General features: G+C 47.1%; 413 protein-coding genes, 6 tRNA genes, 1 pseudogene, 2 riboswitches and 1 other annotated feature (2 of these 423 only partly in view). Of the genes and pseudogenes, 282 read left to right on the forward strand and 138 right to left on the reverse strand.

The genetic code is table 11. The annotated features are described in order from the left end of the window. Positions 1-90, forward strand: the 3' portion of a protein-coding gene (locus MHH92_RS05420) for a Vat family streptogramin A O-acetyltransferase (protein ID WP_253505998.1). The gene continues 555 nt to the left of window position 1, outside the view; the window shows 90 of its 645 coding nt (coding positions 556-645); its start codon lies off the left edge, out of view; its stop codon occupies positions 88-90. 324 nt (positions 91-414) lie between these two features. On the opposite strand, the gene MHH92_RS05425 is transcribed toward MHH92_RS05420, so the two are convergent. Both MHH92_RS05425 and MHH92_RS05430 read right to left on the reverse strand, forming a co-directional pair. Next, positions 415-687: an HU family DNA-binding protein gene (locus MHH92_RS05425; RefSeq protein ID WP_340902469.1), complete on the reverse strand. Its 273-nt coding sequence runs from the start codon at positions 685-687 to the stop codon at positions 415-417. 99 nt (positions 688-786) lie between these two features. Further along, on the reverse strand, positions 787-987 hold the full coding sequence (locus tag MHH92_RS05430) for a cold-shock protein (protein WP_017690333.1): 201 nt from the start codon (positions 985-987) through the stop codon (positions 787-789). Positions 988-1155: 168 nt separating this feature from the next. Between MHH92_RS05430 and MHH92_RS05435 the strand changes: the two genes are divergently transcribed. From MHH92_RS05435 to mglC, 7 genes are all read left to right on the forward strand, one after another. Then, on the forward strand, positions 1156-2058 hold the full coding sequence (locus MHH92_RS05435; protein ID WP_340902478.1) for a tyrosine-type recombinase/integrase: 903 nt from the start codon (positions 1156-1158) through the stop codon (positions 2056-2058). Positions 2059-2392: 334 nt separating this feature from the next. Beyond that, positions 2393-4126 (forward strand): response regulator, encoded by a 1734-nt coding sequence (locus tag MHH92_RS05440; RefSeq protein ID WP_340902480.1) that lies wholly within the window; start codon positions 2393-2395, stop codon positions 4124-4126. A 26-nt stretch (positions 4127-4152) separates the two neighbouring features. Beyond that, positions 4153-5940 (forward strand): sensor histidine kinase, encoded by a 1788-nt coding sequence (locus MHH92_RS05445; protein ID WP_340902481.1) that lies wholly within the window; start codon positions 4153-4155, stop codon positions 5938-5940. Continuing rightward, entirely contained in the window at positions 5927-7105 is a 1179-nt protein-coding gene (locus tag MHH92_RS05450; RefSeq protein ID WP_340902482.1) for a substrate-binding domain-containing protein, read from the forward strand. Before MHH92_RS05445 ends, MHH92_RS05450 begins: the two co-directional genes overlap by 14 nt. 174 nt (positions 7106-7279) lie before the next feature. After that, entirely contained in the window at positions 7280-8341 is a 1062-nt protein-coding gene (locus MHH92_RS05455; protein WP_036606548.1) for a galactose ABC transporter substrate-binding protein, read from the forward strand. A 74-nt stretch (positions 8342-8415) separates the two neighbouring features. Further along, positions 8416-9921, forward strand: coding sequence for a sugar ABC transporter ATP-binding protein (locus MHH92_RS05460; RefSeq protein WP_047841838.1), 1506 nt, complete (start codon positions 8416-8418; stop codon positions 9919-9921). A 15-nt stretch (positions 9922-9936) separates the two neighbouring features. Beyond that, the gene (gene mglC / locus MHH92_RS05465; protein ID WP_339299534.1) at positions 9937-10956 is read left to right on the forward strand and encodes a galactose/methyl galactoside ABC transporter permease MglC; all 1020 of its coding nucleotides are present in this window, start codon (positions 9937-9939) and stop codon (positions 10954-10956) included. Positions 10957-11232: 276 nt separating this feature from the next. Here the strand turns inward: mglC and MHH92_RS05470 are convergent, their stop codons facing one another. Beyond that, positions 11233-11568, reverse strand: coding sequence for a hypothetical protein (locus MHH92_RS05470; protein WP_253506012.1), 336 nt, complete (start codon positions 11566-11568; stop codon positions 11233-11235). Positions 11569-11983: 415 nt separating this feature from the next. On the opposite strand from MHH92_RS05470, the gene MHH92_RS05475 reads away from it, so the two are divergent. Continuing rightward, entirely contained in the window at positions 11984-13399 is a 1416-nt protein-coding gene (locus MHH92_RS05475) for an ATP-binding protein (RefSeq protein WP_340902489.1), read from the forward strand. Between the two features lie 674 nt (positions 13400-14073). On the opposite strand, the gene MHH92_RS05480 is transcribed toward MHH92_RS05475, so the two are convergent. The 7 genes from MHH92_RS05480 to MHH92_RS05510 all read right to left on the reverse strand — a co-directional run bounded on the left by MHH92_RS05480 (position 14074) and on the right by MHH92_RS05510 (position 23524). Beyond that, the gene (locus MHH92_RS05480; RefSeq protein WP_340902491.1) at positions 14074-15906 is read right to left on the reverse strand and encodes an ABC transporter ATP-binding protein; all 1833 of its coding nucleotides are present in this window, start codon (positions 15904-15906) and stop codon (positions 14074-14076) included. After that, positions 15899-17683 (reverse strand): ABC transporter ATP-binding protein, encoded by a 1785-nt coding sequence (locus MHH92_RS05485; protein ID WP_340902493.1) that lies wholly within the window; start codon positions 17681-17683, stop codon positions 15899-15901. The genes MHH92_RS05480 and MHH92_RS05485 overlap by 8 nt, the downstream gene beginning before the upstream one ends. A 159-nt stretch (positions 17684-17842) precedes the next feature. After that, positions 17843-18277 (reverse strand): MarR family winged helix-turn-helix transcriptional regulator, encoded by a 435-nt coding sequence (locus MHH92_RS05490; RefSeq protein WP_076253351.1) that lies wholly within the window; start codon positions 18275-18277, stop codon positions 17843-17845. 315 nt (positions 18278-18592) lie between these two features. Next, positions 18593-19540: an iron-hydroxamate ABC transporter substrate-binding protein gene (locus MHH92_RS05495; RefSeq protein ID WP_253506027.1), complete on the reverse strand. Its 948-nt coding sequence runs from the start codon at positions 19538-19540 to the stop codon at positions 18593-18595. Between the two features lie 61 nt (positions 19541-19601). Continuing rightward, entirely contained in the window at positions 19602-20618 is a 1017-nt protein-coding gene (locus MHH92_RS05500) for a FecCD family ABC transporter permease (protein ID WP_340902496.1), read from the reverse strand. A 2-nt stretch (positions 20619-20620) separates the two neighbouring features. Beyond that, complete coding sequence (locus MHH92_RS05505; RefSeq protein ID WP_340902497.1) at positions 20621-21694, reverse strand: FecCD family ABC transporter permease; 1074 nt, start codon at positions 21692-21694, stop codon at positions 20621-20623. Positions 21695-21793: 99 nt separating this feature from the next. Then, the gene (locus MHH92_RS05510) at positions 21794-23524 is read right to left on the reverse strand and encodes an AraC family transcriptional regulator (RefSeq protein ID WP_340902499.1); all 1731 of its coding nucleotides are present in this window, start codon (positions 23522-23524) and stop codon (positions 21794-21796) included. Between the two features lie 486 nt (positions 23525-24010). On the opposite strand from MHH92_RS05510, the gene MHH92_RS05515 reads away from it, so the two are divergent. Beyond that, entirely contained in the window at positions 24011-25012 is a 1002-nt protein-coding gene (locus MHH92_RS05515) for a Gfo/Idh/MocA family protein (protein WP_340902502.1), read from the forward strand. Between the two features lie 21 nt (positions 25013-25033). Continuing rightward, entirely contained in the window at positions 25034-25657 is a 624-nt protein-coding gene (locus tag MHH92_RS05520; RefSeq protein WP_340902503.1) for a pyroglutamyl-peptidase I, read from the forward strand. 910 nt (positions 25658-26567) lie between these two features. Here the strand turns inward: MHH92_RS05520 and MHH92_RS05525 are convergent. Then, on the reverse strand, positions 26568-27410 hold the full coding sequence (locus tag MHH92_RS05525) for a 1,4-dihydroxy-6-naphthoate synthase (protein WP_340902505.1): 843 nt from the start codon (positions 27408-27410) through the stop codon (positions 26568-26570). Then, positions 27407-28312 carry a futalosine hydrolase gene (locus tag MHH92_RS05530; protein ID WP_445744662.1) on the reverse strand — a complete coding sequence of 302 codons (906 nt, stop codon included), beginning with the start codon at positions 28310-28312 and terminating at the stop codon, positions 27407-27409. The genes MHH92_RS05525 and MHH92_RS05530 overlap by 4 nt, the downstream gene beginning before the upstream one ends. A 1269-nt stretch (positions 28313-29581) precedes the next feature. On the opposite strand from MHH92_RS05530, the gene MHH92_RS05535 reads away from it, so the two are divergent. From MHH92_RS05535 to MHH92_RS05585, 11 genes are all read left to right on the forward strand, one after another. After that, positions 29582-29971 (forward strand): GntR family transcriptional regulator, encoded by a 390-nt coding sequence (locus MHH92_RS05535; protein ID WP_036606399.1) that lies wholly within the window; start codon positions 29582-29584, stop codon positions 29969-29971. After that, the gene (locus MHH92_RS05540) at positions 29964-30866 is read left to right on the forward strand and encodes an ABC transporter ATP-binding protein (RefSeq protein WP_340400749.1); all 903 of its coding nucleotides are present in this window, start codon (positions 29964-29966) and stop codon (positions 30864-30866) included. The genes MHH92_RS05535 and MHH92_RS05540 overlap by 8 nt, the downstream gene beginning before the upstream one ends. Next, positions 30841-32868, forward strand: coding sequence for a hypothetical protein (locus MHH92_RS05545; protein WP_340902512.1), 2028 nt, complete (start codon positions 30841-30843; stop codon positions 32866-32868). The genes MHH92_RS05540 and MHH92_RS05545 overlap by 26 nt, the downstream gene beginning before the upstream one ends. Before the next feature lie 286 nt (positions 32869-33154). Then, positions 33155-34258, forward strand: a complete 1104-nt coding sequence (locus MHH92_RS05550; RefSeq protein WP_340902514.1) for a hypothetical protein — start codon at positions 33155-33157, stop codon at positions 34256-34258. Positions 34259-34338: 80 nt separating this feature from the next. After that, positions 34339-35364, forward strand: coding sequence for an alpha/beta hydrolase (locus MHH92_RS05555; protein WP_340902515.1), 1026 nt, complete (start codon positions 34339-34341; stop codon positions 35362-35364). Between the two features lie 52 nt (positions 35365-35416). Continuing rightward, on the forward strand, positions 35417-35956 hold the full coding sequence (gene nikR, locus MHH92_RS05560) for a nickel-responsive transcriptional regulator NikR (RefSeq protein WP_340902517.1): 540 nt from the start codon (positions 35417-35419) through the stop codon (positions 35954-35956). A 285-nt stretch (positions 35957-36241) separates the two neighbouring features. Beyond that, a complete protein-coding gene (locus tag MHH92_RS05565; RefSeq protein ID WP_340902519.1) occupies positions 36242-37900 on the forward strand; it encodes an ABC transporter substrate-binding protein in 1659 nt (552 codons plus the stop codon). A 42-nt stretch (positions 37901-37942) separates the two neighbouring features. Continuing rightward, positions 37943-38938, forward strand: coding sequence for an ABC transporter permease (locus MHH92_RS05570; RefSeq protein WP_340902522.1), 996 nt, complete (start codon positions 37943-37945; stop codon positions 38936-38938). Beyond that, complete coding sequence (locus tag MHH92_RS05575) at positions 38935-39936, forward strand: ABC transporter permease (RefSeq protein WP_340902523.1); 1002 nt, start codon at positions 38935-38937, stop codon at positions 39934-39936. Before MHH92_RS05570 ends, MHH92_RS05575 begins: the two co-directional genes overlap by 4 nt. 2 nt (positions 39937-39938) lie before the next feature. Beyond that, positions 39939-40895: an ABC transporter ATP-binding protein gene (locus MHH92_RS05580; protein WP_340902525.1), complete on the forward strand. Its 957-nt coding sequence runs from the start codon at positions 39939-39941 to the stop codon at positions 40893-40895. Continuing rightward, on the forward strand, positions 40885-41496 hold the full coding sequence (locus MHH92_RS05585; RefSeq protein WP_340902527.1) for an ABC transporter ATP-binding protein: 612 nt from the start codon (positions 40885-40887) through the stop codon (positions 41494-41496). Before MHH92_RS05580 ends, MHH92_RS05585 begins: the two co-directional genes overlap by 11 nt. Positions 41497-41682: 186 nt before the next feature. Here the strand turns inward: MHH92_RS05585 and MHH92_RS05590 are convergent, their stop codons facing one another. Then, positions 41683-42876: a MalY/PatB family protein gene (locus MHH92_RS05590; protein WP_340902529.1), complete on the reverse strand. Its 1194-nt coding sequence runs from the start codon at positions 42874-42876 to the stop codon at positions 41683-41685. 410 nt (positions 42877-43286) lie between these two features. Between MHH92_RS05590 and MHH92_RS05595 the strand changes: the two genes are divergently transcribed. Next, entirely contained in the window at positions 43287-43976 is a 690-nt protein-coding gene (locus MHH92_RS05595) for a stalk domain-containing protein (protein ID WP_053061461.1), read from the forward strand. A 130-nt stretch (positions 43977-44106) separates the two neighbouring features. On the opposite strand, the gene MHH92_RS05600 is transcribed toward MHH92_RS05595, so the two are convergent. Further along, complete coding sequence (locus MHH92_RS05600) at positions 44107-46116, reverse strand: S9 family peptidase (RefSeq protein WP_340902532.1); 2010 nt, start codon at positions 46114-46116, stop codon at positions 44107-44109. Positions 46117-46585: 469 nt separating this feature from the next. Between MHH92_RS05600 and MHH92_RS05605 the strand changes: the two genes are divergently transcribed. The 6 genes from MHH92_RS05605 to MHH92_RS05630 all read left to right on the forward strand — a co-directional run bounded on the left by MHH92_RS05605 (position 46586) and on the right by MHH92_RS05630 (position 50777). Beyond that, positions 46586-47143 carry an STM3941 family protein gene (locus tag MHH92_RS05605; protein ID WP_340902533.1) on the forward strand — a complete coding sequence of 186 codons (558 nt, stop codon included), beginning with the start codon at positions 46586-46588 and terminating at the stop codon, positions 47141-47143. A 44-nt stretch (positions 47144-47187) separates the two neighbouring features. Then, positions 47188-48054, forward strand: a complete 867-nt coding sequence (locus MHH92_RS05610; protein ID WP_340902534.1) for an aldo/keto reductase — start codon at positions 47188-47190, stop codon at positions 48052-48054. A 224-nt stretch (positions 48055-48278) separates the two neighbouring features. After that, positions 48279-48665 carry a GntR family transcriptional regulator gene (locus MHH92_RS05615; RefSeq protein ID WP_036606428.1) on the forward strand — a complete coding sequence of 129 codons (387 nt, stop codon included), beginning with the start codon at positions 48279-48281 and terminating at the stop codon, positions 48663-48665. Continuing rightward, entirely contained in the window at positions 48658-49356 is a 699-nt protein-coding gene (locus MHH92_RS05620; RefSeq protein WP_017690291.1) for an ABC transporter ATP-binding protein, read from the forward strand. The genes MHH92_RS05615 and MHH92_RS05620 overlap by 8 nt, the downstream gene beginning before the upstream one ends. Further along, complete coding sequence (locus tag MHH92_RS05625; RefSeq protein WP_340902540.1) at positions 49353-50093, forward strand: hypothetical protein; 741 nt, start codon at positions 49353-49355, stop codon at positions 50091-50093. The genes MHH92_RS05620 and MHH92_RS05625 overlap by 4 nt, the downstream gene beginning before the upstream one ends. 180 nt (positions 50094-50273) lie before the next feature. Next, positions 50274-50777, forward strand: a complete 504-nt coding sequence (locus MHH92_RS05630; protein ID WP_340902542.1) for a hypothetical protein — start codon at positions 50274-50276, stop codon at positions 50775-50777. A 162-nt stretch (positions 50778-50939) separates the two neighbouring features. On the opposite strand, the gene MHH92_RS05635 is transcribed toward MHH92_RS05630, so the two are convergent. Together MHH92_RS05635 and MHH92_RS05640 are read right to left on the reverse strand one after the other, a co-directional pair. Further along, the gene (locus tag MHH92_RS05635; RefSeq protein ID WP_340902543.1) at positions 50940-51824 is read right to left on the reverse strand and encodes a WYL domain-containing protein; all 885 of its coding nucleotides are present in this window, start codon (positions 51822-51824) and stop codon (positions 50940-50942) included. Beyond that, entirely contained in the window at positions 51772-53127 is a 1356-nt protein-coding gene (locus tag MHH92_RS05640) for a helix-turn-helix transcriptional regulator (protein WP_253506071.1), read from the reverse strand. The genes MHH92_RS05635 and MHH92_RS05640 overlap by 53 nt, the downstream gene beginning before the upstream one ends. Positions 53128-53472: 345 nt before the next feature. Here MHH92_RS05640 and MHH92_RS05645 point away from each other — a divergent pair, with 345 nt between their 5' ends. From MHH92_RS05645 to MHH92_RS05665, 5 genes are all read left to right on the forward strand, one after another. Continuing rightward, on the forward strand, positions 53473-54966 hold the full coding sequence (locus MHH92_RS05645) for a TROVE domain-containing protein (protein ID WP_340902546.1): 1494 nt from the start codon (positions 53473-53475) through the stop codon (positions 54964-54966). Positions 54967-54992: 26 nt separating this feature from the next. Continuing rightward, on the forward strand, positions 54993-55793 hold the full coding sequence (locus tag MHH92_RS05650; RefSeq protein WP_340902547.1) for a nucleotidyltransferase domain-containing protein: 801 nt from the start codon (positions 54993-54995) through the stop codon (positions 55791-55793). 59 nt (positions 55794-55852) lie between these two features. Beyond that, entirely contained in the window at positions 55853-57337 is a 1485-nt protein-coding gene (locus tag MHH92_RS05655; protein WP_340902549.1) for a 3' terminal RNA ribose 2'-O-methyltransferase Hen1, read from the forward strand. Positions 57338-57402: 65 nt separating this feature from the next. After that, a complete protein-coding gene (locus MHH92_RS05660) occupies positions 57403-60012 on the forward strand; it encodes a polynucleotide kinase-phosphatase (protein ID WP_340907633.1) in 2610 nt (869 codons plus the stop codon). Positions 60013-60107: 95 nt separating this feature from the next. Continuing rightward, positions 60108-60737 carry a copper amine oxidase N-terminal domain-containing protein gene (locus tag MHH92_RS05665; RefSeq protein ID WP_340902552.1) on the forward strand — a complete coding sequence of 210 codons (630 nt, stop codon included), beginning with the start codon at positions 60108-60110 and terminating at the stop codon, positions 60735-60737. A 133-nt stretch (positions 60738-60870) separates the two neighbouring features. Here the strand turns inward: MHH92_RS05665 and MHH92_RS05670 are convergent, their stop codons facing one another. Beyond that, positions 60871-61263: a RidA family protein gene (locus MHH92_RS05670; protein WP_127547171.1), complete on the reverse strand. Its 393-nt coding sequence runs from the start codon at positions 61261-61263 to the stop codon at positions 60871-60873. 276 nt (positions 61264-61539) lie between these two features. On the opposite strand from MHH92_RS05670, the gene MHH92_RS05675 reads away from it, so the two are divergent. Continuing rightward, on the forward strand, positions 61540-61791 hold the full coding sequence (locus MHH92_RS05675) for a hypothetical protein (RefSeq protein WP_076251279.1): 252 nt from the start codon (positions 61540-61542) through the stop codon (positions 61789-61791). A 125-nt stretch (positions 61792-61916) separates the two neighbouring features. On the opposite strand, the gene MHH92_RS05680 is transcribed toward MHH92_RS05675, so the two are convergent. From MHH92_RS05680 to MHH92_RS05695, 4 genes are all read right to left on the reverse strand, one after another. Beyond that, positions 61917-62753 (reverse strand): hypothetical protein, encoded by an 837-nt coding sequence (locus tag MHH92_RS05680; RefSeq protein WP_340902557.1) that lies wholly within the window; start codon positions 62751-62753, stop codon positions 61917-61919. 59 nt (positions 62754-62812) lie between these two features. Further along, positions 62813-63271, reverse strand: coding sequence for a hypothetical protein (locus MHH92_RS05685; protein WP_127547167.1), 459 nt, complete (start codon positions 63269-63271; stop codon positions 62813-62815). A 16-nt stretch (positions 63272-63287) separates the two neighbouring features. Beyond that, positions 63288-64355 carry a WXG100 family type VII secretion target gene (locus MHH92_RS05690; protein ID WP_340902559.1) on the reverse strand — a complete coding sequence of 356 codons (1068 nt, stop codon included), beginning with the start codon at positions 64353-64355 and terminating at the stop codon, positions 63288-63290. 306 nt (positions 64356-64661) lie between these two features. Next, the gene (locus MHH92_RS05695) at positions 64662-65582 is read right to left on the reverse strand and encodes an AEC family transporter (RefSeq protein WP_017690279.1); all 921 of its coding nucleotides are present in this window, start codon (positions 65580-65582) and stop codon (positions 64662-64664) included. Positions 65583-65703: 121 nt separating this feature from the next. Between MHH92_RS05695 and MHH92_RS05700 the strand changes: the two genes are divergently transcribed. From MHH92_RS05700 to MHH92_RS05710, 3 genes are all read left to right on the forward strand, one after another. After that, positions 65704-66231, forward strand: a complete 528-nt coding sequence (locus MHH92_RS05700; RefSeq protein ID WP_340902561.1) for a mismatch-specific DNA-glycosylase — start codon at positions 65704-65706, stop codon at positions 66229-66231. 247 nt (positions 66232-66478) lie between these two features. Then, on the forward strand, positions 66479-67054 hold the full coding sequence (locus tag MHH92_RS05705; RefSeq protein ID WP_340902562.1) for an RNA polymerase sigma factor: 576 nt from the start codon (positions 66479-66481) through the stop codon (positions 67052-67054). Continuing rightward, the gene (locus MHH92_RS05710; protein WP_340902563.1) at positions 67032-68645 is read left to right on the forward strand and encodes a hypothetical protein; all 1614 of its coding nucleotides are present in this window, start codon (positions 67032-67034) and stop codon (positions 68643-68645) included. Before MHH92_RS05705 ends, MHH92_RS05710 begins: the two co-directional genes overlap by 23 nt. A 233-nt stretch (positions 68646-68878) precedes the next feature. Here MHH92_RS05710 and MHH92_RS05715 read toward each other — a convergent pair whose 3' ends face one another. After that, positions 68879-69940, reverse strand: coding sequence for a LacI family DNA-binding transcriptional regulator (locus tag MHH92_RS05715; RefSeq protein WP_340902564.1), 1062 nt, complete (start codon positions 69938-69940; stop codon positions 68879-68881). A 330-nt stretch (positions 69941-70270) separates the two neighbouring features. Here MHH92_RS05715 and MHH92_RS05720 point away from each other — a divergent pair, with 330 nt between their 5' ends. Continuing rightward, positions 70271-71590, forward strand: a complete 1320-nt coding sequence (locus tag MHH92_RS05720) for a glycoside hydrolase family 125 protein (protein ID WP_340902566.1) — start codon at positions 70271-70273, stop codon at positions 71588-71590. Positions 71591-71925: 335 nt separating this feature from the next. On the opposite strand, the gene MHH92_RS05725 is transcribed toward MHH92_RS05720, so the two are convergent. Beyond that, positions 71926-72981: a Gfo/Idh/MocA family protein gene (locus MHH92_RS05725; RefSeq protein ID WP_340902568.1), complete on the reverse strand. Its 1056-nt coding sequence runs from the start codon at positions 72979-72981 to the stop codon at positions 71926-71928. A gap of 48 nt (positions 72982-73029) precedes the next feature. Continuing rightward, complete coding sequence (locus tag MHH92_RS05730) at positions 73030-73917, reverse strand: sugar phosphate isomerase/epimerase family protein (RefSeq protein ID WP_340902569.1); 888 nt, start codon at positions 73915-73917, stop codon at positions 73030-73032. A gap of 129 nt (positions 73918-74046) precedes the next feature. On the opposite strand from MHH92_RS05730, the gene MHH92_RS05735 reads away from it, so the two are divergent. After that, positions 74047-74943 carry an AraC family transcriptional regulator gene (locus MHH92_RS05735; RefSeq protein WP_340902570.1) on the forward strand — a complete coding sequence of 299 codons (897 nt, stop codon included), beginning with the start codon at positions 74047-74049 and terminating at the stop codon, positions 74941-74943. A 299-nt stretch (positions 74944-75242) separates the two neighbouring features. Here the strand turns inward: MHH92_RS05735 and MHH92_RS05740 are convergent, their stop codons facing one another. Continuing rightward, the gene (locus MHH92_RS05740) at positions 75243-75926 is read right to left on the reverse strand and encodes a serine/threonine protein kinase (RefSeq protein ID WP_339189360.1); all 684 of its coding nucleotides are present in this window, start codon (positions 75924-75926) and stop codon (positions 75243-75245) included. Between the two features lie 513 nt (positions 75927-76439). Here MHH92_RS05740 and MHH92_RS05745 point away from each other — a divergent pair. Then, on the forward strand, positions 76440-77357 hold the full coding sequence (locus MHH92_RS05745) for a PD-(D/E)XK nuclease family protein (RefSeq protein WP_340902571.1): 918 nt from the start codon (positions 76440-76442) through the stop codon (positions 77355-77357). Between the two features lie 167 nt (positions 77358-77524). Here the strand turns inward: MHH92_RS05745 and ald are convergent, their stop codons facing one another. Then, positions 77525-78658, reverse strand: coding sequence for an alanine dehydrogenase (gene ald, locus MHH92_RS05750; RefSeq protein WP_127547145.1), 1134 nt, complete (start codon positions 78656-78658; stop codon positions 77525-77527). Positions 78659-78847: 189 nt separating this feature from the next. On the opposite strand from ald, the gene MHH92_RS05755 reads away from it, so the two are divergent. Beyond that, positions 78848-80518 (forward strand): PucR family transcriptional regulator, encoded by a 1671-nt coding sequence (locus MHH92_RS05755; protein WP_340902573.1) that lies wholly within the window; start codon positions 78848-78850, stop codon positions 80516-80518. A gap of 59 nt (positions 80519-80577) precedes the next feature. Here the strand turns inward: MHH92_RS05755 and MHH92_RS05760 are convergent, their stop codons facing one another. Continuing rightward, positions 80578-80868 carry a hypothetical protein gene (locus MHH92_RS05760; protein WP_340902574.1) on the reverse strand — a complete coding sequence of 97 codons (291 nt, stop codon included), beginning with the start codon at positions 80866-80868 and terminating at the stop codon, positions 80578-80580. A 319-nt stretch (positions 80869-81187) separates the two neighbouring features. Here MHH92_RS05760 and MHH92_RS05765 point away from each other — a divergent pair, with 319 nt between their 5' ends. Then, positions 81188-83257 (forward strand): nSTAND1 domain-containing NTPase, encoded by a 2070-nt coding sequence (locus tag MHH92_RS05765; protein WP_036672392.1) that lies wholly within the window; start codon positions 81188-81190, stop codon positions 83255-83257. A gap of 47 nt (positions 83258-83304) precedes the next feature. Here MHH92_RS05765 and MHH92_RS05770 read toward each other — a convergent pair whose 3' ends face one another. After that, positions 83305-85020 carry a sigma-54 interaction domain-containing protein gene (locus tag MHH92_RS05770; RefSeq protein ID WP_047841884.1) on the reverse strand — a complete coding sequence of 572 codons (1716 nt, stop codon included), beginning with the start codon at positions 85018-85020 and terminating at the stop codon, positions 83305-83307. A 452-nt stretch (positions 85021-85472) separates the two neighbouring features. Here MHH92_RS05770 and MHH92_RS05775 point away from each other — a divergent pair, with 452 nt between their 5' ends. After that, complete coding sequence (locus tag MHH92_RS05775; RefSeq protein WP_340902577.1) at positions 85473-87395, forward strand: beta strand repeat-containing protein; 1923 nt, start codon at positions 85473-85475, stop codon at positions 87393-87395. A 228-nt stretch (positions 87396-87623) separates the two neighbouring features. On the opposite strand, the gene MHH92_RS05780 is transcribed toward MHH92_RS05775, so the two are convergent. After that, positions 87624-88547: a proline dehydrogenase family protein gene (locus MHH92_RS05780; protein ID WP_340902580.1), complete on the reverse strand. Its 924-nt coding sequence runs from the start codon at positions 88545-88547 to the stop codon at positions 87624-87626. 409 nt (positions 88548-88956) lie between these two features. Between MHH92_RS05780 and pruA the strand changes: the two genes are divergently transcribed. Both pruA and rpoN read left to right on the forward strand, forming a co-directional pair. Continuing rightward, on the forward strand, positions 88957-90504 hold the full coding sequence (pruA, locus tag MHH92_RS05785) for an L-glutamate gamma-semialdehyde dehydrogenase (RefSeq protein WP_340902581.1): 1548 nt from the start codon (positions 88957-88959) through the stop codon (positions 90502-90504). Positions 90505-90632: 128 nt separating this feature from the next. After that, positions 90633-91937, forward strand: a complete 1305-nt coding sequence (gene rpoN, locus MHH92_RS05790) for an RNA polymerase factor sigma-54 (protein ID WP_340902583.1) — start codon at positions 90633-90635, stop codon at positions 91935-91937. A gap of 120 nt (positions 91938-92057) precedes the next feature. Here the strand turns inward: rpoN and MHH92_RS05795 are convergent, their stop codons facing one another. Beyond that, entirely contained in the window at positions 92058-93491 is a 1434-nt protein-coding gene (locus MHH92_RS05795) for an aspartate ammonia-lyase (protein ID WP_340902585.1), read from the reverse strand. 294 nt (positions 93492-93785) lie between these two features. On the opposite strand from MHH92_RS05795, the gene MHH92_RS05800 reads away from it, so the two are divergent. The 3 genes from MHH92_RS05800 to MHH92_RS05810 all read left to right on the forward strand — a co-directional run bounded on the left by MHH92_RS05800 (position 93786) and on the right by MHH92_RS05810 (position 97083). Further along, positions 93786-95063, forward strand: a complete 1278-nt coding sequence (locus tag MHH92_RS05800) for a methyl-accepting chemotaxis protein (protein ID WP_036612082.1) — start codon at positions 93786-93788, stop codon at positions 95061-95063. A gap of 198 nt (positions 95064-95261) precedes the next feature. Beyond that, on the forward strand, positions 95262-96107 hold the full coding sequence (locus MHH92_RS05805; RefSeq protein WP_051449833.1) for a hypothetical protein: 846 nt from the start codon (positions 95262-95264) through the stop codon (positions 96105-96107). Between the two features lie 268 nt (positions 96108-96375). After that, the gene (locus MHH92_RS05810; protein ID WP_100526911.1) at positions 96376-97083 is read left to right on the forward strand and encodes a stalk domain-containing protein; all 708 of its coding nucleotides are present in this window, start codon (positions 96376-96378) and stop codon (positions 97081-97083) included. 149 nt (positions 97084-97232) lie between these two features. Here MHH92_RS05810 and MHH92_RS05815 read toward each other — a convergent pair whose 3' ends face one another. Further along, the gene (locus MHH92_RS05815; RefSeq protein ID WP_340902591.1) at positions 97233-98207 is read right to left on the reverse strand and encodes a ring-cleaving dioxygenase; all 975 of its coding nucleotides are present in this window, start codon (positions 98205-98207) and stop codon (positions 97233-97235) included. Between the two features lie 264 nt (positions 98208-98471). On the opposite strand from MHH92_RS05815, the gene MHH92_RS05820 reads away from it, so the two are divergent. Then, on the forward strand, positions 98472-99233 hold the full coding sequence (locus MHH92_RS05820) for a YwaF family protein (protein WP_340902592.1): 762 nt from the start codon (positions 98472-98474) through the stop codon (positions 99231-99233). 129 nt (positions 99234-99362) lie between these two features. On the opposite strand, the gene MHH92_RS05825 is transcribed toward MHH92_RS05820, so the two are convergent. From MHH92_RS05825 to MHH92_RS05835, 3 genes are all read right to left on the reverse strand, one after another. Further along, complete coding sequence (locus MHH92_RS05825) at positions 99363-100157, reverse strand: SDR family oxidoreductase (protein WP_036612094.1); 795 nt, start codon at positions 100155-100157, stop codon at positions 99363-99365. A gap of 208 nt (positions 100158-100365) precedes the next feature. Beyond that, complete coding sequence (locus MHH92_RS05830; RefSeq protein WP_211081827.1) at positions 100366-100629, reverse strand: YqkE family protein; 264 nt, start codon at positions 100627-100629, stop codon at positions 100366-100368. Positions 100630-101113: 484 nt separating this feature from the next. Further along, a complete protein-coding gene (locus MHH92_RS05835; RefSeq protein WP_340902598.1) occupies positions 101114-101761 on the reverse strand; it encodes a peptidylprolyl isomerase in 648 nt (215 codons plus the stop codon). 255 nt (positions 101762-102016) lie between these two features. On the opposite strand from MHH92_RS05835, the gene MHH92_RS05840 reads away from it, so the two are divergent. Then, complete coding sequence (locus tag MHH92_RS05840; RefSeq protein WP_340902600.1) at positions 102017-103231, forward strand: MFS transporter; 1215 nt, start codon at positions 102017-102019, stop codon at positions 103229-103231. A gap of 102 nt (positions 103232-103333) precedes the next feature. On the opposite strand, the gene MHH92_RS05845 is transcribed toward MHH92_RS05840, so the two are convergent. The 3 genes from MHH92_RS05845 to MHH92_RS05855 form a co-directional block, all read right to left on the reverse strand. Further along, complete coding sequence (locus tag MHH92_RS05845) at positions 103334-103525, reverse strand: hypothetical protein (RefSeq protein WP_221819027.1); 192 nt, start codon at positions 103523-103525, stop codon at positions 103334-103336. A 39-nt stretch (positions 103526-103564) separates the two neighbouring features. Continuing rightward, positions 103565-103936, reverse strand: coding sequence for a hypothetical protein (locus MHH92_RS05850; RefSeq protein WP_340902604.1), 372 nt, complete (start codon positions 103934-103936; stop codon positions 103565-103567). Between the two features lie 121 nt (positions 103937-104057). Next, positions 104058-104219: a hypothetical protein gene (locus tag MHH92_RS05855; RefSeq protein ID WP_017690239.1), complete on the reverse strand. Its 162-nt coding sequence runs from the start codon at positions 104217-104219 to the stop codon at positions 104058-104060. Positions 104220-104364: 145 nt separating this feature from the next. Between MHH92_RS05855 and MHH92_RS05860 the strand changes: the two genes are divergently transcribed. Then, a complete protein-coding gene (locus MHH92_RS05860; protein ID WP_340902616.1) occupies positions 104365-104646 on the forward strand; it encodes a hypothetical protein in 282 nt (93 codons plus the stop codon). Between the two features lie 153 nt (positions 104647-104799). After that, positions 104800-106698, forward strand: coding sequence for a HAMP domain-containing sensor histidine kinase (locus tag MHH92_RS05865; RefSeq protein WP_340902618.1), 1899 nt, complete (start codon positions 104800-104802; stop codon positions 106696-106698). 74 nt (positions 106699-106772) lie between these two features. Here MHH92_RS05865 and MHH92_RS05870 read toward each other — a convergent pair whose 3' ends face one another. Continuing rightward, a complete protein-coding gene (locus tag MHH92_RS05870) occupies positions 106773-107015 on the reverse strand; it encodes an NHLP leader peptide family RiPP precursor (RefSeq protein WP_091015589.1) in 243 nt (80 codons plus the stop codon). Positions 107016-107069: 54 nt separating this feature from the next. Further along, positions 107070-108017 carry a hypothetical protein gene (locus MHH92_RS05875; protein WP_340902620.1) on the reverse strand — a complete coding sequence of 316 codons (948 nt, stop codon included), beginning with the start codon at positions 108015-108017 and terminating at the stop codon, positions 107070-107072. Positions 108018-108237: 220 nt separating this feature from the next. On the opposite strand from MHH92_RS05875, the gene MHH92_RS05880 reads away from it, so the two are divergent. Beyond that, entirely contained in the window at positions 108238-108975 is a 738-nt protein-coding gene (locus MHH92_RS05880) for a hypothetical protein (RefSeq protein ID WP_340902621.1), read from the forward strand. A 37-nt stretch (positions 108976-109012) separates the two neighbouring features. Here MHH92_RS05880 and MHH92_RS05885 read toward each other — a convergent pair whose 3' ends face one another. Both MHH92_RS05885 and MHH92_RS05890 read right to left on the reverse strand, forming a co-directional pair. Then, positions 109013-110266, reverse strand: a complete 1254-nt coding sequence (locus MHH92_RS05885) for an acyltransferase (RefSeq protein WP_340902623.1) — start codon at positions 110264-110266, stop codon at positions 109013-109015. Positions 110267-110405: 139 nt separating this feature from the next. Further along, positions 110406-111401 carry an LCP family protein gene (locus tag MHH92_RS05890; protein ID WP_340902624.1) on the reverse strand — a complete coding sequence of 332 codons (996 nt, stop codon included), beginning with the start codon at positions 111399-111401 and terminating at the stop codon, positions 110406-110408. Between the two features lie 184 nt (positions 111402-111585). On the opposite strand from MHH92_RS05890, the gene MHH92_RS05895 reads away from it, so the two are divergent. From MHH92_RS05895 to MHH92_RS05915, 5 genes are all read left to right on the forward strand, one after another. Then, entirely contained in the window at positions 111586-112137 is a 552-nt protein-coding gene (locus MHH92_RS05895) for an undecaprenyl-diphosphatase (protein ID WP_340902625.1), read from the forward strand. A 205-nt stretch (positions 112138-112342) separates the two neighbouring features. Continuing rightward, a complete protein-coding gene (locus tag MHH92_RS05900) occupies positions 112343-114079 on the forward strand; it encodes a methyl-accepting chemotaxis protein (protein ID WP_083677324.1) in 1737 nt (578 codons plus the stop codon). Positions 114080-114420: 341 nt separating this feature from the next. Further along, positions 114421-117414, forward strand: coding sequence for a glycoside hydrolase family 9 protein (locus MHH92_RS05905; protein WP_340907634.1), 2994 nt, complete (start codon positions 114421-114423; stop codon positions 117412-117414). 88 nt (positions 117415-117502) lie between these two features. Beyond that, positions 117503-120778, forward strand: a complete 3276-nt coding sequence (locus MHH92_RS05910; RefSeq protein WP_340902628.1) for a glycoside hydrolase family 48 protein — start codon at positions 117503-117505, stop codon at positions 120776-120778. Positions 120779-121304: 526 nt separating this feature from the next. Next, positions 121305-122099: a C40 family peptidase gene (locus MHH92_RS05915; protein WP_047841902.1), complete on the forward strand. Its 795-nt coding sequence runs from the start codon at positions 121305-121307 to the stop codon at positions 122097-122099. 120 nt (positions 122100-122219) lie between these two features. Here the strand turns inward: MHH92_RS05915 and MHH92_RS05920 are convergent, their stop codons facing one another. Continuing rightward, complete coding sequence (locus tag MHH92_RS05920; RefSeq protein WP_047844139.1) at positions 122220-123125, reverse strand: ArsR/SmtB family transcription factor; 906 nt, start codon at positions 123123-123125, stop codon at positions 122220-122222. A gap of 182 nt (positions 123126-123307) precedes the next feature. Between MHH92_RS05920 and arfA the strand changes: the two genes are divergently transcribed. The 3 genes from arfA (at position 123308) to MHH92_RS05935 (ending at position 126090) form a co-directional block, all read left to right on the forward strand. Continuing rightward, positions 123308-124813, forward strand: a complete 1506-nt coding sequence (gene arfA, locus MHH92_RS05925) for an arabinosylfuranosidase ArfA (protein WP_100526926.1) — start codon at positions 123308-123310, stop codon at positions 124811-124813. 85 nt (positions 124814-124898) lie between these two features. Then, positions 124899-125216: a transposase gene (locus MHH92_RS05930; RefSeq protein ID WP_074094933.1), complete on the forward strand. Its 318-nt coding sequence runs from the start codon at positions 124899-124901 to the stop codon at positions 125214-125216. Between the two features lie 172 nt (positions 125217-125388). After that, complete coding sequence (locus tag MHH92_RS05935; protein ID WP_340902636.1) at positions 125389-126090, forward strand: IS3 family transposase; 702 nt, start codon at positions 125389-125391, stop codon at positions 126088-126090. 543 nt (positions 126091-126633) lie between these two features. Here the strand turns inward: MHH92_RS05935 and MHH92_RS05940 are convergent. Beyond that, positions 126634-127386, reverse strand: a complete 753-nt coding sequence (locus MHH92_RS05940) for an MBL fold metallo-hydrolase (RefSeq protein ID WP_253506145.1) — start codon at positions 127384-127386, stop codon at positions 126634-126636. Between the two features lie 131 nt (positions 127387-127517). On the opposite strand from MHH92_RS05940, the gene MHH92_RS05945 reads away from it, so the two are divergent. Continuing rightward, the gene (locus tag MHH92_RS05945) at positions 127518-127949 is read left to right on the forward strand and encodes an Lrp/AsnC family transcriptional regulator (RefSeq protein ID WP_253506147.1); all 432 of its coding nucleotides are present in this window, start codon (positions 127518-127520) and stop codon (positions 127947-127949) included. Between the two features lie 34 nt (positions 127950-127983). Here the strand turns inward: MHH92_RS05945 and MHH92_RS05950 are convergent, their stop codons facing one another. The 3 genes from MHH92_RS05950 to MHH92_RS05960 form a co-directional block, all read right to left on the reverse strand. Then, a complete protein-coding gene (locus tag MHH92_RS05950; RefSeq protein WP_076251342.1) occupies positions 127984-128484 on the reverse strand; it encodes a hypothetical protein in 501 nt (166 codons plus the stop codon). Positions 128485-128588: 104 nt separating this feature from the next. Further along, positions 128589-130406: an ABC transporter ATP-binding protein gene (locus tag MHH92_RS05955; protein WP_253506149.1), complete on the reverse strand. Its 1818-nt coding sequence runs from the start codon at positions 130404-130406 to the stop codon at positions 128589-128591. After that, positions 130399-132141, reverse strand: a complete 1743-nt coding sequence (locus MHH92_RS05960; protein WP_253506151.1) for an ABC transporter ATP-binding protein — start codon at positions 132139-132141, stop codon at positions 130399-130401. Before MHH92_RS05960 ends, MHH92_RS05955 begins: the two co-directional genes overlap by 8 nt. Positions 132142-132502: 361 nt before the next feature. Between MHH92_RS05960 and MHH92_RS05965 the strand changes: the two genes are divergently transcribed. The 8 genes from MHH92_RS05965 to MHH92_RS06000 all read left to right on the forward strand — a co-directional run bounded on the left by MHH92_RS05965 (position 132503) and on the right by MHH92_RS06000 (position 144072). Continuing rightward, positions 132503-133426, forward strand: a complete 924-nt coding sequence (locus MHH92_RS05965; RefSeq protein WP_253506153.1) for an S-layer homology domain-containing protein — start codon at positions 132503-132505, stop codon at positions 133424-133426. Between the two features lie 934 nt (positions 133427-134360). Then, positions 134361-135332, forward strand: a complete 972-nt coding sequence (locus MHH92_RS05970; RefSeq protein ID WP_100528714.1) for an ABC transporter permease — start codon at positions 134361-134363, stop codon at positions 135330-135332. 15 nt (positions 135333-135347) lie between these two features. After that, positions 135348-136256, forward strand: coding sequence for a carbohydrate ABC transporter permease (locus MHH92_RS05975; RefSeq protein ID WP_253506155.1), 909 nt, complete (start codon positions 135348-135350; stop codon positions 136254-136256). Positions 136257-136297: 41 nt separating this feature from the next. Continuing rightward, the gene (locus MHH92_RS05980; RefSeq protein WP_253506157.1) at positions 136298-137893 is read left to right on the forward strand and encodes an extracellular solute-binding protein; all 1596 of its coding nucleotides are present in this window, start codon (positions 136298-136300) and stop codon (positions 137891-137893) included. A gap of 107 nt (positions 137894-138000) precedes the next feature. Beyond that, positions 138001-139287 carry an alpha-L-fucosidase gene (locus tag MHH92_RS05985; protein ID WP_253506159.1) on the forward strand — a complete coding sequence of 429 codons (1287 nt, stop codon included), beginning with the start codon at positions 138001-138003 and terminating at the stop codon, positions 139285-139287. 63 nt (positions 139288-139350) lie between these two features. After that, the gene (locus MHH92_RS05990) at positions 139351-140373 is read left to right on the forward strand and encodes a carbohydrate-binding family 9-like protein (protein ID WP_253506161.1); all 1023 of its coding nucleotides are present in this window, start codon (positions 139351-139353) and stop codon (positions 140371-140373) included. A gap of 7 nt (positions 140374-140380) precedes the next feature. Then, positions 140381-143014 carry a transglutaminase domain-containing protein gene (locus MHH92_RS05995; RefSeq protein ID WP_253506163.1) on the forward strand — a complete coding sequence of 878 codons (2634 nt, stop codon included), beginning with the start codon at positions 140381-140383 and terminating at the stop codon, positions 143012-143014. Between the two features lie 5 nt (positions 143015-143019). Continuing rightward, positions 143020-144072, forward strand: coding sequence for a glycoside hydrolase family 18 protein (locus MHH92_RS06000; RefSeq protein ID WP_253506165.1), 1053 nt, complete (start codon positions 143020-143022; stop codon positions 144070-144072). 150 nt (positions 144073-144222) lie between these two features. On the opposite strand, the gene MHH92_RS06005 is transcribed toward MHH92_RS06000, so the two are convergent. Both MHH92_RS06005 and MHH92_RS06010 read right to left on the reverse strand, forming a co-directional pair. Beyond that, on the reverse strand, positions 144223-146523 hold the full coding sequence (locus tag MHH92_RS06005; RefSeq protein WP_340902644.1) for a helix-turn-helix domain-containing protein: 2301 nt from the start codon (positions 146521-146523) through the stop codon (positions 144223-144225). A 313-nt stretch (positions 146524-146836) separates the two neighbouring features. Further along, on the reverse strand, positions 146837-148351 hold the full coding sequence (locus MHH92_RS06010; protein ID WP_253506168.1) for a glycoside hydrolase family 43 protein: 1515 nt from the start codon (positions 148349-148351) through the stop codon (positions 146837-146839). Between the two features lie 164 nt (positions 148352-148515). On the opposite strand from MHH92_RS06010, the gene MHH92_RS06015 reads away from it, so the two are divergent. Further along, positions 148516-149385, forward strand: coding sequence for a helix-turn-helix domain-containing protein (locus tag MHH92_RS06015; protein ID WP_436263216.1), 870 nt, complete (start codon positions 148516-148518; stop codon positions 149383-149385). A gap of 80 nt (positions 149386-149465) precedes the next feature. On the opposite strand, the gene MHH92_RS06020 is transcribed toward MHH92_RS06015, so the two are convergent. From MHH92_RS06020 to MHH92_RS06035, 4 genes are all read right to left on the reverse strand, one after another. After that, positions 149466-150035, reverse strand: coding sequence for a YdeI/OmpD-associated family protein (locus MHH92_RS06020; protein ID WP_253506170.1), 570 nt, complete (start codon positions 150033-150035; stop codon positions 149466-149468). Between the two features lie 11 nt (positions 150036-150046). Continuing rightward, positions 150047-150556 carry a DinB family protein gene (locus tag MHH92_RS06025; RefSeq protein ID WP_253506173.1) on the reverse strand — a complete coding sequence of 170 codons (510 nt, stop codon included), beginning with the start codon at positions 150554-150556 and terminating at the stop codon, positions 150047-150049. An 83-nt stretch (positions 150557-150639) separates the two neighbouring features. Beyond that, on the reverse strand, positions 150640-151557 hold the full coding sequence (locus MHH92_RS06030; protein ID WP_253506174.1) for a helix-turn-helix transcriptional regulator: 918 nt from the start codon (positions 151555-151557) through the stop codon (positions 150640-150642). A 272-nt stretch (positions 151558-151829) separates the two neighbouring features. After that, a complete protein-coding gene (locus tag MHH92_RS06035; RefSeq protein ID WP_017690213.1) occupies positions 151830-152747 on the reverse strand; it encodes an ArsR/SmtB family transcription factor in 918 nt (305 codons plus the stop codon). Between the two features lie 397 nt (positions 152748-153144). Here MHH92_RS06035 and MHH92_RS06040 point away from each other — a divergent pair, with 397 nt between their 5' ends. From MHH92_RS06040 to MHH92_RS06075, 8 genes are all read left to right on the forward strand, one after another. Next, complete coding sequence (locus MHH92_RS06040; RefSeq protein WP_051154000.1) at positions 153145-154056, forward strand: glycoside hydrolase family 43 protein; 912 nt, start codon at positions 153145-153147, stop codon at positions 154054-154056. Positions 154057-154188: 132 nt separating this feature from the next. Further along, positions 154189-155529: an ABC transporter substrate-binding protein gene (locus MHH92_RS06045; RefSeq protein ID WP_076319039.1), complete on the forward strand. Its 1341-nt coding sequence runs from the start codon at positions 154189-154191 to the stop codon at positions 155527-155529. Positions 155530-155686: 157 nt separating this feature from the next. Next, positions 155687-156577, forward strand: coding sequence for a carbohydrate ABC transporter permease (locus MHH92_RS06050; RefSeq protein WP_036611613.1), 891 nt, complete (start codon positions 155687-155689; stop codon positions 156575-156577). Positions 156578-156603: 26 nt separating this feature from the next. After that, a complete protein-coding gene (locus tag MHH92_RS06055; RefSeq protein ID WP_036611483.1) occupies positions 156604-157446 on the forward strand; it encodes a carbohydrate ABC transporter permease in 843 nt (280 codons plus the stop codon). A gap of 56 nt (positions 157447-157502) precedes the next feature. After that, positions 157503-158918 carry an arabinan endo-1,5-alpha-L-arabinosidase gene (locus MHH92_RS06060; RefSeq protein ID WP_253509409.1) on the forward strand — a complete coding sequence of 472 codons (1416 nt, stop codon included), beginning with the start codon at positions 157503-157505 and terminating at the stop codon, positions 158916-158918. A 562-nt stretch (positions 158919-159480) separates the two neighbouring features. After that, on the forward strand, positions 159481-160461 hold the full coding sequence (locus MHH92_RS06065) for a glycoside hydrolase family 43 protein (RefSeq protein WP_253506176.1): 981 nt from the start codon (positions 159481-159483) through the stop codon (positions 160459-160461). 195 nt (positions 160462-160656) lie between these two features. Next, a complete protein-coding gene (locus tag MHH92_RS06070) occupies positions 160657-161502 on the forward strand; it encodes an EcsC family protein (RefSeq protein ID WP_253506178.1) in 846 nt (281 codons plus the stop codon). Between the two features lie 58 nt (positions 161503-161560). Then, on the forward strand, positions 161561-162049 hold the full coding sequence (locus MHH92_RS06075) for a YbaK/EbsC family protein (protein WP_253506180.1): 489 nt from the start codon (positions 161561-161563) through the stop codon (positions 162047-162049). A 422-nt stretch (positions 162050-162471) separates the two neighbouring features. On the opposite strand, the gene MHH92_RS06080 is transcribed toward MHH92_RS06075, so the two are convergent. Next, positions 162472-163746: an MFS transporter gene (locus tag MHH92_RS06080; protein WP_047841924.1), complete on the reverse strand. Its 1275-nt coding sequence runs from the start codon at positions 163744-163746 to the stop codon at positions 162472-162474. Positions 163747-163999: 253 nt separating this feature from the next. Here MHH92_RS06080 and MHH92_RS06085 point away from each other — a divergent pair, with 253 nt between their 5' ends. Beyond that, the gene (locus MHH92_RS06085) at positions 164000-164212 is read left to right on the forward strand and encodes a hypothetical protein (protein WP_211085724.1); all 213 of its coding nucleotides are present in this window, start codon (positions 164000-164002) and stop codon (positions 164210-164212) included. A gap of 153 nt (positions 164213-164365) precedes the next feature. On the opposite strand, the gene queF is transcribed toward MHH92_RS06085, so the two are convergent. The 6 genes from queF to MHH92_RS06115 all read right to left on the reverse strand — a co-directional run bounded on the left by queF (position 164366) and on the right by MHH92_RS06115 (position 168493). Next, entirely contained in the window at positions 164366-164857 is a 492-nt protein-coding gene (gene queF / locus MHH92_RS06090) for a preQ(1) synthase (protein ID WP_076251365.1), read from the reverse strand. A 149-nt stretch (positions 164858-165006) separates the two neighbouring features. After that, entirely contained in the window at positions 165007-165780 is a 774-nt protein-coding gene (gene queE, locus MHH92_RS06095) for a 7-carboxy-7-deazaguanine synthase QueE (protein ID WP_253506183.1), read from the reverse strand. Next, positions 165773-166264 carry a 6-carboxytetrahydropterin synthase QueD gene (queD, locus tag MHH92_RS06100; protein WP_036611465.1) on the reverse strand — a complete coding sequence of 164 codons (492 nt, stop codon included), beginning with the start codon at positions 166262-166264 and terminating at the stop codon, positions 165773-165775. The genes queE and queD overlap by 8 nt, the downstream gene beginning before the upstream one ends. Then, positions 166261-166941, reverse strand: coding sequence for a 7-cyano-7-deazaguanine synthase QueC (gene queC, locus MHH92_RS06105; protein WP_253509410.1), 681 nt, complete (start codon positions 166939-166941; stop codon positions 166261-166263). The genes queD and queC overlap by 4 nt, the downstream gene beginning before the upstream one ends. Before the next feature lie 373 nt (positions 166942-167314). Next, the gene (locus MHH92_RS06110) at positions 167315-168019 is read right to left on the reverse strand and encodes an AIM24 family protein (RefSeq protein WP_036668803.1); all 705 of its coding nucleotides are present in this window, start codon (positions 168017-168019) and stop codon (positions 167315-167317) included. An 18-nt stretch (positions 168020-168037) separates the two neighbouring features. Further along, complete coding sequence (locus MHH92_RS06115; RefSeq protein WP_036611459.1) at positions 168038-168493, reverse strand: hypothetical protein; 456 nt, start codon at positions 168491-168493, stop codon at positions 168038-168040. Positions 168494-168823: 330 nt separating this feature from the next. Here MHH92_RS06115 and MHH92_RS06120 point away from each other — a divergent pair, with 330 nt between their 5' ends. The 3 genes from MHH92_RS06120 (at position 168824) to MHH92_RS06130 (ending at position 171026) form a co-directional block, all read left to right on the forward strand. Then, the gene (locus MHH92_RS06120) at positions 168824-168991 is read left to right on the forward strand and encodes a hypothetical protein (protein ID WP_200869404.1); all 168 of its coding nucleotides are present in this window, start codon (positions 168824-168826) and stop codon (positions 168989-168991) included. 207 nt (positions 168992-169198) lie between these two features. Then, positions 169199-169903 carry a hypothetical protein gene (locus tag MHH92_RS06125; RefSeq protein ID WP_017690195.1) on the forward strand — a complete coding sequence of 235 codons (705 nt, stop codon included), beginning with the start codon at positions 169199-169201 and terminating at the stop codon, positions 169901-169903. A 151-nt stretch (positions 169904-170054) separates the two neighbouring features. After that, positions 170055-171026 carry a helix-turn-helix transcriptional regulator gene (locus tag MHH92_RS06130; RefSeq protein WP_253506185.1) on the forward strand — a complete coding sequence of 324 codons (972 nt, stop codon included), beginning with the start codon at positions 170055-170057 and terminating at the stop codon, positions 171024-171026. A 57-nt stretch (positions 171027-171083) separates the two neighbouring features. On the opposite strand, the gene MHH92_RS06135 is transcribed toward MHH92_RS06130, so the two are convergent. After that, positions 171084-171755, reverse strand: coding sequence for a 3'-5' exonuclease (locus MHH92_RS06135; RefSeq protein ID WP_017690193.1), 672 nt, complete (start codon positions 171753-171755; stop codon positions 171084-171086). A 440-nt stretch (positions 171756-172195) separates the two neighbouring features. On the opposite strand from MHH92_RS06135, the gene MHH92_RS06140 reads away from it, so the two are divergent. Then, entirely contained in the window at positions 172196-174142 is a 1947-nt protein-coding gene (locus MHH92_RS06140; protein ID WP_253506187.1) for an FAD-dependent oxidoreductase, read from the forward strand. A gap of 370 nt (positions 174143-174512) precedes the next feature. Continuing rightward, positions 174513-176297 carry a proline--tRNA ligase gene (locus MHH92_RS06145; RefSeq protein WP_253506189.1) on the forward strand — a complete coding sequence of 595 codons (1785 nt, stop codon included), beginning with the start codon at positions 174513-174515 and terminating at the stop codon, positions 176295-176297. A gap of 598 nt (positions 176298-176895) precedes the next feature. On the opposite strand, the gene MHH92_RS06150 is transcribed toward MHH92_RS06145, so the two are convergent. The 3 genes from MHH92_RS06150 to MHH92_RS06160 form a co-directional block, all read right to left on the reverse strand. After that, positions 176896-178695 (reverse strand): 5'-nucleotidase C-terminal domain-containing protein, encoded by a 1800-nt coding sequence (locus MHH92_RS06150; protein WP_340902668.1) that lies wholly within the window; start codon positions 178693-178695, stop codon positions 176896-176898. A 172-nt stretch (positions 178696-178867) separates the two neighbouring features. Continuing rightward, entirely contained in the window at positions 178868-179284 is a 417-nt protein-coding gene (locus MHH92_RS06155) for an ImmA/IrrE family metallo-endopeptidase (RefSeq protein ID WP_036668810.1), read from the reverse strand. A 42-nt stretch (positions 179285-179326) separates the two neighbouring features. Further along, a complete protein-coding gene (locus tag MHH92_RS06160; RefSeq protein ID WP_082219000.1) occupies positions 179327-179770 on the reverse strand; it encodes a helix-turn-helix domain-containing protein in 444 nt (147 codons plus the stop codon). A gap of 887 nt (positions 179771-180657) precedes the next feature. Between MHH92_RS06160 and MHH92_RS06165 the strand changes: the two genes are divergently transcribed. The 7 genes from MHH92_RS06165 to MHH92_RS06195 all read left to right on the forward strand — a co-directional run bounded on the left by MHH92_RS06165 (position 180658) and on the right by MHH92_RS06195 (position 186701). Then, complete coding sequence (locus MHH92_RS06165; protein WP_017690187.1) at positions 180658-181140, forward strand: ArpU family phage packaging/lysis transcriptional regulator; 483 nt, start codon at positions 180658-180660, stop codon at positions 181138-181140. A 99-nt stretch (positions 181141-181239) separates the two neighbouring features. After that, a complete protein-coding gene (locus tag MHH92_RS06170; protein ID WP_340902672.1) occupies positions 181240-182907 on the forward strand; it encodes a GAF domain-containing sensor histidine kinase in 1668 nt (555 codons plus the stop codon). A gap of 18 nt (positions 182908-182925) precedes the next feature. After that, positions 182926-183660, forward strand: coding sequence for a response regulator transcription factor (locus MHH92_RS06175; protein ID WP_340902673.1), 735 nt, complete (start codon positions 182926-182928; stop codon positions 183658-183660). A gap of 188 nt (positions 183661-183848) precedes the next feature. Next, complete coding sequence (locus MHH92_RS06180; RefSeq protein WP_036611439.1) at positions 183849-184424, forward strand: NADPH-dependent FMN reductase; 576 nt, start codon at positions 183849-183851, stop codon at positions 184422-184424. 47 nt (positions 184425-184471) lie between these two features. Next, the gene (locus MHH92_RS06185) at positions 184472-184930 is read left to right on the forward strand and encodes a VOC family protein (RefSeq protein WP_036611437.1); all 459 of its coding nucleotides are present in this window, start codon (positions 184472-184474) and stop codon (positions 184928-184930) included. Then, a complete protein-coding gene (locus MHH92_RS06190; RefSeq protein ID WP_340902674.1) occupies positions 184927-185562 on the forward strand; it encodes a VOC family protein in 636 nt (211 codons plus the stop codon). Before MHH92_RS06185 ends, MHH92_RS06190 begins: the two co-directional genes overlap by 4 nt. Before the next feature lie 179 nt (positions 185563-185741). Further along, positions 185742-186701: a hypothetical protein gene (locus tag MHH92_RS06195; RefSeq protein ID WP_445744663.1), complete on the forward strand. Its 960-nt coding sequence runs from the start codon at positions 185742-185744 to the stop codon at positions 186699-186701. Positions 186702-186795: 94 nt separating this feature from the next. On the opposite strand, the gene MHH92_RS06200 is transcribed toward MHH92_RS06195, so the two are convergent. Next, a complete protein-coding gene (locus tag MHH92_RS06200) occupies positions 186796-187278 on the reverse strand; it encodes a hypothetical protein (RefSeq protein ID WP_036668826.1) in 483 nt (160 codons plus the stop codon). Between the two features lie 343 nt (positions 187279-187621). On the opposite strand from MHH92_RS06200, the gene MHH92_RS06205 reads away from it, so the two are divergent. Continuing rightward, a complete protein-coding gene (locus tag MHH92_RS06205; RefSeq protein ID WP_076327333.1) occupies positions 187622-189472 on the forward strand; it encodes a DUF4127 family protein in 1851 nt (616 codons plus the stop codon). A 4-nt stretch (positions 189473-189476) separates the two neighbouring features. Here the strand turns inward: MHH92_RS06205 and MHH92_RS06210 are convergent, their stop codons facing one another. Further along, positions 189477-189821, reverse strand: a complete 345-nt coding sequence (locus MHH92_RS06210; protein ID WP_253506199.1) for a YfjL-like protein — start codon at positions 189819-189821, stop codon at positions 189477-189479. 434 nt (positions 189822-190255) lie between these two features. Between MHH92_RS06210 and MHH92_RS06215 the strand changes: the two genes are divergently transcribed. The 25 genes from MHH92_RS06215 to MHH92_RS06335 all read left to right on the forward strand — a co-directional run bounded on the left by MHH92_RS06215 (position 190256) and on the right by MHH92_RS06335 (position 219214). Continuing rightward, entirely contained in the window at positions 190256-191179 is a 924-nt protein-coding gene (locus tag MHH92_RS06215) for a hypothetical protein (RefSeq protein WP_340902679.1), read from the forward strand. Between the two features lie 182 nt (positions 191180-191361). Then, a complete protein-coding gene (locus tag MHH92_RS06220; RefSeq protein WP_083677321.1) occupies positions 191362-191562 on the forward strand; it encodes a hypothetical protein in 201 nt (66 codons plus the stop codon). Then, positions 191562-193025: a phage tail sheath subtilisin-like domain-containing protein gene (locus tag MHH92_RS06225; RefSeq protein WP_076327330.1), complete on the forward strand. Its 1464-nt coding sequence runs from the start codon at positions 191562-191564 to the stop codon at positions 193023-193025. Before MHH92_RS06220 ends, MHH92_RS06225 begins: the two co-directional genes overlap by 1 nt. A gap of 248 nt (positions 193026-193273) precedes the next feature. After that, a complete protein-coding gene (locus tag MHH92_RS06230) occupies positions 193274-193681 on the forward strand; it encodes a phage tail tube protein (RefSeq protein ID WP_221819079.1) in 408 nt (135 codons plus the stop codon). Between the two features lie 176 nt (positions 193682-193857). Further along, entirely contained in the window at positions 193858-194292 is a 435-nt protein-coding gene (locus MHH92_RS06235; RefSeq protein WP_017690174.1) for a phage tail assembly chaperone, read from the forward strand. A 182-nt stretch (positions 194293-194474) separates the two neighbouring features. Further along, positions 194475-196217, forward strand: coding sequence for a hypothetical protein (locus MHH92_RS06240; RefSeq protein WP_340902682.1), 1743 nt, complete (start codon positions 194475-194477; stop codon positions 196215-196217). Between the two features lie 56 nt (positions 196218-196273). Then, positions 196274-196906 (forward strand): LysM peptidoglycan-binding domain-containing protein, encoded by a 633-nt coding sequence (locus MHH92_RS06245; RefSeq protein WP_076209869.1) that lies wholly within the window; start codon positions 196274-196276, stop codon positions 196904-196906. After that, positions 196903-197889: an XkdQ/YqbQ family protein gene (locus tag MHH92_RS06250; protein ID WP_340902685.1), complete on the forward strand. Its 987-nt coding sequence runs from the start codon at positions 196903-196905 to the stop codon at positions 197887-197889. The genes MHH92_RS06245 and MHH92_RS06250 overlap by 4 nt, the downstream gene beginning before the upstream one ends. Positions 197890-197920: 31 nt before the next feature. After that, on the forward strand, positions 197921-198292 hold the full coding sequence (locus tag MHH92_RS06255; protein WP_340907635.1) for a hypothetical protein: 372 nt from the start codon (positions 197921-197923) through the stop codon (positions 198290-198292). Further along, a complete protein-coding gene (locus tag MHH92_RS06260; RefSeq protein WP_249911564.1) occupies positions 198285-198740 on the forward strand; it encodes a DUF2634 domain-containing protein in 456 nt (151 codons plus the stop codon). Before MHH92_RS06255 ends, MHH92_RS06260 begins: the two co-directional genes overlap by 8 nt. A gap of 4 nt (positions 198741-198744) precedes the next feature. Beyond that, positions 198745-199884: a baseplate J/gp47 family protein gene (locus tag MHH92_RS06265; RefSeq protein WP_340902688.1), complete on the forward strand. Its 1140-nt coding sequence runs from the start codon at positions 198745-198747 to the stop codon at positions 199882-199884. Positions 199885-200021: 137 nt separating this feature from the next. After that, entirely contained in the window at positions 200022-200612 is a 591-nt protein-coding gene (locus tag MHH92_RS06270) for a YmfQ family protein (RefSeq protein WP_340902690.1), read from the forward strand. Beyond that, the gene (locus tag MHH92_RS06275; RefSeq protein ID WP_076327322.1) at positions 200612-201325 is read left to right on the forward strand and encodes a pyocin knob domain-containing protein; all 714 of its coding nucleotides are present in this window, start codon (positions 200612-200614) and stop codon (positions 201323-201325) included. The genes MHH92_RS06270 and MHH92_RS06275 overlap by 1 nt, the downstream gene beginning before the upstream one ends. Then, positions 201326-201961 (forward strand): hypothetical protein, encoded by a 636-nt coding sequence (locus tag MHH92_RS06280; RefSeq protein ID WP_076327321.1) that lies wholly within the window; start codon positions 201326-201328, stop codon positions 201959-201961. It begins immediately after the preceding gene. Further along, positions 201961-202380, forward strand: a complete 420-nt coding sequence (locus MHH92_RS06285; protein WP_076327320.1) for a hypothetical protein — start codon at positions 201961-201963, stop codon at positions 202378-202380. Before MHH92_RS06280 ends, MHH92_RS06285 begins: the two co-directional genes overlap by 1 nt. Positions 202381-202612: 232 nt before the next feature. Then, positions 202613-203113, forward strand: coding sequence for a phage holin family protein (locus tag MHH92_RS06290; protein ID WP_340032138.1), 501 nt, complete (start codon positions 202613-202615; stop codon positions 203111-203113). 517 nt (positions 203114-203630) lie between these two features. Continuing rightward, complete coding sequence (locus MHH92_RS06295) at positions 203631-204578, forward strand: glycoside hydrolase family 25 protein (RefSeq protein ID WP_340027244.1); 948 nt, start codon at positions 203631-203633, stop codon at positions 204576-204578. 931 nt (positions 204579-205509) lie between these two features. Further along, a complete protein-coding gene (locus tag MHH92_RS06300) occupies positions 205510-207156 on the forward strand; it encodes an ABC transporter substrate-binding protein (protein ID WP_340907636.1) in 1647 nt (548 codons plus the stop codon). 207 nt (positions 207157-207363) lie between these two features. Continuing rightward, positions 207364-208368, forward strand: a complete 1005-nt coding sequence (locus MHH92_RS06305) for an ABC transporter permease (protein WP_017690144.1) — start codon at positions 207364-207366, stop codon at positions 208366-208368. A gap of 230 nt (positions 208369-208598) precedes the next feature. After that, complete coding sequence (nikC, locus tag MHH92_RS06310; protein ID WP_340902694.1) at positions 208599-209498, forward strand: nickel transporter permease; 900 nt, start codon at positions 208599-208601, stop codon at positions 209496-209498. 1364 nt (positions 209499-210862) lie between these two features. Beyond that, complete coding sequence (gene htpG / locus MHH92_RS06315; RefSeq protein ID WP_340902696.1) at positions 210863-212743, forward strand: molecular chaperone HtpG; 1881 nt, start codon at positions 210863-210865, stop codon at positions 212741-212743. Between the two features lie 690 nt (positions 212744-213433). Beyond that, on the forward strand, positions 213434-214849 hold the full coding sequence (locus tag MHH92_RS06320) for a deoxyguanosinetriphosphate triphosphohydrolase family protein (protein ID WP_340902698.1): 1416 nt from the start codon (positions 213434-213436) through the stop codon (positions 214847-214849). 21 nt (positions 214850-214870) lie between these two features. Further along, positions 214871-215896, forward strand: coding sequence for an MsnO8 family LLM class oxidoreductase (locus MHH92_RS06325; protein ID WP_445670902.1), 1026 nt, complete (start codon positions 214871-214873; stop codon positions 215894-215896). A 286-nt stretch (positions 215897-216182) separates the two neighbouring features. Beyond that, the gene (locus MHH92_RS06330) at positions 216183-217895 is read left to right on the forward strand and encodes a methyl-accepting chemotaxis protein (RefSeq protein ID WP_253506252.1); all 1713 of its coding nucleotides are present in this window, start codon (positions 216183-216185) and stop codon (positions 217893-217895) included. A gap of 341 nt (positions 217896-218236) precedes the next feature. Continuing rightward, positions 218237-219214 carry a TRM11 family SAM-dependent methyltransferase gene (locus MHH92_RS06335; RefSeq protein WP_340902700.1) on the forward strand — a complete coding sequence of 326 codons (978 nt, stop codon included), beginning with the start codon at positions 218237-218239 and terminating at the stop codon, positions 219212-219214. 175 nt (positions 219215-219389) lie between these two features. On the opposite strand, the gene MHH92_RS06340 is transcribed toward MHH92_RS06335, so the two are convergent. Further along, positions 219390-220346, reverse strand: a complete 957-nt coding sequence (locus MHH92_RS06340) for a D-2-hydroxyacid dehydrogenase (protein WP_036668885.1) — start codon at positions 220344-220346, stop codon at positions 219390-219392. Between the two features lie 207 nt (positions 220347-220553). Here MHH92_RS06340 and thpR point away from each other — a divergent pair, with 207 nt between their 5' ends. Together thpR and MHH92_RS06350 are read left to right on the forward strand one after the other, a co-directional pair. Further along, on the forward strand, positions 220554-221156 hold the full coding sequence (gene thpR / locus MHH92_RS06345) for an RNA 2',3'-cyclic phosphodiesterase (protein WP_340902701.1): 603 nt from the start codon (positions 220554-220556) through the stop codon (positions 221154-221156). A gap of 130 nt (positions 221157-221286) precedes the next feature. After that, complete coding sequence (locus tag MHH92_RS06350) at positions 221287-222144, forward strand: cell wall hydrolase (RefSeq protein ID WP_047841962.1); 858 nt, start codon at positions 221287-221289, stop codon at positions 222142-222144. A 275-nt stretch (positions 222145-222419) separates the two neighbouring features. Here MHH92_RS06350 and MHH92_RS06355 read toward each other — a convergent pair whose 3' ends face one another. Next, positions 222420-223634, reverse strand: a complete 1215-nt coding sequence (locus MHH92_RS06355) for a UDP-N-acetylglucosamine--LPS N-acetylglucosamine transferase (protein WP_047841963.1) — start codon at positions 223632-223634, stop codon at positions 222420-222422. 382 nt (positions 223635-224016) lie between these two features. On the opposite strand from MHH92_RS06355, the gene MHH92_RS06360 reads away from it, so the two are divergent. The 4 genes from MHH92_RS06360 to MHH92_RS06375 all read left to right on the forward strand — a co-directional run bounded on the left by MHH92_RS06360 (position 224017) and on the right by MHH92_RS06375 (position 232743). Continuing rightward, entirely contained in the window at positions 224017-224598 is a 582-nt protein-coding gene (locus MHH92_RS06360) for a TetR/AcrR family transcriptional regulator (RefSeq protein WP_036611349.1), read from the forward strand. Positions 224599-224804: 206 nt separating this feature from the next. Beyond that, positions 224805-227087, forward strand: a complete 2283-nt coding sequence (locus tag MHH92_RS06365) for a YhgE/Pip domain-containing protein (protein ID WP_340902709.1) — start codon at positions 224805-224807, stop codon at positions 227085-227087. 671 nt (positions 227088-227758) lie between these two features. Then, the gene (gene gltB / locus MHH92_RS06370; RefSeq protein WP_340902710.1) at positions 227759-232357 is read left to right on the forward strand and encodes a glutamate synthase large subunit; all 4599 of its coding nucleotides are present in this window, start codon (positions 227759-227761) and stop codon (positions 232355-232357) included. 230 nt (positions 232358-232587) lie between these two features. Then, positions 232588-232743: a hypothetical protein gene (locus MHH92_RS06375; protein WP_017690128.1), complete on the forward strand. Its 156-nt coding sequence runs from the start codon at positions 232588-232590 to the stop codon at positions 232741-232743. A gap of 97 nt (positions 232744-232840) precedes the next feature. On the opposite strand, the gene MHH92_RS06380 is transcribed toward MHH92_RS06375, so the two are convergent. Beyond that, positions 232841-233209: a helix-turn-helix domain-containing protein gene (locus MHH92_RS06380; protein ID WP_047841965.1), complete on the reverse strand. Its 369-nt coding sequence runs from the start codon at positions 233207-233209 to the stop codon at positions 232841-232843. Positions 233210-233587: 378 nt separating this feature from the next. Here MHH92_RS06380 and MHH92_RS06385 point away from each other — a divergent pair, with 378 nt between their 5' ends. The 28 genes from MHH92_RS06385 (at position 233588) to MHH92_RS06520 (ending at position 260855) form a co-directional block, all read left to right on the forward strand. After that, positions 233588-233992, forward strand: coding sequence for a hypothetical protein (locus MHH92_RS06385; RefSeq protein ID WP_127551237.1), 405 nt, complete (start codon positions 233588-233590; stop codon positions 233990-233992). A 155-nt stretch (positions 233993-234147) separates the two neighbouring features. Beyond that, positions 234148-234906, forward strand: coding sequence for a tyrosine-protein phosphatase (locus MHH92_RS06390; protein WP_036611338.1), 759 nt, complete (start codon positions 234148-234150; stop codon positions 234904-234906). 32 nt (positions 234907-234938) lie between these two features. Further along, positions 234939-235694, forward strand: coding sequence for a YveK family protein (locus MHH92_RS06395; protein WP_235193748.1), 756 nt, complete (start codon positions 234939-234941; stop codon positions 235692-235694). Then, on the forward strand, positions 235675-236352 hold the full coding sequence (locus MHH92_RS06400) for a CpsD/CapB family tyrosine-protein kinase (RefSeq protein WP_340902715.1): 678 nt from the start codon (positions 235675-235677) through the stop codon (positions 236350-236352). Before MHH92_RS06395 ends, MHH92_RS06400 begins: the two co-directional genes overlap by 20 nt. Positions 236353-236539: 187 nt before the next feature. Beyond that, on the forward strand, positions 236540-237442 hold the full coding sequence (gene galU / locus MHH92_RS06405) for a UTP--glucose-1-phosphate uridylyltransferase GalU (protein WP_036611572.1): 903 nt from the start codon (positions 236540-236542) through the stop codon (positions 237440-237442). Beyond that, entirely contained in the window at positions 237439-238137 is a 699-nt protein-coding gene (locus tag MHH92_RS06410; protein WP_076327309.1) for a sugar transferase, read from the forward strand. Before galU ends, MHH92_RS06410 begins: the two co-directional genes overlap by 4 nt. A gap of 34 nt (positions 238138-238171) precedes the next feature. After that, entirely contained in the window at positions 238172-239548 is a 1377-nt protein-coding gene (locus tag MHH92_RS06415) for an O-antigen ligase family protein (RefSeq protein ID WP_340902718.1), read from the forward strand. After that, a complete protein-coding gene (pssD, locus tag MHH92_RS06420) occupies positions 239545-240003 on the forward strand; it encodes a PssD/Cps14F family polysaccharide biosynthesis glycosyltransferase (protein ID WP_036668906.1) in 459 nt (152 codons plus the stop codon). Before MHH92_RS06415 ends, pssD begins: the two co-directional genes overlap by 4 nt. Beyond that, entirely contained in the window at positions 240000-240479 is a 480-nt protein-coding gene (gene pssE / locus MHH92_RS06425; RefSeq protein WP_036668909.1) for a PssE/Cps14G family polysaccharide biosynthesis glycosyltransferase, read from the forward strand. Before pssD ends, pssE begins: the two co-directional genes overlap by 4 nt. A 38-nt stretch (positions 240480-240517) precedes the next feature. Beyond that, positions 240518-241585 carry a glycosyltransferase family 4 protein gene (locus MHH92_RS06430; RefSeq protein WP_340032141.1) on the forward strand — a complete coding sequence of 356 codons (1068 nt, stop codon included), beginning with the start codon at positions 240518-240520 and terminating at the stop codon, positions 241583-241585. A gap of 21 nt (positions 241586-241606) precedes the next feature. After that, the gene (locus tag MHH92_RS06435) at positions 241607-242551 is read left to right on the forward strand and encodes a glycosyltransferase family 2 protein (protein ID WP_340902720.1); all 945 of its coding nucleotides are present in this window, start codon (positions 241607-241609) and stop codon (positions 242549-242551) included. An 11-nt stretch (positions 242552-242562) separates the two neighbouring features. Then, complete coding sequence (locus MHH92_RS06440) at positions 242563-243585, forward strand: glycosyltransferase (protein ID WP_076209611.1); 1023 nt, start codon at positions 242563-242565, stop codon at positions 243583-243585. Positions 243586-243628: 43 nt separating this feature from the next. After that, positions 243629-244534: a glycosyltransferase gene (locus tag MHH92_RS06445; RefSeq protein ID WP_340902723.1), complete on the forward strand. Its 906-nt coding sequence runs from the start codon at positions 243629-243631 to the stop codon at positions 244532-244534. A gap of 8 nt (positions 244535-244542) precedes the next feature. Continuing rightward, positions 244543-245919 (forward strand): lipopolysaccharide biosynthesis protein, encoded by a 1377-nt coding sequence (locus MHH92_RS06450; RefSeq protein ID WP_036668918.1) that lies wholly within the window; start codon positions 244543-244545, stop codon positions 245917-245919. Continuing rightward, positions 245906-246934 (forward strand): polysaccharide pyruvyl transferase family protein, encoded by a 1029-nt coding sequence (locus MHH92_RS06455; RefSeq protein WP_036668919.1) that lies wholly within the window; start codon positions 245906-245908, stop codon positions 246932-246934. The genes MHH92_RS06450 and MHH92_RS06455 overlap by 14 nt, the downstream gene beginning before the upstream one ends. Continuing rightward, positions 246931-248313, forward strand: coding sequence for a sugar phosphate nucleotidyltransferase (locus MHH92_RS06460; protein WP_340902725.1), 1383 nt, complete (start codon positions 246931-246933; stop codon positions 248311-248313). The genes MHH92_RS06455 and MHH92_RS06460 overlap by 4 nt, the downstream gene beginning before the upstream one ends. Positions 248314-248345: 32 nt before the next feature. Then, entirely contained in the window at positions 248346-249677 is a 1332-nt protein-coding gene (locus tag MHH92_RS06465; RefSeq protein ID WP_036611311.1) for a UDP-glucose dehydrogenase family protein, read from the forward strand. A gap of 13 nt (positions 249678-249690) precedes the next feature. Beyond that, on the forward strand, positions 249691-250611 hold the full coding sequence (locus MHH92_RS06470; RefSeq protein ID WP_036668922.1) for an LCP family glycopolymer transferase: 921 nt from the start codon (positions 249691-249693) through the stop codon (positions 250609-250611). 21 nt (positions 250612-250632) lie between these two features. Beyond that, entirely contained in the window at positions 250633-252792 is a 2160-nt protein-coding gene (locus MHH92_RS06475; RefSeq protein WP_340902728.1) for a WD40/YVTN/BNR-like repeat-containing protein, read from the forward strand. Positions 252793-252802: 10 nt separating this feature from the next. Continuing rightward, positions 252803-253387, forward strand: a complete 585-nt coding sequence (locus MHH92_RS06480; protein ID WP_340902730.1) for a VanZ family protein — start codon at positions 252803-252805, stop codon at positions 253385-253387. Positions 253388-253471: 84 nt separating this feature from the next. Next, positions 253472-253993 carry a hypothetical protein gene (locus MHH92_RS06485; RefSeq protein ID WP_036611303.1) on the forward strand — a complete coding sequence of 174 codons (522 nt, stop codon included), beginning with the start codon at positions 253472-253474 and terminating at the stop codon, positions 253991-253993. A gap of 251 nt (positions 253994-254244) precedes the next feature. Continuing rightward, on the forward strand, positions 254245-254496 hold the full coding sequence (locus MHH92_RS06490; RefSeq protein ID WP_127551208.1) for a hypothetical protein: 252 nt from the start codon (positions 254245-254247) through the stop codon (positions 254494-254496). Positions 254497-254528: 32 nt separating this feature from the next. After that, entirely contained in the window at positions 254529-255437 is a 909-nt protein-coding gene (locus MHH92_RS06495) for an ABC transporter ATP-binding protein (protein WP_340902734.1), read from the forward strand. Beyond that, the gene (locus MHH92_RS06500) at positions 255430-256221 is read left to right on the forward strand and encodes an ABC transporter permease (protein ID WP_340902736.1); all 792 of its coding nucleotides are present in this window, start codon (positions 255430-255432) and stop codon (positions 256219-256221) included. The genes MHH92_RS06495 and MHH92_RS06500 overlap by 8 nt, the downstream gene beginning before the upstream one ends. A gap of 177 nt (positions 256222-256398) precedes the next feature. Next, a complete protein-coding gene (locus MHH92_RS06505) occupies positions 256399-257472 on the forward strand; it encodes an AI-2E family transporter (RefSeq protein ID WP_083684469.1) in 1074 nt (357 codons plus the stop codon). Positions 257473-257687: 215 nt separating this feature from the next. Continuing rightward, positions 257688-258083: a GntR family transcriptional regulator gene (locus MHH92_RS06510; RefSeq protein WP_076319076.1), complete on the forward strand. Its 396-nt coding sequence runs from the start codon at positions 257688-257690 to the stop codon at positions 258081-258083. 23 nt (positions 258084-258106) lie between these two features. Next, on the forward strand, positions 258107-259207 hold the full coding sequence (locus tag MHH92_RS06515) for a DUF1648 domain-containing protein (protein ID WP_340902740.1): 1101 nt from the start codon (positions 258107-258109) through the stop codon (positions 259205-259207). A 58-nt stretch (positions 259208-259265) separates the two neighbouring features. Further along, complete coding sequence (locus MHH92_RS06520; protein ID WP_340902742.1) at positions 259266-260855, forward strand: alpha/beta hydrolase family protein; 1590 nt, start codon at positions 259266-259268, stop codon at positions 260853-260855. Positions 260856-260980: 125 nt separating this feature from the next. On the opposite strand, the gene MHH92_RS06525 is transcribed toward MHH92_RS06520, so the two are convergent. Next, the gene (locus tag MHH92_RS06525) at positions 260981-262339 is read right to left on the reverse strand and encodes a hemolysin family protein (RefSeq protein WP_036668939.1); all 1359 of its coding nucleotides are present in this window, start codon (positions 262337-262339) and stop codon (positions 260981-260983) included. A gap of 376 nt (positions 262340-262715) precedes the next feature. Here MHH92_RS06525 and cls point away from each other — a divergent pair, with 376 nt between their 5' ends. Both cls and MHH92_RS06535 read left to right on the forward strand, forming a co-directional pair. Next, positions 262716-264155: a cardiolipin synthase gene (cls, locus tag MHH92_RS06530; protein ID WP_340902743.1), complete on the forward strand. Its 1440-nt coding sequence runs from the start codon at positions 262716-262718 to the stop codon at positions 264153-264155. Between the two features lie 348 nt (positions 264156-264503). Then, a complete protein-coding gene (locus MHH92_RS06535; RefSeq protein ID WP_036668942.1) occupies positions 264504-265415 on the forward strand; it encodes a YitT family protein in 912 nt (303 codons plus the stop codon). A gap of 55 nt (positions 265416-265470) precedes the next feature. Here MHH92_RS06535 and ligD read toward each other — a convergent pair whose 3' ends face one another. The 5 genes from ligD to ku all read right to left on the reverse strand — a co-directional run bounded on the left by ligD (position 265471) and on the right by ku (position 270820). After that, a complete protein-coding gene (ligD, locus tag MHH92_RS06540; RefSeq protein ID WP_339189168.1) occupies positions 265471-266361 on the reverse strand; it encodes a non-homologous end-joining DNA ligase in 891 nt (296 codons plus the stop codon). Positions 266362-266432: 71 nt separating this feature from the next. After that, complete coding sequence (locus MHH92_RS06545) at positions 266433-267383, reverse strand: ATP-dependent DNA ligase (RefSeq protein ID WP_339189165.1); 951 nt, start codon at positions 267381-267383, stop codon at positions 266433-266435. A gap of 53 nt (positions 267384-267436) precedes the next feature. Continuing rightward, the gene (locus MHH92_RS06550) at positions 267437-268534 is read right to left on the reverse strand and encodes a GerAB/ArcD/ProY family transporter (RefSeq protein WP_340902745.1); all 1098 of its coding nucleotides are present in this window, start codon (positions 268532-268534) and stop codon (positions 267437-267439) included. Positions 268535-268711: 177 nt separating this feature from the next. Beyond that, a complete protein-coding gene (locus MHH92_RS06555; RefSeq protein ID WP_339189162.1) occupies positions 268712-269581 on the reverse strand; it encodes a VOC family protein in 870 nt (289 codons plus the stop codon). Positions 269582-269905: 324 nt separating this feature from the next. After that, complete coding sequence (gene ku / locus MHH92_RS06560) at positions 269906-270820, reverse strand: non-homologous end joining protein Ku (protein WP_076251464.1); 915 nt, start codon at positions 270818-270820, stop codon at positions 269906-269908. Between the two features lie 256 nt (positions 270821-271076). Between ku and MHH92_RS06565 the strand changes: the two genes are divergently transcribed. From MHH92_RS06565 to MHH92_RS06595, 7 genes are all read left to right on the forward strand, one after another. Further along, positions 271077-271373: a hypothetical protein gene (locus MHH92_RS06565; protein ID WP_076209630.1), complete on the forward strand. Its 297-nt coding sequence runs from the start codon at positions 271077-271079 to the stop codon at positions 271371-271373. 4 nt (positions 271374-271377) lie between these two features. Continuing rightward, complete coding sequence (locus MHH92_RS06570; protein ID WP_026081228.1) at positions 271378-271554, forward strand: H-type small acid-soluble spore protein; 177 nt, start codon at positions 271378-271380, stop codon at positions 271552-271554. A gap of 267 nt (positions 271555-271821) precedes the next feature. Beyond that, complete coding sequence (gene tsaE / locus MHH92_RS06575; RefSeq protein ID WP_340902746.1) at positions 271822-272304, forward strand: tRNA (adenosine(37)-N6)-threonylcarbamoyltransferase complex ATPase subunit type 1 TsaE; 483 nt, start codon at positions 271822-271824, stop codon at positions 272302-272304. 2 nt (positions 272305-272306) lie between these two features. Continuing rightward, positions 272307-273155, forward strand: coding sequence for a tRNA (adenosine(37)-N6)-threonylcarbamoyltransferase complex dimerization subunit type 1 TsaB (tsaB, locus tag MHH92_RS06580; RefSeq protein WP_036611559.1), 849 nt, complete (start codon positions 272307-272309; stop codon positions 273153-273155). Between the two features lie 17 nt (positions 273156-273172). Continuing rightward, complete coding sequence (gene rimI / locus MHH92_RS06585) at positions 273173-273694, forward strand: ribosomal protein S18-alanine N-acetyltransferase (protein ID WP_036668955.1); 522 nt, start codon at positions 273173-273175, stop codon at positions 273692-273694. Further along, on the forward strand, positions 273691-274746 hold the full coding sequence (gene tsaD, locus MHH92_RS06590) for a tRNA (adenosine(37)-N6)-threonylcarbamoyltransferase complex transferase subunit TsaD (RefSeq protein ID WP_036611272.1): 1056 nt from the start codon (positions 273691-273693) through the stop codon (positions 274744-274746). Before rimI ends, tsaD begins: the two co-directional genes overlap by 4 nt. A 709-nt stretch (positions 274747-275455) precedes the next feature. Beyond that, positions 275456-275794: a binding site (T-box leader), on the forward strand. A gap of 219 nt (positions 275795-276013) precedes the next feature. Continuing rightward, positions 276014-277573, forward strand: coding sequence for a 2-isopropylmalate synthase (locus MHH92_RS06595; protein WP_036668956.1), 1560 nt, complete (start codon positions 276014-276016; stop codon positions 277571-277573). Between the two features lie 652 nt (positions 277574-278225). On the opposite strand, the gene MHH92_RS06600 is transcribed toward MHH92_RS06595, so the two are convergent. After that, complete coding sequence (locus tag MHH92_RS06600; protein ID WP_340902747.1) at positions 278226-280184, reverse strand: ABC-F family ATP-binding cassette domain-containing protein; 1959 nt, start codon at positions 280182-280184, stop codon at positions 278226-278228. A 279-nt stretch (positions 280185-280463) separates the two neighbouring features. Here MHH92_RS06600 and MHH92_RS06605 point away from each other — a divergent pair, with 279 nt between their 5' ends. The 11 genes from MHH92_RS06605 (at position 280464) to MHH92_RS06655 (ending at position 288577) form a co-directional block, all read left to right on the forward strand. Further along, positions 280464-281102 carry a 5-formyltetrahydrofolate cyclo-ligase gene (locus tag MHH92_RS06605; protein ID WP_340902748.1) on the forward strand — a complete coding sequence of 213 codons (639 nt, stop codon included), beginning with the start codon at positions 280464-280466 and terminating at the stop codon, positions 281100-281102. Between the two features lie 15 nt (positions 281103-281117). Next, entirely contained in the window at positions 281118-281621 is a 504-nt protein-coding gene (gene moaC, locus MHH92_RS06610; RefSeq protein WP_223869015.1) for a cyclic pyranopterin monophosphate synthase MoaC, read from the forward strand. A gap of 37 nt (positions 281622-281658) precedes the next feature. Further along, positions 281659-282144 carry a MogA/MoaB family molybdenum cofactor biosynthesis protein gene (locus tag MHH92_RS06615; RefSeq protein ID WP_017690080.1) on the forward strand — a complete coding sequence of 162 codons (486 nt, stop codon included), beginning with the start codon at positions 281659-281661 and terminating at the stop codon, positions 282142-282144. A gap of 214 nt (positions 282145-282358) precedes the next feature. Further along, positions 282359-282607, forward strand: a complete 249-nt coding sequence (gene tatA / locus MHH92_RS06620; RefSeq protein WP_036668966.1) for a twin-arginine translocase TatA/TatE family subunit — start codon at positions 282359-282361, stop codon at positions 282605-282607. Positions 282608-282685: 78 nt separating this feature from the next. After that, positions 282686-283468 carry a twin-arginine translocase subunit TatC gene (gene tatC / locus MHH92_RS06625; protein ID WP_017690078.1) on the forward strand — a complete coding sequence of 261 codons (783 nt, stop codon included), beginning with the start codon at positions 282686-282688 and terminating at the stop codon, positions 283466-283468. Between the two features lie 400 nt (positions 283469-283868). Continuing rightward, entirely contained in the window at positions 283869-284150 is a 282-nt protein-coding gene (gene groES, locus MHH92_RS06630) for a co-chaperone GroES (protein ID WP_017690077.1), read from the forward strand. Positions 284151-284223: 73 nt separating this feature from the next. Then, positions 284224-285858 (forward strand): chaperonin GroEL, encoded by a 1635-nt coding sequence (gene groL, locus MHH92_RS06635; RefSeq protein ID WP_340902756.1) that lies wholly within the window; start codon positions 284224-284226, stop codon positions 285856-285858. A 204-nt stretch (positions 285859-286062) separates the two neighbouring features. Beyond that, entirely contained in the window at positions 286063-286506 is a 444-nt protein-coding gene (locus MHH92_RS06640) for a hypothetical protein (protein WP_340902758.1), read from the forward strand. Between the two features lie 122 nt (positions 286507-286628). Further along, positions 286629-286865 carry a hypothetical protein gene (locus MHH92_RS06645; RefSeq protein ID WP_340902759.1) on the forward strand — a complete coding sequence of 79 codons (237 nt, stop codon included), beginning with the start codon at positions 286629-286631 and terminating at the stop codon, positions 286863-286865. Positions 286866-287099: 234 nt separating this feature from the next. Next, positions 287100-288158: a flavin-containing monooxygenase gene (locus tag MHH92_RS06650; RefSeq protein ID WP_340902761.1), complete on the forward strand. Its 1059-nt coding sequence runs from the start codon at positions 287100-287102 to the stop codon at positions 288156-288158. A gap of 71 nt (positions 288159-288229) precedes the next feature. Beyond that, positions 288230-288577 carry a hypothetical protein gene (locus MHH92_RS06655; RefSeq protein WP_340902762.1) on the forward strand — a complete coding sequence of 116 codons (348 nt, stop codon included), beginning with the start codon at positions 288230-288232 and terminating at the stop codon, positions 288575-288577. Between the two features lie 118 nt (positions 288578-288695). On the opposite strand, the gene MHH92_RS06660 is transcribed toward MHH92_RS06655, so the two are convergent. Next, positions 288696-289484 (reverse strand): hypothetical protein, encoded by a 789-nt coding sequence (locus MHH92_RS06660; protein ID WP_340902763.1) that lies wholly within the window; start codon positions 289482-289484, stop codon positions 288696-288698. A gap of 94 nt (positions 289485-289578) precedes the next feature. Further along, positions 289579-292698: a glycoside hydrolase family 2 TIM barrel-domain containing protein gene (locus MHH92_RS06665; RefSeq protein ID WP_340902765.1), complete on the reverse strand. Its 3120-nt coding sequence runs from the start codon at positions 292696-292698 to the stop codon at positions 289579-289581. Positions 292699-292803: 105 nt separating this feature from the next. Here MHH92_RS06665 and MHH92_RS06670 point away from each other — a divergent pair, with 105 nt between their 5' ends. The 6 genes from MHH92_RS06670 (at position 292804) to MHH92_RS06695 (ending at position 297330) form a co-directional block, all read left to right on the forward strand. Next, positions 292804-293658 carry a helix-turn-helix transcriptional regulator gene (locus MHH92_RS06670; RefSeq protein ID WP_244898297.1) on the forward strand — a complete coding sequence of 285 codons (855 nt, stop codon included), beginning with the start codon at positions 292804-292806 and terminating at the stop codon, positions 293656-293658. A 240-nt stretch (positions 293659-293898) separates the two neighbouring features. Beyond that, on the forward strand, positions 293899-294834 hold the full coding sequence (locus tag MHH92_RS06675; RefSeq protein ID WP_340902767.1) for an AraC family transcriptional regulator: 936 nt from the start codon (positions 293899-293901) through the stop codon (positions 294832-294834). Between the two features lie 27 nt (positions 294835-294861). Beyond that, a complete protein-coding gene (locus MHH92_RS06680) occupies positions 294862-295350 on the forward strand; it encodes a DinB family protein (protein ID WP_091033740.1) in 489 nt (162 codons plus the stop codon). A 181-nt stretch (positions 295351-295531) separates the two neighbouring features. Further along, positions 295532-295819 carry a hypothetical protein gene (locus MHH92_RS06685; RefSeq protein WP_101314123.1) on the forward strand — a complete coding sequence of 96 codons (288 nt, stop codon included), beginning with the start codon at positions 295532-295534 and terminating at the stop codon, positions 295817-295819. A 138-nt stretch (positions 295820-295957) separates the two neighbouring features. Continuing rightward, the gene (locus tag MHH92_RS06690; RefSeq protein ID WP_340902771.1) at positions 295958-296689 is read left to right on the forward strand and encodes a hypothetical protein; all 732 of its coding nucleotides are present in this window, start codon (positions 295958-295960) and stop codon (positions 296687-296689) included. 119 nt (positions 296690-296808) lie between these two features. After that, the gene (locus tag MHH92_RS06695; RefSeq protein WP_340902773.1) at positions 296809-297330 is read left to right on the forward strand and encodes a GNAT family N-acetyltransferase; all 522 of its coding nucleotides are present in this window, start codon (positions 296809-296811) and stop codon (positions 297328-297330) included. A gap of 53 nt (positions 297331-297383) precedes the next feature. On the opposite strand, the gene MHH92_RS06700 is transcribed toward MHH92_RS06695, so the two are convergent. After that, entirely contained in the window at positions 297384-297734 is a 351-nt protein-coding gene (locus MHH92_RS06700; protein WP_340902774.1) for a hypothetical protein, read from the reverse strand. 438 nt (positions 297735-298172) lie between these two features. Here MHH92_RS06700 and rhaD point away from each other — a divergent pair, with 438 nt between their 5' ends. The 6 genes from rhaD (at position 298173) to MHH92_RS06730 (ending at position 305756) form a co-directional block, all read left to right on the forward strand. Next, entirely contained in the window at positions 298173-299018 is an 846-nt protein-coding gene (gene rhaD / locus MHH92_RS06705; protein WP_340902776.1) for a rhamnulose-1-phosphate aldolase, read from the forward strand. Between the two features lie 261 nt (positions 299019-299279). Further along, complete coding sequence (locus tag MHH92_RS06710; RefSeq protein WP_036669004.1) at positions 299280-301097, forward strand: APC family permease; 1818 nt, start codon at positions 299280-299282, stop codon at positions 301095-301097. Between the two features lie 439 nt (positions 301098-301536). Further along, positions 301537-302403 (forward strand): carbohydrate ABC transporter permease, encoded by an 867-nt coding sequence (locus tag MHH92_RS06715; RefSeq protein ID WP_370739104.1) that lies wholly within the window; start codon positions 301537-301539, stop codon positions 302401-302403. Continuing rightward, positions 302400-303221 carry a carbohydrate ABC transporter permease gene (locus MHH92_RS06720; protein WP_036669010.1) on the forward strand — a complete coding sequence of 274 codons (822 nt, stop codon included), beginning with the start codon at positions 302400-302402 and terminating at the stop codon, positions 303219-303221. The genes MHH92_RS06715 and MHH92_RS06720 overlap by 4 nt, the downstream gene beginning before the upstream one ends. A gap of 375 nt (positions 303222-303596) precedes the next feature. Further along, on the forward strand, positions 303597-304955 hold the full coding sequence (locus MHH92_RS06725; protein WP_143781084.1) for an ABC transporter substrate-binding protein: 1359 nt from the start codon (positions 303597-303599) through the stop codon (positions 304953-304955). Positions 304956-305543: 588 nt separating this feature from the next. Then, the gene (locus MHH92_RS06730; protein WP_340902781.1) at positions 305544-305756 is read left to right on the forward strand and encodes an immunity 17 family protein; all 213 of its coding nucleotides are present in this window, start codon (positions 305544-305546) and stop codon (positions 305754-305756) included. A gap of 254 nt (positions 305757-306010) precedes the next feature. Here MHH92_RS06730 and MHH92_RS06735 read toward each other — a convergent pair whose 3' ends face one another. Together MHH92_RS06735 and MHH92_RS06740 are read right to left on the reverse strand one after the other, a co-directional pair. Next, complete coding sequence (locus MHH92_RS06735; RefSeq protein WP_340902782.1) at positions 306011-308599, reverse strand: glycine betaine ABC transporter substrate-binding protein; 2589 nt, start codon at positions 308597-308599, stop codon at positions 306011-306013. Next, positions 308565-309794: a quaternary amine ABC transporter ATP-binding protein gene (locus MHH92_RS06740; protein ID WP_340902783.1), complete on the reverse strand. Its 1230-nt coding sequence runs from the start codon at positions 309792-309794 to the stop codon at positions 308565-308567. The genes MHH92_RS06735 and MHH92_RS06740 overlap by 35 nt, the downstream gene beginning before the upstream one ends. A 501-nt stretch (positions 309795-310295) precedes the next feature. Between MHH92_RS06740 and MHH92_RS06745 the strand changes: the two genes are divergently transcribed. After that, positions 310296-310871 (forward strand): GbsR/MarR family transcriptional regulator, encoded by a 576-nt coding sequence (locus tag MHH92_RS06745; RefSeq protein WP_036611216.1) that lies wholly within the window; start codon positions 310296-310298, stop codon positions 310869-310871. A gap of 128 nt (positions 310872-310999) precedes the next feature. Here MHH92_RS06745 and MHH92_RS06750 read toward each other — a convergent pair whose 3' ends face one another. Beyond that, positions 311000-312631 (reverse strand): helix-turn-helix domain-containing protein, encoded by a 1632-nt coding sequence (locus MHH92_RS06750; RefSeq protein ID WP_340902786.1) that lies wholly within the window; start codon positions 312629-312631, stop codon positions 311000-311002. A gap of 186 nt (positions 312632-312817) precedes the next feature. Next, positions 312818-314104 (reverse strand): DUF5050 domain-containing protein, encoded by a 1287-nt coding sequence (locus MHH92_RS06755; RefSeq protein ID WP_340902788.1) that lies wholly within the window; start codon positions 314102-314104, stop codon positions 312818-312820. Positions 314105-314347: 243 nt separating this feature from the next. Between MHH92_RS06755 and MHH92_RS06760 the strand changes: the two genes are divergently transcribed. Both MHH92_RS06760 and MHH92_RS06765 read left to right on the forward strand, forming a co-directional pair. After that, positions 314348-315361 (forward strand): Gfo/Idh/MocA family oxidoreductase, encoded by a 1014-nt coding sequence (locus tag MHH92_RS06760; protein WP_340902790.1) that lies wholly within the window; start codon positions 314348-314350, stop codon positions 315359-315361. Positions 315362-315393: 32 nt separating this feature from the next. Then, positions 315394-316380 carry a Gfo/Idh/MocA family protein gene (locus MHH92_RS06765; protein ID WP_101314197.1) on the forward strand — a complete coding sequence of 329 codons (987 nt, stop codon included), beginning with the start codon at positions 315394-315396 and terminating at the stop codon, positions 316378-316380. Between the two features lie 3 nt (positions 316381-316383). Here MHH92_RS06765 and MHH92_RS06770 read toward each other — a convergent pair whose 3' ends face one another. The 3 genes from MHH92_RS06770 to MHH92_RS06780 all read right to left on the reverse strand — a co-directional run bounded on the left by MHH92_RS06770 (position 316384) and on the right by MHH92_RS06780 (position 319046). Next, positions 316384-317178, reverse strand: a complete 795-nt coding sequence (locus MHH92_RS06770; RefSeq protein WP_257467882.1) for a MurR/RpiR family transcriptional regulator — start codon at positions 317176-317178, stop codon at positions 316384-316386. Between the two features lie 136 nt (positions 317179-317314). After that, complete coding sequence (locus MHH92_RS06775; protein ID WP_340902793.1) at positions 317315-318148, reverse strand: ABC transporter permease subunit; 834 nt, start codon at positions 318146-318148, stop codon at positions 317315-317317. Then, complete coding sequence (locus MHH92_RS06780; RefSeq protein ID WP_340902794.1) at positions 318141-319046, reverse strand: ABC transporter ATP-binding protein; 906 nt, start codon at positions 319044-319046, stop codon at positions 318141-318143. The genes MHH92_RS06775 and MHH92_RS06780 overlap by 8 nt, the downstream gene beginning before the upstream one ends. 446 nt (positions 319047-319492) lie before the next feature. On the opposite strand from MHH92_RS06780, the gene MHH92_RS06785 reads away from it, so the two are divergent. Both MHH92_RS06785 and MHH92_RS06790 read left to right on the forward strand, forming a co-directional pair. After that, positions 319493-321328, forward strand: a complete 1836-nt coding sequence (locus tag MHH92_RS06785; RefSeq protein ID WP_340902795.1) for an HSP90 family protein — start codon at positions 319493-319495, stop codon at positions 321326-321328. Further along, entirely contained in the window at positions 321328-322377 is a 1050-nt protein-coding gene (locus MHH92_RS06790; RefSeq protein WP_340902797.1) for a hypothetical protein, read from the forward strand. The genes MHH92_RS06785 and MHH92_RS06790 overlap by 1 nt, the downstream gene beginning before the upstream one ends. A gap of 152 nt (positions 322378-322529) precedes the next feature. Here the strand turns inward: MHH92_RS06790 and MHH92_RS06795 are convergent, their stop codons facing one another. From MHH92_RS06795 to MHH92_RS06810, 4 genes are all read right to left on the reverse strand, one after another. Next, on the reverse strand, positions 322530-324737 hold the full coding sequence (locus MHH92_RS06795) for a serine hydrolase (RefSeq protein ID WP_340902798.1): 2208 nt from the start codon (positions 324735-324737) through the stop codon (positions 322530-322532). A 50-nt stretch (positions 324738-324787) separates the two neighbouring features. Continuing rightward, a complete protein-coding gene (locus MHH92_RS06800; RefSeq protein WP_076251515.1) occupies positions 324788-325558 on the reverse strand; it encodes a DUF3169 family protein in 771 nt (256 codons plus the stop codon). A 1-nt stretch (position 325559) separates the two neighbouring features. Beyond that, positions 325560-325769: a helix-turn-helix transcriptional regulator gene (locus MHH92_RS06805; protein ID WP_017690042.1), complete on the reverse strand. Its 210-nt coding sequence runs from the start codon at positions 325767-325769 to the stop codon at positions 325560-325562. 174 nt (positions 325770-325943) lie between these two features. Next, positions 325944-327194: an MDR family MFS transporter gene (locus MHH92_RS06810; protein ID WP_340902804.1), complete on the reverse strand. Its 1251-nt coding sequence runs from the start codon at positions 327192-327194 to the stop codon at positions 325944-325946. A 123-nt stretch (positions 327195-327317) separates the two neighbouring features. On the opposite strand from MHH92_RS06810, the gene MHH92_RS06815 reads away from it, so the two are divergent. The 7 genes from MHH92_RS06815 (at position 327318) to MHH92_RS06845 (ending at position 338180) form a co-directional block, all read left to right on the forward strand. Then, positions 327318-329201 (forward strand): ABC transporter substrate-binding protein, encoded by a 1884-nt coding sequence (locus tag MHH92_RS06815; protein ID WP_340902806.1) that lies wholly within the window; start codon positions 327318-327320, stop codon positions 329199-329201. A gap of 163 nt (positions 329202-329364) precedes the next feature. Beyond that, a complete protein-coding gene (locus MHH92_RS06820) occupies positions 329365-330564 on the forward strand; it encodes an outer membrane lipoprotein-sorting protein (protein WP_340902807.1) in 1200 nt (399 codons plus the stop codon). A gap of 395 nt (positions 330565-330959) precedes the next feature. Then, complete coding sequence (alr, locus tag MHH92_RS06825; RefSeq protein ID WP_127551307.1) at positions 330960-332147, forward strand: alanine racemase; 1188 nt, start codon at positions 330960-330962, stop codon at positions 332145-332147. Positions 332148-332407: 260 nt separating this feature from the next. Next, a complete protein-coding gene (locus tag MHH92_RS06830; RefSeq protein WP_017690037.1) occupies positions 332408-332689 on the forward strand; it encodes a CopG family ribbon-helix-helix protein in 282 nt (93 codons plus the stop codon). Between the two features lie 3 nt (positions 332690-332692). After that, positions 332693-333043, forward strand: coding sequence for a type II toxin-antitoxin system PemK/MazF family toxin (locus MHH92_RS06835; protein ID WP_024630714.1), 351 nt, complete (start codon positions 332693-332695; stop codon positions 333041-333043). Positions 333044-333278: 235 nt separating this feature from the next. Continuing rightward, positions 333279-335468, forward strand: a complete 2190-nt coding sequence (locus MHH92_RS06840; RefSeq protein WP_340902820.1) for an alpha-galactosidase — start codon at positions 333279-333281, stop codon at positions 335466-335468. A 489-nt stretch (positions 335469-335957) separates the two neighbouring features. After that, positions 335958-338180 (forward strand): Tex family protein, encoded by a 2223-nt coding sequence (locus MHH92_RS06845; protein ID WP_338708029.1) that lies wholly within the window; start codon positions 335958-335960, stop codon positions 338178-338180. 180 nt (positions 338181-338360) lie between these two features. Here the strand turns inward: MHH92_RS06845 and cmpA are convergent, their stop codons facing one another. Next, positions 338361-338504 (reverse strand): cortex morphogenetic protein CmpA, encoded by a 144-nt coding sequence (gene cmpA, locus MHH92_RS06850; RefSeq protein WP_017690033.1) that lies wholly within the window; start codon positions 338502-338504, stop codon positions 338361-338363. Between the two features lie 180 nt (positions 338505-338684). Beyond that, positions 338685-339041 (reverse strand): hypothetical protein, encoded by a 357-nt coding sequence (locus tag MHH92_RS06855; RefSeq protein ID WP_036669053.1) that lies wholly within the window; start codon positions 339039-339041, stop codon positions 338685-338687. Between the two features lie 119 nt (positions 339042-339160). On the opposite strand from MHH92_RS06855, the gene MHH92_RS06860 reads away from it, so the two are divergent. From MHH92_RS06860 to MHH92_RS06870, 3 genes are all read left to right on the forward strand, one after another. After that, positions 339161-339622, forward strand: coding sequence for a SprT family protein (locus MHH92_RS06860; protein ID WP_036669054.1), 462 nt, complete (start codon positions 339161-339163; stop codon positions 339620-339622). Positions 339623-339715: 93 nt separating this feature from the next. After that, a tRNA-Asn gene (locus MHH92_RS06865) sits at positions 339716-339791 on the forward strand. Between the two features lie 6 nt (positions 339792-339797). Next, a tRNA-Ser gene (locus MHH92_RS06870) sits at positions 339798-339886 on the forward strand. 222 nt (positions 339887-340108) lie between these two features. Here MHH92_RS06870 and MHH92_RS06875 read toward each other — a convergent pair. Next, a complete protein-coding gene (locus MHH92_RS06875; protein WP_340902822.1) occupies positions 340109-340807 on the reverse strand; it encodes an ArsR/SmtB family transcription factor in 699 nt (232 codons plus the stop codon). 107 nt (positions 340808-340914) lie between these two features. Between MHH92_RS06875 and MHH92_RS06880 the strand changes: the two genes are divergently transcribed. Then, positions 340915-341574 carry a flavin reductase family protein gene (locus MHH92_RS06880; protein ID WP_340902823.1) on the forward strand — a complete coding sequence of 220 codons (660 nt, stop codon included), beginning with the start codon at positions 340915-340917 and terminating at the stop codon, positions 341572-341574. Positions 341575-341895: 321 nt separating this feature from the next. After that, a complete protein-coding gene (locus MHH92_RS06885) occupies positions 341896-342567 on the forward strand; it encodes an MgtC/SapB family protein (protein ID WP_017690026.1) in 672 nt (223 codons plus the stop codon). A 64-nt stretch (positions 342568-342631) separates the two neighbouring features. Here MHH92_RS06885 and MHH92_RS06890 read toward each other — a convergent pair whose 3' ends face one another. Both MHH92_RS06890 and MHH92_RS06895 read right to left on the reverse strand, forming a co-directional pair. Next, positions 342632-343528: a Cof-type HAD-IIB family hydrolase gene (locus tag MHH92_RS06890; protein WP_340902826.1), complete on the reverse strand. Its 897-nt coding sequence runs from the start codon at positions 343526-343528 to the stop codon at positions 342632-342634. A gap of 4 nt (positions 343529-343532) precedes the next feature. Next, the gene (locus tag MHH92_RS06895; RefSeq protein ID WP_047842021.1) at positions 343533-344309 is read right to left on the reverse strand and encodes a DeoR/GlpR family DNA-binding transcription regulator; all 777 of its coding nucleotides are present in this window, start codon (positions 344307-344309) and stop codon (positions 343533-343535) included. 306 nt (positions 344310-344615) lie between these two features. Between MHH92_RS06895 and MHH92_RS06900 the strand changes: the two genes are divergently transcribed. From MHH92_RS06900 to MHH92_RS06915, 4 genes are all read left to right on the forward strand, one after another. Then, a tRNA-Glu gene (locus MHH92_RS06900) sits at positions 344616-344687 on the forward strand. A gap of 106 nt (positions 344688-344793) precedes the next feature. Further along, a tRNA-Lys gene (locus tag MHH92_RS06905) sits at positions 344794-344869 on the forward strand. A 17-nt stretch (positions 344870-344886) separates the two neighbouring features. Then, a tRNA-Leu gene (locus tag MHH92_RS06910) sits at positions 344887-344969 on the forward strand. Positions 344970-345138: 169 nt separating this feature from the next. After that, positions 345139-345564, forward strand: coding sequence for a helix-turn-helix domain-containing protein (locus MHH92_RS06915; RefSeq protein WP_036610863.1), 426 nt, complete (start codon positions 345139-345141; stop codon positions 345562-345564). A 108-nt stretch (positions 345565-345672) separates the two neighbouring features. On the opposite strand, the gene MHH92_RS06920 is transcribed toward MHH92_RS06915, so the two are convergent. Genes MHH92_RS06920 through MHH92_RS06945 form a run of 6 tightly spaced genes read right to left on the reverse strand, consistent with a single transcriptional unit; the run spans position 345673 to position 350456 of the window. Further along, positions 345673-346644, reverse strand: coding sequence for an urease accessory protein UreD (locus MHH92_RS06920; protein ID WP_340902831.1), 972 nt, complete (start codon positions 346642-346644; stop codon positions 345673-345675). After that, a complete protein-coding gene (gene ureG / locus MHH92_RS06925; RefSeq protein WP_017690021.1) occupies positions 346550-347269 on the reverse strand; it encodes an urease accessory protein UreG in 720 nt (239 codons plus the stop codon). The genes MHH92_RS06920 and ureG overlap by 95 nt, the downstream gene beginning before the upstream one ends. Before the next feature lie 33 nt (positions 347270-347302). Next, positions 347303-347998, reverse strand: coding sequence for an urease accessory protein UreF (locus tag MHH92_RS06930; RefSeq protein ID WP_083677315.1), 696 nt, complete (start codon positions 347996-347998; stop codon positions 347303-347305). Between the two features lie 33 nt (positions 347999-348031). Further along, positions 348032-349750 carry an urease subunit alpha gene (gene ureC / locus MHH92_RS06935; protein ID WP_340902832.1) on the reverse strand — a complete coding sequence of 573 codons (1719 nt, stop codon included), beginning with the start codon at positions 349748-349750 and terminating at the stop codon, positions 348032-348034. Beyond that, positions 349747-350136 (reverse strand): urease subunit beta, encoded by a 390-nt coding sequence (locus MHH92_RS06940; RefSeq protein WP_339197740.1) that lies wholly within the window; start codon positions 350134-350136, stop codon positions 349747-349749. The genes ureC and MHH92_RS06940 overlap by 4 nt, the downstream gene beginning before the upstream one ends. Before the next feature lie 17 nt (positions 350137-350153). Continuing rightward, entirely contained in the window at positions 350154-350456 is a 303-nt protein-coding gene (locus MHH92_RS06945) for an urease subunit gamma (RefSeq protein WP_036669066.1), read from the reverse strand. Positions 350457-350717: 261 nt separating this feature from the next. Here MHH92_RS06945 and urtA point away from each other — a divergent pair, with 261 nt between their 5' ends. The 5 genes from urtA (at position 350718) to urtE (ending at position 355613) form a co-directional block, all read left to right on the forward strand. After that, positions 350718-351968, forward strand: a complete 1251-nt coding sequence (gene urtA, locus MHH92_RS06950; RefSeq protein WP_340902835.1) for an urea ABC transporter substrate-binding protein — start codon at positions 350718-350720, stop codon at positions 351966-351968. 181 nt (positions 351969-352149) lie between these two features. Beyond that, positions 352150-353055 carry an urea ABC transporter permease subunit UrtB gene (urtB, locus tag MHH92_RS06955; RefSeq protein WP_101314096.1) on the forward strand — a complete coding sequence of 302 codons (906 nt, stop codon included), beginning with the start codon at positions 352150-352152 and terminating at the stop codon, positions 353053-353055. Between the two features lie 21 nt (positions 353056-353076). Continuing rightward, positions 353077-354168 carry an urea ABC transporter permease subunit UrtC gene (gene urtC / locus MHH92_RS06960; RefSeq protein WP_076319163.1) on the forward strand — a complete coding sequence of 364 codons (1092 nt, stop codon included), beginning with the start codon at positions 353077-353079 and terminating at the stop codon, positions 354166-354168. Then, entirely contained in the window at positions 354131-354940 is an 810-nt protein-coding gene (gene urtD, locus MHH92_RS06965; RefSeq protein ID WP_340902838.1) for an urea ABC transporter ATP-binding protein UrtD, read from the forward strand. The genes urtC and urtD overlap by 38 nt, the downstream gene beginning before the upstream one ends. Beyond that, positions 354918-355613: an urea ABC transporter ATP-binding subunit UrtE gene (gene urtE, locus MHH92_RS06970; protein WP_076209466.1), complete on the forward strand. Its 696-nt coding sequence runs from the start codon at positions 354918-354920 to the stop codon at positions 355611-355613. Before urtD ends, urtE begins: the two co-directional genes overlap by 23 nt. Positions 355614-355643: 30 nt before the next feature. Here urtE and MHH92_RS06975 read toward each other — a convergent pair whose 3' ends face one another. From MHH92_RS06975 to MHH92_RS06985, 3 genes are all read right to left on the reverse strand, one after another. After that, positions 355644-356279: a hypothetical protein gene (locus MHH92_RS06975; RefSeq protein ID WP_253506406.1), complete on the reverse strand. Its 636-nt coding sequence runs from the start codon at positions 356277-356279 to the stop codon at positions 355644-355646. 27 nt (positions 356280-356306) lie between these two features. Beyond that, the gene (locus MHH92_RS06980; protein ID WP_017690011.1) at positions 356307-356510 is read right to left on the reverse strand and encodes a hypothetical protein; all 204 of its coding nucleotides are present in this window, start codon (positions 356508-356510) and stop codon (positions 356307-356309) included. Between the two features lie 266 nt (positions 356511-356776). Then, the gene (locus tag MHH92_RS06985) at positions 356777-357478 is read right to left on the reverse strand and encodes an urease accessory protein UreF (protein ID WP_162158974.1); all 702 of its coding nucleotides are present in this window, start codon (positions 357476-357478) and stop codon (positions 356777-356779) included. 444 nt (positions 357479-357922) lie between these two features. Here MHH92_RS06985 and MHH92_RS06990 point away from each other — a divergent pair. Further along, a tRNA-Leu gene (locus MHH92_RS06990) sits at positions 357923-358005 on the forward strand. A gap of 147 nt (positions 358006-358152) precedes the next feature. Here the strand turns inward: MHH92_RS06990 and MHH92_RS06995 are convergent. Next, positions 358153-358632 carry a glutathione peroxidase gene (locus MHH92_RS06995; protein ID WP_340902842.1) on the reverse strand — a complete coding sequence of 160 codons (480 nt, stop codon included), beginning with the start codon at positions 358630-358632 and terminating at the stop codon, positions 358153-358155. Between the two features lie 372 nt (positions 358633-359004). Next, positions 359005-359180: riboswitch (cyclic di-AMP (ydaO/yuaA leader) on the forward strand. Positions 359181-359295: 115 nt separating this feature from the next. On the opposite strand from MHH92_RS06995, the gene MHH92_RS07000 reads away from it, so the two are divergent. Together MHH92_RS07000 and MHH92_RS07005 are read left to right on the forward strand one after the other, a co-directional pair. Further along, positions 359296-359694, forward strand: coding sequence for a hypothetical protein (locus MHH92_RS07000; protein WP_235193755.1), 399 nt, complete (start codon positions 359296-359298; stop codon positions 359692-359694). Positions 359695-359887: 193 nt separating this feature from the next. After that, positions 359888-360571, forward strand: a complete 684-nt coding sequence (locus MHH92_RS07005; protein WP_253506409.1) for an HAD family hydrolase — start codon at positions 359888-359890, stop codon at positions 360569-360571. 105 nt (positions 360572-360676) lie between these two features. On the opposite strand, the gene MHH92_RS07010 is transcribed toward MHH92_RS07005, so the two are convergent. Beyond that, on the reverse strand, positions 360677-361972 hold the full coding sequence (locus MHH92_RS07010) for an Nramp family divalent metal transporter (RefSeq protein WP_036669231.1): 1296 nt from the start codon (positions 361970-361972) through the stop codon (positions 360677-360679). A gap of 401 nt (positions 361973-362373) precedes the next feature. Between MHH92_RS07010 and MHH92_RS07015 the strand changes: the two genes are divergently transcribed. The 16 genes from MHH92_RS07015 to MHH92_RS07090 all read left to right on the forward strand — a co-directional run bounded on the left by MHH92_RS07015 (position 362374) and on the right by MHH92_RS07090 (position 376617). Further along, positions 362374-362793: an organic hydroperoxide resistance protein gene (locus MHH92_RS07015; protein ID WP_036610819.1), complete on the forward strand. Its 420-nt coding sequence runs from the start codon at positions 362374-362376 to the stop codon at positions 362791-362793. Positions 362794-363003: 210 nt separating this feature from the next. Continuing rightward, positions 363004-363249: a zinc ribbon domain-containing protein gene (locus tag MHH92_RS07020; RefSeq protein ID WP_036610816.1), complete on the forward strand. Its 246-nt coding sequence runs from the start codon at positions 363004-363006 to the stop codon at positions 363247-363249. Positions 363250-363348: 99 nt separating this feature from the next. Then, a complete protein-coding gene (locus tag MHH92_RS07025; RefSeq protein ID WP_036610814.1) occupies positions 363349-363627 on the forward strand; it encodes a hypothetical protein in 279 nt (92 codons plus the stop codon). A gap of 187 nt (positions 363628-363814) precedes the next feature. Further along, entirely contained in the window at positions 363815-364237 is a 423-nt protein-coding gene (locus MHH92_RS07030; RefSeq protein WP_036610812.1) for a thiol-disulfide oxidoreductase DCC family protein, read from the forward strand. A 99-nt stretch (positions 364238-364336) separates the two neighbouring features. Further along, positions 364337-365200, forward strand: coding sequence for a DUF6612 family protein (locus MHH92_RS07035; protein ID WP_253506412.1), 864 nt, complete (start codon positions 364337-364339; stop codon positions 365198-365200). A gap of 210 nt (positions 365201-365410) precedes the next feature. Then, positions 365411-365794, forward strand: coding sequence for a VOC family protein (locus MHH92_RS07040; protein ID WP_047842030.1), 384 nt, complete (start codon positions 365411-365413; stop codon positions 365792-365794). A gap of 160 nt (positions 365795-365954) precedes the next feature. Further along, positions 365955-367172, forward strand: coding sequence for a nucleotide-binding protein (locus MHH92_RS07045; RefSeq protein ID WP_340902852.1), 1218 nt, complete (start codon positions 365955-365957; stop codon positions 367170-367172). After that, positions 367169-368473 carry a CpaF family protein gene (locus tag MHH92_RS07050; RefSeq protein WP_253509417.1) on the forward strand — a complete coding sequence of 435 codons (1305 nt, stop codon included), beginning with the start codon at positions 367169-367171 and terminating at the stop codon, positions 368471-368473. Before MHH92_RS07045 ends, MHH92_RS07050 begins: the two co-directional genes overlap by 4 nt. A 40-nt stretch (positions 368474-368513) precedes the next feature. Further along, entirely contained in the window at positions 368514-369257 is a 744-nt protein-coding gene (locus tag MHH92_RS07055; protein ID WP_076251735.1) for a type II secretion system F family protein, read from the forward strand. 12 nt (positions 369258-369269) lie between these two features. Beyond that, complete coding sequence (locus tag MHH92_RS07060) at positions 369270-370139, forward strand: type II secretion system F family protein (RefSeq protein ID WP_047842033.1); 870 nt, start codon at positions 369270-369272, stop codon at positions 370137-370139. Positions 370140-370150: 11 nt separating this feature from the next. Beyond that, complete coding sequence (locus MHH92_RS07065) at positions 370151-370339, forward strand: Flp1 family type IVb pilin (protein ID WP_036669085.1); 189 nt, start codon at positions 370151-370153, stop codon at positions 370337-370339. After that, entirely contained in the window at positions 370323-370997 is a 675-nt protein-coding gene (locus MHH92_RS07070; RefSeq protein ID WP_253506418.1) for a TadE/TadG family type IV pilus assembly protein, read from the forward strand. Before MHH92_RS07065 ends, MHH92_RS07070 begins: the two co-directional genes overlap by 17 nt. A gap of 91 nt (positions 370998-371088) precedes the next feature. After that, entirely contained in the window at positions 371089-373206 is a 2118-nt protein-coding gene (locus MHH92_RS07075; protein WP_253506420.1) for a hypothetical protein, read from the forward strand. Between the two features lie 29 nt (positions 373207-373235). Continuing rightward, the gene (locus MHH92_RS07080; protein WP_253509418.1) at positions 373236-374267 is read left to right on the forward strand and encodes a pilus assembly protein; all 1032 of its coding nucleotides are present in this window, start codon (positions 373236-373238) and stop codon (positions 374265-374267) included. A gap of 12 nt (positions 374268-374279) precedes the next feature. Continuing rightward, positions 374280-374795: an A24 family peptidase gene (locus MHH92_RS07085; RefSeq protein ID WP_253506423.1), complete on the forward strand. Its 516-nt coding sequence runs from the start codon at positions 374280-374282 to the stop codon at positions 374793-374795. A gap of 94 nt (positions 374796-374889) precedes the next feature. After that, positions 374890-376617 carry a DUF6382 domain-containing protein gene (locus MHH92_RS07090; RefSeq protein WP_253506425.1) on the forward strand — a complete coding sequence of 576 codons (1728 nt, stop codon included), beginning with the start codon at positions 374890-374892 and terminating at the stop codon, positions 376615-376617. A gap of 12 nt (positions 376618-376629) precedes the next feature. On the opposite strand, the gene MHH92_RS07095 is transcribed toward MHH92_RS07090, so the two are convergent. Both MHH92_RS07095 and MHH92_RS07100 read right to left on the reverse strand, forming a co-directional pair. After that, positions 376630-377541, reverse strand: coding sequence for a TIGR01777 family oxidoreductase (locus MHH92_RS07095; protein WP_253506428.1), 912 nt, complete (start codon positions 377539-377541; stop codon positions 376630-376632). A 159-nt stretch (positions 377542-377700) separates the two neighbouring features. Further along, the gene (locus tag MHH92_RS07100; protein ID WP_253506432.1) at positions 377701-378168 is read right to left on the reverse strand and encodes a DUF2621 domain-containing protein; all 468 of its coding nucleotides are present in this window, start codon (positions 378166-378168) and stop codon (positions 377701-377703) included. Positions 378169-378338: 170 nt separating this feature from the next. Between MHH92_RS07100 and MHH92_RS07105 the strand changes: the two genes are divergently transcribed. Beyond that, positions 378339-379445: a deoxyribonuclease IV gene (locus MHH92_RS07105; RefSeq protein ID WP_340902858.1), complete on the forward strand. Its 1107-nt coding sequence runs from the start codon at positions 378339-378341 to the stop codon at positions 379443-379445. 42 nt (positions 379446-379487) lie between these two features. Next, positions 379488-380381: a formyltetrahydrofolate deformylase gene (gene purU, locus MHH92_RS07110; protein ID WP_340902861.1), complete on the forward strand. Its 894-nt coding sequence runs from the start codon at positions 379488-379490 to the stop codon at positions 380379-380381. 74 nt (positions 380382-380455) lie between these two features. Here the strand turns inward: purU and MHH92_RS07115 are convergent, their stop codons facing one another. Continuing rightward, on the reverse strand, positions 380456-380935 hold the full coding sequence (locus MHH92_RS07115; protein WP_100529924.1) for a hypothetical protein: 480 nt from the start codon (positions 380933-380935) through the stop codon (positions 380456-380458). A 437-nt stretch (positions 380936-381372) separates the two neighbouring features. Between MHH92_RS07115 and tkt the strand changes: the two genes are divergently transcribed. From tkt to MHH92_RS07140, 5 genes are all read left to right on the forward strand, one after another. Then, positions 381373-383415 (forward strand): transketolase, encoded by a 2043-nt coding sequence (gene tkt / locus MHH92_RS07120; RefSeq protein ID WP_036610788.1) that lies wholly within the window; start codon positions 381373-381375, stop codon positions 383413-383415. A 149-nt stretch (positions 383416-383564) separates the two neighbouring features. Further along, the gene (ppnP, locus tag MHH92_RS07125; protein ID WP_017689983.1) at positions 383565-383882 is read left to right on the forward strand and encodes a pyrimidine/purine nucleoside phosphorylase; all 318 of its coding nucleotides are present in this window, start codon (positions 383565-383567) and stop codon (positions 383880-383882) included. A gap of 236 nt (positions 383883-384118) precedes the next feature. Beyond that, entirely contained in the window at positions 384119-385474 is a 1356-nt protein-coding gene (locus MHH92_RS07130; protein ID WP_017689982.1) for a glucose-6-phosphate isomerase, read from the forward strand. 176 nt (positions 385475-385650) lie between these two features. Then, on the forward strand, positions 385651-386283 hold the full coding sequence (locus MHH92_RS07135) for a YigZ family protein (protein ID WP_036669098.1): 633 nt from the start codon (positions 385651-385653) through the stop codon (positions 386281-386283). 5 nt (positions 386284-386288) lie between these two features. Next, positions 386289-386891 (forward strand): TetR/AcrR family transcriptional regulator, encoded by a 603-nt coding sequence (locus MHH92_RS07140; protein ID WP_036669101.1) that lies wholly within the window; start codon positions 386289-386291, stop codon positions 386889-386891. Positions 386892-387080: 189 nt separating this feature from the next. Here MHH92_RS07140 and MHH92_RS07145 read toward each other — a convergent pair whose 3' ends face one another. Continuing rightward, positions 387081-387482: a secondary thiamine-phosphate synthase enzyme YjbQ gene (locus MHH92_RS07145; protein ID WP_036669103.1), complete on the reverse strand. Its 402-nt coding sequence runs from the start codon at positions 387480-387482 to the stop codon at positions 387081-387083. A 493-nt stretch (positions 387483-387975) separates the two neighbouring features. Between MHH92_RS07145 and cysT the strand changes: the two genes are divergently transcribed. The 11 genes from cysT to MHH92_RS07200 all read left to right on the forward strand — a co-directional run bounded on the left by cysT (position 387976) and on the right by MHH92_RS07200 (position 397119). Next, the gene (cysT, locus tag MHH92_RS07150; protein ID WP_017689978.1) at positions 387976-388791 is read left to right on the forward strand and encodes a sulfate ABC transporter permease subunit CysT; all 816 of its coding nucleotides are present in this window, start codon (positions 387976-387978) and stop codon (positions 388789-388791) included. Further along, positions 388788-389585, forward strand: a complete 798-nt coding sequence (locus tag MHH92_RS07155; RefSeq protein ID WP_017689977.1) for a sulfate ABC transporter permease subunit — start codon at positions 388788-388790, stop codon at positions 389583-389585. The genes cysT and MHH92_RS07155 overlap by 4 nt, the downstream gene beginning before the upstream one ends. 1 nt (position 389586) lies before the next feature. Then, the gene (locus tag MHH92_RS07160) at positions 389587-390651 is read left to right on the forward strand and encodes a sulfate/molybdate ABC transporter ATP-binding protein (protein ID WP_036610770.1); all 1065 of its coding nucleotides are present in this window, start codon (positions 389587-389589) and stop codon (positions 390649-390651) included. 24 nt (positions 390652-390675) lie between these two features. Then, positions 390676-391740, forward strand: a complete 1065-nt coding sequence (locus MHH92_RS07165) for a sulfate ABC transporter substrate-binding protein (protein ID WP_036610768.1) — start codon at positions 390676-390678, stop codon at positions 391738-391740. A gap of 157 nt (positions 391741-391897) precedes the next feature. After that, a complete protein-coding gene (locus MHH92_RS07170; RefSeq protein WP_340902870.1) occupies positions 391898-392344 on the forward strand; it encodes a hypothetical protein in 447 nt (148 codons plus the stop codon). Between the two features lie 284 nt (positions 392345-392628). Next, entirely contained in the window at positions 392629-393435 is an 807-nt protein-coding gene (locus MHH92_RS07175) for an MBL fold metallo-hydrolase (protein ID WP_340902872.1), read from the forward strand. 118 nt (positions 393436-393553) lie between these two features. After that, positions 393554-394426 carry an RNA polymerase sigma factor gene (locus tag MHH92_RS07180; RefSeq protein WP_340902874.1) on the forward strand — a complete coding sequence of 291 codons (873 nt, stop codon included), beginning with the start codon at positions 393554-393556 and terminating at the stop codon, positions 394424-394426. Between the two features lie 18 nt (positions 394427-394444). Beyond that, positions 394445-395026, forward strand: a complete 582-nt coding sequence (clpP, locus tag MHH92_RS07185) for an ATP-dependent Clp endopeptidase proteolytic subunit ClpP (RefSeq protein WP_036610761.1) — start codon at positions 394445-394447, stop codon at positions 395024-395026. 227 nt (positions 395027-395253) lie between these two features. Then, entirely contained in the window at positions 395254-395628 is a 375-nt protein-coding gene (locus tag MHH92_RS07190; protein ID WP_036610760.1) for a GntR family transcriptional regulator, read from the forward strand. Positions 395629-395633: 5 nt separating this feature from the next. After that, a complete protein-coding gene (locus MHH92_RS07195) occupies positions 395634-396500 on the forward strand; it encodes an ABC transporter ATP-binding protein (protein WP_036669112.1) in 867 nt (288 codons plus the stop codon). After that, positions 396493-397119, forward strand: a complete 627-nt coding sequence (locus tag MHH92_RS07200) for an ABC-2 transporter permease (RefSeq protein WP_100529019.1) — start codon at positions 396493-396495, stop codon at positions 397117-397119. Before MHH92_RS07195 ends, MHH92_RS07200 begins: the two co-directional genes overlap by 8 nt. A 139-nt stretch (positions 397120-397258) precedes the next feature. On the opposite strand, the gene MHH92_RS07205 is transcribed toward MHH92_RS07200, so the two are convergent. Continuing rightward, positions 397259-398680 (reverse strand): aminotransferase-like domain-containing protein, encoded by a 1422-nt coding sequence (locus MHH92_RS07205; RefSeq protein ID WP_235193757.1) that lies wholly within the window; start codon positions 398678-398680, stop codon positions 397259-397261. A gap of 120 nt (positions 398681-398800) precedes the next feature. On the opposite strand from MHH92_RS07205, the gene MHH92_RS07210 reads away from it, so the two are divergent. Then, positions 398801-399739 carry a DMT family transporter gene (locus MHH92_RS07210; protein WP_127544168.1) on the forward strand — a complete coding sequence of 313 codons (939 nt, stop codon included), beginning with the start codon at positions 398801-398803 and terminating at the stop codon, positions 399737-399739. 64 nt (positions 399740-399803) lie between these two features. Here MHH92_RS07210 and MHH92_RS07215 read toward each other — a convergent pair whose 3' ends face one another. Further along, positions 399804-400373 (reverse strand): TetR/AcrR family transcriptional regulator, encoded by a 570-nt coding sequence (locus MHH92_RS07215; RefSeq protein ID WP_340902879.1) that lies wholly within the window; start codon positions 400371-400373, stop codon positions 399804-399806. A 156-nt stretch (positions 400374-400529) separates the two neighbouring features. On the opposite strand from MHH92_RS07215, the gene MHH92_RS07220 reads away from it, so the two are divergent. Next, a complete protein-coding gene (locus MHH92_RS07220; protein WP_340902880.1) occupies positions 400530-402056 on the forward strand; it encodes an NAD(P)/FAD-dependent oxidoreductase in 1527 nt (508 codons plus the stop codon). 173 nt (positions 402057-402229) lie between these two features. Here MHH92_RS07220 and MHH92_RS07225 read toward each other — a convergent pair whose 3' ends face one another. Together MHH92_RS07225 and MHH92_RS07230 are read right to left on the reverse strand one after the other, a co-directional pair. Beyond that, the gene (locus tag MHH92_RS07225; protein ID WP_062833159.1) at positions 402230-403033 is read right to left on the reverse strand and encodes a Cof-type HAD-IIB family hydrolase; all 804 of its coding nucleotides are present in this window, start codon (positions 403031-403033) and stop codon (positions 402230-402232) included. Between the two features lie 252 nt (positions 403034-403285). Next, a complete protein-coding gene (locus tag MHH92_RS07230) occupies positions 403286-404290 on the reverse strand; it encodes a lipoate--protein ligase (RefSeq protein WP_340902883.1) in 1005 nt (334 codons plus the stop codon). 189 nt (positions 404291-404479) lie between these two features. Here MHH92_RS07230 and cobD point away from each other — a divergent pair, with 189 nt between their 5' ends. The 11 genes from cobD (at position 404480) to MHH92_RS07285 (ending at position 416030) form a co-directional block, all read left to right on the forward strand. Then, positions 404480-405670, forward strand: a complete 1191-nt coding sequence (gene cobD / locus MHH92_RS07235; protein ID WP_340902885.1) for a threonine-phosphate decarboxylase CobD — start codon at positions 404480-404482, stop codon at positions 405668-405670. Beyond that, complete coding sequence (locus tag MHH92_RS07240) at positions 405667-406497, forward strand: adenosylcobinamide amidohydrolase (RefSeq protein WP_340902886.1); 831 nt, start codon at positions 405667-405669, stop codon at positions 406495-406497. Before cobD ends, MHH92_RS07240 begins: the two co-directional genes overlap by 4 nt. Positions 406498-406541: 44 nt before the next feature. Beyond that, positions 406542-407522, forward strand: coding sequence for an adenosylcobinamide-phosphate synthase CbiB (gene cbiB / locus MHH92_RS07245; RefSeq protein WP_340907640.1), 981 nt, complete (start codon positions 406542-406544; stop codon positions 407520-407522). Further along, entirely contained in the window at positions 407513-408193 is a 681-nt protein-coding gene (locus MHH92_RS07250) for a histidine phosphatase family protein (protein WP_340902887.1), read from the forward strand. Before cbiB ends, MHH92_RS07250 begins: the two co-directional genes overlap by 10 nt. A gap of 146 nt (positions 408194-408339) precedes the next feature. Beyond that, positions 408340-408489, forward strand: a riboswitch (cobalamin riboswitch). Between the two features lie 409 nt (positions 408490-408898). Further along, positions 408899-409897 (forward strand): ABC transporter substrate-binding protein, encoded by a 999-nt coding sequence (locus tag MHH92_RS07255; RefSeq protein ID WP_074094019.1) that lies wholly within the window; start codon positions 408899-408901, stop codon positions 409895-409897. Continuing rightward, positions 409894-410940, forward strand: a complete 1047-nt coding sequence (locus MHH92_RS07260) for a FecCD family ABC transporter permease (protein WP_133386799.1) — start codon at positions 409894-409896, stop codon at positions 410938-410940. The genes MHH92_RS07255 and MHH92_RS07260 overlap by 4 nt, the downstream gene beginning before the upstream one ends. After that, complete coding sequence (locus MHH92_RS07265; protein WP_249911474.1) at positions 410937-411749, forward strand: ABC transporter ATP-binding protein; 813 nt, start codon at positions 410937-410939, stop codon at positions 411747-411749. The genes MHH92_RS07260 and MHH92_RS07265 overlap by 4 nt, the downstream gene beginning before the upstream one ends. Before the next feature lie 45 nt (positions 411750-411794). Beyond that, entirely contained in the window at positions 411795-412916 is a 1122-nt protein-coding gene (gene cobT / locus MHH92_RS07270; protein ID WP_340902890.1) for a nicotinate-nucleotide--dimethylbenzimidazole phosphoribosyltransferase, read from the forward strand. After that, the gene (cobU, locus tag MHH92_RS07275; RefSeq protein WP_340902891.1) at positions 412913-413473 is read left to right on the forward strand and encodes a bifunctional adenosylcobinamide kinase/adenosylcobinamide-phosphate guanylyltransferase; all 561 of its coding nucleotides are present in this window, start codon (positions 412913-412915) and stop codon (positions 413471-413473) included. The genes cobT and cobU overlap by 4 nt, the downstream gene beginning before the upstream one ends. Continuing rightward, positions 413470-414360, forward strand: a complete 891-nt coding sequence (cobS, locus tag MHH92_RS07280) for an adenosylcobinamide-GDP ribazoletransferase (protein ID WP_340902892.1) — start codon at positions 413470-413472, stop codon at positions 414358-414360. The genes cobU and cobS overlap by 4 nt, the downstream gene beginning before the upstream one ends. 125 nt (positions 414361-414485) lie before the next feature. Beyond that, positions 414486-416030 (forward strand): cobyric acid synthase, encoded by a 1545-nt coding sequence (locus MHH92_RS07285; protein ID WP_340907641.1) that lies wholly within the window; start codon positions 414486-414488, stop codon positions 416028-416030. Between the two features lie 126 nt (positions 416031-416156). Here MHH92_RS07285 and MHH92_RS07290 read toward each other — a convergent pair whose 3' ends face one another. After that, entirely contained in the window at positions 416157-417857 is a 1701-nt protein-coding gene (locus MHH92_RS07290; protein ID WP_047842054.1) for a methyl-accepting chemotaxis protein, read from the reverse strand. A 352-nt stretch (positions 417858-418209) separates the two neighbouring features. On the opposite strand from MHH92_RS07290, the gene MHH92_RS07295 reads away from it, so the two are divergent. From MHH92_RS07295 to MHH92_RS07305, 3 genes are all read left to right on the forward strand, one after another. Then, positions 418210-419607: an L-cystine transporter gene (locus tag MHH92_RS07295; protein WP_340902893.1), complete on the forward strand. Its 1398-nt coding sequence runs from the start codon at positions 418210-418212 to the stop codon at positions 419605-419607. Between the two features lie 378 nt (positions 419608-419985). Further along, a complete protein-coding gene (locus MHH92_RS07300) occupies positions 419986-420669 on the forward strand; it encodes a queuosine precursor transporter (protein WP_017689950.1) in 684 nt (227 codons plus the stop codon). Positions 420670-420872: 203 nt separating this feature from the next. Next, the gene (locus tag MHH92_RS07305; RefSeq protein ID WP_340902895.1) at positions 420873-421226 is read left to right on the forward strand and encodes a hypothetical protein; all 354 of its coding nucleotides are present in this window, start codon (positions 420873-420875) and stop codon (positions 421224-421226) included. Positions 421227-421472: 246 nt separating this feature from the next. Here MHH92_RS07305 and MHH92_RS07310 read toward each other — a convergent pair whose 3' ends face one another. Further along, complete coding sequence (locus MHH92_RS07310) at positions 421473-422561, reverse strand: M24 family metallopeptidase (RefSeq protein WP_340902897.1); 1089 nt, start codon at positions 422559-422561, stop codon at positions 421473-421475. 261 nt (positions 422562-422822) lie between these two features. Between MHH92_RS07310 and MHH92_RS07315 the strand changes: the two genes are divergently transcribed. Continuing rightward, complete coding sequence (locus MHH92_RS07315) at positions 422823-424034, forward strand: PQQ-dependent sugar dehydrogenase (protein WP_340902898.1); 1212 nt, start codon at positions 422823-422825, stop codon at positions 424032-424034. A gap of 578 nt (positions 424035-424612) precedes the next feature. Here MHH92_RS07315 and MHH92_RS07320 read toward each other — a convergent pair. Continuing rightward, a complete protein-coding gene (locus MHH92_RS07320) occupies positions 424613-425344 on the reverse strand; it encodes an MBL fold metallo-hydrolase (protein WP_340902900.1) in 732 nt (243 codons plus the stop codon). 56 nt (positions 425345-425400) lie between these two features. Next, a complete protein-coding gene (locus MHH92_RS07325) occupies positions 425401-425943 on the reverse strand; it encodes a hypothetical protein (protein WP_340902903.1) in 543 nt (180 codons plus the stop codon). Positions 425944-426047: 104 nt separating this feature from the next. Here MHH92_RS07325 and MHH92_RS07330 point away from each other — a divergent pair, with 104 nt between their 5' ends. Next, positions 426048-426911, forward strand: a complete 864-nt coding sequence (locus MHH92_RS07330; protein WP_340902905.1) for an SDR family oxidoreductase — start codon at positions 426048-426050, stop codon at positions 426909-426911. Positions 426912-426958: 47 nt separating this feature from the next. On the opposite strand, the gene thrS is transcribed toward MHH92_RS07330, so the two are convergent. The 3 genes from thrS to MHH92_RS07345 form a co-directional block, all read right to left on the reverse strand. After that, the gene (gene thrS, locus MHH92_RS07335; protein ID WP_340902906.1) at positions 426959-428959 is read right to left on the reverse strand and encodes a threonine--tRNA ligase; all 2001 of its coding nucleotides are present in this window, start codon (positions 428957-428959) and stop codon (positions 426959-426961) included. A 471-nt stretch (positions 428960-429430) separates the two neighbouring features. Next, the gene (locus MHH92_RS07340; RefSeq protein WP_340902908.1) at positions 429431-431191 is read right to left on the reverse strand and encodes a sensor histidine kinase; all 1761 of its coding nucleotides are present in this window, start codon (positions 431189-431191) and stop codon (positions 429431-429433) included. Further along, entirely contained in the window at positions 431188-431949 is a 762-nt protein-coding gene (locus tag MHH92_RS07345) for a response regulator transcription factor (protein WP_340902909.1), read from the reverse strand. Before MHH92_RS07345 ends, MHH92_RS07340 begins: the two co-directional genes overlap by 4 nt. A 382-nt stretch (positions 431950-432331) precedes the next feature. Between MHH92_RS07345 and MHH92_RS07350 the strand changes: the two genes are divergently transcribed. Together MHH92_RS07350 and MHH92_RS07355 are read left to right on the forward strand one after the other, a co-directional pair. Beyond that, positions 432332-433432, forward strand: a complete 1101-nt coding sequence (locus MHH92_RS07350) for a peptidoglycan DD-metalloendopeptidase family protein (protein WP_340902910.1) — start codon at positions 432332-432334, stop codon at positions 433430-433432. Positions 433433-433774: 342 nt separating this feature from the next. After that, positions 433775-434278, forward strand: coding sequence for a GNAT family N-acetyltransferase (locus MHH92_RS07355; RefSeq protein ID WP_036610704.1), 504 nt, complete (start codon positions 433775-433777; stop codon positions 434276-434278). A gap of 113 nt (positions 434279-434391) precedes the next feature. On the opposite strand, the gene MHH92_RS07360 is transcribed toward MHH92_RS07355, so the two are convergent. Continuing rightward, positions 434392-434883 (reverse strand): DinB family protein, encoded by a 492-nt coding sequence (locus MHH92_RS07360; RefSeq protein ID WP_340902912.1) that lies wholly within the window; start codon positions 434881-434883, stop codon positions 434392-434394. A gap of 287 nt (positions 434884-435170) precedes the next feature. On the opposite strand from MHH92_RS07360, the gene MHH92_RS07365 reads away from it, so the two are divergent. From MHH92_RS07365 to MHH92_RS07390, 6 genes are all read left to right on the forward strand, one after another. After that, entirely contained in the window at positions 435171-435590 is a 420-nt protein-coding gene (locus MHH92_RS07365) for a hypothetical protein (protein WP_340902914.1), read from the forward strand. Further along, entirely contained in the window at positions 435587-436876 is a 1290-nt protein-coding gene (locus MHH92_RS07370) for an ammonium transporter (protein WP_340902915.1), read from the forward strand. Before MHH92_RS07365 ends, MHH92_RS07370 begins: the two co-directional genes overlap by 4 nt. 341 nt (positions 436877-437217) lie before the next feature. After that, entirely contained in the window at positions 437218-438159 is a 942-nt protein-coding gene (locus MHH92_RS07375) for a YwqG family protein (RefSeq protein ID WP_340902916.1), read from the forward strand. Between the two features lie 185 nt (positions 438160-438344). Then, positions 438345-438803 (forward strand): DinB family protein, encoded by a 459-nt coding sequence (locus MHH92_RS07380; RefSeq protein WP_051449640.1) that lies wholly within the window; start codon positions 438345-438347, stop codon positions 438801-438803. A 107-nt stretch (positions 438804-438910) separates the two neighbouring features. Further along, a complete protein-coding gene (locus MHH92_RS07385; RefSeq protein ID WP_340902917.1) occupies positions 438911-439864 on the forward strand; it encodes an aminoglycoside phosphotransferase family protein in 954 nt (317 codons plus the stop codon). A 148-nt stretch (positions 439865-440012) separates the two neighbouring features. Further along, positions 440013-440519 carry a DUF2569 family protein gene (locus MHH92_RS07390; protein WP_340902920.1) on the forward strand — a complete coding sequence of 169 codons (507 nt, stop codon included), beginning with the start codon at positions 440013-440015 and terminating at the stop codon, positions 440517-440519. Positions 440520-440621: 102 nt separating this feature from the next. On the opposite strand, the gene MHH92_RS07395 is transcribed toward MHH92_RS07390, so the two are convergent. From MHH92_RS07395 to MHH92_RS07460, 14 genes and pseudogenes are all read right to left on the reverse strand, one after another. After that, on the reverse strand, positions 440622-441080 hold the full coding sequence (locus MHH92_RS07395; RefSeq protein ID WP_036610676.1) for a threonine/serine exporter family protein: 459 nt from the start codon (positions 441078-441080) through the stop codon (positions 440622-440624). An 18-nt stretch (positions 441081-441098) separates the two neighbouring features. After that, positions 441099-441860 (reverse strand): threonine/serine exporter family protein, encoded by a 762-nt coding sequence (locus tag MHH92_RS07400; protein WP_340907642.1) that lies wholly within the window; start codon positions 441858-441860, stop codon positions 441099-441101. A 235-nt stretch (positions 441861-442095) separates the two neighbouring features. Continuing rightward, positions 442096-442401, reverse strand: coding sequence for an acetyl-CoA acetyltransferase (locus MHH92_RS07405; RefSeq protein ID WP_211084081.1), 306 nt, complete (start codon positions 442399-442401; stop codon positions 442096-442098). 64 nt (positions 442402-442465) lie between these two features. Continuing rightward, positions 442466-443509: a S66 family peptidase gene (locus tag MHH92_RS07410; protein ID WP_340902923.1), complete on the reverse strand. Its 1044-nt coding sequence runs from the start codon at positions 443507-443509 to the stop codon at positions 442466-442468. Positions 443510-443606: 97 nt separating this feature from the next. After that, entirely contained in the window at positions 443607-444941 is a 1335-nt protein-coding gene (locus MHH92_RS07415) for a DUF4179 domain-containing protein (protein ID WP_340902925.1), read from the reverse strand. Then, positions 444938-445453 carry a sigma-70 family RNA polymerase sigma factor gene (locus MHH92_RS07420; protein ID WP_340902928.1) on the reverse strand — a complete coding sequence of 172 codons (516 nt, stop codon included), beginning with the start codon at positions 445451-445453 and terminating at the stop codon, positions 444938-444940. Before MHH92_RS07420 ends, MHH92_RS07415 begins: the two co-directional genes overlap by 4 nt. A gap of 225 nt (positions 445454-445678) precedes the next feature. Next, complete coding sequence (locus MHH92_RS07425) at positions 445679-446200, reverse strand: ankyrin repeat domain-containing protein (protein WP_340902929.1); 522 nt, start codon at positions 446198-446200, stop codon at positions 445679-445681. A 68-nt stretch (positions 446201-446268) separates the two neighbouring features. Further along, positions 446269-447132 (reverse strand): helix-turn-helix transcriptional regulator, encoded by an 864-nt coding sequence (locus MHH92_RS07430; RefSeq protein ID WP_340902930.1) that lies wholly within the window; start codon positions 447130-447132, stop codon positions 446269-446271. Between the two features lie 18 nt (positions 447133-447150). Beyond that, complete coding sequence (locus tag MHH92_RS07435; RefSeq protein WP_244988445.1) at positions 447151-447603, reverse strand: NUDIX domain-containing protein; 453 nt, start codon at positions 447601-447603, stop codon at positions 447151-447153. A 159-nt stretch (positions 447604-447762) separates the two neighbouring features. Beyond that, a pseudogene (locus MHH92_RS07440) lies at positions 447763-448251 on the reverse strand (GNAT family N-acetyltransferase); the annotation flags it as partial. Between the two features lie 148 nt (positions 448252-448399). After that, positions 448400-448810: a flagellar basal body rod protein FlgB gene (gene flgB, locus MHH92_RS07445; RefSeq protein ID WP_036610664.1), complete on the reverse strand. Its 411-nt coding sequence runs from the start codon at positions 448808-448810 to the stop codon at positions 448400-448402. 183 nt (positions 448811-448993) lie between these two features. Then, a complete protein-coding gene (speD, locus tag MHH92_RS07450) occupies positions 448994-449809 on the reverse strand; it encodes an adenosylmethionine decarboxylase (RefSeq protein ID WP_036610662.1) in 816 nt (271 codons plus the stop codon). 157 nt (positions 449810-449966) lie between these two features. Continuing rightward, positions 449967-450545, reverse strand: coding sequence for a DUF1273 domain-containing protein (locus MHH92_RS07455; protein ID WP_076251630.1), 579 nt, complete (start codon positions 450543-450545; stop codon positions 449967-449969). A gap of 36 nt (positions 450546-450581) precedes the next feature. Next, entirely contained in the window at positions 450582-451730 is a 1149-nt protein-coding gene (locus tag MHH92_RS07460; protein ID WP_340902939.1) for an RluA family pseudouridine synthase, read from the reverse strand. A gap of 190 nt (positions 451731-451920) precedes the next feature. Here MHH92_RS07460 and MHH92_RS07465 point away from each other — a divergent pair, with 190 nt between their 5' ends. Continuing rightward, the gene (locus MHH92_RS07465) at positions 451921-452328 is read left to right on the forward strand and encodes a hypothetical protein (protein WP_307414491.1); all 408 of its coding nucleotides are present in this window, start codon (positions 451921-451923) and stop codon (positions 452326-452328) included. 217 nt (positions 452329-452545) lie between these two features. Here MHH92_RS07465 and MHH92_RS07470 read toward each other — a convergent pair whose 3' ends face one another. Beyond that, on the reverse strand, positions 452546-453256 hold the full coding sequence (locus MHH92_RS07470; protein WP_036610658.1) for a GT-D fold domain-containing glycosyltransferase: 711 nt from the start codon (positions 453254-453256) through the stop codon (positions 452546-452548). Positions 453257-453567: 311 nt separating this feature from the next. Between MHH92_RS07470 and MHH92_RS07475 the strand changes: the two genes are divergently transcribed. From MHH92_RS07475 to MHH92_RS07500, 6 genes are all read left to right on the forward strand, one after another. Next, a complete protein-coding gene (locus tag MHH92_RS07475; RefSeq protein ID WP_340902941.1) occupies positions 453568-454257 on the forward strand; it encodes a glycosyltransferase in 690 nt (229 codons plus the stop codon). A gap of 18 nt (positions 454258-454275) precedes the next feature. Next, positions 454276-455265, forward strand: coding sequence for a polysaccharide biosynthesis protein (locus tag MHH92_RS07480; RefSeq protein ID WP_340902946.1), 990 nt, complete (start codon positions 454276-454278; stop codon positions 455263-455265). Positions 455266-455340: 75 nt separating this feature from the next. Continuing rightward, a complete protein-coding gene (locus MHH92_RS07485) occupies positions 455341-456744 on the forward strand; it encodes a nucleotide sugar dehydrogenase (protein WP_340902948.1) in 1404 nt (467 codons plus the stop codon). Beyond that, complete coding sequence (locus MHH92_RS07490) at positions 456731-457477, forward strand: class I SAM-dependent methyltransferase (RefSeq protein ID WP_340902950.1); 747 nt, start codon at positions 456731-456733, stop codon at positions 457475-457477. The genes MHH92_RS07485 and MHH92_RS07490 overlap by 14 nt, the downstream gene beginning before the upstream one ends. A gap of 451 nt (positions 457478-457928) precedes the next feature. Beyond that, entirely contained in the window at positions 457929-459059 is a 1131-nt protein-coding gene (locus MHH92_RS07495; RefSeq protein ID WP_340902952.1) for a glycosyltransferase family 2 protein, read from the forward strand. Positions 459060-459208: 149 nt separating this feature from the next. Beyond that, positions 459209-459445: a hypothetical protein gene (locus MHH92_RS07500; protein WP_340902954.1), complete on the forward strand. Its 237-nt coding sequence runs from the start codon at positions 459209-459211 to the stop codon at positions 459443-459445. A gap of 359 nt (positions 459446-459804) precedes the next feature. Here MHH92_RS07500 and MHH92_RS07505 read toward each other — a convergent pair whose 3' ends face one another. Both MHH92_RS07505 and MHH92_RS07510 read right to left on the reverse strand, forming a co-directional pair. After that, complete coding sequence (locus MHH92_RS07505; RefSeq protein ID WP_340902956.1) at positions 459805-460329, reverse strand: DUF5412 family protein; 525 nt, start codon at positions 460327-460329, stop codon at positions 459805-459807. A 23-nt stretch (positions 460330-460352) separates the two neighbouring features. Next, positions 460353-461246: an AraC family transcriptional regulator gene (locus MHH92_RS07510; protein WP_339198055.1), complete on the reverse strand. Its 894-nt coding sequence runs from the start codon at positions 461244-461246 to the stop codon at positions 460353-460355. A gap of 114 nt (positions 461247-461360) precedes the next feature. Here MHH92_RS07510 and MHH92_RS07515 point away from each other — a divergent pair, with 114 nt between their 5' ends. Next, positions 461361-461373, forward strand: the start of a protein-coding gene (locus MHH92_RS07515; RefSeq protein ID WP_340902958.1) for an ABC transporter ATP-binding protein. 1808 nt of this gene lie beyond the right edge of the window; the window shows 13 of its 1821 coding nt (coding positions 1-13); it begins with the start codon at positions 461361-461363; the stop codon falls past the right edge of the window.

The following is a 461373-nucleotide window of genomic DNA, read 5'->3' on the forward strand; positions in this document are numbered from 1 at the left end:
CAGGATGAGGAATGGCTGGATACGCATTTGGAACGTCTTGTCTCTACATATGATCTACAGATCTTGCGCGAACTTCTGAACAGCAAATAGGATGGTTGTGCACAAAAGACAAAAAAAGCTGGTTCCTGACAGAGCCGGCTTCCAAGCAAATCAGGCCCTGGACCGTTTTGAGCGGATCAGGGCCTCTTGTTGTCCAAGATGAAATGTTAATTTAGCGGGTGGGTGGTCGTAGGGTACAATCAGACTTTGTTGATGGGGGCTTCAAATGAGTGTGATTTTCTGTATGATCCGAGTTTGTCTGTTTGCCTGAATAAAAGTTAATGATATCATCAACGGTAGTAAACACGACATTTAAATCCATATTATCATTGTGTGTTTGAATAAAAACCTCTTTTCAATAAGTTGTTGCGTTGTTTAATTTAAAGCTTCTTTCATGCTTAAGCCTGCTGTGAATACAGGAACTTTACCTGCAGGTAGTTGAATTTCTTTGCCTGTTTTCCGACTTCTTCCCGTTCTTGCCTCACGCTTCTGCACTTCAAATTTCCCGAATCCGACCAGTTGAACTTCTTTGCCTTCTTTGAGAGCTTCGAGAATCGAATCCAATACAACGGTTACAGCTTTTTCAGCATTCTTCTTGGAGAAACTGCCAGCCTTGGCTACTTCTGTGATCAATTGTTCTTTATCCATGGGGAATACCTCGCTTTCATTCTTGGGATGTGGAAACTTTGCTGTGACACATATGTGTAAATAAAAAGCTGCCTTATTAATAAGGCAGCTTTCATATAATTAAAGTTTAGTAACGTTCTCAGCTTGTGGTCCACGGTTACCTTGAGTTACTTCAAATTGAACGCGTTGACCTTCGTCCAAAGATTTGTAACCTTCACCTTGAATTGCACTGAAATGAACGAATACATCTGTTCCTTCTTCAGTTTCGATAAAGCCGAATCCTTTATCCGCGTTGAACCATTTCACTGTACCTGTTTGCATGTGATTCCTCCAAAAAATAAGTTTTTAGCCGATCATTATGACGAGTATAATTTAAAATTGACACTCACCTGGTGCATTTAAACCACGAACTTGATGTCCGCTAATGTATCGATTAATATGATAATACCATGTCCGCTAATATAAGTCAAGATTTGGAGGTATTTTCTAATGAATCAGTCATCAGGGGTTTCGGTGCAGCGGGAACCGACAGTAGAGGAATTCATACATATGCTTGCTAAAGAGGGAGAATTACATCCCAAAACCGTGAAGGAATATGCAAGTGATCTGAAGCACTTTATCGAATGGTACAAGGAAAGCACCATGCTCAGCGAAGAGTTTTCACTGCGAATTGAAGATGTGGATACATCCACTTTAGTCAGTTATCGTGAAGATGCTCACAACGTTATGTTATTGAAACCAGCCACCATTAACCGGAGGTTAATTACGCTGAAGCGTTTTTTCAAATGGGCTGTCTTGGAATCCAGGCTCAGTCATGATCCTTCCAAACCATTAAAATTCATCCCGGAAGACAAAGTAAGTCCACGCCGAATGACATTGGAAGAAGAGCAGGCATTCCTCGCGGCAGTGGAGTATGGTAATTCCCTTCGTGATCAGACCATCCTCACCCTTATGTTTCACACAGGCTTGCGAACGATGGAGGTATGCAACCTCAAGCCTCATGATATCGAAATTGGTAGACGAAGCGGTCACCTGACAGTGAGCGCAGATAAACGCAACGTGCAACGTAAGATCCCTCTGAATATGCAGTGTGTTGTCATGTTGAATCAGTACTTATCTGATCTTGCTACCGATCGAGCGTACCTTTTTCCCTCAGAGAAGACAAATGATCGTTTAACGGAGAGAGCACTGCGCCACCTGATTAAAAAAGTAATGATAACAGCAGGGCTGGAAGGACTGAGTTCACACGACCTGCGTCATCGTTTTGGCTACGCCATGGCTGAGCATACGCCACTGCACCGTTTGGCCGAGATAATGGGACACACCAACCCAGATACAACAATGATTTATTTTAAAGCATTAAGTACGAATCATCGTAAAGAACAAGAATGAAGACTGAATTATAGTCAGAATCAAAACACCTCTTATTAGAAGTACTTCGAAATTTTCCGTGTTTGTATTACTTTAACCTACCTTTAGCATTCATATACGATCCTTCACATTTCACTTAGGCACTGCCCGACAGGGTTGCCTTACCTCTACTAAAGAAAGCGATTACATATCCCTGATAATATTGTATATTATGATGGCAACCTTGGAACAGATCAACATGAGCCTTTGCATTTTGCTTCAATTCGGTGAGCAATAAGAAATCAAATGATTCACAATGCTACATATATATTCGTTGATAGGGCTAAGGCCGTCATCAAAAGGGAGGAATCCAAACGTGTACCGGGTACTGCTGGTGGATGATGAAGAAGATGTGCGTGAAGGACTTGTTGTAGAGGTCGATTGGGAAGCGCTCGATCTGCGGATAGTCGGTTTGGCTGAGAATGGGCGGGAAGCATTGGAGATGGCGGAGAGGGTAGAGCCGGACATTGTGGTGACGGATATCAGCATGCCATTCATGAATGGTCTGGAACTCGCACAAAGATTGAGGAAACGTAATCCACTCGTAAAGGTGGTCATTTTGACTGGATATGATGAATTTGATTATGCGAGGCAAGCCATCTCGTTAAGTGTGGATGAATATCTGCTGAAGCCGTTCTCGGCAGGACATCTCACCGAACTGCTCACAAGACTGCGCGCTCAGATGGCGGCTGAAGTGGCTGAGCGTGAAGATGTACAGCAACTGCGTGAGCACTATCATACCAGTTTGCCTTTATTACAGGCAGATCTGATGGCGACCTTGCTCCATCGACAGAAATCCTCAACATATATTCATAGTAAAGCCAAACAATGCGGATTGGATCTGACAGGGGAACGCTATGGGGTGTCCGTATTGACACTGCATATGGATGGAGATGTGCAGAAGGAGAAGTCTGAGGGAGTATTCAACGAGCCCCCACAGCGACATAACAAAACAACATCCGAGGTAGCGGATCAGTCTGAGATATTCATTCCCGGAGGTTCCTTGCGTCAATCTGAGGATGCTGAACTGAAGCGCTTTGCTGCACTTAACATTGCGGCAGAAGTTTGGGCGGAGCATGGGGCTGGTCATGCTTTTATGCATCAGGAGACGATTGTCCTGCTCTATGTGGATCGCTCGGGCGGTACAGATGGAGCGAAGCGGCAACAGAAGGCTTTGGAAAATGTGATGCGCAGCATCAACCACTATTTACGTATCCCGGCTACGGTGGGCTCTGGTCAGATTGTGGATACACTCGCGGATGTGAATCATGCCTATGAAGATGCCCTGCTGGCATTGGATTATCGGCTTGTGCCCGGGACGGATTCAATCATATACATTGCAGACGTGGAGCGACAGACGGCGGGCAAGCTGCGGTTCGACGAGTTGAAGCAGCAGACGTTGACACGATGCCTGAAGGCAGGTACACAAGCAGAGCTGGAGGAAGCACTGGCGATCATTTTCCGGGAAATTACAGTGGAACACGGGCGAAGTGATATTCAGCTCTATTTAATTGAAGTGTTAACAACAGTATGGAAGGCGGCACAGGCATCAGGGGAAGAAATGGAAGACATCTTTGGTGCAGGGTTCCAGTTGTATGCGGATTTGTTCCGACTGCCGGGACTTACTGAGGCACAGAAGAAGGTACGGGAAGTCTGTCTACTCGTACAACATCGCATTGCCAGCGGACGCCAGCATGTATACAAAGATATTGTCGAGCAGGCATTAGTTTTCACGAAAGAGCATTATGCTGACCCGGACCTGTCCATTCAGAAGGTGTGCGGGCATTTGCATATCAGCTCCGGTTATTTTTGTGGCATTTTCAAAAAAGAAGTACAACTTACCTTCCTGCAGTACCTGATGCAGATCCGAATGGAGGCAGCGCGTGAGCTGCTTCGCTCGACCGAGCTGAAGTCGTTTGAGATTGCGGAGCAGGTTGGCTTTGCCGAACCCAATTACTTCAGTTTTTGTTTCAAAAAACATATTGGCGTCTCGCCCAAAGAATATCGTAAACAGGCTTCCCAGGCGGCAAGTGAAGGTTCGATCCGATGAAGTTCTTGTCCAGATGGGTGAAGTCCATGGGACCTCAATTACGCTCTCGTCTGCGTTCGTCCAGAGTCAGCAGTATCCGGTTTATTATTACATGGTCCTTTTCCGTCTTCATCGTCTTGGTGCTAACCATCATGGCGATGCTTCTGCATGACAAGTTCACGCAGGCTGCCGAGCGAAGTGCGGAACTCACGACGAGACAAATTGTGGATCAGGTCAGTTATAACCTGGAGGATTACGTCCGCAGTATGTCGCATCTGTACCGTGCCATTGAGGAACACATGTTGCGTGACGGGACATGGGAAGGGGAACTGGTGGACAAACAGCTTGACACACTGCTCAGCAGTCGTGAAGATATCATCTCGATTACTTTGCTTGATTCCACGGGGAAATTGCTCAAGAACCGACCTACAGCCGAATTAAAAACCAGCGCCCATGTGACACAGCAAGGGTGGTTTCAGTCTGCGCTTCGTGTGCCGGATCACCTGAGTTTCTCGTTACCTCATATTCAGAACATGTACACAGGCCCATATAAATGGGTCGTTTCCATGAGCAAAGGCATAACGATACGGCAAAATGGTCAGGATCGGCAGGTTATCCTGCTGGTCGATATCAATTTCAAACAGATGGATGAACTGAGCCGTCGGGTCAGTCTGGGGCAACGAGGATACGTGTATATCATCGATGAGAGTGCGGGCAATATCGTGTACCATCCGCAGCAACAATTGATGTATATGGGACTCAAAAGCGAGAATATCGAACAGGCTTTGGTGGCTTCCGGCAGTTACGAAGATGAAGCAGATGGGCAGAAAAGGCTGAATACCGTGAAGTCCGTTGCCAATATCGGGTGGAAAATCGTCGGTGTTGCTTATCTGGATGAGATTATGACAACGCGTCAGGAAGTGAACGGATATCTCATTCGTGTATTGGTCGTTGTACTGGTACTGGTCATTCTTGTCTCGCTGTTCTTATCCTCCAGTCTGACTCGTCCGATTCGGCGAATGGAACGTAAAATGAAGGCCGTAGAGCGCGGGGATTTCAACGTGGAGTTGCCTATTGAAGGGCCGCTGGAGGTGGAACGTCTATCTCGTCGCTTTAATCTGATGGTCAATAAAATTCGCACCCTGATGGATGAGATCATCCATGAGCAGGAACAGAAGCGGCGTCTGGAGCTGGAAGCCTTGCAGGCCCAGATCAATCCACATTTTTTATATAATACTCTGAATTCAGTAGTGCGCATGGTAGGCATGAGCCGCAATGAGGAAGTGATTACGATGATCACGTCTCTCTCTCGCCTGTTCCGCATCAGTCTCAGTCAAGGCAAAACGATTATCACGATCAGGGAAGAGCTGGAGCATGCGCAGCATTATTTGACGATTCAACAGATGAGGTTCAAGCGCAAATTCAACTTTACGATTAAGGCAGATGATACGCTTCTGGATTGCCTGACATTAAAGCTGGTGCTTCAACCCCTAATTGAGAACGCCATTGTTCATGGCATCGAGTACCACATGGACGAAGGAAGTATTGAGGTCGATGTTTATCGTGAGGACAACAAGCTGGTGTTTCGCATTACAGATAATGGGGTCGGCATGACGGAAGCACAGATGTCGGGATTATTAAGTGGTCGTCCTGTGGTCAAAAGTGGTGCAGGCTCCGGCGTAGCGGTACGCAACGTCCATGACCGAATTCGGCTTTACTACGGGGAGGGCTTCGGACTTGAATTTGCAAGTGAGTTGGAAGAAGGAACCACGGTCTGGGTTCGGATTCCCATTCAATCTCAGCAGAAGGAGGGCGAGCCTAATGACAGACAATAAGGAGAATAGGGGCGATATCCACAGCCACAGAGTTGTAGGGTCATACATTCGTACGTTTTGGAAAAAGGTTGCTGCGATCTTTCCTGGAATCCGGAAACGTCGGTTAGTAACCCAGACAGCTGCATGCTGCTGTCTGCTCATATGCAGCGCCTGTGGCTTATCGAGTCCCGATGCTACGGCAGTGCCGCCACGTATCGCGCTGATTACGCCAGCTGGGACAGGGGAACTTGCGGAAGCTATCCGGCTTGGCGCCGAAGCGGCTGCCAAAGAGAACGGAGCCGAACTGATTACTGTGGAAGCATACCCTTCCGATGGTGATGTGTACACGCCTGCCATTCTGGACTCTGCTGGAAGTCAGATGCAGGTTAAGCAGGCCAATGCAGGCCGTGGAACGTTGTCTTGCAGTGCGCGAGAGCAGGCTCAAGTGGAGGCCGCAGCATCGGCTCTGAAGCAGGGGGCATCAGCTCTATTGGTTGATCCCCTAAGTGAGAAGGCCCTTAGTGACATCATTCAGGAGGCACAGACAACAAATTCCGATGGAACCATTGTTCCTGTCATTGTGCTTAACGATGAATTTCCCGTGAAAGGCATCACCAGTTTCATCTCGATGGATAATGTTGAGGCGGGAAGACAGGCCGGCCAGGCTATGGCGGAGCTTCTGGAAGGGAAAGGGCATGTGGCTTTATTGGGCCCCGATCCTCTTAATTCTGGTCTTATTCAGAGAGAGCAGGGAGTTATGGAAACCTTGGTACAGTATCCTAATATTCAAGCGGAACCCAAATCGATATGTAATACACGGGATGGATGTTGGCAGACTGCGAAGCAATTGCTGGACCAGCAGGAGGTGGATGGCTTCATTACTCTTCAGGAACCTGCTTCTCTGGGAGCAGCCGATGAACTGAATCGACGCAAATCGGCGGAAAAGGTAAGGATTGTTGGGTTTGGCAGTGAACAACAGCAACTGGAGCAATTGCAAGAAGGGGTCTTTGATCATCTCATCGTCCAGAATGGATACAGTGCAGGTTATCTGGGATTGAATCAAGCCGTTGCGCGGCTGAACAATCAACAGGTGCAAGCGAGAGTGTTACTTGAGACCAAGCTGGTTAGTACAGACAATATGTTCTGGATGGATAACCAGAAGCTGTTGTTTCCTTTTGTACAATGAACCAATGCTGGAACGAGTGCCGGAACGAATACTGAATGACGAAATTAAGGTGTTTGTTAACTTGAGGAAGATTTCGATAGAACAGGTGAAGATATTGTATTCGAATTTAATGTAAACCCTTTCATAATAAAGACATCGGTGAAGCCGAATGAACTTGGGGGAGGTCATTAGGATATGAAGAAAACATGGATGACACTGTTGATTACGGCATGTATGGTTGTGGCGGCGGGGTGTAGCAGCGGCGGAGACAGTGCAGGTGGAAGTACGGGAACAGATACAGGAGGCCAGACAGCAGCCGGTACGGAAACGCCGAAGATTGGTGTTGCCATCTACAAATTTGATGATACATTCATGACGGGTGTACGTAATGCCATGACCGCAGCAGCGGAAGGTGTTGCGACTCTGGATATCGTGGATAGCCAGAATGCACAGCCGACCCAGAATGAGAAAGTGGATCTGTTTGTGTCCAAGAAATACAATGCAATGGCCGTGAACCCGGTGGACCGGACGGCGGCAGGTGTCATCATTGACAAGGCTAAGGCAGCGAACATTCCAGTGGTATTCCTCAACCGTGAGCCAGTAGCTGAAGATATGAACAAATGGGATAAAGTGTACTATGTAGGAGCAAAAGCGGAGGAGTCCGGTACGATCTCCGGTCAGCTGATTGTGGATTACTGGAAAGCACATCCGGAAGCGGACAAAAACGGCGATGGCAAACTGCAATACGTCATGCTGAAAGGGGAACCGGGTCACCAGGATGCAGAGCTTCGAACCAAATATTCGGTTCAGGCGATCCAGGATGCCGGTATCGAAGTGGAAGCACTGGCGGAAGACACGGCGATGTGGGACCGGGTGAAAGGTCAGGAGAAAATGCAGGCGTTCCTGGCTTCCCATGGTGACAAGATTGAAGCTGTTCTCGCGAACAATGATGACATGGCCTTGGGAGCCATTGAGGCATTGAAAGCAGCCGGATACTTCAAGGATGGCAAATCCATGCCGGTGGTAGGTGTGGATGCAACAGCTCCAGCCATTCAGGCTCTACAGGATGGCACAATGCTGGGCACGGTGCTTAATGATGCCAAGAATCAGGGTGCAGCCACGGTGGCACTGGCTTCCGTACTTGCCAAAGGTGAGACACCAACAAAGGAAAATACCAAATACGACATTACAGATGGTAAATACGTCTGGATTGCATACAAGAAGATTACAAAAGACAACATCGCCGACGCCCAATAACAGCACGAGACAGGGACGTCCGACATTCGGGTAGCGTCCCTTTTTTGACGGTCATATGGAAGGGAGGAACCAAGATGGAGTCACCTTACCTGCTGGAGATGAATGGAGTTTCTAAAGCATTTCCGGGTGTGCAGGCACTAAGTCAGGTCACATTGAAAGTAAAGCCGGGGACGGTTCACGCCTTGATGGGAGAGAATGGAGCGGGGAAATCCACACTTATGAAATGTCTGTTCGGCATGTATCACCCGGATGAAGGAACGATACGTATCGAAGGAAAGGATGTGGATATTCCGAATTCCAAAGCGGCACTTCAGCAAGGCATATCCATGATTCATCAGGAGCTGAATCCGGTCCCGCATCGTCCGGTGATGGAGAATATATGGCTGGGTCGTTTTCCGATGAGGGGAATACTGGTGGACGAGAAACGGATGTATACTGATACGCTGGCCCTGTTCAAGGACTTGAACCTGGATATTGATCCGAAGGCTCAGGCGGGAACACTGTCTGTCTCCAAGATTCAATCCATGGAAATCGCCAAGGCGGTCTCTTTTCAATCCAAAGTCATCGTCATGGATGAGCCAACTTCTTCCCTGACAGGCAAGGAAGTGGATCAGCTATTTGCCATTATTAATGAACTGCGCAGTCGCGGCGTATCCATTATCTATATTTCACACAAGATGGAGGAGATCCTAACGATCTCGGATGAAGTGACGATCATGCGTGATGGTTTCGTTGTCGGGACATGGGATGCTGCTGATCTAACGACAGATCTGATCATTACGCGTATGGTTGGCCGTGATCTGGACGAACGTTTCCCGGAACGGACGAACGTACCCGGTGAAGTGATATTAAAAGCCGAGGGTCTGACATCAAGCCAGTCCAAATCGTTTTGTGATGTATCTTTTGAGCTGCGAAAAGGAGAAGTGCTTGGCATTGGCGGCCTGGTTGGAGCACAGCGGACAGAACTGATTGAGTCCTTGTTCGGACTGCGCGGACTCGCTTCGGGTACCATTTCAATTCATGGGCGCAAGGTGAAGATTAACTCCCCCGCAGCAGCAAAGCGTCATAACATTGCGTTGCTCACGGAAGAAAGAAGGGTTACAGGGATATTCCCTGTATTGTCAGTGTATGAGAACACGATCATTGCCAGTCTGGGGCGCTACCGAAATCGTGTGGGCTTGCTGGACGAGAAAAAGGGCCGCGAAGAGGCACGTGAGCAGACGCAGAAGTTCAGAACCAAAACGCCTTCAGTTAACACGCTGATTCGAAACCTGTCTGGCGGTAATCAGCAGAAAGTTCTGCTGGCCCGTTGGTTATTGACCGACCCAGAGATTCTGCTGCTGGATGAACCGACACGTGGAATCGATGTAGGAGCCAAGTTTGAGATTTACACCATTATTACGGAACTGGCTCGTCAGGGCAAAAGCATTATCATGATTAGCTCAGAGATGCCCGAACTGCTGGGTATGTCGGATCGCATTATGGTGATGAGCGAAGGGCGTCTCACCGGAATCGTGGACGGAGCCGAGGCAACAGAGCAGGATATTATGAGGCTGGCCGCGCAGCAGCGGATGGCTTAGTCAGGAGGGAAACAGATGAACACACAGATGATCAATCAAGTGAAACAATATGTAACACAACGCGCCATCTTTATTGTACTGATCCTGCTCATTATTGGTATTGCGATTGCCGATCCGAATTTTCTGGCCTTCTCCACACTGCGGGACATCTTACAGCAGTCCTCCACACGGGCCATTATTGCGCTCGGTGCAGCCTTTATCCTTGTCACGGGCGGGGTCGATCTATCCGCTGGACGGGTGGTTGGTCTGACAGCGGTTGTATCGGCATCGATGTTGCAAATTGATGAATATGCCAATCGCTTCTTCCCCGATCTGCCCCATTTGCCGGTGTTGTTGCCGATTCTGGTTGGAATCACTGCAGGTCTATTCGTGGGTTTGGTCAATGGACTTATTGTCGCCAAATTACATGTGCCACCTTTTATCGCAACGCTGGGTACCATGGTTGCCGTGTATGGACTGAACTCCATTTATTTTGATACGGAACCCAACCAGTCACAGCCGATCGGAGGATTGAGACCCGATTTTACCGTCATTGGCTCTGGATACATTGATCTGGGCGGGGGTTATTCTATCCCGTATATTGTCCTGATCGCGATTGCGGTGGCATTAATCTGCTGGGTGATCTTCAACAAAACACGTCTCGGCAAAAACATGTATGCCATCGGTGGCAACATTCAGGCAGCTCATGTATCCGGGATTCATGTGGCTCGCAACCTGGTTGCCCTGTATGCCATTGCGGGTGCACTGTATGGTCTGGGTGGTGTACTTGAGGCAGCGCGCACAGGTGGAGCTACGAACAATTACGGTAACATGTATGAGCTGGATGCGATTGCCGCATGTGTGGTAGGCGGCGTATCAACGGCAGGAGGTATTGGAACGGTACCTGGGGTTATGGCGGGTGTGCTGATCTTCGGGGTCATTAACTATGGTCTAACGTTTATCGGTGTAAGTCCATACTGGCAGTTGATTATCAAAGGATTGATCATTGTTGCTGCGGTGGCTTTTGATATCCGTAAGTATATGGCGAAAAAATAAGATGAGCCTCAAGAGGTTACACCAGTCACTCCGATGACAGAACAACCTTCTGATCGCTGTTATCCCCAGATTTTTTGATTCCCTTCTAAAGAAGTGAAAATCCGGGGATAGCATATGCTTCCGATGCAGCTTTCTTTCAGAAAGCTTTTAGGCGAACGCTCCGCTTCTTCAGGTTATTTCTGTCCTCTACGTTATCGTGTAAACAATTTGTTCATCTTATATGGAAAAGCAGCAAAGAAGCCAGCCCTCGGGATATAGAGAGCTGGCTTTAATTGTTTAACCATTAACCATCCAATCGATAACGGGGATAACTGGTCCAATGATGCATAAGAGCAACATAAATCCGGCGACGTTATAAGATACACTTGTGCCATAATGTGAACGATTTTTTTTGGCGATCAAGAAGGCTGGAATCCAGAAGAGGGCTGCTACTACAAAAGGAATGTGAAGTCCTTGAGTTCCGTTGCTATAAATAGGTATGTTTATTAAGTTTAAAAGATAATGACTGATCATAAAATTTGTTTTGCCCCATTGGAAGTTAAAGGCGAGACCCATCAATAGTAAGAGTAGAGAGAGTGTTCCGAGGCCCAGTGGTTTTCGTTGTGTTGTCATGTGATATCCTCCATAAGAAAGTATTTATCCTAAATTAATCCATTAATGTATTGTACCACAATAATGATTTATGCGAAGAGGAATTGTTTCACTTTTGTTGATTACAATTACATCATATGTCCTATTGCCTTCATAATTTATACATTCGTGCGAATTTGACGAGCCTCCACTAATCGACAACATCAGCTAATCATAATCGATATAATACATGTACATAAGTTGTTTGATGTGAGTTTTATGTCAAAGGGGGCGAGGCTGTTTGCTTAGTTACACGATGAAAATGGTGATATTCCCGCTAGGTTGTCTGCTTGTCATTCTGTCCTCTTATGTTCTCAGGCTTACCCCTAATATGGCAATAATGTCACTTTCGGCGACATTATTGGTAGCAAGTATTTATGGGGAGAGACGATATCCTGTGCTGCGAAAATTTCAGTGGATTTTTCTCGGGATATTCCACTATTTCAGTGAACTGAACTGGTGCAACATGCTGTATTATATGCTCATTATTTCAATGATCCAGGACAAACCAAGGTTGGCGCAGACCTTGCCGATTTCGTTGCTGCTTATGCTGCAATATACGTTGATTCGGCTTTCGTATGTGCCTGTAGATACATATGCTTTGCTGGTTTCGTTATTTGACCTGTTAACCTCGGTTGTTATCATTTTTTTGTATCATACCTTAATCAACAGTGAGGTCGAGAAGCGCAGGCTTCGGGAAAAAAATCGGTTCCTGACCCTGCATGATCCGCTTACCGGACTGTTGAATTACGAAGGTTACATGGAGGTGTTACATAAGACGGTAGAAGAGCAACGGTCTTTTTTGCTTGTCCTTTTGAACGTCAATAACTTTAGCGGCTTTAAAAAAGAGTCAGAAGATCCTTGGTGTTCGGTAATCACAGGTACAGGTCAGATGATCAGCAATCATTTCACCGAGGCCTATGGCATATCCCGGTATGCAGGAGACCGATTTGCAGTCGTTTTGCCAGAGATACAGGATGTGGAAGAACGAATGTCGTCACTGTTATCCGTGCAGCTTCAAGGACTCCAGGTAAGCTACAGCATCTCCCTGTACCCGGAAATGTCGGATTCGTTGCAGCACTTTATGACGGTTGCCGAAGATAGGCTTCTTCAACAACAGCGTAGCAAATGGCTGAAAAATGAAGAAGAAGTATTTCGTTCCGAAAGACTAAGGGCTGTGGGTGAACTGGCCGCAGGTATGGCTCACGAAATTCGAAATCCGCTTACCGCAATTCGGGGATTCCTGCAGTTGTCACGTGGACAAGCGTTTAATATCGCGCCATGGTATGAAGTGATTATGGGTGAGGTGACAAGAGTAACCGATCTGACAGCTGAATTTTTGCAGTTTTCCAAACCACATGCCAATCACATGAAGCCTGAACATTTGGGTCACTGCCTTGAACGAGTGATGTCTTTGACCGAGTCAGATGCGGCATCCCGAGGGCATCAAATTACGCTTGAAATGACTAATGAGCCAGTTGTGATCATCATGGATCGAGATAAAATTGTGCAGGTATTGATCAATCTGATTCGTAACGCTTTTGAAGCAATGACAGACCCTGGTGAGGTCCATATGGATTTGTTGCAGGACGGAGACGCAGTGCTCATTTCAATTACAGATACAGGAAGCGGCATTCCGGAAAATTCGCTATCCACCATCTTTAATCCATTTTATACAACCAAAGAAGAAGGTACGGGACTTGGACTTGCACTCTGCCAGAAAATCGTTCAGGATCACAATGGTAAAATTACCGTCCATAGCGAAATGGGGGTTGGTTCCACCTTCACGCTTCATCTGCCCATGGAGACGTAAATCATATAACTTACCTAGAGATAGCAATTAAGTAGTCATTAGACAAAAACATAAAAACGCCGCATGGGTCCAGAAGAACCCCGTGCGGCGTTTAATATTTCGATTAATAAGTTGATGTGTGGAGACTACATTGGTTCAGATCATTTTAGCTATAAGTGTGTCTGCAAATTCAAGTAAGCGATATGATGATGGAGGTCAGCATATAAAAGTCTGAAGTTCAAGCCGGTTGATCCTGGCGAATGGGTAGTCGATTTTCTAAGGAACATAGGACGTCTTATTTGGCCTTCAAGTCCTTACTTTAATTTGTAAGAAACTTCAGACACGTTATTTCCCAACATCCCATGAAAAAACGCTGAAAATGGCTGTTTATTTGGATATAACGTGTCTCAGGTTCTTTAGATTTCTGAGGGAGCTTCAAAAGCTTGAATAAGGCGCCTCAGATTCGTTAGTTTACGCTCTTGCTCTGTTCCAACCGCGAGCTGGACGATGTCCTCAAGCCCGCCCGGCACGGAGTGGAGCTTTTCATTTGGAATAGATTAAATCCACTTTTGTGGCATATTGATCGCTTGTTCGCACGCGAAGGACATGTTCTCCCACATTCAGGATACAGCGTAATTACTTGCTCCATACGCGCTAAGGTCCGCTTCGGCATGGAGTAAGTTTGCAGAGACGCTTTAGTTCGACTTATTGAGCTGTCCCTGATGTAACTGATAGTAGAATCCTTGTTGCTTCATCAACTCATCATGGTTGCCCCGTTCAGCGATCTGTCCATCATCAATGACGAGAATCTGATCGGCTTCACGAATCGTGCTCAGTCTGTGGGCGATGACAAAGCTGGTACGGTCTTTCATTAAAGTGCGCATCGCTTCCTGAATGTGCATCTCCGTGCGCGTATCAATGCTACTCGTTGCTTCATCCAGAATAAGAATGGCCGGATCAGCCAGAATTGCCCGGGCAATGGTCAGCAGTTGTCGTTGTCCCTGACTCAGGTTGCTTCCGCCGGAAATGATGGGGGTGTCGTAACCTTGTGACAGTTTGCGGATGAACGAATGTGCATTCGCCAGCTCAGCCGCTTGCCTGATCTGTTCATCGGTTGCGTCGGGCTTGCCGTAGGCGAGATTGTCGCGAATGGTACCCGAGAACAGGTAGGCATCCTGAAGTACAATGCCGAGTTGCCGACGGAGTTGATCCTTCTCCAGTTCCGAGATGTTACATCCATCGATGGTAATCCGTCCGCCTGTAATCTCGTAGAAACGGGGTAACAGGTTGATAATGGTCGTTTTGCCTGCGCCGGTGGGTCCAACAAGTGCAATCATCTCACCAGGTTTTGCAGTAAAACTAACTTTCTTAAGAATATCTCGCTCCGCACTGTACCCGAAGGAGACGTCTTCAAATACCACTTTACCTTGAATCTGATCCAGTTGTTTCTTCTGTTCCTCTACGTATTCGCTAGGTGTATCCATGATGTGGAACACTCGTTCAGCACCTGCGATTGCAGCCTGAATCAGATTGTACTGATTGGCCAGATCGTTGAGCGGCCGCTCAATCTGGCGGGAGTAAGCGAGAAAGCTGACGATCAGTCCGATGGACGTCATTTCATGATAAGCCATCCATCCACCTACAGAAGCTAGTATGGCAAACCCGATATTGTTCATCACGTTCATCGTAGGTCCAACCAAACCCGAAACGGTCTGGGCCTGTGTGCTGGATGTGCGCAGTTTCTTGTTCAAATTCTCAAAATGTTGATGTGCCTGATCCTGACGGTTATAAGCCGCTACGACTTTTTGTCCAGCAATGGTTTCTTGAGCATACCCGTTAAGCTCACCAAGCAATTTCTGCTGGGCGGTGAAGTGTTTGCGTGTTCTTGACGCGATCAGGCGAGTGGCGATGGTAATCAAGGGTACAGTCACCAGACTGAGCAGGGTAAGCCGAACATCGAGTGCAAACATGATCGACAAGGAACCAACGAGCAGGATGGCACTGGACATCAATTGGGTTACGCTTTGGTTCAGCGTTGTAGATACGTTATCGATATCATTGGTCGCCCGGCTCATCAGATCCCCGCTTTGATTTTTATCAAAAAAGCTGACAGGCAGCTCTTGTAGTCGGGAGAACAACGCATGTCGCAGATCCTTAACGGTCAGTTGGGACACACCAATCATGACATAGGATTGAGCCCACATCAGGAGTGAGCCAAGGACATACACACTCAGCAAAAGAAGACATTCCTTCAGCAAACCCGCTGTTACTTTGGGAACGATATGTTCGTTAACGGCACGGCCGAGAAGGTAAGGTCCTGCCAGATTGAGCAGTGTTCCAAGAGCCGTCAGCACTAATGCAGCAATGACTCCTTTGCGATGACGTCCCATGTACGACCATACCCGGATCAGGGCATGGCGAGCATTTTTGGCTCTGACTTTGGGAACAGGTCCTCTGCCTGCTGGTCCGGGTCTTCCGATGGGAGGCACGACCGTTTGTTGTATGGAGGAAGATGCAGGTTTAGCCAAATTGAACATCCTCCTTCCGTTGCTGCGAATAATAGATGGTTTGATAGTGAGTCGAATGAGCCATAAGGTCATCATGTGTGCCCCTGGCAACGATCTGTCCTTCATCAATAACATATATACAGTCTGCATCCTTCACGGAGGAGATCCGCTGTGCAATCAAAAAGGTCGTGCTGTCTTTCATCAAAGATTGCAAAGCCTTCTGAATGCTCGCTTCCGTACGCAGATCCACAGCACTGGTGCTATCATCCAGAATCAGTACTTCCGGTCGCATGAGCAGGGCGCGTGCAATGGAAATCCGCTGTTTCTGCCCACCAGACAGATTGACCCCGCGCTGGCCCAGTTCCGTGTCATACCCGTCTTTCAGTTTCATAATAAAATCATCCGCTGCCGCAGCTTGTGCCGCAGCACGCAATTCAGCATCCGTTGCACCGGGCCGGCCGAAGCAAATGTTATCCCGGATGCTGCCGCTGAACAGAATGGATTCCTGGAGCACAATGGATACACGGCTGCGAAGATCCTGAAGATCCCAGTGGCGAACGTTCACTCCATTCACGAGCACTTCACCCTGCGAAGCATCGTATAGACGGGGAATCAGCTGCACCAGCGAGGTTTTGCCTGAACCTGTTGAACCGATCAGGGCCACTTTCTCACCTGGGCGAGCCTTCAGGTTAATTCCGGTGAGTGCATGGTCTCCGTCATAACAGAAAGATACGTCTCTGAACTCCACTTGACCGCCTGTGTGCGAGGAAAGAGAAGACGTTTGGTTTCGGGACTGATCACGAGTAGACGGGGATGACTGTACATTCCCGGAGTTATCGGTTCCCGATTGAATATCCGGCTGTGTATGTAACACCTCGTTGATCCGTGCAGCAGATACCTTGGCGCGGGAGAAACTCATCATCATCATGCCGATCGACGTGAGGGAAGAGAGTACAACCGTGACATAGTTGATAAAAGCAATCAGATCTCCGGCAGCAATATCGCCTCCCACTACCTGGAAACCTCCGAACCACAGCACCGCTACAATGGTAGCGTTCAGCATCAGGCTGAGCACGGGTGCATTCAGTGTGACGATCCGCCAAGCTTTGACGGCGGTTGTAGTGTAATCTTCGTTGGATTGTTTGAACCGTTTTTTCTCCATACGTGCACGTGCAAATGCCTTGACGACACGAATGCCGGCAAGATTCTCCTGAAGCACGGCGTTGACCTGATCAAGTTTGTTCTGCACACTGGCGAACAGCGGATAGGAAGCTTTTATCAGAATAAATAAAATAATAAACAGCACCGGTACAGTCGCAATAAGAATTAAAGCCAGCTTTACACTGATCGTAAACGCCATGATGATACTACCAATGATCAGCATCGGCGAACGGATAAACATCCGCAGCAGCATCTGTACAAAGGTCTGCATCTGGGTAATGTCACTCGTCAGACGAGTGATCAGAGATCCTTCCTGGAACGTATCCAGATTACGGAAGGAGAAGGTTTGAATATGGTCAAACAACTCCTGGCGCAGATCTGTGCCGTATCCAACGGCAGCTTTGCTTGAATAGAGTGTACAGCCTGCGCCGCCAACCCAGCCGATTAACGCAACAAGTAGCATGATCAGACCTGTAGTCACGATATGGGGCAGATTCCCTGCAAGTACACCATCATCCACGATGCTGGACATCAGCTTGGGCTGGAGCAGGTCCATGGTAACCTCAAGTACCATGAGCAGCGGGGCGACGATTGCCGCCGACTTATACGGGGTCAAGAATCGTTTTAACGTCCACAATAGGGAATCACCTCAATCTTCATAGCATGAGTTATGCAATTTCATAATACCTTTAGCTGCTTCAATCAAGGCTAGGTATAGTTACAAAAATCCGTTTTAGTGAGTTATGCAATTAATTCAAGTATTTTCTTTTAAACGATGTCGCAAGTCTGTATTACCTCAAGCTTCACGCAGGTTTTGAAGCATACGCTGTGCAAGTTCAGACATGATCTCGGATTCTTCCGGTGTAAAATCTTTCTGGGCTTGCTGTTCCAACTCCTGAATCACTTCTCTCAATTCTTGTAGCGCAGAGCGCCCTTGATCCGTCAGGTATACCCGCAAACTGCGCATATCTTTCGGGTCTGCTTCACGTCTCACATAACCGGATGATTCCATGCGCTTGAGCATCACGGTTACCGTTGCGGGACTGCGCTGAAGTTGTTCGGCCAGGTTTTTCTGGGATTGGCCATCTTCCCGTTCAAGCTGGAACAGCAAAGGGGGCTGCCCCGGGTATAACTCGGGGTGGTTCACAAGTTTCTCATGAACCTTGTAGCGTTTCAGTTTCACGAGTTCGGATAGCTGTCCCATTAACCGATCATTTTGGACTGGGTTCATATCATCTACTCCATTTCTACCTTCATTCCATCTTCTCGGTACTGAAAACCAGACTTTTTGAACACTTAAGATTTAGTTAGTCGACTAAATAAATCTTAAGTTCGATTTGACATATCGTCAAGTGAATACAAGTCGTTAATTTTGGATTTAAGGTATTTCCAGGTCGATTGGCTGGAAAGTAAACAAGTAAAATAGATAAGAAAAAAACAAAAACCTCTGCTTTGAGCGGAAGAGAGTATGATAACTAACTCTGTTCCGGTCTCTAAGAGAGGTTTTTTTGTATTGTGACACGTTAAGTGTGGAGTGTAAGGGAAATTATTTTTTGGAGAACATTTCTTTGGCTTCATCCATGGCCATTTTATTACCGATCGATGAGTAATCCAGCCAAGGCTGTGCACCAATCGGGTAGACATGGCCGGCTTTGACTGCTTTCAGGCCTTGCCAGATCGGATTGTTTTGCAGTTCCTTGAACATGGTCTGGGCTTCATCATCCGAATTCACAACTACAAAGATCGCATCTGCATCATAGTCCGGCAATATTTCACGGGAGACGACTTGATACGGTTTAGTCGAATCGATATCTGTGATCCCTTTGGCAGGAGTCAGACCGAGATCCTCATACAAAATGGGACCCATGGGACGGCGTGTACTGAATACACGTAATTCTTTAGCAGTAACACGGATTGCCATCACAGTCCCATCACCAATCGTGTCATGAATCAGAGATTTCACTTCTTCCGTTTCGGTTGCGTAGTCCTGAATGTATTGCTCGGCTTCCTTCTCGCGATTCACAAGTTTGCCAATGTCTTTCAGATGGTCGCGCCATGTACCGTCATCCAGATTGAAGACATGCACCGGAGCAATTTTTTCGAATTTGGCAATATCACCACCGGAAAATTCTTCGTCCAGATAGATCACATCCGGTTTCAGGGCAAGCAAAGCTTCCATATCCGGGTCTTTAACCGGACCAAGTGGCGTTGTATTTTGAAGTTGATCAGCAACATGGGACAGGAAACCTTTGGCTTCGCCACCGATAACGGAACCAACCGGAGTAATGCCGAGAGACAGCAGATCATTGGTCAGATGGATCGACATGGAGGCAATACGTTGCTCTCCCGAACTTGCACTGTTGTCTTGATTCTTGGTTGAAGTATCCGTGGACGAACCACCAGAAGCAGATGATGAATTATTGGTCGTTCCACAGGCTGCAAGCACAAGCACCAGACAGATACTCATGACAAGCATAAGATTTTTCTTTAACATGGGTAATCACATTCTCCTCGAACATCTCTTGGATGTCTTAATTGTTTTTTTGAAAAAAAGATCACTTGCTTCGTACTAACAGGTACAAAAAGTAAGGTGCACCAATCGCGGCAACCACCACGCCTGCCGGAATGGCATTAGGCTGAAAGATCGTTCGCCCGATTGTATCGGCGCTCACCAGAATAACCATACCGATAAGCCCGGCGGCTGGAATCAGATGCCGATGCATCGGACCGACAAGCCTACGCGCCAGATGTGGTGCCGCCAGACCGATAAAGCCGATTCCACCAGCCATGGATACACTAACGGCAGACAAAGCCACGGCACAGAGCAGTAAAATAATACGCTGGGATCGGACAGGTGTCCCGATACTGGTTGCGGCAGCATCTCCAAGATTGAAGGCATCGAGCGTTTTGGATCGACTCCAGATGTACGAGATACATAACACCACCCAAGGAAGCAACGCTTGCACATGAATCCAATCCCGGCCCCAGACGCTTCCTGCCAACCAGCGAGCGGCAAAGGAATAAGTGTCTTCATCCAGACGCAGGGATAGATAGAGTGTTAACGCATGGAACCCGGCTGCTACCGCGATTCCCACCAGAATCAGCTTAATGGGTGATACGCCGTTGTGCCGATCATAAGATAACAGCATGATGATCAAGGCGGCAGCAACACTGCCTGCAAAAGCAAACAACGGGATCAGCAAGGCCACAGAACCATCCATCGTAAAGGAGAGACTAACAAACACCATTAGTCCAAATGCAGCCCCTGCATGTAATCCCAGAATGCCCGGGTCCGCCAATGGATTGCGGGTGATCCCTTGTAAGGCTGCTCCGGCAATACCAAGTCCTGCTCCGGCCAGTACAGTTACCAGGATGCGAGGCAGTCGGTAATCAAACAGTACAATCTGATCATCCGAACTGCCATTACCAAGCAGAGTCTGTAACACAGCCGCTGGGGAGAGACGAATGGTTCCCGTGTTCAGGCTGATCACAATAACGGCAATGGCGATACAGAGCAGCGTGATACTGACAACTATCGAACGTTTACCTCGTGAAGGTGTATTAAAATTCATCGCTACAAGGCCCTCCTTTCTTTACGGGCCAGATAGAGGAAGAACGGTACACCGACAAAAGCGACCATAATGCCTACCGCGAGCTCCTCGGGCGGGTTCACGATGCGTGAGCCCAGATCGGCGAGCACCAGTAATATCGCTCCAAGCAGAGAAGACATCGGAATGATGAGTCGATAATCCACACCCACCAGTTTGCGTGAGATATGAGGGATGACGAGTCCGACAAATCCAATCGAGCCTACTGCCGACACGGACACACCAGCCAGCACAACAACCGCCGCGAGGGCGAGAAACCTCGTCCAGCGCAAGTTGATCCCGAGATTAATCGCCACTTCTTCACCGAGTGACATAAGGGATACACGCCGGGCGAGTGGCATGATCAGCACCAGCGTCACGAGCAGCACGGGAAGAATTAACTTCAGATGCCGCCATTCAATTCCGCCAAAACCACCCGCATACCAGAAGGCCAGATCCTGACTCAGGTCAAAATAAATGGCAACACCTGTGCTGAGCGAGGTTAACATGGCTGCAATAACCGCTCCGGCAACGGTCAGTCTGATGGAATTCAGACCACCAGGTGCTGCCATTCCAAGCAGGAAGATAAGCAGTGTGCCCAGAACAGCTCCCACGAATGATAAAAACATAATCCAGCCGTATGGCAGTCCGGGCCAAAAGGCAAAGCTCAATGCTACGACAAAAGTGGCTCCAGCATTGATGCCCAGAATGCCCGTGTCTGCCAGCGGATTACGCGTAATGCCTTGCATTAAAGCTCCTGCAACGGCAAAAGCAGCGCCGATAATAACCGCGGCAAGGACACGAGGCAGCCGCAGCTCATGAATAATCTGATGTGGTGTCAAAGCTGGGTTGTACTGAAATATGGCAGCCCATACGGTTTCCAGAGTTAGTCCTTTGGCACCTAAAGAGATTGCGACAAACATACTTAGCAGCAGTATGGCTATGGCAGACAAAAACGTCAGCCCAACGGTCACTGCAGATTTTCTTGAATTAGACGGACGATTTGGCAGTCCCGGATGTTGAATACGGGTCACTCCTTTGGTACCAACAACGTATTTCATTGTTATTGATTATCATTATCAATTAGTGATCATTATAGAATCTTAATTCAGGCCCGTACATGGCATAAATTAAGATTCTGGAGATGGACATTTTTTAGATTACAAAAGTGAAGGTTTGTTCGTCAACATAGAGAGCGCTTCATCGAGCTGGATGTTGATGGAATATGGAGCATATACGACCCATGAGTTCCAGTCGATGAGATGTACACGTCCGTTTTTTACCGCAGGATGGCTGTTCCACAGTGGATTCGAAGCCATCTCTTTCAACAGTGTTGCCTTTTCATGCATAGAATTAATCGCCAGTACCAGCACATCTGCCTCAAGTCCGTCCCATTCTCCTGGTGTAAAGGGCAGCCAGTTGAATCCAACGCCGGGAGATTTGCCAGCCAGTTCGGTCTGAATGCGCTGAGGAGCGGCCAATTGCAAGGTTCGATAAAAGACATGTCCAAAGTTCCGATGGCTATACATCCGTGGACCTTTAGGAGTCAACGTGCCAACGGCAACGGTGATGTCCCCGACGAATTCCTTGATTTTTTTGCGTGCACGCTCTGCCTTGCGTTCATGTCGATCCAGCCAATCTGTGGCTGCCTGGGTACGATCCACAATGGATGCAATCTGATGCAGATGACCAAAGACGTCTGTCTGGTTCCAGGCAATCGTAATGATGGGCGCGACATCGCCAATATGCTCCATCGCTTTGGCAGCTGCATTGTCCTTGGTCAGAATCAATTCAGGATTCACATCCAGGAAAGCCTGACGTCCCTGTTCCCAAGGTTCATAGGCGTGGAAGGGCAGCGTCAGCGATTTGGGCATATGAGGAAGATGGCCTTGGATCTGAGCTGCGCATGGCGTGATGCCAAGTGTCATCAGGTGGTCCGTGTATGGATAGGAGAGCGACACGATATTTCGGTGGACCTGCTTCGAATAGGAAGTTGGCGCATAACCGGCATGGTTTCGGAAACGTCGGCTGAAATAAAATTCGTCACGGTAACCCACTTTACGAGCCACATCACGGATACGCAGATCGGAAGTGAGCAGCAATTCCTTGGCCCGGTTCATACGCAGATGAGTGATGTACTCAATCGGATTTTTCTGCATGCGGCTCTTGAATAGCTGCGAGTAATAGGACGGGTGCATGTCAGCCAGTTCAGCCAGCTTTTCCAGCTTGATCTCGTGCATATAGTTTTCGCGCATGTATTGCAGGGTGGACCTGAGCCACTGTTCGGGTTCATCCTGCCCAACCCCTACGTCAGTCTGGTCTTCTTGAGGCCAGAGCATATGTAACAGTTCCGTCAGGAGGAGCTGTGCTTTCAAGCCTGTTTCCAAACCTTCGTTGATTAATTGTGTAAGCTGTGCGGCAATGCGCTGTATACCGTAAAATGGGCCCTGAATCCAGCCTGTAACAGGTGAACTGAGCTCACGTTCGTAGATTCGTCTGGCTTTTGTCTTCTCCGTAGCCCGATACAGATCAAAGTGAATGATATACAGTTCAATATCATGGTCTTCATCTCCGATCAGTTCAATTGCAGTTCCCGGTGTGCACAGACAAGCTGATTTGCGAACCACGTGGGATTCGGTCTCATTCATGATCAGTTGGCCTGTGAATTTGTGCATGTATATGAAGGTATGATGAGCTAGCTCAGTTGTGGACCAGCGCCATTTCCCACGGGTTATTATATGTTCTGCCTGACGAAGTTCAATCAGGGTATCATTCAGGAAGGCATCCAGGCCTGCCCGGGTTGAGGATTCCTTTTCTGCATTGGGACTTGTCTGCTGATGTAACATGTGTGGATTCATGCCGCTGTGGGTGGTACCGGGAATGGTAGTCATGGTGCTATGCGACCTCCTCTCTTTTGAACAGTTAGGTAATGATTGAATCTGGAACTTACCATATTTTCTTGGACCTGAAGGTCTTTCTTGAACGTCTATTGATGCGTTTCGCATGGTGTTATGATTACTGGCTGCCTTGTCCAAAGCGCGTTTGCAGTATAGTCAGATGTTTATGAATAGCACACGGGTATGATCCCGTTATCAGATGTGATCGATAGTTTAACCAGTTTGTCGCTAGTTACAAGTATGTTTAGGGACAAGACTTCTTGGCCCTAGTCTGCTGATAATCTTAGCAAATCTACTAGAGAATTGAAATGTACACAGATATGTTCGAGGCCCTGATGAGCTTGAATTCTATTGAAAGCACATAATCGAAATCGTTTTCTGACGTAAGCGTTTCTTTTTGGTAAAATAAAGGGGATAACATGTTGGCCTGATCTGAATCATGAACCTTTTCAACTCAAATTGCAGTAGGGAGGCTTTAATATGACAGAAGTAGTGGGACGGGACAAAGTACGCTGGGGCATTATGGGCACGGGATGGATTGCATCCCAGTTTGCAAAGGATTTGGAGCATGCCGGGAACGCAGAGAAAGCAGCGGTAGGTTCACGGACAGCGGGAAGTGCGGAGAAGTTTGCAGCTGAATATGGTTTTGCACGCGCTTACGGTTCTTATGAAGAGATGCTGCAAGACCCTGAGGTAGATATTATCTATGTGGCAACACCTCATCCTGTGCATAAGGAGAATGTACTGGCTTGTCTGGAGGCGGGCAAGGCGGTGCTCTGTGAAAAGCCGTTTACGATGAATGCGCGTCAGTTGGAGCAACTGGTGGAGACGGCACGGGAGCGCAACCTTTTCCTGATGGAAGGGATGTGGACACGCTTTTTGCCACCGATCGCTCAAGCCAGAGCATGGATTGCAGAAGGACGAATCGGTGAAGTACGTTTGCTCCAGGCAAACTTTGGATTCCGTGTTGGTTGGGAGCCGGAAGGAAGGTTGCTTAATCCGGATCTGGGTGGGGGAGCTTTGCTGGATGCAGGGGTGTACCCGATCTCCTTTGCTTCGATGATCTTTGGCGAACAGCCCCAGCATGTCTGGAGTACGGCCAATATCGGTGAAACGGGTGTGGACGAGCAGTTTTCCGTGTTGTTGTCCTATTCCGAGGGACGTTCTGCATCACTGAGTGCTGCCATTCGTCTGAACCTCAGCAATGAAGCCGTCATATACGGTACGGAAGGCAAGATTCGTCTACCTTTATTCCTGGCGGGTAAAGAAGCCTATCTGCATGTGAATGGTCAGGACGAACCGGAGAAGTTCACGGATGATCGAACATGTATTGGTTATGCTTTTGAGGCGGAAGAAGCGGGACGTTGTATCCTCGAAGGTCGGACGGAGAGCCACACCATTAAACTGGACGAATCACTGGAAATCATGAAGCTGATGGACACCATTCGGGGCCAGTGGGGTTTGCGTTACAAATCGGAGTAAACAGATAGGAGCTGACATGTGATGGTGAAGATTCTGATATCCGGGTTTGAACCGTTTGGCGGGGATGCGGTGAATCCAACGGGGACGTTAATGGAAGCTCTTGCGAACGAAGTGATCGAGGGTGCTGAGCTAAAAACAGTACTGTTGCCGGTGCACTTTGATGAATGTGCAGACCTGCTGATCGCAGAGATGGAAGCCTATCGGCCAGATGTGGTCATCGCCTGTGGGCTGGCCAAGGGCAGAACGTCCATCACACCGGAGCGGATTGCCGTTAATGTCAAAGACATTCCGCCTGGCTCCTACGCAGATAACCAGGGGCAGCGTCCTGTGGACGAGCCAATTGTAGATGGCAGCCCAGACGGTTTGTTCTCCACGTTGCCCATACGTGCCATGGTGAATGACATGTCCGCAGCAGGTATTCCCGCTGCCGTGTCCAATACAGCAGGTACATATATCTGCAACAACACAATGTACCGGGTGCTGGATCACATTCGAGTAGGGAAACTCCCGATCCGTGCCGGATTTGTACACTTTCCTGCCTCCACAGAGATGGCGGTGTTGCAGCCTTCCGTCCCTTCGCTGCCTATTCCCATGATGCTGGATGCGCTGCGGATCATGATTCGCACGGTTGTGGCTGATTCGTAGGGGATGGTTGCGATCGTTCGGCTGCGGTTGCAAGAGAACGTAGGTGAGGGTTAGATTCGTAGACCGCAGTTGTGAGAGGGAGAGCAGTGGGGTGGATGATGGAGTACAGTAGGGTTCAAGATGAAGTGGAGAGCGTGTAGTTGCATGGTTTTTGTCTGCTTCGATCTTGGGTTGAGCAGAGTGTTAGATATGAGTATAAATATGAAGTTGAATATAAAGTGAAAAAAAGGGCTGTCCCATCGTCATAAGTCTGACGTTAGGGGACAGCTCTTTCTATTTCGTGTGTAGTCCAACATGGTTAGTGAGGTCACTAGTTTGCAGCAAAGAATCTTGATGAAAGTTTTTTGCCTAGTTAAAAATTAGACTCTAAAACCGCAAACCGCAAACCGCAAACCGCAAACCGCAAACCGCAAACCGCAAACCCGAAACCCGGTAAGGCTTATATAACTTTTGCTGGAAAGTAGAGATTCAGCGAAATAGGTACAGGGGGAGTTAAAGGACAGACTCCGATTCGTGCCCTTCTGAATACGACCTTTACTAACCCTAAGTAACTAAGCTCTTAAGAAACAAGACGCAAGGACACCACCATCACCCTGGCTAGCTAAGTGGTTTGTATCCACGAAAACCCCGAATAGACTTCTACGAAGCTTGCTCCTCAGAACGCTTTGGGACGGACTCAACGAATCGAGCACACGCTATTCGCCGAAAATCCGCACATACCAATTTCTGACGAATCGTAGGATCGTTATTGTGTGAAATTAAGCGAGTTGGTCGACGATATGAACGAATTCTAGCCGAATACGGTGTCTGAGATTCTTTAGAATTCTCATACCACGTTATTCGGCTAAATAAGATGTGCTGTGTTCTTTAGATATAGAGCGAAGAGAAACTAACTCAAATTAAATCAAAGTTAGATTCGCAACAGATCAAGATCGAACTCGGGAACGAGTCCTTCTTTCATGGCACGACCAAGCAGTGCAGTGATTGCACCGTAACCATCATCACCCAGGTTGGCGCTGAACTCGTTAACATACAGGCCGATATGCTGTGCAGCTACATCAGGGTCCATTTCTTGCGCATGTTCCATAACGTATGCTCTCGACTCATCCGGGTGCGCCCATGCATATTCAACGGAGGCGCGTGCCCATCCGGCGAGGGCGTGAGCATCCATGTCGCGACGTGCGATGATCGCCCCAAGTGGAATTGGTAGGCCTGTGTCGCTTTCCCACCAGTTCCCGAGATCTGTCATCAGTTTGAGATCGTAGTTCTGGTACGTGAAGCGTGCTTCATGGATGACAAGTCCGGCATCGATCTTGCCGTCACGAACAGCAGGCATGATCTGGTCGAATGGCATAACAACAATCTCGCCTACACCGCCAGGAACATTTTGCGCTGCCCACAGACGGAATAATAGATATGCTGTCGAGCGTTCACTTGGCACAGCAACCCGTCGTCCAGACAGATATGCTGGATCGGTCGTGCCATTTGCGGTCAGAACCAAAGGACCACAGCCTCTGCCAAGTGCGCCTCCAGCTGGAAGCAGAGCATAGTCAGACAGGATGTATGGCAGTGCTGCATAAGATATTTTCATCACTTCAGGTGTGTCGGGTCCATCGGGATTTGCCGCCAGACCATTGGTAATATCAATATCAGCATAACGGACATCCAGCTTAGGTGCTCCCGGGATTAAACCGTGCACCCACGCGTGAAAGATAAATGTATCGTTTGGACAAGGGGAAAATGCAATTTTCATGATGTAATAACCTCCCGTAAAATGGAACTTGCGGCCTGGAGCGCATCGAGGGCGTCCTTGATGCGCCAAGCGTCGCGGTCGCGTGGACCGACCGCGTTGGATATGGCCCGCAGTTCGAGTGCTGGCACGCCGAACTGCTGGGCAGCTGTTGCCACGCCAAAGCCTTCCATGCCTTCGGCGGCGGCATCGGGCACGCGGCGCAATAGCTCCGCGGCCGTCTCCGCTGTTCCGGTCGCCGTAGACACGGTGACCGCAGTGCCTTCGCTGACAGCGAGCCCAGCCTGCTGCAGCTCATGGCGCAGGCGAGCGGCAAGCTCTGCGTCCGCCGCCACAATGGACGAGCCGAATCCAAGCTCGTCCACACTAAGGAAGCCGTCTGGCGTCTGCGAGCCCAGATCGGCAGCAACCATGGCGTCGGCTACCACGAGGGAGCCGACGTCTGCCCGGCCGGGGAACCCGCCGCCGATGCCGGCACTGATCACCAGCATGTAGGCTGGTGAACTACCGGTCCCGGCAAGGGGCCCCGGCCTTGAAGATGTGGCAGATGCCTGTGCCATATCGGATGGGCTTGGCGCAGTGGAACCCTGCGCCAACGCCCTAGTGCTTGCAGCCGCTACGGCATATGCCAATGTAGCGGCTGTTCCTGCTGCGGCCGAGGCTGGGCCAACGCCCGCAGCGATGACGTCAAATCGTTCCGCGGCCGTATCTCCCAAACCACGGAGGACCGCATCTTTCTCCGCATCAACCGCGGTTACAATTAACACACGTTGTGATGAATTTGCTTTTACCGGACTTATATCTGAAGTGTTTATTTCCCCAGTTGAATCCCCGTGGTGTCCACTATTTTCGAATGATGCGTTTGGTTTATTATTCTGATCTTTATCCTGTCTATGTTCATTCATCTCGGATTCTCCTTATGAGGTATTAGAAGTGTAACATATGCCTCCATAGTATCTTTCTTACAGCAAGCTTCTAGTTACACTTCTTAGGGTTACTACTTACTTCTATATTTTCGTGTAAATGTATAGTTCAGCTTATATAAATGGAATTCGGGCATATATTTGTCCACTACAAAAGGACATTTATCTTAATTTTGTCTTTCAAAGAGTGGACACTTTTTTTAAGAAGATACTATATCCATCCAGAAATATGAAACACTACATATAGATGTTTTCAGATATAAAATTAAAAATGATCTATATGTAGAATATCAATTCCGAAGTGCTTTCTCATCTCCGTGTCCACCCTTTGAAAGACATATCTACAATATGTATGCTCAGTGCGGACAGCACGAGTTGGCCCTCCAAACGAACAGATAAACGATTGAAAAGGCTGGAGTCTGCCCGACCCATTCAACGCGAATGATATATAGACCTTCGGATATTTAGACCAACAAGCCAAATGAATAACGGTCCCAGTCTACACACGATCACTGAATAGTAGCTCAATTTGTGCAAAACCGAATTTAAAGCAAGAACATAGTCTCGCTAACTCTGATTTAGCTGCCTACTGTACGGCCTACCGTTTGTGCAGACAAATAGGTCTATAACACAACACAACACGACACAACAAATCTAACGCATAACAGAACGAACAACCAACCAACCAACCAACCAACCAACCAACCAACCAACCAACCAACCAACCAACCTATCAGGTTAAACATGCAAAAAAATAATCAATATGCAGTGATTGTCGAACACTTCATCTCCATCATAACGGAAGGGGAAAGACCTGAACAACCTTTGCATGTAATTCTGTCAAAAGCGGTCAAGCAAAGGTTGCGGGTAGCCGTCTCACTTCGAGTAGCCACATCTAGCCACATCGCTTCAGATAGCCGTTTTGCCTCACCCCATGTGAACGCCACCCTGATCAAGCCCCGTCGTAAGCCAGAATGAACCTGCTTCCCCCAATTATATATGTCATTTAAACCATATAACCTATCTTTATTAACGTACTCCCAATAAAACAAGAAGTCAAAGTCAACGGTTGACAATTCGTTTTAACTGTATTAATAATAGTAGTACAGTTAATACACCTAAGAGTTGAATACGTACAGCTGTACAGCTTAGGTAACGCCTTTTTACACCCAGATAACTACACATACACCTCAGATACAGTCATTTAAAACCCATAGGTTATTTCACACATTTACAGAAAGGAGGTGCGGGATGTTCGAATTAGATGTACGCAGCCGTAAGGCGATCTACGAGCAACTAGTGGACAAAGTCAAAGAAATGATCGTATACGGTATTCTAAAGCCCGACGAGCAGCTTCCTTCCGTTCGTGCGTTATCCACGCAGCTGACTGTGAATCCAAATACGATTCAGAAAGCGTATCGTGAGCTTGAACGTGAAGGTTACATTTATTCTTTGCAGGGAAAAGGGAGCTTCGTATCATCGTCAGTGGAACATCCGAATGAAGCCATGAGAGATGAGATCAGAGAGTCTCTGGTTAAGTTGATTGCAGAAGCTTCGTATTCCGGTTTGACCAAAGCGGATATGACGCTTTTGTTTGAGGAAGCGATGGCCCGTATAGAGAAGGAGGAGCCTCATGATTGAGCTGAATCAAGTCGTCAAAGCATTTGAACAGGAAAAGGCTGTGGATGGCGTAACGATGCACATACATAAGGGGTCGATCTATGGTTTGCTCGGTTCCAACGGGGCAGGCAAGACATCGCTGCTCAAAATGATGGCTGGCATTTACCGTCAGGACAGCGGGACTGTTCGTATCGAAGATACTGAAATTTATGAAAATATGGATCTCAAAGGCCGCACAATTTTTATGGCCGATTCGCCATACTTTTTCCCGCAATCTTCAATTACTCAAATGGCTGCATTTTATCGTTCTGTCTACCCGCGCTGGAATGAGGAGCGGTTCAAGCAACTGGCCACCGTATTCAAACTGGATGTAAAACGTAAGCTGCATCGTATGTCCAAAGGCATGCGCCGTCAGGCAGCCGTATGGCTGGGACTTAGCTGTATGCCTGAAGTGCTGCTGATGGATGAGCCGATTGACGGCCTCGACCCGGTCATGCGCCAGCAGATCAAAAACTTGCTGTTCCAGGAAGCGGCTGAGCGTCAAGTAACCATTGTCATCTCATCGCACAACTTGCGTGAGATTGAAGATCTGTGTGACCATGTGGCGATTATGCACAAAGGCCGAATTATTGTAGAGAAAGATCTCGATGATCTGAAGGCGGATACGCATAAAATCCAGGTCGCTTTCCGCCACCCGGACCATGCCAAAGCCATGGATGAGCAGATTGATATTTTGCATGAAGAGAAACGGGGAAGTGTATCCCTGTACATTGTCAAAGGCAACCGACAACAGGTAACGGATCAATTCCGTGTACATGATCCATATCTGCTGGATGTACTGCCTTTGACGCTCGAAGAAATCTTTATCTATGAAATGGAGGACGCAGGATATGATATTCAACCGATTGTTCTGTAACCGGGGCATCCTGATCCAAAATTTCAGACAGCATGGATGGATAGGCATTTTATATCTCATCACATTGTTGTTCTCACTTCCGTTATATATCGCTACCGAGTACAGGGATGTGCCACAGCAGATTATAAGTTTGTTTCAGGCCAATGGTGAAGTGCAGATTCTGTTCGCTATCACACTGCCCGTAGCAGCTGGTATTTTTCTTTTTCGGTATATTCAGTCTGGTGCACCTTCGGATCTGTTCCATAGTTTGCCGTTACGTCGTAAACATCTATTAACGGTGAATCTGTTGACCGGATATGCCATGATCCTGATTCCAATCTGGATTACAACTGCGATTACCGGCTGGGTATGGGCGGTACTGGATCAACCTGCGTTTCTGTTTGATGGCAGTACAATCTGGATGTGGGGCTTGAGCATGAGTATCTACTCGCTGTTTATGTTCATGCTAACTGTGGCGGTGGGCATGTGTATTGGTCAATCTGTATTGCAGGGACTCACCGTGTACGCACTCGTCTTGTTACCTGTTGTCGTATGGTTCATTATGTCACTTCATCTCCAGCATTATTTGCTCGGTTATGCTTTTGAAGAAGTGGGCTTTAATGCGGAGAAACTCTCACTTGTCCTGCGTGTGGGTTCGATCAGTAACCTCCCTGTAATCCGTCAGGAGTTAATTATCTATGCTATATTTGCAATCCTGTTTATTCCTCTAACCTATGTACTTTATGCGAAGAGACAGGTTGAATCTGCTACTCAAGCAGTTACGTTTAAGCTTATAAAACCTATATTCCGCTTTGGATTGATGTTTACATTGGTTCTGATTGGCGGAGGTTACTTTACAATGATTGCTCCAAGAGGATCAGCTGGATGGGGAATCTTCGGATATATCCTCGGAGGAATTGTAGGTTATATCGTTGCGGAGATGATTATTCGCAAAACATGGCTGATCTGGAGCAGCAGGCTGCTACCCAAGCTGATTCTATATGGTATCATCGCTGGTCTGATACTGTACGTACCTATTGCCGACTGGAATGGATACGCCGCTCGAGTGCCTGAAATGAGCAAGGTGAACAGCATCAAACTTGGTGGGGAGAGTTATACCTACAGTAACGGTGTCACTCAGAAAAAGGACGATGCTCACCTCTATTCTAATGATCCGGAATACATGGGGGCAGTTATCGCTCTTCATCAAAAAATTGTGGATTCCGATCTTCCTTTACTGGATGATCCGATTAATACAGGTATGCGTAATGATGAGTCTATATTAATTAACTACAAGCTGGATAACGGCAAAGTGATGAAACGTAAATACTACATTCCAGAAGCCGAATTCCATCAGGAATTAAAGGCTCTGAAACAGTCCCAGGATTACAAAAGAGTCGCCTTTGAAACGTATAAGCTGGATGAAGATGCGTTAAGTTTCGGCATCCGTTCTGCCATAAGTTCATACCGGAAGGTTTATATTAGCAATCCGGAGCAAGTCCGTGAGTTCAAAGCATTGTTGAAACAGGACATTTTTGATCAGACCTATGAAGAACAGCGCTCCCCGTGGCAGTCGTTTGCTTACGCGGAGATGAATCAGGACTCTACTTCGAAAGATCCATTTCAACCGAGGGAGATGTGGAATTTTGAGATCAAACCTAGCTATGATCGGGTATTGGCTTGGCTGAAGGAGAACAAGTTATACGACCAGTTACTTGTCCAGGCAGATGAGATTGTCTCCGCTCAGTTTGCGAAGCAGGAGATTAACAGTCCGGGTTCGCTTCAGTGGACTGCTCCGCAGCCAGAATATATCGATGGGAGTCTAAGTGCTAACAAACAGATAGCGACTAAAAACAAAGAAATTATTAGTGATTTGCTCAAACGTCAACGGTCTAGTTATCTAACAGAGAAAGATACCATTTATCAGATCAAGTTGAATGTAATTCGTGGCGAGAACATCTATATGATGCTGAAAGAAGAGGATCTGACCGAGGAAATGAAAGCTATTTTGGTCAATCAATAAGCTGAGTTGTATCAGTTGTTAACTATAAGCGGGAAGGGTTCTCCCGTTGATCGAAAGTTTTATTCAACCAGTGAAACCAGATTTACTTGACCAGACACAGTGAATGGAATATATTAGAAAAAGGAAAGGTTCGAGCGACTCGTTCAATCGAATCTCATATGGAACGGCTTATGAGGGAAGCACCCGTAAGAGCAGGCAAATGCCTGACTTGCGGGTGCTTTTTTGTCGTTCGCCGATTTCGTTGGCTATTCTGCTAAATATTTTAGAAGAAAGGGTGTAGAGACGCATGCAAACAGAAGCATGGAAGGAAACGATAAATGAACAGGAGGCCATGGCATGTTGTTCCCTATTGGAACGATCAAGCTCTCATAACTTCATAGAACATCACGGTTTAGTAGAAGAGAAGAAGGGGCGACAGCATATCGAAGATATATCTACAGAAGAAATAGCTTTAATGGAGACGAGTGACATTCTATTCCCTTCTCCAATAGCAGGTATATATAGTCACATGATGGAACAAAGTAACGTCCGGCGTCGTCAATTGCCATCATTCGCTCATCTTATTTTTGGATCACGCCTGCTTATAGGGCTTGTAATTCTTTTCAGCGCAGGCACGATCTATTTTGCTTCTTCAGTGGAGGCTGCGGGCATAGATCTTGGCGTAACCGCGCAAAAAGCATGGGATTCTGTTTTGAACAAAGCTGATGCACAAACCAAGTTAACGTTGAAGCAAGCGTACGAGAAAGTGGGGAACTGGAAGGCTCAAGAGCAGGTTTGGGAACAAAAAATAAAGACACTTCATGCCGCCAATACCGCGGAATTGGAGCGATTACGTGTAGAAATAAGACAAACCGATGATGGGAAGGTCGCAGCTCTAGCTGAAAAGGTAAAGCAAACACAGGCCCGATATGAACCGCTATTCGCCCTCTATAGTTCAGTCAATCGACAGTTGGATGCAGCCAAAGCCATCAAAAATAAGGAATGGAGTGCAACGATCCGCACACAGGCAGAGACGTTGAGACCCGTTGTGAAGCTTGCCAGAGAAGACATCCGGATCAAGAAAAAGGAACTTGCTGAAGCACGTAAACGGAAGAGCGCTGAAATAAAACGTTTACGAGCTATGCTAGCAGGGGCCGACTCCGCGAAGAAACAGATTCAAACGGCTAAAAAACAGGCAAGTCTGGCAAAAGAACGATATTCCAACGCCCTACAACAGTTCAAACAGAGTACAAAGCAAAGCCAAACGTCACGTGTACTCAGTTCATTAAACGCCTTAGCTTCTGCAGCAGAGAAGTGGGCAGGCTCGAAACAAAATATCTACACACTGGAGCAAAAAGTGTCCACTACATATGTGAAAGTCAGACAGGAAACCGCCAAGAGACCCAAATAAGAGGAAACCCGGTCCTCTGTGCAACGTACACAACTTTAGATGTAAAGACGCTTCGATGATGATGGAACGAGGTGGAGCTATTGCAGTCCAAGTTGGAAACGAAACGTACGGGGGCCAAAGGTTCTAAACGTAAACGTTACTGGATACCCAGCGTTGTACTAATTTTGATTATAGGTTTTATTGGGATTGGTACACAATGGACACCCAAAATAACGGTATTTTTATTAAAATCATTAATTGAAACTACTAATACAGACACAAATAGCAAGGACACTATGCTCTCGGATGGGATAACTCGTGTTGCGGATGTACCCTATGCAGACGAAGGGCGTAATGACAGTACGCTGGATATCTATTATCCTTCCGTAACATCGGAACCTTTGCCTGTTGTGTTGTGGGTTCATGGTGGTGGATGGGTCTTGGGTGACAAAAAGGATATCGCAGATTATGCCGTACAATTAGCCAAACAGGGTTACGTTGTGGTCAGTATGAATTATGCGCTCGCACCGGATACGAAATATCCCATTCCCGTGATCCAGACGAATCAGGCTTTGACTTACGTGAAGAACCATGTCAGTGAGTATCACGGTGACCCGGAAAACATATTTCTCGCAGGCAATTCGGCAGGTGCCCAGATTGCAAGTCAGACTGCGGCAGTGGTGACCAATCCATCTCTCGCCAAGCTGATGAATATAACGCCTGCCGCCCAGCCGGAAGAGTTGCGTGGGGTTCTTCTATTCTGTGGTCCATACAATCTAAGCACGGTAGCCAATACAGGCTTTCCACTCATACGGACATTTCTCTGGTCATATACGGGAGTCAAAACATTTGAAGACTATCCACGTCTGCATGAAATGTCGACCGTGCTTCAGGCCACAACAGAGTATCCACCTGCATTTATTACCTCAGGCAATGATGACCCGTTGACCAGTCAATCGATTGAGCTGGCACAAGTATTGAAGCGCCTTGATGTTGAGGTGGAAACCTTGTTTTTTTCAAACTCATCAGAGAAGCTGGGACATGATTATCAATTTAATCTGGAGAGTGACGCTGGACAACAGGCGATACATTCGGCAGTACGATTCATGCAACAGTATAGTCGATGAGCAGACAAGTCTGTGGTACACTCGAAGCAAATGAGGGCGCAGGAGGAGAAGTATGGCAGATAAAGAAGATTTGACCCGGTTCGGGGTGGCGTTTCCTACACCTCTAATTGAGCAGTTTGACCAGTATATTGAGGAACAGGGATACAAAAACCGATCTGAGGCTTTCCGTGATCTTGTTCGTAAAACATTACTTCAACCTTCTGCATTACAATCCGACCAGGATGTGGCAGGCACCATTGTGATGGTCTACGATCACCATATCAGTGATCTTCCCATTCGTTTGATGGAGCTCCAGCACGAGGCGCATCATGACATCATTTCCAATATGCACGTGCACCTGAACCATGACCAGTGCCTGGAGGTTATTGCCGTACGGGGTAACCTGGGACGATTGCGTCATTTGCATCAACAGATCCAGGTACAAAAAGGGGTATTGTATGCGGAGCTGTCTGTGACTTATGTGGATGAACTTAATAAACTGGCTCATGCTCAGAGTAGCGGTCAGGATGGCAATCTGAATCAAAGTCTGGATTACAATCAAAGTGCAGGTCAGCATGGTCACAGCCATCATTATCATCGCTCTACGGAGTAAGACAAATACGAGTTTGATTAAAAATAAAGCGAACTTAAAAAAACAGACCATTGGTTAGAAGCCGAATGCGTCTGTTTTTTTGTTGTTTGTTATAATACCTGACTTTATAGAGCGCTACAAATGCTCGATTATATAACTTTTTAATTATTAATTCTAAAATATGAAAAAATATGGATTATGAAGTCAACTTTATTGACATGATTTTTAGTTTTTGTGCTACAATTTCTCTAATAAGTAACACGAAACAAGTGAGTGCAGCACATATTTAGAGGGGGAACGACCAGAATGGGCAGATTTTCATGGAGATGGGGAAAACGAAAAGGTAGAACAGGATTAGGCATTTTGCTTGTATGTTCCATTGGTTTATCTGGTTGTGCACAGAGCACAGCGCCAACAGCTTCATCAGCAGAGAATGGACAGTCAGTTCCAACGTCAACCAAAGACGAATTGGTGCTGGCGGTTGGCACCGAGCCGGAAGGTGGGTTTGATCCAACAACCGGATGGGGGCAATATGGGTCACCACTTTTCCAGAGTACCTTGCTGAAGCGGGATGCCAAGTTACAACTGGTTAACGATCTGGCTACGGCATACTCAGTTAGTGAAGATGGGCTGACCTGGACGGTTACACTCCGGAACGATGTAAAATTCTCTGATGGGGAACCCCTGACGGCTGAGGATGTAAAATTTACGTTTGAAACAGCTGCCAAGAGTGGGTCTGTGATTGATTTGACGAATATGGCTGATGTGAAGGCACCTGATGATAGCACGGTCGTATTTACACTGAAGTCGCCGCAGTCTACATTCATCAGTCTGCTGACGACACTTGGCATTGTGCCTGAACACGCCTATGGGGCTGATTATGCAGAACATCCTGTCGGTTCGGGACCGTACAAGCTGGTTCAGTGGGACAAAGGACAACAGGCCATCGTGGAAGCGAATGAAGAATATTATGGTAACAAATCTGCATTCCACAAACTCACCTTCCTCTATCTGGATGAAGATGCAGCCTACGCCGCTGCGCAGGCAGGTACGGTGGATATCGCTGCTATCCCGGCAGCGTTTAGCAAACAACAGGTGAATGGCATGACATTAGAGGCCGTGAAAACCGTAGATAACCGGGGCATCATGTTCCCCATGCAACCTGCTGGTGCCAAGTCGGGCGATGGTCTTCCCGCAGGGAATGATGTGACATCTGATCTGGCGATTCGCCAAGCGGTGAATGTTGTGATTGATCGTAAGGCTTTGGTTGAGGGTGTACTGGAAGGGTACGGTCGTCCAGCGTATTCCGTCAGTGATGATCTGCCTTGGAGCAATGCAGAAGCTGTATTTACAGATGCCAATCTAGAAGAAGCGAAGCGCATTCTAGCGTCTGGTGGCTGGGTGGATGCGGATGGTGATGGTATCGTCGAGAAAAACGGCGTTAAGGCTGAGTTCAGTCTGCTTTATTTTGCAGGTGATTTAACAAGACAATCTCTGGCACTGGCTGCTGCGGATATGGTAGCCCAGGCGGGAATCAAAATCAATGTTGAAGGCAAAAGCCGTGAAGAGACAAAAAAGATGGCTTACTCCAACGCTGTATTATTTGGTTGGGGCAGTCATGACCCTTTGGAAACCTATAACCTCTATAGCAGTACTCACAAAGGAGAAGGGTATTACAATGTGGGGCTGTATAGTAATCCTGTCGTGGATTCTTGGATGGACAAAGCCCTTAAGGCAACAAGTGAAGAAGAGGCATTGCCGTTCTGGCAGAAAGCGGAATGGGATGGAACAACAGGTTTCAGTTATCAGGGTGATGCGCCATGGGCATGGCTCGTAAATATAGATCATCTGTATCTGGTTACGAATGGACTGAACATTGGTGAGCAGCAGATCCATCCTCATGGTCACGGCTGGCCGGTGACAACCAATCTGGAGGAATGGTCCTGGGATAACAGTACAAAGTAGGAAACGTACCGGTAGCTTTAGCCTGAATTGGGGAGAGATTGGATGACAGGCAGGAATGGATGGGCCAGATTTGTTGGTTTTAAAATGTTGCGACTTGTATCTCTATTGGTTGGAGTCAGTGTGTTGTCTTTTATATTAATGCAATTCTCTCCTGTTGATCCGATCGAAGCCTACATTGGTGGAGACATGATCAGGGTAAGCGCCGAACAGCGCAGTTTAATCGAAGAACGTTGGGGATTGAATGGATCTCCCGTGGAACGATTACTAACCTGGGGACAAACGCTGATTCAGGGAGATCTGGGGACATCAATGATCTACAGACAGCCTGTAGCGGATATTATCCAGGAACGATTCATAAATTCTGTCGCACTTATGGCTGTAGCTTGGATATTATCCGGCATCATTGGTTTCACTCTTGGTGTAGTTGCCGCCATGAGACGGGATTCGAAGCTGGATCGCCTGATCTGTTGGTATTGTTATACGCTGGCTTCCACGCCAGTATTCTGGATTGCGCTGTTGTTGCTGATGGTATTTGGTGTGTGGCTTGGATGGCTTCCGGTTGGGCTTGGAGTACCCGCCGGGATGTCAGCTGATCAGGTTACATGGGGAGATCGGGTTATTCATATGATTTTGCCAGCGTTGACTCTCAGCCTGACCGGGGTAGCCTCTATTGCTTTGCATACCCGGCAGAAGCTCACAGATGTGCTCGAGTCAGATTATATTCTGTTTGCGAGAGCGCGAGGTGAGCGTGGATTTCAGCTGTTCCGTCGACATGGGTTCAGACATGTTGTTTTGCCAGCCATCACGCTGCAGTTTGCTTCGTTCAGTGAACTGTTTGGTGGGGCTGTGCTTGCAGAACAGGTATTTTCATACCCCGGCCTTGGTCAGGCAACGGTTCAGGCGGGGTTGCGTGGAGATGTTCCACTGCTGCTTGGACTTGTGATGTGCAGTGCAATTTTTGTTTTTACAGGTAATATGGTTGCCGACATTCTGTATCGCTTGATTGATCCACGGATGAAGGAGGAGCTGATGTCATGAAGCAGACGGTAGAACGCTCCTCCGAGCAGACGACAGAAACAGCCAAAATACAGAAAGTGAAAACTGCGAATCAAGAGGTACGGTACAACATTAATACCGGGTCTCTACAAGCTGGGAATGGAACAGGAACATCACGCCCATCGAGAAAAGATTATACGGCTGCCAGAGACCAAAATTTCCGCAACCCTCGGCAAAGAGCGGTGATCTGGGGAAGCCTCGCGGTGATCTGGATTGCCGTTGTGTGGTTGACGGGCAGGTTGCTTCCGGCTGGTTCTACGCTGACTTCACTAATGGATCGGAATTTGGCTCCAACCTGGGCGCATCCATTTGGCACAGATTGGCTCGGAAGAGATATGTTCATGCGTACGTTAAAAGGATTGGCAACCAGCATTCAAGTGGGATTGCTTGCTGCATGTGGTGGCGGATTGATCGCACTGCTATTGGGTTTGGCTGCCGCTTCAAGCAAGGCTACTGACCGGGTAATCTCATGGATTATCGACCTGTTCCTGAGTGTACCTCATTTGGTATCGCTAGTTATGCTGGCCTTTGTATTCGGTGGAGGTCTGGTAGGAGTGGCGGCAGCGATTGCGCTGACGCATTGGCCGAATCTGGCCCGGATTGTAAGAGCGGAGATGATTCAACTGAAATCCGCAGAATACATTCAGGTTTCACACAAGTTGGGCCAATCGAGGTTACAGGTTGCGATGCAACATATGCTGCCACATCTGGTCCCGCAGCTGTTCGTGGGCATATTGCTAATCTTTCCCCATGCGATTCTGCATGAGGCAGCCATTACGTTTCTGGGGCTGGGGTTGTCCCCGCAACAACCGGCAATTGGAATTATTTTGTCAGAGTCGATGAGATATTTATCTGCTGGTATGTGGTGGCTCGCCTTTTTCCCCGGACTGGCATTGTTGCTGGTTGTTCGTGCGTTTGATGTATTGGGCAACAGTCTGAAGACATTGACGGGTACAGGTAGTCCAAGGGAGGTGAGGTAAATATGGCTCTTCTTGATATTGAGGGAGCGTCGGTGTCATTTCGGCGCGCTCGTGGTTGGTTTGGGCATGAACAGACGTATGTCATTCAGAATCTGGATCTTTCCATAAACGAGGGCGAGATCGTGGCTGTTGTAGGCGCAAGTGGATCGGGTAAAAGTGTGCTGGCGCAGGCTATCATGGGCATTCTGCCTGCCAATGCCAGGTTAGAGGGACGTATTAGCTATAATAGCGAGCCTTTAACCCCAGAGCGGCAGCTTCATCTGCGTGGAGACGAACTGGTGTTGATTCCACAATCCGTCAGTTATTTGGACCCGCTGATGAAGGTGGGAAGACAAGTTCAGCCGGTAACCCTGGATTTGGGACGGAAGAGCCGCTTCATAGCTCGATCCCATATGAAAAAGACGGAGCAGGAGCTGACGGATCGTTATCATCTTCCTCAAGGAACAGCCGGGAAATACCCGTTTGAGTTGTCTGGAGGTATGGCAAGGCGGGTGTTGATGGCGACAGCGACCTCCGGTCAGCCGAAGCTGATCATTGCAGATGAGCCGACACCAGGCATCCATCCGGAAGTGTTGGCCGAGACGATGAGGCAATTTCGCGAACTTGCTAATGAAGGTGTAGGCATTCTGTGGATTACTCATGATGTTACGACAGCCCTGACGGCTGCCGATCGCATCGCTGTATTTTATGCGGGGACCAATGTAGAGACGGCGCAGGTAGATGATTTTACGGGAACGGGAGAACGTCTGCGTCATCCATATACTAAAGCGCTCTGGAATGCGTTGCCGCAGAACGGATTTCAGCCACTTCCGGGCTCCCAACCGTTGGCAGGTCAAGAGATCACGACAGGATGTTCATTTGCTCCCCGATGTAGTGCAGCAACCGCTGTATGTATCGGTGAACGTCCAGAGCTTCGTAAGGTACGGGGCGGAGAAGTGAGGTGTTTCCATGTCACTTGAAGCACGGGACGTGAGTTACCGTTATGATCCGAAATCATGGGTATTCCAACAGATGAACATGCAGGTGCAACAGGGAGAAGTGGTTGGCTTGTGGGGACCAAGTGGGTGTGGCAAAACAAGCCTTGGTCGCATCCTTGCAGGATATGCCGAACCTGTGGCAGGACAAGTACTTTTGGATGGGAAACCACTCCCACGTACAGGAGTATGTCCGGTTCAGCTGGTGTTCCAGCATCCGGAGAAAGCTGTGAATCCACGCTGGCGAATGGGCCGCGTGCTGCAAGAGGCGTCTGTGCAGGATGAACAGTTGCTCGAAGCATTGGGTATTCAGCAGACCTGGTTGGACCGCAGGCCGAGTGAATTATCCGGTGGAGAACTGCAACGTTTCTGTGTGGCACGGGCGCTTGGTACAGCGACACGTTACGTGATCGCAGATGAGATGACAACGATGCTGGATGCGATTACTCAGGCACAGATCTGGCATACCGTGATGGAAGTGGCTCGCCAGCGTGATCTGGGATTACTGATCATAAGCCATGATCGAGATTTGTTGAACAGGTTGTGCGACAGAATTACACCGATGCCGATATCGATGTCACTGTAATTTTAATTATGTTCGAATAAATAAAATGATCGAATGCAAAAAGGGTGACCCTTGTGAAGTCATTGACCATGAATATGAGTCATGGACTTGACTACGAGGCACCCCTTTTTCTATTTTGACAAATATTCACCATTTAACGAACAGTACACGTTTTGTTCGCAACGTACATAGATGTAACTGGACAGCTTATTTGCCCGACACATTGCTTAATAACACAGATAACCTGCGCATCGCCTCTTCAACCGTGGAACGTGGACAGGCTACATTAATGCGCATGAACCCTGTACCCTCTGTTCCAAAGAAACTCCCGTCATTGAAAGCAAGCCCTGCTTCATGAAGAAGCCTGTTGCATAGTTGTGCATGTGGAATATTCAGTTCCCGGAAATCCATCCACAACAGATAGGTTGCTTCGGGCAGATGCATTTTAATCTGAGGCATATGTTCCGCAACATATTGCTGTACATACGCCATATTTCCACGGATATAGGCAAGGCACTCATCCAGCCATTCCTCGGCATCATTGTAAGCAGCTTCGGTTGCAACAGCCCCCAGTGTGCTGATATTGGCAAGTCCCATCGTTTTTACACCCTGCGCGAACGATTCTCGCAACTTGGCATTGGGGATGATGATGTTGGATGTGCTGAGGCCAGGAATGTTGAACGTTTTGCTTGGAGCCGTACAGATGATACTTAGATCAGAGACGGCGTCTGAGATCAGGGTCAGTGGTGTATGAGTTCCGCGCTGATGAACAAGATCGGCATGGATTTCATCTGAAACCATCAGTACGTTGTATTGCAGACACAGTGACGTAAGCCCTTCAAGCTCCTCACGAGTCCATACCCGTCCAACCGGGTTATGAGGACTGCACAGAATCAGCATTTTGACCCGACCGGTCTGCAAGCTGGATTCCAGTTGTTCCAGATCCATCGTGTAATGACCATTATTCTCTACCAAAGGATTGGTGATCAGTTCACGGCCCTGACCACGCACTACTTCATAGAAGGGAGCATACACCGGAGTTTGGATGACCACTGCATCTCCCGGTTGAGTGAATCGTTGTACAGCAATGCTGAGTGCAGGCACAATACCTGGAGTGAATACAATCCAGTCATCGTTAATTTTCCAGTTGTGGCGCCGTTCCATCCAGCCTGCAACAGCTGCATGATACGCCTCAGTCCGTACTGTATAACCAAAAATCCCGTGCTCCATCCGTGTTTTCAGGGCCTGAATGACGGATGGTGGAGCAGCAAAATCCATATCGGCCACCCACATCGGAAGCGCATCAGCGGCTCCGAAGATATCCTCAAGCGCATCCCATTTTTCTGATCCGGTAGAGATCCGGTTAATAGACTGGTCAAATGTGCTGTTATTGTTGTTCATCGTATTTAATCCCCCTTGAGTTCCGTTCCTTCGACCACAAATCGACAAATAATTATCTAATACATTGGTTAATTTCGCAACTATTGTGCGTGTATGATTAGCTTCATATGTATGGTCTGGAATTCAGGACTTTATTCATATAAGAACAACTTAACGAGCGAGAGTACAGCGGGAATACGACAAAGACTATTTTTGTACGCCCTTGGTCCTGTTTTGTTCATATATTATTTACAACCTCTTGTCAGATGCTATTATATTGCTAACATTTGGTGGAACAACGGGCTGTTATCCGAATAAGCTCGTACCCATACATGATGAGCATAACTACATGAGTCTTTCGCGTACATCGAGCGATCGCTTGAATCGTATTATGCATAAGGCTGACATTTGAACTCAGGAGGCGTTTAGGGATGAAAAGCAAAAAGTGGTTGATTGCTGCGGGTGTGTTTGGCATGGTGTTAACCGGATCGGCAGGTGTATATGCAGGTACACAACTGGAGACAATCAAAGCTTATCTGAACCATGGGCTCGCCATCGAAGTGAACGGACAGAAATTTACACCGACAGGTGACCAGGGCAAAAAGCTTGCGCCAATTACATATCAAGGCAGTACATATCTCCCCGTTCGTTCGATTGCCGATGCGTTAAAGACCGAAGTGAAGTATGATTCCCAAAACAATAAAGTAAGCATCGGTTCTTCAAGCTCTTCTGGTGGGTCAACATCCACAGGCAACAGCGGATCGACATCGCCCTCAACAGGTACAAACACACAGGCGGCAGGAGTGAAGTCCAAGTATCTTCCGGCTGATTTCCCATTACCGAAGGATGCGAAGGCAACAAGTCTCATTGAGAACATAATGGATGGTGACAAAAAAGTAGTGCTCACGTACACAACCAAAGAAACGTTGCTAACCGTTGGAACATCCTACAAAGACTACTACCAGACCAAAAATTTGAGTCAGAACACTCAGGATATCCAGGCAGACGGCTTCAGCATCGTGGGTCGTGAAGATGGCAAATATGCCGTGACCATCACAGGTTCGGTGTCTGCAACCAACAAGGATCTGAATGAAATCACCGTAGTGTGGGGCGAAGAGTAATTCTTCCTTCTATAAAAGGTAAACAGCAAAAGCCGCCCGTTGAAATCATAACAGATTTCATTGGACGGCTTTTAGGGTTGAATCCATATCTGGTTCTATACTCTGAATTAATAGTCTAGATATTAGTCCGCTACAGGTACTCGTTAAACCATCCGGCAATATGCTCCAAACGGCGTACCCTCAAGTGAGGGTGACCTCCACGGGACAACTCGTGGTTTGCCCCTGGGAAACGAACGAGCCTTGTGGTCTGCTTGCCTCTTTTCAGCGCAATGAACAATTGCTCGGCCTGTTCAATTGGACACCGCAGATCCTGTTCGCCATGTAAAATGAGCAGCGGAGTACTCACGTTGCCGACATAAGCGAGCGGAGAATGTTTCCACAGTTTTTCCGTGTCATCCCACGCGTTACCGCCAATCTGGTCTTCCGTGAAAAAATATCCAATGTCACTTACGCCATAGAAGGATAGCCAGTTGGAGATGGAACGTTGGGTAACAGCGGCCTTGAAGCGATCCGTGTGTCCAACAATCCAATTGGTCATGAAGCCACCATAACTGCCTCCGGTTACGCCCAGTCTGGATTCATCGATAAACTCATACTGGGACAGGGCATAATCCACACTCTCCATGAGATCGCGATAATCGCCACCGCCATAATCTCCGCGACAGGCGTCTACAAACTGCTGCCCGTATCCGAGGCCACCGCGTGGATTGATATACACAACAGCGTAGCCTTGTGCGGCGAGAATCTGGAACTCGTGCATAAATGTAAAACCATACATCATGTGCGGGCCGCCATGAATCTCCAGAATGGTCGGAATTTTGACCCCGTCGACCATGCCAGGAGGTTTCATGATCCATCCTTGCAGCCGTAGGCCATCTGAGGAATTGAACCAGAAGGTCTCAGGTGTACTTAGATGGATCTCATCCTCAAGCTGTGGATTGCTGCGGGTGAGCTGAATCGGTTCTACCCCGGGATTTTCCGCTTGTTCATATATATAGAGATCACCAGGATTTAGTGTATCGGCTACAGCGGCAACGATCTGCCCGTTTTCCAACTCGGCAAATTGATAAATCTCCCGTTCGTCAGGCCATATATAGTCGGCACTGCTGCCGTCTCGAGCGAATTTGGCGATGCGTACACTACCATGGATGGTCGCCAGACAGAAGATTGAAGAACCATCTCTGCTGAATACAGGCCCCGTGGTTGTCAGATGTGAACGCATGTCGCCAACAATGCTGTGATTCAACTGTACGTCCCAATCCGTGCTCAGACATACGAGTTCACCACCTGATATCTGAAGGGTGTACAACTTCACAAGTGTGGCATTTCCATAGGAACGGTCACTGGCGAGCAGTGCAAGAGATTGTCCATCCGGCGCAAAGGCCAGTCGGCTGAACGTATATCCTTCCGGGGTCAACTGTTGCACATCCGATCCGTCTGCTTTGGCAAGGTACACATGATTAGTCAGGGTGTAATCATTATGGTCCTCGCCTTCTTCAGGCATCTGCGCAATCCAAGCGATGGATGTTCCGTCCGGGGACCAGGCGTAGTCTCCGACGTCATAATGACCTGTAGTTACAGGAATTGCTTCCGCATCGATCGGTGCGAGAGCGAAGAGGTGGGAACGTCGACCGTTCCATAATCCACTGGCATCTGACTTCATGCGAATCCGGTCTACGACATGTTCTTGCAGCAGTTTGGGTTTATCGTTTATAGGATCTGTATGTTCTGATTCTTCATTTCCGCTCATATCCACGGATGATTTCACAAGCAAAGTATGACCATCCGGTGACCAGAGCAGAGAACTGACGCCATGTTTCAGGTGACTGATTTGCTGTGCTTCTCCGCCATCTGATGCGATAATCCAAACTTGGGATTTCCCATCAACCTCTCTTAAAAAGGCAAGCTGAGACCCATCGGGCGACCAGGCAGGGGAATGATCCTTCTCACCAGAGGTAAAGGGCCTGTCCTTCTGACTCCCCAGATGCAGCAGTCTCAGGTGAGAACAATAACCGTCACGTGCTTCATTCGTTTTCCGGCTTACATATACCAGTTGTCCGCCTTGAGGGGACGGAGTTGGATCATTAACCCATGTAATCTGATAAAGATCTTCCGATGTTATGCCGCGCTGACTCATCATTGTTTGTCCTCCCACCATGAATTAGAATTGGTTAATTTCCTAACCTTTCCATTTATATTAACGGAAAGCAAGGGACAGGACAATAAGGGTGATAGCGGAGAGGACAGAAATTACCTGAAGAAGCGGAGCGTTCGCCTTTATCCCCGGATTTTCACTTTGAAAAAGTGGAATCGAAAAATCTGGGGATAACAGTGATCGGAAGGTTGTTCTGTCATCGGAGTGGGTGGTGCAAACATTCTTTAGTTCAATTCATATAGGTGTGTTAAAAGGATTTGCTCGAAGGATGACGAATCCTAATGTTGAATAAGCGCAGAAATGACGAAAAATGGTCTTAATTCAATGTTTAACATTGGTTAATTTGGTTTAATGTACAATGCAATTCCTGTTCTACATTTCAGGTATTTGGTTCTTAGCCATTCGTTTATATAGAACTCGTATGATTCAGTCGCAATGGAGGAGGAACGTCACGTTGAGCACATCCTATGAGCAGCATGTGGAATATCCAAACCGGAAACGAATGGCGTGGCTCACGGCAGGGGCAGCACTTTTTGTGGCAGCCGGATTTTTTTTGATTTTTGATAGTTCTTCATTTACGAATGATTCCATCCTTTCGGATGTGATTGGACTTCTATCCATTTTGTTTTTTGGGCTATGTTTCTGCTACAGTCTGGTAAAGATGATTAAGAAGGAACCTTCTTTTGTAATCGATGAGGATGGGTTTGTGGATGCATCTTCTTATACCGCAGGAGGAGCAGTGGCTTGGAAAGACGTTGAGAATATTTTTATGTATGAATTGATGGGACAGAAAATGATCGGGATCAAGTTGCGGGACGAGAAAGCCTTTCTGGATCGCCAGAATGGGATGAAACGCAAATTGATGACGGTCAACAGCAATATGGTTGATGCGACCATCAGCGTTGCCCAAAGTAGCCTCACAGTTTCGCTGGATCAATTGTATATCATGATGATGAGCCACTGGAGACATGTGAGTGATAACATGATTTATGATTCGTATAGTCGTCGTTAGAGAGGTCACAATGTCCATAGAGTCTTCAGAATGGAGGAATATAGATGATGCATGGTGATGCAACACGCACGATTCTACTTCCGGATGGAACTGCCCTGCCTGCGATAGGACAAGGCACATGGAACATGGGAGAGAAGCAATCCAGTCAGCAAGAAGAAGTACGTGCACTGCGTTCCGGTATTGAACAGGGAATGACCGTGATTGATACAGCGGAGATGTATGCAGAAGGTGGGGCAGAGGTTGTTACGGGAAAGGCCATCTCGGGCCATCGTGATGAAGTTTTTCTCGTATCCAAAGTGTATCCCCATCATGCGGATCGTAAGCAGATGATTACGGCCTGTGAACGTAGTCTTAAGCGCTTAGGAACAGATCGCCTGGATCTGTATCTGCTCCACTGGCGAGGGGGAGTACCACTCGAAGAGACGGTTGAAGCTTTGGAGCAAATGAAGCAATCCGGTAAAATTCTTCGCTGGGGTGTATCAAACCTGGATACAAAAGATATGCAGGAGTTATGGAGTCTGCCGGAGGGGTCTCAGTGCATGGTGAATCAGGTGCTCTACCATGCAGCTTCGCGTGGTATTGAACATGATCTGCTTCCCTGGATGCGGGAACGGAGCGTTCCTGTAATGGCGTATTGTCCACTGGCACAGGGTGGCAGACTTCGAAGTGAATTGTTGGAGCATCCCGTCATTCAGGATATTGCACAGGATCGAGGAGTTACGACTTCGCAGATCGCATTAGCCTGGGTGATCAGGGATGGAGATGTGCTGGCGATTCCCAAGGCGGTACAGCTGAATCATGTGGCAGACAATGCAGCGGCAGTGAATATCGTTTTGACACAAGAGGAACTCGCCCGTTTGGATGAGGCATTCCCTGCACCTAAAGGCAAAGTACCTCTAGATATCGTGTAGCTGGCTCTTTTTTATTGGATAAGCATATGAATAAGATAACAATACGATTAATAAAGTTATGCAGAGCAGATCTTCACGATCTGCTCTTTTTTTGTATGGATATCGATAGCAGAAGCTTGCCCTTCAATTGAGCGAATATATATTTTAACAAATGGGCTTTACAACACTATTTCACTAGTGTACTATGTAACTAACACACCAGTACAGAGGGGAGCGAGAGCTTTGTGACTATAGAATTTGATAACAATTTACCAATCTATCTGCAGATCATGCAGTACATCAAAAGACAGATTGTAACCGGGACACTTCAGGCAGGTGACAAAATTCCTTCGGTTCGTGAACTGGCGGCTGAACTACAGATCAATCCAAATACAGTACAACGGACATTTCAGGAGCTTGAGCGGGAAGAAGTGGTCGAAACCAAACGGGGCTTGGGCAGATATGTGACCAGTGAGGAGCGGAAGATTATGACGATCAAAAAAGAGATGGCCGGTGAATTGCTGGAACGCTTTCTGACCGGAATGCAGGAACTGGGGATCGAAGAGCAGGATATCTTATCCATCGTAGCCGATGCCGTTGCGGAAGGAAAGGGAGGGACAACGCATGAGTAACATCCTTGAACTGAACCAGATCAATAAAACATATGGCAATAAGAAAGCGCTCAGTAATATTACTTTGGATATTGCACCGGGACGAATCGTAGGTCTGCTGGGTAGCAACGGTAGTGGAAAAAGCACGCTCATGAAGCTGGTTGCAGGTTTGTTGCATCCGAGCAGCGGAACGATTCAAGTTACAGGTAAGCCTGTTGGGCTGGAGACAAAGGCGCTGGTTTCATTTATGCCGGATCGCCCATTAACCGAGAAGTGGATGAGAGTGCGGGATGCGATTGCGTACTATCGCGATTTCTATGCTGATTTTGATGAAGAGAAGGCGCGGGAGATGCTGGACTTCATGAACCTTGTCGAGAGTGACCGGGTACGGCATCTGTCGAAAGGGATGAATGAACGACTACAACTAACACTGGCACTTTCTCGTAAGGCTCGTCTGTATTTGTTGGATGAACCGATTGGCGGAGTAGATCCGGTTGCGCGTGGCAAGATTCTGGATGCGATCGTGAAATTCTATGATGAAGACAGCAGTCTGATCATCTCCACGCATCTTGTGAATGATATCGAACGGATTTTTGATGAAGTTGTCTTTATTCGCGAGGGTGAGCTGGTGATGCGGGAAGAAGTGGAAACGCTCCGTCTGAAATATGGGAAAAGTGTGGATGAGATGTTCAAGGAGGTCTATGCGGAATGATGACATTATTGAAGTATGACTTTAGAAGGAACTGGAATACACTGCTGGCTGGGCTAGTTATTTTGATTATCGCTCAAGTGGGGCTTTCCCTTTTCGTGTCTGAGGTCACAGGGATTGTGCTTGGCATTATGGGTTATGTTGGAGTAGGTGTGGCTATTTATGTGAAAATGATCAAAACATACACGTCCAATATCCGCTCTTATAATCGCCGTCTGTTACCCGTAACGGGCCTATCACATGTGTTGTCTCCTTTGATCTTTGGACTACTTTGCGGGTTGGGGTTAGTCATTATATTCGCGACTCATGCCTACATCTATATCTCAATGAAGCTACGAATGAACATGGCTACCAATATTGATCTTTCGGGTCTGCATGTTTCGGATTATATTAGTTTGTTGCTGTTTAGCGCATGGGTTATGGTATTCATGACCGTCATTATCTTCCTTTCGATCTCGATTGCAGGCAGCTTCCGTTGGAGAACGGGGCCATGGATTGGAATCGTTGCATTCTTTGTCCTCGTTAATCTGCTTGGCTGGTTGGAAAATATCATTACGACAGGACGTTTCAGTCCAATTGAGATGTTCCGGTATACGGAAGAAAGTACAGGTATTGCAATCACAGCCAATGGTGTACTATGGTCGGACGGCATGTGGGGAAGCATTGTATTTGAAGTCATTGTGGCGGTCATCTTGGTATGGGCTACCATTTACTTGAACAACAAAAAAGTCGAAGTTTGATGACAGGATAATTTGAACGTGATGCGAGCAACCAGGGTTGCTCGTTTTTTTACATCCAGTAATAATCCACTTTTTGAATCCACTACCATTAATTATACGTATATATAGATATATTGTGTGCTCGATGTGAGATTAGGTTAAAGAGAACAAAAGGATATGTAAGCGAAAGGAGGAAGCGTTATGGAACTATACTTCAGGGATAACTTTTTTAACGCGGGTTACACCGAGATTATGAATCCGAATCAGGAACAGGCGGGGCATCTGGATTTGAAAAGTGTCTTTGGTTCTTCGCTCGATGTATCGGATAACTCGGGATTAGTCTGTAGCGGCAAATTTCGCATGTTAACGAATCGTTGGGATATCACTGCAGCAGATGGGAGACATCTGGGTGTGTTGCGGGCCAGGTTCAGTTTCTTTAGCAAAAAGTATGAATATGACGCAGGATCACGCGGTACGTATGATGTGTCTGCCCCAGCATTTTCGCAGGAATATGATATAAGTGGCAGTGGTGGCCGCATCGTGGCCAGTTTCCGTCGTACCAGCGGCTGGTTTAGTTCAGGGGCATTTGTATTAGATAATCAGTCGGAACAACTGGACACGTATGAATTAATTGCAGTGGTCATGGGCGTGCACGCGGTTAACAAAAGAAGGAACTCGGCAGCTAGCAGTGGTGGAGCGACGTAAGTGGAACGAATAGAGTTACTTCCGCTGATAAGTTTATGACATTTTTATGAGCAAGCAAGTATCGCAAAAAAAGGTTTGGATGAGATGATCCAGACCTTTTTTCGTATATGGATATGGATTTGTCTTTTGAGCAATAGTTATGGTTAACCCAATCTTACAAAATCATTGACCATCGGCTTTCGCAAGAGAGCCTTCCTCACGTTGGCGGTGCTGAACTTCATTGGAGTGTTCGGAATGCATATCAGGATCTTTTTCCGCATAACGGGCTAATGCCTTCGCAGCTGTTTCGGACATCCGCTCCCGCAGCACTGTGTGGTCAGCGATTCGAACCCGTTTGCCGAGAAAACGCATTTTGGATAAGACGTAATCCATCTCATTGCGCGGAATGGTCAGCTCGATCCGATATGTCTGCTTGGCTTCCAGGTACTCGACCTGTTTCTCAAAGCAGGAGAAGGCATAGAGGATTCGGGACAGTTCCTGATTGAACTCGGGCAGTACCTCGATGGTGATGGTCGTTTTGCGCTTTTCCGTTATCACAGCAATTCGGGCAGTGTAGCCAGAAGCGGTATCCGGTTCAACCGGTTGGGCTTCCACGGTAACGATGCTGTGCAGCTTGGTCGACATTAGTTTGTCGAAGCGAGGAGCATACCAGAGCACGTACCATTCTTTTTTGACCATGGAATACTCCAGTTTATACGGGAAGCCGAATTCATCATGGCTCGTGCGTCCATTGCGGACGCGACCCGTCATGCGAAATCCCTGATGATGCAGAATGATTAGCCGTAACTGTCTAAGCAGTGGGTGAGAGACATTATTTTCTTCGCTTTTGGCTTTTTCAGTCAGGTAATCTTGAAGGTTCAGGTCCTGCTCACCATTCAGCATGTTGTACATTTTATCCAACGTTACAGCGCTCAGCGCTTCTCTCGCAGCAGGGTGATTCAGCATCATGCGAAGCCAGGCCCGTTCCTGTGAGGTCCAGGTGAACAGTCCGGTTTCATTCAGTCGTGTCATCATCTGGTAATTGAACATCTTCTCGAACAGGTTCATAATATTCCGCAATCTCCTTCCATTCCTTAATCATCTCCTGGCGTAGTCTCTGAGGTGCGATTATTTCGCAACTTGAGCCAAAACTCCGTAACCACGGTTTGATCTCGGTAGTACCGTTGACCTGGATTTCGTAGAGAAAGGTATGATCCGTTTCGGGTATAATTTTGCCCCATTGACCTTGCAGACGAACCCGATCCAGAATAAAGTTGCGCTGACCACGCTCCGGGTGGAAAAAGCGAGCTTGAACCGTCACGGTATTTCCCGTATCCACGAGCCAACTGTAGCGACTAATGTCAGTCCACTGCTGCTTCAATTCAAGCATGTATTGCTCTTCTACTGAATCCTGTTCCTCCAATTGTGTTATGCCTTCCATGCGGAATTTCACAAAGCCGCGCCGGCCCTGATATCCAATTACATACCAACGACCATACTGATGGTCATAGATCACTTCAAGGGGCACGATTCGGTTGGATCGTCCGCCTGCTTCCCGTTCAAAACGTGGATTCGTATTCTGTGAACTGTAGCTTGATGGTTTTTTCGGTGAATAGTATAGGAACTGCACACGTTTACGCTGACGAATCGCACTAAGCAGCGTGTAGAGATGAGCTTCATCCAGGATACGAGAATAATAGTGATACTTATAGATATAGGGCTCGGTAGCTTCTTCTTGCGGGAAACTTGCCGTAATTGCTTTTTTTAAACTGTCGCGCAATAAGTACCCCTGTACGGAAGGAACCTGGGTGTTCGCCATCATATCCACAAAATCATACAACTCCAGCTGTTCCTCCACTGTCAATTCGGTAAGGACGTCCTGTTGTAAAGCATATCGATACGGTCTGCCACCCGGCTCTTTTCGGATAACCCCAACCTCTTCCAGATACTTCAGATCGGAACGAATGGTTTTCTCGTCAGGTAACGCCAGATCCTCCGGCAGATCAGCACAGCAGGCGTCCAGCAGTTCCATCGCGGTCAGGGTTTTATGTTGTAAGGTATGCAAAAGGACAGAAAGCCGCTGAACTTCAGTCTCTTTCATCGACTTGGCGCGGAAGAGGAAGAGTAACATAGGCTCTGCCGACTCCCCGTATTGGAAGCGGACGAGATCTGCCATTTCCAGGCTTGCTTCGGCACCTGAACGCTGGTCAGCGACGGTCTGCATGATTTCTTTTAATCTGCGATTGGTTTTATCAAAGGTATGTACGGATATGCCAAGCCGCTCGGCATATTGTTTGCGGTTATATGCACCGCTTGTTAGGGATAACATGCGTAAGAACTGAATTTCTTTGTCAAAACTCTCTCTTGCCATGAACATTCACTCCTTGTTATCCCTTCATTGTAGCAGGATGAGTGGCAGGTTTCATTTTAAAGTTATGAAGGTCGTCATACTTTTACCATGTTCGCGTGTGGGTGCGTGAGGCATAATAAGGTTGTGAAGCGGGGCAGCAACAAGCGCTGTGAATCAAGGTTCCGAGGCGCCAGGGAGGGTTACTTCGACTGTTAATCGACCAGGTCGTTGGTTCGAATCCAATCGCCGCCGTTCATGGCGGTGTAGCTCAGCGGTAGAGCGGGTATTATACCTTCCCACCTTTTTCCTCGGAACATTTTATTATGAAAGAACAGCAAATAGACTCACACCGGGAGGTCATGAGTGATGAGCAGAGCGAAACAATTATTTAATCAACCTCAGCCAACGACACGTAATCATGGGGGCTACGGAGCCTATGAGCGATTGGTGGAGGAACAATATATACAGATGTTGATGACCAATACATTGAACAATACGTTTTATACAGATACACAGCAACTGATGGACGATGCGATGGTCAGTCATCAGGAGATGGCTGAGGTCGATGCAGGGTTTATGGCGCGGGCGCTGGTCTATGCTCGTAATGAAGGTTTGATGCGGTTACAGCCTCTATACGGGCTGGCACTCTTGTCCAAGGTGGACCCGGATCAGTTTGCAAAGGTATTCTCCAAGGTCGTACAGACACCGGCTGACTTGGCCGATTTTCTGACGATTCTGAGAGGATTGGGTCGGGGGCAGGGCGGCCGAGCGGTGAAACGTCAGGTAAGTCAATTTTTGAACGGCATTACTGAATATTGGGCGATCAAATACAACGGGCGTGGGCGTGGATACAGTCTGGGCGATATGATCGCTACAGCACATCCCAAGCCGATAGATCTGAAGCAGCAAGCCTTATTCCGTTATTTGCGCGGGCATGAGGTGGATCTTACGGAACTACCGCAGTTGCAGGCGCTTGAAAAGCTGAAAGCTACTCCAAACCCGGCAAGCCGGATGCATCTGATCGAGAAAGGTAAACTGCCGTATTCGGTGGTCACCTCGATCATGCAACCGACACGTACGGTGTGGGAGGGGTTAATGTCACAGATGCCGACTTTTGCGTTGCTGCGCCATCTGAATGCAATGGATCGGGCAGGTGTTTTTGAAAAATCGAAAAATATCGATTACGTAACAGGTCGTCTAACGGATGCAGAAGCCCTGCGTAAGTCGCGCATCTTGCCTTTCCGATTCGCCAGTGCATATGAAATGATTGCGAGAGAAGAGTTGCGGGATGCTTTGCGGCAAGCGGTGGAGCTATCCATTGGCAACCTGCCAACACTGCCGGGAAGAACCGCTATTTTCCTGGATCGCTCCGGTTCCATGCAAGGGGATTATTTGCGGATTGGTTCGGTGCTGGCACTGGCGCTTTATAAACAAACAAGAGGTAACGCGCTGTTCTGGTTATTCGACCATATGGTTGAGGATGCTCGTCCCAAGATGGATGAGAGCATCCTTTCCCAAGCTCACCGTATTCGCGCACAAGGTGGAACAGACACGGGTCGAACAGTGCGGGAACTTCGGGATATCGGAGAAAAAGTGGATCAGATCATTATGATCACCGATGAACAGCAGAATGAAGGCAGCCCGTTATATGCTGAGCTTGAGCGATATCGCCGGATGATGAATCCGGAGTTGAAGGCATTTATTGTGGATATAGCACCTTATCAGCAGGCAATGGTACCGCCACGGGATGGCAAAACCTTTTACATCTACGGTTGGAGTGAAACGGTATTGACGTATATTGCCGAGACTGTGGCAGGATATGATACACTCGCGAACCGGGTGAGAGAGATAGCGATTTAAATTGGGGGATTTGGAGGGGGCGGACCATGACCTATGTTCATGAAGAAATGAGAGATACGATTAGACAACAGCTGAAGCAGATTGAACAGGAGGAGCAGGTAAGGATTATCTATGCCTGTGAATCGGGCAGTCGAGCCTGGGGATTTCCTTCACAGGATAGTGATTATGATGTGCGTTTCCTGTATGTGAGACCGCTGGAGTGGTACTTGTCGATTGAGGATAAAAGGGATGTGATCGAACGTCCAATCAGTGATCAGCTCGATATCAATGGTTGGGATCTGCGCAAGGCGTTGAAGCTGTTTCGCAAATCAAATCCACCACTGCTGGAATGGTTGCAATCCCCGATTCAGTATGATGAACAGTATAACGTGGCACAGCATATCCGTGCACTGTCGCCTTTGACCTTCTCGCCCAAGTCCTGTATGTATCATTATCTGAATATGGCGAAGGGCAATTTTCGGGATTATTTACAAGGTGAGCGAGTGAGGATTAAAAAGTATTTCTATGTGTTACGTCCCTTACTCGCTTGTGGCTGGATTGAACGTTATGATGCGATGCCACCTATGGCATTTGAAGAGCTTGTGCAAGAACTTGTACCTGCGATTACACCGCTATATACGGAGATTCATGAATTGCTGCGCCGGAAAAAGGCGGGCGAGGAACTGGATCTGGAGCCGCAGTTGCCAGCAATACAGGCTTTTTTGGCGGAGAAGATCGAGCATTTTGAACAACTGGCCGGCCAGATGGAGAATGAGCGGATTATTCAATTTGAAGAATTGGACCGGATTTTCCGTTTTGCGTTGCAAGAGGTGTGGGGAACTAATTAGGGCTTGATGACAAACGAGATCGTGAAAGAGAATGGAATTGATCCGAAGGAGGAGAATTGATGCATCTGATCTTGAAAGCAAGCGGCGCTGACGCGGAGGTTGTATCCCATTTGTTAGCGAAGAATCCGTTGAATATATATGACCGCGTAGACAAAGGTGTGCGTGTAAGAATGGTGTACACTGCGGCTACAGAGAACGAAACAGAAGTACTGATTCATGCCGAGCCTGATCCTGTGGATCTGGTCAGAGGTACACCTGATGGATATGACATAACGCAATATATTAACGATCGTGAGTTCGTGACCAGCAGTCTGTTCTGCTCCTACATACGTGCGGCGCTCGGGACGGCCTTGAATGGTAAGCCGAAGGAAGACTATGTGCAGTGGGTGAATCATGCCTTTGAACTGGAACTGAAATTTGGCCCAGTGGCTTCCGATCTGCCCGATAAGGTTGTGGAGGAATTATTCTCGCCATTAGGATACTCCGTTTCGGTGGAACGTGGAGAGCTTTCGTATTCATTTGATCTGAAAAATAGAAGCACGGTTCGCCATATCATCCTGCGTGGTCGTAACACGGTACAACATGCGCTGCGTCAGCTCTTTCTGCTGATTCCAGTGCTGGATAATTACAAACATTATTTCATCAGTGAAGATGAGATCGATAAAATCAAACGATATGGTGAAGGGTGGCTGGATGCTCACCCACTGAAAGAACTCATTGTGAAGCGTACGTTGCGTTTTGCCGAACTAATCCGACAGTATGAGCGACAAGAGGGTGCTTTGACTGTGTCCTTTGGACAGGAGAGAGGAATAGGCCACATCTCGGAGGCGGTTATTCAGGAGGTTAACGTGGAACATCGAGAAGACGGAGAACAAGAGCAGCGTGGGTCCGAGTCTGTTAGCGATGGCAGCCAATCAGAACCTCCTGTGAGGTTAAACGAGTTGCGTTATCGTGCAATCACAGATGTGGTTGCAGCGTTACCAGTGAAACGGAGCATTGTAGATATGGGAGCAGGGGAAGGCAAGCTATCTGCCCGATTGGCGTACATCCCCGGTGTGGAGTCGATTCTGGCCGTTGAACCTTCGGGCCAGTCACGACTTCGGGCCATGGAGCGCTTCGCGAAGCTCGAGGGTCGTTCTGGAGTGGTGGCTATGCCGGAGCCGATCATCGGTTCATTGTTTTATTTTGACGAGCAGATGCAAAACCAGGACGTTATGATTCTGTGCGAAGTGATTGAGCATATTGAGGAATATCGTCTGAACGGAATTATGGATACAATCATGAACGAATATCAGCCAGAAGTGTTGCTAGTCACTACACCAAACAAGGAATATAACGAAGTGTATGCAATGGAGCAGGAAAGTTTCCGTCACCATGATCATCGCTTTGAATGGACTCGTGCGGAGCTGGCTTCCCGGTGTGAGGAATGGACGCAGCACGGGAACTATGGCTATGAAATTAAGGGTATCGGTGAGCATGTAGAGGGCTATGGACAACCTACCCAACTGGTCATTTTTGAACGGAGAAAGGAGAGTCTATCATGAGTGGAAAAACGGGTTCTAGCGAAACAGTTGGTGTGGGCAGAGGACAGCAGGATCGGAAAAATGGGATGGAGGAAAGACAACGTGAGGTTCGTCTACCCCATGCAGGCATTGTCGTTCTCGTCGGCCCATCCAACAGTGGCAAAAGTACGCTTCTGGATCGTCTCGTTGCAGAAAGTGTCATTCGCCGCACGGAAGCCGTCTCATCCGATCAATTCCGCATGATGGTTGGAGATGATGAGTATGTGGATTGGAAACAACGTCCCCGCAGTGAAGCGAATGTGATCTATGCGGAGTATCAGCAAGTATCGGCCAAAGCATTTGAAGCGATGGAAGCGATGCTCGCAACCCGCTGTCGTCTGAACAAGCTGACCTGGGTCGATGCGACACATCTCTATCCCGAGGATCGCGAGCGCCTGATTCAGGTGGCAAGGAAAGCTCATGTGCCTGTAATTGCTGTGGTGCTGGACATCCCTGAAAAAGAACTGCTGGAACGTGATGCCCGACGGGATTATCCGCGTGGGCGTCAACGGGTGAAACAACAGGTGCAACAGTTCAAGCGCACATTGCGCTCAATCCGTGAGGATGGCTTTGATGCCAGTTATGTGCTGAAGCAGCCAGATGAGATTACATTTGTCCGCACATCCAATCCGCTGGTGATTGATATGGGTACAGGTATTGATATCATCGGAGATATTCATGGTTGTTACGATGAAATGATGGAATTAATCGTCCGTCTAGGGTATGTGGACGAGGATGGAACTGGTCTGTACCGTCACCCTGAAGGACGGAAATTGGTTTCCGTTGGTGACGTAACGAGCCGTGGGCCAGAATCATTAAATTGTCTGTTGTTCTGGCAACGGCATTGTGCCGCCGAGCTCGCCTACATGATTGACAGTAATCACGGCTGGAAGATCGCGCGTTATCTGGATGGTCGTGACGTTACGTTGAGTCATGGTGACGAACGGGTGGAGATGGAACTGCTACAGTTTGAGCGGGAGCAAGGCCAAGAGACAGCAAAGCGAGTACGTGCAGAGCTAAGGAGCTTTCTGCTTGATGCACCGTCTCATCTGGTCTTTTCCCGCAACGGGGTAAGACAAGTGGTTGTTGCACACGCGGGGATTCGAGATCATTTTATCGGAAAACAGTCCAAACGCATTCAGGATTACTGCCGGTATGGCGATGTGGAAGGGACGGATGATCAGGGTCGGCCTGTGCGCAAGGATTGGTACGTGGATCACAATTCGGGTGAATGCATCGTCTGGGGACATGATCCCCGTCCATATCCTACGATTGTGAATGATACGGTCAACATTGATCAAGGTGTCGTTTTTGGTGGCATGCTCACTGCTTGGCGAATGCCAGAACGTGAGGCAGTCAGTGTTCCGGCGAAGCAGGATTATGCGGGAGATCCGGATAGCCCATTAAAGCGCTGGGAACAGCGGCGTTTTGCTCCACCCAACATACGTAAGTTCAAGGAGGGTTTCACGGTTCAGACAGCATCCAAACTTGATGTATCTGTGCACGGTGAGGTGGCGAAGACGGCGATTGATACGTTTTCCCATTATACTGTGCCGCTGGAAGAACTGATCTACATCCCGCCTACAATGAGTCCTCCGCCGGGTATATGCTCCGTAGAGGGATACCTGGAGCATCCACAGGATGCGTTCCAATATTATCGCTCACAGGGCGTTACCCGTATGGTTGCCGAGAAGAAACACATGGGCAGCCGGGCCATTTTGCTTCTTTTCCGCGATGAGCAAGCTGCGGTGCAGCGAGTGGGTAGGCCGATGTTGGGGAACATTGTAACCCGGACGGGCCGATCCTTTTTTGACCCTTCGACAGAGCAAGATGTGCTTTCCAGATTACAAGCGGACTTGACCACAGATGGTTATTTTGATCGTCATCAGACCGAATTCGTACTGCTCGATGCGGAGATTGTACCTTGGAATCTGAAGGCGCGTGAGTTGATTGCTTCACAATATGCACACGTTGCTGAAGCCTCGCTCATGGATCGCTCTACGGTGCTGGACAAACTGCGTGAAGCTGAAGCGGCAGGTCGGAATGTAGATGACTGGTTGCAGGAGACAGCAGGTAAACTTGCTAATGCCGAGACGTTCCGCGATGTATTCCAGAAATACTGCTGGGATGTGGAGGATATCGGGGACATACGGATTGCACCGTTCCACACACTGGCACATAGCACGGGAGCATTTTGGGAGCAAACGCATGAATGGCATATGGAGCAGAACCGTGAGTTCGCCCGGATATCGACCATGATGATGGAGACGGAATATCGCGTAATCGCAAGTGAGGCAGATGAAACGGATGTCATTCATTGGTGGGATGAGATCACGGCGGAAGGACATGAGGGTATTGTGATCAAACCGGAAACGTTCCGCGCCTGGAATAATAACAAAATGATTCAGCCTGCGATTAAAGTACGAGGACGTGCATATTTGCACATCATCTATGGGATGGACTACCTGGCACCCGAGAATCTGTCCCGACTTCGTAAACGTAAAACATCCAAAAAAGAACGCCACGCCTTAATGGAGAGTGCTTTGAGCATGGAGGGGATTGAGCGCTTTATACGCAGAGAGCCAGTGGAACGAATTCATGAATGCGTGCTGGCAACGCTATCACTGGAGTCGGAGCGAGTAGACCCGCGTTTGTAAACTGTTATATGAAAATAATTTTTGTTATTCACCTATATTGTATGGGTAATTATGGTATGATACTCTGGCCAAACTAATTGCTGGAGGTTATCCGTATGCGTATCAAAGTAATAAGCAGTTTGCTTGCCATTTTCATGATTTTTGCTACCGTTGCGTCTGCTCACCCGGGAAGAACAGATTCGAGTGGAGGGCACACCTGTCGAACCAACTGTGCAAAATGGGGGCTGAAACAAGGGGAATATCATTATCACAACGGAGGTTCTTCTTCGAGTTCCAAATCTTCCTCTTCAAGTTCATCCAGTTCAGGAAGTACCAAGAAAAGTAATAAGTCTTCAACGGCAACCCAAAAGAAAGCCACTCCTAAACCAGAATATATTAAGTCTGCTGTTCAGGTGAAGGTAAATGGTTCCAAGGTTATTTTCACCGAGTCTCCAATTATAATGAATAACACAAATCTCGTACCTCTGCGTGAGATGGCCAAAGCAATGAAAGCCAAAACGTCTTGGGACAGTAAGACTCAGACCATTACCGTTACCAAAGACAAGTACAAGCTAATCTTTACCTTGGGCAGTAAAAAGGTGAAGGTTAACGGGAAAGAAGTCACCCTACAGGCAGCACCCAAAGAAATTAAGGGAACGACGTACATTCCCCTCAGAGTTTTGGTAGAAGGGCTTGGGGCATCCCTCACTTCATCTGGTAATACGCTGACGGTGAAAGTCAAATAATAAGAATAAGAATTCATAAAGAAGCAGGTTAGGAGTTTATCCGGCCCTGCTTCTTTTTTGTATATGAACTTCGTTAAAGCGAAACCTCATCAGGCCATTTTACTTGGCGCTGCAACTTTTGACATGACCTGGGTCAGTTGGTATGAGCAACGGCTCGAATCTCAATCAGTTGATGAGGGAAGGCCAGACCCGATGTCCCAACCATCGTAACGGCCGGACGATGAGTACCAATATACTCTTTATACACAGCAACACATGGCTCAAGATGCTCCTGCGGGTGAACCAAAAAAATCTCCAGTTCAGCAATGTTCGACTTGGTCACGTTAAATCCTGCGAGCACGCGATCCAAGTTATCCAATGTCTGGCGGACCTGTGCTTCAATATCATTGACACCAATAAACGTTCCCTGCATATCATGCGAAAATTGACCTGCAATGTAGATCGTACCGTTAATACTGTATCCCTGAGCAACGCTGAATGCCTCTTCCCACGGGACCCCGTGGCTATATATTTGAGCTGTAGTCATAAGTTTCTCTCCTTTGGAAATTCAAGATATGGTTAGTATAAACGGAGAAAAACGACTTGGGCAGTACGCACTTTCATGACAGTGACTATCCATTGGGATAGTGTAAACACGGTGTTTGTGAGCCTAACGACTCATTTCAGAGAATCTTTATATCAGGATATTTAATTTAGGTATAACTAACTTAAGTCCTATATCCTTCCACTAGAATCTGGGTAATAATTATAGTAGGCAAGTGATTAATGGAATCTCATAACGTAACGATAGGGGGTAACCTGTATGGCATCTGTGATTCTGCTGGTGAAACAGACGGAGGACGATGAGAAGGTTATTTATCGCTTCGGACCGAATGAGCGAAAGATGGGGCTCATTGAGATGAATAAGATCAAGGAAAGTGTGAAGGAACTGGAACCTGTCCAGGTGGATGGGGTAAGCCCGAGTTTTTTCTTTAACCGAGCCGCGCAGCGACTGGTACGATGTTTATTCAGGGAAGGCGGCAAGTTCCCGGAACGAACGACGTTTGAATCATAGTCCTATGGCAGGCTGCATGACAAGTAGGCTGAGCAGGCAGTTGAGAGTTCATGGGTTAAATAATGGAAGAAGTCCAAGAGACCAAAGGTGGTGGCTCTTGGACTTTTTTTGCGTGTGCTGCACATTTAAGTATGGGAGACAGGGACCGCGAAGAGATTGATCCATTCTCGCAATTGTTTACGAAAGGAGGAATTGGTATGCTGGTCAATCTCGATGTTAGAATCACTTTCGCTGGTGGAATCTCTGTTAGTCATGCTCCAGATACCTTGTTCGGTATGAAGCAGCAGGAGAGCTTGATCAGGCAGAGGAATTACATCTTCGGCATAATTGATGATGCTGAGGTTATCCACACTACGACCAGAAGCTTCAAAAGAGTTATGCCATACCTTCAATAACTTGCGTGTTTCTAGAGGAAGCTCCCAATCATCCATGAATCTATCTAAAAAAATATGGTTTTCCTCGTTCGTCAGGACAGTCCATTGTTCCTCCGTTATCGTGAACTGAGTAGGTTGGTCAATGAATGGTTTGTGTTGCCCTATGTAAAATCGGAACAACTCCTCTTCCCATTCCTCAGGTTCTGTCCAGGTGAACAAATGCACACGTTGATCTACTGCCAAATGATAGAGGTATGTATCGTTGTTAACCGTACTTTTGTGAATGGTTAATACCTTTTCTTGTTCAAGGCTGTCTGAGTACGCTCTAATCATGCTGCGGCTTTGGGCAAAATGCATAAGCATCTTCAAAAACTCCGGCTCGATCTCTATCTTGGTATCTTCCATATGCAAGATTAGCCCCTTGGATAAAAGACCGTGAGAGGCAGCCCTTAGAACGAGTTCCCAGTGTTGTTCAGATAACTCGCCATACATCGGTTTTAGGAGACCGGCTGCAATGTCCTCTGCGCCAAGTGTGGCCAGCGCAAATCCGAATTCTTCAATGGATAAGGTAACAAGTCGTTTATTCATGAGCTTAACCGCCTACTTTCTATGTAGATTGATAGATACAGGTTACTTTTTTTAGAAGGTCATTTGTGCTCATTCCAGGTTTTTCGAAGTATTTTAAGAATGTCACTTTCCTGATGTTTCAGTAGACTATACGTATATATTTTAAAGCTCTTTCCGTCAACCATTTTGAATAAGTAATAGGATGGAGTAGGTTGAATCCATTTGTTTAGTCCCGGAGCTACGAAATCAATGGTGCGTATATCCTTCCAAGATAACTGTTTTCCTGCATTTGTCTTAATGCCAGACAGATCGAAGGAAAATAAGATGTTTGTACCAAATATTCTCGTGATGTTCCAGATAAACAGACGCCCCACAAACCAAAAGCTTAAGAATGCCGCACTAGTAAAGTACAAGGTTTGAAGAACGCTGTTGTCACCATAGATAACATCACCAATCAAGACAAGTCCAGCAATGATAAAAAGAGCAGATATCAGCGTATGACGAATTGCATATTTGCGTTGGTATGTAACGAACTGCATGGATACCTCCTAAGTATTATTTGAAGAGTTTACTAACCCATCTAATCCCTTTTTCAGCCGCTGAGGCTATATGTTTTCCGGCATAACTACCTATAGCTCCGCCTACATAAGCTCCAACTGCTGTTCCTGCAGGCCCGGCGAACGATAATAGGGTCCCGCCAACAATAGCCCCGGCTCCTGCAGAGGCAGACTTGATCACGATATTCGATGTGGACACGGCGAGATCTGTTTTGGTTAATGTTCCTTCCTTATACTTGGAGACCGTTTTAACCCCTTCATCCCAAACATTAAGTCCTACGTTGATAGGGAACAGTTTTTTGCTTATCATTGTAGGGATTTTGGAAATTTTCATACCGTATTGACCTTTATTCACACCGGCAATAACATTGCGGGTCCATTGACCGAAGCTGTTGGCTTTGTTGAAACCAAGCCCGATATCACCTACTTTTAATTTACCTGCAAGTCGATCAAAGCCCTTTAATCCTTTCATGACCAGACCCGGGCTGCGGAATTGTTTATCCAGTTTACGTGCCATGTTGCTCAGAAAGGAATTTCCTTTTCCCTTCACCCACGGAGCATTATGGACTTTGGCACGGCTAGAGTTCCGGGGATCTACTTTGAAATGAACCGTTTTGGAGAGTACCATGGACGTAGCCATAGCAGAATATAGTCCTGTTCCAATCAGGCCTACATTCCCATGAATCCCATTAATTATATTCCAAGACTTACTTCCTTGATCATATATATCCGATAGCGTCGTTTTTACATCTTTCCCAGAAGCGGATTGGCTTGTACTGGTCTGTACACCATGCTCCTGAGATTGATCCGCTTGTGAGAAACGAGTTGCGATGGTATGTAGTTCCGTGCCAATCGCAGAGACTGAGCTAGAGAATCTTTCCATTTGCCGATGTGCCACTTGAAAGTTCTGAAAGAAACGCTCTTGTGTGATTCCTGACCACTGGCCCTGTAATGTACTTATATGTCTGCTTAAATTGTTAATCATGCTACGACTATGTTCCGAAGCTTGAGCAAATTGGTTGGAGATTGCCTGAAGCTGCTCAGGCGGTACAATAATCCTGGTCACGACATTCACCTCGTGGAAGATAAAATTAAGAATTTCTACAGATTATGTATATATCAAAAATGAAACGCTGTGAAATATTTACCCATTAATTTTAAAGGTCGAAACGTTTATTCGCAACGGCTAATAAGCAATTGACGCGCAAAACAGTCCTTTGGTTTGGTTAAATAAGTGCTCTTCGTAAGACTTTGTTCCTGCAAGTGGGACGAACAGTATAAACAAAGAAGCCCACAACCACCTGTAGGGGGCGTGGACTTGTAAATTTGATTTTGGTCTTAACGGAGGAATGTACTTACGCACATTCCTCATCTAGAACGTTTTGGCATAAGAAATCAGTGCTGTTATCGTGATGATGTTAAGCAACGTTGAGATTAGCACCGTCTGGGCTGCAAAATCGGGTTCGTTATCGTATTCTTCTGCGAGAATGGATGCATTGACACCCGTCGGCATACCGGAAGCGATAATAAGTGCCTGTGCAGCGATACCTTCCAACCCAAGCAGTAGCACAATTGAAATCCCGATAGCCGGGCCAATCAGAAGACGCAAAAATGTGCTAATATACACATCAAGGCGATACAGTTGAATTGGATATTTTACAATCTGTGCCCCGAGTGTCAGAAGCGCCACGGCAACCATACTTTGCTGCGCATAGGTCAGTGGCATGGACAGGAACGTAGGCAAGGGAACCTTCCACATGTGTAACAGAATCCCCAGCAAGAGCGCATATGGAACAGGCATTTTAAGAAATCCAATAATCACCGCACGGTAGTTACCTTTGAGCTTCGCGCCCTGAATGGACAACACGCCGTAGGTGAATGTCAGTAATGCCTGCAAAGACATGACCAGCGCCTGAATGGAAGAGGCGAGTGGATCGCCGCGGAATACCAGTGCATTGATGGGCAGTCCATAGTTGCCTGCGTTATCCAGCATAATACTGTTGTTGAAGGCAGCCTTCATGCCTTTATTCATCCGAAGCGAGCGCGCAAATACAGAACCTACAATATAGAGAATCAATACATATATCGCGTAAAAGAGTGTCACTGTCCCAAGCAGTTCGCCCGACATATCCGAGTGGTACATGCTCATAAAGACGGCTGCGGGGGTAATACAATAGAAATTGATTTTGGCGAGTGTGTACAAGTCCAGCTTGAACACCTTTTGCATCCAGGAACCGACGGCGATCAAGAGAAAGACGGGCAGGACGACTTCAAGCATGATGTCTGCAATCATTAGTTCAGCTTCCTTTTTCATGAAAATTTCAATCCGATTTCGAAAATGCTTTGCTTATTATATCATTTTATACACACACGAAAGATGTAATTAGTTAAAAAAGATAAGGGGGCTTCCCATCATGATTCCAGATCATCTGGATGTTGGTTTATCGATATTGTTTATTGGTTTCAATCCGAGCATTACGTCTGGAGAGACGGGTCATCATTATGCTTACAAAGGAAACCGGTTCTGGCGCATCCTTGAACGGTCGGGATTAACCCCGCGTTTATATGATGCACAGGAGGATGGAGAGTTGCTGAAGCTGGGATATGGATTCACGAATATTGTGGCCCGTCCCACCAGAGGTATGGAGGATATTACGAAGGAAGAGTACGCAGAAGGACGACAGATTTTACGGCAAAAGTTGGAGAAATACCGACCGGACATCGCTTGTTTTGTCGGAAAAGGTGTATACACCCAGTACAGCAAGCGCGCCAAAGTGCAATGGGGATTCCAAGACGACCCGGTCGTCAAGGAAATTCAGGAGTTCGTCGCCCCATCGTCCAGTGGACTCGTGCGCATGTCGATGGATGAGATTGTGGCGATCTATTCCCAGCTTGCTGATTTTTGTTGCGGAGAAGAACAGGGAAGATTAAGAGGCAAGTAAGGCAGGAGAGAAAGATAGCAAGAATATATTGCCACGGAATGTGGATTCGGGGTTCCAGAAATTTACTCACGAAACCTGCAGAGAATGTGCAGCGGCAATCACAGAATGTAGGTATGCAGAGTTCACCCAGTCGGCTTTGCCGATAAGGGCGAATTCTTTTTTTTTGGATAAAGTGAGAGGTTTCGGGAACGGCTTCCGTCTATATAGTACAGAACCATGCATGGAAGCTGTAGAGAAGGGGGATTACATGAATCAACAGATACCGGAGGAGGAGCTTATTCAGCGTATTGTTGCAGGGGATAAGCAGTTGTTCTCCGTGCTAGTGGATCGATATAAAAATAAAGTCTACGGCATCATGCGCGGAATGGGCGCGAGTCATCCGGATGCACAGGATCTCGCTCAGGATACGTTCATTCGTATCTATCGTCATCTCCCGTCGCGGCGGGAGGGAAGAAGTTTCTCGTCGTGGGTGTATACCATTGCGGTGAATCTGATGCGGGATTTTATACGGGAAAAGAAACCCGTCATGTCTCCGGTCGATCATGGGATCGAACCTGTCAGTAATGAAACACCTGAAAAGCGTGTGCTGCATAAAGAGATGCAGCGTGAAATATATCGACAGCTCGAACAGTTACCTGAATCGTATCGCCTGGTGTTATTACTGAAGTACACAAACGAGTTGAGCTATGAAGAGATTGCAGACATTACAGGCATGAGTTCAACCAAAGTGCGCAACGCCCTATATCGCGGGAAAAAAACGCTGAGGAAGCAAATGGAACGCAAAGGAGGTCTAGCTACGTATGAAGCCTATTTCAAAGGATGAGGATCGGTTGTGGGAGGAGCACCTTTATCGTGAGGAGCCGGATGCGGATTTTACGCTTAAAATCATGCAGAAGCTGGATGGCGTGTCCATGGAAAGTGGAGAAGATCAGCATCCATTCGTGAAAAAATCCATTAGAGCGCATTGGATGCGCCGGACTGGAATTGCAGCAGCGGCTGTTGTGATCTTTGCCGGAGGGGCCTGGTTTGCTTTTGACCTTACGACAGAGCTATCCTCCCCCTCAGTGAGCGCTGTGGATCGCCCCCCGCTACCGAACATGCCTGTGCCGGAAGAGTTGAAATATTCCTATTTTGCAGATGATTATAAACGTCTTAAACCTCTCGGACTTGTAGTTAATCCGGATATCAATATCAATGACCAGGGCTACACGCTTAAAATTGAAGACGTGCTTGTAGACCGATCTCATATGGTAATGACCATGCAACAAACAACACCTGATGGATTAGGGTTATCACGGTTACTGTCTGAGATGGGGAGAATTCATGTTACGGATGAAGAGGGGCGACAGGTTGCTACTCTTGCAAGAGATACCAGAACTAAGGGTTCCGTAACTGAACGATTGTTATTCCAGTTCCATGATGAAATTCCGGATCAGGTAGTCGTGCGGGGTGAACTGCGTAATTTAAATGTGGGCAAATATTATGATTACGAGAAGAAATCCTACGAAGATAGAGATGTTACGGTGGATTGGAGCTTCCAATTCAATATCGATATGACCAAAGCCAAATCATTGGCTGTTGAAAATTCTATGGATAACACATATACGACGCCAGAAGGACTAAAGCTTGATATGACACAGCTTGTACGCACGCCAAACGGAACCCGGCTTGACCTGAATGTGAGTCTGGATGATAAGCTTCGTGGCAAAGTTAATGAGGATTGGGCAAACTATATGAGCATCATCTACCATCTTGAAATCCCTGAAACAAATGAATACCGAATTTTCAATGGGATAAGACCAGATTCACGTCAAGCCAAGTTTCGACTCCAAGATCTGAGTGACTTAAGAAATGGTGGGCCGTTGAAGTTATCGGAGACATGGGACCCTGCATTTGTTACGGTAGATGCGAAGAACATTCGCTTTGTTCTGGATGGTTACACCCTCCCGGTGAAGGAAGAGAAATCAGTGGAAGTTGATCTGAAGAGGATGCGTAAGGACGTTAATTTTTATACTTTTGTACATTTTGAACAGCTTGGAGATGAAATATTGTTTGATGATTTTGATTACGAGCCAGTGATGGAATCGTATGATCCTCCGCAGGTTGATGTAAAGAAAGGGTATTCATTAGTTCTAAAGGGAAGAGGGACGTTTCGAAATGCTTTCATGGGTGATCGTTGGGTTGCAGTAGATTCGGATGGAAAAGAGTATCCTGTTGAAGTGATCGGTTATCCGGATCAGCCTAATAATAACGGTGAATACGTTGAAGATGATCTGCAATTAAAAATTCGTGGTTTTAACGAAGAAAAAGGTACAAAATTCACCTTGAAACGAACGGTGGTTCACCGTGAGTATCGTGATGTAAATTGGGAAGTGGATCTTCCGTCGTACAGTAGCCTGCCTTGGCTGAAATAACCAGTAGTACAATTCTTAGACATGAAGTAAATGAAGCTTCGAATGAATGATATAAGGATGGGTGGATGGATCAGTAGATTTAAGTGTGAATGTACAGGAATATAAGGATATAAGCCTAATATACGAAAAAGGCCCTGCATAATATGCGGGGCCTCTTTCGTTTGCACCAGACTTACGGGGACAGCAAGTACCTAAAGAATTCATCTTCATAAGAGAGCAGTACCCTTTCCGAATTATGCCGATTCCCTTGGAATCAACGTAGTGGATAACATAACCGTTTCTTTTGGCGTCCCCGGGCGTTCGATCCGGCGTTGTAAAGCTTCAACGGCACGCTGTCCAAGTTCCTCTTTACACAGATTAACTGTGGTCAGGGGCGGGGAGGACGTAACCGCAGAGTGTACATTGTCGATACCGATGACAAGACAATCTTTAGGTGTAGAGATACCGATCTCCTGTAATTTGTGCATCCATTGCAAGGCAATATCATCATTAACACCAATCCAGGCATCGGGACGTTTGTCATCTGGCATGTTTTGAATGGTGGTAGCCAGCTGGTTAACCCATTCCCCGTTCTCATACGGAATATTCCATTCTCTGAAGCTGGTCGTATGACTGGTGTCCACATGGAAATGGTTCAAAGCCAACTCAATCCCGATCTTCCGCTGCGCGAAGCTTGCAGCACGCCCATCATCTGTGATCAGGCCGATCCTTCGGCAATTCATAGACATTAGATATCTAGCCACGGTGATGCCAGCTTCCAGATTATCATGGCTGATCGTATCACAATTCAGCAGGGGTTCCTGATGATCTACCAAAATAATAGGCCGACCCGTCTGAGAGAGCCGTTGCAGAACCGTATGCGGGAAAGCCCCCATGACAATAATCCCCGCACAACGTTCCCAGTCCAAGTGAGGAGCAATTGCCTTTTCGGGAGAGATGTTCTCGTCCGTCACACCGAGTGAGGGAGATACAATGGCATGATGCCAACCACGCTCATTACAGGCGGAGATCATGCCTGACAGAACACGTTGCCAGTAGTGGGGTTCACCGCGATTGAGCTGATTCATGCAAATGAGAACAAACGGGGGATCGGACGGATCCACATGATTTGCGGCAGTAGGACTGTTGGTAGCACCCGGAGTACTTTGGCGATATCCCAAAGCTCGAGCGAGTTCCAGTACCCGTGCGCGTGTTGCTTCACTAACGCCCGTCTTGCCGCTGAGTGCGCGGGAGACGGCATATTTGGATAATCCGAGCTGGTCAGCCAGCGTCTGAATGGATACTTTGCGTGACATATCATTACTCCTTCATTTGACGATCATCTTCTGACACAGTACACTTACAAATAATAATGTTATTATAATTTATCATAACAAAAATAACAATATAATTAGAGTGTTAGCTCCAATCTATATATGTTCAACTAAATATTTACACGATAACGGAGAGGGCAGAAATAACCTGAAGAAGCGAAGCGTGCGCCTTTATCACCGGATTTTCCCTTGAGAAAGGGGATCGAAAAAATCTGGGGATAACAGCGATCGGAAGGTTATTCTGCAATCGGAGTGCTGGTGTAAAAAATATTAGCTGAACTTAAATAAACCAATTCAAAGGAGACGACATCCATGGAACAGTTCAGATTACCGAAAATCCCTATGCCACAACTGGAATTGCCACAAGCTGTGCAGGATATTCTGACTGAGGCGGACGAGCGTTTGCAACATCGACCGAGATTGCTGGCTCAGTTTCGCAATTGTTTTCCGAATACACTGGAAACGACCACGAAGCTACTAGATGATGGGACAACCTTTGTGATTACAGGGGATATTCCCGCCATGTGGTTAAGGGATTCCGTAGAGCAGGTCATGCATTATGTTCCGCTTGCGAAGGATGACGAGAAGTTGCAACGTATCATTGGGGGGCTGATCAAACGGCATACATTTTATGCTGATATGGATATCTATGCTAATGCGTTCAATGAAACAGCGAATGGATGGCATTGGGATGCCGATGATGAGACGGAGATGTCACCCTGGGTGTGGGAACGGAAGTTTGAATTGGATTCCCTCTGTTTCTCCATGAAGCTGGCTTATACATATTGGCGGGAGACGGAACTCACGGATATATTTGACGAGCGCTTCAAGAAAGTGATGGAGAATATCGTACAACTATGGGAGACGGAGCAGCATCACGCAGAGCAATCACCTTACCAGTTCATGCGGCGCAATTGTCCTGCCCATGATACGCTGCGTAATGAAGGATTGGGTATGCCGGTGAATTATACGGGGATGATCTGGTCCGGATTTCGTCCGAGTGATGATGCCTGTGATTTTCATTATAATATTCCGGCGAACATGTTCGCTGCGGTAACCTTGCGCCAGATGGGGGAGATCGCGAAGTGGGTGTTCCGGGATGAGCAGCTGGTGAGTCAAATGGCTCGTTTGGAAGAAGAAATACGACATGGCATTTCCCTGTACGGTACTTACCGTCATCCGGAGTATGGACAGATATATGCCTATGAGACGGACGGTTACGGCAACTTTTGTCTAATGGATGATGCGGGCACACCTGGACTGATGTCTATACCGTATATGGAGTATGCTTCGATTGAAGACAGGGTATATCAAAACACTCGTCGATTTATTTTGAGCAAAGAAAACCCGTTCTACTATGAAGGGAAGGTAGCCAAAGGTATAGGTAGCCCCCACACCCCTCCAGGATACATCTGGCACATGGCGCTATCCATGCAGGGTCTGACCGCAGACAATGACGAGGAGATGCTGGCGATGATTGAATTACTGGAGAACACAGATGCGGGTACTGGATACATGCATGAGGGTTTCCACGCCGATGATCCAAACACGTTCACCAGACCATGGTTTGCCTGGTCCAACAGCCTGTTCTCGCAGTTGGTGTACAAGGCAATGAAAAAAGGAATTCTATAAAATGATGAAAGTCCAAAAAAACTGCCTGCAAAGTGTCCGTTCCGGTTACGAATCGTTCTTTTGATCGCTGTTATCCCCGGATTTCCTGATCGACTTTTGTAAAGTCGAAATCCGGTGATAAGCGTATGCTTCCGATGCAGCTTTCTTTCAGAAAGCTTTTGGGCGAACGCTTTGCTTCTTCAGAATCGATTTCGTCCCCTACACTACTTCGTGTTTGTCAGAAACTTTTTTGTACCTTGTATAGGAGAGGGAAGTAGGCAAAAAAAAACAAGAAAGCCCAAACTGCTGAACTTTGCAGTTGGGCTTTGTTTAATATGAAAAACACAGGCGCTTCGCTATGTGTTTTTCAGTAGATCGGCGATGAAGACTTTCTGGCCTGTGCGTGCGCTTTCCAGTGATGCGAGGACCATGGCCATGCTGAATTGGTTATCACTGCAATCGGTTTCAGGTAGTCGTCCGGATTCCAGTGCGGCGAACATGTCTTCGAGACAGCCGTGATGACCTGTTTTGTCCATGACAGGCAGTTCCGCTTCAATCCGCTCACTTGGCTGGAAAAAGGAGGGTTTGCCGTCAGCATCCAGGCTTTGCGCAGTAACTACTTCAGCATAGATGTCATCATGACCATCCCAGATGGCGGTTCCTTTTTCACCGATTACGCGCCAGCTTGCTTCCCATGATGTGGGTACACCTTCTGCGCACCAAGATCCGCGATAGTTGAATACGGACCCGTCGGACATCTCAAATATACATAACGCCATCGCATTGCCCTGATACCAGGAACCTGGAGGATTGAACTCATGGCAGTACACCGATACCGGGTTGGCTCCGAGAATATATCGTGCCTGATCAAACGTATGTATTGCCATATCAAGCAGCAGTGGGCTATCCATCAGATCACGGAATCCGCCGAAGTGTGGCCCGAGGAAAAAGTCGGCTCCTGCGTAACCTACCTGCCCTATAGCTCCGCCGGAAATAAGATGCTGGTAGGCGCGGATACGTGGATCGAAACGGCGATTCTGCATCACGGCTTGAATGTGTCCTGTACTGCGAGCAGTTTGCACAATGTCTGTGCAGTCGGAGAAGGACTCTGCCAGTGGTTTCTCGCCAAATACGTGACATCCTTCCTTCAGCGCTGTCATGGCAATGCCGTAATGACTCGCCGGAATCGTGACATCAAATACGATATTTGCACCAGTCGTTTGAATGGCTTCACGGATATCGATGAACGCAGGGCAAGTGAGGCCATGTCTTGTAGCAAAAGTAAGGGCTGTCTGTTCATACAGATCGACCAGTCCCACGATTTCTGTATCCGGCCTTTGCAAGGCATAATCCGCCCACGTGTTTGCCATGGCACCGCAGCCAGCGATAATTACCCGATAAGGATGAGTCATGTTCTCATCTCCTTCGCATGGATTGTGTTATACAGCTCGCATGGTTTCCTATACCGGATTGGGCACAAAATCTCCGCCGCGGCATTGTTTCAAATATCGCAATGCATGCACCTGTCCGGTCATTTCGAGTTCGTCTTTGTAGACGGGATCATGCCAGCCTTCAATATCAATCGTACCCTGATAACCGTTCTGGTGGAGAATGGTGATAATGTCTGCCCAGTTGTTATCCCCGAAGCCGGGTGTACGGTGCCAGACAAATTCACGTGGGCCATGCACGCCGTATTCCTTGACAATATCCCAGGCAATCGTGGCATCTTTGCCATGTACGTGGAAGACTTTATGAGCCCATTTGCGTAGCTGTGGAATAGGATCGATCAGGCTGGACATTTGATGGCAAGGCTCCCACTCCAGGCCTACATTTTCATGCGGAACAGCATCAAACATCATCTCCCAGGCCGTTGGGTTATGTGCGATGTTCCAGTCACCTGTCTGCCAGGTGCCACCCATATCACAGTTTTCAAAAGCAATGCGTACACCCCGGTCGGCTGCCCGACGTGCCAGTTCACCAAATACTTCCTTGAACCGGGGGATGGACTCGTTAATGGGTTGATCGGTCAATCGTCCGGTGAACCCGGAGACGATATCTGCACCAAAGAGCTGTGCATTATCGATCACTCGCTCCCAGCTCGCCAATGTATCGGCGTTGTCTCCGGCTCCGGTGAGCGGGTTACCAAATATACTTACCGCGGAAATGACGATACCTTGTTCGTCCACAATTTCACGGACACGTTTGGCTGTCTCTGCCAAGTCCAGATCACCAGTCGTTTGCCAGAAGGTCAGGTTAAATGATTCGAAGCCGTGTTGCATGATCTGCGGGATAACGCGGACGGCGTCCTGCCCGCCTACAAGGGTACCGATGCGTAATGATTTATTCATGGTTGTATTTCACTCCAATATTGGCTTATAGTACTTCGTGACACACTCATTATAGCCGTGGATTAACGGGATGGCTCTAAACAATCTTGTGTAATAATAGTCGGATCTTGTGAAGAGGGGGAAGAAGTCGTGCTGGATCTGAAAGCGCTTCACGAAAATACCCGAATTGACCATAAATCACATCCATTTCAGCTGTTCCAAAATCGGTGTTCTGATATGAAAGCTGAAGAATGTATTCTGTATTTGCATTGGCATGAACACTTTGAACTGATTGTTATGCGCAAGGGCAGTGCGCTGTTTCATATTGATAGCAAACCTTATGTGGTTCGAGCAGGTGAGGTCATTATCATTCCTGGAGGTACATTGCATGTCGGATATGCTCTGGATGACGGGGATGTGCATTATGATTCCGTTGTAGTGAACCGTGCACTGTTCCATGATTTCACTCATGATCCTGTGCATGAGCAATATGTCGCGCCGTATTTGGAAGGAAGAGTGAGATTTCCGGTCAAACCGGCAGAGGAAAACACAGCCTGCACAGGCTATTATTCTTTATTGAATGAAGCTGTGGAGGAAATGGCGTTACAGCCCCCGGCTTATCAGCTTGTGGTGAAATCCAAGCTGCACGCCTTGTTCACCCTGCTTGCGCGAACCTTTATGCCGCAGCAGCTACCGGATAAAACGGTCGGATCGTATTTTCCCAACCGCGAACGTTTCAAACAGTTGATCGCACAGATTGAAGCGGACCCCACAGGTAAGATGTCTGTTACGGAAGCGGCAAGTCATGTGGGATTGAATGCGTATCATTTCTGCAAAATGTTCAAAAAGCTGACCGGACGTACCTTTGTGGAATACGTGAACGGGTGCAGGATGAGTGAGGCAGAGCAACTGCTGCAAGGCAGTAGTCTGACCATTACGGAGATCGCCGCCAGAGTCGGCTGCGACAACGCCAACTATTTTACGAAATTATACAAACAATACAAGGGCATGACCCCCTCGCAGGGACGTGGAAGAAAAGAAGATTGAGCACGACCAGTTTACCAGTGGTCTCGAATAAAATGTCTATAAAGATGGTTGAGACCCTGAGTAACTCGCAGTCGCAATTGTGAGCAGAAGTAGAAGTAGAAGTAGAAGTAGAAGTAGAAGTAGAAGTAGAAGTAGAAGTAGAAGTAGAAGCAGAAGCAGAGCACACAGCAGTGATTACCGTAACCATAAATCATACGCACATCTACGAAGAATAACCCGGATAAAGGCCTCTTCAAGGCTATTATCCGGGTGGTTTTGATTCAATAATATCAAGACAATTATCTATGTGTACAACGTGCTCATTTCATAAATCTGGAGAACAGACGATTGGCTTTCTTGGCGAGGTCGTCCATTTTGACGTTGGCATGATCGAACTGATTGTATCCCCATTTGATCGTTTGCAGCATGCGTGGGGATATGGGCGTTCCTTTGATCCGTGGATAGATGTTGTGATAAGCCCAGACGAGATGCTCCCAGCGATTGTCATTGCCGTCCTGGATATACTCGGATACGTCAATCACTTTCCCGCGTCCGTTCTGGAGAATTACATTTTTCAGATGAATGTCGCGAGGGTTCAACCCGCGACTGCGAACGGCTTCTCGCGCTGCTTCCACATCGAGCATCACCTGCTCGGGGACGGGGATTCCTTTTTCCAAACATTCCAGCAAGGTATCCCCGGGTTCAAAACTGATCACAAGTACATTCCGGCCACTGCCGTAATAGGTAGGGAAGTATGGCAGGCCTTTGAGCTGCTCGTATACCTGTTTTTCATTTTCGAGTTTGTCCAAGGCATGATCCGAGTACATTTTGAAGGCATACTGCGGCAAGCCGTCATACGTAAATACAGCCGCATCCGTACCTGTGCCAATGCAATTCAATCCTTCTACATCGCCGATGATGTTCACGAGCTCATTCCGGTCGCTTCCGATGACTTGGATCTGTTGTAGTGCTTCTTCCGCCTGGAACCAATCCGGTCGATTCATGGGTGGTGCCTCCTTTTAGGATATGCCTGTACAATTTTTTTTCATATAATCATTTTCTAACGAACCGAGTAAGTCTTATTTCACGTAAATCGCCAGATCTGAAAATGTAACGAATCAGAGACAAGCTATTGGCTCATTTGCTCGCAGTAAACATGTTCTCCAACCGAAATAAGACTAATTAGCTTGTCTGGGGTTCGTTAGATTCCGTAAAACCTCGTGATCCACGTGATAAGGTGTGTGAGATTCGTTAGCGTCAGGCCCGCACTGACCCCCGGCTAGACCCGTACTAGCATCCAGGTCCCGAATTCGTGCCCTCTATAGAGTATATTATGCGTTCTGCTCCGCAATTTCATCTTTTGGTGATGTTACTATATAAACGATACGGATCGAATCGGAAACGGTTGCGTCAGAAGAAAATAACGGAAGCACGCTTGCGGCAAGATTGCCCGGGCTTTATACTGTGAGCATCAAGGGATCTTATGCAGATCCGGCATACAGAAAGGCAGATTACTTATGGCACAATACCCGCAGTGGTCTTATTCGCAGTCGCGGGCGAGTATGTTCGATGAGTGCCTGCGCAAATATTATTATCATTATTACGGTGCCCATAACGGCTGGAAGGCAGACTCTGCTGATGAGATGCAGGTTCGTCTGTACCGTTTGAAGCAGCTCAGCAATCTGTACCTTGTCTTCGGGGACCTCGCGCATCGGATGTGTGAGTCGGCGGTACGCAGCAGGGAAGAGGGCAAAGATAAACCGCGTGAACACTTTCTGGAACAGACGATACGCAAGCTGCTGAATCAGGCGTATGTGGAATCCATGGACGCGGATCAGTGGCGGCTGAACCCCAAGAATCGCACGATGCTGTCAGAGATCTATTATGGGGATGACACGTTAAATGACCGGATCGCCACGATTAAGGAACGGGCTTCGGCCTGTGTAGGTAACCTGTACCAGACGCTTACGTGGGAGGACTTGTCCCGAGCAAGTACGGACATTCTGGAGATTGAGAAATGGGATACCATGATGCTGCACGATACGCGTGTGTATGTGAAGATGGATTTATTGTATCGGCGCAGTAATGGCAATATTGTCATTGTGGACTGGAAGACGGGCAAGGAAGATGACTTCTCCGATCAGCTAATGCTGTACGCATCCTATGTGAGAGAACACTACCGAATCCCTTTGGAGCAGATTGAGCTGCGAGTGGAGTACCTGTTAACCGGAAAACACAGCGAGTTTACAGCGACAGAAGAGGATATCCGGAAGGTGGAGGAGAACGTAGGTCGTTACATTGAGGAGATGCGATCCTGCGTGGAGGATGAGTATTACAACCGTCCCAAGGACGTCACCTACTTCACAGCGATGCCATCGCACCGGTCCTGCCGGGATTGCAACTTCCGCGAAGTGTGCAGTGAGCGAGCAGTCTGAAGCGCCAAAACCGTAGGAAACTAAAGGCCTTATACCAACCAACAAGCTATCCTATATGTGAAAAAAATCAAGAAGCGCAAGCCGGGAACATCATCTGCCCGACTTGCGCTTCTATTGCGTTCCACAGGCCTGGTGGCTAGGCGCCGGATGGAACGATCATATCAAGATTACTGGACAGCGGCGGTATTCTCCAGCGCCTGACCCGCAGGAACATAGGCATGCCCGAGATCCCGGGCAACCGCCTCATACGTGATGTGTCCATTCAGCACGTTAACCGCGCTGCGAATGGACGAACTGCCGCGAATCGCGGCGGCTGCACCGTGGTTGGCCAGCTGCAGCGCATAAGGCATGGTGGCGTTGGTCAGCGCCACCGTGGAAGTACGCGGCACGGCGCCCGGCATGTTCGCCACCGCGTAATGCACGACGCCATGTTTCACATAGGTCGGTTCATCGTGGGTTGTGATATGATCAATGGTCTCAACGATCCCACCCTGATCAATCGCCACATCCACAATGACCGAACCCGGTGCCATCGTCTTCACCACTTGCTCGCTGACAAGCGTTGGCGCCTTGGCGCCCGGAATCAGCACCGCACAGATCAACAGATCTGCCGCCGCAACAGCTGTTGCAATGTTGGACGGGCTGGATACTAGCGTGTGGATCTGATTGCCAAAGATATCATCCAACTGCCGCAGACGATTCAGATTCAGGTCAAGGATGGTCACATCGGCGCCAAGACCAATAGCAATTTTGGCTGCATTTGTTCCCACCGTTCCGCCACCAATAATGACCACTTTCCCCCGACTGACGCCGGGTACACCAGACAACAGAATGCCCTTGCCACCTTCCGTTTTCTCCAGTAGCTGTGCTCCGATTTGGGAGGCCATGCGGCCTGCAACTTCACTCATAGGTGTGAGCAGGGGCAGAGCACTGTTGACCTCCAACGTCTCATACGCAATAGCCGTTACCCGACTTTTAATAAGGGCTTTGGCAAGCTCCGGTTCCGCTGCGAGGTGCAGGTATGTGAACAGAATCAATCCCGGACGAAAATATCCATATTCACTGGCAAGCGGTTCTTTCACCTTGATGATCATATCGGCTTCGGTCCACACGGACTTGGCATCCATCCGAATCTCGGCGCCTGCAGTTTGATATTCATGATCCGTGAATCCACTGCCGTTCCCCGCGCCTTGTTCAATCAGTACCTGGTGACCGGCTCTGATGAAATCAGCAGCCCCGGCCGGAGTCATTGCTACACGATTCTCATTGTTCTTGATTTCTTTGGGAATTCCGATTCTCATCACCATGCACCTCGTCCATTTATTGGTTGTTAGCTTATACTACAAGTTTATGACTTGGATAATCGTTTTGCACCTTACTTGATGTCTAATCTTTAGGAATTGAACTCAACATATTGTCGAAAAAGACTGTTCAGGACATTTGTCCATGGATTATAATGTAAGAAAAAATAACACGAAGAGGGATCGCCATTGCGAAATGACCGTGTGTTTACGATCAAAGATATCCTTGCACGTCCGGTATTTCGCCGAGCACGACTAGCGGCAGGGAAGGATGGAGTGAACCGTCAGGTTGGCTGGGTTCATGTATTGGAGATTACAAATGTATCTCCATTCGTAAGCCCCCATGATCTTATTTTATCCACTGGACTGTGGCTTCAATCGGAAGAAGGGCGCGAAGAGTATCTGCTTCAACTCATTGGCAGTGAGGCAGCCGGGCTGTGTGTGGAGTTTGGTACCAGCATATACGGAATCCCCGAAGAACTGATTGAACTGGCGGACAGACACCAATTTCCGCTAATCGTATTCGAGCAACCGGTCCGTTTTGTCGAGATCACACAGGATATTCACTCTCTGCTCATTAATCATCAACACCAGTTGCTGAAAAGTCTGGAAGCATACTCCCGTCAGCTTCAGCAACGAACATTACAGAGTACGGATATGTCTGCTGTGCTGAACCTGCTGCATGAGTACGCTGCCAAACCGGTGGTGTACATTTCGTCCATGGAGCCAGGCAGTTTTGTGCCCGAGCTTGTTCCGGAGATGGAACAGGCCATCTATACCTGGTACGAGCATGAGGTAGAACATCTGGATTTGAATGATTCAGATACCGAATTATGGTTCCACATCGACGAAGAGAAGGCTCTGCTGTGTCATCCGGTCGTCTGTTTTGGCCAGGTATTTTCGGCTGTAGGCATGATTGTGCATCCCGCAGCTCCAGTGGAATATCTCAAGCTGTTGCTCGATTATACGGCGAAGGCGGCGGCAGCGCTCACGCTTCGTTCCCAGTTTCTTGAGGAGAAGATGGTCCGCAATCAGAATGAACTGATCCAGGATCTGATGAATGGCAACATCCATCAGGAGGAACAGGCTCAGACTCGAATGGGGCTTCGTTTGCTGGTGAAGGGACAGTACTGGTTTGCAGGAGGGGTCATCGAGATTGAGCATCGATTGAAGGGTACAGGCCGGGAGCGAATGGAAGCGAATCATCAGGATGTTCTTGTCCTGCTACGTTCCCTGCTCAAGAAGAACAATCTGCCTAGCCTGATTATGCTGAAGAACAACCAGGTATATCTGTGCTGTGCGAAGGAAGTGGTAACGACTGCTGCACGTCATCAGTTGCTACGATTGCTGGAAGGAATCGCTCTGGACGTGAAGCGGTTTGCGAGCCGTAACTTGAAACAGGTTATGATTCATGTGGGATTTGGCAAGTTACGCAACCGTTTGACCAGCCTGCCGGAGAGCCTTCAGGAGGCCTATCAGGTGATCGAAGTTTCGAGATCGGTAGATTCGATGGAACATGTTCACTTTTACGAACGTATGGGTATATATCAAATGTTAAAGGCGTTACCCCAATCCTTCCTGCAACCCTTTGTCCAGGATCACCTGGGTATGTTGATTGAACATGACCAAACGCATCACCTGCGATTGGTGGAGACGTTGGATGCTTACCTGCAGAACTTTGGTTCCAAACGGGATGCAGCTGCCCAGTTGTTTATTCATCGGCAAACGTTGTACAACAGACTGGAGAAGCTGGAAGAACTGATGGGTCCAGGTTACATGGATCAAGGGAGAAGAATCTGTCTGGAGATGGCGCTGCTCGCGCACGCGATGATTGAGAATGGGCAGTGGCAATCCTCTTGATGAGGTGAAAGGGATGCAACACAGACTGTGCACCCATCTTACACTACCTTGAGCACAGTCTAGCAGTTTTTACTAATCCGCCGGGTATGTTGTAATGAAGCAGGCAGGCGTTGCAGAGTGGAAGTGGAGCGTCGGCCCCGATAAAGCTTCACTTGACCGGAGGATGGTGCCAGTGATAAGGAAGAAGGTGCAGCCAGCCGATACGGGGGGGATGACCGGTCAGGGAGTCCTTCCGGTTCTGCGACGTTGTCCTCCATTGAAATGCCACTTTGGTGCAGCCATTCATTAAGTCGTTTGGGATTGATTCCGAGTTGTCCGCTCAGATTACAGATATCGAGGTTTATTCTCACACAAATCCGCCTTTCCTGGAATATCGGGCTGGTAGTAGGGTATGAAAGGGAAGCATGAATTCGAGATCAGTAAATGCTCATGTAACATGTTGATTGCAGTTTGATCGGCGGAATGATCCATTATGATAAGAAATAATGCGGAGGCGTTTATGTATACCTTGTTATACGTTTCCATGTCCGCTGTTTTGAATATTTCCATTAAATTGGCTTTTAACAAGATTCTATCACTTCACATGCAATTGCGCGTCTCAATATAGTCTCAATTTTGTGAGAGAAAAAAGTATATTAAAAGTACCAGTATCTAGTACGGAGGACATATATGGGAAACAGTAGTGAGGCTCAATACGACAAATATCTTGAGGATGGCAAACGTTTCATTGGTCGAACCAAGGAACTGACGACACTGGAGCGGTGGTTCAATCATCCGGAAGCCCCATTAACCATATTTTCAATTACGGGTATGGGAGGCATTGGTAAATCTTCCTTGCTTTCAGAGATGTTATCTGTCTCTCGGGATCGAGGTGCGACGGCAATATGGATGGATGGTCGATCATGTGGGGCAACTCCTTCCGTTTTTATGGATTATTTGTCCTCTACATTAGGCTTGGAAACAATGGATAGTGAAGGATACCCGCGACCATTGAGTCTGCTGAGAGACACATCGATCGAGAAGAGATTGGTTCTGGCCGTGGATAATTATGAAGAGCTTGCTCTGTTAGAAAGCTGGTTCATGGAAGTCTTTGTATCCAAACTTCCGTTAAGAGGGATACTTGTCATTCTTGCATCACGCCCGGAACTGGCGTCCACCTGGCGGACACATCCCCGATTACATCAGAGATTTATACAGATGCGGCTTCAACATTTTACAGTTGATGAGATTACGGAATACATCACGGTGGCAGGCTTTCTGAATCAGGGGATGGCGGGTACCATTACGCGAATGACCGATGGACATCCGCTGGGGCTGGCCCTTGCTGTAGAAGCTGCGGATCAGAGGAGGAATCTTCCACAGTCCGAATGGGCTGAACTGTCACATATGATCAGTGCACGATTGTTATTGGAACTGACGAATTCCCGTCTACATCCCATGGTCGAGGTACTGACACTGATTGAGACAGCCAATCAGGAATTGTTATCATCTGTCCTGGACATGACTGTGACGCAAGAAGACTACCACATGCTGAGACAGATGTCGTTTATCCGTTCCGGTCCGGATGGTCTTGGACTGCATGACATGGCCAGGGTACATCTGCTACGGGATTTTCGACAGCGTGAGCCACATCGGTTGCAGACATTGCGTATCAAGATTGCGAAGCTGCTGAAACCGCTACATGAACACGCAGGGGCTCATGAGCGTCGTCAAATCGCCCGAAAGATGCTGCTGCTCTGTCAGGAATCGATGCTTCAATACCGCAAGTACGCAGACGTGTCTCGTGATTCCCTGTTCTCCCCTCTTGAGACGATGAGAAAAGAGGATCTGCCCGCTCTGCACAGCTTGTTACAGCAATGGTGCGAGTACAGCGTGGAACCATGGCAGGCTGTGTCCTATGGCCCGTTCCTGGATGAGCTGGCGCACCGTTATCCCGAAGGGATCGTATTGATGCGTGACCAGCTTGGAGAGTCAATCGCCATGTTCATTACAGTGCTAGTACATAGGGAAAGTAGCGGGCTGCTACTGAAGTATTTTCCAAATGAGATGAATGAATGCTTCACACCACAGGAGCTTGGCAATGATCCGGATCAGAGTGATACTCACTTTGCTTTGCTGGCTGCGGCAAGAGATGACGTGCCTGGTTACACACGAGAAGAACTGGTGGGGTATATGGCACTGGACCGACTGTCTCTACTGGGTGATGGTGCGCGAGCGATACTCGTTGCAACGAATCCTCACCTGAAACTATTTTTGCAAAGTATTGGATTCCAGATGCGAAGAACCCGCACTCGTGTCTGTGACAGATTCGAGGACCAGGCGGACATACTTGATTTGGATTTGCGTAGCGGGCATTTCGGAGAGTGGGTCATGTCTCTGCTTGATCCGAAATCAACAGAAGATCGTATACAGCCGGAAACAACAGAAGTGGATGGTGTCATCTGGACTGAACAGGATGTTCGCAAGATGTTGGGGGATCTTCGTTCCCCGGGAGAATTGCATGAATATGCTGACAGGGTTAGAGGAGTAAAGGATGGAATCCAGTTACAGCTGTATGTCATGGATCTGTTGGAAGGCAGAGTACATGGCCTATCTCCACAGGATCAGATGCTGTTATGCGCGGCCTACTGGACGCATGCTGGCAATCCAACTGCCGCAGCCCAGACGTGTTCCATGAGTCGGGCGACATTTTATCGCCATCTCAGAACAGCGCTGACTCGCTTGGCGCGGATTTTGTAGGGTTCTATTCGTTCGTCATACCGATAATGAAGACAAGAAGAGGCTGGTCATAGACCAAGCCTCTTCATGCGGTTATAGAGCGTTGCCCTGGAGATGCCAAGTTGCTTGGCGAGTGTTCGTTTGTTGCCATCTGCTGCTTTCAGATATTGAATTAGAAGCTGCGCCTCATAGGTGTCCAATTTTTGCTGGTAGGTAACACCTGAGACAAGTTCGGAATCATCTGAGGGATCTAATTCGTCCACATTTGCAACGGATCGAGGTTCTTTTTCTGGTTCTGCTCCCGCCGAATCCTGACGTTGCTGATTTTCGTTGTTGGCATATGAATGAATTCCGGATGTCAGTTGAACTTCGGACTGTTCTTGCATGATGAGGGAAGTGAGGGTATCTGGCAGATATTCCTGCTTCACCTCACCATCTGTCGTCAGAATGGTCAGGCGTTCGATCACATTTCGTAATTCACGTACGTTGCCTGGCCAATCATATTGGAACAGCAACTTGAACACTTCAGGTGGAACCAATTCAATATGACGGTTATAGAGCAATGAGAATTCTTGAAGGAACGTCTGGGTTAATTCATATATATCTTCCTTGCGCATACGCAGAGGAGGGATGACTAGGTTAATGACATTCAGCCGATAGTAGAGATCTTCTCGGAATTGATTACGGGCAATCATACTCATTAGATTCTGGTTGGTTGCTGCGATAATCCGGCAGTCGGCCTGTTTCATACGCGTTCCCCCCACAGGAAAGTAACTCTTCTCCTGCAACACCCGAAGCAGTTTCACTTGCAATTCCAATGGCATCTCACCGATCTCATCCAGAAAAAGAGTACCCCCTTCGGCAAGCTCAATCTTGCCCTTTTTGCCTTTGGGATCTGCTCCGGAGAAGGCACCTTTTTCGTAGCCGAACAACTCACTTTCAAACAAGGAAGCAGGAATTGCCCCACAGTTAATAGCGATGAACGGTGCAGTCTGCGATTCACGAAGATCATGAATGGCTTTGGCGAATAACTCCTTGCCTGTGCCGCTCTCTCCGAGGATAAGTACGGTTGCTGAGGTGGTACTGATCTTGCGTATGGTCTCCATGCACTGTTTGATGACCGGGCTGCTGCCCTTGATTCTGGCAAATGGATCTAATTCGGGACGTAGCCGAGCAACGGCTTTCTCCAGGTGCTGGACTTTGGAGGTCATATGTAATAGTTCCTGATGTAATCGGATTTCGGTTGTTATATCCACTTCTGCAGCAACTGCACCTACAATATGTCCATCCAGTTGGACAGGACGAGCATTAATCAGCGCGAAGAGGTCGGGCCGTGGCTGATGCTGTTTGCGATAGACCGTTTCACCGGTATACAACGTTTTGAGAGACTGTAGCCGATCTGGAGGGAAAAAGTCCGCTGCGGGTTGTCCGATGATGTCTTTTTTGCTGATCGAAAAAACATGCTCCGCGCCAGTTGTCCAGTAGGCCACCTTGGCATCTTCATTAATTAATGTCAGAGCTGAACCCGCTGTCTCCAGTGTGGTCTCAAAATAAGCTTCTATTAGGCGATGCGCATGCATCATGGCATGTAAAACATCGGATACGGCGATATATCCCAATAGAGGGCCATCATCCTGAATGAATAAATAAGAAGATGTGTCGAATAAGCAGAAGGCATCTACCAACGATGTTGATGACGGAATGGTAAGTGTGGGGAGGTCTGTATCCAGAACATCCATATCCGTACGCAATAAAGACATTAATTCTGGAAGTAAATGTTTCATCGATATCACCTCAGTTAGAACATAACTTTTGGAAACGACTTCTTTTACACGAGTTACTTACAAAGTGATCTACATATGAAATGACTGGAGAATGATGGTTACCCATATTATAACTTTCCAAATGAGGTGTGTATATATTTTTTGACATGAAGCATACATGTTGTCGGCACAGAGGAGATCGATGTTGAATTTTCATTTCTTTTATTCCCTTTTAATATTATTTAAAGGAATTAATGTTAATTATTATAGACCATTTAGTGATTAAGGTGAGGGTTAAGTTATTAAAATTGACATTTAAAATACCTGATAGAACTGTTATTTCTCAATATGTTACACGGGCAGTTGAAGTGATTATTCGTATAGAACATGAATTGTCCACACCATTATGAAACTTCTGAATAATGCTATATGAAGGCTATCCGCATGAAGAAGAACCAAAGGAGGGTGATGAAATGGCCATTCTATCAACTGGGCCCATTGAGAATAAAATTTCAGGAATAACGGGGATCCGACCAACTCAATCCGTTACGGTCAAAATCGATAACCGGAATGCGACAGAAATGTTCACGGTCCTTCTTCGGGGTTATTACCTTAATGGAGTCAGAACATTATATGTAGAAGAACTGCTCAATGTATCACCTAATCAGGTCATAACCAAAGTTTATAATGGGAATTTTGATGCTTTCGAGTTTGTATTTTCAACCTCAGACACGGCTGCTTCAGAAGCACAAATATCCGTATGGGGCAAAAATGCCGCAGGCGAATTAGTCGCGGCTCACCGATTGGTATCCCAAGAGTTATTGGGAGAAACGCTGAGCACAACGGGAGTAACAGGAGCCACAGGGGCCGCGGGCGTTACAGGAGTAACAGGAGGCACCGGGGTCACTGGTAGTACGGGCGTTACGGGAGTAACAGGAGGGACTGGAGCTACTGGAGTGACAGGAGCCACAGGCGTTACGGGAGTGACGGGAGGCACTGGGACCACCGGAGTAACAGGAGCCACGGGTATTACGGGAGTAACAGGTGTCACCGGGGTTACGGGAGCAACGGGAAGCACCGGAGCTACTGGAGTGACAGGAGTCACAGGCATTACGGGAGTAACGGGAAGCACCGGAGCCACTGGAGTAACAGGAGCGACGGGCATTTCTGGAGCAACGGGAAGCACCGGGGCTACCGGAGTAACAGGAGCCACGGGCGTTACGGGAGTGACGGGAGGCACTGGGACCACCGGAGTAACAGGAGCCACGGGTATTACGGGAGTAACAGGTGTCACCGGGGTTACGGGAGCAACGGGAAGCACCGGAGCTACTGGAGTAACAGGGGCCACAGGCATTTCTGGAGTAACGGGAAGCACCGGGGTTACCGGAGTAACAGGAGCCACGGGCGTTACGGGAGCAACCGGAAGCAGCGGGGCCACCGGAGTAACGGGAAGCACCGGAGCTACTGGAGTAACAGGAGCCACGGGCGTTACGGGAGCAACTGGAAGCACCGGAGCTACTGGAGTAACAGGAGCCACTGGCATTTCTGGAGTAACGGGAAGCACTGGAGCTACTGGAGTAACAGGAGCCACGGGCATTTCTGGAGTAACGGGAAGCACCGGGGCTACTGGAGTGACAGGAGCCACGGGCATTACGGGAGCAACGGGAAGCACCGGGGCCACCGGAGTGACAGGAGCCACGGGCGTTACGGGAGCAACGGGAAGTACCGGAGCTACCGGAGTAACAGGAGCGACGGGCGTTACGGGAGCAACGGGAAGCACCGGGGCTACCGGAGTAACAGGAGCCACGGGCGTTACTGGAGTAACGGGAAGCACTGGAGCTACTGGAGCAACGGGAAGTACCGGGGTTACTGGAGTAACAGGAGCGACGGGCATTACAGGAGCCACGGGTATTACGGGAGTAACAGGAAGCACTGGGGTTACCGGAACAACAGGTGTCACTGGAGCAACCGGTACAGCAGGGCAAGGGTTGTCCTCGTACGCTTATATTTTTAATACTTCAGCTCAAACTGTAGCTATTGAAGCGGATGTAATCTTCGACAGCAACCAAAATCTTACTAATATTACTCATGCGCCCAATACCGCTGCGATTATTATTGGTAATGCTGGGGACTATGCGGTGTTTTTCAACGTTGCAGGTGTGCAGGCAAACCAATTCACCCTTTATCAAAACGGAGCCCCTGTAGGTGGCAGTGTCTATGGTTCAGGAGCTGGGACTCAACCGAATCCAGGCATGGTCATTATTACGGCTGCTCCCGGTGATGTGCTGACATTACGGAATCATTCCAGCGCATCAGCTGTTGGTCTGCAAACACTAGCAGGTGGAACACAGACCAATACTAATGCTTCTATTCTTATTCAACAGTTAAGCAGTTAAACTTTTCGAGCTTATAATTTTGATTAATAAATGGGTGTGTCCAGAAAAGTAGACATTTAAAATTGGAGATGCTAATTTTTTAGACATTAAGAGAAGAATCGGAGAAAAGGAAAGTTAGATGCTCTTGTAAAGTGTTCGTACAGAAAAAACCATGTGCCCAGAAAGAAAGAGGCAACATGGTTTTCTTTTGTCTTTTTTCATATATATATTGATCCAGCTGGAAAATAACTATCGGAACATATTCTTAACGACCATCCAGAGATTAGCCGGTTTTTCGGCTAAACGGCGGGTATAGTACGGATACCACATGGTGCCATAAGGTACGTAACAGCGAATGCGATAGCCTTCTTTGGCGAGACGTTCCTGTTCGCTCATGCGCAGACCATATAACATCTGAAATTCAAAGGCATCCGGCGAGATTCCCCGATCCTTAGCGTATTGTTTTGTCCAGTTAATGATGTGATCATCATGCGAGGCAACCGCAGTGTACACACCCTGATCGAGGTGATTACGAATCATCGTTTTGAATTGATGAATGACTTCAGAAGTATTCTGATAGGCTACTGATCCGGGTTCTTTGTAAGCACCTTTAACCAGACGAAGCCGAATGCCTTCCCGAATCATATCACGTGTATCTTCTTCGGTGCGATGCAGGTAGGCTTGCAATACTGTGCCTGTATTATGCAGTCCTTCCGAGTGCAGTCTTCGCACAATATCCAGCGTTGCTTGAGTAAATGGACTATCCTCCATATCAATTCGGACAAATAGATCATGCAATTTGGCTTGTGTGGCAACGGTACGGATATTTTGGTAACCCTCTTCCGGTTCAAGTGCGAGGCCCATCTGGGTTGGTTTTAGCGAGACGTTGGAGTCTACGCCTTCACGTGCAATGCCTTCTACCAGGCGTACATACTCATCCCTGTATAATGCCGCTTCGCTCAGGCGAGTGATGCCTTCGCCCAGATGATCGAGTGTAGCCATAATGCCTTTATTATTGAGTATATGGATCTCTTCGAGAGCTTCTTCCAAGGTGTTTCCTGCAATAAATTTGCCTGCCAGCTTCTTACCATATCTAATGGACAGGTTCTCTACAGCTTTGTTGCCTGCCACGGTCAATAAGGTTTTGCGATATAGTTCCGTTCCTACACTCATTTTCGTTTCCTCCTTCAGCATTTTGCATCCTTAATTCAAGCAAGAAACGTGCCAGATTTGGCGATGGTCTACTATTTTTCATGAAAATTATCTATTTAAATTGAACTAAACATTTACACAAAACGGAGAGGACAGAAAGAACCTGAAGAAGCGGAGCGCTCGCCTTTATCCCCGGATTTCCCCTCTATAAAAAGGAAACAAAAAAATCTGGGGATAACAGCGATCGGAAGGTTATTCTGTCATCGGAGTGGCCCGAGTGAATTTTCTTTAGTTAAATTTAACGAGAAAAATATTTCAGTCTCAACCGGAGTTGGCACGGATTTTGCTACATATATTTGGTGATGAGTAACATGCAAAATAATTCAGGCGAGCAGCCAGCGAATCCCACATCCTGAAGGAGGAATCATTGATGAATATCCCTTTTGTTAACGAACCATTCACACCCTTTGCAGTACAGGCGAACCAGGAAGCATTTGAAGACGCACTTCGTCAGGTAGAAGCTGAACTTGGGCAGGAATACCCGATTATTATTGGTGGGCAAAAAATAACAAGCAGCCGCACGTTAACTTCCGTGAACCCGGCAGCCAAGAATCAAGTTGTCGGAACGATCCATCAGGCAGATCAGGAATTGGCCGAAAAGGCCATTCAGACAGCAGCGGAGACATTCCACACATGGAAACATACTGACCCGAATGAACGGGCTCGTTATCTATACAAAGCAGCTGCCATTATGCGTCGTCGCAAGCATGAGTTCTCTGCATGGATGGTTTATGAAGCCGGCAAGACTTGGCCTGAAGCCGATGCGGATACAGCAGAAGCCATTGATTTTATGGAATTCTACGCACGGGATATGCAGCGACTGAGTGAACCGCAGCCCCTCGTGCGGATTGCAGGGGAAGATAATGAGCTGAGCTATATTCCGCTGGGTGTTGGTGTTGTTATTCCACCTTGGAACTTCCCGCTGGCGATTATGGCAGGCATGACTTCGGCTGCACTGGTATCTGGCAACACAGTGGTCTTGAAGCCTGCCAGCACAACTCCGGTGATTGCCGCCAAGTTTATGGAGCTGCTCGCAGAAGTTGGTCTGCCGGATGGCGTTGTGAACTTTTTACCAGGACCAGGCAGTGAAGTGGGGGATTATCTCGTGGATCATGCGCTCACCCGGTTTATCAGCTTCACCGGTTCCCGAGATGTGGGACTGCGAATTAATGAACGTGCAGCACGAACAGCTCCAGGTCAGAAGTGGATCAAACGGGTTATTGCAGAGATGGGCGGCAAGGATTCTATCGTAGTAGACAGTGACAGTGATCTGGAACTCGCGGCAGAGTCCATTACCGCTTCGGCATTTGGTTTCTCAGGCCAGAAATGTTCGGCGTGTTCCCGTGCCATTATTCATAAGGATGTATATGATGAAGTATTGCAAAAAGTGATTGAACGGACACAGAAACTGACGATGGGTAGTCCGCTTGAAGTTGGCAGTCAGGTTGGGCCAGTTATCGATGATAAGGCATATGCAAAGATCACGGAATATATTGAAATCGGCAAGGGTGAGGGGCGGCTTATGCACGGTGGCGGTACAGGGAACGTTGAAGGTTATTTCATTGAACCAACCATAATTGCGGATGTAGACCCGAGAGCCCGGATTGCTCAGGATGAGATTTTTGGACCTGTGCTTGCGTTCATCAAAGCAGAATCTTTCCAGGATGCTTTGGATATCGCCAATAATACAGACTATGGTCTGACCGGCGCGGTGATCTCACGTAATCGTGAACATCTGGAACAGGCAAGACGCGAATACTTTGCGGGTAATCTGTATTTCAACCGGAAATGTACCGGAGCACTGGTAGGCACACATCCATTTGGCGGATTTAACATGTCAGGCACGGATTCCAAGGCAGGTGGAAGAGACTATCTGCTGTTGTTTACCCAGGCGAAGCTGGTGTCGGAGAAATACTAGACAGGAACTCATGATCCAACTAAAAACTTCTTACATTCACTTGAATAGTATGCTATTATCCCTGCAAATCCTTTTGTTCGTATAAGAAACACAGATGCTTATTGCCTAAGGCATAAGGAGGGTAACGGATGTTAGGTGTTCAGTTGGTACAGGAACAACGTATTCGGCTGTCCATCACGCCGGAGATGAAACAATCCTTTCAATTGCTAACCATGTCTGGTCAGGATCTGACCCGTTATTTGCTGGATGCAGCGGAGGAAAATCCAGTACTTGAACTGGAAGAACAAGCTGCGCCTCTCGCCCGGATTCCGCGGCGAATGGATCAGCGGAGGTATGATTCCTATGACCCGTTGCTTCAGGCCAAAGGTGCCGAACCTACTCTGGAACAATTGCTGATTGCGCAAATTCGAGTGATGACAATTCCAGACGAATTGGAAAATATGGCCGTATATTTGGCAGGGTGCGTTAATGATGATGGTTATCTGACGATTGAACTGGCAGAGGTGCAAGCAACACTTGAGCTTCCGATGAGCAAGATTGCAGCGGGACTGGAGCTTCTCCAATCGCTGGACCCTGCTGGTGTAGGGGCGCGGAATCTGCAAGAATGTCTGTTGCTCCAGATTAGACGTGATCCATCAGCCTCGCTGAATGCGGAATGGATGGTGGAAGCAGGATTGGAAGCACTGGTTCCTTTTCACCCAGGTAGAACAGGGAGACGATTAGGCATGACTTCGCAGGAAGCTCAGACTGCCTATGACTATATTACACGTCTCGATCCCAAGCCCTGTCGATCGATCGGATGTATAGAACGGCCACATTACATTATTCCGGATGCCATTGTTGGGTTGCGTAACGGTGAGGTCCATTATAGTTTGCATGCAGCAGGTAACCCTCGGGTATCGATGAATGAAGCGTGCTTCCGCTGGATCAGGGAAGAGGCTCCGGACACAATCTGGTCTACCCGCGTGGCAGAGGCGAGGGCTATTATTCGGAGTGTACACTTGCGGCGCAGGACTTTAGTGCGTGTGCTGGCGGCAGTGATGGAAGAGCAGAAGCACTTTTTGGTCAAAGGCCCATCCGCGCTAAAACCACTTAATCTGGCTGTTATTGCAGAGAAGATTGGCATGCATGAATCAACGGTAAGTCGTGCGGTGAATGGTAAATACATTGAGACCCCACATGGTGTATATGAACTCAGGGCTTTTTTTGCCTCGGGAATCAGTACAACATCAGGGGAGAAAACATCAGCATCAGCGGTGAAACGTAGATTAAAAGAAATCATTCGCATGGAACAGGCTCAGCGTCCATACTCGGATAGTCATTTGGCCACACTGCTCGCCGAGGAGGGGATTGTCATCTCCCGCAGAACGGTTGCCAAGTACAGGGAGGAACTTCAGATTCTGCCTTCCCTTGAGCGTAAACGGTGGGCTTAATCGAATAGCTGGCTTATTATCATCTCTGAATACAAGAACCCCCGCAAACCGGATAAACGGTCTGCGGGGGTTCTTGTTAATTATTTGAGTTTGGGTTGCTGCATCAGTTTTCCTGAGTACCTACAAACGTTCCATATTACGCAGGAAGTGTTCTCCGGCAATCCCTGGTGTAGTCATCTGTTCCGGATGAAGAATCTCTTCCAGTTCTTCCGGTGTCAGCAATCCGCGTTCGAGAATAATCTCTTGCAAGGAAAGTCCAGTCTTGAGCGCTTCCTTCACGATGGAAGCTGCCACATTATAACCCAAGTGCGGGTTCAACGCCGTAACCATACTGAAACTTTGGTTCATGATTAATTCGCAGCGCTCACGGTTAGCTTCCATCTCTTCAACTGCATAACGTGTGAAAACATCGATGCCGTTATTCATGATTTTCAGCGATTGCAGCAAGTTGAAAGCAATAACTGGGCCCATGACATTCAGCTCGAATTGACCGGCTTCACATGCCATACAGATCGTATGATCGTTCCCCATCACCTGGAAGGATACCTGGTTAATGACTTCCGCCATAACGGGGTTGACTTTACCCGGCATAATGGACGAACCTGGCTGACGCGGTGGCAGGCGCAATTCATTGAATCCTGCACGCGGGCCTGAAGCCATCAAGCGAATGTCATTACAGATTTTGGAAAGGCTAACCGCACATACCTTCAGCGCCGCTGAAAGTTCCAGATAGGCATCTGTGTTCTGGGTTGCATCCACGAGATCCTCAGCTGTTTGTAGTGGTAGTCCGGTAACAGCTGACAGGTGCTCTGTAACCTTGACGATATATTCGGGTTTGGCATTGAGTCCTGTACCTACCGCAGTTGCACCCATGTTAATGGTAAGCAAGCGACGATTGGCGAATTCAAGACGCTCAATATCCCGTCCGATGACACGGGCATAAGCTCCGAATTCTTGTCCAAGGCGAATAGGTACGGCATCCTGAAGATGGGTACGGCCAACCTTGACCACATCGTTGAATTCCACTTCTTTTTTACGGAACGCATCCTGTAGTCTTTTCATGGTAGCGAGTAACGTCTCCGACAGTTGGTACGCCGCAATGCGCAGTGCTGTAGGAACCACGTCATTAGTAGATTGGGACATGTTCACATGATTATTGGGATTGCAATGGAAGTAGTCTCCCTTGCTTTTGGTTAACAGTTCCAGCCCGCGATTGGCCAAAATTTCGTTCATATTCATATTCATGGAGGTGCCTGCACCGCCCTGAATGGAGTCTACAATAAAATGATCCAGATGATGGCCTTTCATCATTTCTTCAGCTGCCATGACGATCACATCGCCAATCTTGCTCGGCAGCATCTTCAACTCCATGTTGGTAATCGCTGCTGCCTTCTTCACCGCAGCCAGAGCCGTGATCAGCTCCCGGTGTACCGGAACGCCGGTAATCGGGAAGTTTTCCACGGCCCGTACCGTTTGAATTCCGTAATAAGCATAAGCCGGGATTTCTTTTTCACCGATAAAATCTTTCTCCGTCCGTGTGGACATAGTAGACATCTCGTTCGCCTCCAGTGGCATCAATAAAAATAGTTCGGCTCCAGCGTTGCTGAAGCGCACTCAGTATATCATTTAAGCAAAATGGATGCCAATCTAAATCATTTGACCTCTTGTGCCGATAATAAATAAAATTAGGGATATCCAAGCTTGTCTTATACATTATGCGCTATATGGTAGAGAAGTCATGCATGAACGGCAAGTATGAGGGGGAATAGAACGTTTTCAGTGATGTATATCACATGAAATTTGGTACTTGATTGGTAAAATAGGAAAAAAGGACTACGGGGTGTGCACATGAAATGGACTTTAGGAGCAAAGACTGTCGCAGGTTTGGTACTGATTTCGATTATTACCTACGGAACTAGCGGCTTTTTTATATTTTTTGTCAAAGACTGGATTACATTAGATATTCCTAATTGGGTATACATATCGATTATCCTGATCATGGGAGTATGCTGGAACGGGATTCTGGGATGGTTTGCCTCACGCTGGCTGACTCGTCCAATCGTTCACCTGTCCCGGGCTGCACAGCAAGTTTCAGCGGGAGATCTGACAACCGAAATTCCGCAGCGACGCACGCAGGATGAACTTACTGTATTATATGATGCTTTTCGCGCAATGGTTTCTAACCTTCGAAGCATTGTAAATGATATTGCAGACAGTACAAGAACGACTTCACAGAACGCACAGTCTCTGAGTGAAGCGATTACCCAGGCCGCTGAACAGATCGAGATGATGTCGGATGCGGTAGATCATATTGCAGTAGGCGTAGAAGAGCAGAAGGTCACTTCCCATCAATCTTTGATCACTGCGGATGAGATGCTGAACGATTTCCAACGTATGCATAGCCAGTCAATGGACATGACAGAGATGTCCGGTCAGATGGAACGATCGGTGGATCATACAAAACAGACTTTCTCATCGTTGATGAAAGGGATGGACGAGCTGGCCGAGTCGCACAATCGTTCCCGCGATATTATGCTGTTGCTGGAGAAGGAAGCCTCCGATATCGAGGTAATTACCCAGTCTGTCAAAAACATCGCAGAGGAAACTGGGTTACTTGCCTTGAATGCTTCCATTGAGGCTGCACGAGCTGGCGAAGAGGGTTCTGGTTTTGCAGTCGTGGCGCAGCAGATCCGCAAGCTGGCAGACGAAAGTAAGGAATCGGTACACCGTATTAATGAGCTGATTAGTCGTGTGCAAGAGCGGATCAGGGAGACAGCCCAACTGTCTCATGAGCAGCATGGTCTCGTGGTTAATGAATCGGAGCGGACCGTCTCTGTGGATCAGACGTTGCATGAACTGACAGGTACAGTGGAAGTATTTATGAAGGGTGCACATGATATCGGCTCCAAGATTGCAGAACAGACCGGTCGCGTGGAGCAAACGCACGGTCATGTGAAGAAGATCCAAGGGAAAGCTGGATCGTTCTCGGATGAGGCGAGACGAATTATGGATGCCGCACACGAAGAGACAGCCATCATGGAGGAGATTTCATCCTCGGCTGAAGAACTGAGACAATTAACCGATCGGTTATTGGACAAAACCAAAGCATTCCGGATGCAGCCTTAAGCTGTGTTCGGGATTTTTTTTGTTTTTGGAGCACAGTTTTGGCATGATAATTTGCTTATTCTGGTTAAAGCCGAACGTTCTTTCGTGAAAACGAAAATTTGTAAAGATTATTTTATGAAAGATTAACAAATTCGCAACTTGCAGGCGATAAATGAAGATATAATAGGATTATCACAACAGATAAAGGAGCCCAGTATATTGAAAACTTGGACAGGTATCCTGCTGATGATTATTCTGGCGGTAGCTACGATTAGTACAACTTCGGCTGCCAGAACCATGAATGAATCGCAAAAACAGCTTAACATAGATGATCAATCCAGCCAGACCGAAGTGGTCGAGGCTTCCAATATAGATAAACTGCATGACACAACGAAGACAACACAGGAATCCATTCCTGTGAAAGAGGAATACGTTTCGGTAGCTCCAGAGAATGAGAACGTCAGATTATACCCCATGAAAGTTGAGGGTTCAGGATATATATATAACGGAATGATTTTGGAAGTGGACGGCAAAACGCGAGAATTTAGTGATTGGCAGGGAGAAGGCGGGTCTTACAAACCCGAAGTGCACGAGTTGGATCTGAATGGAGACGGCCAGAAAGAAATTATCGTTTTGTACACGGAAGGTCATGGAACAGGTATTTATTTGGGACAAGCACGTATCATTAATCCGGTAACGCTGGAAGAGATGAAGATGCAATCTCTGGATGAGATTGCGAAACAACATGTGAAGTCAAAAGTTACGGTTAGATCAGACCGTGTGGATGTTGATGTCGCCGTTGATGGTGTTCAAGCAGAACCTTTACGGATCGAGGAAGATACGAGTGGCGGCGTATATAACGAAGAGTTGGGGTTCGGTGGAGTTACCTATTACAGTGTAGAGGATGGCCAGCTTGTCGTATCAGCAGCAGGATCTTACGGTGCGGCTTTGTATGCGGGTGATCTGACATTTGCTTATGAGTATCAAGATGGCGAGTGGAAGGCCGTAGATTTGAAGTACAGCATGGAAGTGTATGAAGAAGAATATTATGAATCTTTTGATTGATATCATCCTGTTGATATCATAGTGCAGTGGGAATTAAAAGTTCTCGATTGTGGAGTTAAGTGAACAACTGACAAGAATATCTTCCTTTCTCCGTATACGGACAATGGGAAACAGGGCGAGGCTGAAAAAAATGGGGACATACAGCCTCGTTTTGTGTTGCCCGGAAATAGGCAATGTGTACTAAAAATGCAGTAAACAATTGACATTATCACTTTAGTCGTTTAAATGTATAAAGGACAAATCATTTTAACATTCAGGAGGGATTTTGATGAAGAAAAAAGTTGTACTGGGTTTGATGGTAGGTACACTAACGCTTGGGATCGGAACAGGTGCACTCGCAGCAACAGGGTTGGAGCAGATTAAAGCCTATCTAAACAGCAAGATTACGCTAAAAATGGATGGTGCCACGGTGACAGCCAAAGATGCCAATGGTAAAACAGTGTTGCCTATCACTTACAACGGAACGACTTATTTGCCTGTGCGTGCTGTGGGATCTTTGCTTGGGACAGAGATCACTTATGACAGTGCAACTTCATCCGTCCTGATTGGCGGAAAGAATGGATCTGAGCCCGTAACCAACGGAAAAGTAACGCTGAGTGCACTTGGAACATCCGTACTGGGATCTACCGCTTGGCACACCAAAGATCCTAAGGATACCACATATAAAGGCAAGGATTACAAGGATGTTTATCTGCATAATGATCCTACGAAACAGGGGGATGATATCCAGATTAATACGGGTAAAAAGTATTCTTCTCTGCACTTGGAACTTGCCGCGCTGAAAGGAAATCAGGAGATTCATATCTATGATCAGGATCTCGCGACACTCAAAAAGTTCAATATCACTCCAGAAAGCGGTATGATGAGTCTAGATGTGGATGTTAAAGGTACAGACGCTGTCTATGTAGAGATTGTATCTGAAGATCCGGGTTCGGCTCTGTTTGTACCGCTCACAACATCGTATCTGACGAAGTAAAACACAATCTGCAAGTTTGCGACCTTACAGAAGGGGCAAGGCAAGCATAAACATAAAAAAACGATGATTCACTAGGCGATTCCTGAACCGTATCCGGTATTCAGAGTTGCCTGGTGAACATCGTTTTTATTTTCTTTTTGTTACGAATATTAACGAATGACGGTATCCAGTGGTTTGAGATTGGCTTCAATCTCGGCGCGGCGACTTTCAAGGAATGGAGGCAAAGCAAGCGATTCTCCCAGATGCTCCAATTCTTCGTCTGTATCAAATCCCGGACCATCGGTTGCAAGTTCGAACAGAATGCCGTTTGCTTCACGGAAATACAGGGAGCGGAAGTAGAAGCGATCTACAAAACCGGAGTTAGGGAATTGGAAGTTACGAACCCGTTCCACCCATTGTTTCAGTTCTTCTTCGTTATCCACACGGAATGCAACATGGTGTACGCTGCCACGTCCAGGACGCTCTTGGGCAAGGTCATTCCGTTCCTCAACATGCACCTCGGAGCCGCTGCCACCTTCACCGGATTCAAAAACGAGTACATCAGGTTGACCTGGAGTAAAGGCAGGGTAACTTCCTTTAGCTCTGAAACCGAGCAATTCTGTAAGAACCGGAGCGGTAAGGGAAGCATCTTTTACCGTAAGATGGATAGGGCCAAGACCTACAATGCCATACTCGGCAGGCACAGGACTCTGATCCCATGGTTTACCACCAGCGACACCTGTGTTGTTTTCATCCGAGACCAGAATCAGACGTTGTCCTTCAAAGTCTGTGAACGAAAGCGTGGCACGACCACCCCGTTCAACAATCTCTCCATGTGGGACTTCGAATTCGTCAAAACGCTGCTGCCAGTAAGTCAGTGCTGCATCACTTGGAACGCGCAGTGACGTGCCAGATATACTGTTCACACCTTCACGTGTCTGTCCGGCCATCGGAATCTCGAAGAAGGTAAGTTCGGTACCCGGATTGCCTTTTTCATCGCCATAGAAGAGATGGTAGACGGACACGTCGTCCTGATTGACCGTTTTTTTAATGAGGCGCAAACCCAGGATGTTGGTGTAGAAACGATAGTTCTGATCGGCATGTGCTGTTAGAGCTGATACGTGGTGAAGTCCTTTGATTTGCATAATAATTCCTCCTAGATGAAATGGGATAGTGTAAATGTTTAGTTGAACATTTGTTGAGTGCTGTATTTTTATCATTTCGGTTAAGAAAGTTACTAACTTTTCGTTTGTTTTGGTTCTGAATTTATCTTAACATAAAGATATTTAAATTACAATGCTTATTTAGAATTCCAACTGGACAGCATTTTCATTCAATGGCAAAATGAAAAAGTTAACATTAAAGAGAGATAATGTTGGTGAGATAATCGAAAAGGAGAGAAGAGATGCGTGGCGTATCCACCATGGCTGGACCCTTATGATGCAGAGCCGTTTATCCTGTTCTCCCGTTCACATATCGTTTCAATTAGCGTAATTACAGCATTAATTGTACTAATGTTTTTGCTTCGACACCATCTTCGATCATGGTCAGAGAGGGCACGCCGCATACTGCGGATTGTTCTGGCTTGTATCATGTTTGCCTGCGAAATCGTGCTGCAACTCTGGTATGTGTACGGAGGGATATGGAGCCTGAAGACGTCACTGCCACTCGAACTATGCAGTCTGTCTCTGCTATTATCGGCGTTGTTACTACTGACACGCAGTCGACTGTTACATTCTGCACTGCTCTTTGCGGGCATTGTTGGAGCCCTTATGGCGATCCTGACTCCTAATCTGGGTTATGGTTATGCACATTTTCGATTCATTCAATTTTTCGTTGCTCATGCCTGTATCATTCTGGCTTTACTATACATGACCTGGGTGGAACAGCTGCGACCTAGCTGGAGATCTGTAGCAGGTTCGATGATATTTGTGAATGTGGCAGCATTAATCGTATACGTTGTAGATGTCATGCTTGACGCGAATTATATGTTTTTGAGACACAAGCCGAGTACACCCTCGGTGCTTGATATGTTAGGTCCGTATCCCATGTACATCCTTGGGGAAGAGATACTTGCGCTAGTTTTGTTCTCGCTGATGTACATTTTGCTCTTTGCCATTCCAGATCGGTTGAAGCATCGTGTGAAAAAAGGTAAAAGCTCCGCGGTATAGGGATAATCCTTGTAGTTGCGTCTGCGCCGTATTATAAACTAAAACATCCCGCAGCAATCTGACCGGATCAGATCGCTTGCGGGATGTTTGGGCGTTGTCCCTAAATGGGGCCAACTTATATTTATATTTCTATCCACGGAGCAGTGATTCCGCACCATCCACGTAGATTCGTGTACCTGTAACATGAGAGGCTTCATCGGAAGCGAGGAACAGAACGAGGTTCGCCACTTGCTTCGACGTTCCAGGTTCGCCCTTGAGCGGATGCTCGTGACCCTCAGGGAATTCAACAGGAATCTGTACTTCTTTCAGATCATCCGACGGGTAGGTGTTATCATCAATGTTGGTATCGATGGCACCTGGACAGACGGCATTTACACGGATCTTATAACGAGCCAGCTCCAGTGCAGCCATCTTGGTAAACGCAGTTTGTCCCGCTTTGCTGGAAGCGTATGCAGAGAAACCGATCCCTGAGAAGACCCGGTTACCGTTGATGGAACTGGTGATAATGATGCTGCCGCCATGTTCTTTCAGATGGGGGATGGCATATTTGACGGTTGCGAAGGTTCCGCGCATATTGATCTCCATCGTCTGGTCCCAGTCCTCGATTTCCATTGTTTCGATCGGGGCCATCGTTCCGTTGATGCCAGCATTCGCAAATATGATATCCAGTTTACCCGCTTCAGCCGCAGCCTGATTGATTGCCTTCTGCACATTATCCGGTTTGGAGATATCACATTCGATCACATACGCTTCTCCGCCAGCTTTTTCAATCGTCTGCTTGGTTTCCTCCGCATTTTCGGGTGTGCGATCCAGCATATACACTTTGGCTCCATGCTCGGCGAAACGAATAGCGGTAGCCTGACCAATACCCGATCCACCTCCGGTTACAATCGCGACTTTGCCTTCCAAACGTTGTTCTGTCATCACTGATCCCTCCATGAGTTAGATTATCGTTGTACGCTCTACTTCTAACATACCCGGCTCAAGACGCGTGAATCATATGTGTATATATCAAAAAGAACAGGACCGCAACGCGGCCCTGTTCTGGAACAGATCAACTTCATCATCTGTCTGCTGTGAACTTATTTTGGCATGTGAATGGTGGGAAACTCATTCAAGTCATGTCCGATACTTACTTATGTTTCTTCCAGTCCATTGCACTGTTATTGAGCAAATATTCGAAGTCGTTATCCCGGCGCTTCTGCTCCGCTTGTCGAGCTTCTTCTGCCTGTTGACGCTCCTGTTCTTTAAGAGCCGCTTCGGCAGCCTTGGCTTCATCCGCCTGAGCTTTCAGCTTCTCCAGCACATCACTGCTAAGCAGATCCTTCAGTGTTGTGGGTTTATCCTGTGCTACTGCTGTTTTGGGAGCAGGAGTGCGTTTTTTGGATTTTGCCATAGGAAAATCTCCTTTCCAAACATGAATCAGGTTCCATTTATCGTACAGTAGTCATAGTATATCAGGTTCCCGTAAAGCATTCCATGAATCTGCGGAACAAAAGCAGGAAAACGAGGGTTGCGTGACGAATGAAAACGGGTATAAAATCATATACTATTACCGATACTGCGACTATTCCCTGGAGAAAGGAGTCGTTGTTCGTGGAAGTAAACCGTGGTTTACTGAAAGGGCTTGCATGGGGCGTTGCCTTCAGCTGCCCGTTATGGATTGCGATTATCGGCTGGTTACGTTTGATGGGATGGATGTATTGAGGATGATGCCGGAAGAGGTCATTTTTTATAAAGTCATATATGTAACCGCTATCATCAAAATAAATAAATAAAGCTCTGCCTTGCGAGATACGCACAGGACAGAGCTTTTGTTTGTTTAGAGTTCCTTACAAAGTCATAACCATGGATTATTATCCATTTGGCAAGGAAGTTAATTAAGGCATTTTTACCGGCTCTGGATATTCCAGACCATGTGTATCTACCGTAACTTTTTTCATAACTTGATCCTTAACGGGTTTGTCACCTTCACCTATTTCCTGAGCAGCAATGTTATCCACAGTTTCTATGCCTTCCGTTACTTTACCGAAGGAAGCATAGGCATTATCAAGATGATCAGCATCTGCTAACATAATGAAAAATTGGGAACCAGCAGAATCCAGATTATCTCCGCGCGCCATGGAGATAACCCCACGCGTATGATTCAGGTGATTTTTGTGACCGTTAGATGTAAATTCACCCTTAATGGCATACCCTGGGCCACCTCGACCATTACCGTCTGGATCTCCGCCCTGAATCATGAAACCTGGAATAACACGGTGAAAGATTGTGCCATCATAGAAACCCTGATTCGCTAGTGAAATAAAATTGTTCACCGTATTGGGTGCAATTTCCGGATATAGCTCAATGACGATCTTCTGTCCATCTGCCATTTCAATAGTAGCTACCGGATTGGGACCCGTTGGTTCAACTGGAGATGGTGTTTCTGTAGCGCCACTCGAAGGGCGTCCACAACCACTAATGACGATAAGCAGCATCGCGATTACCAGCGAGACCACTGTATTTTTTTTCCACTGTAAAGACATGAAAACGTTCCTCCTTGCATCTCTGCATTATATATTTTCTCCAAATCATATTTGGATATTTACCCAACTATCATACCGTTTTTGTGGACAGGATGGCAATGTAATACATGTGTTTGTGGTGAACAAGGGATGGTCTTCGTGGAATGATGGGTGTAAAATAAGGAAAATGCTTCCGCATCGGGACGTACGGGTCTGTTCCGTCCGCTCCAATACACGGCAGTCCCGGCGTCAGTAACGGAAAGGGCGTGCGGGTATATGAACTTCTCGTGGAAGCGCAATCTGGTCATATTGTGGATTGGTGTATTTTTTTGCAGCACTGCGTATTCGATCTCGATTCCATTTCTGCCCCTGTTTCTAAGTGCTGACTTGGGGGTTCGTGATCACCTGGAGTTATGGTCAGGACTGGCCTTTGGCATTACGTTTCTTGCAAGTGCACTCGTGTCTCCGTTCTGGGGATCACTGGCTGACAAATACGGACGCAAGCCCATGCTGATCCGGTCGGGATACAGCCTTGCCGTCTTGTATTTAATCAATTATTTCGTGCAGGACCCGTATTCGCTGATTGTTGTTCGATTGTTTCAGGGTCTGCTTGCAGGGTTTGTTCCAGCAGCGATTGCCTTGGTAGGCACGAATACACCTGAAGAGAAGACTGGTTATGCACTTGGTATTATGTCCACTGCAGGAGCCACTGGTGGTATTATCGGACCGTTAATTGGTGGTGTGGTGAGTCATTATTATGGCAACCGGAATGCATTTTTGTTTTCGGCTATTGTTGTGTTAGTCTCAGCAATCATCGCAACCTTCTGGGTAAAAGAAGAGAACTTCAACCGGAACAAAGCTCGTTCCCAAGTCATGGATGACATTCGTGAAGCGAGAGCAAATCGTTTGTTTATGACGGTGCTTGGCATGATGGGTATATGTACATTCTCCGTCATGATTTTGGAGCCACTATTGACGGTCTATGTGATGGAGATGGGCGTTCAGCCGGATCGTGCCTCACTCAGCTCGGGTATTATTTTCTCAGCGGTGGGGGTAGCAACAGTTATTATGGCGCCGCGTTGGGGCAAGATTGGTTCAAGGATTGGATACGGTAAAGTGTTGATCATCGGACTGGTTGGTGGGGCTGTAGGGAATCTTCTGCAGTTCTTTACAACAGGTTATATAGCATTCGGCATTTTACGATTTGTGTACGGTTTATTCTTTGCGGCTGTATTTCCGGCAATTAACGCCATGATTGTGCAGGCTACCGCATCGAGTTTCCGGGGCAGGGCTTTTAGTCTGAATCAATCCGCTGCCCAGATCGGGACGATGGCGGGACCGATCATTGGTGGTGTACTTGGGGGCTGGCTGCCGATACGCTGGATATTTATTATTAATGGAGTGGCATTGATCATCACTGCGATTGTAGCGAAGTGGTCAGGATTGGATCACAAACTGCCCGTGACAAGTAAGGTTTCCGCTAAACGATGATGCTGAATCCCTAAGAGTACGTGAACTTACAGGTAACAAAAAAGATGACGCTGTGAAATTACAGACGTCATCTTTTTTAAGTCTACTACGGATCTATATAAGTTAGTCATCCGAAGAGGGCTTACGAGAAGCCTTCTCTTTGGGAATGGCATGCTCGACCGCATCACGTTGGTCCTCATCCTCAAGTGCTTCGGGGAAGGAGTCCTCAGTGAACAGTCCGAAGTCCGGGTCAATATCCCGTTCGGTCACGAGATTATCCGGTTCATGCACCTGCTTTTGGCGATCTTCCTTCATCGTGTATGTACCTCCTCATTCAGGATGTCATAACAGTCGTTAATGGCGTGGTGGAATGTCGTTCTCCGGTTCGGCATCCGCACCAGCACCATTAAGCAGATCGGTACCATGCAGCGCATCCGGATCGGGTGCAGCAGGATCAACCGGGCTGTTCGGTTGCAGAAGATCTGCATCCGGTACAGATTCCAGCGGTGTCTCAGCCAAACGTGAATCCAATTCCGGCTCGTCCACAGCAGTTGCGGCTACGGGTGCCAGATCCGAATCTTCCGTTACAATCCGTCTGCCGGAAACTTCATCAAAGGTATCCATATCGCCTTCCGGGACTTCCGTCTCTGGCGGAATATCGCGGGACCTCTGATAACGGTCATAATAGCGGTCGCTCTCTTCGTTACTAATTGGTTTGTCAGACATGAGTAACACTTCCTTTCATTGTCGGTTGTCCAAAACTTCTTACCCCGTAGTTACCCAAAGCGCTAGTGTTGTAATCTTGCACAGGTTATTATCTCCGGGTGTTCACTACGATATGAATGCCTTAGAATTTGGGGAATACATATTTAACCAAGAAGTATAAGAATCCGAAAAAGATAATGATATATGCGGCATATTTAATAAATGTGGAAGCGACCATACTTGAATCCGATTTATGCTGAACATCCTTATGTTCCACCTCAACCGTACGATGTGGCTCATTCATTGTAATCATCTCCTTAGCGTGTTTGTTTGCTTTGAGAAACCATTACACCCGGAGCAAAGGATTGAATCGCAGCCACCGTTTTTACAGCTTTTCCTGTTTTGCCTATGTTATGATGAAGCTTGAATATGTAAGGGAGGAATTTCATGTGGACTGGTTCACACTGGGCAATATGATCACACGCATCCGTATCGGGCAAAAGGCGTCCACACCCGGGTTCTCCCGTACCGTCATCCGTCGTCCGGATGGTTTGTTTTGGGTAGGCGGTATATGGTCCGGGCAAGTTGTACAGTTACGGGATTTCCTTTTTTCCGACATATGGACCATCTATGATGATGAGGAGACAGAGCAATGGCTTGAATTTCGCAGTCAAGTTGAACAGATAGAACGGGAAAAGATAGTGAACCAGTTCGAAGACTTGCGTGATTAATCTGATAACTTTAACAATAAAATGGAAATAAGACTATAAATCGACTTAAATGTGAAATTTCATTTTATCTCAAGAAGGTGACGTGACAAACGGTGGCGAATGATAAATGAGAGAATCTAAGATAGGGAAAATTAGAACTTTGAGGTGCTGTGAATGAAAAATGTGCCCAAAGCTATCGTCATCTTATGGATGAGTGTATTGATTATTCTAGGCATGCCACATGGGATAGTCTTTGCAACTACAGGAGCGGTTCAGCAACCTGTATCCATTACAGGATGGGAAGTAAAATGGGGGAACGTTGACGATCAAGGATTCATCAGTGAGGTTAAGGGAGCAGACGAAATATGGGAAAAGCAGGGCAGCGATAAGTTAGAGTATAGCAATACGGATCGATCGAATTCTTTATGGACTCGCCTGACCATTCCTGAGTTGAGTGAGGAAAGTTCAGCCATTCGATTTGAGAACATTAAAGGCAATCATATTGTTGTTTATCTGGAAGACCGCAAGGTCTACGAGAACTATCATTACAATTATGATAATAATGCTGTGTTGCTGCCCTTATCCAGCGAAAATTCAGGTGACACGCTCTATGTATGGTCGCAAAATGAAAAAGGCCGTCTGGGGATACAAGGTACTGTTCAGGTTGGACCTTATGCCGCGTTACAGGAGAAATATATTCATAACGGACTTATTGATGTAATTTTGGGCGCGACCTTTGTTTTCACAGCGATTACGATGCTGAGTTGTACGTTCTTCCTTGGCAAATTCCATAAGGGATTATGGATCTCGCTATGCATCGTGATGGGTTCCATCGGCACGATGATCATCACGTACTCGCAATTTTTGTATACGTTCTATCAGGTATATGGTGACCTGTATTCCGTAGTCTTTGATCTGGCGATGCTGCTGGGCATGCCAGCGTTATGTTATTTTTTTGAACAAATTATCGGACCAGGACTGCATGGAATCTTCACCAAACTGCGAAAAATACTATTCATATATTCAGTTATCGCTGTGTTCTCTCTATGTATCTATGTTACTTCAGGTGGGCAATGGGAGATCCTCTACAATCTGCTCGTACAGCGTGTGGTTGGCATTGTGTTGGTCATTCTGCTGACAATCCTGTTGGTTGGTACCATCGCCAAAGCGCTGCAACGAAATCGGGAAGCTATGCTGCTTGCAACGGGATTTGGTACATTTGCCTTGATCAGTGTGGCTGAACTGTTGTGGTATTATCAGCGGAGTGGGACGTATCATCTGTTATGGTGGAAATGGTCCATGGTTGCATTTGTAATCTCGTTGATTGCCATTCTCGGAAGTCGTTTTGCCGAAAAACATACTAAAGTTCTAGAGTATTCCAAGGAACTGGAACTGTTCAACAATGAGTTGCAGCGATCCGAAAAGATGGAGATTATTAGCGAACTGGCTGCTTCCGTTGCCCATGAAGTACGTAATCCACTTCAGGTGACAAGAGGGTTCCTGCAGCTTATGACAGAACAGGAAGACAACAAAAATAAGGGGTATGTGCGAATTGCACTGGAAGAACTTGATCGGGCTTCGGGCATCATAACGGATTTTCTTACCTTTGCCAAACCTGAGTTTGACCATATTATTTCGCTCAATATCTCGGATGAATTCAATCATATTGAAGGCATTCTTGTACCGATGGCTAATCTGGAAGGTGGTAAAATTACCACCGACATTCCGCCAGATCTATATATTCGAGGCAATTCCTCGAAGTTTAAGCAGGCTTTTATCAATATTATCAAGAATAGTATTGAAGCTCTGCAGGGACAAGGTCAGATTGATATCTGGGCGTATAAGCAGGATGGAATGATTAAGGTGCATGTCAGGGATAACGGAGAAGGAATGGACGAGGAAGCACTCTCCCGGTTGGGCGAGCCTTATTTCTCCAATAAAATCAAAGGCACAGGCCTGGGCATGATGGTGACATTCCGAATTGTTGAAGCGATGCAAGGACAGATCAGCTTTACAAGCACCAAAGGGGTAGGAACAGAAGCGGTTGTATCTTTTGCCGAGTTCGTCGATTGACGAACTCACAGAAGGATACAGCGGCTTTTTTTGTTCCTACCCCTGATTTCTTACATTACCAATAACTCACCGGTTTAACTTCTCCAAGGCCCACAATTCACATCATAATTTACTTTGGAAGGGTTGGGAGGTATGACAAGCACATAGTCATTCTGCTGCTCCTCAACAGTACGTACCTGAATGTGCTCCGGAATTACGATGCCGAACGCTTCACGAAGCGCCTGCTTCGGATTGGAGTGCAATTGTTGTCTGAAGTGCTCGTCTGTCCAAGCCTTTTCAATAATATCCTCATGCAACGTTTTCTCTGATACCATCATCGTCAACATTCCCTTCATATTTAAAATTAAACTGAATCAGCTTAGTCCTTATGTTCAGAATCCCAATTGTTGCTCGCTAATCCAGTGATGAAACCCACCTTGGAGGAGCTGTTTCTTCCGTTGTGTAATGTCCTGAACAGCTTGTACTAAAGTGCTGCATAAATAAGAATTAAACGCCTCAAGATGCGATATTCCTAAGTTAGACGATGTTAGTGTACGATTATAGTGATAAGCAATGTCTACGTAAGAGTTCATGAGTTGTGTATTGTATACATTGTCATGTATACGTTCGCTTAGAGGATGAACTGGATAGTTGTGATTCAGTGCTGCGGATATGTGGGAGAGGTAGCTGTTGTAGTTTCCATGCACAGCATCTTGTTGCGTGTCTGTGAAGTCATCGGTCATCTGGAGTGTCATGAGTGTGATGTTGATGGCAGAACACACCGGGATGATCCGGTCGGACTGATTCAGCAGAAGCAGTGCACCCGTAGCTCCAATGAGGAGAGGGGCAGCCTTTTGCGCAATCAACAAGGGATTCTGTTGGAAATAATCAATGGAATGCTCACCCGTAACACTCACGGCCCAATCCACTACATATTGTCTGAAATAGACCCAGAACGTGGAGGAAGGATTGAATAATACCGAGTAAAGTTGAAGTGCATCCATGTAATATAGATTACCCAGGGATAACTTCAATGTGGCATTCTCCGGTTGTTCATCCATCACGTCGTCCTGATTCAGAAAATATAACATATGGATGAGACAGGCTGTACTTAATTGGTGTGCCTTCTCTGGGGGTAGTTTATCTGAGTGTTGCATCCAAAGTGGAGTGATGTACCCGATGTAGCTGTGTCCCGAATCTCGTAACAGCGGATTAACCGAACGAAGCTGCTCTAATGCATGTCCTGACAAGGGTTCGGGATATTCCCGTACGAGTTGCTCCGCTGAAGCAAACACGACCTCCAGATCGGATCTAAACGGATCTAACCAATCTTTCCGCATTATTACATATCGTCCTTCCTGCGATAAGGTGACTAAGGACTGTTCGACTATAATCATGAAGTTACACTTAGTATAGCGGAAATAAACTGAAAAAAATAGGATTTTTTGTGATCAATTGTGAGAAAAATGATGACTTTTTGTATTTTATGGCATAAAAAAGTGGATTTTAGGCTCAAACTAGGAAGGCACAGGATTTCGACATCGGAAAGGCGGCAGAAAAATGAATTTGAAATGGAAAACATGGATGGCAGCCGGATTGGCAGCCGTAGTTATAACAGCAGCAACAGGACATGTAGCATTCGCTGATTCAACAGTTCGGGCTGAGGAACATGACGATGCGTCAAAAGTTTCTTCCTCCGGTAAACCAGCGAAGCCATGCATGCAGGCAGGACACGGTCTGTTCATGATTGGTGAGACGGCAGACTTGCTTGGGATTGGACTTCGGGATCTGAAAGAACAGATGGAACTTGGCAAGACGTTGTCGCAGATTGCCAAAGAGCGTAAGGGACTTAGTGAGGAGCAGTTATTGCAGAAGTTGAAGCCTACACTGGCACAGCGTTTGGATCAAGCTGTGGAAGAAGGTTGTCTCACCAAGGAACAAGCTGCAGCCACGAAGGCAGACATGGATACAAAGTTGAAAAAGGTCATTAATACCCCGCTGCGTGATTTGCGGCGTGAATTTGCCCACCATGGCAAACGTTCCATAGTAGATAAGGGCGAAATTGCCCGGTTTATTGGAGTCACGCCTGCTCAACTGCACGAGCAGCTTCAGGGAGGGAAATCCCTGGCTGAGATTGCTCAGGCAAAAGGCATTAGTGAAACGCAGCTGGTGGACAAGTTGAAGGAACAAATAACGGGTGATCTGAAGAGATTTGTGAATCAAAAGGGCAACGTGCATCCAGCCCCAGGTCCCCAGGAACCTGTTCCTGGACGATCAACTTCGAGCGAAGTAAAATAAAGAAGAGCGTCTCCATAAGGGGACGCTCTTCTTTATTTCAAAACGGCTCACTCGTTCCCGGACTGCGAGTTGGGCCAGGTGACGGAGTTCGCTCAGATGAATTTCTTTTGTCCACAGCAGCTGATGGATTGGGAGTTAAACGTGGTTTGCGCATTAACCCTACGGTGAAACGTGAGCCAGGAAGCTTGGATAGCGCCCAACTGATTGCAAGAGCAACACCAACCGTTACAAGGAACGATAGCAACGTTATAGGCAGATGCCATCCACTGAGTTGAAGCGGTCTGGTGACATAAGCGATCGCGTAGATCACCAGTGCATGAACCAGATACCCACCAAATGAATAACGGCCAATCCAGGCTAAGAGGCGCTGAAACCGTATATCTTTGCCCCGCATTAGTACAAGGAAACCATACATCATAAACATCTGAGCCATAATGATCAGGAATGTGGTTGGTTTCAGATAGGTGGAGATATTCAGATTAACAACATCCCCGGACCCGCGCAGCACATCGTAACCAAGCCATATATACATCCCTATAAACAGACAGATCGTCCATGGCAGGATCTTTGTGGTCCAACTCCTCCAGCTATCCACTGACCAGGCACACACGGCACCCAGTAAAAAGTAAAACCAGTACATCACCCATGAATAGGAGCGATATTGCAGCAACGTTGACCAAGGCTCAGACATGGATTCTGTCCAGCCCCCCATATTATAGTAGGACCATTGCATAAGCAGGGCATATAGTACTGCTGCAAAGAGAATTAGTCCGATAATGACTTGCATGGGCGTGAAACGTGAGGTGTTCTGGATACGTCTCTGAATGGCTTTTGCTCCTGTCCAGAACAGGGGGAACAGAATATAGAATTGAAACACCATAATGACAAACCAGAGATGATATCCCGTCTGTGGTATAAACAGTTCACGAATCAGACTGCGAAAATCCGGTATGCCTGCAAGCCAGAACGCGGGGGTGAAGATACGGACAGAAAGCCAGTAGATCAGTGTCCATACGACAAACGGCATATAGATATCGCCAAATCGCTTTCGAATGAAGCGAGGATATTCCGGTTTGGTGTTACGATGATGGTAAAACAACATTACACCCGATAGAAATACAAACGTTGGCGTACCAAATCGGGTCAGATGATAAATCATGGTCAGCATAATGGAATCCGGTTGTTCAATATCAGCGCGATAGATATACTCAGCGATACTATGCTGCATGACGATTGCCAGAAAGGCAATGCCCCGCAGTTCGGTCCATTCCGTTATTCGCGGTTTTTTCACATTGTAATCCTCCCTCCAGGAACCGGAGTTCATCATATAAGGGTACCCGTTAAACATTAAGACTGCATTAAATGGAGAAAATAGGTACAAAAAAAGACGGCTTTGGCCGTCTTTTCTATTGATATATCTCATGCTTGTTTTAGTTCTGTTCCTCTGATGATGGAGTCTCTGAGGACTCGGCATCTTCTTCAAACATTTTCTGAATGTAGGACTGGAGTTTGGTCACATCAACACCCAGTACCTGAGCTGAGCCGACCAGTTCATTGGTGAGTAGTTTGTTCGGTGGAATCTGCTGCTGATCGATATCGTTCACATGGATATCGAAGCCAAGTGATGCGAGTTTTAACATCTGGGTTGGACTGAGGTCTGTCTCAATGTAGGGAGCGATCGCTTCCAGGATATCAGGGATTTTGAAAAGCGACGTAGTACTCTGCATTTTCTTGGCCAGCTCGGTCATGAAGATCCGCTGCCGTTCGGTGCGCGTAAAATCCGAGGTGGCATCATGCCGGAACCGAACATATTGCAGAGCGGTTTTGCCGTCCATATGCTGCAATCCTTTTTTTAAGTCAATGTCGTACATATGTTTATCTGCTTTACTGGTGTAATACATGTCTTTCTCCACATCGATCTCAATGCCACCTACCGCATCAACGAGTGCCATGAAACCTGTAAAGTCTGTGTAGACATAATGCTGAATGGGAATACCGAGCAGATCACTGACGGTTTGTTTAGTCAACTCCGCACCCCCGTAGGAAAAGGCTGCATTAAGTCTGCTTTTGCCATGCCCGGGAATGGCTACATAGGTATCACGCAGTACGGAGAATAGATGGGCTTTCTTGGTGACCGGATCAATGGAAGCGACCATGACCGAGTCCGAGCGTCCTGCATCGTCGCCTCTTGAGTCTCCACCAAGGAGCAGAATGTTCACCCGTTCCTGGCCCTCCCATCTGGGAATCGTTGTCGTTGGTGTGTCTGAATCGTTGTCTGTGCCGGAAGAGGACGAGTTGGATGAAGTCCCGGAAGCCGTGGAGATGCTATTGGCAAAATGAACAATCGAATATCCGTAATATACAACGACACCTGTAATCGCAAGTGCCAGGGTCAGGGCTGTACCCCATAACCATTTTTTAAGCATAATCTTCACCTTTCTATGATTGAACTGATATGTAACCCAAACTAGTTTAACAAAAAGAAAGCAAAATGTCCTCTTTGATTTCGTAACTTCGGTCAATGTGAGGAATGTTTGACAAATAGTTAGTGTATATTTATTATGTAAAAAATAATCTTGTTTTGTGTAATGGGGGGATTAAAAGCCAGTTATGAATCAATCACTATTTAATTGGATTAATCAGTTTGCAGACCAAATACCGTTTCTGGACTGGTTTATGATCACATCATCCGAGTATGCGGTTTGGGTCATGATCGCACTGCTCGTTATCGTATGGTTTCTCGGTGATCCATCGAAACAACGAATTGTTTTCTATGCCTGTGTGGCTTCCATTGTAGCGCTAGTTCTGGCCAAATGGGGGATATCACCAGCGGTCGGTCATCCAAGACCTTTTGTGGAAGGGACTGTGCATCAGCTGGTTGCCCATGTACCTGATCCTTCTTTTCCAAGTAAACATGCTTCCTTTGTATTTGCTCTATCGGCTGCTTCATTCTTTATTGGACGTCGCTTCGGGTCATGGATGATGTTACTCGCTGTGTTGACAGGGGTGTCTCGTGTATATGTTGGTGTACATTATCCAGGAGATATTCTGGGAGGATTCATTCTCGGAAGTCTGCTTAGTGTGGTTCTGATTACAACCCGCAATTATACCAAGTCGATTCCCGACTTCTTCATTAACATACACCGACGTGTTTTTCGTTAGCTTTTGAAAGCAATGTCTAGTGAAGTTTTGAGTTTAGTTTATTGAAAGAAGTCTCTTATCTCTGGTTCTGCCAAAGATGGGAGACTTTTTTTGTGTTATGTTCGAAGTTACATGAAATTTACAGAAATTGAATTCTAACATCTACAATTCACGACGATCGGTGACGATATATTATAAATATGTATTATTTTGAGGAGTGGGACACATGGAAGACACGCGGGGGAATAAGTTGGGGATATTGAAGTTAACGATTCGAGGCAAGTTACTGACTGGTTTTCTCATAGTCGTGGCTCTGTTGATTGTTGTAAGCGTTTATGCGTTAATACAGATCCATAATATGTCTGGTAAAGCCAATGATGTGGACCAGACCTGGATGCCGAGTGTAAGCCTGTTGGGTATGATGAATGGTGATGTTTCGGATGTAGAGCGGTTAGCGCTGGCCATTATCGTTGAACAGGACGAAGAAGAAAACGTCAAGGTGAATGAAGCGTTAAAGTTGCTCCTCACGAAGATTGAAGATGAGCGTAAACAGCTGCTAACGTTCATTGAGAGCAATGATGAAGCGATGAAGCTCTACAATGATTTCAGTACGAATTATGATGCTTATGTGGAGAAAATGCCTGCATTCATAGAATTCGGTATTGCAAATAACTATGAAGAAGCAAGTAGACTGCACACTGAAGCCTATCCATTGTGGTATACAGCTAACGACACGATTGCCAAGCTGATCGAATCTGGGAATAAAGGATCGGATGCAGCAACGAATGATTCTGTCGAGTTGGCTGAGAATACATTTAATGTGATTTTGGCAGTGACGATTTTTGCATTCCTGATCGCCGTGTTCATTGCATTCTTCATTGCAAGCATCATTTCACGTCCAATCAAAAAGATGAATGAAGCGGCCATGGCTATTGCCAATGGTGATCTGACGGGTGAGACGATTGTGCTCAAGAACAAAGACGAATTGGGAACGCTCGCGGCTTCCTTCAATACCATGAGTGGTAATTTGCGCTCCATGATTGAATCGGTATCGATGACTTCCGAACAGGTAGCGGCTTCATCGGAAGAGCTTCTTGCAAGTGCAGAGCAAAATACTCAAGCCTCGGAACAGATTTCCGAAACGGTTGAGGAACTGGCCGTGGGCACGTCAGATCAAGTTGATATTGTGAAGCGCTCTTCACAGGCGATGAATGAGATGGCTCTCGGATCAGAGCAGATTGCCGAGCTTGCTCAGAGTGTATCCGTATCTGCTGTAGATGCGGCGAATCAATCTTCCGAAGGAAATATGATTATTCAGCAAGCGGTTGAACAGATGGGTTCTGTTCGAAATTCCATTGCTTCGCTTACTGAATTGGTTACAGGGCTGGGGGAACGTTCAGCAGAGATTGGAACCATTACCGAGGTAATCAACAACATTGCCCGGCAGACCAATCTGCTTGCACTGAATGCAGCCATTGAAGCCGCACGAGCAGGAGAGCACGGACGTGGTTTCGCCGTAGTTGCGGGAGAAGTGCGTAAGTTGGCTGAGGAATCTTCTACATCTGCGCAAAGAATTACGGATCTCGTTCAATTGATCCAGAAAGATACGGATCATGCTGTTCAGGCAGTGAAAGTGAACAGCAGTGAGACAGAAGCAGGAATCGAGATGGTTACTGCGGCAGGACAAGCGTTCGAGCAGATCTCGGATGCGGTCAACAAAGTAGCGGGTGAAATCCAGGAAGTATCTGCAGGTTCAGAGGAAATGTCGGCGAGTACAACTGAGGTTGTAGGATATGTAAGTCAAATCTCCAACATTGCTGGAGAGGCAGCGGGCGGGGTTCATAATGTATCTGCCGCAACTCAGCAGCAGTTGGCTTCGATGGAAGAGATTGCATCATCCGCGGGTTCATTATCCAAAATGGCCGAAGAACTGCAGGAGCAGATTAACAAGTTCAAAGTGTAACCAATGAGATGTTCTGATACCTAAGGTGTACAGAAACATACTGACAGGATGGTCAGAATGCCATTCGATTTGTACTGTTGATGATAACAAGGGCGAGAAGCTGTTTCTCTAACGCGCATATGCGTTAGAGAAACAGCTTTTTTTGTCACATGACGCAGAGCAGGTCACAACAATGTTATTTCAGAAGTCACCAACGCTTATATAGCTGGTGAAACAAACGGCTATAATGGTAATTAATGGTGGAACTTACACTGAAATACACCATGGGGAGGAGCGATATAAACTTGCAGTCCAGAGTAATGCATACGGAATATTGATGAAGAGGAGATGAATAGTTGAACATGAAGGGGAGCTGGTGGAGACGAGTCGCTATGATCGCGTTATCGGCAGGACTACTGGCAGGGAGTTTATCGATGGGCACAGGAATTCGTAAGGCGGATGCGGCCGCTGGAAATCAGAACTATGCTGAAGCACTGCAAAAGGCCATTTACTTCTATGAGGCACAGCGCTCGGGTCCGTTGCCAGCGAGTAATCGGGTCGAATGGCGTGGTAATTCGGGCATGCAGGATGGAGCTGATGTAGGTGTTGATCTGACCGGAGGATGGTATGATGCCGGAGATCACGTGAAGTTTGGTTTTCCGATGGCTGCTTCCGCAACGATGCTCGCCTGGTCTGTCGTGGAATACAGTGACGGATATGAACAGGCCGGACAACTGGAGGAGATCAAGGATAATATCCGATGGGCGACCGACTATTTTATGAAAGCGCATACGAAACCAAATGAATTATGGGGACAAGTGGGGGCAGGTAATACCGACCATGCCTGGTGGGGACCCGCAGAAGTCATGCAGATGAACCGTCCTTCGTTCAAGATTGATGCTTCATGCCCGGGCAGTGATCTGGCGGCAGAAACGGCTGCAGCGCTGGCAGCGTCATCGATTGTATTTGCAGATGATGATCCGGCATATTCGGCCAGACTGCTTCAACATGCGAAAGAGCTGTACAACTTCGCAGATACATATCGGGGGGAATACACCGATTGTATCACTGATGCTGCAGCGTTTTATAATTCGTGGACAGGATACGAAGACGAGCTGGCATGGGGTGGCGCATGGCTTTATTTAGCCACTAATGATAGCGCTTACTTGTCCAAAGCCATTGCAGCTACGGACCGGTGGTCTTCTAGCGGAGGCTCAGCCAATTGGCCCTATACCTGGACACAAGGTTGGGACAGTAAACATTATGGTGCCCAGATTCTGCTTGCCCGTATTACGTCCAGTTTGAACATGCCGGAGGCGACAAGATTTATTCAGTCGACTGAGCGCAATCTGGATTATTGGACGGTTGGAGTCAATGGGACACGAGTCAAGTATACGCCAGGAGGTCTGGCGTGGCTGGATCAGTGGGGCTCGCTCCGATATGCAGCGAATGCATCCTTTATTTCTTTTGTATACTCCGACTGGGTGAGTGATCCTGTGAAAAAGTCAAGATATCAGGATTTTGCTGTCTCACAGATGAATTATATTCTGGGCGATAATCCGCGTCAGAGCAGTTATGTGGTCGGATATGGGCAAAATGCACCTCAACATCCGCATCATCGGACCGCTCACGGTTCATGGCTGAATAACGAAGATATCCCGGCTAACCATCGCCACATTCTGTATGGTGCCATGGTCGGTGGCCCGGATGCATCGGATGGATATACCGATGATATCGGGGATTACGTGAGTAATGAGGTCGCAACCGATTACAATGCTGGTTTTACCGGCGCACTGGCAAAGATGAATTTGCTATTTGGTCAGAATCATCAGCCCCTGGCGAACTTCCCTGCACCTGAGGTGAAGGGAGATGAGTTCTTTGTGGAGGCTGCGATCAAATCATCAGGTGCCAATTATACGGAAATCAGAGCACAGCTTAATAATCGTTCCGCTTGGCCTGCCCGAATGGGAGATCAACTTTCTTTTAAGTATTTCCTGGATTTGAGTGAAGTGTATGCTGCCGGACGTACGGTATCGGACGTGCAAGTGACAACCTCCTATACGGAGGGGGCGACGGTATCCCAACCAGTTGTGGTGAATGCAGCCCAGCATATCTATGCCATTACGGCGAACTTCGGTAATACCAAGATCTATCCAGGTGGGGAAGGAAATTATCGTAAAGAAGTACAGTTCCGCATTACAGGCCCACAGGGTGCATGGAATGCCAGCAATGATCATTCGTTCCAGACACTGACCACAGGCACTCCTGTGAAGAGCATATACCTTCCAGTCTATGATGCAGGGGTGAAGGTGTATGGACAGGAGCCTGGTGTTACACCAGTCACGGTTCCAGGCGCACCTGCTGGCGTGCAGGCTGTAGCGGGAAGCAGTCAGGTTAACCTGACTTGGGCCGCTGTATCAAGGGCCGAATCGTATACGGTGAAGCGTTCCGAGGTGAGTGGAGGACCATATACAACTGTTGCGACAGGGGTTAATGGATTGACCTACACAAACACGGGACTGACCAACGGGACGGCTTATTATTATGTAGTGACTGCTGTGAATTCAGCAGGGGAATCATCGGGTTCTGTACAGGTGTCGGCTACCCCGCAAGCAGCTTCGACGGTGCCGGGAGCACTGACTTTAAGTGGGACAGCTGGTAATGCGCAGTCGGTCCTGACTTGGACAGCAGCCTCGGGCGCTACTAGCTATAAGGTACAACGTTCGGTGGCAGGCGGGACATATGCAGATGTGGCAACTGGAGTGTCCGTGTTGACTTACACCGATACAACAGCGCTGAATGGCACCACGTACAATTACCGGGTTGCAGCTGTGAATGAGAACGGACAGACACTGTCCAATGTCCTGGCACTGACGCCTTCTGCACCTCCGGTGACGACCGGTACACTCGAAGTGCAGTACCGCAGCGGAGGGTCGGGGAATTCAAGTAATGCGGTGACTCCGCAGTTCAACGTGAAGAATACCGGAACACAGGCGATTGATCTCAGTACCGTGAAGATCCGATATTATTTCACCAAGGATGGTGCGGATCAAATGACCTTCTGGTGTGATTATGCCGAGATGGGCACGGCCAATGTTGAAGGTACATTTGTCGCAGTGAATCCGGCGAAGGGTACCGCAGATACGTATCTGGAGATTAGCTTCAAGTCCGGAGCAGGCAGTTTGGCCGCTGGAGCAGAGACCGGCGTGATTCAAGCACGCTTTTCCAAAAATAACTGGAGCAATTTCGATCTAAGTAATGATTATTCCTATGATGCTTCCAAGACGGCTTTTGCCGCATGGAACAAGGTAACCGCGTATCAGGGAAACACCAAAGTATGGGGCTTGGAACCGTAACTAGCTCAAGATCATTGGCCGAATAGCAGCATGGGCAGACCAACAGCACTTATATTCAATTTCCACTATTCCAGGGAGGTATATATTAATGTTGAAATCAGCTGCGAAAAAAAGTTTAACAGCCATGCTGGCGGGAACCGTCATGTTGACCGGATACACCGGACTCTGGGCAGGGCCGCAAACAGCACATGCCGCAGATCAGGCCATCGAGATTCAGGCAGACGGCATTAATGAAGTTCGGTTTTTGCAATTATATGATCAGTTGAAAGATCCGGCGAACGGATATTTTTCGCCAGAGGGTCTGCCGTATCATTCCATTGAGACCCTGCTGAGTGAGGCACCGGATTATGGTCATATGACGACGTCCGAGGCATACAGTTACTGGCTGTGGTTGGAAACCATGTATGGCCACTACACGGGAGACTGGTCCCAATTGGAAGCAGCTTGGGACAGTATGGAGAAATACATTATCCCGGTCAATGAAGGTGACGGCAAGGAAGAGCAGCCTACGATGAGCTCATACAACCCGAACAGCCCTGCTACGTATGCAGCGGAAAAACCTTTTCCTGATCAATATCCATCGCCACTTAATGGTCAATATGCAGCGGGTAAAGACCCGATTGATGCCGAACTTAAGGCGACCTATGGTGACAATCAGACCTATCTCATGCACTGGCTGGTCGATGTGGATAACTGGTATGGATATGGCAACCTGTTGAATCCATCACATACAGCTACCTATGTGAATACGTTCCAACGTGGGGAGCAGGAGTCTGTGTGGGAAGCCATTCCGCATCCATCCCAGGATGATAAATCTTTTGGTAAGGCAAACGAAGGTTTCATGAGCTTGTTCACAAAGGAAAATCAGGTACCGTCAGCGCAATGGCGTTACACAAATGCAACGGATGCCGATGCACGTGCTGTACAGGTGCTGTATTGGGCAAAGGAGATGGGATACAACAATCCGGAATATCTGGATAAAGCGAAGAAGATGGGGGACTATCTGCGCTATGGCATGTATGATAAATACTTCCAGAAAATTGGAAGTGCAAAGAGCGGTACACCAACTCCGGGTACAGGCAAGGATTCCAACATGTATCTCATGGCTTGGTATACGTCTTGGGGCGGTGGCTTGGGTCAAGGTGGGGATTGGGCTTGGCGCATTGGAGCGAGCCATACCCATCAGGCTTATCAAAACCCGGTTGCAGCGTATGCTTTGTCTGATCCGGCTGGCGGCTTGATTCCGGAATCAGCAACAGCGAAGGCAGATTGGAATGCTACGCTGAAACGTCAGTTGGAATTCTACACTTGGCTACAATCCCATGAAGGAGCTATCGGCGGGGGAGCAACGAACAGTCTGGATGGTTCATACAAAGCCTATCCGGCAGGCGTAAGCACATTCTATGACATGGCCTATCAAGAAGCACCAGTGTATCGTGATCCGGATTCCAACACCTGGTTTGGATTCCAGGCATGGCCGCTGGAGCGTGTAGCCGAGATGTACTATATTCTTGCGGAGAGCGGTGATTTGACCTCTGAGAACTTCCAGATGGCCAAAAAAGTAATCACGAAGTGGATCGACTGGAGTAAGGATTATGTATTTGTAGGTGAGCGCCCGGTGACGGATGCGCAAGGTTATTATCTGAATGCGGCTGGACAGCGCATTTTGGGTGGAACTAATGTTCAGGTAGCTACAACGCCGGCTCCGGGAGAATTCTGGATTCCGGGTGGTCAGGAATGGCAGGGTCAACCGGACAAATGGAATGGATTCAGTTCGTTTACGGAAAATCCGAACTTCCGTGTAACGACCAAAGATCCAGTGCAGGACACAGGAGTTCTGGGAAGTTACGTTAAAGCTCTGACCTTCTTCGCAGCCGGAACACAGGCAGAGAACGGTACATTTAGCGCGGAAGGCCAAGAAGCCAAGGATTTGGCTGAGGCTTTGCTGGATACAGCTTGGGATTACAATGATGGTGTGGGGATTGTTACGGAAGAAGAGCGTAAAGACTACTTCCGCTTCTTTGCCAAAGAGATCTATATCCCGGCGAACTGGTCTGGAACCTTTGGTCAAGGCAATACGATTCCAGGTACAGCGGGTGTACCTTCCGATCCGGCGAAAGGTGGCAATGGCGTATACATTGGATACTCCGATCTGCGTCCGGCCATCAAGCAAGATCCGGCATGGGCTTACCTGGATAATCTGTACAAAACGTCATATAACACAACCACGAAGCAGTGGGAAAACGGTGCACCTACCTTTACGTATCACCGGTTCTGGTCACAGGTGGATATGGCTACAGCGTATGGCGAGTATGATCGTCTCCTCGGAGATTCCGATAGTCCGGAAGTGGAAGTACCCGCTGCTCCTGCTGGCGTAACAGCAACTGGAGGAAGTGAGCAAGTGGTTCTGAATTGGAATGCAGCCGCTGGTGCAGCCTCGTATACCGTGAAACGTGCAGAAGTGAATGGTGGTCCTTATACGTCTGTAGCGACAGGGGTCACAGGATCGACATTCACGGATACAGGTTTGACCAACGGCACAACGTATTATTATGTCATCACTGCGGTGAATGCCGTAGGTGAGTCTGCACCGTCGACACAGGCATCTGCAACACCACTCGCAGGTACCGTTGTGCCAGGCGTATTCAACCTTACTGGAACGGCTGGCAATGCCCAGGCGGTCCTGACATGGACTGCATCAACTGGAGCAGCGAGTTATAAGGTACAACGTTCGGTAGGCAGCGGGGCATATGCTGATCTGGCAACAGGTTTGACCGCACTGACGTATACCGACGCTACAGCGGTGAATGGTACGGCTTATAATTATAGAGTCGTAGCTATTAATACGAGTGGTCAGACGAATTCGAATGTATTGGTGTTGACTCCATTGGCACCTCCAGTTACAACGGGAACGCTTGAAGTACAATACCGTAATGGTAGTTCAGGGGCTTCGGTCAATGCGATTACTCCACAATTTAATGTGAAGAATACAGGTACAACTGCTGTGGACTTGAGCAAAGTGAAGGTCCGGTATTATTTCACCAAGGATAGTGCCGCTGATCTGAGTTTCTGGTGTGATTATGCACAGATTGGCAGTGGTAACGTGGAAGGGCATTTTGTTTCGATAGATCCGGCCAAGGGCACGGCAGATACGTATCTGGAGATTGAATTCAAAGCAGGTGCTGGCAGTTTGGCGGCGGGTGCCGAAACCGGAATCATCCAGGGACGTTTCTCGAAAAACAACTGGACGAATTTTGATCAAACGAATGATTATTCCTTTGATTCCATCCAAACGGCCTTCAGTGCCTGGACAAAAGTGACAGCTTATCAGGATGGCGCCAAGGTATGGGGAATTGAACCTTAAATGAGTTGATCGACCGATTGTAGAGTGATGTTACTCATCATACAGGTTAAGCCGGGGAGAAATCCCTGGCTTTTCTTTTCTTATGGAAAAGCAAAAATGAAATACGAAATAATCACCGGACACTGCTGATAAATCGATCCGTATTGAGTCTGGAGGCAAAAAGGTGAATTCGGGGAACGGTAATCGGTAAATGAATCATAGTAATGTTTACCATATTTGATATTATAAACATTAAAATCTAGGTCATATGGCATATATCCTGAATGAGAAACGACCTAACTCTTTTATCGCGGTAAAATGAAGCATATCAAATAGTTACAATAATTTAACCTTTCAAAAAGAAGGGATCAGCAGTGAATTTTTCCAGTAGATTATGGACACACCCTGATACTTAGTGCTCAAGTTCGCCTATATCAATACAGGACTTTCGACTGATGAACGTTATGGATAGCCCGTTTACAATGGGGCAAGCCCGGGAGAACCAAGCCAGGTTAAAATTCTGTAACATCAGGGGGAACTCGACATCATGAACTGGAAAAAAACGATTATTACGGCAAGTGTCACAGCAACGATGCTGATGGGAAGTCTGACGACAGGAGCACTAACGGCACAGGTATCGGCAGCTGCTGTTAACAATTCACAAGTAAAAGTAATTTGGGGCGTAAACCTACGCACAACACCTTCTTCTTCTGCGAAGATTGTTCGCTTGGTTGCTAAAGGGGAAACGGTAACGGTGCTTCAGCAATCCGGTTCGGATTGGTATAAGATTAAGGATTCTGCTAACCGGACAGGCTACATATCTTCTTCATCCAAATACACACAAGCGATTAGTGGCGGCACAAGCGGATCGGGTTCGAATAGTGGTACATCGGTGACCGGCAATGCGTCTGTAGAAAAAGTGATTGCAGCGGGAATGAAATATTTGGGAACACCTTATGAGTTCGGAGCCAGTCGTAACAGCACAGCTACTTTTGACTGTTCCAGCTTTGTACGCCAGGCCTTCATTGATGCACTGGGCATCAAGCTTCCAGCGGATTCCCGCAAACAGGGAGACTATGTAAAAGCCAAGGGTACAGTTCAGACGAACTGGAAAAACCTGAAACGCGGTGATCTGATGTATTTCATGTCGTATAAAGGCAGCTCTGCATCATCGTATTCGGGCGTGAATAAATCTAGCGCAACCATTACGCACACAGGGATTTACCTGGGCAACGGCAAGGTATTACATACGTATTCCAACGCTGGCGGTGGTGTAACAACTAGTGATATCTCCGGCAAACACTGGGAGTATCGCTTCCTGTTTGGTGGCAGTGCGCTGTAGGTTGAAACAAGAACCTTCTTAAATAATCCACGCATGTTCATATGCATACAAAACACCTCCCATTCTGCCTTTGACAGGCGAGTGGGAGGTGTTTTGGTGTTATTTATTATTTTGAAGAACTCAATCGTGATAGTACAGCCGGAACAGGATATCCTGATTGTAGTTGCCGAATCCCTCACCATATAAGGTAAGACCGCCTACATGCTGAGCATCTTCCTCCACCGAAAGACGAAGAGTCCATTGGTTGCGTTCGACCGGGATATCTGCGAGTGTAATGTCGGATAGATGTTGTCCATCAATAAACGTACCCTCATTGGTAATTCGCAGTACCTTGAGCATGCCGTACTGATTGACACTGTCACTCCACCATTCCGGGGTGAACATGCCACGTCCGTTGCCTGAATCTCCAGGGCTTGTCCATTCCCCTAATCGGATGCCATTCAGCATGAATGTAATATCCGAGGGCCAATTCGGATTCACCGAAGGGGCTTCTGACCCGATCTCGAGGGACAATTCAATCGCATTGATCTGCTGTCCGGATAAGATATAGTTTGGAATTTTGTACTCCACAAATCCACGGCCAAACCATAGAATATGGGCATGCATCCGCTCGGGGTCAAGAAAATAACGAGGGTCATCATACTGACCGATAACATGATTGGACGTAGCCAGACCACATGTCGGATAAACGTCGAAGTGGGTGTAGTGTCCCACAGGGACGGAAACCTCATGGAGCTTGCGGGCTGTCCCGCTTTCTTGGGGCATGGAGATGCCAATCCAGTCTACAGCAAGGCTGTTCATTTTATGTGTGCCGCCGTCTTTGCGTATCATTTTGGACTGAATAATGCCCACATCCTGAAGTTTGCGGACATGCATGGTCACGATGGCACTACTCAGACCCAGTGAAGCAGCAAGGTCTTTCACATTCATCGGAGTCTCTGCAACAAGGCGGATGATCTGTAGACGGACTTCACTGGCAAGTGCTTCATATAGGGGTAGCCATTCGGCATCGGTATTTGCTCTGATCACAGTTGTTCCTCCATTTTATCTGTATAGAATTAAGTTAAACATAAATTCAGTAAAAAGAATAACATTTTGCAAAATTCAGGTTGAAATTAAGGCTATAATCGATTTTAATATAAATATGAACGTTGATCCATAGAATATCAATTAATTTTTATATTAATCTTAGGGAGTTGAAATTCATTATGGAAAAAGCAAAAATGACGGTAGATAAAGATTTTACTATTGGTGTAGTGGATAAGCGATTGTACGGATCATTTATTGAGCATTTGGGACGTGCAGTCTATGGCGGGATTTACGAGCCGGGGCATCCATCAGCGAATGAACAGGGTTTCCGCACGGATGTGCTGGAGATGGTCAAAGAGTTGAATGTACCGATTGTACGTTATCCTGGAGGTAATTTTGTATCCGGTTACAATTGGGAAGATTCGGTTGGACCTGTGTCAGAACGCAAACGCAGACTGGAACTGGCCTGGAGAACGATTGAGACCAATGAATTTGGCTTCAACGAATTCGTGGACTGGGCAAAACAGGCTAATTCTGAAGTGATGATGGCGGTCAATCTGGGAACACGGGGTACGGATGCAGCTCGCAACATTGTAGAGTACAGCAACCATCCGGAAGGTTCGTACTATAGTGATCTTCGCATCAAGCATGGATACAAGCAGCCACATGCGATCAAAACATGGTGTCTGGGCAACGAGATGGATGGTCCTTGGCAGATTGGTCACAAAACGGCAGATGAGTATGGACGGTTAGCCGTTGAAGCGGCAAAAGTCATGAAGTGGACGGATCCGACGATTGAGCTGGTAGCCTGCGGAAGTTCGAATCTGAATATGCCATCGTTCCCGGAATGGGAAGCAACGGTGCTGGATCATACGTATGATCACGTGGAGTATCTGTCCTTGCATCAATACTACGGCAATCAAGAGCAAGATACGCCAACGTTCCTGGCACGCTCGCTTGAAATGGATCGTTTTATCGATACCGTGAAGGCGACTTGTGATTATATCAAAGCGAAGAAACGTAGCAAAAAGACGATGTATCTGTCCTTTGATGAGTGGAATGTATGGTATCACTCCAATGAAAATGATTCGAAGATGGACCCTTGGCAGATTGCTCCGCCACAGCTGGAGGATATCTACAATCATGAGGATGCGCTGCTTGTTGGTTGTATGTTGATCAGTATGCTCAAACATGCGGATCGGGTTAAAATGGCCTGTCTGGCACAACTCGTTAACGTGATTGCGCCGATCATGACAGATACGGGTGGTGGTTCATGGAGACAGACAATCTTCTATCCATTCATGCATACGTCCCTCTTCGGGCGTGGAACAGCATTGGTGCCATTGATCCAGTCTCCAAAATACGATACAAAACAAATCACAGATGTTCCTTATCTGGAAGCTATTGCGGTTCATAACGAAGAGCAGGGTGAAGTGACTGTATTTGCAGTCAACCGTCATCTGGAAGAATCCCTTCCGCTCGAGGTGGACCTGCGCAGCTTCGGGAAGTGTACCGTGATCGAGCATATCGTGCTGGAAAGTGATGATCTCAAAGCATCTAATACGGCAGCACAACCAAACCGCGTTGCTCCTCATAATCGCGGGGGTGCAGTTGTATCTGATACCCTGATTACGGCGAGCTTGGCAAAAGCATCATGGAACGTGATTCGTTTGAAAGTTCAGTAATGGATTAGCATAAAGGTGGAGCTAGAATAAAAAGTGGACACCCGTTAACGGACGGAAGGATAATAAGACTAACGGAGGTGTCCACATGGGAGAACAGCGGCAACGATATAACGAAGAATTCAAAAAACAAACGGTCAAATTCATTCAAGAGCAGACGAAGACACTTGGAGATTTGGCAGAAGAACTCAACATTCCAAAAAGTACGTTGCACCAATGGATGAGTAAGTACCGCGAACTAAAACATGAGCCTGTTGCCAGCGTAGATCGAGTGAAGGAACTGGAAGCAGAGCTTCAAGAGATGCGCCGGTTGCTTCAAGAGAAAGATCACACGCTTGCGGATACACAAGAAGAACTGGCGATTGTAAAAAAAGCAGTGCACATTTTCAGCAAACCAAAGAGCTAAGATTTCAGTTTGTGGAAGATCATCGCTCCGAGTTTTCTTTGGAGAAGATGTGCAGAACCTTTCAAGTATCACGGAGCGGATATTACAAATGGCGAATGGACCGAACCAGCATGCGGCAGAACCGTAAAGACGAGGTCATGAAGCGTATTCGCTATCATTTTACGACCACCAGATGCGGTGTGGAAGCCCTAAAATTACGTATCTGCTCCATTTAGAAGGGCTGCGAATCTCTTCACGTACCGTCAGTATATACATGCGTCAAATGAATCTACGTTCTGTGGTCATGCCCAAATATCGCGTTCAGACGACGGATTCCAAACACGACCATCCCCTTGCGCCAAATACGCTGAATCAGCAATTTAAAACGTCCAAACCGAATAAGGTATGGGTTACCGACATCACCTACATTCCTTGCCGAGGAGGTCGTCTATATCTCGCCAGCGTTCTGGATTTGTGCACACGTGAAATTGTAGGCTGGCGTCTATATAACCATATGGAAACCAGTTTGGTGATGGGTGCACTGGAGGAAGCTTATAAGGCCAAACGCCCCGCTCGGGGATTACTCCATCACTCAGATCGCGGCTCTCAATACACGTCAAAAGAATACGTGGAGCAACTAAAATCATACGGAATGGAATCAAGCATGAGCCGCCGAGGAAACTGTTATGATAACGCCTGTATTGAGTCATGGCACAGTATTTTAAAGAAGGAACTCATTTACTGCAACCCTCGTTTTAAGACGCCGGAAGAGGCTTATACTGCCATCTACCAGTACATTGAGTTCTATTACAACCGCAAGCGAATGCATGGCGCACTAGGGTATCTTTCCCCTGCTCGTTTTGCGATGAATTTTACGGACAAATCCGCAGCGTAGTGTCTACTTTTTTGACATAGGTCCAAGGGATGGGACACGTTGGAGCGCAATGGCAGGCTTGATGCCCGAGAAGGAAGCCAGCGGCTCAGAGGATCAGCGTGTTCTTTCAATCAAAAAAGCTGGATGCGAGTTCATCGCATTCAGCTTTTTTTCGTTGTATTTTATAGGGAAAAGGAAGGCATGGGAGACATGAGTAATGATGTGGCAGACAAGATAGCATATAAGTTAGGTAACGGCGTGTGTTGAAAATGAAGTACACGGTCCTGCCATACGCATACGCGCCAACGAATCTAGGACACCTTATTGTGCCGATTATTGCTATATTAGAAACTTAATGAATCGGAGACACGTTATTCTGGCAAAATGATGGATAAATCTAGGTAAAAGCATGCCCAGAGCGGAAATAACATGTCTAGGATTCGTTAGGATATCAGATTAGCTGAAAACAGACTAATAACGTGTGCTGAGTTCGTTACAATCCACCCACCTGTGTGAAAAGGTTATTTCTCTTCTGCTTTGCTTCAGCGTAGCTTCCGCTTCAATTTAAAACTCAAAACTTTCGCCGTCACGTGGGATGAGCACCTGACCATCCATCTGCTCGGATGCCAGATAAGTCGCAAGATCCGTACGAGACATCACACAATGGTTAATCGCATCCATGTGCACAGCGATGACATGAGCAGATGGCGCATGGCGCTTCACGGCGACAACGTCAGGCCCGTCCATTGTAATGGGATCACCCTCCACGAAGCGTGCACCTCCGGCATTCACGACAATGACTTCAGGCGTATATTGGCGGATGGCCTCAGCAGGTTCTTCACACCAGATGGTATCCCCCGCAATATAGGTGACAGGTTCTCCATCTGCTTCAAGTACGAAGCCGGACACCTTGCCCATACGTTCGCCGATTTCACCTGTGCCATGATGCCCGGATGTACGGGCGAATCGGACAGAGTGATGCTCATGTTTTTCATCTACAGCTGTTACATTCGTGAATCCAGCCTCCAGAAATACATTCTCGTCCCCAGGCTGGCAGATCAGGGGAATGTCTTTGCCAAGTTGTTTCGCCGCGGCTTCATCCCAGTGGTCCAGATGGGTGTGTGTCACAATCAACAGATCCGGATTCAGATAATCCGTTTCGAGTTCAGGCAGACCGACTCTCGGATTACGTAGCTCATTGGGTGTGTTCGGGAATGCAGGCATGACTTCGGCGTCCATCAACATCGGATCAACGAGAATGTTCAGTCCTCCGTATTCCAGCCACAGTGTAGCATTGCGAATCAGTTGAATTTTCATTATATTTGCACTCCTTCGAGTTGTTTAATAGTATTACCCTATATGGTATACAACCCGTTTAACGGCGTACATAACATGATGAATGGAATTAGGCCACACTAATTTCACCGTGAAAGGATTGCTGAAGCAAGATGAATGAAATGGTAGATGACACAGATATACGTATTTTGCAGATTCTGATTCAGGATGCCAAACGTTCTCACAAAGAGATCGGTGAAGCGGTTCATCTCACAGGACAGGCCGTTGGTGCAAGAGTGCGCAAGCTGCAAGATCTGGGTGTAATTGAAGGGTATACGGTAAAATGGAACCCGGAACGCCTTGGCCTCGGCCTACAGGCATTTGTCACGGTTTTTTTGAACTCAGGCGACAGACACGCTGCCTTTCGTACATTCATTGCTGATCGTAAGGACATCGTTGAAGTCCATCGCGTTAGCGGAGAAGGCTGTTATCTGATGAGAGTGCAGACCGGCACCACAGAGCAGCTGGGTCAACTGCTTGAAGCATTACTGCCCTACGGCAATTACAAAGTCAGCCTGTCCATAGGTGTAGAGAAATCACAGTGATGTGTGGGGAGCTTGTCCTCATCCATCCCGGTACTCAACGATCTTGTTTCTGTTCCTGCAAAGTCTCCTGAAGCAAAGTCACAGCCTGGTTCAGCTCTTTTTTGCTCAGCAGATGATCTGTCTGAATATGAGACCGTGTGCCGTCCTTTAAGTACAGGACAAACATGGGAGAAGCGGACAGGAGCCACTTGCTGCGGGCAGGTGAGGCGAGTTCGACTTTGCGAATCTGGCTCCAAGCAATCTTACGTTTGCCCGTGCTTAACGCATCATCATCCCAGGATAACAACACGGCAGGGGTTTTGGTTAGTCGTGACACAAACATGAAGAACAGCGGTCCGATCAACCACATACCCAGCACGGCTGCAATGGAATAGTATATGGTCTCCAGTCTTTCGGCTTGTCCGTCCACGATGATCCATAATAAGCTCACGCACAAGAGAAGGAAAAGGAAGCATAGACTTCCCTTCCATAGAGCTGTGCTGCGTTGGTAACGAATCTGCTGATGGTCACGCTTGGGTGTTTCGGGTTGTTGCATAGATGTTCCTCCTAATTAACAATGCTGATCGATATGCCAAACGTGCCGCCTGCATAAGCAGAGCGGCATGTTCAACGTTCTGTATTTACTATAACTCAGGTTCATTACCCTGATATAGCTGAATTTTTACCTGCATCACGCGCATGGGTGTACAAGTCTGCATATACACCTTTGGCTGCGATTAGTTCCTGGTGCGGTCCTTCCTCCACAATCTCACCATTCTCCATCACCAGAATTCGATCAGCATGCATCACCGTAGACAGGCGATGAGCAATGACAATGGTGGTGCGTCCCTGGGACACCGATTCCAGCGCCTGCTGCACAAGCTGTTCCGTGTGTGAGTCCAGATTGGCGGTTGCCTCATCCAGGATGAGCACTCGGGGCTGGAACACCACGATCCGGGCAAATGAAATCAATTGCCGTTCCCCGGCGGATAGTCCGCTTCCGCGTTCGGATAGATGTGTATCATATCCTTGTGGCAAACGTGAAATCATCGCATGTGCCCCGACAAACCGGCAGGCCTCAATTGCCTGCTCTCGCGTAATATCCTCACGAAACATTCTCACATTATCAATAATGGAACCGGAGAACAGGAAGGGTTCCTGTTGAATCAGACCCACGATCCGATGAAGCTTAGCCTGCGGCAGATGCCGAATATCGGTACCATCAATCTCGATACTGCCCTTGTTTACATCATAGAAGCGATTGAGCAGGGAGATCAGTGTACTTTTGCCAGCACCTGTTGTGCCCACGATACCTACCATTTCACCCGGATAGAGGTGCAGGTTCATCTGTTGGATCAAGGGCCGGTCTGCCCGATAACCAAACGACACATCATTAAAATCAATCTGGCCCATCACATTTTGTGGTTCAAGAGAGGAGGCCATACCGGGTTTGGGATCAGCAACTTCAGGCCGTGTATTCAGAATGTTCCAGATGCGATCCATCGATACGGTCGTGGACTGGAATGTATTCCATTGCATCGTAATCTGGTTAATCGGTTGAAAGAACTGGCGGATATAGCTGATAAACGCATACAATACCCCGACTTGCAGGGACTCACCCAATACGGCGCGACCTCCAAGCCAGACCATCATGACCAGTGCTGCATTGCCAAGGATATCAAACGTTCGGTTGAAGATGACATTGGAGCGGGCTTGAACAATATTAGCTTTCAAGTGAAGTGCGTTCTGTTCCGAGAAACGTTTCTTCTGTTCTTCCTCCTGGTGAAAAGCTTGAATCAGGAACATGCCGGACAAGTTCTCCGCCGTAAATGCGATCAGACGGGAAAGACGCGTGCGGGCATTTTGATAAGCTTTTCGCAGTCGACTACGGAATAATACCGCAACCACCGCAATGACAGGCAGAACGATCAGGGAGTATGTCGCCAGCACAGGATCAAGTTGGAACATAAAGACGATAATGAGCACCAGCATCATGCCATCCCGAATCAGACTGAGCAGTACTTGAGTGAAAAAGCTGCTGATGGTCTCCGTATCACTGGATACGTTCGTGACCAGACTGCCGATATGAAAACGGTCAAAGAAGGACATGGACATCTTGGAGATATGTTTGAACAAGTCTTTTCTGATCCGGGATACAATGTTCTGTCCCACGTGCTGCAACAGATTATTCTGGATATAGGTAAAAATAAAACTAATGACAGCCAGCCCAAGAAAGATGGCTGCGAGCTGAACGAGAAAGCCCACACTGGTCTGGCCCACGGCCAGATGATCATCGATGGCGATCTTCACCAGATAGGGTTGCAGCAGATCTGCCGATATGCCAAGCAGTGAGCAGAAGAAGATACCGGCAAAAGCCCATTTATGAGGTTTGGCGTATGCCATCATCGCTTTAAACGAAGTTCGTTTACTCTGATCGTCTTCTGCGTCTGGGTGAAGTTCAGCGTTATCGTTAGACATGATGTAATCCCTCCTCCTGCAAACGGTAGGTGGCCGCATATAACCCCTTGGCAGCCATCAACTGCGCATGTGTTCCCTGTTCAGCGACTCGCCCTTCATCCAGAACAATAATATCGTCCGCATGACGGACCGCGCTGATGCGGTGAGAGATGATTAATGTAGTCTTGCCCTTGCCGATCTCGCGCAAACTGCGCAGAATACCACTCTCGGTGACAGCATCAACCGCACTCATGCTGTCATCCAGAATAAGTAACTGTGCTTGTTTGATCAGTCCTCTTGCAAGGCTGGTTCTCTGACGTTGTCCACCAGACAGGGTGAGTCCACGTTCGCCAAGCAGTGTATCGAAGCGATCAGGAAAACGGACAATATTATCATAGATCATGGCTTGTCGTGCACTATGTTCCACTGTATCCAGCGATACTTCCCGGTCGCTAAATGCGATGTTATCCCGGATGGTGGTACTAAACAGGAATCCATCCTGAGGGACATAGGCGATGCGCGATCTTAGACTTTCCAGCGACAGCTGCCGAATATCGGTACCATTGATGCGGATTGTTCCTTCAGGTGGTTCATATGTACGCAGCAATAGCTTAACGAGGGTACTTTTACCTGAGCCGGTCTTGCCTACAATACCGACCGTTCGCCCGGCACGGATATTGAGTTGAATGTTTTTGAGAGAAGGAGATGAACTGCCAGGGTAGGAGAAAGTTAGATTCTCCATGGTGATATCTTGTACGGTTTGGAGCGCTGTGGCTTCAGGGAGTTCGCGTACATCCGCTACTTCGCTGAGCAGGTCATTCACCCGCTCCAGGGATGCGCCCGAGCGCTGAACGGTATTAATGACATTACCGATCTGTTGAAGCGGTCCCATAATAATGCGCAGATATAAGGTTAAGGCGACAAAACTCCCGAGTGTAATAGAATTCTGCATGGTCATAATACCTCCGACAAGCAGAGAAACGACCAATGAGATGGCTCCCAGCAGCGGGAGCAAGGCTTGAAACAAGGAAGACAGACGAACCAGTCGAAGCTGCTTGCTCTTGATTGCATCGACGGTAGTTCCAAAGCGTGCACGAGCACTGTCTTCGATGGCAAACGTCTTGGTTACGCGAATGCCACCTAGCTGCTCTTCCGCCGATTCCGTCATGGTAGCAAGAGCTTCCTGCACGTCGCGAGAGCGCTTGCGAATCCGCGGACCAAAAAACACGACCAGAAATGGAATCGCCAGCAAAGGAACAACACTGATTAGAATGAGCGTCAACGGAATCCCGCTAAGCAGCATCATGACAATGCAGGACAACAGCAGGAAGGTGGCATTGGTCATGAGTGTCACGCCATTGGAGATCGCTTCACGAACGGAAGTAACGTCATTCATGACATAACTGAGGAGTTTTCCGTTTCCCTGTTTGGAGAAATAATGTTCGCTAAGTTCGGAAAACTTACTGAATATACGCTCACGCGTCATGAATTCGAAGCGTCGACCGAGCTTCATAATCATGAATTGCCCGGTACCGAACAGCAGATTATACCCGATGGCAATAGCCAGAAGGGACAGGCTGTACCTTACGACCGTCTGCATCTGAAGAGAGTTCTGCATCAACTGATCCGTGAAACTGCCGAGTATGCGGGGCAGGGATGCTTGCCCGACATTGGAGGCAATAATCAGAAGAACAGCAACCAGATAAACAGGCCAGTTCGACACAACATAACCGCGAAGTAATCCTTTCTTGGACATAAGCGTTGTTCTCCTTTTGTTATAGGTGAAGTCAGTTCAGGCAGGTGGAGTCAAGAAAAGGGCCGACACCTGTTATTAGCGCGTCGTGCCCTCTTACTGTATGCGATCTAGTTCGTTGTTTATCCGTCATCCGATAGATTTCTCTATTCTTATTTTTGCGCTAATCCGAATCAATGTCAACGAAGCCAGTTAGCAAAAGCTGGTGGCTTGGACTAGTGAACGCGGAGAAGAGTTCTATGCCATGTTCTCGTGTTGTATTCACCATTTGTCGAAATTACTGAAACATTTTCTAGGGATGCCCCGTCTGTAGGAATGAAGAGGTAAAAAATAGGCTTTACTAATCATATGGAGGTGCCAGGAAATGAAACATAAAAAAGGATTGGCTGCAACACTTGCGCTCTGCGTTTCTTTGACAGCAGGAGGTGCATCGGTATTTGCTTTCACAGATGTGAAGGATGAAGGTCAGAAGTCGATTGTGGATTCATTGAAATCAAAAGGCATTGTTAGCGGAGTAACAGCGGATCTGTTCCGTCCAGATATCGCATTGTCCGAGCCACAGGGTGTTCAACTGATTGTGAACGCATTTGGTCTGAAAAATGAATTTGCGGAAGCATCCGCTCAGAATAAAATCAGTCCGGATACGTGGTATGCCGATGCGGTGCAGGCCGCTACTCAGAATGGACTGTCCATTCCGGTGGAAGTGAACCCGCAGGGCAAGATGACGCGTGAACTGTTTGTCATTTTGCTGAATGAAGGGATTAACACAACCGGGAATTATCCGGTCATCATGAAGTATAATCTTGTTAAGGACGAAAATAAAATCGGTAAGGACGCCATATCTGCAGTCCAGAACCTGCTGAACATGAACATCATTGAACTGGATAAGGACGGGAATTTCCGTCCAGATCAGTCGCTTACCCGTATGGAGGCTGCAAGCATGATCTTTAATGCACTCGAATTTGTGGATAAACACGGCAATGGCGGCTCAGCAGAGCCAACTCCAACCAATCCAGGTGAAGGCCAACAAGCGATTGTACCTGAAGTAACAACGACAAAGGTTGATGACAAAACAACCAAAGTTAAACTCAGTGCTGAAATGCCGCATCCTGGTTATGGATTGAAGATTGATGATGTGAAATTGGAGAAGGATGGACGCGCTATCGTGCTCTATTCCATTATTCAACCTGATCCAGACATGATGTATCCGATGGTTATCACCAATGTGACTGCAGAAACGGATATCCCAACAGGGTATACAGCAGAAGCTCAACCTTCTGGTAAGTAAATTCACTGCAAACCCTACAAACTGAACATGGTTAAAACGGATGTGTATCTTCCAAACCACTCTCCATACATGTATGGAGAGTGGTTTTTTATTTGAGTTGAAACTGTACACAGGTTTTCATATGATTATTTATATTACATTTAGTGTAATTAATCCTGTCGCTTTTTTATAAAGAAATGGATATCTACTTAGGATGTAAAGCCAGTTCGTGTTAGCGGAATGGCTTTTTTTAATGGTCTTTTCCGAAATATCTACTGTTTTCAGATTCCACACCTTGTGCAAAATTTACATATATGACTCCAAATTACTAGTGTTTATAAGCGTTTATGTATCCTGAAGGCAAAGATAAAAACAACATATATACGAAAGAGGGAGGAGAAATATAGAATAAAGGCAAGCCATTACAGGCTTGTAGTTTGCGAGAGATGTATGATAGATAATATTACATTGTATCACGTCGGTAAAACCTTGAAACCTGCAAACCTTAAAATTCAGTATGATGGCTGTTGACATCAATACCGTGTCCCATGCGTATATGTGGGTTTTGACTTTAAGGTCTGTTTTCTAACCTAAGTTCGGATCTGACATCTTTCAAGTTCATGTGATGAAACTCTCAATGACAACTACAGGAGGGAAATGGGTCAAATTCTACATGTTTTATACCCCCGAAATGACAATGACAAGCTGGCGACAAAAGTGTAAACCCCTGTTGTAACAGTATATTCCGTGATTTTAGAAGTGAAGATGGAAATGGCATATTTACGGATTCGAAAATGATCCATAAACTCAGTATGTAAGCGTTACCAAAAAAGAGGGGGAACAGATCCGCTCGTTATGGAGACGCGGTTCGGAACTCCTTCTTATATTAAAACAGGAGTGCTTCGCTCTTCCTCACAAACGGCCGGATTTTCATTAGAAAAGGAGGAAACAACTGATGCAGCTAAATGGGGAGTCTCCCTCGACGCAAAACTTAACGGTAAACACGATTCCGAATAGCAAGAAAAATAAATTATGGAGAAGGACGATTCGGAACTGGGAGTTGTATCTGTTTATTGCGCCAGCCTTTTTATACTTTCTGATATTCCATTATGGTCCGATGTACGGCATACAAATTGCATTTAAAAACTTTATCCCAACGCTTGGTGTCACAGGAAGCCCATGGGTCGGATTCGATCATTTCATCCGTTTCTTCAATTCGTATTATTTCTGGGATTTACTATGGAATACCCTTAGCATCAGCTTGTATGAGCTGGCTATAGGTTTTCCACTGCCGATTATTCTGGCGTTAGCGTTCAATGAAGTGAAGGATTCCTTCTTCAAGCGTACTGTGCAGACCGTCACGTATGCACCGCATTTCATTTCGGTCGTGGTGATGTCGGGGATGATCATTACCTTTTTATCACCCTCGTCAGGCATGATTGTCAATTTGGTACAGGCCCTTGGATTCCAGGCACCTCAATTCCTGACGGACCCTGCGTGGTTCAAGACAGTGTATGTACTATCAGGAGTCTGGCAAAGTGCAGGCTGGGGCACCATTATATACCTTGCCGCTTTATCGGGTGTGGACCCGCAACTGCATGAAGCGGCTGTGGTGGATGGTGCGAGCCGGTTCAAACGGATTTTGCATATTAACATTCCAGCGATCATCCCTACGATCACCATCTTGTTAATTCTGAATATGGGCAGTATTCTGGGCGTCGGATTCGAGAAAATCCTGCTGCTGCAAAATCCGCTGAACATGGGCTCGTCCGATGTCATCTCAACATTTGTCTATCGGTCCGGTCTGGTCGATGCGCAGTACAGTTTCTCTACGGCGGTGGGATTGTTCAACTCCGTAGTGAATGCGATTCTGCTTATTACCGTGAATCAGATTGCACGCCGCACCAGTGAAAACAGCCTGTGGTAAAAGGAGGGAATACACATGTCATCCGCTGTGAAAGAAAGCAGAAGTGATAAATTGTTCTTATTGTGCAATTACATCTATCTGACGGTAGCGCTCGTCATTGTGCTGTATCCGCTGTTATACATCATCAGTGCTTCAATCAGTGATCCCAAATATGTAGCCTCTGGTGAGATGTGGCTACTGCCAAAAGGGATTACGTTTGAAGGTTACGCCCGGGTGTTTGAGAACACCAACATCTGGATGGGGTACAAAAATACGATTATCTATACCGTTGTAGGCACCATCGTTAACCTGATTGTTACACTACCGGCAGCCTATGCGCTCAGCCGCTCGGACTTTGTGGGACGCGGATTCTTCATGGCGATGTTTATGGTAACGATGTTCTTCGGCGGAGGGCTTGTCCCAAGTTACCTGCTGGTCAAGGATCTTGGTATGGTGAACAGCATGTGGGCACTTATTCTGCCCGGGGCTGCATCCATCTGGAATATTATCGTATGCCGGACGTTCTTCCAATCGACCATTCCCAAGGAGTTACAGGAAGCGGCGCATATTGATGGGTGTACCAACACCCGGTTGTTCATCAAGATTGTGCTCCCGCTTTCGATGCCAATCATTGCAGTGATGGCGCTCTTCTATGGAGTCGGACACTGGAACAGCTATTTTAGTGCCATGATCTATCTGAATGATTCCTCCAAGTACCCGCTACAGCTCTTTCTGCGCCAGATTCTGGTGCTTCAAGAAATGGCGGCTCAAGGGGGAGGCGCTATCGATACGTCTTCAGCCACGGCGATGAATACCAAAGCGGAGATCGCTGCACTGGTTAAATATGCCGTCATTATTGTTGCCACCCTACCTGTCATTGCGGTGTATCCATTCCTCCAGCGTTACTTTGTACAGGGTGTTATGATCGGTTCCGTTAAGGGATGATCTTAATCCATATACCACATTAAACAAGGGGAGTTGTTGTTATGAAAAAGCTTCGCAAGGCTTCATCCATTACACTCTGTCTCACCTTATTCGCAACATTGCTTGCAGCTTGTGGTTCAACCAATGAAGACGGAAGCACGACCACCAAAGTAGAGGGGGTCAAAAAAGAAGGTTTCCCCATTGTAGACAAAACGCTAACGTTAAAGGTCATGTCCCAGGATGCGGGGGTAGCCGACTGGAGCACGATGCCTGTGCTGCAAGAAATGGAGAAACTGTCGGGCATCAAGCTGGAATACCAGCTCTCACCAATCGACAGCTTTGAAACGAAGAAAAATCTGGTTTTCGCGAGCGGAGACTTGCCGGATATGTTCTATGCTGCGGACCTCAAGCCAGCCGAACAGGTGACTTATGGCAGCCAGGGCATCCTGATCCCGTTGGAAAAATACATTGATGAAGGTTACGCCCCAAATATCAAAAAGATTCTCGATGAGAACCCGGATGTCCGTAAATCATTTACAACACCTGATGGGCATATGTATGCACTCCCATTCATTGATAAAGCCGCCGTGTGGTATAGAGGCCCAATGTGGTACAACGGGGAATTCTTGAAGGCACTTAACGTAGAAGAGCCCAAGACTACGGAAGAATTGTATACGTATCTCAAGCGTGTAAAAGAAGAAGATCCCAATGGCAATGGCCAGCAAGATGAAATTCCGCTTACTTCTGTAAAACTTGATGATCTTCGCATGTTTTTCTTCGGCTTCTGGGGAATGTACAACGAAGGCATCTATTCCGATAAAGACGGAAAGGTTCACTATCCTTATCAAGAAGAAGGATACAAAGGTTATCTGACGTTCATGAACCGCTTGTGGAAGGAAGATTTGCTGGATCATGAGACCTTCTCTCAGACAGGTGATCAGAAAAAAGCTAAAGGTGAAAGCAACAAACTTGCATTGTTCAACGATTACCATCCATACTTCACACTCGGTGGTGAACCTAGCACGGATCATCCGCTGATGACACCCGTGAAGAGCGAGGTGCCAGACTCTCCGGTATACGGCAAGCATCCGGGCATGTCGGCTCGTGGTACCTTTGCTATTACAAGCAGCAACCCGTCACCCGAGGCGACGATGCGATGGATCGATTACTTATACAGCTATGACGGTGCGACACTGTTCAATCAAGGTCCGGAAGGTGTGCTGTGGAAATTCAAAGACAAGGAAAATCATGTTAAAGAGTGGCTCCCCGTTCCTGGCGGCGGTGATCGTGAGGAATACCGCGGTAAAATCACGCCGAACTTTGGTATCTTGACACCGGGTATTAATGATCCGGATGTAGCGAAGGGTCTTCGCACCGAATTTGATGAGTGGATTGACCAGCAAAATCAAGAGAAGTTGGTACCTATCGGAAAAGCACCATTTCCTAACGTTTATTTGACAAATGAAGAGCAAAGCGAAGCAACCGCTCTATTGTCTGATCTGGATACGTACGTTAAACAGATGGAAGCGAAGTTTGTGACCGGCCAGGAACCACTTGAGAACTGGGATAAGTACATTGCACAGATGGAGAAAATGGGCAGTGACCGTATCATCGAACTGTATCAGGGGGCATATGACCGCTGGAATTCGGGGCAATAAAGCCTATCGAGGTACATCCCATGCAGAAAGACAGCAGTTAGCTTCAATATTGTTAGCTGCATTAAATTTTTCGCATATAAGAATTCTCGGGGGAGATGTGGACCGTTATGCAGAAATGGTTTGAAGAAGCCAAACTGGGGATATTCATCCACTATGGCATCTATGCGGTGGACGGGGTTGCGGAATCCTGGTCCTTCTATAATGGCAGGATATCCTATGAAGAATATATGAAACAGTTGGATGGTTTTACGGCATCGGAATTCAATGCGGAGAAGTGGGCGGAATTGATTGAGAAGTCTGGTGCCCGGTATGCCGTATTAACAACGAAGCATCATGACGGTGTTGCTCTATGGGATACGCAATATAGTGATCTCAATGTTGTCAAACAGACACCAGCGAATCGGGACATTGTGAGGGAATATACGGAAGCGATTCGGGAAAAGGGCATTCATCTGGGGATGTATTACTCGCTCATTGATTGGTCACACCCGGATTATCCTAGCGTGTATGAAGGTGGGAAAGTACCGGAGGATCTCAGCAGTGTCAACCGGCATTCAAGTCCTGTGGACGGCGTTCAGGATCAGGCAAAGTGGCAGAAGTTCCTGCAATTCAATAACCATCAACTGGGAGAGATTTTAACAAATTACGGAAAGGTGGATCTGCTGTGGTTTGATGGGGACTGGGAACGGAGTGCCGAGCAGTGGAATCTGCCGGAGTTCAAGCATTATCTGCAATCTTTTAACCCCGATATCATCATCAACTCCCGCCTTCAAGGTTATGGGGATTACAAAACGCCTGAGCAAGGCATTCCGATTACAAGACCGGAGGGACCCTGGGAATTCTGCACCACGATCAATAGATCTTGGGGTTATGTGCCAACCGATCATAAATATAAATCGTTAAATCAGATCATTCGAATGTTCTGCGACTGCATTTCGATGGGCGGTAATATGTTGCTGGATATCGGTCCGCGTGAAGATGGCACCATCGATCAGAGGCAGGAGGATATTCTGCTTGGACTGGGAGCTTGGATCCGAACCCATGAAGAGGCCGTCTTTGGTACGGGTGAAGGCATTATGCCTCGCTATTATCTGGGGGGAAGCACCGTATCCGAGGATCGAAAGACGCTGTACCTGTTTGTGTATGACGATCCAAAAGAGAATGTGTGCATCAAGGGTCTCTGCAATCCGATCAAGAAAATTACCGTGCTGCATTCGGGCAAAGAGCTGAATCATGAGATTCATGGGGGCGTGCCTTGGTTCAATATCCCGGGGACAACGTGGATCAAGATGACCCCGGAGGACACGCATGAACAGGTGACCGTTCTTAAGCTCGAATTCGATGAGGAGCTGGAAATGTACGGCGGCTCTGGAGCCGTTGTCACCCATAACTAACCATTACGGGGAGGGCATGTGCTGGTAGATGCATGCCCTCCCTTACGAATTGGAGAGAGTGACATGAACAGAAGTGGAGTGCCAGAACCCAGGATTGAGTATGCTCCCAAACATTATATATGCAAGCGTGCGCAGGAACCGTTGGTGTTAGACGGTCGTGTGGATAAGGCATTTTGGAATGCGGCTCATTGGACGGAGGATTTCGTTGATATCGAAGGGGATCTTCGTCCGAAGCCAGAGAAACAGACACGGGTAAAAATGCTGTGGGATGACGACTATTTCTATTTTGCTGCCGAGCTGATTGAAGATCAGATATGGGCTACCCTGACTGAACGTGATTCCGTTATTTTTTATGACAATGACTTCGAGATTTTTATCGATCCCGACGGGGATTCCCATCAATATTATGAGTTCGAGATCAATGCGCTCAATACGGTATGGGACCTGTTATTAGTGAAGCCTTATCGGGATGGTGGGCCTCCGGTTAACGGTTGGGATATCAGCGGTCTCAAGACGGCCGTATATATCGATGGGGAACTGAACAGACCTGGTGCAGAGAACCGGAAATGGAGCGTGGAAGTCGCGATTCCCTGGGCCAGTCTGAAGGAATGTGCCGAAGGAAACCGTCCACCTGTGCCGGGTGAGTTCTGGCGTGTCAACTTCTCGCGTGTGGAGTGGCAAACCGAGGTACAGGACGGCGAGTACCGCAAGGTGCTGAATCCAGATACGGGTAAACCTTATCCGGAGGACAACTGGGTTTGGTCACCTATGGGTATTATCAACATGCATTATCCAGAGTTGTGGGGTTATGTTGTATTCTCGGATGAAGGAACGGATCAGTCGTTTGAGTTGCCGGAAGATGAACGAATCAAATGGGAGCTTCGCAAGCTCTATTATCGTGAACGCAATTATTATGAAACCCATGGTGAATTTACACAGGATGTGAAGCTGCTTATGGGTGAGGAATCGTGGAGCTGTGAGCCTGTTATTGAAACGACTCGTAGCCTTTTCCAGATTACTGCGCCGTCTTCGGACGGAACGGCCTTGATCTGTATTCGGGAAGACGGAAAGCTGTGGAAGGAGTGAGAACACAATGACCAGCCAAACCTTGGTATTTTCCCTTGATGCACAGTCATTGGAGAGGATCGAGCAGAAGTTCCAGGAGAAGGTGCGTTTTGCAGAGGCCCGCAAATCGGAATTGTTTCATGTTTTTCAGCAGGAGCTAACGCAAGAAGAGGCATGGGCGTTGAAGTATGTCTATGCCTATATGCCGGTAAACGACATGGCTGATTATAACGGGGACTTGTTCTTGAGTCATGTGCGCCGGGCTTTGGACACCCGCAAACGTGTGCCTTGGGGAGATCGAGTTCCGGATCATCTGTTCCTTCATTTTGTGCTGCCTTATCGGGTAAATACGGAAAATATTGAAGATTACCGCGGCTTGATGTATGGCGAATTAGTCGAGCGGACTACGAACTTATCCATGGCAGATGCAATCTTGGAGACCAATTACTGGTGTCATGAAAAAGCGACCTATATAGGCAGCGATCTGCGTACGATATCACCGCTGACGATGATCCGGAATGCTCGTGGTCGATGCGGCGAAGAATCCACGCTGGCGGTAGCCGCTCTTCGCAGTATTGGTATACCTGCCCGTCAGGTCTACACACCACGCTGGGCTCACTGTGACAGTAACCATGCTTGGGTAGAAGCCTGGGCAGATGGTCAATGGTATTACATCGGGGCATGCGAGCCGGAAGCCCGTCTGAACCAAGGGTGGTTCAGCCCGCCAGCCCGCAGGGCCATGCTGATTAATACGAGGATCTATGCCGACTATCCCGGACCAGAGGATATTACGCTCTCGGAAAAGGGATATACGGAAATTAATTTACTTGAGAACTATGCGCCCACACGCAACATCTATGTGAAGGTGAAAAATGAGCAGGGAGAGCCCGTACCCGGCGCGAGTGTCCGCTTTGAGCTGTACAATACGGCTGAATTCTATCCGATTGCCGAGATTAGGACGGATGCACAAGGGGAAGCGACCTTTAAGACTGGCTGTGGTGACCTTTTGATTCGTGCGGTCAGCGGCGGTAAGTGGAGTGAGGTCCTATTCAAGGCTCAGGAAAATAAGGATGTAGAGCTTGTGCTGAACTCATCAGAGCAGCCTACAGGGATTGTAGATTTCGATATGGTTCCTCCTCCGGAAAGGGAGGGAGAGTCTGTGGTTGCATTACCGGAAGAGAAGATTGAGATTCATAATCGTCGTCTGGAGGAAGGAGCGCAGACCCGGAGCGAGTATGAGGACACGTTCCTGAGTGAGGAGGAAGCTGTCTCGCTGGCTAAAAAGGTTGGACTACCCTCGGTACGTGTGCGGGATGTTCTCCGCAAGGCACGGGGGAACAGCCGGGAGATTGCAGCTTTCCTAGAGGAACGTTCCAATCCATACGATGAGTGGCCGCTCCGGTTGCTGGAGTCGATGAATGAAAAAGATTTAATTGATACCTTTCGTCAGACGCTGGATGATCATCTGATTGGTGCGCTCTCGCAGCAAGGATCATGGGCGGAAGATACTTTTGTAAGATACATCCTGTGCCCGCGGATCTCCTATGAGATGCTGGTCCCTTATCGGAGTGTATTCCAGAATGCCTTTTCGGCAGATGAGGCGGCAGCGTTCAGGGAGAATCCCTCGACACTTGCCCGAATGCTGGAACAGCAATATGAATATTATGACGATCTTCCTAATCTAAAAGGCAAAGGGAATCCGATCGGGACGTTTAGTCTAATGAAGGGAGACTCTCAGTCGCTGGATATTTTGTTTGTGGCTGTATGTCGCAGTTTGGGTATTCCGGCCCGATTACATCCGAGCGCACAGAAACCACAGTATCTAAGTGACAGAGGCTGGAAGGATGCAGTGTTTAGTCTCACCTCACCTCTAACTCAGGAGAGCACAAGCTGGGGATTGCTCCAACTTCGTAGGGATATAAAAGTTCCGCAGGATACACCAGAAGCATCTTATTTCGAAAATTTCTCGTTTGCCCGTCTGGAAGATGGCGTCTACAAGACATTGATTTATCCTTATGGCAGTACGAATGTCTATAGCGAGCCATATGAGGTTGAGGCAGGAGCTTATCGCTTAACGACAGGCATTCGTCTGAACGATGGAACGGCAAAAGTACGATTCGTTTACTTTACCGTGCGCGCCGGAGATACCACTGAGGTTGTATTGTCTTATCGTGAGAATGAGGTTGAGATTCCTGTACTGGGTAAATTGGCACCAGGAAGTGTATTGACCCGTCTGGATGGTTCAGAGGTAGAACTGGAGGAACTTCTGGGATCGGAGGGTGCCATTGCAGCCTGGATTGAACCGGAGCGGGAACCGACCAAACATCTGATTCGTGAACTGTGTGAGCTGGCAGAGCCGCTGGATAAATTGGGTATACCCATCGTACTCATGATCGGAGATATGGAATGGAACGCTGCCTTTGACCCTGCTGGTTATCCAAAGCTGCCTATATGCACGGTTTTTGTACGAGATTCCAGTTATGCTTCCTTGTCAGGCTTCAATTCGAAGCCTGCGGCTCATGAAGCAGGTTATCCGCATCTGTTCGTGCTGGATACTCAGCATCAAGTTCGTTATTCGGCTTCCGGGTACAAGATTGGTACTGGGAAGGAAGCCTTGCAGATTGCTGCTGCGATATCTCAATCATCGAACAGATCGGAGTGAAGAGAGTGACGAAATATATTGCTGCCGGTTATGCTGTTGATTCAGTTCTCCCCGACATGACACATGAGGATCTCTTGAAGTTAACACATCTGAACGTAGCCTTCGGACATGTCAAGAATGATGCAATCACCACCGAGCATCTAAAAAACGGTCGCGTTATCCAGAACATCAAGCGGGAGCATCCAAATCTTACAGTGCTGTTGTCTGTAGGCGGATGGAGCGCTGGCGGTTTCTCTGAGGCCGCCTCGACCCAGCCGGGGAGGGACAGCATGGCTGCATCGGCAATCCGAGTGTTGGAGGAACACCTTTTTGACGGGATCGATCTGGACTGGGAATATCCTTGTTACGGTGAAGCTGGTATCGCATCCAGTCCTGATGATAAACGGAATTTTACCTTACTTCTCAAGACAATCCGGGAGGCACTGAGTGCCAAGGGAGAAGCGGATGGCCGTCATTATCTGCTCACCATTGCGGCAGGGGCTGATCAATACTACGTTGATGGTACAGAGATGGCTGAGGTGCAGCAGTACCTAGACTACGTGCAGTTGATGACCTATGATATGCGCGGCGGTTTTCAGGTTCTGACCGGACATCATACGAATCTGTACACGCCAACAGGAGATCTGTTTCGAATTAGTACGAATGCCTCCGTGAACCTGTTTGTTCGCGCAGGCGTTCCGAAGGAGAAAATTGTGATCGGAGTTGCGTTCTATTCCCGGATCTGGAATGAGGTTCCTGACCGAAACCACGGGCTCCATCAAATGGCCGGGAGTACAGGCGGATATGGACCATCATTTGCCGAGCTGGAAGCGAAGTACATTAACAAGAATGGTTACACTCGTTATTGGGATGAAGAAGCCTGTGCACCGTTTCTGTTTAATGGGTCCAGCTTCATATCGTATGACGATGAAGAATCGATTCAATGCAAATGTGATTACGTAAAGGATCAAGGTCTGGCCGGAATCATGTTCTGGGAGTACGGCTGTGATCCAACTCACCGTTTGCTGGGTGCAGTGCATCAAGGGTTGAAGGATCTTTCGGCTGGGAAAATCGGATAAGGCCGCCGGCCGCGACGAATCAGATTATGTATACGGACTAAAAACATATGAAGGGGCCGTTCTATACGTCATGCTCATGACGTATAGAACGGCCCCTTGTTTGCGTTATTTTGGTCTAATGAATCAGGCACTGTTATTCGCTCTCTCCATTTATCCAATACATTCCTCTTCATCATCATCAGGGGAATCGGCGGAGCCGTTGGGACGGTGCATTTTACGGTATTGCCCTGGGGTATAACCCGTCTCTTTTTTGAATTTGCGGATGAAGTTTGGTGTATCCAGGTAACCGACACGCGTGATGATATCTTTTAACGGATCGGTAGTATGCAGCAGTAGTCGAATGACCTCATCCATCCGTTTCTGCCAGATATATTGGGTAAAGTTCATGCCAATCTTTTCTTTAAAAGAACGACTGAAATAGGATGAAGAGATCGTGAATTTCGATGAAATCGTACCTAAACTGAGATCATAATCAGAGAAATTGGCATCGATATAAGCAACGATTTCATCCATCAGGGAGCTTTCTTCCGTCTCACTCTTCGCCTCGACATGGGCGCAGATTTCGGCAGCAAGGCCTGTCAGTTTTTTCTCCAAATCCTCCAACGAGTCGTAGGAAGTGATTCTTGGAAGTTGATCAACCACATGATGGATTCCAAGCTCCGAGGCGGTTTTGAGCATTGTATTCAGAATATCAAAGCAGATGCAACGCAGCAGCGGTACAGACGGCATTTCGGATTTCAGGGTATTCAACGCAGTTGATACCATCTGAACTGCCACATCATAGCTGCCTTGTTTTAAGCTCTGAACCAGCTTCAACAATACATCCTTAGGGACCCAGAAGGAAGAATCCTGTACACCGGAACCGGAAAGGTCGTTAAAGTATGTACTGCTGCCCTGTCCATGCAGCATCGATGCTTCCAGAGCAGTCGAGGCCTCAATGTAGGATTGATTCAGCTGTTTCGGATAAGTGTACCGATTGCCTATCCCGATTGCGGGCGCGACCCCGGTGTGTTCTGTCACCATCCATTGCAGTTTTTCAACGATAGGCTCCATACGGGTATTCAGGCTACCTTCATGCCCAATTTCGGCATCGAATCCCACGATAAGGGCTAATTGGTCTGCCTGTGGCAGCTCTACGCCGTAAGCATATGCAGACAACTCCGGCAGCTCCACATCGTTCATCAGCTGCATGACAGTAGGTTGCTCGGGGTTATCACCGATAGGAAAAGCATGCATTTCCCAGCCCATGATCATGACAAAATAATGGGATCGGTTAAAGCGTATGCCAAGCTTATCCGTAAACTCAGAGGGAAAATCTCCGGTGTGACCGTGCTTCAGCAACATGAGCAAAATATGATTGCGAGCATAGGGCTCCTGAAGATCTACGCGCTGACTATAATCATGCAGTGTTTTCTTGATCCATTCCAGCTCGTTGGTGGTGGAGGATGGAGCAGGATCATTTTTCAACCGAATGAACTCCATTAAGTCTGAAATCGGATGGTACTGTCTTCGGGCCAACATAATGGCGAAGAATGTGCCCATCACCACCATGAAGGAGAAAACAAGAACAACAAAGGTGCGAATATGAACGATTCGGCTAAAAAATTGGTTGCTGGGCATAGCGGTTACATAAGTCCAACCCGCATCCGATTTAACGGATACAACCGAATGTGGTTCTTGATTTAAGGAGATGCTGTGCGTGCCGGATTCAAGAGCAAACAGAGCGTTAACTTCCTGTTCGGATATGATTTCTCCCTTGTAATTGGCTGCCAGGACTTGCCCGAAATTATCGAAAATATAAGTCATCCCGTGATAGTCGCTGAGGATGGAATCAATTAAGCCCGTCAGATTGGACTCGTGTATCAAGTACATGACGGTTCCATGAGCGGGCGTATTGTTAGGTGCAATCGGTACAAGGTATGCCAGCATGGAATTGGGTATTCTGGTTCCTTGGACGACCTGCTCCGCTGGACGTATTGTGGGGGACTGTACGTTATTCAAATCCCGGATCATGTCTGTTTTGTTCCACGTAGTAAATTTGTAGCGGCCAGTGAATACATCCATGTTCTCAGAACCTTGAGAAGAATAGATGTTATCATCTTCACGGAAGAACAGGAATAACTCATCGATAATGGAACTGGTGGCTTTGTATTTGACCAATGCGCCGATTGATTCCCGGCTATAGTACGGATGGTGGGTCCAATACCGCGTTAACTGCTCATCGTAGGCGATGCGAAAAGCGATGTCTTGGAGTTCTTTCATGCGATCATCAATGACAGTTTTGGCTTGAGTGAGCTGATTGACATTGGTCTGTTCAATCTCTGAACGGAGCGTGTCCACAGCGTTGTGATAAATAATGATGGTTAAAATAACAAGAGGGATAAGGAAAATGGAGATATAGGATAGGGTGTACTTAAACAGAAGCTTGGACTTGAAGTGATTCCATTTCATATCTGCAACCTCCCGTTTATCTTAGTGCTGCAGCGATAGCGCTCTCATATGGGCAGTGAAGTTATTGCCAAGATGGGAGCTGCTGGGGTGTTCCTTCTAAAAATACTAGGAGAACTTCTCTAATAAAGCAATGGTTCTTTTATAAATTCCAGTGCAATCCGTAAGAAAGATATAGCTATAGCAAAATCCCCTCAAAGTTCACTCATTTCCTTATGCTAACACACAAGGCTTTTCAAAGAGTAACTACTTTAAGGGGATAATTCTAGCTGATCATATATTATATTTTCTATTACTGAATATAGGAGTTAAACGATTATTCGTCCAGAGGTTCATAGTCAAACCAATCGTAACTTGCAGGCGTACACTCCCCCGATGAAGCATAAGCGTACATGGCGATCATCACACCTGTGAAACCACTTGCCACTTCGGTAGATAACAGATGTGTTTCTCCTGAACCCACTTCGATGGCATCGGATGAACCTTGCTGATAGAGGAACGTGAAGTGGTTACGGTCAGCCTTGATTTGTAATACAACCGGCCCCGGGTCACAGTCAAGCACCTGTTCGGTTCGCAGAGAGCCGACGGTTCGCCGCAATACGATTTTTTTCTGCCCATCGATCTGTGTTACAGCCAAGTCGTAATGATATTTATCATTCATAAATAAGGTTAATCCAGCTTCCTCACCGCTCGCACTTGGTTCATAATGCAGCTCGGCCGCCATTTCGCATAAGAAATGGCTCAAGCGACGTCCGACAAAGGCTGGATTTCCTCCATCATCGAGTGAAACCGGCTGACCCCGCAGGATGAGTTGCCCGGGATTTTCTGTGAGTGTCCAACTATTCGGAGCCGGGTTCCGTAAGAAGATCCAGTTCATGTCCAAAGTTGGTTCGTCAAAATGATCCCGTATAGCCCGAGGTGACCAAGGATGCTCAGGCAATGAAGGTCCGGTCATCTCTGGTTCAATATGTCCGTCCACACCGATTATCGGCCAACCGTCATCCGTCCAAGTGACAGGTGCCAGGAAGGTCTCGCGTCCCAGATGGTGTCGCATGGGGTAACCTGCTGGACGAAGGCCCAGACATACGGCCCACCAGCTTCCATCCTGGATCTGGACAAGGTCTGCATGACCGGTTGCGTGAATGCTGGATTTCATGCTCCGATTGGACAGAATCGGATTATGAGGACATGGATCAAATGGTCCGTATGGCTCTGTGCTCCGAGCAATGGTCTCCATATGACCATACTCGGTTCCACCTTCGGCAATCATCAGATAATAGAGGCCGTTTATTTTATACATGTGGGGAGCTTCGGGTGCTGCTCCTCCGGTTCCAGTCCAGATCAATCGACTATTGGTCAGTCTGGCTCCGGTCGTGATGTCTATCTCGCACTGATAGATGCCCTCGCCTTCATCGCCGTTACAGGCCGTTTGAAAATATACATGTCCATCTTCATCAAAGAGAAAAGAGGGATCAATGCCGCCCTGATCAACAAAAATTGGAGCAGACCATGGTCCCTCGGGCTGGGTACTACGCACATAAAAATTTCCTCCGCCGCTGACATTGGTTGTTGTCATATAGAACCAGCCATCATGGTGCCGGAGTGTTGGGGCAAAAATACCGCCAGAGCTGCCTGCGTTCGCTAAAGGGAGTTGCTCAGTTGTTGTGAGGACATGGCCGATCTGTCGCCAGTTCACAAGGTCTTTGCTGTGGAAGATGGGCACACCAGGGAAATATTCAAAGGTACTGGTTACCAGATAATAGTCTTCATCTACACGGCAGATGCTTGGATCTGGATAAAACCCCGGAATGACCGGATTGGTATATTTCATCATTTATACTCCTATTCATTGTGAGAGTTTAGTATGAATCTGGACACATTGAAAATCCCTGCTACAAGGCGAATTATAACGCTTATAAGTATATGGAACCTTGATTTTTCGGTCTTGGAATAGCATGATATAGACATTCAACCCAACTATGTTCGCGGAGGGGAATGCTTTTGAGTAATGCATATTTGAGATGGTTTACTTCAGATCAACAGTTTCCATTTTTCATTCAGTACGGTGGACATGTTGAGGACATGGAGCTTCATAATCATATGGATTTTACGGAACTTGTGATTGTTCTGAATGGTCATGCAACCCATGTGGTGAACACCGAAGAATTTTTTATTAAAAAAGGGAACGCATTTGTGATTAATGGCGACACCCATCATGCGTATAAAGACCCTCATGATTTTAGGATCTGTAACATTATGTTCAGTCCCGAGATGCTTGCTTCGGCTGGGCCCGATCTGAGAAAATCTAACGGCTTCCAGGCGCTGTTTGTTTTGGAACCGTTTTATCGTAATATTCACTCCTTTCCGAGTAAATTGGCGTTATCCATTTCCAGTCTGGAGTATGTAGAATCACTGATATCGTTCATGATTGAGGAGTATCAGAGTAAACAGCAAGGGTATCAGACGATGTTGATCTCACGTCTTACGGAGATGGTTGTTTATTTGTCGAGGCAATATGATACGCAGGAGAAAGGGATCGAAGGTAATAATCTGATGCATCTGGCAAATGCCATTTCATTTATCGAAGATCATTATCTGGAGCCACTGTCACTAGAGGATATTGCGGGGAAGTCGAATATCTCAATAAGGCATCTGAATCGGATTTTTCGATCCTATTATCAGATGACCCCGATCTCTTATCTGCAAAAGTTGCGTCTGGAGAAGGCATGTCATTTGTTGAAAAACGGGAATCTGTCCATTACGGAAATTTCGTATGAATGTGGATTTAACGACAGTAATTATTTCACCCGTCAGTTTAAGAAAGCCTTTGGCAAGTCTCCCAAAACATACAGGCAGACTCATTAATACATGACCGAATATAAAACACCAAAACAGGGCCTCCTCATAGGGAGGTCCTGTCTGCTGTCTCAGGGAAAAGGGGGGATTTAATAGTCCAAAAGCCGTCCGTTGTCATGCCACTGACCGTACATTTTATTTTCTTTTGTGTTGGTTATGAACTTATCCAATCTGCTCTGGAATAATGCTGGCTGATTCTTAACACTTTGGATCGTATCGATCCGAACGTTTTGATACAGGGTAGGGAAGGCCATGAAATTTGCATAAACCTGATGGTCTTCTTTCAGCCTTTGTTCGATCACACCATCAATTATGAAAGCATTCGGGTCCATAACAGGAAGAACTTTTCTCCCCTCGTCATTCATGAAACCCAACTTTTTAAGTCGACGGACACGTTCCTTGTTCAATTCAGTCCATGAGCTACGTTTACTCCTAGGAGATAATCTCTGTGCTAATTGAGTCTCCGATATTTTCTTTTTGACTCCATCGATCCAGCCAAAGCACAGCGACTCCTCAACCACGTCCAAATACAGCAAAGTATTCGGCAAGGGTTTTATGCTTATCATTACCCAGCAAGATTTCTCAACTTTTCCATGCGTCTGCAACCAATTCCTCAATTCATTCCTCGACGTCACGGGGATACAATGTACATTTTCCATCCCACTATCAACTATACTTGAGCCGGTTCCTGATACCAAAAGAGTGAATAGTCATTCATGGTGGAGGCATGCCCCAATTGACGCAGCATGGTAGAAACATTGCCTCGATGATAGGTTCCGTGGTTAACCACATGGATTACGATGTCCGATAAGCTGGTTTCGCGAACTCCTGCAAATGGATTATCGAGTAGAATGGTTTGCTCCAGATCAGCTTGGCCTCGTAACCACTCACTGTATTGTGCCGACAGGTCGGTAAAACATTGGATGTACTCATCCACAGAACCGTGAATTTCACTATTGAGTGGTATACATGCTTGCAGTGCCTCGGGCATCCCGGTGCCAGTTAACACCAGGTACCACATCTTATCCACTGTATAGATATGGCTGAGTGCGTGAGCAATGGTTGGATATGAACTGTTCACTTCCTGACTCAGGACAGAGGAGGGCAGTTCCTTGATTCTGCCCAGGATTGTTTGGTTGGCCCATGTGTGGTAGTTATACATTTGTTCCGGATGATTCATTGATGATCGTCTCCTTTAATTTGGCAATGGATTGGATGAACTTACTGAGATGATTATAAAAAAAGAAGTATGACAACAGCGTGTCATACTTCTTCATAGAGCTTAAGTGCGTTACGAAGTTGTTCTTTCAGAATGCCTCGTAATTCAATCGGTTCAAGCACCTCGGCGCCACTACCCAAACTAAGTAGAAACGACCATAACCACTTGGCTTGTAACGGTTGATGAACCGGGATACGCATCGTCATACTTCCATCCTCGTGAAATTGCTTATCTGCCTGTTGAAAATGATCCATGGCTTCCGCGAGCGCTCCCGGGTTCACCCGAAATACCACATCACTTACCTGATCTTGCCATGACGGATCTGAGACAACCGTCTCTTGGGGAAGCTCAAGATGGGGTTGGAAGTGTTCCGATGTCAGTTGCACGTTCATCATCCGGGACAGTCGGAACTCGCGATAATCCTGCCGTGTCTGGCAAAATCCATAAACATACCAATTACGATATTTAAAATGAAGTCTTACCGGTTCCAGAAGGCGGGGTGTATGTTCATTTTTCGTGTTGATGTAGTCAAAACGGACAACCTGATGATCCGTAATACCTTTACGCAGATGAGGAAGGGCATCAGGTTCTGTTCGACGGGTCTCCAGATCCACCGATAGACTTGAGGTTTGATGCTCAGGTCCAATCGTTTGCAGACGTTCAATCGTGCCTTGTGCACGTGCATCTTCGAATACTGTGGATAGACTGCTCAGGACAGTTATCAGGGAATCCACATCATAAGAACCGAGCAAGCTTTTATCCATCTTGTATCCGTCCATCATGCCGTAGCCGCCTTTGAGTCCCTGATGGGAGACGACCGGGAAGCCGGCGGCACAGATCACATCAATATCCCGATAGATCGTTCTTGGGGACACCTGAAACTCTTCAGCCAAGGTGGAAGCAGACAATACTTCGTGGTTCAGCAGTTTGTATATGATTGAGATTAATCGCTCCAATTTCAAAAGGTATCCCCGCCCGTTATTCCATTTTGTCATTACAGGCCATTATTATATCACGACATGGTGAACAACATGGAGGATTACAGAGAGGCTATAGAAGTCATATCATGCAGTAAGTTTTGTTCCAACATGATTGGACAAGTTCTTCAGTGAGAGGAAACAAAAAAAGAGTGCTGGATAGCACTCTTTCTAAGAAACATGATTGTTGTTGTGTTGAACAGTTACGTTAGCAGATCGGTCGAACTTTCATATCGAGTGAATAGTCAGAGCCGGCTCTACTCTTCTTGCACGTTATAGAGAACCCGAGCGAGCAGATTCTGTCCATAGTTTCCGAAGTTTTTACCAAAGATCGTTAAGCCCCGTTTGTTCAAAGGTCCGTCCGTAACCGCAATGCGGAAGTGAATATCGCTTTTGTAATCCAGCCCAATCTGGTCCAGCGTTACGTCCGAGATGCGGCATCCGTCGATATAGCTGCCTTCCTGTGTAATCCGGATCAGCTTCAGCATGCCGTACTGATTCAAGTGCGGAGGCCACCATTCCGGATTAAAGGTACCGCGTGTATTGCCAAAATCCCCCGGACTTGTCCAGCAGCCAATCTCAATCCCATTGACATAGAAGTAAATATCCGAAGGGTAATTGTCACAAAAGCCAGGGGCCTCCGATCCCAGTTCCATCGACAACTGAATTTCGCTAAAGGACTGATTAGGCTTGAGATAGTTGGGAATCCGATACTCCAGATAACCTTCAGCCAGCCAGATCATCTCCGCATCAATTCGTAGTGGATCAGCAAAGTAACGCGGATCATCGAACTCTCCAACAATGCTATCCCGGGTAGCGAGACCACATGTAGGTGCAGCCTGATAATCGCTGTAATGACCGACCTGAATTTCCACCTCATAACGATTGTTAATCTCTTGTGAACGCAGATCAACCATCAATTTTTCCTCATTGAGATAACATATCTTCTGGATTCCATGTTTGCCAACGGCGGTGTTGATCTCGATCAATCCGCTCTCTTCAAGCTTCTTGATATGCATTGTGATAGCGCCATTGCTCAGTCCAAGCTTGGTTGCAAGATCATTGAGATTAAGACTTTGGTTCTTGGCCAGCAGCTCGATGATCTGAATCCGGATTTCCGAACTGAGCGCTTTGAAGATATTCACACCCGACATCAGATCTTTAATATAAATCATAGGTGGATTTCCTTTCCCCGTTCTGAACAAAGTCTTCGACACAGACATTTGCACATTTATATGTTTTATTTCAGATAATTATAAATCATTCCCTCATGGAAGGGAAGGGTGGAGAAATAGAAGCCAAAACCCTTGTATATAGCGCAAATACGAAAATATAATCTATATTTTGTCCACTATTCCGGTTAAAATAAGTGTTAATCAGTTCACATATATTTGAAATATACCATTGAAATGTAATGTAACCGCTTTTATAATCCTATTATACCTAAATTGATTCAATACTTCATGAACCTAATTAACCATTTGAACAGGAAAGGTGGAGTTTGGTTTGGAAAAGTTAAGCAATGTGAAGAGGTTTAAGTGGAAACGGTTGGCGTTACCGGCATTACTTGTGATGGTATTACTGCTGGCAGGTCAGTCAAAAGCTTTGGCGGCATTCTGGAATCTGACCGGAGATACGGCTGTTCATGATCCGTCGATTATCAAAGAGGGCAGTTCCTGGTACACCTTTTCAACCGGCCCTGGCATTCAAGTATTGAAATCCGATAATGGTTCGTCCTGGTATCGTGTTCCACAAATCTTCTTAAGTAAGCCATCCTGGTGGGCTTCTGCCGTTCCGGGACAAAGCGGATTGGATGTATGGGCACCGGATGTAGAGCAGTATAACGGAAAAGTATGGCTCTATTATTCGATCTCCACCTTTGGCTCCAATCGGTCTGCGATTGGTCTTGCTTCTGCGAACAGCATTGGAGCAGGGCAGTGGAAGGATGAAGGATTGGTGCTTCAAACCACGACCGCCAATAATTATAATGCCATTGATCCAAATCTGGTCATTGATGCTTCAGGCAATCCGTGGCTGGCCTTTGGTTCTTTCTGGAGTGGCCTGAAGATTGTTAAGCTGGACAAAAACACGATGAAACCGACGGGAAGTATAACTTCCATTGCTGCGCGCCCGAATAACGGAGGTGCTATTGAAGGACCAAGTATTGTATATCGTGGCGGTTATTATTACCTGTTTGCTTCCATTGATTCTTGCTGCCAAGGTGTGAACAGTACCTACAAAATGGTCTATGGACGTTCGACCAGTATAACAGGCCCTTATGTGGACAAAAACGGAGTTAATATGCTGAATGGTGGCGGAACGATATTGGATACAGGCAATGTAAAATGGAAAGGTCCAGGTGGTCAGGACGTGTACAACGGCAATGTCATCGCAAGACATGCCTATGATGCAGAGGATAATGGCAATCCGAAATTGCTGATTAATGACTTGCTTTGGGACTCGAGTGGCTGGCCGAAATACTGATTTATTTTATATAAATATAAAATGTTTTATAAAAGTGTTGACTAAAGTGATCTGGATTTGATAAATTTAACAACAGAAATCTTATTTCATCCAATTGAATACGGTTACAAGTCCAGATCAGGAGGGGTTCAGATGGTAAAGAAAAAGAGTTGGGTCACATTTATGCTTCTTATGCTGGTAAGTGCGCTGGTACTCGCAGGTTGCGGAGGAAGCAGCGGTGCAAGTGGGGACAAGGAGTTAACGTTTATGTTCCGCGGCGGTACTGATGAGCAGAAAGCATACCAAGCGGTGGTCAAGAAATTCGAAGAAGATCATCCGGGTGTGAAAGTCAAAATTATCGTAACGGCTGCGGATCAATATGCAACCAAGCTCAGAGCGGCAATTACAGGCAACAGCTTGCCTGACGTATTTTATATCAATCCGGGCGACGTGAAAGCGTATGTGAACAGCAATGTGCTGATGAACCTCACTTCGTATATTGAAAACAATCCGGATGTTGATCTCGATAATATCTGGAAATACGGCGTGGACCTGTATCGTTATGACGGCCAAATGGCAGGTCAAGGTGATATCTACGGTATGCCGAAGGATCTGGGGCCATTTGCACTGGGCTACAACAAAACGTTGTTTGAAAAAGAGGGCATTCCACTCCCTGACAAGGATAAACCATACACATGGGAAGAGTTCATCAAGGTGAACCAGCAAGCGACCAAGGATACCAATGGAGATGGTAAACCGGATGTATACGGTACTGGATTCAACGTACAGTGGGCACTGCAATCCTTTGTATGGAGCAACGGTGGAGATTGGTTGGATGAGACCAAAACAAAAGTAACGATTGATGATCCAAAATTCGCTGAAGCACTGCAATTCTTCGCGGATATGCAGAACGTATACAAAATTACACCTTCCATTGAGGAAGCGCAAACATTGGATACGTATCAACGCTGGATGAAAGGTGAAATGGCTTTCTTCCCTGTAGGCCCATGGGATATGAGTACATTTGAGAAATTGCCTTTCGATTATGATTTGCTGCCATTCCCTGCGGGATCAACTGGCAAATCGGCAACGTGGATCGGATCTCTGGGAATCGGAGTATCCGCGAAAACGAAACATCCAGAAGAAGCAGCAGCATTGGTGAACTACCTTACGGCTTCGAAGGAAGGCATGCAGCAACTGGTAGATGCCAAGGTACAAATTCCGAACTTGCTTGATATGGCAGACGAGTGGGCCAAAGATACATCCACGAAACCAGCCAACAAACAGGAATTCATTGATATTGTTGAAGATTACGGCCGGGCTCTGCCAGGTAACTACACGTACAATGCGGAATGGTATGACCTGTTCTTCACGGACATCCAGCCGGTATTGGATGGCAAGATTACAGCCGCAGACTATGTGAAGCAGCAACAACCGAAAATGCAAAAACTGCTCGACAAAGCGGTTGAACAAGAAAAGAAATCTCAGAAATAGTAGATAGGAAAGGGTGATGCCGGCAGCCTGCAATCATGCTGCTGGCATCATTCGTATTGGAACTTATTGGATTCCATACGGGCATGTGGCATTCGTTGATCGACAAGGTTCAATCGAAGAATGCCACATGCTGATACTAGAAACAGGGGTGAACGCCGTGATTACGAAATCGAGTTTGTATCGCAAAGAGATGCTGTACGGATATCTGTTTATTTTACCTCCGATTCTTGGATTGCTGATCTTTGTCATGTTCCCGTTCCTCTACTCCCTATATGGTTCCTTTACGGATTGGGACGGACTGGGACAGATGAACTTTATCGGTTTGGCCAACTTCAAGGATTTGCTCACGGATGACCTCTTCTACAAAGCGATGTTTAATACATTCTTCCTGATGCTTGGTATTCCGATTGGATTGTTGCTCGCATTGTTGCTGGCAATGGGTCTGAATCGTAAAATTCCCGGCACAACGACATTCCGTGTGATCTATTACATTCCAGTTATTTCTTCCCTCGCTGCGGTGTCCATCATGTGGAACTGGGCGTACAACGGGGATTACGGTCTGGTGAACCAGTTCCTTGATCTGTTTGGGATTAAAGGGCCTAACTGGCTCGCGAACAAAGACACGGTCAAACCGGCTCTGATTATTATGACGGTGTGGAAGGGTCTTGGATACACAATGTTATTGTACTTGGCGGCACTGCAAAGTGTATCACGTACATACTACGAAGCGGCTGAGCTGGATGGAGCGAACGGGTTCCAAATCTTCCGCAACATCACCTGGCCTATGGTGAAGCCGGTTACTTTTTTCCTCATTGTTACAAATATCATTGGCGGTTCCCAGATCTTCACCGAGATGAACATTATGACACCTACGGGTGGTCCTGAATATTCTTCGGCATCAATCGTCTTCTACATCTGGCAGAAGGCCTTCAGTAACTTGCAGATGGGCTATGCCTCAGCAATGGCCATGATTCTTGGTATTTTCATTTTTGTCATTACCCTGGTGCAATTCAAAATGAACGAAAAATCAGCCTATGATGGGGATTGATTGTCAAGGAAAGGAGTGAACCGGAGATGTCTTACAGTCAAAAGAGGAAATTAACAAACTCGATCATCTTTATCGTACTCGCGATTGGTGCGATTGCGATGATTGCACCACTGATCTGGATGTTGTCCACGTCATTGAAGGAGAAGCAGGATGTGTTCGCGCTTCCGCCTGTATGGATACCTGAAGTATTCCAATTTGGAAAGTATAAAGAAATTTGGGAAGCAGGACCGCTGCTCAGCGGGATCAAAAACAGCCTCATCGTTGCGGTAAGTGTAACGGTGGTGGGTACGTTTACGTCCAGTATCGCGGCCTTTGCCTTTGCCAAATTAAGATTCCCGCACAAAAACAAACTGTTTCTCGCGTTGCTGGCATCCATGATGATTCCTTATCCGACAGTCATGATCCCGCAATTCATCATGTTTGCAAAGCTGGGCTGGGTGGATACGCTGTTACCACTGATTGTTCCAGGCCTGTTCGGTAACGTAATCATGATCTTTTTCCTGCGCCAATACCTGCTTAGTGTGCCTGATGCAATTATTGAGGCGGCCAAAATCGATGGAAGTTCCTACTTCCGGCTGTACTCCAGTATTACGTTTCCACTTATCAAACCGGCGATTGCTGCACAGCTGATTCTCTGGTTCATGGGCATCTGGAACGATTATCTGGCACCAATTATCTATCTGAATTCACCGGAGAAGCAGACGTTACAGCTCGTTATAGCAAACTTTAATGCCACGTATGCGATCCAGACGGATTATCCACTTATTATGGCGGCGTCGATTGTGGCTCTGTTACCTGTATTAATCATCTTCCTGATCTTCCAGAAACAGATTATTGAGTCGGTTGCCATTTCGGGAGTGAAGGGATGAATCAGCGGAAGAAATTCCGAGGATGGACATTTTCGAAGAGAGGGGTGGTTGCTTCCATGTTGTTATTGTTGGTTGTTGGAGCTACTGGTTGTTCTGGAGCAGGAGAAACGGTGTCCCGTCCCGTCTTTCCTGAAGCTCCTCAAGATACTCAGTTGTATGACACTTCCATTTTGGACGATGAATCACGCTGGACGGTGAACAATGCGCATGATCCGGCCATTATCAAAACAGACCAGGGATACTACGTCTACTCCACAGACGTTCGTGTAGCAGGAGAAGCGAAACCCGGCGTCATGGTACGCAAGTCAGATGATCTGATTAACTGGAAATGGGTAGGTCAGGCTCTGCCGGGCATTCCGCAAGAAGCGTTGGACTGGACAGGTGCGGTCAATCTGTGGGCACCGGATGTGATCCAGGCTGGCGATACCTATCGGATGTATTATTCGGCTTCTTCTTTTGGCAGTACCCAGTCGGCTATTGGTCTTCAGACATCCTCATCTCCCGAAGGTCCTTGGACAGATGAAGGACTGGTCGTGAAAACTTCTGCGAATGAACAGGACAAATTAAATGCCATTGATGCTAATCCCATCGTAGATGCCGAAGGCAATCCGTGGATGGTATATGGTTCATTCTTTGACGGCATCTACATTGCGCCACTTGATCCCGATACCGGGAAATTCAAGGACGAGGGTTATGGTACTCGCATTGCCGCTCGGGATCGTGCAACTGAAGAGGGCGCAGTGGAAGGTCCATACATTGTGTATAACCCGGAGTTCAAAAAGTATTATCTATTCGTCTCCTATGATTCCTTATTCGAGGACTATAACGTGCGAGTTGCGCGTGCTGATTCAATCACAGGACCGTACACAGATATGAACGGCATGAACATGCTGGATACGGATCATCTGCCGCAATATGAGATCGGCACCAAAATTCTCGGCGGTTATCGCTTCACAGAAGGCGAGGGCTGGGTTGCGCCCGGACATAACTCCGTTCTGAAGGACGGAGACGATTATTACATCGTGCATCATGCACGGGGCGAGACGGATAAAAACTGGCCCTATCTGCATGTACGCAAAATGTTATGGACGAAGGATGGCTGGCCTGTGGTTTCACCTGAACGTTACGCAGGTGAGACAGCGCAGGACATTCCGAAATCCATGATTGCGGGGGAGTGGGAAGGTATGGCGCTTGATCCGTCCGTGGACGGGCAGATTCAAGCCGTGCCTTATACCCTAACAAGCAACGGTAAAATTAAAAGTGAAAAAGGTTCAGGGGCCTGGACCTTTGATGACAAACAAACACTGACGTTGAAGTGGAAAGAAAGCCCATGGGGCGGAGCTTCCACGGAAGAGCTGAAACTGCTCCCGTCCTGGGACTGGGAGCGAAGCCAGCCCGCGCTGGTGGTAACAGGCCTCAATGACCACGGTGTGGCGGTCTGGGGCAAGCAGATCAGCGCAGCTGAGGAATAAGGAGCGAGCTGCGAGAGAGAAAAGAGACGAGCTGCTGCGCCAAGGTGCACAAGCAGAGAGGGGGAGGAAGGAGCCGCAGGAGCGAGTTTGGCATCCGATTTCAACCGCCAAGAGCGGTGGAAAGAGAAATCGGAGGACAAGAGAGCGCCAAGGCCCTACCACCCCCGAACGTCCGCTGTGTATGACAAAGTTGGCCAATAGCTCTGCGGCCAGCCCTGCATTACATGGGGAGAGTTGACCCTGCGAAGCGGTCAACCCCATAAGACCGAGCCACAAAAAAGGCTCGAAGTTGAGTTGTAACCCAGCGAGCGCGGTGAGAGCGAGCTGCTGCTCCGATGGTGCACAAGCAGTGAGGGGGAGGAAGGAGCCGCAGGAGCGAGTTTGGCATCCGATTTCAACCGCCAGGAGCGGTGGAAAGAGAAATCGGAGGACAAGAGAGCACCAAGGCCCTGCCACCCCCGAACGTCCGCTGTGCACCACCCCAAAAGGGTTTTCGCTTTTTCGCAATTGGGTTACATCCCTAAACTTCGAGCCAAACAACATTTGAAAGGGGAGCATTCCCATGACTGATTCTATTACATTTACTAATCCTATCCTGGAGCAACGCGCTGATCCATGGGTGTACCGTCATACAGATGGTTACTATTATTTCTCCGCTTCCGTGCCAGCTTTTGACCGGATCGAAATCCGGCGAGCAGAGACGTTGGAAGAGTTAAGAGATGCTGAGCCGGTAACGGCTTGGACCAAGCGTGACACGGGGCCAATGAGTGCCAACATCTGGGCACCGGAGATTCATTTTATCGATGGCAAATGGTACATACACTATGCTGCGGCTCACACCAGTGAGACCAACGAAGGTCTGTTCGATCACCGTATGTATGTTCTGGAGAACGATTCCGCGAATCCACTCGAAGGAGAGTGGGTAGAAAAGGGACAGATACACACACGGTGGGAATCATTTGCGCTGGATGCAACAACCTTTGAACATAAGGGGATTCGCTATCTGGTCTGGGCGCAGAAAGATCCTGATATTGTGGGCAACTCCAACCTGTACATTGCCGAAATGGAGAACCCATGGACGCTACGCGGCGAACAGGTTATGATCTCTACGCCTGAGTACGATTGGGAAATCATCGGCTTTAAGGTGAATGAAGGCCCAGCCGTGATGCATCGGAATGGGCGCTTGTTTATCGGCTACTCGGCAAGCGCGACTGATTACAATTATTGTATGGGTCTACTCACCGCAGATGAAAATGCCGACTTGCTTGATCCGGCCAGCTGGGTGAAATCACCCAAGCCGGTATTCCAGACTTGTGAAGCGAACGGCCAATACGGTCCTGGCCATAACAGCTTTACGGTGTCGCCGGATGGCAAGACCGATATTCTGATTTATCATGCGCGTAATTACAAAGACATTGAGGGTGATCCCTTGTATGATCCGAACCGTCACGCCCGTGCTCAAGTGATTCGTTGGCGTGAAGATGGCACACCTGACTTCGGTGTTCCGGCACCGGATGGCAGCGCAGTAGCGGAAGCAAAATAAGAGGTCGTGTAACCTTTCATACGAGAGCCCTTAGTTAGCGATTGATGCTGATTAAGGGCTCTTCTGTATGTGAACGATAAGTTAGAGTGGCCTGAACATATGTATCCTGGACACAAAACAAAGCAACCACAACGATGATTTCTGCGTATGAGAAAGATACAGATTACGATGCAGAACCTATTAGGAGGATCACATATGGATTCACGCGAGACGTTGGACAAGGAACTTGAACAGATTTTGAAATGGGAGAAACAACAGAAAGACTTGTTTATTTGGGATAAAATCGGGCGTTTGCCCTTTGCGATGTTGGATAAAGTGATGCCTAAAGCGTTGAAACAGAAGATCGGAGATTCCCTGAATGACGTGGGTCAGTATGTGCAGAATGGGGGCAAGTTCCTCGTACAGAAGAAAAAAGTAGCCAAGCTGCTGCAAGAGGAAGCCGAAAAGTCCGGTTATTCCATGATGGACACGACCGATCGTCTGGAGCAGGATGCTGAATCGGAGGGGACAGCGAAAATCCATAGTGTAGAGAATCTGCCACTTCAGGTGCTGGACCAGGTGGCTGATAACATCACCGAGAGTCGAACCAAGTTTGCCGCTGCTCAGGGAGCAGCTACAGGTTTTGGAGGCATTGTAACCATTGCGGCAGATATTCCGATGGTGATGGGGCTTTCCTTGAAGGTACTGCAAGAGATGGCTCTATGTTACGGTTATGATCCAGATGAGCCGCTGGAGCGCATCTTTATTGTCAAATGTCTGCAATTCTCTTCCGCTGATATTGTAGGCAAGAAAGCGATCATTGAAGAACTGGCCGTTTACGACGATCCGGACAAGCCAATTGAAGTGGTATCGCAGATGCAGGGGTGGCGGGAAGTGTTTAACTCCTACAGTGAATCTTTTGGCTGGAAGAAGCTGTTCCAACTCGTGCCGATTGCAGGCATGGTGTTTGGTTCGGTGAGCAACAAAAATACAATTCGAGATGTAGCTGAAGCAGGCAAAATGCTGTACAAAAAACGGCTGATCCTTCAGCGTTTGAAGTAATATTACAGAAGAAGTTATATTATAGAAGAATATTTATATTGAAAGAGTTGAATTTGATATGTTAAACAAACAGGGTTTCTATGATCTTTTAGATCGAAATAATATCGTTTACGAAAGTATTGAACATCCCGCAGTATACACGATGGAGGAAATATTCTCTTATCAGATTCCGTATACAGAACATATCGTTAAAAATCTGTTTCTGCGTGACGACAAGAAGCGCAACTATTATCTGGTGACGATTGCTGGAACGAAGTCCGTTGATTTGAGAAGTTTAAGCGAAAAGATACCTAGTCGCAAATTAAGTTTTGCCAGTGAAAAGGATTTGTTGGAGTTACTCGGATTGGAAAAGGGCCATGTAAATCCAATGGGAGTGTTTAATAACATGCAGAAAAACGTGACCGTAGTTTTTGACAAGGATTTAGTTGGTCAGAAAATTGGGATTCATCCCATGGAAAATACGGCAACGGTATTCCTTGAATTTGAAGATGTGAAGGAACTGATTACAGCTCAAGGTAGCAGCGTTGTCATGTGTGACGTGGAATAAACGGTTGAAGCTAAATACGAGAAAAACATATATAACAAAAAGGTTCCTGCCGTTCTGTATATACAGAGATGGCGGGAACCTTTTTTGTTATGGTTGGACTTTTTATTCATACTGTAAATGCAGGTGACTAAAGTGAAATCTAACGAACTCAGCAGACGCTACTGGGCGATATTTCACTAATCCCGATTTCTAAAGAATCTCAGACACGTTATTTCTGCATTTCACACGCACATTCCAAGGTTTTCGGCCTTTTTCTCGGGAATAGCGTTCCTCAGATTCTTTAGATTGCGAAATCGGCAGTATTCGTTCAAATAAGTGCTGTCAGGTTCGTTAGCGCAAGATAACGTCTTATAAGGGCAATGCTGCCACGTAAGGATTGGATCTAATATAGAATAAAAAGTGGGCACCTATTGATGTATTTTTTACTCTTCACTACCGTTTTCTTTCGCCCAGATATTGAGTAATTTATCGGATGGAAGCAGGAACGTGAAGATCCCGAGCAGGGGCAGGAAGCTGCACATCTGCATTACGGGTGATACACCGAAAACGTCAATCCAGTTGCCCAGAACAAGTGCACCCAGGCCTCCCATACCAAATGCCAGACCTGTGATCAGGCCCGAGACCGTTCCGATTTTGCCTGGAATCAGCATTTGCGCGTATACAACCGTAACCGAGAAGCTGGATAACATGATAAAACCAATAATGGTTAGCAGTACGCCTGTCCAGAACAGATTCGCATAGGGCAACAACAGAGCCAGCGGAGCAGCTCCAGCCATGGACAGGAAGATCAGGTTACGTTTACCGAATCGATCCGCCAAGGGGCCTCCGAAGAACGTACCCAGTGCTCCGGCAGCCAGGAACAAGAAGATATAGATCTGCGCGTCCTCTGTGGACAATCCAAAAGTATCTTTCAGATTAAACGCATAGAAGCTGCCAATGGAAGCGATATACCAGGAACGAACAAAGACGAGCAAGATCAATAGCGTAATGGCGGCAGTAATCTTTTTGCGCAAAGCAGGATTGGGTGCACGACGGGCAGCAGCCTGTCTACGCAGATATCCTCCCGATTGCAGCATACGTCCATACCAACGGGCTATGTAGATCTGAACTGCAATCCCCATGGCAGCAATGCCTGTAAATCCAATGGCACCGAACAGTCCAAACGGGATAAAGATCCAGCGTGTAAGCAATGGGGCAAGGGACTGCCCGGCGTTACCACCAACTTGGAAGATGGACTGTGCCAGTCCACGGCGTTGACCAGCAGCCATATGGGATACCCGTGAACCTTCCGGATGGAAAGCGGCGGAACCTAGACCGACAAAGATAACGGAAATCAGGACAGCCATATAACTGTCAGCGAAAGCCAACAGCAACATGCCGGTAAATGTAAAACCCATGCCAATGGGCAGGATAGATGGTGTCGGTTTTTTATCAGCAAACCAGCCTACGACAGGCTGCATAATGGAAGCGGTAAAGTTAATAGCAAATGAGATCCATCCGATCTGAGTATACGTGAGATGCATAGAGTCTTTCAGAATCGGAAAAATGGCGGGAATAACCGACTGGATCGAATCATTGAACAGATGAACCAGACTTATTGCGATGAGTATCCGGTAAACGGTGCTTTGGGCATCCGATCCGGGTGGGGCTTTCGAACGCGCTGTGGCGTCCTTGGTTAATGAGGTTTGTGTAGACATGTACAATTCTCCTTTGGTCGCGGTCACGAGGGATCAGCGCCTGATGTTGTAATATATGCGTGTAAGCATATTGTTACATAATAGGATAGATTGATTGGACCGACAAGGGGAACAAGGGAAAACGTTGATGAATTCAACTTTATTTCTGAGGTGTTTGTTTCTAACATTACATTTACAAAATAAACGTATTACTTTAGCATCTACTGTAAGAAGACCCATATTTATGTGTAAGAAGGATAGAGGAGGGATGGATATGAAATCCTTATCACCTTATGAATCCGCCAAACGTGAGTTGGTGATGACTATTTTGTATATGGCTGTAATAACGTTTCAGGCTGTCTATGTTGCACCGAAATCTCTATCTGCTGCCATCGTCATATTTATCATTTTTCAATCGATTGGTGTGCTGATGTTGAGACATTACGTCAAAAAAGTCAGAGAACTAAAGGAAGATCAGTCTACTTGAATGCGCTGCGATCCAATTGCGTTGAGACACTTAGTCTCATACAGGTGTATACTAAACAAAGAAAAAGCCGGATCTCTTCAGGTTTTGAAGAGTTCGGCTTTTCTGTGTCCTATAATTTATTTTAGTTATAGCAGAGTTTATTTACCCGCCAGTTTAACGATTATCAATCGTCTCCGGGTACATATCATGGTTCATCATGCGGTGGTCGGCCATCTGCTCGTATTTCGTTCCAGGCTTACCATAGTTCGTATACGGGTCAATGGAGATGCCGCCGCGCGGTGTGAATTTGCCCCATACTTCAATGAAGCGCGGGTCCATCAGCTTGATCAGGTCGTTCATGATAATATTCACACAATCCTCGTGGAAATCACCATGGTTACGGAAGCTGAACAGGTACAGCTTGAGTGATTTACTCTCGACCATTTTGATATCAGGAATGTAGCTGATATAGATCGTCGCAAAGTCCGGCTGACCCGTAATCGGGCACAGGCTGGTGAACTCCGGGCAGTTGAATTTCACAAAATAATCGCGGTACGGATGTTTGTTATCAAAGTTCTCCAAGATTCCTGGATCATATTCAAACGTATATTTAACGTTCTGGTTGCCCAGCAACGTCACATCTTGCATTTCATCAGGTTGTCTCATCGGTTATTAAACGCTCCTTGTTTCCGTCAAAGCCGAAGCCTCGCGGTATATATGAATAGGCATTTTTTTGCCTATTGAATTCTCTTATTTTCTAAGGACCTTTCGCCCTCATCCTTACATCATGCCGCCCATTCCACCCATACTGCCTATCAAACGCCGCGTTTGTTGCCCCATACCAACGTATGAAGCTGTGGAAGCACACGAACATCATTCAGGTCATCGGAGGCACTGACTTGGTCGATCAGCCACTCATAACGAGCAAGCAGTGAGGACGCCAGATCTGGCGTATCGGCGGAAGTCACATCCGGGTTCCCGGTTTGTAAAAATAAATCCGTGCCCGGATACCGTGCATGCACACGGCGGGCATAGTCCAAGTCTGTCTCATCGAAGATCACGATCTTCAGACTGTGACTTCGTTCTACCGGGCCAGCGGCCAGCCGTCCGATCAGATCATCCAGCACGGCCCAATCCGTGTCCATGCCGGAGCTCGGTGGCTTGGGCGAGACGGTGACTTCGTCAATGTTCGCTAGCCAAGGCTGCCAGCGGGAGCCCTGTGTCTCCACCGCAGTGCGGATGCCGTTCTCCCGCAGCAGGGCAACCAATCCGCCCAGCGAAGCGAGCAGGGCGGGATTACCGCCAGAGATAGTAACATGGGAGAAACGGGTGCCGCCAACGCGGCGCAATTCTGCCCATACATCCTCTGGCGTAATCATTCGAATCAGGTCCTTGCCACTGCCGTCCCAGGTAAAGGCCGAGTCGCACCAGGAGCAGCGATAATCGCAGCCGGCGGTACGAACAAACATCGTTTTTTGTCCGATGACCATGCCTTCGCCTTGAACCGTCGGACCAAAAATCTCCATCACGGGAATACGAGCCTCTTTGCGAGATCCCGTCTCATTCACCTGGTGTGTCACACTACTCATCGATCATCCACTCCCGTCTCGCTTCCGCGTAACTGGTGGGTGTCTCGAAGAGTCGGACAAACTCCGTCCGCCCACCATCGGTCAGCCCAGCATAGGGCTCCGTCTGGAGCGCATGTTCCATCTGTTCGAACAGCCAAACGACCATATTTTCAGCCGTAGTATTCATTAAAGGAAGTGTCTCGTTGAGGTACTGATGATCCAGATATCCTTCAATTTGAGTTTTCCATATATCTTTGATATGTCCAAAATCAACTGTCAGCCCGGTTTCACCCGGATAACCGCTGATGCCAAAAATAACTTTATACGTATGACCGTGCAAGTTCTTGCATTTGCCTTCATAACAATGCAGGTGATGTGCTGCGTCAAAGGTGAATTCTTTGCTTACAAGCACACGTTTGCGGTGATAGCGCAGCTGGGTGGGTAGAATATCTTCTCCGATACGTTGCAGATGCTCAACAATACGGAATGTTCCCGGCTCTCTCATCGTACATCCACTCCCGCCGATTCAGTAGCAGTACGTTGTTGTACATAACGATCCAATCCGGCTTTGCGAAGTTTGCAAGCGGGGCAATCTCCGCATCCATCGCCGATCACGCCGTTATAACAGGTCAGAGTACGCTCACGTACATAATCAAAAGCACCGAGATCATCGGCCATCTTCCACGTTTGGGCTTTGTCCAGCCACATGAGCGGGGTGTGAATGACAAATGGATAGTCCATGGACAGGTTAAGCGTCACATTCATCGACTTCACAAATGAATCCCGGCAATCCGGGTATCCGCTGAAATCCGTCTCGCATACACCTGTAACCAGGTGACGTGCTCCTTTTTGCTTGGCCATAATGGCTGCAAAACTGAGGAACAGCAGATTCCGTCCATCCACAAATGTACTCGGCAGTTCACCTTCTTCATGCGTAATCTCCACATCCGTGCGAGTGAGCGCATTGGGGGCAAGCTGATTTAACAGACTCATATCCAGTACCGTTTGCTGTACGCCCAGATCACGTGCGATCTCTGTTGCACATTCAATCTCTAACTTGTGGCGCTGACCATAATCAAACGTAACGACCTCTACTTCGGCAAACTGTTGTTTGGCCCAGAACAGACACGTGGTACTATCCTGACCGCCGCTGAATACAACGACTGCTTTTTCTTCGTTCAACATAAAAAAACCTCTCTATCTTCTTGAGATCAAACCATGCACATAGGCATAGAGTGTCGGAAGAACAGAGAAGTTCATGAACTGGCATCCATCAAAAAACACACCTTCTCGATAACCGCTTCAAAAAAGCAGGCAAGAGTAAGTGTCCTTAGTTTTTTACGTACATGATTGCATGGTGACCGCAATGTGTACGCAAGACTTATACTGACCATCACATGGTCAAGTCTTATAGAGGGAGTTCGCGAACCTCTCCCATGCCACAGGCATGGATTTTCTTCTTCAATTGTCTGAACCATTATAACATGAAACGGTGTGGTGACCACCCCACTGGAGCATAGTGGCAGCTAATTGGTCGGCTCCATCAACTAACAGCTTATTTGATCAATACATTGCCGAAAGGGATCACTTCTTTCAGAATTCGTTTGAACAGTCCCTCATCGTTAAGATCCTGTTCCAAGCGGTGATTCTCACGTCCCGCCTGAAAGAGTACAGATCCATGTCCTGTCATCTTCCAATGATAATTCATATGCTGACTGGCAAGGTTGTTACCATATACGGTGAGTTCCAGATGTGCATTTTCGGGATAGGCAATAATGCTACCAGCATCCACATAGAGCGGCGCTGTTGGGTGAAGTTCCTGTTGGCAGACCTGACCTTGAGTGAGCAATCCGATTTTGCCTTTGCCGGAAAATTTCATTTTCACTGCATCACGGGTGATTAGCATGTTTTTGATTTTCTGAATTTTGGTATGCATGGTTACACCATCAGAGTAGAAGAACAGGTGGCGGAAGTCATAGAGCAGATCACTGTCCTCCGTGAGCTCCACTTCCTTCATCGTGAATCCGGGAGGCAGGGCAGCCACAAATTGGCAAGGTCCGGTGATTTCGGATTTAATCAGCTTTTTTTTGCGATATATGCCCGTGATATTCATGAATTTATCATTGCGACTCCCACTCGGACCGCGGAAGGCCACAATTTGCTGCGGATGCAAAATATGAAGTCGGTCATCTTTAATCAGTGAAAATGTGACGACTTGTCCTGCTCCGCCTGCTTCAGCATTGTTCAGGTGTATGTTCATGCAGTTGCTCCTGTTCTTTTATACTCGGCCGGAACGGCGACGCATTCCCCAGCGCATTACACGAATCAGAACAAAGTAACCCAATATGAGAGAAACGACAGTGATGATCGTCGTCTGAATTCGTTTGGTGGTAGCTGCTTTGGCATTCTGGTCGTCTTGTAATTTACTTACCATTTCAGTGAGTTTTTGGTTCTGAGCCAGCAGTTGTTCGTTCTGGGTCTTAAATGCTTCGACATTGGCTTGGGCTTGTCCCAACTGAGCAGACGTTTGATTTAATTGCTCCATCGTTTGCTTATAACTTTCCTGCAGAGCGTTCACTTCTCCGGGCAGTTCGGAGACTCGCTCCCATCCGCTGTATATATCCGTAAAAATATTGGCACTGGCTGCACTTACTGTCGAAGCGATCGAAACGGTAAATAGAATGCATGTGGTGAATAACACCCGAATGAAATAACCCTGAATGGATTTTGGCATCGTTAACACCTCTTTCTTCGGTTAGATAGATCAATCGCCGAATTCGTCGTCTATTGTTGAAATACGGCTCTTACATTATACGTCAAAACCGGGACGATGGGTTCAAGATGATATCGTTTTATTACCCGAAATATATAAAATTATTTAGGAACAGGGCTGTTTAGCTTACAAATCTGCGGGGTAATAGAACGATAGGCAAGCATACCGGACCGTTTTACAGATCTTTTACTTCAGTTCCGGGTGCATGCTATTCACAAATGCGCAATTTAATGAACGATACCAATATATCCGATTGAATATAAGATCGTGAACATGAAGGAGTAGAAACATATGTATACAGCAGATCAGAACACATCAACCAAAACAATTATGATCACTGTTAATGGAGAGCCAGTAGGGCGTAAGCTGGTCATTGACAGTGTCACCTATGCACCGGTAAACGAAGCAGATGGTGTACAATATTTACACAAAATGGGAATCGATCATCCTACTGTTTAATTTGGGACTTGTCATAGATAAGTGATTGATAAGCTTGGCCTAGTGCCAGGCTTTTTCGTCGTTTATTGTCGTATTGAGACGGATTTAGGGATATAAAACTAATATATTGGAAAAATTTAATGAGAACATGTGTTCCGTGACAATATAGTGTCCATTCACCCTGATAACTTAGAAGATAATACACATAAATCGGGGGAGAGACTACCAGTGAACTCAGTCTTTGAAGTATCTTATTCGTGGAATAAAGAGGCCATACCGACAGGGGGAGCCGACCCCGTATATATGATGGTAGAGTGGCGTAACGGTGCCCCTGCCAAAAGACTTAGGAAAATAGCACCCAAAATTGTATCAAGAGATTTGGAACTTTTGCTCAAACCGGAATATGGAGTACAGCTAAAAGGCATCTATGGATGTCGTTCCAAGGAAACGGATATTGGCTGGTTATTGAGGCTTGGGGATATGTACAAGGGAGAAAGTAAACAAATTTTGCTTGAATTCGTCATGGGACCCCGTGTATCAGGAAAAGCTGCCGTATGTTCAGCCTACTGGAGCACAAGGAAGTTGAAGCAAAGTCAACGTGTATTGTTACGAAGAGAACAGTTGTATATTCAGTACACCAGTCATTTGGGCATGCTGCGACAGCCGGAAGATCCCAAGGTGGAGAAGACGATCAAATTAAGTGAAACCGTGCCCCTGATCAAACAAGCCCTGCGCGCCTACGAAAGAGGCCGGGTTCAAGAGGGAAGTAATATGTTACGTCGTCATGCTGATGCCTTGTTAATTGAAGCTGCGCGGAAGCAAGATCTGGACTATTACGCGGAAGCCGAGATCGTTGAAAAGTTGCGTTATCACTATGAGATCACGTTTACAACAGGATATCATGATCGTGAAAAAAAGATATTAGGGGAATAGGGTTGATTTCAGGTGGTAACGGTATAGAGAGAGTCTACATATTTGAAGGTGAAGTTTAGGAGAAGGTCGAATGTATGTATCAATATCATATTAAACAATGGATGGAGTTGTATCAAATTTATTGAAACAACATCGTGGAGGGTCCGGCAAAATGACAGACCGACTAATCCGATTAATGCGCATTATAACGCTGGTTCAGGCCAAGCCAGGCATACTGGCACGTGAGCTCGCCCAGCGATGCGAGACGACGGAAAGGACGATATACCGCGACATGGAGGCCCTCAGTGCAATGCATATCCCGATCGCCAATATGGGACACGGGCAAGGGTACATGTTTATCAGCCAATTTGCCATGTATCCGCTAAATTGGTCTGATGAAGAAGCCCTAGCTTTCATGCATCTTGCTGAAGTTATGGAGAACATTCGTCCTTTGCTGAAACCTGCTTTTGAGAGCGCTTATGAGAAAGTGGTTGCTGCGAGTCAGAAAAACAAAACAGAACGAGTGGAATGGTCGGAGCAAATTAGTGGATTGTTCAAAGCGGGATTGCCCGCATGGCAAAATGAAAACAACGATTCGCAGAATCAATCCATGATTACCCTGCTTCAGGCTGGCATTTCACAGAACACCATTGAAGGGGAGTATCTGTCTCAAGGTAAAAAAGGGATCGTACGTATAGATCCTTACTGTCTTATCCCTCGTGAATACAGATTTGAGCTGTTAGGGTATTGTCACCTGTCGGAGAAACTTCGAATATTTCAGGTGAGCCGGCTGCAAAAGATACGGATATTGCCACGCACGTTTCGCAAAGAGGATTATCTCATGCAATCGCACTTCCGCATTCCATGGGCATACGAGGGAAGTACGGAGTGGACTGCGTTCAAAATTCGATTTGCACCCCATGCTGTGGAGCGTGTGATGCAGGAGCAATTTTTTATGCGACCCATCCTAACCATTGAACCGGAAGGTAGCCTGTTATTTGAAGCCATATTAAGTGATGTTGACGAATTTCTCGTATGGATATCTAAATATGGACCTGATGCGGAAATTCTCGAACCGGAAATCTACCGCATCAAGATGAAAGAACGCCTAAACTATTGGCAACAAATGTACAATAAAAGTTGAGATTAGAATGCCATCCATCCTAAGCCAAGACACGATTAAGTATTGTGCTGTGGACGGTTACTCTTTGGTTTTGAAAAGGCTTGCCAGATTGCCAAATGGAGATTCTTTTTCTTCATCTTCTGTGGAGCTGGAATAAACAACCTTGGATGTAATGCCCTCATCATCGGCTGCACAGTTGTTTTCCAGAGTGAATCGGTCAAATTGATGCATAAACACCTTGGCTGTATTGATGGCATCATCCAAGGCGCGGTGCTGGGTACCATCAAATTCAATTCCACAGATTTCAAGAGCTTGAGCGAGTCCGAGTTGACGGAACTTGCCTTCTTTACGAACGGTGCGGGACCATTGTTGCTGGAGATCGTTATGATTGGTGATCCAGGCCACATCAAGTTGATGGGTGCGACAATGAGAGATCAGTTTGCTGCGGTCATCGGGTCCCCAGGAACACATGTAATAGGGGTCACTTCCCATCCAGGCAATGAATTGGTTCAGTGCTGCCGGAAAAAGGGGGGCTGCATCAATATCTTTCTGTGTGATACCTGTAAACTGAATCGTATCAGTGGAAAGAACAGACTTATTGGAAGGACGAACATACGTATGGAACGTATCCGTTACGACCAATCCATCCGCACTTTCCGTAACTTTGACGGCACCGATATCAATAATTTCAGAAGAATAGCGAGTATTGCGACTTACCGTGAATTCAAGATCATATATGATATATGGCATAGGACAAGCTCCTTTATCGATTAATACCTGTGATAGATTTCTATTTCTCTATATTACAGGGAACGTGCTGCCATGTCAGCCATCGCCAGAGAATTCATTGTAGTCAGGATGAACGAACAGTCTGAGTGTTTAATGATCTTTCTGATGCATTTCCGGTTTTGGTAAGTCTTTACTTCGCAAAAAGTGGTCGTTATAATGAGGAAAGTTAGGGACTTTCCTATGTTTTGTTTGTATTTATGGCAACATTAAAGTAGAATTTTCCGTCTTATTATCAGAACTTCCTAACACCGTTTGAAGTGTTGGGGAGTTTTTTATTATGTATAGCATGCTCATGCAGGAAAGGAGAAAAAGTTAGTCGGTTGTTGGTATAACACAGGAAAACTAGTTCACGAGTTAAGTTAGTATTATTGAATTTAAAGTACATATGGAGGTTTGTTTCTTTGATTAGTAGAAAATTGAAAATAACAGCAATTATAGCCAGTGTGTTTATTGTTTTAATGAGCGCTGCATATGGAGCATTCTATATTTGGAACAAGAATTATAAATTTAATAATAATTATGTATGGCAGCCTTTGGAGGACGTGCAATCTACACTAAACCTGAAAGATTCCTATAACGTTATTGTAGCTGGAACGGATCCGGAAGGTATTACTGCTGCTTTATCTGCTGCTCGTAATGGGATGCGTGTATTGCTGGTGGAAGCAAGAGATCGCAACATGTTGGGAGGATTGTTGACCGAGGGAGGCCTTAATACACTGGATCTAAATTATTCCCCTGAACAACCGCAGTTATTGAGTAGTTTGCGGCAGCCTGACTTTTTGAACAAAGGTATCTTCCAGGAATGGTTTGACCAGATCGAGGGTAGTTCATTTGATACCAACACAGCGGCTAACATTTTCTATCGGATGGTTCGTTCTGAACCTAACATTGACCTGTTGATGAATGTTAAGGAATTAGTTCCCCTTACTGAACAATCTACGGGAGATCACACGACAATAACGGGTATGAGCATAACTAAAGAAGATGGAACAACTGTTCAGATTTCAACCCGCTCCATCATTGATGCAACGCAAGATGCGGATATTGCAGCCGCTGCAGGAGTTCCATACTCCATAGGTAGACAAGATATTGGAGATGGTAAATCCAAAATGGTCTCTACGCTTGTATTCAAGCTAAGCGGTGTTACTGATGAGGTATGGCAAAAGTTTAGGGAAAGAGAGGGAACCGGGGTTGATAAGATGAGTGCTTGGGGGTACGGTGATGCTCGAAAATATGAATCCTCGAATCCACAACATATTAAGATTCGCAGTCTGAATATCGGAAGACAAAATGATGATACAATCTTGATTAATACAATGCAAATCTTTGAGGTAGATCCGTTAGATCCGATATCTGTGAAAAAAGGTCTGGAAATCGGGCGTAAAGAAGCCCCACTAATTGTTGATTTTCTGAAGAAAAATTATGATGAATTTGCAGGGCTAAAATATGCTGGAACAGCAGACGAGCTTTACGTGAGAGAATCACGTCATATCTATGGCGAGTACCGATTAACATTAGCTGATGTCATGGAAAATCGTGATCATTGGGATGCTATTGGATACGGCTCATACGATATTGATATTCAGAGCACGAGTGTTGGAAATCCCGGCACGATTATGTTGAGTCCGATTCAATATGGTGTACCTTTTCGCTCGCTTGTACCGCTAAAGGTTGATGGTTTGCTCGTCGTTGGACGTGCAGCAAGTTTTGATACAATCCCACACGGTAGTGCAAGAGTTGTCCCACTGGGAATGGCAGAGGGAGAAGCAGCAGGAGCGGCGGTCAAGCTGGCATATATCCATAAGGAGTCCTTCCGCGAACTCTCAACTTCCGAAGAGCGAGCATCTGAACTACGTAAGATGCTGGAGAATCAGGGGATGGATCTGAAAGTACATCGTTTCGAACAGCCTGATTATATGGAGCATAAGGATTACAAGGGATTGCTGGCTGCAGCGAGTATGTATATGACTTCAGGCAATTATGATAACGATGGTTGGGAACTGGATAAAGGAATGAATCCAGAACGATTTTTAAGTAAATTGAAAAGAATGCAAGCGATGTTTCCAGAAGCCTACACAGGCAGTGCCGACCAAGCTCTAGCAAATATGGAGAATGCCGTAACCCTACCTTTAACGTTGGATCAGGCTGCGTATATGTTATGTCTGGCAATGGGATCTTCAGAAACGGAAACTTCACTTGAACAGGCACTTGCTCATTTGCAAACACAAAACTTTATAAGTGCCGACACGCTTGCTGGCATTGCTGACAAGAACAATCTTACAAATGGGGATGCGTTTATGCTCATTCGTGATGTAGTGGAGTATTATTCTGGAGTTGTATTCGACTAATTGGTTGACAATTACTTGTAAATGAACTAATGTGGTCAAAAATGATAACAGCGTTATAACGAGGACATGATTGTGCAAGCCAGCTTCAACAGAGAGGGAACAGTGTGGTGCAAGGTTCCTGTAGCTGCTTCATAAATTCCTACCTCGCGAGCTGCGGAAGAGAATGCCCATACAGGGTTGCAACCTCCGCCGGCAGGGCCCGTTATGCCCCGTAGGACTGCATGTTACAGATCGCATAGGTTGCGAACGGATTAATTTGCAGTTAAATAAGGGTGGTACCACGACACATTCGTCCCTTGACGGATGTGTCTTTTTGCTGTTTATGCGCCGTATTTGATAACAAAAAAAGGAAGATTAGGAGTGTGTTATGATGCGTCAAAGTGAAATGCTTGTCCCAACATTACGTGAAGCGCCAGCGGAGGCAGATGCAGCGGGACATCGCTGGTTACTGCGTTCCGGCATGATTCGCCAACTGGCAGCAGGGATATACAGTTACCTGCCCCTTGGACGGCGTATATTGTTAAATGTTGAACGGATCGTTCGTGAAGAGATGGATCGTGCTGGATGTCAGGAAGTGTTACTGCCGATTATGCAGCCTGCGGAGTTGTGGGAAGAATCCGGAAGATACACACAGTATGGTCCCGAATTGATGCGTCTGAAGGATCGTCATGCACGGGAATTTGCTCTTGGACCAACACATGAGGAAGTCGTAACCGCTTTAGCGCGGGACGAGGTGAGTTCGTATCGTAAGCTGCCATTCACCCTGTACCAGATCGGAACCAAGTTCCGGGATGAGCGCCGTCCTCGATTTGGATTGCTGCGTGGACGTGAGTTCATCATGAAGGATGCGTACTCTTTTGCTTCGGACTGGGAAGAGCTTGATCGGACTTATCAGGCGATGAACACGGCGTATAGTCGCATTCTGGAGCGTTGTGGTCTGGACTATATCCGTGTTGAGGCTGACGCAGGAACGATTGGCGGTCAAGGAGAAACACATGAGTTCATGGCACTTGCTGATGTGGGTGAGGACACAATTGTAACCTGCAAACATTGTGGATATGCTGCAAATCTGGAGAAAGCGGGTTATCAGACTTCTGGAGATATGGAGAAAAAAGAAGGAAGCTTGGAAGTTCCAGCTGATTCTGCGAATGCAGACTCCGCGCTTCAAACGGATCAACATTCAGGAGTGGAAACCGTAGTACGTATCTCGACACCTGGCGTTCGTACGATCGCAGAGTTAACCACTTTTGTGGGCAAAGGTGCTGAACATATGATCAAAACGCTGCTTTATGTGGCGGATGGTCAGCTCGTCGCTGCGCTTGTGCGTGGAGATCATGAACTGAATGACATCGCATTGAAGCAGGTGTTGGGGGCAGAGGAACTGATCCTTGCAGACGATGCAGCCATTGCGGCTCATCCAAATCTGAAGGTAGGATTCCTGGGTCCGATTGGACTAAATCTGCCGATGGTGGTGGACGCTGACGTGGCAGTGATGAAGAGTGCAATTACAGGAGCCAATGAAGTGGATGTGCATGTTTCCGGTGTACGCCCAGGGATTGATTTTGCATTGGAGCGAGTAGAACGAATCCGCTTTGCTGCGGAGGGGGATGCTTGTCCAACATGTGGATCGCCACTTGTGTTTACCAAAGGTATTGAGGTTGGACACATATTCAAATTGGGAACGAAATATAGTGATGCCATGGGTGCTTCATTCCTGGATCGTAATGGTCGCCAGTGTGCGCCCGTCATGGGATGTTACGGCATTGGCGTATCCCGCCTGATGGCTGCGATAGCTGAGCAGTATGCAGGAGATGAAGGCATAAGATGGCCTGCCGCTGTTGCGCCTTATGATGTGCATCTGATTACAGTAAGTTGGAAGGATGAGCAGCAGCGTCAGCTCACCCTCGAACTGGAACAACAATTGATCGATGGCGGTTACACGGTATTGGTTGATGACCGGGATGAACGTCCAGGTGTGAAATTCAAGGATGCGGAGCTGATCGGATTGCCTGTGCAGATCGTTATTGGCCGAGGAGCAGCCGAAGGACAGGTCGAACTGGGATCACACGCACTTGCAGCATCAGGTGAATCGAAACGAATCGGGTTGACTGCACAGGAAGCTGTGCTTTATGTGAAGGAACAGCTCACTTCCTAAATTCAGGGATTCATTAATTATATGAGTTCATATAATAGTACCGAATATGATGCGGTAGCTGATTTTGATTGCTGAAATTCCAATCTGAGCATGAAAAAGAGGGCTATAGGCATGTAATTTGGCAGGATTTTATGAGTGATATCATACGAAATAACTATATTTGGATAGTTGTATTTAGTATACAAATGCTTTTATGATTAAGGATCTGAAGATGATCATACTCAGGCGTATTTATGTGCAAGTATGCAATTTTGAGAAGATAGAGATGTCGAAATAAAAGTACAATAACCGCATGAACACGGTAATTCCGGAGAGTTTTTATATAGTTCGGTGTGGAAGGCACATGATGAACTTGGTCCGTAAAGGCCTGGCTGGGATTTATTTTTGCCTCAGATGATTGTCAGGATCAGCAGGATATGTCCACAGGAAATGTTCAAGTATCTGATGTGGATTGATGTTAAAGAACAGAGATACAAAAGGGTGTCCCCTTAACCAGTAATCTGGCTTGGGGGACACCCTTTTGGTTATGACAAAATTGATTCGAATGATGTTGCGCCTTATAAGCGATCATGCCTATATGCACTTTGCTTTGCTGAGCTTAAGAAGCTGCAGGCAATTTCAATTGTTGACCTGGATAAATCCAGTGTGGATTTTTGATATTGTTCAGCTTTTGCAATGACTGCCAAGTTGTGCCGTATTGTTTGGAAATAGAGTACAGGGAATCTCCGGATTTCACAACATGCAGTTTGGCTGGAGCTGGTTTGCTCGGCGTTGGTTTAGACGGTTTTTCCGGTTTTGGTGTTTCTGGTTTTGGCTTGGTTGGAGCTGGTGTTTCTGTTGCCGGAGTTTCCGGCTCTACTGCAGGTTTTACCGCTTCACTGATCCGACCATCTGTTTTGATGTCTACAGCGCCAAGCTTCTGCATGTAATTGATCAATGCTTCGTCCAGCGCGCCGTACATACCCGTAGTCGGATATTTGGCAAACATGGTGTATTCGTCACCACCAACAGCTGTGAAATCATTGGTTGCCAGTGTATACGTTGCTTCCGGATCAAGGGCTTTATCGCCCACGGTTACGGAATGTACACGGCTACCTTCTGCAGCGGAAGTGTCGATTTTGAACTTGATACCAGATACTTGCGGGAATCCACCGCTTGGTTCCGGGTAGGAAGCTACACCGACTTCAAGGGCTGCCAGAATATCGGACCCTTTCACTTCAAGGGTTACTACTTGATTACCAAAAGGAAGCACTGTGATGATATCACCTTTGGTTACGATCCCTTTTTCGATGGAAGAACGGATACCACCACCGTTAGTCAGTGCAATATCGGCTTTGCTGACATCACGAATGGCATCTGCAAGCAGGTCACCCAGGTTAGTTTCACCTGCACGTACCTGTTCACGTTTACCATCCAGCAGAATAGCCGTATTGGCTACTTCTTCTTTCAAGATAGGTTCTTGTTCTTTTTGAATGGAGTTCACGAGAGTCGCGACTTTCTCATTTGGTTTGATGTCTTTTGCTTCAGTTTCATCAAGCAATGTTGCTTGTTTCTTTGTTACTTTACCACCATCTACCCATAGATCGATGACACCGACGTAGTTAGTGTATTCCCCTGCACTTGCAATCAATGTTCCGTTATCGGATACAAGGCCATCTTGCAGTACAGTGTGACTGTGACCATCGATGAATACGTCGATGCCAGGAACTTCTTTAACAACTTTAAAGCTAGTATCGGTGCTGGACGCGTCTTGTCCAAGGTGTCCCAGTACAACAACAACATCTACTTTGCTGCGGATTTCGTTTACCAGAACTTTGGCTTCTGCAGATGGATCTGTAATATCAAGACCTTCTACGTTTTTTGGATTCGTTTTGTACAACGTTTCCGGTGTAGTCAAAGCGATGATACCAATTTTAACGCCATCCACCTCTTTAATGAGGTAAGGATCGAAGAGACGTGTTCCGTCTTTTTTCTTCACGTTGGCACTCAGCATGGGGAAGTTCATCATGTCTGCCAGTTCGATCAGGCGATCTGAACCGTAGTTGAATTCGTGGTTACCCGGTACGATGGCTTGGTATCCCATTTCATTCATGACTTTCACGATGCTCTCACCATTCACAAGAGTGGCAAATGTTGTACCATGCACAGCATCTCCAGCATCGAGCAAGAGTGTGTTCGGGTTTTCGCTACGATATTTGTCAGCGATTCCAGCTACTTTGGCAAAACCCATAGCAGGTGAAGATTCAACTGCACGGGCATGCGTATCATTCGTATGTAGAATGGTAATGTGTTTACCTGTGCCCGGAGTGGTATCCGTTGCAGCTGCGGCAATACCTACACTGCCAAACAGCAAACAGACCGTTAGCAGAAGTGAAACGTAATTCTTCCAGATTTTCATATGATTCCGAAACCTCCCAAAATAATAATCTACTTGAGCATTTACACAGCTCAAATAGTATTTTAACAGACTATTATTAGGAAATCTCGCGAATTACGTAAAAATAAGTAACCTGAAAGTGACATGTAAATCTGCTGTTGGAAAATATAATCTTCGGAAAGAACATATGTTCTTAAAGAGTGTAAAAAAAATGCTGCGCTTCACGCGGCAGTCCGGTACGTAAACAAAATTTCTCCAAAGATTCATCCGGTTCAGGCATCACTCCGGAGGTCAGCAATTGAATGGCAAAACGGTTAGCCTGTCTTTCCAGCTTGCCTGGAGCAAAATAGGAATGTTCCTCCAGAAAGAATCGATTAATCCCTTTATGAAGTCGGTCGTGTCCAAGCTCATGGGCGCACACGAACCGTTGCCACTCCGGCGGCAAATCATTGTGTATGACGATAAACCTGCGCCGGAGCTTACGAAAGTACATTCCCTTGGTGGACTTCCCCAAATTGGTGAAACGAATCTGTATTCCAACCGCGCGGGCAATGCTGAACGGGCAGTTGGTCCGGTGTTTTCGAATCAGCTTTGTTACGATGTCATCCATATGATCTCACCTGCTGCCTCATTAAATTCAGTGGGTCGTGCCTCATGGGCGATTGTCCGATTCGTCTGTCTTTTTGCGTTTGTTCATCTGTTTGGCTTCCCAGAACAGACCTGTCAGCACATCCTTGATTCGTTTCTTGTCCTCTTCATCGAGTGGAATACCGTCAAACATCAGATCATCATCATCCTCCAGCATCTTTTTGAAATCACGACGGTCTTTGTATGTAGCCCATTCCGGTACGTCCTGAAGTTCAGCAGCACTCCCTGGTTCAATATAACCGGCCTGCTTCATCATCTCTGTATAGGGCACCGAGAGTGCATCTGAAATCTTGCGGATGGTCGCTGGTTTTGGCACACCCCGGACCCCGTTCTCAATACGTGAAATCTGTGAGTTGCTTATTCCGGCTGCTTCGGCGAGCTGATTGATGCTGTATCCCTGTTGCTCGCGCAGTTGTTTCATATAAGGACCAAAAGCGTGCTCCACAATTATGCCAACTCCTTCGATTCGTACAAGTGCTTGAGTTATAAAGAAGACAGTTGGATGGGGGAGGTAGGTGTGCGTTCAATGCCCGTTTCGGATTCGGATCGTTCTTTTGATCGCTGTTATCCCCAGATTTCCTATTTCCCTCTCTAAAGGGAGAAATCCGGGGATAAAGGCGAACGCTTCGCTTCTTCAGAATCGATTCCGTCTCCTTCACTGCGTATGCGCGTGATACACACCTAAGTCCCTTCCCTAAAAATCTCGGTGGCTTCTTTATAAAAATCAAATGACTTATACGGAAGTTCATTAATTAAACAGTACTATAACGTATATATACCATTAGGTAAAGAGATATGAAACAATTATGCCAAAAGGCATAGGAAATGAGAGCGAAGGTTTTATTTTATCGTCAAAACGAACCAAAATGAAGGTTTACTCCGATCTCCAGAAAGTGGTATCCTCAAATAGAAATACGAACACTATACGAACAAAATGTAAACTTGATACAGGTTAGAGTTTGGGGGAGTACCTTCCGAACAATGGAAATCCGCGAAATATAGTGATTTGGATTGATTCCAAAAGGCAACAGAGAAAATTGAAGAATTGTCGTTACTTTTTTGGAGAACTGGACAACTCTATGAATAAGAGCGTTTTGTCATCGTTTACGATTGCAAAACAATTTCATGTGAACCATTGAATGAGTGATATGAGTTGAGAAATGAAAGTGTTAAAGATGAAGTGGTTGCATGTTTACCTATATAAGTTGAACGGAAACGTAGAGGACAGAAATAACCTGAAGAAAGCTACATCGGAAGGTTGTTCTGTCATCGGAGTGATCATGCGAAACTATTAGAAATTTATTTTATAAAGAATACTAAAGGAGGAAGATAAATATGGAATTGATGCTACCCGAATTGGACCGACGCAAAACGCAAACAGCTGTTGAAGCTGCGCTGGAAAAATACCGAATCTATAAAACCATTGCATTTGAAGAACGAGAGGTTATGGTGACGGCAAGTTATGCCGAGCGTTTCCACGGTGCAACCAATGTGACGGGGGATTCCACGGCGAGAACCGCGATCTACAATGTGGACGTGCAGCGCGCGCGTCAAGCATACTGCGATACGATTGATTTTGTTGTGTCCCGGCTGAGTGAAAAGGAACGTGTACTCGTCTGTGAACGATATTTGAAAGACGATGATGTGTTTGACTATAAAGTGTATAACCATGTGTTTGATCCGCCTGTCAGCAAGGATACGTATACGAAGATTCGTACACGTGCTTTCTACAAAATGGCGCTGGCTCTGTCAGATCGAGGTCTGATTAATATGGAGCCTTTGTCTGTGTCCCGCAAAGAGCGACAGAAGCTGGGCTGAGTGAGCGATTGAAGAAGTTGATCCTTTAATATCCAAGGTGGATTGGTTACAATAGTTGAACAAACCACAGTTGGTACAGCCAAAGGAGAGAATTCTGCGATGTCGGAAGAAGTCGGAATGCAGGAAATGGTCACGTTGAAGATAATCGCGGAAACGCTCAATACGTCCAATGATCTGAACTTAATGCTGGATACAGTGGTCGGCAAATTACTGGAGTTGACCGGATTAACGGCAGGCTGGATGTTTCTGATTAATGAACGTGGAGACTATACCTGTGTTTCGGATTATAATCTGCCCCCGGCATTACTGCGTGAAGATAAAGAGCCCATGCGAACGGGTACCTGCTGGTGTGTGAACCGCTTTAAGGACGGTCAGCTCAATCATGCGGTCAACATCATTAACTGTAAACGGCTGGAGGATGCCGTTGAATTCCAATGGGGAGATACCCATGATATTACCCACCATGCAACCGTCCCGTTAAGGTCAGGGGAGAAGATGCTAGGCCTGCTCAACGTGGCTGCGCCAGCCAAGGAACATTTCAGCGACAGTGAGCTGGCGCTGTTACAGGGCGTGGCGTACCAGATTGGGAGTGCGGTAGAACGGATGAGATTGTATCGTGCGGAGCAGCGACGAGCTGATCTGTATGCCAAGCTGGGGGAGTTCAGCACGGCTTTGGGTCTTGCAGTGAACGAATGCAGCAATTCTGATGCTTTTTGTTTAAAAGTTGTACAGCTGCTTGGGCAGCATTATGATTGGCCTTTTGCTACAATCATTCAGCAGAAAAATGGATTGTTCGTTGTGCAGGCAGCCTATGCAGATGATAAGGTTCGAGCGTTATCAAGTACTCCGTTATCTTCAGAAGTGACGAGCCACATTAACCATATAATCAATAGTCATCGTGTAACATCTTTGTCTGGGACAGAGATCGCTGAGATATTTACCCTGTGCAAGCCTGACCAGACTGCGAATTCCATTGCCTCGGGAATTGCTGCTCCACTTCCGTACCATACGCCAGGGGAAACGGGAATTCTGGTGATCGGAATAGGAACATCAGGTCCTGCGCAGGCAGACCGTGAAGTGCTGGAGGCATTGGCCGAACATATTGCGGCCTCATGGGAGAGTCTGAAGCTGGCGGAGAATCGCCGCGAACTTGCACGACTGGAAGAGAGAAACCGGTTGGCTCGCGATCTGCATGATTCGGTTAATCAGATTTTATTTTCACTATCGTTAACGGCTAAAGGCGCGGAAAGTATGTTATCCGACTCCGAGCAGTTGCACCCGGCAGCGGAAGCGATGAAGGATATTCGGGCTTTGTCTCAGGAGGCTCTCAAGGAAATGCGCGCATTGATTATGCAGCTCCGTCCCGCGGGACTGGAAGCAGGGCTGCTCCATGCGCTACAGGAATACGGTACCAGCCAGGGGCTCCAAGTGGTGATGAACCGGACGGGAATGCGGTCTTTACCGCGTAATATAGAAGAAGCATTGTGGCGAATCGGACAGGAAGCGCTGAATAATGTAAGAAAACACGCGGATGTTCCTTCTGCTGAGGTCACCCTCAAGTTAAGTGATCATGAAGTGGTGTTCACCGTCACAGATCAGGGAAAAGGTGGTGCGAACAGGCCAAAAGCGTCGTCTGGAAGCTCCCTTGGCCTGTCCATTATGAAGGAACGGGCTCAATCGCTCGGTGGCAGCTTAGAAATAGTGAGTTATTCCCGCAAGGGAACAACAATAACGGCAGTCATTCCACTTCCGTTCGAATCTGTATAAAGTCAGGGGGAAGAAGAGATGCCGATTACGATTTTGCTCGCAGACGATCATGCGATGGTGAGACGGGGGCTGCACGTTTTTTTGACGACACAGCAAGACATGAAGGTTGTGGGCGAAGCATCGAACGGACAGGAAGCACTGGCTCAGGCGGAAGCGTTAAAACCTGACGTGGTATTAATGGATCTGCATATGCCGATCATGGACGGAATTGAAACAGCCAGAAGGCTGCGCACGTTATTGCCAGCAACGCGAATCATTGTGCTCACCTCGTTTTCGGATCAGGATCATGTCGTTCCTGCTGTTCGCGCAGGAGTTAAAGGATATCTGCTCAAGGATATTGAACCGGAGGATCTGGCCGTAGCCATTCGTAATGTGCATGCAGGTCAGGTGGAATTGCATCCCGCCGCAGCAGGTCAATTGATGCATGTGATGGCTTCATCCGATTGGTCTATAAATGAACAGCAACCACAGCATATACCGACAGATCGGTCAGCAGACAGTCAACTCCAAGAGCTGAAGCAGGTTGGAAAATCAAATGAAACATCCCTTGGTGGTCCGGATATGCTCACTCGCCGTGAACAAGAGGTATTGGGGCTGATTGCTCAAGGACTGAGCAACAAGGAAATTGCGGTTCAATTGGTCATCACCGAAAAAACGGTCAAAACCCATGTCAGTCATCTGCTCGACAAACTGGGACTGGCGGATCGGACGCAAGCGGCTCTTCATGCCGTAAGAAATGGCTGGGTCGTGTGACCAATTCCGACATATGTTCATACTTAAGTCGTATAAACTCAACCTAAAGGTTGAGTTTTTTGGCATTTCAAGTTAAGTCTATCTGCTGACGATTTGGATGCAAAAGAAAGGTAAGATAAGAGTAGAAATAACAGATCGGTTGAAACATGAGAGTTTGAATTATTAAAAAACCAAGGAGAGTGACATGAATGAATATTGTTATTTTGGCAGGAAGCAATCGGAACAATGCAACCAGTACACGTCTGGGAGAGTATGCTGTGGAGATTATTCGCGGTCAGGGACATCAGGCAAGCCTGTTTGATCTGTATCAGACACCACTTCCATTCTACGCGCCAGATGAAAAACAAGCGGATCATGAACATCTGGCAGACCTGAATACACGTATGCTCGCGGCTGATGCGATCATCCTGTCTACACCAGAGTATCACGGCAGTATTAGCGGTGTGCTCAAAAATGCATTGGATCACCTGAGTCAGGCTCATTTCAGCGGCAAGCCCGTCCTGTCCATCAGCTCCTCTGGTGGAGCGGTGGGGGTAAGTTCACTTTTACAACTGCAAGCGATTGTTCGCAATCTGCATGGCATTAATGCCCAGGAGTGGATATCCATTGGTGGTGCGCAGCGCAGACGATTTGAAGCGACATTTGACGGATACGAGGAGTATGAAGGCAGTCAGGATATAGAGGACCGGGTGCAGCGGGTCATTGGATCGTTTTTAAATCTGGCCCAGACGTTAACGAATGCGCGGAATTCTACCATGAGTTGAGAACCAAGGAAGATGAAAAATCGGAAAAGGAAAAGAGGTTGAGCATTATGATTACAGGCATATTTGAAACACATTTAAACGTGACGGATCTGGAGAGATCCCATCATTTCTATGAAACGGTCCTGGGTTTACCTCATGCCTACGGGCAGAAAGAACGTGGGAACTCCTTCTACTGGATTGGTGGAAAGGGCAATGCCATGCTGGGATTGTGGCAAAAGGAACCTTCCGAGGTGAAACGTCAGCACTTTGCTTTTCATGTATCTCTGGAGGATATGAAACATGCGGTGGCTCACTTGGAGAACAAAGGGATCAAGACACAGAACTTCCTGAATGATGATATCGGTGAACTGTACGTCTTCGGCTGGATGCCTGCGGTATCTGTATATTTTAACGATCCGGATGGTCATATGCTTGAATTCATCGCCATGCTCCCGGATGAAGCGAAGCCTGAACTTGGCATGGTGCCGTGGAGTCAGTGGGAGGAGATGCAGGAGAAGACCGTATGATGATTGAAGAATTACAGTTATATACAACACGGCTGGAGGACCTCAAGCATTTTTATCGTGATACGTTGGGAATGGAGGTCTCCAATGCCACGGATCAGGCCTTCAACCTGCAGGTTGGAAGGACAAAGATGATTTTCAAACCGTGTGAAACAGATCGTGAGCCCTTTTATCATGTGGCCTGGTCGATTCCGACGAATCGGTTCAAGGAAGCGAAGCAGTGGGCTGCATCACGTGTTGTTTTAAGCAGAGAAGGAGATCGGGATGAGACGTACTCTACTAATTGGAACTCTCATTCTCTCTATTTCGAAGATCCGGCAGGCAATATTATTGAGCTGATTGCTCATCATCGTATTCAGAACGAGAGTGACCATGACTTCTCGACTCAAGATATATTACAGGTGTGTGAAGTTGGACTGGTGACGGAGGATGTTCTGTCTACGGTGAATGAGCTTCAGCAGATTGGACTCACGCGCTGGGGTGAGGTTAGTGATACCTTTGCTCCTGTAGGAGATGTGCACGGTCTGTTTATTGTGGTGAGGAAGGATCGGACATGGTTTTTCTCCAAGCAAAAAGCACAGATCTATCCGTTGGAAGTATCCATCCTTGGCGTGGGCAAGCTTCGAATTGGCTAAACTTTGCATTCCGGGGCAAAACGGGCATATGTGGAGCATTTCCATCATGTTATAGAAGTAAACGCTTTATTTATTAATTAGGATATATAAGTTGAACTAAATTTACACGATAACGGAGAGGACAGATCTTAGTTCAACTTATATAGTTTCTCTGATGAGTTTACATATGATGAAGGGTGGTGGCAAGCTTGGATCGACGTTTGTTGGAAGAAGGACTAGCGATTATCGTTTCCAGTCGGGAACGTACAGGAGATCTGTGGCACGCCCATTATGGGGCGGGTGCGATTGCGGCATATTTTTGGTTACGGGAAAATCGTCTCACTGCCCTTGCCGCCGGCAGTGTTACGGCCGAAGCAAAAGCCATGCTTCGCCAGCATGGAATCAGCCGTGGTCAGACCTCTCCGATTGGTGAGATGATGCCCAGGGAAGATGCCGAAGCGCGTATTACGGACGCATTGGATCGAACGATTGGAGAACTGCACTGGGTTGGACACCAGGCCATCTACGGGGCAATCAGTCTGAAAGCCATTCGCGAACTGGATGGATGGGGCACTGCGGAGGATATTAGTCGGCTGGTTGAACTGATCGATTCATTCGATCGAACCATCCCGGGAAGATCCTGGATGAACACAACGATGAAAGAAATTCGCAGTCTCAAGCCGGAAAAAAGCGATGGTTTCCCCGAGATCGAAGATCCAGTTCAGTTGTCACGCCTGATTCTGGATGAGCTTGGGGCGTTTCAGACTATCTATCACGCGGAAGCGCATCATGATCTAATCGGTCATATGCTCACCTACGGACATGCGCTTAACATATTATATGAACTGGGTTATCCTGCATTATTCCACAAAGGCATTCCGCCTTTCCTTACCATGGTGAAGGCACTACGCTTAAGCCGAGATGTGGATATTGAACAGGAGATGCCGACATTGCAATCACCCGTAGACCTGCTGCCACTAGAACGGGCGGAACGATCAGTGGCGCTCCCTCATGAACTGGAATATTGGCTCACCGACAGACGTTCCCGTGACTGGAACGGAGGTCATGTATTTAAATTCCCGTTCAGTTTCTATCATCATGCCAAGAACGGGGAACCTATACCGGAGACATGGGAGAATTTTCGTTATATCATCGCGTGAGATAAACATACATTTCAGAAGGGGTGTCCGTCATGATGGACACCCCTTCTAGACATTATTCTGGTCTACCGAATCGTGGGCAGCCTGAACCTTTTTAACGGGGCCAAATTTCAAGGATAAAAAGGATCAGCATGACTCTGGACACCAGCATGTATGGTGATTTTCGTATGGGCTGACGCGCTGCCCATATTCCCCAGGAACTCATAAGTGCAATACTCCCCCAGAACATCCATAAGGAGATGCCTTCGGGTGTAAATAGAAAGGACAGCTTGGGCAGTCCCCTGTTGCCAGCCCCAAGAAGAACAGTGGTCATATAGACGAGGATAAGGAAAAACAACTCGAAGAGCAGGGTTTGCAGCCATAAATAATAGATGTTGAACACTCGTAGCATGATGACTGTGATCAGGATAAACAGGATACCAACGGATAAGAATGTTGCCGCGGTCCATCCAATGAGAGATGTTGTTACAACATCTGTTTCCTGATATAAGATGTACATCGCCAACGCATACATAGCGGGACCCGCCATATAACTGGTGACAGCAATCCAAAGATAGAAGAAATATCTCTTTTTCATGGTCATATCCATCCTTTATTGTTCGTAGGATTTGAAAGCTACTTATGTCATATAAACATCATCAGAATGGGTTTGGTTGGACTATCAATAGGAGTTTTCTCCAAGAAATCGGCATTTAACCGCCATAGAGACAACTACATTCATGCGTATTTCATCCCGATTACCATCAGCGCGAGTGGGAAAAGGCGGTAAAATGGTATTATCGGATCAGCAGCAAGGAAGACAACCGACAGCTCATACGCTAAAGTACAGCCGGCCATGGGGCCGGTTTTTTAATTCGGTGATTGCATCCTTGCCCTGATCGGGTATTAAAGACTAAACAGATAACAGGAGGCTACGTGATATGAAAACAGTATTGTATGTTCCACTGGATGATCGTCCAGCGAATCTGGATGATGTGATTGTGCAAGGGAAAGCAGCCGGTATCCATATCGTTACACCGAACCTGAGTGATATTAAAAATCGTCTGGACTCGGAGAAAACCGTAGATGGCACAACGCTGCTCGGCACCTCCACGCCGGTTTATGGCAAACCGTCCAAGATTCATGACTTTATTCTGAAACATGCTGCCAAAGTCGACGGATTCATTATTTCATCCGATATGCTCGCTTATGGCGGCCTGATTGGTAGTCGTCAGCTCCGTGAAGATGGAGGAGGCGCCTATCCAGAATACGATGATGAGACGACGCGTTTGCTGGATGTGATCCGCGTGATCAAGCAGAAATACCCACGCAAACCTGTATTCGTAATGGATACCATCATGCGTTTGGCTACAACCTCGTTTGCAGATGGCTTGGCGCTTGATGCGTATAATGAGTCCCGTGCATTGATGCAGCAGCCACGTCAGACATACACTGAGTTTGAGGATATTATCGAAGGTTATAACCTGTCCCCGGATGGAGTGGAATATGGGACAACGACCTATTTTGATAAAGAACAGTATTACAATACAAGACAGCATAAATTTAAAACAAATCTGTACATTCTGGATCAACTGGCTCGCACAGGTTATATCGATTTCCTCGCAGTTGGAGTCGACGATGCTAACACGCAGGGTGTTCAGATCAATGAAATCAAATATGTAGAAGCGCGGATCAATGAATGGCTGGGTGGAACCAATGGGCAAAATCCGGATCGAGCTATCGTCTTGCCCGATGCGGATGGTCTGGGGCACGCTTTGGTTGCTCGCATGGCTAACCAGTTGTTCCGAGGCGGGGCGAGGACACGTTACGCAGTGAAATATTTTGGTCCTCACGGCAATACCATCATTAACACGTATGAATACATGGATGTACACGAGAATGTGGTTCGTCATGTGGATATTGTAGGTGGTGTGCTTGTAGCGGATTCGGCATATCCTGAACCGGAGGTGGTGACGGATGTGAGTGCTGGCTTGGAAAATGAACAGCTAGTGGCTGTAGCAGCCGATCAAGTTGTCCCGTTTGACATGACCTCCGAACTGGATCGTATGACGAAGGGTCATCCGGGTAATTCCGGGGAGAACACAAGCATCGATATCGAGATTATTGCCATTACGGCTCTGGATCAGGTACAGGCTGCGTTGGAGCAATTGACGCTGAATAGTGAGCAAGGTCTGCCTTCGGTATTGATTGATTTTGTGGGTAAAGGACCAGCCAATGTTGATGTTGCCGAAGCATTGCTCAACAGTCCATATACTGGACGGGTTCTGGGTTATAGTGCATGGAATACACCAGGTAACAAGATCGGTATTGCTGTGGGTATGGGGCAGTCGAGGTACGCATTGATCACAACAGAGAAGCATGAGCATAAGTTGCGAGATGCTATGAATGCGCATGGATCGCTGTTGTTTAAGCGTTTCCTGAAGGATTACTACTACAAAGCGGTAGCGATTGCGGACATCCGCACGTATTCCCGAGCCCATGCGCTGTATACCAACGTGGCTACCCTTTCGGATCAAAATATGTTGCTGTTCAACTCGGAGGAAGACTATGCCCATTTGCAAACATTGCTCCGTGATTTGATGCAGACTTACACAACGGCACTTGCGAATAAAACAGCCTTCCAGACAGGCAATGTGGCGATTAAGCAGATCTGTGATGACGAATTGTCTTATGCGACGTATAGCAGTGCGCTGCTGGAATATGGGAATCCTGATTTCATCTGGGGCCGTGCATTTGAGATTACGTTGAACCCGCAAGTTACGTTGAACTAAACTGTTATTTTACCATGGGCTCCTCATGTTTGGGATCATCACTGGTATGACTGTACTGCTTAATCTCGCCGTTGTTAAAAATGATATATTGGTACTTCGCTTCGAGTTCATCCGCGAATGTTACTGAGGCACCGTAAGGTGCTTCAGAACTTTTTGAGGAGTAAGTACCTTGTACTTCGATAAGCTGTTCGGGTGAGTAACCTTTCTGTTCAATCAGGTAAGTGGTTACCTGTTGTTCAGCATCATTTTTCTTGAGCGGATTACCAAGCAGTCCGAAGTAAGCCCAGCAGGATATCCCGAGTATAAATGCTAAGATGACAAGTGAAGTGATCTTGAATGTTTTACTCATAGGTATTTCTCCTTCTTTTACGTAAGCGACAATGAATTTGATAATGAAATTTTAATATATTTGGATAAATTTATCAATTAATTGATCTTAAAGCTTACTTAGGTATTCTTTAAAATGATGATTCCAGAATCGTCTTTTTTCCACCCGAACGTCTCCCTTAATCGCACCGAAGTCGTACGGAACACCATCCGCGCTAGGAATGAAAGGGTGTAAGATTGTATTATCGGATCAATAACAAGGGACGCACCGAAAGCACATACGCTAATGTACAGACCGGCCAGGTGGCCGGTCTTTTTGATGCGGTGAATGTAGTCCCGGTACTGGTTCGATAGCAATACAGACTCTGAGTTAAAAGGGGGAGTCTACTGCTGCTGCATTGTCGCTGCACGGTGTGGGCAGATCTCAAACTTGCAGCCAAAGGGGGCGAAATGAATGTGTCTATGAGAAATGAAATTAGTACTGTCATGAGCACCGGTAAAATGAGTAAGCTCATTAAAAAAACGCTGAAACAGAAGCTCGCGGTACTTGTTCCAGATTGGGACGGTCGTGTGCTGGATGCACCTGCGTCAGGCGAAGTTTTGGCCGGGCCTTGTGCAGTGGTTGTGTTTGCCGAAGAAGTGCCGAAGTCTGCCTGGGCGGGATACCGACGGATCATCAAAATCTCCCCATACGCTCGTCCAGAAGATGGTGGCGCTGAACAAGTGGAAGCTTGGTCAGCCCATCTAATCGAAGGGTTACACCAGGTAAGGCTCGTGGATGAAGCAGGTGAGGCCTTCACCTGTATCTATCTGGGTTCTTCAGATAGTGACCGGGTGGATGCAGGGTCTGGAATGCTTACGCGCAGTCTGCGGTTTGGGGTGTATGTTCCTGAAGACTCAGGAACTGCTGTCACTGAAATAGGGGATGCGTGGCTAGCTGCGCTTCAAGACTGGACACAGCAAGAGCTTGGCTCGAACTGGTCGGTATATGGTGATGTCTGGCCTGGAGGATATGAGATGCCGTCTGTGTTATGGCGATTGGCCGGATGCAGCACGTCTGTGGCGGGCACTTCGGCATTGGAGGTTCGACAACAGTGGATTGGGCATGTGCTCACCGATCATTCGGTGCTAACACGGCAGACCGTTACTTGGTTGGCCCGGCAACTTGCAGTGCAATCTCGTCTTGCCGTCACTGAAACGGGTGGCGAAGAGCACGAAGGTAACACACGGTATGTGACGGTGGATGAGGTCACGGCAGATCTGCAGACCGATGCGTATCTGAACGGACAGATTCGCCTGACGTTGCAACAGCGGATTCGTCGTCCTGGTACGAATGTACCTTTGATTCGTGAGATTCACCATAGCAAAGGTATGGAGTAAACGTTTAGTCGAGAGGAACCTTCTATATAAGGGTGGTTCCAGATTATAGCTTTGAAATGATAGATGTAGCTTCAACATTATAGCTTCAAATTCATAGGTTCATAGGATCAAAAATTCATAGGTCAAGTTTAAAGATCATCGTTTAACGAATTCATTAGTCCAACAAATGAGGTGAGATGGCAATGGCAAGCTCAGTGAAAAAAAGCAAACAGACAGCCCAGCGGTATACACGGGCAGAGCTGATGAATCATGCAGAAGCCCTCTTTGCCGTTAAGGCAGAGGTGCTGTACGGTGCGCTGTACGAAGCGGCGCAAGAGACGTTTTCCATAGAAGAAACGCAAGAACGAATTAACCAATTTATGAAAGCGAAGGTGAAGGGATAATGGCAGGTGGAATTTGGGAGCAAACAAATCGTCCGGTCCTTCCGGGCTTATATATGAATTTTCAGGCGGCAGCATCTTCGGCCATTCAAGCGGGTACGCGGGGAACGGTCGTGGTACCAATCAAGGCCAACTGGGGTCCTGTGGGGACTTTTGTTGAAGTAGGGAGCGAAGCGGCGATTGAACGTATCTATGCGGCGAATGTGCTGGATAACGGTACGGCTTATACTTCCTTGAAGCTCGCCCTGTTGGGTGGGCCGAAGAAGTTGCTCGCTTATCGGGTAGCAAGTGCTGCGGCCAAAGTAGCCACGCTTACTTTGAAGGACAGCAGTGATGCCAATGTGCTGCAACTGGATGCGAAGTATCCGGGAGATCGTGCAAATGGATTCTACGTCACCATCCAGCCAGGTGTGATTGATAATACGAAGCATGAAGTGCGTCTCTTCGAAGGGAACCGGATGTTGTATGCGCTCCTGACAGCGGATATTACAGCAGCTTCTCTGGCAAAAGAGATTAACGCGGATGAACAAAATGTCTGGGTAACGGCTCAGGCGATTGGCGATGGTACTGGCGTGGTTGCTGCCGTTGCGGGTGCGGCATTCAAAGGTGGCGTAAGTGGCAACGATGACCTGACCAATGCAGAGTACATTGCTGTACAGGGTGCGCTGGAAGGGGAGCAATTCGACGTCTTGGCTTTGGATCAGGCGGCTGATGCACCTCTGCTTGCGAGTTTTGCGGCATGGGTGAAACGTGTACGTAGTGAAGGTAAACCGGTGGTGGCCGTATTTGGCGGTTCCGCAGCAGACGATACCTCTGCTACAGCAGCACAAAAAGCAGCAGCACGTTCGCTTGCGCTGAACCATGAAGGTGTGATTAATGTCGGTACAGGCGTGCGCCTTGGGGATGCATTCTACAGCTCGGCGGAAACATCCGCCTATGTTGCAGGTCTGATCGCCGGACAACGTCTGAACCAATCCACAACCTATGCAGCTACTCCGTTCGATGATGTGACACGTCGCTGGACGCGTGCAGAACAGGAGCAGGCGGTACACAATGGCGTATTTATTTTCTTCCATGATGGACGTCAGGTGAAAGCACTTCGCGGTGTAAACACACTGGTAACGCCAGCCGCTGGACAGAATAATGCGTGGAAAAAAATCCGTTCCATTCGTGTGTTGGATGCGATCAACACGGATTTGCAGCGCTCCGCGGAAGATACGTACATCGGTAAAGTGAACAATACCGAAGAGGGTCGTCAGGCACTGATTAGTGCCATGAAGGCCTATTTGGCGTTGCTTGCACAGAGCAATGTGATTGAAGCCGACGGTTATGATGTCATTCTCGACCCGGCGTATTATGGTGCAGCACCAGTTCTTAAGCCGGAAGCGGATCAGGTATTCCTGCAATGGAATGTGAAGCTGACGGATGTGATGGAGCAGTTGTTTGGTACATTTTACGTGCAATAAGGTTGTGTGAAAGGAAAGAACCGTTTTCTAGAATAATTACTACACGTTGAACTGATGGTTTACACGATAACGGAGAGGGCAGAAAAAATCTGAAGAAGCGAAGCGCTCGCCTTTATCCACCGGATTTTCCCTTTATTATGAAAAGGAATCAAAAAAATCTGGGGATAACAGCGATCGGAAGATTGTTCTGACTGCGGAGTTATACCGTGTAATATTTATTAGTTCAACGAACCCAAGGAGGAAAATATATGTTGGATGCGTCAAGAGTAATTCTCGGTACCCATGGTCAGTTGCATATCGATGGTGTGTGGCAGACAAACATTAACAAGTTGGAAGCGAGTGTGGAGATTGAAAAGCGTGAGCTGAACCTGGTCGGTAACGACTGGAAGGTGCACAAAAACGGCACGAAAAAAGGAACAGGCACGATGACGGGCTACAAAGTCACTTCCGATATGATCCAGCGCGGCTTCACCAAATTTGAGATCATTTCCAAGCTGAACGACCCAGAATCATATGGACATGAGAGTGTATTGCTGAGAGGTTGCATGGTGGATAAAATTCAGCTTGCCAACTGGACAGCGGGTGAGGAAGTACCGGAGGAAACGGGCTTTACGTTTGAAGGATTTGAATTGCTGAATCCGATTGTGGCGAACTAAACTTTCAAATAGGCAAGTGATTGAGCTAGTTTGCTCAAGCGTGATTGCATAGTTACTTCATTAATAATAAGGGCACCATTGCAGGCCGAGATGATCTCGGTCTCTTTGTTGTCTCTACAGGCTTGGAAGATGGCATAGATAAACCCATATGTGAAATAAGAAGGAGATAACACCCAATGAGTATGAATGAAAATATGTCCGAAGAACAGATTTTGGATCAGTTGTTTGAAGCAGCAGAACGTTTGCCAGAGGAGAATGTACGCATTCAGCGTCTGGATCTGCTGTTGACCTTGCGTGGACTGACGTCTTCCAAAGTGGATCACATTCGTGAACGCTGTACGATTCGTAAAACGACCAAAGGTCGCACCGAGGAAAAGGTGGATACCGAAACATTTAACGCGCTGCTCATTTCCGAAGCGACCGTGAAATTGAAAGTCCGCAGCCTGGAATTGTCCGGCTGGGGTGACACACGCATTACCGGCCGCATGAAGTTGTCCGGTGGCGAACAGGCAGTACGTCGTATGTTACTGGCTGGTGAATTGGATGCTGTAGGTGATAAAGTGCTGGAGCTGTCCGGCTTCGGTGTGGAGATTGAAGACCTAAAAAACTGATTCACTCCGGCGGGATGACCACGTTCCTGTATCACATGTGGGTGCGTCATCATCTCCGGCCCGGAGAGTTCTGGTCTTTGCCACGTGGAGAGCGCTCGCTGTTAATTGCGTTCTCGGAAGAGGAAATGTCAGCGATAACTTCGCAAATGAATCGATAACGAAATAGGGCAGGAGGTGAAAAAATGGCAGAAATGATTGTAGGTTTATCCAAGTCCAATGCGGAAATGCGGACAACCCTTCGTTATCTGGATCAGATCCAACGCTCAACCGAACGTCTGGGCAGAGTTCGTTACCAGAGTCTGATTAAGGTGAACAATGAACTGAGAACGACCGGACGCAGGTTGGAGCATATTTATAGTATGGCTGTGCGAATCAGCAGGCTGCGAATCACACCGACGATTGGGTTGATTGATAAGCTCAGTCCAGCGTTGGATCGCGCATGGGCGAAACTGAACAGTTTCAGGGACCAGATGGTGACGGCTTCGGGAACAGTATCGCTTGAGGTTCGGCAGAAGATCGAAGTGGCGATGGGCAAAGGAGGAGCTTCGGGTCCTACTATGGCTGTCGTGATTCAAAACAATAAAAATATCACTAATGCTACGAAGGAAGAAGATCCTAAGAGTTGGTTGGATAAATGGATTTTTGACCTTGCCGAAAAGGTTAATAGTTTGTTTGATGTATTTAATAACATCAAGGGAATATTTGATAAATTCAAAAAGAAAAAAGAAGAAAGTCCTGCATCTGATCCAACCAGAAGTCCAGCATCCAAATGCTGCTGTTGTACAGGTGGAAAGATGGGCAAAAACCGCAGAGTGCGTTCACCGAATGCAGATGGCGGTGGCTCAGATCGTGGCAGACGAAATTATCGAAGTGGTAGAAGGTCAAGTAACCGTTCGAATCGAGGCCCATCTCCAGTACCCAATCCTGTACCTGATACTCCAACTCCTCCGCCCGATCGCAACCGTAATAGGGGAGGAGGAAGAAGAATACGAGGAAGCGGTCGTTTAGGATTTGCGGATGGTGGATTGGGATCTTTAACCGACATGTTGGCTGGTAACGGATTGATGGATAATTTAAGTAGTGGTTTTGCCAAAGGAGCCAAAAGGTTGCTCGGACCCATCAGCATGATTGCTGATGTAGCGAATGTTGCAACGGCACCTCCCGAGGAACGGGGCCGAGCGGTGGGTTCGATGATTGGCGGCACAGCAGGTACTGCGATTGGTAGCGCCATCGGTAGCGTTCTTTTGCCTGGCATCGGGACATGGGTAGGTGGTGCAGTAGGTGGTTGGGCCGGCAGTGAAGCAGGCGGTTGGATTGGAGACAAAGCGAAGGATATTGGAAACTTTATGTCTAGTGCTACCGAGGGTGTAGGGGATGCATTGTCGGGTGCAGCTGATTATGTTTCTGAGAAAACAAAAAAAATCACGGATGGCATATCCGGCTTTTTTGGATTTGGTTCTAAAAAAGAAGAAAAGACGGTCTCGGCAGCAACGGTGGCTGCACCGTCGCAGGTACCAACAGGCCCGCAGATGGCACCTGCCTATATGCCACCGGCACTGACCATGACAGGCCCAACGGCTTATATGAACAGCAAAGTCGGTCAGCCTACATCTGCTGGATTCATGGGAACAAGCATGATGCAGAGCCAAGCGATGGCGCTTGGTAACGGTGCTCAGACGAATGGGAAATCGTCCACGATGACGGTACAGATATCTGAAGACCAGATGAGCAGTCTGTCCAGTTACTTGAAGGATTTCAAAACCGAAACTACCAATCAGATTGCGATCAATATTCCACCAGGTGCGGTGCAGGTAACCGTGCGCGAAAATGCGATTGATTATGACGCAGTTTCTCACCAGGTGGGGCAACGGATCTCTAACGAGTTCCGCCGTGCGATGCAAAATCGCAAAACAATTATGGCCTAAGCAGAAAGGAGGCCGCAGATATGTCAGTACTTGAAGATAAAGTTGGTCCTAACAAAATGTCATTTACGTTGAAGGACGGCAACACTCCATTTCAATTCCCAGTGAACCCTGAAGAAGTTAATATTTCCAGGTCTAAGGGATATGAAACGGTCAATATGTTGGAGCATGGCGAGTTTGATTTTGCACAAGGGGAGAAGGTGAAGGAGATCACCTTCTCTTCTTTTTTTCCCAAAAGATTTGATCCGTCCTATTGCATGGATGAAAAATCTTTTCTAGATCCACGTGTGGCGATGAATGTGCTGAACACCTTTCTGATCTCCAAAAAGCCGCTGCGTTTCATCATTTCAGAGACGGGCGTGAACGTGCCTGTTTTTATTGTTTCGCTTAATTCGAGCTTTCGTGGGGGGGAGACAGGGGATATTTATTTCGACCTGACCCTACGCACATGGCGGGATTCCAAGGTGGAAAAGGTGGGCTCTGCGGCATCCGGGAGCAAGTCAGGTTCTCGTACCGATTTGAAAAAGAGTAGCAAGACCTACACCGTCAAATCTGGCGACTCCCTGTCCAAAATAGCAAAGCTTGAGCTGGGCAGCAGTTCCAAATGGAACGAGATTTACAAGCTCAACGCGAAAATCATCGGAAGTGATCCAAACCGGATCAAACCCGGGCAAAAGCTGGTGATGCCATGACCTACAAGGTCATTGTCGACGACAAATATGACATCACCAAGCTGGTGGAGACAATTACGCTGAAGGACTCGCTGGACCAGATTGCATATCAGGCCAACATCCGACTGGCGGTGTCTGCATCTTCGGGTCTGCCTTCAATTTCACCCGGCATGGCGGTGCGGATTAGCGGGGTTCCTTTTGGCGAAAAATCCATGGTTCACTTGCTGCATCCTGCGGTCATCTGGGAGGTGGAAAGCTCGAACAGCGGCACCAAGCGGCTGTCTCTCACGGTGTACGACCGGATGATTTATCTGGAAAAATCGGAGGACGAGTTCCTGTTGCCTAAGGATCAGACCGCTACGCAACGACTTAAAACCTACGCCAAAGAGTGGAAGATTCCATACGCTACATTGCCAGAAACCAAGACAAAGCTGGGAAAAGCCGTGTATCGGTCACAGACGATTTTCTCGATGATGTTTGCCGATCTGAAAGAAACGGCGAAGTCCGGCGGGGAGATGTATCATCCACGGATGACACCCGGCGGGCTGCAGCTTTTCCAGGTCGGAAGTAATGCAAAGGTATACGAGCTGGATCGACTGATAGATATAACCCAGATGCGTACGCTCGAAGGGGCGGTTACCAAAGTTAAAGTCATGGCGGCGTCGGAGTCACCGAGCGGCAAAGAAGTTCCTTCCAAAGTGCTTGCGATTGAGCAGGATCGTGCGGAAGAACTGGGCACATTGCAAAAGCTGGTAGAGGACGATCAGGTGAAATCGACAACCGCCGCGAAAAAACTGGCGAAAAGTCATCTGACGGGTATTCAGGAGACCTTTACAATATCCGCACCGGATGTGAATACAATTCGCGCCGGGGATGCAGTGTTGTTAAAAGGACTGAAGCTGATCGTCATGTCGGTCAGCCGTGATTTGTCTGCCGGACCTGGAACGATGACGTTGGAACTGGGTACAGCTGAGCTGGTGAAAAGGAGGTATTACCTTGACTAAAGATGATCCGTATGGGCATTTTGCCGACGTCATGCGGGGCGCGATGAGCACGCATTCCCGTCAAGCCGTGAGCGGGCTGGGCGCGGTACTGGGCACGATGACCTCGTCCGGCGTGAAGCTGGATGATTTCAAGCACGAAGTGCAGGATTATCTCGTGGCCGAGTTGCCGGGCACACTTGGACTACCGGAGCGCGAGGCTGCTGGCGCGATCTCCGGTATACCTGACGTGGCAAACGGCGGAATGACGGGCACGGGACGGTTTCTTTTGCAAGAAGAGGAAGTGGAAGAAACGGTGTTGTCTCTTGGCAAAGGTCTGAAAGCGGGAGATCGTGTGCTGGCGATGCGCGTGAATGGCGGTAATGACATTGTGGTGCTGTGTAAGGTGGTGAGTGCGCATGCCTAGTTTGTTCCCGGAAACGGGTGTGGTCTGGGGAGATGAGGAGGACCTGTCGGGGGCGGCTTCGGAAGAGGTACGCTTTGGGCGGAGCTGGCGATTCGATTATGATGCAGGGGATTTTGTGCTGACTCCGAGTGGCAAAGTTGCTGCGGCTGGTGGGCATGAAGCCTGGGTGCAGTGGTGCATTAAGGCCGTGAAAACGCCACGTTACAGACATGTGATTTACTCCCGAAACTACGGGTCGGAGCTGGAAGATCTGGTGGGGCAGGGTGACAGCCGGGGTGTGATGGAAAGTGAAATTACCCGGATGGTGACGGAGACGTTGCTGGCTGATCCACGGACGGATTCGGTAGACCAGTTCACGTTTGATTGGAATCGGGAGCAGTGCATGTTCTCGTGCCGGGTGGCGAGTGTGCAGGAAGAGATGTTTATTCTGGAAAGTGAGGTGATCTGACGGGATGGCTGAGATTCCGCGTTATTTGGAGGACCAGACGGAGGAACAGATTATGCAGCGTATGCTGGATCGTCTGCCCGCGGATCTGGATAAGTCGGAGGGTTCGTTCCTGTGGGATGCGGAAGCTCCGGTAGCGTTTATGCTGTCTGAGGCTGCATTGTGGGCACAGGAGTTACTTCGGCGGGGGTTTGCAAGTACGACTGCGAGCAGTGATCCGAATTTTCGTTCGGAAGAGCTGGATCTGCGGGCAGGAGAGCACGGCATTACGCGGCGAGCTGCGGTGGCGGCACAGGGTGCAGTGAGGTTCGTCGGTGCGCCGGGTAAAGTGGTGTCTGCGGGAACGGTCGTAGCTACGCTCGCGGATGAAGTATCTGCTGAAGCTTCGCTCGAATATGAGACGGTGGGACGTTTGGAACTGGATGCAGAGGGCTCCGGGGTGGTAGGCGTACGAGCGCTTGTTGCCGGAAAAGAGAGCAATGTGCCTGCGGGCACGGTAACTGTGCTGTCTACACCTGTAAGTGGCGTGATCTCTGTCACGAACGTTGAGGTGATTAAAGGCGGTGCAGATATTGAGGCCGATACGGCGCTGTTGGAACGTTTTTATGCCAAAGTCCGAAACCAAGGGACAAGCGGTAATAAATCGCAATATGTGCAATGGGCCAGTGAAGTACCAGGTGTTGGTGCAACGCGGGTTATTCCGTTATGGCAGGGACCAGGCACGGTGGGATTGTATCTGTTGGACACGGAAAAACGTGCTGCGGGCACCGATCTGGTGGCGGCGGTACAGAAGTACGTTGACCCCACGCAAGATGGACAGGGTGAAGGCGTTGCACCGGCGGGGCCAGTGGTGTCCGTGATGCCAGCCGAAGAAGTGCCGATGAACATTCAGGTGAAGCTGACGTTGGCAAGTGATGCAACGTTGGCTGATGTGCGAGCATTGATTGAACGCGGGGTGACCGCGTATCTGAAACAGTTGGCTTTTGCCGATCCGCTCGTTCGTTACACCCGTATTGCCGCCATCCTGCTGGACATTCCGCCCATTATCGACTATTCGGAACTGACCGTGAACGGTGTGAGTGACCAGAATATTGAGATGAACGCGAGTCAGGTCGCCGTGCTGGGGACGGTGGATGTGCATGAGTAGTGTTGGGCAGATGGTGGATGAGGAAGTAGCTTTGGAGTGTGGAGACCAAGAAAGATTGGGAGAGGTACGCCGATCTGAGTTAGAGCTGGTGAGCGAGACGTTTCATGATGATGTGCAAGGAAGGGAGGGGACAGGGCATGAGTGCTCCTTCTATTGTAGATGTTGGACTGACGAGTGAGAAAGGGCGGGAGCTGTTCTCGTATTTGCCCAGGTATTATGAGACTTCTCGTGTAATGCAGGCCGATATGCAGGCCAAAGGCACCGAGATGGATCTGCTGTATCAGGCGCTGGATGAGACGCTGGAGCAGTTTTTTGTCCGCACGGCGACGTGGGGGCTGGACTTCTGGGAGCAGGAGCTTGGCATTGAGACAGATCGTCTCAAACCCGTGGAACAGCGGCGTGCCGTGGTGGAGTCGAAACTGCGTGGTGCCGGGAAGTTTTCGGGGAGACTGGTCGCGAATGTGGCTGAGGCGTATGCCGGGGGCAAGGTGGATGTAACTTTTCAGCCGGAAGCGTGGAGTTTTACGGTGAGCTTTGTGGATACGATGGGTATCCCGCCTAATATCGATGATCTCAAACGGTCAATTGAAGAACTGAAACCGGCCCATATGACCGTGGAATATGAGTATCGTTATATGATTTGGGACGATCTGGACAGCAAACAGATGACCTGGGATGAACTAGACGCCGCGTCTTTGACGTGGAATGAACTGGAGGTGTGGGCGTAATGCCAAAAGAAACAGATCGACTAAAATTGCCTCTCCCCTTGGGGAACGAGAACGTGACCCGGGAGAGTATTAACGGGATTTTTGAAAAGATTGACGCAGGCGTTGCAACACGTGAATCCATACTTATACCTGCGGAATCTGATCTTAATAGCTATATTACAGAAGGGGAATATTATTGCCCAACGAATGCCACAGTAGGAACTTTAGCTAATTCTCCAGTAGGAGTAGCCTTTCATTTGACGATAGAAAGACATGCTGGTGTGGTCCAAACTCTAACAACCTTTGAACCGAGTAACCTACAAGTTTTTCAAAGGAACTACTATGTCGGATGGGGTCCATGGAAAAAAGTACCTACAAGAGAGGAACTTGAAGATGTCATCCCCCAAGCAAATGCTAGTGCGCAGACATACGTCAACTCCAGACCGTGGCAAAAGTTCCCGTTAACCCAGGATACTGGTATGGAGAAAAGCTTGTCAGGCGGTTCAGGCTTAAATGCAGTCACTACACCAGGATATTATTACATTGTCAACCCTGTTAATGGACCTACTAGTTTCGGTAATTACCATATCGAGGTGGTGGCGCAGAGTGCAACCAACTTGATTCAAAAGGCAACTTCCGCTTCTGACCCACCTAATGTATATGTACGGAGCTTGGTAGGGACAACGTGGTCATTATGGGTCCTGCAAAATAAAAGAGTATGGGGGGCGTTGTGAGTGGCTGAAACACCTGTTTTATTATATGCCAATAATCTACCAACTCCAACGAATTCGGTCATTTATACAGCTCCAAGCAACAAGGTCGTCGTTTTAAAGTCGCTTATAATCTGCAATTTGCAGGACACGCCAATCATATTCCACATGCAAATAGAAGGGGTCCAGGTCGCAACGAGTAAAAACTTGCGAGCCAATGAAACTTTGGTTATTCCCATCGCTGATTTAGTATTAAGACCTGGAGCACAGCTTAGGGCTTGGTGTCCTTCTGGAGTTTGCACTGTTCGACTTTCCGGGGTTGAGCTTGATGGGACAATGGAACAGAATGGTTTATATTTAATTTCTACATCAGTGGGACAGAGTGGGAGTCCAAAAGAAATCATCACGCCGAGAGGCGTACCAAGTATTATTAAATCTATGGTTTTCTGCAACCCCACCAACACAACAGTGATGTTGGGAATGAGAATTGGTTACTTTGCCGACAACTACACTTTAATCAAAAATTACAAACTATCAGCGTATGAAACAATACACATCCCATTCGTTGATACTTTTCTACTGGGCACAGATACATTAACCGCATGGATCGATCAACCATTCATAACAACATGCCACATCGTCACAAAGGTGGTGACCTAATGCCGACACTTGATAATTATTCACTGAGCAATTACGGGTTGGGTGGGTTTGACAAGGACGCACCTATGAAATTGTTATATCAAAGTGCCGCCATCAGTTCTTCTAGCAACACATTGTCTTCCCTTAGTTTCGACCAACCACAATTCGCCGGACCCAATTTTTATTATATATCCGAAGTAAATCCTACTGGTGTAATACCAAAAATGATAATCGTCAGAAGAGATATTGGTGTGACAACAACCAGTGTATTTTTGAGAGATGTAAAAAACACATCGGGTTATTCCCTTTGTTTTTGTAGCGCGGCAGGAGGGAATTTCATTTCTATTTCTACAAACGCAACTTTTTATGTAACCACTAACTCAATAAGGTTGCCAGTCGCAGTTAACAGCACCAATTACATTTGGGAAGCATGGGGATGACATAGAGAGATAGCAGGGGGAAAGGGTGTGACGTTGTGAGTTGTGAAAGCTTTTACCGCATACTCATATTCCTCACAAATTCCGGCTTTCACAGCGGTAAAGATGAAAATGATGGGCGGCGGTTATAGATGTGGCTTATGAACTATTTTGTTTCATAATCTATTCAAACTAGTTTACTCAATTCGTTTAACAAATTCTCACATAGATACACAAAACCAAAAGAGGTGAAACCATGGAACGATGGGAAACCCTATGGAAATGGGGAATTGCACTCATGAGCAGCTCAGTAACCTACTTCTTCGGAGGTTGGTCAGGCGTCCTGGGTGTACTACTCGTGTTTGTCATCCTCGATTACCTAACGGGTATCGCGGCGGCGGGTATGAGTGGCAAGCTAGAAAGCAACATCGGCATGTTCGGCATCGCACGAAAGGTATTTATATTTGCAATGGTATCGGTGGCTCATCTGGTGGACGGTGTTCTGGGAGACGGACATTTGTTCAGGGATGCGGTCGCCTTTTTTTATATCGCAAATGAGTTGTTGTCCATTATCGAAAACGGGGGTAAGTTGGGCGCTCCAATTCCGCCAGTGATTCGGCAAGCCATTGAAGTGCTCAAGGGCAAAGGGGGAACCGGGGAACTTCCCGGTAACTTCTCCCCGAAGAGCAAAGATTCTTTTTCCAATCTAGAAACAGAGGATGTTGAATCTTCTGAAACTCAAGATAACGTTAAATAGTTTGAAATATTTTTAGTGTCTTCTTTACTATACCGTTGCTGAACATCGCAAGTGTAGTTTTTTTGAACTATATACATCTATACAGATTGAACTTAACATTTTCACACAATAACGGAGAGGACAGAAAAAACCTGAAAAAGCGAAGCTAAAAGCTTTCTGAAAGAAAGCTACTTCGTAAGCATAATCTCGCCTTTATCCCCCGGATTTTCCCCTTTATAAAGAGAATCAAAAAAATCCGGGGATAACAGCGATTGGAAGGTTATTCTGTCATCGGAGTGTCCGTGTGAACAAGGCTCAGTTCATTTCCAACACATCAGGGACACGCACACAAGCAACCCCTAATCCATCCGCATTAACTATAGGAGCATTTTGCATCAATCCAGAGAGTGACATCCAATCAGCAATGTATAGATCAGAATGCTGTAGTCTGGCTATACTTGTACCCGGGAACGCTTGAATCGAATGATGTAAAATGCTGATACAAACGGCAATTTGCCGCATAAAGGGTGTGAGAAACATGCAAACGAGAAGTTCAGGCAACACACAGGGCATTGACGTCTCTCGTTACCAGGGCAATATTGACTGGGCGAAGGTGAAGGCGAGTGGCATGACATTTGTATTCATCAAGGCAACTGAGGGACAGACATATACCGATCCGAATTACCAGAAAAATGTAATAGGAGCACTGGCGGCGGGCTTGATGGTGGGAACGTATCACTTCTTCCGCGCGACATCTACCGATGGTGCCAAGGCAGAAGCGGCACATTATGCCAACACACTTAACAAAGTTGGGGGCGCCAAGGCGTTACAACTGCCACCCGTCATGGACTACGAGAACAACCCCGGCAACCTTAGCAAAGCGCAGATGAATACAGTTGCCAAAGCTTTTTTAACCGAATTACAACGTCTGACAGGTGTGAAACCGATCATATACACGGGCAATTCATTTGCCGGGAATTTTGATACATCACTCAGCTCATACGATCTGTGGATCGCACGTTACAGCAACACCCGTGTACCGGAAGACCAGCCGGCATGGAAGCGTTGGACGTTCTGGCAGTATACGGATTCGGGCAAGGTGAATGGTATTAGTGGCAACGTGGATATGAATGAATTCGAGGGAACAGCGGCACAGCTCAGAGCAAGATACGCAGCAGCCACTCCGAAACCACTGGAGCCATCCAATCCAACGAATCCAAGTCATCCGAATCCACCAACCGAACCACCGAAAGGGGGCGAACCGATGACAGCCGAAGAGAAAGCAGCGTTTGATGCACTCAAATCCCAGGTCGACAAACTGCAGGCGCGTCAGCAAATGGAAGTTCCAGTATGGGCAAAAGCAGCTGTGGATGCAGCACTAGCATATGACACCAAAAATCCATTGTTCAGCATCGATAATGGGGCGAGTTATGATTTTTACCGTTTTATTACCGTGATGCATCGCAGAGGTTTGTTTAAAAAGTGAGCTGATTCTTAGCAAATTAAAATGTGGATTTTATCTGAATGTGGATTGAGTGGAGAAGGGACATGGGACGCTTTTTGTCGAACTGTGTTCCTTTTTTGTGTTTTGTGTAAGTAATATTAACGCATATAATAAAGTTAAAGACTTATGTCTGTAAATCTCTTGTCTAATTGATTAATGTGATGTAAAGTAAGTTACACGAAATTGTTTTTCACCACAGTTTATTTACACAATCCTCCTCATCATGACAAAACCATAACACATGAAGTTATTGTAATGTCTCCCTGTTGTACAATCCAACATCTCAAGATGACTCGTTCATACATTTTACACATCCAATCTGCAAGAGAAAGCCACCGATTTAAACAACTTACACGATTCATCAAACAACCTAGCCTTTGTTGAGTTTCTTTCATCCGTATTGCTAACGAACGATAACGATACCTAATCCGGTCTCCACACTCCATGCTCAACACGACACGCTCAAGGAACAGACTTTATTGCGTAGCCAGTCGTAGTATCCATATGCCCATCTGTATTTTCGATCTACCAACTTAAACTTGCTCTTACCAGTCCATAACCGTTCATTGTTGCTTATTGACCTTAGTTCAAATAAAACGCAACAATTTCATTCAATTTCATAGATTCATCTCACAAGATCCGTTGTTGAACCTTTTTTTTTCTATAAAAGTAATCAAACGACGTCCTCAATCCATGTGCACGGTCTGATATTTACCTGTATTCCATACGTATCCCATGCTGTTTTTACATTTCATATACATGCCGTACTTTTCCCAGAACCTTAATACAGGTATCACAGGCATCTAAAGCCTTTTATATGATACATAGCACCAAACCGATTGCCAACATTGGAGATCTTTCATGCCAGCATCACACACATTATGAGACAGGGAAGGGTGTTGTACGTATGCGAATGAGAAAAAAATGGATGTCCGGTGTTCTAACGATGGCCTTGAGTACCGTATTGGTGTTGTCCGGTTGCTCCAGCAACGAGAGTGGAGAGACTACGCCTGCCCCGGCAGAAGGAACTGACCCTCCAACCGAAACGGTAGCGCAGGATACGATGATTATGGGGCGTGGTGGGGATTCCGTAGCACTCGACCCGGCGATTGTAACCGATGGGGAGTCGCTGAAGATTGGGCATCAGGTGTTTGATTCGTTGCTGGACTACAAGGAAGGCGGAACAGAGGTCGTTCCTGGACTAGCAGAGAGCTGGGAGATTTCGGCGGATGGGCTAAAGTATGTGTTTAAGCTGAAGTCCGGTGTGAAATTCCATGATGGAACTGACTTCAACGCAGAGGCTGTTGTGTTCAACTTTAACCGCTGGGGCGATCCGGCGAGTGAATATAAATTCGAAGGAGATTCCTTCGATTATTACGACTCCATGTTTGGTCCAGAGGACGGACGTGTGATCAAGGAAGTGAAGGCGATGGACGAGACTACGGTGGAGTTCACATTGAACCAGCCACAAGCGCCTTTCCTGCAAAATATTGCGATGACGCCATTTGGCATTGCCAGCCCAACCGCGATTCAGGAGAAAAAAGAAAACTTTAAGAGCGAGCCTGTGGGCACCGGCCCATTTGTATTCAAAGAGTGGAAGCGTAACGACTCCATCACCCTGGAGAAAAACGCGGATTATTGGAAAGAAGGACTGCCAAAGCTGAACAAAGTAATCGTGCGTTCCATTCCGGATAATACCGCTCGCTTCAATGCCCTGCAAAACGGCGAGATTGATGTCATGGAAGACCTGAACCCGGACGATCTGTCCATTCTTGAAGGCAACAGCGAGTTACAGAAGATCGAGCGTCCACCGTTCAACGTGGCGTATATCGGCTTTAACTTTAAGAAGAAACCATTTGATAATGTCAAAGTCAGACAAGCCCTCAACCATGCGGTGAACAAGCAGGCCCTTATTGATGCGTTCTTTGCTGGACAAGCTGAGCCTGCCGTGAACCCGATGCCTCCAACGCTGTGGGGATACAACGATACCATTGAGGATTACCCATATGATCTGGAAAAAGCAAAAGCTTTACTGGCCGAAGCTGGCTTCCCTGACGGATTGCCTGATCCAGTAACCTTCTATGCAATGCCGGTATCCCGCCCGTATATGCCTGATGGCAAGAAGGTTGCGGAAGCGATCCAGGCCGATTTTGAGAAAATCGGAGTGACCGTCACCATCGAATCACCGGAGTGGGCAACGTATCTTGAAGATACAAAGGCCGGGGAGAAGGACGACATTTACATGCTCGGCTGGACAGGTGACAATGGTGACCCAGATAACTTCCTGTATACACTGCTGGATAAAGATGCCATTCCAAGCAACAACCGCAGTTATTATGTAAACGAAGAATTACACACATTGCTGACGGGTGCACAGACAGAAACCGATCAAGACAAACGTTCGGAACTTTACAAACAGGCACAGGTCATTATCAAGGAAGATGCACCGTGGATTCCTCTGGTACACACGACGCCAATTCTGGCAGGTAAAGCCAACCTGAAAGGTTTCGTCCCTTCTCCACTGGGCACCGAATCCTATGCCGGTGCTTATTTCGAGTAAGCTGTAAGCTGAACTTATCCATTTCAGGATAACTGCGATCTGAAGATGGCACTACAGTTCGGAATGATTACGTTTTAATTCTTTCTATTCAAAGCGCTGGTGAGACGCAATGCTTGGCAGAACCCACATCCGGACGTAACTATCCAAAGCATGCGTGTCTGCCGGCGCTTTTTATTTTGCACGATATGTCGAAGGCAGGTGAACAGATTGAACAGCTATATTGTCAAACGTGTGCTTGTGTTGCTGCCCGTACTGCTGGGCATGACCCTGATTGTCTTTTCCATCATCCACGCCATTCCGGGTGACCCGGCCGAGACCATACTTGGGCAAAAGGCAACTGAACAATCCAAGCAGGCCCTTCGTGACCAGCTCGGTCTGGATAAACCCTGGTTCCAGCAATATTTCGCCTACTTGGGCGATTTACTCAAAGGTGATCTGGGAACTTCTATCCGCACCAAGGTGCCTATTGCCCAGGAAATTGTGCCTTATCTGACAGCAACCCTTGAATTAACGATGGCGAGTATGTTATTTGCTGTCATTATTGGGGTGAATGCCGGTATTGTCAGTGCATGGAAGCACAACTCCTGGTTTGATTATTGCTGTATGGTCATTGCTTTGGTGGGTGTATCCATGCCGATCTTCTGGCTCGGCCTGATGGAACAATGGTTGTTCGCGAACAAGTTGCAGTGGCTGCCATCCATTGGACGCATGAATGCGCGTGATCCGGTGGAAGCCATTACGGGCTTGTATGTGCTGGATACGATGATTGCTGGACAATGGAATCAGTTGTGGACCGTAACGAAACATTTGATTCTGCCAAGTGTTGCACTGGGAACGATTCCAATGGCTGTTATTGCCCGGATGACCCGTTCCAGCATGCTGGAAGTGATGAGTTCCGATTACATTCGTACAGCAAAGGCGAAGGGATTGGGTCCGTTTTTTGTCGTATATGGACATGCACTCAAAAATGCGTTTATTCCCGTCCTCACGGTTATCGGCATCCAGACCGGGTCATTGCTCGGGGGTGCGGTGTTGACCGAAACGATCTTTGCCTGGCCGGGCGTGGGACGTTATATATATGAAGCGATTAGTTCGCGGGACTATCCGGTGATCCAGAGTGGCATTCTGATCGTGGCGTTCTTTTTCGTGGTAATCAACCTGATTGTGGACTTGCTCTACGCCGTGTTTGATCCTCGTATTAGTTATAAATAGGGAATTCATCAAGAACCAATCTGCAGAATCGAAGCTAAAAGCTTTCTAAAAGAAAGCTACATCGGAAGCATAGGCTGCGCATGTATCACCGGATTTTCACCTTTAAATAGGTGGATCAATATAATCTGGGGATAACAGCGATCAGAAGATGATACTGCAATCGTAGTGCTTGAGTGTAATAGAATTCGTTGATCTTTTGTTATATTCATGTTCAAGAAAGGAGACACCGCATGGCCAAATTATCGACCAATACCGGACCATCCATTGACGCTGCGTCGGCGAGCACATCCGGTCCATGGCGGGAAGCGTGGAGAACGTTTCGGAAAAATCGGCTTGCGCTTGCAGGTCTGATTATTATCGTATTTTTTATCCTGTTGGCCTTCCTCGCGCCATACATCGCACCTTACGATTACAAGGAACAGGTGCTGGTGGATCGGCTTCAGGCCCCTTCGGCAGAGCATTGGTTTGGTACCGATGATCTGGGGCGTGACGTGTTTTCCAGAGTGCTGTATGGGGCACGTATTTCCTTGTGGGTGGGGTTCTTCTCCGTCATTGGTTCCATTATCGCGGGTACGCTGCTTGGTCTCATTGCCGGATTTTATGGAAAATGGGCGGATATGCTCATCTCGCGATTATTTGATATTTTGCTCGCATTTCCGGGAATTTTGCTAGCCATCGCCATTGTGGCGATATTGGGCCCGTCTTTGCAAAATGCACTGCTCGCCATCGCCATCGTGAACATCCCGACCTACGGAAGATTGGTGCGTTCACGGGTACTCAGCTTGAGACAGGAGGAATTCATTACGTCGGCACGGACACTTGGAGCGGGCAATGGGCGAATCTTGTTTCGCCACATCTTGCCCAACAGCCTTACTCCTCTGATCGTGCAAGGTACACTCGGAATTGGGACGGCGATCATCGAGGCCGCTGCACTCGGATTTCTGGGCATGGGCGCGCAACCACCCGACCCGGAATGGGGAAAAATGCTGTCAGACTCCCGTCAGTTTATACAAAAAGCACCGTGGACACTGATCTTCCCCGGCGTTTCCATCATGTTGACCGTTCTCGGCTTCAACCTAATGGGCGATGGTCTGCGTGACACCCTTGATCCGAAAATGGCGAAAAAGTAGAATTTTCAAATTCAAACTCTAACCCTAACCCTAACCCTAACCATAACCGTAACCGTAACCGTAACCGTAACCGTAACCGTAACCGTAACCGTAACCGTAACCATAACTTGTAACCCAAGCTCAAACTGCGACTTTGATTGAAACCCTAACTTTTTCTGTAACGCTGCATGCGTGCCAAAGCTAACATTAACACAAACCGTAAGCGCTAATTTTTATCGCAATCCTATTTGTAGCTGTAACCCCAACGTCTGCTTCAACTCTAACGAACCTGGGGAACCTTATTTTACGATTTTCAGCCAATTTCCCAGTCTAACGAACCTCAAACACGCAATTTTGCGAAAAACCTGTGGAAAGGCTCGTATAGTTGGCTAAAGGCAAGAAATAGTGTGTCTACGATTCGTTAGCTTACGAAAACCTCCCCAAAGGCCAATTAACGCCTCTGAGATTCGTTAGCGCGTGACTGTCATACTGCTCAAGACATTCAAGCAACCACAATACCAACATACCTACCAAAATACCCATACAATATACGTCAGTCTCAACACAGTAAGGCCGAGGATACTCCAAGGTACATTAGATGGATATGTTTTAACGCTATCTACTACAGCAACAGACACATCACAATCTTTGACCATGCCGGTTCGAACTTTGGTTCGAGGCGGCTTTTGTTTTACCTGCGAAATTACGTTAAAATGATTGGTGATGTGCAAATGTTAAAGAGTTATTCGATCTTTTAGTTAAAATAACCGCCTACGTATTGACACCCAATTTTCCCATATGTTATATAAAAGGAAGGGTTTAGCACTCCGATCATCAGAGTGCTAACAGATGATGTTTTTACTATAAGCTTACATATGGAATGATTCTGTTTTTGAAAATAGATATTGAACCTGAGTAGAACATGCGAAGCCAAGGTATGCAACAGACTTGAAGCTGCATTCCACGTCTAAGAAATATCACTTCATTGATATTCTCTATCCTAAAAAATTAGTCGCTGATCAAATGCAAAAGTAGTTCAGGGGACGAAATCGATTTGGAGGAAGCAGAGCGTTCGCCTAAAAGCTTTCTGAAAGAAAGCTGCTACGGAAGCATATGCTATCACCGGATTTCTCCCTTTTAAAAAGGAAATCAAAGAAATACGGGGATAACAGCGATCCGAAAAACGATTCGTAACCGGAACGGCTACATTGCAGAACGTCGTGCACTTATTTTTACAGTGAGCCAGTTAGAAGTGAAGCACAATATCTGTGGACTAGAGCGATCAAAGGTTTTTGAGTCTACTAATGGCCGCAGGATTATCTCAGTTACTTTCTATTTTCAATCAAATCATTCGATATCCCAATTTGAAAGGAGTCCAACCACTCATGGCTAAAAAAGAATTCCAGGCAGAATCCAAACGTTTGCTGGATATGATGATCAACTCCATTTACACCCAAAGAGAAATCTTTTTGAGAGAATTGATCTCCAACTCCAGTGACGCCATTGATAAAATTTATTACAGAGCACTTACCGACGATTCGCTCGTTTTCAACAAAGAGGACTACTTCATCAAGCTCACGATTGACAAAGAAAACCGCACGCTCACACTGACAGATACCGGAATTGGGATGACGCAGGAAGAGCTGGAGAACAACTTGGGGGTTATCGCGAAGAGTGGTTCCCTGGCGTTCAAGAAAGAAAATGAAGCCAAAGACGGCCACAACATCATCGGACAATTCGGGGTTGGTTTCTACTCGGCATTTATGGTGGCGGACAAGCTGGCCGTAACGAGTAAAACGCTTGGCAGCGACGAGGCTTGGAAATGGGAGTCCGAAGGCGCGGATGGTTACACAATCACACCAGCAGAGAAAGATTCCGTAGGTACGGAAATCGTCCTGACGATCAAAGAAAATACCGAAGAAGATTCGTATGACGAATTTTTGGAAGAGTATCGCCTGAGATCCATCATCAAGAAATACTCCGACTTCATTCGCTACCCGATCAAGATGGATGTAACGGGTCAACGTCCGAAAGAGGGCACGGAGAACGAATTCGAGGAATACCAAGAAGAACAAACCGTGAACAGCATGGTGCCGATCTGGCGTAAAAATAAAAGCGAACTGACCGAAGAAGACTACAATAACTTCTATATGGAAAAACGCTACGGTTTTGACAAACCGCTCAAACACCTGCATATCAGCGCAGATGGCGCAGTGGTATACAATGCAATCCTGTTTATTCCGGAGAATACACCGTTTGACTACTATACGAAAGAGTATGAAAAAGGCCTTGAACTCTACTCCAACGGTGTATTGATCATGGATAAATGCGGGGATCTGTTGCCAGATTACTTTGGATTTGTCAAAGGTATGGTGGATTCGGAAGATCTGTCCCTGAACATTTCCCGTGAGATGTTGCAACATGACCGTCAGCTTAGCCTGATCGCGAAGAACATTAAGAACAAAATCAAGAGTCAACTGCAAAGCCTGCTGAAGGACGAGCGTGAGAACTACGAGAAGTTCTACCAAGCGTTTGGTCGTCAATTGAAATATGGTGTATACAGCGACTATGGTGTGAATAAGGATACATTGCAGGATCTGCTGTTGTTCACGTCTTCCAAAGAGAGCAAACTCGTGAGCCTGGATGAATACGTCTCCAGAATGCCGGAAGATCAGAAGTACATCTACTATGCATCTGGTGAGTCCATTAGCCGTATTGAGAAGCTGCCACAGATCGAGGGTGTTCTTGAGAAAGGGTACGAAGTATTGTACTTTACTGATGACATCGACGAGTTTGCAATCAAGATGATCACGAACTACAAGGAGAAAGAATTCAAATCCATCTCCAGTGGTGACCTGGGCATCGAAGATAGCGCGGACAAAGAAGAAACGGCCGCTCAGGACAACGACAACAAAGAGTTGTTTGAAGCGATGCAAGCTCAATTGGCTGGTAAAGTCAAAGCGGTTAAAGCTTCCAAACGCCTCAGAAGCCACCCGGTATGTTTGTCCACTGAAGGTGAATTGACGATTGAAATGGAGAAAATCCTGAAAGCTATGCCGAACAGCGAAAATGTACAAGCCGACAAAGTGCTGGAAATCAACGTAAATCACGATGTCTTCAAATCGTTGAAAGACGCTTTCGCACAAGATCAGGAAAAGCTGAACCTCTACACAAGCCTGCTGTACCACCAAGCATTGTTAATCGAAGGATTGCCAATTCAGGACCCAGTAGAGTTCACCAACGATATCTGTAAGGTTATGGTGTAAACTTTCGCAATATCGCAGTGATTTAATAACGGTGCGCCGAATTAAAAGTAATGGAATATTCCATGCAGTTTCCGGGTACAAGACTCAGTGCTTATATGGCTTGGAAACTACAAAATACCTTTGAATTCACCATCTCCACCCCGACAGGGCGTTTTAGTCCTGTCGGTTTTTTGTTTTTACCCACAACGGGGAGGGCACGGGGGAGGCAGACTATCATTGAAGCAAATGATGATATTAATATAAGTTGAACTTGATTTTCACTCGATTTTAGCGAGCTGAATGGTGAATACCATTATTGAATTTAAAGGACAGCAAGAAGTAGTGAAGGGGACGGAATCGATTCTGAAGAAGCGAAGCGTTCGCCTTTGTCTCCGGGTTTTTCCCTTAATAAAGGGAATTCAGAAAACCTGGAGACAACAGCGATCATAAGAACGATCCGTAACCGGAACGGCCACGCAAACTGTATAAGGCAATTTTTTTGTCATAAGTCACGATAGTGTGAGTTCAATATGAATCATTGTCATTTAGATGCACGGATGATAGTCTGGCAGGGTATAATAAGAGAAGATGACTGTTCATTACAAGTTGATGTAAGAAGAGATGACAATCGCAGACAGGTTTTACTTTTCGAAACCACAGATGTTGTGTATAATCACTCAAAATAGAGACAGTCGGCTAGGAGTGATCCCCATGCAATGGAACGATCTGAGAGAACATAGACAATATCCTGAATTAACCAAATTGGATGGATCTCGTGCAGCGTATGAGCGGGACTATTCGAGACTCATTCATTCACCGACCTTCCGTCGGTTACAGGGCAAATCGCAGGTGTTTGGCGCAGGAACGGGTGATTATTATCGTACTCGTTTGACCCATTCCCTGGAGGTGGCACAGATTGCACGAGAGGCTGCCCGAAGTCTGATTCGCCGTTTTCCAGAGGTAGACTGGGACCGCGCGGACAACCCCGGCCTTATTATTGATTCAGAAGTGGTGGAGTGCGCTGCAATCGCACATGATTTTGGTCACCCGCCGTTTGGACATAAAGGTGAAGAAGTATTAGATGGTATTCTGGATGACCTCATCAACACCGAGGCTAAGAAAATCATGAAAAAAAGCCGCAACGCCAAAGTTCCCAAGGTCGAGTCTGAAGTCCGTGCTGAGTTAAAACGGAAATACGAGCATTTTGAAGGCAATGCGCACAACTTCCGTCTCATTATGCACTTGGAGAAGCGTGAAGATATCGACGGACTGAACCTGTCTGATGCGGTATTACTAGGAATCAACAAGTATCCGTATCCTGGGACAGAGAGCAAAAAAGGCATGTATCATCATGAGTGGCAATATATTCGGGAGATCCGTGATCGCTGGAACGTGCCGGCAGGCAAGAAGACGCTGGAAGCACAGTTGATGGACCTTTGCGACGATATTGCGTACTCCTCGCATGACTTGGAGGATGGCATCAAAGCAGGCAAGATTGAGGTACATGAGCATTTCCTGCAAGATCCGCATGTGAATCGACTGATTGTGGATAAGATTACAACGCTGGAGGATCTGTTCTGGAACGGATGGACCCGAGAATCGATTGGGCAAAAGGTAGAAGAGGTACTCGCTTCGTTCCTGCGCATCTGGAATGAAAAGATGCCGTTCTGCGAACATGATTACTCGCGTACCCGTCGTGAAGTGAAAGCCTATTGGGTGAGCTTTTTTGTAGGCAGCCTGGGTGTTATTGACGACGGTGACTGGAAGAAGGTAACCTTTGTCCGTGAAGGGGCTGAAGACCTCGACATGCTGCGTACGGTGAGTGTGCTCAAGAGTTTTGCCTGGGTGACCATGATTCGTGACCTGCGTGTGCAGCGGCTACAGAAGCGAAGTGAGTGGATGATTAAGCGATTATGGGATGCATTCCTCGATCCGGAAACGTCCAAATCCATTATTCCATCCGACTGGCTGCAGCGGTATGAGAAGGATCAAGCCAAAGCCCAGCCGATCTGGACTTGGGAACACATGGTGATCGATTATATCGCAGGAATGACGGAAGCATTTGCCGAGAAAATATATAATGAACTCTACGGTCTGAAGGTGGGTTCGATCTACGATTTGGATTAAAATTAACCGATATAAAGGGAGATGAGACGCGTGGCTAAGCGAATGAGTGAGACGTTCAGTCTGGGCGTACTTGACCTTGTGCCAAGGTTAAACGATGCCACAGCGGAACAGGCGCTTCACCAATCGGTGACACTTGCGCAACATGCCGAGGCTTGGGGATACGCCCGATACTGGACGTCAGAGCATCATGATATGGCTGAACTGGCATCGGCCTCTCCCGAAGTACTGTTATCGCACATCGGAGCAAGGACAACAACGATCCAACTTGGCTCTGGTGCGGTCTTGTTGCCACACTATAGCCCACTCAAGGTTGCGGAGTCATTCCGCCTGCTGGCTGCGCTCTATCCTGGGCGCATCGAGCTTGGGCTCGGACGTGCTCCTGGCGGTGGACCTCATGCCACGATGGCACTCAGTGGCAATTACTTGCAGCATGTGTCCAAGCTGCCTGAATCGCTCGCAGCACTCACAGAACTACTAGAAGACCGTTACCTGTACGAGGATCATCCCGTGACAGCTCGTCCGATTCCCAAGCTTCCGTTATCACTCTGGATGTTGGGAACTAACGTGAAGAGTGCAGAGTTTGCGGCACGGTTTGGCATGGGATATGTCTTTGGTCAATTCATGAGTGATGCCGATGGTACAGAGGCTGTAAGGCGATACCGAGAAGGATTTATGCCTAGTGCAACGATGAAGGAACCTGAGGTTATGGTGGCAGTCAGCGTATTGTGTGCCGAGTCAGAGACGGATGCTATGGCCTGGAGTCGTGACATGGCGGAGAGGCGCAAGCTAGATGGAAAAGAACGTTCAACCGAGTCGAATTCAAGTGGTATCGCGGTCTCTAACACGAATGATGAAGCCGTTAGTGATCAAAATGAATCGGTGCGGCACTATGCAGGTACAGCTGAGCAGGTATGGGCGCGATTGCAACAGGTGAGTCGCAGGCTGGATACGGAGAGGTTGCTTCTGGTTACGGCAGGACCAGATTATAAGCGCAGGTTGGATTCATATCGATTGCTGGCTGAGCATAAGACGGCAATACTGAACTAGGCTGATCATTTTATGATGTTAGCCGTTGAAATCCGAACAAACCGAAGAGCTGCAGATCGGGACTTTACCGTATGCTGCAGCTCTTCGGTTTGGACTTTGTCAAGATTCAACAATCTTTTACAAAACCAAGCATCTAAATGACAAAATAATGTTATAATACGTTACGTCTATTTTCCTATCGATATAATATAGAGAAGTTCTTTTGACAAGAGGTCAAAAGAAGGGGAAAACAATGACATAAGCACCTGAATTCGGGATGACCGAAGAGGTCAAGGGGGGAAATCATATGTTCAGCAGATTCAAGATCAAGAGTATCGGTCTGCGTATCAGCATCGCGTTCTACTTGTTAATCCTCTGTTTAATTATTTTGAGTGTCACGATTGTCACCCGGATGAATTCAATTGAAACCAACACTAATGAAATTACGAACAATTGGATGCCATCAATCCAGCAAATTAACCGGTTAAATTATACCACAGAACATGTTCTGTCACTAAGTTATCGTCACTTTGACGCGGATGAAACAGACAAGGCATTTTTGTCAGAAGAGCGTACCAAGTATATTCGTGAGACGACGCAGGCGATTAAAATCTATGATCAGCAGGAGAAGTCTGCGGAAGAGCTCGAACACTGGAATGCGTTCAAGAACAAATGGGAAGCGTATCTCAAGATTAATACGCAATCGATCAAGCTGAGTGATGAGGGTCAGACACAGCTGGCGAAGGAAGTCGCTGATAAAGGTGCTGATTCCTTTGACACCATGCAAGTCGATCTTGATTATCTCGTGGAATATAATCAGGAACAGTCCAATCTTGCGGCGGCCCAAACGATCAGATCGGTACAGGATGGTAGATTAATCATCATTATCGGTGTTCTGGTCATGATTGCCATTACAGCGATCAGCATTCCGATTATTCGTTCACAGGTCGTGAAACCACTGCTACGTGTCATTAGTGCGGTGAAACTGATTGCAGAAGGACAATTGAATGTTCAGGACATACATACCAAACATGAGGATGAAGTTGGTGTTCTGGCCAAAGCGGTGAATGACATGAAAGGTAACCTGACTTCCATGGTTCTGAGCGTCAGACGAATTGCGGAAGCTGTTAATCTACAAAGTGGGGAACTGGCAATATCCTCAGAAGAGGTTAAGATTGGTAGTCGCCAGATTGCTGTGACCATGGAAGAGTCAGCCAAGGCCGCAGAGAGCCAGGCAGAGACAGCCGTGGAATCAGCCCGTACGGTTGAAGCTTTGAATGATCACATTCAGAATCATACGGAACAAGGCAGCCAGTTGCGCGTCATGTCGGATCTTGTACTGGAGCAGGGGTTGAATGGTCGCAAGGTGATGGAACAATCAGTGCAGCAGATGCAACAGATTTCCGGTTCGGTCTCTGCTTCCATGAACAAGATGGAACGATTGAATCGTAAAAATGAAGATATTTCCAAGCTGGTTCAGGTCATTCATGACATTGCACGCCAAACCAATCTGCTGGCATTAAATGCCTCCATTGAGGCAGCGCGTGCGGGAGAGAGTGGACGCGGATTCGCCGTAGTGGCATCAGAAGTGAGGAAGTTATCTGAGGCTGTGCAGACTTCGGTTGAAGAGATCACGGCGATTACCGAGGATATTCAGCAGGAGTCACAAGGGGTGGTTGCGGAATTACGTACGAACGTTCAGGAGACCGAACTGGGTCAGGAACATGTGCTTACTTCAGGTCAACTCTTCCGTACAATTAATGAATCGGTGGAAGGCATGGTTGGTGTCATCGGCACTATGACAGATGGTCTCGCAGGCATGCAGGAAGCAAGCGGACGAATGAACGATTTCAGTCAACAGATTTCCGCTGTTTCGGAACAATCGGCAGCGAGTGTGGAAGAAGTTTCTGCATCGGCGGAAGAGCAAGTAAGTTCCATGGAAACGATTAGCGGCAACATTCAAAGTCTGAAAGAATTATCGGAAGATTTGCTTACATCCATTGAAAAATTAAAAATATAACCTTCTTCTTATAATAGAAGAAGCTGGAATCACGCAGGCGGCTAATGGTGAGAAATCAGTATGATATATGAGCTGTTGGCCTATAACGTTTACTGGCAAGAACGATTAGATTTCCAATGTTATAATCTCAAAATAAAGTAAGGCGTTCCTCAACAATGGGAACACCTTATTTTTTTCTTTCCAAATAGATACGTGCAAGGAAATGGATAGTTGTCTAGGAGCCTAACATTGTATACAATGACTACCTGAAAGCAAACGTATGATTCGTATTTGATATGTCTTCAATGAGCTTACTATTTATATAGAAGAAACATGATTAATGAAGGAAGGAGAGGGGGATTTTGCCTGATGAAACACTTGGTATTTACGCTACTTCTGGGAAACACCTCTACACCTTTGCTTGCCACGAGAACGAGCGCGAATTATGCATGCTGGAGCTGAGTACACTGCTTGAACCGAGTTTGGAGATCCGTATGGATATGGGGGCGTATGTGTGGTCTGAACGATGTATTCCACCTGGACGCAGTCCTTTTATCCATGGGAGACTGGACGTGATCGGCGAAGGGAGCAGCATGACTGATCTGCTTCCTTTTGCCAGAGATATTCATTTGTTGCCAGAAGAGACATTTAAGGTGGTTTGTCTGAAAGAAGGGGATCATACACCTGATTATGAACAGTCTCGCCAACTGGAAAAAGAAGTTGGCATGTGCATTAAAGGCAAGGCACAGATGAAACAACCTAAGGTGACTTTCGGCCTAATCCAAACAGGAGAAAAATGGATCTTGGGCCAGTGGACAGAAGCAGATCGATCATGGCAGATTCACCGGCAGAAGCCGCAAAATTACTCAACGGGATTTGGCATCACGCTTGCGAGAGCACTGGTTAATATTGCTGTTCCGAGAGTAGAAAATCATCGATTGCTTGATCCATGCTGTGGTATGGGAACGGTTGTGATTGAAGCTTTATCCATGGGAATTGACGCAAAAGGTAACGATCTCAATCCGCTGGCTGTCCGAGGTGCACGTATCAATCTGCCGCATTATGGATATGATTCGGATCGAATCACACTGGGGGATATGAATGAACTGCAAGATTTGTATGATGCAGCAATTCTGGACATGCCCTATAACCTCTGCTCTGTACTTCCGGATGCTGAGCAACGAGCCATGCTGGAGAGTTTGCGCAGATTGGCAAAACGGGCAGTGATTGTTTCCACAGAGTGGGTAGAAGAGCACTTGTTGGAAGCGGGATGGACTGTAAAAGAGTACCGAACAGTACACAAAGGCACGTTTATACGTCATATTTGGCTGTGTATGTAAGCATAAAAACAAAAACTCTACCTCTGAGGAAATTTCCAGAGGTAGAGTTTTTTACTGTGTACATTTCAATTGAACTAATGATTTACACGAGAACGTAGAGGACAGAAATATTCTTTAGTTCCATTGGTATCGTTGATCTGATTTGCACAATATTGCATGGGAACGGGTGTTTGTGTTAATATTTATGACTATAATCCACAAGGTTCAACGGAAGGGTATCGCCAGCGACGTAAGCTTCCAGATTTTTGACGAAAATATCGACTGCTCGATCCGCGTATTGCTCTGTACTTCCGGCGATATGAGGCGTAATTAACACGTTATCCATGCCCCATAGCGGGTGGTCTGCCGGAAGAGGTTCTTCTTCGAACACGTCCAGTGCGGCGAAGGCAACTTTGCCGTTTTGGAGTGCATTCAGCAACGCTTCCGTTTTCACACTGGGGCCACGGCCCACATTGACGAAGCAGGCACCGGATCGGAACTGCTCAAATGCAGTTTGATCATATATATGTTTGGTTTCATCGGTTAACGGTAGAATGTTAATTACATAATCGCCCTGGCTCAAGGCTTCATGTAAACCGGTCATGTCGTACATTTGGTCCACATTGGGGACATCCTTACCTGAGCGGCGAACTCCGATCGTACGCATGCCGAGGGCTTTGAGAATACGGGCTGTTTCCGTGCCAATCTCACCTACACCAACGATGACCGCTGTTTTGCCATGCAGTTCCGGCAGTGGTTTGGCAGGAGCTTTCCATTCGGCCTGCTGTTGATGCAGCATAGCTTGTCTCAGCCAGCGACTGTGGGATAACATCATGCCCAGAATAATTTCGGTGATTGGAATCGCGTGAACTCCATTTGCACTGGTGACCTGAACGTTCTTTTGTTGCAAATCTGCGAAGGGGAGATTGTCCACACCAGCAGACCAGACCTGAACCCACTTCAACAGGCCGTCCTGTTTCAATGCATGTTCTGTGACGAGTGGGGACCAGCCGAGAATAATCTCAGCTTCTTTCAACTCAGCGGGGTCCAATTCCTTGGCTTTTCCGAATTTCAGGGTGTATTCTGGTGCAGCATTCTGAATGCGTTGTTGCTGTTCTTCGGATAGAGATGGAAAACATACAATTTTACCCATAATGTGTGGTCCTCCTGAGATAAATAGTTTGATGAGTTTGATGATTAAAGTGTATCAGATTTGGTGTTGGATGTGCATTAAGGTGGGAAATGCAGGAATCTAGCCTTATTTGCAAATGGTTATATTTGTGTCACTCTATACTTACCCAACTTGAAACGATATGTATAGTTATGAAATAATAGAGCGAACTTTAGAGAGGTGTATGCAATGAATAACCAATCACATCAGGATCATTCATCCCGACGGGAAAGATTGTTTGTAGCAATTCGTCTTCCTGTTGCTGTTCAGCAGTCTCTTCAGATGGATGCAAGGCTTGTACAGAACAAGCTAGATTTTCGTAAATGGACAGATCATAGAGATTATCATATAACCTTGCAATTTCTGGGGGATACATTAGTTAGTGACATCGGGCACCTGCGAAAAGCATTGCGCTCAGCAACAAGCGGATTACAGCCGTTTGAACTTCAGCTTTCCGACTGGGGCACATTTGGACTTGAAGAAGCACCTAAGGTGCTTTGGAAAGGTGTTAGCGGAGAGATAGAGCACTTGTTTTCATTGCAAAAACAAATCGTGCAGGCGACTTCGCCCCTGGGGTATGAAGCTGAATTAAGACCTTATGCTCCCCACATTACCATTGCCAGAAAATATCTGGGACAGCTTCCAGGTAATGAAAATAAAGGGATATCTGGAGTGCTTCCGGAACATTCCACAGGTGTTAATTCATGGATGGTGGAGGACATTGTACTTTATGTGACAAGGCTGGGACAATCGCCAATGTATGAGGTCGTGGATACGTTCACTTTTTCCTGATAATCATTTTTATGCCATAAAATCACATTGACATAACGTTTATCCCTATGTAATATTAGCCATCGTTATTCAAATTCTTTTTTTTGGGTTACTTAGTTAAGGGAATTGTTTCGACAGGAGGAATCTTCGAATGAACATTATAAGCAAAAATCGTTGGGTAGCACCGATGTTATCAGTGCTGCTTGTATGTATAGTGGGGGTAAATGTCGTTCAGGCGACGGGGAAGTGGAATGAAGCTAGTGATAGTAAACAGATGACCGAACTTGCGGCTTCTGGGCAAAATAACCAAACATCTACGCAAGAAGAGAGGCGCATGATGGAAGATGGGACAAGTCTGTCCTCTAATCTGTCTGCCCAAACCGTAGCGTGGACTGAATCTCTGCCAGCGAAGAACTGGCTGACGACTGCTCAAGAAGAGCAGGAATTGCAAGAAGCCAAGGCCAAGAACAAAGCTAGAGCGGTAGCTGCGGCCAAAGCCAAAAAAGAAGCTGCACTGAAATTGGCCAAAGTGAAACGTGCCAAAGAAGTCGCTGCTGTAACAACTCCCCCCCAAAAACTATACTTTACACGGACCAAACTTCTGAACCAGGAAGACTCGAAACTTGCAACCTGGTCATACAGTGTGTCCGATAAAGAACTGCATCTGCTGCAAAAAATCGTCATGGCAGAAGCGGAAGGTGAACCGTACGAAGGCAAAGTGGCAGTTGCCAATGTTGTCTTAAACCGGCTGCGGTCAGCCAATTTTCCCGATACCATTTACAAGGTCATCCATCAGAAATCCCAGTTTAGTCCTGTAGCGAACGGACGTATGAAACGTGTGGTTCCCAACGAGGACAGCATCAAAGCAGTGAATGCTGCGTTGAATGGGAAGAAGGAAGTTGCCGATGATACGTATTATTTCTTATCATTGACGCTTGCTGACGATCTGACAGTTGCTCGCTCGCAGAAAAAAGTAAAAACGATCGGTCATCATACTTTTTACAAGTAATCGACCCGTAAATTCTGCAAACAGGCAGGGTAGTTAACTGTGTGTGCTTCACACGGCCCTTGAAAAAGCCTGAATCGTAGTTTTATTTCGTTATTTTAAAATATCGTTATACTCTAAATTACCCTTTTTTCTGCCAAATCATACGGTTGAATTAGTGAAAATAAAAGAAGGTTCCCTTCCAGAAATTCGGAAGGGAACCTTCTTTGTATATCGTGAGCAATTGTCTTGTCCCCTATAACACCTCGTGAGAGCTGTTCTATAGGTCCGTAGAGGCGTCAGAATGGTATTCTGGTACCTGACAAGGATGTGGCAGTAATTCCGGCTGTGAAGCGCTCCAAGGAGGTTGTTGTGACTTCGGCTGTCGTCGGAAACAATAAGTCATGAACAGCTTGAGCACAGCACTTCGGATCATAGACCGAATGGTTACCTGAATGATGCGCTACGTTCAGCGGGCTTTCAGTTTGAGTAGATGCCTGCTCCACTAGTTGTCTGAAACGATTGGTGATCACGTCGGCAGAGTGAATGACGTGGCCGTATCCGGCTTGTACAAAGTATTCACAGTTCTCTTCCTCTTGACCTGCAATCGGAGGAATGAACAACATCGGTAGACCCTTGGCCAACGCTTCAGTGCATGTCATGCCACCTGGCTTCGTAATCAGCACATCGGATACATCCATCAGTTTGCTTACTTCCCGTGTATATCCCAGAATACGAATATTCGGATGCTGGAAGCAAGGCATTTCCTTCATTTTTGCGATCATTTTTTCATTGCTCCCTAGACAGAAGACCAGTTGAACACGATCTGCCCAAGACGTGAGAGCTTTCATATGATCCTCATCAAACGAAAGTCCCCATCCGCCACCCATAAGTAGCGCTGTAGGCATGTTCTGAAGCCCCATCTCTTCCCGTAGCTTCACCTTATCTCCTGCTTCCCAGAAGTCTGGATGCACAGGGATTCCCGTGATCTGAATATGGGAGGGATCGACACCCCGGATCTCAAGCAATGCTTTGACCTGAGGGGTAGAGACCAGATATTTGTTCACTTCCGGATTAATCCATGTTCCGTGCACGTCATAATCCGTCACAACCGTATAGAGCGGGATATTCAGACCCTGGCGTTTGAGCCGGGAGATGACAGCATTCGGAAAAGGATGGGTACAGATCACCGCATCGGGTTTCAGTTGGGATACGACCTGTGCCGTCTGTGTATAGAAAATTCGGTGCAACGCCAGCTTGGTAAAACCATTTAATGATTTATTGTACTGTGTGCGGTACAACAGGCTGACCAGTTTGGGTTGAACCGATAGTGTCTTTCGATATGCAGAGAAAATTAATGGAGCTACCGTTGGGTTCAAAAATTTGCCTAGTTCAATGACACGACTGTGAACATGTGGACTGACTTTTTTGATGCCATGTGCCAGCGCATGAGCGGCCTGAGTGTGACCGGTACCGAAACCTTCCGATAATAAGAGCACTCTTGGTTTTCGCATGAGTTCACCTTTATTCATAAGTTTTAATTCAAAATGAAGATATTCATTGTTTATTCTAGCTATGGAATGCGTTACTACATGAATATACATTGAAGCACAAAATCATGTTTCTTCTATGAATATTTACACCATATATCATACAATGAGACAACTTAAACTTCATTATATACACGTATTATCTGAGTCATCTTACACTATAGACGACGACAGAAGGAGTTTCCACTGCATTTAGGTTAAAAAATATTAACACAATTTTTAAAATGTTAGGGTTGCAATCTGTTTTCGAAGGTGGTATTGTAGTTTTTGACCGAATGACTGAATTGTATTTTTGGTCATTTATGTAGAGCGATTGAACAATGAATGTGATTAAAGGAGGGATTAGATGGCTCCGATTGACAGGAGACAGCAGGTTATTCATGCAGCAGCCCAGTCGTTTGCCATGTTTGGATACAAAGCAACGACGATGGATCAGGTCGCCAAGATTGCGAACGTTGGCAAAGGAACGATCTATACGTTTTTCACCAATAAGGAACAATTGTTTGATCAGATCCTGGTAGAAGTGATTCAGGAAATGAAAAACATCGCGCATCGTGAAGTACATCAGGAAAGTGCATTTTTCGATAATCTGTTTCGGGTACTGGATGCCTTGTTGGAGTTTCGTCGTGATCACGATCTGCTCGTTAAGTTATCTCAGGAGCTGAAGGACTTTGGAACGCTGCAGGCCAAGGAAGGTTTGGACAAGGTGGAGAAAGTAATCTCCGACTTTCTGGCTAAGGAGCTTGAGAAAGCAAAAGACAATGGAGAGATTCGAGATTGTGATCCGCAAGTCGTCGCATTTATGATGATTCGCCTGTATATTGCACTCACCTCAGACTGGAGCAAACAACATCAACCGCTGAGCAAAGAGGAAATCAAGACTTACTTTCGCCTTTTCTTAATGGAAGGAATTGCTGCTGTAACGTAATCCGAATTTAATCTACTATAATATAAGGATTTTCACGCGTATCAAGCAGGGAGGCTTGTCGGAAGACAGGTTGTTTTTTTGTCCTAAAGTGACCGTTTGAGGAAAGTGGTCACTTCGTGTTTCAGTATGTTTTCTGGAATGCGACATTGTATTTCATTATGGTTATTCCTGCTCATGGAGCAGAGAGATTAAGGGGAGAAAATGACATGAAATCTTTATCCGTGTTTTTCAAGGATGTGGGATCGGCCGTGAGAAACCCGAAGGTGTTGATCCCTGTTATTGCAATTATGTTTATACCGATCCTGTATAGTGGCATCTATCTGGCAGCCTATTGGGACCCGTATGGTCATGTGGATGAGATGCCGGTTGCCGTTGTTAATCTGGACAAAGGCGCTGAGCTGGAGGGCAAATCCCTCCATGTAGGTAGTGATCTGGTGGATGAGTTGAAGAAAAATGCCGATTTTAAATGGGATTTTGTCAGTGCCAGTCAAGCTAAAGAAGGCATGAGTAATGACAAATATTATATGCAAATTACGATTCCGGAGAACTTCTCATCCCAAGCAACAACATTGCTCGATGACAAGCCGGAGCCGGCTGATCTGATCTATGAACCGAATGGCAATTACAGCTTTGTCGGTGCACAGATCGGTAAGACCGCTATTAAGGACCTGAAAGCAAAAGTCTCAGCCAAAGTAACGGAATCCTATGCAGAGACATTGCTCGACAAGTTCTCCGAAGTATCGGATGGCTTGGCTGAGGCAGGCGATGGGGCTGGTGAACTGAATACCGGTGCAGGCAAACTGGATGATGGTGCTGTTAAGCTCAAGGATAACCTGGCGAAGCTTGCATCCGGAACGCTTGAACTTCAGGAAGGACTTTCTCCATTAAGCGATGGTGTTAACGCGCTGCATACAGGGGCAACCAAGCTTGAAAGTGGAACATCGAATCTTGTATCCGGTCTGCAACAGCTTCAGGCAGCCGCTTCGAGCCAGCTTCAGAGCGGAGCAGATCAGTTGAAGGATGGCAGCGCCAAGTTGGAAACTGGACTCCAGTCTTCACTGGATGGCACAAGTAAGTTGCAGGCTGGCCTGAAATCTTCAGAACAGGGCAGTGCAAAGCTGTCGGATGGTCTGCAAAGTGCAGTTCAGGGCAGCGGTACACTGGCAACAGGCCTGCAATCGGCTGTAGATGGCAGTTCCAAGGTTGCTGATGGTGCACAGGGCGTAGCCGCCGGATTGAAACAGCTTGCTGCATCGAACCCCGAACTGGCTGAAAATGCGGATGTACAGAAGCTGCTTGCGGCAAGTGAGGCTGTTGCTGACGGCAGTGCACAATTGAATGAGAGCGAGCAGAAGCTGGCACAAGGTGCAGATCAGCTGCATCAGGGTAACCAGCAACTGGCTGCGGGTGCAGCCGAGCTTCATGGAGGTCAGGAGCAACTTCTGGCTGGTGCGAACCAACTGGTGGATGGTCAGAAGCAATTGCTGGCTGGTGCAGGGCAGCTCAGTCAAGGAGGCGCTAAGCTATCCGATGGCCTGAAGCAGTTCAGCGGCAAATTGGGTGATGCTGCAAGTGGCGGTACATTGCTTGCAGATGGTGCCAAGCAGCTGGGCTCAGGAACAACAGCTTTGCAAACGGGTGTAGGTAAACTAAGTGGCGGCGTTAATTCACTAACCGATGGTTCCAAGCAATTGGGTGATGGTGCGGGCAAACTGGCTGACGGCCTTACTGAGCTAAAAGATGGCTCGAGTGAACTGGCAACCAAGCTGAATGATGCCGCTCAGAAAACATCCGAAGTTAAGAAAACGGATGACGTAGTGAACATGTTCGCTGAACCGGTGAACTCCTCGGAGAATACAGCAGAGAACGTGAGCAATTATGGTACAGGATTGACACCGTTCTTCCTGTCGATCGGTCTGTTTGTGGGATCGTTGATTTCCACGATTGTATTGAAAATGCGGGAAACGTCCGTACCTGGTGCAACAGGCTGGAATCGTTTTGTCAGCCGGACACTGGTATTTGGGTCCGTAAGTATTTTCCAATCAGTTATCGTGGCAAGTTTCATGTTATATGGTCTTGGACTGGAGACGCACAGCGTAGGGCTGTTCTACCTGTTTACCATTATTACGGGGCTGACCTTCATGTTGATTGTTCAGGCACTTGTAACCTGGCTGGATCTGCCTGGACGTTATGTTGTCATTCTGCTGCTGGTCTTCCAGCTTGCGGCTAGTGCAGGAACCTTCCCGGTAGAACTGATTCCATCATGGCTTCAGGCATTTAGCCCTTGGTTGCCAATGACACACAGCATTATGGGCTTCAAAGCCGTGGTATCGAGTGGTAATCTGGATGTGATGTGGCATCAGGCAGGTATTCTTAGCATCTATGCAGGTGTATCCATTCTGCTGACGCTTGCTTACTTCCTCTGGAATGGCAGACGTCCGAAAAAAGAAGTCGAACAGGCTGATTCTGGTCAAGTTGTGACGGCATAAGTCGAACCTGATCTTCAGCAGGGTCATATTTTTGAAAAAAACTTTATTTTCTTGTAGTGAAATTATGCAATATAGTAGTCAAATAGTGCAAATAGCCTGTGACCCCAAATAGGGGTTGCAGGCTATTTTGTATACAAATGCATAGAGAAGTAAAGTTTCGCTGGCTTAAGCAGTGAAAATTTGGTGGAATTATGGATAAACGTAGGCGGCACATGGAACGATTTTCTTCTGTCAGCAATTTAATTCAGTTGTACTCTGGCTTAAAAAGTGTATAATTATTCGAAAAAGATATGAATTTAAACGTCACTACTGTAAAGCTGTACTGCAAAACATTTCTTATCAGAGGTATTAAAAAGTTTAAATTGCGCTGATGTTAGGTCGGTGTTAAAATAATAGAACTATATCAAAAAAACGTCGCTCCATTTCAGTAGCCGTGCCAGCGGCTGCGTGTTGATTTATACAGGCTGTTTGCCGGATCGTCCGGATCAGCTCATCTCATTTAATGGCTTCTGCCCAATAGCAGGCATTATTTTTGACAGTCTCATGCTGTCACCTCTTCTATCTAGCAGGCTCTATCGCAAGCGAAAGGCCAGCTCCTCCCGTTTCATTGTTGCCTGTTGCCTATGTTCTTGATCTTTCCGAAATACTTCATTATAGAAAGGTTGCGTTCCATGAGACACATCGGATTACCTCCAAAACAGGGTCTGTATGACCCGCAGTTCGAAAAAGACGCATGCGGAATGGGTTTTGTTGCCAACATCAAAGGAGTACCTTCACACGATATCGTTAGTCAGGCACTGACCATGCTCAGTAACATGGAGCACCGTGGAGGACAGGGAAGTGAACCGAATTCTGGTGACGGAGCAGGTATCCTGATTCAGATTCCACATCGCTTTTTTGCAGAGGAAGCGAAACGCCTTGGTTTTGCATTGCCTGAACAGGGATTCTATGGCGTAGGGATGTTGTTCCTTTCCCAGGACCCTGCCATTCGCAGTGCGCATGAAGAGAGCCTTAAGAAGATTATTGAAGAAGAAGGTCAGACGTTCCTGGGTTTCCGGGATGTTCCTACTTTTGATGAAATGCTTGGCCGTTCTGCACTTGCAGCGAAACCTTATGTACGTCAGGTGTTCATTGGAAGATCCGCAGATGTGAAGGATGAGCTTGGATTCGAGCGTAAGCTGTATGTTATTCGCAGACGTGCTGAACTGGCTATTCGTTATTCGGCAGATGAAGCAGAAGGTGGTTCGTTCTACCTTCCGAGCATGTCTTGTCGCAAAATTGTATATAAAGGCATGCTGACAACTGAACAAGTTGGCGGGTTCTATCTGGATCTGCAGGAAGAACTCGTGGAATCGGCCATTGGACTTGTGCATTCCCGTTTCAGTACCAACACCTTCCCCAGCTGGGAACGTGCCCACCCGTATCGTTTCATGATCCACAACGGTGAGATCAACACGATGCGTGGTAACGTGAACTGGATGCATGCACGGCAATCCTTGTTCGAGAGCGAGTTGTTTGGTAACGACATCGCGAAAGTAAAACCGGTTATCAATCCGGACGGTTCGGATACAGCCATGTTTGATAACACGCTGGAGTTCCTGTATCTGAGTGGTCGTTCCCTGCCACACGTGGCGATGATGATGGTTCCTGAACCTTGGAGCACAGATGAGGACATGGACCCTGCCAAAAAAGCATTTTATGAATATCACAGCACGATGATGGAGCCTTGGGATGGACCAGCAGCAATGGCCTTTACAGATGGTTTGCAAATTGGTGCAACACTTGACCGTAATGGATTGCGTCCAGCTCGTTATTATGTAACCAAGGATGACCGTATTATCCTGTCCTCCGAAGTTGGGGTACTTGATATTGCGCCGGAAGAGATCCTGTACAAAGATCGTCTGCGTCCAGGTCGGATGTTGCTTGTGGATACACAAGAAGGCCGCATCATCGCGGATGAGGAAGTAAAAGCAATCATTGCAGCCGAGAATCCGTATCAGGATTGGCTTGATGAGCATTTGATGGATCTGAGCGAGTTGCCGGACGCACCGGAACTTCCTGATCCAAAACATGATAACGTGACCCAGCTTCAGCTCGCTTATGGTTATACATTTGAAGAACTACGTAAAATCCTGGAGCCGATGGCAACAACAGGTATGGAAGCTACGGGTTCGATGGGGTATGATGCACCGCTGGCTGTGCTGTCCGATCGTCCGCAGCGTCTGTACAACTACTTTAAACAGATGTTCGCCCAGGTAACCAACCCGCCAATCGATGCAATCCGTGAAGAGATTGTAACGTCTACGGCAACAACCATTGGTCCTGAGCGCAACTTGCTGAACCCTGAACCGGAGAGTTGTCGCCAGATCCGTCTGGATACACCGGTATTGTCTAATGAAGACTTTGCGAAGATTCGCCATGTGCGTCGCCCAGGCTTCCGCTCCATGACGATTCCAATCTTCTTCACCGCTGCGGAAGGGGCAGAAGGACTTCGCAAAGCTATGGATTTGCTCTTCGAAGCTGCAGATCGTGTTATCGACAAAGGTCATAACATTCTGATCCTGTCTGACCGCGGTGTGGACGCAGAGAATGCTGCCATTCCTGCATTGCTTGCTGTAGCAGGTCTGCATCACCATCTGATTCGCCAGGGAACCAGAACCAAAGTCAGCATTATGCTTGAATCGGCAGAACCGCGTGATATTCACCACTACGCGTTGCTGCTGGGTTACGGTGTAAGTGCGGTGAATCCTTATCTGGCCTTTGAAACGCTGGATGACATGATTCAGCAAGGGTTGTTGCGTGGTATCTCGCATGAGAAAGCAGTGAAAAACTACATTAAAGCAGCTACCAAAGGCGTTACTAAAGTATTGTCCAAAATGGGGATTTCTACGATTCAATCGTATCGTGGAGCTCAAATCTTCGAAGCGGTAGGTCTGAAATCAGATTTCGTTGACCGTTACTTTACCTGGACACCTTCCCGTATCGGTGGAATTGGGTTGGAAGAAGTGGCAGCCGAAGCGTTGACACATCATAACCGTGCCTTTACGGAAAAAGACGGTAACGATAAAGTATTGGATTCCGGTGGGGATTATCAATGGCGTAACGACGGAGAAGAGCATCTGTTCAATCCGCAAACCATTCATACCCTGCAACATGCAGTACGCACTGGGGATTACAAGCTGTATAAAAAATATTCCAAGCTCGTGCAAGGTGAGAATGATCAATTGTTGACCATTCGCTCCATGCTGAAGCTGAAACCGGTGGGAGCTTCCATTCCACTCGAAGAAGTTGAATCCGTAGAAGATATCATGCGTCGTTTCAAAACAGGTGCAATGTCCTTTGGTTCGATCAGTAAAGAAGCGCATGAAGATCTTGCCATCGCTATGAACCGTGTTGGAGGTAAATCCAATACCGGTGAAGGTGGAGAAGATCCGGCTCGCTTCATTAAAGATAGCAACGGGGATTCCCGTCGCAGTGCGATTAAACAGGTAGCATCCGGACGTTTTGGTGTTACATCCAACTATTTGGTTAATGCCGATGAGATTCAGATTAAAATGGCACAGGGAGCTAAACCAGGTGAAGGCGGACAGCTGCCAGGACGTAAAGTGTATCCTTGGGTTGCTGAAGTTCGTGGATCTACACCGGGTGTAGGTCTGATCTCGCCACCACCGCATCACGATATCTACTCGATCGAAGATCTGGCAGAGTTGATCTATGACTTGAAAAATGCCAATCCGCGTGCTGAGATTAACGTGAAGCTTGTATCGGAAGTGGGCGTAGGTACCATCGCAGCTGGTGTAGCCAAAGGGCGTGCCGACATTATCCTCGTCAGCGGTTATGACGGTGGTACAGGTGCATCACCGCAAGGTTCGATTCGCCACGCAGGTATGCCTTGGGAACTAGGTCTTGCAGAGACACATCAAACGTTGATGTTGAACAATCTGCGTGACCGTGTCGTCCTCGAAACAGATGGCAAAATGCTTAACGGCCGTGACCTGGCGATTGCTGCCTTGCTTGGAGCAGAAGAGTATGGATTCTCTACGGCACCGCTCGTTGCACTTGGCTGTATCATGATGCGTGTCTGTCAGATGGATACCTGTCCGGTTGGTGTAGCGACACAGAATCCGGAATTGCGTAAAAATTATATGGGTGATCCAGCTCATGTGGTTAACTTCATGCGATTTGTTGCTGAAGATGTGCGTGAGATCATGGCTGATCTTGGTTTCCGTACTATTCAGGAGATGGTCGGGCGCACAGATTGCCTCGAAACGGTAGAAGCCGTAGATCACTGGAAGAAAAAAGGTGTGGATCTGTCTGTATTGTTGCACGTGCCTGAAATGCCGGAAGGCTCTGCACGTTACCGTACACAGCATCAGAATCACCAATTGGAAGAAACGCTGGATATGCAACAATTGTTGCCACTGGCACAGTCTGCTATTGAATCCGGTCAACCGGTTGAAGCGGTGCTTCCAATTACAAACGTTAACCGTGCAGTAGGTACCATTTTGGGTAGTGAGATCACACGCAAATATGGACTCGCAGGATTGCCTGAAGATACGGTTAAATTCAAATTTGTCGGCTCTGCCGGACAAAGCTTTGGGGCCTTTGTACCTAAAGGTATGACCTTGACCGTTGAAGGGGATTCCAATGACTACGTAGGTAAAGGACTGTCCGGAGGTAAACTGATCGTGATGCCTTCTCCGAAAGCAACGTTTGAGGCGGAAGATAACATCATTATCGGTAACACGGCTCTCTACGGAGCAACAAGCGGCGAAGCGTATATCCGTGGTATTGCGGGTGAGCGATTTGCTGTACGTAACTCGGGCGCCAAAGTAGTTGTTGAAGGTGTAGGCGACCATGGTTGTGAGTATATGACAGGTGGACGTGTCGTTGTACTGGGCGATACAGGTCGTAACTTTGCAGCAGGGATGTCCGGAGGTATTGCTTATGTGTATGATCCGGAAGGAACATTCCTGAAACGTTGTAATCTGGAAATGGTTCTTTTGGAGCGTATCGAAGATGTGGCCGAAAGTGCAGATCTGCGAGGCATGATTCAACGTCATGTTGCCAACACAGGAAGTGCTGTCGGTCAGCGCGTTCTGGATAACTGGCAAGATGCGCTGAATCAGTTCGTTCGGGTTATTCCGAAGGACTTCAAACGTATGACAGAACAGATCGAACGGATTCAGGCAACAGGTTTGACTGGAGAAGCAGCGCTGCTTGCAGCGTTTGAAGCGAATATGCGTGAACTTGCACGTGCTGGAGGTTAATAACTTCCTTGTTCCAAGGTGGAAGTGCATGAACAGGTTGTATTAAGAATAATAGGAGCAATATGGTTGCCATTCCGGCATCATATTGCTCCTATTTTGCTTTCGACAAAATTAGAACCCCATCAAAAAACGTTATCGCCATGAGACGACAACATCGAGGAACTTTCTCAAGTATAATAAGGCTAGTTTTGGAGGGCAGGGAAAGTATAAAGATAAGAGAGGTTAGCGGAATGAATATGAAGCATCCAAACAGGGACGATCGTAGGCCGACAGGTAAACAAGTCGAAGCAACCCAGATGGACATCATGAAGGTGTTACTGCAATGCGGAATCGACCCGGAGCGTTGGAACCATTTCGTATCCTCCGTCAACAACAAGCGTCCTTGACACAATAGACAAGCATGGAATGAAAGGGAATTAAGTCACAAAAAAAGCCCAGAAGCCAGAGATGTTATCTCTCGGGAACTGGGTCCTCTTTTCGGGTTTAGTCCATACTGCGTTCCATTCGGACAAACGCAATAAAACGACGTGCTTCTTCTTCTGTTAAGGACTTCCCATCAATCATCAGATCGAAGCGTTCCAACACTTCCTTATCCGACAACTCCAAGGTATCAACGAATTCACGTACGTCTTCATCCATCACAACATCGCTTTGCTTTGTACGTCCTATAAGATAATCGATAGACACATCAAAGATGTCAGCAAGTCTCGTTAACACTTCGAAATCCGGTTTACGTCGATTCTTCTCGTAGTGGGAGAGAGCAGCTCTTGTAATATGAATGGAGCTCGCAAGTTCTTCTTGAGTAAGTCCCCGCTGTTCCCGTAATTCCGCAATGCGATTTCCGTAGCTCATAAGCTATTTCCCCCTGAACGACATCAAATATATATTGAAACAATCCTGAGCCAAGTGTTTGATCAGGGCAGCTTTCCTGCAAAAGAGTAACTCCTCATGTGTTTCCTTTAACCCATTTCAATTTGTAAATAGGTCTGTCTAAGGACATCTCAAATTGTCGTAAATCAAAAGAACCATGTCCAAATACCGCTTGACATGATACGTATTGTATCGTAAATTGGACGTATGGAGTTACAAAATGTATCATTTGGAATATTTTAAGTATCTCCTTGTTGCCTGGACCATATACCTGTGAGAAGGAAGTGGAGGCAGTCCATGTAGGCTAATCCATTCTAAAGGAATGAAACCATGTATTCAATAATTCAGGAATGGGCTGATATGAAATTAAATGTCCATATGTACATTCAGGAGTTTCACGGGAAAATGGTAGACCGCAAAAGACGCCCTGTTCTGTTACTTGGAATGGACACTCAAGCAATCACCTTCCTGAGCGACCTGAACTTGCCGGTATCATCAGAAATGCTCATTGGTTTGGATGTTGAAGATCAACATGTATGTGTACGACTTCACGCAAGGTTGCAGTGGAAACAGCCCTTCGGAGAGCTCACAATGTATCATTCAAACTTGCATATTCAGCACGAACAGAAACTATATATAACTGGACAGTTAAACACAATGCTTACTGAAGTTCAGTTTCCCGCGGTTTCCCGTTTTCAGTATGAAAAGGCAACAGAACAAAAGGCTCTGCAGGAACCCTATCATTACATTGATTTCACCATATAATTCCAAGTCGATTCTTAACATTTTCTGAACAAAACATGTACTTAACGCCATTTTACTATATTTCATAGCGTTATGCATTAGTTCTTTAACACCAAAAGCATTTGCGCAATGAATAAAGGGGCGAGGGGGCTCATACTATTTCAGGAAGTTTGGATATGGTTGAAATGCACTGCCACATATTATCCGGCCTAGATGATGGTCCTGTTCGAATGGAGCAGTCCGTTGCGATGGCTGAGAAGGCGGCAGCCTCAGGAATTACCTCCATTATTGCTACTCCGCATCACCTGAACGGGCAATACAACAATGAACCGATGGTGGTCAATCAGGCCGTGAACCTGCTCCATGCAGAACTTCGCAAACGTAACATTCGCCTGGAGATCCGTCCCGGACAGGAGATCAGGGTGCATGACAACCTGATTGGAGACTTATATGCAGGAAAGTGCTGCACACTCGCCGGAAGTCGTTACATGTTGCTGGAACTGCCCTTTGGTCATATTCCCTCACAGTTCCCCAGGATACTGCATGAATTACGAATAGCGGGAATTACCCCTATTATTGCTCATCCGGAACGCAATCGTGTCATTTTGAAGAAGCCAAAGTTGTTGGCTGATTACTTGAGTCAAGGCGGACTATGTCAGCTCACAGCTCAATCTTTCACTGGGCTTTTCGGACGGAAAGTTCGGCAGTGGTGTTTTCATTTTTGCAAAGAAAACGGGTTTCATTTCATTTCATCAGATGCACATGATACGTGCAAAAGGACATTTGCCATAAGTGAAGGAGAGCGGGCCATCGAGCGTCGGTTTGGAGCTGAAGCCGTTAAGCGGCTGGCAGAGAATGCGTCGCACATTCTATCGAATTCGTGTCTGGTCACAGAACGCTGGAAACCTCGCAAATGGCTACTGTCCATCTGGTAGTTACATAGGATAGATCACAACGTATAGGAGGAATGAAAGTGGAACTGAAAGGATATTTTCGACTCTTACAAAAGAAACTGTGGTTGATTGTTGCAATTGCTTTGATAGCCGGTGTGGGTGCAGGGGTCAAAAGCATTTTCTTCACCCAGCCCATCTATGAGGCAAGTTCCAAACTGATCGTGAACCAGACCTCTAACGTTCAAGGCCAGGCGATGATGGACTTCAGCATGATCCAAACCAATATCAAACTTATTAACTCATACAGAGAAATTATTAAATCTTCCGCCATTATGGATAAAGTCGCTACCACGTATCCGGACCTAGGCTTAACCTCTGCTCAGCTCATGAATAGCACCTCCGTCTCTACAGCCAGCGAATCCCAAGTGATGAGCATAACTGTACAAGGGACTACCTACGAAAAAGCCGCAAAAACGGTCAATGCCATCTCCAACGTGTTCCAATCTCAAATCCCCCTAATCATGAAAATCGATAATGTGGCTATCCTCAGTGAAGCAAAAGTGGATAGTAATGCATCTCCAATCAATATGAAAACCACATTAAGCATCATTGTCAGTCTGTTCGCAGGTCTTGTGCTCGCGATTGCACTTGTATTCCTGATGGATTATCTGGATGACACATTCAAATCCGAAACTGAGCTTGAAAAAGAGCTGGGCCTACCTGTGCTTACCGTGATATCCAAAATGAAAAAAGACGATCTGAAAAATACGAAAAATTACGTATCTCAACAGAAAGTGGGGGATGGCAAATATGTCGCGGCTAACCAATGAAAATAACAGTCTGGTGACCTATTTTAACTCCAAATCTCAGATCTCGGAGGGATACCGTAAATTACGGACGAACATCCAGTTCTCCTCAATCGACAGTCATATCAAAAAAATCATGGTGGCTTCCGCTGAATCCGGCGAAGGCAAGACCACAACCATTAGCAACCTGGCGGTAACCTATGCCCAGGAAGGCAAAAAAGTTCTGCTGATCGATGCGGATCTGCGTAATCCTTCTTTGCACCAGGTGTTTTCTGTACCGAATCATATCGGTCTTAGTAGTGTGCTGTCTAATCAGTACAGTGTGGAAGACGTGCTTAGAGAGAGTTACATCGACAATCTCCAATTGTTCACTTCTGGCCCAATTCCGCCGAACCCTTCCGAGATGATTGGTTCCAACCGGATGAAAAGGCTGATCGATAAGTTAGAGGATCAATATGATGTCATCATGTTTGATACACCGCCGGTGCTCGCGGTAACGGATGCACTCATTGTGAGTTCGCTGTGTGATGGTGTGTTGCTGGTCGTGAACTCGGGCAAGGTCAAGAAGGAACTGGTGAAGAAGACCAAGGCTGCTCTGGAGCATGTGAATGCACGAATCCTGGGCGCAATCCTGAACAATATCAAAAACGCTGCAGTTCCGGTGGGCTACGGAGAGAAGTAAACCTTCCATCCAATGCTCCCAAGTAAACAGGTAATGTCTACTGCACCTTTATCACCGTAGGCACTCGGTCATGCTGTGGGTTCAATGAACCTTAGACGTTAATCGTCGAAGGTATGACGTGAGGACGGGTTAGATGCCCTGGTTCAACTTTTATCAAACTAAAAAAAAAGAGGATAGGGTGGTATTTATGAAAAAAGTGAGAAAAGCAATCATTCCTGCAGCTGGACTAGGTACACGATTTTTGCCAGCCACAAAAGCGATGCCCAAAGAAATGCTCCCTATTGTGGACAAACCAACCATACAGTATATCGTTGAGGAAGCCATTGCCTCTGGAATTGAAGACATCATCATCGTAACGGGTAAAGGGAAGCGGGCAATTGAAGATCATTTCGACAACGCTTTTGAATTGGAACATAACTTGCTGGAAAAAGGGAAGCTGGGCCTGCTTGAAGAGGTTCGCAAATCCTCTAACGTGGATATCCACTACATAAGACAAAAAGAGGCCAAAGGACTTGGTCATGCTGTCTGGTGTGCACGTAACTTTATCGGTGACGAACCTTTTGCCGTGTTGCTCGGAGATGACATCGTCGTATCGGAAGTTCCATGCACCAAACAATTGATTGATCAATATGATCAGGTTCAACATTCCATTGTTGGCGTACAAACCGTACTGGCTGAACAAACAGACAGATACGGCATTGTGGACCCGCTTCAATCGGATGGCCGTTTGACAGAGGTTCTCAGGTTCGTAGAGAAACCTGCCCAAGGCACAGCGCCTTCCAACCTGGCGATTATGGGGAGATACGTACTGAGTCCAGAGATTTTCGAACATCTGGAGCAACAAGAGATTGGTCAAGGGGGAGAAATTCAATTAACAGATGCGATTCAGCGCTTAAATGAGACACAAGGAGTGTATGCTTACGATTTCGAGGGAGTACGTTATGACGTGGGCGAGAAACTGGGATTCATTTTGACAACCATCGACTTCGCTCTGCAAAAACAGGAACTTAGAATTCCAATGCTGCAAGCTCTGCAACAGATTCTGGAAAAAGAGTCGGTAGAACATGTAGCCGGGGGGGAGTTTGAATGAGTCCATCTCCCCAATCGAAGGAAGCGGAGATTGTTATGGACCCAAGTCTGGGGTACAATGCATCAACGATGTCAGGACAAAATGCGGATAAAGTGTATCTATTTATGAAAAGAATGCTCGATTTGCTGGGTTCTTTCATAGGTTTGATCATTTTGTGCCCCTTGTTTGCGGTCATCGGATTACTAATCAAAATAGAGGCCCCGCAGGGGTCTGTTTTTTTTCGTCAGGTACGAGTAGGACAGAATGGGAAAGAGTTTCATATGTACAAATTCAGGTCGATGGTTGCGAATGCAGAAGATCTGCTGGAACAGCTGATTGATCAGAATGAAGTGAACGGGAATATGTTCAAAATGAAAAATGATCCCCGCATTACCCGGATTGGCAAGTTCATTCGGAAAACCAGTCTGGATGAGCTGCCACAGTTGTGGAACGTGTTCAGAGGAGAGATGAGTCTCGTTGGACCCAGACCGGCTCTGCCCAGAGAAGTGCAGAACTACACTTCCTATGACAGACAACGTCTTCAGATGATCCCGGGATGTACGGGATTATGGCAAGTCAGCGGTCGAAATAGTGTTGGTTTTGAGGAAATGGTGGAGCTGGATCTGACGTATGCCCGTGAGCGCAGCATGATGGTGGATATCAAAATTATCTTCAGAACGTTCAAGGTGCTGGTAGGTTCGAAGGATGCGTTTTGAAACACGATTCTGGCTTTGAGGTGGCATAGTAGATATGCAAAAGACCGGTATACTTGCTGCATTAAATATGAAGTCGTTTAATATCATTCTTTTTTCGCTGGTAATTGTCTTCGCAGCAATCTATCTTCCGCTAGTCTCGGTTGTTGCACTCATAGCTGTGATTCTGCTGGGCGTTTATATTAAACAGCCCAGCTGGATTTTTATGATTCTCATCGTAAGTTTTTCATTGTCCATTGATAAAATATTTAACATTCATCTGGCAGGACTGGATTCGCTGTCCTTCTACAAGCTGGCGATTCTGGGTTTTGTCGTCTCTCTTTTTCTACGCTTTGGTATTCGCAAAGAGTTGATATATCCTGCACTGGCGATTGGTTTTTTATTTGTGGAGAGTTATTTTCTATCTGATCTGCCCAGTAAGGTTAGTCCGCTCGATCCATTCAAGGCATTTCTGGGAGTCATTGTTCCTTTTTTGTTGCTGATGCCCCATTTTTCAAGAGAGATCAGTCAACGAATTATACGTGTACTCGCATGGTTGCCGCTGTTCAGTCTTGCTGGTGGTTATATTCTGCAACTCGCCGGCATATTGTCCATTACTAACCTGGAGATGTCGGGTGTAACCCGGTTACAGGGAGCTAACATCGCCGCGCATCTGGCCATGTTGTGTTTTATCTCCATCTGCGTCTGTCTGATTCAGATCAAGCAAGGCCATCAGGTTGTTCTGTATTACATGCTTACCTTGACACATCTGGTCATTCTGGTCCAGACGGGAACAAGGGGGCCACTTATTGCGCTTATACCGATTATTCTGGTCTATCTTTTTGATCAACTGAAAGCCTTCATCAAAGGCAGAGTCAGTGCCATTATTCCTCTCATTCTGTTTGTTGTCGCTGTGGCCTATATGGTGATTGCGCAGTGGGACAATTATGAGATGAGGTCAGAGAGCAAAGGCTTGTCGGGAAGGGATGTAGCCTGGAATTATTTTATTGGCAAAGCAAATGAGTATCCGATATTTGGACGTGGACTCGGCTCAACTCTTGTAGCGAATGATGGAAGTATCTTTTCCGGCTTCGTTGTTCCACATAATGAATACATTCGTTTTTATTATGATGGCGGGTTAGTTGGAGCCATCCTGTTGTTTCTATCGCTGCTGCTGGTGTTTCGGGCTGTTTACTTCCGATTGGGCGGCATGATCCGGTTGTATTTTGCCGGTATGATTATCGGTTTCCTGACCTATTCCTTTTTTGACAATACCCTGTCCACGGTTCATCTGATTGCTCCATTCTGTATCTTCCTGAACGCGTTATATGCTACGGGAAAAGGAGTTCATTCCAAGTCAGGGGCTGAAGCAGAAGTGGATATACAGATACAGCGAGCCAAGGACGTATCCTTTTCAAAGGAGATTAGAACATGAAGGTCTGTTTGATCAGTTCTACAGGCGGTCATTTTGATGAATTAACCAAAATTATTCCTGCGGTTGAAGAACATGATTATTTCCTGATTACCGAGAAGAATAAAAGCAGAAAAGTAGAATCGTCTCAGGGCAAAGTATACTTCTTAATGCAGCAAGAGCGTAAAAATGCGATGTTCTTGCTAATCTTTGTGGCTAATATTATCAAATCGTTCTTTCTATATCTGCGTGAGCGTCCAAAGGTGATCATTACAACAGGGGCGGGAGCCACATACCCTTTTTGCCTCATTGGTAAAATCTTCGGTGCCAAGCTGATTTATATCGAAAGTTATGCCAAGATCTATTCCTCCAGCGCTACCGGAAGATTGATGTACAAAATCTCGGATGAGTTCTTCATTCAATGGGAAACGTTGCAGGATAGCTATCCCAATGCGAAGTACAGGGGGGCTTTATTTTGATATTTGCTATCGTTGGAACCCAGCGTTTTCCCTTCAATCGGATGTTTGAGCTTATTGATGAGGCGATTGAGGCAGGAATTATTGAAGAAGAGGTTGTTGCCCAATCCGGATATACCGAGTATCAGCCGCGGAATTTCACTGTGATTCCCTTCCTTACCCAGGAAGAGATGAATGAATATGTGGAGCGCAGCAGATGCATTATTTCTCATGCGGGTGTTGGCTCCATTACAAATTGTCTTGAACGTGGCAAGCCCGTTATTGTCATTCCACGCCGGAAAGAATGGGGCGAACATGTGGATGACCATCAGCTTGAGATCTCCAAAGTTTTTCAGGATAACGGCTATGTGGCCGTCGCGGAGAGTCGGGCTGAATTGCAAAAGTTGGTTCCTTGCATAGAAGAGCTGAAGTTCCAGCCTTATGTGAGAAAACAGTCTGATCTGATCTCATCCATTAAAAATTACGTGAATAGTCTGTAAGAGGTATGAAGATTAACCATGAAAAAAAGGAGTCTATCATGAAACCAAAAGTATTGGTTGTTGGATCATCCTTGAAGGATATGGGTGGAATTGTGAGTGTCATCAAAAACATTGAGGATTCCTCCATCTCGGAAATGTATGCCATGCAGCGGGTCGAAACGTATATCACGGGCAGCGTGTTCTCACGGCTGCTTATTTTTATACGGGGATTCATGCAATTCTGGATGAAGTTGTACACGTTCAAGCCGGATATCGTGCATATTCATATGGCAAACAACGGGAGCTTTTATCGGAAGTCTCTATTTCTGCTAACCGCACGAAAGTTGTTTCGAAAGTCAGTTATTCTGCATATTCATGCGGCCAGCTTTGATGATTTCTACAATCAATTTGCTCTGCAGCGCAAGTATTGTCACTACATTCTGAATCAGGCAGACAAGTTGATTGTCTTGTCCCAGACGTGGAAAGAATACTTTGCTACGATTGTGCCGGAGACAGCCATTGAGGTTCTTTATAACGGGGTCTTTGTCAAAGAACCGTTTGTAAGAGAACAACAAACAGCCGTTAATGCTCTCTTCATGGGCAGACTGGGTGAGCGAAAAGGAGTCTACGATCTGCTTCAGTCCATTCAGCAATTGAAGGCGCTGGGCGTTACAGCTACCTTTAATCTGGCAGGGGATGGCGAAGTCGAAGAAGTCAAAGCAATCGTGCAGCAGTATGGAATAGAGGATCGTGTCAATGTACTCGGCTGGATTAACGGAGAGCAAAAGGAAAAACTGATGCGGGAAGCGGATCTACTGGTCCTGCCTTCTTATCATGAGGGATTACCTATGGCCATACTTGAAGCAATGAATTGTGGCTTGCCCATTATATCGACCACCGTCGGAGGCATCCCCGAAGTGATTACATCCGGTCATAATGGGCTGTTAATCGAGCCGGGAGATGTGCACGGGCTGACATCAGCGCTGGAATATCTCATCACGGATGAAGAGGTTAGAGCAAGAATGGGTTCACATAACAGAGAGATTATATCGGATAAGTTCGATATGAATCTTCTCGTGGGCAGATTATCAGGAATATATGATGCACTTCAAGTGAAGGTATCCTAGTGAACAGGAAAAGGTGATGAGATGAACCCCTTGGTATCTTGCATCATTACGACCCATAACCGGGCCGATTTATTGAAAAATGCGTTGAGAAGTGTACGTGAGCAAACACATCCGTATCTGGAGATTTTCATTGTGGATGATGGTTCAGAAGATCAGACGCCAGAGATCTGTCAGGCTTGGACCCGGGAAGATTCACGGATTCGGTACATCCGAGTTCCATATCCCAAAGGAGCCAACCATGCACGGAATGTAGGGATATCCCAAGCCAATGGCAAGTACATTGCCTTCCTGGATGATGATGATGAATGGATGCCTGACAAAATAAAAACCCAGGCGGAAGTGTTGGAGCGTTCACAGGAATCATTCACCTTTTGCAGCAAGTATCTCGCATACACGAATGAGCAGCATCAGGTGGTCAAACGGAAATTGTCAGTGGAACCTCGCGATGTTATCCGGTATGAGGATCTGCTTACATTCAACTGGATTGGGGAAACGTCCAAAATCATGGTACTTACCTCACTGGCCCGTGAAGTTCGATTCGATGAAAATCTGACATCCGCTCAGGATTATGATTTTTATCTGCGTATATTGAAACGAGGCTACATCGCCGTGAATGTGAAAGAACCGCTGGTGGATATCAACATCCATAGTGGTCCACGAATTTCAACCTCTACAACGGCCAAGTACAAGGGCCAACGCAAGATTATTTTGAAATACTACAATGACATGTCCAAGGAACAGAAGCGCCGTCAGTTACACCATTATCGAATGCTCGAATGGTCGAGAAATACACTTCGCAATAACGTTTATTTGAAAAAAGCACTGTCGCTGTACCCTTGGTGGAAAGATTGGGTGCTGCTCAAGCGTAATACCAAAATTATGCTGCAAGGATTTCTAATGAGATTTCATGCAAGGCGCGCAGTTGGTACGTATACAGAGGAACCTGTGCGAATGAAACTAAAGTAAGAGGTGCCTGGATGGAAAATCCGACGGTGTATATGCTGCCCAAGATGATTGAGAACAATAAATTCAATGAGCTGTTATCCGATTCCATTGAGAACAAGGGATGGGAAGTGAAACAGTTTACCAAAAGAGATCTAATCAAACTGAAAAAAAATGATGTGTTGCATTTTCATTGGCCCAGCTTCTATTACAGAGGTTCATCCGTGCTGACAACAGTGATCAAGTCCATTCTGTATGTATTGATGATTTGTTTTGCACGCTTGCGCGGGGCAAAATTGTTCTGGACGGTGCACAACATCTGGCCACACAACAGCGGCAAGACACGGTTCGATTATTGGATGAGAAAAATACTGGTCCAAAATTGCTCCAAGCTGATTGTCATGGGCAAACCCTTGATCTCTGAGATCTGTTCGACGTTTGGGATTGATTCCAGCCGGATCGAGGTTATTCCGCATGGACATTACAAGGGAGTGTATCAGGGGAAAGGCGTGAATATCCGCTCCCGGTTTGGCATCCCGGAGGATAGTTATGTGTATGCGTTCTTCGGTCAGGTGTCGCCGTACAAGGGCGTGGATGATTTGCTGGAGGCATTCAAGGATCTGGATTCCGAACAAGCCCATCTGTTGATTGCCGGTAAAAAGGTAAAGGATTATGACCTTGGAGATGAATTTCTCAAGAGTGGACATATTCATACTCATTTTCATTTCATCGAAGATGATGAATATTCGGATTATTTTGATGCAGTCGATTCGATCATTCTTCCATACAAGCAAATTGCCACTTCAGGCAGTGCGATTCTGGCATTGACCTTCTGTAAACCGGTGGTGGCACCACGGATTGGCTTGTTGGAGGAATACCTGCCCGAAGATTGTGCGGTCCTCTACGAACCTTCCGATCCGGATGGATTGCTTAAAGCGATGAATATGATCCGGTTAAAACAATCGGAGTTTCAGGAAGGCAGTGGTTTTGTCAAAGCGTTGGAGCGGCTGGATTGGCCAGTGATTGCCCAAAGGACACTTACCCTGTACTCCAGTTAGTGCAGATGAACGGGTGGACCTAATTGAAAAATATGGGGATGAAATGATGAAGGTAACCGTCGCGATCTGTACGTATAACCGTGCACAGGATGCGGTAGAGGCCATACGAAGTGCAATACAACAGAATTACGCAAGCAGCGACTATGAGATCATACTCATTGATAACAATTCAAAAGACAATACACGGGAAGTCGTGCTTCAAACCATCTTGCAGCATGAGAACCATTCGATCCGTTATGTGTTGGAAGAAAAGCAAGGCTTGTCTGTCGCCCGTAACCGGGCCATTCACGAGGCACGTGGCGAGTATATCCTTTTCCTTGACGATGATGCCTTTGCTTGCAGGGACTGGATTCACCAGATCGTTAGTGTGTTTGAGATGAATGAAAATATCGGTTGTGTTGGTGGCAAGATTGATCCGATCTGGGAAGTGCCTGAGCCAATGTGGATTCCACCGGAAAACAGGTCGCTATTCACCATTCTGGATTTTGCAGATGAAGTCACTGAAATGAAAAGTCCTTATATTCCATTTGGTGCAAATGTGGCTTTTCGTTTATCTGTCTTTGATCAACTGGCTCCCTTCCGTGAAGATCTTGGAAGAGTGGGGAATAATCTTCTCTCCAGTGAAGAGAGTGAGTTGATTGCAAGAATACGGACAAAGTTCAAGGTATATTACACGCCGTACGGCGCGGTACAACATAAAGTAGCCAAAGAGCGAACGACAAAGAACTGGTTTTTGCGCCGAATCTATTGGCAAGGTGTGAGTGATGCCATTCGTGATCAGGATCGTGGTGTTGTGCGTACGGCCAAACATGGCATCAAGCTTGCACAGGGGATCACAACCTCACTGATCTACATTTATAATTCAGATCGGTTCACACGTCAGCTTGCCAAAGTATGTTACCGAAACGGCATGATTGTTGGGTCGCTTCGTCAAAACAGTAAGGGATGAGGATCGCTATGGCGCAAGTTGCACTTCGCAAAGTATTCAGAGGAAACGGCTTAATGAGTGCCATATTTCAGACAAGTGGAACCAATCTGCTGGTCATGACACTGACGATGTTGTCTTCCATTTTGACGTCACGCATGTTCGGCGTAGAGGGAAAGGGTGCATTCTCGGCCATCCTGTTCTGGCCAGCGCTCTTAACCGGATTGGTCGGATTTGGACTACCAACTTCTATCATTTATAACATCAAACAGAGCGCAACCGAGAAGAGTGCACAGTATGTTCGGTTAAGCTTTCTTTTTCAAGTTCCGGTGTGCATTATCATTGGCATTGTGGCCTGGTTTGGATTGCCTTTCTGGCTCTCCAGCTTTCCGCCGGAGGTCGTGCAGATATCCAGATGGTATACGATTGCTACCGTTCCTGTACTTATTGTCATCAATCTCATATCAGCTCTCTCGCAGAGTCGGGAGAAATTCGCTGTATATAATGGTATCCGGTTAATGATCCCCCTGTTTAATGTAGGCGGGCTTTTTGTGTTATGGGGCCTGGGCATGCTGAGCATTCAGCTCGCGGCTGCGATCTATTTTGTAACCAGCTTCTCAGTGGTGGCGTGGGCTATCTATGCCAACCGTAATGAATTGAGACTGAGATGGTTCAAGGATCGGGTGGATCAGAGTTCGGCCAAGAAACTTTTTGGTTATGGCAGCAGGGTGTATGGTGTTGAATTGTTAGGAACGCTGTATACCCAGTTTGATAAAATCATTATTTTGGCTTTGCTCACCCCGCGTGATTTTGGACTGTATTCCGTCGTATTTGCGTTATCCCGAATCTACAATGCGGTTCAGACGGCGATTAGCAATGTTGTTTTTCCAAAAGTAACTGGATTGCCCCAAGAGCAGATTATTCGAACAGTTGGCAGAGCCTTCCGCATCTCGCTCATGGTCATGATGATCATTGTAATACCCACCATGTTTGTGGGGAACTACCTGATGGGTCTTCTGTTTGGCTCCGAATTTTTGGAAGCGAGCGTAGCATTTTATATTTTGGCTGTGGAATGCATTATTGGTGGTGGCTCCTGGATTCTGGCATCCGCATTTAATGCACTTGGTCGGCCTGGACTTGTGATGATCAGACAGCTCATTGCACTCTCGGTGACGGTGGCTTTGTTCTTTGTATTCACCCCGCTGTGGGGGCTCAACGGAATTGCGATTGCTTTATTGATCGGGTCCATTGTACGAATGGTGGTTACTGTGGCTGCGATGAAGATTGTATTTAAGGTGAAGTTTGCCGCCATGTTCTATGACAAGGAAGATCTGACGTTTCTCTATGAACGGTTAAATAAAAAAAGAAGAAGAGTCACCCAAGGAGGAGATGGAGATGCTGGGCACTAACAATATTCATCCAATGGAAGAGTTGAAGGGACATTTACGTCAGATTTTGAAGGTCATTCCACCGCGTACCGAAATCTATTATTTGGATTACCCGGTGCATAGCAATGGTGGCGACTTGTTGATTATGAAAGGTACTGAGGCTTTCTTCCGGGACAATGATATTCATGTACGTGCCAGATACAGCATTCTGGATTGCCCTTTGTCCCTCAAGGTACCGGAAGGTATAACGATTGTGTTGCACGGGGGAGGTAACTTTGGTGATCTGTACCCTGCCCATCAGAAATTGAGAGAGCGCATGATTGCCCAGCATCCGAATCACCGGATTGTCATTCTGCCTCAGACGATGTTTTACAAGAGTGATATTGAATTGAAAAAGACAGCCCAAGTATTCAATCGTCATAAGGATGTACACTTTTTTGTCCGGGATACCTTATCTTATGAGATAGCCAGTAAAGAATTTCAACAAACCAATGTGTATCTATCTCCGGATATGGCGCATCAGTTATGGCCTCTTAAGTCCAAGAGCAAGCCTACTGCAGAGATGTTGTATTTCTTCCGGAAAGACATTGAGAAAACTCAGAATCAGGTGCATTACGAATCCGTCAGTGGACCCAAGGCCACGTTTAAAGACTGGGAGACATTGTACAACCGGGTAGACCGGAAGATCATTCGCATGATTACATCCCGGTTGAAGTCAGGGAAAGGCAGCTCTTTTGCCCGCTGGTTGTGGTACAAATACTCTGATCGGATGGTACATACGGCCATTAAGGAATTCAATCAATACCAAACCATCACGACATCCCGTCTGCATGGACATATTCTGGCCTGTCTCCTGGATCAACCGAACATCCTGCTGGATAATTCATACGGCAAGAACTCGAATTATTATGCAGCTTGGACCAAGAGCAATCCGGCAGGCAGACTGGAGTCCAATCAGACCAGCACATATAACAAGCCAACCGAGACCGGCAAGGGAGCAAGTACGGTTGTGCTGTCGGATGGTGCAGCCCTATGAGAAGCATTCTGTTATCCGGTGGTTCTGGCAAGCGTCTCTGGCCGTTATCCAACGATTCCAGATCCAAGCAATTTCTTAAAGTTCTTCATGGGCCAGAGGGAAATCCGGAATCCATGGTACAGCGGGTATGGCGACAGCTGAATCATGCCGGACTTGCATCAGAGGCACTTATTGCGACCAGTTTGCCACAGGTGGAGATTCTGACTTCTCAGCTGGGAGACGATGTGAGACTGGTTGTGGAGCCCGAGCGCAGAGATACGTTTCCTGCGATTGCGCTGGTAGCCTCCTATCTGTATTCCGTAGAGAGTGTGAGTCTGAATGAGACAATTGCAGTGTTGCCTGTAGATCCCTTTGTTGAAAAAGAATTCTTCGAAGTGCTGGCAACCTTACCGGAGATGCTTGATAAGTCTGGTGCTGATCTGGCCTTGATGGGAGTTGTGCCGACGTACCCGTCAGAGAAGTACGGATACATCATTCCGCAATCCCAATCTTCCAGTGATAATAACAATGAATACGTGAATGTAGCGAAGTTCCAGGAGAAACCCTGCGAATCCGATGCGGTCCTCATGATTGAGCAGGCCGCATTATGGAATTGCGGGGTTTTTGCTTTTAAGCTTGGTTATTTGATTAATCTGCTCATTGAGATGGAACTGCCGATCCAGTATGACGAGATGCTGAAGCAATACGGAAGATTGAACAAGATCAGTTTTGATTACCAGGTTGTCGAGAGAGCCAATCAGATTATTGCTATTCCGTATAACGGCTTCTGGAAAGATCTAGGCACGTGGAACACACTCACGGAAGAGATGGGAAGCTCGGTTGTAGGAAAAGGGTGGATTACGGGAGATTCCCTGAATACCCACCTGGTCAATGAATTGAACATTCCGGTTGCCATATTGGGCTTGTCGGATGTGGTGGTCGCCGTGAGTCCGGATGGCATTCTGGTCAGTGACAAAGAAGCCAGCCCACGGATCAAGGAAATCTTGAAGAACGAGGATCAACGCCCCATGTATGAGGAGCGCAGGTGGGGTTGCTACCGGGTTCTGGATTACACAAGAAACGAAGCTGGCGGCGAGGTTCTCACCAAACGAATCTGCATCAGTGCCGGGAAAAACCTGAGTTATCAATACCATTTGCTTCGCAATGAGGTATGGACGGTTGTATCGGGAACTGGGGAATTGATTCTGAATGGGCAGAGCCGAATGATTGGGCAAGGAGATACGGTGATCATTGACCGGAGTATGCTTCATTCCGTCAGAGCCGTTACGGAACTGGAGATCATTGAAGTACAGATCGGCAGTCAGCTGATTGAGGAAGATATCGTTAGAGTGTCTACCGAATGGCAGGACATTGTTCAGACATATGTGAAGCACGCGTAACCAACACATTAGGACATGGGGGAGATTATGGAATGAATATTACGGTGATTGGCACAGGGTATGTGGGTTTGGTATCGGGCGTATGTTTTTCGGAACTGGGAAATAACGTGATCTGTGTCGACAACAATGTGGAAAAAGTGAATATGTTAATGGACGGTCATGTTCCGATCTATGAACCGGGTCTGAAGGATATCATGAATGCCAATATGAAAGCAGGAAGGCTGTCCTTCACCACCAACATTCAGGATGCTATCAGTCGTTCGGATATCATCATTATCGCGGTGGGTACGCCATCCCTGCCTAATGGCGAAGCAAATCTGAGCTTTATTGAGCTTGTCGCGCGAGAAATAGGTTCTTATATGGATAATTATAAAATAATAATGACTAAAAGCACTGTTCCTGTCGGAACCAACGATCGTATTCAGGAATGGATCAGCAGTTTGACGAATCATCCATTCGACATGGCATCGGTACCGGAGTTCCTGCGAGAAGGTACCGCTGTCCAGGATACGCTCTACCCTGACCGGATAGTCATTGGGACACATAGTGAGCGGGCAGTCGCCACGTTGAAAGAGCTGCATCAGCCATTAACCGATCAGATTATTGTTACGGATATTCGTTCGGCCGAAATGATTAAATATGCATCCAACGCTTTCCTGGCAACCAAGATCTCATTTATCAACGAAATCTCTAACATCTGTGAAAAAGTAGGAGCAGATGTCAGCCGTGTTGCCGAAGGCATGGGCTATGACAGACGAATTGGTGCCTCCTTTCTCAAGGCAGGCATTGGTTACGGAGGTTCCTGTTTCCCTAAGGATACACAAGCTCTGATTCAAATTGCAGGTAATGTGGATTATGACTTCAAATTGCTGAAGTCCGTGGTGGAAGTGAACAAAGATCAACGCTTCAACATCATTCGTAAACTGGAAGATGCACTAGGCTCACTCGAAGGGAAGGAGATTGCCATCTGGGGGCTTGCTTTCAAACCAGATACCGATGACGTTCGTGATGCTCCGGCCATTGAGATCATTCAGCGTTTGCTTGAGCAGGGAGCAGTGATTCGGGCATATGACCCCATCGCTACCGAGAACTTCCGCAAAGAGGTGGATTCCCCATCCATTACGTGGGAAGAGCGTGCCATGAAAGCGGCGGAAGGTGCTGATGCACTCTGTGTTCTGACGGAATGGAAAGAGTTCATGGAGGTTAATCTGACTGATTTGGCAGCGCATATGAATCAACCCATCCTGATTGATGGAAGAAACATCTACGGAGAAGATCAGATTAAAGATACGTCCTTTCAATACTACTCCGTTGGTCGTCCAGGTCTAACCAATATCGATGGAAGAAAAACGGCAGTCATCTAACGGAGGCCATAACATGAGACGCGGGATCAAAATAACATTAGGTGCCATTTCCCTTGTTGCAGTTGTCATGATTGGATATTCTGTGTATCTGTATTCGCATGTTAAATCAGCGGCGGATCAAATGTATGAACCCCGGGAACCCATCAAGCAGGTATCTATTGTCGACCAGCGGGGTGGGGGAGATTTCCCTGTGGACATGGAGAATGAAGAACCTTTTAATGCTTTGATTCTGGGTGTGGATGAACGTTCCAATGATCGGGGGCGCTCCGACACCATGATTGTATTAAGTGTTAATCCTGCGAAAAAATCCGCACTTATGTTTAACATTCCCCGAGATACCAGAACGAATATTGTTGGTCACGGCACGGAGGATAAGATCAACCATGCCTATGCTTTTGGGGGTGTTAACATGTCTGTGCAGACCGTGGAACAATTGCTCAACGTTCCCATACATTACTACATGAAAGTGAATATGGAGGGCTTTGCACAAGTCATCGACATGGTGGGTGGAGTGGATGTGAATAACCCGTTTGCATTTGACTATGAGGGTTACCGGTTCGAGCAAGGGAATATTCATCTGGATGGTGAAGCTGCTTTGGGATTTTCGCGGATGCGTTATGATGATCCGAAGGGAGATCTCGGGCGGAATGACCGCCAGCGGGAGATCATCAAACAAGTGCTGAAGAATACGGTCCAGGTATCCAACGTATTGCAACTGGAGACGTTGCTGGACGAAGTCAGTGCTCACGTCAGAACCGACGTTACCTTTGATGAGATGAAGCAGATGTTCTCCAATTATCGTTCGGTACTGGATCATATTGAATCCGTTGAGATTAAAGGCACGGGCAAGAAAATAGACGGAGTGTATTATTATATCGTGGAACAATCGGAACGAGACAGGATACATCAGATGATTGAAGAACATTCAAAATGATCGGATAGGGCGGTGAACCAGATGCGTATCTCCAGGCTAATGAAATTGTCCCTGATTGTGCTACTAATGTATATGCTCATGATACCGGCAAGTACAAATTATGTTCAATCAGCTCAAAACTATCAATGGAAGAATATACCTATTGGTGGTGGGGGGTACGTTACAGGCGTGGTTATTCATCCGACTGAGCCTGATCTGGTTTACGCTCGAACTGACGTTGGAGGAGTATATCGGTTGGATGCAGCTTCAGGGGATTGGGTCCCGCTACTTGATCATTTCGGAGATGAGGACAGCAATCTGTACGGCGTGGATGGAATTGCGCTGGATCAGCAAAACCCCAATGTCGTGTATATCGCTGCTGGGAAGTACGGGAACGTGGGGCCGAGTGATATTCTGAAATCCACAGATCGGGGAGAGACCTGGATTCGAACCGGACTTAATCTTCGTAATGAATCAAATGGAAATATCCATCGAGCCATGGGAGAGAGCATCGCGGTTAATCCCACGAACTCCAATTACCTGCACGTGGGTACACGATATGATGGATTGTACACTTCCAGTGATGGTGCAGCCACGTGGAGCAAGGTATGGGATGTACCTAGCGGGCTATCTGGTGAGGGAATTCGGAGTGTAGCTTATGGATTGAATCCGGTGACGAAGCAAGGTCAAGTTGTGTATGCGGGGGTTCGCGGCATTGGTGTGTATAGCAAAGCACCAAGAAGCAATGGGCAGACCACTTGGCAACTTACCGGGAGAAGTCCCGAATATCCTGCACGTATGACTGTGGCGAAGAACGGGACGTTGTATGTGACCACGGATAATCAGGGCGTCTACAAGTTCAATGGTGTGCAGTGGACAAATATAACACCCAGCTCCAGTTACTCATCTTATTATGGAATCACGATTGATCCCAATAATGATAATCACATCCTGGCAGCCGTTCGAACAGGCGGAGATAATCTGCCACTGTATCGTTCCGTTAATGGCGGACAGAGTTGGACAACAGTGAGCAAAACGCTGGTATCCAAACCGTCCTGGTGGACACCCAACATGTTTTTCTCAGCCACATCCAGTATCAAGTTTGATCCACATAATCCGGGCACCGTATACGCTACAGACTGGTTTGGCGTGTACAAGACGGAAAATATCAATGGTACCAATGGATTGACTGGCAATACAGCGAGTACTTGGGAAGCCATTACCGATGGTCATGAAGAAGTCGTCGCACTCACGGCATCCACACCACCTCAGGGTGTTTCATTCTTTAGTGGTTTAACGGATCAAGTCGGATTTAGACATGAAAATGTAACCGATGTTCCTCTTAATAAAATCCCGCTCGCAGGTATGCGAGAAATTGTGAGTATTGACTATCACGAGGCAAATCCGAATTACATGATATTTCTGGGAAGCAGTGACTGGTATGGTACCACCACACGTTTATTTGTCTCTTCCAATAACGGAGTTACGGTAACTCCAATGAATGTTCCGGCTGGCTCCAAACTGGGGAGGGTCGCCTATTCAGCCATTAATCCAAATGTAATTGTTTATTACCCCCAGACCGGTAATCCGGTCAGAAGCACGAATCGTGGTGCAACATGGCAAAATATGAATGGTGCCCCTTTTCAGGCCATCGGGGGGAATATGGTCTTTGCCTATAATCATCCACTGGCTGCGGATCGCATCAATGGATATAAATTTTATATGTATGCTGCTGGTTATCTGTATCGGTCTACGGATGCAGGTGCCAACTGGTCCAAAGCGAATACGGTTCGCCTTCCGATTAATACGGATATCAATACAAGCTTCATTAAAGTCGAGGCTGCACCTGGCGTGGCGAATAATGTATGGGTGAGTCTGGGAACCGATGGATTATATGCATCAACGAATTCGGGAAATACATTTTCCAAGATCCAGGGTGTGCAGAATTCCAAATTATTTGCCTTTGGTAAAGCTCAGCCCGGCAGATTGGTTCCAGCTGTCTATGTATATGGCACCGTAAATAACGTGAATGGATTCTTCCGTTCCGATGATATGGGGATAACCTGGAACAATATAGGTCCTTTAGGTAATGGAATCGGGCTGGGCAATGAACCGCAAATTATGGCGGCAGACCGTCAAATCTATGGTCAGGTATATGTAGGTACAAATGGCAGAGGCATGTATGTTGGATCAATAAAATAACGAGAGAGATATGAAAGTGGTGAAGATCAAAATGATGGAGGAGGGCTCCGGGCGCACGAGACAAAAGCATGTACGAAGAACGTACGGATTTCTCATTGCTCTACTGTTGATTGTGATCTGGATTCTGGTCATCTGGTCCATGTCCACGCAATCCTCTCAACAGCAAGACATTCAGCCTTGGCTTCATAAATGGTCTCAAAAATTGCACATCGGTTTTACACTTCCTGATGTGCAATTCACTTACGGGGAGTATGAGTATTCGCTGAAGCAGCGGCCGTATGATTTTGCAGAGTTCGTCTTTCGCAAGAGTGCTCACTTATTTGTATACGCTGTGCTCGCCGTGCTTGTGTACGGCGGGCTGCGGTACAGAAGAACATCCCTTGTGACCAGTATCGTTTCTGCTCTGGCTCTGGTGTTTGTTATAGCCTCCATTGATGAGTATATTCAGCAGTTCAGCCCGGACCGGACAAGCTCGATACGTGATGTTGGAGTAGACTTGCTCGGCGGCTGCTGTGGGATTGCCATATATGCAGGACTTCAGTCAATGATCCGAAGGATCAGAAAGGGAAAGCGTACTTCCATTCACAGCGAGTGATTTCCCAGGAAATTAGATGTATCGTTCAACTTCTACTTGTCTGCCATCCATCATAAGTATGGAGTAGGACAAGGAGGACTGGACATGCTGCGAAGAAGGAACCGGAATGCTTTGCTCAAAAAGATCGGGTTCATCGCGATCATTGTATTATTGCTGTGGTTGATTGCCAGAACCATTCCGTATCTGTTTCAGGCAGATACATCGGATGAAGCTGCTGCTGTTGCCGAAGAGTTTTACAAATATGAGCAGACGGGTGACTTCGGCAGTTCATGGGAACTCTTTCATCCCCTGATGAAAGAGCGGTTTCCCAAGAGTGCTTACGTACAGAACAGAGCACATATATTTATGCAGCACTTTGGCGTGGAAACGTTTGAGCTGGAGATGGAAAAGCCGGAGCGCGAGTTCGATGTAACCGTGATCGATGGCGTTAAGCCATTTTCTGAAGCCTACAGAATCCGGGTCACCCAGAAGTACTCAGGTACCTTTGGCCAATTCGATATTGTGCAGACCTGTTATCTGGTAGAGGATGGCGATGAGTGGACCTTACTCTGGTATTATCCAAATCAGAAAAATGAGGATACCTCTCAGGTCGACAATAGTGACTGATCAGGAATTAATATTAACCCATACATTGAACCGAATTGTATCATTTACCTAACATGAGGCTCCATAAATGCGAGACTTTTGTCGCATTTATGGAGCTTTTTTTGTGTTTTGCTTGTTTTTATGGCTGTAAAGCCTTGACATTAGTCCCGGTGTCAAGTAAATTACGAGATAGATACAAAATGTATCAATTTTCAGCGTCTAACGACAAATAACAAGGACTTCTAAGCTCCTTGTGAGGGGAAGGAATATCATTGATCGAAACGGGCCGCTTTTACTGTGTCAGTTGTGGGATGATTGTGTCGGTCACTAGAAGCTCTGTCGAAATGAAGGAAGAGGGCAATGGAGGCAATCACGTATTTCGCACCGGATTCTACCGGAGTGAAATGCCGCTTGGATGCTGTGAAGCGTGTGTAGTTGAAGCGAAACGTCAGGGGAAATCCCAGTTTGCGGGACAATATACTAAAGATTATGATACACTATGTGCATATGAGAAACGGGCATGAATGATGTGCTCGTCCATGAAGGAGGGGATTGAATGCAGCAGGAGCCGGTCGTCCGGATTCAGGGCGTCAGCAAGATCATATCCTCCCGATCATTGGTCAGCGACCTGACTCTGGATATTTCTCCGGGGCAGGTTTTTGGTTTTTTAGGACCCAATGGCGCGGGAAAAACAACGACGATTCGAATGATGGTTGGACTGATGTCCATCAGTAAAGGTGATATTTTCATTTCGGGACACAGTGTAAAGAATGAATTTGAGCAGGCGGTAGCCCAGGTAGGAGCTATTGTGGAAAATCCGGAAATGTACAAGTTTCTGACCGGGTACCAAAATCTCGTTCACTTTGCCCGCATGTCGCCGGGAGTTACGAAGGAACGTATTGCGGAAACAATTGAGCGTGTGGGGCTCACAGCTCGTATTCACGATAAGGTCAAAACCTATTCACTGGGCATGCGCCAGCGTCTGGGTGTCGCGCAAGCGATATTACATAAACCGAAGCTGCTTGTACTGGATGAGCCAACCAATGGTCTGGACCCACAGGGTATACGGGAACTGAGAGATTATTTGCGTCAGCTCACCCAAGAGGAAGGCATTACGGTCTTTGTATCCAGTCATCTGCTGTCAGAGATGGAACTGATGTGTGATACGGTTGCCATCATCCAGAATGGCAAGTTGATCGATGTAAGAAACCTTCGGGCTGAAGCAGGTTCGGATGCATTAATCGAAGTTGCTTTTGAGCTGAATGATGCAGATCGTGCTTCGGATCTGATTCAGGGTGCTGTCGTACAGGGCAATGTCCTGGTGATGCGGGTGTCTCGTGAGCAGATTCCGGATATCAATGCCAAGCTGGTTAGCGAAGGGTTTCAGGTGTACGGTATTCGTAACGTGACTCACACCCTGGAAGAACAATTCTTGCAAGTTACTGGGGGTGGAGGCATTGGGTAGTTTTGGTAATCTGATATTGAACGAGAATATGAAAATTTTCCGTCGTCCCCGTACCTGGATCATGTTATCAATTCTGGCGCTGATCTCGCTATTAATGCCAGTGTTACTGCGAGAAGGCATGGGGTCCAATGAAGTTTTGTACTGGGAAGCGGCTGTAACGACCATCCAGGTTACATTTTTCCTGAACACGATCTTTTGTGTCGTGATTGCAGCGGAATCGGTCGCAGGCGAATTTACCTGGGGAACCATTAAGCTATTGCTGATCCGTCCATGGTCACGAAGCAAAGTTCTTGCTTCCAAATATCTGACCGTCGTTGGCTTCAGTATTATCAGTACATTGCTGATCATCGCGATGGCCATGCTAACGTCTTATATCCTTTTCTCGCATGATGCTCCGGGAGGAAGCAATAGTCCGGCTACGAATGCTCTGACGTTATGGGGATATTTGTACGTTGATCTGTTCATTACCCTTGCGATTGCCTTTATGGTGTCCTCCGTATTTCGTTCAGGTGCACTTGCGATTGGATTATCTCTGTTCATTATGTTCTCACAGAGTATCTTCTCACTCATATTCAATCCGGTCCGTTATGAGTGGGCCAAGTATGTTCTATTCAACAACATGGATCTTAGCAAATACATGACCTCCGGGGCGGATTTTGCGCTAATGGGTGGTCCAAGTGCAGGAATGACACTGGGTTTCTCCATTGCAGTTCTGGCGGTGTATTACGTTATTTTCATGGTGATTTCCTGGGTTGTATTCAGCAAGAGAGATGTGGCAGGCTAACGCCTGCTTCTTTTTTTTGCTCCAATGTTTGTTTTGGAAAGAAAATAAGTGTATATTCAGCATCGCCTGTGGCATGACTGTCATTTAAGGGTACTTAGTATCATAAGTAAATGACTAGATATACATATGAACGCCGCAGTCACTTTGGCAGAGCAGCGCATGGAGGGATCACGTTTCTTGATAAATAACAAGTTCTATCGCATATGCACAGCGATTATTCTGCTGCTGCTCATCGTGTATCTGGGGGAAAAAGTGAACTTTATTTTCAGCCCCCTGACTTCACTGATTCACATCATCATCATTCCGCTGCTGATTGCTGGTTTCTTCTATTATCTGCTGCGCCCGCTCGTCGATTATATGGAAAGGCATAAGATCAAACGTGCATTGTCAGTTCTAATTATTTATGTCGTAATTGCACTAATACTTGCAGGTTTTAGTGTGCTCGTATGGCCTTCCCTGCGTGAACAATTGATGAATTTCGTGGAGAATGCTCCAGCGTTGGTCACTTCACTCAGCGATCAGTTGAATGCACTTGAAAGGAGCAATGTTGTATCCAGATACCTGCCTGATGATTCCAATCTATTCTCACGATTATCCGATGTTCTGAGCCAAGGGATCACTCAGGTAACCAATTATGTCTCCGGGTTATTCTCCGTGGTATCCAATCTGGTTATTATTCTGGCAACGTTCCCGATCATGTTGTATTACATGCTTAAGGAAGGCAGCAAGTTTGGAACGAATCTAACCTTATTGTTGCCAAGACATTATCGGAAGGATGGGGAAGAAACCGTCCATGAGATCGATGAAGCACTAAGCAACTATATTGTTGGCCGGGTTATTGTTAATGTAGCCTTGGGGATCCTGATGTACATCGGTTTTCTCATCTTAGGTTTGCCTTACGCATTGCTGCTGACGGTTGTATCGATTATTCTGAACTTCATCCCTTATGTGGGTGCTTTGCTGGCAGCTATTCCAGTTGTCATTGTTGCGTTTATCGAATCACCTTCGATGGCGATCTGGTCACTGGTCATCATTGTAATCGCACAGCAAATTCAGGATAACCTGATCTCACCTTACGTCTATGGCAAACAGCTCGATATTCATCCACTGACTACCGTTATCCTTTTGCTCGTGGGTGCTGACCTGGGAAATATCTTGGGTATGATCATCGTGATTCCCCTATATATGATTCTGAAAATTATAGTTCGCAAAATCCATTATCGGATTGTCGAAGATAAGACTGAAACTTAAATAGAATTTTGAAATACAACGCTGTCATGTGCCACTACTAATGTTTGTTCTTGAATCACATCGATAAGCTCAACAGGATAAGCCGCATATCAATGGTGAAGGGTCAGGTAAGTTTGCCCTCGCCATTGGTAGGCGGCTTTTTTTCATACATATTGCTCACTCATGTTATACCTGTTATACTTGATATATAACAGACAACAAAAGAAGGTGAACCCTTGATTATTCAACTGGATATGCAATCCGAACTTCCCATCTATTCGCAACTTGTTTATCAAATTATTGAAGGCATTGCTGGTGGTGAGTTACAGCTAGGTGAGGCGTTACCTTCGGTTCGGAATTTGGCCGCAGATATCGGTGTTAACCTTCACACCGTCAATAAGGCTTATACACTACTCAAGCAAGATGGATACATTCTGGTTCATAGACAAAAGGGAGTTGTAGTGAACCCTGATGGAATGCCTGGTTTAACGGATGATTTTTTGAAAAAGCAGCAAAGAGAATTAAGACCGATTATTGCGGAAGCGATCTGTCGAGGAATGACCAAAGAAGAATTATCTGCGGTGTTAGACCAAATGTATGATGATGTGAAGATGGGTCACAACAAAGAGTAAAGAATCAAGGGAGTGTGTTATGTATGCAGCTATTTAGTATATTACCTATCATTTTAATCTTTGCTCCATTAGCCTTACTTCTATCTTTTACACCATATCTGACAAGGGAAACCATTAGCTTTGGGGTTACGGTAAGTCAATATAATTACTACACACCCATCTTACGTAAGCTAAGAAGTACGTTTGCTACAGTAAGTCTGATCGGAAACGGGATGATTATACTTGTCTGTCTGTATTTTCTCCGATCTGCTAATGAAGATGCTACCGCAATGATTACCGGTGTTAGCACAATGATATTTATTGTGTACTGGACAGCGCTACACATCTTATTTCATTTCAAGATGAAAAAGATAAAAGGAACACTTACAACTGTAGAAGCACCTCAAAGAGTTAAAATTGATACCACCTTCCGCCAAAATAAACTCACCTATTCCAACTATTGGTTTCTCATTCACATTGCTATTATTGTTGCCATTGCGATCATTTCGATCCTGAATTATAAGGCACTACCTAACGTCATTCCAATAAAATATGATCTTCAAGGCCATGTCACTTCCAGTGTGCCTAAAACTTACCTCTCGGTACTGGCTATTAATCTTGTACAGCTAGGAATCATTGCACTTATGATGTTGGTTAACTGGAGTATTAAATCAAGCAAACAACAGCTTACTACGTCTAATCCGGGCCAATTTGCTACTGAAAATATTCAATTCCGCCGTAAATGGTCCCTATTTACGCTTGTAACAGGATTACTTCTTACCATCTTATTTGCCTTTATTCAGATCAATATGTTCGTCCCTAATCTGGTCTTGTTAACAGCTATTAGCTTCATCAGTCCTGTGGTGATCGTGTTAGGTGTTGTATGGCTGTCTCTCACAGGCAGACAAGGCGGTGGCAAAATTCGTAATCAACAAGAGGACCACGAACGATCTAAGGAGCAGCCTGTGAATGACGATGATTATTGGAAGCTTGGGTTTATTTACTTCAATGCCAATGATCCTTCTTTAACCATAGAAAAGCGTTATGGAATAGGCTGGACAATTAACTTCGCTCGTCCACTATCTTGGGTCCTGTTGTTATTCATCATTGCTATTGTTGTTATAAGCATAGTCCTGAGCCAATAAAGGCTCAGAATTCTATGCATATAATAGATGAAATTAATTATTAGGAGGAGTTATTACAATGAACAATTGGAAAAAGCTATTACTTTCTCTTACTTTCGTAGGTCTCATCCTTCCGGTAACATCCATCTCAGAAGCTGCTGAAAAATCCGCTGGTAGTGAAAATCTTGTTCCTATTCGTGAGATTGCAGAAAAGAATGGGGCAGAGGTATCTTGGCAACAAAAGACAGGAGAAATCACAATACGAAAAAGTGAGCTTACTATTGTAGTTAAGGTTGGAGAGAAACAGGCGATGGTGAATGGGCAAGCCATATCCTTAGACAATCCTGTTCAGTTAACGAAAGGAACTACCTATATGGATGGGGCATTTCTTTCCGAGACGCTGAAGGCAGCACCTGAGGATATATTCATTTCCCTTATTAGTGAGGGCGATGGCAAGGAGGCTGCCAAGTATGTTCATACCTCTGTGAGTGGAGTGTTGTCACCCACGTTGTTGAGTCAGCTGTGGGGAGCTTTAGAAGGACAAAATGGCAAAATTACAAGTGAAGCCATAGCTAAGCATGTAGAAAATAATACAGTGCATCGCAATGTTACCTATACGTTCAAAACAGAGCTGACTCGTTTAAATATTACGGTCAGAATGAATCATAACGGACTTGTGGATGATTTGCATATTGCCGCCGCTACGCCAGATGTGTATCAAAAACCAAGCTACGACGACCCATCTGCCTATACAGAACAAGACATTACGGTTGGTCAGGGTGATTTAGCTTTGCCAGGGACATTAACTTTGCCCAAGGGAGAGGGACCTTTCCCGGTTGTCATTCTGGTACACGGATCTGGGCCTAGCAATCAAGATGCTGCCATTGGTGGTGCAAAGCCGTTTCGCGATCTTGCGGTAGGTTTAGCTTCACAAGGAGTTGCTGTATTAAGATACGATAAAGTTACGTATGAGCATACCTATAAGGTGGCTTCACAGCCTAAATTCACATTAAAACAAGAGAGCGTAGATCAGGTAAACGATGCATTGGAATTGCTTAAAAAGAATGCACATATTGATTCTACAGCGATTTTTGTAGCTGGACATAGTCAAGGCGGGTTTGCAATGCCATTAATCATTGCTGAGGATAAACAACATGATATTGCAGGAAGTATTCTACTTGCTGCACCAAGTAGTAGCTTTGCGGATGTGCTTACCGAGCAGCAGGACGAATTAGTAGAGCGGATGAAGCAGCTTGGTTTAGACACGGATGTCATTCAAGGGCAAGCTGATTTTTATAAAAATGTGGCTGCGATGGTTAAAGATCCAAAATATTCTGTAGATCATCTTCCTGAGGCATTTCCACTTCAACCTGCTTATTGGTGGTTTGAGCAGAGAGATTATGTGCCTGCGGAACTGGCTAAAACACAAAATACACCTATGCTTGTTATACAAGGCGAAAACGATGTACAAGTGTCTATGAATCAATTCCAAACCTGGAAATCGTCTCTCCAAGGTCATTCCAATGTAACGTACAATAGCTATCCAAAGGTAAATCATCTTTTATCCAGCTATGATGGACTTTCTATCGGTCAAGAGTACGCTGAGCCATCTAATGTCTCCAAAGCCATTATCGATGATATTGCGAAGTGGGTATTAAAATCAAACTAAAAATGGGAGTTCCATTCTTGGGTTGAATGATAACTTGGAGAAGTGACGGATAGGGCGAGATATAATAAGAAGAGGAGCAATTACCAAAATAGGCAAGTGCTCCTCTTCTTATTTATAAATTTGCTTTATTTAGACCAATTGGACTCTTTCTCGTCTTCATCAGTATAATCAGACATGGTCAGTGGTTCCTTGGGAACAACGGCCACTTTGTAGAACCGATTCTTGTCTTTTTCCAGCAAAACAAAGATTAGATTCTCGAACTCATATTCTTCCTGTTCGTTCATCTCGGGACGATGGCTGTAGAGCCATCCACCAATGGTGTCCCACTCATCTGCATCCAGGCTGGACATAAACATGTCGTTCACCTTCGATAAGGAAACCTTGCCATCCATAATGACATAGTTCTCATTGATGACTTGAATATCTTCCACTTCGTCTGCGTCGAACTCGTCGCGAATCTCACCAACAATCTGCTCAAGCACATCCTCGATGGTTACAATTCCGGAAGTTCCTCCATATTCGTCGACAAGTACGGCGATATGTACGCCATCCTTCTGCATTTTCTTGAGCAAGTCCTTCACAGGAGTTGTTTCGTGAACAGCCGATACAGGCTGAATCAGGGAGGATAGATCAACAGGTTCATCGTTTCCGTAAAGTTCCAGGAAGAATTGTTTCGTATTAATGATACCGATGATATCGTCTTTACTCTCATTCACTACTGGAAAACGTGTATATTGTTCTTCACGGATGATCTCCAGGTTTTCCTCGTTTGTTCTATTCACATAAAGGCAGACCATATCGGTCCGGGGTACCATGATTTCTTTGGCTAACATCTCATCAAAAGCAAAAATCCGGCTTACATAACCGAATTCGGCTTGGTTGATTTTACCACTTTCAAAGCTTTCATTAATGATGATCTGCAACTCTTCTTCGGAGTGTGCATCTTCATGTTCAGAAGCAGGTTTGATTCCGAACAGTTTCACCAGTTGGTTCGCTGAGCCGTTTAACAGCCAGATAAAAGGATACATAATTCGGTTAAACCAGATGATAGGTGTAGACGTCAGCAGTGCAACAGTCTCGGCTTTCCGGATTGCAATCGTTTTTGGAGCGAGTTCACCAACCACAACATGCAGATACGTGATGGAAGCAAACGCAATTACAAATGATAAGAATGAAGAAACCGCCTCAGGAATTTGCAAGCTTTCAAACACAGGGTGGAGAATCTTCTCTACCGTTGGTTCACCCAGCCAGCCCAGTCCCAGAGATGTGATCGTGATTCCAAGCTGGCAGGCAGACAAATATCCGTCCAGATTGGCAACGGCTTGTTTAACAGCCAGCGCACGCTTGTTTCCTTCTGCAATCATTTGATCGATCCGGCTCGGACGAACCCGTACCAGAGCGAATTCCACTGCGACAAAAAACGCCGAAAGTCCTATCAAAAAAGCAACCAATACTAAATTTAACGCATACCTCTCACTTTCCATTCACTGCTCTTCTCCTTTAGGTAATAAGTTTTTAACGATTATTATATCTAATTTTACGTAAGAAGACCACCTCCAGACAAAGAAATGAGGAAGAGTCTGGAAGGTGAAATGAGCAGATTGGCGTCACAATGCGAATCTGCTCCATCATTAAACTGATATGTAGAAGGTAACACAGTCAGAATATACAATGAACGAAGTACAAATTTGAATTTCCAGAATCAAGTAATCCGTCTGCTTATGTAAAGTTTTATCTAAGCAAACGTTACGAATAGGGGGGACATTGGGTATCTATGATTAGCTGTATACATAATCGTCAAAGATGTGTAGGTGAGAGAAAGGCAAGGCCATGAAGCTTGCCACTTGAGGAGGAAGCCGAATGTTCTGGCTGGTCATTATATTACTCGTATTTATTTTCCAGGCAGCCACAATTCTTTTGCTGGAATTTCGTAATCCGGCTAAAGCTGTGGCTTGGCTGTTTATTTTGTTCTGCGTGCCTTTGATCGGTTTTGTAGTGTACTATTTCGTGGCGCAGGATTATAACAAACGAAAAAAACTCCGCAAGGGTGGATCGCGCATCTTCCGTGAAATGAAGGAAACGATCTGGGAACAAGCCCACATCATTGGAGATGTCGAACATATGCCTGGCGATCGTTTCAGCCACCAGCATCGATTGTTTAACCTGTTATCCCATCTGTCGGAGAGCCCGATTACAGGTTGTAACCACAGTACGGTGCTCACAAATGGTGAAGAGGCATTTGCGGCAATGCTGAGGGAAATGGAAAAAGCAAAGCACCATCTGCATGTGGAATTTTACATTTTTCGTGATGATGTCATCAGCACCAAGTTTCAGGATGTCATGATTCGCAAGGCACAGGAGGGCGTGAAGGTTCGGTTTATTTGTGACGGTCTCGGAAGTCACAAGATGAGCTGGAGCTTTATCCGCAAACTGCAAGATGCAGGTGTGGAATTCCATTATTTTCTACCGCCACTGATTGCCACGATTGACCGAAGAGTCAACTACCGGAATCACCGTAAAATTGTTGTTGTGGATGGACAGGTTGGTTTCGTAGGTGGCATCAATGTAGGCGATGATTATCTTGGACAATATCCGGAGATTGGTTTCTGGCGGGATACACATGTGCAGATTGAGGGAGATGCCGTATATTTCCTCCAAAGTACATTCCTGAACGACTGGAAATTGGCTTCCGGTGAGCGAATTACCGAACCCCAGCTTGCGGAATTATTTCCACCCCATATCTGTAGCGGGGAAGAACGAATTCAGATTTTGGCCAGTGGGCCGGATCAGGACTGGGATGCCATTCAGGAAATGTGTTTTGGGGCGATTTCGGTAGCGTGTGAGCGGATTTATATTACCACACCTTATTTTATTCCTGATCCTGCCCTGTATGAGGCACTCAAAACAGCTGCTGTCAGTGGCGTTGATGTGAAAATTATCATTCCATATCAATCCGATTCAAAGCTTGTTCATCTGGCATCCCTTTCATATGTAGAGGAACTTCTGCGAGCAGGTGTTGAGTTCTTCCAATATCGCAAAGGTTTTGTACATGCCAAAGTGATGATTGTGGATGAGTTGCTTGCAACGGTAGGCACGGCCAATATGGATATGCGCAGTTTTTTTTGCAATTTTGAGTTAACGGCTGTCCTGTTCGAGTCCTCTCCGATTCGTCGTTTGATCACTGACTTTGAACGTGATCTCGGGGAATGCAGTCAGATCGATGGGGAGGTATTTCAGAAGCGTTCACGACGGCAAAAAGGCGCAGAAATGCTTTCTCGGATGCTTTCACCGCTTCTTTAGCCGATTTAGGGCAGATTTCTGAAGATAAGTTCACTTTTTGTGAATTTATCTTCTTTTTGCTAAGTATTTTGCGCAAATTTGATCTTTTATGATATAATAGATATATAAATCATGTCTTGGCGAAGGAGGGGAGTCTGCGGGAAAACAGGCTCCCTTTTGCTCTCTTTTGAAAGTGCAAACCGGGATGAATAACATTTTGAATCCATTTTATATCGCCTTTAGATGCTTGCGCTGTATAGCCAGGGTACATATAGAACGCAGTTGCTGTTCTCCATATGTAGATTCACCCTGAGTATTTAAATGATTTATAAAATGGATTCACACACTGATTTAACGGGGGGGGATACCATGTCCAATGTAACGGTGAAAGAACTAACAGCCAAGCAAGCTGACCGCGGGGTCAAAAGCTCGGTGTTTACATTAAAGCTGCTGCAACGTATTGTGATGATTCTGATCGGTGCTGCACTAATGGCTGTATCGCTTGAAGTGTTTCTCGTACCGAATGGTGTTATTGATGGTGGGATTACGGGGATTTCAATTATGGTGTCAGAACTTACACATCTGCCACTCGGAGTGTTCCTGACCTTGCTCAACTTGCCTTTCCTGATTCTGGGTTACAAGCAGATTGGTAAAACATTTGCGTTATCCACGCTGCTGGGGATCGTGGTCATGTCCATCGGGACATCATTATTGCACCATGTGCCTGCACTAACACCAGGGGAGCCTTTGCTCGGAGCTGTATTTGGCGGATTGATCCTGGGTGTGGGTGTTGGACTTGTCATTCGGTCTGGCGGTTCACTGGATGGTACGGAGATTGTGGCGATCTTGCTTAGTGAGAAGTCACCTTTGTCTGTAGGACAGATCGTATTGTTCATTAACGTATTTATTTTTGCAGGTGCAGGATTTGTATTCGGCTGGCCGAATGCCCTGTATTCCATGATTGCATATTATATTGCGATGAAGATGATTGATATTGTGAATGAAGGACTTGACCAGTCCAAATCGGTATGGATCATTAGTGAGAAATATCGTGATATCGGTTCAGCCCTGACAGACCGTCTTGGTCGTGGTGTAACTTTCCTGGATGGAGAGGGCGGATTCAGCGGGGACGAGAAAAAGATCATTTTTGTCGTGATTACCCGTTTGGAAGAAGCGAAGCTGAAGACCATCGTTGAAGATTGGGACCCGCAAGCCTTTGTGGCTATCGGTAACATTCATGACGTGAAGGGCGGACGTTTCAAGAAAAAAGGTATCCATTAGCGATTGATATATACATGAATGATAATAGCCGACACCCTTGTGATGAGGGAGTCGGCTATTTTTTCTTCAAATGTTTGAGAATGAGCTCTACCGGTTGGGGTTCAACAGCTGCGATTAAATCACCGGTTTGGTTCAAGCGTTCAATAATGTTCATCAGATGATAATCCTGAATGGAGACGTTGCTTCGAACCTCATCCCAGGTAAGGGGTGTAGAGACAGTGGCGCCGGATTTGGCACGTGGTGTATAGGGAGCAGCAAGGGTCTTGCCTCCATAATGCTGGAGATAGTCAAAATAAATGCGGTCTCCACGGTCCTTTTTAAGTCTTTCCAGTGTGAACAGATCCGGGTGCTTCTGAGTGACATATTTGCCGACAAAATAACCAACCTCTCTCAATTCATCAAAGGTTACCCCTTGTACAATGGGAACGATGATTTGAACTCCTGTTGCGCCCGAAGTTTTGGGAATGGACCTCAGACCAAGGGAAGTCAGGGTTTCGCCAACGATGAGTGCAGCTTGCATGATCCGCGGTTCATGTTCCTGAGAAGGGTCCAGATCAATCATCCATTCACTGGGCAGATGGCTTCCCACAGTATGCAGAGAAGGATGAAATTCAAGTGCAGCCAGATTACCAAGCCATAACAATTCGGGAAGTCCATTCATGACCACATAGCGGATGCCGTCGTGAACTTCAGTGCGCACATAATCTGGTACGGGCTCAGGGGCATTCTTTTGATAGAAAAATGTTCCTCCAGCGCCGTGGGGATACCTTATCGTGGTGAGAAGTCGATCGCTCGTATACGTGAGCAGATAAGGAGCCAGAGCGGCCAGCTTTTGCAGATAGATGGCTTTGGTAACACCAGCTTCCGGCCATAAGAGCTTGTCCGGGTTGGTGACCGTCAGCTCTGTGCCTTCTATTATGATGGTTCCCTGGATCTTGGGGGCCATGTGGAACACCTCCTATGTGCTTAATGAATTATTGAAACATGGGCCGAAACACGAGTGAAGCGAACTCTTCATCATTGAAGAAGCTGGTTCGCCAGACAATCCTCACGGGTTACATCCGCAAAGGTCTGAATACTGGGATGGCGCAGGGTGTGATGATGAGTCAGCTCCATATATTGCACTTTGACTCCTATTCGCGGTTCCACCCAGGTGGTCTCCGCACTGCGCTCGGGTACATTATGGAACGGTCTGTCCTGCCTGATCAGAGGCTCGACTTGATGTGTGAGTTCCCGCCACGTATTGGAGTTCAATTTGCCAGTCCCGACATGACCAATATAGACAAAATCAGGCCCATCATATACACCGACCGCGACGGCATTCACAATACCGCTCCGGTACGTGACTCCCCCGATCATGGCATATACGTCATGCATGATTTTGACTTTCTGCCAGCGCTGGTCCTTGCCCTGTATGCCATAACTGCTGGTGAGATCTTTGCAGACAATGCCTTCCATCTGATGTTGTCTCATGACCGTAAGCAGGGAAGCGGCATCAAGTGTATTGGTGACCTCCTGAACATGGGGAGCGGTGTTAAGCACCTCGTGCAACAGGCGCTGTCGATCTGCCAAAGGCTGATCCGTCACCCATTTCCCCTCATAGAACAGGATATCAAATACCATATATGTGATCGGAATCTGATGTATGGCTTGGGCGATACCTTCGGGTCTGCTCATCCGATCCCGCCGCAGAACGTGATAAAACGAAGGTTTTCCGGTATCCGGGTCCAGCGCAATAACTTCTCCATCCAAGATATAGGAGGAGCCTGAACACAGATTGCGTGGTGTTACCAGTTCGGGATACTGTGCGGTTCGATCATGTAATCTGCGATTCACCAGGCGCAGCTCATGCCCATCCTCATAGGCAAGCATGCGGACTCCATCCCACTTGACCTGGGCAATCCATTGCGGCCCTGTGGGCAAAGTATCTCTGGATATGGGTTCGAACGGAATCAGCGGTTTGAACATGGGGAACTCCTCTCTCGCACTAACCAGTCGGCCCAGGTTAATTCGGAATTTAGTTATATTTTTTGAAAGCGGGACTTCATATGATGCACCAGAATGAGCAGTAACGGAAGTGCTATGCCACAGGTCAGATCCCAATCAATCCAATAGGGAATAACGACCTTGAGATAAAAGTTCTCGTTCGGAGAGATTAGAATAGACATGGCGAGAATAAGCATGGCACCCGGCAGGATCAGAGAACGGTGACTGGACAAGCGGAACAGGTGAGCGACGCCCAGGACAAAACCGTAGAAGAACAGAGCGGCTTTGAAGAAAACAGCGATAATCCAGACCGATGCTATGAAGGCTTCGATGCGTTGCATAAAGTTTCCGATATTGATCTTCTGTGAAAGGTTGAATGAAGCGAACCAGTGATGCTGGGTCATCCATGGTCCCATGACGAGCAGACACATACTTAGCGTCAGTGTGAGTAACAATCCGCCAATCATCCCTGCTAACAGAATGTCCTTCTCCAGATGGGGCTCATTTTTAGTGTAGGGAAAAAACATCATGAAGATGCATAGCTCACAGTAGGGATAGGTGAGTACAGCAACAAAACCTTTGAATGGATCAAGAAACCCTTGTGCCAGCACAGGTTGGATGTTGGCCAAACGTACATGGGGGATTAGACACACCGTCAGAATAAGCAGAAACAACACGATCAGAGGAAGAAAGACCTCAGCAGTTTTACCAATGCTCTCCAGACCCGACAGAAGTCCCCAGACAAGCGCACACATAAAAACCAAATGCAGAATCAGTAATGGAGATTCCGGCAAGATCTGAGTAGACATAAAATCGCCAATCTCCCTAATGAACGTTGAGGTACTGATCAGGAAATAAAAGAGATAAAAAGAGCCAAACAAGGTTCCGATCCAGGGTCCCAGAGTTCGAAGGGCATTTTGAATCAGATTTAACCGGGGATGCAGTTTGTAGGCAACTAGCATAATGAAGAGTAATCCCAAGCCCCCTGCGACTCCCAATAAGGCTGATAACCAGGCATCCTGATGAGCGTAGGATGTGATCATGGAAGGGAAGACCAGAATCTGCTCCCCAATTGTGCACAGGAACATGAGTGAAGCGAGCTGTCTAACAGTCAAACGTCCCTTTTCGATCATGAGGTATCTCCTTAACATATCTTGTCTATGTATTGGTTAGAATGCACCAATTGTGTCACTTTTATAAAAGCCAACTCAAAAAGCCCGGGTAACTGATCTCTCTGTGATGTAGAGAAATCAGTTACCCGGGCTTATTAAAATGAGGTTAAGCAAACATATTGTAACGCCTAAACTAAATCAGTTCGCAGTTGTCAGACGTATACGAATATTTTGTGGGTCTACCGTAAACCAGGTACCCTCCACTTGGGTAACGACTGCACCGGATTGACGCAATTGCTCAAGTGCCTGATCCAATTGTTCCTGTGTGGCGTACACAATGGTGAAGTAGTCAATTCCTGTAGCGTTATCTGGATTAACAGGTGCGTTCACTCCCGCCCAGATATTAAGTCCCAGATGATGATGATAGCCACCTGCGGATACAAATAGTGCTGACATGTTGGCGAAGTTACCCACGATATCAAAACCGAGTATGCCGGTGTAATAGTTGCGTGCTTCTTCCAGGCTGCGGACGTGGAAATGTACATGACCAATAACGGTGCCAGTAGGCAGACCCTGCCAAGGTTCATTCTCCGAGATGGCAAACAGGCTTTCCACATCAACAGGATCACTTGCCATCACGTAGTTATTGTCGCTATCCCGTTTCCAGGTATCACGTGCACGGTCGGCATAGATCTCAATCCCGTTCTGATCGGGATCGGAGATATAGAAGGCTTCGCTGACCAAGTGATCGCCTTGGCCGATATCGATACCGGATGCAGCCAGATTACGAAGAGCAAGACCCAGGGACTTGCGGTCAGGCAGCAGGATGGCGAAATGATACAAGCCAGCGTGTGAGCGTTCCGGCAGGGTAATTCCATCCGTGAGCTCTTCCAATCGCAGCAGGGACTGTTTTCCGTCGGCTGTCAACGTGGCCACTTTGCCACTACGCTCCAGTAATTTTAATCCAACCACTTCGGTATAGAACTTAATTGAACGGTCTAGGTTCATAATTCGCAGACTCACTTCACCCAGATGGGTTGTGGCAGGGATTTGATATGTTGTATTCATGATTATATCCTCCTGATTATGTGATTATAGATAATAAGGCTTAGCGTTTGGTTGTTTGTATGCGTTGAAAACGGATTATTAAATTGCATACTGTTGAAGTAGAATTACAGGGTGACTGTATATTCATAAATAAGTTACTTTTCATAAGTTAATATAAAATATAAATCAGCTTTCGTCAATCGTATTTTGCAATTATAGCTGGAGTTTTATTGACTAGAATTGCTTCTATAGTTCTGTAAAACAAAAAAATCCGACTGTAAAGCCGGACTTGAGTTGAACGCATTACACAAGCATATAACGGAATCGGTCTTGCCTTAGCGACATTCAAACTTTTGGTTTGGTTGTCGCCTTTTTTCTTTTGGCTGGTGCAGCAGGTGTATCGGATTCTCCTCCGGCAACCGCTTGAGCAGGCGTTTTTCGCGGTGCGCGTTTCTTAGGCTTGGCCGTTGTTGTCCCAGGGTCAGCCGGAATAGGCTTCACGGCCTCGATACTTGCCTGCAAGGCAGCCATCAAATCCATCACATTAGCTTCAGGTTTGGCTGGAGCAATCTTGATTTCTTCGCCTGCCACTTTGTGCTGGATAAGATCCAGCAGTTTGCTGCGGTAGTCATCGGTGTATTTACCGGGTTCAAAAGGTGTGGACAATTGATCAATCAGCAACTTTGCCATCGTGAGTTCCTTTTCATTCACGTTCTGCACTTCCGGCAAGTTAGGCACCTGGGAGACAGGACGAATCTCGTCCGGATAGAAAATCGTCTCCATGGAGAGGCAATCTTCCAGCACGCGTATGGCAGCCAGGCTGCTCTTCGAGCGAATGGAGATTTTGGCGATGCCAATTTTGCCGGTATCCCGCATGGCGTTCATCAAGAGCTGGTAGGCATTTCCACCAGCCTGATCGGGCGATAGGTAATATGTTTTCTGGAAATAGATCGGATCAATCTCAGTCAAGTCGACAAAATCCAGTATGGTAATGGTTTTGCTGGTGGAATCATTTAACGCTTCCAATTCATCTTTCTCGAAGAGTACAAACTTTCCTTTTTCATATTCATAACCTTTGGTGATCTCTTCCCACTTCACGTCCACTTCACAGGATGGACATTGACGAACATAAGCGAGCGGGCTGCCGCAGACTTTATGGATATAGCGCATGGAGATGTCTTTGTCTTCGGTAGCCGAGAACATTTTGACAGGGACATGCACAAGGCCAAAACTGATTGCACCTTTCCAGACGGTATGCATAGGTCGGCTCCTTTCAAAAGGTTGTTCAAAAATTTCCGCTTTTGATTACGAATCACCGGACTTTTTGAACACGGATTTATATTTAATAGTATGGGCATCTGGTGCAAGGGATAATCGTCTTGTAGACGAACGAATTCGTATGGTTCGGCGAGACTCGGGGATGATAACAGAAACATGCTTCGGATTCCAACAGGAAGATGAGCATGGGATAAGTAAAGTAGTTATTCTCGCAGCACATATGCCGGGAGGTGCAATATTGAAGAACAGACGTGATGAGGAAGAAGCTCACAAGCATGCATTTTCTCCGTATCCTCTTGCCAAAGCCGAAAGTGCTGAAGAATTCTATACACCTGCTACAGCTGTAAACTGGGAAGCGGTCACTTCAGAAGAATTGCCCCTTGATCGGGAGTCGTTCATGCTCGACATTGACCGGATGGTGAATGAAGGGTTAGGCGGGGGACAGGTTACGGAAGATAACGGTTATATTGGTGAAAGTACAACAGATAGCATGGTTCGAGAATCACATGATGATCCGGAAGGGGAGTATGAATAAGATGATGGATGCAAAGCGCGCCAAAGCGATCTATGATTCGAAGGATACCATTGCCGTTACACTGGAGGGAGATCCAGTCTGGATCGAGAATGTGGATGAAGCCAATGGCATGGCAACCGTTCAGGTTGGCAGCAGGCCGGGAAATACCCAGACGGTTCGTGTAGATCGTTTGGAGGAGTAGATACAAGTAGCATATCGTTATTGAGGAATTAGAGAATGAATAAACGCAGAAATATATGTATAACACGGCCGGTACCGGGAGGTGCCGGTTTTTTGGTTTTTCCTAATAGGTGTCTGAAACTTCGAAGGAAGCGAGTTTTGAGACATGTCTAATAATGCATGTTATATTTCCGCTCGCCTCCTTGGATGTTGCGGGGGAAGAAAGGGACCGATATAATAAGGTTCAAAGTGAACTCAGGCGGCTGGACCGCCAAAGGTGGGGCGAATATTGAATCAGACGCACGAGCAGTGGGTGTATCAATCCCATGGCATTGCAGATACAGAAGCACTCGCTTCCGCACTCGCCAGTCAGGCAAACGCCGGCATGGTGATTGCTTTGGATGGTGATCTGGGCGCGGGAAAAACGGCATTTTCACAGAAATTTGCCTGGCATTTGGGTGTACGTGATGTGGTAAGCAGTCCCACATTCACGCTAATTAAGGAGTACGAAGGGCGTTTGCCTTTATATCACATGGATGTATATCGCATATCGCTGGAAGAAGCGGATGAGCTTGGACTTGATGAATATTTCTATGGAGCCGGAGTCAGTCTGGTGGAGTGGTCGAGTATCATTCCCGAATTGCTGCCGCAAGAGCATTTGCATGTGCAGATTGACACAACGGGCCTGGAAGATCGAACGATTACGCTGGATGGGTACGGCGAGACTTATGCAGCCATGTGCCGACAGTTCAGACAGAATGGAGTCAAATGATGATGGAAGATTTACAAAAAGAGCCGCGTCAGCGGTTTTTGGCGTTGGATACATCCACCGCAGTGATGGCAGCTGCGATGATGGAAGATCATGCGCTTCTGGAAGAACGCAATGAACGGGCTGAGCGTAACCATTCGGTACACGTCGTACCGGTGATGGAGCAGCTGCTGGCCGCCAGCAACACACAGCCTGGGCAACTTGACGGCATTGCCGTTGGCGTTGGCCCAGGCTCGTACACGGGCATCCGCATTGCGGTGACCGCGGCGAAGACACTGGCCTGGGCGTGGGACATCCCCGTAGCCGGGGTGTCCAGCCTTCAGGCCATCGCCTGGGGCGGCTGGCACAGCGGCCTTGCCGCCAAGGCGGAAGCTGCGGCAGAAGATGCCGCAGCAGGGGCTGGCGGAACGCCATCCGCGGACCAGGGCAGCACAGGTGCTGCCCCTGTCCACTGGATCGTTCCGCTTGTGGATGCACGGCGCGGTCAAGCGTGCACCGCGCTGTTTGCCTCCGCCGGGAGCGATGCGCCCCGGCGTCTGGCGCCTGATGCCATCCGCAAGATGGACGGATGGCTGGAAGCCCTCGCCGCCCGCATGGCGGAGGCGGCGCCGGAAGAGCGGCCCGTAGCCGTCTGGATCGTCGGTGAGACGGGCCCTCATGCTGCGGCAGCGGCGGAGCTTCGCTGCCCCGCAGGAACGGCGCTCCAGCTCGTACCTTATGAGCTGGAAGGCCGCTGGGTTGGGCGCCTTGGCGCCGCCGCGCTGCTTGCAGGTCAGCGTGATGACGTGCATGCGCTGGTGCCGAACTACACCCAGTTGTCTGAAGCGGAAGCCAATCTGCTGCGCAAAGGCTAAAGGGGGAGGGGAAGCAGATGGACAATGTGGCGAATAATAAGCAGGAAGCAACGCTTCAGTTCAGGTTCATGACACTCGCGGATATTCCCGATGTGATGGAGATTGAACATGAGGCCTTTACCCTGCCCTGGACGGAAGAAGCATTTCAAAATGAATTGACACACAATCATTTTGCTAAATATATGGTGATGGAATTAGAAGGAAAAGCCATCGGCTATGCAGGTATGTGGACAATCATGGATGAAGCCCATATTACCAATATTGCAGTCAGAGGCGCGTACCGTGGACGCAAGCTTGGCGAAAAGTTACTGGATGAATTAATGAGCACAGCGGCTTATCTCGGGATGGAACGAATGACGCTGGAGGTCAGAGTCTCGAACAGCATTGCTCAGCGTTTATATCAGAAAAAAGGGTTTGAATCGGCGGGTCTTCGTAAAGGGTATTACTCCGATAATGGGGAAGATGCGATGATTATGTGGGCGAACTTACCGTCTGCAGGCCGGAGCGGCGAAGAGGAAGGAAGCGTACTGGATTCATGAACGAACTCAATGAAAAAATAAATTCTGCACCATCCTATATTTTGGCGGTGGAGACAAGCTGTGATGAAACATCGGTAGCAGTAGTCAAAGATGGACGGGAAGTGCTGTCTAATCTGATCTCAAGTCAGATCGAGACGCATAAGGCATTTGGTGGTGTTGTACCTGAAGTGGCTTCACGCAAACACGTTGAAGTCATTACGTTGATGCTGGAACAGGCGATCGAACAGTCCGGCATTCGTCCACGTGATCTAAGTGCAATTGCCGTAACACAGGGGCCTGGGCTGGTCGGAGCACTGCTGGTGGGTATCGTTGCGGCCAAAACGATGGCGATGGCACTGGGCAAACCGCTCATTGGTACACATCATATTGCGGGGCATATCTATGCCAACCGACTTACTCATGAACTGCAATATCCGGCTATGGCACTGGTCGTATCTGGTGGACATACAGAACTCGTGCATATGGAATCCGAGGGTAAGTTCAAACTGATTGGTCGTACACGTGATGATGCTGTAGGCGAAGCGTATGACAAAGTAGCACGTGCATTGGGTTGTCCTTATCCGGGTGGCCCGCATGTGGACCGAATGGCATCTGAAGCGGAGGATGTAGTGCCATTACCACGGGTATGGCTGGAAGCAGGTTCGTACGATTTCAGTCTCAGTGGTCTGAAGTCTGCTGTACTGAATGTGCTCAACCAGGCCAAAATGCGCGGAGAAACCTTGGAGCCGTCTGCGGTTGCACGTGGTTTCCAGGAAGCTGTTGTTGAAGTACTGGTGGAGAAAGCCGTTAGAGCAGTTCGTGAATATGGTTCACGTCAACTGTTATTATGCGGTGGTGTTGCAGCTAACCGGGGGTTACGCTCGGCATTACAGGAGCGATGCACGAAGGAAGGGCTTGAACTGTTAATCCCGCCAATGGAATATTGTACGGATAATGCGGCCATGATAGGAGCAGCTGCGTATCTGAAATGGCAGCGGGGAGAAATTGCTGAATTTGATGCGAAGGCAGATCCGGGACTTTCTCTGGAGGAATGGTCCGTTCAGTCCTTATAGAGGTTGTTCAAAAAGCCCGCTTTTGATTACGAATGATGCCTAGCGGCATCATCAGCATCGAATATGGGATTCAGCCGAAATGTCCGTTGCTCACGTAGTTTTGACTACGCTCCGCTACTCCATTTCTAGCTTCATCCCATCTTCTCGGTACTGAAAACCGATCTTTTTGAACACGCACTTATAGTTTATATAAACAGGCAGTTTGAGATTAAGAGTTGACAGCAGGGATGTAAAGAATGTATATTTAGTTACAAATTTAAACAGGAATTCAGATTCCTGAACTGATAAACGCGATGAACAGGAATAGTAAGGTCATTCCCGGTCTTAGAGAGCTGCGGTATGGTGCAACGCAGTCGAAGGAAACCTGAAACTCACCTGGAAGCGGAACGATGGAACACGGTGACTCCCCGGGAGAATCCGAAGGCCGATCATGGCCCAAAGTACATGGTTACGGGTTGCCTCCGTGAATGGGCCGTTGTCGGTAGGACCGTTATTACAAGGATCAACTGACGATAACTGAGGGGGCTTTCAGGCTGCTTCAAGTGATCCGGATATGCGAAAGCATTCAGGGGTTGTCTTGAATGAACAGGAAGGAAGTCAACAAGAGTGGTACCGCGAAGGTGAACAGCCTGTCGTCTCTTGCATTATTGCATGAGGTGGCAGGCTTTTTTGATTTTCAAAATAAGGATGAATGAAGTTAGGTCATATTATAAATGTGATGAACGGGAGCAGTAGAACGATAAAGCGCTCAGAGAGCTGCGGGGTGGTGCGACGCAGTGGCTGGAATCCTTCGAATCTCGCCCGGGAACGGAGTTGTGGAAGCGTGGGGACGATATCAATCGCCCAGTTGTCCTGATGGACAACAACATGTGTTACACAGCAACGGTTAACCCCCGTTATAGGGTGTTTCTCCGAATTCCAGTGGTGTCGTGCGTGTACGTACATCCAGTGGATTTCGGAGACGACGAGGTGGATGGAGTCCGGCGCAAGCCTGGCCCATCAAGCGAGAGTGGTACCGCGGAGGGGATAATAACCCGCCGTCTCTTATATGAGATGGCGGGTTATTTGTGTTTGCTGCCGGCAGCAGGGTGGGCATGGGAAGAACCATATGGAGATTGAAAAATCAGAAGGTCAGGGTGTAAGTCGACGTACACTCTGTCATGAAGGTAAGCAGGATATACAACGAACGAGTAATGAACATTGAACAACAAGTATAGGCACTAAACATTCAACAGGATTTATAAAAATTTGATGGAGGTTGATGGATATGACAACAACTAATAACAAACGCATGATTGAGATTTTTGATACAACGCTGCGTGATGGAGAACAGGCACCGGGAGCAAGTCTGCAGCCCGAGCAAAAGATTGAACTGGCACACCAACTGGCTTCTCTGGGTATCGACGTCATTGAGCCTGGATTCCCGATCTCCAGTCCAGGTGAGTTCGCGGCGGTTCAGGCGATTTCGAGACAGTTGCAGAACGTGGAGATCTGTGGATTCGCGCGTGCGGTCAAAGGTGATATCGATGCAGCTGTTCAAGCAACAGCGGATGCAGCACGGCGCCGAATTCACCTGTTTATCTCTTCTTCGGATATTCATATTGAGCATCAACTGCGGCGTCCGCGCAGTGAAGTGGTGGCTACCGCTCGTGAGATGGTATCTTATGCACGCCAGTTCACGGACATCGTAGAGTTCACAGCCATGGACGCTGCCCGTACCAAGATGGACGATTTGATTGAAATGGTTGAAGTCGCCATTGAAGCTGGAGCGAGCATTATTAATCTGCCGGATACGGTCGGTTATGCCCTGCCACATGAGTATGGCGAGATGTTCCGCCGGGTGCGTGAGGGTGCAAGAGGCGGCGATCAGGTTCGCTATAGTGCCCACTGTCATAATGATCTGGGCCTGGCCGTAGCCAATAGCTTGGCTGCGATTGCCAATGGAGCTACCCAGATTGAAGTAACCATCAATGGTATCGGAGAACGGACGGGGAACTGTGCACTGGAAGAGCTGATTATGGCGCTGGAAACTCGAGGAGACGCAATTGGTGCAACGACGAACATTAAGCTGAATCAGCTGTATGAGACTTCACGTCAGATTAGCCGTGCGATGCACTTCCCGATTGCGTACAACAAACCAGTGGTGGGACGTAATGCATTCCAGCATGAATCTGGCATCCATCAGGATGGTCTGCTGAAGAATCGGAGCACCTATGAGATTATGGACCCGGAAGCGCTGGGTATCCCACGCAGCATGATTATTCTGGGCAAACACTCCGGTCGTCACGCCCTGAAGGATCGGGTTCGCAAATACGGTTTTGAGCCGGATGAGCAACAGATGGAGCAATTGTATGAGGTGTTCAAAGAAACCGCAGACCAGCAAAAAGTGGTCAGTGACGACCAGTTATTACAGATGGTTAGCCAGACTATGAATATTCCTGCACAGGACTATGAACTGGTTGAATTGCAGGTGACAGCGGGCAGTATGACGGATCGAATGGCCGCCGTTCGCATTCGCACAAGCGCTGGAGAACAATCTTACTCCGCTGTTGGCGGTGGACCCGTGGATGCAACCATCCGTGCGATTGGTCAGAGCATTTCCGATGATATTGCATTTGTAGATATGGAGATGCATGCCTTGAGTGGTGGAGAGGGTGCAAGTGCAGAAGCTGTAGTTACCGTGGAGCGTGCAGGACGTGAGTTCCGGGGAACAGCAACACATAATGATATCGTCATGGCTGCCGGTTTGGCGTATGTAGCGGCTTGTAATGCTGCTGGGCTGAAGGCCGAGTCTTCCGAACATCATGAACAAGAAGCACATGCGTAAAACATCTTTTGCCAGATCGCATCTACAGCGGCAATAGTAGCAATTGCAATTCGATGTAAATATGCATGGCATATAGTAAATAAATGACGGGCAGGCCTTGAACGACAAAGGTCTGCTTTTGTCTTATTATGGAGGTACATTGAGGAGTGGAAGGATGCATTTGTCAAGGTGTGACTATAGTTATCCACATATCCAGTGTGATTTGTGGGTAACTATCCCAAAGCCAAACCAGCATAGTTTTCGAAACGAAAAGGGTTTAGGGGATAGAATGACTCCTTACTATCCACAAAGTTGTGGATAAAGTGGATAACTTGGTGGATAAATATGGTTTTTGTGTGAAAAATGCTATTCTACCGCTGTATAATTAAGCTTATTAATGTGCTTGCTGTCTTGCTTTCTTGTGGATAAGTGTGAGGGACAGGGGGATAAAAATATTTCTCTTCATTCGAGTAAATTTGACAAAAGTCAAAACAGCTCCCCTAACCTCCGTATGTTAGAGTTCAATCTCAAGGAACATAAAGAACATAAGGTGCATAGCTTCAATACGCATCCTCAACAAACAAAAAGCTGATCCCAATAAGGAATCAGCCGGTGGTACTACTATAATTGTATGACGCGATCAAGCCATGGTCTGAGTCTGTACTATTCGTCACTATTCCATAGCTAGTTCTTCCCAGTCCTCGTAGGCTTTGGTGAGTTCTGCTTTGTGTTCCTCCGATTGTTGCTGGAGTTCTTGCAGCTTCATATAATCCTGATAGATTTCAGGCAGAGCCATCTGTGCCTCAAGTTCGGTAATCTTTGTTTCCAACTCTGCAATCTGTTGTTCCAGAGCTTCCTGCTTGCGTTGTCGGTTGCGCTCTTCACGCTTCGCCTGTTTTTCCGCTTCGAATGAAGCCGCTCCGGATTTTTCGGTTGTGGCTGTGCTCAGATCGGATTTGGACGAGTTCTTGGCTGAAGCCTGACGTGCCTCAGCAGCTTCACGTGCGATGTCCTCAAGCTCCTGTTTTTTCTCCACATAATCATCGTAATTACCGAGATATTGTTCTGTGCCGCCTGGATGAAGTTCAACAATGCGTTCAGCCATTTTATTGAGGAAATACCGGTCATGGGAGATGAACAGCAGGGTGCCTTCATAATCCATTAATGCCGCTTCCAGCACTTCTTTGGCAAACAGGTCGAGATGGTTCGTAGGCTCATCCAGAATGAGCATGTTGGCTTCCTTCAGCATCAGCTTGGAGAGAGACACACGTGCCTTCTCACCGCCGCTGAGGGAGGAGATTTTCTTGAGCACATCGTCACCGCTGAACAAAAAGTTCCCCAGTACGGTCCGAATGCGTGCTTCTTCCATCCCGGGATAGGCACTCCACAGTTCTTCCAGAACCGTGTTGGACGGATTGAGCCCAGTCTGTTCCTGATCATAATAGCCAATCTGCACTTTTGTTCCCCATTGGATCTCCCCGCTTACCGGACGTAAACTTCCCGTAAGACACTTCAGCATGGTGGATTTACCAATACCGTTTGGTCCAATCAGAGCAACCGTTTCCCCGCGTCGCAGATCGAAGGATACGTTGCGGAACAATGGAGAAGCCTCGTCATAAGCGACAGACAGCTGATCCACTCGAAGCACTTCCTTGCCTGACATAACGGCGGTTTCGAAGGAAAAATGGGCTTTTTTCAAATCTCCCATCGGTTTATCAAGCCGCTCCATTTTGTCGAGGGCTTTGCGCCGGCTTTGCGCCCGTTTGGTCGTCGAAGCACGTACAATGTTTTTCTGGACAAAATCTTCCATCTTGGAGATTTCGCCTTGCTGTTTCTCATATTGCTTCATCTGAGTTTCATATTCGGCAGCTTTGAGTTCCATATAACGGCTGTAATTGCCCGTATATTTTTTGGAGCGGTGACGTTCGATCTCAACGATGGTCGTTACGAGTCGATCAAGGAAGTACCGGTCATGGGATACCACGAGCAGTGCGCCTGAATAACCTCTCAGATAATCTTCCAACCAAGTAAGGGTGGCGATATCGAGATAGTTGGTAGGCTCGTCCAGCATGAGCAGATCAGGTGCCTGAAGCAAAATACGAGCAAGCGCAAGGCGTGTCTTCTGCCCGCCGCTCAGAGTAGCAATGGGAGTGTCTGGCGAAAATTCGCCGAATCCCATCCCGTGCAGTACGCTGCGAATGCGGGTTTCCATCTCATAACCGCCATGGTCCTTGAACCAGTCGGAGCGTTTCGCATAACGTTCCAGCAGGTCAGCATACTTTTTCTCGTCTTCCATCTGGGCAGGGTCGGCAATATCGCGTTCCATCTGACGCAAATCAGCTTCAGCCTGTGTCAGGTGAGCGAAGACGTTCATCATTTCTTCCCAGATGTTACGGTCGGATTGCAGCCCGCTGTTCTGAGCGAGGTAACCGAGCGTCGTTTCTTTGGACTTGAAAATCTGTCCTCCGTCATAGGACATTTCACCGGCTACAATTTTGAGCAAAGTGGATTTCCCGGCACCGTTTACACCAACGAGGCCGATGCGCTCGCGTTCTAATATTTGTAAGTTCACGCCGTCCAGGATTGGATCGACACCAAAACGTTTGATAATTCCGGATACTTGCAGCAGCATAAAATTAAGTTCCTCCATAGGTCCAGTTCTTGATATGACAACTATATCCCAGTTTACATGAAATACAGAGCAATTGCACCGATTGGGAACGCATGGGGCATGTAGTCTTTTTGATCAATCAATGATAAACTGAAAGAAGGCATGTTATTACATGAGGATTTTGCAGAAAATGAATCATTTTAACCATTTCAACAAGATGACAACTGGTCATAACATATAAATTGTTTTTAATGAGAGCTTTTTTCTACCTTCCCTATCAACAGGAGGTTATTCAAGGATATGCAGGATCATGCGGAACTGAAAAGTCAGCTTCGATCCAGACTGAGACAGAGCCGTGATCTGATGGATGCAAGCATGCATCAGCAGGCGATGACTAAGATTAACGCTGGAGTGAAGCGGGAGCTGGAGCGCCTTAGACAGGCCAAGAGCAAGGTTGTGAACAGACCACTCGTCATATTCAGTTATTTGTCCTATGGAAGCGAAGCGTCCACAGCTTTTCTGTTTCAAGAGGGCTGGAATCATGGAGATGTGATGTTTGCACCAAAAGTGTTGGCGAATCCACCTCGAATGGAGCTACGGCGAGTGACTGGAGAACAAGATCTGGAGCCAGGCATATGGGGGATACCCGAACCTAAGGATTCCTGTGAAGTCCTGACGCCTGATGATTGGCCGGATATCGATCTCATATTGGTACCGGGGCTTGGTTATGATCTCCATGGCGGGCGTATTGGTTATGGCGGCGGTTATTATGATCGTTTTGCCGAGACGCTTGCAGCAACATGTGTGATGACGGGCAAGAAACCGATGATGGCTGCGATGGTATTGCCGGGTCAGCTACAGGAGGAGATCCCGATGGACCTGCTCGATCTGCGGATTGATCTGTTGATAACAACCGAAGGTATATTACATATCGAATAAAGGGTTGTGATGTGATTGAGTTCAGAAGTGAACAACGGCCAGGCTTCCGGTGGTAAACTGACCCATTTTAATGAACAGGGGCGGGCCCGGATGGTTGATATTTCAGGTAAGGAAATTACCGTACGTACGGCTGTGGCCGTAACCAAAGTGACGATGAATCCAGATACACTGGAAGCGATTCGGGAGGGCCGAATCGGCAAAGGTGATGTTCTGGCTGTGGCTCAGATTGCCGGGATTCAAGGCGCGAAGAAAACGTCGGACTGGATTCCGATGTGCCATCCGCTGGCACTGACGGGTGTGGATATTCGTTTTCATGATAACGGAGTGGATGAATTACACATTGAAGTTACTGTCAAAACCGAAGGCAAAACGGGTGTTGAGATGGAGGCGCTCACGGCTGCCTCAGCTGCAGCACTGACGGTCTATGACATGTGCAAGGCCATGCAAAAAGATATGATTATCGGTCCAACCATGCTGAATTCCAAGAGTGGTGGCAAAAACGGTGATTACAGCCGATAGGCAATATTTATTTTCATAGAGGAGAAGGGTGATCTTTATGGTGTGGAGAACAGCAATCCTGACAGCCAGTGACAAAGGAGCCCGCGGGGAACGTGAGGATACGAGTGCACAAGTCATTCGGGAGCTGGTGGAAGAAGAGCTGGGTGGTCAAATCGTGGAGTACCGTATCGTTCCGGATGAACCCGATGAGATTATTGCGGCTTTGATTGAGATGACGGATTATTTTCACGCCGATCTGGTGCTGACTACCGGTGGCACGGAGCTGGCCATTCGTGATATTACTCCGGAAGCGACCCGGCGCGTAATTGAGCGGGAAGTTCCCGGGATGGCAGAGGCCATGCGGTACAGTGTAATGAGCAAAAATCGTTCTGCAATGCTGTTCCGCGGGGTATGTGGCATTCGTGGACGCACGCTGATTGTGAATCTGCCAGGTACACCAAAGGGTGTGCATGAACATCTGGCGGCCATTATGGATCAGCTTCCGGAAGCGCTGCTGATGGTTACGGGTCAGTTCAAGCAATAATCCAGCACGGACTCTGGGGCAAGATATCCGATTAGCCATGAACCGGTGTTAGATTGTTCTAGTGACATCTCTTATCTTATTTGTGAATTTTGCGGGTTATGTAAGTGGTTACATCTATGGTATGATGGGCTTAAATTAAGAACGCAGCAGAGACATCTATGAACATCTGGCCGAGTATGCGCATCTTCGAAGCTTGAGACGAGGAGGAATATCAATGTTTAGTTCCATTGGACCAACGGGCTTTATTTTGCTGGCCGTGATTGCATTGTTGTTGTTTGGACCCAACAAACTTCCGGAACTGGGACGTGCAGTTGGGCGTACCTTCCGTGAATTCAAAGAGGGCGCTCGCGAGATTATCTCTGAGGATGACTCGTCCAATCGCAAAGAGCAGGAGAAGGCGAAACCGTTGGCGGCTGAGAGCACACCTGCAGACAAGCCTGCTGATAAACGCCTGCCGGAATAATCTTGACGGCAATGAAAGAGAAATCCCTTCCTGCCGGAAGGGTTTTGTATTTTAAGCTGGCAATAATGGGGGGCAGGCATGACGCAGCAAATGGAAGAAATGTCGATTACGGAACATCTGAGCGAGCTGCGGAAGCGGCTGATCTACGTATTAAGTATTTTTGTGCTGGGACTGATTGCAGGATTTTTTGTGGCGGACCCGGTATACCAATATCTGACCAAGGCAGAGTCGGCAAAAGGTTTTGTATTACATGCCTTCTCGTTCTGGGACGGGATTGGCATCTATATGAAGATTGCAGGGTTGTTCTCACTTATTATTACACTGCCGTTTACGGTGTATCAGATCTGGAAGTTTGTTAGTCCAGGGCTAAAGCCGCGCGAACGAAAAGCAACGCTGAAGTATGTGCCCTATGTGTTTCTTTTATTTCTGACAGGTATGGCTTTCTCGTATTACGTTATTTTTCCGATGGCACTCGCCTTCACGACAGCGATTACGGAGAAGATGGGGCTTGTGGAGACCTACGGGATGAAACAGTATTTCAGCTTCCTGTTTGGCATTGTGCTGCCTGTGTCCCTGTTATTTGAACTTCCTTTACTTATTATGTTTCTGACAGGACTGCGGATTCTGAATCCAATTCGTCTTCGCAAGATGCGCAGAGTCTCTTACTTTGTTCTGATCTTCATTGCAGTGGTCATTACACCTCCAGACTTTATATCAGATCTGCTTGTGATGATTCCCTTGCTCTTGTTATATGAGATCAGTGTGTTATTATCCGCAATCGTATATCGCAAGCAGCTTGCAGCCGATGAAGAGATCGAATCCCGCTACGTTCGTGCCGAGGATAAGAAACATGCGGGCTGAATGAGGATAAGCTGTAATGTGCCCGGAAAAGACGGTATGTTCTTATCCGGGCTATTTCTGTAGACTGCCGACCAACACGACAGGACAAGCAGGCATATTATGTTCAACAATGGATACAATGGGGAAGGGACTGTCTGTTAACGTTGCAGAAGGGTTAAACAATTTCGTAGAATAAGATTAGTGAATTGCAACATAGAACCAGGCACAGCGGGTGTAATTTGGCTATGATTATGTAAATTCAACGTAAATTCTCGCAGGAATTCGTCAAAAGGACTTGAAATCATGCTTCAAGTTGAGTATCATAAAGTTGGTTGTTAGCACTGAACACTGTCGAGTGCTAATACATATGGCTACAACCTACAATGTAACGTTATATAATTTCAAAAGGAGGCTATTTTTCATGATCAGACCTTTAGGTGAACGCGTATTGGTAGAACCACTGGAGCAAGAACAAACAACTTCTTTCGGGATCGTACTCCCGGACTCCGCCAAAGAAAAACCGCAAGAGGGTAGAATCATTGCAGTTGGTGCTGGAGTATTGAAAGACGGCGTACGTGTAGCTCTGGAAGTGAAAGAAGGAGATCGCGTTATTTTCTCCAAATATGCCGGTACAGAAATCAAATTCGAAGGTAAAGAATATTTGATTATGAAAGAAAGCGATATTCACGCGATTCTCGACTAATTCAAATTTAATCGGATAACCGAACCATATAGCACGACCATTTTCCAACAAAAACTAGGGAGGTTTTCTTAACATGGCTAAAGACATTAAATTCAGTGAAGACGCTCGTCGCTCCATGCTTCGTGGTGTGGACGCATTGGCTAATGCAGTAAAAGTAACACTCGGTCCTAAAGGCCGTAACGTGGTTCTGGAGAAAAAATTCGGAAGCCCACTCATCACTAACGATGGTGTAACCATTGCTAAAGAAATCGAACTGGAAGATGCATTCGAGAACATGGGTGCACAACTGGTTAAAGAAGTAGCAACAAAAACCAACGATGTTGCCGGTGACGGTACTACAACAGCAACTGTATTGGCGCAAGCGCTGGTCACAGAAGGCCTGAAAAACGTAACTGCAGGCGCTAGCCCAATCGGTATCCGTAAAGGGATCGACAAAGCGGTTAAAGCTGCGGTTGCTGAATTGCAATCCATCTCCAAACCAATCGATTCCAAACAATCCATCGCACAAGTTGCAGCAATCTCTGCAGCTGACGAAGAAGTAGGCGAACTGATCGCTGAAGCTATGGAAAAAGTAGGTAAAGATGGCGTAATCACAGTAGAAGAATCCAAAGGATTCGCTACAGAACTTGAAGTGGTTGAAGGTATGCAATTCGACCGTGGATACATCTCTCCTTACATGATCACAGATACGGACAAAATGGAAGCTGTTTTGGACAATCCGTACATCTTGATCACAGACAAAAAAATCTCCAGCACGCAAGATATCTTGCCATTGCTTGAGAAAATCGTTCAACAAGGCAAACCGCTGGTATTGATCGCTGAAGATATCGAAGGCGAAGCACTGGCTATGCTGGTTGTGAACAAATTGCGTGGTACATTCAATGCTGTAGCTGTTAAAGCTCCAGGATTCGGTGACCGTCGTAAAGCAATGCTGCAAGACATCGCTGCCCTCACTGGTGGCCAATTGATCACGGAAGAACTGGGTCTGGACCTGAAATCCGCTGTTGTGGAACAACTGGGTACAGCTCGTCAAATCCGCGTAACAAAAGAAAACACAATCATCGTTGACGGTGCTGGTAACAAATCCGATATCGATGCACGTGTTAGCCAAATCCGTACACAATTGGAAGAAACAACTTCCGAGTTCGACAAAGAGAAACTGCAAGAGCGTCTGGCTAAATTGTCCGGCGGTGTAGCAGTAATCAAAGTTGGTGCGGCTACTGAAACAGAATTGAAAGAACGCAAACTTCGCATCGAAGATGCCCTGAACGCAACTCGCGCAGCGGTTGAAGAAGGTATCGTATCCGGTGGTGGTACAGCGCTCATGAACGTATATAGCGCGGTTGCGGCTGTAGCTCTGTCCGGTGACGAGCAAACAGGCGTAAACATCGTCCTGCGTGCTCTGGAAGCACCAATCCGCACAATCGCAGCTAACGCTGGCGAAGAAGGTTCCGTAATCGTGGAACGTCTGAAAAAAGAACAAACAGGCATCGGCTTCAACGCTGCAACTGGCGAGTGGGTTAACATGATCGAAGCTGGTATCGTTGACCCTGCGAAAGTAACTCGTTATGCATTGCAAAACGCGGCTTCCGTAGCAGCTATGTTCCTGACTACTGAAGCAGTTATCGCTGACAAACCAGAACCAGCAGGTGCTGGTGGCGGAATGCCTGATATGGGCGGTATGGGTGGAATGGGCGGCATGATGTAATAAAGGTGTAAAAACCTTTAAAGCATCATGTGCCTGGCAGAGTGAATTCTCGTTACGATGTGACAAGAATTTGTGAAGCAGTCACTGTTACAAATTATAAATAATACAAAAACCACTTCTTAGAAATTATTAAGGAGTGGTTTTTGTGTTGTTGAGTATTTATATAATCAAAGTTAGTATCAAGAGATATGGAGGTCATATATCATGAAACATATTAGAAAAATGATAGTGGCAGGTTTGGTGTCTGCTGCTGTTATCATCTTTATTTATAATTTCACTTTTAATTCCGAACGAAAATTTGTAAAAGTAGTAAATGAAGCTGGTGATACTCCATTAACTACATTCACAGTAATTAATAATGAGAATTTCGCAGGTACTACAAATACGCATCGGTTTGATATTCGGGCAGGATTTAGTTATGTGAAAGTGAGTTTTAAAAACACGGGTTCGAAACACTTTACATTTACGATCAATGAAGGATCTACTAGTGGAACCGCGATAACGTCTGGCAGTGTTCCAGCAGATGGGAAAGAGCATACATATTATAGTGACAAAGCATTGTCGATGGGTTCGTATTATGTAAGTACCTCTTCTGCGCAAGGGATGTCGGGCATATTGGATCTTTCTCTTGGAACTGATGTTAATTAAAGATTCGGTAATTCGCTCTAAATGTAGATTTGAAGCCCTGAGATTGAAACCTCGTTCCTATGGTTTCGTATGTACTGTGATACATAGAGAGCTTATAAGTAACGACTTGAGGAGGAAATGATTTGAGAAAGAGTACAAAGTGGACATTATTGATTCTGGGCTTGATGCTCGCTGCAATATTTATCAACTTTTTTATGAATCTATATAACTTTGCTTATGCACTGATTACCGTACTTATCCTTGCCTTTATGGGATGGGGATTCTTAGCAAAGTTAAAGAATGACGTTCGTCAGCATGAGGATCATCATAGAAGAGAGCACGAGTCTGCGATCGATGACATCGATAGATACACCAGGTAATAACTAACGAACGAACAAAAGAACATATCATACTTAGGATCAAAGTTACGTTACATGTATCCTACGCTTAAATGAGTAAAGGCTCCCGTAAGGGAGTCTTTTTTAATGTTGATTTTTCAAAAAAAGGACGGATGTGTTCATCTTCTATTGCTAAACAGAAAGTTGTTAAGTAAAATAAACATATGAACAAGTGCTCATATATTAATACATAAAATGATATTGGGGATGATAGGTATGTACGATGTATTGGTTATCGGAGCTGGGCAAGGAGGCTTGGCAGCAGGTTACTATCTTCAACAGTCGGGGTTAACCTTTTTAATCGTTGATGCTGCCTCATCTATCGGGGAATCTTGGCGTAAACGGTACGATTCCTTGCGTCTTTTTACCCCACGCATGTATGATGGCTTACCGGGAATGCCTCTTAGTGGAAATGAAAATAGCTTGCCAAGCAAAGATGAAATTGCAGATTATTTTGAAAGTTACGCCAAGCAAATGCAGCTTCCTATAAAGTTAAACTGTGTAATCTCCCGTCTCTCGAAGCAAGATGAGGTGTACTATGCTGAAACCAATGATGGAATGATTGAAGCGCGCAATATTATCGTTGCGACGGGGCCTTTCCAGACCAAAAATGTTCCTCATTTTGCAAAATCATTATCCGAGAGTGTAATTCAGCTTCATTCATCAGAATATAAAAATATCTCTCAATTGCTTCCTGGAACAACAGTAGTTGTAGGCGGAGGAAATTCAGGTGCCCAAATCGCCGTAGAGTTAACATCAGATGATAAACAAACCGTATACATATCCATAGCTCGAAATATTACCTTTAGGCCTTTGCATATTATGAAACGAAGTATATTCTGGTATTTTGAAAAGCTCGGAATATTACGTGCAAGTGCAGATCGTATGGTTGGAAAATGGTTGAGAAATCAGCCTGAGTACGTATATGGCTATGAGTTAAAAGAATTGATGACCCAAGGAAAAGTTAACCTGCGCCCACGTGCCATTAATGCAATAGATGACCGCATCCTATATGAGGATGGTAGTGAGACACGAATAGACAATATTATCTGGGCGACTGGGTTTAAGCGAAATGATAGTTGGATCGATATCGATACTGCTTTTGATGCCCAAGGTGTAATTATACACGAGAGAGGCGTATCACCGGTTGCTGGACTGTACTTTGTAGGGCTACCTTGGCAAACATCACGGGGTTCAGCACTGTTGGGATGGGTTAAATGCGATGCTCAGAAAATCGTTAATCATATGATTCAAAAGCAAGATACATTATACTAGAGAAGATTCTGGGATAATTAGCAAATATAACAACCTATATTTTTGGGTATAATCCTAAAAGGAGGGATTTTATGAAATTATTTAAATTGCCATTGATTCTTTGTATTATATTACTTTTATCTATTGTCTCAGCTTGTGGTGCGGATGATAGGCTACATGGAAAAAGCGATAACTGGGATGTGTCTCTTCAGAGGTCAACAGGGATCTATAGTATCATCTACATCGGTGATGAAAAGCGTATAAAGGATTTTGTGTTTGACCTTACCGGCAATAATATAGACCAGCAGGGGAAAGCGCTTGAGGAACAAGGGGTACCATTCAGTATGTCGGGAACGGTTACTGAGGCGGAGAATACGAAAGACCCGATTACCTTTAAAATGAGTTGGAACAATCAAAGCGAGATTGTAACTTTTGAGTAACTCTCGCATGCGGGAAGTGCTCATCATTGGTTTGGTCACAATTACTGAATCATTTCAATAGTACATTTTACACGTTAGGCCGTTCCTTCATGGAGCGGCCTTTTTGCACAATCGCATCTTATCTCGCAACAGTTATTTCAAAAGTAGAGTGCTCAGAATCCTGTACGCTGAAGCGATATTCTAATCCGTTGCGAACTGTCGCTCCATCAAAATCAGACTGATTCACATCACGATCCAATAGACCGATATCCTGGATGACATCTTGTGCATCGTTATACGTGTAATCACTATTGGTTGTGAGAATGAGTGTGGCGATAGCAGTCAAGAAAATTCCACCTGTTGGTTTACGCGTATCACCAGTTGCGGACAACCTGACTTCCTGTATGCTCTCATCTGCATTCACTGCACCAACCAAACGTAACTCGTCATTGAATACATACTCGAAAGTGCCAGTGCCCTGCTCAGAAGACTCTTTCATATTCAAGCGGGTAATACTCAAACCATTCAGTCGGTATTTTCCTACGGCGCCAGTAAACTTGTTTTTAAATTCATCGGTAGTCATGTGGAGGCCAGAAAGTTTAATCTGGGGTGAAGTTTCCGATTTTTTTTCTGTTGTAGCATCACTTGATTCGTGTTCCACCGCCTGATCTATTTCAGACTGAGTAGAGTTCGAAGATAAATTCAGCATCCCATACAAACCTATTGAAGCAATCGCAAAACAGGCCGTTGTTAGAAAAATATATCTGATTGGCAACCTATTACCTTTGCGAATAGACAAGATCATCCCAACAACAAATCCCAAAAAAGCGATAAATCCAAGAATGAAGAGAGTGGTAAACAGATATTGCAAATTCTCACCTCGTAATAGAGTAATAGCTGGTACAAATCTTTCTTGCACCTCATTCATTATAATGTTCCCATGACAAAGTTCAAACTCCCACTATTCACTGCCCCAACAAAAAAAGCACTGCCGGCATGCTGCCAGCAGTGCTTGCTTGATGTTATACAGGTCTTACCGTAAAGGTGAAGTGATACGCGCGGTTGGCTGGCAAGGTGTATTCGACATGGGTACGTGCGCTCCAGCTGTCATCTCCGCCAACACCCATTTGTTTGTAATTGATGCGGGCGACAGTCTGTGTGCTCTGAGGTAATTTGTACACATGGTCGTTTGCTTCCAGTTCTTCCGGTGTCCACGGCAACGCATTAATTTCAAAGGGTATAGTGGCTTCAACATGAAGGCCAAGCTGACCATCCGCTGACGTAATTTCTGCAAAGCGTACATCCGTTTTGTTACCACACTCTTGTGGTTTCAGATATGGAACAAATTGATCTCGAACCGCACCTGTGTAATAGCTGAGACGTGCACTGGTTAGACGGTCTGCATAATTGTCATGCGGGCCTCTGCCGTACCAAGAGATTGTATCCAAGCGGTTATTCAGTTGCAACAGCATACCGAATTCCGGTAAATCAGGTAAGCCTATGCCTGGAATAAGGTTTTGACTGATTTCCAATACACCATCCGCATCAATTCGGTATGTGATGGACAGCGTACATCCCGGATGTTGATCCCACGTATAATCGGTCGTTACGAGAATACCTTGCTCGTCTGCATGGTGCTCAAAGCGAATTAATCTGCTGGTAGCGTGAGCATCTCTCCAGAAGGCAGAACGCTCATTCAGGCGGTTCCCCATATCATTGTCTGTCATGGCTCTCCAAAAACTCGGCCGGACAGGTGCGAGCAATTGCTCCTGATTGTTAATCTGATAGGATGTTAACGCGCCAGTGGCTGGATTGAAGCTCAACGTGACTTGGCCTGTAGTCACTTTCAATTCATCTTGCAGATCCTGTACCTGCGGCGCATTGTCATGTCCTTGACGTATCGTTTGGATTGGACGCAATCGCGGAGATACCACGAACTGATCCCAGGCAATCTCATGACCTACTCCTGCCCATTTGGTTGCGATTTTTGTAACCAGAGATACAGTCAGCACCGCTTCCTGGAACAGATCGGACGATGGAGTGTACGGGATTCGGACTTCAACCGATTCGCCAGGAGGTACCGCGATATCCAGTGTGCCGTTCTCTACAGACTTGCCATCGTGAGTTACTGTCCATACGAACGAATATTCGCTCAGATCCGTGAACAGGAACTGGTTTTTGATACGAAGCAGGCCGTCTTTGACATCAACGGTTTCCATACGAACGTTCTGATAACATTTCTTCACTTCTTCCAGCTTCGGTGTAACCGTCTTATCCGCCAGAATCAATCCGTTCCCGCAGAAATTGCCATCATGAGGAGATTCACCGAAATCGCCACCATAAGCAAAATATTCTACACCGTCTGCCGTAGTGGTACGAATGGACTGATCAACCCAGTCCCAGATGAATGCACCCTGCAACACATCATATTTATCGAACAAATCCCAATACAGATGCAGACCTCCACAAGAATTACCCATGGCATGGCTGTATTCGCAGATAATATAAGGTTTCTTCGGACCCTTCATGCGCGCGTATTGCTCCACATCTTGTGGACTGATATACATCGTCGATTCAATATCACTTGCCGAATCAGAAGGGCGATAATGGAAAGTCCCTTCATAATGAACGAGACGGGTTGGATCGACTTGTTTCAGATAATCGTACATGGCGATGAAGTTATCGCCGCCGAAGGATTCATTACCCAGAGACCAGATAATAACGGACGCATGGTTTTTGTCCCGCTGGAACATCGAGTTACAGCGATCTATTACGTTATTACGCCATTCAGGCTTGCTCGCGGGAATATTGTTTTCATTCATTTCCTTTTGCCCATATTCCCAGGTACCGTGAGTTTCCAGATTCGTTTCGTCAATGACATAAAGGCCATATTCATCACACAGTTCGTACCAGAGTGACTGATTCGGATAATGGGATGTACGCACCGCGTTAACGTTATAGGACTTCATCAACTCGATGTCACGAATCATGTCTTCCCGTCCAATGGCTCGACCCTTATCCGGGGAAAATTCATGACGATTGACGCCTTTAAATAAAATGCGTTTGCCATTGATTTGCATCAGGCCGTCCTTCAGTTCAAACTTACGGAATCCGATCCGGCTACGGACTGCTTCCAGTGTTTCGCCTGATTCGTCCTGAATGGACAGCACAAGTGTATACAGGTTAGGGGACTCAGCGCTCCATAGAAGCGGTTGAATAACCTCTGCTGACAAATTAAATGAAAGTTTATCCTCGCCCTGGAAAGTAACGGCCGCAGTAAGTGGCTGCTTCAGTACAGCCTGCTGTTGTGCATCATAGAGCTGCGCCAGAACGGACAATCCGGTATGGGTCTGCGCTTCATTATGATTAAATAACTTCAGGTCCAGCAGTAGCTCGGCATCCTGATATGCGTCATCCAGTTCAGTACGAACAAAGAAATCGGCGATCTGAACCGGTGAAGGTGAATGCAAATATACACCACGGAAGATGCCGCTTAACCGCCAGAAATCCTGATTCTCCAGCCAGCTCGCATCACACCAGCGATATACCTCCACAGCGAGCTTGTTCTCACCTTCCGTTAGATACGAAGTGATATCAAATTCTGCGGGCGTGAACGTATCTTCGCTATAACCGACCAGCTCCCCGTTCACCCATACATAAAAGGCAGATTCAACGCCCTCAAAATGAAGCAGGACAGGCCGGTCTTTCCAGTCTGCAGGAACAGTAAACGTGCGGATGTACGAACCCACCGGATTATAAGTTGTTGGTGCAAATGGTGGCTTCAATTCAGGCTCACGCTCGACCCACGGGTACGTCATATTTGTATAGTGGGGATAATCGTACCCTTGTAGCTGCCAGTTGGAAGGAACGGCGATCTCGTCCCAGTCACTGGCATCATAGTTGTTCTCATAAAAGGATGTAATCCGTTGCTCCGGTGTCTCCGCAAAGGCAAACTTCCATTGACCATTCAGTGATTCGTACCATGGCGATGCGCTGGAATCATTGGACAATGCTTCTGTTATAGATGGAAACGCTACCATAGAAGCATGTGCGGGTAGACGGTTTACTTGAAAAGTCTCGGGATTATTGTTCCATTCCGGGTATCCATTTGCCGGAGGGGTGTGTACCAGTTTCTTTCGCATAACAGCAACTCCTTCTGAAATGTTATAATATTGTCATTATAGAATTGAATGATGACTTAGAGAATAAAGAATATTGCCCATATATATCACAATATGAAACTAACGATGGAGAAAGTGGTGTACTGGATGGATACCCGGATTTTTTTTGGTAAAACAGAAGAAGCTGCTCGCCTGCCGATCTATATGACCACGGTTGGTTACTGGGAACACCAATATGAAACTGAGCGTCCAGAGGGATTCCCGGATTATCAGATCCACCAGATTATTCATGGTCAGGGGAGACTGATTATACAAGAGGACGAGTATATCGTCGGACCGGGTGACGTTTTCTTTCTGTACCCCGATGTTCCGCATCGATATATGCCCATCAGTGACCGTTGGGAACTGGCTTGGGTCTCGTTTCAGGGGAGAGAGGCTAGCCAGTTATTATCTTATGCGGGGATAACTGGTTCACGCGTATGCAGACTCAGGACAGCAACGCTGCTACGTGGCCTGGAGCAACTTCTGGTTAGAGGAGAGAATGGCGGTGATACGGATTACGCAGATTACGATGTGGAGTGTTCCAAACAATTATATGCCCTGCTGCTGGATCTGAAGCCACTGCTCATCGCATCCGCCAATTATAATGATGAACTGGAGCGCTTGAAGCCTGTGCTGCGTTATATCGCAGAGCATCTGGATCGTTCGCTTTCGCTGAAAGAACTGGCCGATGTGGCTGTGGTATCTCCCCAATATTTGTGCAGGCTGTTTCAGAGGGCACTCCATACCAGACCTGTATTTTACGTGAACCAGGAACGGATCAATCGAAGCAAACAACTCATGTTCAGTGAGAGAGAGCTTCGAATATATGAAGTTGCTGATCGGGTGGGTTACGAGAATGCCAGTTATTTCTGTGCGATGTTCAAAAGGCATACAGGCATGAGTCCAGAGCGTTTTCGCAAACTGCATGGACTGAATTGAAAGTCCGAATACTATTATTCATTTTGAATTTTGATCTGTTATTCATCCCAATTTCAGTTTCCATTAAGGTTGGGAAGGTAAGATAAGTCTTGTAAACCCCTTCTCGTGTTAAATAGATGTGTGACTGGCCCTATCGGATTGTCCTCCGGTAGGGCACTTTTTTTCTTCATTTCTTCGGTTGGTGGTATGATAGATGAATACATAATGTGTAACCAACTCTAGTGACCGGAGGATGGAATTGTGGATCACAGCTTGCACCCGTTGTTTAAGCCTATTCAGATGAATGGAACGTACCCTAACAGTTATTATGTTGAGAAAATACCTGCTGCCAGTCTGATGGCTTATGTGGCCTGTTATTGGGAATCAGGATCTCTTCCGAACACACATGCGGAAGTTGCTAAGAGAGAAGGTCCAGAGCGATCAATGACGACGGTACCTGCCCGGGTATTACCGGATGGTTGCACGGACATGCTGATTACATACGACCCAGTCTGTTCAGAGCACTCCTATGCTTACTGTGGCAATTATACACAGCCGTTCGCTGTACCTGAGCCATCCGATGATGGTTCCCCTGCTGGAGACTACACCTTTGGTGTCCGGTTCTTCCCGGGTGGAGCGCATGTCTTCCATGGCATGCCACTGGAGTGGTTTACGGATAAGCGAATTGCCCTTCAGGAATGTTGGCCTGAGAAGCTGAACGAGCTTCAGGAACGGATGGCTGAAACGAATCATTTTGCAGAGCGAGTAGAGGTTATGAATGCGTACTTGAGTCCGTTGCCCGTGCAGGCAAGCACATCTGAGAACGATCTGATGAAAAACGTGCTGCACCGCATCTTTATGGATGGGGGACGTATGAGTGTCCAAGAGCTGGCGATGCGTGAAGTGATCAGTGAGCGGCAGTTGCATCGCAAGTTCTCGGAATGGGTAGGAATCAGCCCCAAGCGATTCAGTGAGGTGGTTCGTTTTCATCGTGTGCTGAGTGATATTCATCAAGGGAACACGGCAGACTGGGCAATGCTTGCCCAGAATCATGGATTTTTTGACCAAGCCCATCTGATTCGGCAATTTCGCAAGTTTTATGGAGAGACTCCGCTGACGGCAGCCAGGGAGCATGGCAGAATGTTGTCCGATTTGTACAATAGATCTGTAGCACCTTCGGTTATACTGAAGTCGTGAGAATAAAAGATAAGGGAGACATCATATATGAATGGAACATTGCAGATTCGGGATCACTTGTTAAATGAATTGGAAACAGGCGTACGGACGGGGGCTTCGTTAATTCGCTTGATCCGTTCGGAGGATTGGTCGTATCGTCCACAGGAGAATATGCGTTCATTGGTGGAGCTAGTGCATCACTTTATCCAAATCACGGCATCGGATCTTGCCATTATGCAGGAAAAAGGTGAAGCTGAGGTTGGGCTGGTGGAGAATAGCCTGTCGGGGATTGAGGATATCGAGAAGCTTGAAGCAACATTATGGAGCAATTTCGAATCCTACAAAGCTTATATCACGGGATTGAGTGAAGACGACTTTTTGAATCGTTCAACAAAAGCTTTTTATATGGAACATGGTCACTTGCAGGTTCAATGGCAGATTGAAACGGTAACACACGTATTCCATCACCGTTCGCAGCTGTATAACTATCTCAAGCAGCAGGGCCATGAACTGAACTTTTTCATGCTGTATGCGTAATTAAACTAAAGTAAGCTTAGTTGGCTCCACCGGATGGTCCGGTGGGGCTTTTTTTGCGTACATTCGTCTATCAATCTATGAAGTCTATCAAAATTGGACATTATGACGCTGGTAATTCACCGTTTCTTTAATAGATTTCAAGCATAGAATACCGTATCAAAGCAAAAAGGAGGTGATTTCAATGGCCATCCTTTTACCGCAACAGTTTTACAATCTTCCAGCCGGTGTAGGCAAGTCCTACTATGAAAACTTGGCTGGAGGCACAAATGCCAGCGCTACAGTGAACAACTTTGGACCTTTTCCGGTATCTCTCGTGATCACACGTGTTAATGCACCAGTAGTCACTTACGTTGTTCCTGTAAACAGCAGCCTTACCATTTCTGCTGGTGGAGTTCTGGTGTTTGCCTTGTTAGCTAACCTTGGAGGCGCAGCTTCCGGAACAATTCAATTTGCCGTAGGTGATTTGTAATTGGTGTAGACTGGAATGGAATGACCTCTGTCGGACATCTTGTCGGCAGGGGTTTTTCTTTTTTTTATGTGGAACCTTCTGGATTGAAAGTGATATTATACTAGAGTCTTATTATTTGATTAATAGGTTGTTATAAGAATGAATTTCTTATACAGCGAGAGAAAGGGAGATTTGATGTTTAGAAAGATGTTCATCTGTATTTTGGGGATAACCTTAGGATTGTCTGCAATCCTGTCACCACATGTTGCTCAGGCGGCGAATGAACAGACTACTCTGGAGTATGGCAATGGGGCTACATATTATGGAGAGACCAAAAATGGAAAACCTCACGGGAATGGAACCATGACCTGGGGGAAAACCAAAACCTACAAAGGAAGCTGGGCACAGGGAAAACGTTCGGGACACGGCGTATATAAAGTTATAACACGCGGAGAGGACAGTATTACAGAGTCCAAGTATGATGGGAACTGGAAGAGTGACAAGAAAGATGGTCAAGGTAAACTTGAGATAAAAAAAACTTCTCTGGATGATGTGATGTTAAGAATGCGTCTTCAGAGTGGGGCGTTTGTCAAAGATCAATGGGTAACTGGGTATGATATTCAGCATGCAGCAGTAGCAGACCCTCCATATTCGTTTGCTTACAAAGATTCGAAAATGAGTCTTAAAATCTTGGGAGATGCCGGAAATATTTTGAATGGATTAAAGAATAACTATTTCTTCTCGTTTACATACCAAAAGGGAAAAATATATAAAAGTGTTGGTGTTGGAGATGAGTATGATCGCAAGCAATTTAGTTCTTTTATAAAAAGTGTAGAAAAAGAGATCAAGCCTCATATCAATCAATTTGAGAAATTGGCTAAGCAATTATAAGTGTAATTAGAAGGTATGAACGTATACAGATTATAAATGTTGTTTATCCTGACGGTCATTCGATTAATTTAAGGTATAAGCTGCACGCAGATTGGTGTTGGCATACAGGAGGTTAGTGGATGATGAATAGAACAATCTTATTTGAAACCGAACGGTTGGAATGTGCGACTTGGAATGAAGGAGATCGTGCGCTGGCGTTTGCATTGTGGGGCGATCATGAGGTTGCCAAATGGATTAGCAGCAAGGGATTTCTGAGCGAGGATGAAGTAGAAGCGAGATTAACACAGGAAATTCAAAGGCAAAAGGAAGCGGGGGTGCAATATTGGCCCCTTTTTGAGAAAGAGTCGGAGGTGTTTGTCGGTTGCTGTGGCCTGCGTCCGTATTCTCCAGAAGAGGAGATCTATGAATTGGGATTTCATCTAACCCGGGATCACTGGGGCAAAGGGTATGCACAGGAAGCGGCGCGGGCGGTAATTGGTTATGCCTTTGACAAAATGAATGTGAAGGCACTGTTTGCCGGGCATCATCCGGATAATGAAGTGTCACGTCACATCTTGATCAAGCTGGGATTTGAGTATACAGGTGATGAACGTTATGAACCAACAGGAAAGAAGCATCCATCGTATGTGCTGCGAAAATAAGAAACCCCCGACCAATGAAGGACAGGGATTGAGGGCATCCGGTTTCCTCTTTTTTATAGAGTTAGTTCATTCGAAACAATACGATGTGCGGTGACGATTTGCCCGGTGCTGTCTTTTCCCCACACTGAAATTTCAGTTGATGCAGCTGCGCCTCCACCCGTTGTGAATACATATTCGTATCCATCCAGGTTGGCATAGTAGGTTTGAGAGGAGACTTGCCCGGGGGTCAGATTAACGGATTGCAGCACATATAAGGTCCTCGTTCCATTTAGGAAATAACCTTCAATGAGTACATTGGACGTATTGATGGAATCGGTGTTGACCATTTTGATGGTGACTTGTTGTGTAGGCCTGCTGCCACCGGAGAGGTTGTTCTCGATCGGGCCTGTAGAAAGGACTGCCATAGGTCCATCTCCTTTTTTTATGAATGACTTTTTCTGAGAAAAGCTAGAATAGCATATGTTAGAGTCGACAAAAGCGTTTGGACAAAGAGATATATGTACTGAATGAGAAGGAGGGACTGAATCTTCTGGCCAAAGGGGATATATGTTTTCATGCTTTTTTTATTTCGCTTTCAGCTTCTATTAAGGTAGCAGAGGTAAGATAAGTCTTGTAAACCCCTTCTCGTGTTAAATAGATGTGTGACTGACCCCGCCGGGCGCCGGTGGGGTATTTTTTTGTTTTATTTTCAAATAAACAAAACTAAACAAAAATAAATAAAAGTTTAATTCTGTGTTTTTCATTGACTATCAAAGATAAACAAAGGTATAATGAATGTGAAATAAAGAACTTACTATGTACATGGCAAGCCATTTGATTTTCAATATAAGGAGAGATTGATCATGAACGTGACCCTTACCAATGAAACAACGCAGGTTGCAGGTTTCCATATCCCATTTGTCCGTGAGATGGCTGAGATTACACAACATATGTGGAAAAATGGCTGGGATGAGCGTAATGGCGGTAATGTCAGCTATCTGCTGGAGGAAGAGGAAGTTGCCCAATATATCGATATCCATCATGTGATTCGCAAGATCAAACCGGCATTTTCGGTGCATGAGCTGGCAGGCAAGTATTTTATCGTGACCGCATCGGGCAAATATTTCAAAAATGTACTCGCTGATCCGGAGAGTAATCTAGGGTTGCTGCGTGTATCGCAGGATGGACAGGAGCTGGAAGTGCTCTGGGGATTGAAGTCCGGGGCGAATCCAACAAGTGAGTTGCCTACACATTTCATGAGCCATATCGAACGTTTGAAATTGGACCCGAACCACCGGGTTGTCATGCACAACCATGCCACTCATGTATTGGCTATGACGTTTATCCACGAATTGGATGAAGCAAAATTCACGAAAACGCTGTGGCAGATGTGCACGGAGTGTGTGGTTGTATTCCCGGATGGGATCGGCATTATTCCATGGATGATTCCTGGATCAAACGAGATTGGACGCGAAACGGCTGAGAAAATGAAAGAATACCACGCGGTCATCTGGCCGCAACATGGCATCTTTGGAACAGGAACAACGATTGACGAGGCATTTGGTCTGATTGAGACGATCGAGAAGGCAGCCCAAGTGTATATGCTGGTCGCTGGTCACGAGATCCGGCAGAGAATTACAGATGAGCAGCTGACCACACTGGCACAAGCGTTTGGTGTTACCCCTCGTCCCGGAATTCTGGGCAGATAAAATAGTCAACGCATAGATCAAGGAAGTGGTCTTTGGTTCAATGAACCAAAGGCCATTTCCTTTTTTTTGACGAACAATCGTCATTTTGGTTCAAAAAAGTTCAAATTGCTGAACAAGAATGGCTTTGTTATCGATTATTGAATCGTAGAATGCATTATCACGCGCTGGCGAAATTCGGGTGAAATGACGTATTGTCAACGGCTCTGCGATTTTGCATAATAACAATGCTTCACAGATGAGAGACGGAAGGAAGTTATGATCATGCTTGGCAAAATGAAGAGAATCTTAATAGGCAAGCCCATGAAATCGGCTGAACTGGATGGAGAAAAATTGGGGAAATGGAAGGCACTCGCCATCCTGTCCTCGGATGCCCTATCGTCCGTTGCCTACGGTACGGAACAGATTTTGCTGGTGCTCGTTGCGGCCGGATTCGCCGCCCTGTGGTACTCTGTTCCGATTTCGATCGCCGTGCTGGGATTACTCGTCATTTTAATTTTTTCCTATCGCCAGACGATATTTGCTTATCCAACAGGGGGCGGCGCTTATATCGTAGCCAAGGATAACCTGGGTACAACATCCAGTCTGATTGCCGGAGGATCTCTGCTGGTCGATTATATTTTGACCGTTGCGGTAAGTTCGTCGGCAGGGACGGATGCGATTACGTCGGCTTTTCCTATGCTGCATGACTACAGTGTTGTGATTGCTTTGATTATGATTGTTTTTCTAACGATTATGAATTTGCGGGGAGTAACGGAGTCAGCGTCTGTGCTGGCGATCCCGATTTATCTGTTTATCTTTTCGATTGCGGTTCTGATTATCTCGGGCGGAATCAAATTTCTTGCCGGGGGGATGGAAGCAGCTGCACCTGAATTCGGAACAAGTCTATCCCATGTGAGTATGTTTCTGTTACTGAAAGCATTCAGCTCCGGTTGTTCGGCCTTGACTGGCGTGGAAGCGGTAAGTAACGCAATCCCGAACTTCAAGCAGCCTGCCGAGAAAAATGCCGCGGGTACATTACTGCTCATGGGTTGTATATTGGGAGCCATGTTCATCGGAATCACCTTACTGGCTTATGGGTACGGAGTGAAGCCTGATCCCAAAGCAACGGTCATTTCCCAGATTGCTGAAGCGACGTTTGGCAGGGGCACGATGTATTTTATCATCCAGGGTGTAACTGCACTGATCCTGTTCCTCGCTGCCAACACAGCTTATTCGGCTTTTCCGCTGTTATCCTTCATGATGGCAAAGGATAAATACATGCCGCATGCATTTATGGTCAGAGGAGACCGCCTTGGTTTCTCAAACGGGATCATTTTCCTCAGTGTGATGTCTGCGCTGCTGGTGGTCGGGTTCAAAGGGAATACGGAAAGCCTGATTCCGCTCTATGCGGTAGGGGTGTTCATTCCATTTACGCTGTCACAGCTCGGTATGATGATTCGCTGGATCAAAGTCAAGCCGTCTGGCTGGCAGATGAAGTTGCTGGTCAATACCGTCGGTATGCTGACCACATTATCGATTACCCTGATCTTTATTTTCACCAAGTTCACACAGACATGGGTCATCTTTATCTTTTTGCCGCTCGTTGTTTATGTGTTCATGCGTATTCACCGTCACTATTGCAACATTGCAGATGAGCTACGGATTGATATTCAGGTCGATAAGCCAGCCAAAAAAGGTAATACCATTGTCATTCCTGTTGCAGGCATTACCCGGGTCGTCATGAATACGATCAGTTACGCCCAGACGATGTCGGATCACGTGGTCGCACTTTACATTGGCTTCGATGATGAGGCGATACGCAAGATGGAGCAGAAGTGGGAGGAGTGGAATCCAGGTGTTCGTCTGGTCGTGATCAAATCGAGATACCGTAGCATTATGGGGCCGCTCAAGAAATTCATTGATACAGTAGAGTGGAAAACGGCTGAGACCGATCACATCACTATATTGATTCCGCAATTCATCACCAAGCACTGGTGGCAAAATGTACTGCACAACCAGACCAGCTTCATGATCCGAGCCTATCTGATTAATTACAAAGACGTGATTGTCACAACGGTGCCATATCATCTTAATCGTTAACTCGAACGGTTAATCGCTTTAACCCGTTTGGAATATTTACAGATTATTGTAAAATGAGTCACTTTTATTAATAGACAAACGTTCATATTCCATTTACACATCAAACCGCAGGGATATCTCCAAACAGGGGAGTTCTTGCGGTTTTTTGTCGTGAAATCCGGTCTGGATACCGCTTTCGAATGGATGCACATTTCCGTAAAGTCCCTTGTCCATGATTAACGTTACGTTGATTCAGCATGAATTTTGCTGTGACATTTGACTCTTACACTAGATAACGTGGTGCTGAAGTGGATGTAACATTTCACACACACTGAATGCGTGAAACAAGGGGGAAGAAAATCCGATGAGTGAGCTTGATAACCGGATCAGCTTGCCCGCCGCCAAACGGCGTGTATCCGGTACGAGTGCGCGCCGGACAGCCTCGCTGCGTGTGCAGCAAATGCGGGAGAATCTGCTGGCCTATGGTTTCCTGGCACCATCGCTGCTTTTGTTTGCAGTGTTTCTGTTTTACCCGATGTTTAAGTCCGTGTACCTCAGTCTGCATTCCACAGATCCGACGGGACAGATTGCGGCTTATGTAGGACTGGATAACTTCAAGGCTGTGTTCCAATCAGGACTGTTTATGCAAGGGATGAAAGTGACGTTACTATTTGTGCTGTTTACAGTCCCGACGGGTATGCTGGCTGCTCTGATTCTGGCTGCACTGACCCACAACCGGTTCAAGGGAATGCGTGTGTTCCAATTTGTATTCTCTCTGCCCGTGGTGTTATCCGTGGGTTCGTCAGCGGTCATCTGGAAGTTTCTATTCCACCCGACCCTGGGCATGCTGAATTATCTGCTTGGCAAAGTAGGTATCGATCCAATTCCCTGGCTTACCAGCCCGGATTGGGCATTGATCTCGATCTCCATCATGACAATTTGGATGAACCTTGGATTCAACTACATTATTCTATCCAGTGGTTTGGCGGGCATCCCGGATGAGATCTATGAAAGTGCCAAGATGGACGGTGCAGGACCATTGCTGACGTTTCGCAAAATCTCGATGCCGCTACTGTCACCAACGTTGTTCTTTGTCACGGTTGTATCAATCATTGGTGCTTTTCAATCGTTCGGTCAGATCAACATTCTAACCCGGGGTGGTCCGATGGACAGTACAAATGTTTTTGTATATTCCATCTATCAGGAAGCCTTTGTTAATTTCCGCTTTGGTACAGGTAGTGCACAGGCACTGATCCTGTTCGTGGTGATTATGCTGCTGACCCTGATCCAGTTCAAATGGGTAGAAAGGAAAGTGCATTACCAATGAGTGCGACATGGACCAAAACGCTGTTGTATGTATTACTGACGATCTGTGCAGCGCTTGTGCTGTATCCGGTGATGTACACCTTTTTCATGGCCGTGATGACGCCGGAAGATGCGAGTGCTTATCCGCCACATATCATTCCAAATTCCATCGATCTGTCCAACTTTAGCGAAGTATTTGATATTGTTCCGATCGGTCGATTTATCGGCAATACCTTTCTTGTCGCAGGACTGACAACGCTTGGTCAATTGATTACAGCGAGTATGGCAGCCTATGCGTTTGCGAAAATGCAGTTCAAAGGCAAAAACGTCATCTTCAGCATGTTTGTCGCAACGATGATGATTCCATGGGAAGTGACGATGATCCCCAATTACCTGACAGTTCGCAGCTGGGGCTGGCTGGATAGTTACCAGGGGTTGACGGTGCCGTTTCTGGCAACGGCGTTTGGTACATTCCTGCTAAGACAGTTCTTCATGCAACTGCCCAAGGAACTGTTTGAGGCAGCGAGGATCGACGGTTGTGGTCATATTCGCTATTTCATATCGCATGTCTTGCCTTTGTCCCGTCCGGCACTTGGAACACTGGCAATCTATTCATTCCTTAGCATGTACAATTCGTATCTCTGGCCGCTGCTGGTGACAAACACACCGGAAATGAGAACCGCACAGATCGGAATCTCGATGCTGGAGTTCCAGGAATCCACAGCGTGGAATCTGGTATTTGCCGGAACAGCAATGGTCATTCTACCATCCTTACTGTTATTGATCTTCGGGTTGAAACAGCTTGTCCGCGGAATGGCCGCAGGAGCGCTGAAGGGGTAGGAAGAGAAAGTTTTACAACTATTTAATTGAATTGAAGTGGAAACTCTGAAGGTATTGATCTAAAGATTTTAATTTAGAGGTTTTGAATCAAACCATGTATCAGGTCTTAAGGTCTGGATACCAAGAGCGAATAAAATGAGGCTCGTGCTTCAAATAAGATGTTGAAATGAACGACGGTAGTAGTGGAGGGGACGAAATCGATTCTGAAGAAGCAAAGCGTTCGCCTTTATCCCCGGATTTCCCCCTTTGAAAGGGAATGAAAAGAAATCCGGGGATAACAGCGATCAAAAGAACGATTCGTAACCGTAACGGCCACACCGCGTCATCCCCAAGATTTTATTGTACGCGAGCCATATAAAAGGAGAGCGATTTCGTTTGAAAAAAAGAGGAACATTTGCATTAATGCTGGCTGCACTGATGTTGGTCATTTCCGCTTGCGGAACAAAAGCTGAAACAAGTAGCCCGGCAAGTGGAGCACAAGCAGAAGCGGCCGCAGCTGAAACAACACAATTAACGTGGTGGCATTCCATGTCTGGCGCTGGGGAGAAAGCCATTAACCAACTCGCTTCCGATTTTAACGCTAGCCATCCCGACATTCAGGTGAAACCCATCTATCAAGGGAAGTACGATGAAAGTCTGAACAAACTCAAAGCATCCATGGGCTCAGACAGCGGTCCAGACATTATCCAAGTCTATGAGATTGGTAGCAAGTTCATGATCGATTCGGGCATGATTACGCCAGTACAACAGTTCATCGACAAGGATCAGTTCGACCTGTCCCAACTGGAGCCAAACATCATCCGATACTACACCATCGATGGCAAATTGAACGCCATGCCGTTTAACACATCCAACCCGATCCTGTATTACAACAAGGATATGTTCAAAGCAGCAGGTCTGGACCCGGAGAACCCGCCGAAGACGTATGAAGAGTTTGAGCAAGCAGCAAAAGCACTGGCGAAAGACGGTAAGCCAGGTGCATCCATGGCGATCTACGGCTGGTTTATGGAACAGTTCTTTGCAAACCAGAATGCAGATTATGTAAACAATGGAAACGGAAGAAATGAAGCAGCTACAGAGTCTCTGCTGAACTCCGAAGCTGGAGTGAAGACTTTAACGTGGTGGAAAAAGATGATTGATGAGAAGACCCTCTCCAATCTGGGACGTAGCACAGACGATACAACAGCAGCATTTACCGCTCAGCAAATCGGTATGACTCTTGATTCCACAGCTGGCCTGCGTAAAATCGTAGAAGGTTCAGGTGGCAAGTTTGAACTCGGAACAGGCTTCCTGCCTCGTCCAGCGGATGCCAAAGAAGGCGGCGTTGTAGTGGGTGGAGCGAGCTTGTACATCATGAATAACAAATCGGAAGCGCAACAGCAAGCAGCATGGGAATTCATCAAGTACTTGGCTACACCAGAGGTACAAGCGAACTGGAGTGTTGCGACAGGATACTTCCCTATTACGACAGCAGCCTACAATGAGCAAGTATTAAAGGATAATATGGCGAAGTACCCGCAATTCCAGACAGCAGTCGATCAATTGCACGCTTCCGCAGATTCGACAGCAACATCCGGGGCATTAATGGGTGTATTCCCGGAAGCCAGACAACTTGTCGAAGGAGCGATTGAAACGGTCCTGAATGGACAAGGTACACCACAGGAAGCATTGGATGCAGCAGCCAAACAAATTACAGACAAGATTGCGCAATATAACAGCACGGTGAAGAAGTAATTGTAGGCTGATTTCACATTACAACCAGATGCGGCGTTCATCAACGATCGTCGCATTGTTGTAATTTTATGATATCCTCTGAGACCTAAGACGGATTTTTCTTAATGTACAACCTGATTGAACAAATGATTGCAACATTGATAACATGATGAACATTAACAGGTTATGTCTGATCATAGGCCAAGTAACAAAAGTATGGCTTAAAAGAATGAGGGATTGTATGTCAAAATAAAAGATATTTAATTAACATGTGTCAGTAGTTCGATTTTATATACCACGGATAGGTCTAAAGTCGAGATGACGATTTATGTAAAAAAAACTCCTACGCGCTAACAATCGGCAAAACCTACGAATAATTGCAGGATGTACTCATTCTCCAGACAAGATATAGCTTAGAAAGATTTCGCGAAAATCAGCGGGTATTGTAGAAATTAGTTCTCTATGGGCAAATGAATTTAATATGTTTAACTCCCTAAAACAGCTTGCAGACTCCCATCTGCAAGCTGTTTTTTTTACTAATTAATGCCTGTTAATTTTCACCAAGTGAAGGTATAGTAAACAGGATTATATAGAAGGAGTGTTGACGAAATGCAAGATCAACCCGTTTTAATCGCACTATTTGCCATAGCGGCAGGAATTTTTAGTTTGCTCGGTGGTATCAACAATTGGGACTGGTTTATGAAGAGCTTTAGAGCAGGGATTTTTGTAAAGACCATTGGACGGCAGGGAGCAAGAGTGGTATATGGTATTCTCGGTGTTGTTATGATTGCCATTGGTGTAATATTGTTGCTGATCGGATAGTTATTGGGAAATAAACGAACTCACTAAGTATCATCTACATACGATGTTCATGAGCGAAGGCAAAGTAAGAGGATATGTGAGAAGAGTCAAATGGAAAAAGCGTTTGAATGCTTAAAGCAGCAGTATGCAGTAAGACCAGGATACAATATCAAATCAAATAGCATGCCTGAAAAAAACATAGCCATAACAAAAAGACCACCGAAAAATACCGGTGGTCTTTTTACCAAATTCAGGTTTATTCATCTCAATCTGGTTTAATTATCTTTTAAGTCTTCAACGGAGTTGATATCCATGTACGTTGGAACAACCAAACCTTGTTTAACTCCTGTCATGCTGACAGCGATATCTTCAATCTTGTCTCCATATGTCTTCCAGTAGTCCCCATGTGTAAGCGGGAGCCAAACGGCTGGAGAAGCATCGATATCACCTGCTGCCAAGCCTGCCCACATGGGACCAGCTTCGACTTGCAGTGCTTTGACTGTGTAACCCAGATCCGTCTCAAGCACATACTTCATCAGGTTGGTACTCGCAATTTCAGAGTCCCATGCAACATAACCGAGACGTAAATTGTCACCTTTAACCGGGGTTAACCCCTTGGTCCATTCTTCAATTTGGTCCGGATGTTTTTCCGCATAAGTCTTGGCAGCTTCTTCAGGCGAAACGCCCTTTTGAATGTCTACCATGATTTCACTCATTTGATCTGCAGTCCAATTAAAACGAGAGAAGAACTCATAGGCAACGGGATGATCTTCTTTGATTCCCTTACGTCCAACCGTGTGAACTTCCTCTGCATCGCCGAAAATTAAGTCGGGATCATCCAAATACTTCAGATCATACTGATTGAACATCCAGTGCGGAGTCCAACCCGTAACGATGATGGGTTCTTCATTTTTATAAGCTTTGTCCAATGATGCAGTCATTGCTGCTCCAGAACCTTCAATCAGATTCCAGTTAGACAATTCATAATGTTTAATGGCGTTTGCTGTGGCCTTCATCAGACCTGCACCTGGATCAATACCAACGATTTGGTGATTAACCTCTTCGCCCACATTAGCACTTGCCGATGGAGTGGAAGAAGCTGCACCGGTCTCCAGATCTGCAATCGAGTTTACTTCAGTCATGTACTTAGGAACCACGAGGCCTGTACGTACACCTGTCATATTAGCCCCCAGATCATCCACCTGGTCTTTGTAACGTTCCCAGTAGTCTGCGTGTGTCAATGGCAGCCAAGCTGCTGGAGAGGCATCTACGTCGCCTGAGGCAACACCCGTCCACATTGGTCCGGCTTCGACTTGCAGAGCGTTAACTTTATAACCCAATTTGTTTTCCATCACATATTTTAGCAAGTTCGTACTTGCGATTTCGGAATCCCAAGCCACATAGCTGAGTTTGAATGCATCACCGTTCACTGGAGTCAGACCTTTGGTCCACTCAGCAATCTGATCGGCATGTTTCTCAGCATAAGCTTTAGCTGCTTCTTCTGCAGATGTGCCATCTTGGATAGCAGTCATCATTTCACCCATTTCATCCGATGTCCATTGGAAACGGGACAGGAATTCAAACGCAACAGGGTGATCTTCTTTCAGACCTTTACGGGCGATGGTGTGAATTTCTTCAGCATCACCGAAAGATTTCTCTGGATCTTCCAGATATTTCAGATCGTATTTGTTGAACATCCAGTGCGGAGTCCAACCTGTAATGATGATTGGATCTTCATTTTTGATGGCTTTGTCCAGCGTGGCCGTCATGGCTGCACCAGAGCCTTCAATCAGAGTCCAGTCAGTTAATTTATAGTCTTCGATCGCTTTTGCAGCGGACTTCATGATACCAGCCCCTGGATCGATACCGATAATCTGATAGTTCACTTCTTGACCTACAGCATTGGCTGCTGAATTGTTGCCACCAGCCGAAGTTGTGCCACCAACGAAGTATTGTGAGAAACCAGCTACAAGCACAAGGAATGTTGCCGCAGCAGTGATCCATGCTTTTTGCTTGGCTGTAATGCGTGAGCTCTTTTTACGACCTGGCATAAATACATTTTGTGTAAAACGGTCCAGAACAATCGCGAGTACAACAACGGCCAGACCGGCTTCGAAACCTTTACCGATTTGCAGCTGTGTTACAGCACGATAGACTTCCGCACCAATACCTTGTGCACCGATCATGGATGCAATAACAACCATGGACAGTGACAGCATGATGGTCTGGTTAATACCGGACATCACGGTAGGCAAAGCGAGTGGAAGCTGTACTTTGAACAACTTTTGCATGGAAGTTGAGCCGAATGCATCAGCTGCTTCAACCAATTCGCCAGATACCTGTCTGATACCCAGGTGAGTCAGACGAATCGTTGGCGGGATCGCAAATATAACAGAAGCGATAACACCTGGAACGACACCTAGACTAAAGAATGTGACCGCAGGCAGCAAGTAGACAAATGCAGGCATCGTCTGCATGAAGTCAAGCAGCGGTGTAATGATACGCGCCGCAGTTTTACTGTATGCGAGCCAGATTCCGACAGGTACACCAAGCAGGATCGAAACCAATCCTGAAGTGATAACCAGACCGAGTGTGTCCATCGATTGGGACCAGTATCCCAAGTTATCTACGAGCAAGAACCCGATAACCGTAAATAGTGTCAGTGGGAGTCGTCCTACGAGGAACGCAAGAACACCCAATATGGCAATGAACAGGAGTGGATGGGGCAGCATGAACAGCCCGGAGAAGAATCCAACTACTGCCTGAATAACAATAGAGATGACATTAAACAATCCGGAGAGCGAGGAGCTCATCCAGTCAACGATGGATTCAATCCACGATGCTAGTGGTATTTTGGGAATCATTCACAAGTTCCTCCTTTACTGCAACTTCACCGCTAAGTGCACCCAGCAGGGCACCGCGGACGATAACACCTTGCAGACGGCCATTCTCACCAACAACAGCGAGCGGCACATGGGCTGAACTTACAATCTCGAACAATTCATGAATCAGGGTTTCAGGCGACACTGTCGGCCCGTCCGTGATCAGAATGTCATTTAATACTTTATTTTCGCGCATTGCACGGGTTGCATCTTCTGCAGTAATGACACCAAGTAGCTTCTTCGAACGGTCAATGACAAACAGATTAGAGACACCATTTTCGCGCATGAGTTCGAGGGCTACCCGAGGACCTCGGTCAAGTGTGATTGTCTCAGGGCGACGCATGACGTGAGCGGCAGTGAGGACCTTGGACAGATCCACGTCTTCGACGAAGCGGGCCACATATGAGTTGGCCGGTTGAATCATGATTTCTTCCGGTGTACCGATCTGCACAACTGCGCCGTCTTTCATGAGGGCAATACGATCGCCGATGCGCAGCGCTTCGTCCAAGTCATGGGTAATGAAAATAATGGTCTTTTTCATTTTATCCTGAAGCTCGATCAACTCATCTTGCATATCACGGCGAATCAATGGATCAAGTGCACTGAAGGCCTCATCCATCAGTAGTACTTCCGGGTCATTGGCAAGTGCACGCGCCAAGCCGACACGTTGCTGCATCCCGCCACTGAGTTCATCTGGCATTTTGTCTTCCCAGCCCTTAAGGCCAACCAACTCAAGTGAGGTTTTTGCCTTCTCCCGGCGTACTTCCTTATCTACTTTTTGTATTTCCAATCCATACTCCACATTATCAAGAACGGTACGGTGCGGGAACAACGCAAACTTCTGGAAGACCATGCTAATCGTTTTCCGGCGCACTTCGCGCAATTGTTCTTTGTTCATCTTGCGTAGATCCTTACCATGGACCAGAATTTCTCCGGATGTTGGTTCAATCAGACGATTGAACATCCGAACCAGTGTGGATTTACCACTCCCGGACAGTCCCATAATAACGAAAATCTCGCCTTCCTTAATGTCCATGTTGACCCGGTTGACACCAACCGTTATCTGTTTTTCTTTGGCCAACTTTTCTTTACCCCAACCTTGCTCCAGTAATTGCAGACCTTGCTCGGTTTGGGGTCCAAACAATTTACTCACGTTTTTCACTTCAAGTATGGTCATGTTTTCACCCCTTCTGATGTGTTGTGCACTTCGAACGGCTTTCAGCATCCATAAGCCCATACACTTATGCGCCCAGCCACGAAATCCGGTAATTGTTGCTTCGCTTCCCGTCTTTCTGGGTAACGTTTTTAAGTCTAACAATACTTAACCAGTATATCAACCGAATAAACAGTACATAATGTTTGTACAGTAAAAACTGTACAAAGTTTTTCGTCCAAATACTCCGTCATTCTCCTTATTCTGGCTAATAAGGCAGCTTTACATTTGACATTGCTTTTCCTACAATAGAAAATGAGCTGAATTGAAGCTGAATTTTTTGGTTAAAAGATAGTCATAGGCAATTGTAGCCTGGTAAAGTTCCCATTTTCATACATTGGGTGAATGAAAGCCCTCTGGCATATATGATGTCCGGCCGAGTGCTTTCCCATGTAAGCAGGACTTTTAAAGTGTTGCAATTATTTCGCCAAAGACTGTGGAATGTTCAGAATGGAGGTTGCAAGCATGGGCTTGGACCATTTACAAGAGGAACAGCAGGCAACCGTGCTGAAGATTCGTAAGCGCGTCATTGAAGCCATTGGACGTAATATGGATCTTTACGGCGTTACGCTGTCGACGGGACACTTATATGGATTGCTATTTTTTGCAGACAAACCAATGACCCTTGACGATATGGGACGGGAAATGGAAATGAGCAAAACGAGTATGAGTACAGGTGTACGAACACTGCTGGATTTGAAAATGGTAAATAAAGTGTGGAGCAAGGGCTCCAGAAAAGACCTATATGAAGTGGAATACGACTGGCATCAGACGTTTACGGATTATTTTGCGATTAAATGGAGAAAAGCCGTGGAGAGTAACCTTCAGATTCTACGCAAATCAATTGAAGAACTGAATCGGTTAGTCGAAGGTCTGGATGAGCAGGCAGACGCTGAACTTATCCACATTCTGATGGAAGACAAACACAAAGTTTTGCAAGCGGAAGCATATTACAAATGGTTGGATCGGTTGATTGATACCATGGAAAATGAAGAGATATACAAGCTTGTTCCGAAGGAAGAGATCAAGGAACATTCATGATTACATGCAAAGGGCCCTTTCCGTTATAGGAGAGGGCCCTTTGGCCTGTGCAATATCTTACCGAATTATTAATGAAGGAACACGATGTAAAAGATAATCTTGCCCATCGTATCGACCTATGTTCACATCTAATGTCCGATCAGACCTGCCTGAGGAAAGACTACAGACTGCTGAGTAATCTGTTCCAGTTCGTTCAGAATCTGCAACCGGCCACCCGGGGTCCAACATAACCGCTGCCAGTTCGATATATCGTGAACGTTACCATACAATACAGCAGGGGATCGATTCCATGATGCCGTTTGTTTCATGCGTCGGAACACCTTTTCACTGGCAGGCTGAAGCGAAGCACGATAGATCAACAGGTAATCCGTATCCAGCACGGGGATACTATCCGCTACATACTCATTTCTGGAACTTTCGGGAGATACAAGCTGAGCAGGCTGAAGTCCCAATTCAGCATACAACAAGTGATTTAATGGATGCTCGCCAGTCCCTTGTAAGCGAATGAACTGATTCGTAACCTCCATCAGAGCCAACCGTTTTTGTCCGAAATAGGGTTGAAGGTTCAGGCTTGCTTCAAGCTTGCGAAACTCAAGTTCTTTGAAATTCAGTAACGCTTGTTTCTCACGTCCGACCAGTTCGGCTATGCGAATATGGTTCTCTTTCCAGTCATCAGTGGACTCCAAGATGATGGTGGGTGCAATACTTTTCAGGCGATCGTAATAGGGCTTGTGGTAAAAATCACCGATGATCAAGTCTGGCTTCGCCTGCCGAAGTTGATCGAATTGTCTGGTTAATCGGCGTTCTTGTTCATATTCATCCGATTCTCGGTCGAACACTCCTTCACCTTCCAGCACAGCTACCGGGCGCAGTCCAAGCGAGGCCAAGTTCTCATGGAATCCCATAATGGATGCCGTAGCTACGCGAAGTTGATCTCTTTTCATATATACGCTGGGAGCAATCCCCAAGGTTTGTTTGAATTTGCGGCTAAAATAATATTCATTGCCATACCCGACAGATACCGCGACGTCTTTGAGGACACAGGATTCCTCTGTAAGCTGTTTTTTGGCTTCGTTTATACGTAAACGATTCAGGTAATCGGTCGGTGACATGCCTTTGGCCTTCTTGAAACTGCGTGAATAGGAGCTGGGGGTGAGTCCAGCAATCTTGGCAAGCTGATCCATGCTGATTCCTTCACTCATGTAACGTCGCATATACATAATACTGCGTTCCAAGGCAGGGTCCACTTTCTCATGATTGGCTTCTAGCCTGTTCTCTGAGAGAAATTGCAACAGCTCATGCAGCTGGCTATGTATGCTGATAAAGTGATCCGGTTGAAGACCGCGATAGGTTTCATACAGTTGTTCCAAACGTAATACAGCCTGCTGCTCATGACGAACCAGCAACCTGCCTGTCTCCCAATCCAGCGGGAAGGCGGGTGATGAGGTCATTTTCCATTCACCGCGCACTTGCTGCAAACAAACCGTATCCATGCTTAGCAATATACATTCGGTAACGATCGAGCGTGCAGCGGCCTCGATGGTTGTTCCTGGCTTCAGTACAAACAAGCTGCCCGCTTGCGCCGTATAGACTGTATCATTCAGGACCAGAACACCGTCTCCTTGCAAAATAAGACAGAGCATGGGCCGTGACACCGTCTTGCCTTGCACACGGAAATTCTCCCCACGACGCACACGGCACATGGAGGAGAGGAGCGGTAGAGATGAGGTTTCAGCAATGAAGGGAAACTGTTCAGTCATACGGACCATCCTTTTGTCTTATTTTCTTAATGATAACAATTATCATTCTCATATGGAAGATGTTTTTGAAAAATAGTTTTCGACAACCAAAAAAGGACTACCAAGAGCCGTTATGGCTACATGGTAATCCTTTTTGTTATGGACATGTCCGTTGAATGGGCTATACGCCTGAATCAACAGGATATGTTAGTACGGTGTCACCAATAGAATATTGTCGAGGAAAACGTCACTCATTACTTTTTTCCCTGTTCCACCGGTTTGCACGTGATACAAGCGATATTGATCTTTGGCATTGATGTAGAAGAGGCCCGCAACATCATCTCTGATATGGAATGCATCCCATTCGTCCCCGGTAAGTTTCGTTACCTTGAGAGCTGTATTAACCGAATAGAGTCCATTGTTGCCCGAGATGTATGCAGCCGTAGATGTACCATTGGTCAATTGATTCGCAACATACGTTACATTGTTCAGGTTCAGGTTGGCAGACTTGGTCACTTTGTTGCCCGAGACCGTTTTGGCATAAGCCTTTTTGTCTGCATCAATAAGGACAACCTTGTCTGTACCTAGGGCACTTACTTCACGAACGCTTTTGTTATGAAGCTGAAGTGTTTTGGCTGAAGTTGTTAACGCAAACGCTTTGCCTTTGGCATAATTGTAATCCTTATTGCTGTCGAGAACGATTCCTTTGTTATACACGTAAAGATTGTTTCCCCAACCACCGGAATATACAGCATTCACATCCAGTTTGGCTTTGGGATTAACCGCGGTTGCTTTGCCAGTGTTGTATTTCACCTTATACATAACAACAGCATTGGTGGAGTAAAACTCCTCGTAGGGGTCTGTATTTACCATCAGTTGCAGTTCGTTTTTGGCTTGATTTGTAAAATAACGTCCTTCCACTGCGCCTGCGGCAATCCGCTGCACAGCTCCAGCACCGTTGGACGTTTTGGACACGATCCACGTGTTTCCATTAACCAACGCATTATAGTAGGCACGCCCTTTGGTTACCAGGAGGAATGGGAAGTCGGTATCAGCCTTGTCAGCAATCTTGGTGACAGATGAAGCGTCACTATTGCCATTCGCACGATAAATGGTACCTGTAGCATCCAGATAATAGATGAATCCGTTATCCGTGTAATAGCTGAGTACATCTGTAGCAAATGTCTCTGCCGCATCGCTGGACCCGTCATTTGGAACCCGAAGCAAGGTTGTGGAAGAAGCAGTCTGCGTGTAGTAGAGATATGAGCCTGCCGCGTGCAAGTCCACACCTTGGAAATCAATTAATACTTCTGTTGTATTGCTGCCATCCGCGGATACTTTGTACAAAACTCCGTCGGACTCATAATACACTGTGGATTGGCTAAGTGAAGCTGCCTCGGCTGCGGTTCCACCTCCCAATGTCACTGCTGCAATGAGTGCAAATAACAGCAATGTACAGATGGTGCGTTGTACGTATGTATACCCTGTTTTCATTCGTTCATCGTCCCCTTCGTTCTTCTATATGTATGTTGTTAATTCCTTATGTTATATCGGTAAACTATGGAAGATATGTTAGCTCTCAAACATGAAAAAAAGAAGAGAATGAAATTGAATTTCATAGTCATTCAAACCTGAAATCAAATTGCGCATGATGCTGCCAATCCCGTCCCAAAGCATTCTCCGCCTGATTTGATCGTGATAACATAACTCTCAACCAGAGCAGAGGAGTGAGCGATCATGGTATTGAATATGGCGATCATCGGATTTGGGAATGCAGTAGTGAATTATCATTTGCCTTATATGGACAAAAAAGCAAATATCAAGGTGAAGGCGATATACCGTCGCGAGGAAGATCGGCTTGGCGATACAGAGCGTGAATTACTTTATCCCGAGATTACTTTTACAACGAATATCGAAGACATATTGCAGGATGATGAGATTGAATTGATTGTTGTCGCTACCCATGTGGATAGTCATGTAGAGTACGCCAAGCTGGCATTGGAACACGGGAAACATGTACTGGTGGAGAAACCTTTTGCCTCCACTTCTGCGGCAGCCAAAGATATTTTTGAACTAGCCAATCGTAAAAATCTCATCGCCATGGCAAATCAAAATCGCAGATTTGATGGTGACTTTCTGACATTGAAGAAAGTGATTGAGAGCGGCAAACTGGGGAATATTGTTGAAATCCAGTCCCACTATGATTATTTTCACCCACAGTATGCGAGAAGTGAATTTGGATTGATGCATGGCTTGGCCGTGCATACGATCGATCAGTTAATCTCCATCTATGGCGTAGCTGACCGTATTGATTATGATGTTCGGAGTTTGATCGCGCCGGGTGAATCCGATGATTATATCGATATTGATTTTCGTTATGGACGAATGAAGGCCACGATTAAGTGCAGTCTGCTTGTGAAGATCGAACATCCAAAATTCATTGTGCACGGGGATCGAGGGAGCTTTGTCAAATATAGCAGTGGGCATCAAACGAAAAATGGAGATGGACGAACCAGGGTATCCATTGAAGCTGAACCGGAGAATAACTGGGGTACGATTAGTTATGTGGACGATGAGGGAACATCACATACGGAGAAAGTTCCTTCGGAAGCGACAGACTATGGCATTTTATATGATCAACTGTTTCAAGCCATTCGACATAACGGTGATAAACCGGTCAAGGATGAAGAGGTTTTATATGTATTGGATATTTTACATGACGGAATCGAAGCGGCGAAGAGAGCCAACTGACAAACAACCAACGACAGGAGCGAAACGATATGATGAATATAGCAACGATTGGTACAGGGTCCATTGTAGATGCCATTTTATCTGCGATCAATGAGCTGGAAGATGTTACGTGTACAGCGATGTACTCCCGGAAGAGAGAGACAGCACAGGAGCTTGCGGGTAAGTATGGGGTCGATACCATCTATACGGACCTGGAATCCCTATTTTCAGATACAAATGTAGATCTCGTATATATTGCTTCACCAAACAGCATGCACTATGAACAGGCCTATCAGGCACTTCAACATGGCAAACATGTCGTCTGCGAAAAACCGTTCACATCCACGCTTCAGGAAGCAGAAACGCTGATTGCACTTGCAAAAGAAAAGAATCTGTTGTTGTTTGAAGCCATCTCCAACATTCATCTGCCCAATATTAAAGTCATACAGGAGCAGCTACCAAAGCTTGGTCCGATCAAACTCATCCAGTGTAACTACAGTCAATACTCGCGCAAATACAATGATCTGCTTGCAGGGGAAACGCCGAACGTATTCAATCCACATTTCTCTGGTGGCGCGCTGATGGATATCAATATTTATAATCTGCATCTGGTCATGAATCTGTTTGGCAGTCCGAATACCGTATCGTATACCGCGAACAAGCATGCAAACGGCATTGATACATCAGGTGTAGTGGTTCTCCAATATCCGGAGTTTATTGCGGAATGTGTAGGTGCCAAAGACACAAACAGCATGAACTTTGTGCTTATTCAGGGCGAGAAAGGTTATCTTCAGGTTGTAGGAGGAGCTAACGGTTGCCGGGAGATCAAGCTTCAGATCGGGAATGAGCCTGCTGTGGCGTATAATGCGCAGACCAAATTGAATTGGCTGTACTATGAGTGGGAAGCGTTCAGGGACATCCATGCAAGTGGTGATCACAAACGGTGTTACGAACTGCTCGAACACAGCCAGTCTGTAATGAGTGTACTTATGAGTGCACGTAAGGATGCCGGGATTGTATTTACAGCAGACCAGCGTTAATCGTTAATACGTATCGCTAATGCTCCCCATGTACAACATGTCGAAAATGTAGAGTACCGAGACCATCGAAGACATTTTGGACAGTCTTAACTGTTCATTGTATCCGTAAGCCAGTAACGTTTCATCACAATGTCTGGACAGGGTTGAATGGTTGTTGCCCGTGACCGCGATGACTTTCATCTGTTTGTTGCTCAGCACTTTGGCGGCTTCAATCATAGATTGGTTCTCACCTGTGTGTGAGATAACAAAAGACAGCGTCAGGCTATTGGGATTCATTGTGTTCAAATAATGCATGTTGGGACTATTATGAGCAATGGCAGATATGCCGAGTTCATTCCACTTGGCACAAGCCTGTTGAGCCAGATAATAATTCATATCACTGCCATAGATATCGATACGTACGGATTCTTTGACCCAGTTCGCGATTCGTAGCAAAACAGGAGCATTTAACATCCGGCGCGTATCATCTAGCGCCTGCTGATACAGGTAAGGAACTGAGTCGATGGCAGCCAGCACGTTGCCTTGTTCTGCAATTGCATGATCCTGCGTCTGCAACGCGGAAGGTATCTGTTGATATTCAAGAGCAAGTTTTAACTGAAAGTCTGGGTACCCCTTGGTACCCAGCTTTTTGCATAAGCGAACAATGGTGGATGAGCTTGTATAGGTCTGCTGAGCCAGTTCATGGGCTGTAGAATCAAATACAACTTCGGGATTGCTTAGGATATAGTCCACAATATGCTTCTCCTGTGCCGTTAATTGTGAAGCATATTTTAATTTTTGAAGTAGTTTGGATTCCATACAGTTGTTCCATTCCTCTCTAAAATCATCCCTTAGCATATATCTCCACATCATAACCTGCACTTATTTATTTCTCAATCTGTATAGCGGAGCGACAGTGTAGTTTGTTGATTTTCGTCGCTACACTCCACATCATTCAGATCTGACTTTCCGCCAGTTGCTGACGACTATTCCACGACGTGACCAGACGAAGAAGAACCACACTTATGAGCAGGAGCACTGCTCCAATCATGACTAACATCCAAGGACCAATCAGCAGCATGCCACTGGCTTGACCAGCGACTAAGGCGATGAGGGGAAGGACAATTAATCCGCCGAGCTGATAGGCTTCCTGGAACCCACGGACCTTGGCCGAGATCAGGACGTTTAATAAAATGACCATAAGACTGCAAGCGGGAACAACCCACACCACAAGTATTATCCAGTTCAGATTGGGAAACATCAACGTTCCAAACATGGGGTACATCAGAATATTGGCAATGATTCCGTAGATCAGGAAAGTAACCCAGGATAATAGAATGGAAGGGATCAGGGCAGCTAGCACTTTACCTTTAAAAAGAGTGTCCATGCTGATCGGTGTGAACAACAATCCTTCCAGCGTCTTACGTTCCTTCTCACCAGCGAAACTATTGGCCGTCAGAATACTGGAGGCCATCACCGGAATGATGAGAAACAAGGGAGCGAACATATACATGGCCAAGTAATAGACAATACGATGATTATCTGTAGGCATGGAAGCAAGCTGTGGAATCTGACCACCATGGGTTAACGCATCCAATGATTCGAGCAGAAAGCTGATGTTGCCCACAGAACGGAGTTCCATTCTGGAGGCCGCCCACAGGAGTGCAGAGGGCATAATGATTCCAATAATCAGTGGAACGATCAACATGGGCAACCAGAGCTGAATGCTGGCTGTGACGGACCGGATATCTTTACGTACCAGTGCACGTATGGCTTGGCCGTTATTCATGGTGGTGTGCCTCCCTTATGGCAAAATAGATACTTTCCAGATCACTGCCCGTGATGCGGGCCTGATAGACTTGACCATGCTCCGTTAATTGCCTTAGCAGTAATGGAATATCTTCACGCGATGTAAGCTGAAATACTGCTTGATGTGCGGAGAGTATTTCAGGTGTAAAGTCGGTTGCCGTGTGCCATCCTTCTGGCATGTCGGCTTCTACTTCGAGCTTCGGAGTGGACAGGTACCGGCTAACAATCTCCTGTTCCGTGCCTTCCTCCACGATGCGCCCCTTTTCCATGAAAATATAATGATCACAGACAGCTGACAGTTGGGACAGCACATGGGATGAGACCAGGATTGTCATCTTTTCTTCCTTATTTAACTGACGGATAATGCGCAGCACCATCTGAATTCCATCCGGATCCAGGCCATTGGTGGGCTCATCCAGAAACAGGATGGAAGGACGGTGCAAGAGCACTCGTGCAAGGCCCAAGCGTTTCTTCATGCCTGTGCTATAGGTGCCGACTTTTCGATGCTGATAATCCTGCAACTCGAACAGATTTACAAGCTCGTCGATTCGTTTCTTGGCATGCTTCAGGCCAAAAACATCTGCGAAGAAAGTCAGATTGTCACGCCCGCTCATATTTTCATATAATCCACTTTGCTCGGTAAGAGTGCCACACATGGCCAGTACTTTCTCTGCCTCACAAGCGGCGTCCAATCCGTTAATGGTTACCTGTCCACTGGAAGCGCCCAAAACCCCATTCATGATACGGATCAGTGTGGTTTTGCCCGAACCGTTGGGTCCAATCAACCCGGTGACACTGCCTTGTTTAACTGTAAAACTGACATCATGCAGTGCTTGATGCACTTTGAATTGCTTGGATATGTTGCGTACTTCGATCATGTATATTCACCGTCCGATCTGAGTTTGGAGATTATACGTGTGGTAGGCTGATATCGTTCAAATGGACGACAAAAAAGATATTTTCCTCCTTCAATAGTCCCGAATGGAGGATGCACATTTACCCTGAAGTCTGCCTGAAATCGGGTCTCAGGTTTGTTTTCACTCTGTCTTGTAACATGTATCCTTATTTTAGGGTAGAACATCCGTTTCATTGCTATTCATAACGTGGTAATGAAAGATAAGGCCTTACGTCTCATGAATGCCTGAAATATGCATATAACGCCGGTCTTGGTTATTCAGGGCCGGCTTGACGTGATGTTTTGGCGTGCCTGTCACGGGGAACGTCTGTTTCTAACGATTACATAATGAATTCGTCTAACACATCCATATGAATACATCGTATGGGTACATATTGTGTATTGGACGTAGAGGAAGGTGAGTGAGTCATGACAGCATCCAATGAATATCGTTTTCAAGTGAACCTGAGCGGGATGATCCAGATTTTATCCAACCATCTATATAGCAGTCCTAAAGTGTTCTTGCGCGAACTGATGCAGAATGCGACGGATGCGATTACCGCACGAACGGAGGCGGAGCCAGGGTATCAGGGTGAAGTTCGTGTTGAACTGACGGGAACAGGTGAGCAATTGACCATGATGGTGGAGGATAACGGCATCGGCTTGACTGAAGCTGACATCCATGAATTCCTGGCGATGATTGGACAATCCTCGAAGAGGGGGCAGCAAGCGCTGCTGGATGGAGAGACGTCCTTTATCGGGCGTTTCGGGATCGGGTTGTTATCCTGTTTCATGGTGAGTCACGAAATTGTCATGCTGACGCAATCCGCGAAGGGCGGCCCTTCGATGGAGTGGCGGGGCAAGCCGGATGGCACCTATACGATTCGACAGTTGGACACACAGCTGTCCCCGGGGACCAAAGTATATCTGCGTTGCACACCGGACGCGGCGCACTACTTTGAACCAGAGTATGTGAAAGAAGCTCTGTTCTATTACGGAGCATTATTGCCGTATCCGGTCACGTTGTATCATGACGGCGCGCAACATGTGGTGAATAGCGAGACACCGATCTGGCTGATGGACCCTGCACTCGCACGTTCACGCAGAGCGGAGGTATTGGCTTTTGGTGAACGTCTGCTTGGCGAGCAGTTCCAGGACTTCATTCCGTTGACGACAGCTTCAGGCCGTACCGGGGGTATTGCTTTTGTACTGCCACACGCGGTTAATCTGAATGCCAAGCGTTCTCACCGGGTTTACCTGAAGCGAATGCTGATTTCGGAGAAGGCTGAGAACATTTTGCCAGAGTGGGCTTTCTTCGTGAAATGTCTGATCTGGACAGATGAGCTTCAACCGACGGCATCACGGGAACATTTCTATGAAAATGAGAAGCTGGAGGAAGTTCGCTCCGAACTCGGAGACGCACTTCGCAAGGGACTGGCCGACATGGCTGAGAGCCAGACGGAACGGCTTCAGAAGCTGATTCGTCTGCATGCTCTGTCCATGAAGGCATTGGCTGTGCAGGATCAAGCATTCTACGCGATGATTCATCGCTGGTTGCCATTTGAGAGTACGAGGGGTCACCGTGAATTGGGTGAGTTAATTGATGAAGGAGAGACATTGTATTTCACGTCCTCTGTTGATGAGTACCGTCAGATTCATCATGTAGCTTCCGCACAATCGATGCTGGTAATTAACGGTGGTTATATCTATGACAGCGATTTGATGGCGACACTGCCGATGACCGTGCACAACGTACACACGGAGCGGCTACAGCCGGATCAGGTCTCGATGAGTTTCACCGATGTGCCACCCGCTGAGCGTAATCAGTATTATGATGCGTTGCGACTGGCCGATTCTGCCTTACAGCGCTTCCGTTGTCGGGCTGAGGTGAAAGGTTTTAAGCCATCGGATCTGCCAGTGTTGTTCACGCTGTCTCAGGAATCCTCAACACTTCGTGCGCTTGAAAAAGCAAGCGAGGAGAGCACGGAATTGTTCTCGTCTGTTCTGGGTTCATTGTCTTCTGGCATGAGTTCAGCAGGCTACTCAACCTTGTATTTGAACGTGAGTAATCCGATCATTCAGCGGGTACTGACATCACCGGATGACCAGATGACACCGATTGCCATCGAAATGTTATACGTCAATGCACTGATGATGGGGCATTATGCCATGAGCAAGCAGGAGCTTGAAGTGTTAAATCAGGGCATTGTTCGTTTTATTGATTGGGGTTTGCGTGCCAATACAGATCGTAAGGGGGAAGCCTGATGAAGACAGAGATGGATTTTGAAGAACTGATGGACGAGGCCTATGGTTTGCCCAATGGTCCGGCGAAGCTTGGTATGCTGGAGGAAGCGGCAAGAGTTGCCGATGTGAACGGCATGGAGGAAGAGGCATATGAAGCAAGATCGGAGATTGTGGAGACAGCAACATTCTGTGGTTATCCGATGAAAGCGCTGATTGCTTTTTCCTGGCAGCTGGGCAAGTTCGACCAACAGCCCGAAGAATATGATGAAGAAACGTTAATGTGGTCGTACAAATGGATATTGGGCAAGATGCCCGACTTCCCGGAAATATCACGTGAGAAGATCATGGAGCTGTTGGAGGATTTCGGACGGCGCTTCAAGTCCTACGGTTACAGCGAACGCTCCTACTGGTATTATCGGTTCCGGATCTTTATGGATTTTGGGGAGCTGGAGGAAGCGGGACGCAGTTATGATCGATTCAGAACGATGGATCGTGACTTTATGAGTGACTGCGAAGCCTGTGAGCAGGATGAGATTATGCGATATTTCTTGTTAAAAGGAGACGATGAGAAGGTGTTGGTGGCGGCACAGCCTATCCTGAAAGGGCGTATGAGCTGTGCGGAGATTCCCCATCTGACTTTATCTGAAATTTTGATGCCGCTATATCGGTTGGGACGGACTGCGGAAGCAGATAAACATCAGACCAAGGGATATCGCCTGATTAAAGGCCAGAACGATTTTGTGCAGAGTTTTGCGGAGCAGATGGATTATCTCACACGTACGAACCCGGCGAAAGGCATTGATGTGCTGGAGGAAACACTGGTGTTTGCTGCTGATCATGAAGATCCTTACGCCAAAATGTTGTTTTATGCCAGAGCGGCATCGTTGCTTCGCCGCTGGGTGGAAGAATCTCCAGAATACCGATTGCGTCTGCCAGCATCCTTCCCGTATGAAGGTGATCCAGGCGACCTGCTCAAGCTGGCCGATTACTTTGCGGAGCATGCTCAGACCGCTGCAGCCAAGTTTGATCAGCGCAACGGGAACAACCATGTATCTTCGTTGATCGAATAGAGACGGATATAACTCAGTAACAGATCGCTATAATAAGTTATGAAAAGTAACGAAACAGGCTTGTTCAAGAAGGATCGTATCCTTCTGAACAAGCCTGTTTTTTCTTGCATCATAAGCATGATCAATCTAATCGATATGAAGATGTATTATTTTTATTGTGCAGAAGTCGCAGAAGGGACCGGCGCTGGTACTGGAACCGGTGCAGTTTCAGATGTCTCCGCTGCAGCTTCGGCTTCTTCAGCAGGTTCTGCTTGCGGCTGCTGAGCAGCCATCAGTTCAGCGACGATTTGATCTGTTGGTTGGGTAAGCAGCGCATACATGATCGCAGCCTCTTCCTGACGAATCAGAGGTTTGCGGGAAAGGAAATCAACAGAACCATCCTCCATTACCTTCACCTCGGGTCCATGGATACCAAGCTTCGCCATCATCTGAATGGCTGGTACAGCCCATGCATCTGTGTGCCCCGCAAGTTTCACATCATTGAACAGTTCGCTAGGATATTGTAGTTGCATCATTCTCCACATCATGACCATGGCTTCCTGTCGGATAATCACTTGATCCGGCTTAAACTGCTGTTCGTCCTTGCCAGTGATCATACCCATTTCATATCCAAGTTGAATATATCCGGCTGCTGCATGGTCTGCCCAGTCGGTGCCTGCAGGAGGCGTTGTTTTGCTAGGCTTCAATCCACTCAGTTTAAGGGTGTTCTCAATAAATTCAGCTCGTGTCACAGCTGACTTCGGTTGGAAAGACTTGTTAGCATCATTCTCATAATATCCAAGAGATTGTATGGCATAGATGGCTTCAGCATAAGGACTGTTCTCACGAACATCCTGGAAGCCCATAGGCTTTTGTCCTTTTTTCTCATAACCCATAGGGTTGAGGTAAGGTTCTTTCATATAGATGGTTCCATCAGCATTTTTTTTGAATGCTGTGAATTGACGGGTCAATTCATCTTTGAAGAGATTATCTTCCACTTGAATCAGGTTGCGTTGACCCAGAAAAACGTCCGAAATGCTCAGTTGTCCAGGCTCTGTACCGTCATTTTTCAGGGAGCTGACGATCGTGCTAATTCGTAGATCCGCGTACAATCCGGTGAAGCGTTGCAGCTCAGCTGCGGATTGCGGCGTGTATTCCTTGAACTGTACAGGTTCTGCATATTGCGGGAAGAAGTTCTGAATGAATGCAGGGTAGAACAGATTACGAAGTGCTCCATTTTGATTATACGTCAGGAAAACGCCTGTATTTTGCTCGGGAATAAGGAAGAGATAAGAGCTGAATCCGGTCAGGTCGCCTGCTTTCGTAATAATTTTTGGACTACTTCCTGCTCCGGGAAGCTGAAATGCAGCTTCGAATCCATACGTGGTGTTTGGTAACAGTGGATGAATGGAAGAACGGTACTGTTCCATACTTTTTACCGTGGATTCCTTGAAAATTCGCTTGTTGTCCTTCACGCCATTATTCAGGAAAGCGATCATGAACTTCCCAATGTCTTCTGCGGTAGACAACATGCCGCCTTGAGGCATAGGTGTTGGAGCGATGGTGTACAGATCAAGCGGATTGTGTGCCGCATCATAGCCAGTAGCCAGCTGCTTTTGGAACTTTTTGTCCAGCATGAAACTGCTGTTATCCATTCCTAGCGGTTTGAAGATATGTTGTTGCATGTAGGTTTCAAAGGGCTCACCGCTTACATTTTCAACAATCATGCCAAGCAGCAAGAACGAGAAATTATCGTACATGTAGGCGCTACCAGGCTCTCGAACGACAGGAGGCATATGTTGCTTTGCGTAATCCTCCATCGCTATGTACTTGTCAAAATCAGTATGGATGTCTTCCTGCTGGGGATCACGGATCTCGAATCCGGTCGTGTGTGTGAGCAGGTTCTCCACAGTTACAGGTTTGTCAAAAGGATTATCGAATTCGAGCCCTTTCACATAGGTCTGAAAGTCAGCTTGCAGATCAACCTTGCCTTGCTCCACTAGCTGCATTACAGCAGCTGACGTGAACGTTTTGGATACAGAGGCTACACGGAAGGCCGTATTTTTCGGATCGATCGCTGTTTTACTCTCCACATCGGAGAAGCCATATCCTTTTTCCGCCAGAACTTTGCCATCCTTCACAACAACAACGGAGGCTCCCACATAATGGGGTTTTGCCTCAGGTGAATCGAAGAAAGAATCCAGAAAAGCTGTAGCCGATTCAGTTGTCAGCGCTTTCGTCTTTCCTTGTTCAGCAGCTACTGGAGTCGCGGTCTCCGCCTGGACTGCGGGTACCCACAGACTGAGAGACAGAACTGCAGCCATAAAAGCTCCTGTTAGGGAGGTGAACCTGAAACGGGTCTTTCGTTTGGATAAATGCATGCAAACACTCCTTTATGAAAATATTTACAAAATAGTTACCTACTCATGTATTACTGATTACTCGCACGATAGGTTTCACGATAATAGATTCCAATGTTGGCAATCCAGATCACAGAGAGCATCACAATTGGGAATGGAGCAAAGGTAAAGAGCATCGAATATAGAACCATAGAGACCATTCCAACACCAAGAAGTACATTCATCATCTGAAAAGAACGATAGGCTGCGCGATAGACAATCCATTTCTCGCCTTCATCCAGCTTCTCAAAATGATCCTTCTTCATGTTGCGCGAGTTCAGATCCAGAGTGCGCTCAGGATAATAACGGTTGTATCGCTTCACAGTCAGAGTTTGCACGACCACAACGATGATAATAGAGATACACGAAGCAACAAAATTCAAGAGGTTGAACAGTTCTGGAGAATTCGGCATGGTTCGGTTGGATGCATACAAGGACAAGGCAAGTGCTGCCCAGGTAAACGTAAGAATAACGCTGAATCCGCTGAGTATCATCGCTTTACCGAGGGAGCGCTCTGCGGGAGAGATGAGTGAATCGGAATCTCCATAAGCGTCATCTTCCATGGGAGGGACAGATGGCGTGCGGGATAGACTGAAGATGTTCCACACCGTCATAACTACCACAAGAGCCGCCAGGATTGCGAATAAAAGATCATAGTCATAATACACGGACAGCGTCCAGTTCAAGTCAGAAGGGAGTTTACTCACTCCGCTAGCGCCGAGAAAACCAACTACAGCGCCACCGGCTGCATACAATGGAAGACGCAACCGCTTTTTAATGGACGAGGATGACGAATTTTTCATTTTAATCTCCACCTTTCAGTTCAAAGATTTTTTCGACAGGTTCACGAAATACATGTGCTATTTTTAGTGCCAGAACGACCGACGGAGAGTAATCTCCACGCTCAATCAGGGCAATGGTTTGACGGGATGCACCAATGAGTTTGGCCAGTTCTGCTTGGGATAGCCGGTCTCTGGCTCGTAACTCCCGAACGTGATTGTGTAATTCTTCCACTTGCTCACCTCCATGAACCTAATGTACATGATATTTTACTAAATGTAAACTATAATATACAAAATGTTAAAGATCATTTACTTCTAAACGTTGATAATGGACATGAAAAAGAGAGCCTGCTGGGCTCCCTAGGATTTTTATTTTGTTGTCGGAAAAGTTGCCAGAAAAGTGAAATCAAGATGCATCTGCACACGGCAGATGTTGATTCTGTTCCTCTGCCTTCCGAAGTAACATTTGGAAAAAGATGAGCGCTCCAAGCCCCACCAGGATATACAGACCAGCCATCGCATAGGAGGGCAGAAAGGCTCCAATGGTTAACCCGAGACTGCCGAGAAGGGCAGCAGCGTTGTAACTCAACCCGTCAGCAGCCATATAGGCAGCACGGTCCGAATCTGGAATCATGCCCGCGAGCATGACCTGACGAACAGGGGCGTACATCAATTCTCCAATGGTTAGCAATATAGCGGATGAGATGAGTAACCATGCCCAGTTGCTGAAAGCAAGTACGGTGAAACCTGCGGTATAGAGGAGCATACCAACAGTCATAATAGATCGGGACTGGAAGCGACCTATCCATCTGGAGAATGGAATGGCAACCAAGGCGACCATTACGGTGTTAATGACCATGATCAGGCTGAACATATGCAGACCTGAGATATCTGAGCCGAACAGTTGGGCGGTGAATTCATTTTTTAGACGAACAGCGATGTATTTATCCAACTGAAATTCCAGGGAGACTGCAAGTACAGTGGCCGTGAAAAATATCATGAAACGTTTGTCCTGAAAGACCGCCCAGTACGTTTTCAGTATGTTCCTCTGGATGGGAGTATCTCCACAACCTGATTCGCGTTTATCCATTGTTTCACGAATCATAAAGATCAAAATAAACAGGGTGGCTAGGCTTTCAAGGCATACCAGACTGAACAATAGGAAACGAAACGATTCGAAAAATAGCCCGCCCATCAGTGCACCAAAAGTTACAGCAACGTTTGTTGTCCAATATTGCAATCCATATACATAATGACGTTCATGTTCACTGCTCACGTCGACAATCATGGCATTAGCAATCGGCACGGTGATCCCTGAACTGAGACTGCTGAGCAGAAACATGATGCAAGTGACAATGATCGAATCCATCCACGGCGAATTGGCGATGGCCAAACAAAGCAGAGCCACTACCTGCAGAGTTTGTGCAACCACCATTAACTTCTTCCGTCCAATTCGATCAGACCAATATCCTGCCCACAATCCCACAATCATGGAAGCCACAATATTGACCGTCAGCAATAACCCCGCCAAACCTGCGCCAATCTGAATACTCAGATAGATCGCCATGAATGGAATGATGGACTTCTGGGTCAGATCGGTGAAAAAATCAGTAATGATACGTATCCTAATGTTCGGGTGCAAATCGGCGTATTTCATAAGTCGTTTTTCTTCCTTCCCACTGGTCATGTTGATGTTACTGAGTATAATGGAGGAAAACCTGAAGAAAAACTGTAGAAGCATCCGGATGGATTTCGTATTTTAGCAGAAGGTAGGGCAACTATGGACGTATCAGAACATTACATTCAACTGCGATTAAACTTTCCACATGTGCATGATGAACAAGAATTATATACAACAGTAGGTGAACTTGCCGATCTATTATGTTGTACCATGCGCAATATGAACCTCATTATGAACAAATTCAAGGAGAATGGATGGGTCAGGTGGAACCCGCAGCGCGGAAGAGGCAAAAAATCGATGCTGGTATTTTGTGTCCCGTTGCTTGAAGTGGCGCGTGAACGATTTGACCATCTCCTGGATGGGAACAGGATGGAGGACGCCTATGAACTGGCCGCCACCTTACCAATTACGATGAGAGAACATCTGATGCAGCAAATGCAGCATCAATTTGGTCTGCGTTCGAATGGAGGGGACAGAGGACGAGTGGATACATTGCGGATTCCACGGAATATCCCTTTTAAGACATTGGATCCCACGCAGACGGCCATGTGGGGAGAAGTTTTTATTGTTGCGGAGGTTTTTGATCGTTTGGTTCGTTATAATGCTGAATACCAGGTCTGTGAACCGAGTCTGGCTGTGGCATGGGAGAGTCATTCAGAGGGGAGCGAATGGATCTTTTATCTGCACAAAGGTATACCCTTTCATCATGGCAGAATATTGGATTCAGAGGACGTGAAGTTTACCTTTGATCGCATTATCTCTGACAATAGTAACCCGTGCAGGCCTCTGTTTGGATCTATTGAGCGCATAGAGACGTTGGACGAATTGACTGTACGTTTTGTGTTAAACAAGCCTAACTTCATGTTCCCGGATCTGATGAGCAGTATGTCTGCATCGATCTTGCCGAGAGATGTGGAGATGAATCCGCTCCATCCGATTGGAACAGGACCTTATCGGTTGACACGTCATGATTCCAAGCTGCTTGTGTTGGAAGTATTCCCTTCCTACTTCCGAGGCCGAGCCTATATTGATCGCGTTGAGATATGGCAACTTCCCCATTCTGGGAGGGTGGAGTCCGTCATCAAGCATAATATATTTCCGGATGCGGAGCCTCGTGCCGTGCAGCATGAGATGCAGGGTGGCATGTATATGACGTTTAATATGCAAAAGGAAGGGCCGCAGCATGATGTGAATTTTCGCCGGGCTGTTCAACAGCTATTGAATGCGCAGGAGTTGTCGCAAGCGCTCGGAAGCACGAACACGCAGGCTGCTTATAGTCTGATTCGAGGACGAGTACAGCAACCTTTAAAGGTGGGTTCAGATCAAGGGGAGCCATGGAAACAGCAATCGGAACAAATAGAATGTTCGGTCACACCTGTATCTGACCTTTCCATGGAGACCTCACTGGCGCGGGCCTCAGCATTATTGCGTCATAGCTCTTATCAAGGGCAGAGTTTAAGCCTGTGGGTGGAAGAAGGCGAGAAGATGGAGGCAGATATGGTCTGGTTTGCAGAGAGAAGTAAACAGATTGGCCTACATATCAACATTATGCAGGGAGATCCGATCCATGCAGTCTATCAAGATGGGTTCGGGGATTGTGATCTGATCTATACAGGAGAAATCTTCAATGATAATGTCGTGCTGAGTCTCGTGACGATGTACACCTTCCAGAACACGTTATTCCTGATTGCGATGAATGATTACTGGAGACATGAACTGGAACAGGAATGTGGACGAGTGGTCATGATACAGGAAGCTGCGGAGCGGTTGAATAGATTGATTCGGCTAGAAGATCGACTGATTCAGGAGGCATTGCTTCTGCCCACATACAGCTTCAAGGAAGAACACGCCCATCATGATTCACTGAGAGATTATCGTCTTGCGGGGTATGGTCTGCCTGATCTGCGCAGATTGTGGGTGAAGAGAAGCCCTGGGGCCGCTGAAGAGGATACGAGTTATCCGGTGTATATTCCGTTGTGGTAGGACTATGCAAGCGTAGTAATGCCGTATTAACTGACTTCACCGATTGCTTGTCAAACTAGTCCGCATATATCGAACAAGTCCCTCATAACATGTACTAATCAAGTAGGGGTTCTGCTGCAAGCACAATCCTGAAGTGAAAACATGTGCTAAAGGGGATGATGTCATGCGCCGAATATCATGGATGCTTGCCATGGTATTGGTCTTATCGGTCTTGCTTGCCGCCTGCGGGAAGAAGGATGCGGCAGCTGTGGTCAAAGATCTGAACGAAGTCGTAGGAGAGATGGAAAGTTACCAGGGGGCAGGCGTGATGACGCTGCATACCGGAGATACGCCGCAGCAGTACAAGGTCGAGGTATGGCATCAGAAGCCTTCCTATTATCGTATTGCGTTAACGAATGCCAAAAAGGATGTAACACAGATTGTGCTGCGTAACGATGAAGGTGTGTTTGTTTTGACACCGAGCCAGAACAAAAGCTTCCGTTTTCAGAGCAACTGGCCAGATAATCAAGGACAGGTATATCTCTATGAAACATTGATTCGGAGCATTACGGGGGATACAACCCGTCAGTTTGCGGATGAGAAGGAGAGCTATGTATTTGATGTAGCTGCCAATTATAATACACATGCACTCGTCAGACAGAAGATCTGGCTGAATAAAAGCGATTACGCACCGAAACAGGTTGAGGTATCCGACTCCAATGCCAATGTGGTCGTGGATGTGAAGTTTGATTCCTTCAAATTTGGTGCTGCATTTGAGAAAGACGCCTTTGACATGCAACGTAACATGACAGCAGCTACAAAAGAGGGCGGCCAAACAGGAACGGATTCTGGTGTAACTCCTGCGGAGCAAACAGGTAATGAGGGCGGTAAAGAACCTGCCAATCCTCAGACTGCGCCTGAACCTGATGGAGCCGTTACTGATGGACAGTCGGGTATAGGTGGTGACACAGAGCAGCAAGGTACAGAAGGTGCTACAACAGGTCAGGAAGGCGAAGAGCCGACACTTGCAGAACCGGAAGGGGCAGACAGCTTCGGCGTGATTCAGCCGACCTATGCGCCGGAAGGCGTGCAGCTCAAGGACGATCAGATTCTGGAAGAAGCGGGAGACTATTCGGTTATGCTTCGTTATGAAGGAACATATAATTACACGATATTCGAAGCCAGACCACAGGATCGAGCTGTATCACTTGCTCCATCCAGTGTAGTAGATCTTGGATTCACACTGGGGATGATCAGCGGAGATGCATTGAAGACTCTGACATGGATGACAGATGGCATAGAATATCGGATCACCAGTGCCGACCTGCCTCAGAACGAAATGGTACGCATTGCAACATCGATGCAGGAAGAGTCAGGCAAATGATTTTTGAACAAATGAACGAATAGTAGCATAAACATAAGGAATGCTAAGAAGCATCGGAGACCCGTTCTCCGGTGCTTTGCTTTGATGTAAGAAAGGTGTTCATTTAGCGTTGTTTTTCTTACCCGATTACACTCAATAAAGCAAATTGCGCTTCTACGCAGAGGGAACCGGGTAAATAATCGATATAAGCAGATTTTGCTTGGGTGGAAAGTGGAATTTTGCCCTGCTAATCTCGCTTATCGGTCTTCTTCTGTGTTCGCATTTGTTCTTCAAAAGGCGCACCTTACATCTGTTTTTGGATGCGAAACTTCGGTTCATTTGACAGTCACATGCTGGAGCATTACGATGGAGTCTGACGTGAGCCGGATTAAGATGATTAGAGAAGGTGACTTAACGTGCAAGGACAATATCGGCCGACCCAAGCGGAGATCAATTTGGATCATTTGTGTACTAACGTAGAAGCTTTCCGCGAGGCATTGCCACAGGGCATGAAATTCCTCGCCTGTGTGAAGGCCAATGCCTATGGACACGGAGCGGTGGAGACGGCTAGGGAACTGGAACGAGTGGGTGTGGATTACTTAAGTGTGGCTTTTCTTGACGAAGCTCTAGAACTGCGACAACATGGGATTACGATTCCAATCCTGGTACTGGGTTATACGCCGCCTGAAGGGATCGCTGTTGCATGGCAACATGATGTGACCGTCACACTGTTCAGCAGGGAAGTGCTTGACGCCATTCGACATCTGGATGCGAGCACATTCGCTAACCAACTGAAGGTTCATATTAAAATCGACAGCGGCATGGGCCGATTAGGTCTGTTGCCTGGCGATGAGGCATTGGCTTTCATTCAGGAAGTAGCTTCGCTCAATCAGGTGATGCTGGAAGGCATGTTTACCCATTTTGCCAGAGCAGATGAAGAAGACAAAACCTATACACTGGAGCAGTATAGACGGTTCCAAAGCGTAGTTCATGCGCTCAGGGATCAGGGATGTTCCATCCCGATTATACATACGGCGAACAGCGCCGCTGCCATTGATACACCGGAATTGTCCTATGACATGGTACGTGTGGGAATAAGCCTGTACGGACTGTATCCTTCGGCTGAGGTGAATCATCAGGTGGTGAAGCTGTCCCCGGTATTGACGCTGAAGACAAAAGCGGTTCTGGTCAAAACACTGCCACCCCATTGGGGGATCAGTTACGGAACCCGTTATTTTACGCAAGGTTACGAACGAATAGCGACCCTGCCGATCGGATATGCAGACGGATTCTCCAGAATGCTGACAGGTAAAGCAGAAGTGCTTGTACGCGGACGCCGCGTCCCTGTCGTCGGTACAATCTGCATGGATCAGTGTATGGTGTCGTTACAATCTTTCGCGGAAGAGGCGGAAGAAATTCAAGTCGGCGAAGAGGTTGTCCTCATCGGTCATCAGTCTGGTGGCGTAATAACCGCAGACGAGGTGGCATCTCAGCTCGGTACGATTGCTTATGAAGTGATCTGCATGATGGCGCACCGCATTCCGCGGGTATATACCCGCGGGGGAGCAGTAGTCGCCAGAATCAATCCACTTTTGACATCCTGACAGGTAAACTGGACGTCATTCCCAATAAACTTTTTTTCAGAACAGAAGGAAAACTGTCGGAGCATCTCGAATTATGTATGACGGTAAGGATTTAATTCCTGAATTGAGATGTTTGGTCTGTACGAATATTGTTCCCCGTGTTTATAATGGAGTACAGCATACTTGATATACTCGGGGCATATATATTCCTTTGTATAAAAGTTCTGGAAAAACGTAATACTGGTTCACAATGGCGAAAGGTTTGTGGGGGTGGAAGAAAGGTGGCCAACTTGCAGAACACCAAGCGGATCATGATCAGTTTACCTGATTATCTTTTGCAGGAAGTGGATGGCATCGTAGCGCTGGAGAATTCCAACCGCAGCGAATTGATTAGGCAGGCTATGAAGCTGTATTTAACGGAGCGTAAGAAACGTTACATCCGTGAAACGATGCAGCGAGGGTACATGGAGATGGCAAAAATTAATCTGACCATGGCATCCGAAGCCTTTCATGCGGAGGAAGATGCGGACAGCACTCTGGACCGCTTAGTTAGCGGGGTGTAGACATTGATCGTAAAACGTGGTGACGTTTTTTTTGCGGATCTTTCTCCCGTTGTCGGTTCCGAGCAAGGTGGAGTCAGGCCGGTTCTGGTGATCCAGAATGATATCGGCAACCGGTTCAGTCCAACTTGTATTGTGGCGGCTATCACCGCCCAAATCCAGAAGGCAAAGCTGCCAACGCATGTTGAAATTGATGCGGCGGCACACGGCTTTGACCGGGACTCGGTTATTTTGCTCGAACAAATACGGACGATTGATAAACAGAGGCTGACTGACAAGATTACCCATCTGGACGAGGAGACCATGAAATTGGTCAACGAAGCCTTACAGATCAGCCTTGGTTTAATCGATTTTTAAGGCAGCAACCAGCGTCTTGTACGTTGCACTGCCGTCCGTTGGCAATGGATGTTCCCGTAAGGGAACACACTGAATTCAGAATGTAACCAAAAGAGCGTATGACATCCTTCGGGCTGTTATGCGCTCTTTTGATTAAAGCTTGATGAAAGCGTAGAACATTGGCGATCTTTTCGCTATAATGAAACCTGAGAAACCGTTTACCCGAAAGACCTATATATAGAGGTGGAGGAGACATATGAGCATTTACATCAATCAGGAGAAACTTCAGTTTCATTTACAGACCCGTGAGGCCAGTTACGTATTTCAGGTACTGCCTTCAGGATATTTGGTGCATTTGTATTATGGCAAAAAATTACGCGACACCGATCTGAGCTGGTTGCATGTTCGTACAGAACGAGCATCTTTCAGTCCGAACCCGGTACCAGAGGACCGTACAATTTCATTTGATACATTGGCAGTGGAACTACCCGTGTATGGCACAAGTGATTTCCGTAATCCGGCTATCCAACTGGAACTTGAGAATGGCTCGACGGTTTCGGAGTTTACGTATACAGGCCATCGATTGGTCAAAGGAAAGACAGCGCTTACTGGTTTGCCAGCAACGTATGTTGAATCCGATGAAGAAGCAGAGACGCTGGTTATTGAGTTGGAAGACCGCGTTGCAGGCATCAAAATTGAGCTTTCTTATACAGCCTTTACGGCATTTAATGCAATTACACGCTCGATGCGTATCGTTAATGAGAGCGCTACCTCAGTGAATGTGGTGCGTGCGCTCAGTTCTTCTGTTGATTTCCCGCACGCGGATTATGAATTGTTGCAATTGTCAGGTGCATGGACACGGGAACGTGATATCGTTCGCAGACCGCTTGCGTCAGGCCTGCAAGGGATTGAGAGCCGTCGCGGTTCAAGCAGTCACCAGCAGAATCCATTTATTGCGCTGATGACACCAGGCACGGATGAAGACCAAGGTGAAGTTTACGGATTCAGTCTCGTCTATAGTGGCAGCTTCACCGCACAGGCTGAAGTGGATCAGTTCCACACCACCCGTGTGTCACTCGGAATTAATCCGTTCGAGTTCAGCTGGAAGCTGGAGCCGCAAGAAGCGTTCCAGACACCTGAGACGGTTATGGTGTACTCGGCTGCAGGTTTGGACGGCATGTCACAGTCCTACCACGAATTGTATCGGGAGCGTCTTGCGCGTGGTAAGTTCCGTAATGCGGAACGTCCGGTTCTGGTCAATAACTGGGAAGCAACCTACTTTGGATTCAATGCAGACAAGATTGAGCAGATCGCTCGCGCCGGACAGAAGCTGGGTATTGAGTTGTTTGTCTTGGATGATGGCTGGTTTGGACATCGGGACAGTGACAATTCCTCATTGGGCGACTGGATTGTAGATAAGAACAAATTGCCACAGGGATTGGATGATCTGGCTAACCGCGTAACAGGTCTGGATATGCAGTTCGGATTGTGGTTTGAGCCTGAGATGATCTCACCAGACAGTGAGCTGTACCGAGCGCATCCGGACTGGTGTCTGCATGTGCCTGATCGTCGCCGCACAGAAGGACGTCAGCAACTGGTACTCGACTTCTCTCGTCAGGATGTACGTGATGAGATTGTGCGCATGTTAACAGACGTACTTGGTTCTGCACCAATCACTTATGTGAAATGGGACATGAACCGCAATATGACGGAAGTGGGTTCTGCATTGCTTCCGGCAGATAGACAGCGTGAGACAGCGCATCGTTACATGCTGGGGTTGTATGACGTGATGGAACGAATCACTTCGGCGTTCCCGAACATTCTGTTCGAGAGCTGTTCAGGTGGTGGTGGCCGCTTCGATCCAGGTATGCTGTATTACATGCCACAGACGTGGACAAGTGATAACACGGATGCCATATCCCGCTTGCGGATTCAATACGGTACGAGTCTTGTGTACCCGGTAAGTTCGATGGGATCGCATATCTCAGCGGTACCGAATCATCAGGTCAACCGGATCACTTCTCTTGAGATTCGGGGACATGTTGCGATGTCGGGCAACTTCGGGTACGAGCTGGACCTGACAAAATTCACGGAGGAAGAGAACGACATCGTGAAAGCCCAGGTTGAGCTGTACAAGGAGATTCGTGGAACGGTTCAATATGGAACATTCCGCCGTTTGCTCAGTCCGTTTGAAGGCAATGAGACGGCGTGGATGTTTATTGCACCGGACGGAAGCGAAGCTGTTGTATTCTACTTCCGTGTGCTCTCTGAGCCCAATGCGCCACTTCAGCGCCTGAAGCTGAAAGGATTGGACCCTAATGCGGATTACCGTCTGAAAGGCGGATCGGAGACCTTTACCGGCGATGCCCTCATGTATGGCGGTATTTCGGTAGGCAGCACATCAGGAGACTATCTGAGCGAAATGTTCCGGTTCGAGCGCGTCTAGATAAGTGAACTACATTTTATTTACACGGATACTACGATGACAGAACAACCTTCCAATCGCTGTTATCCCCGGATTTTCCCTTTTCTCAAAGGGAAAATCCGGGGATAGCGTATGCTTCCGATGTAGCTATCTGAAGAAAGCTTGTAGCTTCGCTTTTTCAGGTTTTTTCTGTCCTCTCCGTTATTGTGTAAATGAGCAGTTTCACTTATTAGATTGCTATTTTATTTAAAGCTTTAAAAAAAAGGAAGGACCGGGGAGCGTCGTGATGACGTTTTTCGGTCTTTTTTTGACGTAATGGGGAAGGCTGGAGGATGACATCATTCTGTCAGAACTTGTATGCTTGCGGATTGATGGAAATCTGGACGTGATTCTGTGATAATATAGGGTAGAGTGGAAGAAACAAATGGTTCAACTATACTGTAATTACAGCAGCAAAGCTGCCCTGAAATGATTGTAACGAACGATTCAGGAAGGAAAGAGGGATTTATTTTGTCTGAACAGGAAACGGTTCTGGAACCCAATGAAGAAACAATAAAGGCAGAACGCCATGAACGAATCATCAAACAGGTAGCCAAGGAACTGTCACTGTCCTTGAAGCAGGTCCGCACAACGTCGGAGCTTCTGGACGAAGGCAATACGATTCCATTTATCGCCCGCTACCGTAAAGAAATGACTGGAGAGCTGGATGAGAACCAGCTGCGATCGATTGAAGAACGCATTGTTTATCTGCGCAATCTTGAGGATCGCAAATTGGAAGTCATCCGTATTATAGAGGAACAGGGCAAACTGACCGGAGAACTGAAGCAATCCATTACGCAAGCTGTGAAGCTGCAGGAAGTGGAAGACTTGTATCGACCTTACCGTCAGAAGCGGAAAACGCGTGCCAGTGTGGCCAAGGAAAAAGGTCTTGAGCCCCTTGCTGTATGGATCTGGGGTCAACCCAAACAAGGAGATGTACTCCAGGAAGCTACGAAATATATCAATGCTGAACTGGGTGTAGAAGATGCGGAGTCGGCGCTTCAGGGAGCCAAAGACATTCTCGCGGAGAATATCGCAGACGATGCTGCCATTCGTGCCTGGATTCGTCGGTACACCTTGGATCACGGGATGCTGACTTCAGAAGCGAAGGATGCTCAAGAGGAGTCCGTGTACGAGAATTATTATGATTACCGCGAATTAGCCAAAAAAATGCCTCCACACCGTATTCTCGCAATTAATCGCGGTGAACGTGAGAGTATCCTGAAAGTCGGCTTGGACGTACAGGCAGAACCGGCCCATCGCCATATGGAAGGACAGATCATTCGTGGTGCTTCTGCCGTGCAGGATATCCTGCGTGATGTGATTGAAGATGCATACAAGCGGCTGATTGCGCCTTCCATCGAGCGTGAAGTTCGTGGAGAACTTACGGAAAAAGGTGAAAATCAGGCCATATCGGTATTCTCGGCCAATCTGCGTAACCTGTTGCTTCAACCGCCGATTCATGGCAAACGTGTGCTGGGTGTCGATCCGGCCTATCGTACCGGTTGTAAACTGGCTGTAGTAGATGATACGGGCAAACTGCTGGAAGTGGCTGTGACCTACCCAACGCCACCACACAACAAGAAACGTGAAGCTGCGGAAGTATTCCATCGCATGATCAAGCAATATGATATCGGACTGATCGTCATTGGTAATGGTACCGGATCACGTGAGACGGAGCAATTTGTTGCCGAGATCATTCAGGAGAACGGTGATGAAAGTCTTGTGTATCTGATTGTTAACGAAGCAGGCGCGAGTGTATATTCTGCATCCAAGCTGGCCCAGGAAGAATTCCCTGATCTGGATGTTGCGGAGCGCAGTGCAGCTTCCATTGCTCGCCGGGTACAAGACCCGCTGGCGGAGTTGGTTAAGATTGATCCAAAAGCCATTGGCGTGGGTCAATATCAGCATGACGTATCCCAGAAGATTCTCGAAGAAAGCCTGAAGGCTGTCGTGGAATCGGCAGTTAACCATGTGGGTGTGGATGTGAATACAGCATCACCTTCGTTGCTGTCATATGTTGCCGGAGTTAACGCTACGATTGCCAAAAACATTGTGAAGTACCGTGAAGAAAATGGCCGGTTTACGAACCGCCGTCAGCTTCAGAAGGTGCCACGTCTGGGTGCCAAAACCTATGAGCAGTGCGTAGGATTTATGCGTATTGGTGAGGGAGAGAACCCGCTGGACCGTACACCTATTCACCCTGAGTCTTACAAGGTAGTGGATCAGCTGTTCAAGGAGCTTCAGGTTGCACTGGACAAGCTGGGCAGCAAGGAACTGTCGGTATTACTGTCAGAGCAACAGCCAGAACAATTGGCTGTGAAACTGGACGTAGGTGTGCCTACATTGCGTGACATTCTGGACAGCTTGCAGCGTCCGGGGCGTGACCCGCGTGAAGAAATGCCGTTGCCAATCTTCCGTACAGATGTATTGAAAATTGAGGATCTGGTGGAAGGTATGGAGCTGCAAGGTACGGTTCGGAACGTTATTGATTTTGGTGCTTTTGTTGATATTGGGATCAAGAGTGATGGGCTTGTCCATATTTCACAGCTCAGCAACGGGTATGTTAAACACCCGATGGATGTTGTATCTGTAGGTGATAATGTAACGGTCTGGGTTATGAATGTGGATACCAAAAAAGGCCGTGTCGGCCTTACGATGAAGAAGCCAGCTTCTGCGCAACAGTCTTCTTAAATAGTAGGATTGGAGAACAGCCTTCCCTAACCAGGAAGGCTGTTTGTTGTCGACAGTAATAGTCTCGTTGTCTGTTCTAATTCCTCTAGTAAGTACGGTGGGCAATATGTGCATTTTCTTAAAGTGCGTGTTCAAAAGGCCATCTTTCGTAATCCAAAACAGACTTTTATGAACAACCTCTTAAAGTTCGTTCTCCGCGCTGCGTGGTGTGCCATTTGCTGGTTTGTTACGATAAAAGAACCAGCATTCGTTCAGCAACTTGATTTGCCGGCTGTCCTTTTTGTGAAATGCACGCATCAGTTGATTGCAAAGCCATTGAGGCAAGGGTATCTCCTCCTCTTGCATAATTCATCTGTACGTTAGCATATGTGGCAATAGCCTGGACTGTGCGGGATAAGTGGAGGCCTCCGGCAAATCAATCTTGTTCACTCAAAAAAGCACAAAACCCAATTCAGGGAAATGTGCTTTTCGTTCTCATCATTATAAAATGATACCTGTGTTGAATTAGAGAGCTTCCATCTCTTCTTCATACCATTGTTCCAATTGGGCCTGAAGAGCTCGGATTTCGGTAAGCAGAGAAATCAAAGGATAATGGCTTTCACGTAGTACTGCAAAAGATTCTTCAAGCGCATTGATATAATCAAGGCCGCCGATGATAGTAAGATTTTCGTTTAGGAGATCGAGGCTGTCACATTCGGCGATCGCCCAAGGCAGGACAGGGACATCTGCTGCAGTGAGTTTATCAATTTCCTTGTGCAGGCGCAGGTTGAGCGCACTGAGTTGATAGGCGTAATCTGCTGGCATTTCCACGAACTGCAATTGTTGTTCCTGCTGCAGGATGACATAGCGCATTGTAGGCATAACGAGTAATAATCTCCCCTCATACATTCTACTTGACAGTGTAGCCTACGAAACGGTTAAAATTCAAGTATTATGCCGGAAAAACAAATGCTCCGAGGGGGTGCAAGGAGAGGACACCGATGGAAAATGAGGAATTGCAACAATGGATTGAACAGGTATCACTGGATCATTTCGGAGTGCCGTTCACCCATGAAGCGTTGTTTAACAGTCGCCTGACCACGACGGGTGGGCGTTATATGCTCAAAAGTCACCGGATTGAGATCAATCCGCATCAACTCGAAGCCTACGGGCGAGATGAGGTTGAGAAAATCATCAAGCATGAGCTGTGCCACTATCATCTGCATATTCGTGGGCGCGGCTATCAGCATCGTGATCCGGAATTCAAGGCTTTATTGCAGAAGGTAGGTGGCTCGCGTTACTGCCAATCACTTCCTGACGGCAAAGGCAGAAAGCCGCTGCCATATCGTTATAAGCTGGTGTGCAAGAGTTGTGGTACGGAATATTTGCGCAAGCGGAAAATAGATCCGAAGCGTTACCGTTGTGGTCGTTGCGCGGGAAAGCTGGGGCTTCAGAATATCTGATGTGTGTATCGTTCAATGTATTAAAGAAAGTGATGGAAGGGATGTTGACTTGGATTATTAATCATGATAGATTAATCTTATTCAAGTTAATTTTCCCTGATAGCTCAGTTGGTAGAGCACTCGACTGTTAATCGAGTTGTCACAGGTTCGAGCCCTGTTCGGGGAGCCATTTCTTGGAGAGATACCCAAGTGGCTATAAGGGGACCCTCTGCTAAGGGGTTAGACTGCGTAAGCGGTGCGAGGGTTCGAATCCCTCTCTCTCCGTTCTGAATTAAACTTCTCTGCAAAGGGATGAGAACCCTAAAGGTTCGTCGGAGCATAAGCTTCGTTAGCAATACTTCGCAGTCTCAAACGAAGTGAGAGTACCCCTCTTTCTCCGTTCTGATTGCAATAAAAATCCTCTTCACATTAGACCGGTTAACGGTCAGTGTGAAGGGGATTTTTTGCGTTTACTGATCTTTGCTTATCCATGGTGTACGCTTCAGCCTAAAGTGAAATGCTCAACATCTCGTATAAACCTTTCTTGCCTGCTTCCGTTACTTCGACAGAGCGACTTCCTGTTTTTTGACGAATCCAGTCCAGTTCCGCTAACCGATGTCTGAGTTGTTCCCCAAGCATACCTGAGAGATGATGACGGCGTTCGCTCCAATCCAGACATTTGCGAGCGATGGCCCGGCGTGATCCCGGCTTCATCTGAAGTTCAATTCCGAACGTAGTGAACCACTGTATTCCTTTCTCTGTAACGTGATAATCCTTGCTGTGTGCCTCTTCGGGGTCTGAAAGATACCCCTTCTGTACTAAGGCTTCACAGAGCGAGATTCCCAATTTCCCGGCCAGATGACCATAACAGGTCCGTGCATGACTCAGTTGTTGAAGCTGATCGGATTGTTTGAGAGAGCGGATCTGTACAGGCGGAGCAATACTGGCCATGCTTTCAATCAGATTAGCAATTTCTTTGTTTGCAAGACGGTAGTATCGGTGGCGGCCTTGTTGTTCAACTTCGAGTAATCCTCCCTCTACGAGTTTAGCTAGATGGCTGCTTGCCGTCTGGGGAGTGACACTTGCCATATGAGCAAGCTCTCCTGCAGGCAACGCACGGCCATCTAGTAAGGATGACAGAAAAATAGCGCGGCTTGGATCAGCGATTAACGACGCAATAACAGTAATATTCGGATATACATTCATACTTCGATCATACCTGAACTATTACTGTATTACAATCGAGTTGTATCGACCCATAGGGGTCAGATTGAGCTTATAAAGCATTGGAATCGGAACAGGAGAGGTACAGGATGAAAAAGATAACGAAACAGGACTTTGCTACAGAGCAGTTGTCCGCGAGTCCAGAAGTGATTCAACATGAGACGATTAATCCCAGTATTTTATATTATGGTACGCCTGTAGTGCTGCTAAGCACATTAAATGAGGATGGATCAACCAACCTGTCACCATTATCCTCGTCTTGGGCACTGGGGGATTGTCTGGTTCTCGGTCTAGGGACACAGGGCAAAGCCTATGAAAATCTGAGTCGACACCCGGAGTGTGTAATTAATCTGCCGGATGCGACCATGTGGAAACAGGTTGAGGCATTGGGTCGTTATACGGGAGTCACCCCGGTTCCTGAGGAGAAAAGGAAGATGGGCTATGAATATTGTCATGATAAATTCACTGTAGCTGGACTGACATCTGAATGCTCGGTTCAGGTGGCTCCAGATAAAATAGTTGAATGTCCGCTCCAGATTGAAGCGGCTGTACAACACATACGTATTCCCGAACATACACCGTTCATGGCGATTGTTGAAGTGAAAGCGTTGAAGGTGCACGCACACACCAGACTAATATCTGGACCGAACAAGATTAATCCGGAGGAATGGCATCCGCTGATATATAATTTCAGACATTATTTCGGATTGGGCAAGAGACAAGGGAAAAATTTCCGGGCAGAGAATTGACCTGAGTGGAGGCTTTTTATTATATAAGATGAATTAATCATTTACACGATAACGGAGAGGACAGAAAAAACCTGAAAAAGCGAAGCGCTCGCCCAAAAGCTTTCTGAAAGAAAGCTACATCGGAAGCATACGCTATCACCGGATTTTCCCTTGAGAAAAGGGAATCGAAAAAATCTGGGGATAACAGCGATTGGAAGGTTGTTCTGTCATCGGAGTGCCAGTGTAAATAATCTTTAGTTCAACTTATATAGTCAGTGAAAGATTGGGTAATAGTAAAGATAGACTCATGTAAGCATATACATAATAAAAGAGGTGATGTGCATGGAAGTGGAATATTTGATGCGTGTACTCATAGCTGGAATATGTGGTGTGCTAATTGGATATGAGCGCAAGAATCGAATGAAAGAAGCGGGAATTCGTACTCATTTTGTGGTCGCCGTTGGTGCTGCCCTGATGATGATTGTATCGAAATACGGATTCCAGGATCAGGCTGGCTGGGACAATCTGTCCCTTGACCCTTCAAGGATCGCTGCACAAGTTGTTAGTGGTGTGGGGTTCATTGGAGCGGGCATGATCTTCACACAGCGTCACACGGTCAGGGGATTGACCACAGCGGCTGGCATATGGGCTACGGCAGGCATGGGACTTGCTGTGGGTTCAGGTCTGTATTGGACGGGTGCAGGCGTGACACTGCTTATTGTCGTGGCACAGATGTTACTGCATAGACCTACACGCTGGCTGGTATCCGCTCGAACAGAGACGTTAACCATCCATCTGCAAAATGAGGGAGAGGCCCTGAAGACTGTTTTGGCACTGCTGGGACAGGAGAAGATCTCGGTCATCGGATTTAAGACTGAACAGCAAACAAGCACAGACTCCGTGGAAGAGACTGTGCTTGAGTTCACATTGCAACTACCGGGTTCATACCGGGGCGAGCAACTGATTATTTTGTTACAGGACGTGCCTCACGTTCGATCTGCTGAGTTAAAATAAAGAGAACCTGCATGGATCAACAGGTGACCATGCAGGTTCAGTGCTTAATTCAGTATGGGTTCAATTACTGACCTTCTCCGACAATCGTTTCTGGGCGGGATACCGGTTTACCCTCGAGCAGGCACTCGATGGCATGGGCGACGCCGTTCTCGACATTGGTCAGCGTTATGGCTTTGGCTAATGCCTGGATTTCGGGTTCGCCATTACCCATGGCGATGCCGAGTCCTGCCATTTTTAACATGGAGACATCGTTGAAGTTATCACCGATCGCTACTGTATCCTCCATGGAGATGTTCAGGTGAGCCGCCAGTTTGGTGAGGGCATTACCTTTGGATACGTCCGGGTGTTGCATTTCGAAGTTATGCTCAAAGGATACAACCATGGCGACATCGGATCGGGAAGCGAAGTATTCTCGTCCTGTCTTTACTTTGTCCGGATTCATGGAGAAGGCCATAATATTATAGATGTAGGCTTCTGCCGGAATTTCGAGATGGCTGTTTACGCGGTGGTAGTCTTTTTTGTCATAGTGTTTCTTGATGGAGCCAATCATGCGTGCAATGTCCTCACCAGGGTTTGAACCAAGAACACGTTCCATCTCGGCGAGCAAGGTCTCATGACTGCTACGCGGGGCATAGATGCCTTGTTGTGTTGAAGCCTCATAATAGACATCATGATCTTCCAGCCACTGCATGACGGAAGCTGCTGTGTCACGCTCGAGCGGAAGATGGAATAAACGTTCACCGTCTGCATCATGAATTGTCGCTCCGTTGGAGCCGATAATTGGGGTTTTAATTCCGCCTTCGCGGCTGATGGTCACAACATCGGAATAGACACGTCCTGTTGCAATGGTAACTTTCATACCGGATTGCTGGGCCTTTTGGATGGCTGCGGCATTCTCCGGGCTAATCTGGCTATCTATGTTCAACAAAGTTCCATCTAAATCTGTGGCAAATAATTTCATATATTTACAACTCCTTATCATCTGTAGGTTCAGGAATGAGAATCTCAACCTGTTGTTCGGCTAGAAAAACAAGCCATTCTTTGGTTGGCCATTGATCCGTAATCAATACATCCACCAATGACCAGTCGGCAAAACGATAACCATAACGTCTATCAAACTTGGATTGATCTGCAAGAACAACAACTTTCTTGGCAGCTTTCATCATTTGGTGTTTAATTTTTCCTTCCTCTTCGGAAGCACTGAAGCCATCCATGGTGATACCGCCAATTCCGATAAAGGCTTTATCTACATAATAGTGGGAGAGGGTCTCGATAACAGAGGTACCGTAGACATAACGTTGTTCCTTATCTACTTTGCCTCCGAGCAAACGAATCTGGACAGCAGTGTGATTGGAGAGAAGATCAGCGGAATGAATCGAATTAGTAATGACGGTACAGGATTTGCCGTTTAAGTTCTCGGCACAGGCCTGCACAGTCGTGGAAGAGTCCAGAATAATGATCTCGCCTTCCCTTACAATGGCCGCAGCGAGTTTGCCGATGGCCCTCTTTTCCTCAGATACATCGAGTAAACGGTCTTTGTAGGATCTGAATTCTTGCGGAGGAGGGGGGAGAATCGCGCCGCCACGTGTTCGGATAATGGCATCCTGTTCCTCAAGCTTAATCAGATCCCTGCGTGCAGTATCCCGTGATACATCAAACAAGGCGACAATATCATCGGCTGAGATGCGATTGTGTTTGCGTAGATGTTCAACAATGAGCTGCATTCGTTCTTCTTGAAACAAACATGTCACCTCCGAGTGTATGGATGACCGTACTTATACTGATACTTTAATTATAAGTATTCTTAATGTGATTTGCAATATTATAAGTGAACGTAAGTTTTTATAAGTGTTTTGATAGATGGTTTACATTGTTCCTGCACGGGGATGACATTGGCATGAACGGGAGGTGGCTAATAACGGGGCTCTGAAGAAGAGTATGCAATGGGCAAAAAGGCTTGAAAAATAAATTTTAAAAAAAGTATTGCAAGTTCAAATTGTCCTGTGGTATACTCATTCTTGTCGCCAAGAAAGACAACTTGTTATTAAGGCCCGTTGGTCAAGGGGTTAAGACACCTCCCTTTCACGGAGGTAACAGGGGTTCGAATCCCCTACGGGTCATATCTTCACCACCTCATGAGATCTACATTTTCGATGAGTATTCCTCAAAGTCATTGCTCTTATAGACAAGAATGAAGCATGGCACATCCGGTGAAGTTTACAGCAAGAGCCATTAGCTCAGTTGGTAGAGCACCTGACTTTTAATCAGGGTGTCGAAGGTTCGAGCCCTTCATGGCTCACCATTTTTACAATTGAATATGCGGTCGTGGTGGAATGGCAGACACGCTATCTTGAGGGGGTAGTGGGTGTATACCCGTGGAGGTTCGAGTCCTCTCGACCGCATCACAGCAACAACATAAGATAGACTTCTATGATCATTCATGGGAGTCTATCTTTGTGTTATACGATATATCTCATCCTATTCCAGGCATATAAAGGCTGAGCATTCAGGAATAATGTGGTATAATTCAAGCAGATGAGTTGATTATTACGGTTGGAAGGCGGTTCTTGTATGCAGTCGATCTATGAGCGAATTGAACACCTGATTGCCGAACGAGGAATGACCAAGAAGGCTTTCTGCCAACAGCTGAAGATTAGCACAGGCAATCTGGGTGATTGGAAACGTGGCAAGTCTATTCCGAGTACGAATAAATTAATTGAGATTGCTTCGTTTTTTGATGTGAGCCTTGACTGGCTCATGATTGGACGTCCATCGAAGGAAGCGATGGTTCGGGAAAAACGGGAGGATTATTTTTTTGACGTTTTGCGGCAATTGAATTGCCAAGAAAGTGAATTATCGACTGTGGAACAGTCTTTTATCAGCGAATATATTGAGTTCACCCGTTACCGTAAATCCAAGGAAAGTAAGGATGCTGGCGACTATCGCTATAAACCTGAGAACAAATCAGAGAACGATTCTGAGGAAAACGAAGCGTAAGTGATATGAGCAGCATCCATAGACTGAATGTACAAAAACCTCTGGACTAATCCGAACACACTCGGAGACAGTTCAGAGGTTTTTTGGTGTTAACTATGCTTGATGCCCTTATTTACGAAAGACAAGAGTTTCTTTGCCCAGCAGATGTGGGCGGAGTGTGTTCCAGATCTGAAGACACTGCTCCTGAAGTTCCCAAGCTGCCATGCCAAGGAGTCGAACGCCGATGCCTCCGGTTGCCAGCAAACTTGCACCTGCGAGCATTCGCCCATCTGGTGGCAGCGCAGATCTGACTTGCTCCAACTCCGCAGTACCAAGACCTGGGGCAATCATCCATAACGCAGCGGTATGTGTGTAGTGAAGGAGAGACGCTGAGTGTTTGGGATCATCGGTATCCGGTTCGAGTCCGAATCGATCCCAGACAGCCAGTTGTTCACCTTGCCATATCTCCGTCAAGCTGCGGTAACGCTCGAATTGGAACGCTTCTCCCCGATGAATCCGTCCTGCAGACCAGATATCTGCATAGGCCAGGATTGCCTGTTCTTCCAGCTCAAAGGTTACAGCGAGCGCAGAAGAACTTCCCTTGAAAGGGATGACGCATTCAGGGAAGTATTCCAGCGTGGCCCCTTTTCCCAACCGAAAGTGATGATTAACAGATGAGGGAATGGAAGGTGTAGGATGAAGTCTGGTAGCGGATGTGCTGCTCAGCATGACATGGGTGCCTTCGCCTAATTCCCACTCGGAATGATAATGATCCCCGTTAAGGACTCCGGGCGAGACGTCTGACGTGTACACACATAATTCGGTTCCGCCTCCGGGAGGTCGAAAGGAACGGCTAAACCGGAGTGGTGCGCTGTAATAACGATCAGTCATGACAGTCCGGTCGCCTTGAAAGGCAAAGGTGGCCCGAAGCTCGCTGCGGCGTGTGACGGGCACACCTGCACTTTCATTCCTATTTATCTCTGTTCCCGTGGGGACAGAAGATGAATTAATGCGAGTGAGTGCCATGTTCATGGCTGTGTGAATGCAGATGTGCAGCGGAAGCATCGTCATCCATGTATTGATGTTCAAGCCAGTGGACAATCTCGGATACACCTTCACCGCTCATTAGATTAGACATGACATAAGGGCGGCCTTCGCGTACCCGTTCGGTATCATTTTTCATAACTTCCAGACTTGCGCCAACGTAAGGGGCGAGGTCGGTTTTGTTGATTAACAACAGATCTGAACGCGTGATACCGGGACCGCCTTTGCGAGGGAGTTTTTCTCCTTGGGCAACGTCGATAATGTAGATGAACACATCAGCCAGTTCCGGACTGAATGCAGCGGAGAGATTGTCGCCGCCGCTCTCGATGAAGATCAGTTGCAGATCCGGGAAGCGTTCGATCAACTCGTCAACCGCTTCGAAATTCATGGAGGCATCCTCACGAATAGCCGTGTGCGGGCATCCGCCTGTCTCGACGCCAATAATACGCTCTGGTGCCAGTGCGTTCTGACGCAGCAAAATCTCGGCATCTTCCTTGGTATAAATGTCATTGGTGATGACAGCAAGACTATAACGTGTACGCAGTGCCTTGGATAGCTTCTCCACAAGGGCTGTTTTACCTGAACCTACCGGTCCACCAATTCCAATTCGCATCGGACGACTCCGATCAAATGCCTTACGTTCCCACTCCGGATGATGCGTATGATTAGCTCCTCCACACATAACAATTCCTCCTTGGTTATATAAAAGTTGATGTTAAGACATAAACAGCCGCGCGGGTAAGGTCTCATGCCGCATGGCGTAGATTTCCTGGGCGATTCCGAAGCTGTGCATATCTTCGGGGTCATTTTCCCGAATGAGAGCCCATTCCGCTTCGATATCATCAAGCAGTTTCTGAATCAACATCTGCGCTTCGGTTTGTCCGATGGGCAGCAGGCGAAGTGCGCTGTTCACATAAGCGTTCACTGAGGTATACAGATGCCCGGTAACGGCTTCATCCAATTCAATCTCCAATTGATAGTTGATATAACCGTGAATGGTCGTGATGCCACAATACGCGCCGTATTCCCGTATGGCCTCATCAATTAGGGAAAAGTCCATCCATGGATAGAGTGAACGGGCCAGCTTGAGCAGTCGTTTTCCCATTTTGTGGCCGCTTTCCCTAAGTTCCCGAGGGGAGCGCTGGGCGTGGACACGTTTATCATACAGGGCAAGTAGAGCGGCATCTTGCTGTTTTATCGCCTGATAGACGCCTTTGATGGCAAGACCATCTAGTCGTACAAGACTGGAATGAAGCTGGCTGCGAATAAACTGTTCAAGCTGCGCGGTATTTTGCACGGTGCCATCATGCGTGTAAGCTTCCAGACCGAAGGAGTGGGAGAAACCACCGATGGGCAGGGCCGAATCCAGCAGCTGAACATAACGGAGTAGCTTCGTGCCACTATTCATCATGAGTGCCCCCTTATTAGCTAATCCGTATTCCTATCAAAACATAAAGTACCGCTGTGCCATAGGCAACTCGTCTGCGGGTTCGCAGGTGAGAAGCTCACCGTCGGCGCGTACTTCATAGGTTTCGGGATCGACTTCAATGACAGGGGTGACGTCGTTATGAATCATGTCTTTTTTGCTGACTGAGCGACAGCCTTTAACGGGTTCAACCCGCTTTTTCAGGCCCAATGACTCTTTGATCCCGGCATCTGCTGCGGCTTGGGAGACAAAGGTGATTGATCCGCTGGCAATGGCGCTACCATAAGCTCCGAACATCGGTCTGCCAAATACGGGCTGAGGTGTCGGGATGGACGCATTGGGATCACCCATCTGGGCAAATGTAATCATGCCACCCTTGATGACAATCTCGGGTTTAACACCGAAGTAGGCCGGTTTCCATATGATTAGATCTGCCAGCTTTCCAACTTCCACCGAACCGACGAGATGACCGATTCCGTGTGCGATAGCTGGATTGATGGTGTACTTGGCGACATATCTCTTGATCCGATCGTTATCGGAAGGTGAGTTCGGGTTGAGTTCAAGTTTGCCGCGCTGTTTTTTCATTTTGTCGGCTGTCTGCCAAGTGCGGATAATGACTTCGCCCACTCGGCCCATGGCTTGTGAATCGGAACTAATGATGCTGAACACGCCAAGATCATGCAAAATGTCTTCGGCTGCGATGGTTTCGGGACGAATCCGCGAATCTGCAAAAGCTACATCTTCCGGGATGGAAGGGTCCAGGTGATGACACACCATCAACATATCGAGATGCTCTTCTACAGTGTTGCGTGTGTACGGTCGTGTTGGGTTGGTTGATGAGGGGATAACGTAGGACTCCCCAGCGGCCCGGATAATATCCGGTGCGTGTCCGCCACCAGCGCCTTCCGTATGGTACGTGTGGATCGTCCGGCCGTTGATTGCAGCCAGGGTGTTTTCGAGAAATCCGGTTTCGTTCAATGTATCGGTATGGATAGCCACTTGAACATCATGTTCCCCGGCGGCAGTCAGGCAGGCATCGATAGCGCTTGGGGTAGTGCCCCAATCCTCATGCAACTTCAGGCCGATTACGCCCGCTTCAATCTGTTCGATTAAAGGTGCGGTGTTGGAACTGTTACCTTTGCCAAGGTAACCGATGTTCATGGGAAAAGCCTCTGCCGATTCTAACATCCGGTGGATGTGCCAGGCTCCTGGTGTGCAGGTGGTGGCTTTGGTTCCTGTTGCCGGTCCTGTTCCGCCGCCGATCATGGTCGTGACCCCGGAGGATAATGCAGTCTGAATCTGCTGTGGGCAGATGAAATGAATATGGGTATCAATACCGCCAGCGGTTACAATCATGCCTTCACCAGCAATGATTTCGGTGGAAGCACCGATGACCAGTGCGGGATGAACACCGTCCATTGTATCCGGGTTACCGGATTTGCCAATGGCGCAGATGTGACCATCCCGAATGCCGATATCCGCTTTTACAATGCCCCAATGATCGATGATGATAGCGTTGGTGATAACAGTATCAGGGGTGCCGTCGCTTCGCAGAGCAGTAGTGGACTGGCCCATCCCGTCGCGGATAACCTTGCCGCCCCCGAACTTGCTCTCATCTCCATATACGGCATAATCATGTTCAATCTCTGCCCATAGTTCGGTATCCGCAAGTCTTACGGCATCGCCGGTTGTTGGTCCAAACATGGACGCGTATTGTTCACGGCTCATTCGTTTCATGAGGGTTCACCTCCATCTTGTATGGGAGGGGAGAACGTCTTCAGGAATGCCTCCAGTTTCACTGGATCGGGGGCTTGATCCGCAGAGCCTTCGGTTAATCCGTTGAACCCGTGAATTTGGCGTTTGCCGCCAAAGGTCGTGAGTTCAACAGGTTTCTCTTCACCGGGTTCGAAGCGAACTGCGGTGCCTGCCGGAATGTGCAGGCGATGTCCAAAAGCTGACGTGCGATCAAAGTCCAGTGCTGCATTAACTTCATAGAAGTGAACGTGAGAGCCGACCTGGACGGGGCGGTCGCCGCGATTAAGGACAATGAGTCGTAGGGTTAAACGATCTGGATGACAGATGATGTCGTCATCTGGCTTCAAACGGTATTCACCAGGAATCATGGTTTCTCCTGCCTTTCTCAGCGGATAGGTTCATGTACGGTAACCAGTTTCGTACCGTCAGGAAATGTGGCTTCTACCTGTACTTCAGGAATCATATCGGGAACACCATCCATACAGTCTTCACGTGTCAGGATGGTGCCTCCGTATCTCATTAATTCGGCAACACTCATTCCATCCCGTGCTCGTTCCATCAGTTCGGAGGTCAACAAGGCGATGGCTTCGGGAACATTCAACTTGAGTCCGCGTGCTCTTCGTTCACGGGAGAGGTTAGCGGCCACGGTAATCAGGAGTTTTTCCTTTTCCTGCTCAGTCCAGTGCAAGGCAATCCGACCTTTCGCTTATAATGTCTGATATGTTCATGGATCATATTGTATGTTAAATATACTCACACAGGGTGAATCCTTTGTCAATAAGCTTCAAGGCATATTAGCAGTATGCATGAAACGAGTAGGCATGAAATAAAATTATGTAAGCTATATTGACATGAAGGGAGGAACCCTCCATAATTTGGATCAACGAACATTTCGGACGCAAATGACCTTAATGTTCGTCAATAGACTAAAAAAAGGGAGTGTAGGCTATTGAAGAAGAGGTCGGTCAAGTTATGGAGTATTTTGCTGGGTGCGGTCATTGTGATGACAGGATGTGTGGAGGGCACTGCACCGCCTGAAGCTTCGGGTTCAGGTGGTACAGGAGAGCCGACTGCATCCGGTGAACCGATTAAAGTTGGCATTCTTCACTCTCTCAGCGGAACGATGGCGATCAGTGAAGTATCTGTTAAAGATGCGGAGATGCTTGCCATTGAAGAGATCAACGCCGCGGGCGGAGTTTTGGGTAAACAGATCGAACCTGTAATTGAGGATGGCGCTTCGGATTGGCCTACTTTTGCGGAGAAGGCTGGAAAGTTACTGCAACAGGATAAGGTCGCTGCTGTATTTGGTGGATGGACCTCTGCAAGTCGGAAGGCTATGCTCCCGGTGTTTGAACAGAATAAAGGTTTATTGTTTTACCCGGTGCAATATGAGGGATTGGAATCGTCGCCATATATTTTTTATACAGGAGCAACAACCAATCAGCAGATCGTTCCATCCGTAACCTGGTTACTGGAGAACAGGGGCAAGACGGTTTATCTGCTCGGTTCAGATTATGTATTCCCAAAAACGGCCAATCAGGTCATTAAGGCACAACTCGCAGCAGAAGGCGGCGAAGTAGTGGGTGAAGAATACACACCGCTGGGTCATACCGATTATAGTACCATCATTAGCAAAATCAAAGCTGCAAAGCCGGATATTGTATACAATACGCTGAACGGAGATAGCAATGTGGCCTTCTTCAAACAATTGAAGGATGCCGGAATCTCCTCGGATCAGATGACGACCCTCTCGGTGAGTGTAGCGGAGGAAGAAATCCGTGGCATTGGTGCAGACGTATTGAAGGGACATCTGGCTTCGTGGAATTATTATCAGACAACGGATACACCTGAGAATGCAACATTTGTTGCCAAGTATAAAGAAAAATACGGTGCTGATCGAGTGACAGCTGATCCGATTGAAGCGGGATATGTGGCGGTTTATCTCTGGAAGGCAGCGGTGGAAAAAGCAGGATCAACCGACGTGGAGAAGGTGAAGGCAGCTGCCAAGGGTCTGGAGTTTGATGCCCCGGAAGGTAAGGTAACCGTGGATGGAGAGAATCAGCATATCTACAAAACCGTACGGATCGGTGAGGTGCAGGAGGATGGGCAGTTCAAGGAATTGTGGAATTCTGGTGAGCCTGTCAAGCCGGACCCTTATCTGAAAACGTATGAATGGGGAGCTTCCCTCAGCGCTAAATAACATAGAAACCTCGCAATAAAACAGGCAACTCGCTTCAAAGTAGCTGAAACATAAACGAGGGTGTGACAACACATCCTCTCACCGCATTGCGGTAAAGCGTTACTGTGATGTGAAAAATGTTACTGCCGCTAATTGAATTCATGTGAAATATCGAGAGTCACGGTATGGAGGAGGGATAGCGATGGATATGTTTATCCTGCAGATGTTCAATGGTCTGAGTATCAGTTCAATTCTGTTGTTGATTGCATTGGGGCTTGCAGTAACGTTTGGGCTGATGAATGTCATCAATATGGCGCACGGTGAACTGATCATGATTGGTGCATATGCAACGTATGTAACACAAAATCTGTTCATGTCCTATGCTCCAGCAACGTGGTTTGGTGCCTATTTTGTTGTGGCTCTGCCGATTGCGTTCATTGTAGCGGCTCTAATTGGCTGGTTGCTTGAAGTGGTTCTGATCAGGCATCTGTATGGCAGGCCGCTTGATAGTCTGCTTGCGACATGGGGTGTAGGCATGATGCTGCAACAACTGGCCCGTACAATATTCGGAGCACCCAATGTGGGAGTATCCAGTCCGGCTTGGCTCAATGGGGGATTGGCGATCTCGGATGGTATTGTATTTCCGTATAAACGAATTTTCATTATCGCACTGGTTGCGGTTGTGCTGCTGTGTATGTATCTCTATATCTATCGAACATCTTCCGGAAGACGAATGAGGGCTGTGATGCAGAATCGGAGCATGGCGGGGTGTCTTGGGATTTCGACCCGGCGGGTGGATGGCATGACCTTTGCGATTGGTTCGGGCATTGCCGGAATTGCTGGCTGTGCATTAACGCTCATTGGTCCGATTGGTCCTTCGCTTGGTACGTATTATATTGTGGATGCGTTCATGGTCGTTGTCCTGGGTGGCGTTGGGAAATTGGTTGGAACCGTGTGTGGTGCATTGGGGATTGGTATGTTCAACACGCTGTTCGAAACCTATACCTCGGCCTCCATTGGCAAGGTGCTTGTGTTTGTATGTATCGTTGCTTTCCTGCAATGGAAACCACGCGGATTGGTCGCGATGCGCACACGGAGTCTCGATTAACGTGAAAAAGGGGGTTAGTTCATGTCGGCATTACTCAAGACTGGCAGTCTGAAAATGAGAATCATCTGGGCGGTTGTACTGATCATGATGTGTCTTGCTCCACTAATCTCCACGGAGTTTCGTCTGAGTCTGTTAGCCAAGTTTTTGGCGCTGGCAATCCTGGCCATCGGTCTCGATCTGATCTGGGGATATGGGGGTGTGCTAAGTCTTGGGCATGGGGTGTTCTTTGGTCTGGGTGGGTACGCGATGGCGATGTATCTGAAGCTTCAGGCTAGTGGAGCAACGCTTCCTGACTTCATGGGATGGAGTGGCCTCAGTGGTCTGCCATGGTTCTGGGAACCCTTTCGCTCCTTCCCGGTGGCGCTGTTATTGGGGATAGCCCTTCCGGCATTGCTTGCCTTTGCTCTGGGGTGGTTTACGTTCCGCAACCGGATCACCGGTGTTTATTTTACCATCCTGACTCAAGCTTTGGTTCTTATTATGGTAACACTCTTTGTTGGTAAACAGGAATGGACGGGTGGGACAAATGGCATCACCGGATATAATTCGATCTTTGGTTTTACACTTCATTCCGCTGGAACGACGATTGCTCTCTACTATATAACGCTTGCTGTTCTGGTGATTGCGTATGTGCTCTGTCGTCGAATGGTGAACAGTCGGTTCGGCCAAGTGCTCGAAGCTGCGCGTGATGGAGAGAATCGGGTGCGATTCCTCGGATATGATCCGGCAGGCTATAAAACGCTGGCTTTTGCTTTTTCCGGTGCGCTTGCAGGCATCGCGGGCATGTTGTTTGTTCTTCAGGTGGGTATTATCTCGCCATCGATGATGGGGATTGTACCCTCTATTGAGATGGTCCTGTGGGTTGCATTGGGTGGTCGCGGTACGCTTATTGGAGCGGTTATCGGAGCGGTGGTGCTGAATGCAGCCAAAACAGGCATAAGTGAGGCTTACCCCGAGGGGTGGCTGTTCGTCATTGGTGGACTCTTTGTAACAGTAGTTTTGTTCATGCCAAACGGTATTGTAGGTGTATATCGTCATGTCGTTCGCTTGCTGAAGCGGAGAGGAGAGAGTGCGCATGTCCAAGTCACTCGGGAAAAACCTAAAGTCTACTGAGGAATCAGCGGTGTTGGTAGCTGAGGATATTACGGTGGCCTTTGGTGGGTTTGTTGCTGTCAAAGGCATGAATCTGAAGCTGCATGAACATGATCTGCATTTTCTAATCGGACCCAATGGTGCTGGGAAAACAACGATGCTGGATGTGATATGTGGCAAAACAAAACCCATGTCCGGCACGGTGAAGATGGCGGATGGCACAGAATTAACACGACTGAAGGAGCACCAGATTGTTCGCAAAGGTGTGGGACGAAAATTCCAGGCGCCATCGATCTTTGCAGGTCTGACGGTGCAGGAGAATCTGACGCTGGCGGCGGAGACTCGCCGTTCCCCTTTGCAAGCCATCGGTATTCGTCGATATGGGAAAATGAGTGCTGCCATGGAGCATGTTACCCTCCAGATTGGTCTGCAAGACCGCGTTGATGCTCGTGCAGGAGCGTTATCACATGGGGAGAAGCAGTGGCTAGAGATTGGCATGTTGCTTCTGCAGGAGCCACGTGTGTTGTTGCTGGACGAACCAGCCGCAGGCATGACGGATGAAGAAACACACAAGACCGGGCGACTACTGCAAGAGATTGCGCGTGAGCGCTCGGTTGTGGTGGTGGAGCATGATATGGAGTTTGTGCGAGAGTTCGCAGCCAAGGTAACGGTGATGCATGAAGGGAAACTGCTGAAGGAAGGTACGATGGCGGAGGTACAGGCAGACCCGAAAGTGGCAGAAGTGTATTTGGGCAAAAGGAGGGATGAACATGCTGTCGCTGCAACGAATTGAATCCGGCTACGGGGAAAGCAATGTGCTTCGTGGTGTGAACCTGGATGTACAGCCTGGACAGGTGGTGTGTCTGATGGGCCGTAACGGTGTAGGGAAAACAACGTTGATGAAAACATTAATGGGGCTGCTCAAAACACGCAAGGGCAGTATTCAGTGGCAAAATCAGGAGTTATCCACCTTGGACACAGCCAAGCGGGCAAGGGCAGGGATTGGTTATGTACCGCAGGGGCGGGAGATTTTCCCGCAGCTTACGGTGAAAGAAAACTTATTGCTCGGTCTGGAGACAAGTGCACCGGGAGTAAAAACGTTCCCGGAGGATGTACTGGCTATGTTCCCAGTGCTTGCTACGATGTATGGACGGCAGGGCGGGGATCTGAGTGGTGGACAGCAGCAGCAGTTGGCATTCGCCCGGGCATTGGCTTCGCGTCCAGGGTTGTTGCTACTGGATGAGCCGACAGAAGGCATCCAGCCTTCTATCGTGGAGGACATTCGGCAGGTAATTTTGCAGCTCAAGGCAAAGGGGAACCTCTCGGTTTTGTTGGTAGAGCAGAGTATTGATTTTGTGCGAAGTGCCGCAGATTACATTTATATCATGGACAAAGGAACCATAACCCTGCATGGGACACCGCAAGAGCTGGATATGTCGCAGTTTGAACATCATCTCTCCGTATAGTTGTAGTTAGTCGGCGAGAGGAGAAAGGTTTCAGGAACGCTTGTCCAGGATATTCGAGTATTTCGGATATAACCGCCGGATGCATTCCGGACAGATGTCATGGGTGAATTCGGCGTGGGTATGCTTCTCCAGATAACTCTCAACGGAGTTCCAGTGTTCCTCTTCGTCCTTGATTTGTTTGCAGACGGCGCAAATAGGCAGCAGTCCGCGCAATGTGCGCACTTCAGACAATGCCTTCTTCAATTGGTGTTCTGTCTTTCTCTGTTCGGTAATATCCATGTGTGCAATCAAAGCGAGATCGGTATCCAGAATTGAATTTGCATAAGATAGAGGGGTGAGTTCTACACGAAACCACCTCTTTTCGTTGTATACAGTATACACGCAGATGTCATATGTATGATTTCGATTAAAGGGTATTCCGCGTTCTTTCAAATTCTGTGCGACAAGTGCCATGTTAGCGTTCTTGCCTCGTTTTGCCCAGGCTTCCGTCAGGTGCAGGTAGTGTCTATGACTACTGTGTATATCCGGGTTTGGTGAGCATTGACCAAGTCCCTGTTGCCAGGCACGGTTACAACTTTGGATAATCCAATTGTCATCAACGATGATGAGCTGGTGACGTATGGACTGGAACGACAGCCTCTCCAGATCGGATGTAACATGTCTCATGGATGAGACCCTCCTTTGGCAGAAATCTTATCTCAGTTCATCTGGAATATCCAAAATATCAGCGACCAGGTGCCTGAATCGGGTTGCTTTGCGTGTGCCGTGAATAAGATTGGATAAACGATAGGGTGGGATGCCATGCTGTTCACAAAAGGTCTTCTGGTCCACTTGAAGTTCGGTTAGCCGTCGTTTGATGGCCCATCCGAACGGAGTAACTGGTTTTTTCTTGTTCAAAAGGGTTCACCCCTGGTTAGAATGTAGTATTCAGCCGCTCTTTCTTCATGTAGAATATATAGAAATGCGAGCTGTATGTTTCATTATATACGTAAATTCGTCATCTAACAATTAAAAAAGACGGAAAAAAGTGTATTTTGTGATTATAAATGGCGTAAATACGTAAATAAAACAAATAAAATGACAAAAAACACGTCGGCAAGGAGGTTGCCGCGTGTTTTTTAGTTTGTCTGAATGAAGGGGAGCAGGTATGAGGAGGAAGAGGATTAGGCCCTGTAGGCATGAAGTCCAGCTCCGAGCATATGGAAACTGGGGAAAAACGATTTCATGGACATCGAGGTTGGCTGTGCCAGTCCATCCGCAGCCGAGGCGCTGACGGTCTTCCATTCATTCTCCAGATCTGTGGCCAGGCGGACCATCAGATCCTTGGTTGTATCGTTGTTCAGGGGAATGACTTTGGAGGCTTCGGTTATGCAGGCATTCATGGCTGAATGCAGGTAACCAAGGACCGCCTCCTCGACCGGGATGTCGAGGTGGTGGTTAATCCAGGCGTGAACAGTGGAGAGGCAACCAACCGAATCGTATTTGGCAAAGATCTGTTCGAGCTGGCTGAATTCAATCCAGGGGTGCAGAGCGCGTGCGAGTCTGATCAATCGTTTACCCATGGCGGCAGCTTGTTCTCTGAGATCTCCAGGGGTTCGCTGAACATGGACAAGCTTGTCGATAAGAGCTATCCGCCATGTATCCTTGTGATCTGCTGCGGTATAGATACCTTTGATGGCCATACCTTCAAGACGAACGATGCTGGGATGCAACTGACAACGCATGAATGATTCGAGATCTTCAGCATTACGAATGGTACCCTCCCTGATATGGATATCCATGCCGAAGGAATGGGTGAACCCTCCAACCTGAATAGAGGAATCAAGCAGTTTGACATAATCGAGCAGCTTATTCCCACGGTTCACAATCATTCGCCTCCTGTGTTCGTTAAATGTCACTTAAAGTGACATTTATATTCCTTTTTGTTTGCTTTATGTTTGAAAATCCGAATTATATGATAGTTATCATCCCATAAATGTCCGCTTTTTGTCAATAGTATCCGTGAAATTTAATGGATTAAATATGAAATTTAATATTTGTGTTATTTTATATAACTTATTGTGTTATTTATTTTGTGAAGTACAGGGAGGACTATATATAAGGAAGGACTATATATAAATGAATCAATAAGATCGGCTCTTACCGAAAAAGAGGGGATCAAATCTAATAATATGCAGTTCATGGGTAAAGATGACGAGATTATGCGATTTTTGATGAAAATGCCTAGCTGAAAAAGAAGTATTAAAAAATACTTTACTTTTAGTTCTGAACCCGGTATAATCAATTCTGTTGCCGATTATTTACGACATGCGGTCGTGGTGGAATGGCAGACACGCTATCTTGAGGGGGTAGTGGGCGTATGCCCGTGGAGGTTCGAGTCCTCTCGACCGCATCATATGAACGATTAAAAAGAAGCTTTCCATTAATGGGAAGCTTCTTTTTTTTGTCTTTTTCGAACAGTATGACATCTGGGTTGAAAAAAGGCCATCCATTACCGGAGGAATGTTGCTCTACCTTCCGGCTACGGGTGGCCTGTGTATTATTTTTGCAGCAAATTCTTGATATCTTCTTCAATCTTGTCCGGTGTTGTTTTGGGAGCATAACGTTTAATGACCTGTCCGTTCTGATCCACGAGGAATTTGGTGAAATTCCATTTGATTGCTTTGGAGCCGAGCAGGCCAGGAGCTTCTGTGCTCAGGTGTTGGAAAAGAGGGTGAGCGCTTGAGCCGTTCACATCAATTTTCTCAAACATGGGGAAGCTCACGCTATAATTCATCTGACAGAACTCGGCAATATCGTCGGAAGATCCTTTTTCCTGTGCAAACTGGTTGCTTGGGAAACCAAGCACTTCAAATGGAGCATCTTGAAATTTGTCTTGCAATTCTTGCAGACCTTTGAATTGAGGGGTAAGGCCGCATGAGCTTGCCGTATTCACAATCAGGAGCACTTTGTCACGGTAGTCGGACATTTCAACTTCTTGACCGCGAAGGGTATTCACTTTGTAATCGTAGACTGTCATCTAAATCGCCTCCATTTATTTACTCTTATATCTTCTATTATATTGGTTGCAATTAAATATTGCAAAACTAATATGGTGTTAAAAGAATCAAAACAGGCAAGTTGTGCAGAATACGTGAATGAATTGCGAAGTGATTTACGCCAGAGTGAGAATTAGATAGCCTTGAAGAGATAGATAGAGTATAACTTTGTTGTAAGCGTTATTATGGATAGGAATTGGCAAAAATCTGCCGATTTGGTGATCTGGGCGGACTTTACACCGACATGGCACGGGTGTATGATTCATAACGTAATTTCAATTTAAACTAAAATGTACTTGAAAAACGAAACAAACGATAATATCGCTCGATCTTATCCTTAAGATATACGAACGATGTTTTAATCGCTGAGTTTCCATTCATTGATGAGTGGAAAACGGGGGAACCAACGGAATGCGCTGTCCAGGACAGTGGGCATTCATGGGGTGAATTTTCCGGTGACAGCCGGAAATAGGGCGACTCTCGCGCCCGAATCCGTCAGCTAACCTCGTAAGCGTTAAAGGGAGAGGCAACAAGCCGTACGCTGGTTCATGGTGTTTTCGCCATGGATTATTTAAGAAGCGTTCGGGAGGCCTTGGTCCCCCACGCTTCTTTTTTGTTGTCTTTTCACGCCAAGGGAGGAACGAATGATGGATACTGAGATGATCTTAGTGACTGCTCCAAATGAAGCAGGACGTAAATTTATCAAATTGCTGATGTACAAAAAAATGCCGTTTGCCGTTCTAACCAACAGTGCAGGGGAAGAGCGCAGACTCCGTAGAATCGGAGTAGAACATGTCATTCGCATGAACACGGCTGCAGCTCAAAAGTGGTTTTTGCCGCAGGGCAGCGTAGGCAACGTGTTTATTTTCGAAAACAGCCTGAATCTGACCTGTCGTTATTTACAGATCTGCCGTTCATGGACATCGAAATCCCTGTGCGTCATTACGGAGCAGAGTCATCCTAAGGGCATCTATCGGGGCATGGGCGCAGACCGGATCGTATATTCGCTCAATGGGGAAGTTGGCTTTCTCCTCAATGGTTAATGCCATAGCTTGTGATTGCTCAGGTGTAAGGTGCCTGTTATAATTGAATGTATCGATAAACGGAAGTTTGAGGAGACTCATGCAGGATGGTGAGTCTTCTTTTTTATGGTTTTAAAGGTAGTTCAAGACTTTTTGAACACGAACTTTTAGATTAGGATCAGGAATCACCTGTGGCTTACAAGGAGGAATTGGCATGCCGGATGTAGGTGGATTGAAATGGTTGTTTTTTGATGTTGGAGATACGCTGGTGGATGAATGGGAGCCGGTTGATGATATTATCGGACAGTTTGTCCGTGAAGCTTGTGCTTTGGGGTATCCGGTGAAGATTGAGGCGGTACGCGAACTGTTCGCGAACTGTTACCGAAAATATGAGCAATGGCCTATGAGAGTGGCAATTCGCACATTTGTTGAAGACGAGGGGCATCAAAAACAGATTCAGGACAAGCTGAAGTTTCAAAAAGATCTTGAACGTCCTTTTCCTTCAGCAGATTTTGTTCTTCAGCAGTTGTCACGGCATTATCGCATTGGCATTATTGCCAATCAGAGTCCTGGAACGGAAGAGAGACTGGAGAGTTACGGCTTGCGGAAGTATGTTGATGTTCTGGCATGTTCAGCTGAAGAAGGAGTGTCCAAGCCAGACCCTGAGTTATACGCTGTGGCCTTGAAGCAGGCCGGTTGTGAACCGGAGGAAGCCGTCATGATCGGAGATCGGATCGATAACGACATTATACCTGCTCGGAATCTGGGCATGCGTACGATTCGAATTATGCAGGGTTACGGAAGATTCCAGCCAGAACTATCGGATGACAACCGTGCGGATTGGACTGTTGATTCATTGGATCAACTCCTGCCGTTACTGATGCCAAATCAGGATTAGATTCAGATGGTTGTTTAATGGATTGCAACAATAAAGGCTGATCAACTTAGGTATTCTATACCCAAGTTGATCAGCCTTTTTAGTATTTAGTCGATAAGAACGAGATTAGAATAAACGAATCGTCTGAATGATCAGATATACATTCAGCACAACGATAATCGCGGCAATGACCCATGAGATGATTTTTAGCCACAATTTGTTGGCGAATGCACCCATGCTTTTTTTATCACTCGTGAACATCACCAGGGGAATTACAGCAAACGGCAATTGAAGCGACAGGACGACCTGGCTCAAAATGAGTAGTTCTTCTGTGCCATGTTCTCCTGCAATGGCTGTCACAATTACCGCGGGGATGATGGCGATCAGACGTGTGACCAGTCTGCGTAGCCAAGCCGGAATTCGAATGTTCAGGAAACCTTCCATAACGATCTGCCCAGCGAGTGTACCTGTAAGGGTAGAGTTCTGACCTGATGCTAACAGCGCCACACCGAACAGGATACTTGCAACCGTAGTACCCAATAGAGGTGTCAGCAGATGATAGGCATCAGCGATCTCGGCAACCTGCGTCATACCAGCACTGTGAAATACAGCGGCAGATACAATCAGGATGGCTGCATTGATGAACAGGGCCAGTGTCAACGCGATTGTAGAATCCATGGTCGAGTACCGAATGGCTTCTTTTTTGCCCTGTGGGGTCTGTTCGATCTGACGGGTCTGCACAATGGAAGAATGCAGATACAGATTATGCGGCATCACGGTTGCTCCGATAATACCAATGGCGATATAAAGCATGGCTGGGTTTTGCAGAATCTCAACATTTGGTACAAAACCATGGAGAACACCGCCCATATCCGGTTTCGCCAGAAACAGATCAATCCCGAAGCAGAGGGCTATGGTTGCCATCAGCACAATGACAAGTGTTTCCAGAGCGCGGAAACCTTTGTTTTGCAGTACAAGAATCAGGAGTACATCAACTGCGGTGATGATAACGCCGTATAACATGGGGATGTTAAATAACAGTTTTAATGCGATAGCAGAACCAATGACTTCAGCCAGATCGGTAGCTGCAATGGCAAGCTCACACAGAATCCATAACATCATAACAACAGGCATGCTGAATCGTTCACGACAGGCTTGAGCCAGATCCCGTCCAGTGACGATGCCAAGCTTGCCAGCCAGCGACTGAAGGACAACGGCCATCAGGTTCGATAACAGGATAACGGATAACAAGGTATACCCGAACTGCGAGCCGCCTGCGATATCTGTTGCCCAGTTCCCCGGGTCCATGTAACCTACGGCAACGAGGTATCCTGGGCCTACAAAGGCGAGGAATTTCTTCCACCATGCAGCATTCTGCGGAACTTTCATGGAACTATGTGCTTCTCCAAGGGAAGGGGCCATGCCCGCAGTAGATAATGATTCTCTTGAAGGAGCGTTGAACGGATTTTTTTTACTCATACGATAATCACCTGACTTTGAATTATTGATTTTGAGATATTGATGCGGTACAAACCACTCATGATATATCTAAATTTTTATGTTTATTGTTACATTGTACTCCTTCAATTATTTTTGTCTAGTGCAACTTTTATGTATCAGCACAAAATTTCGGTTATAGCTTGAAGATGCCCCTTCGTATATTACCGAACCTTAGGGAAAATACAGCCATGGCATTGAAATGCATGAAAATAATAAAGTTGTAAAAGCTGATAAAGATACAAAATTGCGTTTCAAAATGAGCCAGAAGTTTAAATTGAAAGGAAGGCAGTAAAAAAACTATATGGATAAGGGAGAGATTCTTAATGGAAGCTTTATATACAGCAGTAGCGACAGTTAAAGGTGGACGTACAGGTTCGGTGACTTCTTCGGATGGCGTGCTCAAGCATGATCTGAAAATGCCAAAAGAGCTTGGTGGCTCCGGTGGTGAAGGTACTAACCCTGAGCAACTTTTTGCCGCTGGATATGGAGCATGTTATGAAAGTGCCCTTGCCAATGTAGCACGTAAAGCAGGTGTGAAATTGGAGGATGTGGTCGTTACAAGTAACGTATCCATTGGTAAAGACCCTGCGGATGACGGTTTCCAGCTGTCTGTTCGTCTGGACGTTAGCATGCCTGGTGTAGATCACAGTCAAGCAGAGGAATTGGCCCGCAAGGCGCATGATTTCTGTCCATATTCCAAAGCAACACGCGGCAACATTGATGTTGTATTAAACGTAGTTTAAGATTTGACTCCTGGTAAGTAAAGGGAACATATAGAGCAGGTTATCCCAGATACCTGATGTTCGACTACAAAGCCCTGCTGGCAATCGGCAGGGTTTTGTGTTGATTATCATATAAGGACATGATGCAGGAGATTAGATGCCAGATCGCGTACTATTTTACATAATTGCACTCCCACTTCATGCTACACATTCCATAAAGGGGGAACGAAGATGAGTATTGAAGAGATGATCGAGCGGCGATTTGTATGTACAAAATGCAGAGGCACGGATTGTAACATTAAGGAAGTTTCCATGTCAGGAGCAGGCCTGAGTAAGATGTTTGATATACAGCATAATCACTACTTGTTCGTGGCTTGTGCTTCCTGCGGGTATGTTGAAGTATTTGATCCGGATGTCTTGAAAGGGAAAAAACAGGGACAGGTAGGGACGATTCTGGATATTCTGTTTGGCGGGTAGACATGCGCGAGTTGACATTGATCTGAATTTTCTTTAATATAACTTAGTACTGAGTAGTGTCATTGCATGAACCAAATTTGAATTAAACAGGTGATATCCATGTCTTATAGACCGCGTATTGCAGATTTAGAATTAGCTTATGGTAACAAGGAAGACGGATTGTATGAATTCAAAATGAATTTGGTAGACGGTACAAAATGCCGTGTATTCTACACCCGTTCCCCGGAATGGAAGATGACCAATATCAGCCGTCTGCAGAAAACCCCTTGTCCAGTATGTCGCAAAGATTTCATTTGCAAATGTATGGACCAGTGGGCAAGTGACCTGCATCAACAGATGATCGATGACCAATGGATGGAAAAGGCAGTTACGGAGTAATTGTCGGACAGATACGAGCGTGGGCACAATGCCTGCGCTCTTTTTCTTTTATTTCCCATTAATGCGTGTTCAAAAAGAGCGGTGTTCATTCTTTTTGAACTACCTCTAGAAATAAATTTAGAATTAGTGAACAAGATGGCCCAGATTGGGTAAGTTACTCTAACCGCAACAATAGGAGGCAGCCAATATGACAGCAAATCAAACAGATGTGCATCAGGGACATCCGATCGTACTGGTGGATGGTGTCTGTCACTTCTGCCAGGGCTTAACCAAATGGATTATCAAGCGTGACCCGGAAGGAAAATATCATTTTGCATCGCTTCAATCGGATGTAGCCAAGGAACTGCTGGCGAAGGGAAATTTGTCGACAGACAGTATGGACACCTTTGTTCTGATTGAAAATGGAAAATACTATACACGTTCAACCGCCGCACTGCGATTGGCTAAGGGTCTAAAGTTTCCTTATCCGTTGTTATATGTGTTCATCATCATACCGAAATTTATTCGTAATGCAGTCTATAACTGGGTTGCTCGCAACCGTTATCGCTGGTTTGGCAAGGATGAAGCGTGTATGTTGCCTACACCGGAGATCAAAGATCGATTTCTGTGAAAAAGTCTCGTGCGACACATTGTATCCAAATTTGATGATTAATAGCGGAAATAATTGGGTAATGACTACAGATCATATCTATTTTGGGAGGAAAACAACTTGAAGAAGTGGACTACATTAATTATCGGGGCATTATTAGCAGTAAGCTTGGCAGCATGCGGAAACGACACAGACAACACGGCAACGCCGCCAGCGACCAACAATGAAACATCTAATGAGGGTAATACACCTGCGGAGCAGGAAACAAAGATCCCTACCCTGGATGAGTTGATTACCAAAACGAATGCAGCAACCAAAGAAATGAAAAGCTTCACAACTGAAGCAAACATTGATCAGAATCTGAAACTGGATGCTGGTGAACAGTCCCAGGATCAACAGGTTAAAACATCGCTCAAAATGGATATCATCAAAGATCCAATGATGATCTACCAAGAGATGAAAATGGAAATGTCTGGGCAGGAAGCGCAGAATGTAAAGCAATACATCACTTCAGATATGATCTATTCACAAGTGGGAGAACAATGGGTTAAAATTCCTGAAGCTCAAACCAAAGAATTGGTGGAGCAGATGAAAGCAAGCATGAATCCGGAAGGTGAATTGGAGCAATTCAAAAAGATTGAAGAAGATACTGAAGTGACCGAAGAAGGCGACAATTATGTGATTAACGCTGACGTATCCGGTGATAACGTAAAGGAACTGGCCAAAGCCGTGATGGAGCAAAACGGATCGAATGCCCAGACCCAAGCGATGCTTGAACAAATGAATATTACAAGCATGAAGATGAAATATATGATTAACAAGGAAACCTATCTGCCTGCAGGTACGGATGTAAACATGGTCATGGAGATGGAACAGAATGGACAGAAAATGACGATGGACATGAAGATGAACAGTACATTTTCTAACCACGATCAAGTGGAAGAGATCAAGATTCCACAAGAAGCATTGGATAGCGCTAAATAATTTGGTTATGCCAAATGTGCTGAAGATGATTTAATGCGGTAAGCAAGCATCAATGTATGCCGTTTGCAGAGCACCTCTGAACTAGATCTGTGTGAGCCGAGAGGTTTACCGGATTAGAATCAGGGGTGTTTTTCTGTTTAGCGGAGATTATGGTCAGGGTTCAAGGTGTTATAGTATAGTCATATTGAAGTAGAGAGGGGGATATAAAAGATGATTGAATATGCACACATCCACCATGTTAGTCTGGCTGTACGTGATCTGGAAATCGCGAAGAAGTTCTACTCGGGGTTACTAGGCATGCAGGAGATTGAACGTCCAGCCTTCCGCTCCACGGGTACATGGTACGCTATCGGCAGCCAGCAGCTTCATCTGCTTCAGCACCCGGAGGGTCACACGTTACGTGAGGCTGGGATTGATACTACAGACGGTCACTTTGCGATCTGGGTCACCAGTTATTCAGGGACTATAGCCTGGCTGGAGCAGCAGGGAATTGAGTATGAAGCGAGACCTGACAGTGTGGCTGGATTCGCGCAGATTTTTGTACTTGATCCGGACCGTAACATTATTGAGTTCGATTCACCGTACAACTCTTAAGGAAAAAGGGTTAGAATAAATCCCTTGCTCCCCCAGAAATTGTATGCTATATTATCCATACATTCATAGCACGTGACGGAAGCACCGTCCATATACTGCATATTCATGCGGTTATTGGACGGTGCTTTTTTGTGCTTTTTGACAGGGAGGGAAGGAAAAATTGATTGTACTGAAGGTTGTTCTGGTTTCAAAGGATAGGGATTACATTAGCGCTTGGCTTGATTATGTACAGGGAAATTCATCTGGTCTTCATGTGCGTTTCACAGCATTCTCCCAAGGGGATTCGTTCAAGGATCACATGAAAGAGCAAGAAGGTAGAGAATTACCGGATCTGGTTATTGCGGAACCGGAGTTTCTGAATGACTGGCTGAATAACGGGGGAGAAGTATCAGGTGTACCTTGGCTAATGCTTAGTGAAGGGATGGAGGAGGTGGATGAGGCCAAGCAGCTGATGAAATATCAACCCTTGCCTGCTTTGCTGGATGCTGTGATGCATGCTTGCCGGCAGCCGCGCCGTAAGAAGGTTCACCATCCAGGGCAAGAGACTCTCTCCATCGGTGTAGTATCCGCTTCGGGTGGAAGTGGCAAAACGGCAGTGGCCCTGCATATGGCGAAGCAATTGGGACTTGCAGGTTATGCTGTTCTCTATCTGAATCTGGAGACGCTGGACAGTACGCTCCCGTTTCTGGAAAAGGGACTAACTAGAAGTGGGCAGCGTCACCCGGATGCGGAGACGGGATTGTCCCGCCTGTTATACGATCTGAAGGTGGGCAGGAAGGAATCCGGCAAGCAGTTACAGGTACAATCGAAGGGCGTAGATGGATATGTGGTCCGGCATGAAGCGTTGAAATCCGATGTGTTCTGGCCATTATCGAATCGGAAAGAACTGTTGCAAATGACTCGTGAGGATACGTCGAATCTGCTTCGTTATTTAACGGATTGTGGACAGTATGACGTGTTGATTCTGGATGGGGATTCCGGTTGGGATGGGCGCAGTGAAGGGGTGTTGGATACTGCAGATGCATTTGTCTGGCTGGTTGAGGATGATATATCTGCCATGCATCGTTGGGGACAATGGTTACAGCATGCTGTGCGTACGAAGCCAGATTTGTATGAAAGTATGCTCGAGCGTTCACGCTTTGTGGTTAACAAATATCGGGACAATGTCGTCAATGTACTCCCACGCCCTGATCTGCATCTGGATGCAGTGTTGCCCTATATTCCTTCTTGGAAGCAACTCAGTCAGGAGGAAGTCATGCTTAGTTCTCCGATCTTCCAACGTGAAGTGAAGAGATTATGTGCCATGCTGGTACAAGATGGCGAAGAAGAATTGAAGCAGACGGGACGAATTCAGAAGCAGGATCGGTGGGCACTATGACGGATTCATCCAATAGAATACTGGATCGTGAAGAACAGTTTCAGATGATGCGCAGGGAAGTCAGGGCTGGCCTCGATTTAACCTCTTCCGCAGGAGATGATGAACTGTGGCAGGGGATAGAACGCAAAGTTCTTACTGACCCGAAGCTGGATGATCTGACCTCAGGAGAGCGTCATACGCTGGTACAGCGATTATTTGACTCCTTTCGTGGATTGGATATTTTGCAGCCACTTGTGGATCATCCCGATATTACGGAGATTATGATCAATAGTCACAAGGAGATTTTTGTGGAACAGGAAGGTGAAGTCAGCCAGATCACCCTTGAATTTGAGTCAAGGGAACGGCTCGAGGATATTATCCAGATGATTGTGTCCGGGGTAAACCGGATTGTGAATGAGTCTTCTCCAATCGTAGATGCCCGTTTAAAGGATGGTTCCCGGGTCAATATCGTGTTGCCGCCTATTGCTTTGAAAGGCCCCACGATGACGATTCGTAAATTTCCCAGTGAACCGATGAAGATGTCCGATCTGATTGAAAAGGGAGCCCTGCATGAAGAAGCGGCAGAATTATTGCAGCAGTTGGTACGGAGCAAATACAACATCTTCATTGGAGGTGGGACCGGATCGGGAAAAACGACCTTTCTGAACGCATTATCACAGTTCATCCCTGCCGATGAGCGGATTATTACCATTGAGGATTCGGCTGAGTTACAGATTGTTACGGTACCCAATCTGGTATCACTGGAAACGCGGAATGCAAACACCGAAGGCAAGGGACAGATATCTATTCGGGATCTGATCAAATCTTCCTTACGGATGCGTCCGAACCGGATTGTGATTGGGGAAGTCAGGGGCGCAGAAGCGCTGGATATGTTACAGGCCATGAACACAGGACATGATGGAAGCTTATCAACTGGGCACGCCAATACCATCTCGGACATGATCAGCAGACTCGAAACGATGGTGCTTAGCGGTGCGGATCTTCCTATTGCGGTTGTAAGGCAGCAGATTAGTTCAGCAATCGATATTTTTGTACATCTGTCCCGGCTACGAGACCGCTCACGGCGGGTGACAGAGATTAGTGAAGTGATTGGCATGCAGGACGGTGAGGTTATGCTGAATCCACTGTTTCGTTTCCAGGAACAAGAAGAGCGTGAAGGCAAAATTATTGGCGGGTTAGTGCAGGTTGGAAAGTTGAATCAGGTGGATAAAATTCAGATGGCTGGGCTCGGGGAATGGCTGGATGAATACATAGAACAATATAGTGTTGGAATAGATTCATCAGATAACAACGTGAATTAAAGCCATTGGAAGGTGATTACTGTTGGGTGAAGCCAGACAGATGTTGACGGATTACACCGTATATACGCTTTCCCGGAGACAACGAATGGTCTGTATGCTGATTAGTGGTCTGCTGTTTTTTGGCATCGGAATTCTGTTCTACCATCACTGGTTGGCTGGAGCGATCCTGGCTGCGGGTTGCATATGGGTACCAAAACATTGGACTAAAGTGCTGTTGGAACGAAGAAGAATGACACTCAGTTTACATTTTAAGCAAGCGTTATATGCATTATCTTCGGCACTGGCCGCAGGAAAATCGGTGGAAAATGGATTCAAGGAATCCGTGGAGGATCTGCGGATGTTGAACCCGGAAGCGGATACCGATCTGATTCGTGAGTTCACGATATTGCGGACACGGATGGAGTATGGACAACCAATTGAAGAGGCACTACAGGATTTTTCGGATCGGGCGCAGATTGAAGATATTACGAACTTTGCAGATGTGTTCATTACGTGCAAACGAACTGGCGGGGATCTGGTTGAGGTTGTGCGTCGTACCTCTGCGGTGATTGGTGAGAAGCTGGATATTCAGCAGGATATTATGGTCGCGGTATCGCAGAAAAAGTTCGAATCAAAGGTGATGTTTGCCGCTCCATTTATTTTTCTGATATTCCTCAATCTGACCGCCAAGGACTTTATGGAGCCGTTATATAGCGGGATGGGGTACCTCATCTCTAGTGGAGCATTGGTAGTACTCGCCTGCTGTTATATGTGGATTAATCGCATTATGGATATCAAAGTATAAGGAGCTGAAACGATGCTGCTTCCCGTTATAGTCGCAGGGATGCTCGGAGCGGGATGGCTGGTGCTGGATCGAACCCGGGGGCAGACCTACCGGCATCTGCGCAAGCTGGATATGGAAGGATTACGACTGAAAAAATTGCATGGTCCCTTCCTGTTTATATTGGACAAGTTCGAGATTGGACGCAGATTGCCAGTGCTCATGTTTCGAATGCAACATGCCATTCAGAAAATGTACGGCATACAGCACAGTGGAGAGAAAACGATGCTGTATTGCGCCGAGATGTTGACCTACACGTGGCTCATGCTGCTGGTGGGCTGCCTGTTATCACTCGTTGGAGATATGGGCATCGGAGGTATGGTGGGTGGGCTCGCGCTTGGTGCAGCGTTGCCTTTTGCGCTCTACAAAGACCTCAATACAAAGGTGCAGCGAAGAGACCAGGATATTCTTATGGAACTGCCTGAGCTACTGAACCGAATTGTACTGCTGGTTGGCGCAGGGGAGACCGTGCAACGTGCCATCGTTCACTGTGTGACAAGCCAGGGGGAACGGAATCATCCGTTGTACAACGAACTCAGAAAGACGGTGGGGGATTGGAATAATGGTTACTCTTTTCAACAATCATTTGAACAGTTCAGTCGTCGCTGCGGCGTACAGGAAGTGACGATTTTTACGACAACAGTGCTGCTGAATTTCCGACGTGGGGGAGGTGACTTTGTATTGGCGCTGCGGGATCTGTCACATGTGTTGTGGGAGAAACGCAAGGCTGTCAGTCGGGCGAAGGGAGAACAGGCTTCTTCCAAACTGGTGTTTCCAATGGTACTGATCTTTTTTACGATTGTGGTCATGATCGGGGCACCTGCTTTTATGATGATGAATATGTAGGAGGAATTGGGATGATGGAAGTGTTAAAAAACAAGGTAAGCGCATTTTGGAAAGAAGAGGACGGACTCGGCACGTTGGAACTGATTCTGATTATCGGGGTTATTATCATTATTGCTTTGATTTTTAAAAACCAAATTAAGACGTTGGTAGAGAGACTGTTAACTAATGTGAGTAATAAAAGTAATGAATTTTTCGAATAACAAGTTCAAAAAGGAAGAAGGGAGCTTCACCGTTGAAGCTTCCCTGATCTTCCCTGTTGTGCTGTTTATTCTTGTGTTGTTGCTCTTCTTTACCATGTACATGTATCAAAAGACATTCCTGAATCAACATGCTTATGCAGCTTCGGAACGTGCAGCCTATAGCTGGGACAACAGCCACAAACAGGCGATGACAGGTGAATTTGTCGCTGGAGAACATGACAATCTGTACTGGAGACTGACGGACGATCGTATGCTTGGCGCGCTGTTTGGCTGGGCGGGAGCGGATAATCAGGTTAGCGTTTCTATACCTGCTGGTGAAGGCGGCAATCTCTCGGAACAGAAATTAGCACAAGCGGTGCAACATATACCCTCAGCTATGAAAGGAACGATTGAGTATCAGAATTCTCTGATTCAGCGGAAAGTAACAACCAAGCTGGAACAAGTAATATCTTTGCCTCTTCCTTCTTTTTTGTTCGATTCAGGTAACCGTGTCCTCACTCAAGGATCGTCCGCAGTTGTTGAACCGGTTGAATTCATTCGAACGGTAGATTTAATCCGGTATTATGCAGCCAAGTTTAAAGGGAAAGGCAGTGCGGCGACCAGTACAGCGGCAGAAGCCGGACAGGTTGTGCAGCATTTTGGCAAAAGCAAAAAGTGAGAAAAGGAGGAGGGCGGAGCTGTTTAGAAAAAAAGACGGTGAGTCGGGAGCCGTAACCCTTTTTTTAATATTAATATTGGCCGGAGTTTATATGTTTGTCGCAATATTTATTGATTACGCTCGTATAGCGGCATTCAAGGTGCAGACCGAACGCATGACTCATGCTGCGATGAGATCCGTCATGTCAGCCTATGACACATCACTCCGGGAGTATGGTTTATTCGGGTATGGGGACAGCAGTGGGGATGCAATTATGGCTAAAGTGTTGAATGATAGCGTGAAGCCTTCAGCTGTAAAAGATGGATTTCCCATTCTGGATATCCAGTGGGATACAACATCGCTGAGCATGGAGCGTGAACTGGGCAGATACGATATATTTAATCGCCAGATTCAGGAGGATATGAAGTATCGGGCTCCGGTTGATTTTACCCTTGAAGTGATCAATCGGTTCAAACCGATATCAGACGAGATGAAGGAAGCCGCGCACACGGTAGACTTGCTGAAAAAATTACAGAAGTTATATGACAAACGTGAAGAATTACTGGATGAAGCCATTGCCAATCAGACAGAATCCGCGGAGAAACTGAAGAATCTTCCAAAGTTGATCATGGACCCGCCTTCACAGGCCATCTATGAAGAGATGCTGGAAGATACACCAGAGACAGCTGCCGAGGCAGCGGCACGTTATGCAGATTATCTGAACAAGAAACAGGCGGATGAGGGACTGCCGTTCAGAGAGCAACAATACATATTGGAACTGGCTCGTTATCGGACTGGTGTTGGTAATGTGGTGACAGGCATCAGCATGATCATACAGCCCGCGTTACAGGCCCATCAAACAAAGCTGGAGGAAGCACAGTCCAAAATCGAAGAAGCGCGCAAAGTTAATGAGGAAATGAAACGTGTGATCGCGGAGGGGGAGAACCGTTCGCAGAATGCGAGCTATGACAACGTGGGCAACTCGAGTTTGCCTGGAACGAGTCCTACATCTACTGGATCAGGCAGTGAAGCTAAAAGCACACGTTCTCTTGCTTCTGAGCTTGTGAGGGCAGATAGCCTATTTGATCAATTGAAGGCACGGGTTGTTTCCCAAAATTCGGACTTCTCTAACGTTAGAAGAGACAACATGGAATTGAATACACAGCTTCGCAGTGTCACGGCCATGAGCGGTGTTCCGATTAAACCGGCGGTCAGACAGGCAAGTCAGGTTACGGAACGATATATGGACACCTATGTAAGTAGCGGTCCTGCCAATCTCATCCAACAGAGTAAACAGCAGCTGGAGAGTGGTCGTGGGTCGGATGCCCAGCGCAAAGCAAATGACAAAGAATCCAAAGGGAAATTGAAGGAAGTCAAACGAATCTTGTCGCAGATTCAGAATGGAAGCTCGGGTTCCATGGACGCTTTCAAACAGTTGGAGGAATATTACAACGCTAATATTGCTTTTAACGAGGCTAGTCGTGAGGAAGCCAAAAAGGCAGAGATTGCTGGAGATCCCTATGACTCTGGTGGCGATGCCATGAAGGGGATGGACAGTTTGTTTGGCGGGATGTCCGGTCTGCTGGACAGTCTTGGCGACGAATTGTTTCAGAATGAATATGCTTTAGCCTATTTCAACTCCATGGATTTTGGTCAGTTATTTACCTGGACTGAAGGTAGTGGAGATGCTGGTGATGTTTTCAAACTGGAGAATCAGGAACTGGAGTATATCGTTTACGGGTTTCATAATCCTTCGGGTAACATCGCTGCGGCATATGCGGAGATATTTGGTATGCGGCTGGCTATTCGGACGGCAGAAGGGTTAATTGAGCACAGCAAGCTTGGGAATCCACTTCTGGTTTTATCGGCGGCAATCTTATATGGGATTACAAACGCCATCGCGGATATGGCGAAACTAGCAAAAGAGGGCAGTGTTGAATTGTCCAAGTATATCAAAGTCAAACTGACGTACAGGGACCATCTCCGATTGTTCCTATTGATGCATAGCAACAATGAACGCAAAATGTCCAGAATGCTGGCGCTAATTCGATTGAATACCGGTGTGAATCCAGATGAGAAACAGACGTATGCTTCGGGTAACATGCGTAGTAGCATCAAGCTGTGGTTTTTACCAGGGGTGGTTAGAAGCATAGGTGCAGTTATGGGTAGTGCGGACCAAGTTGAAGATGGACGATTTTTCATTGAGCGGAAGGCGGATTATTCCTATTGAATGATCAGGATCGTTTCGGTGGAGGGATTATGGATAAGCAGCAACATTATGAAAAAGAAAGCGCACAAAAGCAGATTCGTTTAACACGAATAATCAGATTGCAGCGTTTGAAGTCTCTCAAAAAGCAGATATGTTCTCCAAAAAAGGAACAGGGTAGCATGGTTCTGGAAGCTTCACTGGTGTTACCTGTCTTTCTATTCTTTATCATGTTTCTCATCTTCATAGTGCAAATGACTCTAATCTCCACAGCGCTACAGAGCACGGCAGGGGAAGCGGTGAAGCAATTGTCAACGAAAATATATCCCGTTTCCCTTGCATTCACATCTTCTGATTCTGCCGGCGGAGAAGGTTCAGGAGGGGGCTTGAAGATACCAGAGTTATCACTGACGGAATGGGCAGAAGGTTATGCTTCTTCTCTACCCGAGCCTTTAAGTGATTGGGTACGTTCAGCGGCGGCCAGAGGTGAACAGCCACTACAGGAGATCAAAACATCCGTCTTGGAAACCGTACTTGATCCCACGGTAAAACCGCTGCTTCAACCTTTTATCGAGCCAACGCTGCTTAATATGGAACGTGTTCATGTGAATGGTATTTCAATACCTGATCTCAAAAACAAAACAAATCCATATTTCCGACTTGAGCTGAGTTATGAATTGCCTATAAAAGTCCCCTTTCTCAGTAAACCGCTTCGGATTCAGGCTGCTGCGGCAGAACGGGTATGGATTGGAGATACCGGAGAAGGATCAGATGGCAGCGCAGGAGACGAGGATACTGCGGGTTCAGCAACGGTACTATCGAAGCCTGACCCGGCATACATAGGCAACAATGCAACGATCAAGGTGAAGGTAGCACCAGGAGCGACAGCCAACTTAACGATATTTTACAAGTCAGGTGAAAGTTCTGCGAAGCACATCGGCTGGGCCACCGCAGATGAGAATGGAATTATTGAATGGAACTGGTTTGTTGGTACTCGGACAACAGAAGGAACATGGAGTTTTGTTGTCGAGACAGGGGACGGTGCCAAGACGGAGACTACGTTTAAGGTAGCCACCAGAAAATAAGGAAGGGGGATGATGGAGGTGGAGTGGTTTTACATTGCCTGTGGCATATACGTCATTGCAGCTTTTATTACAGATATTCGTTCAATGAAAATTCCAAATCGATTGACTTTACCCGTGACTGTTGCTGGCGTATTGGCCCATATCATATGGGGAGGTTGGGATGGTTTCTTGTTTTCAGCCGCTGGATTTGCAGCAGGTTTTGGCATTTTGTTTCTGATGTATGCGATTGGAGCCGTAGGGGCAGGAGATGTGAAATTGTTTGGTGGGATTGGCGCATGGACGGGACTTGCTTTTGGCATTCATGTCATTATTTACTCCGTTTTGTACGCGGGCGCAATTGGTCTAGTGATACTTCTATTCCGTAAAGATTCAGTGAAGAGAATTCGAGGCATGGCAGGTAGTCTTGCAGGTTTTTTTATGCTCGGTTCGCTCAAGCTGGTAAACAAAGAGAAGACATTAAAGTTTCCGTTTATGCTGGCCGTATTGCCCGGGTTTATCACGGTCTTTATCCCGGGACTGTTCCCTTAACTGAAGGAGTCGAGAAATTTGAAAATAACAATGGAAAGAGAGGATTGGCATGTATGGACTAACGAGAGATTTTATTCGTAATGGTGGGGCTTTCATGGTTTTGGAGAAAGCAGACGGGTTACGAATGGAGGAATTGAGCCGTGTACAGATGGGGATGTTGTCCTCCAATCAGATTCCGCGACTTCTTCCTGTTCATATTCGGGAAGTCGATCGAAATGTAACATTGCAGTACGACATATCAGGGTACAAGATGTTATCCCAGATGTTAAAGTCAAGCAAAATCAAATTGCGTGTTCTGTATGGTTTGTTGTTCCAACTAGCCGATGCCTTCACGGAATGCCGACAGTATATGTTGGAGCCTCGTAAATTATTGATCCAGGAAGAGTCTTTGTTCATTAACGGTTCATTCGAACAGGGTGAGCTTGGGATAGTATATGTTCCAATCATGGATACAGTTGAAGTTGATCCAACGCCTCAGCAATTCCGTGAGCTAGTGATCAGGCTGATGGCACATGTACAGGAACTGCAGGGAGAAGGCATTCAGCGTGTTCTGCAGTTATGTGACAACGAACGCTGGGATATCAGACAGTTGCGCGAGCTTCTGCTGGAGTTATACGCTGACGAGCAAGAGAATGGAGGAGGCGCAGCATTTCTCTCGTCCAGAACTTTGGACACACCCAATGATTCAAGAGGTGATCTTCATTCGTCGATTTCTGAGCGAGATAGCAGGCTAGCCACTGGTACTTCTCGGCCATATCAACTTGGTGCTCCCGTTCAAAATGCTCCTGTGGGGCCGCAACTAAATTTCCGTCAGCCGCAGAAAACAAGTGAATTCGAGGTTGAAGACATTCCGGTGAGATCTCGAACCTTTCCAGGCAGGCGCTCACCTGAGCAAGTTCCATTAGAGAGTTCAAACGGTATGGATAAGAAAGGAAGTAACTCGTATGATTCGCTAGAGCGTGTTGATATGGAAGTGGAGGAAAAGCCCGGATCTTCCAAAGTAACTTATATCATATTGGGCTGTATGGTTGCCATGGCATTGGTATGGAGATTTATTTACATGGAGCAACCGGGACAGACGCAGATGATCCTGTGTATGGTACTCAGCCTTGGCTTGCTTGGTGTAGCAGGATGGACGTGGAAGCGTAAAGGAAGCCCTCATAATGCCTCAGAGAATAAGCGGTCTTTTCAATTCAATTTAGGTAAGAACAAAGGTAAGCAAATGGAAGATGAAGAGGAACAATTTCAGGAAAGTTGGCGCTGGAATACAGCTGATAGGAAAGAGGAACGTATAAACCAAATGGTTGCATCCGCCTCAGAAGGTAGTAGCGAGCATTCCCGTTATCAAAGTCTGCATATGACACCTGAACACTCTGATCCACCGTTCGTTCAGCGCCATGTGGAAACGGCAGCTTCAACTTCAGAGCTAATTCGACAGGATGCAGTTGCGGAGGCAACCGTAAATTTGCAGAATCTGAGTGGAGGTAATGTTACAGGGGCGGGCCCGGTGATGGCGTCTTATTATCTTGAACGAAGATCTGGAAGCAGTGACCAACATGAACGGATGGATGTGCAAGGAGCATCTTTTGTCATCGGAAGATCAGCAGACATGGTTCAGTGGGTGGACACAGCGACCGGCGTGTCCCGTGCTCATGTGGAATTGAGCCGGAACAAATCGGGCTATGTGATTAAGGATCTGGGTTCCGTCAATGGCACCATTCTTCAGGGCAATATTCTTGCTCCGTATAAGGAGTATCCATTGGCGGATGGAGACACATTTACACTTGCGGAATCAGTCTACACTTATCGGTCGGTTGGATAAGACATAGTTCAATCAGTCAGATAAGCCGCGGTGCTTCAGATCTTCCAGTGCCTGGGTTAAGGTTGGGAAGGTGAACTGGAATCCGTGGTCGAGAGCTTTTTGCGGAATGACTCTCTGCCCTTGAAGCACGACAACGGATAGTTCTCCGACCAAGGTTTTAATCAGGAAGCTGGGTACGGGGAACCAGTGAGGGCGATGATACACTTTACCGACCGTACGACCGAATTCATCATTGGTAACAGGATTGGGTGAGGAAGCATTGACCGGACCTGACACTTGTTTATTTTGAATGCTAAAATCAATGAGTCTTACGATATCCATAATGTGAATCCAGCTGGTCCATTGCTTGCCACTGCCGATCTTGCCACCAACACCCAGCATATAAGGAAGTTTCATCAATGGAAAAGCACCTCTTTTATGTCCAAGAACAAGACTTACCCGGATTTTAACGAGTCTTACATTTTTGATTGCATCTGCTGCAACTTCCCATTGTTCCGAGACCCGGGAGGGGAAATTCATTGATTTTTGCGGACTGCTTTCGTCAAAGATTTCGTTAGGAGAGGTTCCATAGATGGCCATGGCAGAAGCCTGGACGACCACTTCCGGCTTTTGTTCAAGGGATTCTACCAATCGGGCTACCCGCGCTACGGTCGTGACTCTGGATTCAACAATCTCCAGCTTCGCCTTGGTTGTCCAACGTTGATTCAGTGTTTCTCCGGCAAGGTTAACAAGAGCGTCCATACCTTCCAGCAAGTGAGGTTGTTCTTCGACTTGTTCCCACGATATATATGTAAGATTTTTACTTGGATTATGCAAGTCAGGCAGTTTTCGTGTAATAACTTTCACATGGTGCCCGGCTTGCAGCCAGTAATCTACAAGTGCTCCTCCCACAAATCCGGTACCCCCACAAATGGCAATTTTCATATCAAACATCCTCTCTGTATTTTCACTGCGCTGATACATACCGTTGGATCGACAAACAGCCCCGTACGGTAAGCAATGCCTGTTGGGAACAACTTACCTGACGGAGCATATCTGTATCTAATTAACCAAATCTATATGCCACTTAACTCATCTTTTATTTTATTTAATCAAATGTTGATAAGGGGAATAATCGATTTTGTTTTTCTCCAAAAATTTTACCAAAAACTTATTATCCCGCTTCGGTGTGGCAATAATGTATCCTTTGATGCAATGATCTCTCGATACTTCCGTGGCATTGTCTTCGACTGCAATCTTACCGATCTCTGCAGCAATGGAATGTTTGGCGATGTCACGAAATGGCCCGGGCACAGGCTCCACTAGTTGATCCAAAAAAGCTTTGGCTTCATCTGTCCATAAGTGACGGCTGGCTTCAACCCAATAATTCTGCCAATCCAGTTTGGACTTTCCGTCTGCTTTTGGTAGCACTTTCAAAAACTTGCGCATCATGAAAAATCCACCGATACACATGCTGCCTAGCAATAAAAAAGTCCAGAATGCGATCGTATTCATAAACCAATTGCTGGGGGAATAGCTGGTCAGTATCATCGCGTAGGAGTCGAAAATCATTGCGGAGTCACCTCGGTTCATTGATTTTCACGGAAAGACGGATTCCGTCTACCCATGTTCCACATATTAGCTGTCAAAAATAGCCTCTATCCCGAATTATAGCGCATTTCTAGATTTATTTCGATAATCGCGTTAGAATAAGGGATAATTCAGAATAAGGGGGATCAATAATGCTGAAAATCGGCTCCCACGTGTCCTTTTCGGACAAGGGATTATTGAGTGCAACGAAGGAAGCGTCCTCGTACGGTTCCAGTTCGTTTATGATATATACGGGTGCACCACAGAATACACGTCGCAAGCCAATTGAGTCCATGTATATTGAAGAAGGCAAGGTTGCCATGCAAGAGGGTGGAATGAAAGATATCGTTGTCCATGCACCGTACATTATTAATCTTGGTTCATACAAAGACAACACGTTTAGACTGGCTGTAGATTTCCTTCAGGAAGAGATTCGTCGGACACATGCTATTGGTGTGAAGAACATCGTATTACATCCCGGCGCATTTACAGACAAAGATGCCCACTATGGGATCGGACGGATCGCAGAAGGGTTGAATGAAGTGCTGGAAGGTGTGAAAGAGACGGATGTAAACATCGCTCTGGAAACCATGGCTGGCAAAGGTACGGAAATGGGTCGCAGTTTCGAAGAAATCGCTCAGATTATTGAGAAAGTAACGTATAACGAGCGCCTGACTGTGTGTATGGATACATGCCACATTCATGATGCCGGATATGATATCGTTAATGATTTTGACGGTGTATTGGAACAATTCGATCGTACGGTAGGACTTGACCGCATTGCCGTAATGCATATTAATGATAGTAAGAATGCTGTGGGTGCGCACAAGGACCGTCATACACCAATTGGCTCTGGCTGGATCGGGTTTGAAGCGATTAACCGCATAGTCAACCATGAGAAGCTTCAAGGACGTCCATTTATTCTGGAGACACCTTGGATTGGTAAAGAGGCCAAGACACAGCGTCCAATGTATGAGGTGGAGATTGCCCTGCTTCGTGGGGATGTTGCCGGTCGATTTGGCCAGGAATTCCTGACAGAAGTAGAACAGTTGCAACACTTTTTCAAAGGTAAAGAGATTGAGTCTCGTTCGTATATTCTGGATGTGTGGACGTTGCTCAAAAATGATGCCAAAGCCAAAAAGGCAGATCCGCGCGAACCGCTGGAACGCCTCTATGACATGGTGACTGAAGCTGCACTATTCCCGCATTTGAATGAAGAACAACTGAATCATCGCTTGATTGCATGGCTTGCGGGTTAATCCCGCAGGTCATGGCTTAATTGAAGGAGGAAGAATAACCCGATGGAGATCCACGCTAAACAAGTACGCCCTGATTCTAAAAACCGCGCCGATCGTGCGCGCATGCTTATTTCCTGTCCTGATGGTCCAGGAATTGTAGCTGCCGTATCTCATTTCCTGCACCAGCATGGTGCAAACATTGTTCAGTCGGACCAGTATACAATGGACCCTGCTGGCGGCATGTTCTTTATGCGGATTGAGTTTGATCTTCCGCAATTGTTGGTCAATATGCCGAAACTGGAAGCTGATTTTGCAGAAGTAGCAAGCCGTTTCCAGATGGAATGGACGTTATCTGCGGTCAGCCGCAAGAAGAAACTGGCTATCTTTGTATCCAAAGAAGATCACTGTCTGGTTGAATTGTTGTGGCAATGGCAGGCAGGCGACCTGGATGCAGATATTGCGCTTGTGGTCAGCAACCATCTGGACATGAAGGACTATGTAGAATCATTTGGCATTCCATATCATCATATCCCAGTTACAGCAGATACGAAAAAAGAAGCGGAACAGCGCCAACTGGACGTCATCGGCAACGATGTGGATGTGATCATTCTGGCTCGTTACATGCAGATTATCTCTCCGATGTTCATTGAGCATTACCGCAATCGAATCATTAATATTCACCATTCGTTCCTGCCAGCCTTCGTGGGTGGTAAACCGTATGCGCAGGCGTACAACCGCGGTGTCAAAATTATCGGTGCGACAGCGCACTATGTTACGGAAGAACTGGATGGCGGCCCGATTATTGAACAGGATGTGCAGCGTGTAAGCCACGGGGACGATGTAACCGAGCTGAAGCGTATTGGACGTACCATTGAGCGTGTTGTGCTCGCACGTGCCGTGAAATGGCATGTCGAAGACCGTGTTCTTGTTCACGAAAATAAAACCGTTGTATTTTAAGCTCACGCTTTAATACTGTGCAAGGTTGATTCGGAACCACGTAATAGACTAACAATAAAGCGACCCCAATTCGTTTACGAAACGGGAGTCGCTTTTTTTGTTGTGTTGATATACTTTCCGCACAAGCCAAGCATAATACCAAACAGCAGATGTCCTACAATCCAGTAGAGGATGGCGGACACATCGTACAGGTCTGGCACACGTGATGACAATTGAGAGAGTGGGATATAGAGCAAGGACGAGACTGCACCAAGTAAAATCCCTTTGATCATAGGGCGGCCTGAATGCCTTACCCACCACAGATAGAAGATACCGATGACAACGGACACGATGAGATGCAAAGCAAATTCAATGAATTCGGGTAAGGTTGGCGGAAGACCAGGCACAAAATCAATATTCAGCAGCAGAGTGTATACTTGTTCACCTGTGATGGCCTGAATCATTTTGAGGAAAAATCCCAGGACAACTCCCGAGAGAATTCCCGTTAAAATACCGGATATCCAGGGTAATGAGTGTTTTGCCGATGTTGATGGGTGAGCAGCAGGATCTGGCATGATCGAGACCTCCTATGATTGACGCGTGTACATCTGAAAAAAGTAAACCACAGCCCGAATTTTGTAATCCATATTAAGGAACATTATATGTGAATTGAGGATGAATATCTAAAAAATGCATGGTTTTCAGGTTAAAGGTTATACTTCATGCGATGGATTTGCGAGGCTCCTTAAGTCTGTTTTTGGAATTTAGTACCTTGTACAATACGATTTTTGCTTGATAGGCCAAGGATTATTCATCACAAACCACCGATTTTTCACGAACTTCTAAAAGAAGGTTATGGAAAAGCTTCACGCCAAGTGATACAATACAAAAGTGAATAAGTCAAAATGAAACACTCAAGCGGATTCACTTATTGTGAAATTCGGTTTGCTTGTATGATGAGAGGGATACGCTTGCGCACCCGACTTATCTAAAGACATGAGGAGGACAAACCATGACTGACAAGAACGAAGCGATTCAAAAGGACGAGAACACTACAATCGACAACCTGTCGATTACTACCGTACGTACTTTGGCGATTGATGCAATTGAGAAGGCAAATTCCGGACATCCGGGTATGCCGATGGGCTCCGCTCCAATGGGGTACCAACTTTTTGCAAAAACGATGACTCATAACCCGGACCACCCAACTTGGGTTAACCGGGACCGTTTTGTCCTGTCTGCAGGACATGGCTCCATGTTGCTGTACAGCTTGCTGCACCTGAGCGGATATGATCTTCCAATGGAAGAACTGAAACAGTTCCGTCAATGGGGAAGCAAAACTCCGGGTCACCCGGAATTCGGACATACTGCAGGTGTTGATGCAACAACCGGCCCACTGGGTCAAGGTATTGCAATGGCTGTAGGTATGGCGATGGCTGAAGCTCAACTGGGCGCAACATACAATAAAGACAAATTCAACGTAGTTGACCACTACACTTACGCAATCTGTGGTGATGGCGACTTGATGGAAGGCGTATCTCATGAATCAGCTTCCCTGGCTGGACGTTTGCACCTGGGCAAACTGATCATGTTGTTCGACTCCAATGACATCACGTTGGATGGTAAATTGGATCTGTCTTCTTCCGAAAGCATCGCGAAGCGTTTTGAAGCTTATGGCTGGCAAGTGCTGCGCGTTGAAGATGGTAACGATCTGCCTGCAATCGAAAAAGCAATTCAGGAAGGTCAAGCAGATACACTGCGTCCTACACTGATCGAAGTTAAAACGGTTATCGGTTATGGTAGCCCGAACAAACAAGGTAAAGGCGGCCACGGCGGTACTCACGGATCTCCACTGGGTGCAGACGAAGCCAAATTGACTAAAGAGTATTACAAATGGGTTTACGAAGAAAACTTCCACGTACCAGCTGAAGTTCGCGATCACTTTGCACAAGTGAAAGATCGTGGTATCTCTGCTAACAAAGCATGGGACGAGAAATTTGCCGAGTACAAAAAAGCTTTCCCTGAGCTGGCAGCTCAATTCGAAACAGCGATTAACGGCGACCTTCCAGAAGGTTGGGACCGTGATCTTCCTAAATATGCAGCAACAGACAAAGCTCTTTCCACTCGTGTAGCATCCGGTAACGCTCTGAACGGTCTGGCGCACAACGTGCCACAACTGACAGGTGGATCTGCTGACTTGGAAAGCTCCACAATGACTCACTTGAACAACCTGGAGAACTTCACACCTGAAGATTACTCCGGCCGTAACATCTACTTCGGTATCCGTGAATTCGGTATGGCTGGAGCAATGAACGGTATGGCACTGCACAGCGGTGTGAAAGTATTCGGAGGTACGTTCTTCGTATTTACCGATTACCTGCGTCCGGCTGTTCGTCTGGCTGCCCTGATGGGATTGCCTGTAACGTATGTTCTGACTCACGACAGTATCGCTGTTGGTGAAGACGGTCCTACGCACGAACCGATCGAGCAATTGGCATCCCTGCGTATCATTCCTAACCTGACGGTTATTCGTCCGGCTGATGGTAATGAAACTTCGGCTGCTTGGGCTTACGCGCTTGAGAACAAGAGCAACCCGGTTGCACTCGTACTCACTCGTCAAAACCTGCCGATCCTGGAAGGTACGGTTGAAGGTTCACGTGAGAACGTGAAACGTGGTGCTTATGTTGTCTCTGATGCAAAAGATGGCAAAGCGGTAGCACAAATTATCGCTACAGGTTCTGAAGTGCAATTGGCTGTTAAAGCTCAAGCAGCACTTGCAGAACAAGGCATCCAAGTTCGCGTAATCAGCATGCCAAGCTGGGATCTGTTCGAGAAACAAGACAAAGCTTATAAAGAGTCCGTTCTTCTTCCGGATGTTAAAGCTCGTCTTGCAATCGAAATGGCTTATCCAATGGGCTGGGAGAAATATGTTGGAGATCAAGGTGACATTCTCGGAATCAGCACATTTGGTGCATCCGCGCCTGGCGACCGTGTTATCCAAGAATATGGCTTTACAGTGGATAACGTGGTTAGCCGCGTAAAAGCATTGCTGTAATAGCTTCATAAGCGCTGCTATGATTGGGAGGGCGTCATGCTGTCCTGATCCATGGCAGTAAGTTATTTCCGCAGAGATGGGCGGTGACTCATGATCGCCCTGATCTGTTTTGCCTTTTGTTTTCATTAACTTCAGGGGAGCGGGTACGCATGTCACAATTCGATCAAGTCAGTGTAGTGAAAGAGGCCAACATTTATTATGATGGTCAGGTAACCAGCAGAACGGTTATTTTGGGGGATGGCAGCAAAGTGACTCTGGGCATCATGCTTCCAGGCAGTTATGAGTTCGGTACGGATTCCCGTGAAATTATGGAGATTCTGTCCGGAGATCTGAAAGTATTGCTTCCCGGAGAAGAAGAGTGGCAAGAGATTCAAGGCCAAGCTACGTTCCACGTGCCTGCCGAATCCAAATTTAAACTGGAGATACGCAGCGTTACTGACTACGTCTGCTCGTACCCGGCGGAATAACATAAGAAGGGTAAGCAGAACCGCAACCCGCGGATTCGGTTTACCCTTTTTGCTTCTTGAATTCTAACGACAAAGTTCGAGCTGCAAGCTTGTCAGCCCCGTGGATTTGAAGTATCCTTAAGGCAAGTTGTTTAGAATGGAATACGGACATAATATAAGAGGTTGTTCAAAAAGTCCGCTTTTGATTACAAAGTTTGAACACGCACTATAATCGAAATCAGGAGGTTTTTGAGATCATGGCAAAAAAAGTGACATTTGACTATAGCACGGCATTGCAATTTGTAAATCAGCACGAAGTGGATTATTTCGCAGAACCGATTCGTCTGGCTCATGAGCAGCTTCACAACGGAACAGGAACAGGCTCCGATTATCTGGGCTGGATTGACCTGCCAACGGCTTATGACAAAGAAGAGTTTGCTCGCATTCAAAAAGCGGCTGCCAAAATCCAAAGCGACTCCGAAGTACTCATCGTTATCGGTATCGGTGGATCATACCTGGGTGCACGTGCAGCGATTGAAATGCTGACTCACTCGTTCTATAACAATCTGCCAAAAGACAAACGCAAAACGCCTGAAATCTATTTTGCAGGAAACAATATCAGTTCAACATATGTAACTCATTTGCTGGATCTGGTTGAAGGTAAAGATTTCTCCGTTAACGTTATCTCCAAATCAGGTACAACAACAGAGCCGGCAATTGCTTTCCGTATCTTCCGTGCAGCACTGGAAGAGAAATATGGTAAAGAAGAAGCACGCAAACGCATCTATGCTACAACAGACAAAGCGCGCGGTGCATTGAAAGAACTGGCAAATGCAGAAGGATACGAATCTTTCATTATCCCGGATGATGTAGGTGGACGTTACTCCGTTCTGACAGCTGTAGGTTTGCTGCCAATCGCAGCAGCTGGTATCAGCATCGAAGAAATGATGCAAGGTGCGGCTGACGCATCCAAAGAATACAGCAACCCGAACGTAGCTGAGAATGAAGCATATCAATATGCTGCTGTTCGTAACGCATTGTATCGCAAAGGCAAAGGCACTGAGATCCTTGTAAACTATGAGCCATCCCTGCACTTCGTGTCCGAGTGGTGGAAACAACTGTTTGGAGAGAGTGAAGGTAAAGACTACAAAGGGATCTATCCTGCATCTGTTGATTTCTCTACAGACTTGCACTCCATGGGTCAATTCATCCAGGAAGGTAGCCGGAATATCTTCGAAACTGTTATCCAGGTTACTGAAGTTGCTGAGCATATCTCAATCAAATCCGATCCGGACGATCTGGATGGTTTGAACTTCCTTGAAGGAAAAACTATGGACTTTGTTAACAAAAAAGCGTTCCAAGGAACACTGCTTGCACATACAGATGGTCAAGTACCAAACCTGATTGTGAACATTCCAGATATGACTCCATATTCTTTCGGATATCTGGTATACTTCTTTGAAAAAGCATGCGGTATCAGTGGCTACCTGCTGGGCGTCAATCCATTTGACCAACCAGGCGTGGAAGCTTACAAGAAAAATATGTTCGCATTGCTGGGCAAACCAGGCTTTGAAGAAGAGAAAGCAGCGCTCGAAGCGAGACTTTCCGAATAATTCATCGGTCTGCTCATATAGTTGAATAAGGTAATGTAAATCTAACCGGTAATCACTGTTTGTGTAAGATGCAGGGTTCCCGGATGTAGATAACCAGGGCAGTTCGTCCGCGTTCGCGCGGTGAACTGCTTTCTTGTAAAATGGACTCAGGAAAAGATCAGAAAGTTGGATTTAGGATGATTGAACGTTATCGCACGGTTCGAGGACCGGGCAATCTGGAAATTGTAATCAAGAAGTCGCGATTTATCGGTCATATTATGCCGGTCACGACAGAGGAAGAGGCTGTTGCCTTCATCGATGAGATCAAGAAAAAACATTGGAATGCAACTCATAACTGCTCTGCATACATGATTGGGGAGCGGGACGAGATCCAGAAGCAATCCGATGACGGTGAACCCAGCGGAACAGCAGGGAAACCCATTCTTGAAGTGATCAAAAATCAGAAATTAAAAAATGTGGCAATTGTGGTTACGCGATACTTCGGGGGAATTATGCTTGGAGCTGGCGGGTTAATTCGTGCTTATACGGATGGAGCTGTAGCAGCCATTGAAGCCGGAGAAGCCATTACCAACGTGCTGCATCGTGAAGTGTTTGTTGAACTGGATTATACGTGGCTGGGTAAAGTGGAAAATGAGTTAAGAAGCCGGGAAGTCCGTACAGGTGAAACTGGATTCACCGATAAGGTTACGTTGACTTGTCTTCCGCCGGATAGTGAAACCGAGGCTTTTATAGCCTGGATCACGGATTTGACGCAAGGGCAATCCCGGATCACGGAGGGACAGCGGCTTTATTTTATTGAAGGGGAATAAAATATATGGCTAGAAGAGCAGTCGAACAGGAGTTGTCGAGGGAGCGGATACTGGAGGCGGCGAGGCACCTTTTTATTACCAAAGGATACCGCGCCATTTCGATGCGAAGCATCGGCCAGCATCTGGGCTATAGTCATGGGTCGCTGTATTATCACTTTAAGGAAAAGGCAGAGCTGTTCTATGCCATCGTGGTTGAAGATTTCAATCATTTGGGGCATTTGCTGCTACAAGCCATGGTCAGGCCAGTTCGTGATGATGTGAGCAAGGTAGAGCACATTATGATGGAGTTTATTCGCTTTGGTCTGGAGAATCCATACCAATACGAAATTATGTTTATGATCAGGGACGAAGAACTGTTGTCTTATTGTCGTACCGAACAGGGACGTTGCTTCGAATTGTTTGCATCGATTATAAGGCAGTATATGAATGAAGCGAACTGTACGGAAGAGGATATTCAAAGGGTACCGCGTACGCTATTTTTGGCTATGCACGGATTCATTTCTTATTACATTCAGGACCGTTTAACGTTTGTGGAGATTGAATCGTCTGCGCTGTCTCATGTCAAAGTGCTGTGCCGCAATCTGGGTCAGCAGCCTGGCGACCAATAATGGCGCTGTTGTTGCACCCCTACACTTCAGGGCGGTGATTTGTCATAACTTTAATTCTTTATAACGTTGTCTCGCGAAAGTTAATATGCGCAGTAGACCAAGTCAGGCGGCTCCGACCCGAAATGAGGGTGGACCGCCTGTTTGTGTTTGCAAAAATGAACGAGTAGGTGGCAGGCCTATTGGACCCAACTAACCTTCCATGATTTTGAGAAAGTACTCCCGCTCACGTGGTCCATCGAATTCGCAAAAGTAAATGCCTTGCCAGCGGCCAAGCAGCAGTCTGCCTTCGTGAATAATCACCGTCTGTGATGGTCCTGTTGTGATCGATTTCAGATGAGAGGCTGTATTGCCTTCGGCATGTCGATATTCGGGATGCTCCCAGGGGTACACCTCATCCAGGCGTAACAAGACATCGTGTTTCACATCCGGGTCTGCATTTTCGTTGATGGCAATACCTGCCGTCGTATGTGGACAGTAGATGAGCACCGTCCCATTCTGCACCCCGCTACTCTGGACAACCTGCTTTACGTCCCATGTGATATCCTTCATTTCATCTCGTGTGGAAGTGGATATATTCTTCTTGTATAACATGTTAAATCACTCCTTAGGATCTCATTTCTTACCCTCGATTGTACCTTAACCACTACATACCAAACAAACCACATATGAAGACGGATATTTGAATCGCGCAATAACGGAGAGGTCAGAAATAACCTGAAGAAGCGGAAGCTAAAAGCTTTCTGTAGGAAAGCTGCTTCGGAAGCATAAGTTTCGCCTTTATCACCGGATTTCCCCTTAAAAAGGGGATCAAAGAAATCTGGGGATAACAGTGATCGGAAGGTTGTTCTGGCTGCGCAGTGTACAGTGCGATTTTTATTAATCGTTCTCATATGAGGCCCAATTATATTCAATAAAAGCATTGACGATTAGCACTGCAAACTGGTAAAGTATCAGAAAAGCAAAACCAAGTAGACTAATGGGAATAATATTAAAGTAATATCATCCAACTTAGGAAAAATGTCGTATTAAATCCAGGAAGACTGCCGACCGGAGCTAAAGCCGGAGGCTGGGAGGGAACGCAGCAATGAATACCGTTCTTCGTCATAAGGGATGGACTTGGGGATTCCGCAGTACCGTATTGTTATATTTTATCGTACTTATTGTACTTCCAATCATCGGTGTGTACGTCAATTCCTTCTCTGAAGGATGGAGCAACTTTGTTCAGAGCATTATGGACCCCATCGCGTGGAAAGCCGTACTGCTGACCATTCGGCTGGCCGTCATTGCCACGCTGATTAATGTGGTTTTGGGCACGATGATCGCCTGGGTGTTGACAAGGTATCGCTTTGTGGGCCGATCGTTTCTTAACAGTCTGGTTGATCTCCCGTTTGCACTGCCAACAGCGGTGGGCGGCTTGATGATTATGTTGCTTTTGGGTCCGGTCAGTGCCATCGGGAAACTGGCAGAATCCATGGGATTTGAGATTGTATTTCACCAGCCCGCCATTGTTATCGCGATGACCTTTGTCACGTTTCCGTTTGTTATCCGTGCAGTGCAGCCTTTGCTGGAAGAAATCGATCCTTCCGAGGAAGAGGCCTCGTACACGATGGGGGCATCCAAGGCTCGCACGTTCATGCAGGTTATTCTGCCTTCCATGGCACCTGGCATGATCAGTGGGGGGATGTTGGCTTTCTCCAGAGGACTGGCTGAATTCGGGGCTGTTGTGCTGGTGGCTGGTAACATTCCGGGAAGAACACTGACTGCTTCCGTATTTATTTACGGGGAGATTGAAAGTGATAATCCAACGGGAGCCGCCGCGGTATCCGTGTTGCTCCTGACGCTCTCCTTCCTGATCCTCTGGCTGATCAATCTGGTGCAGATGCGGGGGAGAAGACGATGAGACGACTGTTAATCGGACTGACGTTTGCGGTATTTATTGTACTGCTGATAATCCCGCTTGGACGCATTTTTATTGGCGCATTTGAAGACGGGGCAGGTGGATTCCTGAAAGGGTTAATGCGTCCTGAGGCGTTACATGCCTTGATGATGACAGGACTGGTGGTTCTGGTGGTCACCCTGTTAAATACATTGTTTGGCATCATGATGGCTCTGTATCTGGTTCGTGCCGGATGGCTGAGTGAACGGATAAAAGGGCTGCTGAACAGCATTGTAGACCTGCCTTATGCCGTATCTCCTGTCATTGGCGGTTTGATGATTGTGTTGATGTTGGGACCTAACAGCATTATGGGCGCTTTTTTTGAAGGGATTGGATTCAATGTGGTCTATGCCTTCCCGGGTATGGTGATCGCAACGTTATTTGTTACCTTTCCACTGATGGTCAGAGAGGTTATGCCTGTCCTGCAGGAACTCGGTTCCCAGCAAGAGGAGGCCGCATCTACACTTGGCGCTTACGGCTGGAGAACGTTCTGGAGTGTGACATGGCCTTCGATCCGCTGGGCGGTAGTGTATGGTCTAGTCTTGACGGTTGCGCGCTCGCTTGGGGAATTCGGTGCAGTGCTGGTGGTATCCGGTAATATTATGAACAAAACGCAGACCGCAACAACCCTGGTGTACCAGGATGTTGAGAATTTTAATGTGGCTGCCGCAAATGGTGTGGCATTGGTGCTGGTCACCTTCTCCGTCGGGCTGCTGCTTATGATGGAATGGGCCAAGAAGCGAAAGGAAGTGCATTGATATGCATGTAGAAGTCCGTGATCTGAACAAACATTTCGGTGATTTTCATGCGGTAAAAGATGTCTCATTCGATATTGCCAAAGGCCATCTGATCGGTCTGCTTGGACCCAGCGGAGGCGGGAAAACGTCCATTCTACGGATGCTTGCGGGTCTGGAGAATCCGGGTTCTGGAGAAATTCGCTTTCATGGAAAAGTGGTGAACCATCTGCCTCCACAGGAGCGGGGCATCGGATTTGTATTCCAGAACTATGCCTTGTTCAAACATATGACGGTATTTGAGAATATCGCCTTTGGACTCAAGGTCAAGAAGACACCAAAAGCCCAGATTCGTGATCGGGTTATGGAACTTGTTGAACTGACCGGGTTAAAAGGTTTCGAACAGCGCTATCCACATCAGTTGTCTGGTGGGCAGCGTCAGCGTGTTGCTTTTGCCAGAGCACTCGCCCCGGAGCCCCAGCTATTATTGCTGGACGAACCGTTCGCGGCCATTGATGCTAAGATCCGTCAGGAACTGCGTTCATGGTTGCGTGAGTTGATTGAACGGGTAGGGATTACTTCGATATTTGTAACGCATGACCAGGATGAAGCGATTGAAGTGGCGGACGAAATCATGATTATCAGCCAAGGTCGTCTCGAACAGAAGGGCACACCTTGGGATATCTACAAAAACCCTCAGACACCGTTTGTGGCTACATTTATCGGGGAGTCTACGGTTGTGGAGGATGCCTCCCAGTTGAAAGGATTCGAACATGCCGTCGAGGGGGAACATACCAAAGCGCTGATTCGACCGGAGTATATTGAAATCGGCTTGAAAAACGAATTCACCATGTTGTCTGCAACGGAAAAAGGTACAGTCAAACATCTTCATTTCCGCGGCAGTGAATGGATGGTAGAGGTGGACGTACAGGGTCATAAGTTAATCACTTATCGTTCCCTGGAGAAAACGACATTGGAGATCGGTCAACAAATTCGAGTCCTTGTACACCGTGCATACCTGTTCAATGACTCCAACAGTTGGGTGGTTGAGAACCGACTGAAGGAAGATCCGATGCCGGTGATGATTTAGATCAAGTGGAAGAAAGGGGCTGCCATGCAGACGAGGAAGAAGAAAGCCATACTCTTATATGTTGCCCTCATGCTTCTGCTCGTCTGCATGACCGCTGGGTGCAGCAAGCAGGAGGAGTCAAGCGAACAGAACGAGCCCTCTGGTAACGATTCATCCAATACGCTGGTGATTGGTGCTTATAGTGTAGCAAAAGACGCTGTAGGCGAATTGCTGCCCAAGTTCCAGGAGGAGTGGAAGGCAAAAACCGGACAGACGATTAACTTTCAAGAGTCCTATGAAGCTTCGGGCACACAGGCAAGAGCCATCGTTGGTGGATTCGAGGCTGATGTGGCCTTGCTCGCGATGGAGAGTGATATCGAGAAGTTGGTCAAAGCCGATCTGGTTAGCTCTGATTGGAAACAGACCCCTAATGAGGGCATGATCACCCGTTCGATTGTTGTTCTGGGAACAAGAGCAGGCAACCCGCTGGGGATTCGTGATTTTCAGGACTTAACCAAGCCGGGAGTGAAGGTGCTCTACCCTAATCCAAAGACATCCGGAGGCGCACAATGGGACATTAATGCCATTTACGGTGCTGGATTGAAACTGTCGGAGGAGCAAGAGGGGAAGAAAGATCCTGCCGCAGCCAAGGCTTTTCTCGAACAGGTACATCGTAACGTTGAATCATTGGACAAGAGTGGGCGTTCTTCGATGGCGGCATTCGAGTATGGTGTCGGTGATGTCATCGTCACGTATGAAAATGAATTGCTTGCCCGGATCGCCAAAGGTGTAGATTATGACATCGTCATTCCGAAAAATACGATCCTGATTGAGAACCCGGCAGTTGTGGTGAATAAATATGCTGACAAACATGGGAATCGTGAACTGGCGGAAGCTTTTGTCGCCTATCTGCGTACACCAGAAGCACAGCGCATTTTTGCCAAGCATGGTTTTCGTTCAGTAGATCCGGATGTATTTGCACAGACAGAGTCGACATTCCCAACGCCAGAAGGACTATTTGATATCAACTATCTGGGTGGATGGGACGAGGTACGCAGTACGTTGTACTCCAAACGCGGCGTGTGGTATCAGGTGCTCGCTGGATTATGAGTATTGCTGATGTAATCGAATAGGTAACCGAACATGTGGATACTAAACCTTCATTTCAATGGAAGTAGAGATGGAGGTTTTTTACTGCCAAAAGGTTATAATAGAGGTATACTGAATCATGATTGTTACATAGTACTAGCAGGAAGGTGTGAGTTGGATGAGTTCAGAAATCAAATTATCCCAAAGTACAGCAATTCGACTGGAGCAGGCCCGCGGTAAGGGGATGCCTGAGGAAGAAATATTAAAAGCCATTCAAGCCAAAGATGTTTCCGCTTTTGACGCCGTGTCTGAAGAGGAATACCGATATAACGAATTTTTCTCGTATGCGGATGAGCATGGTGAAAATCTGGAGGCAGCAGTAAAAGATGGCTACCGGATTACCTTTAACACGCGTGGTGGACTCGGAATCTGGTTGGAGAAAGCCTTCAAGGTACAGCCCGAGAAAGACTTCACGGTGGGTGAAGGAATCGTCACCGGATTACAGTTGAAACCGGAGCAGGCAGAGGTACTGGCGAAGCGGCTTGCATCGAACTGGGTCATTACGGATTCGAAGGATGTACCTGCGGGTCAGGAACTGACGTTGAAGCTGCGGGCACTGGTATAGTTCTAGCGCGGAGTGGATGTGACTCGAATTAATCGGTCGTGGCCTGTTTAAAAGGTAAGGCCTGATCTTCATGCGGATGACCCGCTTATAAGGTTGCATCACATGCTGACGAAGCGTACGCTCCCGAATGGAGCGAAGCATGGAATTAAAGTCTGACGGTGAACGGTCAGACCACAGACTGTCCCGAATTGCAGTGGAGAACTGCAACGGGAGGGTCTTTTTTTTTGCAAAAACGGAGGTGGACGATTACAATCTACATATCATTAATTCAGGGGGAATGCGGATTGGATCAGCTAACATTTCTGGGCACAGGCGATGCGATGGGCGTTCCACGTGTGTATTGTGATTGCGACGTATGTACAGAGGCGAGGCTTACGGGAGAGAATAAACGGAAACGCTCTTCTGTTCTGATTGACGGTGGTGGGGATGATGAGGGTGAACAGTTCATGATTGACTGCGGACCAGACTGGAGATCACAGATGGAGGATCAGGGATTGCGTATGGTGCATACGCTGCTCATCACTCATGCCCATTTTGACCATATTGGAGGATTGCCGGAATGGGCGGATGCGTGCCGCTGGCTGGGTGTGAAGGGGCGTTTGTATGCACCACGTGAAGTGATTGCCACCATTCAGGGACAGTTTCCTTGGTTGGGTCGTCATATGGACTTTCTGGAAACGGATGATGATATTGAACTAGGCGGCTGGAAGGTACATTCCTGGAAAGTATGCCATGGACATAACGGGTATTCGTACGCCTATCGACTGGATCGAGACGGGTATAGCTGGGCGTACTGTTCAGATGCTATTGACCTGAAGACATCCGAAAAAGAGCCATTGCACGGACTGGATATGCTGGTCCTTGGAACAAGCTTTGTGCATGAGCTTGCGGAATTCTCAACACGTTCCGTGTACGATATGCGTGAGGCGCAGGAGCTGCTGTGGGAACTGAAGCCAGGTCATACTTATTTTACACATATGTCTCATGACGTCGATGTACGGCAGAATTATAATCTGGATCAAGGTATTACGATTGCCCTTACCGGGATGAAGGTGCCGCTTGGAACATTAAAGCTGGAAACGAATGCGTAACTCAACTTAACTAGCGTAACAAAAATAAATTCAGAAGAGCGTATCCTTTACAAGGGGTTCTTCGTTTACATAGTGTAAGTCAAAATCAATCAGGAACCAGCAAAGGGGGGCCCCCAAGATGGCCTTTGTGAAGTCCGTGGATTGCAGAATCAACAGACCACATGATGATGGTAAACAAGATAAATTCGATATTGAATTCAATGGCAACGACAGAAAAAATCAATTGAACCAGTGCATCCATACCGTACTACCCGATCTGATGGGTTCGTTGTATGCGTATTGTCTATCTCTGACGAAATCAGTTCCAGACACGGAGGATCTGGTTCAGGAGACCTGTCTCAAAGTATTGTCGTCGAGAGTGGTTGGAACTTCCGGGATGAATAAAGATATAAACTGGGAAGCTTATCTCATTCGTATTGCTCGCAACAGCTGGATTGATATCTTACGTCAGCGGGAGAGATTGGCTTATAAACTGGATAGCTTGAAGCCGCTCCTACACGAAATGGAGGAGGAAAGGCGATTCGAGGAATTGGAGTCTGCCGTACAACTTCTTGTAAATACGCTACCACCGTGGCAGCGAGTGATATATGTATTACGTGAATTAATGGGTTATAGGGCGGCAGAGACTGCGGAAATGCTGGATACGACTGAAGGTGCTGTGAAAGCAGCGTTAAGTCGTGCACGCTCTGCCATAGCTGAAGTGAGGCACAGGTTGGAACAATCGGACGCTGAATTGCAGTATGAGGAAGGCGCAGTGGAGGACAATCGGGAGGAACTGCGCAGCTATCTGCTGGCATTTCGTAATGGGGATACAGCCCGAATCATTGATCTGTGCCTGAACCGGACCGATGATCCGATGGCTGTGGCGGGCACGATTTTGCAGCAGACTTTGCCGTCTCCAACCATGCAACCAATGATGTACGGGTACTCTACTTCTGGCATGAACTCGATGTCGTATGGAGGCGGATACACGGTCAACATGGTTGCCTAAACCGAGGAGGCGACACGCTTGAATGTAGTGCCCTATGTAGTGGAACAGACAGCTCGCGGAGAGCGGAGTTATGATATTTATTCACGTTTGCTCAAAGATCGGATCATTATGGTGTCCGGAGAAATTGAGGATCAGATGGCAAATGCTATCGTGGCCCAGTTATTGTTTTTGACTGCAGAGGACCCGGAAAAGGACATCCAGATGTACATCAACAGCCCTGGTGGGTCGGTGACTGCGGGATTCTCGATCTATGACACGATGCAATTTGTGAAGCCGGATATCTCCACGATCTGTACAGGTATGGCGGCAAGCTTTGGCACGATACTGCTGGTAGGTGGAACAAAAGGTAAACGTATGGCGCTGCCCAACAGTGAGATCATGATCCATCAGCCACATGGCGGTACGCGAGGGCAGGCATCCGATATGCTGATTCATGCTAACCGCATCATTCAGCATCGTCAACGTCTTAACAAGCTGTTAGCCGACCATACAGGACAGTCAATTGAGCGGATTGAGAAGGACTCGGATCGAGACTATTTCCTGACCGCTGCGGAAGCAGTCGAATATGGATTGGTGGATAAGGTCATATCCAGCACATAACATTAGCCTGGGAGGTCATATGACCTTTCGAGCTTGATTAATCAAGAGGACGAACAGGAAACTGACGTCCTCTTTTTGTCGTCCAGATTAGCTAGCCCGTGTCTATGGATCGAATCAGATTGAGAATAATGTGAAATAAAGATTGACCATCGGTAGGTATAGTGTATATATTATATATACACACTATACCTACTGGAAACTACGTAACATCAATGAGGTGAGGAAAGATTAACATTTTAATATCGAATGCTTCGAGCGATCCGATCTACATGCAGATTCTAACTCAGATCAGACAGAGCATCTTGAGCGGAGAATTGGTTGCTGGAGATAGTCTTCCCTCCATTCGGCAGCTCGCCAAGGATCTGCAAGTCAGTGTTATTACAACTAAACGTGTCTATGAAGAGCTGGAGAAGGAGAAACTGATCGATTCAGTTGTAGGCAAAGGGAGCTTTGTATCCGGAGCCAATCAGGACTTTATTCGAGAGCGGCGGATGAAACAATTGGAAGAGAAGATGCTCGAAGTGATTCGTGAGAGCAGAGAACTGGGCATGAGTTCACAGGATGTAATCCATCATCTTACATTGTTGGTTGAGGAGGAATAAGCATAATGAACGCTATCGAATTACGTAATGTAACCAAAACGTATCCCTTATTTAAAGTAGATAATGTATCTCTGGATGTGAAAAAAGGGTATATCACGGGACTTATTGGTCCGAATGGGGCGGGAAAGAGTACTTTGATCAAAATGATCACGGGTCTGATCCAGCCCGATAAGGGGAGCCTCAAGACATTGGGCAGTGAGATGCCAAATCAGGAAGTTGATATCAAGCAACGCCTTGGCATTGTGTCAGATGAATGCTTTTATTATGAGCATCTAACGATCCGGGAGATGACACAAATGATCGCTCCTTTTTACACCAAATGGGATAATAAAGCGTTCAATGACTACTTGGATCAGTTCGAACTGTCTCCCAAAAAGAAAATCCAGGATCTGTCCAAAGGCATGAAGATTAAGTATTCTCTCGCCGTAGCTTTGTCGCATGAAGCGGATCTGCTGATTATGGATGAACCGACATCCGGGCTTGATCCTGTGTTTAGGCGGGAACTGCTTGATCTGCTTGCAGATATGATACAGGACGAAACAAGGTCTATTATTTTCTCAACGCATATTACGACGGATCTGGAACGTATTGCAGACTACATTACGTTTATTCATCAAGGGAAACTGGTGTTTAACGAGGCAAAAGATGATGTGCTGGAAAGGTATACGATTGTAAAAGGGGATATGGGTCTGCTTGATTCCGACATTCGGAAACATTTCATCGGAATACGCGAGACAGCCGTTGGTTTTGAAGCATTGTCGGATCATAAGGCAGAGGCCGAACAGTTATTTGGAAGGTTAGCTCTTTTACAAAGACCTACGTTAGAAGACCTCATTTATTTTACGGCGAAGGGAGGACGCAAATATGCTTAACTTGCTTCGTAAAGATTTCATTGTACTAAAAAGTTCACTGTGGACGATTGGGTTATACCTGGTGGTATTTAGTCTCGCCTTTATACCTAAGAGTGAAATGTCAATGTATTTTGTAGGCATCTACACAGCCTTTGGTTCGGTCATGCTGGCAACCATGATTGATATCAAGAACCATAATCACAATTTCCTGGTCACACTCCCCGTTAGCCGCAAACAGATTGTAAAAGCCAAGTACCTTTCTGCTATAATCTATACGTTATTCGGGGTACTCGCGTCGTTTGGGATTCACCAGCTTGTGAACCTGAATTATCCTGAACTGAACAAGCCGAATTATTCATTTAGGGATATTGTCATTTCCATAGGCATGGTGCTTGCGCTGGTTTCCATATACATGCCTCTTTTCTACGGGCTTAGCAAAAAAGGAGCTGGTATCATCAATGCGATATTCATGGTCTGCATGATTATACTGGCGCAACCCGTTGCGTACCTCATGAGTATGGCCAACGAGAACGGTATGATTACCACAACGACAATGGCATCGGTTTCTGTAGGCATTATAGGTTTGTTTGTAGTGTCTTATCTTATTACGATCCGCCTGTTTGCAAGAAAAGACCTTTAAGCACAGAGCGGGTGCAGGTAGAGAGTATAGAACACCAAAAGTAAAGTCGCCACAAGGCGACTTTTTTGATGCAGCGATACGAGTGGCAAATTGCACTTGAAATTCTTCGGATTGGCTTCAATCCAAGAGTATCAAAATGTTACATTTCTTTCGCAAGCGTAATGAGCCTGCTCATCCCTTCCCGAATCTGCTGCTCATGTGCATAAGAGAAGGACAGGCGCAGCTTGCGACTGGCTGAATGATCCGAAGAATCAAATACGGTTCCGGGTACAAAGGCAACGGATTGTTCCATGCATCGGTGAAGCAGTCTCCCTGTATCCACACCCTCAGGAAGCTCTACCCAAAAGTTGAGTCCGCCCTCCGGCCGGGTCCACGTCCAGTCCGTTTCCAGCAGAGATTGTTCCATCACTTCCATCCGTAGCTGGATAGCGGTCCGCAGCTTGGATAGATGCTGATGCATACGTTCTGACTGAAAATAACGGAGAAAAAGCTTCTGGTTCAGAAGGGGCGATCCGTTATCTGTCAGTGATTTTACAGCCTGTAGTCCTGGCATGAATCGCTGGCGGCATATGATGGCTGCAATCCGTAGCCCGGGTGCAACGTACTTGCTGTAACTGCGGATGTACAGAGTGTGTCCAGTAGTATCGTAGGTGAAAATGGGTGCAGGAGGTTTCTCCTTAAAATAGATATCATAGGTACTGTCGTCTTCGAGCAGAAAACAACCATACTGTTCTGCAAGTTCAGGTAACTGTTTACGCTGTTCTACTGGAACATTAAGGCCGGTTGGATTCTGAAAGGTCGGTGTCATATAAAAGAGGCGCGGCTTCTCACTCTTCATCAGATGTTCGATCTGCTCCAGATCATACCCATCCGAGTGAATATCCGTAAAGATCAGACGAGCACCTTGTTTGCGGAAAATCTCCATTGCCGGTCCATACGTAGGCCGTTCCATCAACACCCGATCCCCGGGTTTGACCAGCGTCCGCGAGATGACATCAATCGCTTGCTGCGCCCCCGAAGTAATGAGCACTTCGTCTGCAGAGAGGTAGAAGCGTTCTTTTTTCGTTAGATGGCTTGCCAGCGCACTTCGCAATTCCAGATCTCCCTGAATTGTGGAATACGTTCCGAGCAAACGTGGATATTGATCCAGCAGATCACGCATTAGTTCACCCCAATACCGGTTGGGCAGCAGAGAGGGATCGATTAACGATTTGGAAAATTGGTATTCTGCTTCAAGGGACTGTACCCGTGCAAGTGAATCCCAATGCAGCCAGGCTGACACGGCGGGATCATCCGCCTGATCCGTTACTGAGAATGGAGTTGCTGGACTGACATAATAACCGGACTTGTCCTTAACATAAACACTCCCACGTTCCTTTAACTCCTGATAGGCTTTGAATACGGTCAGACGATGTACGCCGAGTAGCTCGGACAGGCTTCGTACAGATGGCAGTTTTTCATGTTCGGCCCACTCTCCCGCTTCTATACGTACAACGAGATAATGGATTACTTGCTCATATAATTTCAGGCTGTTATCTGTCATCATCATGGTTCTGCCCACCCGGCTCACACTCCTTTTGAACTCTATTGTAACAGCTAATGGGAGAAAACTGTTCTGTTTTGTTCATTCTGTTCTGTAGACCATGAGATATGATGGAGAACAGATAAAGGAGTGGTTATCATGGTGGGGATTGCATTTACGGTTATGTGTCTTATTTTCGGTACAACATTTCTGGCTATTAAAATTGGAGTAGAGGCAGGCATGCCTCCTTTTCTGTCAGCCGGATTGCGATTTTTAATCGCGGGAGCGCTGATGTTTGCATGGATGAGGATGAAGGGCAAAGTGAGCTGGTCGCTCCTGTTCCGCAAGGAGATGCTGTTGACGGGAGCGGGGTTGACCTTCGGCACCTTTGCCACATTATATTGGGCCGAACAGCATGTGAGCTCGGGTGTGGGTGCCATTCTGTCGGCGACAGGGCCGCTGATGATTATGTTGATGCAGACGGCGCTGTTACGACAAAAAACATCTGCCCGTATGATTGTGGGCTGCCTGATCGGGTTCACCGGTGTGGTACTGGTTGTGTTGCCAGGTGTATCGCTTGGTGCAGGTTCCCTGTTTATGTGGGGTTGTATCGCGGTACTGGTGGGGGAAGTCTGTTATTCGGCAGGTGCATTGTACTCCAAAAAGGTTATTCATCAGTTCAAGGAGGCTAGTCCTGTAGCGATCAATGCGGTGCAGATGATGTATGGGGGACTGCTGTTATCCCTGCTCTCGGTCGGAACGGAATCGTGGAATATGTCTGCTCTGGACTGGGTGCCTGCCGTCTCGTCGGTGATCTATCTGACTGTCATCGGCTCCATGGTGGGGCATAGTCTGTTCTATTGGATTATGTCGCGTACCAACCCGTTGTTTCCAGCAACATGGTTATACATTTCACCACCCATTGCCGTAGGGCTTGGTGCTGTTGTCTACGGTGAGCATGTCAGCTGGGTTACATGGATCGGTGTAGTGCTGGTCGTTTCAGGTCTGCTGGCGATGAATGAGAAGGTGAGCGGCTGGTTGAAGAAAAGAAGTCGTGCGAGGATGACAGTGCAGGCTTCCGAATCTGTTTTAAAATAGGTAAAGTTTGAAGGTATGCAGCTCAATCTCAAAATCAGCCATTGATTTTAGGTTGAGCTGTTTGTTATTTCAACATGATATTTTCGTTAACCAGTAGGTAGTAATATTCATCCATCTGTTCTGCCGTAACATTTTCTTCGAAATGTTGTATCCACCACATCACAAGTAAACGAATCACCCCCGAGTGAAACTCGGCTACAAGTTCTATGGGAAGTGAAAATTGTTTACCTCTTCTCTTCAATTCCAGAAAATCCTGTCTGAATATCTCTCCGATATAATGTATGAAAAAGTTGTTAAACCCCTCATCATTCTGTTGGTTCTGCACAATTGTCTCCAGTACATTTCCAAACAGCATTTTAGATACGCTTTGCAAAGGCTGCTGTAATCGATCTTCTACATTCATGTGTAAATAATCCCGAAGGACCCATGTTAGGGTGGAGGACAGTAAAGCAAATTTATCTTTGAAATGTTTGTAAAACGTTGTTCGGTGAACCATAGCTTTGTTACATATCTCATTAATTGTGATGTTGCTGAATAGCTGGCCTTTCTCACATAACAGATCGAGTAGCGCCATCGTTAACAATTTATGAGTTCGGGTAACTCTCAAATCCACCTTTTTATCAATCATTTTCATCTACATCAGTTCCTTATTGTAGTTTAGCTATATAGTATCAACACATTGATTCTTACATGATACGAGATTTCAAGTGTATATTGGTATTATAAGTAATTTTTTGATAGGGCTACAAGTGTAGATAAAATATGATGGATTAGAGAGGATGATGTGGCGATGTCCGACATGAAAAAAGCTGTGGTTATCGGGGCAGGTATTGCAGGGTTAATCACTGCAAGGATGTTATCTGATTATTATGATGAGGTATGTATCATTGAGCGAGATGAATTGCCTTCGGAGCCGGCGAATCGGCAGGGTGTGCCTCAATCCTTTCATCCACATCGTGTATTACCGCGCGGCGGACTCATTCTGGAACATTACTTTCCCGGATACAATGACGAATTGGTCGCGCTTGGTGCCATTCCTTCGCATGAAGAGAAAATTGTGATTGCCAATCGCTATGGTACATTAGTCAATAAAGCAAATGCCGCTTCCTCATTCAAAATTGCATCGAGCAGCAGAGCACTGCTGGAATGGGTATTGCGTCAGCGAGTCCAGAGCATAGATCATATAAGCTTCTTAACGAGTACGGAAGTTACCGGGTTAATGGCATCAGAAGATCAGCGTTTGATTACAGGCGTGTATACCAAAGAAAGAGGTCGGGATAATCGGGAAGCAATGCTTGCAGCAGATATGGTTATTGATGCCGCGGGACGTTCTTCCAAATTGATCAGATGGCTTGAACAGATAGGGTTGTCCGTGCCTGAGCCGGAAGTGCTGAAGGTGTCTCTTGGTTACAGCACCCGCTATTATAAGATACCATCCTCTATTCAAAATGACTGGGGCACGGTGATAACAGAGTCCGATCCTGTGCAAGGAACTCGTGCAGGCATGTTGTGGCGCATTGAGAATGATATCGCTGGACTGTTACTGTTCAACGCAGGAGGAGATGAATATCCTCCAACCCATCCGGATGAGTTTCAAGAGCAAATCAAACATCTGTTTGCTTCGGATGAAATCGTAGCGTTGGCAGAACAGCTGGAGCCTTTTCAAGGGCCGCGTGGATACCGTATTTCCGAGTCTGTCCGTCAACATTTTGAACTGATGGAGAATTGGCCCTCCGGGTTACTCGTCCTTGGCGATGCATTTTGCAGCTTCGATCCAATCCATGGCCAAGGCATGACGGTCGCTGCAATTGAAGCCGAGACCATCGGAAAATGTTTGGATGAGCAGCGAATGCATCCTGAGCCGCAGTTTGAGCGTCAAGTGTTGCTTCGTATGCAGCAGGCTATTGAACCGGCCTGGTGGCTTAGTTCTGTGGCTGATCTGCGTTGGAAAGGGGTCGAACATGTTGGGCCTTCCCGAATGAAAGGGGTTGCGTTTGCTCAGAAGTATATAAACTTGTTTACTAAGCAGGCGATGAAAAAGGCGAGTCAGGAAAATAATAAACATCTCTTTTTTACCCAGTTCCTGATGAATGCTCTAATCCTTCCTCCAAGTGAATACTTTAAAGGTGAAATCCTGAACATGATCCTGAACGACAATGGTTCCAAAGAAGAAATGGAGTTAAGAGCAGAGCTTGGTGTCCAAGATCCGGAGCTGTTTCAGCAAAGAATAGATGAGATCATTCCGTCATTTCAACTGGAATTTGATGGCCAAATCAAAAAACTGCTGGAGTCTTTCCAGCATGCCATGAGCAAGTAAAACAATGAATCGTGGTGTGTGAAAGTCACCGCATTGTTGCTCTCAAAACATAAAAAATAACAGAAAAATATACCTTATATAATCGTTTAAACAGGATAATGAACATATTTTTAAAATCAAAAAAACAGCCCTGCACGGCGAAATTCGCCGACTGGGCTGTTCGTTGATCTTATTTACTCTGCGTTCAGCACAAACTTCTCGATAACTTCTTTCACGCCGTCTTCGTTATTACTTGCCGTAATGTAATCTGCCAGCTCTTTCAGCGCAGGAATGGCATTTCCCATCGCTACACCAAGACCAGCAACTTCGAGCATCTCATGGTCGTTCCAGGAGTCGCCGATGGCAATACACTCGCTGAGCTGGTGACCGAAATGGTCAGCCAGGAAGGTCAGGGCGTGACCTTTAGTTCCTTCATTGTGCATGATCTCCAGGAAGTAAGGTTTGGACTTTGTGATATGCACTTGAGGTCCGAGCAATTCACGCAGGTCAACGGCAACCTTATCCAAGTAGTCTGGCTCATCGATAATAAGCAACTTTGGTGTTTTTTGTTCGATGACTTTGATGAAATCAGATTCGATATAATATTGGGTACCGTTTAATTTGGCATAATCACGCAGCTTGTCGTTTTCCTCACGGGCATACAGCTTGTCGTCAATGTATGTTTGAAGGTGGAGATTGTTCTCCAGGCAGTAATCATACAATTTGCGGGAAGCTTCCTGTGGAACGTAACGCTCATAGAGGACTTTTTCGTCCAGCAGGTTTTTCACCAATGCACCTTGATACGTAATGATCGGAACGTTAAGTCCGGTTTGACGAGCAAGCGCTTGTGCGGAAGCATAAGCACGTCCAGTCGCCAGCGTTACAGTTACACCATGGGCAACTGCTTGTTCCAGTGCAGTCTGTGTAGCAGGGGTTACTTCCTTGTTGTCGTTGATCAGTGTGTCATCAATGTCGATTGCAATCAATTTGTAGGTCATCTGTGTTTCTCTCCTTTTTTTATCTGTATCTATCTGGTATCTATACCCGACTTAATCTATATCAGTTCAACTAAACGTTTTACACGAGAACGGAGAGGACAGAAAAAACCTGAAGAAGCGGAGCGTTCGCCTTTATCACCGGATTTTCCCTTTGAAGAAGGGAATCAAAAAAATCTGGGGATAACAGCGATCGGAAGGTTATTCTGTCATCGGAGTGGCAGGTGTAAACATTCTTGGGTTGAACTTATATACCTACTCTTCTAGGAAAACAAGGCCGATAAACTCTTCCAGCTCAAGGTTGCCGAAGTAATGTTTTACATCCAGGCCCTCAAGGGCAGTACGCACCTCGGTTTCCTCATACCGCTTGCCGCGCAGCATATTTTCAATATCAGCTACATCACCTACGCCGAAGAAGTCGCCAAAGATTTTGATATCTTCGATGCGTCCATCCTTGATATTCATGCGCAGATCGATGATACCGACAGGGAATTTGCGAGTGTGCTTCACATTGCTTTCCGGAGACAAGCCATAGTTCCAGTCCCAGTTATTATAACGCTCAGCGGAGATTTCCTTGATTTTGTCCCAGTCCTTGTCAGTCAGCTTGTATTGCGGGACGTCCTGTGGCTCCATTCTGAAAATATGACGTAACAGCTCATCACGGAACTGCTCAATCGTCAGGTTGGTGTCAATCAGATCACGTATGTTGGCGACCCGGCTACGCACGGACTTGGTGCTCTTGGATTTGAACTTCTCGGGATTGACGTTCAGGGAAGCCTGAACATGCTCCAGATTCAGATCAAACATCAAAGTGCCATGACTGAACATGCGCCCACGTGTGGAAAACTGGGCGTTGCCCGAAATTTTCTTTTCGCCGACTTGCAGATCATTACGCCCGGTCAACTCGGCATTTACACCAAGCTCATGCAAAGCTTCAACCACAGGCTGGGTGAACTTGCGGAAATTGTGGAAGGATTGACCGTCATCCGCTGTAATAAAACTGAAATTCAGGTTGCCCAGATCGTGATATACCGCTCCGCCTCCCGAAAGACGACGAACCACCTGCACACCGTTATCCTGAACGTACTCGATATTAATTTCTTCAATCGTATTTTGATGTTTTCCGATGATAATCGACGGACGGTTGATGTAGAACAGCAGATAGCTGTCATCCTCCATCGGCAGATGTTTCAGAATGTACTCCTCAATGGCAAGGTTTACAGAAGGATCTGTAATGCCCTGGTTGTCTACAAACAGCATGGTCATTCCTCCATTAATGTATGTGAGGGATTGCTAGTCCCTTATGTAGTGAACCTTGTATATCAAAAGGAACCGAAATTCCTCTTCTATTGTAAACGAATTATGGTTGGGACACAAAGAAAACAGGATTGACCCACACCTCCCGTGCCATCCATAATAAAAAGGACATACAGAAAGGATGACGGAAGAATGACCGGTTATATCGAAGTGTTCGGACATGGCGGGGACGTGGAGACGGCTGCGTCACGATTTGGGAGGGAAGCCGCTGATTTTCTGGATTTCAGTGCCAACATTAATCCGCTCGGTCCGCCCAGAGGGGTGCTGGAGGCTATACAGCAAGGATGGCAGTCGGTGATTCGGTATCCCGATCCGGGGCATCGGGGATTCAAAGCACTGCTTAGCGAGAGTCTTGGTGTGAGGCAGGAGCAGATTTCTGTGGGCAACGGTGCAGCCGAAAGTATGGCGCTCATTCTGCTGGGGCTTGCCCCGCGCAAGGTGGGTACGGTGGAACCTGGATTCTCGGAGTACCGCGCGTTGGCACGACAATTCGGTGCCGAGGTTGTGCATACGGAGGGCAGAGAAGAGCTGGCGTGGCGAGCGGAACCCGAGGAGATCGAGCAGCTCATGGAAAAGGTAGACTTGCTCTTCCTTGGCCAGCCCAACAATCCAAACGGTGTACAATATCCGCTTGAGGTATTGCAAAGGCTTGCCAGCAAAGCGGAAGAAACGGGAACTGTAATCGTTATTGATGAGGCATTTATGGATTTTATTCCGGTAGCCCGGCGCCAGTCCCTGGCATCACATCTGAATGACTATCCAAATGTGATCATCATTCGCTCGATGACGAAGTTTTATGCCATTCCGGGCTTGCGTCTCGGATATGCTTTGGGCCGTGCCGAATACATTCAGGCGATGACGAAGAAACAGGTGACCTGGAGTGTCAACGGTCTGGCGCTCATGGCAGGGGAAGCCTGTCTGCGCAGCGGAGAACGGTACGAACAGGAGACCATAGCACAGATCACGCGGGAACGGGAGCGTCTCATCGAAGGACTGAAGGCGTACGGATGTGCGGTGACACCGGGAGAGGCGAATTTTATTTTGGTACGTGTGCCGGCCCCTTGGACAGCAGCATCAATGCAGGAGGCGCTGGGCCGAAGGGGCATCCTGATTCGCAGCTGTGCCATGTATCCGGGGCTTGACGAAGGTCATGTACGTTTTGCGGTCAAGGATGCAGACGCCAATGCTACATTACTCAAAGTGCTGGGCGGCGTGCTGGAAACCAAGGGATATCCAAATGTCGATCAGTCCTCCATTCATGAATCAAGTCAGCAGGAGCAGACGAAAGATTCGGAACAGGCACAGGGAGGGAGGCGGTCGTGACACTCCCGTTTTATAACTACTTTGCGAATGGAGAAACAGGCGAGAATGAATATGCTTCCTCTTCCTGGCCCGGACTGAACATATCCGCATATGAACGACATATCAAAGCACAGAGCCCAAGGGCTGCCCAAGCGCTGTCGAGTGCGGTATATGGCGGTGGGATGATTGAACTGGATCGCATATTTAACATCTATGTGGACAGGCATTACCGCTGTGATGATCCGCCGCGTGATATCGAACAGGCGCTGAATGAATGGCATGAGCCGCGGGATCAATGCGCCGGATTATTGACGGCCGTAAGGCTGGAGCATACGTCCATTCAGGAATATACAAGTGAAGAATTTGGTCTTCTGTGCTGTACCACTGCGGGTGTATCGAATGCAGCACGTGCGGGATCGGAGAGAACGGTATTTGATACGGTGGGAAATAAGAAGATGTCTTCCGGCAGGGAGCGCTCTGCTCCTTCAGCACGAAATCTAACGATGGCCCCCTATGTCCCGGGTACAATTAACATCATGCTCTGGTTGAATGGACGCATGACCACCGGGGCGATGGTTAATGCGGTACAGACGGCGGTGGAAGCCAAAGCGGCCGCGCTGGCGGATGCGGGTGTTCTGGATTCGGAGAACGGGTTGCCCGCCACCGGCACCACAACTGATGCCATTGTGTTTGCGGTACGTCAGGCAGTGGAGGAACCTCAGCCGATGATTACTTATGCCGGGACAGCAACTACGGCAGGAGCGGCGATTGGCAGATTGGTATACGACACGGTGACGGAGAGCCTTCAGGCCGGACTGTTATGGAAAGAGAGGATCAGGCAAAAATGACTTTTGACGTGGAGCATCTATGGACTTGGCCGTTCTGGACAGGCATGGCGGGAGCCTGGATTATTATACTGGCGTACCTGTTGGACCGATGTATCGGAGATCCGCGCTGGATTCCCCACCCGGTGATTGGCATGGGAAAAGGCATCTCGGCGTTGGAGCGTGTCATTCGCTCGCGTGTGCGCACAGATTCGGGGCTGAAGAGAGCCGGGCTGTTGTTCCCGATTTTGATTGCGGGGGGTTCTTTTGCCATCACCTGGGGACTCGTATATGTGCTTGGGCTAATCCACCCTGTCATTGCAGCGGCAGCTGAAGTGGTGCTCATTGCAACGACTATTGCTTCAAAAGGGCTGAAGGATGCAGGTATGGAAGTGTATCGTCATCTGAAGCAGCAGGATTGGCCGGCGGCCAGACGTTCACTGGGCATGATTGTTGGACGTGATACGGGGCATCTGGATGAACCGGAGGTTGTACGGGGTACGGTAGAGACGGTTGCCGAAAATATCGTGGATGCCATTGTATCACCGTTATTCTATGCACTTATTGGAGGCGCTCCACTAGCCATGGCTTATCGCGCCGTCAACACGTTGGATTCCATGGTCGGATATAAAAATGACAAGTATCTGCATCTTGGCTGGGCCTCGGCCCGTCTGGATGATGTGGCGAACTGGATACCTGCGCGGCTGACCGCGATTCTGTTAATCGTTGGTGCCTGGGTCATGAAGCTGGACGCCAAAGGAGCAGCACGCATGGTCACACGGGATGCAAGACTGCATCCAAGTCCGAATAGTGGTTTTCCCGAATCTGCGGTGGCCGGAGCACTGGGCATCCGGCTTGGGGGACATAACGTGTATCACGGCGTTGCTTCATTTCGTGCCTACATGGGTGAAGCCACACGGCCGATGGAAGCCGAGGATATTGTGCAAACGTCACGCCTGATGTTCTGGTCGGCAGGGGCTTTTGTGGTACTATGCGTGTTCATAACGTTGGGGGTGTGGCTAGCAGGAGGGACGCTGTTATGGTCATAAATGCAGGAAATGAAGTACATACGAATCAGCAGCCTGAGCCGCTGAAACGAAACATTCTGTGGGTCCGTCATGGGACAACGCTGTGGAATGTGGAAAAAAGATACTTGGGGCATACCGACATCGGTCTGCTGCCAAATGCCAAAGAAGAGCTGGCTCCGCTTCATGAACAATTGAGCGGTGTTTCGTGGAATGAGGTATATTGCAGTGATCTGTTTCGCTGCCGGCAGACGCTGGAACAGATTCTTCCTGATGCCATCGGACAGGTGAAGTTCGACTCGCGTCTGCGCGAGAATGATTTTGGACAGTGGGAAGGGCTGACGTATGATCAGCTCAAGGATAACCCTGTGTACCGAAGCTGGATAGATGCGCCGCAGGAGGTCACTCCGCCCGGAGGGGAATCGTGGCAGGAGTTTACCGGACGGTTGGATTCCTTTCTCCAAGAGATGTTGTTGGAGGTTCGTCCTTCGATGCATGTTGATGAGGGGCGCGAGTCAACCATAGTTGTGGTTACGCATGGTGGTGTCATCCGGTATGCCTTGTCCCGTCTGATTGCCGGGCTTGGGTTCTGGGATACACATGTCGTCCCGGGACAGGCGATTCAGGTTCAGCTTGAACAACAGGGGAATGAGTGGTTTGGCAGCAGAGTGACTTTTCCGCCGATCGGGTTGTAAGGATGTACAATATACCCTATAATCACAACAGAAGTGTGACTTCAGCATGGTACAGATACGCTTCAGGTTGTGAAGCCTGAACGAGTATGCAGCATGCAGAAATTACACAGTAATGGTTTACCATATCAGCGACCAAGGGTCCCGCGTGTGAAGGCTGTTTTCATGGCAGATTAGTACGAGTCACGAAACACACAAGGGTGAAATGGGGAAGCCGGTGCAAATCCGGCACGGTCCCGCCACTGTAAAACAGGATGATTCCTGTAAGTCAGGTTACCTGCCCTGGACGTACAAACCGGTGTTCCTTCGAGGAAAGGACAGCGTTTCGGGCTATTCTATGCGCATGGACAACCCTTGGTTGAACATGTACAGATCGCCATATGCGAGACGTCATCCCTAATCTTTGTCTAAGGATTGGGGATTTTTTATTGTCATGTAAGATGAACCGAGACCAATTTTACACGAGGTCACTCCGATTGCAGTACCATCTTCCGATCGCTGTTATCCCCAGATTTTTTGATTCCCTTTTTGAAATGGAAAATCTGGTGATAAAGGCGAACACTTCGTTTCTTCAGATTGGTTCTGCACTCTCCGTTAGCGTGTAAATGTTGCAGTTCAAACCTTACACAGGAACACCAAGACATGGGGAATAAGAGTTCGAGCACGATGCAAGAAAATAGTACGAATAGAGAAGGGGAGAATAACAGAATGAATTTCAAGAATTGGAAAAGCGTAGCGTCCCTGCTAAGTGCAGCGGCACTTGCACTGGCTTTGGCCGGATGTGGCAATGCAACAACAAACGAGGGCACAGGTACTTCACAGCAACCGGCACAGGAGCAGTCCCAAGGCCAGGCTCAGACGGACCTCAAAACACAATATCCACTTACCGTTACGGATGCAACGGGTGAATCATTCACCTTTGAAAAGGCACCGGCCAAAATTGTATCCGTGTCTCCTGCTGAGACGGAATCCCTGTTTGCCCTTGGATTGGACGATCAGATCGTTGGTGTATCCGACTATGATGATTATCCGGAAGCGGCAACAACCAAAGCTAAAATGGGCGGAATCACCAAGCCCAATGAAGAGTCCATCATTGCCGCTGAAGCCGACATCGTCTTCACAGGTATCTCGATGAGCGAAGATGCAGTGAAAAAGCTGCGCGAACTGGGCATTACCATTTTCAAAACGGATCCTAAATCCATTGACGATGTGATGAACAATATCGAAACCTTCGGTAAAATCACGGATCATCAGGAAAAAGCACAAGAAATCATCACTCAGATGAAACAGGACGTTACGGATGTAACGGAAGCAGTGAAGGCAGTTAAACCGGAAGATAAGAAAAAAGTATACGTTGAATTCTCCCCAGGCTGGACTGTTGGTAAAGGCGAATTTATGGATGAACTCATCACTGTAGCCGGTGGCAGCAATATTGCTTCGGACAAAGAGGGCTGGTATGAAATCAATGAAGAGAACGTGATTGCCTCCAACCCGGATGTGATCCTGTATGCCAACGATGTAATTGATGAAAACTCCAAAACACTGGATCAGATCATCAAGGCGCGCAGTGGCTGGGATCAAATTACGGCTGTGAAAAATGACGCGGTTATTGGCCTGGATGCCAACCTGCTGAGCCGTCCGGGTCCACGGGTAACTCAAGGGTTGAAAGAAGTAGCCAAAGCGATCTACCCTGACTTGTTCCAATGAGTAAAAAGCTGATCCTGTTCGGAACGACGGGCATGGTGCTGCTGGTGCTCACCGTGCTCATCTGCACGGGCATTGGTTCAGTAGCGTTGCCGATCCGGGATATTGCAGGTATCCTGATTCACAAAATTCCCTGGGTGGGCGATTGGATTACACCGGATTGGAATAAGGCAGCCGAACAGATTATCTGGAAAGTCAGATTCCCACGTGTACTGCTTGCCGTGCTCGTGGGCGCATCGTTGGCGATTGCCGGTGCGGGATTCCAGGGGGTTCTTCGGAACCCGCTGGCAGACCCGTTCACCCTGGGCGTATCATCCGGTGCTTCGGTGGGTGCAGCCTTTCTGATTTTCTTCGGATTGCAGTATGCACTGATCGGAATCTGGACGTTACCACTGGTGGCGTTTTTGACGGGTGTAATCACGTTATGGTTTGTTATGGCACTGGCTCGTGAAGGGCGTAAAATACCTACACACAGCCTCATTCTCGCTGGTGTGGTCATGCAAAGTTTCCTGGGCGCAGTTGTTTCCTTCCTGTCGACCATGTCGAAACAGACGATTAATGAAATTATATACTGGACGATGGGAAGTCTGGCTCTGCGTGGGTGGTCGTATACGGCCATCCTTTTCCCGTATTTTCTATTAGGGCTGGTCTTTCTCTGGAGCCGCGCACGCTCGTTGAATGTGCTTGCGCTGGGAGAACGTCAAGCGGCACATATCGGGATCGGAGTGGACAGACTCAAGCTGTCCGTGCTGGCAGTTGGCACTCTGCTGACCGCAGGGGCTGTCTCGGTATCGGGTGTCATCGGATTCGTTGGATTGGTGATCCCGCATATGTTGCGGCTGGTGGTGGGACCGGATTACCGACTGCTGGTACCTTTGTCTGCCATTGGTGGAGCGATCTTCATGGTGTGGGCCGATACCATCGCAAGGTCGTTGCTGGCGCCAACTGAAATTCCGCTCGGTGTTGTCACCGCCTTTGTTGGTGCGCCGTTCTTTGCTTACCTGCTGCACCGGAACAAAAAGTTGCAGAAGGGGATGATGCCATGAATTCCAGTACCAGTTCCAACTCGACCTCACTTATCTCCATTAAGGGAGCAGGGAAGTCATATGGCAATCATCAGGCCCTGCGCAATGTAGACTGGCATGTTGGCGAAGGTGACTGGTGGGGAGTTGTCGGACCAAACGGCAGCGGCAAGTCCACCCTGATCCAGCTTATTGCCGGAACGGAACAGTTAAGCGAAGGTCAGATCCGTATCGATGGTCGAGACATCGGCTCTTACAGCCGTAAGGACCTGTCGCGCATGATCGCTGTATTGCAACAGGATGGCTTGCCAGCCATCTCCTATCCTGTACGAGACGTGGTGGAGATGGGACGATATCCATACCAGAACTGGCTGGGGCGGGAAACGGGTGATGGGGCACTTGTGGTGGACAGAGTGCTTGAAGATCTGGGATTGACAGAGCTGGCGGACAGACCGCTGGATGCACTCAGCGGCGGACAACGGCAGCGGGTCGCACTAGCCAAAGTTATGGCTCAGGAGCCGAGGTTACTTCTGCTGGACGAGCCGACCACGTTTCTGGATATTAAATATCAATTGCAATTCATGGAATTGTTATCGGCATGGCGACAGAGGACTAACATTACGATTGTGGCTGTGCTGCATGATCTGAATCTGGCCGCGTTATTTTGCGATCACATTCTGGCGCTGCGTGAGGGCATGGTGGTTGGAAAGGGCACGCCTCATACGTTGATCAACGATGAGAATATTCAAGACATATTTCGCGTCAAACCCGCAATTGTCTCCCATCCCGATCATGCCATACCTCAACTGCTGCTGCGGCGTGACATCGATTAAATGAAGCGGGGCGACCCATATTTTGATGAAGGAAGTGCTGGTTGTATGAATAATGAACAGGTGTTGGAGCATTTAACGAGTAAGATTACTGCTCCTGACCAGGAAGTGGCGGCAGAAACCTCTGCGCATGTGGATTCGTTGACGAAGCCGCCGGGAAGTCTGGGCAAATTGGAAGAGCTGGTGATCCGCCTGGCAGGCATGACAGGCTATGCACGTCCGCGTTTTGATCACAGGGCAGTCATTGTCATGGCCGCAGATCACGGCGTAGTGGAAGAAGGCATCAGTGCTTTTCCTGCCGAAGTGACCCCGCAGATGGTCCAGAATTTCCTCGCTGGAGGCGCAGCGGTGAATGTGCTTGCCCGTCACGCCGGAGCTGATGTGATCTGTGTGGATATCGGGGTGAATGCCGATCTTGAACATCCGGACCTGTTCTCCCGAAAAATTCGCAAAGGGACGGCCAACATGGCCCGAGGTGCAGCAATGACCCGGGATGAGGCAGTTCGGGCTATCCTTGCAGGAGCCGAAGTTGTCTCGGCAGAAGTGGCGAAGGGAACACAGCTGTTTGTCACCGGGGAGATGGGAATCGGCAACACCACCGCAAGTGCTGCGGTAATGAGCGCGTTAACCGGAGTTACACCAGCTGCCGCCGTGGGGCGAGGCACCGGCATTGATGATGCAGGCTTGCAGCGCAAGGCTGCTGTAGTCAGCCGGGCGCTTAGCGTAAACGCACCAAACCCGGAAGATGCACTGGATGTTCTGTGCAAGGTGGGTGGACTGGAGATTGCCGGACTCACAGGGGTTATTCTCGCAGCAGCTGCTCATCGTTGCCCGGTCGTTGTAGACGGGTTTATCTCTACTGCGGCAGCGCTGGTTGCGAGACAACTTGCACCTCTGAGTACAGCTTATATGATCGCTTCTCATACGTCACATGAAAATGGGCATGGGGCGCTGCTGCGTGAATTGGATCTGAAAGCGATGCTGGATCTGGACATGCGTCTGGGTGAAGGCACAGGCGGTGTGCTTAGTCTTCATCTGATTGACGCAGCATGTCTCATTCTGAACGAGATGGCAACCTTTGCAAGCGCGGGTGTCTCGGATGGGACAAGCCCTGCTTCGGACTCTACTGTGACGGGTGATTCATCCCTGCAAGGAGAGAGTTCCCGATGAGCGTACTGGTGACAGGCGGCGCACGCAGTGGCAAAAGCTCCTTTGCCGAGCGTCTCTGCATGCAGCGTTCCTCGGAGGCGTGGTATGTGGCAACAGCTCAGGCGTACGATGATGAAATGCGTGAGCGTATCGCCATGCATCAGCATCAGCGCGAGGCATCAGGGTATCTGTGGCACACGATGGAAGAGCCGATACATCTGCCTGCTTTGATTAGCCGCATGGGTGAAGGGCATACAGGGACTTCTGCACCCACCATTCTGGTGGATTGCCTAACGCTGTGGCTGACAAATGTTTTGTTAGCGCATGAGCATGACGAGAAGCAGGTGTTACAGGGACATTTAGACGCGCTGGTTGAAGCGATTCGCACCTATCCCGGTTTGCTTGTTCTGGTTACAAATGAAGTGGGGGACGGGATCGTACCGGAATATGCCCTTGGCAGGAAATATCGGGATTTGGCCGGTGTACTGAATCAGCGCATTGCGGCAATATGCGGTGAAGTGTTTCTGGTGACCGTAGGCATTGCCATTGAACTAAAAGGCAAGGAGTACCGCTTATGAAGGATGGCACGCCTGCTCCTCAGCGCAAACATGCGGCGGCAGCCGCTTTTCAATTTTTGTCCCGTTTCCCTGTCAAAATGCAAATCGATTTTGTCCCGCCGCTGCTGCGGGAAAGTGTAGTCTTTTATCCGCTGGTCGGTGCTGCAATCGGTCTGTGTGTCTGGCTCTTGGGAGCCTTAAGCGGTGCAGTGCTCCCCGCCTTTCCGGCTGCCGTCCTGACCTTGACGTTATGGGTATGGCTCACCGGAGGACTCCATCTTGACGGATGGATGGATACGGCGGATGGCTTGCTCAGTTATCGTACCCGTGAGCGGATGCTGGAGATTATGAAGGACAGCCGTGTCGGGGCCATGGGGGTAATTGCCTGTGTGCTGCTGCTCATGATGAAGGCTGCGCTGATCGCCGATTTTATTGCCCGGGGTCACTGGGTGTACGGTGCGCTGCTGATCCTGCCGATGATCTGGAGCCGCTGGTTCATGGTGTATGCGATGTCGGCCTGGCCGAATGCACGGGGAGATGATGGACTTGCTGTATTGTTTAAAGGTCTGGGTGAGCGGAAGGAAGTCCAGCGTGCACGCAGCTCAGCTGTGGGCCTGACCTTGATCGCAGGGGCAATTACGTTTGCCGCGGTGTGGCTTTTCAAGCCGGATATGGGGATTGCAGATGCGATGGTGAGTGGTCTGGGAACACTGCCATGGTGGCTATACCCGGTGGCGGCAGTTATTATACTGCCTGTGGCGTGTTATTATATCGGCCGATTCGTGGCTTCCCGGATCAGTGAACGGCTCGGCGGTTTAACCGGGGATACGTATGGTGCCATGAATGAGCTGCTGGAGGCGGCTTTGTTGACCGTGCTGAGCGTGCTTCAAGGACTGTTCTGGCTGTAACTTTTGAAGTAAGAAGCAGTATGGAAAGTGTTATGCATGAGGTTGGGAGCAAGGTGATCTGGTATAACACGGAGACAGGGGGAGAGAGCTTGGAAGATAGGCCATCACAACCAGCGGCGGTACTGATGCTGCAAGGAACGGCTTCCGATGTGGGCAAAAGTGTTATCACAACGGCATTGTGCCGGATTTTTAAGCAGGATGGCTTCAAGCCTGCTCCGTTCAAGTCACAGAATATGGCACTGAATTCCTATGTGACGGAAGATGGCAAGGAGATTGGTCGGGCTCAGGGAGCACAGGCCGAGGCCTGCGGTATTGAGGCGACAACCGACATGAACCCGATCCTGATCAAGCCGGTGCGGGACATGCATTCGCAGATCGTCGTACATGGTGTACCTTTTGCCCAGATGAGTGCATCAGATTACCGTCAGCATTTCCTGCCTGAAGCAAAACAGACGGTTATGGATGCGTTGAACCGGCTACGGGATACCTATGATATTGTGCTGATGGAAGGAGCGGGCAGTCCGGCCGAAATCAATCTGAAGGACCGGGATATCGTCAACATGAATCTGGCAGGTTGGGCCGATGCGCCGGTAATTCTGATCTCTGATATCGATCGGGGCGGGGTATTTGCTTCCATCGTAGGTACGCTCGAACTGCTTGAACCCCATGAGGTGGCGCGTGTCAAAGGGTTCATTATCAACAAGTTCCGCGGTGATCTGTCCCTGTTGCAGCCAGGACTCGACTGGCTCGAAGAACGGACAGGCATTCCAGTATTAGGTGTGTTGCCTTACATAAGAGATATTCAGATTGAAGCGGAAGATTCAGTGGTGCTGGACTCCATGCGTCATGGGAAATCCGGCAAAACCGAGCTGGATCTGGTGGTGATCCGATATCCGCGAATTTCCAACTTTACAGACTTTGATGCACTTTCCCGTGAACCGGATGTGAATGTGCGTTACGTGACCTCGCCAGAGGAATTGGGCAGTCCGGATGCCATTCTTCTACCGGGTACGAAGGATACCATAGGTGACTTGGCATATCTGCGTGAGTCTGGACTGGAGCAGGCGATTGCGAGCCAGACCGAGCGTGAGCATGTGCAGCTCGTAGGGATATGTGGCGGATACCAGATGCTGGGACGTCATCTGAAGGACCCCTTTGCTGTGGAGGCGAATCAGATTCAGGAAGCAAAAGGGCTTGGCTGGCTCCCGCTATCGACAACGTTTCTTCAGGAAAAGCAGACCGTCAGAGCTTCCGGACGGGTGCAGCCTAATCACCCGATTCGTCTGTATGGTGAGCAAGATGTAACAGAGGCTTCATTACCTGTGAATGGATATGAGATTCATATGGGCGTTACGGAGTGCCACGAGCCCGAACGTGTAACCGCGTTGTTTGAAATCTCACATCCAGGTGGTCAACCTTTCCAAGAAGGCTGGGGCTCTGTAGATGGCGGCGTGTGGGGAACCTACCTGCATGGATTGTTTGAAAGTGATCAATTCCGACGTTCGTGGCTAAATGCCTTGCGTGCAGGAAAAGGACTGGCTCCACTTAAGGAGACATATAGTGCACATGAGCGTAAGGAGATGGAGTTTGATCGGGTAGCCGAATCGTTGCGTTCGGCATTGGATATGAAGCGTGTGTACGAGATTATGGGTGTTCAGGCACCCGAGTGAAACAACAATACCCCCATGTCCGACAAACCGTTCTCTAGAAACGGCATGTTAGCGGCATGGGGGTATTGTATATCCTATGATTAAATGAGGTTTAAAACAGGTGATGATAGGTTAATGGTTAACCTGTTAGTTTATTTTGAAATTTTTCATAGCGGATTGCAGCTCTACAGCTTGTTCATGCAGATGACGAACTGTATTCGAATGTGAATCCATCTCGCTGAGCTGAAGATCTGCTGTTGAAGCAATCTGTAGCATACTTTCACGGGATTTGGTCGTAATCTGTGCCGTTTCTTCAACGGATGCACTCACTTCTTCAGCACCAGCGGATACTTGTTGTGTAGAAGCAGAGACGGTCTGAATGGTCAGATTCACGTTCTGAATCAATTCATTCAGTTGCTGGAAGGCTGAGCCTGCTTGTTGAACAACAGTTGTGCCTGAACCAATCTCCTGGGTTACACGGTTCATTGCATCAACCGAGCGCTCAGCATCTTCACGAATGGTACCCAGATAATCCGAAATTTCTTCGGTGGCTGTCTTAGATTGCTCGGCAAGTTTGCGAACTTCTCCAGCAACAACAGCGAATCCGCGGCCATGCTCTCCGGCACGTGCTGCTTCAATGGAGGCGTTGAGTGACAGCATGTTAATCTGTTTGGTGATTTCAAAAATGGAAGCAACAATGGTGCCGATGGCTACCGAACGTTCATTCATAGTTTCGACATAACGCAACGATTCGCTTGCTGTCTGGCCTACACGCTCCATCTGCTCAATGGCATTCTGAGCCAGTCGGTTACCGTTAACTGCCTCGTTGGCTGCTTCACCAATCTGGTCAGACACTTCAGCGGAAGAAGAAGCAATATGCATAATACCTTGCGTAATTTCTTCCATAGCTCTGGCGTTCTCGGATGCGCTTGACGCAATGCTGATGCTGCCTTTTTCTGCATCTTCTGCGGAGCGGCTGGAGTTTCGAACCATACCAGACATCGATTCAACCCGCTGAAGCAGGTCATTGGAGCCTGATACAACTTCATTGGACGTGGACAAGGCACGGCTAATCATTTCTTTCAGGTTATGCGTCATCGTCTGGAAGCTTGCGGCAAGCTGGGCAATTTCATCTTTACCTTTGATCTCTAGTTCAGCGGTCAGATCACCTTGGGATATTTGTTTGCTATGTTGGACGAGCTTGATGATTGGTTTGGTAACTCTTTTGATCATACTAGTGGAGATAAGCCAGCCGAGCACAAACACTAATGCTGTAATCCCAAGACATAACCAGAAAATCTGGGTAATCTTGTCTTGAATGAACTGGGCATCCATGCTCACAGCCATAATCATGTTACTTCCTGCAATCGGGATAAAGGCTGCTTTATGTACACCAAAGGAATCGGAGTAGACCTCACTGATTACCATCTCTTTGTTCTCAATAGCTGCATTCATTGCGGGTTCTACACTGATCTCATCCTGCGCTTTCATGTTTGAGGAAGGGTTGGCCACAACGACTTTGGCTGAGCCATCTTGAATAGCAACAACGTAAGCAGCATCCAGATTATGTTCTTTTGCTTTATCTGCCAGATACGATTCCACGGTCATGGCAGCACCTTCAGAACCGGCTCCGCCACTCTGTACCTGTAGGATTTTGGATGCTGAAGTATTCTTGTATATATCCTGAATGGACGTGTTTAGGACTTTGTCAAACTGCGGCAGCACGTAGCTTTGAATAATATTCATCGATACGGCGTAAAAACTAATACTGAACAACAGGGAAGCAACCAGCAGAACGAGGAATAAGGTGCCTCTGATTTTACCGGCGACGGTGCGATTACGAAACATATGATCATCCTTTCACGTCAAGTTCATTAACATTGTCGCTTTTCCGTAATCATAAGACCTATCTACCAATGAAGAAAGACCTAAATTAAACGTTGAGAAAACTTGGGAATAAGCGGATATACCTATATTACAAAATTAACCGGAGGTTGAATAGAACAATTTTCACGATTTGGTGTATTTTTTTCAGAAATACATGAATCTGTTACATGCATATTACATAATATCAATTAATACCTACCAGAATAGTTTGTTATATGGTATATTGTAAAATGTCTTTGTTGGAAGTACAAAAGATAGAAAAGAAAACCGGATATTTTCCGGTTACACACATGCCTGAGGAGGATTTAAAGAAATGGATACTTTTCTAGTCATATTGAATGTAGTGGTTATGCTTGCCTTACTTGGCATCCTCTACTGGATGCAGAAAAAGCATATCTCCTTTACGAAACGCGTATTTGCGGGTCTGGGACTGGGGGTTGTTTACGGGGTTATTCTCCAATTGGTGTACACATCAGGTTCTGATGTAGTTACGAAATCAGTCGATTGGTTCAATCTGGTCGGTTCAGGATATGTTCGTTTGTTGCAAATGGTCGTGATCCCATTGATCATGGTGTCGATCATCTCGGCCATTATGAATCTGAAGGGCAAGCAAAATCTCGGCAAGATGAGTGTTTCCATTATTGCCATTCTGTTGATCACCACAGCCATTGCTGCCGGGGTCAGCATTGTGACCAGTCTGGGCTTCAACCTGACTTCCATTGAGATTCAAGGAGGAGACCGGGAGAATGCGCAGATTCAGAAGGTGGAGGAACGGCTTGTTGATGTGAAGGATCAGACCATCCCGCAGCAAGTGCTGGAATTCATTCCTTCGAATCCATTTGCAGATATGACAGGAGAACGTCGTACATCCACACTGGCGGTGGTTATCTTCTCCGCGTTTATCGGTGTAGCCGTACTTGGACTGGATCGCAAAAAACCTGAGCAGGCGGAGACGTTCCGCGGTATGGTTAATGCGGTATATGCGGTGGTTATGCGAATTGTTACACTGGTGCTGAGGCTTACGCCTTACGGGATTTTAGCACTGATTACAAAGGTAACGGCGACAACGAATGCGGAAGAGATATTAAAGCTCATCAAATTCGTGATTGCGTCTTATATCGCGCTGGCGATCATGTTTATTATTCATCTGATTATTATCTCTCTGTCCGGCTTCAACCCGGTTACGTATTTGAAGAAGGTGCTGCCAACACTGGTATTTGCCTTTACGTCCCGTTCAAGTGCAGCGGCGATCCCGCTGAATGTGGAGACACAGACGAAGAAACTCGGCGTATCGGACGGTATTGCGAACCTGTCTGCAAGCTTTGGGGCTACGATTGGGCAAAACGGCTGCGCCGGGATCTATCCGGCCATGCTGGCGGTAATGATTGCTCCGACGGTCGGAATCGACCCGCTGAGCTGGGACTTCATTGTGACTTTGATCCTCGTAGTCATGATCAGTTCGTTTGGTGTGGCTGGCGTTGGCGGCGGGGCAACCTTCGCTTCCCTGATCGTATTGTCCACCATGAATCTGCCTGTGGCTCTGGTTGGACTGCTCATTTCCGTGGAGCCGCTGATCGACATGGGTCGTACAGCGCTTAACGTGAACGGGTCAATGACATCAGGACTCGTGACGAGCAGAATTTTGAAGGAAAACGATCGGGACACGTTTAACGATCAGAGCCGTGAGCTGGATTCTGCGGCTCAGGCTTAATACAGAATGGATTAGATAGAAGCTCACATTAAGATAGCTAGAGCCGTCTACAAATCAAGTGAGAAAAGCCGTCCTTCGGAGGAATCTGGAGGGCGGTTTTTTTTTTTGCGGAAATCAAACTATGCTGTGCACGGTGTGTGAAGCCGTCTTCTTTTTCTATACACGGTGTAAGGCAAGGAAGTACAAAAACAGTCGTATGGTCGAGAGTGACAGAGGAGAAATATAGAAGGGATCATATTCACTCAGGCAGACTTGGAGTTATTTAGTTCTGTTCATGGGACGAGAAATGTGATAGAGTATTCATGTTTTGGCCCTGAGCCAAACCGCGGTTCGTAACCATCCCGCGTAATCAAAACTAGGAAGGCAGTGTATGTATTTATGTTTAACTTAGGGTGGGGAGCAGTTTTTGTTCTCGTAACTTATGGATTTTTCCTGCTGTGTTACCGCTTGTTCGGTAAAAAAGGTCTCTATGCCTGGATTGGTGTCGCTACGGTTATAGCCAACATTCAGGTGACCAAAACGATAGATATCATGGGTATCGTACTGACGTTAGGCAACACGATGTATGTCAGCATGTATCTGACCAGTGATCTGCTCAATGAGAAATATGGACCAGGTGAGGCACGCAAAGCCGTATGGTTCGGATTCTTCACGCTCATCATGACGACGGTTCTGATGCAGATGGTGTTGTTCTTTGACCCGGCACCAACGGACTTTGCACAGGAATCCATGGCGAAGCTGTTCGGTCTGCTGCCACGTCTGGCACTCGGAAGTCTGACGGCGTACTTCATCAGTCAGTTCCTGGATGTTCGATTATACTCCTGGCTGCGCAAGGTGGCCCCAGGGCGCAATCAGTTGTGGATACGCACCAACGGTAGTTCGATCATCAGTTCATTCGTGGATACACTGGTGTTCTGCACGATCGCATTTGCGTTCATCTATCCTTGGGATGTTTGGCTGGAAATCTTCCTGACTACGTATATTATCAAATTTGTATTAACTGCAGTCGGAACGCCGTTTCTGTATGCTGCACGCAGCTTTAAGTTTAAGGATGAAGCTTAGAGAATATTCAAAGAGTATCACTTAAAATTACCCTCTGCGCAGTCCATTGTAATTCGGACTCTGCAAGGGTTTTTTTCATAGAAAAGACCCGAAACAAGAAAAATCCTTTTTACATTTTTATGAAAAAGTTATAATATAAACGACCTGTCGTTATGAGCGTGTATCATTAGCCAACGATGATTTCAACCAAAGGGGAATCGCACATGTACTCTACACTGCGTTATACACTGGAAAGCAATGGCACAACCTACGAGAATGATAGCATTAATGCCTCATTATTGGTGGAGTTGATCTCCAATCTGGAATTGCATGAATACGTAGTACTTAAACCTTCGGAGCTGGTGGAGGGAAGTATGTATATGCAGGCTGCTGCGCTTGAGGAACCAGGGCAAATGGTGGCGGAGATTCGTTTGCAGGAAGGCGAGGACGGTTTCCGGCATTACAGCTACAGCACAACAGATACAACTGGGATTATTCAATGGTTTCTGGATTACTGGGGGAAGCAACAGTTGCCACAGCTGGAGTCTTGGCAGGATATCACGCATGAGTTTGACTAATGGTAAATGAGTGAGCAGGAATAAGATTACGTAGAATGCAGACGGAGTAATTTAGGATATGCTTTGTATTAATTAAAATCCCGCAACCCATGATATTCATGGATTCGCGGGATTTTTGCGTTCGCGTGTGTACTTTATATTATTGAAGATACAGTTCAGCACAGTTTCGTGTAGTTTAGTTCATGATGCACAATATCGGCTGAGCATTGATGTATCTGGGCTATTTTTGACATAGATCCAATTGGATTAGTCGGTAAGGATTTGCAGCTCTTTTGGATATGTTGTCAGAACTTCGACACCCGTCTCGGTCACAATTACATCATCCTCGATACGAACGCCGCCTGCTGCGGTATATATGCCCGGTTCAATCGTGAATACGGTACCTTCATTCAGGATGTCCATATTCTCTCCATGGAGAGAAGGATACTCATGCACGTCAATACCCAATCCATGGCCTACTCTATGCATAAAACGTTCGCCGTATCCCGCTTCTTCCGTGATCTGGCGTGCTGCACGATCCACTTCGGCGCAGGTAATGCCTGGTTTCACGATTTGGATAGCAGCTTCGTTCGCTGCGAGCACAGTGTTATAGATGGTTTTGAGTTCAGGTGAGATATCACCAAAAGCGAATGTACGCGTGATATCCGAGGCATATCCTCCAGCATACACACCCATGTCAAACATCAACAGGTCACCATGTTGCAGTTTCCGTTCACCCGGTGTGCCGTGTGGCAGACCTGTTTTGGGTCCCGTGAGCACCATGGTATCAAAGGAAGGGCCGTCAGCACCCAGCTTTTTCATCTGATACTCCATCTCGGCGACAAGTTCGATCTCGGTTACGCCTGTGCGAACATGAGAGAGGCCTTGACGAAGAGTTTCTTCAATTAGATGAATAGCGTGGCGAATGCGGGCTACCTCATCAGGTGTTTTTTTTACACGCAATGTGCGAAGCAGGGGGCCAACATCTTCAAAGCTGGCAGCACCCAGCGCGGCGGTCAGTTGCTCATAACGTGCGACTGTCACGTATTCTTTTTCGAGACCTACTCGGCCCAAGCGCCCCTGATAACGATCAAACAAAGCGTATGGATTATCAGTATCCGTGTGAGTGGCAATATTGGATACCGAGGAAGCGGCTGCGGCAGCTTCAGCGTCCAGGGCGGGTACAATCAATAATGGTTCTTCGCCACGTGCGAGAACCAGACCGAGGAAGCGTTCATGCGGATTACTTGCAAATCCAGTTAAATAGTAGATATGTTTCGGATCTGTGATCAGCATGGCGTCCAATCCTTGCCCGGACAGATCGGCTTCAAGACGAGATAAAGGGTTTTGATTCATAAGTGTAGTTGTCCACCTTTCCATTCAGACTATCCTTCTATTATAAAAGATTATGATGGAATTCCAAACTGCGGTGATTTCATGTCCTCGGAATCCCTTGAATTCTCGGTTTAAGTGGCTGGTATGAAGGGTAATACAGGGCGAAACCGCTTTACACATGAATAATAACACCACAACTATAGATAGCAATACGTTAACAATACGTTGAATCTTGGCTTAGTTATTTATACAAAAGAACGATATACGAAGGGAGATGTAATCATGAATAATCGAGTAAACGTTCCGCTGTATGCTTCATTATTAAGTGTGGCACTGTTAACAGCGTCATGTTCTTCAGGCGAACCCTTTACGGGAGGAACAGAGCAGTCGTCTCAGGGACAGGGAACCGGTCAGGGACAGACAGCCAACGGAGGCAATACCAGTGCAAGTGGAAATGAGAGTGGAGCGCAGGGAGAGACGGTTATTCCGTATCAGGCTTCCGTTCTGGTTGAAGGACTGAATGCACCATGGGAGATTGTGAGTGTGCCTGATGGTCGGATGTTTGTAACGGAGCGCCCTGGTGCAATTCGGGTCATTGAGGATGGAAAACTGGCCTCTGAACCACTGATTGAATTCTCAGCTCCGTTTAATGAAGAAGGTGAAGGAGGTCTGTTGGGTCTTGCAGCTGATCCGGACTTTGAGGAGAACGGTTACTTGTATGCATACCACTCCTATGTCGAAGGCGACGACATTGCCAATCGGGTGTTACGCCTCAAGGTGAATGATGGCAAAGCGGTCATAGATCAAGAGCTGCTTGGTAACATTCCAGGCGGGACAAATCATAATGGTGGGCGGATCAAGATTGGCCCGGACAAGTTGCTCTATATCACGACAGGTGAACGTTATGAACCGGAACTGTCACAGAACAAAGATAGCCTTGGAGGTAAAATATTGCGGATAGGTCTCGACGGATCGATCCCGGCAGACAACCCATGGCCGAAATCACCTGTATACAGTATGGGACACCGCAACGCACAGGGACTGGCCTGGAACCCGGACAACGGTTATCTCTATGCCACTGAGCATGGTCAGCGTAATCATGATGAGATCAACCGGATTGTAGCTGGTGAGAATTATGGCTGGCCTGAGGTGGAGGGAGACAACGATGACAATGGCGCATATCAGGCTCCGCTTGCACATAGTGGGAATGATACATGGGCGCCGTCTGGTGTAGCTTTTGTTGAGGAAGGACCTTGGGCTGGATCACTGATTGCTGCGAATCTGCGTGGAGAGCAGTTGCTGAAGGTTACTCTTTCGGAAGATGGCACACAGGTGGAGAAGGTGGAACCCATCTTCGAAGATGAATGGGGCCGGATTCGTAATGTGAGTGCTGGCGAGGACGGAAAGTTGTACGTGCTTACGAACAATCGGGATGGACGGGGATCGCCACGAGATGGAGATGACAAGCTGATTGTCCTTACTCCGAAGAGTTGAGTCGGGGGCAGGGGAGAGAAAATTAGTGTTGCAGGACAGCGTCGAACCGAACTCGTCTCGCCGTAAGGTAGTGGATGGAGTAAGTTTAAAACGAACGGTTGCCGCTTATCTTGAGCCAAAGCCCTGAAGTGCCCTGAATCTGAATCGCTCTAAATAAAATTTCTCTAACGAACCTGACGCACCTTAAATAGAGGTTTGGTGGCGTTCATAGTATATAACGAACCTCAGTCACGTTATATCGCCAAAATTCACTAGAAACCTGCCGAAAAACCAATGAAATGAGTAACTAAGGTATCTGGAGTTCGTTAGAAAATACTGATACTCAAAATACTGCGTATAGGGTGTCTGAGATTCGTTACAAAACAACACCAGTGCAGTAGAGTAGTAGAAGTGCGTGATTAATTAATTAAAGGAGCTGTCCCCGTCAAATTCATGACTTATGGGACAGCTCCTTGATTGTAATGTATGTGTCATCCTAATCTTGAATGAGCAACAACGCACAATGCCGCACGAAGAGAAACAACGTTAACAGGATGCTTGTGTCATTCCCAAAATACTCACAGCTCCGCGTTCTTTACTTACTCTGCGCTCTCCGCAAGTGTGGCAATACGCTGAGCCGGATCATTCATGTACTCTCCACCGTGATAACAGAGAACCTTATTGAGCTTAAGGTCGGTCAGTTTCTTCAGGCTTCGCAGCGCTTCAGGCATGTCCGGTGTCGCTTGTGGTGCAGGGCCAACCAGTTCATCATCGACCACACGAAGTTCATCGGCAGCGAGCAGGAACTGTTGCTCCCCGAAATACAGGCAGATATGACCTGGTGTATGTCCCGGTGTATGAATGACCTGTGTACCACCTTGAAGGGGTAACAAGTCTCCGTCCGCCAGAGTTCTACTAATGTTCACTTCAGGCAGCTGCAAGAGCAGTTGGTCTGCCAGTGCCAAAACGGGCGCGGGCAGCAGAGCACGACGTTCAGGCGTGAACTTGATCAAAGGTTTCTCACCGGTTAGATATGGAATCTCATCGGCATGTGCCCAGATTTCCAGATCAGGGATGGCATCCAGCAGAGCTCCCAAGTTACCGATATGATCGATGTCCTGATGAGTAATAATCACACGTTTGACGTCCGAGAGCTGTACGCCCTCTTGTTCCAATGCGGATTGAAGTTCTGCAAATTGTCCGATCATGCCTGTATCCACCAAGGTAACGCCATCTACATCACGAAGCATGACGGGGAATATGGGGCTGTTCCCGGAAGGTGTGGGAATCTGAAGATTTAGCACAGTAATTGAAGTTGTTGGATCGCTCATGGTTATCCGGACCGTAGTCCGGTACACCTCCTTTTCTTTTTTAGCGATGATTGTTGTTATTCAGGGGGATTATATTTTAAGTGTTTTCTATATTTTTTTACCGTATGGAGCAGTGCTTCGAACGTTTCTTCTTCATTACTGCCGTCCTTAACGATGGTGACAAATGAGAAATTATCATGAACAAGTTTGTTCCTCGTCTGAAACACCAGACTAAGGGCTTCAGCGAAGTTTTCTTTTTCGGGTTCCAGAGCAATGAACTCTTTACTCAGTTCGGCCTGAATAATCTCCATGTTGGAGCGTGCACGGTAGGCAGGAGTTTTCATCAGCTGAGTCGAATTAAACTTTTTCTGATATACGTCTCTGTACAGTTGATGTAACATTTGTTCAATAATGGCGCATAGTTCGATGACCAGTGAAGCATATCTTCGGTTTTTACGTTTTCGGGTGAGCTCACGTGTTTCTTCTTTGTCCAAAATACCGTATTTTTCATACAGCGTAGAATCAACGTTCTGCAAGATTTCCTGATATTCCTGTTCGAGTAGTGCGATTTCAAGTTTGGCTTGTTTTTTAACTTTTTTAAAATCCTCTTTGGTCAGCATACTTGTCCTCCCATGGAAACCGAGATGTGATCCTATCATTATCTCATATTGTCCGTCGTCGCGCCTCTAATTTCGGAACCTCAGGTTCAGAAGGGAAGTACCTCATGTCCAATCAGACAGCAATTGTAACAGGAGCTAACTCAGGTATGGGGTTGGCAACCACCATTGAACTTGCAAGGCAAGGATATCGCGTAATTATGGCATGCCGCAGTGAGAAGCGCGGACAGGAGGCTCTTCAGGAAGCTGTGCGTCAGTCCGGTTCTTCTGCGATTGAAATGATGCTGTGTGACCTGGGTTCACTCGAAAGTATACGCCAGTTTGCCGGCACATTCCGCGAGCGTCATGATCACCTTGACGTTCTGGTTAATAATGCGGGGGTAGTGATGGTTAAGCGGAAGGAAACCTCAGACGGGTTCGAACAAAGTATCGGTATTAACCATCTGGGACATTTCCTGCTGACCTTACTTTTGATAGAACCTCTGAAAGCTGCGAAGCAGGGACGGGTTGTGAACGTTTCGTCAGGTGCCTACAAGGCCGGCAAAATCCACTTCGAAGATCCACATCTGCACAAAGGTTATAATCCGATCAAAAGTTATGCTCAATCCAAACTGGCGAACGTGCTGTTCACTCGTGCACTGGCTAGCAAACTGTCAGGTACGTCTGTCACAGTGAACTGTCTACACCCTGGTGCGGTGGGAACGAGTATTGGCGTAGATCGCAATACCGGATTTGGCACACGCATTATGGCGTTTGCAGGTAAACTTCCATTCTTTCTGTCCCCTGAAGAAGGGGCGCGAACGGCTGTTTATCTGGCCACAAGCCCTGAAGTCGTCGGCATCACCGGTCGTTACTTCTATCAACAGAAAGAGCAGCAGCTGAAGGCACATGCCGTTGACGATGCTTCAGCTGAGCGTTTCTGGACGTGGAGCGAAGAACAGGTGGGGCTAAGAGATGACGAGAAGTTGTAATTCAGCACAAGCTGATGAGTGACTCATGAATAGAGTCGTTACATATTTTATACTTTTGCCTTCACAGCTTGTTGGATCATTTCAATAACAGCTTCAATACGTTGAATGCCTTGATCTCCCTGACCGTATGCACGGACAGAGGCGGATGAGGCATTTTTCTCATTCTCACCAAGCACGAGCGAATAAGGCACTTTTTCCATCTGGGATTCACGGATTTTGTACCCGAGCTTCTCGCTGCGCAGATCTGTTTCTACCCGAATGCCCGCAGCACGGAGTTGGCTCTGTACTTGGAGTGCATAGTCTGCATAATGATCTGACACAGGTAGGAGCTTCACTTGTACAGGTGCGAGCCAGAGTGGGAACGCTCCTGCATAGTGCTCAGTCAGGATACCGATGAAACGATCGATCGAACCATAGATGGCACGATGGATCACGACCGGACGGTGTTTCAGGCTATCCTCGCCAATGTAAGTGAGGTCGAATTTCTCCGGCATTTGAAAATCAAGCTGGATTGTTCCGCACTGCCAGCTGCGCTTCAGCGCATCGAGGATATGAAAGTCAATTTTCGGTCCATAAAAGGCACCGTCCCCTTCGTTAATGCGATACTCCACGCCCCGACGATCTAGTACATTTTGCAATGCGCGTTCCGCTTGATCCCACAGCTCTTCCGATCCCATGGAATCTTCCGGACGAGTGGACAATTCAATCTTATATTCGAATCCAAAGATATCGTACATACGTCCGATCAGTGAGATCGCCTGATTGATCTCGTCCTCGATCTGCTCTGGCATGACGTAGAGATGGGCATCATCCTGGCAGAATGTCCGCACACGCATCATGCCGTTCAGGGCACCTGAGAATTCATGACGGTGAACCTGACCAAATTCCATCATGCGAATTGGTAATTCGCGATAGGAATGAAGTGTGTTTTTGAAGATCAGCATATGCCCAGGGCAGTTCATCGGTTTCAGTGCAAAAGTGGCATCGTCCACTTCCGAGAAATACATATTGTCCTTGTAATGCTCCCAGTGACCGGATTGCTCCCACAGACGATTGTTCATCATGAGAGGAGTCCGAACCTCCTGATAACCTTCCTGTAATTGTAGCTCACGGGAGAATTGCTCCAGTTCAGTGCGAACAGTCATGCCTTTGGGCAGATAAAAGGGCATGCCGGGAGCTTCTTCGGAGAACATGAACAGTTCAAGCTCTTTGCCAAGTTTACGGTGATCTCGTTTCTTCGCTTCTTCGAGCATGTGCAGATGTTCATCCAGTTGGGCTTTGTTCGGGAAAGCAGTGCCGTAGATGCGTTGTAGCATCTTATTATCCGAGTTACCCCGCCAGTACGCACCAGCCACATTCAGCAGCTTGAACGCTTTGATTCGACCAGTGGATGGAAGATGTGGACCGCGACACAGATCGAAGAACTCTCCTTGATCATAGATTGAAAGTTCGGCGCCCTCTGGCAAATCCTGAATGAGTTCAAGCTTGTAGGGGTCCTGGATCTCTCCGAAAATACGGAGGGCTTCCTCCCGGTTAACGACCCGGCGACTGATCTTATGATTCTCCTGAATGATTTTGTTCATTTCCCGCTCAATGGCAGCCAGATCACTGATGGACAAGGCATGCTCCAGATCAACATCGTAATAGAATCCATCTTCAATGACTGGGCCGATACCCAGTTTCACTTGCTCTGCACCGTAGATGCGTTTGAGCGCCTGTGCCAGCACATGTGCTGCACTGTGACGATAACGATACAGACCTTCCGCACTGTCCAAAGTAACGATAACAAGTTCGCAATCTTGCTGGAGCACCCAATCGAGATCGACATTTTGACCATCTACAATACCGCCGATAGCCTGTTTCCCAAGACTTGTGCTGATAGATGAGGCAACCGCACCTACAGTGATGCCTGCTTCGTATGAACGTACCGCGCCACCTTGCAGACGGACCTCAATGGAATGACTGGATGGTTGAAATCCATTTGCTTGGTTGTTTATTTCGTTACCTGATTTGTTGCTTGCTGAGTTACTGTTTTCTTGTTTGCTCATCTGAACCACTCTCCATTTCTTAAAATGAAAGCGCAAAAAACACCCGTCCCGGAAAAGGGACGAGTGCGCTTGGCTCGTGGTTCCACCCTAATTTTGGTTATGGTGCACCCTGCTCTCGGCCAGCCGCCGGAACAGAAAACATCATAACCCTCATTGGAATCCGTTATCGGGGATCAGGCGGTGAACTCTACTGGCAGCATGCCAAACATCCGAAGGAAGTTCGAAATGCTGAGGTTCGAGGTCACGGCTGCAGAGGGGTAATTCCGGTTCGTTCGCTGAAGAAGGTTTCACCAATCCCCTCTCTCTCTGGGCAGCACGCAAACGAAATCATGTCTCTGGTCATCGCCAAATATGTTAGATCAACTCATCAGATGATCCTGAAATGTGTTGTGTTCATTATCAATATATTGGAACAGGTGTTATTGAGTGTCGATTATATAGACTGAAAATGGAAAGGTCAAGCGGAACATTTTAATTGGTTTCGGACGGCCCATCCCATATTAAGCGAATGATCGTTCCTTCACCAGGGGTGGACTGTACCTCAATACGACCATTCATGGCTTCGATCAAACCTTTGGTTACCGCCATGCCCAGCCCTGATCCAACGTCCGATGTACCTGTATCTGTACCGCGATAGTATCGTTCAAATAACTTCCATACCGTCTCGGAGTCCATGCCTCTTCCATTATCGGCAAACTGAATGCTGAACTCATCAGCGTGTTCACCAGAATGCACACTGACAACCAGGATGGACTCGGGCGGATTATGAAGAAGGGCATTGGCGGTCAGATTATCCACAATTCGTTCAAACGACGGAATATGGACAAGTCCATACACAGGCACTTCGGAAGGTTGGAATAGGATGCGACCTTCTCCATATGCCGGATTCCGTTCAGCGCGCTGGATCAGATCACGGAGCAACGTATTTACGTCAGTCTCTTCCACCACAGGTTGATATCCTCCACTGCGTAATCGATAGGTCATGGCAAGGTCGTTAACAAGCCTGTCCATGTACATGGACTTATCGAGCATTATGCCTGCGAATTCCCTGACTTCCTCCGCGGTCCAGCTATACTTATCCGCCTCAAGCATATGAGCATATCCCTGAATGGAGGAGAGGGGTGTCTTCAGGTCATGTGTTATGCCAGCAATCCACTCCTCCCGCAGAGAATCGGTCTGTTTCCGAAGTTCTTCATCTTGCTTCAAAGTGTGAGACAGGGCCTGCATGGAGCGAAGCACTTCAGCATACACGTTGTATTTTCGCTTCCACTTTCCGTTACGACGCTGACTGCGAGGCACTCCAAAGGCTCCGGTAGGTTCCTCGTAATGTCCTCGTTCCAGACGCTGTAACCATTGGAGCATATGCAGCATGGGTGAACCGAATCGGTTGGCATACCAGAAGGCAAGCAAAATGAGCAGAATGATGATGGATACAATCAATACGACCAATGCCGGTTCCAGAATAAAATTGTAGGGGTTCTGATCACTGTTCACCGCCGGATCAACAGGGATGCTAATCAGCCAAGTGGTTTCACTCTGTTCGTCGTACCACGTTGCAACAGACAGGCCAGATCGACTCGGATAGCGAACTTGCAGAACGAGTTCCTGAATGGTGTATTCGGTCGGTACGCCCATGGTTGGTTTGTTGAAGGAAGAAATTTCACGTCCTGACGGGTCCAATATTTGAAGATAAGCATTGGCAGTACGAAGGGCCTCCTGTTGGTTGGGCTGAAGATTAAGATTCCCTTTGGTAAAAGCAAGATCTGAACGAATGTTATTCATTAAGGACTTGGCCGGGTTACGCTCACCATATAACAAGGTAAAATCCTTTCCGTTCTTCTCCCGGATCAGCATGGCGATCTGATAAGGGAACGGCTTCTGGCTTTCCCAGTATGCAATCAATTCCCCCGGTTTATAGTGAGAAGGAACATCGGCGGGTGTGTGATATTCATCAATGGCGTTGCCTTGTTCGTCAAGAACTTGGAGCCAGCCTTGATTTTTATCCACTTGCTTTAGCAATTCAGGGTCATACCGGATGGTATTATCCGGCAGGATTTCTGCTGTACTAATCAATTGGTCCAGACCATTGGCAGCAAAATCATCTACCAGATTCACTTCATTTACCTTTTGCACGACCCAGTAAGTGGCTACAGACCCAAGCAGGATGATAAGAACGACTGCACCGGCAAGCATCCCGATAAACCGGGTCATTAACCTGCGCCGAATACTCATGATCGTGACACATGTTCCGGCTGAATCAATTTGTAACCCAGACCCCGGACATTTACGAGAAACACCGGATTGGAAGGATCGGCTTCAATACGCTCCCGAATGCGGTGAATATGAACCATCACGGTATTGTCATCACTAATGGCTTCAGAGCCCCAGACCCGTTCATATAGATCTGATTTGGTGAAAATACGATTGGGATGTTTGCAGAAAAAGAGCAGTAGTTGAAACACAAGTGCCGGACAGGATACGGATTCTCCTTCAACCCGAAGCTCACCCGCCCATTCCAGCACCTGGAATCGTCCAAAGTCGTACACGCCTTCCGATGTGCTGGGAGATGACGTATTTACGTTAGATGGGACGTGGTCTGAGATCGCTGCGGTTTTAGAAGGTAAATAACGCTTCAGTAATGATTTAATTCGAGCAACGACTTCCAGCGGATTAAAGGGTTTGGCGACATAATCGTCGCCACCAACGGCGAATCCGGTTAATTTGTCATAATCGGTTGTTTTGGCCGTTAGAAACAGGATAGGCGCATCGGTGATTTGCCGTAGAAAAGGACAGATTTCCAGTCCACTTTTGCCAGGAAGCATGATGTCGAGCACGATGCAATGATACGTCTTGTTGTTGCATGCCTCCATGGCAGCTTCGCCTGTTGTAACGGTATCAATATCGAGAAACTGCTCTTTGAGCAGAACGGTTTTGAGCATATGCAGAATAGCCTGTTCATCATCCACAAGCAGTAATGAGACGTTATCCATAGTTTAAAATTGACCTCCTGATCCTTCCGTTGTGTGTATTGCTAATCATACCATCCAAGAGGGCTGTATAACGTATGAGCTATCTTAACGGAATCTTAATTATACAGCCTCAAAAGGCGTTGCAAGTTTAACTACATGTAAGATGGGGTTAGACGAAGGATAAGACTCATTCTGTACACTTAACTGGAAAGTATAACGATTAGGGCGTGTCTAAAAACTCCGAAGGAAGCAGATTTTGTCGAATTTTCGTTCCAAGCAAGGAAATTTTCCGCAGGCGTGCCGGGGCACGTCAAGGGAAATTGACGCAGCAGGGGGCGAAAAGGCGGTAAAAGATGCACTTCAGCGAGTTTTGAGACACGTCCTAACTGAAGGGATGTTGAGAATGAACAGAGAAGATCATCTGAAATCAGAGCAACATACACATTCGAAATTACAGAATAAAAGGGGCTGGAAGGTGCTTGTGATTACCCTTGGAGCTTGCGTGATATTGTCTGCTTGTGGCAACAGCAACTCGATTACTTCCGACGAGGCGGAGCTACAGTCAGCCGAACAGGCGTCCAATAATGAAGCGAGCGAGAACTCCAATCAGGAGCAGAACTCAAGTTCAGAGGTGAGCGCGGTGGTTACACCGGACAATTTCATAGATACGCTGATGAACGGTTCAAAGGATGCAATCTATAATCAATTCTCTCCCGAATTGAAGGGGACGTTAACGCTTGAACAGTTCAAAACGACGGCCGATCCTTTTTTGGAGGGTGTTGAATCATGGGAGCAAGTGGTAGACGCCAAAATGAATCAAATATCTGAGGTGGCCTGGAAGGATCAGACTGGGACGAAAGGAATTCGAGCCTATTTTTCCGAAGAAAATCAAATTGAAGGTCTCTCGATCCAACCGCTGCAAGCTCATGAGGACACGGATGCCAAATTCACCAAAACGGAATTTCAATTGCCGATGAAGGGGGAATGGTACGTATTCTGGGGAGGCAATGATGCCTTGTCAAACTATCATTATGAGCACGAAACGCAGCGTTATGCACTGGATATCGTTCGGACCAAAGAACAATCCAGTTATCAAGGTGATGCAACGGCAAACGAAAACTACTATGCTTTTGGTGAACCGCTCTATGCAGCTGCCGATGGTACTGTCGTCGATATCAAAAATGATATACCGGACAATGTACCGGGTGTCATGAATCCGGAAGAACCGGCTGGTAACTACGTGGTAATCGACCATGGCAACAGTGAATACAGCATCACAGGACACATCAAGAAAGGCAGTGTCTCGGTCAAAAAAGGAGATAAGCTCAAGCAGGGAGACCCTATCGGTGAGCTTGGTAATTCGGGAAATTCCAGTGAAGCTCATCTGCATTTCCAGGTATCGGATGGCCCGGATCTGTTCACATCTCGCTCAATTAACATTCGTTGGGCAGACCAGAGTCAGCAGTTCACTCGTGGGAACACAATTCAGGGACTTCCAGAGTAATGCTATATATAAGTTAAAGCATTGAATTTACACTGGACTACTACGCGGTCAGAACCATCTTCCGATCGCTGTTATCCCCAGATTTTATTGATTCCCTTATATAAGGGGCAAATCCGGGGATAAAGGCGCAGTGTATGCTTCCGAAGTAGCTTTCTTGCAGAAAGCTTTTAGCTTCGCTTCTTCTGATTGGTTCTGTCCTCTCCTCTCCGTTGTCGTGTAAATGTTTACTTAAACATATTACAGATTTCTCTGTCAGAATGTTAGGGATGACGAAGACTTCTCTTCTCCGTTATAATATCTTCTATAATTAGAGGTTTGATCTGGAATGATGGAGGAATAGCGATGAAACTGGAAGATGTGCAGATTGAATATGCGCGCCTGGAGGACTTGCCGAGGATTGTGGAAATTTATAATTCTACCATTGAGGGCCGTATGGCAACAGCGGATTTGGAGCCGGTGACGGTGGAGCAACGTTTGCCTTGGTTCGAGGAACATACACCGGAACATCGTCCGCTTTGGGTGATGAAGCAGGCAGGACAGGTGGTAGCTTGGGCGAGTCTCAGTTCATTCTATGGACGTCCTGCGTATAATGGAACGGTGGAAGTCAGTGTATACGTGGATCAGCAATGCCGCGGAATTGGGGCTGGTGGACGTTTGCTCGAAACGGTATTTGCAGCATGTCCTGCACTTGGAATTAAGACCATTCTTGGATTTGTCTTCGGGCATAACGAACCGAGTCTGGGGTTATTGCGCAAGCATGGTTTTGAACAATGGGGTTATTATCCCGAAGTGGCCGTGTTGGATGGTGTGAATAGAGATCTGGCGATTTTGGGCAAAAAAATATAAGTGTCGTTCTTATTCGTAACATAAGAACAGAAACCTCCAACCTAAATTAATAGGATTGGAGGTTTTTTTGTCGTACATGTATATTCTTTGCTATGTGAAAGTATAGGTTGGGCTTACACGCCAAGCTGCTGTTTAATCTCTTGGATCTGTTCCAGATGACGTTCCTCATGATAACTTGTAAAGTCAATCCATTGGGTAAGATCCATCTCACCAAATACGGGATGAGGAAAGGACTTGCTGCGCAGCAGGTCAGGATCATGATCCAATGCAAAGTTGTTTAACGCTTGGTGAGATTCGTCCAGATCACTGCGTACGTCTGCGAGTGCTTCAGGCGCTGCTGGAGGCTGAAGATGGGGTGGTGCCTCGACGGAGCGGCTGCGGTCCAACGATAATTCATATGGTTTTTTATCCACAGACACCGTCTGTTCCTTCTCGAGGGCTAGGCGGGCTTGTTTTCCAATTACATGTTCCATCAGATTCAGATGTCGTAGTACTTGCATAATACTCCATTGTTGGGGTGAAGGTTTTCGGTTCAATTGTTCTTCTTCGAGTCCCGAGACTGCTTCCCAGATTTGGTTGCGTATATTGTCATTACGAGTAAACATTGTGGAATCCTCTCCTTATATACAGGTTCTATGATGCGGGTAGTCTGTGTATGTTCATTACCCCAAATGTGGATGCTTATTCTATAAGCATTGAGAATGGAAAGAGTGAATGCGAACCTAGGCAAGATTAGCCTTGTTAGATGTAATTTGTGGCAAATAAAAAAAAGCCGTTCTCTATGAACGGGTTCATTTCCATCCATACCAAGTCCAAAAAAAGATTGACGGGCAGGCCCCGGCAAACTATAATCGGTACAAGTAACTTGATATGTAAGGAGTCCTGACATGATATGTTAGTAATCGACGAGGTGTATCACCATACAGCATTGCAAATATCATCGTCCGATTTATTGTACCTTATCGAACGGCTGAAGGTCAAAAAAGAAAATGAGATCGAAACGCTCAAGAAAAAGATCGAACAGTTCGAACAAAAGCGTCGAGCGGAAGAGGTTGCTTATCAATCGTTGTCGCCTGTACGCAAATGGTTTGCGGGACGCCCCGCATCCCATCATCAGGCGGTGGAATATATGGTTCAGGTGAAGGAACGTTTTCGCAAGATGGAACAGATTCGCAGACGCATACGTGATCTGGACCAGATTGCAGAACGAATCAAGCATCCGGACAGCATTGAGCGGGACGAGATTGAGCTTGCGCCCGATACAATCCGTGAGCTCAGACAGCTTAGTGAAACGGAGGATATACAAGCATGACTTTGGAGACGTTAAGCACCGGGATTGATACGGTCTGGGTCGTATTGAGTGCAGCGATGATTTTATTGATGGAGGGTGGATTCGCCCTGCTCGAGGCTGGCTTTGTGCGTTATAAAAATAGTGTGAACATTATTATGAAGGTTTTTGCTGACATTACGATTGGAACGTTGCTGTTCTATGCCATCGGTTTTGGACTGATGTATGGTTCGGACGTTGGCGGTTTTGCGGGAGTAACGGGATTTTTCCTGAATGGGGATTTGTCTCACCTGGACGTACCGGTATCTCTGGAGACATTCTGGTTGTTCCAGGCTGCTTTTACCATTGCCGTTATTTCCATCGTTTCAGGAGCGGTAGCCGAGCGCATCAACTTCCGTGCCTACCTGTTGTATATCATATTGATGACGGCAATCATCTATCCAATTGGTGGACACTGGGCATGGGGCGGCGGCTGGCTTAGTCAGCTGGGGATGCAGGACTTTGCCGGTTCTGCTGTCATCCATGCACTCGGCGGATTCTCGGCACTGGCGGCTGCGATTATCATTGGTCCACGTAAAGGGAAGTACACACCACTTGGCGTAAGTGCCATTGCACTCCCGAGCAATCTGCCACTGGCATCTGTAGGTGCATTTCTGTTATGGTTCGGCTGGTTTGGCTTCAATGCGGGTAGTACACTCAGCGCGACAGATGTAAGAATTGGTCACATTGCGATTGTCACGATGTTATCTGCGGCTTCGGGTGGTGCAGTTACGTTGCTGTATACGTTATTCCGCTTCAATCGTTCAGATGCACCCTCGGTCATTAACGGTTCGCTTGCGGGACTGGTCGGTATTACGGCAGGCTGTGCTTTTGTTGGCGATGTAGCAGCGATATTTATTGGGGCAGTGTCCGGCTTGTTGATGATGGCTGCCACTAACTGGCTGGACCGTCGACAGATTGATGATCCGGTTGGTGCTTTCCCGGTGCATGCCGCATCAGGAATGTGGGGCACGATTGCTGTAGGTCTGTTTGCCACGGATGGTGGATTATTTATGGGCGGCGGCTGGAGGTTGCTGGGTGTTCAGGCACTTGGCCTTACAGCCTTGGTCATCTGGGGATTCACCATGACCTGGATCGGGCTGAAGTTGATTGGCAAAATTGTGCCTGTACGTTCGACAGAAGAAGAGGAAGATCTAGGTCTGGATATCAGTTATCATGGTGTGATGGCAGCCCATCAGGCCCATGAATTTCTGGACGGTGAGGAGCATATGCGTGCTTACCAGGAAAAGTCTTCTGATCCAAATCGTTAAATGGAATATAGGATAAGGAAGTAGACTGACAAGGAGTGTCAGTCTCTTTTTTCTATATAAATTGAACTACATATTTACACGAGAACGTAGAGGACAGAAAGAACCTGAAGAAGCGAAGAGTTCGCCTTTATCCCCGGATTTTTACCTTTGCAAAGGTGAATCTAAAAAATTCTGGGGATAACAGCGATCGGAAGGTTGTTCTGTCATCGGAGTGGTAAGTGTAAAATATTCTTAAGTTCAATTTATACAGAAGCAGGGAAAGACGTCCGGGCAGAAGAATATACAGGTGTGAACCTGAATATGTCTCAGCATAGGTGTATTGTCAAAAGGGGAGGATCTATATGATTAAGCCAGAACAATGTGAACGTCTGACCAGAAAAGCCCGTAAAACACTTGAGGAATATGGTTTGGGAGTTGCTGCCGATCTGTTGTTATCTTCAAGCCGCTGGGGAATTCGCCTCGATGTATCCACACTGGACGAATATCGCAGAACAGGAAACTCACGTGTGGGTGGACACCCGGATTTGCCAAGTCGCATGGAATGGCCCGTAACACAAGAAGGAGTTCCGATGACTTTCCTGGCCCAACTGAACCTGGTGGATTTGTCGCCGTATACGCCGAATGATGGGCGCGGGACTTTGCCTGAACGTGGAATGTTATACTTTTTCATTGGCACGGATGAATCTGCTTGTCCCATTGAACATCGTGTGATTTTTGAGCCGAGTTCTCATAACCTGATAAGGCGAGAACCTGAGGGTGATACCGCGCTGGATGGAGCACCGTTTGTTGCACATTCGGTGACTGTGCTGCCTAATCTTGAGTTTCCTACATATGCATATATTGACGCCAACGGGCTGAATGAGCTCTCGCCGCCGAGGCTTGAGAACGATGAGGCCGAAGCGGAAGTGAGTCTGTATGACCGTTACCTTGAATTCGAGTCGAGTTGGAATCATCCAAGTACGCTGAATTGGGGTGGGATGTTTGGATATCCTGACGGGCAGCATCCGGATGCCGAGCATCGTGCCTTGTTACAGATCGCACTGGGAGAAGAGTACGATTATAATGAGCAGGAGTGTGAGAAGAAGCTGACCAAACATTACGGCGGTGATGAGGATCGGACATGGCAGGAACTATCCGATACGCTGCTGCTGTTGAAGATAGATACCCATGATGCTATTGGTTTCCAATGGTGGGATTGCGGGGAACTGCAATTTTTCATTCGCAAGTCTGACTTGGAGGCTGGACGATTCGAGCAAACGTATTGTTCGTTATACTCAAGTTGAGCAAAGATTTGAAAACAAATAGGCAACAAAATGTCCTGAATCCCGTCTATATGAAGGAGGAAGGACTTTTTTTGTTCGTAGATTGATAGATTTGGGGTATAACTTGTTTATATATTAAGGAGGGATATCTTGGTTGATAACCGATCATATGTTCTGTATAATGGGATAAAAAGGAAGTGTGACTGTTGATTCAATCTGCGTTCAAACATATTGACGTGGCCGTAACATCGTTGATTGATATATGTGATCAGTTGTCGGAAGAAGATTTGGCTTTGACTCCAATTGAAGGTAAACGGCCTGTTGGAGAATTACTAGCCCATCTGTCTGTGATCTGCCGAGCGGATGTTTATATTTCCGAAGGTGCATCGGAGGAAGAGATGGCTCAATTCTATGCAGAGAATCAGGTGCATTCGCTCGGTGAGATCAAGCAGGCTTTGATTGATAACCAGATGTATCTATACCAACGGTACAGGCAGTTTAACACGGAAGAGTTATTACATGTGACGGATTCGTACTGGGGAGCTTCCTATAGTCGGCTGGAGTGGTTACTTGAGATTATGGGGCATGTATATCATCACAGAGGACAATTGTATACGATGCTGACCCTGACGGGCAAAGAACCCGAATCAGTACTTTTTAAATAGAAACGGATAGAATACATATAAGCATGTTATAGGAAATATCATGGGTTAAAGTGGGAATAGACCGACGATACTACACGCCATACGTGAAATAACGGAGGATTCGGGACGTGGAACAACACGATACATGGAATGCATCGATGGACAATACGTTGATTGACAGGTTAAAACAGATTCCTGAACTTGGTCAGGCCACGCGGATTGAACCTGTTATGAAGGGTTATTCAGCAGATACTAAATTCAAAATGTTTGTCCCTGGTCAAGGCCATGTGCTGGTGAGGGTGTATGATATTGCTGAGGAATGGATGAAGCAAAGGGAATATCAATATTTGCAAAGCATGCAACAATTAGGCGTACTGTGTCCAGCAACGTTGGGCACAGGTAGATTGGATGAGAAGCATGGTTATATGATTTTTAGCTACATTGAAGGCGAAGATGCTTCTGAGAGATTGCCACAACTGAATGATCAGCAGCAGTGGGCGGTTGGTTTCGAAGCAGGAGCGCAGCTACAGTTGATTCACCAGTTGCCGATGGAGGAACAGATCGAATCATGGTACATACGCAAGAGCACCAAGCATCAACGTTACGTGGAGCGCTATAAACAGTGCCCTATCGTGATGAAAGAGGATCATGTTATTCTAACGTTTATTGCAGACCATCTTGGTTGGATGAAAAATCGTCCAGATGGATTTCAGCATGATGACTTTCACCCGAGCAATCTCGTCGTTAGGCAGGATAAACTCGCAGGAGTGATTGATTTTAATCGTTATGATCAAGGTGATCCCATTCATGAATTTTTGAAGCTGGGTTTGTTTGCTTCGGAGATCAGTATTCCATATTCCATAGGTCAAATTCAGGGCTATTTCCATGGCAATGAACCGGATGAGTTATTCTGGAGATTGTATTCACTGTATACGGCTATGGCGCTGGTGTCTTCTGTGGTGTGGATTCAGCAGGTGAAGCCTGAAGAGACGCTTGAGATGATGGCCAAGATCGAGCGTGTCCGTGAAGATCACGATGATTTTCGCAGTTTGATCCCTCGGTGGTATACTCTGAACAGGTAAGGAATTGGGGAAGGAAAAGCATAGCCAACAGATTATACTAAGGTATACCCGGATCAGAAGATTATATTTAAGGCCAGGCAGCGAAGTGAAACTTAGGCACAATCGGTTATTACTGGAGACGTTTAATATTCGGTATGAGGAGGATGAAATGAACAATAGACACATGAACTCGGATGGAGAGCTGCCTGGTATCTCCGGATTGGGCGGATGGCTTATTTTAATCCAGATCAGTCTTTGGCTTGCGTTGGTGTTCCTCATTTCGGATGTATCGCAGGTGAATGTCATCATGGACCCTGCCAGATGGGAAGTAGACCGTGGTGTCGATCCTCAGATTTACACGGAGATGATCCGTCCACTCCTGTGGTTTGGTTTCATAAGCAGTACCATTCTATTGATGATCGTTATCGTGAATCTCATTCTTTTATATAAACGGAAGAGACAGTTTCCACTGATGATGATGGTGATGTACCTGATGAATGTGATCATAAGCATCGTGACGTGGATTCTGATTGCGCGCAATGAAATCCCAAGAGAACAGCATGTGCTTGATGCAACTCCGGCTTTTCAGCTGATCGTACGATCCATTCTGACGTGCTGTATCTTCATTCCATATTTCCTAAAGTCGGTACGTGTGAAAAATACGTTTGTGAAGTAAAAAGGATGGATTTAAAACGTGATACATAAGGCCCGTAGGTATACAAGATTTTATCCTGTATGCTAACGGGCCTTACGTGTGCTGAATATGTGAAAAGAATAATCATTTCGATGATGATTTTGCCCGAAGTGAGGCGGGAATTCGGCGTATCATCTGGTTTAATACCTCGGATAACACAAGGCCTACGGCAATAGCGCCGGATAACATGAGTGCCTTGGCGGCCATCTCCATAGCGGCACTGTAGTCATTTTGCACAAAACTTCGCATTGCATTATACGCCAGTCCACCAGGAACGAGAGGAATGATGCCTGCAACGCTGAAGATGATGACGGGTGCGCGAAACATGCGAGAGAATACCTGGCTGATGACACCTACGGCTATGGTCGCTGCAAGTGTAGCAGGAACCGCATCCGCTGCATATTCAAGCACGATATAGATAATCCAGCCAATCATGCCGACAAATCCACCGTGGAGCAGCATGCGCCGTGGTGCGTTGAAGATGATCCCAAACGCGGCTGAAGCGACAAAACTGGTCAAGGCTTGTTCAATAAAATGGAGCATATCCTGCATTCCTCCGTCTTACATAAAAAGTGAAAATACAACTGCAATGCCAGTACCTATGGCAAAGGCGGTCAGAAATGCCTCGGCTCCCTTGGATAATCCGGAGACGAGATGTCCGGCCATCAGATCGCGTACAGCATTGGTAATCAGCAGCCCCGGAACCAGCGGCATAACCGAACCAATAATGATTTTGTCCCGTTCATGACCTACTCCCATGTAGATGAGGAAAAAAGCGAGTAGGCCAATGACAAAGGATGCCGTAAGCTCGGCAAAGAATTTGACCCGCACCAACCTGTGAAAGGCAATAACGGCTGCATAACCTATACCCCCGCAGATTAGCGCCGGAAGAAAGTCGCTCCAGCCCCCGCCAAACATAATGGTAAAACAACCACTGGATAACGCTGCGGCCGTAAGCTGCACAGCCGTTGAATAGGAGGAGGGCTTTCCTTCGATCTGTACCAACAGATCATGGGCTTCCTGAGCGGATAGCTCACCTTGTCCGATACGGCGGGAGACCGCATTCACCTCGGACACCTTGTCCAGATCCGTCGTACGCTCGGAGATACGAATCAGCTTGGCGGGTTCGGTTGCGTCAACAGAGAAGAAGATTCCTGTCGGAACAACGTAACTGTGCGAATGGGGTAAACCCAGCGCAGCCGCCATACGTTTCATCGTATCTTCCACACGGTAGGTTTCACCACCGCTTTGTAGCATGATTTTGCCTGCGAGCAGACAGATTGCAATCACGCGGGATTGTTCAGTAGGGTTGCTGCCAATCATACCCGGCTCGGCTTGTGATACGGGTGATGAATCATGACGTATGTATTCCAACCGGATCAAGCTCCGTTTCATATGAGATATGGGGTGGTGCGACACCATTGTATCATATTTCACACGCTCGCAAGGAATCATACCGCACCATCGCCAAGGCGATAAAAAAGCCTCGTTCCCAAGACTTGATGATCTCAGGAGCGAAGCTTCTTGGGACAGGTTCGGATATAGAAGTACAATACCACTACATCAACAGTGTGATAACCAACAATTCATACAGCACAAGCGGCAAAATCGTTGGTCCAAACAAGGCGCGCGGTTCAGGATATCCATGCATCGGGGTAACCTGGAGATACAAAATCCCTCGGTCTGCACTGATGATGACACCTTCCCACACTTGCCCATCGATATTCTGGACTTGTACCTTCTTGCCTACATGCTGCCGGGCTGTATGATGAAGCATATTCCGTACACTTTGCACGGATTGAAGCGTCGGTTGATTGGCTTGATACACGACACGTGTGGATGGCGTGGATGTGGATTCAGACATGATGCACAACCCTTCCTCAAAATAAGTTCTTACTTCAAGGTATGCATCTGCCTATAAAAGGTGATTACACAAACTCCATCTCAAGGCTCCCGCGTCCATTTTCATAAGCGACTTTGCCTAATGCTCCATTCACAAAGGTGAGCTGGGGTGGAACATGGCCGAGATCCACATCGTACAGTACAGGGACATCCAGATCCCCAAGTGCAGAGGATAGAGCATCGGTAAAATTAAAATCCGCTGTATCGGAATAACCCGCAGGTCGGCCGAACATGAAACCTTTTACACCTGCAAACCAGCCAGCCTGTTTCATCTGCCACAGATGACGGTAGATATCCCCCGCATTCATCTCACAGCTCTCCAGATACCAGATGGTACCTTCGACTGCACAGTATTGCTCCAGATAGGATGCAACAGGTGCATACGGCGTGCCAATCAGACTGGAGATCGTATCCATACAGCCACCGATCAGCCGACCGGAGAACGACACAGCGGTATCTGCATCTTCCGAGTGGCCGAGCTGTTTCCAGCGCGAAGGTGTATCCAGGTTAAAACCAGGAGATTCCGGTTTCCATGCCGATTGATAATGTGTGGAAGACGATTGTGTGATCTGTCCGCCGTATTTGGTCTGTAACACATCAAACCAGCGCGCAGTCACGGGATCGAGGGCGTTTGATCTTAGATCAACATAGTTGGTGCCATGTGCTGATGCTGTTCCGGTGATCAGGGTATAGGCGAACAGGAACGTACTTATATCCGAATATCCCATGACCCATTTGGGCGGCAATGTTTTCAAAGCTTCCCAATCCAGCAGGGGGAGGATATCCATCAGAAATTCCCCGCCCCATGGAGGGATAATGGCTTGAATATTTGGATTGCGGAAAAATTCATTCATCTCTTCGGCGCGTTCCTCTTTGGAGGCACTCACACATTTGATGTTGTGGCGGAGCGATGGACTTTCCAGCACGTCAAAACCAAGGCGCTCCATATTGCGTTTGCTCTCCTCAAGATAATGGTATAGGGATTCGCCTACACCGCTGGAGGGGGCTGCCACACCGATCATGTCCCCTTGCGCGAGTGGTTGCGGATAACGGATAGAACGATTATTCATTGTGGAAACACCCTTTCTTGTGAACATCATTGCTCGTAATAATGAATGTTTCCATTATATAGAATATTTGCGATAATCACAGCCTACTGGTAGAAAATTAAGGATTAACAGGGATGTCCAATGAGAAGGGAGACTTTACTTTCATCGGATAGGTGGAGATGTTCATTTTCACTTCCCCTTTTAATTTGGCTCCATTTTTGATAGTAGAAGAAACGATCGTATGACTGTCATCCGTTCCCTCTCCACTACTCCAACTGGCGCCAGGGACTTCATATGACTTCCCTGTACTGTCTGTAACTTTCCTGAAAGTTAGAACGAACCCACCGTCCATCCTGCCAGCAACGGAGAAGTCAATAATTAGATCTTTGCCTTCGACCTTGCTGCCTACCATCTTCAATCCAGGTGGTCCACCTGTAATCCGGTGTGACTTCAGATCAAGGGTAAGAGCCAACTCATCTTTATCCAATCCGGAGAAGCCAGATCCCTGTAACGTCAGCTTTGTCGGTATGGAGAAGTACATGCTTTCGAAGTAAATGGAACGTTCATCCTCACCGGTTGAGGTATCTGTTCTCCACGCGCGGCCTTGCTCATCAACCAGTTGAAGATCGCTGAGGCCAAATACCTTCTTGGTATTTTTAGGATCAAAATTCACATCAAGCACAAGACGTGTTGGATACATAGTAGCCTGTTTCACATCAATACGCTGTCCATCCACTGTTAACGTCTGATTCACAGGAATGACCTTTTTCATGCCTTTGGTAAGATTCTTGTCTACCGGGAACGTTATTTTCCACTTTTCTGCACGCGTTGTATCTCTGGCCTTAAACACGACGCTCAGCTCTTCAGGAGGAGAGGTTCCATCCGTGAAGATCACGTCTATCATATTCTCATTCACATTCTCGTCTGGTGAAGGTGTTGGATAAGCGTAACTAAATGCAACAGGAAGATCTTTTCCGTTCTCATCCAGCAAATCAATGTCATAGTTGAATTTCTCGGGATCTTTCATACCTTTCATCGTGTAAAAAATAACCATACGTGACTCGTCTGTGATAATGCCTTCAACGGTCAAGGAAGTACCATCATGCTCGTCGGTGACACCGACCTGCTGTAAGAGGGACTTATCGATGGCCATCATTAATCCTTTGTCCTGACGAATCATGCTCACAATGCCTTCCATGCCAGGCAATTGCTCCACAAAGGACGCAAAGGCGGGAGAGACGCGGATACAACCGGTAAACAACAGGATGAGGGCAGCTGCCGAGATTGAGCTCATATACCAGCGTAGCCGGGACTTTCGCTTACGGGCAGCTTGGCGGATTCCCGCTTGCACAGCCTGATATGAGGCATCCGGTACAGGCATGGTTTCGTACTCCGTCTTTCGAGCATTCAGACGTTCTTCCAATGTGTCAAATGGGTTTTGTTCATCCGTCATGAGGGTACATCTCCTTTCGTTTCAAGTTGATCACGGAGCTGTCCGAGTGCCCGATGTAATCGGGATTTTACGGTACCGGTCGGGATTTCGAGAATATCAGCGACCTCAGTTAAGGAGAAACCTTCGAAATAACTCAGGATAATAATCTGTTTGCAATCCCGGTCAAGGGTGGATACGGCCGCAGCAAGATCGGGGTCCGCAGGACGATCCCAGCTGCTGGATTCATGAATCTCGGTGACGGGACTGAACCGACTTTTGCGTTTGCGTTCGTCCGCACAGTAGTTGAGCAGAATGCGGATGAGCCAAGTGCCAAAGTAGGAGGGCTCTTTTAATTTTTTGAGTTTATGGAACGCCCTAAACGTTGATTCCTGAATCGCTTCGAGCGCATCACCTTCGTTATGCAAATAGGCATAGGCGATACGGTACAGTCGGCTCTGATGTAATTCCATTAAGGCTGCAAAAGCCTCGGCATCCCCTTTTTGTGCGGCGATGGTGAGCTGAGAAGGGGTCACATGGCTCCTCCTTTCCTGGATATGTTGAGTATTAGACCGCGTAAGGCTCCAAACGGTTCTTATTTTCTTAGAAAATATGTATATACCTGATTTCTATATAGTTGAACTACGTATTTGAATGAGAACATACAGGACAACAAATAACCGTCAAACCTTCTCTTTGTACTCCAAAAAGAGTCCTGACGGTTATTCGCGGTATTGATAACGTTATCTAATCATGGTTTGCTACTGTGATGCCACGGCTGCTCGCAGACATGAAGCTGTAGACGTGTTACCACGTTCAAGTGAAATATCCAGAGCGGTCTGGCCCGCTGAGTTCAGCACGTTTGGATCAGCTCCATGCTGAAGTAACATCTCGATAAGTTCGATCTGATCCGTATGAAATGCTGCGGAGTGCAACGCATATTGTCCATCGCTGTCCAGAATATTCGTGGATGCCCCATGTTCGAGTAAAAGTTGGATAACTTCTGGTGAACGTTCTCCGGCAAGTGCGGCATGCAGTGCAGTATTGGACGGGATAAAGGAAATCTTGGAATGAGAAAGGGTGTTAACATCTGCTCTATGCTCCAGAAGGAGACGAACTGCTTCTGCTTGTCCATAATGAGAGGCATATCCCAGCGGAGTTAACCCATCCTGATTTTCAATATTGGTGAGTTCCGGGTGAGAAGCGAGCAATAATTGCAGGTTGGCCACATCTCCAGACTGTGCAGCCTGAAATAGTTGATTAATCTGTTCTGCATGATTCATAAGGAATACCTCCATCTGATGAGATAATGTAATTATAGATGTTCCTCTTCAGAGGTTCTTCTTCATAATCACCTTTTTGCCCGCAGCTGGGAAGGAGAGCTATGGAAGCGTCTAGTGAATAATGAACTGAACGAACCGAGGCTCTCGAAGCCCACATCATAACAGATATTGGTGACAGACCTGTCCGAATCAAGCAAAAGCTGATTCGCAGCCAATAGTCTACATTCAGTCAGATAACGATGGGGTGAAGTACCAAACAACTTTTTATAACTGCGTAGAAAATGATTCACGGATAGTTGTGCAGACGATGCTGTCTGTTCTAGCGTTAACGGCTGATCATAGTAGGCGGAGATATACTCATGCCCGATATAGACTCTTCGGTACAACTCTTCTCGGGTTGAACGTCTGATCATATCCAGTTTGTTGATCTCTTGCTGAACGTTACGGTGTAGATCCAGCATGTGAACAGCAAGCTGATGAAGCTGCTCCGCCATTGCCCAGGAGTCCAGCCTGTCTTGACTGTAGAAATTCCGCAAATGATTCAGGGCTGCGCCAAGCCGATTATCCATCGCGTATGTACGTTCTACCCATTCCATCTTGCTTGAGGGTGAATAACTATACGGCTCATCAAGTAGCCGAAGATCACTGGTCATTAGATTCCGACCGATCTCTTCCACATAACCGGGAGGGAAGAAGATACAGAAGGATTCAACTGGAGTAGATGAATCAATGTGAAGACTATATTCCTGGCCCTCATTCAGAAGCAGATAGTTCTCATTATTGACTGCGAAGTGACCGCGTCCCGCTTCATAGAGCGTTTTTCCGTTACGGAATGTTTTCAGTGATAGCGAGCCGCTGCCTTTCCAATCGAATTGGGAACTCGATTCATGCAGAATGAAGGGTACAGGTCGAGGAAGAGGAATCTCCAACACTTGCAAGCACCTCCAAGCTTAATTCTGGTTATACATCTTCTTCACAGCTTCCAGCCCCGGTACCGCAAAGCAGGCGAGTGGAGAGGGCAGATCATTCAATGGGAACCAGCCGATCTCACCGATGGCTCCGCCTTCTTCCAGATTACGAGCATGACCACCAATCACCTTGGTTGAATAGAGCACGGATATCCAATGTTCCTTCTGTTGTGGCTGGATCGTCTCCGCCGTGCAGAGCAGACTGTCAATGGCGATATCCAGATTCACTTCCTCCTTGATTTCACGGATGACGGCAGTTTCCAGTGATTCATAGGGATCTACTTTCCCGCCAGGAATACTCCAAGTGTGCTGTTCAGGCTGACGATTCCGCCAGGCGAGAAGCACTTCGCCCCGTTCATTCAGGATGACCGCACCTACGCCGATGCGAGGTGAAATTTCAGATTCACCTTTTGGAACAGAACTTAATTCCGACATTGACAGCGCAGCTTGTTCGTTCCCATTAGGTTGTGAAAAACCACCCGCTACCATATCCCCAGATTCAGGAGTACGAGTAGACTGGAATGACAAGGGAAGCCCAGCCTGTGCGGACCATTCTTCGGCAAGGATACTCATCGAGATCAGGTCGTAATGCATGCCATCCCGCAAAACTGCAGAACGCTGGCGACCCTCTTCCCGGAATCCGGCTTTTAGGTACGCACGTCTCGCGGCTTCATTGTATTCAATGACTTCCAGCGCAATCCGGTTTAGGTTCAATTCGTGGAAGCCATATCGAAGAATCAGAGCCAGAGCGTCGCTTCCGTAACCTTTACCTCGATCATTTTCTTCGCCGATACCAATGGCCAGACGAGCCGACCGATTGTTCCATTCAATTCGGTAGAGGGCTGTGAATCCAATGAATCGGTTACCCTCCAGTGTACGTAATGCAAATTCAAATCCGTTGTCTCGGCGGACAGACGAAGAACCCGTTTCATCCGGCGTTAACGGGATCGCGATATCGGTATCCATGTTGCGCAAATATTCATAATCATCTGTGAAGCGGGAGAGACGCATGCAATCTTCCGGGCATGGGGCCGCTAATCTGACTTTGGAACCTTGAAAACCATTTAAATGACGTGGAGACATGTTGCACCTCTTTTATTCGATATGAAATCAATCGTTTCTCCCCATTATACTACGAACAGGAGAGGATACCGAAAAATGGCACCAAACGAGCTACACTCAGGGAAAAATAACAAAAAAAAGCAGCCGTTTCGGGCTGCTTGTACATTCATTATTTCAGATCATTCAATAAATTCTTCATTTTTTTGTAATGTCCACTGACCCGATCAACCATGTAGTTATACATGAGCTGATTCTCCGAAAGATTCGCCATTTCCTTGTCAATGTCAACGTTATTGTTGTTATTGTTCATGGCTGTTTCGTTGTTCTCGACAATTCGGTACTGTACGATCGAAGAATTGGGATCACTGATAGGAAAGTGTTTGTCATGAGTCCGCTTCATGGCGAGCTGATCTGTTTTGCCATTTTCAACGATACGTCTCAACTCTTCCTGAAACTCTACCGTTTTCTTTTTGTAGTTGGGCGTGTCTGCATTGGCTATGTTGTTGGTAATGGCATTGTGCTGTGCAGTAAGCGCTTGTAACAGTGATTCGTTACGTCTTGTCGTATTCGTTTCGATCACGGGCTCAGTCTCCTTCACTGTAGATTGTACAGTTACTTCTATAATAAAAAATTAAGTTGCACACTGTCAACATAACAAAGAAAAAGACAAGTACATGCCGGAGGTCCCCCGATAAGAAGAACCCTGCCTTCATGCAATCTTGTCTTAGATTTTGCCCTCATGGATCAGCGTTGAACAACCTCTTTAAGAGGGACGATTAATATTTTTGCCGTAATAGATCTCGTCCATCTCCAGCTTCAGCCATTCTGTAATCTCCTGTTGTTCCTTCTTGCTGAGCTTATCCTTGGTGTACCCAAACAGATAATTGTCGAGATCAAATTCCCTCAGTTTACATTTGGTATGAAAAATATTCTCCTGATAGACGTTCACGTCAATCATGTCAAAGCTACTCTTGATCTCATCCGGAATATAATTCTGAATCGAGCCGATCTCATGGTCAATGAACAGCTTGCGTCCGCTCGTATCCCGCGTAAAACCACGGACCCTGTAATCCATCGTCATAATGTCCGTATCAAAGGAGTGGATCAGATAATTCAGTGCCTTAAGCGGTGAGATCTCACCACAGGTGGAGACATCAATATCCGCACGGAAGGTACTGATACCTTCACTAGGATGAAATTCAGGGTAGGTGTGCACAGTGATATGGCTTTTATCCAGCTGCATGACAACGTTATCGGGCAGAGGGCCGGGAGATTCATCAAGTGATTCTTCGGGGATCTCCACGATTGGACCCTCCGAGACAAGCATCGTAACACTCGCACCTTGAGGCACGTAATCCTGCTGAGCGACATTCAGCACGTGGGCTCCGATGATATCGGAGACGTTGTTCAGAATTTTGCTCAGCCGTGCGGCGTTATACTGTTCATCAATATATTCAATGTAAGCTTCGCGTTCGTCTTTGGTTTTGGTATAACAAATATCGTACATATTAAAGCTGAGCGACTTGGTCAGGTTGTTAAATCCATGCAGTTGAATGCGCTGCTCTGGCGTAATTGTCATGGTTGCAGTTCCCCTTATCCCATACGACATATCATCGCAGTTATAATACTACTTATACCCAACCTGCCTCGAAAAAAAACATATGTACGTCATTCGAAATACGATTTTCCTCTGATCACAGCTATGCATGAAAGGACTTCAGATAATCTACATTTTTTCAGAATGAAGAATCGTCGAAGTCCGCAATATCGTTCATGCGCTCATCCTCAGCTACAGATTGAATATCCTCTGAAGTGACACTGATGATTGTATAGTCCGCGTTCTGCTGTTTCTTCACGGCTTTTTCCTTCACAAAACGGGGACTGCCTTCGCCGGCATCTTCGTCATAGACGAGTAGAAGACCGTCGCTTTTACGCAGCAACAGGTCATCCCGTGCAGTGAACTGCCACGGCCCGATATAAGGTTGATTGCTAATCGCACCGTAATAGTCCACACCCGAGAGGATGGAACGGTAATACTCCTGCTTGTCTTCTTTCCATTGCTCCTCCGGGTTCTGAAAGGCAGTGATGATCGACAGTTTCAGATGTGGATACGTCTTCTTCAGATCAATCACCACTTCGCAGGCCCACAGGTCCACACCGTATTGTCCCGGCGTCAGCACCCATTCCAAACCATCCTCGACAAGGGGAGTGAGGCGGGAAGAGATGGCTTTTTTGATAAAAGGAATACCTTCATGCTTCTGTCCAAAAATCTGCAATTCATGTGCCCGGTAACCGGTGATTAACAGGTTTTTCAGTGTCCGTTCCTCCTTTCAGGCATGATCAAGGTAAAGTTATTTCGCGGGTGGAGTTTCTGCACGGAACGGATACAGGAATGGCTTCGGAATATCCGTTTCGAATGACATTAACTCATCCGTTGTGGGATGGATAAACGAGAGTATACGTGCATGAAGTCCGAGACGGCCAAGGTCTCTTGTGCGTGCACCGTATTTTCTGTCACCAGCAATCGGATGTCCGAGATCTTCCATATGCACACGAATCTGATTTTTACGCCCTGTCTCCAGACGCACTTCCAGCAAGGAGAACTCACGGTTCGATTTCAGACGTTTGTAATGTGTGATGGCATGTTGTCCATCATTCGGACGAGAGCTGGAGTACATTTTCAGCGTTTTGGTTTCCTTCAGCCAGGAAGAGATGGTGCCTTCTTCTTTGGTTACTGAACCTTCAACAAGGGCAACGTAGACGCGGTCTTGCACATTTTCCTTCCAGTTGTTTTGCAGTTTCTGCTGTACCTCTTCACTTTTGGCGAACATCATCACACCCGATGTATCCCGATCCAGACGATGGACAACAAAGATCCGGTTGAGCGGATTGGTGCGGCGCACATGCTCTGTCAGTTGGCGATAAGCCGTCAGGTCATCTGTCTTGTCAGCGGCAATGGACAATAGTCCGGCTTCCTTGCGGATCACAATGATATCATCGTCTTCATGCAAAATGTTAATACCCGTCAAGGATGGAGCAGCAACTGCACCTTCTTTTCGAATGTAGACAATCTGACCTGGCGTCAGCGCTGCATTAAACTTGGTTACAACCTTCTGATCCACGGATACCTGTCCACGGCCCAGAATGGACTTCACTGCGTTCCGTCCTGATTTCAGATGCTGCAACAGGAAGTTCAACAGTTCATCCGGTTCGGTCACTTTGTACTGGCGTGGTGGTTCCTGCTTGCGATAGTAGGAATTGCCTGGTCGTTTGGATGCGCTGGCATTTTTGGGTTTGTTGCCTCCAGCTTTCTTGGGAGCACCCGATGATTTCGCGGCTAATGGCTTCTTATTCTCCTCCGTATTGCGTGATGCGGGAGCACCTGATGTTTTGGCAGATGAGAAGTTGGACTTGCCGGAACGTGCTGAAGATGAACCTGCATAAGATTTCCCCTTGGCCGAGGCCGATGTCTTGCTGGTTGGACGTTTGCGTTTATTCATGAATAGTAATCTCCTTCTGAACAGCCTGTACCGCTTGTGTGCATACGATCCGTTCATTTTCGTTATGCAGTTCAATATACCATTAACAGTCGACAAATAAAAATAGGTTCATACAATCTGCTATACATCCAATCATAAGAGTAGTGAGATTCATAGGATAGGGTATCCCATAGCATTGGAGGTGTTACTCATGGGCGTGTTTCTCGATATGAGAACTTCGATGAACTCGGCAACCGTAGGACAGCCCGGTTTGTCACTGTCAGAATCCCCTACAGCTTTTGGCACCATTGGTCTACAGACGCAGGGTGTGGTGAATCCCATTATTACGTTGAACGGGACAGTAGGTGTTACGGGAGAACTGGGAGATACCTTTGTTGTGGAGCTTGTGCGGGGTTTTTTATATGATCCTTTCTATATCATCTACCGTGCTGAAGGTACGATTGGACAGAACGGAGGTGCCGAATTCCATTCGTTCACAGCTCAGGATCTGTCTGCACCACCAGCATTGGAAAGTGTGTATACTTCGTTCATCTCGGGGGTGTCCACAGCAGTAAGAACCGGGCCGGAGATGTTATACGGTATTGCAGCCATCGGTTAGTAGTGAAAGGCGAAATATTACAGGCAGAGTGCTTCGTCATCACTTCTGTTGACGGCAGAGTTCGCTTCATACCCCAGAGACGCAAGACAATGCAGCGATAGGTTTCGACTAGCGCTCAGCAAGAAACCCCCGGCTTAAGCAGTCGGGGGTTTTTGCCGTACAAGCATCTGTACATTTCAATACAAATCATGAATCTAAAGTTTGGAACTGTCCAGGATCAATTGGCACGGCCTTTCAGAATGATGTTGTTGGCTTTGCCAAAGTCGATGGCAACTTTGCCTGCGAGTGCAGCTGTTCGCTCCGCAAGGATAACCGCATTGACGCCACAGGAGAAGAGAGCGACGTCGAAGGTATGTTGATTATTCTGAATCCAATGCAGCGTTTCATCCATTTGATCATAGCTGTCGAAGGGCAGGGCAGTCACAATGTTCAGATTATAGGGCTCACGTTCGAGCATGGCACGCAGAGCCTCAATCTCACGAGTAACGAGTAACACACGCTTGCCTGCAAGCATCTGCCAGAAACGCGGGTTCTGCGCCAGTTCCCGATTAACACAGGCGTGACAAGTCATCGGAGGAGAGATGCCAAAGTGTGCAAATACCATGTCGGTCAGGGGTCTTTTGAGATAATCGGGAGCATTAATGGTGCTGTCACCACGAGGAAGAATACCCACGATATCGGCACGTTGCAAGGAAGCGGCGACTTCATCCCGTAGTTTCGGGTTGGGAAGACGAAGTCCCTTTTGCCCTAAGTTGGCTTTCTTGGCCCAACGCTCCTGAAGGACCTGTTCCGTGGGCCATACGGTTTCTTGAGACATGACGATATTCTCGCCATCACCGACTCTTACAAGAGACAGCGGTCGGTGTTCCAGAAGTGCCGCTTCGAGCTGATCAAGCACACCTTCCATTTCAAGATAGATCGAATTCATTTGATGGTTGCCTCCTTTGAAAATTGAACTGTTCTATTCTATGTTGCGAATACCGTAACGATATGTACGTTCGACCCAAAGGGCGCCATCTTCGGTTGTATATCAATCTATTTATATGAAAGTTAGTACATCTGTCGGTACCGCTTCTATCAACGTTTCATACGATATAGAGTGCTGGATTCACAAGCGAGATGTGGCTTGTAAGCGATCAGATAGATAGAAGATGGTCTTCGTAGGAAGACGGCATCAAAACTATGAAAACAGTCTGTATCCGGTAAACGGAACTTGCAGCGTTCATGAGGAGGAATGTTATGTCCAGGAAAGTTGTGATTGAGATTAACTTTAACAATTATGGGATGGACCCACAGCGATTAACGCGGGAATGGCTGGAGCGTCGGATGGGCATCTTCCGCACGTTCACATTGCATTGCCTGAAGGCGCAGACGAATCAGGATTTCCTCACAGTGGTGAAGTTGTCCAAGGAATCCGGGGAATTAATGCAGGAGATTCTGGCGGGTCAGGAGCCGCTTCCCTCCAATATTCGTTTTGGAACCAATATGGAGAGTGTGCGTGCCATTTTGGCGTTTGCCAAAGGTGCGGAGCATATCTATATTGCCCGTCTGGATTCGGATGATCTATACCATAAAACCTTTGTTCAACAGCTCTACGATATTCAACCACAGCAGCAGACGATGGCATTGATTAACCAGAACGGATATCTGTGGGACAGTGTGAATAACGAGATGGCCCCAGCGTTTCACCGTTCTCCACAGTTCTATGTCTACTTATATAAGACAGCCGAATACGCAGCAGGATACCGGGTCAAGCTCCCGGGCAGAGGTACACATGGCAATGTCATTGAACTGCCGCACGAGCTGCTTGCTCCGCGCAATTATGTCAACATCGTGCATTCGAGCAATACTTCAACCAAAAAGGTACCGCCCAAAGACCGGTTAAGCCGGGATGAGATGGCACAGGTACTACGCGAATTCATGATCTGATCAGGGAGGGATTCATCCATGATTCAAGGACAAACGATTCTGATCACCGGAGGAACGGGCTCCTGGGGTCAAAAGCTGACCGAGGTGCTGCTGGAGCAAGACCCGGCTGAGATTCGCCTTCTGTCACGTAATGAATACGCCCAGATTGCGATGCAGCGAGACTTCAACCATGATCCGCGTCTGCGATTCATCATTGGGGATATCCGCGATTATCGGGCAGTGGAAGATGCATGCAGAGGTGTGGGTGTGCTCTTCCATCTGGCTGCGCTGAAGCATGTTCCGGTCTGCGAGGACCAGCCTGATGAAGCGTTCAAGACCAATGTAATCGGGACGCAGAATATTATTCGGGCTGCGATACGTATGCAGGTTGCCAAAGTCATCGATGTGTCCACCGATAAGGCAGTAGATCCGATTAACGTATATGGCATGACAAAGGCTTTGGGTGAAAAAATGATGATCCGTGCCAACTGGCTAAGTGAAGGTACCCGGTTTGTCTGCATCCGCGGGGGCAATGTGCTTGGAACCAGCGGCAGTGTTGTGCCCTTGTTCCGTCGTCAGATCGATGAAGGCAAAAGCCCGACCATTACGGACAAAGGCATGACCCGTTTTTTCTTGACGCGTACTGAAGCTATACATTTACTGCTTAAGGCGGCTGAGGCAGCTGTGGGCGGAGAGACTTTTGTGATGAAAATGAAAGCTTGCAAGATGACGGAACTTGCATCCGTCATGTTGGAACAGGCAGGTCGTCCATCCTTCGATTATAAGGTGACGGGAATACGTCCAGGCGAGAAATTACATGAAGTGCTGATCTCGCCCTTTGAAGCGCCGCGTACGTACCAATACGATGCGCAGTATTATGTGATCCTGCCGGAGCACAAGGACAAGAGCCTGACGGATCAGTACAGCAGTCTGCCACGTGTGAACTTCTCCGAGTATCGCTCGGACAGTGCCATGATGAACAAACCAGCGATTGCCCGGTTTTTGCGTGAAGGTGGCTATATCGATTAGGGTGTATCTCAAAACTCGTTCGGAGTTTTCAGACACACCCACCGAGGGGAGGCGGAGCGTTTGGAGGTGGTAGGAATGGAAGAAAATCATCAGCACAACCAGCACGAAGGTAATGAAGAGTTACAGCAACGTACCCTAATACAACATATTAATGACCGCTCCCTAAAAGCTGTTGTCATCGGTTTAGGTTACGTGGGTTTACCCATGGCTGTAGAGATGGCACAGGCGGGTTATCAAGTCCACGGGATTGACATCGATACTTCCAAGGTAGCCAAGCTGAACGCCGGGAATTCGTATGTCATAGGTATAGAAGATGATGTTGTGCAGTCGCTTATGCAGGCTGGATTATTCACGGCAAGCACCGATTATGCAGCGGTGGCACAGTCCAATGTGATTGTAATCTGTGTGCCCACTCCGCTGACTGCCGAGCATCAACCGGATATCTCGTATATCTCGGCGGCGGTGGATGGCATGACTCCGTATTTGCAGGAAGGCAGCCTGGTTATATTGGAAAGTACGACCTATCCGGGCACAACGGAGGAACGCGTGAAACAACCGATTGAAGAGGCAAACGGCTGGCGAGCTGGAGAACAGTTCTACGTCTGTTATTCTCCAGAGCGGGTAGATCCGGGCAGTGTGCATTATGGTGTGAAAAATACCCCGAAGATTATTGGCGGTTCGACACCCGCTTGTCTGAATTATGGTAAACAGTTCTACGGCTCGTTCCTCAACGAAGTTGTTCCGGTAAGTTCAACAACGGTAGCGGAGACAGCAAAGCTGTTCGAAAATACATTTCGTAGTGTCAATATTGCACTCGTGAATGAGCTGACCCCGGCCTGTGAACAGATGGGGGTAAACATCTGGGAAGTACTGAATGCGGCGGCAACCAAGCCATTTGGTTATATGCCATTCTATCCCGGTCCCGGCATCGGAGGGCACTGTATCCCAATCGATCCGATCTATCTGTCCTGGGCAGCAAACCGTCAGGGATCGGAGCTGCAATTCATCCAGCTGGCGGATGCAACTAATCGGCAAATGCCAGAGAGAGTGGTGAAACGTGCCGCGGAGCTGCTGGAGCAGAATGGTGTATCTGTGCGGGGAGCACGTGTTGTACTGGCGGGTATGGCTTATAAAAAAGATATTGACGACTTGCGCGAATCGCCAGCATTGGACGTTTTTCGGATGCTGAGCGCAGCGGGTGCAGATGTTGTTTTCACCGATCCAATGGTGCCTATCTTCCGCAAGGATGACGGTACAGTGCTGCACTCTAGTCCGGCTGTGCCGGAATTGTGGACAGGAGCTGATCTGGTGATCATCACCACGGATCATTCGGGATTCAATTATCAGGAGATGGCAGACCATGCAAAGCTGATTTTTGATACACGCAATGCAACGGCCGGATGCCTCGGGGGAAATATTGTGGTGCTGGGTCAGCCGGTTCACCGGGTGAAAACGGGAGAAACCTATGGCCAATCATGATCGAGTGAGTGAACGCTATTACGGCGAGATTAATTCGGAAGATTCTCATGAAGCGACGAGAACGCGTATCCACTGGATGTGCCGTGAGGCGACAGGCAAACGCATCCTGGATGTCGGGTGCAGTCAGGGCATTACGTCCATTCTGCTGGCACGTGAAGGATTTCGTGTGACAGGGATCGATCTGGAAGAAGAAAGTGTCCGGTATGCGCAAGCTGAGCTTGCGAAAGAGTCTAGGCCAGTTAGGAACAATGTGGATTTTCGAATGCTGGATATTACGCAATGGAAAGTAAGGACTGCCTTTGATACTGTGCTGCTTGGAGAAGTGCTGGAGCATTTTGCTCATCCGGAGACGTTGTTGATCCAGATTTATCGGCTGTTGCAAGAAGATGGGACGTTGGTTGTGACTGTGCCGTATGGGTATCACCCGTTCTATGACCACAAGCAGACCTTCTATGCGGGAAGCCTGGCGATGACCCTGATGCCGTATTTTGAAGTCTTGAAACTCGAAGTTCATCATAAATATCTATGTTGCGTGGCCCGCAAACGGCGGAATACACAGCTGCATATGTCGCCGACTTTGGACCAACTGATGGAGTGGATGGAGCTGGATCATGTCCATTTTGCCGAGGTGGAACATCAGCACCTCCGCGTAATGAAACAGCGCAAGAAGGCATTGGACAGTGCAGTGGAGCAGGTGAAACGACTTCGTCGTCAGGAGAGTGGGGAAGGGTAGCGGTGAAGGTAGGGACAGTGGCAAGGGCAGGGGTATTCTAACGAATCTCACACGTCTTATTTTGATGAATTAGACGAGATGAGAAATGTAACGAATCTCAGCGGCGCTATTTCATCTGAAAGCTGCGATAAACGACGAATGGATGCCTATAATGCGAGAATAGCGGGTCTCAGATTCGTTACATTTACCAAGTGGCTGAAATACACCGAATAGCGTCGCCTCAGTTCGTTAGCCACAGTGAAGATGAAATAAATTCTTTATTGAACTTTGAGATTTGGGAGAATGAGTGTGAAAGCAGCCTCTTGTAGTGGTAGCGCTGATTCTTGGTTTACAAGTTAATCGTAAGTTTGAAGAGAAAATTGGAGTGGCTTAGTACCAGTACCTGGTCAATGAAAGAACAAACCCGTTATGACATTTCGCAATACGCGTACGACAGGAAGGGGCTCAAAACGTGATCACCATCAGTCTGTGCATGATTGTGAAGAACGAGGAACGCACGCTGGCGCGCTGTCTGGATTCGGTTGCCGGCATCGCGGACGAGATCGTCATTGTGGATACCGGTTCATCGGATCGCACGATGGACATCGCTGCGCAGTATACCGACCAGGTCTACACATATGAATGGAAGGAAGACTTTGCCGCAGCGCGGAATGAGTCATTCGCCAAGGCCACGCAGGAGTATATCCTGTGGCTGGATGCGGATGATGTGCTGCTGCCCGCGGAACGGGCGAAGCTGGAGGTGTTGAAGCAGCAGCTTCCGTCCGGGGGGAAGACGGAAGCTGTGATCTTGAACTACACGCTGGCCGAGGGAGCGGAGGGGAGTCCACTTGTGACGGACCGACGCCTTCGCCTGGTCAAGCGGGATGCCGGGTGCCGCTGGCATGGCCGGCTGCACGAGCAGCTTATCTTTCCGCGGGGCGAGGTCATTACGGCAGATATTGCCGTCACGCATCGCCGCGAAGCGGGACATCATTCGGCGCGAAACGTGCGCATTCTGCGCAAATGGATCGCCGAAGAGGGCGTAGCCCAAGGTCGCCTGCTGTTTTATTATGCAGGCGAATGTTATGACCGCCAGCGTTATGCGGCGGCGGTACGCGGGTACGCTAAGCTGCTGGAGCAGCCAAGCGGTTACCGCGAGGATCGCCTGATTGCCTGCGCGCGGTTAGCGGAATGTTACGAACGACTGGGTGAGCCGGGCCGTAAGCTCGGAGCATTGCTGCAGTCGTTCCAGTATGATCTGCCACATGCCGATTTCTGCTGCGCCATTGCCGCCTGTTTCCATGAACGGCAGGAGCCGGTCTCGGCGATCTACTGGTATATGCAGGCGGTGGACGTGAGCAGCCGCGATCCGGGTCTGCGCCCGGTGCCTATGGCTTGCCGTACATGGCTGCCACATGCCCGTTTATCCCTTTGTTATGCTCATCTGGGCAACTGGGAGCAGGCACTCATGCATAACACCAAAGCCCGTGAGTACTTGCCCAACGATCCCGGATTACTTGCCAATCGCCAGAAGCTCGAAGTCGTGGTACGCAAGGAGATGAAGGAGCGGGAAGAACGTGGTGAAGTGTCACCGCGTAAGTAGAGAGACGAACTGGGACAGATGAGTACAGAAGGGTTTGAAGCGGGATTAGGAAATAGGGGAAATAGATTGAAGTAGAAGTGAAATAACAACAAAAACTAATTCGTTGCTGGTAGGATGCGATAGGGCGGATCAGTGAAAATAAGGGTTGAGTGGAAATAGAGTGTAAGGCACAATTGCGAGCAGAAGCAGAAGCAGAAGCAGAAGCAGAAGCAGAAGCAGAAGCAGAAGCAGAAGCAGAAGCAGAAGCAGAAGCAGAAGCAGAAGCAGAAGCAGAAGCAGAAGCAGAAGCAGAAGCAGAAGCAGAAGCAGAAGCAGAAGCAGAAGCAGAAGCAGAAGCAGAAGCAGAAGCAGAAGCAGAAGCAGAAGCAGAAGCAGAAGAGGATTAAGAGGATTAAGAGGTAGAACAGATATAATAGATAAATTATAATGCTGCCAAATGTTTTAAGTCTGATAGCTATGAAGAAGTGAGTGAACAAGCATATCAGATCACAATAAAGTATAAGTAAATAAACAATAATATGTGGAACAAGAGCAGCCCCGCTTAACCGAAAGAGTCGGTGAGTGGGGCTTTTTACGCTTCTCGTGCCGCGTGTATCTCTTGCCATGGTGTAATGAAAGTAGCATTTGGTGAAATTTTCACAAGGCATACAGAGCTTTGGAACTTCTGACATGCGGTGCAGTGAGTATTACGCATCAAGATAAGCCGTCGAGTGTTCAGACCCGTCATATTAGCTGCTAAGTTGTTTTACTTTTCGGGTGCTAGGCATCGCACATACTGGTCCTTCATTCGTAAGCTTTTACATGCCCAGCCCCATCCATCATATATTTCGTCATCGATGTTGAGGGTCATGGTCTCATCCGTATATTCATTCCAGTTTTCAATCCGGAGTATGTTTTCACTTTCCCATTCGAGATGGTTATTTCCGTGGTGCTTGGCACGATAGATCGTTTTTACCGTGGCGTCCTCAGGTGCATTTGTCTTCTTTACATCGACCCAGATTGTAACGCCGCCTGCCGCACCACCATAGGGCACACCGTAGATCTCGGCAGTATACTCACCCTTCCTTGAAGGCATGGAATAACTCAATTCCCCCAGCTCGGAACGGTCAAATGCTGAGACGTAAGGACGGAGCCAGAAATACAGGAATACAGCGGCAAACAGTACAAGAATCAACAATGTAAATGTAGTGAAAATAGGGTGTCTACGTATCCAAGGTTTGCGAGAATTTGTATTGGATGAACTTGAATTAGCTTGAGTATTTGAGTCCATAAGGTTGAACCTCCATATGCAGCTTACAGTGAAATTTGCTTTGCAGGAATATAAATGTCCATTTCTCCGTAGTGGTCCTGAGCCAGGCTGCCATCAATTCTTTCAAAATAGTAGGGATCACTCTTCTCGTACCCCGAATGGCTCTGCCAATATTCATCGATAAATGTCCAGACACTGTCCAGATGATCAATATTGATGAGACTTGGATGGAAATCACAGACAAATTTGAATACGGCATACTGGTTGGCCGGGACCTCAATTCCGTCCAGTTCTTCAGGGATATGATCCAGACTGGTGACCTCTACAGACGGCTGATATGTACTGTAATCCTCGTTAATTTCATTGGTGAATCCGATATATACGTTGGGTTGCAACACGTTAGGAATCGAATGAAAGTGTTTTTCAAAAAAGTCGTTGCCTGCTGAATTGGCTTCATAGTGCTCTTCGTTATCTGCATACCGAATGTGGGACCGTTGCCCAATGAGTTTCATAGCCGGTTTTCGTACATACGTTGGTTTGAAAATATATCCATATGGAAGCGTTGTGATCATGGACGAAGTCATGCGGGCTGTGAATTCAAGGTTTCCAGCTCCCTGTTTGCGATACTGCAGGGGTGTAATGCCGAAGGCTTGTTTGAAAGCACGTATGTAGGATTGTTCATGTTCAAAAGCGTAATGTCCGCTGATATCGATAATCTTCCAGTTCAGATTCACCAATTGCTCTAGGCTGCGTGCCAATTTGCGTGAACGAATGTATTCTCCAGGCAGTTGTCCGCTGACATGTTTGAACATGCGATGCAGGTGGAATTTGGATATATGAGTCACAGATGCCAGATGATCCAGCGTTAATTTGTCTTGAATATGGTCTTCTATGTAGTCGAATAGCTTATCCAGAGTGTCTAGCAGATCGTGTTGCATATCAATCTCCCTACTTCTAATAGTACTTACAGCAATAAATGTTCATTTTTTCCTTATCACCGATGATATCATAACCAAGTACATAATTTAATGACAAGATTGGAGAAAGCATCCATGTTTGCTGACA

Origin of the sequence: Paenibacillus sp. FSL M7-1414 (genome assembly GCF_038003195.1) — a bacterium.
In the GTDB taxonomy this organism is placed as follows: domain Bacteria; phylum Bacillota; class Bacilli; order Paenibacillales; family Paenibacillaceae; genus Paenibacillus; species Paenibacillus amylolyticus.

Excerpts from the sequence above, each read along its gene's own strand:
- MHH92_RS05425 (WP_340902469.1), bottom strand. The coding sequence starts at position 687 with ATGGATAAAGAACAATTGATCACAGAAGTAGCCAAGGCTGGCAGTTTC.
- MHH92_RS05430 (WP_017690333.1), bottom strand. The coding sequence starts at position 987 with ATGCAAACAGGTACAGTGAAATGGTTCAACGCGGATAAAGGATTCGGC.
- MHH92_RS05435 (WP_340902478.1), top strand. The coding sequence starts at position 1,156 with ATGAATCAGTCATCAGGGGTTTCGGTGCAGCGGGAACCGACAGTAGAG.
- MHH92_RS05445 (WP_340902481.1), top strand. The coding sequence starts at position 4,153 with ATGGGACCTCAATTACGCTCTCGTCTGCGTTCGTCCAGAGTCAGCAGT.
- MHH92_RS05450 (WP_340902482.1), top strand. The coding sequence starts at position 5,927 with ATGACAGACAATAAGGAGAATAGGGGCGATATCCACAGCCACAGAGTT.
- MHH92_RS05455 (WP_036606548.1), top strand. The coding sequence starts at position 7,280 with ATGAAGAAAACATGGATGACACTGTTGATTACGGCATGTATGGTTGTG.
- MHH92_RS05460 (WP_047841838.1), top strand. The coding sequence starts at position 8,416 with ATGGAGTCACCTTACCTGCTGGAGATGAATGGAGTTTCTAAAGCATTT.
- mglC (WP_339299534.1), top strand. The coding sequence starts at position 9,937 with ATGAACACACAGATGATCAATCAAGTGAAACAATATGTAACACAACGC.
- MHH92_RS05470 (WP_253506012.1), bottom strand. The coding sequence starts at position 11,568 with ATGACAACACAACGAAAACCACTGGGCCTCGGAACACTCTCTCTACTC.
- MHH92_RS05490 (WP_076253351.1), bottom strand. The coding sequence starts at position 18,277 with ATGAACCCAGTCCAAAATGATCGGTTAATGGGACAGCTATCCGAACTC.
- MHH92_RS05495 (WP_253506027.1), bottom strand. The coding sequence starts at position 19,540 with ATGTTAAAGAAAAATCTTATGCTTGTCATGAGTATCTGTCTGGTGCTT.
- MHH92_RS05500 (WP_340902496.1), bottom strand. The coding sequence starts at position 20,618 with ATGAATTTTAATACACCTTCACGAGGTAAACGTTCGATAGTTGTCAGT.
- MHH92_RS05505 (WP_340902497.1), bottom strand. The coding sequence starts at position 21,694 with ATGAAATACGTTGTTGGTACCAAAGGAGTGACCCGTATTCAACATCCG.
- MHH92_RS05510 (WP_340902499.1), bottom strand. The coding sequence starts at position 23,524 with ATGACTACCATTCCCGGTACCACCCACAGCGGCATGAATCCACACATG.
- MHH92_RS05515 (WP_340902502.1), top strand. The coding sequence starts at position 24,011 with ATGACAGAAGTAGTGGGACGGGACAAAGTACGCTGGGGCATTATGGGC.
- MHH92_RS05520 (WP_340902503.1), top strand. The coding sequence starts at position 25,034 with ATGGTGAAGATTCTGATATCCGGGTTTGAACCGTTTGGCGGGGATGCG.
- MHH92_RS05525 (WP_340902505.1), bottom strand. The coding sequence starts at position 27,410 with ATGAAAATTGCATTTTCCCCTTGTCCAAACGATACATTTATCTTTCAC.
- MHH92_RS05530 (WP_445744662.1), bottom strand. The coding sequence starts at position 28,312 with ATGAATGAACATAGACAGGATAAAGATCAGAATAATAAACCAAACGCA.
- MHH92_RS05535 (WP_036606399.1), top strand. The coding sequence starts at position 29,582 with ATGTTCGAATTAGATGTACGCAGCCGTAAGGCGATCTACGAGCAACTA.
- MHH92_RS05540 (WP_340400749.1), top strand. The coding sequence starts at position 29,964 with ATGATTGAGCTGAATCAAGTCGTCAAAGCATTTGAACAGGAAAAGGCT.
- MHH92_RS05545 (WP_340902512.1), top strand. The coding sequence starts at position 30,841 with ATGATATTCAACCGATTGTTCTGTAACCGGGGCATCCTGATCCAAAAT.
- MHH92_RS05550 (WP_340902514.1), top strand. The coding sequence starts at position 33,155 with ATGCAAACAGAAGCATGGAAGGAAACGATAAATGAACAGGAGGCCATG.
- nikR (WP_340902517.1), top strand. The coding sequence starts at position 35,417 with ATGGCAGATAAAGAAGATTTGACCCGGTTCGGGGTGGCGTTTCCTACA.
- MHH92_RS05565 (WP_340902519.1), top strand. The coding sequence starts at position 36,242 with ATGGGCAGATTTTCATGGAGATGGGGAAAACGAAAAGGTAGAACAGGA.
- MHH92_RS05570 (WP_340902522.1), top strand. The coding sequence starts at position 37,943 with ATGACAGGCAGGAATGGATGGGCCAGATTTGTTGGTTTTAAAATGTTG.
- MHH92_RS05575 (WP_340902523.1), top strand. The coding sequence starts at position 38,935 with ATGAAGCAGACGGTAGAACGCTCCTCCGAGCAGACGACAGAAACAGCC.
- MHH92_RS05580 (WP_340902525.1), top strand. The coding sequence starts at position 39,939 with ATGGCTCTTCTTGATATTGAGGGAGCGTCGGTGTCATTTCGGCGCGCT.
- MHH92_RS05585 (WP_340902527.1), top strand. The coding sequence starts at position 40,885 with ATGTCACTTGAAGCACGGGACGTGAGTTACCGTTATGATCCGAAATCA.
- MHH92_RS05590 (WP_340902529.1), bottom strand. The coding sequence starts at position 42,876 with ATGAACAACAATAACAGCACATTTGACCAGTCTATTAACCGGATCTCT.
- MHH92_RS05595 (WP_053061461.1), top strand. The coding sequence starts at position 43,287 with ATGAAAAGCAAAAAGTGGTTGATTGCTGCGGGTGTGTTTGGCATGGTG.
- MHH92_RS05600 (WP_340902532.1), bottom strand. The coding sequence starts at position 46,116 with ATGATGAGTCAGCGCGGCATAACATCGGAAGATCTTTATCAGATTACA.
- MHH92_RS05610 (WP_340902534.1), top strand. The coding sequence starts at position 47,188 with ATGATGCATGGTGATGCAACACGCACGATTCTACTTCCGGATGGAACT.
- MHH92_RS05620 (WP_017690291.1), top strand. The coding sequence starts at position 48,658 with ATGAGTAACATCCTTGAACTGAACCAGATCAATAAAACATATGGCAAT.
- MHH92_RS05625 (WP_340902540.1), top strand. The coding sequence starts at position 49,353 with ATGATGACATTATTGAAGTATGACTTTAGAAGGAACTGGAATACACTG.
- MHH92_RS05630 (WP_340902542.1), top strand. The coding sequence starts at position 50,274 with ATGGAACTATACTTCAGGGATAACTTTTTTAACGCGGGTTACACCGAG.
- MHH92_RS05635 (WP_340902543.1), bottom strand. The coding sequence starts at position 51,824 with ATGAACCTGTTCGAGAAGATGTTCAATTACCAGATGATGACACGACTG.
- MHH92_RS05640 (WP_253506071.1), bottom strand. The coding sequence starts at position 53,127 with ATGGCAAGAGAGAGTTTTGACAAAGAAATTCAGTTCTTACGCATGTTA.
- MHH92_RS05645 (WP_340902546.1), top strand. The coding sequence starts at position 53,473 with ATGAGCAGAGCGAAACAATTATTTAATCAACCTCAGCCAACGACACGT.
- MHH92_RS05650 (WP_340902547.1), top strand. The coding sequence starts at position 54,993 with ATGACCTATGTTCATGAAGAAATGAGAGATACGATTAGACAACAGCTG.
- MHH92_RS05655 (WP_340902549.1), top strand. The coding sequence starts at position 55,853 with ATGCATCTGATCTTGAAAGCAAGCGGCGCTGACGCGGAGGTTGTATCC.
- MHH92_RS05660 (WP_340907633.1), top strand. The coding sequence starts at position 57,403 with ATGGAGGAAAGACAACGTGAGGTTCGTCTACCCCATGCAGGCATTGTC.
- MHH92_RS05665 (WP_340902552.1), top strand. The coding sequence starts at position 60,108 with ATGCGTATCAAAGTAATAAGCAGTTTGCTTGCCATTTTCATGATTTTT.
- MHH92_RS05670 (WP_127547171.1), bottom strand. The coding sequence starts at position 61,263 with ATGACTACAGCTCAAATATATAGCCACGGGGTCCCGTGGGAAGAGGCA.
- MHH92_RS05675 (WP_076251279.1), top strand. The coding sequence starts at position 61,540 with ATGGCATCTGTGATTCTGCTGGTGAAACAGACGGAGGACGATGAGAAG.
- MHH92_RS05680 (WP_340902557.1), bottom strand. The coding sequence starts at position 62,753 with ATGAATAAACGACTTGTTACCTTATCCATTGAAGAATTCGGATTTGCG.
- MHH92_RS05685 (WP_127547167.1), bottom strand. The coding sequence starts at position 63,271 with ATGCAGTTCGTTACATACCAACGCAAATATGCAATTCGTCATACGCTG.
- MHH92_RS05695 (WP_017690279.1), bottom strand. The coding sequence starts at position 65,582 with ATGATTGCAGACATCATGCTTGAAGTCGTCCTGCCCGTCTTTCTCTTG.
- MHH92_RS05700 (WP_340902561.1), top strand. The coding sequence starts at position 65,704 with ATGATTCCAGATCATCTGGATGTTGGTTTATCGATATTGTTTATTGGT.
- MHH92_RS05705 (WP_340902562.1), top strand. The coding sequence starts at position 66,479 with ATGAATCAACAGATACCGGAGGAGGAGCTTATTCAGCGTATTGTTGCA.
- MHH92_RS05710 (WP_340902563.1), top strand. The coding sequence starts at position 67,032 with ATGAAGCCTATTTCAAAGGATGAGGATCGGTTGTGGGAGGAGCACCTT.
- MHH92_RS05715 (WP_340902564.1), bottom strand. The coding sequence starts at position 69,940 with ATGTCACGCAAAGTATCCATTCAGACGCTGGCTGACCAGCTCGGATTA.
- MHH92_RS05720 (WP_340902566.1), top strand. The coding sequence starts at position 70,271 with ATGGAACAGTTCAGATTACCGAAAATCCCTATGCCACAACTGGAATTG.
- MHH92_RS05725 (WP_340902568.1), bottom strand. The coding sequence starts at position 72,981 with ATGACTCATCCTTATCGGGTAATTATCGCTGGCTGCGGTGCCATGGCA.
- MHH92_RS05730 (WP_340902569.1), bottom strand. The coding sequence starts at position 73,917 with ATGAATAAATCATTACGCATCGGTACCCTTGTAGGCGGGCAGGACGCC.
- MHH92_RS05740 (WP_339189360.1), bottom strand. The coding sequence starts at position 75,926 with ATGAATCGACCGGATTGGTTCCAGGCGGAAGAAGCACTACAACAGATC.
- MHH92_RS05745 (WP_340902571.1), top strand. The coding sequence starts at position 76,440 with ATGGCACAATACCCGCAGTGGTCTTATTCGCAGTCGCGGGCGAGTATG.
- ald (WP_127547145.1), bottom strand. The coding sequence starts at position 78,658 with ATGAGAATCGGAATTCCCAAAGAAATCAAGAACAATGAGAATCGTGTA.
- MHH92_RS05765 (WP_036672392.1), top strand. The coding sequence starts at position 81,188 with ATGGGAAACAGTAGTGAGGCTCAATACGACAAATATCTTGAGGATGGC.
- MHH92_RS05770 (WP_047841884.1), bottom strand. The coding sequence starts at position 85,020 with ATGAAACATTTACTTCCAGAATTAATGTCTTTATTGCGTACGGATATG.
- MHH92_RS05775 (WP_340902577.1), top strand. The coding sequence starts at position 85,473 with ATGGCCATTCTATCAACTGGGCCCATTGAGAATAAAATTTCAGGAATA.
- MHH92_RS05780 (WP_340902580.1), bottom strand. The coding sequence starts at position 88,547 with ATGAGTGTAGGAACGGAACTATATCGCAAAACCTTATTGACCGTGGCA.
- pruA (WP_340902581.1), top strand. The coding sequence starts at position 88,957 with ATGAATATCCCTTTTGTTAACGAACCATTCACACCCTTTGCAGTACAG.
- rpoN (WP_340902583.1), top strand. The coding sequence starts at position 90,633 with ATGTTAGGTGTTCAGTTGGTACAGGAACAACGTATTCGGCTGTCCATC.
- MHH92_RS05795 (WP_340902585.1), bottom strand. The coding sequence starts at position 93,491 with ATGTCTACTATGTCCACACGGACGGAGAAAGATTTTATCGGTGAAAAA.
- MHH92_RS05800 (WP_036612082.1), top strand. The coding sequence starts at position 93,786 with ATGAAATGGACTTTAGGAGCAAAGACTGTCGCAGGTTTGGTACTGATT.
- MHH92_RS05810 (WP_100526911.1), top strand. The coding sequence starts at position 96,376 with ATGAAGAAAAAAGTTGTACTGGGTTTGATGGTAGGTACACTAACGCTT.
- MHH92_RS05815 (WP_340902591.1), bottom strand. The coding sequence starts at position 98,207 with ATGCAAATCAAAGGACTTCACCACGTATCAGCTCTAACAGCACATGCC.
- MHH92_RS05825 (WP_036612094.1), bottom strand. The coding sequence starts at position 100,157 with ATGACAGAACAACGTTTGGAAGGCAAAGTCGCGATTGTAACCGGAGGT.
- MHH92_RS05830 (WP_211081827.1), bottom strand. The coding sequence starts at position 100,629 with ATGGCAAAATCCAAAAAACGCACTCCTGCTCCCAAAACAGCAGTAGCA.
- MHH92_RS05835 (WP_340902598.1), bottom strand. The coding sequence starts at position 101,761 with ATGTCTTTACAGTGGAAAAAAAATACAGTGGTCTCGCTGGTAATCGCG.
- MHH92_RS05840 (WP_340902600.1), top strand. The coding sequence starts at position 102,017 with ATGAACTTCTCGTGGAAGCGCAATCTGGTCATATTGTGGATTGGTGTA.
- MHH92_RS05845 (WP_221819027.1), bottom strand. The coding sequence starts at position 103,525 with ATGAAGGAAGATCGCCAAAAGCAGGTGCATGAACCGGATAATCTCGTG.
- MHH92_RS05850 (WP_340902604.1), bottom strand. The coding sequence starts at position 103,936 with ATGTCTGACAAACCAATTAGTAACGAAGAGAGCGACCGCTATTATGAC.
- MHH92_RS05855 (WP_017690239.1), bottom strand. The coding sequence starts at position 104,219 with ATGAATGAGCCACATCGTACGGTTGAGGTGGAACATAAGGATGTTCAG.
- MHH92_RS05865 (WP_340902618.1), top strand. The coding sequence starts at position 104,800 with ATGAAAAATGTGCCCAAAGCTATCGTCATCTTATGGATGAGTGTATTG.
- MHH92_RS05870 (WP_091015589.1), bottom strand. The coding sequence starts at position 107,015 with ATGATGGTATCAGAGAAAACGTTGCATGAGGATATTATTGAAAAGGCT.
- MHH92_RS05875 (WP_340902620.1), bottom strand. The coding sequence starts at position 108,017 with ATGCGGAAAGATTGGTTAGATCCGTTTAGATCCGATCTGGAGGTCGTG.
- MHH92_RS05880 (WP_340902621.1), top strand. The coding sequence starts at position 108,238 with ATGAATTTGAAATGGAAAACATGGATGGCAGCCGGATTGGCAGCCGTA.
- MHH92_RS05890 (WP_340902624.1), bottom strand. The coding sequence starts at position 111,401 with ATGCTTAAAAAATGGTTATGGGGTACAGCCCTGACCCTGGCACTTGCG.
- MHH92_RS05895 (WP_340902625.1), top strand. The coding sequence starts at position 111,586 with ATGAATCAATCACTATTTAATTGGATTAATCAGTTTGCAGACCAAATA.
- MHH92_RS05900 (WP_083677324.1), top strand. The coding sequence starts at position 112,343 with ATGGAAGACACGCGGGGGAATAAGTTGGGGATATTGAAGTTAACGATT.
- MHH92_RS05905 (WP_340907634.1), top strand. The coding sequence starts at position 114,421 with ATGAAGGGGAGCTGGTGGAGACGAGTCGCTATGATCGCGTTATCGGCA.
- MHH92_RS05910 (WP_340902628.1), top strand. The coding sequence starts at position 117,503 with ATGTTGAAATCAGCTGCGAAAAAAAGTTTAACAGCCATGCTGGCGGGA.
- MHH92_RS05915 (WP_047841902.1), top strand. The coding sequence starts at position 121,305 with ATGAACTGGAAAAAAACGATTATTACGGCAAGTGTCACAGCAACGATG.
- arfA (WP_100526926.1), top strand. The coding sequence starts at position 123,308 with ATGGAAAAAGCAAAAATGACGGTAGATAAAGATTTTACTATTGGTGTA.
- MHH92_RS05930 (WP_074094933.1), top strand. The coding sequence starts at position 124,899 with ATGGGAGAACAGCGGCAACGATATAACGAAGAATTCAAAAAACAAACG.
- MHH92_RS05935 (WP_340902636.1), top strand. The coding sequence starts at position 125,389 with ATGCGGTGTGGAAGCCCTAAAATTACGTATCTGCTCCATTTAGAAGGG.
- MHH92_RS05940 (WP_253506145.1), bottom strand. The coding sequence starts at position 127,386 with ATGAAAATTCAACTGATTCGCAATGCTACACTGTGGCTGGAATACGGA.
- MHH92_RS05945 (WP_253506147.1), top strand. The coding sequence starts at position 127,518 with ATGAATGAAATGGTAGATGACACAGATATACGTATTTTGCAGATTCTG.
- MHH92_RS05950 (WP_076251342.1), bottom strand. The coding sequence starts at position 128,484 with ATGCAACAACCCGAAACACCCAAGCGTGACCATCAGCAGATTCGTTAC.
- MHH92_RS05955 (WP_253506149.1), bottom strand. The coding sequence starts at position 130,406 with ATGTCTAACGATAACGCTGAACTTCACCCAGACGCAGAAGACGATCAG.
- MHH92_RS05960 (WP_253506151.1), bottom strand. The coding sequence starts at position 132,141 with ATGTCCAAGAAAGGATTACTTCGCGGTTATGTTGTGTCGAACTGGCCT.
- MHH92_RS05965 (WP_253506153.1), top strand. The coding sequence starts at position 132,503 with ATGAAACATAAAAAAGGATTGGCTGCAACACTTGCGCTCTGCGTTTCT.
- MHH92_RS05970 (WP_100528714.1), top strand. The coding sequence starts at position 134,361 with ATGCAGCTAAATGGGGAGTCTCCCTCGACGCAAAACTTAACGGTAAAC.
- MHH92_RS05975 (WP_253506155.1), top strand. The coding sequence starts at position 135,348 with ATGTCATCCGCTGTGAAAGAAAGCAGAAGTGATAAATTGTTCTTATTG.
- MHH92_RS05980 (WP_253506157.1), top strand. The coding sequence starts at position 136,298 with ATGAAAAAGCTTCGCAAGGCTTCATCCATTACACTCTGTCTCACCTTA.
- MHH92_RS05985 (WP_253506159.1), top strand. The coding sequence starts at position 138,001 with ATGCAGAAATGGTTTGAAGAAGCCAAACTGGGGATATTCATCCACTAT.
- MHH92_RS05990 (WP_253506161.1), top strand. The coding sequence starts at position 139,351 with ATGAACAGAAGTGGAGTGCCAGAACCCAGGATTGAGTATGCTCCCAAA.
- MHH92_RS05995 (WP_253506163.1), top strand. The coding sequence starts at position 140,381 with ATGACCAGCCAAACCTTGGTATTTTCCCTTGATGCACAGTCATTGGAG.
- MHH92_RS06005 (WP_340902644.1), bottom strand. The coding sequence starts at position 146,523 with ATGAAATGGAATCACTTCAAGTCCAAGCTTCTGTTTAAGTACACCCTA.
- MHH92_RS06010 (WP_253506168.1), bottom strand. The coding sequence starts at position 148,351 with ATGAAATATACCAATCCGGTCATTCCGGGGTTTTATCCAGATCCAAGC.
- MHH92_RS06015 (WP_436263216.1), top strand. The coding sequence starts at position 148,516 with ATGCTTTTGAGTAATGCATATTTGAGATGGTTTACTTCAGATCAACAG.
- MHH92_RS06020 (WP_253506170.1), bottom strand. The coding sequence starts at position 150,035 with ATGGAAAATGTACATTGTATCCCCGTGACGTCGAGGAATGAATTGAGG.
- MHH92_RS06025 (WP_253506173.1), bottom strand. The coding sequence starts at position 150,556 with ATGAATCATCCGGAACAAATGTATAACTACCACACATGGGCCAACCAA.
- MHH92_RS06035 (WP_017690213.1), bottom strand. The coding sequence starts at position 152,747 with ATGATTTATATTAAAGATCTGATGTCGGGTGTGAATATCTTCAAAGCG.
- MHH92_RS06040 (WP_051154000.1), top strand. The coding sequence starts at position 153,145 with ATGGTATTACTGCTGGCAGGTCAGTCAAAAGCTTTGGCGGCATTCTGG.
- MHH92_RS06045 (WP_076319039.1), top strand. The coding sequence starts at position 154,189 with ATGGTAAAGAAAAAGAGTTGGGTCACATTTATGCTTCTTATGCTGGTA.
- MHH92_RS06055 (WP_036611483.1), top strand. The coding sequence starts at position 156,604 with ATGTCTTACAGTCAAAAGAGGAAATTAACAAACTCGATCATCTTTATC.
- MHH92_RS06060 (WP_253509409.1), top strand. The coding sequence starts at position 157,503 with ATGTTGTTATTGTTGGTTGTTGGAGCTACTGGTTGTTCTGGAGCAGGA.
- MHH92_RS06065 (WP_253506176.1), top strand. The coding sequence starts at position 159,481 with ATGACTGATTCTATTACATTTACTAATCCTATCCTGGAGCAACGCGCT.
- MHH92_RS06070 (WP_253506178.1), top strand. The coding sequence starts at position 160,657 with ATGGATTCACGCGAGACGTTGGACAAGGAACTTGAACAGATTTTGAAA.
- MHH92_RS06075 (WP_253506180.1), top strand. The coding sequence starts at position 161,561 with ATGTTAAACAAACAGGGTTTCTATGATCTTTTAGATCGAAATAATATC.
- MHH92_RS06080 (WP_047841924.1), bottom strand. The coding sequence starts at position 163,746 with ATGTCTACACAAACCTCATTAACCAAGGACGCCACAGCGCGTTCGAAA.
- MHH92_RS06085 (WP_211085724.1), top strand. The coding sequence starts at position 164,000 with ATGAAATCCTTATCACCTTATGAATCCGCCAAACGTGAGTTGGTGATG.
- queF (WP_076251365.1), bottom strand. The coding sequence starts at position 164,857 with ATGAGACAACCTGATGAAATGCAAGATGTGACGTTGCTGGGCAACCAG.
- queE (WP_253506183.1), bottom strand. The coding sequence starts at position 165,780 with ATGAGTAGTGTGACACACCAGGTGAATGAGACGGGATCTCGCAAAGAG.
- queD (WP_036611465.1), bottom strand. The coding sequence starts at position 166,264 with ATGAGAGAGCCGGGAACATTCCGTATTGTTGAGCATCTGCAACGTATC.
- MHH92_RS06110 (WP_036668803.1), bottom strand. The coding sequence starts at position 168,019 with ATGAACATACACCTGAACAATGCTGAAGCAGGCGGAGCAGGACAAGTC.
- MHH92_RS06115 (WP_036611459.1), bottom strand. The coding sequence starts at position 168,493 with ATGCCAAAATCCATTCAGGGTTATTTCATTCGGGTGTTATTCACCACA.
- MHH92_RS06120 (WP_200869404.1), top strand. The coding sequence starts at position 168,824 with ATGTATACAGCAGATCAGAACACATCAACCAAAACAATTATGATCACT.
- MHH92_RS06130 (WP_253506185.1), top strand. The coding sequence starts at position 170,055 with ATGACAGACCGACTAATCCGATTAATGCGCATTATAACGCTGGTTCAG.
- MHH92_RS06135 (WP_017690193.1), bottom strand. The coding sequence starts at position 171,755 with ATGCCATATATCATATATGATCTTGAATTCACGGTAAGTCGCAATACT.
- MHH92_RS06145 (WP_253506189.1), top strand. The coding sequence starts at position 174,513 with ATGCGTCAAAGTGAAATGCTTGTCCCAACATTACGTGAAGCGCCAGCG.
- MHH92_RS06150 (WP_340902668.1), bottom strand. The coding sequence starts at position 178,695 with ATGAAAATCTGGAAGAATTACGTTTCACTTCTGCTAACGGTCTGTTTG.
- MHH92_RS06155 (WP_036668810.1), bottom strand. The coding sequence starts at position 179,284 with ATGGATGACATCGTAACAAAGCTGATTCGAAAACACCGGACCAACTGC.
- MHH92_RS06165 (WP_017690187.1), top strand. The coding sequence starts at position 180,658 with ATGGAATTGATGCTACCCGAATTGGACCGACGCAAAACGCAAACAGCT.
- MHH92_RS06170 (WP_340902672.1), top strand. The coding sequence starts at position 181,240 with ATGTCGGAAGAAGTCGGAATGCAGGAAATGGTCACGTTGAAGATAATC.
- MHH92_RS06175 (WP_340902673.1), top strand. The coding sequence starts at position 182,926 with ATGCCGATTACGATTTTGCTCGCAGACGATCATGCGATGGTGAGACGG.
- MHH92_RS06180 (WP_036611439.1), top strand. The coding sequence starts at position 183,849 with ATGAATATTGTTATTTTGGCAGGAAGCAATCGGAACAATGCAACCAGT.
- MHH92_RS06185 (WP_036611437.1), top strand. The coding sequence starts at position 184,472 with ATGATTACAGGCATATTTGAAACACATTTAAACGTGACGGATCTGGAG.
- MHH92_RS06190 (WP_340902674.1), top strand. The coding sequence starts at position 184,927 with ATGATGATTGAAGAATTACAGTTATATACAACACGGCTGGAGGACCTC.
- MHH92_RS06200 (WP_036668826.1), bottom strand. The coding sequence starts at position 187,278 with ATGAAAAAGAGATATTTCTTCTATCTTTGGATTGCTGTCACCAGTTAT.
- MHH92_RS06205 (WP_076327333.1), top strand. The coding sequence starts at position 187,622 with ATGAAAACAGTATTGTATGTTCCACTGGATGATCGTCCAGCGAATCTG.
- MHH92_RS06210 (WP_253506199.1), bottom strand. The coding sequence starts at position 189,821 with ATGAGTAAAACATTCAAGATCACTTCACTTGTCATCTTAGCATTTATA.
- MHH92_RS06220 (WP_083677321.1), top strand. The coding sequence starts at position 191,362 with ATGGCAAGCTCAGTGAAAAAAAGCAAACAGACAGCCCAGCGGTATACA.
- MHH92_RS06225 (WP_076327330.1), top strand. The coding sequence starts at position 191,562 with ATGGCAGGTGGAATTTGGGAGCAAACAAATCGTCCGGTCCTTCCGGGC.
- MHH92_RS06230 (WP_221819079.1), top strand. The coding sequence starts at position 193,274 with ATGTTGGATGCGTCAAGAGTAATTCTCGGTACCCATGGTCAGTTGCAT.
- MHH92_RS06235 (WP_017690174.1), top strand. The coding sequence starts at position 193,858 with ATGAGTATGAATGAAAATATGTCCGAAGAACAGATTTTGGATCAGTTG.
- MHH92_RS06240 (WP_340902682.1), top strand. The coding sequence starts at position 194,475 with ATGGCAGAAATGATTGTAGGTTTATCCAAGTCCAATGCGGAAATGCGG.
- MHH92_RS06245 (WP_076209869.1), top strand. The coding sequence starts at position 196,274 with ATGTCATTTACGTTGAAGGACGGCAACACTCCATTTCAATTCCCAGTG.
- MHH92_RS06250 (WP_340902685.1), top strand. The coding sequence starts at position 196,903 with ATGACCTACAAGGTCATTGTCGACGACAAATATGACATCACCAAGCTG.
- MHH92_RS06255 (WP_340907635.1), top strand. The coding sequence starts at position 197,921 with ATGCGGGGCGCGATGAGCACGCATTCCCGTCAAGCCGTGAGCGGGCTG.
- MHH92_RS06260 (WP_249911564.1), top strand. The coding sequence starts at position 198,285 with ATGCCTAGTTTGTTCCCGGAAACGGGTGTGGTCTGGGGAGATGAGGAG.
- MHH92_RS06265 (WP_340902688.1), top strand. The coding sequence starts at position 198,745 with ATGGCTGAGATTCCGCGTTATTTGGAGGACCAGACGGAGGAACAGATT.
- MHH92_RS06270 (WP_340902690.1), top strand. The coding sequence starts at position 200,022 with ATGAGTGCTCCTTCTATTGTAGATGTTGGACTGACGAGTGAGAAAGGG.
- MHH92_RS06275 (WP_076327322.1), top strand. The coding sequence starts at position 200,612 with ATGCCAAAAGAAACAGATCGACTAAAATTGCCTCTCCCCTTGGGGAAC.
- MHH92_RS06285 (WP_076327320.1), top strand. The coding sequence starts at position 201,961 with ATGCCGACACTTGATAATTATTCACTGAGCAATTACGGGTTGGGTGGG.
- MHH92_RS06290 (WP_340032138.1), top strand. The coding sequence starts at position 202,613 with ATGGAACGATGGGAAACCCTATGGAAATGGGGAATTGCACTCATGAGC.
- MHH92_RS06295 (WP_340027244.1), top strand. The coding sequence starts at position 203,631 with ATGCAAACGAGAAGTTCAGGCAACACACAGGGCATTGACGTCTCTCGT.
- MHH92_RS06300 (WP_340907636.1), top strand. The coding sequence starts at position 205,510 with ATGAGAAAAAAATGGATGTCCGGTGTTCTAACGATGGCCTTGAGTACC.
- nikC (WP_340902694.1), top strand. The coding sequence starts at position 208,599 with ATGGCCAAATTATCGACCAATACCGGACCATCCATTGACGCTGCGTCG.
- htpG (WP_340902696.1), top strand. The coding sequence starts at position 210,863 with ATGGCTAAAAAAGAATTCCAGGCAGAATCCAAACGTTTGCTGGATATG.
- MHH92_RS06320 (WP_340902698.1), top strand. The coding sequence starts at position 213,434 with ATGCAATGGAACGATCTGAGAGAACATAGACAATATCCTGAATTAACC.
- MHH92_RS06325 (WP_445670902.1), top strand. The coding sequence starts at position 214,871 with ATGAGACGCGTGGCTAAGCGAATGAGTGAGACGTTCAGTCTGGGCGTA.
- MHH92_RS06330 (WP_253506252.1), top strand. The coding sequence starts at position 216,183 with ATGTTCAGCAGATTCAAGATCAAGAGTATCGGTCTGCGTATCAGCATC.
- MHH92_RS06340 (WP_036668885.1), bottom strand. The coding sequence starts at position 220,346 with ATGGGTAAAATTGTATGTTTTCCATCTCTATCCGAAGAACAGCAACAA.
- thpR (WP_340902701.1), top strand. The coding sequence starts at position 220,554 with ATGAATAACCAATCACATCAGGATCATTCATCCCGACGGGAAAGATTG.
- MHH92_RS06350 (WP_047841962.1), top strand. The coding sequence starts at position 221,287 with ATGAACATTATAAGCAAAAATCGTTGGGTAGCACCGATGTTATCAGTG.
- MHH92_RS06355 (WP_047841963.1), bottom strand. The coding sequence starts at position 223,634 with ATGCGAAAACCAAGAGTGCTCTTATTATCGGAAGGTTTCGGTACCGGT.
- MHH92_RS06360 (WP_036611349.1), top strand. The coding sequence starts at position 224,017 with ATGGCTCCGATTGACAGGAGACAGCAGGTTATTCATGCAGCAGCCCAG.
- MHH92_RS06365 (WP_340902709.1), top strand. The coding sequence starts at position 224,805 with ATGAAATCTTTATCCGTGTTTTTCAAGGATGTGGGATCGGCCGTGAGA.
- gltB (WP_340902710.1), top strand. The coding sequence starts at position 227,759 with ATGAGACACATCGGATTACCTCCAAAACAGGGTCTGTATGACCCGCAG.
- MHH92_RS06375 (WP_017690128.1), top strand. The coding sequence starts at position 232,588 with ATGAATATGAAGCATCCAAACAGGGACGATCGTAGGCCGACAGGTAAA.
- MHH92_RS06380 (WP_047841965.1), bottom strand. The coding sequence starts at position 233,209 with ATGAGCTACGGAAATCGCATTGCGGAATTACGGGAACAGCGGGGACTT.
- MHH92_RS06385 (WP_127551237.1), top strand. The coding sequence starts at position 233,588 with ATGAAATTAAATGTCCATATGTACATTCAGGAGTTTCACGGGAAAATG.
- MHH92_RS06390 (WP_036611338.1), top strand. The coding sequence starts at position 234,148 with ATGGTTGAAATGCACTGCCACATATTATCCGGCCTAGATGATGGTCCT.
- MHH92_RS06395 (WP_235193748.1), top strand. The coding sequence starts at position 234,939 with ATGAAAGTGGAACTGAAAGGATATTTTCGACTCTTACAAAAGAAACTG.
- MHH92_RS06400 (WP_340902715.1), top strand. The coding sequence starts at position 235,675 with ATGTCGCGGCTAACCAATGAAAATAACAGTCTGGTGACCTATTTTAAC.
- galU (WP_036611572.1), top strand. The coding sequence starts at position 236,540 with ATGAAAAAAGTGAGAAAAGCAATCATTCCTGCAGCTGGACTAGGTACA.
- MHH92_RS06410 (WP_076327309.1), top strand. The coding sequence starts at position 237,439 with ATGAGTCCATCTCCCCAATCGAAGGAAGCGGAGATTGTTATGGACCCA.
- MHH92_RS06415 (WP_340902718.1), top strand. The coding sequence starts at position 238,172 with ATGCAAAAGACCGGTATACTTGCTGCATTAAATATGAAGTCGTTTAAT.
- pssD (WP_036668906.1), top strand. The coding sequence starts at position 239,545 with ATGAAGGTCTGTTTGATCAGTTCTACAGGCGGTCATTTTGATGAATTA.
- MHH92_RS06430 (WP_340032141.1), top strand. The coding sequence starts at position 240,518 with ATGAAACCAAAAGTATTGGTTGTTGGATCATCCTTGAAGGATATGGGT.
- MHH92_RS06435 (WP_340902720.1), top strand. The coding sequence starts at position 241,607 with ATGAACCCCTTGGTATCTTGCATCATTACGACCCATAACCGGGCCGAT.
- MHH92_RS06440 (WP_076209611.1), top strand. The coding sequence starts at position 242,563 with ATGGAAAATCCGACGGTGTATATGCTGCCCAAGATGATTGAGAACAAT.
- MHH92_RS06445 (WP_340902723.1), top strand. The coding sequence starts at position 243,629 with ATGATGAAGGTAACCGTCGCGATCTGTACGTATAACCGTGCACAGGAT.
- MHH92_RS06450 (WP_036668918.1), top strand. The coding sequence starts at position 244,543 with ATGGCGCAAGTTGCACTTCGCAAAGTATTCAGAGGAAACGGCTTAATG.
- MHH92_RS06455 (WP_036668919.1), top strand. The coding sequence starts at position 245,906 with ATGCTGGGCACTAACAATATTCATCCAATGGAAGAGTTGAAGGGACAT.
- MHH92_RS06460 (WP_340902725.1), top strand. The coding sequence starts at position 246,931 with ATGAGAAGCATTCTGTTATCCGGTGGTTCTGGCAAGCGTCTCTGGCCG.
- MHH92_RS06465 (WP_036611311.1), top strand. The coding sequence starts at position 248,346 with ATGAATATTACGGTGATTGGCACAGGGTATGTGGGTTTGGTATCGGGC.
- MHH92_RS06470 (WP_036668922.1), top strand. The coding sequence starts at position 249,691 with ATGAGACGCGGGATCAAAATAACATTAGGTGCCATTTCCCTTGTTGCA.
- MHH92_RS06475 (WP_340902728.1), top strand. The coding sequence starts at position 250,633 with ATGCGTATCTCCAGGCTAATGAAATTGTCCCTGATTGTGCTACTAATG.
- MHH92_RS06480 (WP_340902730.1), top strand. The coding sequence starts at position 252,803 with ATGAAAGTGGTGAAGATCAAAATGATGGAGGAGGGCTCCGGGCGCACG.
- MHH92_RS06485 (WP_036611303.1), top strand. The coding sequence starts at position 253,472 with ATGCTGCGAAGAAGGAACCGGAATGCTTTGCTCAAAAAGATCGGGTTC.
- MHH92_RS06495 (WP_340902734.1), top strand. The coding sequence starts at position 254,529 with ATGCAGCAGGAGCCGGTCGTCCGGATTCAGGGCGTCAGCAAGATCATA.
- MHH92_RS06515 (WP_340902740.1), top strand. The coding sequence starts at position 258,107 with ATGCAGCTATTTAGTATATTACCTATCATTTTAATCTTTGCTCCATTA.
- MHH92_RS06520 (WP_340902742.1), top strand. The coding sequence starts at position 259,266 with ATGAACAATTGGAAAAAGCTATTACTTTCTCTTACTTTCGTAGGTCTC.
- MHH92_RS06525 (WP_036668939.1), bottom strand. The coding sequence starts at position 262,339 with ATGGAAAGTGAGAGGTATGCGTTAAATTTAGTATTGGTTGCTTTTTTG.
- cls (WP_340902743.1), top strand. The coding sequence starts at position 262,716 with ATGTTCTGGCTGGTCATTATATTACTCGTATTTATTTTCCAGGCAGCC.
- MHH92_RS06535 (WP_036668942.1), top strand. The coding sequence starts at position 264,504 with ATGTCCAATGTAACGGTGAAAGAACTAACAGCCAAGCAAGCTGACCGC.
- ligD (WP_339189168.1), bottom strand. The coding sequence starts at position 266,361 with ATGGCCCCCAAGATCCAGGGAACCATCATAATAGAAGGCACAGAGCTG.
- MHH92_RS06545 (WP_339189165.1), bottom strand. The coding sequence starts at position 267,383 with ATGTTCAAACCGCTGATTCCGTTCGAACCCATATCCAGAGATACTTTG.
- MHH92_RS06550 (WP_340902745.1), bottom strand. The coding sequence starts at position 268,534 with ATGATCGAAAAGGGACGTTTGACTGTTAGACAGCTCGCTTCACTCATG.
- MHH92_RS06555 (WP_339189162.1), bottom strand. The coding sequence starts at position 269,581 with ATGAATACAACATATCAAATCCCTGCCACAACCCATCTGGGTGAAGTG.
- ku (WP_076251464.1), bottom strand. The coding sequence starts at position 270,820 with ATGCATACCGTCTGGAAAGGTGCAATCAGTTTTGGCCTTGTGCATGTC.
- MHH92_RS06570 (WP_026081228.1), top strand. The coding sequence starts at position 271,378 with ATGGATGCAAAGCGCGCCAAAGCGATCTATGATTCGAAGGATACCATT.
- tsaB (WP_036611559.1), top strand. The coding sequence starts at position 272,307 with ATGGAAGATTTACAAAAAGAGCCGCGTCAGCGGTTTTTGGCGTTGGAT.
- rimI (WP_036668955.1), top strand. The coding sequence starts at position 273,173 with ATGGACAATGTGGCGAATAATAAGCAGGAAGCAACGCTTCAGTTCAGG.
- tsaD (WP_036611272.1), top strand. The coding sequence starts at position 273,691 with ATGAACGAACTCAATGAAAAAATAAATTCTGCACCATCCTATATTTTG.
- MHH92_RS06595 (WP_036668956.1), top strand. The coding sequence starts at position 276,014 with ATGACAACAACTAATAACAAACGCATGATTGAGATTTTTGATACAACG.
- MHH92_RS06600 (WP_340902747.1), bottom strand. The coding sequence starts at position 280,184 with ATGCTGCTGCAAGTATCCGGAATTATCAAACGTTTTGGTGTCGATCCA.
- MHH92_RS06605 (WP_340902748.1), top strand. The coding sequence starts at position 280,464 with ATGCAGGATCATGCGGAACTGAAAAGTCAGCTTCGATCCAGACTGAGA.
- MHH92_RS06615 (WP_017690080.1), top strand. The coding sequence starts at position 281,659 with ATGGTGTGGAGAACAGCAATCCTGACAGCCAGTGACAAAGGAGCCCGC.
- tatA (WP_036668966.1), top strand. The coding sequence starts at position 282,359 with ATGTTTAGTTCCATTGGACCAACGGGCTTTATTTTGCTGGCCGTGATT.
- tatC (WP_017690078.1), top strand. The coding sequence starts at position 282,686 with ATGACGCAGCAAATGGAAGAAATGTCGATTACGGAACATCTGAGCGAG.
- groES (WP_017690077.1), top strand. The coding sequence starts at position 283,869 with ATGATCAGACCTTTAGGTGAACGCGTATTGGTAGAACCACTGGAGCAA.
- groL (WP_340902756.1), top strand. The coding sequence starts at position 284,224 with ATGGCTAAAGACATTAAATTCAGTGAAGACGCTCGTCGCTCCATGCTT.
- MHH92_RS06640 (WP_340902758.1), top strand. The coding sequence starts at position 286,063 with ATGAAACATATTAGAAAAATGATAGTGGCAGGTTTGGTGTCTGCTGCT.
- MHH92_RS06650 (WP_340902761.1), top strand. The coding sequence starts at position 287,100 with ATGTACGATGTATTGGTTATCGGAGCTGGGCAAGGAGGCTTGGCAGCA.
- MHH92_RS06655 (WP_340902762.1), top strand. The coding sequence starts at position 288,230 with ATGAAATTATTTAAATTGCCATTGATTCTTTGTATTATATTACTTTTA.
- MHH92_RS06660 (WP_340902763.1), bottom strand. The coding sequence starts at position 289,484 with ATGAATGAGGTGCAAGAAAGATTTGTACCAGCTATTACTCTATTACGA.
- MHH92_RS06665 (WP_340902765.1), bottom strand. The coding sequence starts at position 292,698 with ATGCGAAAGAAACTGGTACACACCCCTCCGGCAAATGGATACCCGGAA.
- MHH92_RS06670 (WP_244898297.1), top strand. The coding sequence starts at position 292,804 with ATGGAGAAAGTGGTGTACTGGATGGATACCCGGATTTTTTTTGGTAAA.
- MHH92_RS06680 (WP_091033740.1), top strand. The coding sequence starts at position 294,862 with ATGAATGGAACATTGCAGATTCGGGATCACTTGTTAAATGAATTGGAA.
- MHH92_RS06685 (WP_101314123.1), top strand. The coding sequence starts at position 295,532 with ATGGCCATCCTTTTACCGCAACAGTTTTACAATCTTCCAGCCGGTGTA.
- MHH92_RS06690 (WP_340902771.1), top strand. The coding sequence starts at position 295,958 with ATGAATTTCTTATACAGCGAGAGAAAGGGAGATTTGATGTTTAGAAAG.
- MHH92_RS06695 (WP_340902773.1), top strand. The coding sequence starts at position 296,809 with ATGATGAATAGAACAATCTTATTTGAAACCGAACGGTTGGAATGTGCG.
- MHH92_RS06700 (WP_340902774.1), bottom strand. The coding sequence starts at position 297,734 with ATGGCAGTCCTTTCTACAGGCCCGATCGAGAACAACCTCTCCGGTGGC.
- rhaD (WP_340902776.1), top strand. The coding sequence starts at position 298,173 with ATGAACGTGACCCTTACCAATGAAACAACGCAGGTTGCAGGTTTCCAT.
- MHH92_RS06710 (WP_036669004.1), top strand. The coding sequence starts at position 299,280 with ATGCTTGGCAAAATGAAGAGAATCTTAATAGGCAAGCCCATGAAATCG.
- MHH92_RS06715 (WP_370739104.1), top strand. The coding sequence starts at position 301,537 with ATGCGGGAGAATCTGCTGGCCTATGGTTTCCTGGCACCATCGCTGCTT.
- MHH92_RS06720 (WP_036669010.1), top strand. The coding sequence starts at position 302,400 with ATGAGTGCGACATGGACCAAAACGCTGTTGTATGTATTACTGACGATC.
- MHH92_RS06730 (WP_340902781.1), top strand. The coding sequence starts at position 305,544 with ATGCAAGATCAACCCGTTTTAATCGCACTATTTGCCATAGCGGCAGGA.
- MHH92_RS06735 (WP_340902782.1), bottom strand. The coding sequence starts at position 308,599 with ATGATTCCCAAAATACCACTAGCATCGTGGATTGAATCCATCGTTGAC.
- MHH92_RS06740 (WP_340902783.1), bottom strand. The coding sequence starts at position 309,794 with ATGACCATACTTGAAGTGAAAAACGTGAGTAAATTGTTTGGACCCCAA.
- MHH92_RS06745 (WP_036611216.1), top strand. The coding sequence starts at position 310,296 with ATGGGCTTGGACCATTTACAAGAGGAACAGCAGGCAACCGTGCTGAAG.
- MHH92_RS06750 (WP_340902786.1), bottom strand. The coding sequence starts at position 312,631 with ATGACTGAACAGTTTCCCTTCATTGCTGAAACCTCATCTCTACCGCTC.
- MHH92_RS06755 (WP_340902788.1), bottom strand. The coding sequence starts at position 314,104 with ATGAAAACAGGGTATACATACGTACAACGCACCATCTGTACATTGCTG.
- MHH92_RS06760 (WP_340902790.1), top strand. The coding sequence starts at position 314,348 with ATGGTATTGAATATGGCGATCATCGGATTTGGGAATGCAGTAGTGAAT.
- MHH92_RS06765 (WP_101314197.1), top strand. The coding sequence starts at position 315,394 with ATGAATATAGCAACGATTGGTACAGGGTCCATTGTAGATGCCATTTTA.
- MHH92_RS06770 (WP_257467882.1), bottom strand. The coding sequence starts at position 317,178 with ATGGAATCCAAACTACTTCAAAAATTAAAATATGCTTCACAATTAACG.
- MHH92_RS06775 (WP_340902793.1), bottom strand. The coding sequence starts at position 318,148 with ATGAATAACGGCCAAGCCATACGTGCACTGGTACGTAAAGATATCCGG.
- MHH92_RS06780 (WP_340902794.1), bottom strand. The coding sequence starts at position 319,046 with ATGATCGAAGTACGCAACATATCCAAGCAATTCAAAGTGCATCAAGCA.
- MHH92_RS06785 (WP_340902795.1), top strand. The coding sequence starts at position 319,493 with ATGACAGCATCCAATGAATATCGTTTTCAAGTGAACCTGAGCGGGATG.
- MHH92_RS06790 (WP_340902797.1), top strand. The coding sequence starts at position 321,328 with ATGAAGACAGAGATGGATTTTGAAGAACTGATGGACGAGGCCTATGGT.
- MHH92_RS06795 (WP_340902798.1), bottom strand. The coding sequence starts at position 324,737 with ATGCATTTATCCAAACGAAAGACCCGTTTCAGGTTCACCTCCCTAACA.
- MHH92_RS06800 (WP_076251515.1), bottom strand. The coding sequence starts at position 325,558 with ATGAAAAATTCGTCATCCTCGTCCATTAAAAAGCGGTTGCGTCTTCCA.
- MHH92_RS06810 (WP_340902804.1), bottom strand. The coding sequence starts at position 327,194 with ATGAAATACGCCGATTTGCACCCGAACATTAGGATACGTATCATTACT.
- MHH92_RS06815 (WP_340902806.1), top strand. The coding sequence starts at position 327,318 with ATGGACGTATCAGAACATTACATTCAACTGCGATTAAACTTTCCACAT.
- MHH92_RS06820 (WP_340902807.1), top strand. The coding sequence starts at position 329,365 with ATGCGCCGAATATCATGGATGCTTGCCATGGTATTGGTCTTATCGGTC.
- MHH92_RS06840 (WP_340902820.1), top strand. The coding sequence starts at position 333,279 with ATGAGCATTTACATCAATCAGGAGAAACTTCAGTTTCATTTACAGACC.
- MHH92_RS06855 (WP_036669053.1), bottom strand. The coding sequence starts at position 339,041 with ATGCCTACAATGCGCTATGTCATCCTGCAGCAGGAACAACAATTGCAG.
- MHH92_RS06860 (WP_036669054.1), top strand. The coding sequence starts at position 339,161 with ATGGAAAATGAGGAATTGCAACAATGGATTGAACAGGTATCACTGGAT.
- MHH92_RS06875 (WP_340902822.1), bottom strand. The coding sequence starts at position 340,807 with ATGAATGTATATCCGAATATTACTGTTATTGCGTCGTTAATCGCTGAT.
- MHH92_RS06880 (WP_340902823.1), top strand. The coding sequence starts at position 340,915 with ATGAAAAAGATAACGAAACAGGACTTTGCTACAGAGCAGTTGTCCGCG.
- MHH92_RS06885 (WP_017690026.1), top strand. The coding sequence starts at position 341,896 with ATGGAAGTGGAATATTTGATGCGTGTACTCATAGCTGGAATATGTGGT.
- MHH92_RS06890 (WP_340902826.1), bottom strand. The coding sequence starts at position 343,528 with ATGAAATTATTTGCCACAGATTTAGATGGAACTTTGTTGAACATAGAT.
- MHH92_RS06915 (WP_036610863.1), top strand. The coding sequence starts at position 345,139 with ATGCAGTCGATCTATGAGCGAATTGAACACCTGATTGCCGAACGAGGA.
- ureG (WP_017690021.1), bottom strand. The coding sequence starts at position 347,269 with ATGTGTGGAGGAGCTAATCATACGCATCATCCGGAGTGGGAACGTAAG.
- MHH92_RS06930 (WP_083677315.1), bottom strand. The coding sequence starts at position 347,998 with ATGATGAATAGTGGCACGAAGCTACTCCGTTATGTTCAGCTGCTGGAT.
- ureC (WP_340902832.1), bottom strand. The coding sequence starts at position 349,750 with ATGAAACGAATGAGCCGTGAACAATACGCGTCCATGTTTGGACCAACA.
- MHH92_RS06940 (WP_339197740.1), bottom strand. The coding sequence starts at position 350,136 with ATGATTCCTGGTGAATACCGTTTGAAGCCAGATGACGACATCATCTGT.
- urtB (WP_101314096.1), top strand. The coding sequence starts at position 352,150 with ATGGATATGTTTATCCTGCAGATGTTCAATGGTCTGAGTATCAGTTCA.
- urtC (WP_076319163.1), top strand. The coding sequence starts at position 353,077 with ATGTCGGCATTACTCAAGACTGGCAGTCTGAAAATGAGAATCATCTGG.
- urtD (WP_340902838.1), top strand. The coding sequence starts at position 354,131 with ATGTCCAAGTCACTCGGGAAAAACCTAAAGTCTACTGAGGAATCAGCG.
- urtE (WP_076209466.1), top strand. The coding sequence starts at position 354,918 with ATGCTGTCGCTGCAACGAATTGAATCCGGCTACGGGGAAAGCAATGTG.
- MHH92_RS06975 (WP_253506406.1), bottom strand. The coding sequence starts at position 356,279 with ATGAGACATGTTACATCCGATCTGGAGAGGCTGTCGTTCCAGTCCATA.
- MHH92_RS06995 (WP_340902842.1), bottom strand. The coding sequence starts at position 358,632 with ATGACAGTCTACGATTACAAAGTGAATACCCTTCGCGGTCAAGAAGTT.
- MHH92_RS07000 (WP_235193755.1), top strand. The coding sequence starts at position 359,296 with ATGATGGATACTGAGATGATCTTAGTGACTGCTCCAAATGAAGCAGGA.
- MHH92_RS07005 (WP_253506409.1), top strand. The coding sequence starts at position 359,888 with ATGCCGGATGTAGGTGGATTGAAATGGTTGTTTTTTGATGTTGGAGAT.
- MHH92_RS07010 (WP_036669231.1), bottom strand. The coding sequence starts at position 361,972 with ATGGCCCCTTCCCTTGGAGAAGCACATAGTTCCATGAAAGTTCCGCAG.
- MHH92_RS07015 (WP_036610819.1), top strand. The coding sequence starts at position 362,374 with ATGGAAGCTTTATATACAGCAGTAGCGACAGTTAAAGGTGGACGTACA.
- MHH92_RS07020 (WP_036610816.1), top strand. The coding sequence starts at position 363,004 with ATGAGTATTGAAGAGATGATCGAGCGGCGATTTGTATGTACAAAATGC.
- MHH92_RS07025 (WP_036610814.1), top strand. The coding sequence starts at position 363,349 with ATGTCTTATAGACCGCGTATTGCAGATTTAGAATTAGCTTATGGTAAC.
- MHH92_RS07030 (WP_036610812.1), top strand. The coding sequence starts at position 363,815 with ATGACAGCAAATCAAACAGATGTGCATCAGGGACATCCGATCGTACTG.
- MHH92_RS07040 (WP_047842030.1), top strand. The coding sequence starts at position 365,411 with ATGATTGAATATGCACACATCCACCATGTTAGTCTGGCTGTACGTGAT.
- MHH92_RS07050 (WP_253509417.1), top strand. The coding sequence starts at position 367,169 with ATGACGGATTCATCCAATAGAATACTGGATCGTGAAGAACAGTTTCAG.
- MHH92_RS07055 (WP_076251735.1), top strand. The coding sequence starts at position 368,514 with ATGTTGACGGATTACACCGTATATACGCTTTCCCGGAGACAACGAATG.
- MHH92_RS07060 (WP_047842033.1), top strand. The coding sequence starts at position 369,270 with ATGCTGCTTCCCGTTATAGTCGCAGGGATGCTCGGAGCGGGATGGCTG.
- MHH92_RS07065 (WP_036669085.1), top strand. The coding sequence starts at position 370,151 with ATGATGGAAGTGTTAAAAAACAAGGTAAGCGCATTTTGGAAAGAAGAG.
- MHH92_RS07070 (WP_253506418.1), top strand. The coding sequence starts at position 370,323 with ATGAATTTTTCGAATAACAAGTTCAAAAAGGAAGAAGGGAGCTTCACC.
- MHH92_RS07075 (WP_253506420.1), top strand. The coding sequence starts at position 371,089 with ATGTTTGTCGCAATATTTATTGATTACGCTCGTATAGCGGCATTCAAG.
- MHH92_RS07080 (WP_253509418.1), top strand. The coding sequence starts at position 373,236 with ATGGATAAGCAGCAACATTATGAAAAAGAAAGCGCACAAAAGCAGATT.
- MHH92_RS07085 (WP_253506423.1), top strand. The coding sequence starts at position 374,280 with ATGGAGGTGGAGTGGTTTTACATTGCCTGTGGCATATACGTCATTGCA.
- MHH92_RS07090 (WP_253506425.1), top strand. The coding sequence starts at position 374,890 with ATGGTTTTGGAGAAAGCAGACGGGTTACGAATGGAGGAATTGAGCCGT.
- MHH92_RS07095 (WP_253506428.1), bottom strand. The coding sequence starts at position 377,541 with ATGAAAATTGCCATTTGTGGGGGTACCGGATTTGTGGGAGGAGCACTT.
- MHH92_RS07100 (WP_253506432.1), bottom strand. The coding sequence starts at position 378,168 with ATGATTTTCGACTCCTACGCGATGATACTGACCAGCTATTCCCCCAGC.
- MHH92_RS07105 (WP_340902858.1), top strand. The coding sequence starts at position 378,339 with ATGCTGAAAATCGGCTCCCACGTGTCCTTTTCGGACAAGGGATTATTG.
- purU (WP_340902861.1), top strand. The coding sequence starts at position 379,488 with ATGGAGATCCACGCTAAACAAGTACGCCCTGATTCTAAAAACCGCGCC.
- MHH92_RS07115 (WP_100529924.1), bottom strand. The coding sequence starts at position 380,935 with ATGCCAGATCCTGCTGCTCACCCATCAACATCGGCAAAACACTCATTA.
- tkt (WP_036610788.1), top strand. The coding sequence starts at position 381,373 with ATGACTGACAAGAACGAAGCGATTCAAAAGGACGAGAACACTACAATC.
- ppnP (WP_017689983.1), top strand. The coding sequence starts at position 383,565 with ATGTCACAATTCGATCAAGTCAGTGTAGTGAAAGAGGCCAACATTTAT.
- MHH92_RS07130 (WP_017689982.1), top strand. The coding sequence starts at position 384,119 with ATGGCAAAAAAAGTGACATTTGACTATAGCACGGCATTGCAATTTGTA.
- MHH92_RS07135 (WP_036669098.1), top strand. The coding sequence starts at position 385,651 with ATGATTGAACGTTATCGCACGGTTCGAGGACCGGGCAATCTGGAAATT.
- MHH92_RS07140 (WP_036669101.1), top strand. The coding sequence starts at position 386,289 with ATGGCTAGAAGAGCAGTCGAACAGGAGTTGTCGAGGGAGCGGATACTG.
- MHH92_RS07145 (WP_036669103.1), bottom strand. The coding sequence starts at position 387,482 with ATGTTATACAAGAAGAATATATCCACTTCCACACGAGATGAAATGAAG.
- cysT (WP_017689978.1), top strand. The coding sequence starts at position 387,976 with ATGAATACCGTTCTTCGTCATAAGGGATGGACTTGGGGATTCCGCAGT.
- MHH92_RS07155 (WP_017689977.1), top strand. The coding sequence starts at position 388,788 with ATGAGACGACTGTTAATCGGACTGACGTTTGCGGTATTTATTGTACTG.
- MHH92_RS07160 (WP_036610770.1), top strand. The coding sequence starts at position 389,587 with ATGCATGTAGAAGTCCGTGATCTGAACAAACATTTCGGTGATTTTCAT.
- MHH92_RS07165 (WP_036610768.1), top strand. The coding sequence starts at position 390,676 with ATGCAGACGAGGAAGAAGAAAGCCATACTCTTATATGTTGCCCTCATG.
- MHH92_RS07170 (WP_340902870.1), top strand. The coding sequence starts at position 391,898 with ATGAGTTCAGAAATCAAATTATCCCAAAGTACAGCAATTCGACTGGAG.
- MHH92_RS07180 (WP_340902874.1), top strand. The coding sequence starts at position 393,554 with ATGGCCTTTGTGAAGTCCGTGGATTGCAGAATCAACAGACCACATGAT.
- MHH92_RS07195 (WP_036669112.1), top strand. The coding sequence starts at position 395,634 with ATGAACGCTATCGAATTACGTAATGTAACCAAAACGTATCCCTTATTT.
- MHH92_RS07200 (WP_100529019.1), top strand. The coding sequence starts at position 396,493 with ATGCTTAACTTGCTTCGTAAAGATTTCATTGTACTAAAAAGTTCACTG.
- MHH92_RS07210 (WP_127544168.1), top strand. The coding sequence starts at position 398,801 with ATGGTGGGGATTGCATTTACGGTTATGTGTCTTATTTTCGGTACAACA.
- MHH92_RS07215 (WP_340902879.1), bottom strand. The coding sequence starts at position 400,373 with ATGAAAATGATTGATAAAAAGGTGGATTTGAGAGTTACCCGAACTCAT.
- MHH92_RS07220 (WP_340902880.1), top strand. The coding sequence starts at position 400,530 with ATGTCCGACATGAAAAAAGCTGTGGTTATCGGGGCAGGTATTGCAGGG.
- MHH92_RS07225 (WP_062833159.1), bottom strand. The coding sequence starts at position 403,033 with ATGACCTACAAATTGATTGCAATCGACATTGATGACACACTGATCAAC.
- MHH92_RS07230 (WP_340902883.1), bottom strand. The coding sequence starts at position 404,290 with ATGCTGTTTGTAGACAACCAGGGCATTACAGATCCTTCTGTAAACCTT.
- cobD (WP_340902885.1), top strand. The coding sequence starts at position 404,480 with ATGACCGGTTATATCGAAGTGTTCGGACATGGCGGGGACGTGGAGACG.
- cbiB (WP_340907640.1), top strand. The coding sequence starts at position 406,542 with ATGGCGGGAGCCTGGATTATTATACTGGCGTACCTGTTGGACCGATGT.
- MHH92_RS07250 (WP_340902887.1), top strand. The coding sequence starts at position 407,513 with ATGGTCATAAATGCAGGAAATGAAGTACATACGAATCAGCAGCCTGAG.
- MHH92_RS07255 (WP_074094019.1), top strand. The coding sequence starts at position 408,899 with ATGAATTTCAAGAATTGGAAAAGCGTAGCGTCCCTGCTAAGTGCAGCG.
- MHH92_RS07260 (WP_133386799.1), top strand. The coding sequence starts at position 409,894 with ATGAGTAAAAAGCTGATCCTGTTCGGAACGACGGGCATGGTGCTGCTG.
- MHH92_RS07265 (WP_249911474.1), top strand. The coding sequence starts at position 410,937 with ATGAATTCCAGTACCAGTTCCAACTCGACCTCACTTATCTCCATTAAG.
- cobT (WP_340902890.1), top strand. The coding sequence starts at position 411,795 with ATGAATAATGAACAGGTGTTGGAGCATTTAACGAGTAAGATTACTGCT.
- cobU (WP_340902891.1), top strand. The coding sequence starts at position 412,913 with ATGAGCGTACTGGTGACAGGCGGCGCACGCAGTGGCAAAAGCTCCTTT.
- cobS (WP_340902892.1), top strand. The coding sequence starts at position 413,470 with ATGAAGGATGGCACGCCTGCTCCTCAGCGCAAACATGCGGCGGCAGCC.
- MHH92_RS07285 (WP_340907641.1), top strand. The coding sequence starts at position 414,486 with ATGCTGCAAGGAACGGCTTCCGATGTGGGCAAAAGTGTTATCACAACG.
- MHH92_RS07290 (WP_047842054.1), bottom strand. The coding sequence starts at position 417,857 with ATGTTTCGTAATCGCACCGTCGCCGGTAAAATCAGAGGCACCTTATTC.
- MHH92_RS07295 (WP_340902893.1), top strand. The coding sequence starts at position 418,210 with ATGGATACTTTTCTAGTCATATTGAATGTAGTGGTTATGCTTGCCTTA.
- MHH92_RS07300 (WP_017689950.1), top strand. The coding sequence starts at position 419,986 with ATGTTTAACTTAGGGTGGGGAGCAGTTTTTGTTCTCGTAACTTATGGA.
- MHH92_RS07305 (WP_340902895.1), top strand. The coding sequence starts at position 420,873 with ATGTACTCTACACTGCGTTATACACTGGAAAGCAATGGCACAACCTAC.
- MHH92_RS07310 (WP_340902897.1), bottom strand. The coding sequence starts at position 422,561 with ATGAATCAAAACCCTTTATCTCGTCTTGAAGCCGATCTGTCCGGGCAA.
- MHH92_RS07315 (WP_340902898.1), top strand. The coding sequence starts at position 422,823 with ATGAATAATCGAGTAAACGTTCCGCTGTATGCTTCATTATTAAGTGTG.
- MHH92_RS07320 (WP_340902900.1), bottom strand. The coding sequence starts at position 425,344 with ATGAGCGATCCAACAACTTCAATTACTGTGCTAAATCTTCAGATTCCC.
- MHH92_RS07325 (WP_340902903.1), bottom strand. The coding sequence starts at position 425,943 with ATGCTGACCAAAGAGGATTTTAAAAAAGTTAAAAAACAAGCCAAACTT.
- MHH92_RS07330 (WP_340902905.1), top strand. The coding sequence starts at position 426,048 with ATGTCCAATCAGACAGCAATTGTAACAGGAGCTAACTCAGGTATGGGG.
- thrS (WP_340902906.1), bottom strand. The coding sequence starts at position 428,959 with ATGAGCAAACAAGAAAACAGTAACTCAGCAAGCAACAAATCAGGTAAC.
- MHH92_RS07340 (WP_340902908.1), bottom strand. The coding sequence starts at position 431,191 with ATGAGTATTCGGCGCAGGTTAATGACCCGGTTTATCGGGATGCTTGCC.
- MHH92_RS07345 (WP_340902909.1), bottom strand. The coding sequence starts at position 431,949 with ATGGATAACGTCTCATTACTGCTTGTGGATGATGAACAGGCTATTCTG.
- MHH92_RS07350 (WP_340902910.1), top strand. The coding sequence starts at position 432,332 with ATGAACAGAGAAGATCATCTGAAATCAGAGCAACATACACATTCGAAA.
- MHH92_RS07355 (WP_036610704.1), top strand. The coding sequence starts at position 433,775 with ATGAAACTGGAAGATGTGCAGATTGAATATGCGCGCCTGGAGGACTTG.
- MHH92_RS07360 (WP_340902912.1), bottom strand. The coding sequence starts at position 434,883 with ATGTTTACTCGTAATGACAATATACGCAACCAAATCTGGGAAGCAGTC.
- MHH92_RS07365 (WP_340902914.1), top strand. The coding sequence starts at position 435,171 with ATGTTAGTAATCGACGAGGTGTATCACCATACAGCATTGCAAATATCA.
- MHH92_RS07370 (WP_340902915.1), top strand. The coding sequence starts at position 435,587 with ATGACTTTGGAGACGTTAAGCACCGGGATTGATACGGTCTGGGTCGTA.
- MHH92_RS07375 (WP_340902916.1), top strand. The coding sequence starts at position 437,218 with ATGATTAAGCCAGAACAATGTGAACGTCTGACCAGAAAAGCCCGTAAA.
- MHH92_RS07390 (WP_340902920.1), top strand. The coding sequence starts at position 440,013 with ATGAACAATAGACACATGAACTCGGATGGAGAGCTGCCTGGTATCTCC.
- MHH92_RS07395 (WP_036610676.1), bottom strand. The coding sequence starts at position 441,080 with ATGCTCCATTTTATTGAACAAGCCTTGACCAGTTTTGTCGCTTCAGCC.
- MHH92_RS07400 (WP_340907642.1), bottom strand. The coding sequence starts at position 441,860 with ATGATTGGCAGCAACCCTACTGAACAATCCCGCGTGATTGCAATCTGT.
- MHH92_RS07405 (WP_211084081.1), bottom strand. The coding sequence starts at position 442,401 with ATGTCTGAATCCACATCCACGCCATCCACACGTGTCGTGTATCAAGCC.
- MHH92_RS07410 (WP_340902923.1), bottom strand. The coding sequence starts at position 443,509 with ATGAATAATCGTTCTATCCGTTATCCGCAACCACTCGCGCAAGGGGAC.
- MHH92_RS07415 (WP_340902925.1), bottom strand. The coding sequence starts at position 444,941 with ATGACGGATGAACAAAACCCATTTGACACATTGGAAGAACGTCTGAAT.
- MHH92_RS07425 (WP_340902929.1), bottom strand. The coding sequence starts at position 446,200 with ATGAATCATGCAGAACAGATTAATCAACTATTTCAGGCTGCACAGTCT.
- MHH92_RS07435 (WP_244988445.1), bottom strand. The coding sequence starts at position 447,603 with ATGTCGGAATTAAGTTCTGTTCCAAAAGGTGAATCTGAAATTTCACCT.
- speD (WP_036610662.1), bottom strand. The coding sequence starts at position 449,809 with ATGACAATTACGCCAGAGCAGCGCATTCAACTGCATGGATTTAACAAC.
- MHH92_RS07460 (WP_340902939.1), bottom strand. The coding sequence starts at position 451,730 with ATGAATAAACGCAAACGTCCAACCAGCAAGACATCGGCCTCGGCCAAG.
- MHH92_RS07465 (WP_307414491.1), top strand. The coding sequence starts at position 451,921 with ATGGGCGTGTTTCTCGATATGAGAACTTCGATGAACTCGGCAACCGTA.
- MHH92_RS07470 (WP_036610658.1), bottom strand. The coding sequence starts at position 453,256 with ATGAATTCGATCTATCTTGAAATGGAAGGTGTGCTTGATCAGCTCGAA.
- MHH92_RS07475 (WP_340902941.1), top strand. The coding sequence starts at position 453,568 with ATGTCCAGGAAAGTTGTGATTGAGATTAACTTTAACAATTATGGGATG.
- MHH92_RS07480 (WP_340902946.1), top strand. The coding sequence starts at position 454,276 with ATGATTCAAGGACAAACGATTCTGATCACCGGAGGAACGGGCTCCTGG.
- MHH92_RS07485 (WP_340902948.1), top strand. The coding sequence starts at position 455,341 with ATGGAAGAAAATCATCAGCACAACCAGCACGAAGGTAATGAAGAGTTA.
- MHH92_RS07490 (WP_340902950.1), top strand. The coding sequence starts at position 456,731 with ATGGCCAATCATGATCGAGTGAGTGAACGCTATTACGGCGAGATTAAT.
- MHH92_RS07505 (WP_340902956.1), bottom strand. The coding sequence starts at position 460,329 with ATGGACTCAAATACTCAAGCTAATTCAAGTTCATCCAATACAAATTCT.
- MHH92_RS07510 (WP_339198055.1), bottom strand. The coding sequence starts at position 461,246 with ATGCAACACGATCTGCTAGACACTCTGGATAAGCTATTCGACTACATA.